Genomic DNA, 421,617 nt, shown 5'->3' on the forward strand with positions numbered 1-421,617 from the left:
ATGGCAGATAAAGATAGTGAAAACAAAGCGTTACTAGAACCTTTTCTGTCGGTGACCAAAAACAGCGGTGAAGTTATTCAGCTTCATCCCAACAAGAATAATACGGTTCAGCCTGTTGCTTTAATGCGGTTAGGATTGTTTGTTCCGACGCTGAAATCGACAGCGCGCGGTAAATCGGGTGCCATGGCATCGACTGACGCTACCAAAGAGCTGAAGAATCTCTCGCTGGTTAAAGCTGAAGGGTATGAAAAGATTACCATCACTGGCGCGCGGCTGGATATGGATAACGATTTTAAAACCTGGGCTGGCATCATTCAGTCATTTTCGCGTTATCCGACCAAAGGCGACACGGTGACGCTGCCGTTTATTGATTTTGTAAAGATGTGCGGGATCCCTTCTGCCAACTCCTCTGCCGCATTGCGTAAGCGCCTGGATGCTTCATTACGTCGTATTGCGACCAATACCTTATCCTTTGAAGGCAACGGCAAGGCTTATCATACCCACCTTGTGCAATCAGCTTATTACGATCGTGAAAAAGATATCGTGCGTATCCAGGCGGATCCCAAGCTGTTTGAGCTCTATAATTTCGATCATAAGGTGTTATTGCAGCTCCGGGCGATATCTCGTTTAAAGCGTAAAGAGTCTGCTCAGGCTCTTTATACTTTTCTTGAGAGCCTGCCGACCAATCCTGCACCCATCTCCCTTGCCCGCTTGCGGATGCGTCTGAATCTGGGTTCTAAGACCACGACTCAGAATCATGTGGTGCGGCGTGCAATGGAACAACTGAAAGAGATTGGCTATCTTGATTACTCTGAGGTGAAACGTGGCCGTTCGGTATTCTTCATCATCCATAGTCGGACGCCTAAACTTGATGGCATCAGTAATCTTGAGAGCATCGATTCACTGGATGAGATTGAATTTGACGAGTAACCACATTCACTGTAATCAGTACCCGCGCGTTGCAGTGTCACTTCCCGCCTGAAAGTGACACTGTATGCCTGGTTCACCTGTTCACTGTAATCAGCATCCTTCCCCTGTTCACTGCAATCAGTAACATTCACTGTATTCAGCAGTTGTCGCTCAGACGAGCTCCGTGTCTGGCGCTACCCTTTTTAAACACCAGTACTAACAGCTATTTGCATGTTAGTAAGTGCTCACTTAATTATTATGCTCATTACCTTATCGCTGCGTTTAACTGTTTTACTGATTACAGTGAACGTGCCTGACGACTCAAGGCAGTTTGCTGATTACAGTAAACGCTTTAAGATGCCTATTACTGATTACAGTGAATGTTTCATTTTAAGTGATTGAAAAATAATAATTATAACAACTCTGTGCGATATGGGATGAGCATTCCGCTCAGACCCTGTTTTTACAGCGCAATCAGTGACAAACGTGACAGGGTTCGCAAAACTGCTGATTACAGTGAACACTTGAAGTATCGGGTCAGACGGGCTGATCACAATGAAGAGCGGCTAGCATTGGGGTTGGGCTGTTTTCAGCGCTGCAGTTGTGGGACCGGATTACTGATTACAGTGAACGTTTCTCTTCGCCTTGTCAGACTGGTCACGCAAATCAGCATGCGATGTCTTCAGGAGACATTAGCGGGTGCTCAGAATGGCTGGCTGATTACAGTGAACGTGTTGCTGATTACAGTGAATGTTTGCAGCGTAATAGGCGCTGAAAGACCACGGACAGATCGGGTTGTTGACTGCAGTCAGTGTCGGGATGAAAGCGTAAGTGGCGGGCTTACTGATCGCTACCCCAGCCCTGACCAGGTAATGCAACGCTCAGAAGGCGGTTGCTGCAATTAAGCGGGTAATGCCTGCTCTGCTGCATCCGTAATGAATATCTGAATAAGCTTGGGTTGCACTACTGGCTATTGGTGCAGGACTCAGGACCCAGAGTTCAGAGCCTGGCACCGCCAGAGTAGTATCCGCCCTTCCCGGCCAGGCATTCAGATTGCAGTCAGAATCGTATTACCTTTGCCGCAACAAAAATGCAGGTTTGCTGTATGCGATTTACTGATTACAGTGAATGTTATGTTCGGCGCGTTTTTTTACTGATTATAGTGAACGCTGAGTTAGCCGAAGACTCCTGTACTACTGATTATAGTGAACGCTTGTTGCTTTGCTCGCCACTCAGCGCCTTGCCTCGATGCGGATCAGTTTCATTTCGCCTGGCAATTAAACACGATGCAGCGTCCGGGCTAAATTCTACTGATTACAGTGAATGTTTGAGCTGTATACAAGAAGCAGCATTAACCAGAATAGAGAGTTTGCTGACTACAGTGAATGTTTGGGGCCGGTGTCATGATGTACATCTCTCTGGTGACGCCATTCTCTGTTTTACTGTTTACAGTGAACGTTGCAGCAAACAGTTGCGTGATGACCTGCGCTATCCCTGTTCATTGTCCAACGTTCAGAGGATGACTTTTCAGGAAAATTTGCGATACACCCTTTCGCGTTTATCCCATACCCGCCATGCGCACTGCGAGAGGATGGCACCAAACTTCAATTGCGGTCTGCTGATTACAGTGAATGTTTCACCAAATCAGCCCGCTAATCCGCGCCCTACCCTCACCCGTCTATCCGATTCTCTGCCAGCGTCATGATCGTTTACTGATTACAGTGAATGATCCGTCGGAATTTTACTGATTACAGTGAACGTTTCGCTGTGCGAAACCAGGTCGATACAGACAGCAATGTAAAAGCAATGTGATGAATCTCACCAAAACCACTCTGACTACATAGATACGGGGTTTACGCTGACAAGATAAATTATTGCCTCATGTGCAGGATTTCTGTATAAAGTCATAAATCCTACATGTCCGGAGCAACTATGGCTAACGATGATAAGCAGGTAATGAAGGTGGCGCAGCGTTCAGAACGCATGTTGTTAAGCCTTACCGAGCAAATTCAGGCACAAAAACAAGAGTTACATGAAAACACGTATTATCAGGTCTATGCCAAAGCGGCGTTAGCCAAGTTGCCTAAACTGACCCGGGCCAGTGTGGATTATGCGGTGAACGAGATGGAGGAGAGCGGCTATCAGTTTGATAAGCGCGCAGCCGGATCGTCAGTAAAGTATGCGATGTCGATTCAGAACATCATTGATATCTATCACCATCGTGGCGTGCCTAAATATCGCGACCGCCATACCGATGCTTACACCCTGTTTGTTGGCAACCTGAAAGGTGGTGTTTCAAAGACCGTTTCTACCGTTTCGCTGGCCCATGCGCTGCGCGCGCATCCTCATCTATTGTTTGAAGATTTGCGTATTCTGGTGATTGATCTCGATCCGCAATCGTCCGCCACCATGTTTTTGAATCATGAACGTTCAGTCGGTCTGGTCGAGGCCACGGCGGCACAGGCAATGCTGCAAAATGTCACCCGTGATGAGCTGGTGAATGAATTCATCGTGCCGTCGATTATTCCGGGTGTCGATGTGTTGCCTGCTTCTATCGACGATGCGTTTATTGCCTCACGCTGGGATGAGTTGTGCGCTGAGCATCTGCCCGCGCAAAACGTCCATTCAGTGTTGTATGACAATGTTATTGCTAAATTGAAGAAAGATTACGACTTCATCTTCATCGATAGTGGCCCTCATCTGGATGCGTTTCTGAAGAATGCCATTGCCGCGTCGGACCTGCTGATGACACCGGTGCCGCCTGCTCAGGTCGATTTCCATTCAACACTAAAGTATCTGACCCGTTTACCAGAGCTGATCGCCATCATCGAAGACTCAGGCGCGACCTGTCGCCTGCAAGGCAATATCGGCTTTATGTCGAAACTTTCTAACAAGGCGGACCATAAACTGTGTCACAGCCTCGCCAAGGAAATCTTTGGTGGAGACATGCTGGACGCAGCCCTTCCCCGTCTTGATGGCTTCGAACGGTGCGGTGAGTCATTCGACACCGTAATTTCGGCAAATCCTTCGACCTATGTCGGCAGTAGCGAAGCGTTGAAAAATGCGCGCTCAGCTGCTGAGGATTTTGCTAAAGCGGTATTTGACCGTATCGAATTTATTCGCCTGAACTGAGGTTTGTATGAGCGCAAAAAGAATTACGATTGGCAGAACCTTCAGCCAGACACCACTGGAAAATGATAAGAGTGATGACCAGCATAGTCAGACCTTCGTGCTAGCCACCGGGAAACGTGCGCTGTTTCGTTTTGAGCGCATTGCAGCAAACGAAGTCGAAAATAAAACTTTTGTCACGATGGAAACGAACGGTCGCGACCAGGCCGGGCTCACGCCGGACTCTCTGCGCGACATCATTCGCACTATTAAGCTGCAACAGTTTTTCCCGGCTATCGGCATCATGCGTAATGACCGCATTGAGATCCTTGATGGTTCACGTCGTCGTGCTGCTGCCATTTATTGCAAAACCGGCCTTGATGTTCTGATCAGTGACGCTGAAATCAGCGCAGAAGAAGCGCGTCGTCTGGCGCAGGATATTCAGACCGCGCGTGAACATAATCTGCGTGAAGTCGGAATGCGCCTGTTAACTTTAAAAGAAGGTGGCCTGTCGCAGAAAGAGATTGCCGAAAATCAGGGCTTATCTCAGGCCAAAGTGACGCGTGCTTTGCAGGCAGCCAGCGTACCGTCTGATTTGATTTCACTTTTTCCGAATCATTCTGAACTTACCTATCCGGACTATAAAGCGTTGTTGCAGGCTGCGGACAAGTTGAGCGAGTCCGGACAAACTGTTGAAGCATTGATTGACTCGATCTCAATGGAAATTGATGTGGTCTGTGCGCGTGAAGGACTGGCTGAGGATGAGCTTAAGAATCACATCCTGCGTCTGATTCGTCAGGGCAGCCAGACGTTGATGAAAGAACCTGAGAAAGACAAAACTCAGGCGACGACACTTTGGTCATTCGCGGATAAAGATCGTTTTGCACGCAAAAAAGTTCGTGGCCGGATGTTCAGCTATGAATTCAACCGGCAATCAAAAGAGCTGCAGGAAGAGCTGGATAAAGTCATTACCGAGACACTGAAAAAATTTCTCGCCCGTTAACACTCTCATCCGATAAAAAACCAGCTTTGAATAGCTGGTTTTTTGGCTGTAAAACCCTTCACTGCACCGCTTTACGGGCGAATTTCAGGCTGAAATCGCCAGAAATTAACCTGGTATATTTAAATTATCTTACTGTTTAATATAGATAAATTATAGTCACTACCCTCTTCAGTTCGCATGAAGTCGCTGCGGTTTCAGCCTGAATATTCGCGGGTTCTGTTGCTTAAACTGCCACTGTTTAAGTCTGCAATGAGCTGCGCCTGGGCCTTGATCGTTAAGGCTGCGACTTTCGGCAGTATCCACGTTTACGGTAAAGGTGATACAGGCCAGCTGCTCATTGTGTAATGAACAGGTGTTAACCGCTGCAGCATTGTAGCGAAAAGATATCTGTCCCTATCAGCAGGTATCTATATCAGAATAGTTAACCTGCATTGACCAGGTTGATTGCTGATTCACTTGCTGAGTTATACCGATAGCGGAGCGCCAGCCACTCGCTAAAAATGACAATGCAACAAAAGAAATTCGAAGGCTGGTTCATTAGTAACCAATCAATTTTTACTTCACGTTCATTGAAGTACGGTCAGACTCGTTGGTGCTAGTTTGTGATCAACTGGCCTCTGGAACCCAAACGATGCGCCAGCCTGATTTCGTTTCTAACTATGTGTTTTTTAAAAGATAGCATGGAAAATTTCACCCTGAAATCGCCAGATTTTCAGGCTGTTTCGCCGCAGGCTTTCGCATCAGGCTTATGGAAAAAAAACGATCAGAATAAGCGGTACCGGTCAGCCAGAGGAGCCCTGCAGCGGAGTAAAAAAAGATACTCAGAAAATATCCCTCAGTTATCCACAGAAAAAGTGGATAACTTTTTTCCGATGAAAAAACGAAGCTCTTCTGCCAGCTCTTATTTAACAGGCCATCATCCAGTCTCAGGCAGCCAGCACATAACTCTGTTTATCCTACAATCAGAATAACGCCGGCTAACCGATTTTAATGTCAGTGCCTCATCCGTCAACGTGCATTCACTGCGATCGGTAAATCGGATTGTCACTGATACCAGAGAACGCCTCCTGCCCCGATGACTTGCCGCCCTGTCTGCCGGGTTTAACTGGCCTGGGCCGGATGCTGTTTACAGTGAATAGCCTGTTTTTTGCTTTTGTCGGATACCGATAGCTTCACTACACGGTAACCGGACTGGGGTAGTTACCGGCACTTCATTCTTGTGACGGTCACCGGATGACCCGATTCGCTGACCACTGCAATCAGTGAAAGACCGTGCTAAGTCAGCCCCGACCCGATTAAGAAGGTTTAAACGACGAAAAAAAACCGGGCCAGGCCCGGTTTTGGTGAGGATTATGCCTCCAGCCAGACGGTGATTTGCCTGATCATTGCCTCGGTTGAAATGCCATAACGGTCATGCAGCGTTGGTAGCGCGCCTGCTGCCAGAAAAGCATCTGGCAATGCGATTTGCCTGTAGCGCGGCGTCACGCTATTACGCATTAACAGGCCAGCAATGGCTTCGCCTAAACCACCCACGACTGAATGATTTTCTGCGGTAATCACCAGTCGGTTAGCATCAGCTGCCTCACCCGCCTCGCGCAGAATGGTCGCTTCATCCAGCGGCTTAATTACCGGTGAATGCACTACACCTACCTCAATGCCCTGCTTCTCCAGCGCTTCAGCGGCTTCCAGAGCCCGCATCGTCATCAGCCCGCTGCTAATGATCACCGCATGTTTACCGCCACGCAGGCGCTGCGCTTTTCCGTGCTGATAACGGTAATCATATTTATCCAGCACCAGCGGTACTTTCCCTCGCAGCAGGCGCAGATAAACCGGTCCCTGATGCTCAGCCATAGCCGGAACGACCTGACTAATCTCAAGCGCATCACAAGGATCGATGATGGTGAGATTGGGCATTCCGCGGAAAATCGCCACATCTTCCGTTGCCTGATGGCTGGGTCCGTAACCGGTGGTTAAGCCCGGCAGCGCGCAGGCAATTTTGACATTCAGATTCTCTTCGGCAATAGCCATACAGATAAAATCATAGGCGCGACGTGAAGCAAATACCGCGTAGGTCGTGACAAATGGTGTAAAGCCTTCACGCGCCATGCCAGCGGCTGCGCTCATCAGCAACTGTTCTGCCATGCCCATCTGATAGAAGCGTTCCGGGAAGGCGTCGGCGAAGAGATGCAGGTCAGTATACTTGCTTAAATCAGCCGTCATTCCGACGACATCAGTTCGTTGCTGCGCCAGCGATACCAACGCATGACCAAACGGTGCAGAAATTGTAGGCTGTCCTTCTGCGGCTATCGACGCGATCATTGCCGAGGTGGTCAGGCGTTTTTTTTGCGGTTGTGAATTCATCTCAGACTCCTTGCTCAAGCGCGGTCAGGGCTTTATCCCACTCATCGGCATCAACCCGGATAAAGTGTGTTTTCTCACGGTTTTCCAGAAACGAGACACCTTTGCCCATCCGGGTATCACAGATAATCACGCGTGGCTGCGGTTCAGCCCAGTTAAGCGCCGCATCAAACGCGGATTGCAAAGCCGTGATGTCATTGCCATCCACCCGCTGCGTATACCAGCCAAAGGCCTGCCAGCGATCCACAATCGGTTCAAAGGCCAGGATCTCGCTGCTATGCCCATCCGCCTGCTGATTATTAACATCAATGATGGCGATCAGATTATCCAGTTTCCAGTGCGAGGCGGACATCGCCGCTTCCCAGGTTGACCCTTCGTTCAGTTCACCGTCAGAAAGCAGGTTAAAGACCCGCGATGCGGAACCTTTTTGCTTCAGGCCCAGACAGGCGCCGACGGCGATACCTAAACCATGCCCGAGTGAACCGCCAGTGATTTCCATGCCCGGGGTATAGGCCGCCATGCCGGACATGGGTAAACGGCTTTCATCGGTGCCGTAAGTCTCACGTTCTGCTTCCGGTATCACGCCGGCTTCCAGCAGTGCTGCATACAGAGCGATAGCATAATGGCCAATCGACAGGTAAAAGCGGTCACGCTGTTCCCAGTCAGGCTGATCGGCGCGATAGTTCATGGCATGAAAATAGCTGACAGCGAGGAGATCGGCCGCGCCGAGCGCCTGTCCGATATAGCCCTGTCCCTGTACCTGACCCATCAATAAAGCGTGGCGGCGAATATTAGTGGCGCGTTGCTGCAATGAGAGACCGGATGATGCGTGCAGATGGTCAGTCATATTACCTCCTGATTAACGATTAACATCCGCTGCCCGGATGCGCAGCACGCAGAGCGCACCACCCAGCAGAACGGCAGCGATAAAGTACATTCCTGACGCGGGTGAACCGGTTGCCGTGGTAATGGCACCAATCAGCCACGGCGAAAAGAAGCCGGCCAGATTGGCTATGCAGTTCACCGCGGCGATGCCTGCGGCGGCAGACACGCCACCCAGCAAATTGGTCGGTAGCATCCAGAACAGCGAAGACGCAGAGAGTATCCCGGCGGCGGCAATGCACAGTGAGAGCAGCGACAGAGAGATGCTATGACTCAGTAACGTCGCCAGCGATAATCCGATCAGTCCCACCAGCATCGGGATAACCAGATGCCAGCGGCGCTCACGATGTCGGTCACCGCTGCGACCGGCCAGCAGCATAAAAATAATGGCGCACAGATAGGGCAGACTGGTCAGAAAGCCAATATGCAGCGGCTCACTGACGCCGGAATTTCTGACCAGTGTCGGTAACCAGAAGGTCAGGGCGTACTGTCCCATCACCACGCAGAAGTAAATCAGCGCCAGCAGCCAGAGACGCTTATCCGCAACGAACGCCTTTACCGTGCTGTGACAGGCCTTCTGCTGATTGTCTTCATCGAGGTCGGCGCGGACACGGCGTTTTTCTTCTTCATCCAGCCAGTCCGCCTGCTCAACGCGGTCTTTCAACACCAGCAACACCACTAAGCCCATAGCAATCGTAGGGATAGCCTCCAGCAGAAACATCCATTGCCAGCCGGCCCAACCGTGGAAACCAGCAAAGGTTGCCATAATCCAGCCAGATAGCGGGCCACCAAGCATCCCGGAAAGCGGAATGGCGATAAACCACAGCACCGTCATGCGTGCGCGGCGGCTGGCGGGGAACCAGTAGGTGAGATAGAGCAGAAGACCGGGCGCGAGGCCAGCCTCTGCCACGCCGAGCAGGAAGCGCAGCAGATAGAACTGCCATGCGGTTTCAACGAAGGCGAACAGGGCCGAGATAAGACCCCAGGTGATCATGATGCGGGCGATCCAGCGGCGAGCGCCGACCCGATGCAGAATCAGATTACTGGGTACTTCAAAAAAGAAATAGCCGATAAAAAAGATCCCAGCACCCAGACCATATACCGTTTCGCTTAGTGACAGATCGTCCATCATCTGTAATTTAGCAAAGCCGACATTAACGCGGTCAAGATAGGCGCAGAGATAACACAGCATCAGCCACGGCATTAATCGCCAGGCTATTTTGCGATAGGTGATATCGCGCGCAGCCGCAACTGCGCTCAGGTTAAGCGTGCTCATGATATTCACTCCTGGTGTGAGCCCGCCGTTCATGCGGGCAGGGCAGGGCGCTTTTTAATGGATAAGCATGCCGCCGTTAACGTCGAGCGTGATGCCGGTCAGGTAACCAGAGAGATCGCTGGCGAGAAATAACGCTGCGTTGGCGACGTCACTGGCTGCGCCGAGGCGGCCAAGCGGAATACCGTCAATGATGGCGTGGCGACGTTCATCCTGCAGCAGCCCGCCGGTAATATCGGTCTGAATCAGACCGGGCGTAATCGCATTGATACGGATCTGATCGGGTCCAAATTCGCGCGCCATCGCTTTGGTGAGTCCAAGCACGCCAGCTTTGGCTGCGCTGTAGTGTGGTCCGCCAAAAATACCGCCGCCGCGCTGTGCGGAAACCGATGAGAGGCAGACAATACTGCCGCTCTTTTGCTGCTGCATGGTGGGGATCACCGCTTGTGACATAAGCAATGTGCCGCGCAGATTCACGTCAAGGATGCGATTGTAATCCTCAGGGCCGATCTCCAGCGTTTTCACCGGCTGCGTTATACCAGCGTTGTTGACCAGCACATCTATCCGGCCATAGTGCTCAAGTACCTGATCGATTGCCCGGCGAAAGCTAAGCGGATCGGTCACGTCTGCGGCCAGCCCCAGATGTCCGTCGCCACAGGTAAGAGCACTGGCCTGCGCAGCTTGCAAATCCAAATCCAGCACCACGATACGGGCGCCGTGCTGAGCAAAGCAGGCTGCGGTTGCCCGGCCAATCCCGCGCGGGGAAGCTGCTCCGGTGATTATCGCGACTTTATTTTCAAGTAACATAGTCCACTCCAGAAGAATAATTATTAGTGGTTCGGTATTGCTACCGGCAGGGTCACGATCAGAATTGATAAAGCCGTCGATATTGGCAATGCAAAAAAATTCATTTGATGCTGAATGAATTTGTTGGTTTGATGCAGTTAACATTTCTGCGTTTTATTAATGGGCATTCATCACATATTTCCGTCACGGAGAAACCGATGGACAAGCAGGCTGACCACTTACCTTCGATTAAATCACTGCGGGTGTTTGAGCAGGTGGCTCATTTTGGCAATGTGGCGCGTGCGGCGGAGGAATTAAGTATTACGCCTTCTGCGGCCAGTCATCAGCTGGCAAAACTGGAACGAGAGCTCGGTTGCAGCCTGTTCAATCGCTCAGCTAAAGGCGTAGTGCTGACGCTGTCAGGCGAACATTACCTCAAGGAAATCAGCCCGATACTGCTGGGCCTGGCGCAGGCGACGGCGCGCATCAGTAACGAGAAGACGCGCAGTAATCTGCGGATTCACTGTGCGCCGAGTTTCGGTCTGCTGTGGCTGTTGCCGCGGATTCATAAATTTCGCGACAGCTACCCGGAATTTCAGCTGACGCTCTCCTGCTCATATGAAAACTTATCGTTCAGTCGCGATAATATTGATATTGCGGTGCGGCACGGTTTCCCGGACTGGAAATCGTTTGAGATTAAAACCATCCGCCATGAAAGGATGTCGGTACTGGCTTCGCCCGATTATCTTGAACGCTATCCTGTTAATCAGGCCGGGGATCTCATTCATCACGCGCTGATATTATCGGAATCACCGCTTATTCAATGGCCGCAATGGTTCGCCGCTCAACAATTACCCCAGCCGGACAAAGAGTGGTTATTTCGCTTTGACCGCTCTTATATGAGTCTTGAAGCAGCCATGCTGGGTCACGGGCTTATTTTCGAGAGTGAGTTGCTGGCTGAAGATTATTTACGCAGCGGTAAACTGGTCAGAGTGCTGCCAGAGCCCTATAGCCTGCCGGTCAGCGCGCACCACCTGGTTTACCCGCGTGGCTTTGCACAGTTTCCCCGCGTCAGTCATTTCCTGAACTGGATCCAGCACGAACTGAACACGTTAATTTAATGTTAAAGGTAGTTTCGGTTCGCCACTATTTCCCTGAGTTTTGTAATTAATTATCCCGCCAGAAAAGAGGCATTGCTAAAGCTAAGTGATAAATACCGTCTACACTTCATCTCCCAATCGGTAAATATGTTCCAATTTTATTCCGTATGAAATTTCATCTACGGATGTTTAACTTGTTAATGGCAGGGTAATTATGAGTACGAATAGACCAGACGCGGGTGAAGCGGGCGAACACGCGCCTGCCGACACGGTACGCCAGCGTATTTTTCTTGTGGTGTTGGTTGCCACTATGGGTGCGCTGGCGTTCGGTTATGACACCGGGATTATCTCCGGTGCCTTACCTTACATGACTTCTCCGCCGGATCAGGGCGGACTTGGGCTGAACTCCTTCACCGAAGGGCTGGTGGCCTCTTCACTGGTGTTCGGTGCGGCCATCGGTTCGTTCCTGAGCGGCTTCTTCTCCGATCGCTTTGGTCGACGTATCACGCTGCGCAGCCTGGCTGTGTTGTTTGTGCTTGGCTCGCTGGGCACGGCGCTGGCGCCATCGGTCAATGTGATGGTGGCGATGCGTTTCCTGCTCGGTATCGCGGTGGGTGGCGGCTCTTCGACCGTGCCGGTGTTCATCGCTGAGATTGCCGGCCCACGACTCCGTGCGCCGCTGGTCAGTCGTAATGAACTGATGATTGTCACCGGTCAGCTGATCGCCTACGTGGCCAGTACGCTGCTGAGTTATCTGCTGCACGATCCGCATCTGTGGCGTTACATGCTGGCCATCGCAATGGTGCCTGGCCTGTTGCTGTTTATCGGAACCTTCTTTGTTCCGGCGTCACCGCACTGGCTGGTGGCGGAAGGTCGCCTGAAAGAAGCGAAAAAGATCCTCAAATACCTGCGGGAAACGCCGCGAGAAGTGCGTCATGAAATGGCGCAGATGAAGAAGCAGGCGCGGGCGGCGGAACGGGGTCCTGATGCAAAAACCCTGATCCGCGAGAAGTGGGTAATACGCCTGATGATTATCGGCGTCGGTCTGGGCTTCGTGGCGCAGTTTACCGGGGTTAATGGCTTTATGTATTACACGCCTATCATCCTGAAACAGACCGGTCTTGGCACCAGCGCCTCGATCGCCGCAACCATCGGCAACGGGGTCGTTTCGGTCGTGGCGGCGATTGTGGGTATCTGGGCGGTCAGTCGTTTCCCACGCCGGGCGATGCTGATCACTGGCCTGTGTCTGGTCATCACTTCGCAGATTATGCTGGGTGCCGTGATGACCTTCATCAGCCCGAGCCTGATGCAAAGTTACCTCGCCCTGGGCTGTATTCTGCTGTTCCTGTTCTGTATGCAGATGTGCATCTCACCCGTTTACTGGCTGATGATGTCAGAACTGTTCCCGATGCAGTTGCGTGGGGTATTAACCGGCGGTGCCGTCTCATTACAGTGGATCTTTAATGCGATAGTCGCCTTTGGCTTCCCACCGATCATGGAATATGCCGGCAGCACTACCTTCTTTATCTTTGCTGCGATTAACGTCGGCTCGCTGATCTTTGTGATGGCGATGGTACCGGAGACGCGCGGTAAAAGCCTGGAAGAGATTGAATCCCATATGAAAGAGAAGTTTGGCGAAAAATCACAGGCTGCTGAAGCCTGATCCCCTGAACCGGACTGACTCCAGTCCGGTTTTTTTTCTGCCGCCTGTCCGCCGTTAACCTTCTGCTGTACCGCTCAGACATTCACTGTAATCAGTGGCCAGAATGCCTTTACTGCTGGCGATTTCAGCCTGAAATTCAGTTCCTGGCGGGCTGAAAACAGCACCTTCATCACTGACCGTTTGCGTTAATTAGCGCATTATCCGCTAATTACGTGAAGCATGACGAATGACAATTAGCGCGTTAAGGGCTCCGCTATACTCCTTCGTCATTGATTAAACGAAGCATGACGGGTGACAATCAGCACGTTAAGGACTGCGCTATACTCATTCGTCATCACCACCGCGCTGACGGGACCTGTCATGAAAATTGCTACCGCAACGGTATTGCTTGCTTCAACGCTGGCCGCCGGTCCGCTCTATGCTCAAACCGCGGTCTCCTCTCTGTCATCCTGGTGGGATGGGGTGACGGATGATGTTGCTCAGACCTGGAATGCACCGCAGCATACCGATCTCTATCTGCCCTTTATCAGCTGGCATGCCCGTTTTATGTATGACAAAGAGAAAACCGATCACTATAACGAGATGCCGTGGGGCGGTGGTCTGGGTGTCTCCCGTTTTGATGAGAGCGGCAACTGGAATGCGTTATATGCGATGGCGTTTAAAGACTCGCATAATGAGTGGCAGCCGATTGTGGGTTATGGCTGGGAAAAGGGCTGGTATCCTGGTGAAAATCAGGATTTCCGTTTAGGCGCGGGAATAACCGCGGGTATTACGGCACGCAAAGATTTCGGTGGATATATTCCGTTGCCGATCGTCCTGCCGCTGTTCTCTGCGGGTTATAAAGCGTTGAATGTGCAGTTCACCTATATTCCCGGCACCTACAACAATGGCAATGTTTTATTTGCATGGCTTCGTTATGGATTTTAATTTTTCAGGTAAGGATGCATGACCAGGACGTTAAAAATAATCTCCCGCTGGAGCAAACGCTTTCTTCTCGGCGCGGGATTGATCGTGGGGCTATTGCTGATCTTCCGTGTGTATGAGGCTGAGCGCGGTCCCGAATTACATCGCTGGCACACCTGGGTCCCCCATGAATTAACAATTGAGCAGCTTGATAAGGCCAGTTATGCCGATTACCTTGCGGCGGAAAACCGGCTTTTTGATGAGATGAAACAGCAGGTCAGCAATAAGCTCGAGGCGGACGAGAAAACGCCGCTTAACCGTTACTATGCCCGCAGTCTGATCTACCCCGAAAATTTTGATCACGACTGGAACCGCTCCTATATTCTGCGACCCGATGGCGTACCGCGGGGTGCCGTCGTTCTGCTGCACGGCCTGACCGACAGTCCCTATAGCCTGAGACACGTAGCGGAAGTCTACCGCCAGCAGGGTTATGTTGCGGTGGCGCTGCGGTTACCCGGCCACGGCACGGTACCGGCCGGACTGACGGATGTAGACTGGCAGGACTGGCTGGCTGCCACGCGGCTGGCGGTGAAATACACGCTGGACAGCCTGACCGATCACCATTTACGCCGTCCGCAACAGCTGATTCTGTTGTCGCCGATGATAGGCGTAACCCGTTTCGCCCGCTTTGCCGGTATCGCGGGGCTGCCGTCGATTTTTCCCGCTTTTTCTAAAACGGCGTGGCTGAACATTGTGCCGGAGTTCAATCCCTTTAAGTACAACTCCTTTCCGGTGCACGCCGCCCGTCAGACCTATCTGTTAACTCAGGCACTGCAACAGCAGATTGTGCAGGCGTCACGTCAACAACAGCTGGTGGCATTCCCGCCGATCCTGACCTTTCAGTCAGTAATGGATTCCACCGTCAGCACCCCGTCGGTGATTCGTTCTCTCTATAATTACCTGCCGGATAATGGCAGCGAACTGGTGCTGTTTGATATCAATCAGGCAGTCAGCGTTAGTCCGCTATTCCGTCACTCTTCGTACACCGCCGTTAATCAGCTGCTGCCGGCCGCGCGTCGGTTATACGCCTCAACGGTGATCACCAACGCAACGGCGACGTCGTTAAACATGGTGACAAAAACCGTACCTGCCGGTGAGATCAGCGAGCAGACGCAGCCTCTGGCGATTAATTATCCTGCCGGACTCTATTCACTCTCCCACGTCGCGATTCCGTTTCCGGCGCAGGATGGTTTATATGGCAATGAGCCAGCCATCAAAAATGAGTACGGTATCAGCTTCGGCACCTTATCACTGCGGGGTGAGAGTGCCGTGCTGATCGTCGGGCTCGACTCGATAATGCGCGCCACATCGAATCCGTTTTATCCGTATATGATCGACAGAATTGATCACCACATCCGCTGTAGCGATCGGCCCTCGCTGGTGAACTGTCTTAAGCAGTTCTGACACCGAACAGCAAATAAAAAAAGCCCGCCTGGCGGGCTATGCGCTTCAGATACCGTTGAGCTTTGCCATGATCTCATCGGTTAACGTCAGTTGAGCACTGGCCAGATTTTCCTGCAAATGCTCGGACGAGGAGGTGCCAGGGATCAATAAAATATTCGGCGAGCGGCGCAGCAGCCAGGCGAGCGCTACCTGCATCGGCGTGGCATTCAGCGAGGCAGCGACCTCATTTAACTGCGTCGACTGCAACGGCGAGAAGCCACCCAGCGGGAAGAACGGCACATAGGCGATCTGTTGCTGTGCCAGCTGATCGATCAGCGCATCATCCTGCCGGTTTGCCAGGTTATACATATTCTGCACACAAACAATCGGGGTCATTGCCTGCGCGTCAGCAACCTGCTTCGGCGTGACGTTACTCAGGCCAATATGCCGGATCAATCCACGCGCTTTCAGTTCCAGTAGCGCAGTCAGCTGCGGTTCCAGCGACCCCTCTTGTGGCGCAAATACCTGAAACATACTGCGCAGATTCACTACGTCGATGACATCCACTCCGAGATGACGCAGGTTATCTTCTACCGCCTGGGTCAGCGCGTCGGGCTCCATAGCGGGCAACCAGCCACCTTTAGCATCACGCCGGGCACCGACTTTCGTCACAATGCAAAGATCCTGCGGATAAGGATGTAGCGCTTTTTTGATGAGCTTGTTGGTTTCGTGCGGTCCATAAAAATCACTGGTATCAATATGATTAACGCCCGTGGCAACCGCATCGCGTAGTACCTGAATGGCCCGTGCTTCATCTTTGACCGGACCAAAGACGCCTGGTCCCGCCAGCTGCATAGCGCCATAGCCCAGACGGTTTACATTACGATCGCCCAGCTGATAGGTCATGGTGGTGTGTGACATGGAAACCTCCTGCGTGAATGTAGAATGATTGTAACGGGGTTACGGTTGTGCAACTATCCGGTGAAATCAGGACAGACTGTACGGAGTGCTGCACAATGGCGGTAGAGATAGCGTTACTGGAGGCAGTCGTTGCGGTGGCAAAAGCCGGTGGATTCCGTGAGGCGGCTCGGGTGACCGGCAGTAATGCGTCACGTCTGAGCGATGCGGTGCGCCGTGCCGAACAGCAACTTGGTATCCGGTTATTTCACCGCACCACGCGGACGGTCGTGTTAACCGAAGCGGGCAGGGCACTGATGGAGCGGCTGCTCCCGGCAATGAATGAAGTCAACGCTGCGCTGGATGCGATCAATCTCTACCGCAATACGCCAGGCGGTACGCTGCGGCTCAACGTACCGGTCAGCGCCACGCGTCTGGTGTTACCGGCGTTGTTGCCGGAGTTCCTGCGGCGATATCCCGATATTCAGCTGGAGATCGTGGCGGAAAGTAACGTTCAGGATGTCTTTCGCGACGGCTGCGATGCTGGCATTCGTTACGATGAGCGGCTGGAGCAGGATGTGGTGGCGATGCCGATTGGCCCACGCCGCCAGCGCTTTGCGGCAGCGGCTTCAGCGGCTTATCTTGCCCGGTATGGCCGTCCCGATCATCCGCGCGATCTGATCCATCATCGCTGTCTGCGAGGCCGCTACGCCAGTGGCGTTATGCCGGACTGGGAATTCAGCCGGGATGGCAGTGACGTCACTGTGCAGGTGAGCGGACCGCTGGTGGTAAGTGTTGGCGGAGCAATGGATCTGGCCGTTGAGGCGGCCATTGCCGGTAGCGGCATTATTTATCTGTTTGAGGAGTGGCTGCGGCCCTGTTTTGACAGCGGTAAACTGGAACCGCTGTTGCAGCCCTGGTGGCTGAGCTTCTCTGGCCCGTGGCTTTACTACAATGACCGCCGGTTAATTCCGGCGCCGCTGCAGGCCTTTATCGATTTTGTTCGAGAAGACAACCTCAACCGTACCAGCTGAATCCCTGCGGCACGCGGGAGAAGCCGGCATGGCGCAGGGTGTTGAGTAACGGCGACTGCGAGACCGGCTGACCGTTTACCGTTTCCAGCGTAAAGCTCAGCGATTTTTCACGCTTCAGCGCCAGCGCCAGTGCCGCGATGGCGGCCTGCTGTTGCGCTTCATCCGGCGTAAAGATCAGCAGATCTTTTCCGCCCTGCGGCAGATAGAGCGCCAGTTCGCCGCCCACAATCGCGATCCGCGCACCCAGCCTCCGCACCGGGCGTGCGCCGGACATATGGACAGGCCAGCCCAGCGTGGCACCGAACGGATTCGCCGGGTCCATGGCGGCAAGCGCCACTGCAGCGGTGGTGTCAGCTGGTTGCTGTGCCAGTTCACGCAGACGCTCAATCGTCAGGGCATCAGCGAACTGCGCGCCGCCCGCGCCAGTGATAAAGCGTCCACGCATAATCCGCCCTGCGTCTTCCATGCCGCGCAATACCGGCTGCAAAGCAGGGAAACCGCCTGGGATCTGTTCCGAAATTGCGCTGCCACGCGTGATGACGCCGTAGCGGTCGAGCATATTTTCGGCCAGCGCCAGCGCCTGACGTGTTGGTGAAATATCCCGCCGGACAAGACGTGACCAGCGTCCGGCAATGGTGTTGACGCCCGGACCGCGTCCCGTTGAGGCTGAGGGCGCGAACCGCTGAACGTGACGGCTTCGCAGGGCGCGCGCAGGTCGGGAACGTGTCGCGCCCGGCGAGCCCAGCAGCCCACGCACGGCAGTCCAGGTATCGGTGGTGATGTCGCCCTGCCACACCAGTTGCCATAAAGCGGCATAAATATCGCCGGACGGCGGCGTTTCCGGCCCCGCAAGTTTTGTCATGATCTCGTGGGCGAACCACGCGCCGCCGTGGCTAAGTGCCTCAAGAATGGCTTGTTGTAATTCTGTCGGTGACGGCGTTGAGTCTGATGGTGGCAGCGTTTCAGCGGCAAATTCGGCGAGATGGAGCGAAATTAACCCGTCATTGTGTCCTGACGCTTTATGACCGCACCAGAGCACCTCGCCGTTAGCTAACAGTTCATCCAGCATCGCGGGTTGATAATCACGAATTCGGGCGCGAAGGATCTGCGACTCCCACAGCGAGGCAGGCAGCGCCACGCCCGCCAGCTGCTCTATTACCCGCGCTAGCCCATCAATGCCTTCATACAGGGGTTGCGCGACAGGCAAGGTTTCACGGGTAAAGGTGGCTGCCGGATTAAGCACGCCGTGCCGCTCCAGCAGCAGCGTTACCCAGGCAGCAGGCGGGACCGGACGTGTTGCCTCGCGAGCTGATTGCAGTGAACGTAGCCGCAACCGTTTGAAAACGTCGGCTGAGACCCAGACGCCGTGAGCCTGGCCGGTTTCGCTGCCGACGTGCAGCAGGTTGCCTTGCTCGCGTAAAGGCAGCAGTGCGCTGTTGATAACCGCGACGCCCACACCATAGCGATCGGCAAGCTGCTGCGCGCTGAACAGGGCGTGAGTGCGGGCATAACGGGTGATCAAATCGCGGATCGGATCGGGTAGCGGCTGTAAAAAGGTGGCGGGCAGATTGTCGGGGATGGCAGTAGCAAGGGCATCGCGCAGACGGGCAGCATCTTCCACCACCGCCCAGCGCGCCTCACCGGCAACGGTGACCGAAATCACCCGCTGCGCCTCTTCAAACTGCTGTAATGCCGCGACTGCCTGTGAGGGATCGCCGCTGAAACGCGCTTCAATTTCGGGTAGCGATAGCGGGCCGAGTTCGCGTAGCAGATCGACGATGCCTTCGGTATGCTGGGCCTGATAGCGTGGGTCCAGGCGCTGTAACGCCTGCTCTACCTGCTCAACAACGGCGGGAGCCAGTAGATCACCTTTATCGGTCTGACCCAGCAGTTCGCCCAGCAGGTTACTGTCGAGCGCCAGCAGTGAGGCGCGGCGTTCAGCCTGCGGCGCATCGCTGGCATAGATAAATTCGGCCACATAGCCAAACAACAGCGGCGCCGCGAAAGGCGAGGGGACGTCAGTCGTGACCTCGACAAACTGCACGCTTCCCTGCTGTATCTGATTCATCAGGCGGTGCAGAGCGGGCAAATCATAGACATCCTGCAGACACTCGCGTGCGGTCTCAATCAGGATCGGGAAATCTTCATACTGGCGAGCTACTTCCAGCAGCTGACCGGCCCGCAAACGCTGCTGCCACAGGGGTGAACGTTTACCCGGATTACGCTTCGGCAATAGCAACGCGCGCGAAGCGCATTCCCGAAAGCGGGCAGCAAACAATGCCGAGCTGCCTATCGTGTCAGTGACTTCCTGCGTCAGGCTATCGGCATCAAACACAAACAGTTCCGCTCCCGGAACCCGACCTTCGCTGTCGGGGAAGCGGGCTATGATGCCGTCGTCGCTGGCGACCACCGACGCATCAATGCCCAGTCGCCGCTGGATGCGTGCCGCGATCGCCAGCCCCCAGGGTGCATGGATGCGTTGTCCCCAGGGTGAATGCAGGATCACCCGCCAGTCACCGCTTTCATCACGGCAGCGTTCAATCACCAGGGTGCGATCGCCAGGCAAGACACCAGTGGTAGCGCGCTGCTCAGCCAGTAACGACAGCAGATTAGAGATGGCATTATCATTCAGCCCGAGGGAATGCAGATGCTGTTGTGCCTCTTCGGGCGTCGCATTATCAAGCTGACGCAAGAACACCGCCAGGCTGGCACCTGAATCTGCGGCCCGGCCAACGCCTTCACCGCGCCAGAACGGCAGGCGTGCGGATCGGCCTGGCGCTGGTATGACGACGACCTGATCATGAGTTATCTGCTGGATCCGCCATGACGTCGCCCCGAGGGTGATGATGTCATTGACCCGCGATTCGTAAACCATCTCTTCATCCAGTTCGCCGACCCGCCGCGATCCCGATTGCTCTTCGCCTTCAGGCAGGATAACGCTGAACATACCGCGATCGGGTATGGTGCCACCGCTGGTAACGGCCAGATGCTGGGTGCCAGGACGGGCCGTTAACAGGCCGCTTTGGCGATCCCAGACCAGGCGGGGCCGCAGATGTGTGAAATCATCCGAAGGGAATTTTCCGGCCAGCATATCCAGCGTAGCGTCGAACAGGCGGCGCGATAGGGCGCGGAACGGATCGGCACGCCGCACCCGTTCAAACCACGCATCCGCCTGTAAAGGTTCCATGGCGACAGCGGCCAGCGTCTGCTGCGCCAGGATATCCAGCGGATTACGCGGCGGTGAAAGGGCATCAAGCTGCCCGGCCTGCATCGCTTGCAACGTCACCGTCGCATCAAGCAGGTCGCGGCGGGTGCGAGGAAACAGAATCCCGGTGGAAGCACCGCCAACCTGATGTCCGGCCCGGCCAACCCGTTGCAGCGCGCTGGCGACTGACAACGGTGCACCCACCTGGATCACCAGATCAACCGGCCCCATGTCAATGCCGAGCTCCAGGCTTGACGTCGCCACCACACACCGCAATTCGCCCTGTTTCAGCGCCGATTCAATTTCGCTGCGCTGCTCTTTCGACACCGAACCGTGGTGAGATCGGGCGATAACCGCGGGCGCGCTGTCACTGCGATTCTGGCTGCCACCGGAAAAGGAGGCATAGTGTTGCGCCGGCTGCGGCAGGCTTTCCGTCTGCTGTTGAACCGCGTAACGTTCGTTCAGTCGCGCGGTGAGTTTTTCAGCCAGCCCGCGTGAGTTAGCAAACACCAGCGTGGCACGATGCGCCATCACCAGTTGCAGGATGCGCGTCTCGATATGCGGCCAGATAGATCCGCTGGGCTGACCTGTGTTGCTATAGGGATTCGGATCGCTGGCGATATCGGTCATATCCGTTACCGGCACCTCAATGCTGAGATGCAGAGTACGACCAGCGGCGGGATTCACCACCAGGGTTGGCTGACAGCCACCCAGAAATTCAGCGACGCGTTCGACCGGGCGTACCGTGGCAGAAAGCCCAATGCGCTGAGCAGGCTGCGGCAGCAACGCATCCAGCCGCTCAAGGCTTAGCGCCAGCTGCGAGCCGCGCTTTGATCCGGCTACCGCATGGACCTCATCAACAATGACCGTGGTCACGCCCTGCAACGTAGTGCGAGCTTTCGAGGTCAGCATAAGAAATAACGATTCAGGGGTGGTTATCAGAATATCCGGTGGACGTCGCAACAGTTTTGCCCGCTCAGCCGTTGGCGTGTCGCCGGATCGCATCCCGACATTGATCGTGATCTCTGGCTCGCCCCGTTGCTGACGTTCAGCCATCACGCCGGCCAGCGGCAGATTGAGGTTGCGCTGCACATCTGCCGCCAGCGCTTTGACCGGCGATATATACAAAATACGGGTGGTGGATTCGCGATCGGGCGCAGGTTGCTGTGTCCGGGTCTGGAACAGGGAGTCGATGGCGGTCAGGAAGGCCGCCAGCGTTTTCCCTGAACCGGTCGGGGCAATCACCAGGCAGTGCTGACCGCTGGCAATTGCCTGCCATGCCGACTGTTGCACCGGCGTCGGAGCATCAAAGGTCGTGGAAAACCAGCGCCGCGTCGCGGGCGAAAACAGGGCTAAAGCATCATCAGGACGGGATTCAGGCATGATATTTATGGCGTTACCCAACAGCAGGACTCAGTGAATCGAACCGTTTGAGTGTAAATGATAATCCCGATTTGTGAATGACGTGGCGGGGAGGCTGGTCATTCAGTCCCACTATTTAGCTGTGCGCCCGGGCAAATGAACCGGATCTGACCGCCAGCAACGACACCAGCGCCAGCATCACAATCGTCATGCCATAAAGAAACGCGGTCAGGGTCAGGCCAATGTGTGGCGCAGCGATGCCTGCCAGAATCGCCGGTAGCGCAAAGGCGAGATAGCTTTTGATGAGAAAGGCCGAGAACAGCCCGGCGCGCTCATGGTTTTCAGCGAGCTGCATAATAATCTTCAGCACATTTGAAAAGATTGAGCCAAATCCCTGACCCGCAATGGCCGTACCGAGATAGAGCCAGGCGACGGCATGCAAACCGACTCCAGAGAGAGTGAGACTGACGCCGGCTATCAGCATCAGCGTTCCAACAAAAAGTGCTCGCGTGGGTGGCAGCGACCGGAAGAAAAACACCGCGGCGGTGGCGCTCAGCATCAGGGTTGCTACCACACTGCCACCGATAAAAGGCGACGTCAGGCCGGTGGCGCTGATCACCAGCGTCGGCATCAGTGAAAGATAGAATCCGCCCAGCATCCAGGTTGCAATGTTCACCGGCGCGACTTTCAACAGAGGGCCCAGTGCACGACGCGGAATTTTCACCTGCGGCCGCAGCGCAGCCAGCACCCCGGGCTGAGGTGAAATGGTTTCGGGTATCAACGGCAACAGCGCCATTGCCACCAGCATCGCCAGTAACAACAGCGCATAAAGCATCACGGTAGGGAAGGGGGCGTAAGTGACCAGGATGCTGCCTGCCAGGGTTCCCAGCGTCATTCCCAGAAAGGCGGTGACGGAGTTGAGCAGCGGACCGCGATGTTTATTGGCATCGATTAGGGTCGCACCAAAAGTCGGTAAGGCGATGCCGGTCGCAAAGCCCTGCACCAGACGTGCGCCGATTAAAACCGTAGCGGAATCAGCACAGATAAAAATCACCAGCGCCACGCTATTGAGCGCCAGGGCCAGCAACATCAGTGGTCGTCGGCCGGTATAGTCAGAAATTTTCCCCACCGTCAGCAACGCGGCCAGCAGCGCGAAGGCATAGACACCAAATATCAGGGTGAGCAGCGACGGGCTCAGATGAAACAGCGTGCGGTAGAGCGGATAAAGCGGCGTCGGTGCGCTGCTGGTGGCCGAAATCAATACCGCGCCGATGAAGCTGAAAAGCGTCAGACGTGCAGCGGAACGGGGAGGCAGAACGGGCGGGATGGCTGTCATGATCGATACCTTAATGCAAAGGATTAGCTTTAGTAAGGTATACGGGCAGTACGGGCTTAATGCAATATTTTTGCTTTAACCTTTCCTGCGATGCAGATATCTCGATGGGGTCAAACCGTTCAGAAAAGCGAGAAAAGTGAGGTTGGCGGAGAATAAGTCATTGAAACAACTAATGTCTATATCGTTAAGCACAATGAGGCATAACTGTCAGCCTGTTTATACAGAATGTCTGCTTCCTGGATCTCCGCAGTCTGATTTCACTGATTACAGTGAACGTTGTGGTGAATTGAGACATCCCGGAAGAGACGTGAATAGGCGATGTGTGCCGTCGTCCCGTACCTTGCTGGAAAGAAGTTCAAAGCCGGGCCAGCGCCTGCCTGTTCAGCCCGTCACTCTATCCAGCCGAATATTGTGCGATTAGCAAGATGCTGATAGCCGGACTTAACCGCAGCCGCGGTTGAGCCGCCCCGACGGTAAACTGGCACCGGAATCCATTTTCATCCATAGCAATAAGCCAGCCCTGTATGGAATGTGAAGCCGAGGGCAGTTCAGCTATCACGGCCTGCGTTACCGCGCTTTAAATGACTCTTCAGGCCTGGTTCATGGGCGTTGTCAAAAATTCCGGTCGCTGTTCGGCCAGTAGTGTAAATCCGGCCCCTTCAGGATAGCGCGTACGATTCACCGTATCCGGCAGCATCAAATCTGTAAAACTCCAGGCTACTGCAATAGTAATACCGGCTACAGACAACATGTCTGGGTGACTTTCCCGCAGCCCGTTATCCAGCGTTTGCCAGGCGCCATGAAGTTGTTGAGTGACCCGATTCACCCAGGGCTGATGTTGTTTTTCTTCCGGCCTGACACGCTTTTCATACACAATCTGTACCGCTTTTTCGCAGGCTGCCAGGGCGAATCCGGTAAGACGCAGATCCCGTATTTGTTCCGCTTCAGACGCTGATGTGGGTGCAGGCGTATGACCGCAATATTTTTCAAGGTAATTAATGATCAATGTTGAGTCGATCAGCACCTGATTATCATCTGTGATAAGCGTTGGGACTTTAACGGCTGGGTTAATTTGTGATAAGGCGTCAAAATCGCTGAATACCGAAAGCGGGCGATGTTCAAAATGAATACCCAAAACCTTCATGTAAATAGCAACCCGTCTGACATAGGGTGAATCCAGCATTCCGATCAGGATCATGGCTCTACCTCATATTATGTTGATTAACAAAGTCAATTAACTGTGCGGCGACAGGCAAGGGAGCATCTTCCATTAGAAAGTGTCCGGCCTGCTCATAGATATGCAGTGTGGAAGAGACAATGTCGCGCTGCAAACGCTTTCCATACTTAACGGGTTGCTACTCATCTTCGGCGCCCCATAAAATCTGTACTGGCAGCCGGAGTTGCGGCAGTTTTTCTGCAAAGTCAGTGGTGTAACAGGCAGTAAAGTGTGCAACCTGATGCGGATAAAATGAAGGCTGGCACCACACCACAAAGCGGCGCGAGATAACTTTCCGGCCACGCTAAACCTGGTCTGTCACAAGAGTGGCAATGCTATGCGGAGGCTGAAAACTATGCCGGATCGACGCCGGCGGTCATATAAATCAGGCGATTGACTGACTGCTCTGGCCTGGAGCGGAAAGCAGAGTGCGGCACGTTTGTGAGAGGCGGAAGAACAGCGGCCCTGACGCCGAGAAGGCTCACTGTATCTTCCGCTTTTATTCGGCTGCAACTCACCTCACCGCCTGTCAGGCAGCGGTATCGGTAAGTGACGCCCTGACGTGAGGCAGGCTCTGCGGGTAATTCTGCTGAATAAATTCAATCATTTTTTCCCGGACGTGACAGCGTAAATCAAAGGCTATCGGGGAATTTTGCGCGGTCATCAGCATCCTGATCGTCATGGTCTTCTCGGTGGTATCGGTCACCTGAAGCACCTGAGTTTCCCGATCCCAGAGTTTGGTTTCATTCAGCACTTTTTCAAAATGCTGTCGCAGCGGTTCTAACGGCATTGAATAATCAACGTAGAGGAAAACAGAGCCCAGAATCTGCGCATTATTGCGCGTCCAGTTCTGAAACGGATTTTCTGTAAAATAGGTGATGGGCAACACCAGTCGGCGCAAATCCCAGATTCGCACCACCACATAGGTCAGGTTGATCTCTTCAATCCAGCCCCATTCTTTTTCTACCACCACGGCGTCGTCAATTTTGATCGGCTGGGTAAAGGCGATCTGAATACCGGCAAACAGATTGACCAGCGACTTCTGCAGGGCAAAACCAATGATGATGCCGGCTACGCCAGCACCGGCGAGGATAGTGGTACCGAATTTTCTCACGCCGGGAAAACTGAGCAGAATCAGAGAGAGGCAGAATAATACCAGTATGACAATGACCACTTTCTTTACATAAATAATCTGTGTGCGAATTTTACGCGCACGAAGGTTATTCGAAATATTGATGTCGTAGCGGATATATAGCATATCCTGCGCCACGTTCGTTAATCGAATTAATACTGAGCAAAACGATAATATTATAAAAACATTCACCGTATTGGTAATAAAAACCAGCAGATCCGGGTGAATGTCGATGTAATTAATCCCGACATTGACCATCAATAAGGGAATGAATAGGAACATCGAGCCACGAAGATGTTTTTCGAGGGATTTGAACAGTTTTCGATCACGACTCTGCCAGTAGCGAATAAACCTGAGAAGGATAAGGCGTGCAAGAAAACCCAGTACAAATGAGAGCGAGAAGAGTAATACAACAGGTACCCATGATGGCAAACCAGATAACTCATCAAATATCAACGGCATTATTTTCCCTTATATTCAGCTAACAACCCTGAGTTGTCAGATAAGTGTCAAACATTCAGTAACCGTTGTCTTCACGGTTATCCGTTAAATGCGCAGCATTTATTATGAACCATAGCCGCAGGGTTAACCGAAATTGTTTTGGCTGAGGTGGTCCGCCCGGACATTGGCGCGGATGAACACCCTGAGCACTTCACGTGACGCTCAATGGATTAAATATCCGTGATGGCTTTCAACTGAGCCGTCTTCATCGCGCCCGCCAACAGGGCATCCAGGTGCAATAACATCACTCCTCATAAGGACTGTCTATGCGTGCTGCTATCGTTTCCCGTTTTGACATGCCGCCTTCATATGGCGATTTTCCTGAGCCGCAGGCCAGCGAAGGTGAAGTTGTGATACGTGTGCAGGCTGCGCCTATGAGCCCGATCGTTAAGCGTCTCGCTGCGGGCAGGTACTATACGCGTGCGGCTGAGTCAAAATTTGTTCAGGGCATTGATGGCGTGGGAATTAGCCTGGATGAACAACGAGTCTACCTCCTGTTTGCTCTATCACCGTTTGGTTCAATGGCTGAGTAGGTACTTGTCTCAGTTTGTTCAGTCGTGCCGGTTCCGGACAGCGTGGGTGATGCACGGGCTGCAGCGGCGATAACTGCCGGACTTTCTTCCTGGCTGCGCTTACACAGCGACCCGGATACTCATGCAGGCCACGGCGAATCGGGGCTCACGGCTGGGGGAACCGTGTCTGCGGTATATTCAGCTGGGCTCCATTGCTGGCGAAAAAATCTCTGTTTCGGCGTCGTCCCTTCACAGCTCGGGCCTTGAAATTCTGGGTAGCGGCATCCGCAGCCTTTCCGTCCAGGCACTGGTGAATGGGGCGGGTGAGTTGCTGGCTGCCATTCCACTGAGCGGATTCCACACGCCGCTACGAACCTCTGCGCTTTCAGAGGTAAGCAGAATCTGGCATGAAGAGACCGGCCAGGAAAGGCTGATTCTGATCCCGTGACGATCTTTTAACGAGGTTGATTTATTCATCCAGGAAAGCGATATTCCGGACGATCAGCAACCAGACAGAAAAAAGCCACTCTACTAATCTTAGGGTGGTTTTATGGATGATAAATTACCCTGGCGGGTTAAGGAGCCAATCAGAATCTGTAGCCCGCACCTGCAGTGAATGTCTTCACCTGAGTATCAAAGAGTCGCGATCCCTCATAGCCCAGATCAATAAAAATATCTTTTACGGGTTCGATTTGTAGCCCCGCACCATAGGAGAACGCCGTATCGTGATCTTTGATCGTCTCTTTGTTACCTGCATAGCTAACATCAATTTTGTAGCCTGCCCGACCCACACCCACCATCGCATACGGTTTAACCCAGTCAGTGAGCTGATAAGTCGCACCTATCATTAATGAGCCATATCCGAGAGTACCATCCGTTTTCACCCCGTCTTGCTGGTTTTTGTCACTGTCACCGGTCAGCGTCACCGACGTGATTAAGCCCAGAGCAGAATCATCGGGCTGATAACCATACTTAATGTTACCTCCGTTAAGGTGATCCCCATCGCCGATATCAGAACGTGAATAACCTAATCCAAATGAATGCTGTGCAGCAAATAACGGCGCAGCAGCGGTCAATACAACAACGGCTAAGCAAAAATTACGCATTCAACATCATCATTTTAAGCAGCAGAAATTCTAAAAAAAGCCCTATTGCGAGGGCTGAGGTAAAGCGGTTGTCAGGGGGAACAAGTTAAGTCCCTGGCTATATTCCTCAAATTAACGGGCAATTCTGTCAGAAGCTTTTTAAGAACATATCTGAGTGGCCCGCTTAAGATGCGCCTGAATAAGGCTTAGAAATGAGCAGCAGCTGAATGACCGGAGCGTTGTCCTGAAAGGCCGTGACCGCCAAAAGCGTTGCTATGAGCGTTGGATGAGCCGTTGTTATCACCGCTATGCGCATGGGTATGTTCTGATTTACCAGCAATCCCGCCTTTAGCCACAGTGCGTTGAAAAGCTGAAACATAAGGGACAGCGATCTGTAAAGCCGGTGCCAGAGCTGAGGCGGTAGTGATTGCTGTCTGTCCATTAATCGTGACGCTGACCGGTGTATCAGGCTTCAGGCTACCGGCTGCAACGTTAATGGTGTGTGCAGGCGTTGAAGCAGATAACGTAGAGGGGCTTTGTTGAATAAATCGAACTTTTGCTGAGTTGAAGGATCAGATCACGTATCTTCCCGACAACGCAGACCGTTCCGTGGCAAAGCAAAAGTTCAAAATCACCAACTGGCCCACCTACAATAAAGCCCTCATCAACCGTGGCTCCATAACTTTCTGGCTGGATGATGAAGCTATTCAGGCCTGGTATGAGTCAGCAACACCTTCTTCACGAGGCAGACCTCAGCGCTATTCTGACCTTGCCATCACTACTGTGCTGGTCATTAAACGCGTATTCAGGCTGACCCTGCGGGCTGCGCAGGGCTTTATTGATTCCATTTTTTCTCTGATGAACGTTCCGCTACGCTGCCCGGATTACAGCTGTGTCAGCAGGCGGGCAAAGTCGGTTAATGTCAGTTTCAAAACGCCCACCCGGGGTGAAATCGCACACCTGGTAATTGATTCCACCGGGCTGAAGGTCTTCGGTGAAGGCGAGTGGAAAGTCAAAAAGCATGGCCAGGAACGCCGCCGTATCTGGCGTAAGCTGCATCTCGCCGTTGACAGTAAAACACATGAAATCATCTGCGCTGACCTGTCGCTGAACAACGTTACGGACTCAGAGGCCTTCCCCGGGTTAATCCGGCAAACCCACCGGAAAATCAGGTCAGCCGCCGCCGATGGCGCTTACGATACCCGGCTATGTCACGATGAACTGCGGCGTAAGAAAATCAGCGCGCTTATCCCTCCCCGAAAAGGTGCGGGTTACTGGCCCGGTGAATATGCAGACCGTAACCGTGCAGTGGCTAATCAGCGAATGACCGGGAGTAATGCGCGGTGGAAATGGACAACAGATTACAACCGTCGCTCGATAGCGGAAACGGCGATGTACCGGGTAAAACAGCTGTTCGGGGGTTCACTGACGCTGCGTGACTACGATGGTCAGGTTGCGGAGGCTATGGCCCTGGTACGAGCGCTGAACAAAATGACGAAAGCAGGTATACCTGAAAGCGTGCGTATTGCCTGAAAACACAACCCGCTACGGGGGAGACTTACCCGAAATCTGATTTATTCAACAAAGCCTCTTTTAACTGATCATGAACATCCTTCACGTTCGGTGAAATTAAATCACTTTTCCTCAACCACCGAGTGAGGCATAAAGGATGCATTGTTAATATCAATTGATAATATGAAGAGTCGCCAGCGGTGTTCAGTTTATCTCCGCTATAAATCGCGAATTTCATATTTTTGAATCAGACGATCAGGGTGTCAGATTGCGATGAATAATGCATTTACATTTACTCTTAAAAGCCTGCGTTTCGACGAGAACTATAATCCGTCTGAAAATACCCGCATCACCACTAATTTTGCCAATTTAGCCCGGGGTGAAAAGCGTCAGGATAACTTACGCAACGCCCTGGTCATGATTGATAATCGTTTCAACTCGCTGGCGAACTGGGATAACCCGAAAGGCGACCGTTATTCTGTTGAGCTGGAAATTATCTCGGTGGCGTTATCGATCAATGCGCAAGGCCGCAATGATGCCTTCCCGGTCATTGAAGTTTTAAAAACGCATATCATCGATCATCAGACCCAACAGCGCATTGAAGGCATTGTCGGCAATAACTTCTCATCGTATGTGCGCGATTATGATTTCAGCGTGATGTTGCCGGCACATAATAAAAACAGAAGCGACTTCAGTACGCCGGAAAATTATGGCGTTCTGCATGGCAACATCTTCAAAAGCTTTGTTAATTCTGCGGCGTATAAAGAGAAATTCAGTAAGTCGCCGGTGATATGCCTGAGCGTATCCAGTAAAAATACCTATCACCGGACCGGTAACCAGCATCCGGTGCTGGGGGATGAATATGCACAGAATGAACCCTCGCTGACCGATGACTATTTCGCGAAGATGGGACTGAGGGCGCGTTATTTCATGCCGCGTAACAGCGTTGCGCCGCTGGCTTTTTATTTCCAGGGTGACCTGCTGCACGATTACAGCAACCTCGAACTGATTAGCACCATCAGCACCATGGAGACGTTTCAGAAAATATATCGGCCTGAAATCTACAATGCCAATTCGGCGGCGGGAAATGTCTATCAACCCAGTCTGACAAATCAGGATTATTCATTAACGCGAATTGTCTACGATCGAGAAGAGCGCAGCCAGTTGGCCGTTGAGCAGGGTAAATTTACTGAAGAACTTTTCATTAAGCCCTGGCAGACACTTCTTGAGCAATGGTTTGCCCAGCCCGTTGTCTGAATCATCCTAATAAAAGGTTATTTATCATGAACACATTATTACCGACATCAACTGCTGGCAGTTTACCTAAACCTTCATGGCTGGCCCAACCGGAGACGCTGTGGTCGCCGTGGAAATTGCAGGGTGACGAATTAGTTGAGGGCAAACTTGATGCGCTGCGTATCAGCCTGGCCGATCAGCTGCACTCAGGTATCGACATTGTCAGTGATGGTGAGCAAACACGTCAGCATTTTGTCACCACTTTTATTGAACACCTCAGCGGTGTCGATTTTGAAAAACGTCAGATCGTAAAAATCCGCGATCGTTATGATGCGAGCGTGCCGTCAGTGGTCGGTGAGGTTGCCCGCCTGAAGCCGGTATTTGTTGAAGATGCCCGGTTTTTACGCCAGCTGACCAGTCAGCCGATCAAATGGGCGCTGCCCGGTCCGATGACGATGATTGATACGCTTTATGACGGTCACTACAAAAGCCGCGAAAAACTCGCCTGGGAATTTGCCAAAATTCTCAACCAGGAAGCCAGAGAATTAGAGGCGGCCGGCGTCGATATCATCCAGTTTGATGAACCCGCTTTTAACGTCTTCTTTGATGAAGTCAACGATTGGGGCATTGCCGCGTTAGAAAGAGCCGTTGAAGGGCTTAAATGTGAAACTGCCGTCCACATTTGTTATGGCTACGGTATCAAAGCCAACACCGACTGGAAGAAGACGCTCGGCACCGAGTGGCGGCAGTATGAAGAGGTCTTCCCTAAGCTGCAGAAATCAGCCATCGACATCATCTCGCTGGAGTGTCAGAACTCGCGCGTACCGATGGATCTGATTGAGCTGATCCGTGGCAAAAAGGTAATGGTAGGGGCAATTGACGTGGCAACCAACGCTGTTGAAACCGCTGAAGAGGTCGCCAGTACCCTGCGTAAGGCGCTGCAATTTGTTGATGCGGATAAACTTTATCCGTCGACCAATTGCGGCATGGTGCCGTTATCCCGTCAGGTTGCCAGCGGTAAACTGGCAGCGTTAAGTGCGGGCGCGGACATCGTGCGCCGGGAAATCCTCGGTAAATAATCTTCCCTTCAGCGCAGCTGAACAGGCTCAGTCCGGACCGTTTAATCCGGCCGGTTTTCGGAGCTCTTCCGGACTGAGTTCATCTGGATCTGCGCCGTTTTAGCGGCTGTAAAAAGGGTCTTCTGCAAAACCCCTGCAAAACTCTTCTGCAAAAAGGATTATTTTTTGAGCACCAACTGCTTCCATCCCTGGTCACGATCGTCGTTATATTTATCTGTCATCTCCTGTCTTTTCTGACCCAGCAGCGTACGGATCGACACCCTGTTTCCGGTAAAGTCGTTCTGACAGCGAACGCTGTTCATGGAAGGTTGGTGCTGCGCCTGTTTCCCATTTAAGGCCTGTTACCTGACGGGCAGCCATCCCGAAGAAAAGTTGCGTTGTCAAAGCCATGGACAGAGCCATAGGAGGCTTGTTTTTATGCTTCGCGGCTAAACTTGCTCTCAGTTCCCGGTAACCTGATCGTCTCTTGCAAAGCTGAGGTGTTCGCTTTTGGAACAAAGCAGCCTTACCGGGGCATGGTCCGCTTTGAGCGAAAAGCGGACATATTCAATGAAAGCAATCGGAAGCCTTTTATGGCCCCTGTTTGGCTTTCAGTTCTGCGGCAGATCAAAGCGCATTCAGGCCTGGACTGAAGCAGGATTACCATCTGCTGACATCAATTAAGTCTGTCGGACTCAGTTGGGGATGCATATGCTTGTCGTGCTTCGCAGCAATAACGTTGAGTCAGCTGAACAGGCTGCAGCTTTTCTGGGTGTGGTGCCTGTCGAAAAGCGTTCTGGCACATCAGTACGCAGCTGCCCCCGCATGTCGAAAATCGGTCCGCCTCAATTAAGAGCAAAGCTTTACATGTCAGCCTTATGCGGAAAAATTCACAATAAATGGATGTGCAATCTCTACGATGAGTTATGTCTGCGTGACAAGCCGAAAATGGTGACCATCGGTGCCCTGATGAGAAAACTGGTGCACTGGTGTTATGAACCGCCCCGGTAATCCTGGAGACTACACTCTTTGAGAGAGGTAACCAGGATGACAAAACATAACCGATTTCCCCCTGAAGTTCGTCAACGCGCTATTCGTATGGTTCTGGAAAACCAGAATACCTACAACTCACAATGGGCCGCTATCTGCTCCATTGCCCCTAAGATCGGCTGCACTCCCGAGACATTGCGTATCTGGATCCGTCAGCAGGAGCCCGTTGATGATGAGCAGAATGCGCTGACTGCCAGCGAACGCCAGCGTCTGAAAGAACTGGAGCGGGAAGTCCGCGAGCTGCGCCGCAGCAATGATATTCTGCGTCAGGCTTCAGCGTATTTTGCCCAGGCGGAGCTCGACCGCCACTGGAAAAAATAATGTCGCTTCTGGAAAATCTGAGCGGTGAACACGGGGTCGGGCCAGTCTGTCATGAGCTGGATATTGCTCCGTCAACGTACTACTGGCATCAGCAACGCCGGAAGTGTCCTGAACGACGCAGTAGTCGGGATAAACGCGATGCCGTGCTGATACCTGAGATACAGCGCGTATACGAAGAAAACTACAGCGTTTACGGTGTGCGTAAGGTCTGGCGACAGCTAAAACGTGAAGGTGTCGGCGTTGCCCGCTGCACCATTGAGCGCCTGATGAAAGCCCTGCAGCTACGTGGGGTGACACGCGGCAAAAGTGTCAGAACCACCCGCAGCAACAAAGCCGAAACACCGCAGGATCGGGTGAACCGGCAGTTCGTGGCTGAACGGCCCGATAGTCTTTGAGTGGCCGATTTTACCTACGTCAGCACCTGGCAGGGGTTCGCATATGTGGCCTTCATCATTGATGTGTTCGCCGGTGTTATCGTGGGCTGGCGGGTCTCATCCACGATGGAAACGTCGTTCGTGCTGGATGCACTGGAGCAGGCGCTGTGGGCCAGACGCCCGAGCGGTACCATCCATCACAGCGACAAAGGTTCGCAATATGTGTCACTGGCGTACACGCAACGGCTGCAGGACGCGGAGCTGCTGGCTTCAACAGGCAGCACGGGCGACTCATATGACAATGCGATGGCAGAAAGTATCAACGGGTTGTACAAAGCGGAGGTGATCCACAGGCAAAGCTGGAAAACCCGACAGGATGTTGAGCTGGCTACGCTGAAATGGGTGGACTGGTACAATAATCACCGATTGATGGAACGGACCGGATATATCCCGCCAGTGGAGGCAGAAAAAGCCTATTACGCTTCGCTGAATGACCGGGATGTGGCAGCCTGATCACTCAGGCAAAATACTCTCCAGGAAAACCGGAGCGGTTCAGAATATGCGTGTTCGCCTGACCACTGAAAACGATGCTATACCCCTGATTACTATCGACATTGTTGCCCAGAGCCAGCCAAAAGGTGCGGCGCAAATCCGCATCTGGTGTGCCTGGTCTGTCTGTTATATTGCCGAACTGCAGGGAATAGCGATGGGATATGGCGTGCTGAACTACCATTTCTTCGGCTACGGCTTTATTGAAATGCTGATGGTAGGGGAACACTACCGCCGCAGGGGTATCGGTCTGGCGTTGATTGCAGCATTGAAGTCCCGCTGCCAGCACCCGAAGCTGTTCACCTCCACCCATCGTTCTAACCTGCCAATGCAACGGCTGCTGTTGAACGCCGGATTTATCCCCAGCGGTCAGGTCGACAATCTCGATGACGGGGACCCGGAAGCGATATTTTTTATTCCAGCCTTAACGTAGCGCAGAGAGAAGGGTACACAGACACCCATATCCAGGGTGCCAGGCTCAGCGAGGCCAGGGTTTTAGCGACCTCTGTATCTAACGGGAAGTGCCTCTCTGAGAAGATTCTGGCAGTGAATCAGGCAAAAACTGGCCGGGTGTAAGGTAAATCATCTTTCTGATAAATCGGGTCTTTACCTTCAGGCTGCGTCTGAGATTGCTGCCGATAATTGATAACTGTTTTACGCAAATATTCCCGCAACGCTACCGGCTGCTGCCGCCCGGCTTGATGCGGCATGATCCTGACCTTTTCCCGGCTGTCTTTGACCGTCATCCCCGGCCAGCATTCCTCAACGTATCCGATAAGAAACCTCCCGATTGCCTTGCTGTCGATTGCGTTATCAATCATGGCAGCTAAACTTAGTTGACACTTACCCGGTCGGGCAGCCACACCTTTCCGGCCGCAAGCAGGAGAAGATCATGAAAGCAGTTATTTACAACGGTCCCTATGATGTAAAAGTTAAAGACGTGCCGGATGCAAAAATTGTTCGCCCCACCGATGTGCTTGTCCGCATTACCACCACCAACATTTGTGGATCGGATTTGCACATGTACGAGGGTCGGACCAGCTTTGAGCAGGGACGTATTTTGGGGCACGAAAACCTGGGTGAGGTGGTTGAAATTGGCTCAGGAGTGGAGCGTGTTAAGGTCGGTGACTATGTCTGTCTGCCATTTAATGTCGGATGCGGTTTTTGCGAGAATTGTGAAAAAGGTCTGACCGGTTTTTGCCTCACCACCAATCCCGGTACTGTGGGCGCGGCCTATGGTTTTGCTGAAATGGGCTCCTGGGAGGGTGGTCAGGCGGAACTGCTTCGGGTCCCCTTTGCAGACTTTAACTGCCTGGTGCTTCCGCCTGACGCAGTAGAAAAAGAAGATGATTATGTGATGCTCTCTGACATTTTCCCTACCGGCTGGCATGCGACAGAACTCGCCGGATTAAAGCCTGGCGAAAGCGTAGCCATTTACGGCGCGGGGCCGGTGGGTCTGATGGCCGCACACTCAGCCATGATAAAAGGCGCTTCACAGGTATTTGTAGTGGATACACACCAGGACCGTTTAGCGCTGGCAGAGAAAATGGGGGCGACGGGCATCAATGCGACCGGCGATGAAGCCGTGCAACGAATTCTCGACTTAACTGACGGACGCGGCACTGACTGTGGCTGTGAATGCGTGGGCTATCAGTGCTGTAACAAACATGGCCATGAAGATAATTCGGTCACTATGAACAGCCTCGTTGCATCAACCAAAGCAACCGGGGGAATTGGTGTGGTTGGCGTGTTTATTCCGCAGGATCCGGGAGCTGCATCAGACCTTGCCAAAGAAGGTAAGATGCCGTTTGATTTCGGCAGTTTTTGGTTTAAAGGACAGTCAATCCGCACCGGCCAGGCGAACGTCAAAGCCTATAATCGTCAGCTGGCCCGTCTGATCCATCAGGGTAAAGCCAGCCCGGGCGGCATAATCTCACACCGTCTTTCACTTGCTGAGGCGCCTGAGGGATATAAGCACTTTGACGATCGCGATGAGGGATGGACGAAGGTTATCCTTAAGCCTTAACTGACGCTGATCGGTTATAAAAGTTAAATCGGAACAATTAAACCGGAACAGTGTAGAAATATCGACAGGATACCATTGCGTATCCTGTCATAATATTTATCTTCTGCTGCCAGGCTCGCCCCTGTATCTATTGTGATGTTTAATGACGCATTATGAATATTATCAGGACCTGTGAATAGCGCCCGATCTTCTTCAGGCATAAACGAAATAAACGCTATTCATGTAATAACGATGAGAGTGGGTGAGAATGAAGTGCGATATTATAAGGTTTCTATGTAACGTCAGATCTGGATAGATCCAGAGTCAAAGCCACCTGAGTATTACAGGTGGCTTTTAAACGATTCTGAGCTGCGTTTTTACCTTAAGCTGGTTTTGAAAAACTGTTCAAACCTGGCAAAAGGGATCTTACCTGCAGCGTTGTCGTATAAGTCCACGTGGTTTGCGCCGGGGACGATCACAAGCTCTTTTTCAGTGCTGCCAACCGCTTTGTAGGCATCTTCTGCAAAATAGCGCGAGTGCGCTTTTTCACCTGTAACAATCAACACAGGAATAGTGATTTCATTTGCGTAGCTAAGCAGCGGCATATTCATAAACGACAAGGGCATCGTTGCATTCCATGCGCCATTAGAGTTAACAGAACGCTCATGGAAGCCGCGTGGCATTCTGTAATAATCAAAAAACTCTTTCAGTACCGGGTGTGGATTCGCGGGTAATGTTTCCGGCAGAATTCGCTCAGAAGCGCTTACGCTGCCATTCTTATCCACATTAATATCGTGACTACCGCGGGCGATAGTTCCGCTTTCAGCATCTTTCCAGCGCTGCTCGTTCAGGTACTGTAATACGGCACGGCGATCGGCTGTTGAATAACGGTCTTTGCCATCACCAACGCCATGTCCCATCGCCCGGCTCATGTCGTACATCACGCTGGTCGCAACTGCTTTTACGCGTGTATCCATCGCCGCCGCATTGAGTGCCATGCCTCCCCAGCCGCAAATACCGAGTAATCCAATACGATGGCGATCCACCTCTTTTTGTAATCCAAGGAAATCAACCGCCGCGCTAAAGTCCTCAGTGTTGATATCCGGAGAGGCGACATTACGCGGATAGCCACCACTTTCACCCGTGTAAGAAGGATCGAATGCCAGCGCAACAAATCCCTGTTCGGCCAGGGTCTGTGCATACAGGCCGCTTGATTGCTCTTTGACCGCACCGAAAGGACCACTTAATGCAATCGCAGCCAGTTTACGTTCGCCCCGGTTTTTGGGGATGTAAAGATCCCCTACTAATATGATCCCGTAACGGTTCTGGAATGCCACCTTGCGATGATCAACCTTATCGCTCTCTGCAAAGGTTTTATCCCATTTTTCTACCATTGAAACAGGCGAGTTCGGATTAGATGTGTCAGCATAACTCATTGTCGTAACTCCACTTAATGATACGCATAGCAGCATAGCGGGTAGCGCGGCTGTCAGCTTTCTGGTGAAAACATTCATTTAAATTCCCCTGAAAAAGAAAAGTGAGGTACCGGTTTCATACGGAGAGTACTGCTGTGCTTTGATGCAATGCGCTCATTATAGGTAGCAGAAATAGTGCTGATTAGAGGGTAAAAATTGCTAGGATTAATAGCATATTGTTATAAATGAAGGGCCGCAGCAGACATCATTTGCGGCCAGATATTCTGAGGACGCGCAAATGGCAAAACGGGAAAACTATAATGAGCTCTACTTGTTTATGCAGGTGGTGCGGGAGGGCAGTTTCACTGCAGCGGCACAACGTCTTGGACTTGCACAATCAGGTGTTAGTCGTTCTGTCCGTGACCTTGAAGAAAGGCTGGGTATACAGCTTCTGGTTCGCACTACGCGCAGGCTGTCGTTAACACAGGCAGGTGAGCAACTGTATCAGACAACAGAATCCGGATTTGATGCTTTAGATACGGGTCTTGCCACGCTGGCGTATTACCGGAATACCCCGTCCGGTACGGTACGCATCAATGCCAGCCAGCATGCTATTGATAAAGTTCTTTTACCGAAGCTGGCGCTATTTAAGCACCGTTACCCCGATATCAGGCTTGAACTCATCAGTGAAAGCCGGTTCGTCGATATTATCGCTGAGCGGTTTGATGCCGGCGTGCGGCTGGGGCCGGAGGTAGGACAGGGCATGGTCGCGGTGCGTATTACACCTGACATGGAGATGGTTGTTGTAGCTACGCCCGAGCATTTTCGTCGCTATGGCTTTCCACAAACACCGGCTGATTTAGTGATTCATCCTTGTATAGCCTACCAGTTTGCCGATGGTAGCCTTTATCAGTGGGAACTCCTTCAGGACGGTAAAAAAATAACGCACCGACCACAAGGACAGTGGGCCTTTTCTGACAGCTACATGGAAGCAAAAGCAGCCAGACTGGGGCTGGGGCTGGCTTATGTCCCGGAGGAACTGGTCGCTGATGATTTAGAGCAAGGCAATCTTATCAGGGCGTTGCCACGTTACAGCCAGCGCCTGGAAGGTTCATTCCTGTATTATCCTCACCGCAATGTGTCGCCGGCACTGAGAGTCGTCATTGATATACTGAAAATCTGAAGTTTAGCTATTTATATTCTTCGTTGTTCCGCTCTTTGTTATCGGAATAACGTCCGCTTATGGCTGTGAGTTCAAGCGATGGATGCAACACACTTATTAAACCGCTCTGCGGGTGATTCATAGTCTAGCGTTTTTCTCGGTCTTTCGTTGAGCTGTCTGGCAACACTGTTTAGTCTTTGCTGGCTGTGAACCGATAAGTCAGTTCCTTTTGGAAAATACTGTCTGAGTAATCTGTTTGTATTTTCATTTGAGCCGCGTTGCCAGGGGGATTGAGGATCGCAGAAATAAATCTGTATGTCTGTCGCTATAGTAAACCGAGTGTGGCTGGTCATTTCAGCGCCTCGATCCCATGTTAGTGTTTTATAAAGCTCAACAGGTAACTCCTGTGCTTGTTTGATGAGTGCAGATATAACAGTTATGGTCTTATTGTCCCTGACTTTGGCCAGCATAACAAAACGGGAATGACGCTCTACGAGGGTGACGATATAGGAGTTTTTCGAGCCCTGGATCAGATCACCTTCCCAGTGACCAGGTATGGCTCTGTCTGCGACTCCCGGTGGCCTTTCGCTGATAGGTATCGCATTCGGGATTTTCCCTAATCCTTTGCCTTTAAGCGATGATGTTCTGGATCTACGCACGACTCTTCTGCTTCTGAGGCATTGCTGCAGTTCTTTTTTTAATGCACCCCGGGTTTGTATAAAAAGCGTTTTATACATCGTTTCGTGTGACACATGCATTTCCTGACTATCCGGATAACAGCGTTTCAGCCAGCCGGCGATCTGCTCCGGCGACCAGTCCTGATGCATCTTCTCTGCAATGATGTTACACAATGCGGGGCTTTCAATTAGCTTGCAAGGTTTTGGTCTCAGAGCATTTTCCCACGCAGCAGTATCGGCTTTTGCTGCCCGGTATTTTTTTGCACCGCCGTGCCTCCTGATCTCGCGGCTAATCGTTGAAGGAGCTCTTGATAATTTGGCAGCGATGTCCCTGATGCTGCGTTTTGCTACCAATCCTCTGGATATCTCCTCTCTTTCATCAAGCGAAAGCGCTAAACGGTGCCGCTTTCGCACGGGAGGACGGTAGCCACCTGTCTGGTGGATTGTAGGCATAATAGAAGAGTGAAATCTGTCGAACATTCTGGCGATATCATGCAGAGAATCACCTTGCTTGTATCTGTCCCAGATAATCGCCTTTTGTTCTGGCGTGTAGTAAATGCGAGTTCTTCGTTTCATGGCAACGCCCCCCTTGATCAAGGATAGCGTTGCATCGACCCATTGAACTCACAGCGAAGAGCGGACGTAATGTCATCGTTCGGTATGAAGTGGTACTTGTGAGCATATTCATTTCAGCAAGCAACCAGCTTGCAAAACTCTCCAGCCTACCATGCAGCCCGATTTACATTTCCAGGAAGGCATAACCCCTGTTTTGTAAGGTTGTTATGGTGGTCAGTGCGGAAGGCGTATGTATAACCGAACCAGCGATCCATTCCTTTCTATAATGATGCCAGGCGATAGCCTGATCGCATATACTCACATTAACTCCCTGGCTTTGAAGGGCCGAAATGAGTTTGAGGTTTGGATTGTCAGTTCCAAATATTTTTTGATAATAAACGTTATCAAGCATCGCCGGCGTTGCTCCACCGTTCACCGCAACGACAAATTTGAGTTTGTTTACTGGAACCCCAGCTGCAACATAGAGGTTAACCACCTGCGCGACGTTTTCCAGTGCCGGATTCGGCAATGATGTGTTAGCTCCGGCCTTGCCCACTTTGAAAACAATTTTATTACTCAGGTCTGGAGTAGGCTGAAAGGCAGCACTGCGGTCATAGTGAATCTCGCCATAGCCTTTCACGGCTGGTGTAGCCCAAAAGCCAGCAGCCTGCTCTTTTGAAACGCTGACAGAAGAATCAGATAGGGTATTGAATAAAAAATGATTATTACAAAGCGCAGCTCCTGTAAGCCCGCTCGTGATTGCAATTAGTGCTCCAGTTATAACAGCACGCATGTTTCCCCCTGAGTGGCTTAAGCCTGAGTGCCCTGTTTATATTAGTGAAGAAGGACATTAACAAAAGCATTATGGCATCAGCTAGCGAGTCGTTAATTAACTTTATTCTTTAACACCGTTTTGTTTCATGTTTAGAGATTATTCTTAAGCAGAAGAGCCAAAACGTACTTCAAGTTAATTAATTTGGGCTGCTTTCTATAATTTGATATAGCAAAACGTTAATGCCCGCTTCTGGCACAAAGCGGACACCAGCATCAACACCTCGCTGGCCCCTCTGGTTCTCCGGCAGGGTAGGGTCGACAGCCCTGCTGCGCTTACCGGCTGGAGCCTGATGGTGAAGGACTGAAACTGTGCCGCTGTAAAGCGCCTCGCTTGCAAATAAGAACTCTTTAGCCAGAATCTACAGCTGCAAAGACAGCATCAAATGTGCACCTACGAGAAATCCTTGTAATTTTTGCCCGCTGCTCCGTTTGCGGGCTTTTTCGCATTCACCCATCAAGAGCGGCCGGACAGATAACGGAGCATTTATGACAGAGAAATCAGCAGATTATGTACATAACGGCGGTAAGCATTATGCGAACGATGACATGCAGTTCAGTGTCTCAGGCCAACAGCAGGAGAAACCGGAGCTGGAAGAAAAAGTCTGGTCACTGTTTGGTGAACTTGAAGCCGCGGCGGATAAAACAGAACAGGAAGCCATTCGTGAAAAAATCTGGCAGCTGACTGAAGATAACAGTGATAAATAATCTGGCTGGTCCGGAATAAAACTATAGTCAGGTTAAATCTTTATTAAACAGCCAATTAATGAACCTAACGCAGGCATTACAGTCTACAGTTAATGCGGAGGTCTCCTCTGTAACGAATTTTAACCCGCCCTGTGCGGGTATTTTTTTGCCCGCAATCCGCAACAAAAAAATAATAGCCAACGCATCGTCCCGCCGAAGCCCCAGCAGCGCCGGGTCGTCGGCGCTTTGTGCTTACCGGCTGGGGTCCTGTGGCAACGTCAAAGGCAACCCCTGCAGCGGGCTGGCGCCAGCGCGCTCACTGGCCACATAAAAACGTGGCCGCTGCGGACCGGCCCGGCACCGAGGTGTGCCGTTCCGGGGCTGTGCCCTGTTCATCCTTCCGCGTTGTGTTTTGTTCCCCTGAACCCCTTCGCCGTGCAGAAACCTGGCACCCGGGCGTCTTCACGCAAGGGTCGCGCGCTAAACGGCTGCACCCGGTCCCTGCGGGCTGCGGCTTTGCCGTTTCCCCCTGCGTTCAGCCTGATGCCCGGTTGCCTGTTCTGCCCTCACGGCGAGGAACTCAAAGAAACATCACTTAAACCACACGGGAGACACAACATGTCACAGCAGAACTTCAACACCACGGCTTCAGAATCTAAAGAATCATCTCTTTTTAACGGCCAGGGCGATCATGGCGGAGCGGGGGAACTGCTGGGCGATAACTTTTATGCGCCGGTAGAGGCGGATCTGATTGATTCCCTGCTGGGACGCTATCAGCACACCCGGGCGAAAATTGAAGCCATCGCCAGCATGGTGACCAGCGGTGAAAACGCGCCTGCGGTGGCGCACTTTATCAGCGGCAATCTGAGCAGCCGCCGGGGCTATCACGGGCGTTCCGTGGGCGAGATGTTCAGCGTGCCGGGCGCGGTCGCGTCCCTGAATGCGGCATTCTGGCAGGAAGCGTTAGACCTGACGGACGTTTACCAGTACATGCCCAACGATCGGCGCAACGAGTGGAACGAGCAGATCCGCGAGATGAACGCGCCGGACTTTGAGGAGAAAACCGTACGCGCCACGCTATCTGAGCTGCTGTTCTCACGCGAGAAGTTTTTTGCCGAGCGCACAGATGGCATTTTCCGCAACCTGTCCGGGGAACACGTCACCAACCGCCCGGAGGGTTTTGGCAAGCGCATGATCATGGCGCGCGTGTACGACGAGTGGGGCGGCAATAATTACGACCGCACCGGCTACATTGATGACCTGCGCCAGGTGATCGCGAAATTCATGGGTCGGGATGCCACCAGCTACCGCACCACAGACAAAATTTTGCAGATTGCCCGCAAGCGTGCCGGGGAATGGCTGACCCTCGACGGCGGCGCGCTGCGCGTGAAAGCCTTCCTGAAAGGCACGGCCCACCTTGAAATTCATCCCGATATGGCCTGGCGGCTTAATGACATTCTGGCGTTTCTGCATCCGGCAGCGATCCCGGCGGAGCACCGGCAGAAGCCGCGCACAAAGTCGAAGACCTTTAACCTGGCGTCGAACCTGCTGCCGTTCAGCGTGCTGAGCGAACTCAGCGAGCTGGAGATCGAGCGCACAGAGCCGCAGCAGCGTAACCGCTGGGAAGAGCCACGCCAGCCGGTTACCACGAACCCGAATAATCGCCGCTTTAAAAACCTGATGGACTTCGATAAGGGCGTGCGCGCGGAGGCAGAAAAAGTGCTGATAAGTATTGGCGGCGTGAAGATGGTCAGAAACGCATTTACCTGGTTTGAATTCGACTACGACCCGACCACGGCAATTCAGGATATTCAGCTGAGCGGCGCGCTGCCGGATCAGAAAACGCACCAGTTCTACCCGACAACCCATGCGCTTGCAACGCAGCTGCTTGATGAAGTGAATATTCAGGAGGGCGAAACCTGCCTGGAGCCGAGCGCGGGTATGGGCGGACTTGCGGATTTGATGCCGCAGACGCAAACCACCTGCGTGGAAATCTCGCCGCTGCACTGCCGCGTACTTGAGGCCAAAGGGCACACCGTAACTGAAGGCGACTTTCTGCAGTGGGCGCAGGAAACCCGCCAGCGCTTTGACGTCGTGGTGATGAATCCACCCTACAGCGAAGGCCGCGCCGTGGCGCATCTGAACGCAGCCGCTGCGCTGGTAAAAGAGGGCGGGCGCGTGGGGGCCATACTGCCAGCGGGAATGGACAGGAAAGGTGTGCTGCCGGGCTGGGACTGCAGCTGGTCAGAACCAATGGAGGGCAAGTTTGAAGGAACGGGCGTTCGCGTGATGCGTCTCATGGCGTACAAGCCGGAATAACAAACAGAAAAAAGGCAGGGTGTTAACCCTGCCAGATTCCGCCCCTGGTATCTGCGACGAAGCCGGGGCATCAGAGAAACACTGACCACAGAACAGGAGATCAATGTGTCTACAGCGCAAACCTTAACACTGGATAACCAGACAGTAAACCCGGAATTAACCGGGACGCGCGAGCCGGTGCGAATGGACGTTATCGAAGAGATTGCCGCAACGGCTGCGGGAACTGAGCGACCGGCACTTATCTGGGGCAATACGGACCGGGCAACGGTTGCGGCCGAAGCATTGTGGATATTTGCCCGGCGTACCGGTTTAGACGGAAGAGGGGACGAAGCTTACACGGCTGTGCAGGATCTGATAGCTAACCTGATGCACCTGTGTGAACAGGAGGGCATAACGGACGAAAATGTAACATTTGCGTCGCTGGTCAGTTCTGCGGAAATGCATTATCTGGCCGAGCTGGAAGAATGTTAAAAGCAGTAAGCGCGGGGCTGGCTATGGCCCTGTAGCTGCTTCAGCCGCGGCTTTAAAAGCGGGCGGCCCTGCGGGCCGGGAAAAGACGGTGCTGACGCACCGTCTCTCTCCCTTCGCCTGCGCTTTCTCTCTCCGGGACGCTGTCTCACGGTCTTCTCTCTCTGCTTCCTGCTGCTCTCTGTTCTGCTGCTGTGCTGCAGCTGCGTCTCCGGTTTCCTGTCCCTGAAGGTCAACGGCATTAACAGCCTGATGGCCCCCTCCGGCTCCCCGGCGTTGCCGGGTCGTCAGCCCCACTCCGCTAACCGGCTGGGCCGGTAAGCTCCGCCAGACCGCGAAGCGTTCCGGGCCTGGCGGCTGGGGTCTGATGGCAACGGCCAGGTCAACCCCTGCAGCCGGCTGTGCCGGCGCGTTCACTGGCCACAAAAAGCCGTGGCCGCTGAGGACCGGACCGGCATAAGACCGCCGTCCGGGGTGTGTTCATGCCCGCTTTTTCGTCAGGTGAGGCTGTTCCGGTCATTCCAGGCGCGGAGGGCTGGTCGTAGCACCGTCATTCATCAGACACAAGGGTGAAATGCACGCCTGCGGCGCCCTTGTGTCTGCTGCCTGCCGTTGCTCCTTTGCCCTTTGCCGCGACTGGAACGACCGAAACATGAAACCTCACACGCACAGGAGAACTGCCATGAACACACATAACGTCAACGTCAACACCGCCACGCCAGAATCTCCCAAAACATGGATTAACGGCCCAAAAATCTGCGTCAGTGCAAACGATCTGCGCACGCGCTGGCACGTCACAGGCGAAAACGGCGAAAAACTCACGCCGTCAGAGGGGAAGCACTACCCGGCGCGAAACGGCAGCTATGGTGTGGACGCGCTGCTGCTTGATGAAACAGATGTCATCGCGCTGATGGCTGCCGGACATACCGCGTTGCCGTGTCTGGCGAGCTCAGGCGGGGGCATGACGGCGCTGTACGACCTGGGCGAAAAGGCCGCCGGGCGTTACCTAATTGCCAGCCGTGGCCAGATTTTTTACCGCACGGATTCATGGCAGGAAGTGCGCCGGAAGTATGTTCGCCGGGCCTCAGAGGTGCGGAGCGAGGAAGTGCAGAAGTTTCTCGATAACTTTGACGCGGCGATGGCGGCAGGACTCGACCTCTACAAGGCAAGCGACGTCGCGCGTGGGATTATCTCACTGGAAAATGCCCTGAACCCGGCGACTGAAAATCAGGCAACTACTGATACCGCTGATACCACTCTGAACGAGATCCCCTTCTGAAAACGTTGCGCGGCCTGTAAGGGCGGGCCGCTTTTTCGTCTCAACTGATTTAAGGAAAACTGAAATGAAAATGCACAATGCGCAGGCAGTGGTCATCGGTCAGGTTGTCAGTACAGTTCTTTACAATCGCGGGCGGGGCGTCGTGTTCGCCGTTCATGGTGAGCAGAAACCGGCATCAGTCGGGTCGCTTTCGGGCTACGTATCTTACGGGGGAAATGCCACGTTTGATATTGCGTTTGAGAGCGGCGGAATATCTCGCGGGCTGCCGGAAAGTATCCTGCACGGAAAACAGTGGAGCATATTCCCGGAAATAAAAAGCGGGGAAGAAACGGCGCGCATTGTAAAACATGCCGAGTCGGAAGAACGCCGCAAGCAGCAGAGAAAAGAGGAGGAAGAGCGCTTTTATGCAGCTGAATGCGAGCGTTTAAAAACAGCAACGGAATATGCGGCACTTTCTCAGGATAAAAAAGGGGCCGTGCAGGTAACATCCAATATTCGTAAGGAGCTGAAGGCCAGGTTTCCGGGTGTTAAATTCTCAGTTCGTAAGCGCAGCTATGACAGCGTAAGTATTAACTGGATGGACGGGCCGACAGAGGAAGAAGTAAAAGCCGTAACGGATAAGTACAAGGACAGTTATTTTGACGGCATGCAGGATATGTCCGTTTCCTGTGCCTCTCCGTTCAACCGAATTTATGGTGGCGTGGGATACGTTTTTACCGACCGGCATTATTCGGACGGGATGAAGCAAAAGGCAGTGGACATTATCGCTAAAAAATATGGCGGGAGTCTGGAAGGTGAGGAAATAACTCTTTCGCGTTTTAATACCGGCGAGCTTTACCGGGTCGGGCGCGATTACTTCTGGCACAGTCAGGGTGTGCAGGGTGAGATAAACAGAACTCTTGCGGAAATAAAATAACAGTCACCGGGGAGTCTGAAGGTTCCCTTTTTTATGCCTGTTATCCGCCGCGGTATTAAACCGGAGACGAATAAACATAAACCGGCGCGAAGTCGGGAACAGGCGACACATAAGAAAAAAAGAGGATTACTCAGGTTACCCGTTCCCAGTATTGATCCGGGATCGGGTAATTCTGTGCGCAGGGTTCATTACTGGCGGTAAGATTGTCTGGCACAGAAAAAATAAAAGGAGGTGCGGGCCTTAACGGTACTAAAACCTGATTAGCCGTTGAATACCTTACGCGGGATCGTACCAGCCTTAATGGCCTTGTAATGTTTATCAATCAGCATCGCATAGTTATAGCGGTTCGTTACGGTCACCGGCAGGTTTTTCATTCCCGCGTTGTACATTCCCACCGCCAGCCACGTTGTGCCGTACTGATTGAAATTACGGCGCAGCAGCATGGCACCAATATAAATATTCAGACACGGCTCGCTGAGCAGCTTTTCTTTGCTGAGGCCCGGGTACTCTTTCTGTAAGCGGCGCATTGTGACCGAATTAATCTGCATGAGCCCGTAGTCACTGCTGCCGGGTTTTCCATCTTTGGTCCGGTTGGTATTTACAGCTGCCGGATTATAGCGTGACTCCTGCCAGGCGATAGCGCGCAGATAGTCCGGATCGATGGAATACCATTCACCAGCTTTAATAAAACAGTCCGCATTCACGCTGGCGGAGAAAATGCCTGTCGCCAGCAGGGCTGCAGCGTAAGTAAATAAACGCATTGCGGCTCCTGATTTGAAAAGTTCGGGGTAGGTGTCAGGCTCAATAATATCATAAGAGTCAGGTTTTTACACACCACTCGCAAATTTATTTTTGCATATTAAACTATTTAAAATCAGCGAGTTAGTTGTAAATCGTAGAGCATTTAACCAGCGTTAACTTACCATGCGGTAACCCTGTGGGATCCTGAAGGTTTTTAAAAGGTTACCAAAAGGTTTGTTTTAATATTATCAGTAAGTTAAAATCAAATTTCAGCCATTGGTTTCCAGATGGTTACTCCATTTTAGACCGATTGTTACCTGATGGTTACCAGTAAACCTATGCCCGAAACTTTGCATTCGGACTGGTCCGATGTGAAACTTGTCTGCGTGAATTAAAATGAGAGAGAGAAAAAAATATGAATGATGAAAATTCAGCAAAGCGTAACAGGGTTAACCTTACCATCCCTTTTTCACTGCTGGAAAAGATTGATGCACACGTCGAAAAAAAGCTGGAAGACGGTGAGTCTCGCGATACTGCTAACCGATCAGCGTTTGTGATGGAAATGTTCAAGCTCGGCCTCCGTGTTTATGAAAATAAAATAAATAAAGATGCCTCTGAAAAGACACTTGACCAGAAGCTGGAATTTATCGCTAAAAATGTGCTCGTCAGTGGCTTTATCACTGACGCTATCTTTGGCATTCAGAAAGAAACTGTCGATCCCGAAAAGGTCATCAAAAATGAAATGGTTCTGGACCCGGAGTGGGTGAAGGCTGTCAATGAGCGTGTTGCAGGAAAATTGCAGGAATACTTTAAATAATTAATCATTACCTGATGCGCATCCCTTGCGCATCAGGTGAAATGGATTATCAGTCTTTATTACTCTCTGAATCAGTATCCTCTTGTCGCAATACTTCAAGCTCTTTTTTCTGCGCATCACGAATATAACGCCGCAGGGTAAGCGCATTTATTCCGTACTGCGTGTAAACCTGCTTACGGGTAATTCCGTCCCGCAGAACGGCGTTAACGGCCTGATCGCGGTCGCGTTTAGACAGCACGTTTCGATTATCGTACTTGACGCGTTTTTCCTGAATGTCGGGTGAGTCTTTCTTTTCCCTCCATGCATCTTTTACGGTAGAGACGGTCACGCCGAGAATATCGGCCGTCTGTTGCAGTGTTTTTCCCTGAACACGTAAACGAACCGCATCCTCTTTTAATTCTTCCGGGACAGGTCTGTAATCGTCGCTTGTGCCGACGTATTTTATCAGCGTTTCTGTAGTGATGTCGTATTCAGCAAGAATATGCTTCCTGAGCACGCCCTCGCTTAATTTCCTCTTTATCGTCTCAATGTCATCAGGCGTCAGCTTTCTTTCTCTTTCGCGGGGAGTAATTTCTGTGCCGTCACGTTCGGCTATTTTTTTGACAGCCTGATAAATGGCCGCGCGTGATACGCCGCAGGCTTTCTCAATTTCATCCAGTGTCATTTTTGGCTCGGCGTGATACATGCCCGCAATCAGCTCCCACTGCTTCCAGCGGTATTCCATTGCGGAATTTCCCTTACGTTTTTTAATCAGCTTGTAAACGTAAGATTCAGAACAGCCCTGTTCTTCGCATATATCTTTTACGCGCCAGCCGAGCATGACCCGCTCCATTATTTTATCCGCACTGGGGCCGCGTTTATTTCCGGGAAAACTCTCAGGCACGGCGTCTTTATTACCATCAGCCGATGATTTCACACCAGGCAGTGCAGGTTTTTTTTGTGGCTCCGTTATATCACCCGGATCAGTAAATACCGCCTTATTAAGGCTGTTCTTTAATTTACGGGCCTGCCAAAGATTTACGCCGGGGCGGGGAAGGGGAGAAAAAAAATCTGCATTAATCATTATCCAGGCGGCCGGATCGGCCACGTCTGAATAATCTTTTATCTGCGCGAGTGAACGTTCGGCCGTTGCCTGCAACAGTCTGGCCGGGACGCGATTTTTAATAAAGGCGAGCAGCGGAATGGTGACCAGCTGGCAGGCATAAAAGCGGTTTTCTCTGAAGGTGACCTCATACCAGCCCGGGTCACGCATGTAATGCAGAAGGGCATCATTGAGTAGTTCACTTAAGGCTTCCTCATGATTTGTCCTAAAAATCTCAGCCGCAAAGCCCGCCGGATCGGCGACAAGAACAACCAAATCGGCAGTTTCAGGCATGATTTTTCATTCTCATTCAATCGGTTAGGAACTTAAGTGAAATTTCTCACTATGACGATAAGTGAAATTGATCAGCAAGATCAATAACTTATATTGAAGTGCGCCATCCGGAAGCGTAAAAAAACGTCAGCCGGTTAAGAAACCGTAAGCATCTGTAGCAATCCCACAGATTTGTAAAGGAGGAGTAACCGGCAAGCCAGAAATTTGACTTAAGGCCATACAGGCAAAAACAAACGATAGTTCAACCGACTGATCATTATATCCCTAACTGAGGAAAAAACCTATGAAGGGCTCTCTCTCTTCGTCTTTAAACTACTGCCGCAAGGCAGGGGCGGTAGCGTGGAAGAAACTGAACAAGTCTGCACTGCTCTCAGCACTGGCGTTCCTGGCTGTTTCCGTGATGCCAGCCCACGCCCAGGACTACTTCGCAGGGGCGAAAACTGATGTTACAGATACGTTCGGCGGCAATTCTGCCGTTGTATATATCCTGTATGTGATTGAGATTGCTTTCATCGCTTTCACCTACATCAAAACCAAAAACCTCGCGCTGTTCGGCAGCATCGCCGCGCTGCTGGTTTTCGTAAACGTCGCCTTCAACGTCATTCCGGCTTAACGTCTGCTTATGGATAAACGTGACCGGTATACCTATGCGGCTACGTTTTCCGAGCAGAAGCGGTTCGTGGGGCTGCCACCTGATGAGTTCTGCCTGTATGTGCCACTGGCACTGCTGGCAGTTTTCCTCAACATGTGGATTTTTGGCCCCACGCTTTTAGCCGCCGTGGTTGGAATACGTCACCTCAAGAAAGGCCGCGGTTCTCAGTATCTTCTCAACCTTGCGTACTGGTGCCTGCCCACCTCAGTGATGCGCTTCTTTATCAGCATCCTGCCTGACAGCTACAAACGGCACTGGGTCGCCTGATCCCCCTCCGGAGACAACATGGAATTAAAGCTGCGTTCGGCGGGAAACCGCAATATGGCCGTGGCTATTCTGGTGCTGCTCGTTATCACGATCCTTGCGCTTCTTCTCTGCTGGCGCATCTACGGCGATAACCGGGCGCTGATGAATCAGCTCCTTAATAACAAACAGACCATTATCGTTCCCTACGGCGCGGACACGCCGTTCAGCTTTACCGGCGAGCGCGGCGACGCCCGCTACCTGCGCCTGATGGCGCTGGCGTGGCTGAACCTGCGCCTCAACATCTCCGACAAAAATGCAGAGGCCAGCCACGAAATGCTGCTGGCGGGCGCCTGCGACGGCGCGGAGAAATCACTTAAAGGCGTGCTGGCTGACGAAGCCTCGCGCGTTAAAGGCAACAGCGGCGGGTCGGTGTTCTACCCCAGAGACGTCAGCGTCTGGCCGGACAAGGGCATCGTGGACGTGACCGGCGACCTGCAGCTGAGCTACGGGCTGCACGACGCCAGGCCGGTGAAGAAGCACTACCGCCTGCGCACCGACACCCGTAATAACCGGCTCTGCTGGAGCGCTTTCCTGGAGGTTCCTGATGCGTAAATCCCTGCTAATCAGCGCCCTGGCGCTGCTGACGGCGTTCGGCGCGCGCGCTGAACAGCTGACGCTTAACCCCGGCGCCCGCGTCAACGCGGCGGTGAGTAACACCAACCCGAACTACCTGCGCGTGAACGATGACCGCATCCTCAGCGTGCAGGCGGCGCAGGGCGTACTGAGCGCCAAATCCCCGACGCCGGAAGGCGCGGTTGTGTTTTCCACTCTGACCGACAAGCCGTTCACCATGTTTGTTCAGACCGCGTCAGGCTTTGCCTTCTCGGTGCAGGCGACACCGGGCAAGCGCGCGGGCCTGAGCCTGACGGTAGATAACCGTGAGGTGAAGGGGACGGAGGAGGCGCGGGAGTACGAGCAGAAGCAGGACACCTACAGCGCGCTTATCAGCGGCCTGGTGGGAAGGTTCATCACCAACCGCAAGCCGGCAGGCTACGTGCTGAGTAAAAACACCGACGTGCCGGTGAGCGAGTCGGTGAAAAGCGTGTTTGCACTGCGCCCGGTGACTGCCTGGCAGGGCGACCGGGTCCGCATCGTGCGTACCGACATCACCAGCCTCTCCTCGCAGCGTATTCGCCTCAGTGAACGCTACTTCTGGAGCCCGGGCGTGATGGCGGTGGCGTTTCATCCGCAGCTCGACGTGCTGGAGCCTGGCGCAAAAGTCTCCGTCGTGACGGTGTTCCGCACGAAAGGAGGCCCGGATGAACCTTAACAGCCTGGTCCGCAGCAAACAGCGCCGGCTGTTTGGCATTATCCTCGCCGCCGCTGCCGTCATCATCGGCGGCCTGTACCTTGCGAACCGTGGCGCAGCCGGAAAGAGCGGGAGTCAGGAAAGCAAGCCTGACCGTGCCACCGCCGAGCCGGATCTGACCGGCGGGGGCGTGGTCAACGCCTTTGACGGCTCCGGGCAGGGCTCGCTGCTGGTCAGCGCGCAGAACCGGGAGAAAGAGGCGCGCGAACAGCTCGCCTCCATGCAGAAAGACTTCAAATCACTGAAAGACCAGATGTCGGACGTGATGAACAACAACAAGTCCCTGCAGCAGAACGTCAGCGACCTGATGGATCAGCTGAAAAATCAGCAGAACCAGTCAAAGACGCCTCCTGCCGGGCAGCAGGCACAGCAGGGCGCGCAACAGGGGACGCAGCAGGGGGCCGGTTATACGCCGCCGCGCACGGAATACACATTTGCGCCCGCGCCGGTGCAGACCGGGCAAATCGACAACCAGACGTTTGACTACTCGCAGTTTGAGCCCAAAGCGAAAGACACCTCGTTCTGGGTGCCGACCGGCACGTTCTCTGACGCCATCGTGATCGAGGGGGCCGACGCCAACGCCTCGGTGCGCGGGGAGAACAACCTGGTGCCGATGCAGTTCAAGCTCAAGGGCAGGGCGCACATGCCGGGCAACAACAAAATGGTGCAACTCGATAACTGCTTCGTGACGGCCGCAGCCTACGGCGACATCTCCAGCGAGCGCGCCATCGTTCAGCTGCAGCGCCTCTCCTGCATCATCGATGGCAAGCACGTCGATCAGGCAGTGAAGGGGCACGTTGCCTTCTACGGCAAGAACGGCATCAAGGGCGTGCCGGTGATGCGCAACGGCAAGATTCTGGGGCTGGCCTTTACCGCTGGCGCGCTGGGCGGGCTGGGACAGAGCGCCTCGCAGGTTGGCCAGACGGTCACCGGCATCGGCGCGACCAGCACGGTCAGCGGCGGAGACGTGGCGCGTGGCGCCGTGGGCGGCGGCGTGGGCAAGGCGGCGGACAAGCTGGCCGACTACTACATCGAGCGCGCCGAGCAGTATCACCCGATCATCCCAATCGGGGCGGCGAACCGCGTGGAAGTAGTGTTTATCGAAGGCTTCCGCGCGAAGTTTATTGAGGATGAAGAGGCCGCGAAGCTCGCGAAAGAGCAGCATCGCTCGGGCGGGCAGCAGCAAGACACGCAGACGCGGGAGCAGGGCAACAGCGGCCTGCCGCCGGATCTCGTGGGCAAGCTCGGTGACGCCACCCGCCTCAACATGAACGACTTCGTGACCCCGACCAGTGGCGGACAGGCGAGGGGTACGACCCCGCAGGGCGTGGCGCAATGACGGCTGAAAAAATCCGACTTCGTCACGCAGAGCACTGCGGCTGGATGGTTTTTACCGAACGGACGGTGAACTGCTTCGGGCGTGAGGCCGATGCGCGCATCCCGGGCCTGCAGGCGCTGGGGTTTGGCGTAAAGAAGCTCTACTGCAAGCCCGGCCTCATCCCGGACGACGGCTACGTCGCCCTGTTCGGGGAAACGCTGCGGCGACTGCTGGAGGTCGCCCCCGGCGACGCCTTTGCCATGAGCATGCTGTCCCGGCTCGGGACCAGCGGCAAAAACGGCGATCTATTTATCGACTTTACCGAAATCGACGCGCTGTCATCCGGTAGCGCCAGCGGAGAACACCATGAGTAACCCGACAGATGTAAGCCATACACAGCCTGCGGATGACCAGTCTGTTGCTGGTCACTTCCTGATGACGGGCGAAACCGGGGCGGGAAAAACCGTGCTGGCCACGTCCCTCCTGAAAGACCTTCTTAACCAACACGCAGACGGAGAGCACCATGACTAAAGCTCACTCTTTTATCATCAGCGCGCTGGCCGTCATGCTGAGCGGCTGCGCGGGCATGAACAGCGACTTTGAGTTCGACAAGCCGGCTAAGGACTCCGGGGTCTGGATGTCGCAGGCCGACGATATGTCCGCCGGGAGCAGCGGCAATGCGCCAGCGGCTACCGCGCCGAACGGTTTCACCGGCGCGGGCATTCGCCTGGATGACTACCGCCTGATTGATACCGGCACCATCCGCCTGGACCCGCAGACGGAGGCGCAGGCGGGGCGCAGCGGCCTGAATGACGGCATTCCGGTGCGCGTGGCGTCATCCGGCGGGGTCCGCCCGTTCACCCGCGAAAACGGCGTGCTGCGCACTGACGCCCGGCAGACCGCGTACTGCAGCGCGGCGCACTGTTTCCCGGAGCCGGCCGCCGCGTTCCGCCGCCCTGACGGCGTGGCGCGCATCTGGATTGCGCCGTACGTCTCCCCCGATAACAACGTCCACATGGGCGAGGTCATCTACAGCGTCTCCAGTCACGGCGACTGGAACGGCATTCTGATGTGAGGTCCGCATGAAATTTCTGAAAGGCTTCCGCTTTGACCCGCTGAACGTGGTGGAGACGGTGGCGGGCATTCTGGGCGAGCGCGACACCACGAACGAGACGCGCCAGAAGCTGCAGGACATGGACTACCCGCACATCCGCGACCTGCTGCCCTACAAGGATTACGACACCGAAAGCCAGATCTGGGTGAACAAAGAGTCGGTGGGCTTCGTGGTGGAATCACAGCCGCTGATTGGCGCCAACGAGAAGCTGGCCGAAAGCCTGGAGTATCTGCTGCGCGACGTGGCCCCCCGCGATGTTCCGCTGCAGGTGATGCTGGTTTCTTCCCGGGCGGTGAAAGAGCAGGTCGAGCAGGGGCTGAAAAACTTCGCCTGGAAGGGGCACCGGGCGGACGAGTGTAACGACGTCACCGCGCGTTTCTTCCTGAACGGGGCGCGCTACACCTACAGCAACGGCCTTGACCATCCGCTGACCCTGCGCGACTACCGCCTGTTCTTTATCTGGGCGATGCCGGTGAAGCACCTGAGCGAAACCGACATGATCCGCGTGCGCGACGTGCGACGTAACCTGCTGAACGCACTCAACGCCGCCGACCTGTGGTCCACTGCCATCGGCGTCAGCGAGTTCAGCAGCGTGCTGCGCGAGTTCTTTAACCACGACCCGGCGCGGCTTGAGCGCTACGACAGCGAGTACGATCCGGCGGCCGACCTCAGCACACAGTTTGTGGACCGCACCACGTCCTGGCGGGTGAAGCCCTCGCACATCCGCATTGAGGGCAGCGACGCGAAGAACAAGCCGTTTGCGGCGCGCATGGTAAACCTGAACCTCGACCGCAACCCGCAGGAGCACTTCCTGTGGCAGAACGGCAACATCATTCAGGACCTGATGTCGCCGACCAACGGCATTCCCTGCCCGTTTATCTGCACGATGGTGCTGACCACCGAGGAGCAGATGAAGAGTCAGGGCGAGGCCAACAGCCGCTTCCTCTCGCTGGACTCGCGCGTGAACACCAGTTATGCCAAGTACATTCCGTCCACCACGCGCCAGCACGCCGAGTGGAAAGACGCCCGCGCGCGGCTGCTGTCGAATCAGACGTCGCTCACGAGCTACTTCTACGGCATTACGCTGTTCTGCCCGGACGACGACGACCTGACGTCGCGCTATACCGAAAAGACGCGCAACGCCTTCGCCGCGCAGGGACTGCGCTTCGTGCGCGCCGACTTTATGCAGCTGCGCAACCTGCTGGCCACACTGCCGTTTGCGATGGTGAACAAAAAGCTGCGCGACGACTGCCGCAAGACCGGCGGCATTCAGCGATCGGAGTCGTTTCACGCGGTGAACCTGATGCCGGTCATCGGCGACAACAAGCTGTGCGCCTCGGGCATTCTTATCCCGAGCTACCGCAACCAGGTCGCGTTTATTGACGTGTTTGACGAGAGCCTGCCGAACACCAACTTCAACTGGTTTATGTCCGGCACCTCGGGCGCGGGCAAGTCGGTACTGGCGAACTCCATTGCGCGCTCGGTGCTGGACAAGGGCGGGACGGTGGCGGTGCAGGACATTGGTGACTCCTACAAGGCGGCCTGCAGCAGCCTCGGGGGCACCTACATCAACGGTGACTCCCTGCGCTTCAACCCGTTTGCGAACGTCACGGACATTACGCTCGCGGCCGAGCGCATCCGCGATCAGCTGTGCATTCTGGCGAGCCCCAACGGCCTGCTTGATGAGGTGCACGAATCCATGATCCTGGAGGCCATCACCGAATCGTGGCCAACTTATCAGCAGGACATGCGTATTGACCACGTCATTGACTATCTGACGAAACGACAGGCCGCCATCACCCGCGAGTACTCCTCGCAGATTGGCGGGCGCATTGATGAAATCACCACCCTGCTCGGCAAGTACAGCACAAAAGGGATTTACGGCCGGTTCTTTAACTCGTCCGAGCCGACCCTGAAGCCTGACCTGCAGTTCGTGGTCACCGAGCTGGGCGACCTGCGCAAGCAGCAGGACCTGCTGTCGGCGGTGCTGTTCAGCATCATGATCTGGAACGAGAACATGATGTACACCACGCCGCGCAGCATGCGGAAGATGAACATCATCGACGAGGGCTGGAAGCTGCTGGGCGGATCGAGCACCAAGATTAAAGACTTCATCGAGGAGGGTTACCGCACCGCCCGCCGTCACAACGGCTCCTACGGCACGGTGACCCAGGCGATACGCGATAAAAACCTGTCCACGGCGGCGCTTGCAGCCTACGACAACAGCTCGTTCAAGTTCACCTGTATGCAGGACGCCAAGTCGTTCACCACCTTCCAGAAGGAAGAGCCGCACGCGTTCAACGAGCTGGAGTGGGAGATGATCAGGAAGTTCCCGCCGGCGAAAAAGGCGCGCTACAGCTCGTTCCTGCTGAGCGTGGGCGAGTTTTCCAGCTTCCACCGCCTCATTCTCGATCCGCTGAGCGACGGGCTGTTCTCCTCCAAAGGCGAGGACTTTACCTATCGCGAGAAGCGCCTGCGCGAGGGCGCGGACATCAAGGACATCCTGTTTGAGATGGCCGACAACGACGCGCACAAGCGCGACATCATCCACATGCTGCGGGAGATGCAACTTTGAATACTAAACACCTTGTGGCGGGCTGCGGCCTGTCAGTTGCGCTGAGCGTGGGCGCGTGCGCGGCCGCCTGGTTCCTCTGGCTGAAGCCGCCGACGCTTGTCACCTTTGACATGAAGGGCACGACCAACGCGCTTATCCGCCAGACCGCGAAGCTGGACCTGAACGACGATCAGCGTAAGGCGCTGCTGACCCGCTTTGACCGCAGCGTTACCACCGCTACGGCGGAATATGCCAGCGAACACGGTGCGGCCATTCTGGTGAGTCCTGCCGTAATCACCGGCCTGCCGGACGCCACGCCGGAGATTCAGGCGCGCCTCGCCGAGCTGATGAAGGCCGGTAACCCGCAGCAGTAACCCTGTCCGATCACCCCAACGGGAGCCTCCCGATGATACATGCAACTCCGCTGGCGCGTGCAGTCGCCGGCGCGCTGCTCGCCATGCTCAGCCTGCAGGCGGGCGCGACTGAGCTGGGCACGTACGGCGATACCTGGGACATCCGCGAGCGCAACCTGATCGCGGTCCTGAAAGACAACCTGAAAGAGCACTTTGCCGGCCGGTCGCAGGCCGACATCGAGCGGGACATGCAGAAAAAGGCCGAGGACGAGGCGATGCGCCCGCCGCCGGTGGCGGGACTCACTACAGCGCGCGAGACGCACAGCCGCCTGTTTGATCCGTCGTTCACGGTGCAGCGCGACATTGCCGACCAGAACGGCGTGGTGTTTGCGCATAAAGGCCAGGTGGTGAACCCGTTTGACGTCATCCCGGTGTTTGACGAGACGCTTTACTTCATCGACGCCGACGACGACCGGCAGATTGCCTGGATGAAGCAGCAGGTGCCGCACACCACGACCTCCCGCGTCATTCTGGTTAACGGCAACGTGCGCGACAGCGCAGAGGCCCTCGGCAGTCGGGTCTACTTCGACCAGACCGGCAACATCACGAAAAAGTTCGGCATCACGCAGGTGCCTGCGGAGGTGAAGCAGGCACCCGGAAAAAAACTCTTCCTTATTACTGAATTCGGTCTTCCCGACCGCTAACGGAGCCACACATGAAAAAGCACATCCTCGCCGCCGCCCTGACGCTGAGCCTGACCGGGCACGCGATTGCCGCTGACGACGCCTTCAGTGATGCGCAGAAGGCGCAGATCGGCGAGATTGCAGCAGACTACCTGCGCGCCCACCCGGAAATCCTGATTGAGATGAGCCAGAAGCTACAGGCGCAGTCGCAGGAAAAACAGATGGCCTCCGCCGCAAGCGCGGCGCTGAAGGAGCAGGACGGGCTGCTAAACGATCCGACCTCGCCGGTGCTGCACCCGAAGGGCGACGTCGCGGTCATCCAGTTCTTTGACTACCAGTGCATCTACTGCGCGAAAGTCGCCCCGACCGTGGAGCAGTTCATCAGCCAGAATCCGAACGTGCGCTTCATCTATAAGGAATGGCCAATCTTCGGCAGCCGCTGGCCCGCGTCGGTACAGGCGGCAAAAGTTGGCCTGTCTGTGTACAGGAAAGGCGGCGCAGAGGCGTACCACCGCTACCACGCTGCGCTCTACGCGACCGGCCACAACGAAGGGAAGCTGCTGGATGAAGACATCCGCCAGGCGGCGGTCAGGGCGGGCGTGACCACGACGCCGAAAGAAGAGGTCGAGGCGACGGGCGCGGCGCTGGAGAAAAACAATGAGCTGGCCCGTCGCCTCGGCATTCAGGGTACGCCGGCCTTCTTCGTGATGCCGGTGACGGGGGCAACCGCTGAGAACGTCAGCGTTATCCCGGGCGCGACCGACCTGCAGGCGCTGCAGGCAGCGGTGGAAAAAGCGCGCGGCGGCGTGAAAAAAGGAGGCTGACATGGCCTGGCGCACGGTTTTACTGGCGCTCGCGGTGTGGGTCTGCCAGCCGGTCCTTGCAGCGGACAACGGCAAGACGTCCCTGACCTGCGAGGGGCGCTGGGTTAACCCCATCACCGACGTGTGCTGGGAGTGCCTGTTCCCCATGAGCATTGGCAGCGTGCAGGTGTCAGCGGGACGGCTTCCGGATACCGAAAACCCGTCATCGCCCATTCAGTTCTGCCCGGCGCCGCCGCCCATTTTTGAGCGCCCGGGCATCGCGATTGGCTTCTGGGAGCCGTTTGCGATGACTGACGTGACGCGCTCGCCCGGCTGCATGGTGAACATGGGCGGCTTCAACATCAACATCCCGAACACCGGCACCGGCACCGGCACGAAAACGGCGAACGAGCACCCGGGCACCTTCTATCACGTCCACTGGTACAAGTATCCGCTGATCTCCTGGCTCAACATTATTACCTCGGAGATGTGCATGCAGGGCGGGGAGTATGACATCGGCTACCTGTCGGAGCTGGACCCCACCTGGCAGAACGACAACCTGGCGCTGTTCCTGAACCCGGAGGTGATGCTGTTTGCGAACCCGGTGGCGCAGATGGCCTGCGCGGCGGACGCGGTGGCGGCGGGCGTGAGCAAACCGATTGATGCGCTGTTCTGGTGCGCGGGCTCGCACGGCTCGATGTACCCGTTCACGGGCAACATCGTGAACGAGTCGAGCGGGCTCAACAGCGGGGCGCTGCTCTCCGAGCGTATGGACTTCAAGCTGCACCGCGAAGGGCTCATCCTGGATACTGTGCCGCAGAACACTGCCGTCTGCTACGAGTATCCGTCCGCAATCATGCCGAAAAGTCGCTACCGCTATCAGATGGTGAACACCATCCCGGACGTGGCGTCCTGTCATCCCTTCGGACGCAACGTGATGCTGTGGCAGACCGGTAAGGAAATGCCCACTACCAAAAAGAACTATGGCTATCTCATCTGGAAAAAGCGCAACTGCGTTGTGCTTTAAGCGAGGACACATGAGGAAAACACGCAACACGCTGCTGATTGCCGCCGGGCTAACGGCGGCGTTGGCCGCGCAGGCGGAGGACGCGCAGCAAGGCACGCAGGTCGGCAGTACGGAAAACGAGACGGCCTATTTCCTGTCCGCGTCAGTGCCCGAAAAGGAGATGGCCATTCTGATGAAGGCGGCCGAAGCCCGGGATATTCCGGTCTATTTCCGGGGGCTGGTCGGCGACAGCATGGAGCAGACCGCGAAGTACATGATGTACATGGTCAGCACCTATAAGGTGCGCGGCGTGCAGATAGATCCGGTGCGCTTTGAGCGATACGGCGTGAAGCAGGTGCCAGCGCTGGTGAAGAAGTGTGGCGACCACTTCGACATCGTGTACGGCAACGTCGCGCTGAATCAGGCGCTGAGCATGATCGAGACGCGCGGCGACTGCCGCAAAAAGCCCTGACCGACCCCGCTGCCCGCTGCGGCGGGCTTTCTTAACCTTTCCGGAACCTCTTATGAAAAAAGCCACTCGCTCCCTGCTGCAGGGGCTGCTGCTGACCTGCCTGTCGGCCAGCGTTCTGGCGGCGTCGATGGACGCTTCCAACCAGGAAGGCATTAACGCCGGCAAATCCGCAGACGGCACGACCAGCGCCGATCCGAACGGCTACTTCGATAACTACAGCTCAGACGCGCCGCAGCGCGGCTACTACAGCGGACCGACCCAGACGTCATCGAACATTGACGTGAAAGGGCAGACGGAGCTGAGCGAGTCTGATTTAGGCCAGACCGCGCGCGAGTCCTACGTGAATAACCCGGCAGACAAGCTCAGCTACGACTCTGACATGATGAAGTACAGCGACGAGATCCGTGAAAACGCCAACGCCATCACCGGTGTGAACGGCAGCCAGTGCGTGGCGCAGGAGCTGAACAAAACCACCTACACCACACACAGCTGTGAAATGGCCACTCCGCTAACTCAATCGTGCACGCGCAAGGCCACCATCGTGACGACCGGATCGTATGAGGAGTACAGCACGCAGCTGGTTCTAAATGCCGGCAGCTCGACGGCGGTGCCGGTTGATAACTTCTGGATACGTTATGACTTCACGGTTCCTGAAGACGGCACTATCAGCAGCGGGTTCTGGGCGTATGAATACCCGCGAGCACCCTCGTATCACGGGGAGTCGGGCAATCGCCTCTGGTACTACATTCAGGCGTTTGGCACGACGGTGAAGGCCAAGCCGAACCGGAACGGGGATTTTGGTATCGCGACGCAGAAAGTGACGAAAGGGCAGACGGTTTCTCTGTTTGTGCTTTACGACACTGACGGCAACAAAGGCAGCGCGCGGGACGGGCTGATCAGAACGATTGCTAACGGCACCAACGTTTTTCGCGTGACGCTGCCGATGCAGGCAGTACGCGACACGGTCACGGCGGGCATCGAATGGACTAACAGCTGCCCGGCAGACATGGGCGACGCGGTGAAGATGAGCGAGGTCTGCAGCGACCCGGGCGGCACCCGCTCGGTGACAGTCGGCGGCAAGGCCTACAGCCTTTACAGCGGCTGCTGGGGCTACACCACCCAGTGGAACGTGTTCGAAGACGACACCAACACCTGTCAGGCGTACATCGACGATCCGAACTGCAGCGAAGGCACGCGCACCTGCACCCAGAAAATTGGCAACCTCTGCGTTTACAGCAAGCTGACCTACCAGTGTGCGCACACCGTGAAAAGCACCGGCTACGTGTGTGGCTCGGAGTTTTACTGCTCGGACGGCAGCTGCTCGGCGATGCAGGCGGGCCAGAACCAGAACTTTGAAATGGCGGTGTCCCAGCTGGCCGCACTCGCCGCCGCAGGCAAGGACTTCGCGGGCATGGACCCGAACTCAGTGACGGCATTCACGGGCAAGGCGATGGCCTGCCGCAAGAGCGCGGCGGGCTTCAGCAACTGCTGCAAAAGCGGCGGCTGGGGGCAGAGCGCGGGGCTTGCGCACTGCAACACCGAGGAGAAGGAGATCGGCACCGGCAAAGAGAAAAAGCTGGTCGTGAAGGTCGGGTCATACTGCTCGAAAAAGGTGCTCGGGGTCTGCCTGCAGCAGAAAGAGGGCTACTGCGTGTTCGACAGCAAGCTTGCCCGCATCGTGCAGGAACAGGGGCGGCGCGACCAGCTGGGCATCAGCTTCGGCTCGGGTGAAAGCCCGGACTGCAGGGGAATAAAGGTCGCCGAGCTGCAGGGCATTAAGTTCGATCACATTGACTTCAGCGACTTCTACGACGACCTGAACAGCAACATCAAACTGCCCGACCAGGACGCGCTGAACCAGCGCATCACCTCCGACATCCAGAACAGCCTCAAATCAGGAGATTAAGCGTGAGAAAATTCATCGGCCTCGCGCTGCTGCTGGCGGTATCACCGCTGCACGCGGCAGAGGAAAAAAAGCCGGACGGCTACAACTACGATCCGGCGGTCGGCTGGTACTGGTACAACGAGCCGGTAAAAAAGGACGAAGAAGAGCAGCAGGCGCAACAGCCCGCCGCGCCGCAGGAGACGCCCACGCAGAAGATGAAGCGCCTGCAGGCGTTTCGCGACAACCTGATGAACGAGGCGATGCTGCATCCCTCCACCGAAAACATCCGGCGCTACAAAATCGTGCAGGACTGGATGGTCAATCAGGCCAGCATGTTCGCCTCGCGCTGGGAGAAAGTGCTGCTGGACAACCCGGAGCTGGACTACAGCCTGAAACACCCGTTCTACAACGGCACCGCCAACATCCAGTACACCGAGCAGCGCCAGAAGCAACAGGCAGCTATCCGCTACGTGAACCAGCGCTATGGCGTGTTCTTCTTCTATCGAGGCAATGAGCCGCTGGATAACCGGCTGGGCGGGGTAGTGAAGGAGTTCAGCGAGCAGTACGGCCTGACCGTGATCCCCGTGACCGTGGACGGACGCGCCAGCCCGGACCTGCCGGACACCCGGCAGAACGCCGGGCAGGCGGAGAAGATGAAGATAGAACACTTCCCGGCCATCTACCTGGTCGAGCCGCGCACGAAGAAATACCAGCCGCTGGCCTACGGCTTTATCACCCAGGACGACCTGGCGCGCCGCATGCTCAACATCGTTACCGACTTCCAGCCCGAGGATTAACCATGATTTCAAAACTTTTTGCCGTACTGCTGATGCTTGCGCCGGTGCTGGCCACGGCCAGCACGATTGACGACATTGCCCGCCTGGAGCAGGCGAAAGCGGGTGCAGACGCGCCCGCTGAACAGGAAAGTGAGCCGGCACAGCGTTCACCTGCTGCAGACGCGCAGCCGGCTCCCGCGAAACCCGTCTGGTATCACCTGAGCGACGGTCGCCGCGTGGACGTGGGCCACTGGCAGATCGTGCACTTTGTCCGCTCTGACTGCCCGTACTGCCACCGCTTCAATCCGACCCTGAAGTCGGTGTCCGAGCAGACCGGCATCGGGGTGTTCGTCTACAGCTTTGACGGCAAGGGCGACGCGGTGTTCCCGAAGGTCATGCCGGTGAACGACGGCATCCTGAAGGACTTCTTCGCGGAGCTGCCGCAGGCGACGCCTACCGACTTCATTATCAACACGCAGTCGCTGGTGACGATCCCGCTGTCGCAGGGGGAAATGAGTGAGGAGGCGCTGAAGCAGCGCCTGGATGAGTCGTTTGCGCTGGCCGTACGCCTGGGGGTGCTGTGATGAACAAATTTGCGTTAAGTGCCGCTCTGGCGTCTGGTTTTTTACTGTCCGCTCCGGCCTTTGCGGACGTGCAGAACGACATCAATAAGTTCTTTAACGACATGGGCGGCGGCGGCGGTAACTACACGCAGGCGGCCGCGTGGCAGGGCCAGTCGGCGGGCTACCTGACCGGCGGCAACCTGTTTATCCGCACGCCGGTGCGCAATATCCAGCTGATTTCGGTGACGCTCCCGGACATCAAGTCGGGCTGCGGCGGCATCGACGCCTATCTGGGCTCGTTCAGCTTCATCAACAGCGACAGCATCAAAATCATGGGCAAGCAGATCCTGAGCAACGCCGCCGGCTACGCCTTTGACCTCGGGCTCGAAACCATCTGCCCGCAGTGCAAGGCGGTTAAGGACTACCTGCAGAAGCTCGCGGCGGACACCAACAACATGAACATCTCCACCTGCCAGGCCGCGCAGTCCATCGTCGGCGGCCTGTGGCCGAAAACGCAGGCGGCCAGCTCGCAGATTTGCCAGGATCTCGGCACCAAACATGACGTGTTTTCCGACTGGGCGGCGTCCCGTCAGGGATGCGGCGTGGGCGGGGAGACGAACAGCGTGTTCAGCAAGGCGACCGACGAGGAGAAGAAGCGCATCCCGCGCAACCGCAACCTGACGTGGGACACGTTCACGAAGCTCAACCAGTTTTTCAGCAACGATCGCGCGCTGAAGGAGTTCATTATGTCGATGGTCGGCACGGTAATTTACGATGCGAACGGCAACCCGACGTTCCTGCAGCCGCGCGGGGGCAGCGAGTCGATGTTCAATACGCTCCTGAACGGCGGTGCCGAAAAAATTTACCGCTGCAACGACAACAACACCTGTCTGTCACCCACCATTGCAAACCTGACCCTGTCTGAAGACGAGGGCATGACCGGCCGGGTGCGTGACATGCTTAACGACATCTTTGACAAAAGCCGCACCGACACGGCGCTTAACGATAACGAAAAGGCGCTTATCAGCAGCACCCGCGTGCGCATCCTGCGCTACACCATTGACTCCGCGTCGGTGGGCATGGATCAGAGCGTGGTCAGCAGCCTGGCGGAGTACATCGCGGCCGATATGGTGATGTCCTACATCAACGGGCTGATTGACGTGGCCGCGAGCGGCGCGGCGGGCTCGCTTGATACCGAAGAAGAGAACAAGCACTTTCGCGAGAACCTGCGTCAGGTGCGCAACGAGCTGAGCCAGCGCGTCGCGCGCATTCAGGTGCAGCAGAACGGGCTGGCGGAGTACGACCGCAGCCTGTCCGAAACGCGCCAGCAGCTCTCTTCATCCGTTTCCGACAGCGTGCTGTCGAACTATCAGTTCGGGGGGTAAGCATGGCGCTTGATATCTGGGTGGTCAGCTCCGGCGGCATGATCACGATGGGCCTGAACGCGGTGGCGACCGTGATGGAGAACGGCGGCTGGAAAAGCACGATCTGGGTGGCGGAGATGCTGGGCATCGCCTTCTGCGTGATGACCTACCTGCGTACGCACAACATGACGGCGATGTTCGGGTGGGGGCTGACGTTCGTGCTGGTCACCGCGCTGCTGCTGACGCCAAAGGTCACGGTGGTGGTCAACGACCTGACCGCCCCGGACACCATCGGGCGCGTGGATAACGTGCCGGTGGGGCTGGCCATGCCGCTGTATCTGGCCACTGGCGTCGGTTACACGCTCACGACAACCTACGAAGACATCTTTCACTTCCCGGACGAGCGGTCCTACACCAAAACCGGCATGCTGTTCGCGAGTAAGCTGATGCAGGACAGCTTCACCATCGACAGCCGCAACCCGGTGCTGGCCTACAACATGGGGGAATACGCGAAAAACTGCGTGGTGCCGGACATCATGCTGAACCACAAGTACAGCATGCAGGATGTGATGGAGTCCGAGGACGTGCAGGCGCAGATCTTCAGCAACCCGAGCCCGCTGCGCGCCATCTACTGGCGTGACGCGACCGGCACCAACTTTATGGTCTGCCGTGACGCCGCACCGCGCCTGAAAAACCTGCTGTCGGCGGAGAGCAACAATACCGGCAGCACGTTTATGGCCCACGCGGTTCGGATGCTGCCTGGCAATAACGCGCCGCAGAGGGTTTACGCTGAGCAGCTGGCAGGATCGTATGAATACTTCCTCGGCAGCAGTAAGTCGGCGCAGAGCATTATGATGCAGAACATCGCCGTTGCGGGCCTGCGTCGCGGGCTGAACAGCTACGTGAAGGGCATGAACGATACGGCCTCAATGGTAGACATCGCGTCCGAGCAGTCGCTGATGAAGCTGCGACTGTCGCACGCGGTCAGCTACACCATTGCGACGGTGGTGCTGCCGCAGCTGCACACGGTATTGCTGCTGTTCTGCATCTGCATCTTCCCGGTAATGGTGCTGGCGCTGTACGTGCGGGAAATTGCCTGGGCCGTTATCAAAAGTTACCTGAACTTTATGGGCAGCCTGATGCTGTGGCCGGTGATGTTCGCCATCTTCAACTTCGCGGTGAACTACAGCACGCAGAACAGCTTTCACGCGACGGGCCCGACGCTCTCCAACATGAACCGCCTGATGGAAACCAGCACCACCACGGCGGGCATCGCCGGCTGGCTGATGCTTTCCATTCCGTTTCTGGCGTTTCGTCTGTTCACCGGCCTCGGTCAGGGCTTTGCGAGCCTCAGCTCCAGCCTCGGCAGCGCGCTCAGCAGCGCGTCTGCAGTGGACTCCGGCGCGGTGGCGTCGGGCAACATGAGCGTGGGTAACGTGCAGCTGGACAACATCAACGGGCACAAAACGGACCTGAACCGCGCTTATCGTGAGGGCAACACCTCCATGCAGCTGGGCAACGGTGCCATGCGGACCGTGACGCAGGACGGACAAACGGTGTACGACGCGTCCGGGGCAACCAGCCGCCTGCCGGTGGATCTGCATCTTGACCGCAACCTGGCGAGTGCTGCGCAGCGTTCGGTGCGCGACAGCATGGCGCAGACCGAAATGGCGGCGCAGGGCTACAATCACTCGGTGCAGGAAACCGGTTCGCAGCTCAAACAGTTCCATGAGCAGTTCGGCAACAGCGATTCGAAAACCCTGTCAGCTTCAACCGGCATGAGCATCACCGATGCCGAGCGCGTGAACAAAATGCAGAACGTGGCGCAGGACTATGCAACCCGTAATCATATCAGCCTGAATGAGGCTTACTCCGAGCTTGAAAACAAATCTCGTGACCTTGCTATCAATGGTGGAACTCGCGGACAAGCTAGCTTCGACAGTAATAAATCTCTTTGGGGTAAAGTTGGCTCATACGCCACGGGGATATCGGGTAAAGTTGATGTGCATGGCGGTATTGAAGCGACAGGGCGTTCCGGTTCTACATCGCAAACGACAGAGGGCGGCCAGAGCGGTAGGGACAATTCACAGACCGTTTCTGCAAGAGAATCTCAAGATTTCAGTCAGGGTATGGACGTGCTGCGTAACTACAGTACGACCTATAACGGCCAGCATGTTGATAATAATGCCTCTGGCCTGATGAACCAGATTTCTTCTGGCATCACCACATCTGACAGCAGGTATGCGCAGTACACAGCCAGCCAGGCGCATACGCATGAGATGCAGAAGATGGCCTCTGAGACTGAAACGCTCAGCGCAGGCGCGCGCGATAACTACACGCAGCAGTTTGTGGAATGGGCACAGAGGCGAGCGCCGGGGAATGCCGAAACCATCCTTACTAATACGTCTGATGAAAGCGTACAGAAACAGCGTGACGTTCTGGTGCAGGAGTTCTTTGCTGAAAAGCTGCAGGGACGAATTGATGGGGATTATGCACGTAATTCCGGGAGCACAGCTGATGGCATGAGCTCACCAGCGAATGCAGCTGGAGCACAGTTCGGAGGAGCGTACAGCAGCGCAAACCAAAGCATCGAGGCGGGCATTGCTAGAAACAATATTCGTACTGATGTGAATGGCGATGTTGAAGCTCAACAAAGTGTGGTCAAAAATAGAGCAGGCTCTGCGCAGCAGGAGCTTGAGAAAGGTAAAGGCTTGACGGACGGTGCAATCTCATCTGGTATGGGAGAGTATACCGCGAGTGCAAATGAATATCAGCGTAACAAAGAAGCTGCAGATAAGCATCAAGAGCAAAGGACATTTAAACTTAAAGATTCTCAGGATTACAAAGATTTTTTAAATGACACTGAGGAATCGCTAGGTAATAAGAAAAGGTGATTAAATGAATATTAGTTATGATGAAATAAAGGCGGATTCCAAAGTTTTGGCAGAAGCTGCTATGTCCTCTAGTAGCACGGTTCCATCATTTTTCTTGCCCTTAAGTTATCTCAAGTATCATTTTGCAGTATATATTGTTTTTGCGGCTCTAACTTTTTTCCTTCCTGATATGAGTGGGGATAGCTTGATAGGGTTAGGAGTGTTGGGTTTTGGATTGTTAAACTGGTTGTTTATATTTGGGTTTGCTTCTGGATATGTGAGCTTATTTGCAATGGTAAGCAACCCAGAGGTTAAAGGCTTAAAGCTAACGAAAGTTATAAGCTCTAAGCTAAAAGCATATGGCGTAGTCTGGTTTGGCTTGCTGGTAGTGCTGGGGTTAGCATCCATTACTACAGATCTGAACATTGCTGTATTAGTATTTGGTAATTTCATTTTTACAATTTTCGGTTTATTTATATTATCTATTGATTTGTCGCGATTTCAGCTGTCTGGTTTGATAGGTGCAGCGTCAGCAATAAAAAACCACTTCGGTAATTAATCTCAACTAGAAAGCCTGCTAAGGCCCTGCGTTATAGCAGGGCTGTGCTTGTTTATTCGAGAATTGTATGCTTATTCATCTGACCCCTTCTTTTTCTCTTAAATACTCTAATATCTCTGTTGGCTTAATTGACGTGGAAATTCCTGAATTAGGTCTGCATCTGCAGAATGAAAAGGATATAACTATTCGGTTCCCTGCGCCTAATAAACGGCTGCATTATGTCTGCCGTAAAAAGGGGCGCAAGGCGGTGTATGGCATTCTGCTGAACACGGATAAGCACGTAACGGATATTACCGTCATTACGCGCTGGGCCGTACAGGGTGAAGTATCCACACATCGGGTACACATGCACATCGTGGGCGCCGACGATGCGGCTACCGATGTTATTCAGCTCTGGGGCGGTGTTTTCAACACACCTTTCCGGGATAAATCACCGGACCTGACTAAAAACTGGATACCGGCGTCGTGTCAGCCTCGCCTGAGCGTCTGCGCCGGCGACAGGCCGTCTGAGCGCGAGCCGGCAATCTGGCGACTTGCGGACGCGGCCGGGATTATCCGTCAGCAGACTGAATACTTCACCGCCGCCACCGTCGAGCCCGAACGCCTGCTGACGCCTACTCGCAGCAATAACCGGCTGCCAGCGCTGGAAGACGCGTTTGACTGCACGGTGCGGGAATATGCGGACACGCTGCGCGTGCTTTATGCGTATCCGGGCGTGACCGTCTGCCCGGTGACGGAACATGAGGATCTTATCGAAAGCGACCTGACGGAAGAGGGAAGGCTCGACGCGTTCACCGCGATAATCCAGCCCGTGCTGCAGGAGGTTCGCGCCGTCTGCCCGGTCTTTTTTACCAATACCACCAACCTGATGAACAGCATCCGCCGCTTCTCCACGCACTTTCATGCGCTGAGCGATGCTGAAAAGCAATTTGTCGAATACCAGATTAATCAGCCTCTGTTTCGCGTTTCAGTAAGCTGATACCGCCCGCCGCACAGCCTGACGCGCCCTGCGTCTGGCGGAGGAGGCGGAACATCACGTCAGCCCATCCGGGCACGTTCGCACCGTAAGTAAACCCCGCGCAGCATTCTGCCTGGCTTTCGCCTGCCCGCAGCCCTGCGCGGCTGTCTCAGTTTCCATATAAAGGACTTTCCATGAGCCTCAACGCCCGCGACTTTACCCAGGGCGGTCAGGTGATGAAATACATGATCGGCATGTTTGTGCAGATCATGAATATCGCCTCCTACTGGGTCGTGCTGTTTTCTGCACTGGTATTTTTCAGCTGGATGCTGCTGCGCCTCACGCTGCAGGAATTCATTCACGGCAGCGCCTACTGGCTCATCAGGTGGCTGATTATGCCTCTGGCGAAGCTTTCCGGTAAGCCCTCACAGGCTGGCTGGACCTTTCACTTCGAACGACCTAACGGTGAAGTGGTGGCGTTCAGGCATACTGCGCTGCAGGTGATGAACGACCCGTACTTCGTGCTCATGGGTCAGCACGTCAAGGACACTGCTTTTTACGGCTGGGGCATTTCAGCCTTTAGCTTTGTCGCCGCCATTATGGCCATTACCTGGTTTCTGGGCAGCAAAGGCGCGAAGCAGCGTGAAAGCGAACTCACCGGCGGCCGCATTCTGGCGACGAGCCCTTCTGTTGTGAACCGCCTGCTCAAAAAGGCCGGCGTGATGTCCCCGCTCAGCATCTGCGGCCTGCATATTCTGAAAGACTCGGAGATGCAGAACTTCGGCCTCCACGGCACCGTCGGGTCGGGCAAGAGTACCGCGCTGAACGACCTGCTGCGGCAGCTGCGTGAGCGCGGCGATCGCGTCATCGTGTATGACAAAGGCAATAACTTCATCCCGACTTTTTACCGTCAGGATAAAGACCTCATCCTCAACCCTTTCGACGCGCGCTGTGCTCCGTGGGACCTGTGGGAAGAGTGCAAAACGATAGGAGACTTTGAAAACTTTGCGACCTCCCTGCTTCCTGACAGCAGCGGCAGCAGCGATCCGTTCTGGGTGTTATCGGCGCGATCGCTGTTTGTGGCCACCGCGCGGCGCATGGCCCGCGAAAAGGACCGCAACATCGGCGAGTTGCTGAAAAAACTGATGTCCATCAGCCTGGCAGACCTGCGTGCGTTTCTGGAGGGCACGGACGCGGCGAACCTGGTGGACGGCAGTATTGAGAAAACAGCGATGACCATTCGCACCATTCTGACCACCTACGTCCGCTCGCTGCGCTACCTGCAGGGGCTCGATCAGGACGGCCGCCGTCCGTTCAACATCCGCGACTGGCTGCACACCGAAGACGCGAGCGGCGACAACCCGTGGATTTTCATCTCCAGTGACGGCCAGAACCACAACGCGCTGAAGCCGCTGCTGAGCGCGTGGCTCTACATGACCATGTCCGGCATCCTCGGACTCAGGGCAGACCGCAACCGCCGCATCTGGATTTTCCTGGACGAGCTGCCGTCCCTGCACAAGCTGCCCATTCTGCCGGAGTTCTGTGCCGAGGGCCGTAAGTTTGGCGGCTGCACCGTCGCCGGCCTGCAGAACTTCCCGCAGCTGGAAGAAACCTACGGCACCAACGCGGCCAAATCCATCTGGGACCTGCTGAACACCCGCGTCTTTTACCGCGCGCCCAGCGGATCGATTGCTGACTGGGTGCAGAAGGAAATCGGCGAACAGCGTCACAAGAAGTTTAAGGACCAGTACAGCTACGGCATCGACATCATCCGCGACGGCGTGCAGTTCTCCAAAGACGAGGTCAACGAGTTTCTGGTCAGCTATTCCGACGTCCAGAGCCTCAACGACCTGGAGTGCTATATCACCCTGCCCGGCGAGTGGCCGGTAGTGCGCATGAAGCTGCCCTGGAAGCCCTACCGCGAAATCGCCGAAGGGCGGATCCCGCGCGACGTGGAAGATGTTTTTGACCCGGACATTGAGGCGACGCTTGCGGGCGAAACCGCCGACAACCAGGCCGGCCAGATTGTCGGGCGGCTGTTCGGTGACACGACTGAAGCGGCAACTCCGGCAGGTGAACAGAGTGTGGGCAACACCGGGACCGCTGCCGGTACGCAGATCACAGCGGCTCCCGCTGAAAACGCTACGGCGTCGTCTCCAGCGGCTCAGGCGGCAGCTGCCGAAGCAGGCGGGCGCGTTGTGGCGCTGCCGCCTCCTGCAGCGGAAGCATCACCATCACCATCCCCCGAAACCACAGCGCCTGCGCCGGCCGCACCGCAGGAGGCAGAGCAGCGCCTGCAGGTTATGGACGTGGTTAAACATAACAGCGCGGATTTTGGTCTGGACCGCAACTGAGGTGAATTATGCTGTCAGTCTCTGCAGTCAAAAGCGCCGGTAAGGCCGGCGCCTACTACACCAACGAAGACAACTATTACTTTCTCGGCGAGCAGTCCACGGAGTGGTACGGCACGGGCGCGGAAAATCTGGGCCTTGAGGGCCCGGTTAACCGCGATACCTTCGTGTCAGTGCTGGAAGGCCGGCTGCCGGACGGCACCGACATGCGGCGTATGGAGGGCGGGGTCAATAAACACCGTCCGGGCTATGACCTGACTTTCTCCGCGCCCAAGAGTGCCTCCCTGCTCGCCCTCGTGACCGGCGACACCTTTCTGGTGGACGCGCACAAGGAGGCGGTGCGCCGCACGCTGGACGAGGTTGAGAAACTCGCTACCACGCGCACCATGACCGACGGCATTACCGAGATGGAGAAAACCGGCAACCTGGTGATCGCAACCTTTATGCACGATACCAGCCGCAACCTGGACCCGGCGATGCACACCCACGCAGTGGTGGCCAACGCCACGCTTTCGCAAAACGGCTGGAAAACCCTTTCCACCGACATCAATGGGAAGCAGGGCTTTACCGATGTGGTCTGGAACGAGCAGGTGAGCATCGGGGCGCTTTATCGCGGTCATTTTCGTTCCATCATCGAGCCCGCAGGCTACCAGACCGAAGACACCGGGCCGCGCGGGGAGTGGGACATCACCGGCGTGCCGGTGAAGCCCTTTTCCTCCCGTCGGCAGGACATCCTCGATCTGGTCGGCGACAACGCCACGGCAAAGCAGAAAAGCATGGCTGCGCTGGACTCCCGGCAGGCCAAGCACTTTGAAGACCCCGAAACCCTGCGCGAGCACTGGCAGACGGTCCTGAAGGATACCGGCTTTGACGTGCAGACGTTCAGGGAAGAGCTGGCAGAGCGCCGCCAGCAGCGTGAAATAGAAAGCGCCGGCGAAGAGAAAAAGGTGGCCACGCCGTCCCTGCTGGAGGGCGCGGTGCGGGAGGCCATTGAGCGGCTGTCGTCAAAAAGCGTGCGCGTGACCTACGACGACGTGATGACCAGCGTGCTCAATCACGTGCCTGTCAGTGAAGGGGTTTACGGTCAGGCGCGAAGCGCCATTGACAGCGCCATCGGGCGCGGCCAGCTGATCGCCGTGGACAAAAACCAGACGCTGTTCACCACCGCAGCCCACGTTCGCGACGAGGCGCGCCTGTCGCAGCTGGCCGCTGGCCTCGCGGAAAAGCGCGGTGGGCTTACGGCGCCTGCGGGCGAGCGTGGCGTGCTGGCACAGGTGGTCGATGCCGATCGCGCGGTGTCGCTGATTGACGTGCGCGGCGGCACGCAGTTCATCAGCGACCTGAACCGCAGCATTATGACGATGGCCAGCGAGAGCAGGCGTCCGCTGGTCGTGGTGACGGCCGACGGCACCGCGCGTAAACGTCAGCTGGCGACCTTCGGGGATAAGCCCGGCGTACAGCTTATGACGGCGGAGGAGATGAAAAGCGCTGAGCTGCCGGCGCGCCCACTGGTGCTGGTTGCGGAGGCCGAGCGATTCAACACATCCGGGCTGCACGACGTGCTGAAGACGGCGGCGCAGCACGACGGCGCCACGCTGGTGACCGATACCCATGCCCGACGCACGGCAGGCTTTGCGTCAGAAGTGCTGAGCGCGGCGGGTGTGAAACAGTTCACCGCCTCGCCGAAGACCGAAAACGTGCGCGTGACGATGGTGCAGAAGGACACGGTGGAGGACCGGCTCAGCGTGGCGGCGCGCTACTACGCGCAGGAGAAGGCGCAGGGCCGGCAGGTGTCGCTGCAGGCGGGCAATGCGCGCACGCGCGACCAGCTCACGACCCGGACCCGGGAAATCCTCGCCGACGAGGGGCTGCTCGGCAGGGTGCTGGGCGAGGCCACGGTGCGGGTGCCGGTGTGGCTGGACGCCAGCAACCGCAACGACCGCAGCGTGTACCGCACGGGCATGGTGCTGGAGCACCACGAGGGGCAGGGCCAGAAAACGGTATTCACCATCGCCGGCGTCAGCGAGCGCCACAACCTGCTGACGCTGAAAGACGAAAAAGGCCAGACGCAGGGAGTGAGCATCACCAGCATCGACAGCCACTACCGGCTTTACCGGGAGAAAAAGCTGGAGCTGCGCGAGGGCGAGCAGCTGCGCGCCACGGCCGATCTCGGCAGCCGCGCCGGCAGCGGGGAGCGGCTGACAGTCACCGGCGTGAAGGAGGGGCGCTGGCTCTTTAAGGACACCATCACGATGGAGAACGCAAAGGGCGAGCGCGTCAGGCTCGACCGCAACGCGCCGCTCTACGCGGACTACGCCTACTCCGAGTCTTTTGGCGCCACGCGCCGCACGGAGGGGCGCGTGGTGGCGGTGCTGGCGGGCAAGGAGGTGAACGACGCGACGGTGAACATGCTGCGCCGCAGCGGCTCGGACGTGATTGCATTCACCCCGCTGGACGAGGCCACCATCGGCCGCCGCCTGGAGGAAAACCGCCCGGTGGTCAGCGTGACGCAGGGCATCAAATCGCTCGCCGGGGAAAGCGAGCTGACGGACGCCCTGCGGGAGCTGGAGTCCCGGAAGATGTCGCAGCCGGAGCGCGCGATGCGGCTGGCCATCGAGAAAGCCACCGGCACCGATGTGACGTTCACGGGCGTCCGGGCGCTGGCCGGAGTGATTAACACCGACCGCAGCATCACGCCCGAGCGCGCGCAGGAGGAGCTGTCGCGCCTGGTGCAGCGCGGGGAGATTTTTGAACTCAGCGGGGAGCAGGGCGCGGCCGGGAAGTACATCTCCCGCGAGAACTTTGAGAATGAGGTGTCCATCCTGCGCCACGTTGCCGAAGGCAAAAACAGCGTAAAACCCCTGCTGGCCGGCGGCCTGAGTGAGGAGAAAGCCGCCGGGCTCACGGACGGCCAGCGCGAGGCGGGCAACCTCATTCTGACCACCCGCGATCGCTTTACCGCCATTCAGGGGTATGCGGGGGTGGGGAAAACCACGCAGTTCCGCACCGTAGCAGCCGCACTCGCCGCCGCAGACAACGCCCCGGACATTCGCGGGCTGGCGCCCACGCACCGTGCCGTCAGCGAGCTGTCTGAAGCGGGTATCCCGGCGCAGACTATCGCCAGCTTTCTGAGCGAAAGCAGCCAGTGGCAGGCCGCCGGACAGGCGCGCGATTTCCGCAACACCGTATTCGTTATCGATGAGTCCTCCATGAACGGCAACGCCCAGCTGGCCTCTCTGATGAACGTCATCGCCGGGGGCGGCGGCCGCGGCGTGCTGAGCGGGGACCAGGACCAGCTGAAGTCGCTGGAGTCCGGCGCGCCGTTTGCGCTGGCCCTTGAGCGCAGCGCCGCCGACGTCGCGGTGATGAAGGAAATCGTGCGTCAGATCCCCGCGCTCAGGCCCGCCGTGGAGGCGGTCATCGCCGGCAACGTGCGAGAGGCGGTGCGCATCACAGCGGACACCAGCCCGCAGAGTGTGCCGCGCCAGCCGGACGCATACGTTCCGGAGAGCAGCGCAATGGACGGCAGCAAGCTGGCGCAGGCGGCAGGGCCCGCAGGTGAGGAGGCCGAAAAACCCGACCTGACCGGAATGATTGCCGACGACTACGCCGGCCGGACGCCGGAGGCGCGCGACAACACGCTTATCGTGGCGGAGCTCAACGCCGACCGCGAGGCCATCAACAGCGCCGTGCATAACCGGCTGCAGGAGCAGGGCGCGCTGGGTGACAGCGTCACGGTGCCGCTGTTGGTACGCGTTAACAACAGCAATGCCGATCTGGGCCAGCAAAAGTTCTGGGAGGCGCAGGAGGGCAACGTGGTGCGCCGGGGCGAGCAGTATTTCCGGGTGGGTGAAACCGACACGGAGAGCGGCGTGGTGCGCATGGCCGGGCTTGATGGCGCGCCGGACCGCTGGATACGCCCCGCCGAACTGCGCAAGGAAGACGTGGCGGTATTTAAGGAGGTCACCCGGGACATCAGTCCGGGCGAAAAAATCCGCCTGACGGCGACGGACCGCGACCGCAACGTGCGCGCCAGCGACATGGCCGTGGTGTCAGGCATAACGGAGGAGGGAAGAATTCTGATTGATACCGGTGACCGGCAACTGTCTTTCGATCCCACCGCGCGCTACGCCGACCGCCACATGGACTACGGCTACGCCGTCACCACCTACAGCTCGCAGGGCGCGTCCGTGAAGTACCTTATCGGCCTCTTTGGCGAAGAGGGTGCCAGAGGGCGGATGGCGGCGATGGACAGTACCTACGTCGAGCTTTCAAGGTCAAAGGAGCACGTTCAGAACTACTTTGACAACCTGTCTGGCTGGGCGGCGAAGGTGGAGAGTAAAAGCGGACGGCGCCAGACGGTGCACGACGTGCTGATGCGGGCGGAAGACGTGCGGACTGACCGGGAGATACAGGCGTGGGACAAAAGCCTGCCGGTATCCAGCACGCGCCTGGCGGACCGGGTCGATCAGGACCTTACGGCGGACGCGCGCTTTATGGCCGGGAAAACGCCGGAAATGCTGTGGCCGGTTATCAACGAGCACGGTCGTCAGCGCGGGAACTGGCACGTTCCGGTGTCGCCCTCCAGCGGAGAGGTGGACTTTTCATCCGCCCACTATGAAGGGGCAGCGGACGGCAGCCGTATTGTGCTGCAGCGCGGGGAAAAGCATGGAAAGGTGCTGGAAGCCGCGGATGTCGCGGAGGCGCTGCAACTGATGAAGGACAACCCGGAAAGCCCTGTCGTGCTCGCTGCTGACCACAGTGAACGTCCGGAAAGCAGCCGCGCCACGACGTCTGCAACCGCAGCGGCATCCGGTGGGGAAGAGCTGGACCGTCGTGAGGCTGAGGCGCTGGAGAAAGCCGTTAAGGCCGCGCTGGGTCAGGAGGAGAAAGAGCCGGAGCCGGCAGTGCAGGATGATGGCAGGGAGGCACCGGAGGACAAAGACCGCGAACGCGAAGCCGCACTGGCAGCGGCGCTGGAAGAGCTGCAGGAGGAGGCATTTGATTATCGCGACTATGACATGACGCCGGAGCGGGATGACCGCGCAATGATGAACGACGAAGTGAACGTGATGCGCCATGAGCGCAGCGAACCCGAACCTGAGTTTAGCCATAAATCCCAGAAGACGATGGAGTAAACCTTATGATCGTATTACTTGCCTCCGCTACCGCGATTGTTGCCCTGGTAATGCTGTTCGCCTGGATGCCGGAGATTCGGGAGCCAGGTCTGTTGTTGCGCCGCTGGAGCAGGGGCGCAGACGGCCACTGCTCGGCTGCTATCGGTAAAGCCGTGGATAGTGTGATTGCAGGCTTTGCGGATGAGCACGCGCTGCCTGACGTAGACGCGTCACGCCTGCGTGACATGAAGACGCGCCCGGGCATGATGCCGGTAACCCTGCTGCTGCATCCGCAGCTGGTCAGGCGGGAGAACGGGCGCTTTGTGCGCGGGCGTAACCTGACCGCCGTCATGACTGCCACGGGCGTCAGCGCGCTGGTACTGCCGCCGCTCGCCGGCATGGCGCTGCATGACGTGAGCCTGAGCCTGCTGCCGCTGCTGAACGTGGCCGTATTTTTCACAGGCCTACAGCTGGTCCGCCAGACCTGGTCAGACATGAGCCTGCTGAATGTGCTGGTGACCGGAAAACCGGACTGAATACAGGGTTGCCGTTCTGGTGTGATTCTGTAAGGTCAGAGCGTCAGACTGACGGTTTAAAAGGAGGTTTACTGAGTGAAAGATGAAGAGTTTAAGCGAAAAACAGAAAAGGCCTTTGCGCTGATGTGTGAGAAGAAGCTGAAGAAAACCACGCGTATCCCTTTTACCTACCGCCTGCTGTGGTCGATGGGAATTAAGATTCCCCCCGCGATATTTGCCAGTTTTGGCAGCAACCTGTGTTTTCTTGGTGTCTATTTTGCCGTTTCTTACGGATGTATTATGTGGTTTGTCAGCTGGCAACCAAGGGGAATGAGCCCGTTAACAGGCCTGATAACCTCCCTGATTGCCGGTCTCTTTTATGGCGTCTGTATGGCCTTTGTCTTCCGTAAATGCCGTAAAGCGGCACGTCTCCCTGACTGGGAACAGCTGTAATGCTGTCTGGCTAACACGTAGCTAACGGCCTGCCGCCCTGCGGTTGGCCGGTCCCTCGCATCCAGTATTGAAAATCCCGCACGCTCACGACCCCTGAGAACTCCATGATAGTCACTGTTCAGCCGCTGCTCCTGGGGCGGCTTTGAAAACGGAAAACATCCTGCGCCAAGGATGTTTTTGTACATAACATTACAAACATCGACAGGCCGCTTTGTGCCAAAAGCGGAAGTTGTGTAAGCATAACTGCGACTAGGTGAGCCGTTTTAAGTTAACACTCATACATTAGCGTGGCTTTATAAACCTCTCTTTTTTTCGCCAAAAATGTCTTTTTGTTACCCGTATTTCCCTGCTACTTAATGACCAAATTAGAAAATCACAACCAAGAGTGAAAAGGAGGGGCCATATTGTTAATTAAGAAAAGAGCTAATTGCATACACTATTTTTTGGATATTATAATAATATGATAAACCAACCTCGGATGCTTATTCATAAACATGAACAACAGACTAACCGGGCTAGATCTTCTTCGCTCAATCATCATGATTTTCGGCCCCACATTTCATGCTTCAATGCTCTACGGTGGCGCATGGGGATTTGATTATTCATTAAATCAAAATGTATGGGTTGTGGATGCACTCAATTTAACACACCCATTCAGGATGGAGCTTTTTTTTATCATTTCTGGATTTTTTTCAGCACTTTTAATAAAGCGAAAGGGTGCTAGTCATTTTATTTCAAGTCGAAAAAAAAGATTAATACGACCCACATTGCTGGCTGTAATGATAACCTTGCCTTTGATTGCAATGGAAATGTATTTCCTTTTCGATGACACAGATTTGCGTGATTATCTCAGTTATAAGCACCTCTGGTTTCTTATTGTTCTTTCTCAGATAAGCATGCTCTTGATGCTTGCACCGGAAAAAATAAACAGGCTCGCCTCTTACATTGCAGAAAAGCTGAATAGGTTAACGTGGCCGTTCGTTTTTTCCTTGCTGTTTTTGGCCGTCTGTTTATCTGTTGCTGTAAGCAAAATAGTTAATATGCTGCTACCGAATTCTGTACTGAGTGTAAGCCAGATAATTCCAACCATACAATACATCCCTTTTTTCTTCACAGGAATGTTGCTGTTTTTTATCAAAAAGGATGTTAATAAAAAGGAGGCGATATTTTTATCGGCGCTTTACCTTTTATGGTACTTTTTTAGCATTATTTTTAAAGGTGAGTTCAAAACTGCTATGAGCTTATGTCAGGTTTTTGCTGTAATCGCCCTGTGCCTGGCATTATTTTATACTTTCAAGAATTTAAATATAAAAGAAAATAAAACCATCACAGCTTTATCAAAGCTCGCCCTACCATTTTATTTAACTCACCTGCCTATTTTAATATTTCTGGGATGGGTATGGAGTAAATCGGGAATTTCAAGAGATCCTGTTTTATTCTTAACTTATGTTATTGTACTAAACATAATTTTTAGCTTTGCAGCGTCTATCCTCATCAGAAAAAGCCAAAAGATGTCAATTTTTCTGGGACTGGCATAACGTCATGAAATTTCGACAGGCCGCGGCTAAATCATGTTCAAAGCTTCTCCAGGCATACACAATAAAGACTAACTGTGAGCACTCAGTTACTCGTAAATGGAATGCTCTTTTTAGGGTTGCCGTCCGCTTGTCGTGTGAGTTCAACTGATCGATGCAACGCTATCCTGTAACGAAGAGGACATTGCCATGAAACAACGAACCCGCATTTACTACACGCCAGAGCAGAAAGCGATCATCTGGGGCAGGTATAAGCAAGGTGATTCTTTACATGATATCGCCATGACCTGCCCCCAGTATTAGATACAACCGTCAGTTAGTGATGTCGGTTTTTTTACCTTCACATTTTCCATTCCGCCACCGTGCTGCAAACTCTAATGGCGTCTGATAATTCAGTGCTGAATGTGGACGACACTCGTTATAATCCTGTCGCCAGTCATTAATGATTTTCCTGGCGTGAACGATATCGCTGAACCAGTGCTCATTCAGACATTCATCGCGAAATCGTCCGTTAAAGCTCTCAATAAATCTGTTCTGCGTTGGCTTGCCCGGCTGGATTAAGCGCAACTCAACACCATGCTCAAAGGCCCATTGATCCAGTGCGCGGCATGAAATCCGGCCCCTGGTCAGTTCTTATCGTCGCCGGATAGCCTCGAAACAGTGCAATGCTGTCCAGAATACGCGTGACCTGAACGCCTGAAATCCCGAATGCGATGGTAATTGTCAGACACTCCTTCGTGAAGTCGTCCACACAGGTCAGGCACTTGATCCTGTGACCGGTGGCCAGCGCGTCCATGACGAAATCCATCGACCAGGTCAGGTTGGGCGCCGCCGGGCGGAGCAGTGGCAGACGTTCTGTTGCCAGCCCTTTACGACGTCGTCTGCGTTTTACGCCCAGCCCACTCAGATGATAAAGGCGGTACACGCGCTTGTGATTAACATGAAGGCCTTCACGGCGCAGTAACTGCCAGATGCGGCGGTAGCCAAAACGCCTGCGCTCCAGTGCCAGCTCAGTGATGCGCCCTGATAAATGCGCATCAGCCGCCGGACGCTGAGCCTCATAGCGGCAGGTCGACAGGGACAAACCTGTAAGCCTGCAGGCACGACGTTGCGACAGACCGGTCGCATCACACATAAACTCAACGGCTTCCCGCTTCTGGTCTGTCGTCAGTACTTTCGCCCCAGAGCCACCTGAAGTGCCTCCTTATTCAGCATGGCTTCGGCAAGCAGCTTCCTGAGTCTGGCGTTCTCTTCCTCAAGCGACTTCAGGCGCTTAACCTCGGGCACCTCCATACCTCCATACCGCCATACCTCTTACGCCAGGTGTAAAAGGTAGAGTCGGAAATGGCGTGCTTACGGCAGAGCGCACGGGCAGAAACCCCGGCTTCAGCCTCGCGGATGATACTGATGATCTGTTCGTCGGAAAAACGCTTCTTCATGGGGATGTCCTCATGCGGCTTATGAAGACATTACTAGCATCGCGGTGTATTAATCAACGGGGAGCAGGTCAAATCATCTGAAACATTCGAAAATATTGAAAGAATAACTCTTTAATTAAACTGAATATTAGATGTAGTTTTATTTAAGTGACCTAGAGTATTAATGGATTTGTCTGATTTCTACCTGGGCTGAAATAGAGGAAATAACCATTACGTTTCAGTTACATGCTATCGCTAACATATTATCAGTGTTACTGTGCTTTCAAAAAAAATGAAAAAAGTTATTGTTTTCCGTTACTTAAATGATTTATCATATACCCAGACTTAGCAAACGGAATTCAAGGATATGAAGACTAACTTTAAAGTTGGTATTGGTTGTCTGAGTGCTTTAGTACTCTGTGGGATCGGCTATGACGTTTATTCAAAACAACTGCATGAGGAAAGTGATCGCCTTGCTTGCAGTACTGTAAATTTGAAAAGTGCCGTCACAGCAGTTGAGAATGATTTACTTCAGATGCCTACTGCTGAATTTTTCGGTAAATCCAAAATTACGATTGGTTCACTCTATGTTCATCGTGATTCAGTAGGAATTGACGGTTCTAAAATTGTCGTGCCTTTTACTATTACAGGGCGTAACACTGCTAACTTTAGCGGGTTGGTGAAATGCTCGGATATGCGTAGTATCGAATACGCAAAAAACATATAAAAAATCTTACTGCTGCACCGGGGAAAACTAACTTTAGCCATTTAATACTGAAGGTTACACACAGCACTTTAAGGAAATATCGGTGAATAAATCGAAGTTTTACTATGCCTGCATTCATCCTTTTTTGGGGATGACAGTGCATTGCAAGGGTTGCAAGAAGTTACAGCAAGAAGGACAAGTATTTTTAGGGTCGTTTTATGAATATCATCAGGCTATGGCTGTGGCTAAACGCCGTTACACTGATATCAACTATTGTTCAGACTGCTTAGAAATGAAACCTGAAATCGAGCCGGTAGTAGTAGTTGTTGAGTCACGTACCCGTGCTACACCACCTGTAACGGTCAAGACTAAGGCTGAGCCTAAAACTAAAGCTGCACCTGTCAGGACGTGTAATAACCCTGATACGCGTCGCCCGGTGCGTATACCTGAATTGAAGCCAAAAGCTAATATTAATCGCGTACCAAGAAAACACGCACCAGGTAACTACTGACAACTTATCCATTTTAGGCCGCTGTCTTTGTTCTCATCTTCGAATTGCTCTTGTAGTACTGCCAGGATACTTCGTTCAGGTGAGTCAATCGGTAGTTCATCTAACAGTACTTCATTGTCATCAATGAAGTACTGAAACTTTTTCGTATGCCTGATCTCAAAGCGTCCTGCTTTCAGACTTTTTATTCACATATAACATTCTTGTTAATTTGGCGGAGCTCCAGCCATAGTTTTTAAGTTCAGATTAATTCAAAATAATTTCTGGAGTCTGTGCATTCATCCTCTGCCAGCTTCATTACTTGCCCTGCATCCCGTTGATCAATACAGAATAGTGTTAGTAATGTACCCGTTTTGATAACAATTAAGAACTTCCGCTTTTCGCTCATTGCGGACCTTAAGGGGTCAGTTTGGATATCGAAAATTATTGTACGTTAAGGTTTTTTTTTGACCTTTCGACTTTAGCTGTCCTCAGCCGACGAAACTTACCGGAAGCCGGTATCCGGTTGCTTTTCCAGATATAATCGCCTGTCAGACTGATGTGTTCCCAGCCTAGCGGGGACAAATGCGACAGCAGTTGTTCGTTGATCTTTAGTCCCTTACGCTTCAGGGCATCGATCGCCCTTTCCATATACACAGTATTCCACAGCGAGATCGCAGCCGTCAGAAGCGCCAGTCCACTGGCGCGATAGCTCTGATTTTCCGGCTTCCTGTCCCTGATTTCTCCCAGTCGGTGCATAAATACTGCCCGCGCCAGTGCGTTACGTGCCTCACCTTTATTCAGCCCCGCCTGTACTCGCCGACGCAATGCAGGATCGTGGAACCAGTCGAGCATAAACAGCGTTCGCTCAATGCGGCCAATTTCTCTCAGTGCTTTGGCAAGTCCGTTTTGCTTGGGGTAGCTGGCTAGCTTTTTCAGCATCAGAGATGCTGTCACGGTTCCCTGCTTTATCGAGGTCGCCAGACGCAGCACTTCACGCCAGTGAATTTCGATCTCTTTCAGATTCAGGCTGGTCGTTGATATCAGTGACTGAAGCGCCGGGTACTGGTCCGCTTTTCCTTTGATAAACAGCTTCTTGTCGTGAAGATCCCTGATTCGCGGACAGAACGCAAACCCCAGCAGATGCATCAGGGCAAAGACATGATCGGTGAAACCCGCGGTATCGGTGTAATGCTCCCTGATTTCCAGGTCACTTTCGTGGTACAGCAAGCCATCTAGCACATGGGTTGAATCCCTGACCCGACTGATTATACAGGTGTAAAACGGGCTGTATTGATCCGATATATGGGTATAAAACTGACGTCCGGGCTCCTGCCCATATTTCGGGTTAACCTGCCCTGCGTAGCGGCCAACGCTGCCTGTTCTGAAATTCTGTCCATCTGATGATGACGTTGTCCCGTCTCCCCAGCATGCCGCCAGTGGTCTTTTCCCCAGCGCGTTTACCAGCTCTGCGAGGGCGGCTGAATAGGTTTCGTCGCGGATGTACCATGCCTGGATATCTTCCAGTGATGATTTGGTGCTTCCGGGGCAGGCTTCCGCCATTTTGGTCAGGCCAAGATTGATGCCATCCGCAAGGATGGTGGTGAGGAGCAGGCGGGTATCGGGACGGGTAATGTCATTTTTTATATGCGTAAAATGTCGGGTAAACGTCGTCCAGCTGTTTACCTCATCGAGAATTTCCGTGATTTTAGGGCGCGGTAGCATGCTGTAAACCAGCTCTGCCAGCGGTGAAACCTGCACCGGGACGCAGTTATCCAGCGGAGAGACTTTTACTCCCCTGTCAGATATTTCCACATCGGGCAGCTCACCAAGGGCAGCCATGGCATTGACCTCTTCAAGTCTGGACTGAAGCAGGGTCATACGGCTGGTAATGTACTCATGATAATCAGCAGATACGGGCAGGGGCAGTGCCGGTGTGAGTTTGTCAAAGTCCTTTTCGGGAATGAGGTAATCATCAAAGTTTTTGTAGCGGCGTGAGCCTTTAACCCAGATGTCCCCGGAGCGCAACGCCCCCTTAAGCTCGCTGAGCGCACAAAATTCATAGTACTGCCGGTCAATACCCGCAGGTGTAATCACCACTTTACGCCAGCTTTCAGGGACAAACTCAAGCGGCGCTGTCGCCGGAACTTTACGTGGCTGCTTCCGGTACATATCCTTGATCACAGCCAGCGCATCAGCCAGAGGTTGCGCTGCCGGGGTGGTGACTAACTGTAAAGCGGACAACATGCGCGGGGCATATTTCCGTAATGTGCTGTATTTCTCAGTAATAATATGCAGCGGATCAAAATTATTTTTCCTGGCGAGATGGCGTGTTTCTTCCAGACTGGCGACAAATTGAGGCCATGGCAGTATGTTTTCTATTGCGAGCCATGGATCGCCACCGGAATTACGGGCATCAGACAGTGCCTGGCCGACATCGATGTACTGCCTCAGTTTTGACTGGATCAGCTTTCCGGTCTGTTGAAGGCGCTCAGCCTGTGTTCTTTTGGCTTTGCTGAACAGGCTGTTCAGCATGCGTTCATGCAGCTCAATCACTTCATCTGTCAGTGTGGCTCTGGCTTCCTCCAGCACGCACACCAGGATCGCATGACGCCGGGCGGCTGAAAATCGGGTCAAATCCCGGCTACTCATCTTTCGGCCTTCCCGCGCCAGTTTCAGCAACCGGTTCTGGTGAATGGTACGATCTATATCTTCAGGTAATGCCAGCGATTCAATGCTATTAAGCCGATCAAGGTGTTGCAGCACATTCTTACCATTGATTTTACCCGGCGGTTGCAGAAGCCATGTCAGCCTGGAAGACTGATTATCTGAGGACTCAAGTAAACGATCCAGGGCATCCCTGTGAGCCGGAGTTAAAGGGGCATTCAGGGTCTGAAATACGATTTTATCGCCGCCAGCCATGGCCTCCGCACAGGTACGCTCCACGACATCAATTGCGGGGATTATCACGTTGTTCTTCCGGAGCCAGACCAGCAGTTCTTCGGCCAGGAGAATACCTTTATCGGTGCGCGTCGCCATCGGCAGCAGGTGTGTAATACAGTCTTGCTGTATTTTGCCGGTGAACGCTTTTACGCCAAGATAGCGGTACAGTTCGGTTAAATGTTCGCGTCGCGTGGTTTCCCTGCCGGAAAGGTAAGCAGGCCAGAGATCCCCGGTAAGTTTTAGCCTGCTGGCGATATGCTTAAGCAGCGCATCAGAGGGTGGGATTTTTTTATCCGGTGCAAAGCCGATATTTTTCAGATAGCAAAGAAGGACAGCAAAGCCAAAACGGCTGGCAGGTTTACGGTGGGCACTAATAAGCGCCAGATCATGCTCACTAAAATACGCCATTCGTGTCAGCGTTAACTCATCGTCCGGTAATGCCAGTAATGATTCTCTTTCCGACAGAGAAAGAATCTGCCTCCTTGCCATATAGTTTCCCTCATAAATTATCCGATGCGGTATTTTTAACAAAAATGGTTATCGCATAAGGGAACACCCTGACGCCATATTCAAAACGTGACGGCACACGATGAATGAAATAACCTATATGCGATAGATTAAATGCAATAACCTAAATGCGATAACGTGGTGGAAAAATGTTCATCAGAGCTTATTTAAGGGCATCGACGGAAGATCAGTTCGCCGATCGGGCAAAAGAGATGCTGGAGCAGTTTGTTCAGGAGCGGGGACATAAAATAGCCAGTTACTACCGGGAGAACATCAGCGGTACAAAACTTGACCGCCCGGAACTGGGGCGCTTACTGATGGACAGTCACCGCAATGATATTTTACTGGTCGAGCAGATAGACCGTCTGACCCGTCTGAGCAACAGCGACTGGATGACGCTGAAAAAGCAAATCGAGCAACACGAGCTGCGGATTGTCAGCCTCGATGTACCCGCCTCATGGCAGGCGCTGTCAGATAAAGATCCTTCGCAGGCTGACCCAATCACCCGCGCCGTGATAACCGCCATCAATAATATGCTTATCGACCTGATGGCCGCGATGTCGCATAAGGACTTGCTGAGCCGCCGCCATCGGCAGAAGCAGGGAATTGAACGGGCACATACGCTGGGAAAATGCCGGGGCAAACAGGCCGATCAGGAACGACATAAGAAAGTTCTGTATTACCGACAGGTTAAGAAACTGAGCATAAGAGAAACTGCTGAAGCCACCGGTTACAGTACATCTCAGGTCTGCAGGATTCAGGCCCTGTTCAGGCCTGAAAATTAAGCACATTTTCTGAGGCTGGAAATCAACTCATGCTGACAGCCTGAGCCTGTTGGCATGGTAAGCAATGTGCTCACCAATAAAGCTGGAAATGAAATAATAGCTGTGGTCGTAACCAGTATGATATCGGAATGATGTGTTGATGTTCATCTCATTGCACACTCTTTCAAGACTTTTAGTGCGTAACTGATCTTCATAAAAGGCGTCACTTAATCCCTGGTCAACAAAAATTTCTGGTAATTTCGCACCCTGTAAAATGAGACTGACGGGATCGTAGTGCTCCCACGTTTTTTTATTTTCACCCAGGTACGCGGTGAATGCCTGTTGTCCCCATGGCACCTGAGAAGGTGACACTATTGGTGAAAATGCCGATACACTCACATATTCATCAGGATTTCGCAGCGACAGAACCAGCGCTCCCAGCCCCCCCATGGAGTGACCGGATATTGATTTCCTTGATGTTACAGGTAAATGCTCCATGACAACATCCGGAAGCTCATGGAGAATATAGTCATACATCCTGTAATGGATGTTCCACGGATGTTCCGTCGCGTTCAGATAAAATCCGGCACCCTGGCCCAGATCGTAGCTGTCAGCATCTGCGACATGCTCTCCACGGGGACTGGTATCAGGAACAACGACGATGATGTTGTTCCTGGCGGCATAATGCTGCATACCCGATTTGGTGATGAAATTCTGCTCCGTACAGGTCAGACCCGAGAGCCAGTACAGCACCGGCAGTTTTTCTGTTGCTGCTTTGGGGGGAAGATAAACACCGAAATTCATCTCACAATTAAGTGTTTGTGAATTATGGCGGTATACGTTTTGCCAGCCGCCAGCGCTGGCATGCTGCTCGATGAGTTCCATCAGCCTCTGTCTCATGGTTATTTCCCCTGACAGGGAGTCAGGGGAGGTCTATTCATAGCCGGACGTCAGATGAACGTATAAGCCGTGATTTTGTTACCCGCAGGGTCTCGCAGGTAGGCTGCATAGGCTCCAGGGAGATGGCTGCGCGGGCCAGGCTGACCTTCATCTTTCCCTCCGGCGGCAAGGCCCGCGGCGTGGAAAGCATCAACTTCTTCCGGACTTGCAGCTGCAAAGCCGACAGTAACGCCGTTGGCCGATGGCGCTTCACCGTTGCCCGGACGTGCAATAATAAAGGCTGGCTTTTCGCGACCATAAAGTACCCAGCCATTGCCAAACGGGCCGAGGTTATTGATGCCAAGCGTACCGAGGACAGCATCGTAAAAAGCAGCGGATTTTTCAACATCGGATGCACCGATGAAGACGTGGGAAAAAACGTCATTACCTGAAATTACAGGTGTTGCCATGATCCATTTCCTTCAGTTGGTTTGACTCAGTTGAGACGCTATCAGTAACGGATTACCGTACGGATTGATTTACCTTCATGCATAAGATCGAAGGCCTCATTGATTTCATCCAGCGTCATCGTGTGGGTAACAAATGGCTCCAGTTCAATTTCACCCTTCATGGCATCTTCTACCATGGCCGGAAGCTGCGTACGGCCTTTCACTCCGCCGAAAGCAGAACCTTTCCATACGCGCCCGGTAACGAGCTGGAATGGACGGGTGGATATCTCCTGCCCGGCGCCGGCCACGCCGATGACAATGGACTGGCCCCAGCCACGGTGAGCACTTTCCAGCGCCGCACGCATAACGTTGACGTTACCGATACATTCAAAAGTGTGGTCAATGCCCCATTTGTTGATTTCAAGCAGCACATCTTTAATCGGTTTGTCATGGTCGTTCGGGTTGATGCAGTCGGTTGCACCGAACTGACGGGCAAGTTCGAATTTGGCCGGGTTGGTGTCGATAGCGATAATGCGTCCTGCTTTTGCCTGGCGAGCCCCCTGAACGGCAGCCAGACCGATTGCGCCAAGACCAAAAATAGCGACAGAATCTCCAGGCTGTACTTTCGCTGTGTTGTGAACAGCGCCAATCCCGGTAGTCACGCCACAGCCCAGCAGGCAGACGTGTTCATGGTTTGCCTCCGGGTTAATTTTTGCCAGAGAAACCTCGGCCACTACCGTATACTCACTGAAGGTGGAGCATCCCATGTAGTGGTAAAGAGGCTGGCCGTTGTAAGAAAAGCGGGTGGTTCCGTCAGGCATCAGTCCTTTTCCCTGAGTTTCGCGAACCGATACACAGAGGTTCGTTTTCCCGGACTGACAGAATTCACACTCCCCGCATTCGGCGGTGTAAAGCGGAATCACATGGTCTCCCGGCTTCACGCTGGTCACGCCTTCACCGACCTCCACGACGACACCGGCCCCTTCGTGGCCGAGAACCACCGGGAAAACGCCCTCAGGATCGTTCCCGGAGAGGGTAAAGGCATCGGTGTGGCAGACACCGGTGTGGGTATTTTTAATCAGCACCTCGCCTTTTTTAGGTGGTGCAACATCAATTTCAACAATCTCCAGGGGCTTCCCTGGTGCAAATGCAACGGCAGCACGTGATTTCATATGTAAATTATCCTCAATGTGATGGCTTAGCTATTTAAGATAGGCGCGAACCAGTTCAATCGTATCGTCAACGGATTTACTGATTTCATGGCTGTAGCTGTCATTCTGGTCAAAGGTTTCCCGTATGTGGCTCTCGAGCACCTCTGCCATAAGACCGTTAGCTGCTCCGCGAACGGCAGCTATCTGCTGAAGAATGGAACGGCATTCAGCACCATTTTCCAGCGCTCTTTCCAGAGCATCAATCTGACCCCGAATGCGGCGAACACGGGTAAGGGCCTTTTTTTTCTCTTCAGGAGTACTGGGCATTATTTACCTCACCATTTTTGATTTTATATACTATAGTGGAGTATATAACTGGCGTCAATACATACTCCACTATAGTACAAAGAAGGATAAACACAATTATTTATATTTACGATATAAATCATATATTTATATGGTTTCTGGTTGTGATGCTGCCGGAAGGAAAGTTACTACAAAAATGATATCTACCGATACAGAATTTGGGGCATAGGCGGTTCTGTTAAATTTCGGCAGATATTGGCTCATCATTGATGGTCAAAAAATGAGCCTAACGTACAATAATTTTCGATATCCAAACTGACCCCTAATAGCGCTCAGTGCTTTGGCATTCCACTTTGAGCGTTTCACGTACCATGTTGAGCAGTTTCTTTCATCAATCACGGTACGATTATCCCGGTAATCTCCCTGTAATCACATCATCGAAACGGAGTAACACATGACTTCACAACTTAACTGGCAGGCACCGGCCATAAATCGCAAAAAAGTGGGCGACATGACTGTGACCATGCTCAGTGATGGTTACCTGGACGTATCCTTCGAGCTGCTGTCTGGCATTGATGGCTCTCGTGGGTTGCGCTCCTGATGTAACTTCAGCGCCAATGCTTTTTTCGTCGGACTGAGCAGAGCTGGTCGTCCGCCCTGACGTCCCCGCATACGGGCGGCCGATAGACCAGCCTGGGTGCGTTCACATACCAGATTGCGCTCGAACTCCGCCAGTGCACCAAAAAGATGGAAAACCAGGCGGCCGCCACTGGACGTGGTATCAATATCTTCCTGAAGGCTGCGTAAGCCCACCTGCAATCCGTCAAGTCTTTCGACCAATTGCAGCAGATTTTTCAGCGATCGCCCCAGTCGGTCCAGCCGCCAGATAACGACGGTATCACCGGGCCGGAGAGAATTGTTCAGTCTGGCCAGTCCTTCGCGTTCTGCCTGGGCACCACTGACTTTATCTTCAAAAATGCGCTCGCACCCTGCAAGCATCAGGGCATCACGTTGCAGATCGAGATGTTGATCGTCGGTGGAAACCCGCGCGTAACCAATCAGCATTGTATCGATTCCAGTAAGTCACCTGATTTGAGTATAGATGGAAAATGAATACTGGAATGAGATGGTGTAATCCTGCATCGCGGGTGCAGGTCACTTAATAATGAGACGGGAGTGAGTCCAAAAAACGGTCGTTTTATGGAAGGTAAGCGTTGTGGCTCTTGAAGCAGAAGATCCCTTTGCATGGGATCTTCTGTCCAGGAATTTAATTGCTGAGTTCTGCTGTCATGTATACGCGGTTTTTATACAAGGCACTGACGATTTTATAGGATGCATTTTCACTGACTGCCTGTTGAGCCACTTTTGCCTCTGCACCTTCAAGCGTCGAATCAGTCACGCTGACCGTTTTAGCAAAGGCATTTGCACTCATAAAAGCCAGAACAGAAATTAACACAATACGTTTAGCTGAAAACATGGAATAAACTCGTTACATCATGATGACATGCATACCAGACCACTTCCGCTCATCCACGGAAGTGGCTGGTATGACATAAATATTCAGGAAATGACCACTGAGTGGCTACAGATTTGGGGAATTAGAATTCCTGACTGGTTGGGCGCAAAACAATTTCGTTGATATCAACATCGGCAGGTTGCTCGATGGCATAGGCAATCGCTCTTGCTACCGAATCGGCAGGAATAGCTTGTTTATAGAAGTCGATGACGAAGTTTGAACTATCCTGGTCAGAACTCCCCAGCTTCAGCTCACTGTCGATGGCTCCGGGACTGATAGTGGTCGTGCGAATATGCGCACCCACTTCATGACGCAGACCCTCAGAGATAGCCTTCACCGCGAATTTGGTCCCGCTATATACCGTGCCGCCAGGGCTGAATACCTTGATACCTGCAACCGACGCCAGATTAATGAAATGACCGGATTGCTGCTTTTCAAAAACAGGAAGGGCTGCCGCAATACCATAAAGAACGCCTTTGATGTTGATATCAATCATGCGATCCCACTCGTCGGTTTTGGCAAGACTGAGTGGAGCCATCGACATCAGACCCGCGTTATTCACCATCACGTCAACACGGCCAAAAGCTTCAATGGCTTTGTCGATAATATTCTGGACATCTGCTTTACGCGTCACATCAGCTTCAACAGCAATAGCCTGGCCACCATCAGCAATAATCCGGGCAGCCAGCTGGTCGAGACGCTCCTTGCGGCGAGCAGACAACACCAGAATAGCGCCTTTTTTTGCCAGGTTCAGGGCTGTAGTTTCACCCAGTCCACTGCTCGCACCTGTAATGACGACAACCTTTTTATCGATATTATTCATCGTATTAGCCTCTGAAATGAATGATTACTTTCTGAACGGGGTTAAGTATCGCAGCGCAAAGTGGCATAATAAATGGAAATTAATACTTTTCAGAATTCCTAAATATGGAACCATGAAACTTCAAGGAGCGGCTACGATGCAAAACAAGCTGGAGATGCTGCGTATTTTTTGCGTGGCTGCCGAATCACGAAATTTTAAGGAAGCGGCGATGCTACTGGGGATATCACCCCAGGCAGTCACCCGGGCAGTAAAGGAACTTGAAGAGCAGCGGGGAGAAATTTTATTTTACCGGAGTACCCGACAAATAAAGATAACTGCAGATGGAGAACGTCTTGCAAAACAGGCGCGCCAGGCGGTTGACTCTCTTGATTCGCTGTTAGTAAAAGGCGTTAAGGATAAAACTGATGAAATGGGGGGGACGGTGAGATTAACTATGTCTTCGGTATTAGGCCGAAAACTGGTTGTTCCTGCACTGGCTGAATTTGCGCGTCAGTACCCGGATATCGTGGTGGACTGTGTGCTGACCGACTCGCACAGCGATGTTATCGATGAACGTATCGATATAGGTATCCGTTTTGGATTTTTGCCTGACAACCGGTATGTGGCGCGCGAACTGGCAAAGATTCATTTTTACCCTGTCGGTACACCTGAGCTGATTGATAAGGTTGGAATGCCTGCCAGCATCGCTGAGCTGGATTCCTATCCTCTGACGGCATTGTTTGATCATAAGACGGGTCGCTATTGGCCCTGGACATTTACCGAAAGCCGCAGCTTCATCCCGTCGAAACCTCGCTTTATTGCCGATGATCTTGAGGCTGAGTTCCAGGCTATTCTGGCCGGTGTTGGATTTGGGCATATGCCGGGATTTTTAGTTCTGCCGTGGCTTAAAAGTGGCAAGCTTATTCAGATACTCACCGAGGAGACATCACCCGTCTGGCGGTTGTACCTTTACCGCCCTCAGCGTGGGCCAACGCCATTGAGGATCAGAGCGCTGTTTGACTATCTTGTAGACGTGCTGGGTGAACTGGAAACCTGACCCGAAAAGGGGTCAGGTTTATTCAGACAGGATCAACCCTGACAATGATCTTTCCGATTTGTTGATTTGATTCGAGATACTGGTGTGCTTCCCGCAGCTCTTCAAATTTAAAGCATTTATCTATCTGTGGCTTCAGAAAACCGGCCCCCATGCAGCTCAGGATAAAACGCTTTGCTTTTTCCCGAATGGCTGGATCATTCAACACTTCCAAAAAGAGGAAGCCCCGCATAGTGAGACTCTTGCGTAATGCCAGTCGCAGAGGAAAAGGCGTTACATCAGGACTCAGCGCACCATGCATGACCATACGTCCTTTTGCGGACATGGCCTGTGCGATATGTTCAATCTGAGGTCCACCAACAGCATCAAACACGATATCAAGATGCTCACCCCCCAACCGCGAAACAATCGCCTGATAGAGGTCAGGTTCATCTTCACTGGCAATGACATCTTTCACACCTAAGGCAAGCAGACGTTCCTTTTTCTCCATCGTCAGGGTGCTGGCAATCACTCTGGCTCCGGCAGCTTCTGCAATCTGAACCGCAGCCAGGCCAACACTGCTTGATGCAGCAGTGACCAGTACGGACGCACCCTTTGTCAATTCCCCGGCATGCACGATCCCACCCCAGGCGGTAAGGTATTGCATCCATACTGATGAGGCTTCTTCCCAGCTCAGACTGTCAGGTTTATGCACCAGATAGCTTTCAGGGATCAGCAGCTTATCTGCGCAAGTGCCAAAACGCGCCAAGCTGTCAGAAGGCAACACTGAAACATTATCTCCAGGAGAGAACTGCTTAACACCTTCGCCCGTAGCCAGCACCACGCCAGCACCTTCGTAACCAAGGCGAGAGGGAAATACGGCCTTCTCGATATAAGTACCCCGTCTGAACATGGTGTCTGCCCGGTTAAGACCGATAGCTTTCATCTGAATCAGCACCTCACCTGCTGCCGGTAAGGCAACAGGCAGGTTTTCGAGTTCAAGGACGTCGGCTTCTCCGGTGCAGTTAAAGCGCCAGGTTCTCGCCATCAGGCCGTTAAATGACATCAATCACAACCTTGATGGAAGCTGAACCATCCTGAACTGCGTGGTGGGCATCAATGGCCTGGTCTAGTGAGAAATGACGAGCATCAACGACCGGACGAATTTTGCCTTCTTCAACCAGACGGGTGGCGGTTTTCAGAACTTCACCGTGATGAGCACGACGTTCACCTGTGAGCATTGGCAGCAGAATAAAGACACCCGACAGGGTTGCACAACGCAGCGATGACGTAGCCAGGTTATGGTCACCAAATGCAGCACAGCTGGTGATATGGCCGTAATAGCGCGTCATGGAAAGTGAGGCGTCGAGGACAGGGCCACCAACCGTATCGTAAACGATATCAAAGCCTTCACCATCGGTGCATTGCTCAATGATGTCCTGCGTGGAAACCTTTGTGTAATCCAGCGGGAATGCGCCCAGCGTTGTAATCAGCTCCTGATCTGCCGTACATCCGGTTGCAGCAACTTTTGCACCGAGTGCATTTGCCAGCTGGACAACCATGTTACCTACGCCACCGGCGCCACCCTGTACCAGCACATGTTGACCAGCCTGTACATTGGCATTATCAACAAGGCCAGACCATGCCGTGAGGAACGTTAACGGCAGAGCTGCGGCTTCACGCATGGAAAGGTTACGTGGTTTGATGGCAAGCAGGTCTGCATCTGCAGCAATGAACTCAGCCAGTGAACCCTGAAGGCCGCGAACGCCACCGGTCAGGCCGTAGACTTCATCTCCAACACGGAACTGGGTTACGCCTTCACCGACAGCAACCACTTCCCCTGCCATATCAGTACCCTGCACAGCAGGGAGCTGAGGCATGGCGTACGGAGCCTCTCCAAGACGAATTTTATAATCAATCGGGTTTACACCGCTGGCATGAACACGCACCAGAACCTGACCAGCCTGTGGTTGTGGCACCGGGAGTTCTTTACGGGCAAATTTATCATCACCGAAATTTTCGAGTACGAGAGCAGTCATTGTCTGGTTCATGTGTATTCCTGTTATGTAATTGGGGACGGACAGAAGATAACAGGAACCAGTAATCCATTTGATGGCATAGTGTGGATTACATAATTCCAAAATTAACACCAATCAGATATATCGTTGGGATGCCTGACGTGTTTTCAGTTAATGTGGGTTTGTGAAAATGGAATGCAGGTCGACAGGGATAAATGCAGGCTCATTTGCAGGTATTGTGGGTTTGAGAGCTGCGCTGGTTGCAGCTAATGTGAGCTGATAATCAGCGGTAAATGCAGGTCGTACCTATTTCAAATGCAGGTCGCTACACCTATAGACATGATCAGCGCAAGCACGTCTCAGATGTCCAAACGATACGGATTTATACGTGTTGACCAGGATGATATGGGGAACGGAACACTAAAACGCTCCCGTAAGAAAAGCTTCCACTGGTATAAAAAAGTCATCGCCACGAACGGAAAAGACCTCAGTAGTTAACACAGCACAGCCCTGGCAGCACTGTGCTGTCAGGGCGTCCCATAATTCCGCGCGGATACCTCCCGGTCCTACTGTGCATTATTCCCGGGTACGGTCTTTCACCCAACGGCGGTATAATGCCGGATTCATACCGGTCATCCGGCTGAAGACCCTCCTGAAACTGCCCTCATCCGCGTAACCTGCATCAGCTGCGATCTGCTTTATGGTTTTAGCGGATGTTTCAAGTGCCAGCCTTGCCATTTCACACCTGATCCTGTCGATAAACTGTTTCGGTGACTCGCCTGTTTCCGCCTTTATACGCCTGTGAAAGGTTCGCTCCGAAATGGCAAGGCGCCGGCACAGCTCTCTTGTGGTAAGCAGCGTTGATGCTTCCTGCCTTATAAAAAATTCTGCACCGGGCAGAATACTGTCCGGCCGGCTGAGGTGCGCGGTGGGCATATAAACAGCCCTTGCGGGAGGCGTTGTATCCACTACAGCAAATTCTGCTGCAATGCGCGCAGCCTCCGTCCCCTCAAGCTGACGCACAACGTGTAAGGCCACATCAATCCATGAAAGCGGCCCGCCAGCCGTAACTATACGGTTATCCTCAGTCAGAGCATTGCCCCAGATGGCGTTTGCCCGGGGGTAACGGCGCTTGAGCTCATCGTACAGCCACCAGGTTGTCGTACATTTTCTGCCGTTGAGCAGCCCCGCCTCGCCCAGCATAAACACTCCGCTGCACGAGCCACAAGCCAGCGCGCCATGCACGTATACTGTTGCCGTATCCATGACGCTATGCTGCCCAGCTTACCGAGCTGTGGCGGTGTGTTTGATGCATCGGGTACAAACCCGGGGATCAGAACCGCATCGCATGATTTGATATCTGCCAGTGCCGCATCGGCGGTCAGTAACCGCCCGCTTCCGTCGGTCACAGGCCGCCCGTCCGGACTTGCTGTCATGATATTAAAGGGTGACGGCTCCTTGCGAGCAGCTGATATGGCTCTTCCGGCAAGAGAGAACATATCAGCCAGCCCGGTATAGCCTGAAGCAAGGCATCCCGGGGAAGCAATAATGACTATCTTTTTCATCTCAGTCCTGTAATTGGCCGAAAATGCCGGTTTAATGGCAGATTCGCCACAGTGCCATGTTGCCTAACCCTGATACAATAATTCTCGTAAGAAAGCCATGATTATTACAACAGGAGAAAGAAACAATGAGTACAACAGCAGGACTGATTTCATTTAAAGCGAGAGAAGGAAAAGGCGCTGAAGTAGCAGAGCGCATAGCCGCTGCTTTGCCTCATGTTAATGCAGAAGAGGGCACCACTCACTGGCTGGTGATCCGCTCAGAAACGAGTCCTGAAACGGTTTTCCTTGTAGATCTGTTCAGTAGTACAGACTCAAGGGAACTCCATATGTCCGGTGAAGCAGCTAAACAAATATTCGCTACCGTACCCGCTCTGCTGGCAGAAGAGCCACAAATTCATCCTGCGGTTTTGATTGCGGCAAAAGGTATTTAATTCGGTACGTTATGAGTTCAGCTCACATCTCATAGCGCACATAGAAGGCTGTAAATTTTACATGTCCGCTTTTCGCGGACATTTTTGATGAAAATTCTAGAGCGGTAACCCTAAGCAGCCAAATCTGACCGGGTATACCCAAAAGTCACCCCTGAATCGCCACGGATAATCTAGACACTTCCGAGCCGTTGATGGACTGACCCCGCCCCGGTAGACGATCCTGCCCTATAGTTTGGACTGACCCCACGCCTGTAGACAAATCCTGTCCTCACGACGAGGCCTGTTCGAAGGCCTCCGGACTGACGCCGCCGAGGTGGCTGTGGCGCCGGGACCGGTTATAGAAGACTTCAATGTAATCGAAGATATCCGCCCGGGCCAGATCCCTGGTTTTATATATGCGTTTTCTGATCCGTTCTTTTTTCAGCGAACTGAAGAACGATTCGGCCACCGCATTATCCCAGCAGTTGCCACGCCGGCTCATGCTCGGCGCCAGGTTATTGGCCCGGTAGAAGCGCTGCCAGTCGTCACTGCCGTACTGGCTGCCCTGATCGCTATGTACGATAACCTCGCTGTCTGGTTTTCGGCGCCAGACCGCCATCATCAGCGCGTCGAGCGCCAGTTCGCGTGAGAGAGTGGGTTTCATCGACCAGCCGACCACATTACGGGCGAAGAGATCGATAACCACCGCCAGATACAGCCAGCCCTGCCAGGTGCGGATATAAGTAATATCGGTGACCCAGACCTGGTTGGCCCGGACAACGGTGAACTGCCGCTGCACGCGATTAGGAGCAACGACTGAAGGCCTGCCAGCGATACGACGTGGCGCTTTATAGCCGCGCACAGCTTTAATCCGGTTCAGTTGCATGATCCGACCCACCCGGTTTCTACCACAGGTTTCCCCCATTTCGTTCAGATCGCCATGAACCCGCCGGTAACCGTATACGCCTCCGCTCAGGGAATATGAGTCGCGGATAAGCATCAGCAGGCGCTGGTTATCTTTATCACGCCCCGAGACAGGGTTATGCAGCCACGCATAGAACCCGGCCCGGGCGACATTCAGTACCCGACACATCGTCATCACACCCCATACAGTTCGGTGCTCATTGATAAAGCGGTACTTCAGTCGGGCTCCTTTGCAAAGTACCGCGCGGCCTTTTTCAGGATATCCCGTTCTTCTTCGGTGCGTTTTAGCTGCGCCCGGAGTTTCAGGATCTCGCTTTTAGCTTCCAGTAAATCCCGGGCATGCTGCTCGCTGTTATCAGGTTTGATAGCCCGTAGCCACTTGTAGAGGCTGTGTGCAAAGACGCCCAGACGCGCAGATACTTCGGCGACGGAATAACCGCGTTCCGTTATCTGACGGACGGCTTCTTCCTTAAATTCAGGTGTAAATCGTGGTGTGCCCATACGCTCCTCCTATACTCAAACTATAGGGCAGGATCGTCTACCGGAGCGGGGTCAGTCCAGGGAGCCGTTAACGACCTGATGGCGGTTGTTCTGGAAAGCTATCTTCGGGAGGAATTCCCCGATACGGGCAAACGAAATGAGTCGCAGAAGAGGTCAATCGACGACACCATTTCGATAGTCCGCTCCTATCTCCGTTAACTCTGCCAGGCAGATGTCTGATGGGGTCTAAAACTGTAATGAAAGGAAATGACATATGAAATCACGTGCATTATTCATATGTATTTTTTAATTGGTACCCGAAACCGCCTGAGTGTCGCCATCAGCTGGGTCTGGAACCACAGCGTCGCGTACCGGGGAGCCCGCATTATCACGGGAGCCAAATCTCCGGTCCCGGGTACGCCGCCAGCCAGTTCTCATACAGAAGGCGGATCCGCAGGGTACCACCGGGCCCAGCTTCAGCAATCTGTTTCCGGTCACACAAACGCTTTTTTCGACGGGCTTTCTGATCGAGCGGTCCGGCACACCAGATACCGTCACAAGAGGTGGCCTTATTAAGAGCGGACACACCTAACACAGGAAATTCTATGGCAAAGAAACTTTTCGGTTATCATCCCATCCTGACTGACGACAGCAATTCAGTTGTGATTCGCGGTGCTCGCGAGAACAACCTTAAAGAGGTGGATGTTTCCATTCCGCGCAACGCATTGGTTGTTTTTTCGGGTGTGTCAGGCTCGGGTAAGTCTTCACTGGCCTTTGGCACCATTTATGCTGAGGCGCAACGGCGCTACTTTGAATCGGTTGCCCCTTACGCTCGTCGCCTCATTGATCAGGTCGGGGTTCCGGATGTGGATGCCATTGACGGACTGCCGCCAGCCGTTGCGCTTCAGCAACAACGCGGTGCCAGTAACGCGCGCTCCTCTGTCGGCAGCGTGACCACCTTATCCAGTCTGGTGCGAATGATGTACTCACGGGCGGGCGCTTATCCTGCCGGACAACCGATGCTGTATGCCGAGGATTTTTCTCCCAACACGCCGCAGGGGGCATGCCCTTCTTGCCATGGTCTGGGCCATATCTATGAGGTAACTGAAACACTGATGGTGCCCGATCCCTCACTTAGTATCCGTGAAAGGGCTATTGCTTCCTGGCCCCCGGCCTGGCACGGACAGAATCTGCGGGATATTCTGGTGACGCTGGGGTATGACATCGACACTCCCTGGAAAAATCTGCCAGCGGAAGACCGTCAGTGGATCCTTTTTACCGAAGACACCCCCACGGTACCGGTTTTCCCGGGACTGAGTCCGGAAGATACGCGCGAAGCCGTCAGGAAAAAAATGACGCCGGGTTATATGGGGACCTTCACCGGGGCACGTCGTTATGTGCTACATACCTTCGCCAGCACGCAAAGCGCGTTGATGAGAAAACGAGTCTCCCGTTTTATGGAAGGCAAGCTCTGTCCGGTCTGTCACGGGAAAAGACTGAAGTCAGAATCATTGTCCGTCACCTTTGCCGGTGTGGACATTGGTGAATTTATGCAGATGCCCTTAGACCAGCTGGCGGAATTGCTCCTTCCAATCTCCCGGGGGGATTTCAGTGCCCACCACGCCGGCGCAGATGCCGACAGGGATATCACCCGTCGGGATCGGACAGAGCGTGCTGCATCCGGAAAAGCGGTCCATTCCGTGACACCCGATGTCCGCCGGACATCGGCGTTATCGGAAGAGAAACGACTGGCGGCACAACGGCTGACCGGTGGTGTCATGGCCCGGTTGTATCAGTTGCAGAAACTGGGGCTGGGTTATCTTACGCTGGACAGAGCAACCCCAACTCTATCTGCCGGAGAGCTTCAGCGACTGCGTCTTGCCACGCAACTAAGTTCGATGCTGTTTGGTGTGGTCTATGTTCTTGATGAACCGTCTGCGGGTCTGCACCCCTCAGACAGTAAAGCGCTTTACGATGCGCTTGAGAACCTTCGTGATGCCGGAAACTCGGTGTTTGTCGTTGAACATGATCTTAACCTGATGCGACGGGCGCAATGGCTTGTTGATGTGGGACCGTCGGCTGGTGAACAGGGAGGACATGTTCTCTACAGTGGAATTCCTGAAGATCTGAAAGCCGTCACCCAATCTCGTACCGCGCGTTATTTATTTGATGAAGTCCGGCCACCACAATCTTTTGCCCGTATCCCATCCGGGTGGCTGAAACTGCAGGGGATCCATCGCCACAATCTTAAGTGGATCGATGTTGATATTCCTCTGGGTGTGCTGACAGCCGTGACGGGAGTCTCTGGCTCCGGTAAATCCAGTCTGATTGCCCAGGCCTTACCGGAACTGGTGCTTTCTTCACTTGGCGGTGAGCCAGAAGACGTGCTTTCCGAAGCCAGCGACGCTGAGGGGCCATCCGTAACGGAGAAAACGTACGGTACCCTGACCGGTGATACCGGACTGGTAAAGCGTCTGGTTCAGGTTGACCAGAAACCGATAGGCAGGACCCCCCGTTCAAACCTGGCGACATATACCGGGTTGTTTGATCCTGTTCGTAAGCTCTTTGCCGGAACGACTGTCGCCAAACTCCATCATTACGATGCGGGTCAATTCTCTTTCAATGTGGCAAAAGGCCGCTGTGCAACCTGTGAAGGTGAAGGATTCGTCAGCGTGGAGCTGTTGTTTATGCCGAGCGTGTATGCACCGTGCCCGACCTGCCATGGCGCGCGGTATAACCGGGATACTCTCAGGATCTGCTGGCAGGGCAAAAATATCGCGGAGGTCCTGCATATGACGGTGGATGAAGCCAGTCAGTTCTTTGCGACTGAAGAACCAGTGGCTCGTCCCCTCCGTCTGCTGAGTGAAATTGGTCTGGGCTACCTGCGTCTGGGACAACCAGCAACCGAGTTATCCGGAGGGGAGGCGCAAAGGATCAAGCTGGCAACCGAACTACAACGTAGCCAACGTGGCCACACGTTGTATATCCTAGATGAACCGACAACCGGCCTGCATGCTTCAGACGCCGACCGCCTCCTTGTGCAGCTGCAGCGGCTTGTTGATGCAGAAAATACAGTGATAATGATTGAACACGATATGCGGGCGGTTACTCAGGCAGACCAGGTTATCGACATCGGTCCTGGAGCGGGACATGAGGGAGGACGCTTGGTTGCCGCAGGAACTCCCGAACAGGTATCGCAGGTCAAAGAAAGCCGTACCGCACAGTATATTGCCAGGGAACTCTCACGGAACGGTTAAAAAGGGCTGTGTCGTCATTGCGTCAATGGCGGCACATTCCCGGCGTGTTCTGTATCAGTAATCTCCCGCAGGTATATTATATTTATTGTGATACTTGGACTAACGAGAAATTTGTCAGTAATGGATAACAAAATAGCGTGCCGGGATCATGATTTTCATACGGCGCTTATTAACACTGTTGTGAACAGGTAAAAGATAATCTGATGAGAATATTCACCATTGGCTTCACACAATCTTCTGCGGAACACTTTTTTACCCGACTAAAAAACTCAGGAGCGAAACGTATTATGGATGTTCGCCTCAATAATCGTTCTCAGCTGGCTGGTTTCGCAAAACAGGACGATCTGAAATACTTCGCCCGTACATTGTGTGGAATGGATTATGAACACTGGCCTGATCTTGCCCCGACACGGGAAATGTTTGAGCAGTATAAATTAAACAATGGATGCTGGGACACCTATGCGGCTGATTTTATCAATTTGATAACACAAAGACAGATTGAACATCTCATCAAAAAGCAATTTTCTGATGCATGTTTACTATGCAGTGAACATAAGCCTCATCACTGCCACAGAAGACTTGTTGCAGAATATCTGGCAGGAAAATGGTCTGATGTCAGTATCATCCATTTATAGTAATGCTCGCACTTACGTATCTGTTTTTTTTCACTATTTGAGGTTGTATAAAAAGAAGTGACCCGCCGGCGCGCTCAGGTCTACCGTGTCGCCTTCACTGACGACATTATGGAGGGTTGATGAGACATAACTAGGATCCTGTCCTTCCGCATGCGTATCTTCGCGTTTCACGGAAATATACAGGTAACCGGCCCGGGGCATGCCGGATAAGCTATAGCCCAGTTCAGGGACAAAGACACGGAGCGCCACGTACTGTCCCGATCGGTAATCAGGCAGGGCCTGTCCGTCTTCGACCGTCAGATAAAAAGACGTGAACTCCTCGCTTTCTTTTATTTTTTTGCTGACGTTAAAAGCGCGTCAGCCCAGCCAGCGGCCGGGTGTGGTACGGCGCTCATCATAAAGCCTTTTCTCGGATCCGATAAATATGTTATCCAGATGCTGGTACGCGACAAATAGGCACCGATGAGTGAGTTATTCATCGGGACGGAAAGCACTTTGCTAATGGAATGGAGTACATTGTCACCGACAATACTGTAGTTCGCGGCCTTAATATTCAGGCTCACATGTTTGTGGCAAATCAGCTCAATGAACCGCCCCGGTAATCCTGGAGACTACACTCTTTGAGAGAGGTAACCAGGATGACAAAACATAACCGATTTCCCCCTGAAGTTCGTCAACGCGCTATTCGTATGGTTCTGGAAAACCAGAATACCTACAACTCACAATGGGCCGCTATCTGCTCCATTGCCCCTAAGATCGGCTGCACTCCCGAGACATTGCGTATCTGGATCCGTCAGCAGGAGCCCGTTGATGATGAGCAGAATGCGCTGACTGCCAGCGAACGCCAGCGTCTGAAAGAACTGGAGCGGGAAGTCCGCGAGCTGCGCCGCAGCAATGATATTCTGCGTCAGGCTTCAGCGTATTTTGCCCAGGCGGAGCTCGACCGCCACTGGAAAAAATAATGTCGCTTCTGGAAAATCTGAGCGGTGAACACGGGGTCGGGCCAGTCTGTCATGAGCTGGATATTGCTCCGTCAACGTACTACTGGCATCAGCAACGCCGGAAGTGTCCTGAACGACGCAGTAGTCGGGATAAACGCGATGCCGTGCTGATACCTGAGATACAGCGCGTATACGAAGAAAACTACAGCGTTTACGGTGTGCGTAAGGTCTGGCGACAGCTAAAACGTGAAGGTGTCGGCGTTGCCCGCTGCACCATTGAGCGCCTGATGAAAGCCCTGCAGCTACGTGGGGTGACACGCGGCAAAAGTGTCAGAACCACCCGCAGCAACAAAGCCGAAACACCGCAGGATCGGGTGAACCGGCAGTTCGTGGCTGAACGGCCCGATAGTCTTTGAGTGGCCGATTTTACCTACGTCAGCACCTGGCAGGGGTTCGCATATGTGGCCTTCATCATTGATGTGTTCGCCGGTGTTATCGTGGGCTGGCGGGTCTCATCCACGATGGAAACGTCGTTCGTGCTGGATGCACTGGAGCAGGCGCTGTGGGCCAGACGCCCGAGCGGTACCATCCATCACAGCGACAAAGGTTCGCAATATGTGTCACTGGCGTACACGCAACGGCTGCAGGACGCGGAGCTGCTGGCTTCAACAGGCAGCACGGGCGACTCATATGACAATGCGATGGCAGAAAGTATCAACGGGTTGTACAAAGCGGAGGTGATCCACAGGCAAAGCTGGAAAACCCGACAGGATGTTGAGCTGGCTACGCTGAAATGGGTGGACTGGTACAATAATCACCGATTGATGGAACGGACCGGATATATCCCGCCAGTGGAGGCAGAAAAAGCCTATTACGCTTCGCTGAATGACCGGGATGTGGCAGCCTGATCACTCAGGCAAAATACTCTCCAGGAAAACCGGAGCGGTTCACCCATCGCAGCTGAGTGAACCCCTATATGTAGTTAGGCGACCAAAAAACCACCATCAACGTAGGCAGATCTGGTTCTTACAGAAAACGGATCTAAAAATGCTTTAATAAATAGCATCAATAGAATCGAATCGATTAATAGCTAAGAACTATAAAAGACGGAGTGAGAACAAAACTTGCGCAACTTAACGATTTAACGTATCCTTTGAAGCATGAAATCGAAAAGGAGGTTTTATGAACACGCCAACCCAAAAACGAAACGCTAATGATCGTTCCTCCACTATGCATAATTTTATGGACAACAGCATTGCTGCAGAGCGTCTTCAGAATTTTTTTCAGGATCTGGCAGAGGAAGTCAGGTCAGGTAAAACGCCGATTGCTCCTGAGAGTATGGGGAAGACCGACGCAATTTTTACCATGGATACCATTCTGAAGTTTCTTGAAAATCGCGCCGTTAACAGCCTAACGCCGGAAAAAAAACGTCAGCAACGACGTTTACACAGTAAGGCCCTTTTCTTTCAGACACTAGAAAATGATGGCGGTGTTTACAACTCAGCTAAAGCTGCTGAAATAGTGGGAAAGAGTAAACCCACGGTTAAGACCTGGAAAGATACCAATCAGTTACTTGCCCTTGATATTGACGGTGAGTTTTACTACCCGGTGTTTCAGTTCACTAATGAGGAAGGGATCTCGGATAAAGGCGTGCTCCGGGGTGTGGCCGAACTACTGCCTATGCTGAGCAGCTTCAGTGATCGACTAAAATATTCTTTCTTTATGGAACAGAGAAATACCGTCCTGGATGGCCTGAACCCTGCAGGACGTGCGTTTACCGTTGCCGAGGTTCTGAAAAGTAATCCGGATGAAAAAGTCATGAATGAATTACGCCGGCTGGCTCGCAACTACGGCACACAGAACGCAGTTTGATGAAAGGGGGTGCTTGCCCCCCCCTTTATCAATTATTCCTCAACAGGAATTCCCAGATCATAAACAAGAATTTCGGCCGCTTCCCTACCCTGATATTCAAACTGACTGAGACTTGTCTGACTCCGGGTTGTGGCCAGCCCGGTTCCAGCCGGATCGTCATGCCATAGAACAAGGCATGGGTCACCGGTGACATTTGATGGAAACTCCATTCCTTCAAACCCTGCTGAATGAACCTTTTCAGCCAGATGCTGAGTAACTGCACGTGTTGAGGTTGTCACATCATTCAACCTTAAATCACTGCCTTTAATCAGCTTACTGACCTGAAGGACCCTGATATCTTTCTCAATAGCTACGGTGCCCATCATGTAATTATCGAGATCCGATTCCCTGAGCCCTTTTTTATGCTGAAACACTTCCTTCATTGCCGTGTCAGGAGTTTGGGCCACGTACATGGAGCCATTCTCACCATCATTAAGACTGTAACGGCAATCCTCGCCATTACGATTGAAAAAGACACTGCTTCCGCCGTGACTACCGAGCTGAAGCCGGAACACCTCAGTTCCTGATGGCACGGTCGTTCCGTACCGCTGGAGCTGTTCGTCCTGTAACTTCCCAATTTTATCGAGAACTGCCACGTCTTGTTCATTCATGCCTGCATTTAAAGAAGTTTCAACAATCTGATTAACTTCGTCGTTTAGGTTTACCCCTGATTTTAAACTCATATTGATTACCGCCTTTCTGGTAAGGATTTACATAAGCCATAGGCTTAATCTCCATCGTTTTGATGTTTTGTCCCCCGGACAGTATGCCCTGCAGGACGATGTATCTGTCGCTGTGCTGACAGACCCTCAAAGCATAAACGATTGAGAATGTTAAACAACGGCTTGTAATGCACAGAGGTACAGAAAAATTACGGGATACAGGGAGACAACCGTTCATAAAAGAAAAAGTGCAGATCCGCTTATGCCTTTTTCCGGATCTGACCGGATGCGGAGACAAGGCAGCAGGCGGAGCCGGAAAAGATTTGGCGTGTTTTAGGGTGGTTGACGTGTTTCACGCAGAATTGATGCAAAAAAAATAAAATGCATCATTTTTATTAAAATGAATACTATTTATTGCATCTAACGCTTTCCGGTGAAATGATGAGCTCATCGCTTTCCAGGAACTGAATCATGTCTGACAGCATCAAATCCAAAAAAATACTGCCGCTTCTGCTGCCGCCGTCCACAATCACGGTCCGTAACGTTCCGCATGAGGTTGACGCGGCCATTACCGAGCAGGCGAAGCTGGCGGGCAAATCCAAGAGTGATTACGTGCAGGAATTTCTAACGGCGTACTTTGGCGACCTGATCGGCAACTTTATCCGCACCAGTGAGCTGGTTGCGCTGATGGACCGGGAGATGGCGCGAATGGCCGGGACAGAGCTGAGTGATAATCTGTACGATCTGGAAATGACGCAGGCCGGGCACCGGGAATTCTGCCGTATTCTCGAAATAAAGAGCGAAGAAGACCTGCAGCGCATGATGCTTTTCGGTATGCCTTTGCTTGAGGTGCGTGCGAAGCAGCTGAAGGGCGTTAAGTACCTGGCGAGAGGTAATTCGCTCTATGCAGCAATGCTGGCCAGTGCGGTATCGCGTGACGAGGATACCGTGCTGGCGCTGCACCGTTCACTTTTCAGCCTGATGCCCGAAGAGGCTTTTCAGGCGATGGCCGATGAATTGCGCATCGCCATGCGGATGAAGCCTTTTGACTGGCCTCTTTTCTGAGACTTCTGAACGAGAAAAGCCACCCCGAGGGATGGCTTTTCCGGTACTAACTTAAACGCACGGGTCCGAAGAAATCCGCGCCTTGATGGTGCTTAATTTACCCGCATCTGACGCAACCGTCAACCTGATATCTGTAAAGCGTCGCGGAGGGCAGCATGCTACTGGAAGACTACATTTCTCCTGAACGTCTGAAAATTTACACGGATGTGCTGAAGCTGAAGCCCGAAGAGGCGCTGGGCGGCTATAACTGGAACAAGGCTCTGTCGGCCGCGATGCAGCCGCTGCTGCACTCCATTGAGGTGACGCTGCGCAACGCCATTGACTGTGCCATTCGCCATAATCCGCCGCCGGGCGCGGCCGGACTGTGGCGGACCGACGCTTACTGGATCTACGATCTACCGCGCTTCATTGATGATAAAACCTACATTCGGCAGGGTAAACGGTTCAAGACGGACAGGCAGGGAAATCCCCGCACGTTCCCGGATGGCAGTCCGGTATATCATTTCACCGCCTGGGAAGAGACTTGCGTGCGCAAGGTTTCAAAACGCATCAGCGATACCGGAAAGCCTCTGACGCCGGAGCGCGTGATCTCCGGACTGGACTTTGGGTTCTGGACCAACCTGCTCACGGCAGAGTATGAGGAGCCCAGAAACCTCTCGCTGCTGTGGCCCCACCTGACGGCGGATGTATTTCCCTCAAAGCCAGCGGGAATCCGGCGCCATCACCATGAGAGCAAGTTCACCCGGATCCGCGATTTGCGTAACCGCCTGGCGCACCACGAGGCCGTGTGGAAGTTTCAGGAGCTGGATGCGAACGGTAAGCCCGACTACGGTCGTCCCGTTTACGGCCTGAACGCCTCGCTGCATCTGCTCCGCCGTGCATGGGATGACTTGCTGGAGGCACTTTACTGGATAAGCCCTGCGCGCCATTCCGCCTTTATTGCAGAAAGCCATCATGTGCGGTTTGAAACGCTGGCCACTGCAAAAGGGCTGAAGTGTTATACCGGGCGTGACAACGTGACATTAACCCTGAACGTCAGGCCCAGCCGCGAGGCCAGAAAGCTCATCAGGTCGCTGCGTCAGGGTAAAACGGTGCGGATTACAGACCGTAATCGCCTGCTGGCGGTAATTGGTCCTGACTGGAGCCGCACTGAAAACTGAAGCCCGTTATCACACGTCAGCCTCTAACAGGTCAGGCAATTTCTTCCATCATGTCGTCATTTGCCGGCGGGGGAGGGAGTATCAGTGCGTCGCACTCCCTGATGACGTATTCAGGAATGAGATCAAACCGGGCAGGATCCAGCTGACAGATAAATTCATTTTCAATATGGTAGGTCTCATTCATGAATTTACGTATAACTGCGTTTTCGTTTCCGGTCTGAAGTAACCTGAAGACCTGCAGTTTCTCGTAGCCGTTCCGGCAAAGGTGATAAAGCGCGCGAATTCGATCCGGTTCTGTGAGCTGCAGGAGAGTGGCAGCATAATTAAAACCGGGTATGCGCATAACAATTGCCTGGCAGCCGCTGGCGACTTTCTCTGCGGCCATTTCAGGATGTCCCACCCCCTGCAAAACAGGTTCACGGCTGTCGATGGGCGTTTCCCGGTGATGAAACAGGTTTGACAGCACCTGATAGGCATCACCGCGGTCGTCCATAATTTCATAATGCCGGCGAAGATAAATCAGCTTAATGACATCCTCACTGTCAGAATCAGTAACGGACTGGCAGATCTGGGCAAAAGTGCGGATATCACTTTCTGCGATGAGCTGCTCGGTAATGCGGCCTGCGCTGTAGCGAAGGTGAGATGCTGTAACAAGATTACTGAACAGCTTCCTGACGGATTTTAGCGTATCAATAATAGGTTCAACGTCGTGAGTCAGCATCAGTACCGTTTCATTTTTCAGGCACTCACCGGTATTACGGCGGAACAGCATTTCAAGAATGGCAAATTTCTTGTTCTTATCAAATGATGAGATAGGGTCGTCAAGAATGATCAAATCAGGTTTTTTAGCGAGGCACTCATACATAAACAGGACAATTGCAAAGGCATTGCGTTCACCGTAGCTGAGATGCTGGCTGCCGCCGCTGACGTAGCCGTCAAAGTCTTCGTGGCGAAGCTTCAGCCGGCATTTATCGCCTTCCCCGATAATATCTACCTGATAGCGATAGCCGGCATAAGCCAGAAAAGTATTAATATCGGTTTTATGCTTGAAGATCAGCCTCTGCATGCCCTGACGCTGCTTGTTAATTTGACCCTGCAGGCGTCCAGCCTGCGTCGTCAGGCCGTCTAAAGAGGCGTTGAGGCTGGCCACGGTACGGGCCGTTTTATCCGACTGCAGCTCCGGAAAAAACTTCACGTCCAGGCGGCAGGCTTCCAGCGCAGCCTTGACGTTGGTGGAAGCGCTGAACGTAAAGCCGTTGAGGGTCTTGAGGGTATTCAGCATACCTATCAGGTTGTCTGTCTGCTTCTTCACCGTCACGAGATATTCTTCGTGCCGTTTTTCCAGACCGCTTTTCCGGGTTGTGATGTCAGCGAGGCGGGCGCGGGCAGGCTCGGAAAAATATTCGCCGAGTTTATCCAGCACGCCAATCAGGCCGATCAGGTTTTTAATGACGGCCTTATCATATTCTGTGCTGACGCGACTAATCTGCTCGGCCTTTTCACGTGAGTCGCCAGTGCAGAACGGACAGCAGCCGTCGGATAGCGCGGAGAATTTCTCATATCCCCGGGTCTGCCACTCAATCCACTCCACGCTGCTTTTACTCTGGATGTACGGCTTATAAGGTTCCAGGCCGTCGGGAATGTGCTGAAGCTTATTGCCAGCTGATAAGCCTTTCATTCCGGTAGACGTTTTTGCAATCCCGGTGTTGCTCAGCTTGAACGCGGCGCTGAGCTCACCCAGATGCGTGATGAATTGTTCAAGCCCGGCGTTATCAGCAAACTGCTGTCGTATGGCCATGACCATGGCTTCGATTTCACGTTCTGTCTCATGATACGCTTCGCTTTTGATGAAGATATCAAAGCTGTTGCTTACAAGTTCATCCGGCTGGAAAGTGAACTGATTCACATATTTTTCATTGAAGCACATGACGTTCTGCAGGCCATCGGCGCCGGTTACGCCGGGCCGGACTGCATCGGGATTCGAACCACGGTATCTGAACGGAAGCAGGTCACTGAGTCCCTGTTCATCCCCGTTTACCGTGCACTGAATCGCGCGGGAAATGGTGCTTTTTCCGGTGCCGTTAGGCGCAAACTTAATATTTAACTTGTTTTCTGCCAGAGTGATGTTTGCTTTATCGATGTTATTACAGCAATTAATTTCAATTTCCATACCCAATCCTTTACGGCAAAGACGCTGAGCGGATCCCTTATATAACAGGCCCGATTAATTAATCATGCTGAAGCCAGAACATATAAGCACCGTTTCATTTTCAGGTAAAGCACAGCGGCGTTCGCCGTGAGTGACGTAGAGCTGAAAAAATTGTTTCTCATTGGGAATATTTGCTTGTAATAACTTTTTTGCCTCGCAGGCATCGATAGAGATGCTGCGGAAATCTATTAAAAACGACCGGTTTCGTACATAAAATAACTACATGTCACGAGTTTTTGCCTACTGCAGGGTATCGACCCTCGAACAGAACACTGAAAACCAGCGTCGTGAGATCGAAGCGGCCGGGTTTGCTATCAGACCCCAGCGACTGATTGAAGAGTACATAAGTGGTTCAGTTGCGGCTGCTGAGCGCCCTGGATTTATGCGTCTCCTTGATCGAATGGAAAACGGTGACGTTTTAATCGTAACGAAGCTGGATCGCCTCGGGCGAAACGCCATGGATATCAGAAAAACCGTTGAGCTACTTTCTGCGTCAGAAATACGCGTACACTGCCTGGCGCTGGGAGGGGTAGACCTCACCAGTCCGGCCGGTAAGATGACAATGCAGGTAATCTCTGCGGTTGCTGAATTTGAGCGCGATCTGCTACTTGAACGTACACATGCTGGTATTGCACGGGCTAAGGCATCAGGAAAGCGTTTCGGCCGCCCGCCGGCTCTGGATGACGAACAAAAGAAAGCGGTGTTCTTGCGTCTTAGTGAAGGGAAGAGTATCAGCGCGATCGCCCGCGAATTTGACACCACACGGCAGACCATTCTAAGAGTGAAAGCGATAATGGAAGACGCTGATGCTCGTTCATGAGTTGCTTTTCTGCATATGTCCGCTTTGTGCCATAAGCGGACATCTGCGTTCTGGGCCAACACAAACGGGTGAGCGAGAGTAATTCTGTATTAAATGAACGTACCTGTCATCTGTCAGGTCTGAGAGGCGCCCCCGTCTGCGAACAGCTCTATACCATTCACATAACTTGAGGCATCACTGGCCAGGAATGAAACAACAGAGGCTATTTCTTCCGGCTCTCCGATACGTCCCAACGGACTTTTAGCGGTGAGGAAGGCGATCCCCTCTTCGGCATTATCGCCAAATGCGGCTCTGAGAGACGCTGTATTCACAGGACCCGGGCTGACAATGTTTATGCGTATACCCGACCCGTGCAGCTCTGTAATCCAGCTTCTCATCATATTTCTGACTGCGGCCTTGGTCGCACCATAAATACTCATGGTGGGTCCCGGGTCTGCTGACGCCGTCGAACCAATGATAATCACGCTCGACCCCTTTCCAAGCAGGGGCATAGCCTGCTGAACAGTCAACACAACACCTTTAACATTTGTGGCAAACTGATCGTGGATCTGTTTTTCAGTGATTTCACCAAGCGGAGCATGGACCCCACCGCCGGCATTAGCGACAAGAATATCAATGTGGCCGAATTCCGTTTTAACCTGTTCATAAAGCGCATCAAGACTAACCTTGCTGCTGACGTCAGCCACAATACCTTTTACATTTTTCCCCAGAGCCTTTACCGCCTCCTGAAGGGTTTGTGCATTCCGGCCAGTGATAATGACATCTGCGCCTTCGTCGCTCAGATTTTTCGCTATAGCCAGACCAATACCGCTTCCGCCACCAGTGATAACGGCGACCTTTCTCTTAAATGACTGATTCATAATTGTACCTAGTGTTTTTATGTAGTGTTCACTATATTCAAACCTGAACAGGCTGTCACTAACTTATTGTAGCGATCACTACAAAAAAGTTTTAAGATGGCATTCAGAAATACTTCTGATGCAACGGAAAAAACCTATGAGCGATACCGAAAAAACAATAAAAGCACCCAGGCGGATATTTGACAGAGAGTCAGGCGTGCAGACGGCTAAAGCGCTGTTTCATCAGCGTGGTTATGATGCTGTAGGTATCACGGAACTGACAAAGACGCTGAACATAAATCCTCCCAGCCTTTACGCCGCTTACGGTAGTAAAGCAGGGCTGTTTGAACGCTGCCTGGATCTCTATGTTGCAGAAGGAAACCTGCCGGCTGACAAAATTCTGACTCCGGGCAGGCCGCTGGATGAGGCGGTTGCAAATCTTTTTATGACTGCTGCACGTTTATACGCCCGATCCCCGGTCCAGCGAGGCTGTCTTGTGGCTGAAGGTATGCGTGCCGACGATCCGCAGGCCCGGGAGCTGGCAAGTCGCTATGGTGAGGCAGGAATTCAGTTCATCAGAAATTATATCCGGCAGTATGAACCTGCACGGGACCGCGAGCTTTCTGATTATGTCGTGACAACGCTGCGGGGCTTTTCTGCAGCCGCAGTAACGGGACTGTCAAAAGCCAGGTTAACTGCCGTGGCTCAGCTGGCCGGTCAGGCATTCAGCGCTCTCCTGACGTCAAAAAATGTTTAACCAGGAGGTAAAAGTTATGTCTGTTATCGACCATGTTGAAATTGCTGTAAAAAATGCTCAGGTATCGCTCAAATTCTTTGAAGCAGCTCTCGCTCCGCTGGGGTTCAGCCTGATTATTTCTGTGCCTCCGGAGCGTACTTTATCGGGTGGTGCCCGGTACGGACTGGGCCCGGAGGGATATCCGAGGCTCTGGCTTCATGATAAAGACATAACAGGCGCTTCAACACATCTGGCTTTTGCTGCCAGTGAGCGGGCCATCGTCGACGAATTCTGGCGTGCCGCTCTAAAGGCAGGCGGTAGAGACAATGGCGCGCCGGGAATCCGCGATCATTATCATTCACACTACTATGCGGCTTTCATCCTTGATCCTGACGGTAATAACATCGAAGTCGTCTGTCAGAAAGGATGAGTAAGAGTGCCGGCCGTCACTTTGCGAAATTGAACCACGTCTGAGTTACTGCGTGTTGGGTTTTCCTGGCTGCTACTCACAGAGTGAAATATCGTGAGGTGAGTTATTGCTTCGTTGCGGCAGCAAAATTTACTGCCGCATTAAACGTGGTGATTCAGAGAGCTTTCTGCATCATCAGCGTCGTTCCGGAGACTTGCAGCGTCTTTTAAAGGAGAACGGCCAAAGAAACGGGCGTACTCACGATTAAACTGGGGCACGCTGCGGTAACCCACCTCCATGGCAACAGACGTGACGCTCTGCTGACGCGCCAGTAATTTGGTTCTGGCATGAAGAAGACGGACGCGCTTCTGATACTGGACCGGACTCATGTTTGTCACAGACTTAAAATGACGATGAAAGGCCGATACGCTCATGGCTTCCTGCCCGGCCAGTGATTCAACCACAAATTCATCAGCAAAATTATGTCTTATCCAGCGAATCGCATTACCTATCCGCGCCAGCATGGTTCCCGGTGAAGCAATATCCCTCAGCATCCAGCCATGTGGGCCTTTCAGAACATGATAAAGGATTTCACGTTCATACACCGGTGCGAGAGCAGGGATATCTTCAGGACTTTTCATCAGGCGAAGCATTCTTACCCAGGCATCCAGCAGTTCGGGCGTGACGGCAGCAACGGAAAAAGCACCCGACTGTGAATCGGCCTTCACGGGAGGTAAATCAGCCAGCAGTGTCGCAATCCGTTCCGGCGTCAGGGTCAGGCTGACCGCGAGATACGGCTCACCGGTGGCTTCGGGATGGACTTCGCCTACGGCTGGCAAATCTACTGACATAACAAAGTAAGAAGCAGGATTGTAGTTGAATACCCGGTCTCCCACCGTCATGGATTTACTGCCTCGCAATATGAGATTAACCATCGGCTCATAGACCGCAGCCAGTGCATGTGCGGGAACGTTACCCTGCACCATTGCCACACGGGGGATGCCGGTTTCGGTTCGCCAGTTTCGGGCATGAGCGGCCAGAAGACGCAGCTCGTCAAGCAGGGGTTCCAGTGTCAAAGTCAGCCTCCTCAGCATGATGATTAAAGCGAGCATAAAGCAGAAAAAGGTAAGAATCGAGCAGGAACGCAGAGGCTGACCTGTCCGGGAAGTTTTATCCTTTTTCTATCGCAGACAGAAAGGATGAAATCATGAAAATTGTACTGATTACCGGCGGCAGTGGCGGGATCGGCGCCAGCGTGGCGCAGCAGTGCGCGGCTAAAGGAATAGGGGTGATTGTGACTTATAACAGCCATCCTGAATCTGCCCTGAGGGTTGTGAAGGAGATTGAAGCGTCAGGCGGCCGTGCCGTTGCGCTGCATCTGGATGTGGCTCGCACCGAAACCTTCGGCACTTTCCGCGACGCCTTACTGGACATAGTCAGTGTCACCTGGGAACGTGAGCAGATTGACGTGCTGGTCAACAACGCCGGGTTTGGGCTCTTCAACCCGATTGAAACGGTGACGGAGAGTGAGTTCGACAGTCTTTTTGCCGTACACCTGAAGGGCCCTTTTTTCCTGACCCAAAAGCTGCTGCCTCTGATTTGTGATGGAGGACACATCATCAACGTTACCAGCGCCACCACGCGCGTGGCTACGGCAGGTGTTGCGCCCTACGCTGCCTTTAAAGGCGGCCTTGAAGTACTGACCCGCTATATGGCCAAAGAGTTCGGGCCGCGGCGCATCCGGGCAAACGCAGTCTCTCCGGGTGCAATCCGTACGTCGCTTGGCGGAGGACTGAATGATGAATTTGAGGCTCTGCTCGCCTCACAGACCGCGCTGGAACGCGTGGGGGAGCCGGATGATGTCGGCCGGGTTATCGCAGGCCTGGTCTCTGATGACAGCATCTGGATTAACGCACAATCCATCGAGGTTGCCGGCGGCTACCAAATCTGAATCCTTCCGGAGGTTTTATGCTCGATCATCTGTTTTTAACGGTCAGCGATACAGACCGTTCTGTCCGTTTCTATACGGAAGCGCTTGCCCCTCTCGGCATTACGGTTCGTCATGATTATGACGGAAAAGAGGGGCCGCCCGGCCACCCGGATTTGAAAGGGTTCGGTGCTCAGGGCCGGATCTTTTTCTGGCTACGCGAAGGAATTGTTGCACCAGCTGCTGTACATGTCGGGTTTGTCGCGCGAAATCAGACAATGGTGAATGAAGCCTATGCTTCAGCCATGCGTGCCGGCGCGTCTGACAATGGGGCACCCGGTGCCCGGCTTCACTACGATCCCCGCTACTACGCCGCAGGCGTTTTCGACCCCGATGGCTACAGCCTGGAATTTGTTTATAAACAATGGCAGCACACTCAACCATGAAAACATTACTGATTTATGGCGCCACCGGTTATACGGGACGCATGACCGCCGCGCAGGCTAAAAGTGCCGGCCTGAATACTATTATTGCCGGCAGAAACAGGCAGCGGCTGGCCGCACTTGCCGGTGAACTTGACGTCAGTATGCGGGTATTCGGTCTGGAAGACGCTGCTGAAACTGCGCTGCAGCTGGCAGGCGTCAGCGTTGTGCTGAACTGTGCCGGGCCGTTTGCCGCTACGGCAGAACCGCTGATGAAAGCCTGTATAGACCAGGGTATTCATTACCTCGATATCACAGCGGAAATTAACGTATACCGGCTGGCTGAGTCACTGGGAGAAAGAGCGGCGCGGGCCGGGAGTATGCTACTGCCGGGCGTGGGCTGGGACGTGGTGCCAACCGACTGCTTGGCCGTTCGCCTTGCACGGCATGTACCGGAACCACGACGGTTGCGTATAGCATTACAGGTGGCTGGAACGATGTCCCGGGGGTCTGCCGTCAGCGCAGGCGAAATAATCGCAGCCGGCCTGCTGGAACGTGTTAACGGCATTCTGATAACGAAAGAGGATGCGCAGCCCGGCTGGTTTGATTTTGGTGAAGGCCCTGTGGCCTGTGCGCCGCTTTCCTTTGGCGATCTGGTGACGGCATGGCATTCAACCGGTATTCCGGATATTGAGATGTTTGTGCATGTCACAGGGGATGCCTTTCCGCAGGGTGATTTGTCCCTGCTTCCTGAAGGGCCCGGGCAGGATGAACGCGATGCAAATCGCGCACGCGCAGTTGCTGAAGTTACCGGGGCTGACGGGAAGATCCACCGGGCTGTGATCGGGACGGTTAACGGATATTCCTATACGCCGCTTGCGGCCACAGAAGCTGCCAGACGAGTTCTGAACGGTGACAGTTTCCCCGGCTTTCAGACGCCGGCGATCGTTTTTGGTAGTGAGTTTGCGCTGAGTATTCCGGGTACGTGGCTCCAGCTCTCCTGACTCTGTTAATAAGCTGCACCGTTCAGCCATGAGCTGGCCGGTGCTTCGCATTATGTCACTGCTTTGATTTTGATACACGGCCAGGGGGGAATATGTCTGCACGCAAAGGCATCACGCTGTCATTACTGTCCTCAGTACTGTTTTCTGTACTCTGTTATTACAGTGTTTTTTTGTATCCGCTGAACGGATGGCAGATAGCCGGATGGCGTGCAGTAACCACCGCATTGTTGCTGATACTGGCGCTGGCTTTTCGAAAGAAAATGAAGCCTTTCTGGCGCTATTTTTTGTCAGTGGTTAAAAGTGCCCGGCTGCTCGCTGCAATGTGTGTCTGCGCTGCGCTTCTTGCCCTGCAGATAATCATTTTCTGCTGGGCTCCAGTCAACGGGCAAAGCCGGTCACTGGCACTCGGCTACTTTCTGCTTCCTCTGGTCATGGTAATAACCGGCAGAGCCCTGTACGGCGAAATGATGTCGGGATGGCAGAAAATTGCTGTATTGCTTGCGGCATGCGGCGTTACGGCTGAAGTGTTCATGGTCCGTTCACTTCCTCTGGTGGCCCTCGTGGTTATGCTGGGGTATCCGCCCTATTTCATAATCAAACGTCAGCTTAAAAGCGACGCTTTTTTCAGCGTGATAGCAGAGAATTTATTTCTCATGATACCGGCAGTTGTTCTTCTGATTTATCAGGGAAGCGGAAATGAATGGTTACCCACCGGTGGGTGGCGCACTGTCACAGGGCTGGGCTTAATGAGCTGTTCTGCCTTACTCTGCTTTCTGCTTGCCAGCAGCAGTCTCTCGTTTACGCTGTTTGGCATGCTGTCATATGTCGAACCCCTGTTGTTATTTCTGGTATCACTTTTTCTGCCGGGAGAAAAACTGTCTCTGTCATCACTGTTAACGTATGTCCCGATATGGCTTGCCGTTCTGGCACTGATGGCTGACGGGTATAAAAAAGTGAAGTCTACTACGCTCTCTCAGTCCGCGAACTGTCGATAGGCGTACCCACATGAAACTGAAGTGCACCCATCAACCGGGGAACCACGTTGCGCGATGTAAACCGCCACTGGCCGTCGTGTTTCTCAAAACTGTCGTAATACCTGCCTGTGCATACGGGCTGCAAAGGAAACCCCTCCAGTTCCTGATGCACGGTGAAATAGCTGACGCAGGTAGCTGAATTACCGGAAGGTGAAACATCTGTCAGCACATTAGAAACGTTATGCCACGTCCGGGGAGTTCCGTCCTTATGACGCTGAACGCCACGGTTAAGAAACTGCTCAACCTCTTCACTACCATGAGCCGTATCACTAAGAACAATAAATTCAGCATGTTTAAACAACCCGGCATTCTCAGCAAATTTCCCGTCATCCAGGTTGTGGGCATAGGTAGCGAGTAAACGCTGAATTTCTAACTCATCGAAATAATGTTGTTCATTTTCTGCGCGAACGGAATTAATCATAATTTGAACTCTTCAGGTCAGGGTTGAAATGGATCCGCCACGCACAAACCAGGCGAACCACGTTAAATATTGCCGTTGAAAATCAGCGCAGCAGGTCCACTGCCGACAGGAAGCATCTGCGCCGGACCAAATCGTGGCAGCAGGACCGGTTCCCGCAGCAGGGAGGACTGCCATGTTGCCCAAAAATATTCCTTCTCCAGTAACAACAGTCAGATCTGAGATGCGCCGCCATCGGCAAAAATCTCCGCGCCGTTGATATAACTGGCATCATCACTGGCGAGGAAGACAACAGCTTTTGCTATTTCTTCTGTCTGGCCGATGCGGCCAATCGGGCTGCGGTCACGCAAAGACTGCAGGATGGCGTCAACGGGGTCGGGAAGGAAATCGTGTAAGGATTGAGTATCCACCGGTCCGGGGCTGAGGATATTGATGCGAACGCCAGCACCTTTTATGTCCAGAATCCAGCTGCGTACCATTGCACGTAAAGCAGCCTTGGTGCCTCCATAAACACTGAGGCCCTGACCGGGATTAATGGATGCCGTTGAGCCCGTGATAATAATGCTGCTTCCTGGTTTCATAAGTGGTAATGCTTTCTGAACGGTAAACGTGACACCCCTTACGTTCGTTGTGAACTGACGATCGAACTTCTCCGGGGTAATCTGCCCGAGGGGTTCAAATTCGCCCATGCCGGCATTTGCTATCAGAATGTCAATGCGACCAAACCGGGACAATATTTGCTTATAAAAATTATCCAGTTCGGAGAGGCTGGATACATCCACCTGAAACTGACTCGCATCCGGTCCAAGAGTACTGAGTGCAGATTCAAGTTTATTCTTGTCCCGCCCGGTAATGATCACAGTTGCACCGAGTGCTGCTAATTCCTGTGCGATCCCAAGACCAATGCCAGATGATGCGCCGGTCACAACCGCGATTTTGTTCTGAAAAGAGTGAGTCACTGTGTATTCTCCTCACTGCCGTGAGCTAGATGTATAGTGATCACTACATGTAAAAGTAAAACACCACAAGTTAAAACTTAACTTAAATTAAAAAAATCTTTCATATCAATTACATGATTGTATAGCTTTATGCTGGTTATTTTAGTGATTACTACATGAATGGATTCAGGAAGCAAATTGAAACAAGAAAACAGGTTGCGATGAACGTAAGCGTCCAGCGAGAACCGTATTGACGGGGATGTGTTATTCAGTTGGCAGTGCTACGTGCCAGGGGAGCAGTTCACGCACCCGATTGACCGGCCAGTCAGCTATGACGTCAAGCACATGGCGAAGGTAGGTTTCTGGATCCACGCCGTTCAGTCTGCACGTCCCGATCAGACTGTACAGCAACGCGCCACGCTCACCACCGTGGTCTGAGCCGAAGAACAACCAGTTTTTACGACCCAGACTGACCATCCGCAGGGCATTTTCAGCGATGTTGTTATCGGCTTCCGCCCAGCCGTCCTCCGCATAGTACATGAGTGCCGGCCACTGGTTCAGGGTGTATGCGAACGCCTTCGCCAGCTCCGAGTGTCGCGACAGCGTTTTCATCTTTTCACGCAGCCAGCTTTCCAGTGTTTTCAGTAGCGGCTTCGTTTTCAGCTGACGTTCAGCAAGGCGCTGCTCTGCCGGTATTCCCCTTATATCCGCCTCGATGGCATACAACTCGCTGATACGTTTCAGGGCTTCCTCTGTCAGGGCTGACGGGGTGCGGACGTGCACATCGTGGATTTTACGGCGGGCGTGAGCCCAGCACGCGGCTTCCGTTATCCGGCCATCGCGGTACAGCTCGTTGAACCCGGCGTATGCATCCGCCTGAAGCACTCCGCTGAAGCCCGCGAGATGGGTCTGCGGGTGGAGCCCTTTTCTGTCCGGGCTGTAAGCGAACCACACGGCCGGTGCCAGCGCTGATCCGGCGTTGCGGTCATCACGAACGTATGTCCACAACCGCCCGGTCTTCGTCTTCTTATTACCCGGCAACAGCACCTGCACTGGGGTATCATCGGCATGGAGTTTGCCGTCGGTCAACACATAGTCCTGAAGCGCCTCTTCCAGCGGTGACAGCAGCCGGCAGCATGCATCCACCCAGCCCGACAGCAGTGAACGGCTCAGTTCCACACCCTGGCGGCTGTATATTTCTGACTGGCGGTACAGCGGGGTATGCTCTGCATACTTTGAGGTCAGCACACGGGCCAGCAGCCCCGGCCCGGCGATACCCCGCTCGATGGGGCGTGAAGGGGCGGGGGCCTGCACGATGGCGTCGCATTTTGTGCAGGCATGTTTTTCCCGTACGGTCCGGATAACCCGGAAGGCGCTGCGCATCAGCTCCAGCTGTTCGGCGGTATCTTCGCCCAGATAGCTCAGCGCACCGCCGCAGTCCGGGCAGCATGCCTCTGCCGGCAGCAACCGTTTTTCATCGCGGGGGAGTGATTCGGGGAACGGTTTACGGGTGCGGGTCTGCCGCAGAGAGCGCTGCACTGCCGGGTCATCCACCCGACCGGCCAGCGTATCACTTTCCTTCTGCAGCCGGTTCAGGTCGGCTTCCATCTGTGTGATACGGCGGGAGACCTTTTCGGAACGACTGCCGAAGTTCATCCGGCGAAGCTTATCCAGTTGCGCCTGCAGATAGTCTATTTCGCGCTCCCGGTTGCTCAGCTTTTCCTGCAGGGCGTGGATCAACGCTTCCTGTTCAGCCAGGCGCTGTTTCAGCAGAGGGATGTCGTCAGAAGAGGTGTCGTTCATAAGCCCGCATTTTACCAGGCTTATTCTGCGACAACCAGGATAAACAGGCCTACAGCATGGTCAGGGAGGTCAGCAACCGTTTAGGCTGCCTCCAGTCGATACCTTCCATCAGCATCGCCAGCTGCGCGGGCGTCAGGAACACTTTGCCATCGCGGGCTGACGGCCAGGCGAAGCGGCCGCGCTCCAGCCGTTTGGTCAGCAGACACAGCCCGTCGCCGGTAGACCAGAGGAGTTTCACCTGACTGCCGCTGCGGCCCCGGAAGATGAAGACGTGGCCGGACATCGGATCGTCTTTCAGCGCCGTCTGCACTTTTGCAGCCAGCCCGTTGAAGCCGTTGCGCATGTCGGTGATGCCGGCAACCAGCCAGATTTTAGTGCCGGAAGGTAGCGGGATCATCGCTTAAGTTCCTGTACCAGCAGAGTCAGGAGCTTTTCGCTGACAGTGCCGTTGAGGCGAAGCGTTCCGTGCCGGAACGTTACCTCACAGCTGATACTGAGGGGCTCAGGATCCTCTGCGTACTGCTCTGGCTGTACGGCGGTGGCATCGAGAGTCACAGGGAGTAGCTGAGGACTCTCTGAGGAAGGTAATAGCAGCTTTCCCTCACGCCACTGCTGGCGCCATTTAAATAACAGATTGGCGTTGATACCGTTTTCAAGCGCCAGTTTTGAGATGGAGATACCGGGTTCGCATGAGGCCGCAACAAGCTGCTGCTTAAACTCAGGAGAATAATTAGGGCAGCCCTTACGCCTGCCGGGAGTCACATTTTTCTGCATATCTGACACTTTGGTTCCCACTACTTATTTGGTGGACACCACTTTGTCGGATGAATCAGATTATGACCAGACGGCCCTCGCTGGACGCTTACCGATGAACTGCATTTGATCGCGAAGCATTAGTCGCAATTGCACAGGCACACTTTCATGAACATGGCTATGACGCTGTCAGAATTGCTGACCTGAAGCGGGCGCTGAATATCAAGCCGACGGATATCAAGGTACATACCTGACTATTCATCGATAATCATGAGGGTCCATACAAGACAACGGTCAAACGTGACGTAAAAAAGTCCAAATCCGGTAAATTTCCGACATTTCAGATCCGGATCGCACCTGAGCTGAAAGCGCAGTTTAAAGTTGCAGCGAAAGAGGCGGGGATGAGGCTTGGAAACTGATTGAAAACGCCTGGATGGAGGGATTTGGAGCGGCTGGAGGTTGAAGAAGTTAAGAAGTAGAATGTATTAGCTGATGGTTGATGTGATGTGTTTGTTGAACAGCGCAAAAGTTTATTTAATGGTCCGCTGTGTGCCAAAAGCGGACGTTGCTAACATCGGCATGTACTAATCTGCAGAGATCAGTTAACAGTGCATAGCCATGCAGCCGCGCAGAAATCTCCAGTGGCGTTTTTCACGATGCAGGCATAGAAAGGTGCCGGAAACGGCCGTCAGGCCGCAGAATCGCGCTGATGGACTCTCAGGCGGTGCGGCCAAGAACTCTTATGTTAAATCCGGGCGCCTGGCCGGTTCACCCGGAGTTGCTGCGCTCAGTGCAGATGGGGCGGCTGTGCGCCTGCTCTGCTGCCGCCATCCAGATCTGCCGCCTGGACGCTTCTGATGGCGGCGCGTATCGCTATCTCCCGCCACGTTTCATCTGCGGCGATCAGGAAAGTCTGCAGCTTCAGGAGAAGTATGGCATTGGTTATGCGCGCTCCCTCATCGAGCAGCTCAAGGATGGCTTCGCCAATTATTGTGTCAGACAGCCTTTTGTCTTGGTTTCCGTACATGGGGGACCTGCTTGCTGTGAGTTGTGCCCGTACGGCAGGCGAAGCCTGCAGGATACGCGAAAGCTGCCGCTCTGGCAGGGAAGGAACTTAAATAACTTTAAGTTGCGCTATTAGAGACAGAGATATTTCTCTGTAACGAATTTTTCCCGCCCTGAGCGGGTTTTTTTTGCCTTAAAAACGGCAAAAAACGATCGATGCGGCAGTCTGAGCGCTGTGCACGCCTGATTAGGCGCAGAGGGAAAAAGTTAAGGCTATGCTTTATCTGGCTTTACTTAACTCAAACCGGAGGCGTTATGGCAGGACGTAGAGGCGGTGCCGGCAATTTTGCGGAAAATCCAGAACGGGCTGCAGAAGCTGGCCAAAAAGGTGGCCGCATAAGCGGCGGGAACTTCAAGAACAACCCAGAGCGAGCCCGTGAAGCAGGCAGAAAGGGAGGCCAGATCAGCCGGAGAGGTGCTCCTGATCGCAAGGTTTCCTGAAATAAGTTGCTAAAGACCCGCCCTGGCGGGTTTTTTTCATGCCCTGCGTAAAAAGGACGTTATGGTAAAATTGGCAGAACTCACCTGTCATCATGATTTTGACGTCCGCTCTTCGCTCATAGTGGACATTGACTGCATGGCAATTCACTTTGCCCGAACTCGCCATTCATCCCATCACTACCTTCAAAAGGCGCAGAAAAAACCCGCTCAGGGCGGGTTTTGTGTAAGGGAGGTCTCAGTCGCACCTTTTTATTTTCAGGCTTGACTGGGGACTTTAATCTTAAACCTCTCCCCTTCTTTGCTTATCTTTGCGCCTTTGTCACTCCAGCTGTCAGCTATCTCAAAAAAATCATCACTGCTGACGTCAAAATCCAGAACGACTTCATTATAGTTACCACTGCCCAGCATCTCGTTTGTCTGTTTTACAGAATCTGATTTTCCTGCTTTCACCTCAACCTCCGGTCCCGGTGTAATCGAACTACATCGTCAGAAACAGCGCAATCGCCCTGACACGTTCCGTACCCATAACCTTCTGTTATGCCCCTGCTTTAGTATAAGAAACCGCTTAACCGGGCAAGTGCCAGTTAAAAGTGAGTGACAGGCCACGATGCGGTTAACATGCACTGTCTAGCCTTTTACTGGCCACGGGACAATGAGGTCCGCTTCGTGCCAGAAGCGGACGTTGTACTTTCAAAGGAACTGTGGCCGGGTATTGAGAAATACTTGTTATGTTTGCTTTTATCTATTGGTATAGATATCAGGCCGGTTGATAGCCCACGCGTAGTTTTTCTTATTCACCGGTTCATAGCCAAACTTTTCATAAAGCCAGGGCGCAGTTGTTGTGAATAACAAGATCCTACGAAGCTTTTCAAACACCGGGTGGCTATGAATACATTCCATAAGCAATCTCCCCAACCCGTCGCCCTGGTATTCCTCAAGTACATACACATCACAAAGATACGCGAAAGTAGCATAGTCCGTTATCAGACGTGCAAATCCTGCCTGAGATTCATTGTGATAAATGCCAAAGTTAAGGCTGTTCGCTACTGAAGCCGTGACGGTTTCCAGATCTATACCTTTTGCCCATGTAGATCTCGTCAAATACTGATGCACAGCCTGTATGTTCAACTTTGCATTGTCTGTACTGATCAGAAAATCATTCATACGCCATTCATGTATCGCTGAAATGCTCACTTTCACACCTGTCCAGATGTTGTAGGGAGACTTAACCTTATCATTATCTAAGAGAAATTATCCGAACTGAATCGAGCTGATTTCCAAAGATTGAACCGTTAGCGCTAATGCACAATGTCCGCTCTTCGCTCATAGCGGACTTAGCATCTTCAACAAATGATCGTGCTACGTGAATTCTGTTGAAAATCCGACGTGATTCCCACAAAGCGTAAAAGTTTGCCCGGGTATACCCAAATGTCATAGGGTAAATCGCGCCTGAAAACCCCTAATGTCATCACTTATAAGTCATGGGGCATATTGTCATAACCTAAAAGTCACCGGCTCGAAGGGTGAACCGCCCCGGTAATCCTGGAGACTACACTCTTTGAGAGAGGTAACCAGGATGACAAAACATAACCGATTTCCCCCTGAAGTTCGTCAACGCGCTATTCGTATGGTTCTGGAAAACCAGAATACCTACAACTCACAATGGGCCGCTATCTGCTCCATTGCCCCTAAGATCGGCTGCACTCCCGAGACATTGCGTATCTGGATCCGTCAGCAGGAGCCCGTTGATGATGAGCAGAATGCGCTGACTGCCAGCGAACGCCAGCGTCTGAAAGAACTGGAGCGGGAAGTCCGCGAGCTGCGCCGCAGCAATGATATTCTGCGTCAGGCTTCAGCGTATTTTGCCCAGGCGGAGCTCGACCGCCACTGGAAAAAATAATGTCGCTTCTGGAAAATCTGAGCGGTGAACACGGGGTCGGGCCAGTCTGTCATGAGCTGGATATTGCTCCGTCAACGTACTACTGGCATCAGCAACGCCGGAAGTGTCCTGAACGACGCAGTAGTCGGGATAAACGCGATGCCGTGCTGATACCTGAGATACAGCGCGTATACGAAGAAAACTACAGCGTTTACGGTGTGCGTAAGGTCTGGCGACAGCTAAAACGTGAAGGTGTCGGCGTTGCCCGCTGCACCATTGAGCGCCTGATGAAAGCCCTGCAGCTACGTGGGGTGACACGCGGCAAAAGTGTCAGAACCACCCGCAGCAACAAAGCCGAAACACCGCAGGATCGGGTGAACCGGCAGTTCGTGGCTGAACGGCCCGATAGTCTTTGAGTGGCCGATTTTACCTACGTCAGCACCTGGCAGGGGTTCGCATATGTGGCCTTCATCATTGATGTGTTCGCCGGTGTTATCGTGGGCTGGCGGGTCTCATCCACGATGGAAACGTCGTTCGTGCTGGATGCACTGGAGCAGGCGCTGTGGGCCAGACGCCCGAGCGGTACCATCCATCACAGCGACAAAGGTTCGCAATATGTGTCACTGGCGTACACGCAACGGCTGCAGGACGCGGAGCTGCTGGCTTCAACAGGCAGCACGGGCGACTCATATGACAATGCGATGGCAGAAAGTATCAACGGGTTGTACAAAGCGGAGGTGATCCACAGGCAAAGCTGGAAAACCCGACAGGATGTTGAGCTGGCTACGCTGAAATGGGTGGACTGGTACAATAATCACCGATTGATGGAACGGACCGGATATATCCCGCCAGTGGAGGCAGAAAAAGCCTATTACGCTTCGCTGAATGACCGGGATGTGGCAGCCTGATCACTCAGGCAAAATACTCTCCAGGAAAACCGGAGCGGTTCAATATCACTTAAAAGAAAAGAGTGAAGTGAAGCGTGAAGTGACGGCAGGCAGGTGATATCCCCCAGCCTGACAGACCGGGGTGTCCTCGGAGGCTGACTAAATATTCTTATCGAAGAATACGTCTAACTTTTGCATTGCCTGATCAACATATCCGGGAACCCAGTAAGTCTCGATATGGGTTGCACCGTCGATAAGGAACAGTTCTTTGTTTTTCGTACCGGTCGCTTTAGCAAATGCAGCTTCGGTCATATACAAGGTATCTGCCTTTGTACCGGCAATCATTAACAGCGGTTTATTGATGAGATTGATGTGGTCTGTCACGTCAAAGTTCATCAAATCCAGCAGGCTACTTGTCGTGTATTTAAAGGTAGAGTTCGGGTGCGCGTGGGTTTTCCAGTAGTACTCATAGCCTTGTCGGTATAAGGCAAAAGGTAATTTAGCGATCTGTTCATCAGTCAGATTTGCATCGCCGGAATAAAGAACCTTCCCTCCGGCAGCTTCCTGAGCCCGCGCGTCAGAAGCCTGCTGCAGCCGCTGCTGGACAGTATCCAGCTGTGAATCCTGTAAACCATTACGGCGTACAAGCCCTGAATTAAACATGCTGACTGTTGCGATCGATTTGAACCGTTTGTCCGTTTCGGCTGCAACAAGTGAATACCCACCGCCGCCACAGATGCCAAGCAGGCCGAGGCGGGACGTATCCACCCCCGGATACTGGCTGATGTAGTCAGCCATACCGTGAACATCCTCAATGCGGTTTGCAGGCTTATCCACACTGCGAGGTCTGCCACCGCTGCCGCCCTGCCAGGCTGCATCGGCAGTAATAGTAATGTAACCATGCTCAGCGAGGCGTTGCGCATACAACCCGGCGACCTGTTCTTTCACACCACCATTGGGGTGTGCGACCACCACTGCAGGGTATTTTTTTGCAGGGTCGTAATTGGCCGGGGTGTAGACATTCGCGGCAATCTGGATGCCATGCAGATCGTATTTTACCGGATGGATGTTGACCTTGCCTTTGACGTTCTCAGTGATGGCACCGTCATAAGCGAGCGTAAAGGGGTTTTTTTTGTAGTCAGCCGCATTGACTGAAGTCGCTCCGGCTATTGCCGTGAGCAGTATTGCGCTTATAAGCGTGAATTTCATGGTCTCTCCCGATGCGTGTCAGCCCGGCTCTGCAGGCTGCGGTATCAAATATGCAGTCCCAGATTAGGAGCGGGGGGCTGTCAGCATCGTGACAGAGACATAACATTTTTGTCAGGAAGCGTTATCGGGCAGGGAACCTTTTCTGACAGGGCTGTCAGCCAGCCGTCAGCATTATGTTGGCAATCAGGGAGCAGAATGTTCTCTGGTTAAATGGGATTCATATTCAATTTGCTGCAAAAGGAATGGTCCATGAAAAGTCAAAACAACCCTGCAATGCCAGTACGACGTAAGCTGTTATTCGCCGGGGCCGGTATTGCCGCCGCATCAATTGTTCCCCAGGCAACGGCGGCGGGGAAATCCTTTCAGGTCGATTCAACGGGACACAGTAGCCAGCGCGTTGCGGCAATGAGCAGACGCAAACTCGGTAATCTCGACGTTTCTGCCCTTGGCCTGGGCGTGCAGAACATGAGCCGTAAATATGATACCTCTGTCCCGTGGCGTCCTGAGATGGTGAAGGTTATCCGCCGGGCATTTGATGAGGGTGTAACGTTCTTTGACGCAGCAGAAGCGTACGGACCCTTTGAAGTAGAGAAAATCCTCGGGGAAGGCGTTGGCCCTTTCCGGGATAAAATCGTTATCGCCACCAAGTTTGGCTGGAACATTGATCAGCAGACAGGTAAACGCCTGCCTGGCCTCAATAGCCGACCGGAGCATATCAGGCTGGTAGTAGAAAACATGCTTAAGCGCCTGCATACCGATCGCATCGATTTACTCTATCAGCACCGGGTCGATCCTCAGGTTCCGATCGAAGACGTCGCCGGTGTCATAAAGGATTTAATGGATCAGGGGAAAGTCCTGCACTGGGGTCTGTCCGAGATGGGCATCAATACGCTGAAGCGGGCGCATGCGGCATTACCTGTCACTGCCGTACAAAGTGAATATTCCATGCTCTGGCGAGGACCAGAAAAACATGTGCTTCCGCTCTGTGAGGAGCTGGGGATTGGATTTGTGCCGTGGAGCCCACTAGGCGTACAGTTTTTAACAGGCTGGATTGATGAAAAAACCCGATTTGCTGCAGGTGATATACGCGCCATAGAAACCCGCTTCTCCCCCGACCACCTCCCGCATAACCTACAGCTGGTTGAGTTACTGAAAACCTGGGCGATAAGAAAAGACGCCGCACCGGGTCAGATTGCGCTGGCATGGCTGATGGCACGTAAACCCTAGATAGTCCCGATCCCGGGAACCACAAATAAAGACCATATGCTGCAGAACACGGCTTCTGTTGCCGTCTCGCTGACCCCTGCTGAGATGACCGAGCTGACCGGTTCACTGGACGCTATCATCGTCCGGGGGCAACGGCTGCCGGATGCAGTACAGGTTTATTCAGATGTTGAAGCTCCGCTGAAAAGTTAAGAGGAAATCCCCGTTATGCGCCTGTTGTTAGTCGAAGATGAAGAAAAAACGTCAACCTATCTCAGTCGTGCGCTGGGTGAATCGGGTTTTACGGTGGATGTTTCTGCAGAGGGTGCCGAAGGTCTTCATTACGCGCTGGAGTTCGACTACGACGCGATAATTCTTGATGTGATGCTGCCGGGGATGGATGGCTACCGGGTACTTGAAGGCATACGCGCCAGTAAACAGACCCCCGTACTGATGTTATCTGCACGGGGATCGGTCGATGAGCGCGTCAAAGGACTCAGGCTTGGCGCAGATGACTATCTCCCCAAACCGTTCTCGCTTATCGAACTGGTAGCTCGTATTCAGGCTCTGGTACGTCGCCGGTCAACAGATGGTGCCGACATCACGCAATTACAGATTCACGATCTGCAACTCGACCTGCTGGCTCGCAGGGTGTTTCGTGCCGGAACGCGACTTGAGCTGACCGCGAAGGAATTTGCTCTGCTGAGCTTTCTGGCCCGTCATCAGGGCGAGATTCTGTCAAAGATGATGATCGCTGAACAGATATGGGACATGAATTTTGACAGTGATGCCAACGTAGTTGAGGTTGCCATTAAACGTCTGCGGGCAAAAATTGATGCCCCGTTCGACATTAAGTTACTCCATACCGTGCGCGGGATGGGGTACGTTCTGGAAGTCAGGCCAGTATAAATGAAGGGGGTAAGCATGAAAAAGCGCGCCATCTCAGTCCATCTGGCATTGATGTTTGCATTATCGGCACTTCTGATTGTTTCTGTTATCGGCATCCTGCTAAGAAGCTCATTACATGAATCCCTGCAAAAGCAAATGCACAACGAGCTGCTGTTTCGGGAATCATTAATGAGCCCGTGGATCACCGCCCGAACCTCAGCTGACGGCTGGTCAGTGCTTGCCAGTAAGTTCACCGTTCTGACCAATTCCGAAGGTGAGCGCGTTCGCTACTGGATTGTCAGTGATGATCCACGGTTCAGTATCGGTGGTACACCGCCAGTGGGAGTCGGGTGGTCTTCTTTACAGGAAGGCTTCAATAAAATGCCCGGCGCCTCCGACGGACCTTGTTCACTTTTCCTGTTAGTGAAAACTATCCCCCCAAAGGGTGAAAGACCTGAGTTGCGCTATGTCGTTGCCATCGACTCCACACCGTATATGGGCACACTCAATGCGTTCACCCGCACACTGCTGATTATTACCGCACTGGGTGTCTTTGTTGTCGCTTTACTGGGTTATATGGTCTCAAAAATCGGCCTGCGTCCGGTAGGCGCCCTTAGCAAACAGGCGCAACAACTCGCCCCTGGAGACCACGGCCAACGCCTTGATACCACGAGATTACCCAAAGAGTTGCAGCAACTCGCCTCGTCATTTAACGGCGTGCTGGAGCGTCAGGAGATAGCGTGGAGACAACTCGAAAGTTTTAATGCGGATGTGGCCCATGAACTCCGAACGCCACTTACAAATCTTATTGGTCAGACGCAACTGGGGCTATCACGCCGGCGGTCACATGATGAACTGGAAGAGTTACTCGGTTCTAATCTCGAGGAGCTTGAACGTATGACATCGATCGTTAACGACATGCTTTTTCTGTCACATGCTCATGCAGGTGAACATGCTTCTCAGCTTGCCCGGGTCTCCCTGCGGGAAGAAACCCTCAAAACAGCGGAATATGTCGAACCCTCGTTTGCTGAAAAACAGCTTTCACTGGACGTTGAGGGCGATGTCATTGCGCATATTGACCGGCGGTTATTTCACCGCTCCCTGGCTAATTTACTGGAAAACAGTGCAAGGCATTCACCTCCGGCAAGCACGGTGACCGTCAGGCTGAGCGAAAAAAATAATTACGCCTGTGTTGAGGTTTCAAATCCGGGAGAGCCCATTGCAGCAGAGCATTTACGTCGACTTTTCGAACGCTTCTATAGGGTCGACACCTCCAGAGCCAACAGTGATACCCATCATGGGCTGGGCCTTTCGATCGTACGTGCCGTTGCTATTATGCACCAGGGAGATGTCTTTGCGCGCAGTAAAAGTGGCGTCAATACGTTTGGACTGAACTTTGCAATGCAACCCGGAAAAGCGTTCTGTGATGTTCTTCCTGAGGTGGAATCCGGAATACATTTAACTGACACAATTGTCAGGAGATCGTCAGCCTGACGACATGCCACTCTCGCTAGAATCATCGCAGGCTTTCCACCTCATGACTGATAAGGACGCTTTGCATGATCAGACATTTACGCTACATCGGGCTGTTACTGCCTCTTTTTACTGTCCCATCCTGGGCTGCGGAGCAAAATACCTCAGCTCAGATTGCTCCCGCTGGAAGCCAGGCCGCAGTATATGGACCTGCGGAGAATTTTACCGGGCGTGTCCGGGTTGATCCTCTCTTCAGACCTGATAACAATATGAGAGTTTCAGGCGCTTACGTCACCTTCGAGCCGGGTGCCCGCTCCGCCTGGCATACGCATCCGGCAGGTCAACGACTCATTGTCACTGCCGGTGTCGGGCTCATGCAGCAGGAAGGTCAGCCTGTGCAGGTAATCCGCCCTGGTGATGTCGTCTCCTGCCCTCCTGGCGTCAGGCACTGGCATGGTGCTTCGCCTGACAGCGCCCTAACGCATCTGGCGATTACGGGGATCGTCGATGGTAAAAGCGTTAACTGGATGGAGAAGGTGACAGATGAACAATACCATGCCCATTAAAGCATTGATGGCAGCGGTACTTCTCACCGCTGGTTTTGGTCTCCTGACAAACGTTGCGTCAGCGGCGAAAGGCACCTCAGAAATGAACCAGGAAAAAACCGTTTCAGACGCGCTGACGACCCGTCAGCAGGCTATCCCTTTGATTGCAGCATCAATGGCCAGCAGTCAGATGGATAAGCTGGACCGTGCGCTGAATCAGGGACTGGATGCAGGACTCACAATAAACGAGGCCAAAGAAATTCTCGTGCAGCTCTATGCTTATACGGGTTTTCCTCGCAGCCTGAATGCCCTCAGTGCGCTGATGAAGGTTGTTGACGCGCGAAAGCAACGCGGCATTAAAGATGTTGAGGGTGCAGAACCTGCTTCGCCCATCCCTGTCGGTGATGAACTTCGTCAGATCGGCACCGCTAATCAGACCAGAATCTCAGGGGCACCCGTCCAGGGGCCACTTTTTGATTTTGCACCGGCCATCAATCAGTTCCTGCAAACCCACCTGTTCGGCGACATTTTCGCGCGAGATAACCTCGACTGGCAAAGCCGTGAACTGGCAACGGTCGGCGCACTGGCGGCCACGCCAGGTGTTGAAGCCCAGCTGTTATCGCATACCCGTGCCAGTATGCGGGTCGGCCTGACGGCTGCTCAGTTGCGCCAGCTGGCAGAGGTTTTGCGTGCGCATGGCGAAAATGATGCCGCCATGCGTGCTGAAAAAGCGCTACAGCAGGCACTGGCGCGTAAATAGAGGAGTCAGTTATGCCCCATGATCCTACCCGACGAATGCTGATCACAGCGCTTGCCGGGCTTTCGCTGGCGAACGTTTCACTGGCATCGGCGGCGCCCGGAACTGCTAACGTTCAGGGCAACAGCCGTATTCTGGTGGCGTATTTTTCCCGTAGTGGCAATACACGGGTCATTGCGGGTGTCATTCACCGAAGCCTGAAAACCGATCTGTTTGAAATCGAACCGGCTGCACCTTATCCGGAAGACTATTTTAAGACCGTTGAGCAGGCGAAAAATGAGCGAGCCCGGGGAATAAAACCGGCTTTAAAAAATAGCGTACCCGATATCGGACGCTACGAAACTGTCTATTTAGGTTTCCCTGTCTGGGGAACCAGCGTGCCGCCCGCAGTGCAGACCTTTCTGAGCAGCCATAACCTGGCGGAGAAGTTGCTTATACCTTTCATTACCCATGGCGGTTACGGCAAAGGTGACAGCGACGATATTCTTGCAAATCTTGCCCCGGACGCGCATCGGGGAAAAGCTCTGGTCATTGAATGTGATCAGGAACGAAGAACCACGGAAACGGTAACGAACTGGTTAGAGACGATACGCAGCTGATTACCCGTGCTCATAAAATTCTCAGATAAGGGTAATCACAGGGGGCCAAATAATCCTCTCTGACAACTCAGATATGATTGAACGCCAAACGTAACAGAGGACGTAATCTTGAAAACAATCTTAAAAAACGCTGGCCATTTGCATGATGGCAGGTGGTCTGGTGACTCAGTCCATTTATGCCGCGCCTCTGGTCATTCGGGACCAGGGATGCTTTTCTGCCGGTGGTACTGTTATCACCGCTCCCGGGAAGTTTGACGCAACGAAGCCGCTGGATTCCGCTGGCCAGACTTATCATGGCGATCATGCATCAGTGTTCTACCAGATCCCGGAGAATCCTCATAAATATCCCCTGGTCATGTTGCATGGCGCAGGCCAGTTTTCGCGTACCTGGGAAAGTACGCCGGACGGTCGTGAAGGATTCCAGAACATATTCCTGCGTCGTGGATTCGCAACGTATCTGGTTGACCAACCGCGTCGGGGCAGTGCGGGACGCACGACGGCAGAAGGCACTGTAACGCCGAAGCCGGATGAGCAGATGTGGTTCAATCAGTTCCGTGTAGGTGTCTGGCCAGACTATTTTAAAGGCGTCCAGTTCTCTCACGATAAAGAAGCTCTGAATCAGTATTTCCGCCAGATGACCCCGAATACCGGGCCATTTGATATCAATGTAATATCTGATGCCATGTCCGCCGTAGTGGATAAATCTGGTCCGGCTATTCTCTTCACTCACTCTCAGGGCGGTGGTCCCGGCTGGTACACCGCAATGAAAAACAGCAAGGTCAAAGCCATTGTCGCCTTCGAACCGGGTAGCAGTTTTGTTTTCCCGGAGAAAGAATTACCTGCACCAATGCCAAGCGCATTTGACACACTGAAAGGTGAACCTGTTCCGATGGAACAGTTTATGGCGCTGACTAAAATCCCGATCCTGATTATTTATGGCGATAACATACCGGATAAACCTGCAGCTATGCCGGCTCAGGACAGCTGGCGAGTACGTCTGGCTATGGCCCGCGAGTGGCGCGATGTGGTGAACAAACATGGCGGAGATGTGACAGTGACGCATCTGCCTGAAGCGGGAATCAAAGGTAATACCCACTTCCCGTTCTCTGACCTGAATAATGTGCAAATCGCTGATTTAGTCAGCCAGTTTCTGAAAGAAAAAAATTTGCAGTAGGGAGTGAGCGAGCGAAGGCTGAGTTCAGTCACGATTAATGAATGAAATTAATTAACCCTAGCTCATTGCCCTATCTAATCGAATAAATCACTTTGCGTTATGCTTTTCCATACAACAGCTGGAGGATAACGTCATGCAAACTGTAAAACTGAACAACGGTATGGAAATGCCCCTGCTGGGTTTTGGTGTGTTTCAGATATCAGATGCCGCTGAATGCGAGAGAGCTGTCATTGATGCTATCGATACGGGGTATCGACTGATAGATACTGCGGCCTCCTACCAGAACGAAACTCAGGTAGGGAAAGCACTGAAACAGATCGGCATCGCACGTGATGAACTCTTTGTGACAACCAAGCTCTGGTTGCAGGATACCAGCTACGAAGGTGCGAAAGCGCAGTTTGAACGTTCACTGAACCGGCTGCAGCTGGACTACGTTGACCTGTATCTGATTCACCAGCCTTACGGCGATGTCCATGGCGCATGGCGTGCCATGGAAGAAATGCAACAGGCCGGCAAAATTCGCGCCATTGGCGTAAGTAACTTTCATCCTGACAGGCTTGCCGACCTTATGGCCTTCAACAAGGTTGCCCCTGCGGTAAACCAGATTGAAGTTAACCCCTTCAATCAGCAACTGCATGCTGTGCCATGGATGCAAAGTCGTGGCGTTCAGCCTGAAGCATGGGCCCCTTTTGCAGAAGGGAGAAATGGCCTGTTTCAGCATCCTGTCCTGACTGCAATGGGTGAAAAGTACGGCAAAAGCGTGGGTCAGGTTGTCCTGCGCTGGATCTTCCAGCGTGGCATTGTTTCACTGGCAAAATCTGTACGAAAAGAACGTATGGAAGAAAATATCAATATCCTTGATTTTGAACTCAGTTCTGAAGATATGCTGCAGATTGCCGCACTCGATACCGCCACCAGTGCCTTCTTCTCGCATCGCGATCCAGCGATGGTGGAATGGCTGACTGGCCGCAAACTTGATGTTTAAGTCGCGATAAAAGAGGTATTCATTCAATGCAAAAGCGTTATCTGGGAAAATCCGGGCTGGAAGTGTCAGCTCTGGGACTCGGTTGCATGGGCTTAAGCCACGGCTACGGACCAGCGACCGATACTCGTCAGGCTATTGAGCTTATTCGCGCAGCGGTTGAACGTGGCGTCACATTCTTCGATACCGCTGAGGTGTATGGCCCTTTCCTTAATGAAGAAGTTGTCGGTGAAGCCTTAAAACCGTTTCGTGACCGAGTGGTCATCGCCACTAAGTTTGGTTTTACCTTCGGCGATGACAACAAGCAGCAGATTTTAAACAGCCGTCCGGAGCATATCCGTGAAGCTGTTGAAGGGTCTTTACGTCGTCTGAAGACCGATGTCATTGATCTGCTGTATCAACACCGTGTCGACCCGGATGTTCCGATTGAAGATGTCGCGGGTACGGTAAAGGACCTGATAGCAGAAGGTAAGGTCAAACATTTCGGTCTTTCCGAAGCGGGCGCGCAAACGATTCGGCGTGCGCATGCAGTACAACCTGTCACTGCCCTGCAAAGCGAATATTCCATGTGGTGGCGTGAGCCTGAACAGGCGATCCTGCCGTTGCTGGAGGAATTGGGCATTGGTTTTGTGGCGTTCAGCCCATTAGGCAAAGGCTTCCTGACGGGTTCGATTAAGTCAGGCACCACGTTTGGCAAGGATGATTACCGTAGCACAGTACCGCGTTTCGCTGCTGAAGCGATAGAAGCCAATGAAAAGCTGGTCACTTTATTGGCGGAACTGGCTACAGAAAAAGGAGTGACGTCTGCGCAAGTCGCGCTGGCATGGTTGCTGGCTCAAAAACTATGGATTGTTCCCATACCGGGCACCACCAAACTGCATCGGCTGGCGGAAAACGTGGCTGCTGCTGATGTTATTCTTTCTCAAAATGATTTGCTTCAGGTAACAGAGGCGCTTAACACGATAAAGATCGTCGGCGAGCGTTACTCGCCTGAACATCAGGCCCGTGTCGGCCGGTAAGTCTGTAACGGGTCTGCATCAAATTGCAGACCCGTTACTCTGAGTACCGAAGCGCCTCTATCATCAGCGCAAAAGCGGGCGGATGCTGTTTACGGCTTGGGTAATAAAGATAATATCCGGGAAAGGTGGGGCACCACGCCTGCAGAACCTGAACAAGGTGACCTGACGTTACATGATCCTGAATCATATTCTCAGGCACGCACGCCAGACCAAAGCCAGATAAAACAGCGTCGATCCTTTCGGCCAGCAGGTTAAACGTGACTTGTCCCTCAACCCTGACACGTAGCGGCTTCCCATCCTTTTCAAACTCCCAGTGATAAAGACCACCGGCAGTCGGCAAACGCATATTGATGCATCGATGATTCTGCAGATCATGCGGCGACTCAGGCGCAGGGTTAGCTGCAAAATAGGATGGCGCACCAACCACTGCCATTCTCATATCGGGGCCAATCCTCACGGCAACCATGTCCTTAGCAATACTTTCGCCAAGACGAACCCCGGCATCAAAACGTCCATCGACAATGTCGACAAAACCATTATCAACCACCAGGTCGACACGGATGTCGGGATATTCCCGCAGGAAGGGTTTTAACTTTGGCCAGACCAGGCTGCGTGCGGCATGTTCTCCTGCAGATAACCGGATATTGCCTGAAGCCGTGCCATTCAGCTGAATAAGCGACTCCAGCTCCTGCTCAAGATCGGCAATACGGGGTTCAAGGCAGGCGATAATTCTCTCGCCAGCTTCTGTCGGGGCAACGCTTCGGGTGGTTCGGGTCAAAAGACGAATGTTTAACCGCTCTTCCAGTGATTTTATCGCGTGGCTAAGCGCTGACTGAGACACGCCGAGTTTGCCGGCAGCTTTAGTAAAACTTCGCTCCCTTGCCACAACAAGAAAAATCTGGAGTTCGTTGAAGTTTTCTTTAAGCATGGGCGATTTCCTTAATCAGGCATTCCCTCCAGAGAGCACTCATGAAAGGTGGTCATAGACACAATCATTTTAACTCCATTACTAAAAAATATGATAATTGATATTCTGACCATAACGAAAATAATTGTTTTATATCACAAGGTTTATTATGAAAATACGCGTTGCCGGAGTGACAGGAAGTATAGGGCTTCAAGTCATGAAAACAGCTATTGAAATGGGGCATCAACCCGTGGCTTTAGTCAGAAACCGGCGCAAAGTTAAATTGCTTCCTCATGGCGCGGATTTTTTTATGGCGATGTTTCAATGCCCGAAACATTAACTGATATGACGAAGGATATTGATGCCGTTATCTTCACGCTGGGTTCCGATGGTCAGGGGCGCGAGGGTGCCAGAGCAATAGATTATGGTGGTGTATTTAATATACTGAAACTGTTTAAGCAAAAACCTGTTCGCATTTCCTTAATGACAATGATTGGCGTTACTGAGCGGCTCAGTATGTGGAATCAACGTACTGAGGTTCACGACTGGGAAAGACGTGCTGAGCGTCTGGTCAGAGCCAGTCGGCATCCTTATACCATCGTCAGGCCGGGCTGGTTTGATTACAACAGTGATGATGAGCACCAAATTGTTATGCTTCAGGGTGATCGACGCCATGCCGGAATACCCGAGGATGGTGTGATATCTCGTGAGCAAATCGCCCAGGTGCTGATTAGTGTATTGACTGATGATGCAGCTAAAAATAAAACCTTTGAGCTGGTGACTGAAAGAGGCGAAGCACAGCAGGTTCTTACGCCATTGTTTGCGGGTTTACAGGCTGATATTCCGCTAAAAGTTGATGGGGTTTTAGATATGGATAACATGCCCTTAAGTAAAGAACCTGAGTACATTATTAACGAACTTAATTATTTTTCTGAATCCGACAGGTAAATATTATAACCCTGAGGTGTAGTTATAAATCAATGATATTTATGCCTGTCAGGGGCTTTGTTGAATAAATCGAACTTTTGCTGAGTTGAAGGATCAGATCACGTATCTTCCCGACAACGCAGACCGTTCCGTGGCAAAGCAAAAGTTCAAAATCACCAACTGGCCCACCTACAATAAAGCCCTCATCAACCGTGGCTCCATAACTTTCTGGCTGGATGATGAAGCTATTCAGGCCTGGTATGAGTCAGCAACACCTTCTTCACGAGGCAGACCTCAGCGCTATTCTGACCTTGCCATCACTACTGTGCTGGTCATTAAACGCGTATTCAGGCTGACCCTGCGGGCTGCGCAGGGCTTTATTGATTCCATTTTTTCTCTGATGAACGTTCCGCTACGCTGCCCGGATTACAGCTGTGTCAGCAGGCGGGCAAAGTCGGTTAATGTCAGTTTCAAAACGCCCACCCGGGGTGAAATCGCACACCTGGTAATTGATTCCACCGGGCTGAAGGTCTTCGGTGAAGGCGAGTGGAAAGTCAAAAAGCATGGCCAGGAACGCCGCCGTATCTGGCGTAAGCTGCATCTCGCCGTTGACAGTAAAACACATGAAATCATCTGCGCTGACCTGTCGCTGAACAACGTTACGGACTCAGAGGCCTTCCCCGGGTTAATCCGGCAAACCCACCGGAAAATCAGGTCAGCCGCCGCCGATGGCGCTTACGATACCCGGCTATGTCACGATGAACTGCGGCGTAAGAAAATCAGCGCGCTTATCCCTCCCCGAAAAGGTGCGGGTTACTGGCCCGGTGAATATGCAGACCGTAACCGTGCAGTGGCTAATCAGCGAATGACCGGGAGTAATGCGCGGTGGAAATGGACAACAGATTACAACCGTCGCTCGATAGCGGAAACGGCGATGTACCGGGTAAAACAGCTGTTCGGGGGTTCACTGACGCTGCGTGACTACGATGGTCAGGTTGCGGAGGCTATGGCCCTGGTACGAGCGCTGAACAAAATGACGAAAGCAGGTATACCTGAAAGCGTGCGTATTGCCTGAAAACACAACCCGCTACGGGGGAGACTTACCCGAAATCTGATTTATTCAACAAAGCCATTGGCTGCTTCGCGGTTGGTCTCAGGAGAAGAGAACCAGACGATTTTAATTGGCGTCCGGAACGATTTTGCCCGTTTCCTTACCTGTTAACCTCGCTTTTCTATCCTTCTCTGTACACAGCGCACAGCGACCTGAGTCCAGACAGGTCAGGTATTTTGCCTGCTGACAGGCATCAGGCTCTACGTCTGAAACCACCATAGCGGGATACAGGCCAGCTAATCCGTTCTGCTGTATTACTCTTTTTTTAGCGTAAGTGAGGCGTGTCCGGCATGCTTCAGGGAGACCATGGTGATAAGGTTATCGGCGACGGTCAGCGTCAGAACACGATTATCGTGATACCAGCGTCCTCCATTGGCTTTCCAGCCGTCAGCCATCAGTTGACCGGAGGCGACATCAATCGATTTGCCGATCAGCTGATCCAGCTTCAGGCTGGAGGCAGGGGCGTTTACGCTATTTGCCTGATTCTGCGCTCTGGTTTTTCTGATGTCGCAGGTGCCGTCGGCGTCGGTCATCTGGTTACATCCGCTGCGCTCAAGCTGGGCGCGATAGGCGCGGCTGATAGCCTGTGCGGGCGTCGCGATGCAGCTCAGTGCCGTTATTATCAACATCGCCGTTAAGATGCGGTAACCCGCAGGACCTGTGATGTTCATGGGATTTCCTCGTTTATGATCGCTTTGCTGGCACATTGATGTTTTAAGCCAAAGTGATCAAGCCACAGTGATTAAGCCACAGTGATTAAGCATAGTGCCGATGGCACTGCTGGTCAGTGCCACTGGCGGATAATGACCGGCAGTGCCGCCTGTCTCAAACATAGCCATGACCGGTGTCAGGCTGACCGCGCGAATCTACCTGTGCAGCGCCCGGCGTGAATTGATCGTGGTCAACATCGACTTCCGTTTAACGACCTGTGCTAGCCAGCCTGTTATCAGGCAGCGTTTTGCAAACCCCGGCAATCAGCTTCGGGTACATCGTCGGCCTGTGCGGCCAGCGTGAACGGAGGCTGCATCAGCCGTGATGCGTTGTATGCTTAATAGGCTAACCGTGAGGAACAGCAATGTCCGCCAGTGCCGATCAGCTCAGCAAATTGCTGGATGAAAAGCCCTGCAAAGATTTTCCGACGATATCCGTAGCCATCGGCAGAACGGACCGTCTGATCTGGCAGTACGCCGCGGGATATGCTGACCTCAGCAACCGTCTGAGAAATTCAGCCGATACTGCGTTTGGCATTGGCAGTATCACCAAAGTATTTGTCGCCGTTATCCTTCTGCAGCTTAGCGAAGAGGGGCAGATGACGCTTAACCATCCGCTCTCTGACTGGCTGGAACCCGCACAGCTTGCAGGCATCGCCAATGCCCGGGTGGCAACGATCAGGCAGCTATTGTCACATTACGCCTGGATCCCCCTGTTGGGAAGGTCAGACCGGCTGGATTCATGTTGCGCGTGGTAAATCGGATCGATGCATGCGGCGGCAGAAGCTGACTGTGCCAGCCGGTTATTCAGCAACCCAGCAGTCGTCAGGCTGGCGCATGAAATCTGCGGGGGTGGCTAAAAAGCCGGAAACCGCACGTTACTGCCCATGCATCGCCCGATAAGGTAAACTGCCAGCGATAAGTTAATGCAAATTATTTGCTTTAACTCGCCAGATCGCCGCTGAGAGCAGGAGGAACAGATGGCAAAGGAGATGATTCGTCAGGGGGGCCGCAGTGCCCGAATCCAGGCTGAAGTCCACAAAACGGTTAATCAGTTACTAAAAACCACCGATCGCGCGGTGATCACCGTGCCGATGATTGCTGAGCAGGCTGGCGTTACCCCTTCTACTATTTATCGCCGCTGGGGTGACCTGTCGCAGTTACTGGCAGACGTCGCGGTCGCCCGGCTGCGGCCGATTGCTGAACCGGAAGATACCGGTGAGATGATCGGCGATCTGACCGCTTTCATCGTGCAGTATGCTGAAGAGATGTCATCAAAAGTCGGGCGTGAAATGCTGGCCGACGTGATCGGCAGTTACAGCGGAGACGCCAGCCAGAAATGCTGTGGCTATACCGTGCAGCATCTCGAAACGCTAAACAACCGGGCATTGGCGCGCGGTGAGTCGGGCTTTGATGTCGGGCGGGTGACTGATGGGGTGGTGGCACCGGTGATGTACCACATCCTGTTTAACGATCGGGAGGTCACCGCCTCCTACTGTCAGTTACTGATCCAGCGGCTGTTTGCATAATCCGGCCGCCAGGCAGCTTATCTTTGCGTAAAAGGGAAGGCGGCCTCAATGATCAACTGTTGCAGCAAAGCGTGCGCCGGGTCATCTGCATCTTCCGGGGTGATCAGCGCAATGCCGACCTCTCCGGCATCTGGCAAGTGATGTGATGCTGTCACCAGCGTCCCCGGCATTCCGGCACGGGTGCGCAGCGTGATGCCCAATCCAGCCTGCAGGGCTGCCCAGATGCCGCTCAGGCTGTGACTGGTAAAGACAATTCGCCACGGTATTCCCGCGGCATCCAGCGACGCGGTGGCGCGCGAACGCATCAGGCAGGGCGCATCAAAGGCGACCAGGGGCAGCGGATCGCCGCGGTGTAACAGCCCGGCCAGATCAAAATCAGCATGATGTATCCAGGCTAACGGACAGTTACCGATCAGCCTGCCACACCAGCGCCATATCGAGTTGATGACAGGCCATTTCGCTGAGCAGCCTCTGGTTTCTGTCAACCTGCGCGGTAATGGTGACGCCAGGATGCTGACGGCTAAACGCGCCCAAGACCGCAGGCATCAATGACTCACCAAAATCTTCCTGCATCCCGATACGGATTTCACCCTTCAGCCCGTCACCTCTGACTGCCCGCAAAGTCTCATCGTTCAGCGTCAGCAGACGTTTCGCGTAGCTCATCAGCAACTCACCGCTATCGGTGAGTTGCAGGTGTCGTCCTTTCTTCCTGACCAGCGCGGTACCGCATTGCTGCTCCAGCTTTTTGAGCTGCGCACTTACCGCTGAGGTTGAACGGCATAAATGCCGGGCTGCCAGTGCAAAGCTACCCGTTTCAATACCGGTAACAAAGCTACGCAGCGCATCCATATCCATTGACTCGGGAACCCGGTTCACAATCATCCTGTTAAGGTGGATGGTTGATGCTGATTAATTTGATTTTCAGGATTATAACGCTGCGCGACACTCTGTCTATCTGCACAGGAGAGAAAAAAATGAAAGAGATTCTGGATCGCGAAACGCTGGCCCAACGGGCACCGAAACTGGCTGAACTGACGCAGCAGGTGCTGTTCGATAATATCTGGCAGCGCAGCGTGCTCTCCGCGCGGGAGCGCAGCCTGCTGACGCTGGCGACGCTGACCGCGCTGGGTCGGGTAGCGCAGTTACCCTGGCATGTTGATTTCGCAAGAAAAAATGGGCTGACGCAGGAAGAGCTGATCGAGGCCTTTACCCACCTGGCGTTCTACGCTGGCTGGCCCGCTGCGGTGACGGCACTGAGCTACCTTGAGGAGAACAGCTGATGCCCTTAACCCGTATTACCCTCGGCCAGGGCCATAGTGAGGCCAGCTTACAGCAGATCTCCGCGCTGTTGCACCAGACGCTGGTGGCAGAATTTGCGGTGCCGGTTGACGATTGCTTTCAGCTGTTTGAGGTGCTGCCGGCACACCAGCGAATCTTTGATCGTCACTACCTGAGTAAAGGGCGCAGCGAGGCCTTCACCCTGTTCCAGATTACCGCCGGTCGGCCACGCACGCGGCAGCAGAAGCGGCGCTTTTATCAGCAACTGTGCGCCGCATTGCAGGCCACACTGGGAATCGATCCCGATGACGTGATGGTCATCATCCAGTTCAACAGCAGCGAAGAGTGGAGCTTCAGCGGCGGCAGAATGTTAGCGGAGGTGACACCATGATAGTGATGCATTACCGCTTTACGCTGCTGGCAGATTACCCGATGACGGCGATTGAACAGCGTATCCGGCTGAACGGCGCCAGGCTGAACGGATTTCCGGGCCTGATTGCCAAAGCTTATCTCTATGCCCGGCTGGATGATGACGAACTGGCGGTGGCAGAAAACCGCTATGCGCCGCTCTATTTCTGGCAGGCTGCGCCAGCCATGCAGCGTTTTCTGCAAAGCGCGGGCTTTCAGCGTTTAGTACATGATTTTGGCTGGCCGGTGATAGAGAGCTGGCTGGCGCTGAACGGCGATACGATGCCAGACTCGCTCGATCAGGCGCGCTTTATCACGCTGCGCCGCTGGCCGATCGCCCCGCATAGCAACCTTGCCGATTTGACGAAGAATACCGGCTTCAGCGCCTGGGATGTGAGCCGCTGGCAGGGAGTGACCGTCACGGCGTCAGCCGGGCGACCCGCCGGTGAACAGGACGTTTATCGTATCGGTTATCTGGCACGCGGTGCGGCGGCGTCAGGGGATCAGACCGGATAGGGCGATAGCCAGCAGCACGATTCCGCCCAGAGTAGTGATATATTTACGCAGCGTAACGGTGCTGATGGTTCGGGTTGACGTCATCAACAGCTGGCTGGCACCGCTGAGCCAGCCCGCCATGATCACAATATGTACCGAGGCCAGCAGCATGAAATCGCGTAAATTGCCGCTCTGGCCGGTAAAGCGCGACACCACGGTCAGGTAGAGCAGAACGGCTTTGGGATTGAGCAGGTTGGCCAGTAAAGCCTGAGAAAGCGTAACTGGTTGCGGGTCGGGGCTGACAGCCTGATGGCGGGCCCGCAGTCCGATGAAGATTAACTGGCTACCCAGCCACAGCAGATAAACGGTGCCGGCAATCTGCAGAATATGAAACAGAGAGGGAAAAGCCATCAGCATTGACGAAACGCCTAATCCAACCAGCAGGGCGTGGCAATAGATCCCCAGTGCGGTACCCAGAATAATCGTCGCGACGCCGCGCCAGCCTTCGGCCAGCGCACTGTTAACCGCAAGGGTAAAACTGGCCCCCGGTGACAGCGCTATCGGTAAGATGGCAACAATGAAACCGCTATAATCGATCTGCATCGGAACAGGTTGCTCTCCGGGGGAAAACGCTCACAACGCGAATATCGCCTCAATCTCAATCCGTAAATCAGCGGAGAAAAGGCCACTGACCTGCACCAGGGAACTGGCGGGCAGATGGGAGCCGTAGTAGCGGAACAATACCTCGCGTAGTGCCTCAATGTCGCTGAATGCGGTGATGAAAATGGTCACCTTAATCAGTGAAGCCAGCGACGTCTGTTCAGCAGCGGCGATCAGTTCGAGTTGGGAAAAGATCGCTTCCGCCTGCTGCGCTATGCCGCTGTGCTGAGCGGCCGTTCCAAAGGCGGTCAGGCCGGAGACGTACAGCGTATCGCCATGTTTCACCGCATGGACATAAGGCGCTTTCACCTCGCCGAGTTGCGGATAATTTTTACGTTCAGGTTGCGGCATGATCTCTCCTTCAGGCCTGAGTCAGCTTATGCGGGGTATCGCCCGTCCGCTTTAGCGTGTCAGCTGCTGCTGACAGGCGAGAGGATCACCGGCCGCCTGCCGTTGCGCATCCGGTGATAGCTGTTGCCAGTCGTGAATCACCTGACGAGCCAGCGCCGGTTTGAATGTGATCTTCTGCAGTGCATAGTCAGAATTGCTGCCTTCAATGATCTGCTGCATCTGCGGAATAAACTGCTGCTCATCATGATGATCGATGCCGCAGAATACCGCAACGTAATAGGCTTTATCTTCACTGCTGAAATGGGGAATCAGCTGCCAGGCCGCCAGGGCCAGCACCGCCAGCAGTGGAATCATCCATTTAAGTTTCGCTTTCATCAATACCGCCACCTGCTATCTGCCAAAGAGGTTCGCCAGAACGACACTGGCCAGAGGGCGCGTATCCTGCCATATTTCCGGCGCGTCGTTAACCTCGTTTTCCTGGCGTTGAGCAGCGGTTATGCGGTGGTCGCGTCAATCAGCCTGGCGCTGATCTGCGCATCTGGCATCATCTGTTGCAGGCCGGAAACCAGATCATCACTGGCCTGTTGCAGCGCGGTCAGCGGCATTTCCGGCAGGCTTTCAAGGATAAACCACATCTGACGCGCCTGCGCATCCAGCCGGGTTCTGACGCCCTGACGCCAGTTCCAGCGACGGCAGGTGACGCCCTGATCGTCGCGCCAGATCACTTCGCCTGGCTCCGGCGATTCAAAGACCACTTCGCCCTCTTTAACCGTATCGAACGACTCGCTGCCATCCGCGATCGCCAGGCGCGGCGCACCAACGTAGGCGGCAATATTTTCCCCGCCGACCGGCAGCGCGTACTGAATGCTGATGGCATTGTAGAGATCGACAACCGGATCGATCGCGGGCATCCCGCCATCCCGCAGGACCCGCTTGCGCAGCGCGTCTGCCGAGCAGGGTGTCCGTTTCGCTTTGGCACCAAAGGCTTTGAATACCGTCGCCCAGGCCGCGAGATGGGCGTCAGCCCACTCAACGTCCTGCTCCGGTACCTGACGGCACGCCCGTTGCAACGCCTGTTCCGCAATTTCAGGATGGGCGATGGGTGCAGCCTCCACCACAATACTCATAGCGCGAAAGCCGGGTGCCAGCGCAAATACGGCCGGGTCGATTGACGGATCAACAGATAACATTGGATAATCTCTCAGTGACTAATTTATTTCATAGTAATGACCGATGACCAAAAAAGTCAATATAGCGACCGACGCGGGTGCTGACGTATCGAGCGTCAATCAGGCTGTCTCAGACAGCATTAAAAACTGGCGAAAAAGCCAGAAACTCTCGCTGGATGAATTATCCCGCCGGGCAGGCGTCAGTAAAGGCATGCTGGTGGAGATCGAGAAAGGCGAAGCCAATCCCAGCATTGCGATCTTGTGCCGGATTGCCGCTGCGCTTGGCGTCTCGGTGGCAGATATCGTCAATGTGACCCACGCACCTGCAGCCTGGCTGATCGATAAAGGCGCAATGCCCACGCTGTGGCGCGGCGAGCAGGGCGGTAGTGCGCAATTGCTGGCCGGTACCCGCGGTCCTGACATGATTGAACTGTGGCGCTGGCAGATGTTTGATGGTGAAAGGTTTAGTTCGGCGGGTCATCCTGCCGGGACGCTGGAACTGCTGCATGTTGAACAGGGTACGCTGGCGTTAACGGTTGGCGGCCAGACGTTAGTCGTGCAGCCAGGTTGTGCAGCGGTGGCGCGTACCGATATGCCACACGCCTATGCCAGCGCCGATCAACATCCGGTGGTGTTCACCATGACGGTCGCCGAACTGCACCGTTAATCTTTTTCCGCGGTGGTCAGCGTTTCACCGGGAAACGCCAGCAGCAGAGTTTTCAGCATCCCTTCCAGGGCTGCGCGTTCTGCCGCCGAAAGGGGAGCCAGCACCGCATTCTGAGTGGCAGTATGCACCGCCAGCGCCTGCTCAATACAGTGCTGACCCTGCGGCGTGAGGCCCACCAGAGTGCTGCGCTTATCGTCCGGTGACGCAACCCGCGCAATCAACCCGCGCTGTTCCAGCCGTTTCAGGCGATGGGTCATAGCACCGGAGGTCACTAACAGCGACGTATAAAGCTGAGTCGGTGACAGGCAGTATGGCGAGCCGGCCCGGCGCAGTGTCGCCAGCACATCAAACTCACCGTCATGAAAATCGTAGGGCTCCAGCGCCTGACTGCGGGCTTTTGCCAGATGTTTCATCAGGCGCAGCATTCGGCCAACGATGCGCATTGATGAGGCGTCCAGCTCTGGCATCGCGTTGTCCCACTGGCTAACGACAAAATCGATATGATCCTGCATGGTTCACCTGCTTAATGTGTGGTTATGTTGTCAGGTTGTGCTCAGCCCCTTAACGCCGGACCCATTTTATCTTAACGTTAAGATAAATAGTGACAGCCTGCTGCTGTCAGCGTTCATTCTCTCCACGGAGCCGGCTATGAAGAACACGCTGTTATTTCCCGTTATATTCGCCCTGATCGTTTTTGTTGTCGGGCTGAATCTGCGCCCGATGCTGGCGATTATCGGTCCACTGTTTCCGGCATTGCAACAGCAGGCTGATTTATCGGCGACGGCATTCAGCCTGCTGACTACGCTGCCGGTGGCGATGATGGGCCTTGCTGCCCTGGTGGGGCCGTGGCTGCTGGCGCGGATCGGTGCCGTACCGGGAATTTCGGCAGGATTGCTTTGCCTGACGCTGGCCGCGCTCTGGCGCGGTTATGCACTCTCACCGCCGCAGCTGATTCTGACTGCACTGGCTGGCGGTGCCGGTATCGGCGTGATACAAGCGCTGATGCCTGCGCTGATCCGCCAGCGTTATACCTCCGCTGCACCCACGCTGATGGCGCTGTTCAGCACCGGCATTATGGCCGGTGCGGCGTTGATGGCGGCCAGCGCCGAACCGCTGTTTTCGCTGCTCGGTTTACGTTCAGCGCTGGCCATTGCCGGTGGGCTGTCGGTCTTTACTTTATTTATCTGGCGGTCAGTTAACCGCCGGGACCCGTCTGAACATACAGTACCCGCCGCGGTTGTGCTGCCCACTGCGCGAACCTGTTTACTGTTGCTGTTTTTTGGTATCGGAACCGGGGCTTACACGCTGGTGCTGGCATGGCTGCCGCCATTTTATATCCAGGCGGGCTGGAGCGCCCGCAACAGCGGCTTTCTGCTCGCCGGGCTGACGCTAACTGAAGTGGTAGCCGGTCTGGTGATCTCGGCGGTTCAGCACCGTTTCCCCGATCGTCGAGGGTTACTGTTGCTGGTGCTGGCCCTGTTGCTGGCTGGCCTGCTTAGTCTGGTTGTGGCGCCTGGCGCGATGCCCGTGCTGTCAACGCTGCTACTCGGCATCGGAATCGGTGCGCTGTTTCCGCTGTCGCTGATCGTCACGCTGGATCATGCGCGAAACGCCAGCGAGGCGGGCGTGTTGTTATCACGGGTGCAGGGCGGCGGCTATCTGATTGCCGCCGTGATGCCGCTGGTGGCGGGCTGGGTACGTGACAGCGGCGCATCACTGACCAGTGCCTGGCTGATAATGAGCGCCGGTGTGGTGGTGCTAATGGTCATTGCCTGGCGGTTCCGACCGCTGTCAGGCTGAATGACCTGCATCAGATGCCAACAAACCGATTGCCGATAACTCGCTTTCTGGCATGCTGGAAAACAGGCAACTCTTCAGGAGCAGCAATGAAAGTCATCGGTCTGTTAGGCGGCATGTCATGGGAGTCAACCGCGCTCTACTATCGCATCCTCAATCAGCAGGTTAAACACCGGCTGGGCGGGCTGCACTCGGCGCAGCTGGTGCTTTACAGCGTCGATTTCGAACCAATTGAACAACTTCAGGCGGCCGGTGAATGGCAGCAGGCGGGTGAACGGCTGGCCGGGGCGGCACGCAGTCTGGAGCGTGCCGGGGCAGAATTTATCGTGCTGTGTACCAACACCATGCACAAAGTGGCACCGCAAATCAGTGCGGCAACCTCCCTCCCGTTGTTACACATTGCGGATGCGACCGGGCGGCGTATCCGGCAGGCCGGATTCAGTAAGGTCGGTTTGCTGGCGACCCGGTTCACGATGGAACAGGCGTTCTATCGCGGGCGGCTTGAAGAGCAATTTCATCTGGACGTGATCGTTCCGGATGAGGATGACCGCGCTTTTGTTCATCAGGTGATTTACCACGAGCTCTGTCTCGGGACCATCAATCCGGCTTCCCGCCACCGCTTTCAGCAGATTATGCAGCGTCTGGTGGCGCGGGGTGCAGAGGCGATTATTCTGGGTTGTACTGAAATCACGCTGCTGGTGGATGACAGTGATGCCAGCGTCCCGTTATTTGATACCACGCTGATTCATGCCGAAGAAGCGATCATCCAGGCGCTGGAATAGGTGTCTCTCTTTACTGCGGTAGACTCACTGCCCTTTAGCCCGGAGCATGCATGAAGATTGAAAATTTGCCGTTTGGACTCACCCACTGGGATCTGATTGATGAAACTGTTCACCCAGGTGAACAGGGCCAGGCGATCTGGCGCACCGCACAGTTTAATGATATTCGCGTCAGGATCGTTGATTACTCACCGGGATATCTCGCCGATCACTGGTGTATCAAGGGTCACATTCTGCTGTGTCTCGCTGGTGAGCTGCATACTGAACTGGCCGATGGCCGCCGCTTTGTGCTGACGCCGGGCGTCAGTTATCAGGTGGCAGACGATGCCGAACCGCATCGCTCTTCGACGCCGGTAGGCGCGCGGTTGTTTATCGTGGATTAACGGACGGCGGGCGAGCAGCGTCTGATAAAGGGTGGCGCTGATGCCACCTTTACCATGGTGAATAATAACGTTGTTGACACTTTTAAAAGTAAACTGAAGCAGCTTTATAAAAATCAGCAAAATTAACGGTTTAATTCATCAGAGTAATCTGCTTCTGACAGGATTATTTCTTATCAGGCTGTATGCTTGACACGGTAAACACCGTTCTGCCTTAACCTGATGTGAGGATACCTGTGCTGATAAAAAAGAAGAAAGTGAGATCGCATACCGAAGACCGCCTGCTGGCGCTGGTACTCGCCACCACCGCTGGCATTCTTAACGCGATGGCGCTGGGTGCCTTCGGGTTTTTCCCGTCGCACATGACCGGTAATACTTCGCAGATATCCACCGAAGTCACCACCAGCGATCTGCATACGCTGCTGTTTTTACTGGCGCTCATCACCGCCTTTGTGATCGGTTGCACCGTCGCACGTCTGGCGGTCATCATCGGCCAGAAGCATAAGCTGCGCACCATTTTCTGTCTGATCATTCTGGCCGAAGGGGTCGCGCTGACCGCAGCATCACTCTTTGAAACAATGTTTTTTACGCCACGCTTCAACGGCGAGGTGCTGGTTTTGCTGGGTTTCCTGATGGGCATTCATAATGCTACCTCGACACAGCTCTCAAATGGTCGCGTCCGATCGACGCATATCACCGGCACATTAACCGATGCGGGTATTGCCCTTGGGTCGTGGCTCTCCTCGCATGGGTCGCACAACGAAAGCGGCGAACGTCGCTTTTTCCAGAAGGTGCTGCATACCCATCTGACCACGGTGTTTTCGTTTCTTGTCGGCTGTATTGCCGGATTGCTGCTGTTTAAAAGCTACGGTTTCAACGCAATGATTGGGTTGGGGATTTTCCTGATGCTGGTGGCGCTGAGCGCCATCACTATCACTGTTCAGCGTACCCGCAGGAGCTTTTACTGATAGACCCTCACAGCGGCCCGATGCCAGCCAGCATCGGGCCAACGATCACTGCAGCGTGCGGGTCGGCCGCACCACAATTTCGTTCACGTCTACCTCATCCGGCTGTTCAATGGCATAACGCACCGCGCATCCAATCGCCCCCGGCTGCAGGGCTATCGCCCGATAGTCTGCCATTGCCTGCGCGGCGATCGGGTCAGTGATGGTGTCAGCCAGTTCGCTTTCAACCACGCCCGGATGCACACAGGTCACCCGAAGCTGGCTATTCTCCTGACGTAACCCGTCTGAAATCGCCCGCACTGCATACTTGGTGGCACAATAAACCGCTGCAGTCGGTGAAACTGCCAGTGCCCCAATTGAGGCGATGTTGATGATGTGGCCAGACTGGCGGGCCAGCATGGGCGGCAGCACAGCGGCAATGCCATACAGCACCCCCCTGATGTTGACATCAATCATCCGATCCCACTCTTCTACCCGCAACGAGGCCATCGGTGACAGCGGCATAATGCCCGCGTTGTTGATCATCACATCGATCCGACCCCATTTTTCCAGAGCGAACTCAACAAACTGCCTCACATGCTCCCGTTGCGTGACGTCCAGGGTTTTTACGGCCACTTCAGCTCCATCGAATCGCAACGCGTCGGCCAGAGCGTGAAGTCGCTCTTCGCGCCGGGCACCCAACAGCAATGTTGCCCCGGTTTTCGCCAGTTCACGGGCGATACCCGCACCGATACCGCTTGATGCGCCGGTAATTAAAATCACTTTCTTCGTCATACGCTTTCTCCTGTTGTGATGTAACTGGAGATGCTACGACGACTAAGCTATAAAGATAATCCACCCTCTTCTTCATAAACTGGTAACTAAAACTAACCAATGATAATCGATAAAAATGCACTGGAGGTGTTTGTCATTGTGGCGCAGACGCGTAATTTTCGTCTGGCGGCTGAACAGCTGGGTGTCACCCGTCCGGCGATCAGCCAGGCGCTACGGCGGCTGGAGGATCGGCTGAACATATCGCTGATGCAGCGTACAACCCGCAGCGTTCAGCTCACCGAAGCGGGACAACGGCTGTATAACGAGGTGGCACCGGCGATCAATCAACTGAACCGCGCCGTCACCGATATCGCTGAACTGGCAGCCGTACCGCGTGGACAGTTACGACTGGCGATCTCATCCATAGCTGAGCGAATGCTGAGTGGTGAACTGCTGGCGAGCTTTATCGCCGCTTATCCGCAGATTGAGCTGGATATCACCATCACGGATGACGAGTTTGATATTGTTGAACAGGGTTACGATGCGGGTGTCCGGCTGGGTGAGGTTATCGCACAGGATATGATTGCGGTGCCGGTATCGCGAGCTCAGCGTCAGGTGGCGGTGGCATCGCCTGCTTACCTGGCCCGACATGGCACGCCGCAGCATCCGCATGAACTGATCCAGCATTGCTGTATCGGCTGGCGGAAAGGGCCGGGCCTGGCGCCTTATCGCTGGGAATTTGCAGAGCAGGGACGTGAATTTGAAGTGGCGGTTAACCCGCAGTTGACCACCAACGACATGGGGGTGATGATCCGCACTGCCTGCGCCGGGGGCGGCATCAGTTTCGGTATGGAAGAGACGTATCAGCCTTATATTGCGCGCGGGCAGCTGGTGACGCTGCTGGACGACTGGTTACCAGCATTTGCCGGTTTTTACCTCTACTTTCCCAGCCGGAAGAATCTGGCACCCAAGCTACGCGCGCTGATTGACCACGTCAGGTTGTGACGGTGTCACAATGGGAGAGGCACGCCCGCGGTAGCGGGCGTATGGGACTTATTTTTGATATTGCTGGTCAGTGACCGGTTCCAGCCAGTCAACCGGGCTGCCGTTAACGGATTCAGCGATGGCGATGTGGGTCATAGCATTATCCGGGGTTGCGCCATGCCAGTGCTTCACATTCTCCGGGATCCAGACGATGTCGCCGGTGTTCATGACGCGGATCTCTTCGCCTTCACACTGAATCCAGCCCTGACCCTGGGTGATAATCAGGGTCTGGCCCAGCGGATGGGTATGCCAGACGGTGCGCGCACCCGGTTCAAACGTGACGGTTGCACCTCCGACCCGTGCCGGTTCGTTTGCCTGGAAAGGCGCATCAATCCGTACCGTGCCAGTGAAATAGTCAGCCGCGCCCTGGCGTGAAGGCTGGGATCCGTTAGCGATAATCTTCATTTTATTCTCCGGTAGTCATGTGATATCCCGAAGTTTAGCAACCCGGACGCCTGCTGTTTAGTCAGCGTAACCCGCAAGCGTTTATGAAAAGTATTCATTAATCATCGGGCGCATTGCTAACTGTCAGCGGGCTACCGCGTCAGGTCGTCATATTATAGCGGGTGATAATATTGATTTTTGAGTAAGGGGCTGGTGGTGCCGATACGGGGAGAAAACCGTGAAATTCCAGCAGCGTTTTGAAGGCATGCTGAGCATCAAGCTGTAAATTATGTTCGATCAGCGCATCAATTTTACCGGTCTGCAGCAGCGCGCGGTTTTCCCGATCCAGATCGTGACCGATAAAGGCGTTAACCGGTCTGTTCAGCTCGTCAAAAGCCCGTAAAATACCCGGATTACCGCCGCCTACCGTGTAGACCGCATCCGTGTCCGGGTGAGCCTGTAAAAAATTTTTAAGTGACTGGTACATCAACGGATCGATGCCATAACCACCTGCCACCACGCTGACCCGATGCTGCGGCGCAAACTGCCTGATGGCGCGTTCGAAGCCCTCAATCCGCTCCTGCTCTCCGATAAAGTCCCTGCTGCCGGTAATCGCCACAATATGGGATTGCTCAGACCGCAGCCATTTTGCCATCAAAAACGCGGCGACCTTTCCGGCATCGTAATTATCCATACCGATATAGCGCAGGCGCGCACTGCCCGGCAAATCGCTCATCACTGTGACCACCGGCACACGTTGTTTCAGCAGGGTATCGATGGTCGGATTCAGTAGCGCAGAGTGAGCCGCTTTAAGAATAATGCCGTGGCTGTGGAGCGCATTTTTGTTCAGGAGCACATTGACCTGCTCTGCGGTTAAATTCTCACTGAAGTGAAACCGCAACTGCAGTTTAAAACGGGTAAAGCTGGCAATCTGACTGCTGAATGCTTCACGCACCAGCTCACGAAAGCGATCGGGCGTGTGCATGATCACATCAAACCACAGCGTTCTGCCTTTTGCCTGCGCCGTTTTCTGCAGTAACTCCAGATCGGCTATCGCCTGCTGAATGCGATGCTGCGTTTGCGGATGCACCCTGCCGCGCAGATGCAACGCCCGATCAATGGTTGCCAGGCTCAGACCGGACTGAGCGGCAATCTGTTTTAAGGTGAATTTAGCCATGCGTTACTCTGAAAGCCAGGGGTTAACAGTCGTTTTATCACACTGCGGGCGCTAAACCTCGTCTGATTTACCCGCCCGGTTTCAGCGATATCGCAGGTGGCAGAAGGTGTCCCTGTTAAGGCAAACCGGATGGAGCGGCTCACACCATCAGGTCAACGAATCTGTATCATAATATGAATAGCATTCACCTGACGTTTCAGGTCGGGATAAATATATCACAGCAGTTGCTACGCCATATCTGGCGGTTATATCTTTAGCGTGGCCCGGGTGATGAAATAGTGCCAGATATTATTCTGAGACTGTTTGAATAATAACCTTTTCTACCGCTTCGCTTATATTTTCCTGAGCGCGGACCTTTTGTTTTTTGAGTTCCAGTGATGCTAAGCTGTATATGCATACACCGTCTGGAGGTCGTGTGAAGTACGACGAAGAAAAAGATATTCGCGCGCTGGTTGGCGCAGTTGTTAGCGATCTGATTAAGACAGGGCAGCCTGTTCATTTTCATGATATTACCAATGCGCTGTTTCGCCTGAGCGAAGAGACGCCTGATAACCGGCTGAAAGCGCTATGCCATGAAGCGATCGGTTTTTTCACCCGCAAGATGCACTAAGGCCGATGGCGTTGTTAATAAACGCCAGCGTCAATGAGATCGTTTTCTGTTAATTATTTGTTTCAGACAAAACGTTTTCTGTTTGCTGATTATTCTGCACGCTTATTGAACAAGGGCATCTGACTATCGTGGCGGGATGAGGATGGGTATTACACCCTGCCGCCAGCATGCTTAATATCCCGACGGGAACCGTTTTAATAAAACTGCCGTTTCATTATCTGCCTTGGATAAGCCTTTTCTTAATAAATAAGGGATCACCGGCCAGGCGAGTAGTGCATGAAATCTATTTCTTACCACTTGCCTGTATCATTCAGGTGGACCCATCCGTTTCAGTTGCCACCCGCAACCGGACGGCAGCTTTAAAAGCGTAAAGCGTTAGCAAAGGGGTGTCGGGTTGCTCTGGTAATCGCACTGCTGCGCTGCCCCCGGAGATTAGTTTCAAAAGCACACTGCAGCGGTGAAAATGTTTCAATGCCGTCCGCAACGCGCTATAAAGATTCCTTGCCGGGGTAAACCATCCTGACAGGCTCAGAGACAGACCAGAAAGACGCGGACCATAAACAGGATGAAACGGGGTCAGAACAGGCTGCATTCCCGCTGTTGCCGGTTAACTCGCGGCGGATTGATTAATGGGGCCAGCGCAATTAAGGATAAAAACATGATCTTTTCGGATGTTGAAACGCATTACATCAGCAGCAATCAGGACAGTCGGCTGGTCAGATATGACATTATCAAGACCGATGAGGATACCTACGTGGTAAAAGTGATGGACAGTAAACATCACAACACGACGCGGCGTGACGATTTTCCAGAAGTCGCGACGTTGATCATTACCCGTGATGATTTCAATCTGGAAAATAATATTGGTTCCGCTTCGGTTGTCAGAAATCGAATGCCCACCACCTTCAGTGGTCATGTACTGGTGAAGTGCCAGCAACATCGGGATTCCCTGGATTAACCCTTCAGACGCGGCGGGCATGGCCAGTCGGTACCGTACAATGCAGACAGTGAAAAATGAACTGAAGCAGGGCGGGGGGAAGGGCGGAGAGTGACAGAATTCGTCAGAATGATTCCTGCGCGCCGTTGAGCACGCAGAATAAGGGATCAGATACCGGCGTCATCAGGGGTGCGACCTACCACGATCTCCAGCGTTTTGCGCAATACATCCAGCCTGACCACGTCTGACGTGGTCTCCAGTTCGGCAATCAGATAGAGAATAATGGCTTTATTCGTCACGCGTCCCTGATCGGCGACGATGTTCCGGATAATGCCGCCCAGCAGTTCGGTTTCTGAAGCAAGCTGATCGCCTGCGCTGCGAAAAAACTCAATAAGGGTTGAATCTGAAGGAGAGTGTTGCATGATTTTTCTTTCTCTACGGAAAATTCGTTAGAAGCATCTACTAAAGTCAGAAACGAGTCTCCTCGTTGCGACCCTTTTGCTCAGCGTGAACGGAAATTTTTAGTTTCCGCGTTCACGTTTTGCAGACGCTTTAATTATTGTCAGAAGTCACGCAAAAAAACGGATCGCTTAGTGTTTTTTCGAACCTTCAGGTGGGCCATCGTTATTCAGACGGTGCGAAACATTTTCACGATCGGTGGGCACACTGCTTACTCGCTTACGGGCCGCCGCCATGCCGTTGCGCACTTCAATAATCGCTTTGCGTATCGTCATCACTTTCGCGTCATCGTCCGTCTCTGCGGCCATAAGCTCCAGCTGATTGATCAGGGCGTTACTCGACACCGGTTTGTCTGACTTCAGTAATGTCAGTACGGCTTCGCCGATCATGACATCTGTCAGTTTCTCATCATCACTTCTGTACATACTTGATTCTCTGATTTACGAATTAATGGCCACGTTGCGGCTCCTGATGTGGAAACAGGCGCCGGTGACGGGGCGCCTGAAACGGGACAGCAACACTGGGCTTCGTTAATGCGAAAAATAGTCCGATCAGAATTGCTGTGAGCGAGGCGTAATGCACCTCTGTAACGCCGGAAATCCCTGTTACTCCTCCCGACGGAAAAGTAGCCCGATCAGTTCATGCAGATGACTTTCATCTTCTGGGGTAGAGGCAAGCTCCAGTCGACGCAACAATTTGCTGCAAATCGCTTTACGACTCAAATTTTGACCTGCGCGCAGAATTTCGACAACAATCTCACCCAGCGTCTCCTGCTGTGAAGGCTGGCAGGCTTGATTGAAGTAACGGGCAATGTCGCTGATGGCTTCCGGTGCATGTCCGTTCTGACGCATAGTGGTGTCCTCAGATGGTTAAATGTATCGCGCTTTTGATGCGCAAGTTATACATCTTTCAAAAACTTGTACAGAATTTTGAATTTCCTGAGAAGATTTTTTTGTGCAAAAAATGCTATTTAAAGATAATCAGTATGTTATGGAGTGTTTAATGCGGAGTAAAATCCGCTGAATGATGGCTTATTAAGCGATTTACCGATTCAGCCTGTACAACTGCTGCACAGGCCGACCCGCTCGGTCAACGCTTAAAGAGTATGTCATCAGCGGAATCCGTCGTACTGGTGGTGTCTGCATTAAGCGGTTTCGATAACCATCCAGCCTGTTCATTGTTGCGAGCGCCGATAGTTTTAAAACCCATCAACCACTGATATACATGATGCAACTGTTCCAGACGTTTCTCATCCACCTCTGAGGCAGACATTGACCGCAACTCACCCATCAGCAACTCGACATTCACTTCCTGATCAGCATCAATCAGGTTCATTGCTGCTTCGCCAATGATGACATTCGCTTTTTCGTCGCTTGAAAAATACAAATTATCCTCCCTGGTTTTATTACGGTAAGTAACATTCACTGTAGCAAAAAAATTCACTTAATTTGATAAATCATGCCAATCGATAAACCCTTATTGATTTGCATAGAGTGACGACCAGGCCGGACAACCTGGACTGACAGTCGATCTCCTGCTTGTGGATCCACAACGCCTTGCCCCGATCCCGCACTGAATATCGATGTTGAAGAGCTGCAGTACACCGCTTCTCAGACAGACTTCTCAATTTTAATATCTGTTCTGAAGAGGTTGTCGCGTAAACCCTGTTTGTTATAACTCATTATGAATCAATCATTAAATTAAAATACTTACACAACTTGTCATAACGACGCTGACGTTGAAGAAACTTCACAAAAGCGGGCTGTCGGAAAGATATAGCCTGTGCTATAAAAAATAGCACTGGCTAATTTAGATTTATTTTTAATCACCTCTGGAGATCCTGCGATGGTCCCGACAAATAAAACCGCAACGTTGTTATGCAGCCTGCTACTGACGGCGGTTATGACAACCGGTTGCTATGCTGCAGAAAAATTTAAGGTCGTCACCACCTTTACGGTAATAGCTGACATGGCAAAGAACGTAGCGGGTGATGCTGCTGAGGTCACTTCAATTACTAAACCGGGTGCGGAAATCCATGAGTACCAGCCGACGCCTGGTGACATTAAACGCGCGCAGGGCGCGCAACTCATCATGGCTAACGGGCTGAATCTTGAACGCTGGTTCCAGCGCTTTTATCAGCATCTTGAAGGCGTGCCGGAAGTGGTGGTGTCGCAGGGTGTAAAACCGATTGGCATTGGCGAAGGCCCGTATAACGGCAAACCGAATCCGCATGCCTGGATGTCGCCGGATAATGCGCTGATTTACGTCGATAATATTTGTGATGCGCTGGTGGAATATGACCCGGCCAACGCCGAAACCTATCGTCTGAATGCTGCCCGCTATAAGCAAAAAATTACCGCAGCACTTGAGCCGTTGCGCCAGCAGATCGCCGCGATCCCTGAAAACCAGCGCTGGATGGTGACCAGTGAAGGCGCGTTCTCTTATCTGGCTCGAGACCTCGGGATGAAAGAACTTTATCTCTGGCCGATTAATGCCGATCAGCAAGGCACGCCACAGCAGGTGAGAAAAGTGATTGATCAGGTCAGAAAACAGGCTATTCCCGCCGTGTTTAGTGAAAGCACCGTCTCTGACAAACCCGCTCGTCAGGTGGCGCGGGAAACCGGTGCCCACTATGGCGGCGTATTATATGTTGATTCGCTGAGTCAGGCCCAGGGGCCGGTGCCGACCTATCTTGATCTGCTTCGGGTCACCACGGAGACGCTGGTCAATGGCATTAACGCCGGGAGGAAAGCGCCATGAGCGACACCATTGTGGTTTCCCACCTCAGTGTCACCTACCGTAACGGCCACACGGCGCTGCGCGATGCCAGCTTCAGTATTCCTGGCGGCTCAATCGCCGCGCTGGTAGGTGTGAATGGTTCAGGCAAGTCAACGTTGTTTAAGGCACTGATGGGTTTTGTCCGGCTCTCCGGTGGCACGATTTCGGTACTGGGAATGCCAACCCGTCAGGCGCTGCGCCAGAGTCTGGTCGCTTATGTTCCTCAGTCGGAAGAGGTTGACTGGTCTTTTCCGGTGCTGGTTGAAGATGTGGTGATGATGGGCCGCTACGGCCATATGGGACTGTTACGTCGGCCAAAACCGCAGGATCACGACAGGGTGAATGACGCGCTGGCACGGGTCGACATGCTGGCCTATCGCCATCGTCAGATCGGCGAACTCTCCGGCGGACAGAAGAAACGGGTTTTTCTGGCTCGCGCCATTGCGCAGCAGGGCAGCGTCATCCTGCTTGATGAGCCATTTACCGGGGTTGACGTTCAGACCGAGGCGAAAATTATCAGCCTGCTGGGCGAACTGCGTGACGAAGGTAAAACCATGCTGGTCTCAACGCACAACCTCGGATCGGTGACCGAATTCTGCGACTACACCGTGATGGTTAAGGGCACCATCCTCGCCAGCGGTCCTACCCGCACCACCTTTACCGCCGCTAATCTTGAACGGGCATTCAGCGGTGTGCTGCGTCATGTCGCAGTCAGTGGGCTGGACGATCAGATCATCACCGATGATGAACGTCCGTTTATCGCACCGCGCGGCGCACTTCACGACGGGGACTAACCATGAATCTGCTGCTGGAGCCGTTCGGATACCATTACATGCTCAACGCGATGTGGGTTTCTGCCATGGTCGGCGGACTGTGTGCCTTTCTCTCCTGCTATCTGATGCTCAAGGGCTGGTCGCTGATGGGAGATGCGCTGTCGCACTCCATTGTTCCCGGCGTTGCGGGCGCTTACATGCTGGGCCTGCCGTTTGCGCTGGGCGCTTTTCTGTCAGGCGGGCTGGCGGCGGGCAGTATGCTGTTGCTCAATCAGCGGACCCGCTTAAAAGAAGACGCGATCATCGGTCTGATCTTTTCCTCTTTTTTTGGTCTCGGGTTGTTTATGGTGTCGCTCAATCCGACGGCGGTAAACATCCAGACTATCGTGCTCGGCAACATCCTGGCGATTGCACCTGCCGATATTCTGCAACTGGCGCTGATAGGCGGGGTGTCGATCATCATTCTGCTGTTTAAGTGGAAAGATTTGATGGTGACCTTTTTCGATGAAAATCACGCGCGCGCCATCGGCTTGCGGCCTGAACGGTTAAAGATTCTGTTTTTCACGCTGCTGGCAGTGTCGACCGTAGCGGCGTTGCAAACGGTAGGCGCTTTCCTGGTGATCTGTCTGGTGGTGACGCCAGGCGCCACAGCCTGGTTGCTTACCGATCGCTTTCCACGCCTGCTGATGATTGCGGTAGCGATAGGCAGCGTCACCAGCTTCCTCGGTGCATGGGCGAGTTACTATCTCGATGGTGCCACCGGCGGCATTATCGTGGTGGCGCAGACGCTGTTGTTCCTGCTGGCCTTTGTCTTCGCGCCGAAACATGGCTTACTGGCGAACCGTCGACGTGCCCGCCGTGATGCTGAGAAGGAGCCGGGATAATGTGGATTTTTGAACCTTTCCAGTTCGCGTTTATGCAGAGCGCGCTGTTAATTGCGCTGGTGGTGGCGATCCCCTGCGCCTTATTGTCGGTATTTCTGGTACTGAAAGGCTGGGCGTTGATGGGCGATGCGATGAGCCATGCGGTCTTTCCCGGCATTGTGCTGGCCTGGATGCTGGGCATTCCGCTGGCGATTGGGGCCTTTGCCGCCGGGCTTTTTTGTGCGGTTGCCAGTGGGTTTCTACAGGATAACAGCCGAATCAAGCAGGACACGGTGCTGGGCATCGTTTTCTCCGGCATGTTTGCGGTCGGGTTGATTCTCTATATCGCCGTGAAGCCTGAAGTCCATCTCGACCATATACTGTTTGGCGACATGCTGGGCATCACCGGCAGCGATCTCATCCAGACGCTGCTGATCGCTGCACTGATTGTTGCAGTCATTGCTGTGAAATGGCGCGATCTGATGCTGTTCAGCTTTGATCCTCAACAGGCGCAGGTCTGTGGTTTGCCCGCGCGGCTGATGCATTACGGCCTGCTCTGCATGGTCTCGTTGACCATTGTCGCAACGCTGAAAGCGGTGGGCATTATCCTGTCGATCTCGTTGCTGATCGCGCCGGGCGCCATTGCGCTCTTGCTGACCCGACGCTTTTCACATGCGTTGCTGGTTGCGGTAGCGGTATCCGTGCTGGTGTCGCTGAGTGGTGTTTATCTCTCTTTCTTTATCGATAGCGCACCGGCGCCGACCATCGTGGTGCTGTTCGCGCTGGTGTTCGTTGTCGCTATGATCGTCTCCGGACAAAAAGCCCGGCGGCTGGAACGTCAGCGGATTGCGGCTTCGTAAGCCATCGCACTGCTATTGCGGCGATGACGCGCCGCAATAGCGTACCGCCTCAATCAGACGGGCAAACGCACGGGTATGCTGTTTACGGCTGGGATAATAGAGGTAGTAGCCAGGAAAAGGATCGCACCAGTCTGCCAGCACCTGCACCAGTCGGCCTGCTGCAATATGCTCCTCTACACTGTCCTGTGGCACATAGCAGATGCCCATGCCGCTGAGCGCCGCATCGATGCGTGAAGCGAGATGATTAAAAATCAGCTGACCCTCCACCCTGACTCTGACCGCCTTGTTATCGCGCATAAACTCCCAGTGATACAGGCCACCCAGCGTGGGTAAGCGCAGATTTATGCAGTTATGGTTTTGCAGGTCGTAAGGCGTTGCCGGAACGCCGTGCTGCTCAAAATAAGCGGGCGACGCAACGACGCACATATTCCAGTCCGGGCCGATGCGTACTGCCACCATATCTTTTTCAACCTGTTCACCCAGCCGTACGCCTGCATCAAAGCGGCCACTGACAATATCGGTCAGAGTATTATCCACTGAAAACTCAACGTTGACCTCGGGATAGCGCTGCAGAAAGGGCTTAATCAGTGGCCACAGCGTTGAGGTCAGCGCATGTTCGCCCGCCGTAATGCGAATATTGCCAGCGGTTTTTCCCTGGGTATCAGTGACGCTGACCAGCTCAGATTCTATTTCGCTAAATAAGGGCGCGATATTTTTAATCAGCCGATCACCAGCCTCTGTCGGAGCAACGCTACGGGTGGTACGGGTCAGTAACCGGGTGCTGAGGCGCTCCTCCAGTCCACGAATAGCGTGGCTGAGCGCCGATTGCGATACGCCGAGCTTTGCTGCTGCGCGGGTAAAACTGCGTTCTTCCGCCACCACCACCAGATACATCAAATCGTTGAAATTCTCTCTTAGCATACTTTTTAGCCCGTTAAACCCGCCGCCGCCTCGTCTGGCGGTCGATCTGCCGGGAGGGGCGCAATCGATTGTGCTGCCCGACCTCGTTGAAGCCGCTATAGAATATTTCACTTATCAGCGGGTGATTGATGAAATCTGCGCATTAAGTTTGTGAAGGTAATTAATAAGTGTTAACCGAGACTAATCGCAATAAATCAATGAATTATGTTTTATATAGTTCGTATATCAGACAAAAAATGCGTTTTGACTGGTCCAGCCTGATTGTCCTTTTCGCCGACTGCACCGCCGGATAGCAAAAAAGCTGCTAAACCTTAAGACGTGCATACGCGCGCAAAGATTAGGGTTATCAGAATCCTCCCCGATTTATATCCCGTCCGATACAGACTAATAAAAAACTACTTTTTAGCCCCCAACAATGGGAAGCAGACAATGTCAGAAAAAATATCGCTAACAATGCAGGTTAATGGTCAGTTGCAGATGATGCAGATCGATCCACGCGTGACGCTACTGGATGCGTTACGCGAGCACCTGAACCTCACCGGCACCAAAAAGGGCTGCGATCAGGGACAGTGCGGTGCCTGTACGGTACTGATTAACGGTCAGCGGGTGCTGAGTTGTCTGACGCTGGCGGTTCAGGCTGACGGCGCCGAGGTGACCAGCATCGAAGGGCTGGAATCTGCCAGCGGTGAACTGCATCCGGTACAGCGCTGTTTCGTTGAAAACGATGCCTTCCAGTGTGGGTACTGTACACCGGGCCAGATAATGTCCGCCGTGGCCTGTATCAAAGAGGGTCACGCCGGATCGGACGATGAAATTCGTGAATATATGAGCGGCAACCTCTGCCGCTGCGGTGCCTATCCCCACATCGTCGACGCGATTAAACAGGCCGCTGCTGAGATGGCGAAGGAGTCCGCATGAATGAGTTCAGCTGGAAAGTCGCCCATTCGGCTACCGAAGCGGCAGGGTTAAAACAGCAGTCCGGTAGCCAGCTGCTGGCGGGCGGCACAACCCAACTCGACCTGATGAAATGTGGCGTATTTAACCCGTCGCAGCTGATTGGCATTAACGGATTAAACGAACTTCGCAGCCTGCGTTTTGACGATGACAAAATCAGCGCCGGGGCACTCACCACCATGAGCCAGCTGGCCGATCATCCTGCCTGCCAGCAAAATGCGCCCGCTATCTATGGCAGCTTATGGCAGGCGGCTTCGCCACAAATCCGCAACATGGCGACGCTAGGTGGTAATTTACGTCAGCGTACCCGCTGCGCCTACTACCGCGATCCGGCAACGTTTTCCGCCTGTAACAAACGCAACCCGGGATCCGGTTGTGCCGCACGCGATGGCGTGAACAGTAACCATGCGGTTCTGGGTGCCAGCGAGAGCTGTATCGCGGTCTATCCGGGTGACCTGGCGGTCGCGCTGGTGGCGTTTGATGCAGTGGTGGTGTTGCAGAATCAGCAGGGCGATCGTCGCCGTGTGGCGATTGATGATTTCTTCCTGTTACCGGGGGACACGCCGGATCGGGAACATGACCTGCGTGATGACGAGATCATCGTCGCGATCGAAGTGCCGCAAACCGCGTCACTTAAACGCTCGCACTATCTGAAGGTGCGCGATCGCAGTTCTTATGAGTTTGCCGCCGCCAGTGCGGCCGCCGGATTCACGCTGGAAAATGGGGTGATGCGCCAGGTCCATATCGCGCTGGGCGGCGTGGCCACTAAACCCTGGCGAGCGGCGCGGGTCGAGCAGGCCTTAGAAGGGAAACCGTTCAACGAAGAAACCGTCTTCCAGGCCGCGGAACTGATTAATCAGGAAACGCTGGCGCTGGCCCATAACGCATACAAAGTGAAACTGGCGCCGCGCGTGATTGCGCGTGCGCTGATGGCAGCAGGAGAGATCGCATGAGCGAGGTAAATGACAAGGCGCGCCGGGATTTACTCAATGCTACCAGCGACCCGGAGAGTTCAGAAGTTGCCGCCAGCAGTCCGATGAGGGGGCTGGGCGCAGCACGATCGCGTGGAGACGGCCGGGTTAAGGTGACGGGTGAAGCGCGTTATGCTATCGAGTATCAGCCGGATAATCCGCTATATGGCGTGGTATTGCAGTCGACCGTTGCCAGCGGCCGAATTTCCCGCCTTTCAGCCGAAAAGGCGCAGCAGGCCGAGGGCGTGCTGGCGGTCTATACCCATCTCAATCCGTTAAAGATCAACAAACCAACCGCGATCGCGGATGGTGGCGCGGCGCAGTCTACCTACACCCCGATTCAGGACGATGTGATTATTCATAACGGCCAGAACATCGGGCTCGTGGTGGCTGAGACTTTCGAGCAGGCGACCCATGCTGCCTCGCTGGTCGAGATTGAATACGAGACCACGCCAGCCCGGGTGTTTGCCACCGATGACGGCGTAGAGTCAAAACCGTTGTCGGCTCAGGATATCGATTTAGGGGACGCGCAGACCGCGATGCACAGCGCGGAGGTGCGCATTAATCAGCGTTATACCACGCCGCGGGAATACAACATGCCGATGGAGCCACACGCCTGCATCGCGCACTGGCAGAAGGGTCAGATCACGGTGTGGGAGCCGAGCCAGTGGGTAGCGGGTGCGCAGGTTGAGATCGCTGAATGGCTGGGCATTGAACCCGGACAGGTACGGATTATTTCACCTTATGTTGGTGGCGGTTTTGGTTCCAAGCCGGTGCCTTACACGCACGTGGCGTTGGCCAGCGTGGCGTCGCGCGCCCTGAACCGTCCCGTGAAAGTTTCACTGACCCGGCCGCAGACCTTTACCGGTCTGGGTGGACGCGCGGCAACCTCACAGCAGCTGGAGCTGGGTGCATCGCGTGACGGCAAAATTGAAGCGATTATTCAGCGCAGCTTCAGTGAAACCTCTCTGATCGATGTCTTCGCTGAGAACTGCAGCAAAGTGACCGCCAGGATGTATGCGATCAGCAACGTGTCGGCTCAGCATCAGGTCAGACCGATTAACACCGTCACGCCGGGCTGGATGCGTGCGCCGGGCGAGAATCCCAGTGCGTTTGGCCTTGAAGTGGCGATGGATGAGATGGCCTATGCGCTGGGTATCGATCCCCTGGAGTTGCGCCTGCGTAACTGGGCAGATAAAGATTACCAGCTCGACCTGCCGTGGAGTTCACGTCGCCTGAAAGAGGCGTATCAGAAAGGGGCAGAAGCATTTGGCTGGGATAAGCGCATCATGACGCCGCGTTCAATGCGAGAAGGACGCGAACTGATTGGCTGGGGCATGGCGTCCGGCACCTATCCGGTCAGCCGCATGCCAGCGGAGGCAAAAATCATGCTGACGCCACAGGGCCGCTTCGTGGTGCAGTGTGCCGGCGCAGATATCGGCACCGGCACTTACACCATCCTGGCGCAAACGGCGGCGGATCATCTCGGCGTCTCATCGGAAACGATAGAAGTTCAGCTCGGCGACACCACGCTGCCGCGCGCAGGTGTTGCCGGGGGGTCACAGCTGGCGGGTAACCTGACGGCGGCGGTGAACGATACCGCAAAGAAAATGCGCGAACGCCTGCTGACGCTGGCCAGCGAACTGCCCGCGTCGCCATTCAACGGCGTGCCGGTTTCGCAGTTGACCCTGAAGAATGCCGCTATTCAGCACGGCGGGAGTTCAGATCTCTCTCTCACCCAGCTGGCGACGCTGGTCCCTGCCGATAGCCTGATGGTGAAGGGCGGGACTTTCCCGGACGATATGCCGCAGAGTGAGCGCGATAAAATTGTGCGTAACCTGAATGATATGAGTCGGCCGGAGACTTATTCCGCCCATAGCTGGAGCGCACAGTTTGTTGAAGTGCGGGTCGATGAAGATTTCGGCACAATTAGGGTGCAAAGGATGGTGGCAGCACTCGACAGCGGTCGGCTTTACAACCCTAAACTGGCGCGCAGCCAGTGGATCGGCGGAATGATTATGGGGGTCGGTCAGGCGCTGATGGAAGAGGGAATTATCGATCCGCGTAACGGTCGGGTGATTAACAATAATCTGGCTGATAACCTGGTGCCGGTTAATGCCGATATCCCCAGCATCACCACCATCAACGTCGGTGAGCCCGACTTTGAGGCGACCACCATGGGCGGTAAAGCGGTGGGAGAACTGGGCATCGTTGGCGTGGCGGCAGCCATCAGTAATGCGGTCTTCCATGCCACCGGCAAGCGGGTTCGTGACCTGCCGATCACGCTCGATAAAATCATCTGATCGGGGCGAAAATCTTACCTGCTGCAGTGAACAGAGCAGGTGACAGGTGACGGGCGCAGCATCCATGCTGCGCCCGTTTACGCCACCAGCAGGAGACGTGGTTTTGAAAATAGCCCTTGTGGTGATGGCGGCGGGCTTCAGCCACCGTTTTCGCCAGCAGACCGGCGAACATAAATTGCTGGCTTTGCTGAACGGCAAACCGGTGTTGCAGCACACGCTGCAACAGGCGGCCGCCAGTGGCCTGGATCTGTTTGTGGTTACCCGTCCGGACCAGACCGCTATCCAGGCGATGATCCCGCCCGCATCGTGCGTGCTTTGCGACAGCAGCGGACTGGGCGAATCCATCGCCGCTGGCGTCGGGGCCAGCAGTGAATACGACGGCTGGCTGATTGCGCTGGGAGATATGCCGTTTATCTCTGCCAGAAGTTATCGGGCGGTCGCGGCAGCGCTGGCCGATGCGCCCGTGGTCAGGCCCTGGATCAACGGTATACCGGGCCATCCGGTGGGTTTTCAGCATCACTATTACCGGTCATTAACCGCGTTGCAGGGTGATAGGGGTGCACAGGCCATCGTGAAACGTGATGAAGTACGCGTGCCTCTTAGCGATTGTGGCTGTCTTTATGACATTGATCTGCCAGGCGATTTGCAGCGAATAAAGGAATTTTCATGATTACGCTGGACCAACGTGTGATTAATATGGCGTTAAGCAGCTGCCAGGCGGGGCAATCTGTCTGGTTATGTACCGTACTGCGAACTTACGGCTCGTCGCCGCGCGCACCGGGCACGCTGATGACGGTGAACGAAGCGGGCGCTTACTGTGGTTCGCTGTCAGGCGGATGCATTGAAGAAGACTTTTTAGCCCAGCTGGCCACCGGCGCCTATCGGGCCAGCAGCCAGCAGGTGCGATATGGGGAAGGTGGAATGCGCCCGACGGTCAGTCTGCCGTGCGGCGGGAGTCTGGAGATTGTGATTGAATTTCTGCCGCCCGATGCGGCCAGTTTGGAACTGTTAACCGCGATGCAGCGGGCACTCAGCGGTCAGCAACCGATAGTGAAGCTGATCCAGCCCGGTGAACGTGCGCAGTGGGAAACCGTGGCGGCGGATCGGATATTGCCGGCGTTGAGCGTCAGTGAACAGCTGCTGGTGTTACCGGTCGGCGCAATCCCGGAGTTGCTGGTGGCGGGGTACTCCAGCGTGGCATTTGAATGCATCCGGCTGGGGCAGATGCTGGGGTTTCATGTGCGGGTGTGTGAACATCGTTCTGAGATGCTCGCCGAACTGGAGAGCCACTACGGCGCAGCGGATAATGTCACGCTGGTGCGACAGCATCCGGCGCGCTGGCTGGAGCTGAACGGGGCGCACGCGGCCGTGGCGATTGTGGCGCTGACCCACGATCCGCGTATCGATGACCTGACGATGATGGAAGCGATCGCCACACCGGCCTTCTATATCGGCATTATGGGGTCGGTGAAAAACAGCGAGAAGCGGCGGGCGCGACTCCAGCAGATAGCGGGCATGGATCGCAGCGACCTGGACCGCATTCATGCCCCGATTGGCCTGCCGATTGGCAGCAAAACCCCAGCGGAGATTGCGCTATCGGTGATGGCCGATATTGTTCGGGTCAGGAACCTCGGGCGGTCGCGCCCGGCTGCCTGAAGATACGGACCTGGCCGGTGCCAGCCGATAGAGGTAGTAGCCCGACAACAGAATCGGCAAAAAATTATCGAACAACTGCCTCAGCGTCTGCTGAGGATCGACATCGTGAAACAGATCAGGATTGAGCGTGGTCGCAAAAATTCGGTGGTCACCATATGCCCCGGGCTGAGATAGAAGTTGTGTCACAGCGCGTCGCTGTGTCCGTTACGCCGCGTCCGTGCTGGTTGCGAAGTGATAGTCTGGCTGGGCAGCAATCACCTGTTCTTCACTCATTCGTCCGAATACCCCTTTGACCTGCTGGCGGGCACTATTGTCGCCGCCAGCAAAACTCAGCAGCTCACCCAGACTGCCATTGACTGAGGTGACGCAACACTTACTGCGTGGATGTAGCTGCAGCACACGGTCGGCTTCGGGCCGTAATAGCAGGCCAGTCAGCTTGCAATGCGCTGCATGTGGATCGGCTGACCCATGCAACCGACTCGTTTTTTGCTTGCGAGGCGGAAGTGGTGATCGACGTGCCACGCGGCGGTGAAAACGACCGCATTTCGCTGCATGGCACCATTAGAGTCTGTCTGGAGATGCTGATCCTGGCAGTGGCGTCTACGTTGCCGCAGCGCACCGTCAAAACCATGAAGCGGTTACAGAATCTCAATCGCGGCCTGAAACCTGCCGGTAAAAAGCAGCGCCAGCCTGTCACCTTAATACAACCTCCGGAAGCATTCTTCTTGCCGGTTACCGTCTGCACTTAAATCAAATTTTTCCGCTTTGGGATCCCGATCGCGGCTTTTCTGCAACCATTCTCCGCTGCCGACTACGCTTACTTTGCTTCGGGGTATCGAGCCCTGTTTTCCTTTCCTTAATCCTTGTGACCTTGTGCGGAGCTGATAATGAAATCCTTTCACGCGCGACACCTGCTCGCCGGTGCGGCCATAACCAGCCTCAGTATACTCTCTCCGCTGCCTGCGGCGGCCTGGAGCCAGCTCACCGTTTTTGGCGATAGCCTGAGCGACGGTGGTAACGTCGGCCGCTTCACCTACGATGCGGCTTCCCATCCGTTGTATGACGAGATACTGGCGCAACATCTGAATGAGGCCCTGCTGCCATCATCCCAGGGCGGCAGCAATTATGCCGCTGGCGGCGCCGTGGCGGTGCCGCTGCTGAATCCGCAGTACAACACCCAGGATCAGGTCGATCGCTATCTCGTGGCTGGTGGGGGGCGCGCCGATGGCAATGGACTTTATATTCACTGGATCGGCGGCAACGATCTGGCCGCTGCGGCGGCAAATCCCCTGAATGCGGTACAGCTGATTGATAACAGTGCACGTGCGGCGTCCGATCAGGTCAGCCGGTTGCTGGCGGCCGGTGCCGGTACCGTAATTGTCCCGACGGTGCCTAACGTCGGGGCGACACCGGCGCTGTTGCAGGCGATTCTGCAACCGCTGGGCCCGGTCGCTGAACCGGCGATGGCGGCGCTTTTTCAGTCGCTGAGCCGTGTTACCACGCCTGACCGGGCGGCGCGTGAGCAGGCTATCGAAGCGGCACTGCAAGCGGCGGCGGATCAGATCCCGGCGATTCCGCTGGTGCGTGAAGCGATTGCACAGCAGCTGTTTGCTGCCTGGCAACTGTTAAGTGACACCGCGGCGACACTGACCGATCGTTATAACCAGCTGGAGGAGCAGGAACTGGTGGCCAGCGGCGGCAATATCGCGCGCGTGGATATCAACGGACTGTTCAACGAGGTAATCGATAATCCGGGCCTGTACGGCATCAGCAACAGCGCTGGCATGGCCTGTCCGCCGGGCGTCTCGGCGATGGATTGCACCTCGTCAACACCTGGCTTCTCGCAGTCGCAACAGTATTTGTTCGCGGATCGTCTGCATCCCAGCCCGGCGGTACATGCGTTGATCGCTGACTATATCCAGTCGATCCTGGATGCCCCGTTGCAGGTTGCGGCGCTGAGTCAGTCACCGCTGATGCTGGTGCAGGACGCGAGAAATACGCTGGATGGGCATTTACAGCAGCAACGTCAGCAGCCTGCTGACGCCGGACAGTTTACGGTATTCGGCGGCTATGCCGGTCAGTCACGTCATTTCCGCGGCGACAGCTATCAAGAGGGTGACGCCACCAGCGCCAATGGCGCAATTGGTATCGGTTATCAGCTGACCGACAGCTGGCAGGCCGGGGCGATGTTTTCGGCGACGACCCAGCGTCAGGATCCTTCGTCGCGTTTCGATTACCGTCTGCGCGGCAATCTGGTGGCGCTGTGGAGTCAGTTGCGGCTGTTCGAACAGGGCTGGGTTAATGCCGATCTGCACTATGCCGATCTCGATTTCGACGATATTGAACGTCAGGTCAGACTGGGACCGGCCACCCGCACTGAGCAGGGCAGCACCGAGGGGAAACTGCTGGGAATGCGGATTGAAACGGGCTGGGATTTTCCTCTGGGTCAGTATGTTTCTACCGGTCCGGTTGCCAGCTACGCGCTGGATTACAGCCAGGTAGAGGGCTATCAGGAGCAGGGTAACCGCAGTAGCGCCATGCGCTTTGGCGATCAGACGTTGCATTCGCAGGTCGGTTCCCTGGGCTGGCGCATCGACAGCAAGCAGCTGTTGATCAATCCGTGGGCGCAGGTCAGTTACAACCACCAGTTTGGCGACAGTGACTCTGCGGTAACCACCGGTCTGAAATCGACCCGCACAGCGTTTACCCGCACCAGCGAATCAGGCGATGACAACTGGCTGGATATGGCGGTCGGCGCCAGCGTGCCGCTGGGCAGCGCAGTGAATGCGTTTGCGGGCGTCTCTGCCGTGGCGGGCAACAGCGCATATCATCAGGTGACCTGGAACATCGGGCTTAATGCCCGCTTCTGATCGGCGTTAATCGCAAGGCAGGGAAGTGGTGTGATAACGTAGCGCTACGATCCGAAATGTTCAGGCAGGAGGGGATGATGAGCGTCAGACGGGCAGTACCTGAAGAGGCGACGCTATTGTGGTCTATCCGCAATCAGGCGATCCGACATGGCTGTCAGACAGCTTATACGCCCGAGGTGATTGCAGCCTGGACGCCGGACCGGATGCCTGCCAGTTTCCCGGCAATGATCCGCGAGAATCCCTTTTTCGTCATTGATGGCCCTGACGGGCAGCCGGTAGCCACCGGTTCGCTCGATCTGGCTGCCGGTAGTGTTGAAGCGATATTCACGCTGCCCGGCTTCACCGGTCAGGGGCTGGCTGGCGAGATCATTGATGCCATCAAAGCGGACGCGTTGCGACGTGGCTACCGGCGTCTGACGCTCTCCTCAACGCCTAATGCCGCCAGCTTTTATCAGCATCATGGCTTCACGTTGCTGGGTGAAAGCCTTTACCCATCAAAGCTGGCAGGTGGCGGATTACGCTGTATGGAAATGGCAATCGAGCTGTTGGCGTCGTCTGACTGATTAGTCGGCTGGAAGCGTCGGCAGAGCCGCTTTATCAGCCGCAAAGTTTCATGCGCAAACACTTCGCAAGCCCACGCCGGTAAGGTATAGTCCGCGTTTTTTGGAGGAATCATGCTGACTCAATCATCAACTCGTCTCAATAAATACATCAGTGAGAGCGGAATCTGTTCTCGCCGCGACGCCGATCGTTACATCGAGCAGGGCAACGTTTTCATTAACGGCAAACGCGCCGCTGTCGGCGCACAGGTATTTGCAGGCGATGTGGTGAAAGTAAACGGTCAGCTTATCGAACCGCGTGACGAAGACGATCTGGTGCTGATTGCCCTTAACAAGCCGGTTGGCATTATCACCACTATGGAAGAGGGCGAGCGCGATAACATCAGTGATTTCGTCAACCACAGTAAGCGGGTATTCCCGATTGGCCGTCTGGATAAAGATTCTCAGGGGCTGATCTTCCTGACTAACCACGGTGATTTGGTCAATAAAATCCTGCGTGCCGGTAATAATCACGAAAAAGAGTATGTCGTCACCGTAGATAAGCCGATTACCGACGAGTTCATTGCTGGTATGGGCGCGGGCGTGCCGATGCTGGGCACCGTGACGAAAAAGTGCAAAGTCAAAAAAGAAGCGCCTTTTGTGTTTCGCATCACGCTGGTACAGGGACTGAATCGCCAGATTCGCCGGATGTGTAAGCACTTTGGCTTTGAAGTCACGAAGCTGGAGCGCACCCGCATCATGAACGTCAATCTGAAAGGTCTGCCGCTGGGCGAGTGGCGCGATCTGACGGATGATGAACTGATCGAACTGTTTAAACTGCTGGAGAACTCCTCTTCAGAAGATAAGCCCGCGAAGAAAGCACCAGCAAAATCCGCTGCGGCAAAGAAACCGCAAAAAAGTCCCGCCAGACCCGCCGGAAAAGCGGAGCCGGATAGCGCCTCCCGCAAGCGTTTTGCCCAACCGGGACGGAAGAAAAAAGGGCGTTAACGCCGCGAGGGAGGGGCGGTGCGGCTATCCGGCATCGCTGCCCCTCCAGAGTTATGGCCGGGCTGCTCAGGGAATGATTCGGACGTCGCAAAAACAGGCAAACAGATCGCAAAGTATAATGTCGCTTGCCCGGAAGTGATGAAATCCCGCCTGACGAATCTTCCTGCCGTCGCCAGACCTATCGTAATGCCAGCCGAAGACGAAATCAGCAAAGCGGCCGTCACTGAGCGCCAGAATATCGGGCTGCACCAGTGCACTGGCGGCGGCGAGTTCACGCCAGATTTGCTGGTAGTCGTGAAATAGCTGATGCAATACTTTGGCACAGCAGATCGACGCGTGGATTGCAGGCTCAGCGCCAGATTCATGCTGTTGCCTGGCCTGCTGCAAGCGAGCCTGGCCGTTCGCACGCTGACCACCATCGAAACGGTGCTGGTGGCTTCCGCTGACTGGAGCGCGCGTCATGGCGAGCCACAAACGGCGGATGATGTGCAACGTTATCCATATATCCGCTTCAGCGGCCCCGAGCCCGATGCGCCGTTACGGCTGGTATCAGCCGGGGAAAGGGTACAGCCCGTGGTGGAGGCGGTGCTTCGTTCCAATAATAGTCACTCATTAACAGCGGCGATTGAAGCAGGCCTGGGGATTGGCGCAATACAGTCGCTCATGGGCGCTGATGCGCTGGTATCTGCCCGGCAGGTCAGGATTTTTTGCCTGAATACCGGTTACCTGATCGCTATCTCTACGCGATTTTCCTGATGCTCGCTTCATTTCTGACAAAGTACGGCAACTGGTGATGCTGTTTGAACAGATGCTGGTTTCCCTGACAAAAGCAATGCTGCTGTAAAACGGTGCCGTTTCGCCCGCCTGAGGGCAGTGGCGTGCCGGGCGGTCAGCCGTCTTTGTTAAGCATCGCACAATCAGAAGAAGTGCGCTTTTCAGGGTCAGAACGGCGTGGCAGGATAAACGCAAAATATTAAGGAGTAGGCCTGATGTTACTGAAAGGTATGAACGATCCGCTACTGAAAGCGTATCAGCATCCGAAATCGCGGATGATGATTAGCCGCTTCAGAGGCCTCGCGGGCGATCGCAGACTCAGTGACTGGCAGGTATTTTGTATTCTGGTGACCGGATTTACCAACTACTGGTATGTGCAGTCTGGCCATTTCAGCATCAACGTCAGCTGCAGCAAAACCAGACAGTTCGATTTTATGCAGGATTTTCTGCACGTGGAGGTCACGCTGCAGGGATTAGTCTGTGATGATCACTTCCGCTGCCCGGACTTCGTTTTACCGCGTTATGATGTGCCTTACGAATTTTGCCGCTGGCGCAGTAAGCGCGGCTATGACTCATCAGTAACCTATGTCAGTAATCATGGGGTGAAATCGCATAAGGCCATTTTCGTTGCTTCTGGCGACGCCTCGCAGGAAGAGAGAGTGATGAAGTGGGAAGGCATGGTTAACGTCTTTGATAAAACCTTTTTCACCGCAGCCAGTTTCGCTACCACCCACGACTTCCTGACTAAAGATATCACCAAAACCATTCACGACGGATTGATAAAGCATCTGAACTTTTATCGTGATCTCTTCAGTTATATCTTTCCGACACCGGCTGCCGCGCGGCTACAGGCGCGCGATGACCGACGCTATCTGAATAAAACCTGACCCCTATTATGTTTCCATTCCTTCACATCCTTCTCCCTCCGCCTCACCATGATTGAGTGATGATATTGATGTGGGCAGAAAATCTCAGAGTGAATAGTTCCGCTTATTGTCGCGTTTCTGTTCATCGGTTTTTTAACGACACGCTGAATGGCGGTAACAGGTCAGGCCGAGAGCTTCGCGGCCGGCTATTGTTCATTTTTCGCTGAACAGGCGGACGAAAAAACACGCTGGGAGGATGAATAAATTAACCGATTTTGCGTAAGCCTGAAGGTGAATTGCGAAGCACAACTATTTTTTTAATTGATGCTCAGCACCAAAATGAAGAGGCTAACAATGGAGAGCTGTTTAATGACAATTACCACCCTGAGTCGTGAACGCTGATAACAGCCAGCAGAGACGTTAAATATAAATGATAAGAAAAATCTCATGGCCCAATGGCTGAGCTATACTCATCTACGCCTTAATGAGTTCAATGAGTTCAATGAGTTCAATGAGTTCAATGAGTTCACATTGGCTATTTAATTACCTTAATAACACATTCAGCAGTGTAGTCATAACGCTGAGGACTTATTTACCCCTTTTTCTTATCGCTGGTCTCAATATACAGCTGTGAATGCCGATAACGCTCTGACACACTCAGGAGAATGCGCAATGAAATTATCTTTAAACATCTGCTTAGCCACACTGTTTTTTACGTGGGCCGGACACAATGCCAGCGCAGAAAGTTTGTCTGCTTCCGGTACCATTAGCTTTAGTGGTGCGATTGTTAATGGCTCCTGTGATATGAATGTGATGCAAAATCCGGTTGCGTTTCAATGCACTGATCCGATGACCGGTAAAACGGTAGCCAGCACCATTGACATGAGGAAATCGCAAAAGATGGGCCATTTGCCGTTCACGGTCGAAACGAAATGGCTGGATGCCGCCAAACGGCAGGGCATTGTTTCAGTCACCTACCTGTAATTCCCTTCATTTCTTGTGCTAACAGCAATGCTGAAAAAATCTGGCCCGGCAACGATATCAGCGGCATGATTGTCGCTGATATATTTCTGGCGAATAGATTGATTAATAAATAAGAAGCGTGATTTATTGCCTGCTAATTACTTTATCGTGAGTGGAATACCGTCGATAGGCTAATTTTAATCACCTTTAAACGATGAAACCATGCGGAAGCCAGGGTTATTATTCAATTAATTTCAGACCCCAGAATTAATTATTGGCTCAGGTTGAGTTGTGCTGCGCGCCGTTCGTTGCATAAATAATTCATTGCATAAATAACATGGTCTGTTATCTCTCAATGTCCTTCCCTGGGCATATTCATCCCTCTGTGCAAATCAGGATTGATCGGAAGAATGCAGAGCAAAGAATCTCGCGCTCTGTCGTTTTCCCCTTTGGCGATGCAGCAGATAGCGGGTGGTGATGATAACCGGGTCACCCCCACGGAAGCGCTGACAGGCAGCAGGTCAGGTTAAGAGTGAACCAGGTAATCTCATGATTAATATGAACAAATTCAAAAGTGCTATCCTGTGGTGCAGAGTATTTACGGCCAGAGACTGGCTGACCGCTCTGTCAGCAGGATGATACCTGCCTGCGCCTGTGAGGGCAGAATCTCTTTATTGCGAATGCGTTCGCCTTTGTAAGCGGTAAAGGAGGAAAGTAAATGCACTATAGAAAACTGGGTCATTCCGGATTACTGGTTTCGCGCTTTGTACTGGGTACGGTGCCCTTTGGCGGAAAAGCGGGCTTTGAAAAAACCGGCAATGTGAACGCCGCTGAAGCACGACGCTTCATCGATATTGCCCTGGATCATGGCGTCAACATGATCGATACCGCCGACCTTTATTCGATGGGGGGAGCCGAAGAAGTGGTCGGTGAAGCGCTGGGCAACAAACGCGACCAGCTGATTATTGCCAGTAAAGCCCGCAGTCCGCTGGGCGACGGGCCGAATCAGAGCGGTGCCAGCCGCTACCATCTGATCAGAGCCTGTGAAGCCAGCCTGCGACGTCTGAGAACCGATCACATCGATCTCTACCAGATTCACAACTGGGATGGTATTACCCCGGTTGAAGAGACGCTACGCGCACTGGAAGATCTGGTCAAAAGCGGCAAAATTCGTTACTTCGGCACCTCGAATTACACCGCGTGGCAGATGATGAAAACGCTGGGTAGCGCGGAGGTGAATCATCTGATGAAGCCCGTGAGCCAGCAGATTTACTACACGCCGGAATCGCGTGAAGCGGAGTATGAACTGCTGCCAATGGCGCTGGATCAGGATATTGGCACTCTGGTGTGGGGACCGCTGGGGGAAGGACTGTTAACCGGTGCAGTGAACCGCAATAGCAAAGCACCGGCCACGACGCGACAGGGCAGCGGCTGGCCAGAACCCTATGTCCACGATATGGATCGCGCATATGACATTATCGACGTACTCGCCGAGGTCGGCGCGGAAGTTAACGCTTCGATATCGCAGGTGTGTCTCGCCTGGCTGGCTGGCCGACCGGCGATTACCTCGCTGATTGTCGGTAACCGTACTGAAGCGCATCTGCGCGAGAATCTCGCCGCGTTTGATCTTCAGCTCAGCGAGACGCAGCGGCAGCGCATTGAAACAGTGACTCGTCCGGCACCGCAGTATCCTTACTGGCATCGGTTTACCAGCGGTATGGATCGGCTTGATCCCGCGGAGCAGGTTTTCCTGGATGAATACCGTCAGACCCTGGATGAACGTCAGGATCAGACACGCAAATAATGCCCACAGGCCACCTCGTCAGGTGGCCTTTTTATTGTTCAACTACATGATTCAGGGAGCAAAACCATGAGATTCCGCTGGCAGGACCGGTCGCTGAGCGCGGATGAACGCGCCGACAGTGTTCTGGAACAGATGACCCTCGATGAAAAAATGCGCTGGCTCAGTGGACCGATGGCGATCCCGGCGCCAGGCGAAGCCCCGATCCCGGGTGCTTTAGGGTCGGCGGCCTGTTATCCGGCGATTGAGCGGCTGGCTATTCCGGCAATGCAACAATCGGACGCCAGTCTTGGCGTCGGGAACCTGGCAAATGTGCGGCCTGGCGACAATGCCACGGCGCTGCCTTCATCTTTACTGCTGGGCGCGGGGTTTGACCCGGCGATGGCCGAAACCACCGGCAATATGCTGGGTCGTGAAGCACATGCTAAAGGATTCAATGTGCAGCTGGCAGGCGGCGCCAATCTGATCCGTGAACCGCGTGGTGGCCGGAACTTTGAATATATCTCAGAAGATCCGCTACTGACCGGGATCATTGCCGGCCATTCGGTGAAAGGGATTCAGTCACAGCATGTGGTCTCCACCGTCAAACATTTTGCGCTTAATGCGCAGGAGACCGGGCGCGTGCTGGTCAGTTCCGATATTGATGAACAGGCGCTGCAACAATCGGATCTGCTGGCGTTCCGGATTGCCATTGAACTGGGAGAGCCGGGCGGAGTGATGCCGGGCTATAACCTGGTCAACGGCGAATGGGCCAGTGAAAACTGTCACCTGTTGAAGCAGGTATTGAAAACGGAGTGGGGCTTTAAAGGCTGGGTGATGTCGGACTGGGGCGCAACCCATTCTACCGATAAGGCTGCGCTGGCCGGACTGGATGTGCAGTCCGGAAGCAACATGGACCCGGAACACTTCTTTGGCGATCTGCTAAGGCAGGCGGTGGAACAGGGCCGGATTCCGGCTGAGCGACTGGATGAGATGGTCAGACGACAGCTAAGAAGCCTGTTTGCCGTCGGTGCGATCGATTTTCCCGCCACGCCTGGAGTGCCGATTGATTACTCCGCCCATCGGCTAATCGCACAGCGTGCGGCGGAAAACGGCATCGTACTGCTGAAAAACAAAGATTGCTGCCTGCCGCTGGCGCTGAATCTGCCGCGTCTGCTGGTGGTGGGTGGCCATGCGGACAAGGGGGTTTTATCCGGCGGCGGATCCTCTTCGGTTACGCCGATTGGCCATTATGCCGAACAGGGAGCCGCTATCATGGGCGTGCCGGTGCCGAAAGTTTATCATCCCTCCTCACCGCTGCACGCTATCCGCTGTCAGTCAGGCGCCGCTCAGGTAGATTATCTCGATGGCCACGATCATGACGCCGTTGCTGGCCAGGCCGCCGCCGCTGATGCGGTGATCGTGTTTGTTGAGTCGTGGAATACCGAAGGCCAGGATCTGGCCGATCTGACGCTGCCAGACCAGCAGAATCAATTGATTCATGCGGTGGCACGCGCCAATCCACGCACCATTGTGGTGATTGAATCGGGTGGTCCGGTTAAAATGCCGTGGCTGGGCGAAGTCAGTGGTGTGCTGGCGATGTTCTATCCCGGTTCCGGTGGCGGCGAGGCGATTGCTGGGGTGCTGTCTGGTCGGGTGAATCCATCCGGAAGAGTGCCGGTAACCTTCCCGCGCGATGAAAATCAACTGCCGCGCCCGGCGATGACCGATCCGGCAACCACCACCTCCAATCCAGGCGAGCCGCTGCGCGGGGGCGTGTTTCATGTCGATTACAACATTGAAGGCGCTGATGTGGGTTACCGCTGGTTTGATCGAGAGAAACTGACTCCGCTTTTTCCCTTTGGTTATGGTCTCTCCTATACCACCTTTACCGCCCACAGCCTGCAGATCTCCCAGCAGGATACGCATTTGCACGCCAGCGTCGTGATTAAAAACAGTGGCGACCGGGCCGGGGCTACAGTGGCACAGCTCTATGGCCGACGCATCAGTGATCCCAGTCAGACGTGGCGGCTGGCAGGCTTTCAAAAAGTGCTGCTTGAAGCGGGCGAAGAGCGGACGATACCCATCGGGATTGAGCCCCGTTGTCTCGCCGTGTTCGATATCAATACCCGGGACTGGCAATGCCTTGCAGGTGAATACCAGTTCAGGCTGGCTGATAATGCGCTTGATGAAGGCATCAGCCTCACCCTGACTGTGACGGCGTGACTACGCCATCAGAAGGCCAGAGTGCTGCTATAGGGCGATGAAAGGCAAAGCGGGACGGTGACAGCCACTGTTTCGACGGCGGTTTATTGCTAACGCATTGACTTTTAATCCCGCTCGCCGAGAATGTCTCTTTTGCGACCTGACCAGATTTTACTGGAGTTTATCATTGCCGTTTATTCTCGTCCCGGCCTGACCGGGACCTTTCTCAGGCGTGGCGGGGCGCTGGCCGCTGCACTGCTGCTGGTCAGTTGCGCCTCTCAACCGCCGCGCTCGCTGGTTACGCCTTTTCCACCCGTGACAAAGCAGCCATTGCCAGTAACGCCTCAGCATCCTCAGCCGCCGATAAAGCAACCGGTGCGTGGCGTCTGGTTAGCCACCGTTTCGCGTCTCGACTGGCCGCCTGTGGAATCGCTCAACGGCAGTCAGGCCGCCCAGCGTATCAGCCTGCAGCAGCGCGCGCTGATCGCTAAGCTGGATAATCTGAAAAGTCTTGGCATCAATACGGTGTTCTTTCAGGTTAAACCTGATGCTACCGCACTCTGGTCGTCAAAAATTCTGCCGTGGTCAGATATGCTGACCGGCAAAATCGGCGAAGATCCCGGCTATGATCCGCTGCAGTTTATGCTGGATGAGGCGCATAAACGCGGCATTAAGGTACACGCCTGGTTTAATCCCTACCGCGTGTCAGTCAACACCAAACCTTCAACCGTCAGCGAGCTGAATCGTACCCTGTCACTGCATCCGGCCAGCGTGTTTGTGCTGCATCCAGAGTGGATCCGCACCGCCGGGGATCGTTACGTGCTTGACCCCGGTATTCCGGCGGTACGTGACTGGATCACCAGCATTGTGGCCGAAGTGGTCGCACATTATCCGGTAGATGGCGTGCAGTTTGATGACTACTTTTATGCCGAATCGCCCGGTTCGATGCTTAATGACAGTCAGACTTTCCGCAGCTGGGGTCAGGGTTTTGCCTCTAAAGCCGACTGGCGGCGTCATAATACGCAGCAGCTGATCGAGCAGGTTTCCCGTACCATTAAGCAGCTGAAGCCAGAAGTCGAATTTGGCGTCAGCCCGGCTGGCGTCTGGCGCAACCTGTCCCACGATCCTGCCGGTTCGGATACCCGCGGTGCAGCCGCGTATGACGAAGCCTATGCGGATACCCGTCGCTGGGTTCAGCAGGGACTGCTGGATTATATCGCTCCCCAACTCTACTGGCCTTTCTCACGCCAGGCGGCCCGTTACGACGTACTGGCTAACTGGTGGGCTGAGGTGGTGAAACCGACTAAAACCCGACTTTATATTGGTCTGGCGCTATATAAAGTGGGCGAGCCGTCGAAAATTGAGCCTGACTGGACGCTGCAGGGCGGCGTGCCTGAACTGAAAAAGCAGCTTGATCTGAATGAATCAAATCCGAATATCGATGGCACTATTTTGTTCCGGGAAAATTATCTCAACCAGCCGCAAACCCGGCAGGCGGTCGGGTATCTCAGAAGCCGCTGGGGTAGCTAACATCGGGCGCAACCGGATGACCAGTGCGGTTAAGTTTTCCCGGTGTGAAAACTGCTATTCTCATGTTTTACATGGGGGAACTATGAGCGACCTGATCGATATTTTTACCAGCCACAAGAGTGAACGCAGTTTTACAGAACAACCGATCGATGATGCCGTGCTGGATCGTATTATCAGTACCGCGTATCGCGCACCGACATCGGTTAACTCGCAGCAAGTCTCCGTGGTGGTCACTCGTGACGCCAGCCGGCGGGCGCAGATCGCCGAAATAGCGGGCGGTCAGCCGTGGATTGCTAAAGCACCAGTGTTCATTACCTTTGTGCTAGACATGCATAAATCGGATCTGGCTATATCGGCCCTCGATCAGCAGCAGATTGCTCATCAGAGCATTGAAAGCATCGTTTCCGGCTCGACTGATATCGGTATCGCACTCGGCTCGGTGATGGCCGCCGCGCGGGCGGAAGGGTTGGGAATTGTACCGATTGGCGGTATTCGTCGCGATCCCCAGGCGATGATCTCGCTGCTGGAACTGCCGCCTCTGACCTTCCCGATTGCTGGTGTGGTCATCGGTCACGTTGATCAGCCTGCGCATCAGAAACCGCGTCTTCCTATCGCCACCTTCCGCCATGAAGAGACCTATCGCCCGGAGCACATGTCGCAGCACATTGCCGCCTATAACGACGAAATGGTGCAGCACTGGAAAAACATCGGACGGAGTGACGGTGAAAGCTGGAGCGAAAGCGTCAGCGGTTACTATAAAAACGTCTACTTCCCGAAGGTGTTGCCTGCCTTGCTAAAACAGGGTTTTGGCAACGATAAGTAAGCGCTTAGCCAGAACGCTGACAGCCTGACATCTGTCACACGCGGGGCCATCCGTAACAATGTTTACGGATGGCTTTTTTTCGTTTTATGTTTATACGCCCCGTGACTTCACCAGATGTCATAGATAATTTCCTTTTTAACTGAATCGGTAAGGCTTTGCTCTGCGCTCTTCAGGGAAATCCCATGCCTCAGCGTTCTCTCTCAGCACTTTTCCTGATGAGTTTTTTCTGGCCGATGCACGTGATGGTCTGCGGTAGAGATGCTGGCAATTCGCGGTGATGATATTACTTATCAGGAGCCGCGGGGATAGGAAAAGGGTGAATAGCCTGACCAGGTGATGGGAATAACAACGCTGAGGCGCCAGCCAGCGCGTCTGATTGCCGGCATCTTGTTAATGCCGCGTTACTGCCGATGCTGAGTATGCGTGTTGCTTCAGCTGGCCTTCAATCGGCGGCCAGCCCTGGCCTGTATGCGACTGCAACGGTAGTGATGACACAAGTCTTGATGATTCCGCTAGCGCTCTGGATGTCAAAGCGGAATGGTAAGTAGCGATATTGTCGGTTGATTATGGTGGCGCAGCAGACAAAGGCCCGCCGCCCGTCTCGCCTGAGCAGAAACAAAAAAGGCTGCCCATCAGGCAGCCTTTTCTGGCAAATCCGTTTGCGACCATCCGTTATTTATACAGTTCTGCGGTCATATGAACACGGTTGTTGGTGTTCGCTTCCGTAATTTTATACTGCGCGCCCTGTTCCTGAGCCTGTGCAGCAATTTTTGATTCCGCACCATCCAGGGTTGATGAGGTGACAGATACGCTCTGAGCGAAGCTGCCGAATGAGATCAGCGAAAGAGCGGCAAGGGCGGCGATTGAAGTAGCTTTAATGGTTTTCATGGTCATCTTCCTTTGGGTTAGTGAGGAGGTTGTTGGCCTCCGATGGGAAGAATAATAACCTATGTTACCATATCAATAGTGACAATTAGTGCGGTAATGATGATCGCGCTAACTACTTGTCGGATATCCTGCCACTGTCTGCGCCACTTCCGTCATTAAATGACGCAGCCAGCGGTGTGCCGGATCGTCGCGGTAACGTGCGTGCCAGCCCATCTCGACCGGAAATGTGCCGAGATCAACCGGCGCAGGCAGAACTTTTAGCCGCACATCTTTTGCCAGATGCTGGCAGATGAGGCGCGGTAACGTTGCACAATAATCAGTTACCGCAATCATTTCGGGCACCGCCAGAAAATGCGTGACTGAAACGGCAACCTGACGGCGCAGACCGCGCTGCTCAAGCGCCTGATATAAGCCGGCCCGCATCCGGCCAGGCGGTAGCACGTTGACGTGTCTGAGCTCTTCATACTGTTCCGCAGTCAGATGGTCAGTGACGTCCGGATGATCAGCCCGCACCACGCACGCCAGCCCTTCACTCATCAGGTGCTGCACCACCAGATTATCGGGCGGATCAACGATGCGTCCCAGCACCATATCGGTGTTACCCGATATCACGCCGGTTTCCGCCACGTCGTTGCCAAACGGCGTAAGCCGCAGGCGAATACCCGGCGCGATAGTTCGCAGCCGCGATACGATGGTCGGCATCATGACAAATTCAACATAGCTATTAGGGGCCAGGGTAAAAAGCCGGGTGGCAGAGTGCGGATCAAAATCCTGCTGATCGAGGATAACTTTATCTATAGCGCCCAGCGAAGCCGCAACAACCTGTGCCAGCTGCTCAGCCTTGGGGGTGGGGCGCATACCGTAACGCTCGCGAATAAACAGCGGGTCGTTGAGCGTTTCCCGTAAGCGGTTTAGCGCATTGGAGAGCGCCGGCTGGGTAATACCGAGCCGTTCTGCAGCGCGGGTGACATTGCGCTCTTCCATCATCACCAGCAGGACAGGCAGTAAATTCAGATCGTATTTCATTAAGTTATAATGCTATATGAATAGTTTAAATTGAAGAAATAAATTTCATAAATATGTTTAACCAGGTGATGATGGTCCGGTCAACAGAGAACACGGTGGCTTTGCCGCCGGTTCCGAACCCTAACCTTAGTCTGACCCGATGCACATAGACGGAGCAAATATGAAAATTTTAATGGTACTGACCTCGCATGATGAACTCGGCAACACCGGCAAGAAAACCGGCTTCTGGCTGGAAGAGTTCGCAGCCCCTTATTATGCCTTTACCGATGCGGGCGTTGATGTCACGCTAGCCACACCCAAGGGTGGTCAGCCGCCACTCGACCCGAAAAGCGACGAGCCAGATTTTCAGACCGAGCAAACCCGTCGTTTTCATGGTGATAAAGCGACTCAGGCGGTACTGGCTTCTACTGTCCGTCTGGACTCAGTTTCTCAGGACGCGTTTGACGCCGTCTTCTATCCGGGTGGTCACGGCCCGCTGTGGGATCTGGCCAATGACAAAAACTCCATCGCTTTGATTGAGCAGACACTGCAGGCGGGTAAACCGGTTGCGCTGGTCTGTCATGCGCCTGGCGTACTGCGTGATGTCAAAACGGCTGAAGGCGAACCGCTGGTGAAAGGGAAAAAAGTGACCGGCTTTACTAACTCTGAAGAAGAGGGTGTCGGTCTGACCAATGTGGTGCCATTCCTGGTAGAAGACGTGCTGAAACAGCACGGCGGTATCTACTCCCGCGGAGATGACTGGTCCTCTTATGCGGTACAGGATGGATTGCTGATCACCGGTCAGAACCCAGGTTCTTCGGTTGAAACAGCACAATTGCTGCTGAAACAGCTGGCGGAGTAACGCCACGGCATTACTCCTATCAGGCACCGCTAAGGTGCCTTTTTTTGCCTGGGTATGTGGAGCCATGGCGATCCGATGAGCCAATCATGCATGTCATCGCAGCGGTCTGCTTAGCGCTGAAGCAATCATGCATTATAAAGTAATATAATCACCTGGCTAATTATTAAATGTTGATAGGTTAGAACTCTATATTTTAGGTCATTGTTATAATCCGCAGATTATTACGTTAGGCTTCAGAGGGCTAATCCACACAGACCAGCCCTACTGAAGATATAAACATGTCTTTAAAAACAGTGTTGACTTTGAAATTTAAAAACGTAAAGTAAGATACATCAGAGGCAAACAAGCATTCTCTGATAAAGAAACAGCAAGTTGAAAGTTGACTTTAATTAGTCAGTAATCCTGTTATATCGAGTCATTTATTAATAGTACTGTTGTATCGCGTTACCGTTAGATTTTGTAGCAGTATGTTGTATTGTAGTCAGATTGTTGTAAGTCTTTGAAGCTGAAGTAAGAAGTAATCGCGATGATGTAAGGCCTCGTAGTTCTGAACGTTTACGTTACGACAGGATACGATTGCGGTTTAAACGTCGTAATGAAAGTAAGGCAACGCATCAAAGAGTATATATCGCGATGGGGGTGTGCAGGTTTATCCGGGCCTGACCTGTCTTTGTCTCATAAAAGACTATCAGGTGGTGAAAACCGTTAATGATAATGAAGGACATCACGTATTCATTATTATCCGCAGAACCTGTTCATAAATAGCAGTACCGAAGCAGTAAATTTCAATTAAGTTCGTTAATGGTAAATGTTAAACTGGTAGTACCTTAAAAGCCCTGGCTGTCTCAGTCAGGGCTTTTATCATTAATTGTCTGCAGACAATTATGCATCGTGTTGTTTGTAAACGCGTCTTTGACACAGTGGTTTGAACGCTCATTACGCTCATAGCAGCAGAGTTTCTTTTCATCTCTTCCTTGCACATAGACTGACATCGCTATGCCGTTGATGTCATTGCTGGCAGACCAGTCCCGGTTGGCTCTCTTCATTACTTCCATAAATTGCAGCACCAATGTCTCCTTTCGGGCGAAACCTGATATCAGAATGATCTGCATCGGCAGACGACTGGATCCTCATGCGTCATTTTTTACATTCCTGCTCACTCCAGCGTGGGTGGTCAGTCATAACCGACCTGAGGATGACCGAATGAACCTTCTGATGGTAGAAGGATCACCTTATCAGGTGCCGTTTTTTGCTGTTCAGACCCGCGAGCAGTATGCCGCTACGTTTTACATCACGTTTAACTTTTTAATCAAAAGTAAAAAAATGTTAAATCCGCGTCAGAGGAAAAACTGATATCCATGACAGGTAACTTATTATCTTAAATATAATTTTATTCGCTTCCCGTTTTGCTTACTGATATAGAGCTATCGCTTCGCCTGAATAGAATTCAGGTCCGGATCGTTGTAATGAACTTGCAGGCCTCAGAGACCTGACTAGACTTATTACTGCAACACGAAAACGGCTGGCGTAATAGAATTATGCTGGTTGCCATTAATCAAATGACAATATGTTCAGGAGGAAATTATGGCCGAACATCGTGGTGGTTCAGGTAACTTCGCAGAGGATCGTGAGAAAGCATCTGAAGCAGGTAAAAAAGGCGGACATAACAGTGGCGGTAACTTCGCCAATGACCGTGAAAAGGCTTCAGAAGCCGGTAAAAAAGGTGGCCAAAATAGCCATGGTGGTGGACGTAAGTCCGAGTAAAAAGACGTTTATACGTGCTTTTTAACCATCAGCCCCGGCGCTCTGCCGGGGCCTGTTATTTTACCGTTTCGAATTATAATAAACCGTCTCGTACTCTTTCCGTCATGTGCAACGTGATGATATTCCCCGATTGATTAAACCTGAAAGTTTCCGCTACGTGTTATCACGCGCATGTCGTTTCGTTAGTCAATCCCTGTATCGATTTACAGGAATAAATAAATCAGTCTGGTTTATTAATATGACGTTAAACCTCTGGGTGTCATTATTTGACTGTCATCGTTTTTAATCAACGCCTGAGCAGAATGATCCTGAGCCGTCCCGCTTATGTAACTGAACGCGTCGCGGATGTAACCAAATCTGTCGACTCGCTGGCTGTCGAGACCAACAACTGACGCAACCACTGATGACCTTTATGACGATGGGTGCGTTCATGCCAGGCCAGCGTTTTGGTAAAGCCAGGAATAGACAGAGGAGGCGGCAGGATGATCAGCCCCCCGTTAAGCGCCAGACGACGCGGCACCACACTGATTAAATCGCTCTGCCGCAGAATGTCGGGCAATACCAAAAAGCTGCAGATGGAGAGCGTGACCCGGCGGCGGCGGCCCAGGGCAGCCAGCGCCTCATCGGTGACGCCAGAGAAACTCCCGCCGGGATAAGAAACCAGCGCATGATCATGCGCACAGAAGGTGTCCAGGGTTAGCGCTCCATCCGCTGCCAGCGGGTGATCCTCGCGCAGCAGACACACATATTCTTCGTCGAAAAGTCGCCGGGTATGCAGCTCATGTGGCGTCGTATCTGGCGTCAGTAAGGCCATATCAACCTCACCGCGCTCAAACTGCTCCTGCAATGTCGCATTATTGACCGGCACGACAGCAATCCGGATACCGGGCGCTTCACGCCGCAGCCGGGCCATAAACGGGACAATGACCGCACGCAGGGCATAATCTGTCGCTGCGATGTGCATCGTCATTTCAGCCGTTAACGGATTAAACTGTTGCGGCTGAAGCAGCTCATCCACTTCCGCCAGAATGGCTTTAACCGGAGCAGCCAGTTCCAGTGCCCGTAACGTCGGGACAATACCGCGCTGTGCCCGGGTGAACAGCGGATCATCAAAGCTTTCACGCAATCGCGTGAGCATGCCGCTTACCGCAGGTTGGGTAAGCGACAATCGCTCAGCAGCACGGGTCACGCTGCGCTCATCCAGTAACGCATCCAGCGCTTTCAACAGATTTAAATCAACATTCTGCAGGATAGTGCTCATTTTTCCTCACAACCGACCCGCCAGCATCGGCTTCGTGATATTACCGGAAATAATATCACAGATAATTTATTGCGATTGGCGTTATTTCATTGCTCGCCAGATAGTAAGCCTGTCCGCTGCAATGTCCGGCGATGCAGCATCCAAACTGTTTGAGGATCGAAAAATGAAAATGAACGAAATTGTCTGGCCAGAAAATTTTGTACCGGGCTACACCGATAATTTTTGCTCGAATGAAGTGATTGTGAAAGATTTGACGGTCGTGGATATCTGGCGCTTGCTGAGTGAACCGGCGCGCTGGTCAGAATATTATGCCAACTCAGCCAATGCCCGTTTCTATGACAATAAAGGGCCGGTGCTGGAGCAGGGCGTGCGCTTCTATTTCGAGACCTTTGGATTCCCGGTGGAAGCGCAGGTGACTGAGTGTGTTGCGCCAGCTGAAGGCGAGGCCGCACGTCTGGCCTGGCATGGCTGGGCCGGTGAAGCTGGTGCCGCCGATCGTCTCGATGTACTGCATGCCTGGCTTATTGAAGCGCTGCCGGGCAACCGGGTGCGGATACTGACTCAGGAGACGCAAAATGGACAACCGGCCCGCGAGTTAGCCGTCACTAAACCGAATCCGATGATCAACGGACACCAGGACTGGCTTGATGGGCTGGTGGCTGCGGCGACGTCGGCAAAAGCCTGAACCGAACAGTCAGATCTCTCTTTATGGACAGACCGTTAACCTGCCATCCCGTTAGCTGGGGGCAGGTCCGCTCACCGAACAGTACTCCTTTCATATTATTTCCGCCCGTTGCTGATGAGGAGGTTGCCGGTGAGAGGATTTGCGCTGCGGCTAACCGGCGCCCTGCATTCATGGAAAATCCGGGCCATGACTAAGTCTAATCACGGTCGCGTCAGAATATTTTGCTGTTGCGTGACGATAACGCCAGCTTCAAAAATATTCGCAAAGAAATAGATCCCGGGCAGGTTGTATTACTCAATTTGAAATTATGACTTTCTCAGCCTGTTAATTTCCGGAGAAGGGTGCTATGGAAACATCGCTATCGTTTTTAACGGTCTTAAAATAAATCGTGGCGAAGAATATAAGTAAATTATTAATTATATCAATGGATTACGCATGCATCCTCTTTTGTTTTTAAATTAAAAATTCTTCACCAATCTGTTTTATACCGTTTCGCCTGGTAAAAAATATTTCCTGAGCCATATTCATTAATCCAGGGTAGATTGCCTGGCTGATGGATAATACTTCTCACTTTCCCGTTATTTTAAAAATATCTGATGATGTAAGGGACTAATATGAGCTCTGATTCCGTTAACACGCTTTCAACTGATTTGTCTCAGTTTGTCGGCACGCACTTTGTCTACACCTACGACAACGGCTGGAAATATGAATGGTATGCCCGTAATGAAACCACCTGCGATTACCGCATTCATCAGGGGCTGGTGGGCGGTCGCTGGGTGACAAATCAGAAAATGAATGCGGTGCAGTTTGCGCCAGGCATTTATAAGGTTGACTGGCATGAACCCACAGGTACCTGCGTCAGCCTGCTGTTTGATCTGTCACGTAAGATTGTTCACGGCACCATCTTTTTCCCACAGTGGATTGCTGGCGAAGGTCAGCATCCGGAGAAGACGATTTGTTACCAGAACGATTTTATAGAGGACATGCACCGCTTTCGCGATGAAGGTCCCGCCTATCCTTACGTCATTATTCCTGAGTTTGCCGAGGTCACTTATATGAAAAATGAGGGGGCTGACAACGATGAGGTGATCAATAAAGCGCCGGGCCAGTTGCCCAGCGACTTTTTTGACGGTAAATAAGCGATAAGGTTACCCGTCCTGCTGTGAGCGGGTAACCTGCGGCTGCCGTGCCAGCGTCCGGGCCAGTATTGATGAGTAAAGGGGTTTGCCGCCAAGAAATTGTGCCAGCAGCGTGGCGCCCAGGCAGGTAATAATCATCGGCAGAATCAGCTGATAGTTATCGGTCATCTCCAGCACCAGCACAATGCCGGTCAGCGGCGCACGTACCGATGCAGCAAACAGCGCACCCATACCGGCGATAGCGAAGGTGCCAGGATCGAGCTGGTAGAGTGGGAATAGCTGGGTCATCATCACCCCAAACGCGGTACCCAGCAGCGTGCCTAGCGCCAGCATCGGCGCAAAGATGCCGCCCGGCGCACCAGAGCCAAAGCAAAGCAGCGTCGTGATCAGCCGGACGATAAAGATCAGCAGCAACAGGGCAAGAGGGAATATCCCGTGCACCGCCTGGGGAATCAGTTCTGAACCGCCGCCCGCGCCTGGCGCAAACAGCAGCGACATCACACCGCAGCCGCCTCCCAGCAGCGCGCCAGCCAGCAGGACGCGAGCCGTTTTACCGGCATACAGGCGGGCAAACAGATCCTGAGTCAGAAATATCAGGCGATTGAACGCGACACCGACCAGGCCAATCACCATTCCCAGCACCAGATAGAGCCACAGCGTCTGCACCGGCGCATCCGCCAGTTTGCCGACCGAGATAACCGGCTGTTCACCGTTGAAACAGCGATAAACGATGCTCGCCATGATCACACCGGTAAACACTGCTTTTATCGAAATCAGGTTATAGCGAAACTGGGGACGCATCTCTTCGATGATAAACAGAATACCGGCCAGCGGCGCATTAAAGGCCGCTGCCAGACCGGCAGCCGCCCCGGTCGCCAGCAGCGTATGACGTGACTCGTTGCTGCGCAACCCAATGATATCAATCACCATTCGGCCAATATTGCCGCCCAGCTGAACGGTAGGGCCTTCCCGGCCCAGCACCATACCGGCGCCCAGCGTGCCCAGGCCGCCAAAAAACTTCACCGGAATGACCCGCCACCAGCGCACCGGCCGCAACTCCTCCAGCGCCCCTTCAATTTCAGGGATACCTGAGCCGCCCGCTTCAGGGGCGAAACGCTTCACCAGAAAATAGCCAACCATCGCCAGAACGGCCGAGACGGCAAATGCGACAACATAGAGCGACCAGCCCTGCAACGACTCCAGAGAGATATTATCAGCACGCCACTGCTGTATCGCCTGAACCGCACTGGCAAACGCCACGCCGGCCAGGCCCACCAGCGTACCGACCAGTGCGGCACAAAACAGTACAGCCAGTGGGGTTTTATCGCGATAAAGCAGGGCACGAAACATCCGGCTGCGCGCAGCCAGCGTGCGGGGAACATACACCGACTGCGGTGATTCTTCATTCATGCGGGAGAGTTCTTGTTTGTATCAGACCAGGCTTCACAGTTTACTGAGTGACGCCGGGAATACAAAACATCATGCAAATCCCTTTCGGTCTCAGGCGCTGGCGTTTATCCCGCCTGGGGTGGACATACCACCTGGGCCATCCGTTCGCGGTACGCTGAGTTATCGTTGTTTTTAAGCGCCTGTGCTGCCGCGATTAACGGCGTTTTATCCTGCTTATCATTCAGGAAGGTCTGGCGCAGTGCGTCATCTGAAAGCCCGGGTGGCAGCTGACATTTCTGACGTAAATCATCGGTAATCTGCTGTTCCCGAAGGGCAAACTTCAGTGTTTCATAAGCCGATTTAGCCATAGCTAACGGGCTAAACAGCAGCGAAATAATCAGGGCGGTGCGGACCACTTTAATCATGATGATCTCCGGATGGCTGCTGACGCAGGCGGGTCTTTAGCCGTTTTCAGTTAGCATTAATCGTGATGAGTGATTAGCCTGAGAGCAGAATCGTTTAAGGATTGCAGCTACGGAGCCGCAATTGACTCATTAATCATAGCAATACTGGCGCTACAGGGAGCAGAGATGCAGCCACATTCCACTGAAATTCTCGCCGCAGATTGTTGTATCGTCGGCGGTGGCCCTGCCGGCTTAATGTTGGGTTATCTGTTTGCCCGTGCGGGGCTTCGGGTGGTCATCATCGAAAAGCACGCTGACTTCCTGCACGATTTTCGCGGCGATACTATTCATCCCTCGACGCTGGAGATTATGTCTGCGCTCGGTCTGTTAGAGGGGTTACTGAAGCTGCCGCATCAGCGTGCGGAAAAACTCGAAGCGGAGATCGCAGGTCAGAACATCACCATGGCGGATTTCTCTCGACTGCCGGTGCAATGCCGCTTTATCGCCTTTATGCCGCAGTGGGATTTCCTGAATTTCCTGGCGGCGGAAAGTGCCCGCTTTTCCGGCTTTACGCTGCTGCAATCGACGGCGTTTGAGGATTTTCTCTATGATCACGACAGCGTCAGCGGCGTGATCGCCACCCGGGGGGATCAACAACTGCATATCCGTTGCAAAGTGGTTATCGGCGCAGATGGCCGTCACTCACAGGTGAGAGCGCGAGCCGGCCTCACCAGCCAGGCATTTGGTGTTGCGCGTGATGTTATCTGGTTCCGGCTAAGCAAGCAGCCAGACGATCCGGTATCAGGCATGGGTCACAAGGGTCCGCGGCAAAACTTTATTGTTATCGATCGCGGCGATTACTGGCAGTGTGGCCTGACGATTCCAAAAGGCGAGTTTGAGACAAAAAAAGCCGCCGGCCTTGAGGCTTTTCTTGCTGAGGTTGCGGCGGTCTCGCCGTTTGGTGCCGGACGCATGAACGAAATCAATCGCTGGGATCAGTTTAAGCTGCTGTCGATTCGCATTGATCGGCTGGATAAGTGGGCCAGACCTGGCGTGTTGTGTATCGGTGATGCTGCTCATGCGATGTCACCGATTGGCGGCGTCGGTGTCAATCTGGCGATTCAGGATGCGGTGGCGACAGCAAATCTCCTTACTGAGCCGCTGCTGGCCGGTGAACTGACGCTGCGCGATCTGGAAAAGGTCCAGCAGCGTCGGCAATTTCCCACGGTGGCGACGCAATTCCTGCAAATTAAAATGAGCAGGAATAAGGCCAGGCGAAAATCGACCCGAGGCAGTAAAATCCCTGCGATAATCCGCCGACTGCCGTTTCTGCGCTTTGTCTTTGGGCGATTGATTGGGCTGGGATTCCGTACTGAAATGCCGGTATTACATGAGTAAAGGAAAGAAGTAAATGGTTTCGACAGCGATCAGATATCGTGCGACACTGTTTCACGCTGAAATTAATGTCAGCCTGTATCGCTACCTGTCTGAAATTTGGGCGCTAATTAAGTCTTATTAAGCGAGATTATTTTCGGTTTTGCGCCTGTATAGGGGATATTTCAGTGCATAACGATCAAAATGGCAGTGACGAAAAACGTCTCAATGCGGTCAAAGCACTCTTGTCACCTGATGAAACCCGCGATCAGGTGCTGGAGAAGTTTGTTCATCTGGCCAGCCAGGTGTTAGGAATCTCAGGCAGTTTTATTTCGATTATTGACGACCATAATCAATATATTAAGGCCTCGCGCAATTTCGATCTTAAACAGTCGACCCGCGATGAGTCCCTGTGCCGTCACGTCAACGATGGCGAAGGGCATCTGGTGGTATTCGACACCTTGCTGGATTCACGCTTTGCTGTGCACCCGTTCGTGGAAGGTGAGCCGCATATCCGTTTCTACGCCGGTGTTTCGCTTGAGAACCTCGACGGTGCGGTGCTGGGTACGTTGTGCGTCACTGACACTCAGCCGCATTCGTTTTGCGCAGAGAAGCTCGACACGCTGAAGCTGCTGGCCAGACTGGTGACCTCGTTTCTCGACGCCTGGAACAATGCCGGTTTCGCCGATGTCATCACCCATCTGCCTAACCGGCCACGGCTGATCCGCGATATTCAGCAACTGTCGGTCACCTCACCCCACAGTCGCTTTCGTCTGATCCTGATCGACTGCATCGATATCCCACGCGCCTACGAGTTGTCGCGCACCGTGGGCATCGTGCCGATGGAAAAACTGCTGCGACAGATGGCGGAGCAGGTCACTGTCCGGCTTAATTTGCCTGCGGGCGAAACGCTTTACTCTTTCGCGCCCGGCCGTTTTGCGGTGATCCAGCCCTGGTCAGGCCGCTATACCGCACACAGCATGGTTGAGGTGCTGCAGGGGATGAAGGCGGATCTGTCAGAAAATATTACTCTCGATCTGGATATTTTTACCGGCGAAACTGATTTTGTGCCCAGTCAGATCACCCCTAATGAGATGGTACGTCAGGCGGTCAGTGCGCTGCATGAAGCAATCGATGAAGGCACCAGCGCGATGTCATTTGATGAAAGCTACGATACCCGCCGGACTGAAGACTTCATGATCATGAACGATCTGGCGCAGGCGCTGAAAAAAGATGAGGGTCTCTATCTGGCTTATCAGCCAAAAGTCTGCCTGAAAAGTGGTAAGACGGTGGGGCTGGAAGCCTTGATACGCTGGCATCATGCAGAGCGTGGCGAACTGTTCCCGTCTGAGTTCGTGCCATTAGCCGGCAAAACTAACCTGATTTCCGATCTGACTAACTGGGTCATGGACCATGTTATCGATCAGCTGGCGCGCTGGAATCGTGAATACAGCCTGATTCCGGTGTCGATTAACGTCAGTGAGCGGGATTTCTCGAAAAAAGATTTTGCTGATTCGCTGGTGGCAAAACTGCAGGCAGCACAGTTGCCCGCCTCGGTTATTGGCATTGAGTGTCTGGAAAATGAGTTGATTACCGGGAATAACGTCGCCATTCATGGGCTTGAAGCGCTGAAATCGCACGGCTTTGTGATCTCGCTGGACGATTTTGGTACCGGCTACAGTAACATCAGCTACCTGCAGGATATTCCACTGGACGTGATCAAAATCGACATGTCGCTGATCTCCCGGATGGCTGAAGATGACTCGTCGAAAATCATCGTCAAACGGATTATTCAGATGCTGAAAGAGCTGAACTATACCGTACTGGCAGAAGGGGTTGAGAGTGAGGCAACGCTGGCATTACTGAAGGAGTACGGATGCGATCAAATTCAGGGCTACTTCTTCTCGAAGCCGCTGCCCGCCAGTGATATCGAGCACTGGCTGTACCAGAAACCCCTCTGATGTGAAGCCCGCAGCTACTGTTGCGGGCTTCATCGGTCAGTCACTGCCGATGGCGTAGTAATCTACCGGGGTGATCTGCTTAATCAGATGGTTATCATACAAAAATTGCTCATAGGCCTGATAACGGGCGCGGTCCAGCTTCACCGGGTCGTCTGCAAACAGCGGCAGTGAGGCACGCCATGCCTGATGATTTAACGGCGTATTCAGTTCTGGATAAGCGTTAGCGAACGCCTGCCAGCTGGCTTCCGGATGCGCTTTTAATTCTGCCACACCCCGTTTTAGTGCCCGCATAAATTTCTTAATCTTTTCCGAACGCGCCTCGTCGCGGTTAGCGACAATAATCAACTCATCATAGGCGGGGACGCCATAATCCTCGACGTTAAACACCACCGGCTGTTTACCCTGCAGCCTGAGCTCCAGCGCTTCAATATTGCGATAGCCGCCTATTACCGCGTCGACTTTCCCCGTCAGCAGCGCGCTGGTCAGCTGGAAATTGACATTGATGAGCTGTACTTCGCTGGACTTCACGCCGTCGTGCCGCAGCATGGTATCGAGCGTCGCCTGCTCAATCCCACTGACTGAATAGCCTATCTGCTTACCTTTTAAATCGGCTGGCTTTTTCACGGCGTTATCCAGAGTAATCAGGGTATTCAGCGGGGTATTGATCAGTGTACCGACCCGCATCAGCGGCAAACCCTGATCGGCGTAAAAATGCAGCTGCGGCTGATAGGTAATGGCTAAATCTGCCTGTTTTGCCGCCACCAGCCGCGGCGGTAGTGACGGATCGGAGGGGGGCACGATAGTCACCTCAAGTCCTTCCGCTTTAAACGCATCGGTTTGCTGCGCCACCATAATCGGCGCATGGTCGGGATTGATATACCAGTCGAGCATCAGGGTCAGTTTTTCCGCAGCATGCAGCGGGCTGGAGAGGGCGGCGCTGATCATCAGCGCTGACAGAACAGGTTTTAGCATCAGTTTATCTCGCAGATTAGAGGTCATGAGGCACTCTCAGGGGCCCAGTCGATCAGACGGTGAAGCAGGGCATCGATGGCCAGCCACAGCACCAGCGTCATCAGCACCAGGATAAATAACGCAGCAAAACAGATATCGCTCTGCATCCGGGCATTGGCGTTCAGCATCACATAACCAAGTCCTTCTGCCGATCCGACCCATTCGCCAATGATCGCGCCAATCGGGGCCACCGCCGCCGCCATTCGCAATCCGGTTGCTAAGGCAGGTAACGCGGCTAACAGCCGGACGTGACGCAGTTGCGATCCGCGTGAAGCGCCCAGCGTATGTGCCAGATCCAGATAGCCCGCTGGCACGCGACGCAGACCATCATAGAAGGCCGACGTGACAGGAAAGAAAATGACCAGCACCGCCATCGCCACTTTGGCGCTCATACCAAAGCCAAACCACAGCACCAGCAACGGGGCCAGAGCAAACACCGGAATCGCCTGGCTGGTAAGTACCAGCGGCATCATCCAGCGTTGCAGACGTGGCGAAAATGTCATGCCCAGCGCCAGCAGAGCGCCGAGCACGACGCCAGTGATCATTCCGCAGAGGATCTCGGTGAGGGTGATCAGGCTGTGATAGCCGAGCCAGGCTTTATTCGCCCATAGCGCTTGTGCCACTGCCACGGGCGAAGGCAGCAGAAAGGCCGGAATCGAGGTCAGCGTTACCAGCCACCACAGCGCAATCAGTCCACAGAACAGGGTGAGGCCGCGCCACATGCGGGCTAAACCATCGAGGTGTTTCATCCGATCCCCTCTGGCAGTGAAAGTTTTTGCAGTAAAGCTGCCTGACTCTCTATGACCCTGATATCGTCCGGCGCGCGCGGTGGCTGGCCCGGCAATGGCTGACAGGCTTCCAGGCCTGATGCGCTGAGCACCAGCATATGATGACTCAGCCGACAGGCTTCCGCCGCGTCATGGGTGATTAGCAAGACGGTATGGTTCGCCAGTACCTCCGCGGCCAGCGTCTGAATCTGGTGGCGGGTCAGGGCATCAAGTGCGGAAAAAGGCTCATCCATCAACACGATCGGTTTGCGCGCATACAACGTGCGGGCCAGCGCAGCGCGTTGCCGCATCCCGCCAGAGAGCGTCGCGGGCCGCGCCGTTGCGTGACGATGCAGACCGACCCGCTCCAGCAGATGTTGCGCCCAGTGGCGGTCCGGTTTTTCACCCTTCAGGCGGCTGGCGAGGCAGACATTTTGTTCAACGGTCAGCCACGGATAGAGCAAATCCTGCTGACCCATCCAGGCGAACCGGCCAGCCAGCGGCAGGCCATCACTGCCGCCGATCACCCCGGATGTCGGCGGTGTCAGGCCAGCAATCACGCGCATTAAGGTACTCTTTCCGACACCGCTGGCTCCGAGCAGTGAGGTGAAACGTGCCGGGGTAATCTCCAGACTGAGCCGGTCGAACAGCCGATGCGTGGCAAAATCGACACAGAGGTCACGGATTGAGATGCCGGGCGGCAGTAATGCCATTGAGCCGCTCATGATGACAAAGGGGGTTGATGATTGAGCCCCATCTGCCAGAAGGCGGATTCCAGCTGGGTGGCGGTGGTGAAGAGGGTCGCCAGCCGGTCAAAACGTGCTGCGCCGGCGCGCTGATGGGCCAGCGTTTCAAACAGGTCCAGAGAGGCTCTGACGCCCGCCAGATAATTGGCATCACCATAATTCTCTATCCAGGCGGCATAAGGATTGCCTTCGATGACGGTGGTGGGATGATGTAACACGCTCAGGCCGATTTCGGCATAGCCTGCAACACACGGCATCAGCACGGTCAGCAATTCCAGCGCATCTCCGCTGTGGCCGACATCCAGCACGTAGCGGGTGTAGTTAAGCGTTTCAACCGCTTCGGTCTGGCTGACCAGCGCGGCTTCGCTGATCCCCCACTGCTGGCAGTACGCCCGGTGCAGCGGCAGTTCATTGACAATGGCATTGAGGGAGGCCGTTGCGGTTCGCAGCGCGGCCGGATCGTGCAGTTTGCTGACCAGCAGCCCATAGGCGCGGGCAAAATGCAGCAGAAACAGATAATCCTGGGTGAGATAATGACGAAAGGCGGCCGCAGGCAGCGTGCCCTGAGCGAGCTGCTTGACAAAATCGTGAGAGACATAGGCGTGCCAGTGATCGCCAGCCTGTTGTCGCAGGCGGCCATAAAAGCCGGTTTCAAAAAGTGAGAGTGACATGGGATCTCCAGTAACTGTTGGTTAACGAAAAGTGTTAACTCAGGGAGATCCGGGCATACGGTGAAGAACAGGCAATGATGCAGGAGATGTTGCAGAAGACTCTGCCGACCCGTCCCTTCGCTGGCATGACCCAGATCAGGTTCAAAGGGTTCGGTTTGCACCATCTCAGCCCATAACAGGACACCCCTCGGAGACGTTTGTTATACGATAATTGTCAGCTGAATACAACGGCACGCCGCAGGCATGCAACAGCCGATGGCCCCGCTAAACCGCCGCGGTTTAGCGAGCTAAGCCAGTGACGTTGTCACTCCAGCACTTCACCGTTACTGGCGATCACCTTTTTATACCACCAGAACGATTTTTTCCGACGGCGGGCCAGCGTTCCCCGGCCAAGGTCGTCGCGATCCACATAGACAAACCCGTAGCGTTTACTCATTTCGCCGGTTGATGCGGCCACCAGATCGATGCAGCCCCAGCTGGTATAGCCGAGCACCGGCACGCCATCAGCGATGGCGTCACCCATCGCCCGGATATGCTCACGCAGATAGCTGATGCGGTAGTCATCATCAATCTCACCTTCTGCGTTGATCGTGTCCCGTGCGCCGAGGCCATTTTCCACCAGGAACAGCGGCTTCTGGTAGCGGTCATACATCATATTCATAGTGATGCGTAGTCCAAGCGGATCGATGCCCCAGCCCCATTCACTGCGCGTCAGATGGGGGTTAGTCAGGGACTTCACCACGTTGGCGGCGCTGCTGTTGAGCTCGTTCATCTCCGCCGACGCGCAACGCGAGGCGTAGTAGCTGAACGAGACAAAATCGACGCTGTTTTTCAGGATCTCTGCATCACCGTCATCAATCTGCAGACTGACCCCTTTTTCACGGAAGAGCCGCGCCGCATAGGCGGGGTAATATCCGCGCGCCTGCACATCAATGAAGAACAGGTTTTCCCGGTCCTTTTCCAGCGCTGCCCAGACATCTTCCGGTTTGCTTGACCACGGATAGAAATTGCCGCCCGCCAGCATGCAACCGACCTGATTGACCGGATTAATGTCATGGGCGATTCGGGTCACCAGCGCGCTCGCCACCAGCTCATGATGTGCAGCCTGATATTTCACCTGGTCGTGATTTTCATCCGCCTCAAATACCAGCCCGGCCCCGGAGAACGGGCTGTGCAGCAGAATATTAATCTCATTAAAAGTCAGCCAGTATTTCACCAGACCATCAAACGCCTCAAAACAGCTGCGGGCATAGCGGGCAAAAAATTCGATCATTTTGCGATTCCGCCACGAGCCATATTCGGTCACCAGATGCATCGGTACGTCAAAGTGACACAGGGTCACCAGCGGTTCAATATTGTATTTACGGCACTCTTCAAACACCGCGCGGTAGAAGGCAATTCCCTCTGGATTAGGCGTCAGTTCATCACCGTTCGGATAGAGGCGACTCCAGGCGATGGAGGTACGAAATACGCTGAACCCCATTTCCGCCATCAGTGCGATGTCTTGCGCATAGCGATGATAAAAATCAATGGCGTCATGACTGGGGTAAAACTCATCATCCCGCAGGGCGAAACGCCGCTCCAGTCCGAGTTTCACCGGCATCCGATGCGGGCCGTGGGGGATCATGTCAACGGTGGTTAAGCCCTTTCCGCCTTCACGATAGCCACCCTCAGCCTGGTTGGCGGCTAACGCACCGCCCCATAAAAATCCTTGCGGGAATCTTGATTCAGACATGACATCCTCTGGTTTCGGGTCAGCATTGCCCGTTAGTTAGCGTTAATTGCATTGGTGCGCTCAGGGGCGGGCGTCGCTGCTGGCGCTGCCTGGGCCGTCGAGGGTCCGGTTTCCGGAATGTCCTCGAAACCTAAAATCAGCGTCAGCACAAATGACAGCACTACCGACAGCACCATCACGGCCGCAACCCAGACCATCGACATCGGATTGGCGGGATCAAAAAATTGTACGCTGGTAAACAGACCAGGCGAGGCCATTGAATGGCTGGCCAGACCGCCAATACCGGCCACCGCACCACAGATAAAGCCGCTGATTAAACAGGCGATCAGTGGACGTTTCAGCCGTACCGCTACGCCATACAGTGCCGGTTCCGAGATGCCCGCGATGATAGCTGACGCCGCTGCGGCCAGTGCAGTCTGCCGCAGTTCGCGGTTTTTGGTTCTGAATGCCACCGCCAGTGACGATCCGCCCAGCGAGAGATTGGCACCAATTTCTGACGGCATCACCATGCCCTCTTTACCGGTTTCAGCGATGGTCTGAATGATGGTTGGCGTAAAGACCCGGTGCATCCCGGTCATCACCAGCAGCGGCCAGATGGCACCCATGATGGCGACCGACAGCCAGCCGAGATAACCGTGAACGGTATAGACCAGCGCTGAGATGCCGCTACCGATCCAGATGCCAATAGGTCCAATCAGCACAATCGCGATCGGGGCGGCAATCAGCACAATCAGCATAGGCTTGAGGAAGTTTTTGGTCACGGCCGGCGTAATGCGATCTACGCCGCGTTCGATATGTGACAGAATCCAGGTCATTACCAGTGCCGGTATGACCGTGTAGGTATATTTCACTGCGGTCACCGGGATAAAGGCAAACTCTACCGGCTGGCCCTGAGCCGCTTTCGCCATCAGATCAATGAAATTGGGATGCACCAGCACGCCGGCAATGGCTATCGCCAGCGACATGTTGGTTTTAAATTTCAACGCGGCCGAGGCCGCTACCATCACCGGCAGGAAGAAGAAGGCACCATCGCCGATGACATTCAGAATAACCAGCGTCGATGAGCCTTTTTCAAACACGCCTGCCATATCGAGGATCATCGCCAGCAGCTTAACCATCGATCCGCCAATGATGGCGGGAATCAGCGGTGACATGGTGCCGACCAGCGCATCAAGAATCCCTGCACCGATGCCTTTCAATGTCAGCTTACGCTTAACCGGCGCCGATGAGGACGCGGAAGGCGAGCCAAGCTGCATCACCGCCTGATACGCCTGCGAAACATTGTTACCAATGATCACCTGGCATTGAGTGTCGTTATTTACCACCCCCATTACGCCATCAATGGCTTTCAGCCGGACGAAATCGACCTGGGTCTGGTCTTTAACCACAAAGCGCAGGCGAGTCATGCAATGCGTGAGCGCTTCGATATTGGTGAGGCCACCTAACGCGTCGACAATCGCGCGTGAAACCTCGTCGTAGTTTCTGGGCATGAGGGATCTTCTCTGTAGGATAATCGGTCAATGTTATGTTTTTTTGCCCTGATTGAGCGGCGAATAGGAAACCGGTTTCACAAAATCATGAAGAACTTTATCGATGGCGACAAGAGTTAAAAATTGCACGTTTTTATTTATGTGATTTAGCTCACCAAACTATGTGATGCCCGGAGCGGTGACGGCGGGGAAAATATTTCCAACTATGAGAGGCTTAGGTAGACTGCAATCATGCGCAGTGAAGGAGCAGGTAAATGGCAACAATTCAGGATGTAGCAGATCGGGCAGGCGTGTCGAAGGCCACCGTGTCCCGGGTGCTGTCTGGTAATGGCTATGTCGGTCAGGAGAAACGCGAACGGGTCTTACAGGCGATTGCTGAAACTGACTACCGGCCCAATCTGCTGGCGCGTAATCTGGCGACCCAATCCAGTCAGACCATCGGGCTGGTGATCACCAATACGCTGTATAGTGGCAGTTATTTCGCCGAACTGATGGCACATTCAGCACGGATGATGGAACAGCAGGGCCGCCAGCTTATTCTGGCCGATGGGAAACACACTGCCGGGCAGGAGCGGGAAGCGATCCAGTTCCTGCTCGATCTGCGCTGCGACGGTATTATTATTTATCCGCGTTTTCTCTCTATCGATGAGCTGGATACCATCATCTCCCAGCAACGCCAGCCGATTCTGGTGATCAATCGCCGCCTGCGTATCAATGACAGCTACTGCATTTATGTCGATCAGCACGCAACCAGCGCCAGCGCGGTGACGCATCTTGTCACTCATGGTCATCGGGATATTGCGTTTATTACCGGTTCGCTGGATTCTCCGACCGGCATGGAGCGATTGTCCGGTTACCAGGCTGCACTGAATGCGGCAGGCATTCCGGCCGAACCGCAGCGGATTGTGACAGGGAAGTGGACAGCGCAGAGCGGCATGGCCGCGGTTGATAGCCTGCTGGCGCGTGGAGTGGCGTTTAGCGCGATTGTCGCCAGCAACGATGAGATGGCAATTGGTGCGATCAAACGGCTGACTGAATGTGGTATTGCGGTACCGCAACAGGTATCAGTAATGGGCTTTGACGACATTCCGCTGGCACCCTATATCACACCCTCTCTATCGAGCGTAAAACTGCCGGTCACCGAAATGATTAACGAAACCATTGGCCGGCTGGTGATCATGCTGGATGGCGGAGAATGGCGGCCCAGGCCACCGTTCAGCGGCAGCCTGATGCTGCGTGATTCGATCTCTGTCGGACCCTGCGGTCGCACTTAGTCTGCACTGACCTGAATCACATCAATGTCGCGGTCATTCAGTTGTTGCAGGGTCAGAGCATCGAGTTGATCGTCGGTGATCACATGCCGGACCTGATAACCTGGCGACAGCGGATAGGGTTGAATCTGTCCAAACTTCGAGCTGTCAGTCAGCGCATAGCTATCGACGCCCTTCGCCAGCACCGCATCCACCACATCGCAGCGCAGCATATTACGCCCGGTGAAGCCGCTTTCCGGGTGCCAGCCATCAATCCCGACAAACGCTTTGTGAAAGTGGATCTGCTGGATGCAGTAACGAGTCAGCGGGCCGACCATCGATTCACTGCTTTTTTGTAGCAGACCTCCCAGAACAATCACTTCGCAGGCGGCCTCACGCAGTAACTGCGCGATGTAATGACTGACGGTGACAAGCGTAATATCGCTGCGATCCGCCAGCGCGCGCGCCAGTAAAGCATTGGTGCTGCCGCCTTCGATCAACACCGATTCACCGGCGGCCACCAGGCTGGCGGCATGGTTGGCCAGCGCCTGCTTGACCGGATAACGGGTATTCATTCGGGTACCCACATTGTCACTGTCGAGTGCCAGTGCCGAGCCATGTACCCGTCGTAGTAAACGATCGCGCTCCAGCAGGGTAAGATCCTGACGCACCGTCACTTCTGAGACACCTGTAAGCTGTGCCAGCTCACTGACCGCAATGGTACCCCGGGTATTAACCAGTTGAATAATATGATGATGTCGCGGATTCATAAGTCAGTTTCGCCGAAAAAACAGTTGCTGCAGTTTAACAGGGAAAAGAGCGCGCCGGACCCCGACGCGGTGATAAATCAGGCTAAATCCAGCCCACGGCGACCATTCTGATTCAGATCGGCCAGCGTAAAACGCTGCTGCCAGTTCGTTTCGTAATCTTCAGGCGGGAAATCAGCGGGCGAACGACCCTGTCCCAGCGCCTGGGCTACCCGGTGGGCATAAGCCCGATTCTTATCGCACATCGGCGCGGCCGGGATGTACATCACGTTGCCCCAGCCCTGCTGATTCTCAACCGGTGCCACCGCATGAATCACATCGCAATGCCACCAGACGGAATCGCCCGCTTCTAAAGCCGGGATGGAACTGAGTCCGGCAATCAGATGAGGATGCCATTTCTCATTAATCGGTAATACCCGGCCCGGTTCTACGCCGCACAGCTCGTCGTCCGGCACATCGGCTAACAGTGGACGCAGCAGAACATAGGCCATCGCTTCCGGTACCGGCACCACATGCAACAAGCCCTGGCCTGGAATCATATCTGACAGGGCGGTCCAGCCCTGAAAGGTGCGGAATACCGAGCATTTGGTGGTATCGGGAACGTCATATTCATCCACCTCAGTGCGATACGCGGCATCCCACGGATCGTATGCCTCGAAATCACCGGTAAACAGTCTGGCAAAGACCCGCTGATAAGCGGGCAGCAGCCAGCGTTCCAGCGCCCCGGAATCAGTATGCGCACCCAACCCCTTTGAGGTGGTGCCGGGTAGTCGGCGGCGGATTCGATCGGGGTAGATCACACTGACATCCGGATCGAACCACTGCTGTCCGTGCGAGTCGAAGGTCCACAAGCGATTGAGAAAGGACTGCGCCTGCGTCATGGCATCGCTCTGACGCGCCTGCATCTGTGCCTGTGACCAGTAAATCGGATAAATTTCCGGCCTTGACGCCTCAAGACTGCCGAAGAAGTTATCGCCGGGGCCACGATACTGCTCATCAAAGTGATTCATTTCAAGGTAGTCGAGCATCGACTTGTCCCACGCCAGTGCCTGCTCGCGGGCAAAATGTTGCTTAATTACCAGGCAGCCACGGCGTTTTATTAGCGCACGAGTTTCATCTGAAACCTTTCCATCGGCGATAGCCTGCATCGGTATAACAGGCCAGGCGCTGCCCGTTCGCTGCTCCTCCGCTTTAGCCTCGCCAATGGCCGCTTCGATTCTATTGCACACTTGTCGAAACAGCGCTTCCACATCGCCAATCTGGCTGCGTAACTGCTGTTTCATCTGTCGGATAGCTGCTTTAACGTCGGCAGGAAGCGGCGTAGCCTGGGAAATCATCGTCATCTCATGCTCCTTAATATGTCAGGGTTGAGTTACGGATGAAATTTAATTAACCTTCATTCGTAAATTACGGCTGAGATTAACATCGTTTTAACCATAAAAAACGTGCGCTGTAACACAAGTTCCTTACCGGAACGCTCTGAAAGCCGTTAACAAACTCACTAATAGCATTCTCAATAATCCACACAGCGAGTAAGCTTTATGAATCAAATCAATCAGCCGAAAGGAAATGACGGCGCGGGTAAAGGGGCAGGCGAGATGGCGGTTAAGATGATTGCGGTGGATATGGATGGCACCTTTCTGGATGACAACAAACAGTACAACGTCCAGCGGTTCGCACGTCAGTATGCTCTGCTGAAACAAAAGGGCATCCGTTTCGTGGTCGCGAGCGGAAATCAGTATTACCAGCTGCAGCGCTATTTCCCTGACATAAAAGATGAAATTGCGTTTGTGGCGGAAAATGGTGCATGGGTTTCGGACTGCAATGAAGAAATATTTTGCGGCGAGTTAGCCAAAAAGAAAGTCCATCAGATTCTCGATATTCTGGCGCATGAACCGGATATCGCGGTGGTGGTTTGCGGTCGTAACGGCGCTTATGTGCATTCCTCCGCCTCTGATAAAGTGCTGACGATGCTGGCGAATCATTACCACCGGCTCGAAAAGCGTGATGATTTGTATGACATCGATGACACCATTTTCAAATTCTCGCTTAACCTGGCGCATGAAGGCGTGGACGCCTTGCTGCTACGACTGCACAACAAGCTGGGCGAACTGGAGAACATCATGCATCCGGTTTCAAGTGGCTTTGGCTTTATCGACCTGATCATTCCCGGCTGCCACAAGGCGCACGGCATCGCGCTGTTGCAGGAAAAATGGGGCATCAGCGATTGTGAAGTGCTGGCAATTGGCGACAGCGCCAACGATATAGAGATGCTGCGACAGGCTTGTTTCAGCTTTTCAATGGCCAATGCCGTTGACGCTGTGGCAGCCGTGGCGCGCTATCAGACGCAGAGCAACAATGACGAAGGCGCGCTGAATGTTATTTCCCGGCTGCTGGCACGTGAATTCCCGTTCGACTGAGTTTTGCCAGCATCGCTGAACAGTGAAAGTATCGCCACGGGTGACGAAGCGACCGTCACCCAGTGACATCCTTCTGATTACGCGCATGGCGCTCCATCTCGTCCAGCGCCGCCTGATTTTCCAGCCCCCATTGATACATCTGTTCAATCGGTTCGGCAAAACGCTGACCCAGTGCGGTCAGGCTGTATTCCACTTTGGGTGGCACAACCTGATGCACTTCACGCGTAACCAGCCCGCGCTGCTCCAGTTCCCGTAGCGTCTGAATCAGCATCTTCTTTGAAATCCCCTGCAAACTACGCTCCAGCTCACCAGTACGCGCGCGGTTTTCCGGCCAGTGATACAGCGCATGCAGAACCATGGTGCTCCATTTGACGGCAAACAACTCCAGCAGCCGCCGAGGCGGTGAGTCTGCATAGAAGCAGAGCTTTCCTTCAACCCACACAGGCATAAGCCTTCCTTCATTTGATGGTTACCAAAAGGTAACTACTACCAAATGAGGTACCGGATGTCTATAGTGTGCCGCTTTCATTCCCATCGATAACAAAGAGGCGACAGATGAAAATTCATGCGCTGGTTGCATCACAAGCAACTCAACCGCTACGCACGGGGCAGGTAGAGATACGCGAACTGCAGGCTGACGACGTCAGAATTGACGTGCTTTTCTGTGGCGTCTGTCATTCAGACCTGCACATGGCGCGCAATGAGTGGGGCGTCAGCCGTTACCCCTTAGTACCGGGTCATGAAATTGTCGGTCGGATCGCTGCGGTAGGTGACAACGTCACCCAATATGCAGTGGGGCAGACTGTCGGTGTCGGGGTGATGGCAGACGCCTGCGGTGAATGTCGATTTTGTCAGCAGCAGGAAGAACAATATTGCGAAACCGGCTTCACGCCGACCTATAACGGCACTGATAAATATACCGGTGGCAACACGTATGGCGGCTATGCGGGTCAGGTAATTGCTGACCAGAATTTTGTGGTGTCGATACCTGATAACCTGCCATTAAATGCCGTCGCGCCATTGCTTTGTGCTGGCGTGACCGTCTGGTCTCCGCTGCGTCATTTCAATGTTAAAGCGGGCGATAAGGTTGGCGTGGCCGGTCTGGGTGGTTTAGGGCATGTGGCGGTTAAGCTGGCCAGTGCGCTGGGTGCCGAAGTCACATTGTTCACCACATCGCCAGAAAAAGGCGCCGATGCGCGGCGGCTCGGCGCGCATCGGGTGGTAGTTTCACGCGATGCCGGACAAATGGCGACGTGTCAGACTTCACTGGATATCATTCTGGATTGCGTAGCAGCACCCCACGATCTTGATCCCTATCTGGCGACATTAAAGACAAACGGTCAACTGGTGCTGGTCGGAATCCCCGACCAGCCGCATCCATCACCGAACGTGACGCCAATGGTGTTTCGTCGCCTCAGCATCAGCGGCACCTCTATCGGCAGCATTAAAGAGACGCAGGAGATGCTCGATTTCTGCGGCCAGCACAACATTACCGCCGATGTTGAGATGATCACGGGTGAAGAGATTGAAACGGCCTTCGCGCGGATGCTGACCAGCGATGTGAAATACCGTTTTGTGATTGATATGCAGAAAACTCACTGGTAAAGGTTTCACGGTCTGCGGTATGGCAGGCCGTGAACAATCGGATATTTAGCTCGCGCTGTTGATCACAGGCAAAACTCGCGGAGGGAAAGGAAGTTAAATGGTTTTGATGACAATGCTCTATAGTTACAACATACTTTTACTTGCTTAAGTAACGTCTACACAAGCTATAGTGCGATCATCTGTCTACCAGAACCCATAGCAGCAGTCTCATGACGCTTTTTTCAGCCAACGACTTGCAATCGTAGTCACACCTGGATCGGCCCGTCTGGCTCTCACCAGCCGAGGCTGATAACAATCCGCATCCCCGTAGTGCTCGCGTATGACAATGCTTTACCGTTCAGCAGCGAATATAGCCGGGTGTCTGGTGAAACACCGCAGCGTAATATCTGGCATGTTAGTTTAAATGGCGAGTCAGCATGGCTGACGTTAGCAGCAGACGGCCAGACAAAAAAAGCTACCCGGTAAAAGCGTCGAATAGCCTGTAGTGAGTCAACGTGAGTGAGGATTACTTTTCGGTTTCGTGCTCTTTTACCGCCGGATCCTTCTCTGTATCAGCGTTATCAGCTTCATCATTTTCTGTGACATGGCTGAACGGTTTGAGCAATTGAATATCCAGAATCACATAGACCATGGTGCTGATAAATAATGAGATAACGCTGCCAAACACCCCACTGGTGGTGAAGGTGAGGTAGTTATAAATCACCAGCCAGGTCAGGCAAATAAACAGCGCCAGCGAGATCGACAGGTTAGCTACCGAGTAATTGCTGGTGCCGGCGCCCTGCGTATGGGTCACTTTAAACAGGTTACCGATAGAATATTTCTCCAGCACCAGAATGGTTTTTTCCCAGTTGCGCTGTTTACGGGCGCTGGCGCGGGTCAGAAAGACAAACAGGATCGAAATAAAGAAGCCGGAAAAGGCAATCAATACCGGAATAGCTTCCAGCGCATAGGTAATGCTTTTATGACTGCCGGTGCTGCTGCTGAGATCCAGCGTTAACGAGGCACCTAGCGCGGCATAAAGGAAGATAAACAGTAAGAGAAAAGTCAGCGTACGCTTCCAGTCACCTTCGGATTCGATGTTTTTTTGTTGGATGGCCAGCTGCAGCGACTGATGGAGTTGTGCGGCCTGCGGCGAGTCCGTCTCAACCACGTGGCGGGGCGCAGCAAAGAAGTTGCTCATGAACTGCTCATCTTCTTTGTGGATAGTGATTTTCATCGGATACCTGTATCTGAAAGGATGTCCGGTTATTCTAATCAGCCTGGCCTGAAAGAACAGAAACTTCTTAAACAGCGCAGTCGGCGACATCCATTCGGGCGGCATAGCGATAGTAGCAGGTAAGACGCTGCCGAAAACCCTGACGGCTGGCGACGGCTGTTTGTTGCGTTAACGCCAGCCCTGTATCACGTGCTGCCTGCTACTCTGTCTGCGAACTGCGTAATTTGAACTGCTTAATCGCATCATTAATGTTGTTAGTATCAAGGGTAGCGATGCACTGACTGCCATTGAACACCTCGTAATGGGCATTGTGCAGCTGAAATAGCAAATCTTTGCCGCGAAAATGAATGCGCTTCTGTTTGACGCCAATGCCATGTCGTCGCAATAGCGCCTGCGACAGTCGATCGTTTTCTTTCGCCATAGCTTCAGCTCCCCGTCAATACGTGGTCACTGCCATTAAACCTGATAAAGATTAGTTTTATATTAAGAGATATCCTTAATTTTAACAGGGAGAAGATCCGCATTTTTGCCGCTAATCACTGCTGAGGGGGCGCGATAATGGATAAATGCGATTCAGCCCCCTGTATCCTCTGGAGATGCGGTACACTTGGCCGGTGAATTCACCACTGGACACGATGCTATGAACGACAAAAAGATGATTTCGATTGATCAGTTCAACGCTGATGAACGACTAGCTGTAGAGGAAACGTTCAATGGGCTGGTGCAGAAATATCGCCAACGGACCGGTAAAGAGCCGGATAGCAAAAAAGAGAAAGAATTCAACACAGAAGCCCGTCAGCTGATTATGTCGAGCAAGCTGGAGAAAGAGAAAGCGCAGGCAGAGAAGGACAAGAAAAAGCCGGTGCGCAGGAAGAAACCGTCTTCACTGGCGGCAAGTGAAGTGAGTGATTTTAACTGGGCAGCATCAGTAGTCAAAGGCCGCAGATAACGATCTCTGCGCGTCACAAAGGGTAAGCCTGAGGTCATTCCTCAGGCTTCAGGCTCAGATCGGCGCATATTCGCCGGTACCTTCCGGCCACGGCGTTAATAAATCAAATCCTTTTTCGGTTACTGCAACGGTATGTTCCCATTGCGCTGAAAGAGATCGATCTTTCGTCACCACCGTCCAGCCGTCAGACAGTACGCTGGTGCCCGCTTTGCCGGCATTAATCATCGGCTCGATGGTAAATATCATGCCGGCTTTAAGCGGCATACCTTCACCAGGCGTACCGTAATGCAGCACCTGCGGATCGGTATGGTAAATTTCGCCCACCCCGTGACCACAATATTCACGCACCACCGAGAAACCCGCCGATTCCGCCACACGCTGAATGGCCGCACCAATGTCGCCCAGCGTCGCGCCAGGCCGGACCGTTTTAATGCCCGCTACCATCGACTGATAAGTGATATCCACCAGGCGTTTAGCGCGTACTGACGGCGTACCGACGAAATACATCCGGCTGGTATCGCCGTACCAGCCATCTTTAATGATCGCCACATCGATATTCACAATATCGCCATCCTTCAGCTTTTTGCTGGCAGGAATACCGTGACAAACCACATGATTTACCGACGTACAGGTGGTGCGGGTATACCCGTGATAGCCGATGTTAGCCGGAACCACTTTCAGCTCATTCACAATATAATCGTGGCAAATATCATCAAGTTCTTCAGTGGTGATCCCGGGCCGCACGTGCGGGGTAATCATTGCCAGCACCTGGGCTGCGGCATGTCCGGCAGCGCGTGCCTTTTCAATTTCCGCTGCAGTATGAATTTTTACGGTGTTCATGACACATTTCCTTGTGAAGCGAGCATCTCTTTAGGGAGCATGTTGCGTATATCAGCGCTGCCTTCCAGTTCAAGACGGATCAGCATCTGCGTAAGTTGGTGTTGGGTCTGCTGCGGATAGAGCTCCGCCAGCATACCGAGTTTAAGCCAGTGTTCAGCCTGTGCATTGATTGATCGGCTCATTGCCTGACTGGCGATGCGCAGATTTTCATGCATCAGATCGGAGATTTTCACGATACCCATGCGAGTCCTATATGAAACGTATATATTTCATATATAGCTTAATGATAACGGTATGCTTTGCAAGAGACCTTTTAAAACGGTTCGGGAATCACGTATTTGTCTTATACCGGCAGGTGCTTATCTCCGATAAGCGAGATACTTTTTAAGAATCCGTGGCCGGGCAAGCGCTGTGCAAATGCTTCTCCATACCGGGCGTACAGCCTGACAGACTCCTATTGCATCAGCAGTCGACGGGTTCGCCTCCTGCGCCCTTATGAGTGCCTGTGTCTGCTTTTCCGGGCGCACAGGTCCACATTAACGGCCGGGACGGCGGATGGCTTTGTAAAACCAGGGTTCAGATTCGCGATCGGCATGAGTCAGTATCCCGAACGGCTCAATCGTCAATTGGCTCCTCTGCACCTTCGGCTACGCCGTACGCGTGGGCTCTACCGGATCGCTTTCGAAGAGGCCCACGACAATGACTTCGCGGCATTCAAGGTATACCCCCATTGACTAAAGTTACCGGCAGGCGTGTTGAAGCTTGTTGTGATGGCGACCAGCAAGAATAATATGCTCCCCATGGATTGCCAGAAGCGATGCCACGGCCCGTTGCGCCGCCAGTCATTACTGCAGATTATGTGATGACTCAGGCCTCAGTGGTCAGGGACGGATAATCGGTATAACCCACTTCAGTCCCGCCAAACAGCGTCGCCGGATTGCTGATATCTGCCAGCGGCAGATTTTGTTTCAAGCGGTGCGGGAAGTCAGGGTTGGCGATAAACGGGCGACCAAAGGCTACCAGGTCGACCAGACCCGCAGTCAGCAGCTTGTCGGCTTTTTCACGGGTGTAATTTCCTGCCACAATAATTGCGCCGCTGAACGTTGCCCGCAGAGTTTCACGGAACTCATATGGCACTTGCGGTGCATCATCCCAGTCTGCCTCTGCCAGATGAATAAAGGCGATACCTCTGGTTTCACACCATGCCGCAAGCGCCAGAATCGCTTCAATGGCCTGTGGGTCGTCCATGCCACGCTGGGTGATAAAGGGTGCCAGACGAATACCGATGCGGTCGGCACCAATGGCGCCGCTGATGGCTTCCAGTACTTCTTCGGCGAAACGCACGCGGTTTGCCAGACTGCCGCCGTATTCATCGGTTCGCTTATTTGATGAGCGGCGCAGGAACTGGTCAATCAGGTACCCATTGCCACCGTGGATTTCCACGCCGTCAAATCCCGCTTCCATAGCATTGATGGCCGCCTGGCGGTAATCCGCAATCACCTGCTGAATATCGTCATGGGTCATCTCACGCGGAACCGGGCAGTCAACCATTTGACCCACCCCTTCGTTGTTCACCACCCACACCTGTGCATCTGGTGACAACGCTGAAGGGCCAACAGGTTTGCCGTCCGGGTGAAAACTTTCATGAGACATACGCCCTACATGCCACAATTGAGAAAAAATTTTGCCGTTCACTTTATGCACCGCATCAGTCACCTGTCGCCAGCCTGCGATTTGTTCAGCGGAATGCATCCCCGGCGTCCAGGAATACCCCTGGCCTTGCGGGGAAATCTGCGTCGCTTCGGTAATAATCAGGCCTGCACTTGCACGCTGCTGGTAATATTTCGCCATTAACGCAGTAGGAATATTACCCGGTTGCAGGGTACGTGAACGGGTCATCGGAGCCATGACAATACGGTTTTTTAGCTCAAGTTTGCCAATATGTGTGGTCTCAAAAAGAGGGTGTAGTTGCATGTTCTGTTCTCCAGGGCAGTCAGTTATGGATTGACTTTACGTCCTGGGAATCGCTTTGATAATGGCGTGAATAACTGATTCTATATTCAGGAAAACGGAATAATGGGCAAGTTCGAAGATATGACATTACTGGTGGAAGTTGTTGAGGCGGGTGGACTGGCCGCAGCAGGACGGCGGATGAATCTTTCTCCTGCCACCATGACGGCCCGGTTAAAGGCACTGGAAGAACGTTATCAGACCCGGCTGTTTAATCGTTCGACCCGGGCAATTGCACTGACACGCGCAGGTGAGGATTTTTACCACGCCGCTCTTCGTGTGATAGAGGAAATGGCGCAGGCCGAGTCGAAACTGACCCAGAAAGAGGGAATGCTCAGTGGCAGCCTGCGTATTTCAGCACCATCAGATTTTGGCCGGCAGTATCTTTCGCCCGCACTGCTCGATTTTTCACGTCTGCATCCTGATGTCAGAAGCTTTATATCTCTCAGTGAAAGTGTAGTGGATTTGATTGCCAACCGTCTGGACATGAGCGTGCGCTTCGGCAACCTCCCGGACAGCAACCTGGTAACGAAATTCATCCGCCCCAATCACCGTGTACTGGTAGCGTCAAAAAGCTATCTTGAGATATATGGGACACCTGTACAGCCGGACGAACTGCACGGGCATCGCTGCCTGGTGATGGAGCAGCGTGGCACGCCGATGAACGAGTGGCGATTTGAAGAAAATGGTGTGCCCTCCGTGGTGCGGGTCACACCGGCCATGGTGTGTGACGATGGTGCTCTGCTGCGCCAGTGGGTGCTGGCTGGTGCGGGTATCGCCAGTAAATCATGGTGGGATGTAAAGCGCGATGTCGAACAGGGGAGGCTCAGAGTTTTATTTGCCGACACCTTTATCGGTTTCAGTCGCCATGACAAAAAACAGGTTGGCCTGCAGTTTGTCTATCCGCAACGGCGTTTTCAGCCTTTACAGGTGACCGCTTTCAGCGAGTTTTTCATCAACTGGCTTGATAATGAATGACCCGTCTGACCATTCAAAAACAAGGGTCAGGAAAGATTAACCCTATTAAATCTGGGTACGTCCGCGCATTTTTACACGTTAGCGTACCGCGAGGAGTCTTTGTCAGCATTCGCGTAGCGCGGCCGTAACAAGCTTAAATCCCAATCGCACTCTGAAAGAAATGTCAGGCACCCTTGTCAAAATTTATCTTTGTCATAGATGGAATAAGGCTAATGAGTATAACTATACGAACAGCCCGAATGACTGATGTTGAAACTATTTTTGACGTCAGAACGTCGGTAACCGGGAATCATTTAAGTCGTGAAGACCTGCGGCAGAGGGGGATCACCGAAACCGTCGTGGCCGATATGATTGAAAAGCGTCTTTGCGTGTGGGTTGCGACTGAAAATGATAAAACTATTGGCTTCTCAATGATTTTGCCGGATGAAGGCTCTCTTTTTGCGGCCTTTGTGTTGCCGGAATATCAAGGCAAAGGTGTAGGCCGCAGGCTTGTTTTGCTCGCTGAGCAGGAATTATTCAAACATTGTGAGGTTGCCTGGCTGGAAACCGATAAAAATAGCCGGGCGGCGAAATTTTACCTGCAATTCGGTTGGGGTAATAAAAAAATGATTAACGGCAATGATATCAAATCAGAGAAACATCGCAGCGGATAATCCACGGTAATTTTCATCAACGTCCACTCCCGGCGGTATAAAGCGGACGCTTTTCCGGCGCAGATTTCAGGCGGATCGCATCCCCTGCGACTCGCTTACTTAATGGTATATTATTCCGCCGTTACCAAACGGGTCACAAAGTCAAACGGCAGCCTGCCTGACGACGGGCTGCCTGAGGTCTCAGGGAATAAGTTTGCTGCTTCGCATCGCTTCCAGATGTTCAATCAACACCTCATCCGAGCGCTTGATCATAGCGTCAAACCCTTGCTGGCGCGCTTTGGTGACGTCAAATATGGCATCTTTCTCAACATGGAAGATAAAGTCACCAAATGCACCTAACGCCAGCTTGTCGATATCGCGCTCTTGCAGTTGTGCCTTATCAGCAATGGATGACCAGAGAGGCTTTAGCGCGCTGAGACGTTCGCTCAGCGAGACAGGCTGCGCCTCGCCAACCGGAACACCGAACCAGTCAGCCAGTTTCGGCCAGACGTGACACCAGCGAAAAACGTCGCCATTTGTGATATTAAACGCGCCGAATTTAGCTTTTTCGGCGGCCCAGACCGCGCTTTGACCAAGGATGCGGCTGTCAGTGATGTTCACCAGCGTATTGCGATAAGCGTCATCCGGGCCGGGAAAATGCAGAGCGGTTCCCGTTTCGCGGCAAATGGTGCCGTATACGCCGATCAAATTTCCCAGGTTCATGGGCGATCCGAATGAGTGACCAATGACGATATCCGGGCGCAGTGCCGTCCAGCCGATGCCTTCATCGCCAATTTTTCTCGCATAGTCCTCATGCCGGAAATAAAGGTTCGGCGGAAAATGACGGCTGTCCTCTTCCCGTGCAGGGGTACGGTAGACGCCCAGATGGGCACCATAAACCTTTCCGCCCTGAATAAAGAGTATATGTTTCAGCGAATTGCCTGACGATCGTACCGCGCCAATCAGATTTTCAAACATCAGCGCATTGATATCCGCCTCCACGCCCGGATTAGGATCCTGCCGCAATGCCGCGTAAAAGATATGCGTCACTGTTTCAAACGCTTCACGGTGTTGATTAAGATCTTCTGAAGAGGTCAGGTCAGCGCTGATATGAGCAGAAGGGTGAGGGCTGTGCGCCGAACGCCCAAGGGTAGTGATTTTCCAGCCCGCTTTATGGAAGGAATCATGAGCGGCAAAGCCAACGACGCCGCCAGCACCGACCAGCAATACGTGCTTATCATTCATATCGTTCTCCGTCTGGTTTTTTATAACGAGATTTAGCTGCAACATACAGAGTGTATTAACGCTGACAGCAAACGCAGTTATTAAAAAGTGGTCGATATAACATCATGGGTCAAGATAGATTCATCACCTCACCATCCAGCGTCTTAACAGAGGTAAAATCAACCTGTTAGCCGCCTGTATTTACCCGGGTATCATTTTTCTGTCATTTTTAATCTTTACGATGCTGCATTCCCTTCACGGACGCTAACAATATGAAAAGAAAAATTATTCCTCTGGTTATGGGTTGTGCGCTCTCTTTATCAACGCTAGCGGCGCAACCGCAGACCCAGCACGCTATCGTCAGTTTTCCCGAAAGTACGCGGGTGAGCTACAGCGGCGCGTTCGCCAGCGCGTTTCCGAATGGGTTGCCGGTGGGGATCGGATCCGGTTTGCTGTTTACCGGCAAGCAGGGCGATGCGCTCACCTTCGTGACCGTCACCGATCGAGGGCCGAATGCTGACTCGCCTGATAGGGGAAAAAAGGAGGCGAAAATTTTCGTCACGCCAGACTTCGCCCCGCTATTGCTGACAATTCGGGTGCAGAATGGCAAAGCGGTAGCCACGGATGCCCGACCGCTGCACGACGAAAAGGGCGAGATTAACGGATTACCGCTACAGGATGGCATTATCGGCTCCACCAACGAAATAGCGCTAAGCGACACGTTGAAAGTGCTGCATAGCGACAACCGGGGTCTGGATACCGAAGGCATTACAACGGACGGGAAGGGCGGATATTGGCTCTGCGATGAATATGGCCCGTTCCTGATTAACGTTGATCAGCACGGCAAGATCCTGGCGATTCACGGACCACAGGCCGCGGAAGGAGAGAAATCGATCGCAGGGGGTTTGCCGAACGTTATTAAATGGCGCCAGCCGAATCGTGGCTTTGAAGGGCTCACCCGCATGCCGGATGGGCGTATTATCGCCGCGGTACAGAGCACGCTGGATATCGACGGTAAAAGTAAAAAGCAGGCGCGCTTTACCCGCCTGGTTAGCTACGACCCGGCGACCGGGAAAACCGCGATGTATGGTTACCCCATCGACAGCGCGGCTTACGCTAAAAACAGTGACGCGAAAATTGGCGATATCGTGGCGATCGATAATCAACATATCCTGCTGATTGAACAAGGCAGCGGCAAAGACGACGCGATGCGCAACCTTATCTATAAGGTGGATATCAGCCAGGCTACCGATCTTGCCGCTTTCGATAAGCCTGGCGAGTACCCGGAGTTTGACGACGAGAAAACCCTGGCGCAGCGCGGCATAAAGCTCGCCGCTAAAACGCTGGCGGTCGATTTACGTCAACTCGGCTGGCAGCAGGAAAAGGCCGAAGGGCTGGCGCTGATCGACAATACAACGCTGGCGGTCGCCAATGACAATGACTTCGGCGTGAAAGCGGTTATGCAAAATCCGGTTGAAGGTAAGAAGCGCAAGGATTATCGGGTGAATGAACAGGGAATGCTTACGGTAGATGATAAGCCAGTGGCAACCACTATCGGCGTGAAGCCGCTGGAGAAACCCGAGTCTGATAGCGAATTGTTGATCATAACGCTGGCGGAACCACTGAAATAAAGGGTCTCCTCACCCCAGGCTGCATCCCTCAAATACATCATGTCCAGTAAAAGAGCCGGATGCAGCCGGTTTTACCATCAGCAGATCGTTCTCCGCCGTGTGGCCGTATCCCGGTATTGCTTTCACCCGTCAAACATCTCTCACATGCGTTGCCCCGGTAAGCGTCACTGGCGCACAAAAATATCAGCGCTGAGGCGTTGGCCGATTAACCGGTTTCACTGACCAGAAAGATGGACGAAGAGCAGCAAGGGCATTGTGATTACTCATTGGTATCGCTGACCTGAAGCACCTGCGTTTACTGATAGCAGAATCTGGTCGCACTGCGTCTTTGTTCAAAATGCCAGCCATAACAAAGTCCGCCTTTAGCAAATACGGACGACAAAGCCTGTTAACTGTCGATTACGCGGGTGGGATTATCTTTACCTGAATCTCATTATCTCTCTTTGGATAATCTCTGACGGTCCTGGCATTGAACGCCGGTTGTTCGGCATTGCCGTCGTCATCTCTGAAAGGGCCCGGGCTCATATGGGTCGGTTAAAAATGAATCTGAAAAGAAAAACCATGCACGTACCAGGGAGCAGTACGCCAAAATCAGGCACAGCTCAGCAAAATGTAAGCGGAAAGGGCGCACTTCATTAATTCCGCGCATTCTGGCAATCGGAGGGGGAAATAATTCAGACGGGTACAGTGGGACCTGAAGCGGGTGCAGCGGCTGGCGGAGGGCGAAAGTCTCTGTGCATTACGGACGCCGGGCCGGAGACAAAAAAATGGGGCGCTGAGCCCCATTCTGTTTCCATTAACGTTTTTATGCACGACTACTCAGGCAGCGCGTAAACCACCACCTGGTCGCCCACCTGATCCTTCAGGATAGTATTGCCGCCTGCGACAAACGCGACATACTGACGGCCTTTATACTCATAGACCGACGGATTCGCTACCGCTGGTGCTTCAACCTGATCGGACCACAGCTCTTCCCCATTATCCACCGAGTAGGCGCGGACTTTGGCATCCATTGAGGCACCAATAAAGATCACGCCACCCGCTGTCACTGCCGGGCCGCCGATGGTGGGTGAGCCCCAGCTTTCCGGCATAAAGAAGCCATACTGCTGCGAAGCGCCAACCGGACGACGCCATTTTACGTCACCCGTGTGCATATCCAGCGCCACGATTTCACCAAAGGGTGGCTTCCAGCACGGCATGCCAAGCCAGTTATTGGCCACCATCAGACGTAGCCCGTAAGGCGCTCCTTCCTGAGGTGCAAAACCGCTTTCGTTGCCGGAACCATTATCCGCTTTTTCGTAATCTTCGCGGCTATAGAGCTTCACATACTGCACAATGTGTGAGGTGTTAACGACCGCAATTTGTTTTTGTGGATCGTACGCTACACCGCCCCACTGAACGCCCCCGGCACTGTCCGGATAGGTTAACGTCCCTTCGCCCTTAGTGGTTGGTGGCGTGTACATGCCCTCATAGGTCAGCTTATCCCATAGCCGTGAACACTGGCCGGCACCCACTATATCCGCCAGTTTCCAGATCTCTGGTTTTTTCGATTGATCGAGCAGTGGCGCAGGTTTTGTCGGGAATGGCTGTGTTGGCGAAAGCACTTCGCCCTGCACCGAACCATCACCCTGAGGCACCGGACGTTCTTCAATAGGCCAGACATCCTCACCCGTCAGACGGTTCACAACAAACAGAAAGCCCTGCTTGGTCGCCTGAATCAGTGCCGGGATCTTTTTGCCGTTGACGGTGATATCCATCAGCGTAGGTGCCGAGTTGATATCGTAATCCCATACGTCGTGATGCACCCACTGGCGAGACCAGACCACTTTACCGGTATTGATGTCCAGCGCGGTGGTAGAAGTGCCGAGCGGAATCGGATCGACGCGGTTACCGCCCCAGTAGTTGGGAGACGGCGATGAGACCGGCAGATAGACCAGTCCATGAGCCTCATCGGCAGACATATGTGTCCAGACGTTGGCGGTACCCGTGCGTTGGCGGATTTCTGCCGGGATGGCTTCAAAAGTCCATTCGCGTTCGCCAGTCTGCGCATTAATTGAAAAGACGGTGCCCGGAGGCGCTTCAGCATAAGCCCAGTCTTTGCCAGCCCAGCCAATAAGCAGGTGGTTGCCGACGACCGTAGGCGGCTGCAGCACAGATAGCGGGTATTTGGCGTTAACCGTGTTCCACTGATTAAGATCCAGCATGCCGTTGTCAGCAAAGTCACTGCATGGCTTACCCGAATCGGCATCCAGCGCAAAGAGCTTGCCATCAACAGTCCCCATATAGACGATCTTCTGACACGCTTGTCCGGTAGCCGGTTGCCGGGCTTGCCAGTAAGAGACCCCACGGTTCTTCAGTACCGGCTGCGTCAGGGCTTTGCGCGAGGATTTGGTGTCATAGTGCCACTTTTCTTTACCTGTACCAGGGTCCAGCGCAATCAGACGATCAAACGGAGTACCGATGTAGAGCGTCTGGTTGGCAAAAATTGGCGTTGCTGACCAGACGGTGGCAGGGGTGTCACCTTTGCCATCTGAGACATCTCCGGTATGAAATTCCCAGATTTTTTTTAGCTTGCTAACGTTATCCGCAGTGATCTGTTTCAGCGGGCTATATTTCTGTGCGTTAAGCTGACCATGGAAGCTGTCCCAGGTGGCTGAAGAGGGCACCAGTGGGCTCGCGGCGTGACTGGCTGACTCGACTTTCTGCCCGTCACGCTTGCCGGTGGACGCATCGTCAGTGGTCTCAGTGGTTCCCGGCGCCTGTTGATTGGCCGAATCCACATTAAGTTTTTCCTGCGTACCCATAGAGGCTTCAGCAGCGTTATCCTGCTTCTGCGCCTGCGTCACCGGTATGAACAGTAATGCCAGCGCCGTGATGCTGACTTTCATTAAGGGAGAGTAGTGATCATTATGCACGGGCAGCTCCTCAGGCTCTGACGCGATGATTGTGACGAACGGAATTGCGGCTCAGCGTAATTAAACCAATAAGGCCGACCACCATTGCTGCTGTAATGATGTACTGATGCAGGAGCGCAGCTGCAAAACCAATCGCGAATAACACCAGAAAAATGATAACAATCATGGAAGTGCGCGCGCCGCGACGAGATGCGCCACGTAAAATAAAAGTCAGTAGCGCCAGCACGGCGCTGGCGATGGCCACTCCCAGTGCACCGATAGTATCGGTAACACCGGTGAGAGGTGTCAGCCACGCGTATAAAGCCACCACGAAGCCGATCACGGCTGCCAGCAGCAGCAGTAAGCTGCCCAGGCGTGAGGGTTGAGATTGCGACATATCAGGACGTCCCCGTTAAAATGAACAAGTATAAATATGGCGTATTGATGGGTTCAGGCAGCTGCTTTCAGGCAAGGCGGTGATAAAAAAAACAACGCAGCACGATGAACAGCAGCAAAATTAACTAAACGTAACAGAGTATAGAAGATGGTTTCTGAATAGGGGCAGTCAACCGGATATGGCATTAACGATGGCCTGGAAACCGTACAAAGCCCAGGTTAATCATGAATATTAATGATGCTTCTCAATCCTGATACAGCGACAAACTGGCACAGTCCACACCGGTCCGCATCCCCGTGATTAACGTGTCGGGATATCAGTCATGCCCGCTTCCGGCACCTGAGGAATGAATCGCCGCTGTTTCTTGCTGGCCTGTTGAGGGTAGCCCTTGTTCGCGCTCATTTTTCCTGAATCTGAAATGACACAGGTTATAAGATCACGCAACGAGCACTGTTTATCGGGCATGATTTGGATGGGCAGAAACAGCTGATCATCAACCACAGTCGTGCCTGCGAGGCAAATAGTTGTCGGTTCAGCGTTTGTATTCGGTGCTGGAAAATTTTCTTAACCTGCTTTTTTCGTGTTCTGTCCCCAGCATATTCTCTGCGCGCGCCATTGCCTGCTCTGCATGCTGGCGCGCGCAGTCACCAAAGGCTGACGGATTCATTGCCGCTAATGCGTTAAGCGCTTTCTGTAAAACAATCTGCACTTCAATGATTCCAGCACCGTCCCGGGCGATAGGGGTAAAAAAGTCATCAAACAGATCACTGGCCTCAACGGGCCGGACAAAAAGACGCGGGTAGGTCAGGGCAGAGCGGGCGGTTTCTTCAGGCCAGCACGATAACAGCCTGACGCCGCGTCCGATGACGTCGATGGCAGTACCAGGATCGTTTACTGCAGGCGACAGCGCTCTTGACGCAATTTCAGAGAGAACACAAAAACCAAAGCGCGGGTCCTGCTCAAATGAGCGTTGCGCTTTGACCGTGAAGGCATTAATCAGCCGTTCCTCACTGAATTCAGGCTGCGCCGGAAACAGCCACAGCACAGGTTCAGCCGGATGGACAAACTCCCCGGGCTGGCGGGCAAGAAATATCGACAAAGAATGTGTGTCAGCGTAATCAGCAAGCGCTTCTATGTCGACATGCTGCAGGTAGCCCACCTCCTTGACGAACAATGCAGTGGCGTTATCTTCCGAAACCGGCTGCTGATGCCATAAATTTGCACCCAGAAGCGGGTTATTCATCCGCGTGATAAGCGTTTTCCGTGCGGCATCTTCCACACGCTGCGTGGTTTCGCCCATCTGACCAAACTGCGCAAGGTGCTGTATCCAGCGAAGAAGAGTGATAATAATCAGAACGATGACGAACAGTGTGACAAAGAAAAGCACCGTTCTTCCTTCCCGGCCGTAAACACCCATACTCAGCGCAATGATGCCAACAAGGCTGTAGAGGAAAGAGCCAATAAAGGTTGCCAGTACGTTTTGGGTCGTGGTGTCTTCAACCAGCAACCGGGTGGCTCGCGGCGTTACGCTACTGCTGGCAGCGTTATAAGCTGAAACCATAATATTCAGCGAAAAAGTGGTCACCGCCAGCATGCTGGAAGCCAGAATACCCAGAATTTTATCCACCGCATCCGTACCGATAAGCCCTGAAACAGGCGGAGGAATAACGTTTTTTAGTACAACAGAGACCAGCGCCGTGATGACTGCCAGAATGGCAAAAAGCGAAGTGCGGAACCAGAGTTTGCGGGTTAACTGACGAAGCAACCAGCGCCATTTTGAGGTCATTTTTCATTCCTTTTTCAGGCTGAAGCCGCTTCACTATGGAATACTATCAGCCAGCTTTCTCTATGAAACTATTCATCCGAATGAATCAGCAGCAGGTGTTTCTGTAATGATCTTTCCGCAGATATGTCGGGTGTCTCCAGGCTCCGGTAAAGCAAGCTCAAAACAGCAATGATGATGACGCGCTTTGTCGATGATATTTCTGCACAGGGGAAAAAAAACCATAAAATCCGATCCTTCCCTGAAATTTTCATATGCTCTGTCATAATGGCCGTTACATTCAGAAATGGTCAAGCAGAGAGGTTTTATGTCTCAACCAAAAATAACCGAGCACACTCAGCGAAGTAAAATCAATCCGCCGGTGTTTTACAGCTCCGCCATATTGATATTTATTATCGTTGCTTTTGCTGCTCTTTTTCCTGAACAAGCTGACAAACAGCTCAGCGCGCTGCAAAGCGGCATCTTCGCTAATGCCAGCTGGTTCTATATTCTGACTGTTGCCCTGATACTCATGAGCGTCGCCTATCTGGGCATCTCCCGGTTTGGTGACATCAAGCTAGGCCCCGATCATTCTGAACCCGATTTCAGCTATGTCTCGTGGTTTGCCATGCTGTTTTCAGCGGGTATGGGCATAGGTCTGATGTTCTTTGGCGTGGCAGAGCCGGTAATGCACTATATGGCACCGCCATCCGGTACACCGGAGAGTGTTCAGGCCGCCAAGGAAGCACTCCGCATCACGTTCTTTCACTGGGGACTGCATGCCTGGTCAATCTATGCCATCGTTGCATTGATACTGGCCTTCTTCAGTTATCGCCACGGCCTGCCGCTGACACTGCGCTCGGCACTCTATCCGATTATTGGCGATAAAATTTACGGGCCGATAGGGCATGCCGTCGATGTTTTTGCCGTTATCGGTACCGTGCTCGGTGTGGCGACTTCGCTGGGTTATGGTGTCCTGCAGGTGAATGCCGGGCTGAACCATCTCTTCGGGATCCCGGTTAACGAAACCATACAGGTGATACTGATTGTGGTTATTACCGGCCTCGCCACCTTATCGGTGGTGTCCGGACTGGATAAAGGGATCCGCATCCTTTCAGAGATTAATCTGACGCTGGCTGTTCTTTTGCTGGTGCTGGTGGGTGCGATGGGCCCAACGGTTCTGCTGCTGAAGTCATTTGTTGAGAATACCGGCGGTTACCTCTCCGAAATAGTAAACAAGACCTTTAATCTGTATGCCTATGAGCCCAAATCCAGCAAGTGGCTGGGGGGCTGGACACTGTTTTACTGGGGCTGGTGGCTGGCCTGGTCTCCCTTCGTCGGGATGTTTATTGCTCGCGTTTCGCGTGGACGAACCATCCGTGAGTTCGTTACCGGCGTATTGTTTGTGCCAGCCGGTTTCACCTTGCTGTGGATGACGTTTTTCGGTAACAGCGCTATCTGGCTGATCATGAGTCAGGGCGCGCGTGACCTGGCGGAAACCGTACAATCCGATCAGACCCTCGCGTTGTTTAATTTTCTTGAGCATTTCCCTTTCAGCTCAGTGCTGTCGTTTATTGCTATGGCCATGGTCGTCGTCTTTTTCGTGACTTCCGCTGATTCCGGCGCGATGGTCGTTGATACGTTAGCGTCAGGAGGCACCGATAACACGCCTGTCTGGCAGCGTATTTTCTGGGCATCGATGATGGGGGTTGTTGCTATCGTTCTGCTGCTGGCTGGCGGCATGAAAGCATTGCAAACGGTCACCATCGCCAGTGCATTGCCTTTTGCCATTATACTTCTGACGTCGATATATGGGCTTTTCAAAGCACTACGTATTGATTATTACAAACGCGAAAGTAAGCAAATCACCACCATTGCCTCGCCGGCCTCACGAAACCCGATTTCCTGGCAACGCCGGTTGAGGAATATTGCTTATTTTCCCAAGCGTTCAAATGTGAAACGCTTTATGAATGAAGTTATTCAGCCGGCCATGCATATGGTCAGCGGTGAACTGCTTAAGCAAAGCACCGTTTCGCATATTAATGACAGTGCTGACGATCGTGTGCATTTTGAAGTCGATCTGGGAAATGAACTCAATTTTGTTTATGAAGTTCGCCTCCGCTCGTATATCCAGCCCACTTTTGCCCTTGCCGGATTAGGCGATGAGAAAAAAGAAGAGCACCGCTATTACCGTGCGGAGGTATATCTGAAAGAGGGCGGACAGGATTACGATGTGATGAGCTGGACTCAGGAGCAGATTATCAACGATATACTTGACCAGTACGAAAAACATCTGCACTTCCTGCATCTGGTACGTTAATAACCCGAGCCTGGCTCACTGAGCCAGGCCATCCAGTCAGCTTTTCCTTCCTTATAATGGCGCAAATCAGTGCTACCTTGCTGCTCGTCAGTAATATAATCATCCTCAGAATTGCGTTATTTCGTACAGGACCCCCTAGGTCAACATTTCCCGCACTTTTTCTGTGACAGCGTCACTCTGGTAAGTAAAATTCTCTCTGTGAAAAGGCTCAGGAAGATTTCATAGAGGGGCACTATCAGGAAAAAGCGCTTCCTGACGGAAGCGCCTGTCGCAATCAGAAAGAGAGGGTCAGACCCGCGTAATAGGCGCGGCCCGGCTCGTTGTAGGTTGATGCACCCTCAGCTTCACGGTAAATACGCTTATCCAGCAGGTTATTGATCCCGGCATTGGCGCGCAGATTTTTGGTAACGTCGTAGTTAAGATTCAGCCCAAATACCGAATAGGCACCGACTTCCCGTGTCGACAGTGAACTGGCCTCAGTACGCGATTCTGCATTTTCACGCGGTTTCTGACGACCATACATCGTCCAGTTCAGGCTGGTGGAAAAATCCTGTGTTACCTGCCAGTCGAGTATCGTGTTAATGGTGTATTCCGGGATGATCGACAGCGGATTACCGGTCTTCTTATCCTTCGACTCAATCATATAGGTCGCATTGGTCCGCCATTCCAGCGCATCGCGTACCAGTGGAATGGTCATATTTGCTTCCAGACCTTCTACCACTGCCTTACCGCCGTTGCTCCATTGCAGGATATTATTGCCGTTGGAGGCAAAACCAATCCGCTCGGTACCGGCCACGATTTTGTTCTTATAATCGTTACGGAACCAGGTCATCCCGGCGATATAGCCATCCTGACTAAACTCAATGCCCAGCTCTTTATTTACGCTGACTTCAGGATCAAGATTCTCATTGCCCAGTAAATAACAACTGCCGGTCGCTATACCGATCGGACAACCGTTGCCGCGGGTCGCCAGTAAATAACCTTCTGTTGACTGATAAAGATTAGGGGCTTTAAACGCACGGGCGATACCGGCCTTGAGTTTGAAGTGCTCGCCCAGTCCCTGGGAAATATTGAGCGATGGACTCCAGTTCGCACCAAAGGTATCGTGATAGTCAAAACGCAGACCCGGTATCACCTCCGTACTGTCGGTGGCGGCGATATTATCCTCGAAATAGAGTGAACTCAGCGTGGCGCTGTTTTTACTGTTACGGGCGCCCGCATCGCCGCTCACATCACCAATCGTCACATTCGGTGCGCTGGTGCCATTCATTGAGTTGGGATCGTTTAACTCATCACGGTTCCATTCGGCACCCAGCGTCACCGTCTGTTCCCGCACTATTTCCAGCGGGAAACTGACTTCGCCAGCAGCACGGTAACTCTCGAATCGACTGGTTGAGAACGTCGTGCTGTTAATCCGTCCTTCACCGCTGCCAGCGGTTCCTTCGTTCAGGCGGGTATTGTTGGTTTTTTCATAATTGAAGGAGAGTTTCGACTGGCCCCAATCCCAGATGCCATTGTGGGTAATGCCATAGGTCTGACGATAGAGGCGGTTAGTTTCTGAACCATCCAGCGATTCAATCAGGGCATTGCCCGCACCGTTGCTGTATTGAGTATCACCGGCATAGATGTTGCCCTGACGGCTATAACCGTAACTGAAATCAATCACCTGTAACGGCGTTAGTTTCCAGGAAAGTACGCCATTGATATCTTTATTGCGCACCCCTTCGCGTCCGGCGGCAGCAGATCCGTTCTGCGACTGGTTGATATCAAAAGCATCACTGTCGGTTTTGTTGATGTTGCCGTAGAGACGCATGGTGAGCGCGTCGCCGGCCAGCGGTCCGCTGAGATTAAAGTTGGCACGGCGGGTAGCGCCTTCTTTGTCATCTTCCGGCTGATTGGTAAACAGCGACAGTGACCCATGCCAGTCATTCGTCGGGCGCTTAGTGATAATATTGATCACGCCCCCGGCAGCACCTGAGCCGTAGCGGGCAGCAGCCGGACCCCGGATCACTTCGATACGCTCAACCATTTCCGCCGGTACCCAGTTAGAGTCCCCACGCGAATCCCGCTCGCCTCGCCAGCTATAACGTACTGAGTTTCTTGAGGTAGTCGGTACACCATCGATCAGAATCAGGGTATTTTCCGGTCCCATGCCGCGAATGTCGATCTGGCGGTTATTGCCGCGTACACCGTTGGCACTGTTGCCGGTCAGGTTAACACCCGGCATTTTGCGGATGATGTCGGACAGGTCATTTACCGGCGGGTTCTTTTCAATATCCTGCGCAGTAATCACCGAGACGCCAGGCTGTTGCTTTAACTCCTGTTCAGCAGTGACCAGCATGGTCTGGTCATCGGCCAGCATTTCTGTCTCAGCGTCGTTCGCGGCAGAGGCGGAAGAACTTAATATTCCCGCCAGCAGCAGCGCAACGGGGCGCTTCCGGACATGCATAGTTACATTCACTTAGAAAGTCTCCCTGAATCGTTAAGGTATGTAATCAAATGCGTATGATAATGAGAATGGTTATCATTGTATATAAAGCGCAGTCATCTTTACACTCCTTAACAATCGCCGACTAATTCATCAGTTCGGGGCAGGGCCGTTTAACGTGTTGCCTCCAGAGATAACGAACAGTGCAGGCATAGAAGCCCCCTGGCGAAAAACGCGGTAACTCTGTTGCTCCTTGTATCAAGCCACAGCAGAAAGCGTCCATTTTTGTCAATAAACGCTTCGGACAAACACCTCGCTAAGTTCGTTAGTTTTCACCAGAACGCGGCATTATGACTCCAGACTTATTAGGTCTGGAGTCATAAAGGGTATGCCGTTAGAATGTGTCACTCTGCAGCCTGCTCAGAACAGAAAAAGGATCATTGTGACGCAAACAGAATTACGTTCACCTCATGTTGGCCGCCATGTACTGGTCTGGCTTGATCAGGTCAGAGCAGCCTCATTAGGTGAACTCGATAATTTTGGTGACGAAGGCTCAGTCGAGCAGGTGATGAAAGTCTGGGTAAAATTATCTCTGCTGATCAGCCGCCGCCGCCCGGAAATCGCCGTATCATCACTGCTGAAACATGTTTTGCCGAACATTGGATCCCAACCGCTTAAATCGATCACCCGCTTACGACTCAACCGCCTCTATAACATACTGATTGCTGACGGCAAGAAAGAGGAGGCGCGAAGGGTATTTGCGTTGACCAAGCAATTCCTCGCCTGGGCTGAAATGCAGGGCTATCTTGATCACTCTCCGATCGCCTCAATGAAAAAACGTGATGTTGCCGGGCGCGCAACGCCACCGCGCAGTCGGCAGCTGACGGATGCGGAAATCTGGGTATTCTGGCATGGACTGGATAACTGGGCGTTATCAGAGCAGGCGCGCTGGGCGTTGCGGTTGTGTCTGGTTAGCGCGCGTCGGCCAGATGAAATCGTGCAGGCGCAGAAAGCGGAATTTGATCTGGCGCTCGGCCTGTGGAAACAGGGCACCCGTAATAAATCGCAGCGGGAACATATTCTGCCGATTTCTCCGTTGATGCGGATGTGCATTGATGCACTGATGCAGGCTGCCGATCATGACTCGCCGTGGCTGGTTCCGGCTCCACGCGATCCTCAACAACCACTGTCGAAAGGCGCGCTGAATCAGGCATTACGCCGTATGATACGCGCCCCGCGTGGATTGGGTCTGGAGCCTTTTACGCCACGTGATTTACGCCGGACGGCACGCTCCAAACTTTCCGCGCTGGATACCCCTAACGATGTGGCCAGGAAAATTATGAACCATGCACTGGAAGGCATCGATCGGGTCTATGATACGCACGACTACCTGACACAGATGCGCTGCGCAATGGACGCCTATTCTGCAGCGGTTGAACAGATCGTCGGATGCGAAAGTTATGCAGATTTGCGTCACCGCTTCGAAGGCGAAACCCTGAACCTGAGTGAGAGGTCTGTTATGGCGATGTCGGGTTAAATATGCCGCCCTGGCTAGCAGAGATGAGATCGCGACCAGGAAAATAAAGGTTCACGTTATTATGTACACCCGGAACAGAGGTCATCTGAATAGCCATCTCACCCTGAATGATTGACGCCAGCGGCAGAATAGCCGGCACAGAAATAACTCTCCTGTTATGCCTGTCAGTAATGGCTGCGATATAACCGGCGCCCAGTTAATTTATGATCCGTAAAGGATCGCCACGCCGCTACCCCGTTATAACCCCCAAAGGTTTTCCTTTCATTGCAGGCATCTTTGATTGCCATCTCATAGAGGGCAAATCCAGTTGCCGCCTTTTTCACCATGAGAACCCTTCGACCTTAACTTATTTTACTAATATATTCAGTTATTTATAAACAATAACTCACCCACTTGTGACAGGTAGCGCCGCCGGGTAATAGTCGGTGCGGTAGGGTTGTTGCCACGGGGCGCGAACTTATTACTGGTATTTTCAGCCTGCACTGAATTTTTTCAAAATAGTCTCAGTACGAACTGAAAAAGCGCTGAGAAGGGTAATAATAATTAACAACAGGCCGGTGTTTTAAATAATCTCATAACAGTACCCTTTGAAACGGGTGTTAAAAATAAAATCCAGACGAAAGCGTAACGCGGGTCATTCTGACATAAAAAAGACAACCTCAGTTCAATGGAAAATATCATCACCCTGTTTCTGTTCCCGCATGACAATCATTCAGGATGAATAGCGTTACCAGGTCAGAATTAATTAATCCCGCTTTTTATTTTGATATCCTGCAATTATTACCGCGCTGAGCATCCTCAATTCTCACATTTTACTGAATAAATTCGCATCATTTGCTAACAAAATCTTGCAATGATAATCGCAATGCGTATATTTCTCATTTGTTTTAAACAGAAGATCACACCCGCGCCCAGGCGCTCAGGGAAAGGTTTCTGGTTCCTCAAACCATAAGCAGGGTACAGGTGCCCGCAGGAAGCGTGGTCGTGAACAGTGGCAGCAAAAAAATCATAAAAAATTTGAGGAATTAACGATGTCTTTTGAAGTTCAGCACGCCAGGGAAGCGGGCAAATCAGCCCCGCTACGCATCTCGTTACTGGCCGCGATGATCGCCACTTCGCTGGCGCAAACTAGTGCTTACGCCGCAGAAACAGCCGCACTGGCCCCCAGTGACAGTCAGACCATGACGGTGAGTGCCACAGCCGATGCAGATGGCGCGGCAGCCTCCTCTCCGGCTACCGATTACAGCGTCCCGGTCACCCGTGCCGGCACCAAAATGCTCGGCACCGTACGCGATGTGCCGCAGTCGGTCAGCATTGTCAGTAAGCAGCGAATGGAAGATCAGCAGCTTCAGTCGCTGAATGATGTGCTCTCTAACACCACCGGCATCCGCGGAATCAGTGGTGATATGGATCGCACCAACTACTATGCCCGTGGCTTCATGATTGACAACTACATGGTTGACGGCATCCCGACCGCCTTCGCCTCGCGCTGGAACCTGGGCGACGCACAGACCGATATGGCGCTGTATGAGCGGGTCGAAGTGGTACGCGGGGCAACCGGCCTGCTGACCGGCCCAGGCAACCCTTCAGCGGCAATCAATATGGTGCGTAAGCACGCCGACAGCAAAGAGTTTGGCGGGACCGTCTCCGCCAGCTACGGCAGCTGGAACAAACAGCGTTATGTCGCTGACCTCTCCGCGCCGCTGAGCGAATCCGGCAACGTGCGCGGCCGTCTGATTGCCGGCTGGCAGGATAACAACAGCTTCATTGAGCGTTACGGTGCGAAAAAGCAGTTTGTCTATGGCGTGGTTGATGCCGATCTGACCGATTCCACCACGCTGTCGGTCGGTTATGAGTTCAGCCAGGTAAACACGGATTCCACCATGTGGGGCGGGGCGCCTCGCTGGTACACCGACGGTAGCCAGATTCATAGCCGTCGTGGCTACAATACCGCGCCGGACTGGGCCTATAACGATAAAGAGAACCGCAAAGTCTTTGTTAACCTGAAACAGGAATTCGACAACGGCTGGAATATCACCCTGAACGGCGCACACAACGAGATGCGACTGGACAGTAAACAGCTCTACCTTGACGGTTTCTTCGATAAGAACACCGGTGCCGGCTACTCCTCATACGCTAACTATCCGGTGGTAGGCGGAACTGGCTACAACACCGGTAAACGTAAAGTCGATGCCGTTGATGCCTTCGCCAGCGGACCTTATGAGCTGTTTGGTCGCCAGCATGAACTGATGGTCGGCGTGAACTATAGCCGTCAAGACAACAAATATTTCAGTACCTTCGAAAATATCTCTTCTGAGTCGCTGGGCAATTTCAATGATTTCAACGGACAGTATCCTGAGTCTGACTGGACACCGCGGCTACCTGCCAATGACACTCAGCTGGTTCGTCAAAAATCGACTTATATGGCGACCCGCCTCTCGCTTGCCGATCCGCTGCACTTAATCGTGGGTGCCCGCTACACCAACTGGAACCGCGAAACGCTGACCGGCGAGCTGGAGAAGAATAACACCACGCCTTACGGCGGGCTGATCTACGACTTCTCGGAAAACTGGTCCGCTTATGCCAGCTATACCTCGGTGTTCCAGCCTCAGGATTATCGCGACGTCAATGGATCGTATCTGGCACCGGTGATCGGTAAAAACTACGAAGCGGGCCTGAAGTCGGACTGGATGAACAGCCGTTTCACCACCTCACTGTCGGTGTTCCGCACCGAACTGGATAACGTGGGCGAAGCCACTACCCAGACGGTAAAAGGTTCCGGTGACGTGGCCTATATTGGCCGTAAAGGTGTGGTCAGCCGTGGCGTTGAGTTTGAAGTCAACGGTGCATTAACCGATTACTGGCAGATGACCTTCGGTGGCACGCGTTACATTGCGGAAAATCGTGACGGCAGTACCTTCAACCCGCAACTGCCGCAGACCAGCTTTAACCTGTTCACCAGCTATCGCCTGCCCGCGCTGCAACAACTGACGCTGGGCGGCGGAGTGAACTGGCAAACCCACGTCTGGAATGATGTCGGTGCGCCGGAAGGCAACGGCACCTGGCGCGCCCGGCAAGGCAGTTACGCGCTGGTTGATCTCTTTGCCCGCTATCAGGTCAGCAAAAACCTGACACTGCAGGGCAACCTGAATAACCTGTTCGATAAAGAGTACGACACCAACGTCGCCAGCTCCGTGGTTTATGGCGAACCGCGTAACGTCTCGGTTACCGCCAGCTACACCTTCTGATTCTCTTTACTGATGAAGAAAAAAATGCCTCTGCAGAGGTAATGCTCGTCAGTGAAGTTTAAATTTGCAAAAGCTGTCACGGTCAAACGTGGCAGCTTTTTTTCTGGGCAGGCGTGCCGGAGTGCGGGCCTGTGCCCTTTTAATAACACGCACTGAAGCTTCAGAGCAGGCTGGTGCCGGGCAGGGGCAGGCAATCCGCAGCGCTGAACAGAATGAGTCTGCCAGGATAGCCCGCAGGACGCGGGCGAAAGGCGGGGCGGCACAGGATGTGCCATCCCCGGCGGTCCGTCAGGCAGACGAATGAAGTGAGGGAACCGCGCAGCGGCGCGAGGACCACCAGCCCCTGAGCGGCACCAGACTGCGTTATCACCTGTCGCTTAACTAACGAGCATGACTCTGCAGAGGCATTTTTTGGTGTTCTGGCGGCTGTCCCCTCAGGTAAAAACGTAAGGCCAGATGAAAACCCTGTCCCGCTTCAACCAGAATCGCCTCTGGCTGCTGTTGAAAGCTGATGTCGCCTGACTGCAGCACCGTTTTTACCTTGCTCAGATCGTCGGTGACAAAACCCAACGCCACCATCCGGGCACTGCCATCGTAATCTTTCGGTAACGGACCAAACCGTTGCTGCGCATAGTCTGCCGAAGCAAAACGCACCGTGGCGGCACCGGCACGCAGCACAAATGCGCCTTCCGGGCAGGCAACGATTTTGGCACTGCCAAACAGATGGCTGTAAACCTGCGCCGCTAAAGCCGGGTCCTGCGCCACGATCACAAACTCACTGATATTACGTACGCCATTCGGATGCACCTGCCATGCCGGTTGCCAGACAGCCTCTGGCGTCAGATGCTGACAAAAAAAACTGCGTCCGTTAGGGATCAGTGACGAGCGCAGTCGCACGGTGCGAAAACGTGCCTCACTGACTGAACCCGACGGCAGGGTAACCGGCCGGTGAAAGCTGGCGGGGAGATCGCCATCCAGATCCTGGCGCTGCAGATGCTGATATTCATTTTCCGCATCGCTGCTCTTCCAGACCAGGCCGCTCAGACCGGGCGGCGATTGCCAGAGGTCGGCGCGCCGACCGGCATTACCCGGTTCATAGCCCAGCAGTTCGAGGTAATTTTCACCAAACACCACCAGATGATTGCTGGACCCCAGCGAGTGGTGACCGCGTTCGGTCAACTGAAAACCAAGACGCCGGAACAGCGCATGCGCGGCATCAAGCTGATCGGCAACGTTAATCACGGCATGATCGAGAATCGGTTGCGGCACAGGCACAGACATAAGCAGGTTCCTTTTTTTGGTCATTGCGCCGCCACAATCTGCAGAGCGCGTGGTGCCAGGCGGGTGAAGTAGTTCACAGCGGGTTCGATCAATGCTTCATCGGGATCGAAACCCGCATGATGCAAACCAAACTCACTGGCGCTACCGATGCTGACAAACGCGCCGGGCACCTGTTGAAGATAAAAAGCAAAATCTTCGCCCCCCATTTGTGGCGCCGCAGCCCGCCCGGCCAGATAGCCCGTTTCCTGCGCCAGTTCCAGCGCCACATCGGCCCAGGCTGGCGTATTGATTAACGCAGGCGGTCCCTCAATCCACTCCAGTTGGGCGGTGGCGCCAAAGCCGGCGGCGATGCCCTGAATCAGCGCGGTCATCCGGTGCGGGATCTGCGCCCGTATCTCACTGTTATGGGTACGCACCGTGCCCTCCAGCTCCACGCTCTCTGGCAGAACATTCCAGGTGTTACCGGCGGTAAAGCGTGTCACGCTTACGACGACCGTTTCCAGCGAACTGAATACCCGGCTCGGCAGCGTCTGCAAAGCGGTGACGATGTGGCTGGCAATCACAATTGAATCGATGCCTTCCTGCGGCCGCGCGGCATGTGCGCCTTTGCCTTTAACCCGGATCACAAAGCGATCAACATTAGCGTAGAACGCGCCCGGCCGGGTCTGTAGCGTACCCAGCGGCAGATCGGGCGCATTGTGCAGCCCAAAAATGGCCTGCACCCCCTCCAGCGCACCAGCGTCGATCAGCTGACGTGCGCCCGTAAAGGTCTCTTCAGCGGGCTGAAACAGTATCCGCACCCGGCCAGGCAGCGTGGCTTCCCGCTGTTTCAGTTGCAGGGCGACACCCAGCATCACCGTGGTATGCAGATCATGACCGCAAGCGTGCATCACGCCCGGTTGCTGAGAACGCCACGGTCGGTCAGTGGCCTCCTCAATCGGCAGCGCATCAATATCGGCACGCAGCGCGATCAGCGCCGGTCCGTTGCCCATTTCCGCCACGACGCCGGTTCTCAGTCCCAGCGGCAGCAGACGGATACCCGCCTGTTCCAGCCAGCGGGTGATACGTTCGGTGGTGGCAAATTCGTGACCTGATAATTCCGGATGCTGATGCAGTTCGCGACGCCACTGCACCAGTTGGTCAGTTGAAAGCAATGTCATGTTTATTCCTGTTGTTGCGGCAGAAAAGGTTCACCCAGTGTCAGCATCAGGCGATTCGCCCAGGCAAAAAAGGCGGTGGACTGAATCAGGTCGAGCAGGGCAAGCGTGTCCAGCCCGTGTCCCAGCAGCGCATCAATATGCTGTTGCGTTAGCTGAACGGGCGTAACGGATAACGCCGCTGAAAACGCGATCAGCGCCTGCCAGCGCGGGCTTTGTCCGTGAGACAACACCGTACCCGGCGCCACGTTCAGCAATTTCTGAATCGCCTCATCCTGTTTCGAGAGCTGACTGGCTTTACGCGCATGGACCGAAGCGCAATAAATGCATCCGTTGACCTTACTCACTACCGTTGCCGCCAGTTCACGTTCCGCACGAGGCAGACCGCCCGCGGTGTAGAAAATGCCTTTATCGGTCAGGGTGCGCTGTTCAAGCAGCGGCAGGTTGCGCGCCAGCAGGCGGAAATAATCGGAATCGCTATGGCCGAACTTCGCCAGTGTCGCCTGCTCATCCGCACTGAACGCCGCCAGCGGTTTTGCCGTCAGCCAGGGTTCCCAGCCCAGTTCACGCTGGGTAAAGGCGGTAACGGCCGTGTTGCCGCTGGCGGTGAGCGGCGCATCGTGCCAGTGACCGGCCACCACCGGTGCCGTTTCTCCTTGTGCTGCATCGCCCTGCAAGGCACGCAGACCCGCCAGCAACCGGCTCTGAAAGCTGATAAATGCCACCAGTTGCGCCAGGGTAACGATGCCACGCGGGGTCCAGCCCGCCTGCTGTAAGACGGCAATTTCTGCCGGGGATGCGCTGACCGGTTCAAAGGTCAGACGGCGGGCAAACGCCTGCGCAGCGCGATCGCGCTCAGCCTGTTCAGGCCCGGGCCGCTCCGGCTGTGCCCGCTTTAGCTCAAGGTAGTGCGCCTGCAGGCCTGGCTGGGCGTGCCATTCCGCCAGCTGAGCGGCCAGTGCCAGCCGGTCAGGCAAGGGAAAATCGTCATCCTGCTGGCTGAAGAGCAGTACATGACTGCCCTGGGTATGTTGGGTCGCAGCGTGGCGGACCTGGCGCGCGCGCGCCAGTTCAGAATCGGGGGCGATATCGGCCAGTGCGTTTAGCAGATCGTCAGGTTGAGTCATAACGTGCTCCTGTTAGCGAGATTCGCCAGCCGCACGAAGCGCTGGCGCAAGATGTTCAGCAATCAGTTCGATCGAGCGCAGCGTGTCAGCGTGCGACGGCTCTACGGAGTGCACCTGGAAGGAGATATCGGTGACGCGCGACAGCGTGCTGTCCTGTGCCAGCGACTGTTGCACCGCGGCAACGTCACCGACGTGCGCATCAAACTGCGCCAGCAGATCGTCAAACCGATCGCCGCGTAACCGATGTCCGGCCGCCTGATACTGTTGCGCCTGCTGGCTAATGCCCGGCTCAGCAACCTGACGAGCATACGCGGTCGAGTCGGCGACAAAAGCAGTACGCGAGGCGAGAATGCGGGGCGTCACACCCGCCGGTAGCGCAGCCAGATAGGCGTCGATTAGCGGATTCTGCAGCGCAACAAGCGGCAGATTCGGTTGATCGGCCGGTCGCGGCTGGGTGCGGGAGAGCATCAAACCGTGTCCGCCCTGGGCGGCACGCACTGCACCTTCCACCGAAAACGTGGCGATCCAGACGCGATTGTCCAGTTGTGCCGCTGGCGGATAGAGATGGTTATCCGGATGACCCAGCGAGTCGCCGCGCCAGGCGCTGAGCAGAGTATGCAGATGTTCAGCAAACACCGTGCCGCGTGCGTCAAAACGCTGACCAAACGACTGAAACGAGGAGGGCGTGCCGCCCGATCCCAGCCCGATCTCCAGCCGTCCTTCCGCCAGCTGATCCAGCACGGCGGCATCTTCAGCCACCCGCAGTGCATTCTCCATCGGCAGGGTGATAATGGCCGTACCGAGCCGGATGCGGCGAGTGAGCGCTGCAACGTGCGCCAGAAACAGCAGCGGTGAAGGCAGGCCGCCTTCATCCTGATGAAAATGGTGCTGCGCGACCCAGGCATTATCAAAGCCACATCGCTCCGCGTGCTGAATCTGTTCGGTTGCCAGCCGGTAACGCTGACCGGCAGGCACCTTATCCAGCAGTCGGGTAAAAAAGCCGAGGCGACGGGTCATGCTGACTCCTTAGTTTTCAGGGAAAGCCTGTTCAATGGAATAAGTGGCGGAATGGCGGCGATGAGTTCGCGGGTATAAGGGTGTTGTGGTGCGGAAAATATCGTGACAACGTCACCTTGCTCCACCACTTCTCCCGCTTTTAATACCGTCACGCTGTCAGCGATCTGGCGCACCGTGGCTAAATCATGGGTAATGAACAGGTAGGTGAGTCCGGACTCCGCCTGTAATTGCTGTAGCAGATCCAGGATTTGCGCCTGCACGGTGACATCAAGCGCGGATGTCGCTTCATCCAGCACCAGAATATCCGGCTCAGTGATCAGCGCACGTGCCAGCGCAACTCGTTGACGCTGACCACCAGAAAGCTGGTGTGGCCGACGCGTTAACATCGCCAGCGGCAGCGCCACCCGGGTCGTCACCGCTTCTACCTGCTGTCTTCGTACTTCGCGACTCAGACGCCTGAAATTACGTAACGGCTCTTCGATAATCTCATACAGCGTCTGACGCGGATCGAGCGAGGCAAAAGGATTCTGATAGACGAACTGAATTTTGCGCCGCAGCTGACGCAGCGCTTCGCCGGGCAGCCCGCTGACGACCCGGCCATCCAGCGAAACCGTGCCGCTGTCTGCCGTTTCAAACCCCATCACGATGCGCGCCAGCGTGGTTTTGCCCGATCCGGATTCACCGACCAGTGCATGGGTTGTGCCGCGAGCTACCTCAAAGCTGACCTGATCCAGCGCCTGTAACTGCTGCTGTTTACCCAGCGCAAAACTTTTTGCAATCGCGGTGGCCTGAATGGCGAGCGCAGAAAAATGGGGGCGTTGTGTCGGCGCACGGGTCCGCCGTTGCGGGGTCGCGTCATGCAGCAACTGGCGGGTATAAGGATGCGCAGGTGAGTGGATCAGTCTGGCCGCCGGCGCAGATTCCTGAATTTCGCCGTGACGGAACACCATAATGCGATCAGCCCGCTGGGCCGCCAGCGCCAGGTCATGCGTCACAAACAGCACCGCGGTGCCCGATTCACGCCGTAACTGATCCAGCAGATCGAGAATCCGTTTCTGAACGGTCACATCCAGCGCGCTGGTCGGCTCATCCGCAATAATCAGTTCTGGTTGCAGGGCAAGCGCAATGGCGATCAGTACCCGCTGCTTCATCCCGCCTGACAGGTGATGCGGATACTGGTGAACTCGCTGTTCCGGATGGCTCAGTCCGACGCGTGTCAGCAACTCAACCACCCGTTGCTGACGTTGCTGTGCGCCCATTTTCAGGTGCAGCCGCAGGATCTCAGCCACCTGCTCACCGATGGTTTTCACCGGATTGAGTGAGTTGCCGGGGTCCTGAGGCACCAGGCTGATTCGGGCACCCCGCAGCGAATCGTAACGTTTTTGCGACCACTGACTGATATCAACGCCGTTAAGCCGGATTTCGCCGTGGTCGCGCCGGGCATTGTCCGCCATCAGGCCGATAATCGCCTGAGCGGTGGTGGTTTTGCCGGAACCCGATTCGCCCACCAGCGCTACCATCTCTCCAGGGTTAATTTCAAAACTGACGTTATGCACCACCGGTTGCCATAGATTGCCGCTGCGATAACTCAGCGTCAGCTGATCGATCGCCAGTAAGGGTTGCCCGCTCATCGACGTCCTCCTGCAAGCTGCTGACTGATGCGGTTCGCGGCGAGTACCACCGCTACCACCACCACGCCAGGAAAGGTGGTAAGCCACCAGGCAGTGGCCAGATAATTACGGCCTTCGGCGATCAGCAATCCCCATTCCGGGATCGGCGGCGGTGTGCCATATCCGAGGAAACTCAGGGTCGAGAGCGCCAGAATGGCCTGGCCAAACTGTAATGCGGCATAGGCGATGACCGGGCTCATCGCGTTCGGCAGAATGTGACGCCACAGTACAGTGAGAAACCAGCCGCCGCTGCCATACGCGGCTTCGACATATTCACTGTGACGGATGCGCACCACTTCAGCACGCGCCAGCCGGGCGAAACTGGCGATTGACGCGATACCCACCGCCAGCGCCGCGTTCAGCGTGCCGAAACCAAGCAGAATTAACAGACTCAGCGAGAGTAACAGCGCCGGAATCGCCAGCAGCACATCGACTGCTCGCATCAGCACCGATTCCGTTTTGCCGCCTGTCGCACCCGCGATCAAGCCCAGAGCGGTTCCGGCCACCAGCCCGATAGTGACCGCGATAAACGCCGCGGAGAGCGAGTGCGACGCGCCGTAAACGATGCGGGCAAACAGGTCTCGTCCCAGCTGATCGGTACCCAGCCAGTGACCTGCCTGCGGTGCCAGCCGTTGCGCGCCAGCGATGCCCTCTACCGGACTGGCGTCGGTAAACAGGTCAGGGAAGAGCGCCGCCAGCAAAGCCAGCAGCATTATCAGCCCCGCCAGCCACAATCCAGGCTGCAGGGGAGAGCGACTTTTTCCGGACCGCGCCGGAAGCCGCGCAGTGGCGTAATCAACCAGACTCATGGTGTCCCCTTTAACAGTTGTAAGCGCGGGTCGAGCAGTGGCATCAGCAAATCCACCGCCAGGTTAATCACTACAAAGCCCAGCGCTGAAATCATCACCACCGCCTGCAGCACGGCGACGTCCTGATTGTTAACCGCCTGCTGGGTCAGCTGGCCGAGCCCGCCCAGACCAAACACCGTTTCGGTAATCAGTGCGCCGGCGATCAGTTCGCCCAGCAGCAGGCCCGCCACGGTCAGCACCGGCAGCAGGGCATTACGCAGCACGTGCCGCCACAGCACGTGGCCTTCGCTGGCACCTTTAGCTCGCGCTACCGCCACAAACGAACGGGTTGCGACCTCATCAATACTGCGCAGCAGAATCTGCGCCAGCGGCGCAGAGATCGGGATTGCCACGGTGATAATCGGCAGAATCAGCCCCTGCCACGGCGAGGGATTGATTACCGGTATCCAGCGCAGCTGGAATGAGAACAGCTGTATTAAGGCGATCCCCAGCCAGAAGGTGGGAACCGAGATAAATAGTGCCGGCAGCGATTGCAGCAGATTACGCAGGCCGCGTAGCATCGGGTGGCGCGAGAGGGCGGCCAGTGCAAACGCCAGCAGCGTCGCCAGCAAAAACCCGCACAACGCCAGGCGCAGGGTGCCCGGCAGGTTACTGTTGATTAGCTGGCTCACCGGCACGCCAGCCTGTACCGAATAACCAAAGTCACCGTGCAACATGGCGGCCAGCGTATGCAGATATTGCTGCCACAGCGGATTGTCAGCGCCATAAGCCTGACGCATCTCTGCAATCTGCTGTGGGCTGAGGCCGAGATCGGGATTCTGAAACTTAATCAGCACCGCATCGCCGGGCAACACCTGCAATAGCACAAATGAGAGGCTGAATGCGGCCCACAGGACCAGCAGCCCCAGCCCAGCCCGATGCAACAAGTAATGGCGCATCACAGACTCCGGTTTAATGTTTTTCCAGCCATGCGCCATACAGCGCCGGACGGCCTACCGCTTCAAATTTCACCCCTTTCAGCCAGGGCGCACCGGCAAAGACCTGCGGCTCTTCGAAGATCGGGATAACGTAGGCCTGATCGAGCAGATAACGCTGCACGTCACCGGTCAGCTGCAATCGTTTAGCCGGATCGACCTCGGCTGAGATGGCCACCAGCAGCTGATTAAGCCGGTCGTCGCGGAAGTTTTTCACCTTGTCGCTGGAGCCGCCTTTTTGCAGCAGGTTATCGCGGTTAGCGGGATAGAAACTGCTTTTAATCACATCCGGATCGGCGCGACCCACTTCGGTGACGTTAAGCGGGGTTTTGAGGGGATCGAGATTATCCAGCGTTTTACTGCCGGCATCACCGGCCTTCACCGTCAGGGCAACACCCACCTGACGCCACTGCTGCGCCACCAGCTGCAGCACCTCTTTGTTCTGTGGCTGCGGTAACGATTCATAGACGGTGAGCGCCAGACGCTGGCCCGCTTTCTGACGGATGCCATCAGCACCCGGCTGCCAGCCCGCCTGATCCAGCAGCGCTTTGGCTTTCGCCGGGTCGAAGGTCAGTTTGTCCGCAAGATTGACGTAACCGGCAGCGGTGGAGGCCACTACCGAGGTGGCTTGCGGGTAATTCGGTGAGAACAGTGTATCCACCACCTGTTTCGCATTGGTGGCGTGCAGCAACGCCTGACGGACGCGGATATCGCTGACCAGCGGATTGTCCGGGCGGAAGCTCAGGCTGTCATTGACGCCACGAGTCGGTGCCGCATAGATCGGAAACTTCTGCTCGCTGGCCTGTTTCTCATCATAAGCCTGTACCTGACGGATGAGATCCGCCTGGCCGGCCAACAGCGCGCCAATGCGTACGCTATCTTCCGGGGTGACCAGCACTTTAATGCCGTCCAGATTGGCCGGCCCCTGCTGCGGGCTGCTTTTCGGTCCCCACTGGTAATCTTTACGTGCCACCAGGTCGACTTCCCGCCCCAGTTTTTCATCGCTGACCACGAACGGACCGGAACCAATGATATGGCGGGCATCACCCAGCTGATCGAAGCTGCGCGCCAGGGTGCTGAGTGAAACCAGCCCGGAGCCGATGGTGGCAGTGCCCTGCAGGAATCCCGGCGATGGCTTTTTGAACGTGAACTTCACCGTCAGCGGATCGATGACCTCGCTGTGATCATAATTATTGATTACCTCTGACACCGGCAGTCGCAGGGCTTTATTTCCCAGTCCGTAGGTATCGAAGTTTTTCGCCACCGCATTGGCATCTAACGGTGTGCCATCGGAAAAGGTCACGCCGGGACGGAGTTTAAAGGTGTACTGAGTTTTATCGGCGTTGGTGGTCCAGCTCTCGGCAATCCAGGGCTCCACCTGCAGGGTTTCGGGGTTCTGCCAGGTTAGCTTGTCGGTAATCTGATTCAGAATACCACCATTAGGATAAAAGCCCCCGGCCGGCGGATAGAGATTAGTATGTGCCTGCTGCTCCAGATAAATCAGCGTTCCGCCTTTGACCGGTGCGGCCACGGCGTTTACGGCAATACTCCCGGCAAGTAAAGTCAAAACCAGCGCACACAATGGTGGCACACGGTGAAAAAACGTCTTCATGATGAATTCCTTTGTTATCAATTATCTCAACAGACGGAATCATCATCGAATGGCGCCACACGCAGATGAACTAATGAATTGGTCCAAGCTTATCTGAAAAAAACAAATGCCTGTCAGCGAGCGGAAGGCTCAGCACGATGAACGCCTGCCCGGCGCGCGGGCAGGGCAGACTGACCAGACCCATTCAGCGAATCGCGCATGACCTGACGAGCCTGTAATAGCGCAAGCCAGCCTTTGCCGAATAAGCAGGCTCTACTATCGGCACGCACCGTTGCAGTGACTATTAACGATCCCGGACCGGCCAGGCGGGTTATTTTTTACCTGCTTTTCTGACAGAAACATCTCTTCTGCTCTTCTTGTTCGCGGGTAAATTAAGTGTTCCTCAGCCGATGACGGCTTAATACGCATTTCTGCAAATCATTCCCGATTAATCTGTATAGAACCCCGAACAGTCAGCGTCATTCGAAAGTTCACCCCCATTAAACTCAACGCACTGTTTATAAAAAAGATTATTATTTACATCCGCTATTTCTTTTCCGATATGAATAAATCAAAAAACCATAAAACAATATGATGTTTTACCTGATAACACGGCCGCCGCACACTGGTCAGCAACCGGAATAATAAGGATCAGGTGAATGGCATATCGATTAAGTCTGTTAGACAAAGCGCCCGTTGCGGACGGGGAATCGCCTGCCGCCGCGTTGCAGCGCACGCTGCAACTGGCGCAGCAGGCGGAGGAGTGGGGTTATCACCGCTTCTGGCTGGCGGAACATCACAATACCGCTCAGCTGGCCAGTCCGTCACCGGAACTCTTAATTGCCTGGATTATTGCCCAGACCCGACATATTCGTGTCGGTTCGGGCGGGGTGATGCTTCAGCATTACAGTCCCTACAAGGTGGCGGAAAATTTTAATCTGCTGGCGTCACTGGCACCGGGCCGCGTCGATTTAGGCATCGGCAAAGCGCCAGGTGGATTACCGCTCTCAACCCGTGCGCTTCAGCTGGGTGTGCATCCATCAGAGAAGGGCAGCTTTGCCGAACAGCTGCAGCTGCTGGATAGCTGGCTGCAACCCGACCTCAGCAGTCACGATGACGATGAACGGTTGCAGGCCACACCATTACCGCCACGGCCGGTGAACCGTTTCCTGCTGGGTGCCAGTGAAGAGAGCGCCCGACTGGCCGCGAGTCTCGGCTGGCAACTGGTATTCGCCGCCCATTTGAACGGTGACCGACAGTTACTTGAGCAGGTGCTCAGCACCTATTCGCGCCTGAGTAACGGCCAGCGGGCGCTGGTGGCGGTTCAGGTGGTGGTAGCCGATTCGCCCGCCGGCGCGGATCTGCTGGTCTCTACGCTGCGTCATTACCATGTGTCGGTTAAAGACGGTCCGGGCGTCAATGTCGCCAGTCTGGAACAGGCCGAACGTTATGTGCGTCAGGGTGGCTACCGTGATTACCAGATTGAGCCGCGCACGCCGTCGTTGCTGAAAGGGACTGCGGCACAAGTCCATGCCCAGCTTGATGCCCTGCACCATAACTTTGGTATCGACGAGTTCATTATTGATACGCCGATCGCCGAGCCACTTGCGCGTCACCATTCGCTGGCTCTGCTGGCCACGCATCATCTGGTCGCAGCCTGATCGCCCTGAGCGGAGAGTCATCATGAAGCCGAATGCATCACAATTGATCGAATGGCGGCGCGAGCTGCATACCTGGCCGGAGCTGTCAGGTCAGGAGTTTGCTACCACGGAACGGCTGCGCCGCTGGCTGCAGGACGCGGGGATCCGGCTGTCTGATTATCCGCTTGAAACCGGCGTCGTGGCGGAGATTGGACAGGGTGATGCCGTGATCGCATTGCGGGCTGATATTGATGCCCTGCCGATTCACGAAGCGAGTGGCGTACGTTTTCATTCACGTCATCCCGGCGTGATGCACGCTTGCGGCCACGATCTGCACAGCGCGGTGATGTTAGGCGCGGCGCTTCAGCTTAAAGCTATTGAGCCGCAACTGGCGGGTCGGGTACGCATTCTGTTTCAGCCCGCCGAAGAGATCGCCCGTGGCGCACGGCAGTTTATCGCCGCAGGCGTGCTGGACGAGGTGCAGGCCATTTTTGGGATGCACAATGAACCGGCGTTACCGGTCGGCACCTTCGCCACCCGCAGCGGCGCGTTCTACGCCAACGCCGATAAATTCATTATCCGGGTGACCGGCAAAGGCGCCCATGCCGCGCACCCGGAGCAGGGCGTCGACAGCATCGTGGTCGCCAGCCAGATCATTCAGGCCTTGCAGGGCCTTACCAGCCGCAGCTTCAGCGCGCTCGACAGTCTGGTCCTGAGCATTACCCGGATTGACGGCGGGAAAACCTGGAATGTCCTGCCCGGCGGCGTGGAGTTTGGCGGCACTGCCCGTACTCACGATCTCCAGCTGCGTACCGAACTGGAACAGCGGGTGCGCACGCTGGTGGAGAATTTGGCCCAGGCCAGTGGCGCAGAGGCGACGCTGAGCTGGCATCCGGGTCCACCGGTGCTGGTCAATGATGCCGACTGGGCGCAGTTCAGTAGTGACGTGGCGCAGCAGCTCGGTTACCGGGTGCAGCCCGCCGGATTGCATCTGCTGGGGGAAGATTTTGCCTTCTATTTACATCAGGTGCCTGGCGTCTTCGTCAGCATCGGCAGCGCCAGCGATTATGGGCTTCACCACGCCAGCTTTAACCCCGATGAAGCGCTGATCGCCCCCGCGGCGGACTACTTTGCGCAACTGGCCCAACAGGCGTTACAGCAGCTTAACGCGCGATGTCGGGAAGCCATTCTGACCTGATTTTTATCTGCTGATATCCCACTGCGGCTGTCGTCATGACCGCCGTTCAGCCGCCGCTTTGACTAAAAAGAGAGAGTATCATGAGCACAAGACAACTTCGGCTGGGCACTATGCTGCACGGCGCCTCGGGAAACATGTCCGCCTGGCGTCATCCGATGGCCCAGGCCGATGCCAGCATCAGCCTCGATTACGCCAGAAAAATTGCCCGCAAAGCGGAACAGGGCAAGCTCGATTTTCTGTTCGTCGCCGACGGCTTGTACATCAATGAAAAGTCGATCCCGCACTTTCTTAACCGTTTCGAACCCCTGACGCTGCTGTCGGCGCTGGCGGGTGTGACAGAACACCTTGGGCTGGTTGGCACCGTGTCAACTTCCTACAGCGAGCCGTTCACCGTGGCACGTCAGTTTGCCAGCCTCGATCACCTCAGCGGTGGCCGTGCCGGCTGGAACGTGGTGACTTCGCCGCTGGAAGGCTCAGCTAAAAACTTCTCGCGTCAGCAGCACCCGGAGCACGCCCTGCGCTATCGCATCGCCGACGAGTACCTTCAGGTGGTGAAAGGATTATGGGATTCATGGGAGCCGGACGCCTTCGTGCGCGACAAGCAGAGCGGCCAGTTTTTCGATCCGGCGAAGCTACATACGCTGAATCATCACGGTGATTTCTTCCAGGTGCAGGGGCCGTTAAATATTGCGCGCACCCCGCAGGGCCGTCCGATTATCTTCCAGGCCGGAGCCTCAGAAGATGGCAAAAAGCTGGCCGCCCGCCATGCCGATGCCATTTTCACCCACCAGCCAACGCGTGAAGAGGCGCAGGCATTTTACCGCGACGTTAAACAGCAGCTGGTGGCAAATGGCCGTCAGCCAGAGGATCTGCATATCTTCCAGGGCGTGAGCGTGATTGTCGGCGATGATGCGGACGACGTTGAACGCCAGTACCAGACCACCGCGGCGCTGGTATCGATTAGCGACGCACTCAACTATCTTGGCCGCTTCTTCGACCATCACGACTTCTCGCAGTATCCGTTGGATCAGCCCTTTCCCGACATCGGTGACATCGGGCAGAACAGTTTCCGCAGCACCACCGATGAGATCAAACGCAAAGCGCGCGAGCACGGGCATACGCTGCGGCAGGCCGCTCTGGAAGCAGCGACGCCTCGTCCGCTGTTCCACGGCACGCCCGAACAGGTGGCAGACGGCCTGCAGCTTTGGTTTGAAACCGCTGCCACCGATGGCTTCATCATCAATGGCGGCACGCCAGATACCTTTGAGCGCTTTGTTGACCGCGTGGTGCCGATTTTGCAGGCGCGCGGCCTGAGCCGCCGCGACTATCCCGGAAAAACCCTGCGCGACAGTTTTGACCTGAAGCAGCCGGTTAATCAGTTCACCTCACAATAAGAGCCTGTGCTATGCAAAAAAATAAAAGACTCATCGCCCTGATTATGCTTGCTGCCAGCGGCAGCGCCCTGGCAGACGGCACCAGCGTGGCCTACAACGGCCAGCGGGTCAGTCTCGACGCCAACAAAGCGCCGATTCACAGCGTGAAAAACCCGCAGGCGGTGGCCCAACTGCCGGCTGGTCACCGCTTTGCGGTACCGGGTTCATTTACCGTGGCGGTGGCGGCGCAGAACTCTCCGCCGCTGACGGTCTTCTCTGATGACAACAAAACCTTGCTTGGTAGCGAAGTCGATATCGCCCGCCTGGTGGCTGACAGTCTCGGCCTGAAGCTCAATATTGTGGCGACCTCCTGGGAGGACTGGCCGCTGGGCGTGGCCTCCGGCAAATATGATGCGGCCATCTCCAACATTACCGTCACCAAAGATCGTAAAGAGAAGTTCGATTTCGCCACCTATCGCAAAGATTCTCTCGGCTTCTACGTCAAAACCAGCAACCCGATTAAATCACTGACCAAAGCCGAAGATATTGCCGGGCTGCGCATCATTGTCGGTTCCGGCACCAATCAGGAAGCGATCCTGCTGGCGTGGGATAAAGAGAATCAGGCGAAAGGCCTGAAGCCGTTTACGCCAATTTATACCAAAGATGATGCTGCCCAGACGCTGGCGTTGCAGGCAGGCCGGGCCGACGCCTGGTTCGGGCCCAATGTGATTGGTGCGTGGAAAGCAGCGCTTAACAGCAAGACCCGGCTGGTCGGTAGTGTTGATGGCGGCTGGCCGAAAGCGGCACACATTGCGGTGACGGTGAAAAAAGGCAGCGGCCTGGCTGAACCCATCAGTACCGCGCTCAACGGCGTGATGAAGAACGGCGATTATCAGCAGGTACTGAACCGCTGGGGCGAAGGGGTGGAACGCATCGATCGTTCCGAAATTAACCCGGCCGGACTGGGCGATTAAGGAGCAGACGATGAGTGAAGCGATTTTTCGTGAAGTTTCACCGGAAGCCCCGGAACTGCAACCGATTCTGACCGGGCTGTTCGGTGAATACGCCGCCCGTTACGGCGACTTTTTTTCGCGTCATAAGCATGAGCAGGAGCTGACCGAATGGTATCTGCCGCCACAGGGATTATTCATCGTACTGGAGCGCGACGGCGAGATCATCGCGATGGGTGCTTTTAAGCCTTATGACCCGCAGACCGCTGAACTGAAACGCATCTGGACCCGTAGCGATCTGCGGCGTCAGGGGCTGGCGCTGGTGGTGTTGCAGGAACTGGAGCGGCGTGCGCTGCGGGCCGGCTATCAGCGGCTGTTTCTTACCACCGGTTTTCGTCAGCCGGAGGCGGTACGGCTTTATACCGGCCACGGCTATCAGCCGCAGTTTGATCTCAGCGGCGACCTCGAACGTTACGGAGAACCGCCACACGATGGCCGGCTGCGTTTTATTAAAGTGATCGGTGTGCAGGACGTTGCACAGGCGAGTTAAGGAGAGATCATGAGCAAGCATCAACATCTGCAGGTGGTGCCCGCGCGTTATCCGGCCCGCACCATTGGCGCGATCGTCGCCCTGTTTATTCTGGCCGGCGTCATTCAGTCGGTGGCGTTTAATCCACGCTGGGAATGGGGCGTATTTGCCCGCTGGTTCTTTGATCCGGTGATCCTGCATGGACTGGGACAGACCCTGTTGCTGACGCTGCTCGGCACGGTATTCAGCCTGATTTTTGGCGGCCTGCTGGCGCTGGCCCGCCTCTCATCGTCGTGGCTGCTGAGCAGCCTGGCCTGGGGATATATCTGGCTGTTCCGCTCGCTGCCGCTGATCGTCGTGCTGATCATCCTGTACAACTTCTCTTATCTCTACGACACCCTGTCGATTGGGATTCCCTTTACCGCGCTGTCGTGGGGGGCATTTCAGACCATCAATGTGCTGGGACAGTTTCCGGCGGCGGTCATTGGCTTAACGCTGGTGCAGGCGGCCTACAGCGCGGAGATCATTCGCGGCGGGATTCTGGGTGTTGATCACGGCCAGGTTGAGGCTGCCTCCGCGCTGGGCCTGTCGGCTACCCGTCGCACCTTTCGCATCATTCTGCCGCAGGCGTTACGCGCCATCATTCCCACCGCCTTTAACGAAATCATCAGCCTGGCGAAGGGCACGGCGATGGTTTACGTGCTGGCGATGCCGGAACTGTTTTACACCATCCAGATGATCTACAACCGCAACCAGGAAGTGATCCCGCTGCTGATGGTCGGTGCCGCCTGGTATCTGATTATTACCACCGTGCTGTCGGTGATTCAGCACAGCGTTGAGCGCTGGCTGGCCCGCAGCGTGACCCGTGAACCGCAGCCGTCGCGCTGGCGGCAGTGGCGCAACCGCGTTACGCCGCTTCATCCAACCGAGGAGATCAGCCATGTCCGAAGCCATTGATTACCGCACATCACACACCACCGGGGCCATCAGCATTACCGGCGTCAGTAAAAGTTTTGGCAAACATAAAGCGCTGGATGCCGTTTCACTGTCGCTGGCACCGGGATCGGTGACGGTGATCCTCGGCCCTTCCGGCTCAGGGAAATCAACGCTGTTGCGCACCATCAACCATCTGGAGCGGGTGGATGAAGGGTTTATCCAGATTGACGGCGACTATATCGGCTATCAGCAACGCGGCGGGAAGCTCTATGAACTGAAAGAGCAGGCGATCCTGCGTCAGCGCATCAACGTCGGCTATGTGTTTCAGAATTTCAATCTGTTCCCGCACCTCAGCGTGCTGGATAACCTGATTGAGGCACCGATTGCCCATCGCCAGCTCACTAAAGCAGCAGCGATTCAGCGCGCCGGTGAACTGCTGGATATTGTTGGCCTGCGGCATAAAGCTGACGCCTGGCCGCGCCATCTGTCGGGCGGTCAGCAGCAACGTATCGCCATCGCCCGCGCCCTGATGCTCAATCCCCGGGTGATGCTGTTTGACGAACCGACCTCGGCGCTCGATCCGGAACTGGTCGGGGAAGTTCTCGACGTGATTAAGAAACTGGCACGTTCCGGCACCACGCTGGTCATCGTCACTCACGAGATCGGCTTCGCCCGCGAAGTGGCGGATAACGTGGTGTTTATGGTTGATGGCCGGATCGTTGAGCAGGGCAGCACCACCCAGGTGCTGAACAATCCGCGTCATGAGCGAACCCGACGCTTCCTGGCGCGCGTACTGTGAGGGTGACGATGAAGCTGAATCCTCTGTCACTGCTGGCGCTGGCGTTGCTGTCGCCGGTTGAGGTTTCCGCTGCTGAACAGCGTGACATCCGGCAAAATGAAACGCCGATCCATGCGCCCGCCAATCCGGCAGCAATCGCTAAAATTCCGGCCAGCTTTGCTTTTATTGAGCCGGGAACCCTGACGGTGGCGACCTCCGCCACCAACTCACCGCCGTTGTCGCTGCTGGCGTCGGATAATGTCTCGCGCATTGGCAGCGATCCCGACATTGCCCGTCTGCTGGCCGACAGCCTGGGATTAAAGCTGAAGCTGGTGCCCGCCTCGTGGGAGGACTGGCCACTGGGTATTACTGCGGGCCGTTATGATGTGGCGATGTTCAATATCGCGGTGACCGAAGAGCGTAAAAAGAAGTTCGATTTCGCCACCTATCGCGCCGATAACCACGCCTTTGCAGTGAAAAGCGACAGCAAAATCACCGCGATTAACGCGCCCGCCGACATCGCCGGTAAGCGTATCATCGTGGCGTCCGGCACCAATCAGGAGCGTATCCTGCTGAGCTGGGATGAGCAAAACCAGGCGAAAGGGCTGCCTGCGGTTACGCCGATCTATCTGACTGATGATGCCTCGGCCACGCTTTCTCTGCTGTCGGGACGTGCCGATGCGATGTTCGGTCCACACTCGATGGCAGCCTGGAAAGTGGCGTCACGCGGCCAGACAAAACTGGTCGGCAGCGGGCCGTTTCGTGCCTGGGTCGCGGTCACCACCAAAAAGGGCAATGGTCTGGCCCCGGCCCTTCAGGCCGCGATTGAGGGTGCCATTCGCGGGGGTCAATATCAGCAGGTGCTGGCACGCTGGGGTGAACAGGATGAAGCCATCGCCCATTCCACGGTCAATCCTCCCGGCATTCAGTATTGATCCTTCTCTGGCGCTCCGGCGCCGTTTATACTGCTTTGCCTTCCTCGCCGACAGAACCATTGTCACGGCGACCGCCCCCAGAATTGCGCTACACTCTCCAGCGTTAGTGATCTATCCTGCTCGCCTGTCGATTCAGCGCGCGGCGGAGCAATTAACCTGGAAGCCCCATGAAAATCAGATTCCTTTCTGCCAATGAGCAAAAGCTGGCGGAGGTGCGCAAAATCCTCGAACCTGTCGGGGTTGAAGTGTTGCCCATCTCCCGTCGCATCGAAGAAATTCAGACTGAAAATGAACTCGATCTGGTGCGAGATAAACTGACCAAAGCCTTTTCACTGATTGGGCGACCGCTATTCGTCGAGCATACCGGACTCTATCTCGACGGCCTGAATGGCCTGCCTGCCGGGCTGACCCGCATTTTCTGGAACCGGCTGGATGCAGAACGCTTTACTGCCCTGGTTCAGGGACTCGACAGCCAGGCCGTGACGGCAAAAACCGTACTCGGTTACTGTGATGGCCGTAAGATGTACCAGTTTTCAGGTGAACTGCGCGGCACCATTGCCGCCGAACCTGCCGGTACCCGCGGCTTTCAGTGGGACTGCGTCTTTATCCCGGAAGGCTACGATCAGACTTTCGCCGAAATGGGCGAACTTAAGAATGAGATTTCGATGCGGCGCATCGCGCTCGATCGCTTCGCCACTTTTTTGAAAACGGCCCGGAGTGTTGCATGAAACCTGAACTTAAACGTGCCTATGACTCCGGTAAGCTGATTCTGTTTGCCGGCGCGGGCATCTCACGCAACCTTGGCCTGCCGGAGTGGCATGAGCTGATTGCCCATCTCGCCAATGAACTGGGTTACGATCCAAAAATCTTTAATACCTACGGCACTCATCTGTCGCTGGCGGAATATTACAAGCAGAAGAAAGGGTCGCTCGGCCCGCTACGCAGCTGGATGGACCGCGAGTGGCATCGTCCGGATATCGATGTCCGGACATCCGAAATTCATACCATGATTACCCAGGGCAACTTTTCGCGTATCTACACTACCAATTACGATCGCTGGCTGGAAGCGGCGCATGATGCGCATGGCGTCCCCTACTACAAAGTGGCTAATGCCGCCGATCTGGTGTCGCTGACCGAGAATAAACGTCACATCATCAAGCTGCACGGCGATTTCGATGACGATACTTCTATCGTGCTCGATGAAAGCAGCTACTTTGAACGGCTCTATTTTGATTCACCGCTCGACATCAAACTGACCCATGACGTAATGGGCAATTCGGTACTGTTTGTTGGCTACAGCATCAGCGATTTTAATATTCGTCTGCTGTTCTATCGCCTGACGAAAATGTGGGGCCGTACCGGGCTTGCCACCGCGCGTCCCAAGTCCTATCTGTTCACCAACCGCAATAATCCGGTGGCAAAAGAGGTGCTGGGGCAGTGGGGCATCGAGATGATCGTCTCAGAAGAGGATGACCCGCGCAAAGCGCTGGCCGATTTTCTTGAGGAGCTTCAGGTCTGACCGGCGACGATGTTTCACCCAAAAATCTGCGCCTGATTAAGGTTATACGGCGTACAACCGATAAACTTTATTCTCTGCTGGAAAAGCATCAACGTCGTGATATACTGTATGTATACACAGTATCTGAGGGCAAAAACATGGCTGTCGAAACAAAATTTGTAGTAGTCAGAAAGGGTGAAGAGAAGATGACGTTTGCCAACAAGAAAGAGGCCGATGCCTACGACAAAATGCTCGATATGGCCGAAGCCTTCACCGACTGGCTGTTACAGCATCAACCCGCACTGGATGAGACGCAGGCAGAAACGCTGGGCTTGCTGATCGCTGAGCAGAAAGATGCCGTGCAGCATATTCTTCGTACCAGCAAACTGCCTGAGCCTGTTGCCGCCAGTGCCGGTCAGCCTGAAACGGTAACAGAGCGTTCTGATGATACCGCCGAAGCAGAAATCGCCAGCAGCAAGAAAGTGCGTGCGGTGAAAGCAGCCTGATTTCCGTCACGCCGGAAGCTATTTCCGGCGTGGTTGTTTTACCCGCAGAGAGAGGGCGCCTCAGTCTCTCAGTCTTTTTTAACCTGATAGCGCGTGCTACGCCCGCCACCTTCCAGCCGGTAAAGACAGCCTTTCTCCAGCAAATCCGCTAAATGACGCGTTGCCGTCGCCTTACTCACTTTTGCCACCTTCTGATATTGGCTGGCGCTGATTCCCTGTTCAAAACCCTGCTCGCCGCCCTCCAGGAGACGGTTCAGTACTTTTATCTGCTCTTTGCTCAGGGGCAGTTCCCGATGCTGTAGCCAGAAGCGCGCCCGAATCTGGGTGCGAGCGATGGTGTTCATCGCCTGTTGCAGGCTCTCATCCAGCCTATCAAGGAACCAAACCAGCCAGTCGGTGATATCCAGTCCGCCTTTCTGCGTCCGCTCCAGAATGCGGTAGTAGTCCGCACGATGCGCCAGAATCGCCGGTGACATGGCATAAAGCCGGATGCTCTGACTGTCCGCCTGTGCCAGTGCCAGATCGGTTAAGGCACGCGTAATGCGGCCATTGCCGTCATCAAACGGGTGCAGGGTCACAAACCAGAGATGGCAGATGGCGGCGCGCAGCAGTGGGTCCAGCCTGACGTCCTGCTCGCTGCGATTAAACCAGTCGATAAACTGCGTCAGCTGTGGCTCCAGTCCAGTGCGCGGCGGCGCTTCAAAATGCACCGTTGGGCGATCGATCCGTCCGGAGATCACCTGCATCGGCTCGCTGCCGCGCAGCGTGCCGACGCTCAGACGCTGCACCGACCACTCATCGGCAGGAAACAGCCAGCGATGCCATTGGAAAAGACGCGTCAGCGTCAGCGGCTGGCTGCGGTTGTTGATCGCATCCAGCATCATCGCGGCCAGTCCTTCCGATCGATCCGACACCGGATAAGGTTGTTGCCCGGTGACGCCCAGCCGGCGCGCCAGAGATGAACGCACCGACTGTACGTTCACCCGTTCTTCTTCGATAGCGGATGAGGAGAGGATATTGCTGAGCAGGGTGTTGAGCGTTTGCTCGTCATCACTGGCCTGCAGGCTGGCCCGGCCCAGCAGTATGCCTCGCTGCTGTTGCAGCTGCCGCAGGCGGGGTAACAGAACATCATCCTGCCAGTAAAACAACGGCCAGTCGGCCTGTTGCCATATCCATTCAGTGTTCATATTCGGCTCAAAATCGGTTTAATGAGCCGAATAGCACAGTGTAATCGGCTCACATAATGAGTCAATTGTAGCGAAGTTTTGGCTCACAGGCCAATCGGTAAGGAAGAAACGCAGAAATGAGAACAGGACCCGAGGGTCCTGTTTGTTTAGCGGGAGAATTGCAAAAAGGTGTCTGAATAGTAATGCACGATCCAGGCAACGTACGCTAACCAGATAATCATTCCACCTGCTAATCCAAGTTTAACGGCCATTGATTTCTCTCCACGGTGATAAGGGACGACAACGTCTGTTTACATAAACTGACAGTAGTTGCATCGGCCGATATTGCTGCAGATCAAAAAAAGCGGATTCATTGCTGAAGCCATAATCACCTGAAGATCAACTTCTCCAGGTTCGACCCGCCTGACGTTCCCGAAGCCGCCATTAAAGTTCAAAAAAACGGCGCCGATAGATGATCGCAGACGGACGTAAACCACAAGGAGGTCGCAAAAAGATAAATTCCAGGAGAACCAATATGGCCAGTCAGTTGAACGATAAAAAGAAGATGAGTACCCGGGCGCAGATGCTCATTACCGGCGGCCTGACCATTATGCTGGGATTTAGCGTGACGATCGGTGTACTGAACTGGCAGTCCGGTAAAGAGCAGAAGGCGCTGGCGGAGAAGTATCTGCAGCAGATCGCGCAAAGCCGCGGTTTACAGGTGCAACAGGAACTGAGTCATGCACGCGATGCGGCCAGTCATCTGGGACAAAGCCTGATCGCCTTACCGCAGACAGGCATTACGGATCGTAAAGTGGTCGATAAGATCATGGAATATTCACTGCGCGCCAATCCTGATTATCTGTCGATGTCAGTAATCTTTGAACCGAACGCCTTCAACGGTCGCGATGCCGAATTTGTTAACCAGCCGGGACAGGCACCACAAGGTCGCTATGCCTGGTTTGTGGATCGCGATCAGGCCGGCAATTATGCCATGCATCCGCTGCTCTCCATCCTCACACCGGGCCAGGGTGACTACTACCAGATACCGCAGCAATCAAAAAAAGATACCCTGATCGAGCCTTACAGCTACGCCTATAACGGCGTGCCCACCTTACTGACATCGGTGGCGGCGGCAATCGTCGATAAGGGCACCTTAAAGGCCATCGTGACCTCCGATATTTCGCTGGCTTCGCTGCAACAGAAAGTTAATCAGATCAAGCCCTGGCAGGGCAGCGGCTATGCACTACTGCTCTCAAATGGCGGAAAGGTCGTCTCTTCGCCGGTTAAAGAGCAAGCGGGCAAGCCGTGGAAAGGGGAAACCGATCATTTCAGTTCACAGGTGGTGCAGCATTATGATGCGGTGCTGGGCGAAGAAGCATTAGTGACCTGGCAACCGGTAGTGATTGGCGACAGCGATAAACCCTGGTATCTCGGGGTGGTGGCGCCCGTGAGTCAGGTGATGGCCGCCGCTAACCGTCAGCTGAGCTGGGCCATTGGCCTGATGGTGGTCAGCATCCTGCTGGTCGGGGCGGTGCTGGGCATGTTGTTCAGCCGTAAAGTGTTACGTCCGATTGGTGGCGAGCCGGCCGAAGCGGCCAAAATTGCGCTGGCCGTGGCAGATGGCAAACTCGACAATGCGATTGCCGTCAAAACCGACGATCGCAGCAGCCTGTTCTTCGCATTACAGACGATGCAAAGCCAGCTACGGGGGATTGTCGGCCAGATTAAAGATGCCAGTGAATCGGTGCGTCAGGGCGCGGGTGAGATTGCCAGTGGCAACCTCAACCTGGCATCCCGTACCGAGCAGCAGGCAGCCGCACTGGAACAGACCGCAGCCAGTATGGAGCAGATCAGCGCCACTATCCGCCTCAACGCCGATAATGCCCAGCAGGCGACCAGCCTGACGGAAAATGCCACCCATATCGCCAGTCGCGGTGCCACGCTGGTGGGCCAGGTGGTACAGACGATGGCACAGATCGATGACAGTTCGAAGAAGATCGGCGACATCACTACCATGATCAACAGCATCGCCTTCCAGACAAACATTCTGGCGCTCAATGCCGCCGTAGAAGCAGCGCGCGCCGGTGAGCAGGGGCGCGGCTTTGCAGTGGTGGCATCTGAGGTGCGTAACCTGGCGCAGCGCAGCGCCAGTGCGGTGAAAGAGATCGCCGCGCTGATCGAAGAGTCAAGCGTGCGGGTCGAAAGCGGAGTCAGACTGGTGAATGATGCCGGTAAGACCATGCAGGAGATGACGCAGGCGGTCAGTTCGGTGCAGGGCATTATTGGTGAGATTGTTTCCGCCTCAGATGAGCAGGCGCGTGGCATTACTCAGGTGACCATTGCAGTAAACGAAATGGATGGCACCACCCAGCAGAACGCCGCGCTGGTCCAGCAGATGTCGGCTGCGGCCAGTTCGCTGGAAGACCAGGCGCAGCAGCTGGCGCAAACGGTCGAGCAGTTCCACCTGGCTTAATCAGCCTGGGTGTCTGATAAGAGAAAAACCCGCCGATGGCGGGTTTTTTATTGATTACTGTTCGGTCAGGCGCTCACCGCTGTGCGCATCGAACAGGTGCATCTTGTCGGGATTAACAGACACCGGCAGCGTACCACCCGGCGTTGCGTCACTACGCCCGCTCAACTGCATATGCAGAGCGAAACCCTGCCAGTTCAGATGTAACAGCGTCGATTCACCGGTAATTTCGACGATACCGACATCGGCCGGTTGTCCACCAGGCACGCTGACCAGGTCATGAGGCCGGACGCCCAGCGTCACCGGCTGGTCCGCCTGCTCATGCGCCGCACGGTGCCAGCGTGGCGGTAGCGGCAGCCACTGTTGACCACAGAGCACACCCGGCTCGCCATCACGCGACTGGAACTGGGCATCCAGCAGATTCATCGGCGGCGAACCGATAAACCGCGCCACAAAGGTATTCACCGGACGATCATAGATCGACAGCGGTGCGCCCTGCTGCACGATAACGCCATCTTTCATTACCACAATCTGATCCGCCAGCGTCATCGCCTCGACCTGATCGTGCGTCACATAGACCATGGTGGTTTTAAAGCGCTGATGCAGCGATTTGATCTCGGCACGCAGCTCCATGCGTAGCTGCGCATCAAGATTGGAGAGCGGTTCATCGAACAGGAATACCTGCGGGTTGCGCACCATTGCACGTCCCATCGCCACGCGTTGCCGCTGGCCGCCCGATAATGCCCGCGGATACCGCTGCAACAGCTGACCGATGCCGAGGATCCCTGCGATACGAGCGATTTTGCTCTTCTGTTCGTCGCGCGCCACCTTTTTGACCTGCATATGAAACGCCAGGTTCTCAGCGACCGTCAGGTGCGGATAGAGTGCATAACTCTGAAACACCATGGCGATATCGCGATCGGCGGGATCGAGATCGTTGATGCGTTTTTTATCGAGCATGATCGCACCATCAGAAACGCTATCCAGACCCGCCAGTAAGCGCAACAGCGTCGATTTACCGCAGCCAGAAGGACCGACCAGCACGGTAAAACTGCCATCGGGAATGGTTAAGTCCAGCGGGTGCAGCACACTTTGTTTACCGTAGCGCTTAGCCACCTGTACAAGTTCAACACTGGCCATAATTAGCGCACCTCGTTTGAAAGTTGGAGTTGTTGCCAGCCGGGATAGCGGCGTGGGGAACTGCTGATCGCCTGTGAAGCCACCTCGATTCCCCAGCGCAGCGCCGTATGCGCAGCGTGACGGTAGAGTAGCGCCGCCAGAAAACCGGCGTTGAAGCTGTCTCCGGCACCGATGGTATCGACCACCGTTACCGGTTGCGCCGCCACGTGCAGCGTCCCGGTGGCAGACCATAGCCGCGCACCGTCTGCGCCACTTTTTACTACACAACCACCGCGTCCGCTAAGCCGGGTCGCCAGTTGCGCCGCGCTCTGTTCCAGTGAGGTGTCGTTGGCCAGGCCGCGCGTTTCAACCTCGTTCAGTAACAGCCAGTCACAATCCGCTAACCAGGGGTAAATCTGATGGCGAAGATCGTCGCTCCAGCCCGCAGGCGGCCAGCCGGTATCGACCGCCACCATAAATCCCCGTTGTTGTAACGCCGCCAGCAGCGCCGGATAGGCCTGATAGAGTTCCAGACAGAGGAAAGTTCCGCACAGCAGCACAATATCGCCCGGCGTGGCCTGCGCGGGCAGTTGACTCAGCACATCATCGGCCGTCATTTGCGTAATATGACCAAAATTGCTGATAAATGACCGTTCGTTGTCAGGATGGGTCACGCCCACCGTCAGCGAGGTTTCGCAGGCGTAGCGCGGCCAATGCGCCGCGCTGTGCGGGAAGTGACCCGCGAGCCACTGACTGAAACCGTCATTGCCCTGGTTGGCGATAGCGCGGTGCGGCACCTGCATCGCTTCCAGCGCCAGCGCACAGTTACCGGCGGAACCACCGGGACGCAGCTCACTGTGTTGCAGCATCACTTCGGTACCACGCTGTGGCCAGTCGCTCAGCGTGCCCATGATCAAATCCACATTAATATTGCCCACCACGTAAAGCGTGGATGAAGTCGTGTTTAGCATCGTTATCCCTTACTTCCGCCGCTGGCCAGACCGCTGACCAGCGTCTTCTGCAGCCAGATGGCAATAAACAGTGGCGGCACCGAGGCCAGAATGCCGATAGCGGCAATCAGCCCGTCATCCGTTGCCCGTCCGGCGGTAAAGCCAGCAATGGCGACCGGCAGCGTCTGGGCCGAAATATTGCTGGTAAACAGCAGCGCATAGAAAAATTCATCCCACGCCAGCAGCCAGCCAAACAGAGCAGCCGCGCCCAGCACCGGCTTTGCCAGCGGCAGGGTAATGCGCAACAGCACCTGCCAGAAGCGCAGGCCATCAAGGCGCGCTGCCTGTTCAATATCACGCGGCAGCGAATCAAACTGATTCTTCAGCATCCAGGTCAGGAACGGCAGGATCAGCGAGCAGTAGACAATCACCAGCCCTGGCCGGGTATTCAGCAGATTCAATTGCTGGAGCAGGAAGTAGAGCGGCAGCACAAACGCGACCGGTGGCACCATGTAAATCGCCAGTGCGCCAAACAGCCAGCCGTCGCGACCTGCGTAACGTGAGAAGCTGAAGGCTGCCGGAATCGCCAGCAGCAGCGAGATGGCCGTCGCCACACTGGCGACCAGCAGACTGTTGCCCAGCGCGTGCAGAAAGATGTTGCCCGGCTGGTCAGGGGCCAGCGAAACTAATCCATGATAGCGGCTGAAATCCCACTGCCGTGGCAGCCACTCCAGCGGTACGCGCGACAGATCGCTGGCCGAACTGACGCTCATCAGGAACAGCCAGCCCATTGGGGCCAGTATGCTGATCGCTACCAGCAGCGCCGCAGCATAGCGCAACACCCGCCGCAGTTTAGTTTTCATAAGCAGAACTCCGGCGGCGCTGACGCCATAACATCAGCAGATAGAGGGTGATTAGCAGGGCGCACATCAGGGTCATCAGCATGGCATAGGCCGCGCCGCTGCCGGCTCGCAGATAGCTGAAAGATTCCTGATAGACGAAAAAGCTCAGGGTCTTAGTGCTGTCTACCGGTCCGCCACGCGTCATCACGTAGATAATGTCGAAGATCTTAAAGGCATCAATGGTGCGCAGGACCAGCGCGACGCCAAGCGGGGCGACAATCGCCGGGAAAGTGATAGCCCGAAAGCGTCGCCAGGCGGAAGCGCCATCCAGTCTGGCCGCTTCAAACAGATCCTCAGGGATCGATTGCAATGCAGCCAGCACCAGTAACGTCACCAGTGGATAGTTTTTCCAGATATCCGCGAACATCACCGCATTGAGCGCGGCATCCGGTGAGCCCAGCCAGCTGCGGTAACCGTCAATGATCCCGAGCTGAGTGAGCAGAGCATTGATGCTGCCGTAGTCCGGGTTAAAGTTTAGCCGCCACATCATAGCGTTGACGATGGTTGGCAGCGCCCACGGCAGAATCACCAGTACCCGCAGGATGTTGCGACCGGCAAATTTCTGGTTAAGCAGCAGCGCCACCAGCACGCCAATAATCCCCTCAACGGTGACAGAAACCAGGGTGAAGTAGAGCGTACGGCCAATTGATGCCCGAAAATCGGGATCGCTTAGCGCATAGGCGTAATTTTCCAGTCCGATCCAGCCTGGCGTGTCACCGCTGCCAATCAGCGCAGCATCGGTGAAACTGAGCCAGATGGTACGCAGTAAAGGCCAGGCGGTAAGCAGCAGCATCACCAGCAGCATGGGCGCCAGCAGCACCCATGCCTGACGCTGTTCGCGTTGACGCAAACTCAGCATCATGACTCCTTAACGAAGGCGCGCAGCGCTTTTATCCACCGCCGCCATCGCATCCTGAGCGGTGGTTTTACCCAGTAACACCTGCTGCAACTGCTGCTGAAGCTGGTTCGACAGGCGGGAGTAGTCAGCCGTTTCCGGACGTGACAGCATCACGTTTAGTGACTTGTCAGCCGCAGCGATCAGACTCTCCTGATCCTTTTGCACCGCCGGGTCCTGATAAGAGGATTTCCAGATCGGCAGGCTGAGTCGGGCATATTGGTTCTGTACCGGCTGTGAAGTCATATATTGAATGTACTGCCACGCCTGCTCCGGATGGGTGCTGCCTTTGGCGATACCCAGCCCCATTGAGCCGTTGACGCCGCCAGCCTGACCCGGTGCATCACCCGGCGCGGGCATGATGCCGACATCGCCCGCCACTTTACTCTGCTTCGGATCGTTCGCCATGTTGTACATGTAGGTCCAGTTCAGCGCGAACGCCGCATCGCCGTTGGAGAAGGATTTACGGACATCTTCCTCCAGATATTCGCGTGAGGCAGGATTACTCAGCCCGTCATCAAGCGAGCTTTTCATCAGCTTTAACGCTTTAAGCGACGCCGGGCTGGAGAAGTTGAGCTTGCCATTTTGATAGAACTGGCCGCCAAAGCCCGACACCAGCGTGGTGTAATCACACAACAGCGCTTCAGCCTGCGACCAGCTCCAGACCAGCGGATAGTTGACGATTTTTTTCTGCTTGATGATTTTTGCGTCGTCCAGCACCTGCTGCCAGGTTTGTGGCGGGGTGGTGATGCCCGCTTTGCTCAGCATCGCCTTGTTGTAGTAGAGATATTTGGTATCAAGAATCCACGGCATCCCCAGGGTTTTGCCCTTATAGATCACGGTGTTCATCGCGCCTGGAAACACTTTGTCCTTTTCTTCCGGGGTAATACGGGCGCTGACATCCTGCAGCAGATCGAAACGGGTAAACTCAGCGGGCCAGATGGCATCAAACAGCACCACGTCATAGCCGTTGCCACCGGCACCGCGCGCTGCAACAATTTTGTCATGCAACGCTTCATACGGCACGAACTCCAGATTGACGCTGACGTCCGGATGCTGCTTTTGGAAATTTTGCGTCATGGCGCGAATATCATTTTCGCTGTAGGCCGCCTGCGTCATAAACAGGGCATTGATCTGGCTGGCCGCAACTGCACTGCCAGCGCTGAGCATCAGCAGGGCGGCAACGCCCGCTTTGAGTTGAGGATTAAAACGCTGTGACATGATTTTCTCCACTTTGCAGCAACAGGATGTCGATTAATTAAATCAATTTGATTGATTTAATCTGAGGCGTAATCTGGTGCAGTAAATGCACTGATCAGGAAAGGTATAAGCAAACGGCGTGCCACAAAAATCGCAGCGGATGAAACAATGCCGTAACAACGCTGAAACTCAGACTGCGCTTTTACGCTAAAACTGCCTATCCTGTTCGCCCGGATTTGTGTGCAGGATCAAAGATATTATTTGCCCGCGCTGCCACAGGGACTAATACTGTCGCTCCCGCTGTAATGGAAAACAACATGAAAACCTCGGGCACTAACCTTGAACATGCGCGGGCGCACAATCGACGCGTGGTGATTGAAGCCATTCGTCTGCATGGCGAACTGACGCGCGCAGAACTGGCCCGCATGACGGCGCTGACGCCGCAGACGGTCTCTAACATTGTGGCGGAACTGGAGCAGGCGGAACTGCTGACCAGCCGCCAGCCACGCCGCAGCGGACGCGGACAGCCCTCGATTCCGGTGACGCTGAATCCCACCAGCGCCTGGTCGATTGGCATACATCTCGATCATCAGACGCTGCTGCTGGTGCTGGTCGATCTCAGCGGCGAAGTGCACCTGCGCCGCCTCATTATGGTGCAAAAGCCCCAGCCCGCTGCCACACTGGCGCGCATTGCTGCCGTGCTGGATGAGATGCGCACCTTTCTCGGCGCACAGTGGCAAAAGGTGCTGGGCATTGGTGTGGTGATGCCGGGGCCGTTTGGCGTTGAAGGCATTTCTTCAGTGGGACCGACTACCCTGAACGGCTGGGAGCAAATTGATATTGAAGCCGAACTCAGCACCCTCAGCGGATTGCCGGTTACGCTGGAGAACGATGCCACGGTAGCTGCCATCGGTGAGCGCTTTCACGGTGTGGCTCGCCAGCTCAGCTCCTTTATCTATCTCTATATCGGTACCGGTCTGGGCGCGGGAATTTTCACCGATGGTCATATCTATACCGGACACGCCCACAATGCCGGCGAAATAGGGCACATTGTGGTCGAACCCGGTGGGCGCGACTGCTACTGCGGCAATCAGGGCTGCCTTGAACGTTACGTCTCGCTACAGGCCGCCTACGAATTTTGCGGACTGGACCCGATGCGCGCACTACCGGAGGATCTGTTGCAGATTGAACCCGCATGTTTTGCTGCGTGGATCGACAGCGTGCTGGTCCCGCTGCGGCAGGCAATTAATATTCTGGAGTCGGTTTTTGATGCTGAGGCGGTGATTATTGGGGGGATGATGCCAGCGCCATTACTGGAGCAGATTGTGCAGCGTTTGCCACCGCTTTATCAGTCGGTGCGAGGACGCTATCTGAATGGGATGCGCCTGAAAACCGGCATGACCGGTAGCGATACCGCTGCGCTGGGCGCCGCCGCCTTACCGATCTTTGATGAGTTTAATCCCCAGTTTCAGGTGCTGATGAAACAGGCGTGAACAGGGCGCTGCCTGGGAGCAGCGCCCGACAGATTAGCCCGGATAGATACCGCGATCTTTACGCGCCATCAGGATACGCTCACAGGCCACAATATAAGCTGCAGTGCGCAGTGAACAATCTTTCTCTCTGGCTTTCTCCCAGACATGGACCATCGCATCGGTCATGATCTTATCAGAACGACGGTTGATTTCATCCTCACTCCAGAAGAAGCTCGCCATGTCCTGTACCCACTCGAAGTAGCTGACCGTTACGCCACCGGCGTTGCAGACTACATCCGGCACCACAATGATGCCGCGCGTTGCCAGCATGTCGTCAGCGTCGGGATAGGTGGGACCGTTTGCGCCTTCCAGCACGATTTTGCAGCTCAGGACTTCCGCTCGTTCACGGGTAATCTGACCTTCCAGCGCCGCCGGGATCAGAATGTCCATTTCCGTGGTCCAGAAGGCCTCTTTCTCAATCGCCTGCGCGCCGGGGAAGCCAGCAATCTGCTTGTGAGCAATCTGCCATTCCGTCAGGGCTGCCATGTCGATGCCATCGTTGTTGAGCAGCGTGGCGGTGTGATCCTGAATCAGCACAATCCGTGCGCCAGCCTCATCAAACAGACGAGCGGCTTCGCTGCCGACGTTACCGAAGCCCTGCACCGCAACGCGAGCGCCTTCAATATCAATACCGGCACGACGCGCCACTTCACGGCCGGTGATGAACACTCCGCGACCGGTGGCTTTTTCGCGCCCCAGTGAACCGCCGAGATGAATCGGCTTGCCGGTGACAACGCCGGTAATTGTTGTGCCGTGGTTCATGGAGTAGGTATCCATCATCCACGCCATCACTTTACTGTTAGTGCCCACATCTGGCGCAGGAATATCTTTTTGTGGCCCGATGATAATGCCGATCTCGCTGGTGTAACGGCGGGTCAGTCGCTCAAGTTCACCGTCGGACAGTTTGAAAGGATCAACGCGAATGCCGCCCTTGGCACCACCGTAAGGTAAATTCACCGCCGCACATTTGATGGTCATCCAGGCGGAGAGCGCCATCACCTCATTGAGATCAACATCCGGATGGTAGCGAATGCCGCCTTTGCCCGGGCCGCGTGAAAGGTTGTGCTGAACGCGATAGCCTTCGAAATGGCGGATTGAGCCATCGTCCATTTGCAGTGGGATATCGACAATCAATGCACGTTTTGGATGACGCAAAGTATCTATCCAACGTGAAAGATCGCCTAAATAGGGCGCAACCCGGTCGATTTGTTGTAAGTAGGTGGACCAGGCAGATGTACTGCTTTCAGACGCATAAGATAACTTATCCATAAAAAACCTTTCTTAATGAAGTTATTTATTGTGTGGAGCCGGGAAAGTAGAGCGCGTTGTAGCGCGCCGACATAATCTAACACCCCTGAAACAAATAAGATGTGGAGCCACCACCGTACAGGGAGGCAGTTGCGCCATTTTGGGGCAAAATCAGTGAATAATTATCCGAAAACCAGCAGCGCCATAGGCGAATAATCATGCGCGGTAAGCGCATAGTGGCTGCATAAACCATCAAATATCACCATTTTTCAGATCTTTGAAGGCCTTCAAAAAGTTAAATAATTGATCCAGTCGATATTGACTTTGCTGCACCAATTAAGTGCATGAGAATAAGTAATCAAAGGATTACATTAAGTAATGGGTCAGGTCAGGATAGCGAAGCATTATCAGGTAATTAGCGCTTACCGAGCGGTCCGGGGAAAATAACGGAGAAATGAAAGGGGGAGATATCGCGAGCCAGCCGTGCAGCTGGCCCGATAAAATTACTGCTGCAGTGCCTGTTCAGCTTCCTGCAGTTCCTGACGTGCTTCTGCCAGTTTCTGCTGACGCTTTTCGATTTTACTGGCGCTACGGCCTTCCGCCTGCGCTTTTGCCAGTTCCTGTTCGCGCTCCTGAACTTTAGCCTTTTTCTCTGCCACTTTTTCCTGCCGTTGCTGCAACAGTCCACTGTCAGTACAGTTCGCCTTCACTTCACTCAGCGCTTTCTCAAGACCGGCAATCTGGTGCGCATTGTTATGCTGACGAGCATAAGAGAGCTGAGTTTCGATCTCCTGCTTCTTCGCGGCACAACCGGTGAGGTGGCTGTCGGCTTGAGCCGCAGTAAACGTGAAAGGTAACAGGGAGAAGCTAAGGGCAAGCAAGGTTTTGTTCATAATCGTCTCGTCAATGAGTCTGTGTGGTTGCGTCAGTATACGCAGACATCTTAAGAGATTCTTAACCGAAAAAAATATGTGCCAGAAGCTGGGAAAGAGAAGGAGGAGAAGAGAAAGGAGAAGGCTGCCTGCAGTCAGGCAGCAGAAGAGGTTTCCGCCTGCATCATATAGTGCAGATTACGGTCCGGCCCGCTCAGCATGACCGGATTGCCCGCCTGGCGCTGCTGTTCAAAATAGTCCTGCATAGTCTGGCTGATGCCAGCGCCACACCACATGATGTGATGCTGATGCAGATCGGTTTTCATCGCGGGCTGGCCGGTAACATGCGAGGCAATGTCGACGTCGAAGCCCATCGCGGAAAGCCGGATCGCTTCAATCCAGATTTCGGTTTCATCGCGAACGCTCACCGCCTCCAGAAACAGCGGAATGGACTCCTCACTGCGCGATGAGGCGCGTATGGCTTTATCCGCCTGATGCTGTACCGTTTGCTGAAATCGATCCAGACGGCGTCCCGCGCCTTGCCGACGGTCGGCGCGCAGCCAGTCGCTAAGTGGACGTAACAGGTTATAGATAAAATCATCACCGCTGTAGTCGCTGGACATCTGATGCATCTGACGCGATAGCGACAGCGGTGTGCCAAATTCGAGCTGCCACAGCATATCGCCTTTACGCGCAGCCCAGCCCGACGTCATGATCGCTGACGCGCTATCCTGACCCTGTTTAATTTCCTGTAGTGTGGCGCCTGTTGCGGTTAACGCGACCAGACTGCGCACTTCGTTTAACTGCGCGTCACTCCAGCGATTCAGCGGGTGCGGCGGCGCTAATAAGCCCTGTTTCATCCAGCGTTTCAGGTTCGCCGGATGGGCGCCCGTAATCGCACAGACAGTTTCAGTAGTATGAGAATGCATATCGTGCCCTCTGCTGAGGGAAAGGCCGCCGGATTTGACCGGGGATGAATGACCACTATGAACCTCATAAGGGTAAATTGATAGGGGGGAGAACTGAGAAAAAACAGCCTGCTACGTGCCTGACGCTGCGCTTATTCGCCCTGAAAAACGGGTTATTCTGAGGCTGTTCAGGTGGTTAAAGGGTCAGGTATCCGCGGGTGAAAAGACTGTGTATTTATTCAGTAAAGTTTTCTCAGACTAAAACAGCTTATGTAAATAGCGAAAAACCCACATTTTAAGAGCATGCTGACCTCTCTTTCTCTTTCATCCCGCGGCTAAAACGCTAAGATAGTGGGTTCAAATAATCAGGAGAAAGACTGCCAAATGCGTTATCGTTTTACACTTGCCGTTGCGACGGCTGCCGTTGTGTTGACCGGTTGTGCCAGACATGGCGCCACTGATGCTGCTACCGATTTTGCTGCTGGCCCTACGCAGATTGATGTCTCACACATCAAGACCCGCGCAGACGATGGCTCTAATGTCTTTTTAACCGTTGATGGCAAAGACGCGGGTGAATTGCCTGACGGTCAGAGCAAGCTGCTGCATGTACCGGCAGGAAAACATCAGGTGGGAGGTTATGTTCCCACTCTGTTCGGACTTGGGCGGGTCACTATTGCTCCGATAGAAGTGACAACGTCACCTGATGACGTCAAAAAAGTGGCCTATACCGTCACGCGCAATAAAGCGAGTTTTGTAGAACATCCCGACGAGCAGGGTTAACAGAGAATCGGGATCGCAGCGGAAAAACTGGTTTTCCGCTGCGTGAATCAGCTTTCAGGCTATTTACAGTCCAAGATCGCTGAGCGAAGGATGGTCATCAGGACGACGACCCTGAGGCCAGTGAAACAGCCGTTGATCCTCAGTAATCGCCAGATCGTTGATGCTGGCATAGCGCTGCATCATCAAACCGTTGTCGTCGAATGCCCAGTTCTCATTGCCATAGGAGCGAAACCACTGGTGATGGGTGTCATGCCATTCATAGGCAAACCGCACTGCTATCCGGTTGCCATCAAAACTCCACAACTCTTTAATCAAACGGTATTGCTGCTCGCATAGCCACTTCTGCTGCAGAAAAGTGATAATCTCCGAACGGCCAGTAATGAAAAAATCGCGATTACGCCATTTGCTGTCAGCGGTATAAGCCAGTGAAACCCGTTCAGCATCACGACTGTTCCAGGCATCTTCTGCCAGACGCACTTTTTCAATCGCCTGTTGCGCCACGCTAAACGGCGGCAAAGGCGGACGTGAATTTTCCATCCTTATCTCCCGAGCTTTCATTCAGGCTGAGCGCAGCCTGGACCAGTCAGTCAGAGTTCGATTGCATGAATCTGGCTGACTGCACGCGCCGCTTCTTTGCCTTTCTTCACAAAGTGTTCAGTGTAGAAATCGATAAATTCCGGCGCTGGCTGGAAATTGTGCGGCGTTAGCGACACAGAGAAAATCGGCACATTGGTGGCCAGCTGAGCCTGCATCAGACCGCTTACTACTGCCTGAGCAACGAAGTCGTGGCGATAAATACCGCCATCAACCACCAGTGCGGCACAGACTACGGCATCGAATTTTCCGGTCTGAGCAAGTCGTTGCGCCAGCAGCGGCATTTCAAAAGCACCGGGGACATCCCATGTTTTGATCTCATACGGCGTCCCGCGACTCTCCAGTTCCTGCTCGAATCCGGACAGGGCCTGGGAAACAATTTCGCTATGCCAGTTAGCTTTGATAAAGGCGACTTTCAACGGCTGCATGACTTACTCCAGTTAAGATGACATCCGGAGGCAAACGGGCCAGGTCAACCTCCTGCGCCTCCGGATTAATAGTTTTAGCGCGGAAAGCTATGCTTTCCACCCTGTCGGCGAGCCTCTGATGGCCCGCAGGTTGGCACGATCAGGCACCCAGCTGCGGAAAAATCGGGTTGTCCTGATGCCCCATAGTCGGGGCGCTGAGCCGCGTCGAAGCGGATTCGATCGCTAAGAGGATACTGTAATGTAAACAGACCCCGTCCGTCTTTAGCGATCTTGCTTTATTTAACAGAGCTTAAGGGTGAAATTATGGATTCTTTTCCGTTACCGAGCCTGTCCCTGACTCTCTTTGCTGGCTGATAAACTTACCGTAAGTGCGATCTGCCATTCTTCAGATAGCTGTGCGCTCAGACTTCTCCGGCATGCCACTCACTTGACCGTTTGAGTCATCGATTCCGTTTATACAATCGGTTAAATAAAATACTGGATATTTGAACAGGTATTTGTATAATAAATCTACTGCCCGCTGGGTATTGGTAGAGTTAGTGAGGGGTGAACCCATGATGATTTCGACTGAAAGCCTCAAATCACTGGAACAATCGGTCACAATGAGCAGCCGTGAACTGGCGCAGATGACCGGCATTACGCATGGAGAAGTTAAGCGGTTAATTAAAAGCCTGGAGACCGCCCAGCGCCTGTCGCAGCCGATCATTGTTAATGACTATGAGCGGGAAGGGGAAGTGCGTCAGGAGTACCGGCTGAATAAACGTGATTCACTGCTGGCCGTAGCACGTTTATCGCCCGGTTTTACCGCTGAAGTGCTGGACCGCTGGCAGGATCGCGAAAGAACCACTCACCTGCCTGATTTTACCAATCCGGCCGAAGCCGCTCGCGCCTGGGCTGAGCAGTTCGAGCAGCGTCAGGCTGCTGAACAGCAGCTGGCGCTCTCCGCCCCCAAGGCGGCCTTTTTCGATAACTTTGTTGAAGTCGAGGATTCGCTGGGTTTTCGCCAGCTGTGCAAGATGCTGAAGGTGAAAGAACCTGAATTTCGCCAGTTCCTGCTGGAACGGAATATCATGTATCGTGCCAAAGGAACGCTGACGCCGCAGCATTATCATCTGCAGGCCGGTTATTTCACGCTGCACTCTGGCGTGGGCGAAAATCAGCATGCCTTTTCCCAGGCACGTTTCACTGCAAAAGGCGTGAAGTGGGTTGCCAGTTTGTGGGCAGGCCATGTATCCGCTCAGCCAAAAGGTGCAGCAGCCTGACGGGTTTTACCGACGGGAGCGTGTCAGAGAAAAACAGTGTGTTTTTAACTGACACAGGATACAAAAAAGGCCGCATCACTGCGGCCTTTCCGATCTTAATCTGATGCTGATTACCAGCCTTTAATGGCATCGCCTTTATACACTTCCTCAGCTTTCGCGGCCACTTCAGGTGACTGCAGCGCTGACTTCAGCTTCTGAATTTTATCGCTATCTTTATTATCTTCGCGTGAAACCAGTGCGTTGACATAAGGTGAGGCGGCGCTCTCCATGAATAATCCATCGCGGTGCGCTGATAATCCAGCCTGAGCGGAAAAGTTGGTATTAATGATCGACAGGGTAACGTTAGGATCATCCAGCGTGCGGGTCAATTGTGGCGTATCAACTTCAACCAGCTTCAGATGTTTTGGATTCTCAACAATATCGAGCGAAGTCGGTAAATAACCAACACCCTCTTTAAGCTTAATCAGGCCCTGAGCCTGCAGCAATAACAGGCTGCGCCCCAGTGTCGTTGCTTCGTTAGAAATAGTGATGGTGGCACCATCCTGCAGTTCGTTAATGTTTTTGATTTTGTGCGAGTAAGCTGCAATCGGGAAGACAAAGGTCTTACCGACCACGGCAAATTTGTAACCGCGTTCTTTAGATTGATCTTCAAGGTAAGGCAGACTCTGGAAGGCGTTAGCATCCACTTCTTTATTATTCAGCGCTTCATTGGGTAAAACATAATCGTTGAAGTTAAGCACTTCCACATCCAGCTGATACTTATCTTTTGCGACCTGTTTTACCACCTGCCAGATGGCTTCATCCGGCCCGGTATTAATCGCCACTTTAACTTTGTTGTCGTCATCTTTTGAGCAGGCGGATAATAATAAAACAGAACTGGCAAGTAACGCCGTGAACAGACCTTTCATTATCAGAAATCCCTCAGGTAGTAGTTGGCATCAAAGATAATACAGAATTGCCAGGTTGCGTACTGGCTGAGGGATATAACTTATAACCACAAGCGATGATATCGCGCATAAATTAGCCGATTCAGGCGGGTTATTTATTGCGCGCACAGTGTCAAGGTTCAACTACCGCAATAAAAAGCCCTTGCGATCGACGCTGATATTCGGTGACCAGCCTGAATAGAATGGATAAGCGGATCACCGTTTTTATTCTATGCTTAGAGCGCAAAGCAGGTGCCAGACGCCTGCATTTCACTGAATAAATACCGGGATTAACCATGTCAAAAAAGGATACCAGCAGCACTTCAGAGATCACCGCAGTCGAAGTGATGCGCAGTAGTCAGGCCTGGAACGGCGACAGGATTGAACGCTATCCGGCCGGTCAGCCTGAGCTTACCGTCATGCGACTCTCACTGCCGGCCAATACCTCATTACCCTGGCATACTCACCCGATGCCTAATGCGGCGTTTGTTCTTTCCGGCACTCTGATTGTTGAAGATAAACAGAGCGGCGAACAGCAAACTTTTCATGCCGGACAAGCGTTGAATGAGACGGTTAACAGCGCGCACCGGGGCTATACCCTCGACCAGCCGGCTGAACTGGTGATTACCTATGCCGGCATAAAAGGGCAGGAACTGACTGAGCCGCTGCCCGGCGAGCCGGAAGAGTTTTAACGACGGGCAGGGGATGAAGCCATTATTCCCCTGACGTAACTCTCAGGCTGAGGCTCTGATTTGAAAAGGGTCAGTAAAAAACCACTGCCCGGCCAGATCAGGACTGATGATACTCAGTCTCCCCTCTACCGAAACACATTTCATCTACAGCAAACGGATAATTTCAAGGATAAGAACGTTGCTCTTTTGCTTGCGCCTGGCTTTGAAGAAGCCGAGGCCATCGTCACACTGGACATTCTTTCACGGCTGGGGGTTCGCGTCATGACGCTTGCCTGCCACTCCACCCGAGATGTCACCCGCTATCACAACCTGAAGGTGCTGGCGGATGATCTGCTGGCGCACAATCGGGAGACGCTGTTTGATGCGGTGATTATTCCTGGCGGGCCGGATGGCAGTAAAAATCTCGCGGCAAATGAGGCGGTGCTCGCGTTTATTCGCCGTCACGATCAGGAAGGTCGTCTGATTTAACCAATCTGCTCCGCGGCAGCACGCGTGCTGGCACCAGAGGGCTGCTTAAAGGCCGCTACTATGTCAGCTCCGGCACTTCGTACCAGGGCGTCACCGATGGCCGTTATGTCGATGCGCCAGTGGTAAAAGATGGCAACCTGGTCAGCGGGCAGGATCTGGGTGCCGTTTTTGACTTTGCCTTCGCGATTGCTTATCTGCTGACCGGGGAGGGCGATAAAGTCCGGGAACAAGCTGGGCATATCAGCCATACCCTGAAAGTCGATTTCGCTACGCTTAACCATTATTACCTCGTTAGCCGTTACGCTGACGGGATGTTTATGCAGCGGCAGAGCGCGAGACCCTGGGGTTAACAGCCAAAACCGGCATCCCGTAGTACGGATTGTGCCAGTGGCGAAGCTAAAAATGCCGCCAGCGGCTCTGCCTGAGGCGTGATGACTGCGCAAACATATTCCGCTTGCGGGTTGAAGACAACCGGGATATCAATCACCCTTAGTCCGGCAATCTGGCCCAGAGCAGTCCGATAGCTGGAATAGCCAATAAACAGATCCGCCTTACCCTCCAGAATGAGCCATTCTGCCGCCAGCCTGCCGTGCGGAACCGGCGGAGTATCACGCCCGCCAACCAGTGCCATCGCCCGCTGGCGAACCGCTTCCCCGGCGTCACCCATCTGAGTGAACAGTCGCTGTGTGTAGTCACCTGAAGGATCGGCGCCCGGCGTTGAAGTGGCTATCCGGAGATCTCCACGAGTGAGCAGGGTGTGCCAGTCATCTCCCGGGTGCAGCACATCGCTGCGAATGGTCAGACAGAGCATATTGCTGGCAAACGGGATGACCGATAGCGCTCGTCCCCGATGCAGCAATGTCTCGGGATGAGCCCTGTTGGCTGATGCAAACAGATCGCAGGGTTCACCGGCTTCAATGCACTCACGTAATAACCCGGCGGGACCGAACAGAGTATCAGCGGGTTGCGGAAAGTGCGCCATCAGCGCGGGCCAGACGCGCTTCAGACTGCCAGCCGCCAGCACGCGCATCAGTCACTTCCCTGCCACGAAGTGCGATAGAAACGCTGATACCAGTCGTTAGCTCGCTTGCGCATGTCTATGTCCCGAAACTTCTCCGGATAGAGTTTTTTTGCCATCCACAGTTCGCCGATGCCCATTGCTTCCGGCATTGGGTAACCCCAGGCTTTGGCATAATCCGGCATCAGATAGACACGATGGTTTTTGACCGCATCGATAGTCTGCCACTGCGGCGAACGGTTGATTTCATCGACCACGGAGGGATAACGATCCTGCACAAAAATTACCTCAGGATCCCATGCAATAACCTGTTCCATCGACACCGATTTAAATCCCTTCACGGTCGCCGCCGCCACGTTAACTGCGCCTGCATGCGCCATCATCAGGCCTGTATATTTACCGGAACCGTAGGTGGTCAGTTGCGGGTTTGCCATGTATGCGCGAACGCGTTTATCTGCCGGGATCGCCTTGAGCCGCTCAGTGACAACCTGACGGCCCCGATCGGTTGCATCAATCAGCGCTTTTGCCTCAGCAGGCTTATTCACAATATCACCGATAAGGGTGATTCCTTCGCGCAATCCAGTGTTGTAAGCCTGTTCTTCATCCGCCATTGTCGGGTTCATTGTTGCTTTTTCGCCCACGTCGTCATGACGCAGCGAGATAGCCACCACCGGAATCCCCAGCGCGCTAATGCTTTCGATCATCTCCTGTGGGGCGTAGTTAGTGACGAACACCACCTGTGGATGCAGCGCCACCAGTTTTTCGGGATCGACATGCGTCAGATCGCCCAACGCTGCTTTCTGGTTCAGCGTCGGAGCCAGCCGGGCATAGCCGTCGCCCAGCTGCTGCTTCCAGTTTGCCATCACGCCGACAATTTTGTCGGTCGCATTCATCTGCACCAGCAGGTTCAGCGTCTGATGCTGGAGTACCACAACACGATCAACATAATCAGGGATCGTGACCTGACGGCCAATCTGATCGGTTATCTGGCGTGATGCCTGGGAGGTGAGCGGAAGAAGTATCAGTGAACCTGCAATCAGTAACTGCAAAACGCGCTTGATCATAATGTCCCCGCATTTTCGATATGCAACGAATTATACAGCGATAGCGATAAAAGGTCTCGCCGCAAATCAGCGTATTCTGGCATTGGGACAGAAAGATGGAATAATAAGAAAGAGATTAATGAGTGCGCTTAATCTATGTTATGTTAAATTACAGCATCTGGAAGGGTTCCGGGACTACCCGCGAGCACGCTACTCAATATACTGGCTAAAACGCAGAAGGTAGCCATCCGGATCCTGCACGAGAAACTCTCGCTGGCAGACGGTCGTTTCTCCGATACTGTAGTGATTATCGCGGAGATCCCGATACAGCGTTACGCCATACGACCTTACGCGGGCAAATATCTGTTCAATGTCGTCCACTTCTATCTGGAAATTAACGCCACGCCCCAACGGTCTGGTGAGTTCTGCCATGTTCCATCCGTCCGGATGATACTGCTCAAGCATCAATTGCGCCTCACCGAGGCTGATATAAGCAAACTCCGGCTCCGTGCGCCTGATCATAATGTTGAAGCCAAGCACATGGGTATAGAAGTTCAGGGAGGCGGGAAAGTCCGTCACGGTCAGCTCGGGAACCATGCGGTTCCAGTAAGATCCGTTCGTATCAGTCATGTTTTTCATCCTTTTTAACTGACGCAGCATACACCAGATGGCGTGTGCGCGGTCCGTGGCGAACTCTTATGTTAAATTTATCTCTTCTCACAGATTGCCAGCCTCATGGCGTCAATCTCCGCTGCCCGTTTCTTTACAGCTCGACGACGTCAGAACGGTCACCGCGCGTCGTTGGATGAGAGATAACGATAAACTCGACTGCACTATCGGAGTCGTTTCGCGCCTGATGCTTAGCTTCAGGAGGAATTTCAATACCCTGCCTCGCAGCAATCTGATGCTTCTCGCCATTGAGATCCATGGTCAGCACGCCGTCGAGCACAAAGAAAAACTGGCGTGACATCGAATGAAAGTGGCGTTTTTCCTGGGTGTCGGGCGGCATTTTTTCATGGATGATCAGCATATCCTGACGCTTTAGCAGATACCATCCGTCGCAGGCATCTCCCCATTGATAGTGCTCAGCATTCTCTTTTGAAATCATTGCGTCCTCGAAATGGGGTAATAAAACCTGTCATTCTCTGCTCCGCGCGGCAGCCCGCACTGGCTGATAAATACCGCAGATTATCAGCAGAAAAAAATCCCGCAACCGTTGCTTAGGTTAACGGGACTGTTATCGTACCCGTTACTCTTTCGCTATTGGCGTCGCGTTTTCATCAATTTTTGTTTCGCCCTGGATAGACTTAATCCGCTGCTCAACCGCATTTACCTGCTCGCTGCTGTGCAGCAAGGTGTAAGTCAGATCAAAGGCCGTACTGGCACCGGGCTGCAGCTGCTTAACGCGCTTTTGCTCACGTTCAATGGTGACCGGATAAGCATAACTGGTGCCGGGTTCAATTCCGGTCACATAGCCCTGTTTCAGGGTATCGGTATTTTTCCACAGCGACAGTACCGGTAACTGACGGGTGTCGAACTGGATCGAGGCACCAAGGTTACCGGCTTTATTCACCACTGCCGCGACTGACTGATACTGATCATCAGCAAGCGGTTTGACGTTAAACACCATTTCGTCGAAATCTTTGGTTGGCCCCTGATAGGTTTGCCAGGTTTTCAGGCCAGCTTTGGCATAGTCATTAAACGGGCTGATGCCTGACATCGGGGCAATAAAGCGCGCACCCTCTTCCAGAATCGGCGTACCAAAGTTGCTGTGATAAATGATCTGATAATCGTGCGGATAATCTGCATGGTTGGTTAACACATCGTGCAGACTGAAACTATTGCTGCCAGGCACGTAGCGCAGTTCAGTCAGGGTCTGCAAATCCGCTTTTTTAAAGGTGCTCTCTTTGATTAAACCGCGGATGCGAATCTCATGCGGTGCAGCGTCATCCACTTCCACTTCCAGCTGAGAAACCGGGGTATTGCCGGCTTTACCGTGTAGAGTATAAATTTTACCGTCGGCGGTCACCGGATGGCCGGTCCATTCATAGCCACAGCGCACCATCATCTCATTGAAACCTTCCAGCCAGCCCAGTCCGTTGCGGCTCTCCAGATTAATAAATGCCGGGTTAACCACCTCTTTTACTGGCGAATCCCAGCCCATACGGCTGCCAAATCCTTCAACACGCAATAAATTCATGCCACGGGTTGGGCTCAGCGTAATTGTCAGGCCATCCTGACTTTTGATAACCAGAATTTTACTGCCTTCCTGCTTACCGCCGTGCAACACCTGCTGTTCAATGCTGAACGGCTTACCTGACAGTTTCAGCTCACTGCTGGAAATTTGCCAGTTGCCTTTATCCATGCCCTGTTCAGCACTCGTCAGCACCCAGGTTTTTGCGGTTGCAGAACCCGAAACCAGGAGAGCCAGTACCGTTAACGCCAGTTTTATCTTCATTATTTATCCCTTTTGCTGAATCGTTTTTTCATGATTTAAGGGAATCTACGGGCTGCGCGTTTACAGAAACGTGACAAGCCTCACCTGCTGAAAAAATCTCATCAGATTGATGCGTTAATGCGTGCTCAGTCACATAGAAATGAGAGCATAAATAGTAATTGCAGCCATTTACGTGAAGAAAACTGTAAAAGCATTACACGATTCAGCCTGTAATCGGCTGGCAACCGGATCTTTCAGGATGGTTTATATCCACTCAGCCTGTTCAGGCAGTTTGATTTCCGGCCTGGTTAAAAATAAAAAAATAATGAAACTCACCCGCAACTTTTTCAGCCGGCCAGCGAACCTGTTAATAAGGTCATCAGGCGACACCGCCTGCCTGTAAACAGAGAGAGAGCTATGCCGATGAAAAACACCCTGAAAACCCTGGCTATTGCCACCCTGTTGGCGCTCAGCGTCCCGGTCAGTTCCGCCCTGGCTGCCCTGCAGGTCGGTGAAAAAGCGCCTGACTTTAAGTTGGAAGCCGCGCTGGCAGGTAAAGCGACCACCTTCTCGTTGCAACAGGCGTTGCAGAAAGGTCCCGTGGTGCTTTACTTTTTTCCCGCCGCGTTTAGCGCCGGCTGTACGCTGGAAGCTCACGACTTTGCCGAAGCAACTGATGAGTTTAAAAAACAGGGCGCGACCGTGATTGGCGTGACCGCGGGCAACACCGATCAGATTGCAAAATTTTCGCAGCTGGAATGCCGGGATAAATTCACCGTTGCGGCCGATCCTGGCGCAAAAGTGGCGGCCGAATATAAGAGCACCATGGAGATGAAAGGCCAGAAACTCTCTGACCGTACCTCTTACGTTATTGCGCCAGATGGCAAAATTCTGCTCAGCTACACCGACAAAAATCCTGATGCCCATATCCAGAAAGCGATGGATGCGGTTAAAAAATATCGTCAGGCCAATCCGGCTTAATCTCACTTTCCGAGTAGGTTCATCATGCTGACAGCCATTGCAGCCGCCTTTCTGGGCGGCATTATTCTCAACTTAATGCCCTGCGTCTTTCCGGTGATCTCACTGAAAGCGCTGAGCCTGATTCGCCATCACGACCAGCCCGCCCATGCGCGCAGTGAAGGTCTGGCCTTTCTGCTCGGTGTGGTGGTGACGATGGTCGCACTGAGTGCGGTGCTGCTGCTGGCGCGTGCCGGGGGTGCTTCAGTCGGTTGGGGATTCCAGTTGCAGTCACCGGTGGTGATCGCACTGCTGATTCTGGTGATGCTCGGTTCTGCACTGAATCTGCTCGGGCTGTTTGAAGTGGGACTGTCAGTGCAACGGGTTGGCGGCGTAGGCAGTGACCGTGGGGGTCTGCTGGGATCGGCACTGACCGGTGCGCTGGCGATTATTGTCGCCACGCCGTGCAGTGCGCCCTTTATGGCCAGCGCCGTTGGCTATGCGCTGACTCAGCCGCCGATTGTCAGCCTGGTGATTTTTATCTCACTGGCGCTGGGTTTTGCTGCGCCCTTTACTCTGATCTCCTTTTTCCCGCTGCTGGCGCGTATTTTACCGGCACCCGGAGCCTGGATGATCACGCTTAAACAGGGTCTGGCCTTCCCGATGCTCGGCGCAGTGGGCTGGTTGATCTGGGTGCTGGAACGTCAGGCGGGTTCGGCAGCGCTGGCCGCTATTCTGATCTGCTGCCTGTTACTCAGTTTCGCGGCCTGGCTGTATGGCATGGCGCAGAAACGCCGTATGATGGGTCAGCGTCATTGGGCGCTGCACCTCGCCACCGCCTTTTTCGTGGCGTTAGTGGTTCCGCCGTTACTGAATCTGAACAGCTTTGCCGCAGCACCGCAAAGTGAAGAGGCTTCGCAGGCCGCCGCCGCGGTTGCCTGGTCACCACAGAATGTGGATGCGATTAAAGGCCAGGGCAAGCCGATTCTGGTGAACTTTACCGCCTCATGGTGTATTACCTGTCAGGTTAACGATCGCACCTCATTGTCAACGCAGGCGGTCAAAGCGGCGATGGCGCGCACCAGCACCATTTACATGGTGGCGGACTCAACCAAATACAATCCGGATGTGGAACAGGCACTTAGTGATTTTGGCCGCGGCGGACTGCCGCTCTATGTGGTCTATCCTGCTAATGGCGGTAAACCGGTGGTATTACCGCAGGTCCTGACGCCGCGTATCGTTATTTCAGCCCTGGATCAGGCAATGGAGAACGGCAAGAAAACGTGAACCCCATAATGAATCAACACCGTAACAGCGTGCCAGGCGGTTAACCTGATGATGAATGCCAGAGACTGATAACCGCGCGCGGCTATGGCCCCACCTGATGGCCCGCGCGCAGGAAGGCGATAAACACGCCTATAACCTGTTGCTGAAAGCGATGGTTCCGGCCATTCGGGCTTTAGCGTGCAAAAAAATCAGTGATGCTGCGCTGGTCGAGGATGTGATCCAGGAGACTTTGCTGGCGATTCATCGGGTACGGCATACTTACGACCCGCAGCGTCCAATCCTGCCCTGGGTTGCCGCGATTACCTCCGCCAGAGCGATAGATGCTCTGCGTCAGCGGGGACGTCGGCAGGAAGTGCAGGATGAGGATGCGCTCAATCATCAGCCAGCTGAGAGTGCAGAGGTCGCCACTGAAGCAGATGAACTCACCGGCTACTTAGGCAATCTGCCGCTGCGCCAGCGTGAAATTGTCGAATCGGTTCATCTGCGTGAGCAGAGTCTGGCCCAGGCAGCGGCAGAAACAAATCAGTCGGTGTCGGCGGTGAAATCGCTGCTGCATCGCGCAATGCTTAACCTACGAAAATTTGGAAACAATCATGAGAAATCATGACCCGTTGATTGATCGGCTGACCGAATCCGTTCAGCCGGTGCAGCGCGTCTGGCCAACACCCTGGCGCGTTGCCGGCTGGATTGCCGCGGCCCTGCCCTGCGGCGCGCTCAGTAGCTGGGCGTTTCATACCCGGCTGACCGACTGGTCGCAGCCTGGAGCGGGTGTCGCCCTGAGCGCCCTGCTGCTTGCGTTAGTCATTGCTGGCAGCAGCGTTGCTGCGGCCTTTACCCTGAGTATTGCGGGAAGAAAACCGGTCAGCCTGTATGGGTTATTGCTGCTTGCCGGCCTGTGGCTGACCCTTAATCTGTTCAATCTCTCCGCTTCAGTGCCGCCAGCGGGCGCAGGTCGCCTGGGTGAGGGAATACACTGCTATCTGTTTATGCTCTCTGCCAGTCTGCCGATGATGCTGTTATCGGTGTTTGCCTTACAGCGCACTCGTTCTTTGCATCCCGCGAAAAGTCTGGCGCTGGCCGGTTGCGGCAGCGCATTCAGTTCTTCGATGCTGCTGTCGCTGTGCCATGATACCCATCTGCACCTGATCGATTTTTCGATGCATCTGGCTGCTGGCATCACCATTATTGCCATCACGGTACTGGCAGGACGGCGCTGGGTGCAACTGGAAGGGTTAACGGAAAAATGAGGCGAGCCGGGATCAACTCGCCTGAGTCGATGTCAGGTTCTGGTTAGAGATGTTCAGCAAACCATTCGGTCTGTACCTGCACCACCTGCCTAAAAAAGTCACCAGTGTAAATATCGTAATGGCGTGCGTCAGTCACTTCATAAAGTTTTTTGTCCGTTGCGGCTATCGCCTCGAATAAGGCCCGTCCCTGTTCTGGAGGATTGACCGAATCTTTACCGGCAATAACGACCAGCGTCGGACACTGAACCTTTGCCGCAATGAGTGCGGGTTTATATAGCAGTGTTTCCCGGACGGTTAGAAAAGGAATCTTAATATCCATTTTTGGATAGTGCTGTCGATTTTCTTCAAAGAACGTTTTAGATTCCACATCGTTTAACACGCGAGTAATCGCGACAAACATCTCTTTGCCGCTGCTGGTGCGTTTCTCTGCCATCTTCTCCAGCGTTGCCGAAAAAGCCGCTTTTTCTGCCGCATCCATTTGCCCTGTCACAATGGCTTCGCCATCAGCAAAAGCAAGCTGGCTGACGATACATTTAATGTCGGCATTATCAGCCGCTGCACCAAAAACATGGCATCCACCAAACGAAGTTCCCCATAGGCCTATTCTTGTTTCATCCAGCGCGGGTTGCTGTTTTGCCCAGTTCACAACCGACAGAATATCGGCAATTTGCTGCGCGGGCACCAGTCTTCCGCGCTCACCCTCGCTGTCACCAAAACCACGATAATCGAAGGTAATAGTAGCAAAACCAGCGCGGGTAAAGGCGTCGGCAAAATCAGGCAGTAAAATCTCTCTAATACCACAAAAACCATGACATAGAATGATGACCGGATGTTTTGTGTGTTGGACTGGCTGGCGAAGCGTCAGCGCAATGCCCTCAGGCAATATCAACGTCGTGGTGTCCATCGTTATTCATGCTCCTTGCTTACTCGTTATTATCAGGCCGAAGGTTGATCACCTTTTCATGACGGCTCAGGCTTTACCACGATCCAGATCAGTAAAAACAAGAGCAGTGGGAGAAATGAAACGCTTTTGCAATCAATACGGCGGCAGGCGAAGTAATATTCGGTATTCCGCGCAACAGACCATCATGGCCTATATTTATATATCCGGATGTCCGGACGGTTCAGGAGTTGACCATGCAAAATGAGATGTCAGCACAATGTCATTGTGGTGCAGTGGCGTTCAGCGTGACGCTGAAGGATGGGTTTAATACGGTACGGCGCTGTAACTGCTCGTTTTGCCGGATGCGCGGCGCCGTCGTGGTATTTGCCCGTGAAATCGTGGTGACGCGCGGCAAAGACCAGCTCACCGAATATCGCTTCAATAGCAAACAGGTCGGCCACTACTTCTGTTCAGTCTGCGGTATCTACACCTTCCATCAGAGCCGCTCTCAGCCTGACCAGTATGGGGTTAACGTTGCCTGTCTGACGGGAGTTTCACCGTTTGATTTTACCGATGTGCCAGTGACCGACGGCATTCACCATCCCAAAGATGGCGGTGCCGGCGGCGTAGCCGGACATTTAATCTATAAACCGACCTGAATCGCCGAGGGTGCGGACGCGCACCCTCTGACGCCGGTTACTCCAGAGTGCGCTTACCGCTGAAGCGTGTAATCGGCTTTTGCTCTTCTCCGTCGAGTTGCCGTGAAAAGACCTTCAGCGCGGACAAAACCGGACTCAGACCACGCCACAGTTCATCATCATTGAGTAACCGGATAATGCCGCGGATCCCCGGCGCGGCTTTCCCGCTGTTGGCCTCTTCCCTGGCCGGTTTAATCGCCATCGCCGCATCCCGCAAGGCGAGCAGCAGATGATTAAACCGTTCCGGTGGCACGCTACCTAAGGTCATCATCAGCAGCGATAGGTTTTGCAACGCACTCTGCGTGCCGGGCTGGTTAAGACCTGACACCAGAATCTTGCTTATCTCGCTGTTTGACTTCACCAGATCGTTCGCCAGCCGCAGGAAGCCATGCTGATGCAGATTTTCAATCAACTCATCCATCGCCTCTCTGGCGGTGGGTTCAGTCGGGGTCGGCGTGACCTGATATTTCATCCTTTCAGCCATCAGAATTTCTCCGGTTTTTCTACATGTTCAGGCGGTTCGCGATAGCCAGCCTGCTGCCATTTCTGCTCGACTGGCAGGTGATCCAGCGGGGTGCGTTTGCCATAGCGGAAATTATGTAACGGTATTGGATTTGGCTGGATACGCCGATCCACACGTTTCATGTTCACCGCGACCTCTTTATAGGCGGGCGTGTTGACGTCCGGATCGTGATGTTCGCCGGTCAGGGTATTGACGCCATCTTTGCCGTGATGGATCGGCATAAACAGCACATTACCCGCTACGCGGTCGGTGATCACTACCGGCACATCAATCGAACCCCGTCGCGAAGCAATGCGGACCCACTCGCCTTCCGTCAGACCACGTTCGGCGGCCAGCTGCGGCGAGATCTCGACAAACGCGTTCGGTGACAGCGACATAAAACGTCCGCCCTGTCCGGTCTGATTAGTGGACTGGAAATGCTCCAGCATCCGGCCATTGTTGAGCAGCAAATTATATTCCGCATCTTCCTGCTCCGCCGGCGGTTGCCACTGTAGTGGGTAGAGCCGCGCTTTGCCGTCCGGGAAGTGAAACTGTTCGGTATAGAGGAGTGGCGTACTCTCGCCGTCGGCGCTGACCGGCCAGATTTGCGACTGCCAGCCGACCAGGTTTTCATAGCTGACGCCCGCAAAGATTTCCGCAATGTCCGCCGCTTCAGCCATGATCGCACCCGGATTCGGGTAATACCACGGATGGCCCAGACGTGCCGCCAGCTCGGTAAAGATTTGCCAGTCAGGGCGGCTGTCACCGAGCGGTGCCATCGCCGGTGAAAAATGCTGGATGCGCCGCTCGGTATTAACGAAGGTGCCCTCTTTTTCCACGCTGGGACAGCCCGGCAGTACCACATCGGCGAACTCCGCGGTACGGCTCATGAAGATATCCTGCACCACCATGAACTCCAGATTACTGAAGGCTTCATGCACATTGCTTGAATCCGCATCGGAAAAGGCGGTTTCTTCTCCGGTGATGTACATGGCGCGCAGTTTTCCTTCATGGGCTTGCTGCACCATTTTAAAATTGTCCGCGCCTGGCTGGTCAGACAGCGCCTCAGGCGCAACGCCCCAGGCACGTGCCCATTTCTCCCGCACCGCGTCATCGCTGACTTTTTCATAGCCGGGATAGACATTGCTCAGGCAGCCAAAATCACTGGCACCCTGCACATTATTATGGCCGCGCATCGGATAGCCGCCGGTACCAGGCCGACCGTAATTGCCGGTGACCAGCAGCAGGTTGGATAAGGCGGTACTGGTGTCCGCTCCGTGGCTATGCTGAGTGATCCCCATTGCCCACAGAATACAGGCGCTGCCTGCCTGACCTATCATCTCTGCCGCTGCTGTCAGCTCATCCAGACTCAGGCCGCAGATTTCGCTGGCATAGGCCAGAGTAAACGGAGCCAGCGATTCACGGTATTCTTCTACCTGATTGACTCGCTGTGCCAGGAATGCCTGATCGGCATAGCCGTGTTGAAACATATAGTTCGCCATCGCTGACGCCCACACCAGGTCGGTGCCGGGTCGGATGCGCAAGTAGCGGTCGGCACGCTCGGCCATTTCATGACGGCGCGGGTCAACGACCAGCAGTTTCTGACCCTGATGCTTGTGGCTCTGCTTGATGTGCGAAGCGATAACCGGGTGATTCTCGGCCAGATTACTGCCAACGATAACGATCAGTTCCGTCTGCTGCAGATCACGAATGGTACCGGCATCGCCGCCGTAGCCTACCGTACGAAACAGTCCTTCTGTCGCCGGATTCTGGCAATAGCGCGATGAGTTATCAACGTTGTTGGTGCCGAAAATCAGTCGGGCAATTTTCTGCGTCAGATAGGCTTCTTCATTACTGGCCTTACTGGAACCGATAAAACCAATCGCATCGCCACCATATTGCTGCGCCACTCGCCGCAGGCCATCCGCGACGCGCTGCAGCGCCTCATCCCAGCTGGCGGGCCTGAAGCGACCATTTTCACGAATCAGTGGTGTCGTCAGGCGTTCCGGGCTGTTGACAAAATCCCAGCCAAACTTACCTTTGACGCAGGTGGAGATACCGTTAGCGGGCGCCTCTGCCACCGGCTGGATTTTCAGGATGTGTCGGTCGCGGGTCCAGATTTCGAAACTGCATCCCACACCGCAATAGGTGCAGACGGTTTTCGTCCGTTTGATCTCAGACTGGCGCAGTGCCATATCAATTTTTGACACGCCGGTAATCGGCTCCATGCCGATACTGTTTTCCAGCGTTTTAACGAAATCGATCAGCGGGCGCTTCAGCCCCTCATCCATCGCGGTAAAGGGTCCCGCGTCCGGCTGCATGGTTTTTTCCAGCAGCGCGTTACAGGGGCAGACCGTGACGCAATGTCCGCAGCTGACGCAGCTTGAGCCGGCAATCTCAGTGCCGCCATCCCACAGCACCCGCGGATGCGCCTGGGTATAGTCAATTGACAAGGTTTCATTCACTTCGACGTTCTGACAGGCCTCCACGCAGCGGCCACATAAAATGCACTGGTCAGGATCGTAGGTATAAAACGGGTTGGAATGATCTTTTGCATACGGCTTGGGCTGATGCGGGTAATACTGAATCGGAATATGCATATCCGCGACCGCATTATGAAGTGTGCAGTCGCCGGTATTATGTTCACAGACAGTGCAGTAAAGCTCGTGGCGGTTAAGTATCCGATCCATCCCCTCCTGCTGCGCTGCTTTTAACGCCTCGCCTTCGCTTTGTACCGTTAATCCCTCCTGGGTACGCAACGTGCAACCGCGAACCCGCTCGCCATTGGCATCGACCCAGCAGACATCACAACTTTGTAAAGGCGGCAGCGCCGGGTGATAACAGACATGGGGCAGTTTTTTTCCCTGCGCATCGAGAAAATCAATCAAGGGTTGATCAGCTAACCCGGTTAACCGTTCACCATTGTAAATAATGGTGCAGTGTTCTCCGCTCATATAAGCCTCATGAAGACATTGCGAATGGCTTCCAGCCGAAAAATATCCCTGTATTTATAGGGTTGACTCTTCAGCTTAGTGAGGATTAACAGCTGCGCCACGGATACCGCTACGCTTATCGTGGTTACTCTCTGAATCTTAAAATTTTTTTAAAATGTAATGACTTTTTACTAAGCGGAAAAAGCAGTCAACTGCTACCGACCCAGCTGATTCTTTTGATTAAATTTATTACGTTAAACCGGCGTGCCAGCACGTGAACCGCAGCGACAATCAGGTTGCGCAGCAGACTGCCGTGCCATGCTCGTGCGCCGCCAAAGCAGCCCGCAGCCAGGGGGCTGCGTCGGGAATGATCCGTTCGGCAAGGTAACGTTCGCAGGCCAGCAGATCGTGACCATAATGACCACGGAACGCGCCTGGCGTCAGGAGCAGATATTTACGGAACGTGCGGGTAAAATTCTGCTGACTGCTAAAACCGTTTTCGACCGCGATATCCAGCAGGCTTTTATTGGTCGCGATCACCGCCACCGCAGCACGCATCACCCGGCGAAGCCGGATATATTGCCCGAGGTTGTAACCGGTGCGGTCGCGAAACACGCGCTGAAAATGCCAGTGCCCATAGCCGCTTTTACGGGTGATGGTTGTTACCCGCACCCGTTCATCAAACAGGTTTTGTTCGATCCACGGCACAATTTCGCTGACCACGGCATCGATTGTCTTAACGCTATGACTATCAGGCGCAGACAATTTCGTCTGACTGCTTACCCTCTGATACATAAGCCCTCCGCACTGAACGTGACTGAAATGCAGCCGGCGACATTCCCGGCTGAAGCAATTATTCCGGTCAGCGTCGAAGATGGATAGTTATACAAACGGATAGGTCAGATGCACGCAGCAGGCCTGAATTGAGTCTGTACAGCCATTTACGGCTGCGGTGTTCAGTCGGTTAATAATACAACTAACAGTATGTTGTAACTATGAAAAGACGATAGCGATCACTGACAACATCGCCAGAGAGTAAGTGTTTCCGCAGCTTGCCTGCATTGACTGTGGGACCGCTGCTGCCAGGCCATAAATTTATTGCACTTAATACCGCCTGCGTGCGGAGTATAAAACAAGCAATTAATGGTCCTGGTTTTTTATTTGCGGATAAAGCTGCCGTTAACACCGGCGCGCTGACATAATAAAAAATAATGACGTGCTGGCCGCTTCTTTTTGTCAGAATGCCTGATTAACCCAGCGACCTATCAATACAGGGCCGTTAATAGTGTTATGGATTATTTCGCTTCGCAGACAGCACTATTCTACAGGCCGCTAAAAATGACGGAATAATGACAGCTTTAACCGACTTTAATGACAGCCAGACAGCTAACTGATCAGAATTATTTGCGCGAAAACCCCGGCTTTCGCTCATCATTTAACCATTATTTTCAGTTGGTTATCTGAATTTTATCCATGTCGTAATTATTAGATGATAATGAAAATTGTTATGATAATATTCATTCAACTCTGGCGGTTTACCGTGACTGACAGGCACAGATGAAATAACTGCTCATCACATAAAATCCTCCAGGTATGAATCTTCTCTGACTGGCTGGAATGAGATCTCTATGAATCACATCGTATATATCGTTGACGACGACGCCGCAGTGACTACGGCCCTGAGCAATCTGCTCAGCTCAGACAATTACGAGGTTATTTCTTTTTCTTCTGCGGATGATTTTCTGGCACACGACATTGCCCCGATTCCCTGCTGTCTGATACTGGATATTAATATGCCGGGCGCGGATGGGTTTGAAGTCGCTCAGGTGTTAATCGATCGTGGTTATACCATCCCTACCATTTTTTTAACCGGCTTTGGCACCATTCCTGTTACGGTCCGGGCAATGAAAACCGGCGCTTATGAGTTTCTGACCAAGCCGGTTGATCCTGACCGTATTCTGCAGGCGGTCTCCGAAGCGATGCGGATTGCCGAACAGAACATGGCGACGTCGCAGGAGAAACGGGAGATGACCCTGCGCCATCAGACGCTGACGCCACGCGAAAGCGAGGTAATGTTGCTGGCGATCAGCGGTCTGCTGAACAAACAGATCGCCGCCGAAATGGGTGTCAGCGAAATTACCGCTAAAGTGCACAAGCGGCGGGTGATGGAAAAGATGAATGCGCGCTCTTTGTCTGATTTAGTGCGGGCAGCGGAACGGCTCAATATCGCCCATACCCGACGCCGCTGAGGAGAGGCAGCCTGCGGCTGGAAATCGCGTGTTTATACTGCATACGCGATTTTCAGGCGCGACTGAGTGCGATACCGGCACGACCCGGAATCGGCAGCAGCAGCGTTGCCACTACGTGCAGTTTGATAAGGGCTGAGTCGATCACCCTTCTTTCCCGGCAGTCAGTTCGCTGCGGATCAGGTTCAGAAAGGTATCAACCTCAATCGGTTTGCGAAAAAAAGTCAGTGCGCCCAGCGCGATGGCATACCACAAGGTGGTCTCTTCCAGGTCAGCAGAGATAAAAATCACCGGTGGCAGACAGGGACGCTGTTTCAGAAGGGTAAAGAGTTCGAAACCGCTCATCCCTTTGAGCCCCACATCAATAATCAACAGGCTCGCATCACAAAGTGCATTGTCATCGGCCAGTAATGCCTCTCCCGACTCAAATAATCCTGTGGTGTAACCGTCAGAATGCAATAAATTACTCAGTCCACTGCGGACTGAGCGTTCATCATCAACAATGACAATACGCTGTGACAGCGTCATGCTGTTATCCTCTGTAGTCCTCCCTTCTGCGAGAACTTAGGGTGCTTTATCGCCGCCAGGCGGCGGTGTGCCACTGATTTTCGGCACACATTCGTGGCGGAACCACGCCAGCGTCACCGGCTGGCGACGGATGATGCGTTTCCCCAGTGGAATCAACTGCTCACCCACCAGCATGCCAAACAGTCCCAGTAACGCAATCACCGGCGGGGCCGGCGAGTTAACATCGATCAGGGCATAGACTACGCCGGCCAGCAGCCCGACAATCAAAGAAATAGCGTAAGATTTCATCATCTTTAGCCTACCCGATGTGACGTGGCATCGCCGGAAACGGCTGGCTGCAGCAGTGTGGTCGCCGGTCTGGACGCTGGCAGCCAGGCATGCATCAATGCGCCGCCGAGCAACATGCCCAGCAAACCGACCAGCGCAATCGCGGGTGGTGCCGGCGATCGGACATTGAGCAGCGCATACAGCAGGCCAATCAATACGCCTGCACCCAGTGAAATCAGTAGTGGACTCATATCCCGCTCCTGTTCTGCGGCAGTGCTGACCGGCACAGAGTGCCGATCAGCCGCCAGCGACTTAGCGTACAGGCGCGTGGACGGGTGCCAGCGTGCGGTGCTCGCTCTTCTGACGCGATGGCGCTTTATGCACCATGGTGTAGGCGTAATCGACGCCAATGCCGTAAGCACCAGAATGCTCTTTGGCAATATTCATCACCGCATCATAGGTATCGCGGTTGGCCCAGTCACGCTGCCACTCCAGCATCACCTGCTGCCAGGTAACCGGGACGACGCCAGCCTGAATCATGCGTTGCATAGCATAGTCATGCGCTTCTTTAGTGGTACCGCCTGAGGCATCAGCCACCATATAAATTTCATAATCCCCTTCCAGCATCGCGCACAGCGCAAAGCTGTTGTTACACACTTCGGTCCACAGACCGGAAACCACCACTTTTTTCTTGCCGTTGGCGGCCAGCGCATCACGGACTTTCTGGTCATCCCAGGAGTTCATTGAGGTACGCTCTAAAATGTCCTGACCTGGGAACACGTCCAGCAGCTCCGGGTAGGTGTGACCAGAAAAACTCTCTGTTTCTACGGTGGTGATGATGGTCGGAATGTTGAAAACTTTGGCCGCTTTCGCCAGTGCAACCGTATTGTTTTTCAGAACCTGACGGTCAATAGACTGCACGCCAAACGCCATTTGTGGCTGCTGGTCGATGAAAATAATCTGGCTGTTATGTGGCGTCAGGACTTCAAGTTTAGCGTTGGACATGTGTTCACCCATAGAGGTTAAGTAACTGGATTTCCGTAAACCGTAACGGAGCAAAAGGGACGGGCAGCACACCTGAATGCGGCTTGCGCTGGCTGTCTGGTTCGCAGTGTAGGGTGGCGGGCGAAGGCAAACTATTATCTCTGCGTATAACTATACGAAGGTATAGGTATCCCTTCGTATAACTAGACGCTCAGTCAGACCACTCACCATAATCCGGTCTATTCGTGCCCTGCTCCCGGCAGCGCACTTCCTGTCCCGCTGCAAGTCGGACAACCCCATTCAGGAGGATCTATGGTTACGCTGGGTAAAGCAGAACTGATATTAACCAACGGCAAATTTCACACCGTTGACCGCAGCAATCCTGTGGCCGAAGCCGTCGCCATCCGCGAAGGTAAATTCGTCGCGGTCGGTTCGCTGGCTGAGGTGATGGAATATCACTGCGATGGTACCAAAGTGGTCGATCTTAAAGGTCATACCGCCGTGCCGGGTCTGAACGACTCGCACCTGCATCTGATTCGTGGCGGCCTGAACTACAACCTGGAATTACGCTGGGAAGGCGTCCCGTCGGTGGCTGATGCGCTGCGGATGCTGAAAGAACAGGCGCTGCGTACGCCATCGCCGCAGTGGGTGCGCGTGGTGGGCGGCTGGACGGAATTTCAGTTTGCTGAACGCCGGATGCCGACCCTGGATGAGATCAATGAAGCCGCGCCGGATACACCGGTCTTTGTGCTGCACCTCTACGATCGTGCCCTGCTTAACCGCGCCGCCCTGAAAGTGGTTGGCTATACCAAAGAGACACCAAATCCACCGGGCGGTGAAATTCAGCGCGACAGCAACGGTAACCCGACCGGGATGCTGATTGCCCGTCCCAATGCGATGATCCTTTACGCCACGCTGGCCAAAGGACCGAAACTGCCACTGGAGCAGCAGGTCAACTCCACCCGCCAGTTTATGCGTGAGCTGAACCGCCTCGGCCTGACCAGCGCCATCGATGCGGGCGGCGGTTTCCAGAACTATCCCGAAGATTATGAAGTGATCGCCGAACTGCATCAGAAGAAGCAGATGACACTGCGCATCGCTTATAACCTGTTTACCCAGCGCCCCGGTCACGAACTGGAAGATTTCGAAAAGTGGACCGATATGCTGACACCAGGCCAGGGCAGCGACTATTTCCGCCACAACGGCGCGGGCGAAATGCTGGTGTTCTCGGCGGCGGACTTTGAGGATTTCCTGGAGCCGCGTCCGGACTTAGCGCCCGGCATGGAAGATGAGCTGGAGCGCGTGGTACGTCATCTGGTCGAGCATCGCTGGCCGTTCCGCCTGCACGCCACCTATGACGAATCGATCAGCCGGATGCTTGACGTGTTCGAAAAGGTCAACCGCGATATTCCGTTTAATGGGCTGCACTGGTTCTTTGACCACGCGGAAACGGTCACGCAGCGCAATATCGATCGTATCAAGGAGCTGGGCGGCGGCATTGCGGTTCAGCATCGCATGGCGTTTCAGGGCGAATACTTTGCCGAACGCTACGGTATTGAGGCAACCCGACATACGCCACCGGTCGCGCGGATGCTGGAAACCGGTGTACCGGTCGGACTTGGCACCGATGCCACCCGCGTCGCCAGCTATAACCCGTGGACAGCGCTCTACTGGCTGGTATCCGGACGCACCGTTGGCGGAATGCAGATGTATGACGTTAACGCCCGCCTCGACCGTGAAACCGCCCTGATGCTCTGGACCCAGGGCAGCGCGTGGTTCTCCAGCGAGCAGGGCAAAAAAGGCCAGATCAAAGCTGGTCAGCTGGCTGATATGGCCGTACTCAGCAAAGACTTTTTCAGCGTGCCTGAAGAGGAGATCAAAGGCATTGAATCAGTACTGACCGTGGTGGATGGCAACATCGTCTATGCCGCCGGTTCGTTCACCTCTGAAGCACCGCCTGCTATTCCGGTTCTGCCCGAGTGGTCACCGGTGGTTAATGTGCCCGGTCATTATCGCAGCGCGCCGCCGGTCGCCCAGAGCCGCGTCGGCATGAAGCCTGCTGCGCACCACTGTAGCGGTCCGTGCGGCGTACACAGCCACTCGCATGAGATCGCGCGGGGTTCCAGCGTACCGGTCGCCGAAGATAACGCCTTCTGGGGCGCGCTCGGCTGCAGCTGCTTCGCGTTTTGATCATGAAGACCTTATTCATTCAGCCGCCCCGTCTCAATGCGGGGCTATTCTTCCTGCGCCTGGCGGGCAGCCTGTTGCTGTTACATGTGCACGGGCTGCCTAAGGTCCTGCATTTCAGTGAAGAACTGACGCGTATCGAGGACCCGTTTGGGCTGGGTCCGATGATGAGTCTGTTACCGGCGATTCTGGCGGAGGTGGTTTGTCCAATCTTTATCATCCTCGGCTGGGGGACCCGGCTGGCCTGCCTGCCGATCATTGCGGTGCTGCTGGTGGTTCATCCCGGCTGGTCGATTGCTGAAGGCCAGTTTGGCTGGCTGTTGCTGATAATCTTCATCACCCTGGCGTTAACCGGGCCAGGCGGCTGGCGGCTGGGTGCCAGCACGCAACGGGAGGTGCGTCATGGCGCAGGTTAATGACATTCACCAGCTGGATCAGGAGATCAGCGAAGCGCCGCCGGTGAGCAGCGTCTCGCCGATGCAGCCACTGCGTCAGCCGGTGTTTCGCATGCTGTGGATCGCAACGGTGGTCTCCAATATCGGTTCATGGATGAATGATGTCGGGGTCAACTGGACCATGCTGACGCTCAGCGCCGATCCGCTGGCGGTCGCGCTGGTGCAGGCAGCCAGCAGCCTGCCAATGTTTCTGTTTGCGCTGCCGTCGGGCGTGATGGCGGATATCGTTGACCGTCGCAAATATCTGTTGTTCTCCCAGCTCTGGACCTTTATCGCCGCCGCCGGGCTGACGGTACTGGCCTATACCGGCCACGTCACACCAACGGTTTTGCTGGCCGCCGCCTTCCTGCTCAGCACCGGTGCGGCGATGAGTTCGCCACCGTTTCAGGCGATCGTTCCGGATCTGGTGAGCAAGTCTGAACTGGGTCCGGCGATTGCGCTCAATTCATTGGGTATCAATATCAGCCGCGCCATCGGTCCGGCGCTGGGAGGATTGATTCTCTCCTTTACCGGCCCGTGGATGGTATTTCTGCTTAATGCGCTGTCGGTACTCGGGGTCGCCTGGGTGCTCTATCGCTGGAAGGCGGAACCCAGCGTCCAGCGCTTGCCGCCGGAGCACTTCTTCCCGGCGGTGCGCGCCGGGCTGCGCTATGTCCACGCCGCGCCGGTATTACGCAACGTGCTGATGCGCACGGTGGCGTTCTTTCTGTTCGGCAGCGCCGGCTGGGCTTTGCTGCCGCTGGTGGCGCGACGTGAACTCGGCCTGGGCCCGGGCGGTTACGGCATCATGCTGGCCTGTATCGGCATCGGCGCGATTACCGGCGCGGTAATGTTGCCGCGGTTGCGCCGTCGCTTCAGTTCCGATCGGCTGATGGTGCTGGCCAGCCTTTTATTCGCTCTGACCATGCTGGCGCTGGCATTTGTGCGTCATTTCTGGCTGCTGAATGCTTTTGAGTTCTTTACCGGTTTCGCCTGGATTGCCGTGCTGTCGACCCTCAACCTCGGCGCACAGCGCAGTGCGGCAAAATGGGTCAAGGCGCGTGCGCTGGCGGTCTATCTGACGGTCTTTTTTGGTTCAATGACGCTGGGCAGCACGATCTGGGGACAGCTGGCTTCACACTTCAGCATCCCGGTGTCACTCTGTATCGCCACGCTCGGCATGGTGCTGGCCAGCAGCACGGTGTGGCGCTGGCGGCTGGATCAGGACCCCGATCTGAATCTCGATATGATCGGTGATGGGGTTAACGCCCCCGCGATGGATATCCGTCATGAACGTGGTCCGGTGATGGTGAATTACGAATACCGGATTAATATTGATGAGGCTCATGCCTTTGCCGTTTGCATGCAGGATATGCGACGCGTCAGACGCCGGGGCGGTGCCATTAACTGGTCGGTGTATGAAGATATTCTCCAGCCTGGCATTTTCGTCGAAACCTTTGTGGTCGGCTCCTGGATAGAACATTTACGCCAGAAAGAGCGCTACACCATCAACGATCAAAAAATTCAACGTCGGGTTAACGCCTTTCATCAGGGCGAAAATCCGCCTGAAGTTCGATATCTGGTGGCACCAGCCTGACCGGCTGCACAGCAACCTTTTCATTCATCACGTCACATAGAGGGCAATACCATGAGCACACTCAAAACCACCGACGGCACCCAACTCTATTTTAAAGACTGGGGCACCGGTAAACCTGTACTGTTCAGCCACGGCTGGCCGCTGGATGCGGATATGTGGGACAGCCAGATGAATTTCCTGGCAGAGCGCGGTTACCGGGTTATCGCCTTTGACCGTCGTGGCTTTGGCCGTTCCGATCAACCCTGGACTGGCAATGATTACGATACCTTTGCCTCGGATATTAACGATCTGATCAATCACCTCGATCTGCAGGATGTGACGCTGGTGGGTTTCTCAATGGGCGGCGGTGACGTAACGCGCTATATCGGTCGTTACGGCACAGACCGTGTGGCAGCGCTGGTGCTGCTGGGTGCGGTCACGCCGGTGTTTGGCAAAATGGCTGATTACCCGCAAGGTGTCGATCTTTCCGTGTTCGCCGGTATCCGCGATGGCCTGCTGAAAGATCGTGCGCAGTTCATCAGTGATTTCGCTACCCCGTTCTACGGCCTCAATGCGGGTCAGACCGTATCGGAAGGCGTGCTGACCCAGACGCTGAACATTGCGCTGATGGCCTCACTGAAGAGCACCGTTGATTGCGTTACCGCCTTCTCAGAGACCGATTTCCGTGCCGATATCGCTAAAGTCGATGTGCCGACGCTGGTGATCCACGGCAGTAACGATCAGGTGGTGCCGTTTGAATCTACCGGTAAAGTGGCAGCAGAGATGATTGAAGGATCAGAACTGAAGGTCTATGACAATGCGCCACACGGTTTCGCAGTGACCCATCAGGATCAGCTGAATCAGGATCTGCTGGCGTTTCTGGACGCGCATAAATAGCAAAAAACTGCGCGGTGAGTGCCGCGCAGTATTTTATTAACGGTTAACGGGTTGGATGATTCACTTCATTTGGCCGCAAATCAAACACCAACACCTCCGCCTCTTTGCCGCCACTGAAGGTCAGGGTTTTCTCGTCACGCACCCGCGCACCGTCGCCGGCATTAAACGGCAGTCCATTGACGACCACACTGCCGCGTGCCACATGGATATAAGCGTAGCGATCGTCCGGCAATGTCAGCGTTTGCTGTTCGTCACCGTCGAACAGGCCAGCATAAATCCGGATATCCTGGCGTACCCTGAGCGCATCATTTTCCCCTTCTGGCGAAATGATCAGCCGCAGATGACCGCGTTTATCCGCTTCACTGAACGAGACCTGCTGATATCCGGGCGGGCTGTTTTTCTCTGCCGGCACCACCCAGATTTGCAGGAAGTGCACGCCGTCAGTACTGGAATGGTTAAACTCACTGTGCGTCACGCCACTGCCGGCACTCATCAGCTGCACGTCGCCGGGCACGATAACTGAACCGGTACCCATCGAATCTTTGTGCGCCAGTGCGCCTTCCAGTACGTAAGAAATAATCTCCATGTTGCTGTGGGGATGCGCGCCGAAGCCACGTCCTTTCGCCACCCGGTCATCATTGATGACCAGCAGGTCTGAGAAGCCGACCTGTTTCGGGTCCCAGTAGTTAGCGAACGAGAAGGTGTGACGAGAATTCAGCCAGCCGTGATCACCGACGCCGCGTTGTTCTGACAATCTTTGCTCAATCATGTTCTGCCCCTTAACGTGCTGTTTAATGGTGTGAAGCGCGAGTACTCTTCGTTAGAAACAGCATATAAGTAAACCTGATCGTCGAACAATGGCGTCAAAAGCCAATCACTGTCACCGATTAGTGGACAATGAGAGCCAGCGGCATTCTGAAGGAAATCGGGGGATGATGCGCACAGCCTCAGCTGCTGGCGCGCAGGATTAACTCACCGGTCATAATGATGCGCTGCGGCGCTGCGTGGGGCCGGGCTATTTTCTGCAACACCAGCTCACACGCCTGGCGGCCGATTTCGCGCGACGGCTGGGCCAGTGTGGTGAGCGGTGGCGAGACCATCGCGGCCAGATCGGTGCCGTCAAAACCGACCACCGCGATATCGTCCGGTATCCGCCAGCCAGCCTGCTTAATGGCGGCCATCGCACCCGCGGCAAGCGTATCAGAAACGGCAAACACCGCGTCTGGACGCGTCTCACCCTGCAGTAACAGATTCATGGCTGCCTGACCGGCGCTAAAACTCAGTTCACTGGCATAGGCGATCGCCTGCCAGCTCAGCCGTTGTTGACTCAGTTGCTGCAGATACCCTTCCTGACGCAGCCGGGCATAGTTGTAACTCAGATCGTGATTGATCAGTCCGATGCGCTGCCGTCCCTGCTCAGCCAGATAGCTGACGACCTGCTGTGCAGCAATACGGTCATCAATGCCGACGCAGGAGGTTTCGCCACTGTCGTCATACTCAGCACACTGCACCCAGGGCGCGGTGCCAATCAGCTGGCTCAGCTCGGCCAGTTTGCTGAACGCATCCATGGTGATGATGCCATCTACCCTTTTTCCGGAGAGTAACTGCAGGCTGGAACGCGACCTCTCAATATCTGAACCTGAATTGCACAGCAGAATGCGATAACCATTTTTCTCAGCCTGCTCTTCAATCCCTTTGACCACTTCGGCGCAAAACGGGTTTGAAATATCCGAAACCATCACCAGAATCATTGAACTGCGGGCGGTGCGCAACTGACGCGCCAGCAGGTTAGGCTGATAATTACTCTCTTTGATCGCCTGCAGCACTTTCTGGCGATTGCGATCTTTGACACTGTCGCTGTTATTTAACACCCGCGAAACCGTGGCAACCGAGACCCCGGCCAGCCGGGCGATTTTCTGAATCGACATAATGGCAACCCTTGCTCAAATCGGTGGCAGGCAGGCTAACACACTTTTCTGAACCGCGGCGTAGACTGCCTGACCCAAAGGCGCTTAATCCAGCCCCAGTTGCCTGCGTACCGGCGCAGCGGCGGCGGCAAAATCGTCAAAGGCGCGATCGGCCACCGGAATAATATGGCGACGGATAAACTCTGCGCCTTCACGCGCGCCGGTCTCGCCCTGTTTCAGGCAGCATTCCCATTCCAGCACCGCCCAGCCTGCGTAATCGTACTGCGCCAGTTTACTGAAGATGGTTTTGAAGTCGATTTGCCCGTCACCCGGTGAGCGGAAACGTCCGGCCCGCGACAGCCACGACTGATAACCGCCATAGACGCCACTGCGGCCATTACGCAAAAACTCGGCATCCTTAACGTGAAACGCCTTAATCCGCGCATGATAGATATCGATAAATTGCAGATAGTCGATGTGTTGCAGATGGAGATGGCTGGGATCAAACAGGATATTGCAGCGCGGATGATGATTGACCTGCGCCAGGAATCGCTCAAAGGTCACCCCATCGTGCAGATCTTCACCCGGATGAATTTCATAACAGAGATCAATGCCGTGCCGATCGAAAGTATCCAGCACCGGTAACCAGCGGCGCGCCAGTTCGGCAAAGGCTTCCTCGAACAACGCCGGGCTTTGCGGTGGCCACGGATAGAACCATGGCCAGGCCAGCGATCCGGAAAAGGTCGCATGCGCCTGCAGGCCCAGCTTTTCCGAGGCCGCTGCCGCGCGCTTTAGCGTCGCAATGGCCCACTCAGTGCGCCTGGCGGGATCGCCGCGTAGCGCAGCCGGGGCAAAACTGTCGAAAGCAGCATCAAAAACCGGGTTTACCGCGATCAACTGCCCTTCCAGATGGGTGGAGAGTTCGCTGACTTCCAGCCCATAGCCTGCCAGCAGACCGCGAATATCGTCACAGTAGGTCTGGCTGATGGCCGCCTGCTCAACATCAAAAATCGCGGGCTGATGACAGGGGATCTGTAATGCTTTGTATCCCAGTCCCGCCGCCCATTCAGCCAGTCCGGCCAGCGAATTAAACGGTGGCCGATCACCGATAAACTGTGACAGAAAGATGCCCGGCCCTTTTATGGTTTTCATGCCCGCCTCCTTAAATAATGCCTTTAATCCCGATATTTGAACGAGAAGAGGAAAATAATCGCAATCAGCGCCGCCGCCACCGCCGGTATCCACCAGAAAATCGCCCAGCTCTCCGCGCTGGCATTGCCTGCCACCAGCTGGTTATAGAGCGCGCCGGAGATCTGCGATCCCAGCAACATGCCAATGCCATAAGTAAACATCACCACCATGCTCTGCGCCTGGCCTTTAACCTTTTCACCGGCGATGCGATCGGTATAGATAAAGCCTACGACAAAGAAAAAGTCATAACAGATGCCGTGCAACAGGATGCCGAGATAGATCAGGCTGCGCGTCTCATCACTCATCCCCAGCGCAAACAGCGCATAGCGAACAAACCACGCCGCCATGCCGATCAGCAGCATGTATTTCACGCCGAGGCGACGGAACAGCAGCGGGATGATCAGCATAAAGACGATTTCTGACATCTGCCCCAGCGACATCAGCGTGCTGACGTTCTGAATACCGGCATCCGCCAGCCAGGAGGCGGTAAAGGCGTAGTAGGTGCCGAGCGGAATCGAAATCAGCGTGGCGCACAGCGCAAACACCAGAAAATGGCGCAGCTTAAGCAGCGCAAAGGCGTCGGCACAGAACAGGTCTCGAACTTTGAGTGGCAACCCTTTGGCCGGTGCCGGCGTATGAGGCAACGTCAGGCTGTAGATAGCCAGTAACAGCGAGCAGATTGCCGCTAACTGGAAAATGCCGGTGCTGGCGGAGATGCCGGTCACGCCGATAAATATCCCCGCCACAATCCAGCCGATGGTGCCGAACACTCTCACTACCGGAAAACTTTTCTCACTGCTGGCCAGACTGTGAAACGCGATGTTATTCGACAGCGCCAGCGTCGGCATAAAGCAGAGGGTATAGCCAAACAACAGCGCAATCAGCAGCGTGCCGTTCTCTGCAATCAGCGCCTGTGGCACAAACCACATGATCACCGCGCCAGCGAGATTCATAACCGCCATCACCTTCTGTGACGGAAAGAAGCGATCCACCAGCATACCGAGCACGAAGGGCGATAAAATCGAGGCGATCGGCCCGGCGGAAAACGCGTCGCCAATCAGCAGCGACATATTATGCTGGGTCATTACCAGACCCAGGGTGACTGACCAGCTGCCCCAGATGAAAAACTGCATAAACATCATCAGGGAAAGACGTGGAACCAGCAGCCGCTGCTGCATGCGCTGACGCGCACTCTCCTGCACTGTCGCTATCATCAGAACCTCGCCATGTGTCATTGATTACCCGTTGCAGAGCAATAAAGTAATCGATTACAAATGATCAAACTTTCGCCGCGATCACAGTTCAACCGGCCAGTATCGGCGCCGATCGGAAAACGCGATCGCGGCGTGGTTTTAGCTAAAATGAATGGCGAGGCGTTAAGAGCTGGCGTTAACCACGCGGCTTCGGCGAAAGCGGTAACGCTCATATAACAGCGAGTAAAGCCCGCCGAGCACCACCAGAATTGCGCCGAAGACGGTAGTGGTTTCAGGCAGATTTCCCAGAAACAGATACCCGACCGCCACGGACCACAACAACGTGGTGTAGTCAAACGGAGCCAGTAACGAGGCTTCGGCATAGCGCAGGCTTAATGTCATCAGGATCTGCGTGATACCGCCCAGCAGTCCACAACCCACCAGCAGTAGCAGTTGCGATCCGTGCGGAATTTTCCAGCCCCCAATCAGGGTGATCAGCGAGGTTAAGGCGGTGGTCACCGCGAACCAGAAGGCAATTGCGCCCGGCTTCTCTTTCCCATTGAGAAAACGTATCTGCACCAGCGCGCAGGCAGTGCAAAACGCGGCCATCAGCGCCAGCAGAATCCCGGCTGAAGCGGCCAGCGAGAAGCTGGCTTTTAATGACAGGTGACCGGAAAACATCACGATAATGCCACTGAATCCAGCCACAACCGCCACCCAGCGATGATGACGCACTTTTTCATGCAGCAGCAGCGCCGCCAGCAGCACGGTAAACAGCGGAGCCGCATAGTTAATGGCGGTGGCATCGGTCAGGGAGATATAGAGCAGCGACAGGTAACTGAAATAGAGGCCGCCGGTGCCCGCCAGACCACGCAGGAAATGTCCGCGCACATTACGGGTGCGGATACCGTCCAGTATGCTGCCCTGTATTCTCAGCCAGATCATCAGTGGCACCAGCGCCAGCACCGATCGGAAGAAGATCACCTCACCGACCGGAATGGCACCGTCGAGACTTTTGACGCAGGCCAGCATCAGCGTCGAGCTTAATGCAGCCATGATTTTCATCACTATGCCAGCAGAGGCATTCATAACGGCAGGTACCTTTCGGGACGAGTAAAATAAGCAGCATTATCAGTGTGCTTAGGGACGTGAAGGTTAATACTGGCATAACGGCGGATCGGGATGTGCCGGGATTGGCGGAGAGACGGCATTTAATGTTTTTTTGCCACGGCGCGGCAGCATGAATGATTGTCAGAGGTGGGGAGGATGAGCTAGCGGCTTAACGCCCATTGACCGTTCAGGTTAATGTGCCCCTAACGCATTCTTTTGCTGGCAAGATTGTAGACTTCACTGCGCTCACGTTTCCCTACTGCAACTACCGCAATAATGAGTTGATCGTCGATGACCTGATAGACCAGGCGAAAACCGGACGCCCGGAGTTTGATCTTATAACAGTCTTTCATACCGCGCAGAGCCGCAGAGGGAATATGAGGATGCTCACAACACTTCTTTAGTTTTTTTGCAAACTGCTGCTGAATGGATTTACCCAGTTTTAGCCACTCTTTTAACGCTTCTTCTCTGAATTTTATTGTGTAATTCACAGAAAATCGTCCAGATCGACGTCAATCAGTTTCTGCTGGCTACGTTGGTTAACCAGCTTTACCAGTTCACTATCGTCCAGCGCATCAAGTATCTGCTCATATAACTCTGCAGGTACACAGTAAAAAGCGGGCTGATTGCGGTTAAGAATGGCGACAGGATAGCCCTCACCAGCATTAACGGTCGCCATCGGGTTTTTTTTCAGTTCGCTGACGCTGGCACTGATGTCACTCAGAATATTATGCGGCATAGTTCCTCCGGAGACTGCTTAACAGGTCTTTATGCTAGCAGTTCCCTCTTCCACGAACCAGCCCTGTTAACTCTCGAAATAATAACGTCGCGCCCTCTGGCTTTAATCTTTACTGACGACCTGACCTGCTCCTCTGCATCGCCCCATCAGCTTAATGTCGCCCCGCTCTGCTGTTACACTCTCTTATCTGCCTGACAGCCAGGCGCTTTCTGTAAAGGAACGGGAGTCGTTGATGTCCTCTTTACGTTTATTGTTATCTGAGTCGAACGATCCCTGGTTTAACCTGGCAGTGGAAGAGTGCATTTTCCGTCAGATGCCAGCGACCCAGCGGGTGCTGTTTTTATGGCGCAATGCGGAGACGGTGGTGATCGGACGGGCGCAAAACCCGTGGAAAGAGTGTAATACCCGCCGTATGGCAGAAGATGGCATCAGGCTGGCCCGGCGCAGCAGCGGCGGCGGCGCGGTATTTCACGATCTCGGCAACTGCTGTTTCACCTTTATGGCTGGCAAGCCGGGCTACGATAAAAGCGTCTCAACCGCGATTATCCTGCATGCGCTGGCGAAACTGGGCCTGTCTGCAGAAGCATCCGGACGTAACGATCTGGTGGTTAACACCGCTGACGGGCTGCGCAAAATATCCGGCTCGGCCTACCGTGAAACGCCCGATCGCGGCTTTCATCACGGCACCATTCTGATTGACGCCGATCTGTCGCGCCTGGCCGATTACCTTAATCCCGACGTTAAAAAGTTGCAGGCCAAAGGCATCACTTCGGTGCGCGCCAGAGTGGCGAATCTGGCAGAGTTAAGCCCCGGCATCAGCTATGAGGCGATCTGTGCTGCGGTGACTGAGGCCTGTTTTGAGCATTTTAACGAGCATTGCGAGCCTGAATATATTTCGCCAGACGCGCTGCCCGACCTGCCCGGGTTTGAACAGCAGTTTGCCCGCCAGAGTAGCTGGGAGTGGAACTTTGGTCAGGCGCCGGATTTCTCACATCTGCTGGATCAGCGCTTTAGCTGGGGCGGTGTTGAGATTCATTTTGATATTGAACGTGGCATCATCTCGCGCTGCCAGATTTTTAGCGACAGCCTCAATCCGACACCGCTGGAAACGCTGGCGCAGCGATTACAGGGCATCGCCTATCGTCCGGACGCGCTGGACGCGGTGATGAGCCAGCTAAAAGCCGATTTCCCGCAACAGCAGCTGGAACTGAACGAGCTGCAGCAGTGGCTGGTCGCCAGCCTGCGTTAATCCTATAAGGCCGTTCGGCGAGAACGGCCGGAAAGGCTTACAGATTAACGAAGGTGTGCAGCACCCGGACCAGCTGGGTAACGAAACCATATTCGTTGTCATACCAGGAGACCGTTTTAACCAGTTGCAGATCGCCCGCTTCACTGATTTCGGTCTGGCTGGCATCGAAAATCGATCCAAATGGCAGGCCGATCACATCAGAAGAGACAATCGGATCCTCGGTATATTGAAAAGATTCGTTGTTTGCGCACGCCTGCTTCAGCGCAGCGTTAATCTCATCGACCGTCACCTTCTTCTCCAGAATCGTCACCAGCTCGGTCACTGAACCGGTTTTGGTTGGCACGCGCTGCGCATGACCTTTTAATTTGCCAGAGAGTTCAGGGATCACCAGACCAATTGCCTTCGCCGCGCCGGTGGTATGAGGAATGATATTCTCTGCGGCCGCGCGCGAGGCACGGAAATCTTTGCCGCGTGGCCCGTCCACCAACGCCTGGGTGCCGGTGTAAGCATGGATGGTGGTCATGGTGCCCACTTTGATGCCGAAACTGTCATGCAACGCTTTCGCCATCGGGGCCAGGCAGTTGGTAGTGCAGGAGGCGACCGAAACAATCGTGTCTTCGGCGCTGAGCGTGTCGTGGTTAACGTTATACACCACGGTTTTCATCTCCCCGGCAGGCGCGGAGATCAGTACCCGTTTTGCTCCCGCATCAATATGCGCCTGCGCTTTTTCTGCCGAAGTATAGAAGCCGGTACACTCAATCACCACGTCGACGCCCAGCTCGCCCCACGGAATGTTACGCGCCTCTTTCTCGGCGAACACGGTGATCTTTTTGCCGTCCACCTGCAGCGCTTTCTCACCCGCCTCAACGCTGAACGGAAAAGCGCCGTAGTTGGTATCATATTTCAGCAGATAGGCCAGCATTTCCGGTGAGGTTAAATCGTTAATTGCCACGATTTCCACCGCTTCCTGCTGCTCAAGAATACGTCTGAGAACCAGACGGCCGATACGTCCAAAACCATTAATGCCGATCTTCTTCATTGTGATCTCCAGCCTGAGAGTTAAACCCGTTGGTTTGTCACGCGTGCAGCACCTGTGTCGTCCGGCTCGCGCCGATATTCTCAGGTAAAAATAGCATCAGGCCAGGCTAAAGGAGGGGCAATCTATGCGCCGGAGAGTACGCAGGTACGATAATGGCAAAAGACGAAACGGAGAGGGGAAATTTCACTGCGGAGATAAAATATAAACTATCGGATTTTGTGGCGTTTAATAAAACAAAAAACCCGCACAAGGCGGGTTCTGTTAATTATCAATTTCAGGCTTATCTGCTCAGGTTCTTACCGTCATCGCGTTTGTAAGCGTCATTGACAATTAAAATTTACAGCGGGCTGACGTTAGCTGCTGATGGGCCTTTAGCGCCGTTTTCAATAGTGAATTCGACCTGCTGACCTTCATCCAGAGTTTTATAATCGTTACCCTGAATAGCAGAGAAATGTACGAATACATCTTTGCTACCATCCTGAGGAGAAATAAAACCAAAACCTTTACCAGCGTCAAACCATTTTACTAAACCAGTCATTTTATTAGACATCGATACTTCCTTAATTTATGAGCCACTAAGTGGCGAAGATGGCCTGTCTTTCAGAGGGATACTTACTAGGCACTTAGGAGGAGACTCACGAAGAAGGGGTATCGTTTGATATCGCTTGCACTGAGGACTGCTTTACTAAAACTGCTTTCATAAGGTCTGTGTTCCAAACCGATGACGCTATTAAGCCACGCATCACTGCTTTTATCAAACACTATTTTAATTTAGTTTTAACATCCAGACGTCCGGAGCGCTTTTAATCGCAGCGGCCTTTTCTGCTTTCGGGAAATTTCGCGCTTCGCCTGGCGCAGAAATAAGAAGATGTCAGGATAAAATAAATAACCCGGCGCAGGATAATACCAGGGAATATTTATGCCGGACAGGTTCAGATAAAGCGCAACGATAATCTGTCATATCGTTGCGCTATCGATTCGGGTAATTATGCCGGTTGAGGCTGCTGTTGCGCAGCGTGACGAGCGGTAACGGTGAAGACCAGCAAACCGGCCATCCCCAGCGCCACACCGACCCAGGCGGTGGAGATCCAGCCAAAGCCCAGCGACACCGTCAGGCCACCCAGATACGCCCCCATTGCGTTGGCAATGTTCAGTGCTGAGTGGTTCATCGCAGCCGCCAGCGTTTGTGAGTCATTAGCGACATCCATCAGGCGGATCTGCAGCGACGGCAACATGACAGAACAGGTGCCGATCAGGAATGTCGCCAGCAGACCGGTTGCCACATGTTGCACCAGCAGCGGAAACACCGCCATCACGATGACATTCCATAACAATGTCCAGCCAATAATATTCAGCACCCGACCGTCAGCCAGTCGCCCGCCCACCAGGTTACCGATAATCATTCCCAGACCAAACGCCACCATCGCCCACGGAATCAGCGACGCTGACATGCCGGCAATGTTCATCAGCGTCGGTGCGATGTAACTGAAGATGGCAAACATGCCACCGAAACCTACCGCACCCACCAGCAGCGTCAGCAAGACCTGCGCGTTTTTCAGCGCACCCAGTTCTCGTAACGGATGCGCATCGGCATCACCGGGCGTGTAAGGCACATAGCGGACAATCAGCAGACAGGTCAGCACGCCAATGGCACCGACAAAGGTGAAGACCACATGCCAGCTGAACATCTGCCCTATCCAGGCGCCCAGCGGTACACCGACCAGGGTTGCCACCGTCAGCCCCAGCATCAGTGAGGCCAGCGCCCTGCCGCGTCTTTCAATCGGCACCAGCGAGGCGGCCACCAGTGAGGCCACGCCAAAATAGGCCCCGTGTGGCAGTCCGGTCAGGAAGCGCGCCACAATCAGCCCGTGATAGCTATCAGCCATGGCGCTGGCGACATTGCCAATGCTGAACAGCGCCATCAGGATCAGCAACAGCGACTTACGCGCCATCCGCGCAGCAAGCACGGCGATAACCGGCGCACCCATCACCACGCCGAGCGCATAGCTGGCAATGGCGTTCCCCGCCTGGGGTTCCGTAATCGCAAGCGATCGTGAGACATCGGGCAGCAGGCCCATCATGATGAACTCGCCGGTGCCGATGCCGAATCCGCCCAGCGCCAGCGCCAGTAACGCCCAGCGGGCAAAGCCGGCAGCGTCGGTTTCCCGATTATTTTTTAACAACATAATTTCCCAATGGATTGAACAGATAACGGAACCGCAGAGCCGGGCAATGGTCACCCTGACACCCTGCAAATGCGGGCAGACTATAGAAAGGAAGCACAGGGTTAGCAACCCGATAATGTGACACAGAACACACTTTATCCGCCACTCGTCCGGCTCTCCCCCTGCCCGGCCAGTTAAAAATCTGGCTGAGCGATGAGATCTGGTTGACACTTTTAGCAGCGGCAATGTTGCCATCGGGATTCAGATCAGGGAAACGCCGTGACCAGTCAACAGCAATGCAGACACGACATGCGATTAGCGCTCTGCTGCCTGCCGCGCCGGGCTGGTGATGCCCGGCGGTGCAGTGCAGCTCACATTGATTTGCCTGCTGCTGCGAAATGGCGATTTCCGGCTGCCATCGCTGAGCAGGCGAAGCTAAGTGGAACAGGGGATGTTGAAAAACTCTACTGCGGCTGACCCGCAGCCCGATTGCGGTAAGTTACAACACGCGAAACCTTAACGCGGGAACAGTGAAGGCGCCCACAGGCTGGGATCGACCCCGGCGAACTGCGCACGCACGAAATGCGGTTTGAGTTTAAATGGCACGGTGCAGTCAAAAATGGTCTTGGTGGTGGTGCCTTTGTCACTGATACGCGGATCGTAAAAAGACTGCTGTGAAGGATCGAGCACGTGACCGGCCACGCCGGGAACGAATACCGTATCGAGATCGCCAACAAAGCGGGTTTGCATCGCCCACATTACGTCATCGGTATCAAACAGATCGACATCCTCATCCACCAGAATGACATTCTTCAGTTCGCGATAAACCGCCAGCGCAATCAGCGCCGCCTGACGGGTCATGCCGTCATCACCGGCATCGCGTTTCGCCACCTGCAGCACCACCAGAAACTTGCCGCCACCGGCACTGTGGGCATAGACATTTTTCACCAGTCCGGGCAGCGCATCCTCACACTGAAGATAGATACTGGCCTCGGTAGGAATCCCCGCCAGGCTGACATGTTCTTCGCCCGGTCCGACCAGCGTCTGTAAAATCGGCTGACGGCGGGTAGTAATGGCTTTTACCTTGATTACCGGCAGGGAAGGATTGGCCTCGCCGGTGTAGCCCGGAAATTCCGGCATCGCTTTGCCCGTGTGAGTGTGCTGATCTTCCGCAACCCGGATGTCAGGCAGAATCTCGCCCTCGATCACAATCTCCGCCCGGGCGATAGCGCGCTGATTGATCGTCAGACACTCCACCAGTTCCACCGGCTGGCCCCGCAGCCCGCCCGCGACACAGAGCTCATTGAAGCCAAACGGCGTGGCTGGCGCTTCGAACTCTGCACCAATCGTAATGGCCGGGTCCAGTCCCATATTAATTGATACCGGCAACGGTTTGCCCGCCGCTTCGGCTTTGCGCCTGAACGCATCAATGTGGCGACCTGGTGCGAAAAAGATCGACATCTCATCCTTACCCTGCACGCAGAGACGGTGAATTGTCACATCCGTATTATTAAGGTCTTCCGGATCGCTACCCAGCACCAGCCCGAGGCAGAAGTAAGGACCGGCATCTTGCGTAGTATTGGTCGGCGCGGGCAGAATTTTCCGCAGATCGAAGTCATGATCGTCGGCGCGGTAGACCACCTGCTGGCAGGGCGCATCCTGCTGCCTGACCTCCACCGGCGGTGTCACGTTGCGTCGCGCCTGCGCCATCTGAATCCCCAACTCCTGCACCGGCGCGCCCAGCAGAAGACTGACCCGTTCCCGGCTGGCCATTAATCCCACCAGCACCCGCGCATCAGGAAAGCCTTTGATGGTATTAAAGATCATGGCTGGACCGATCCGGGTGGGTCGCATGACCGTCCCACCCGCACCAATGTAGCGGTAAACGCCCGCCAGCTCGGCAATGGGGTCGACTTCACGGTCAGTTTCAATATAGTGACCCGGTAACGTTTGCAGTAACGCTATCGCCGAGCGTAAATCGTTAACCGGTGGCACCTGCCAGCCTTGAGGATGAGGGTCGCCGGGTTTTACCTCATGATAAGAGGTCGGACGTTTTTGCGACATGATTCTCTCCTTCCCGGGCTTCCACCCAGCTTTTCAGATGCTGTAACACCTCACCCCAGCGGGTATTGCAGAACGGCAGATGCGGATCGCCATCGGACCAGCCGCCATGACTGAGCGCCACAATGGTTTGATCGGGTCCGAAATCGGCCAGGGTAATACGCAGGGTTTTTCCCGCCGGGCTATCCGGCTCGTCAACCGAGACCTGCACCAGTTCCTCATCCGGTACCAGTTTTTCGGTTCGCCAGCTGATATGGGCGTGCGGATTAGGTCGCAGAGTCAGAATCTCGCCCGGTGCAATCGTTCCTTCAATCACACCCAGATGCCAGCTGGCGAGTTGGGTGATATCCGTTAAAGCGGCATAGATCTGGCTGCGTGCAGCGGTGATTTTGATGGCGTGATGTAGCGTGATCATATGAACTCCCTGAACAGCGCGTGAAAACAGTCGCAGAAAGTATATGTGTCAATGAGCTGCACCGCTTCTCCTGGTTAGCCCTCTCCCGCTTCGCACCGCCTCTCAGCGGTATCAGACCCGACGCCACGCTGGCTGGCAGGCCGGGTAAGGATTGAGTCAGTAAATGTAACCATTCACCGCGAGGCTTTTCCCCCGCGGCTTATAGCTCGCCGGTATTGACCCGACGGCCAATGTCCCGCAGCTGCGAATATTTCTCCAGCAGTTGCGGACCATCATCCAGGCTCATGGCAAACATCCACATATAGGTCATCACTGAATAGAGGTGCCCGGCCTGAATATTGCCGCGACCGGACAGGGCAAAAATGGTCACGCCAAACAGCAGCGCCGCGACGCTGCCTATCGCCAGATAACCCAACGCTTCCCGATCGGATAAGCGAATACGCAGGCTGGCCAGCACCTGATAGTGACGCCCAAGCGCCGAAGGGCTGGCATCGCCGACAAGCTGTACCTCTTTTTCCAGCCGGTTATTCAGCCGACCAAATAACGCGTCATTTTTACGGGTGAAGCCGGGCAGAAAGCAGGCGAAGAATAGCAGGATCGCCAGGCAGCCCGCGCCCGTCCAGAACTCAATCACCAGCAGCATCACCGCCGCCCCGCTCATCGACGCCAGCGAGGTGATCAATACCGGTAAATGCTTCTCAAAGAAGTCGACAAATTCGCGTGATAGCGCGACGCGCGCCGCAATAGTCGACGCATTATGTTGCTCCTGTCGCTGCGCCACAATCACCGGCACCGCCAGTTCGGCGTAAATACGGGCAAAGGTGCGGGTATCCACGCTGCGCCGTGCGGCGCCGAGCGCCCACATGATAAACACCATCACCGCATAGAGCAGCGCATGCCACGCCTGGCCGGTGACAATGGCATTGATAGCAAAGCCAGCCAGTAGCGGATACAGCAGGTACATTACATTTTCAGCCACCACCAGCAGCAGCGTGAGCAAGAGTTTTCGGCTGTGTCGGCGTCCGAGCCTTTTTAGTGTCAGAATAGCGCTGCGCGCGGCGGGTACCGGCAAAAGGTTGTTTGGGGAATACATAGAATTATTTACTGTTAAGATAAGCCTTGAGCGGTTGCTCAAGAGCGAAAAGCAGTCTATTTGAGCACCTGCTCAAAGTCAACGAGAGAGCGATGATGAAACAGTCGGCGGAAGCGCTAAGAATTAAAATCCTTGAGGGTGCAGTCGCGTTATTTATTGAGAAAGGCATCGGGAAAGTGACCACCCGGGAGTTAACCGAATCCGTGGGGATTTCACGCAGCCACATCTATCACTATTTCAGCAACTGGCAAACGCTTTGTCTGGCGGCGCTTGAACGTTTCATGCATAACGAATTTGAGCATTTTTCCGCGACGCTGGCAGCCGTCCCGCCGCAGCAACGCCTCGGGCTGTTGTTTGAAAGCTATCTGCCCAGCTCGCCCGACGCGGTCTGGCAGCTTTACGCTTCGTTCTGGCAACTGGCGAGTCATAATCCGGCTTACGCGGCGCTGGCGGAAGAGATGACGGCAAAATGGCAGGGGTTGATGGAGAATATCATCGGTGCTGAGGTCGAAAACGGTACGCTGCGCGTAACCGATGTGGCACGTACTGCACGCCAGCTAAGCGCCATGCTCAATGGCTATGCCGATCTGCTGACTATCAATCCTTCCGCAGCCAAAGCCAGTGAGGCGCTGGATGATTTGAATCATTTTGTCGGGCAAATGCGCGGATAACACCTTTTTAACCGTTGCGATTAACGCCAGCAAAGCGGGTCATTTTTAATTAAATGTTAATAAAAGGTTTAATACTTTAACGAACTGAATGGCTGGCTGCGATTATTTAAACAGCCTGACAAAGCGACAACAATGCAGGCTTTTCTTTTTTTAGCGGCGCTTTTTCTGACAGCGTTTTCTCGCCGAAACAGCTTTTTACACAACTGGTTAACACCCGTTTAATGCCTGTCAGCCTGGGTAAACACGTGTTTTTACGTGCTTTATTAAAAACGTCGGTAAAGAATCGCGCCGATAAAAATGGTCACAAAGCCACCAACTTCTTGATAAACAAAGCAAATAATCCGTAAACTTTTGATAAAATTAATCATTGAGTCGGACCTGAAAAACCAATATATTGGCCGCGTTTTATCGAGGACCATTACTTTTTTAATTCATTTATTCAACTGCGACGTTACACCCGTCCCGGTTGTAGGAGAGATATGATGACGGATAAAGTCCGTATTGATAGTTTGAATGCACAGACCTTAAACGGAAACAATGAAACCTATTTAGCCCGTCAGGCTGAATTTGAATCAAACGTTCGAAGTTACCCACGTAAATTGCCGTTCGCGATTGCGAAAGCGCAAGGTGTCTGGATCACCGACGTCGAGAATAATCAGTATCTTGATTGTCTTGCCGGTGCCGGAACGCTGGCTTTGGGCCATAACCATCCAGACGTTCTGCAAAGTATTCAAAATGTCATTACCAGCGGCTTGCCGTTACATACGCTCGATCTGACTACGCCGTTAAAAGATGAATTTTCTGAATACCTGCTCTCTTTACTGCCGGGCCAGGGCAAAGAGTATTGCCTGCAGTTTACCGGTCCATCCGGCGCAGATGCGGTAGAAGCCGCACTGAAGCTGGCGAAAAAGCACACCGGCCGTTCCGGCGTGATCAGCTTCTCTGGTGGTTATCACGGTATGACCCACGGCGCGCTGTCGGTAACCGGTAACCTGTCACCCAAAGAAGCGGTCGACGGCATGATGCCGGAAGTGCAGTTCATGCCATATCCGCACCTTTATCGCTGCCCGCTGGGAATTGGCGGTGAAGCGGGTGTCAAAGCGCTGACTTACTACTTCGAAAACCTGATCAACGATGTTGAGAGCGGCGTGCGCAAACCTGCCGCTGTGATCCTCGAAGCGGTTCAGGGCGAAGGCGGCGTGAACCCGGCACCGGCGGAATGGCTGCAGCGCATCCGTAAAGTCACCCAGGAACATGGCATTCTGCTGATCCTTGATGAAGTGCAGGCAGGTTTTGCCCGTACCGGTAAGTTCTTCGCCTTTGAACACGCGGGTATTGAACCGGACATCATTGTGATGTCAAAAGCGGTTGGCGGCGGTCTGCCACTGGCGGTACTCGGCATTAAGAAAGAGTTCGATGCCTGGTCTCCGGGCCATCATACCGGTACGTTCCGCGGTAACCAGCTGGCGATGGCAACCGGCCTCACCACCCTGAAGCTGCTGAAAGACCATAACATTGCTGACAAAGTCGCGGCACAGGGCGAGTGGCTGAAAGGTAAACTGGGCGAACTGCAACAGCGTTATCCGGTCATCGGTAACGTGCGTGGCCTGGGCCTGATGATCGGTATCGAGATGGTGAAACCTGACGAAGCCGCCGACCACATGGGCAGCTTCCCGGCAGATGGTGAGCTCTCGGCGCTGGTTCAGAAAAAATGTTTTGAAAACGGCCTGATTCTGGAGCGTGGCGGTCGTCACGGTAGCGTGCTGCGTCTGCTGCCGTCACTGCTGATCACCAATGCAGAACTCGACGTGTTTATGGATAAATTTGAAAACGCCCTGCTGTCAGCTGGCGTGAAACCCGTTTGAGTGGAGTGAATGCAATGTCCCGGTTAAACCCGATTCTGGCGGCCTCAGCGCAGAGTACCGAGGCCTACCAGCAGGCGATTGCCCAGAGTAGTGCGGCGGTCGTTAAGTGGCTGGAACAACCTGAGATGTATCAGGGCAAAACCGTCGCTGAGCTGCGTGAACGTATCACGCTGGACTTCAATCCTCAGGGCCTGGGCAACCAGGCCGCGATTGAACGCGCCATCGAATACTTTCTGAAAGACAGCCTGTCAGTGCATCACCCGCAGTGTGTTGCGCACCTGCACTGCCCAAGTCTGGTGATCAGCCAGGCGGCCGAAGTCCTGATCAACGCCACTAACCAGAGCATGGATTCGTGGGACCAGGCCCCTTCCGCCACCATCATCGAGATGAAGCTGATCGAATGGCTGCGTACTCAGGTGGGTTATCAGCCGGGCGATGCTGGCGTATTCACCAGTGGCGGCACCCAGAGCAATCTGATGGGTCTGATGCTGGCGCGTGATGCCTGGTTTGCCCGTCAGGGTCATTCTGTGCAGCAGGATGGTCTGACCGGCGATCTGAAGAAGATCAAAGTCTTCTGTTCGGAAAACGCCCACTTCTCCGTACAGAAAAACATGGCGCTGCTGGGCCTTGGCTATCAGTCAGTGACACTGGTCAAAACGGACCGCTTCGCCCGCATGGATCTGGACGATTTACGTCACAAGCTGGCCCAGGCGCAGGCCAATGGCGAGCAGGTGCTGGCGATTGTCGCGACCGCAGGCACCACCGATGCCGGTGCTATCGACCCGCTGCGCGAGATCGCGACGCTGGCGGCGGAACAGCAGATCTGGGTTCACGTCGATGCCGCCTGGGGTGGCGCGCTGCTGCTGTCTGAGCAGTACCGCGACTATCTGGATGGAATTGAACTGGTGGACTCCATCACGCTCGACTTCCACAAGCAGTTCTTCCAGACTATCAGCTGTGGTGCCTTCCTGCTGAAAGAAGCGCGTCACTATGAGCTGATGCGTTACCAGGCGGCCTACCTGAACTCTGAGTTTGATGAAGCGCAGGGCGTGCCGAATCTGGTGTCGAAGTCGCTGCAGACCACCCGTCGTTTTGATGCGCTGAAACTGTGGATGGGCCTTGAAGCACTGGGTCAGAAACAGTATGCCGCGATCATCGATCACGGTGTGACGCTGGCGCAGCAGGTTGCTCACTATGTTGAACAACAGCCTGCACTGGAGCTGGTGATGAAGCCGCAACTGGCAAGCGTGCTGTTCCGCTATCGTCCGGCACATCTGGCGCACCTCAGCGATGCGGATATCGCGCTGCTGAATCAGCGTATTGGCGATGCATTGCTGGAGTCAGGTCGCGCTAACGTCGGCGTCACCGAATTCGACGGCGTCACCTGCCTGAAAATGACGCTGCTGAATCCGACCGTTACGCTGGAAGACATTCAGATCCTGCTGACCCTGGTGGAAACCACCGCGCAGCAACTGGTGTAAGTGATCGTTTGTTAAAAAGGCTCCCCCGGGAGCCTTTTTTTATGCCTGCAACCGCCGGTTCAGCGCGACGGCGGCTCATCCAGCAGCCGCAGATGGTCATCCTTGTTCAGGGTCATCAGCGCCACAATACTGATCAGCGCGGTAATCATCACGTACCAGGCGGGAATATCCAGATTGCCGGTCTGTTTAATCAGCCCGGTAATAATCAATCCGGCACAGCCGGAAAAGACGGCATTCGAGAGTGAATAGGCCAGCCCCAGCCCGGTATAGCGCACCCGCGTTGGAAACATCTCCGCCAGCATCGCCGGCCCCGGCCCCGCCAGCAGCCCTACAATCCCGCCAGCAACAAACACCACCAGCGCCTTCAGCCACAGCCCACTGCTTTCCGCCTGCAGCACGTTGAGCAGCGGCAGCGCCAGCAGCAACAGCAGCACCGCCGCGGTCACCATCACCGCGCGACGGCCAATCTTATCGCTCAGCATGCCGGCCGGAATGATGGTCGCGGCAAAGCCGAGATTCGAGATCACCGCAATCAGCAACGCCTGATTAAAACCGGTATGCAGCGACGCCTGCAGGTAGGTCGGCATAATTACCAGATAGGTATAGCCGGCGGCCGACCAGACCATCAGCCGGCAGATGCCGAGCAAAATGGTTTTCAGCGTCGCACCGACGCTGGCAGTCACTCTTTCAGACGCAGGTTCTGACTGCTGGCGGATAAACGCCGGCGTCTCTTCCATTTGTACCCGCAGCCAGAGCGCCAGCACACCCAATGGCAGCGCGAGAAAGAACGGGACACGCCAGCCCCATGCCAGCATCTGCTCAGGGGTTAACAACAGTGAGAGCAGCGCTACAATGCCTGCACCCGCCAGCAGCCCCAGCGCCACGGTAAACGACTGCCAGGCACCAAACAATCCGCGCTTACCGCGTGGCGCAAATTCGGTCATCAACGAGACCGCTCCGCCATATTCGCCGCCCGCGAACAGCCCCTGCAAAATACGCAGCGCAGTAATAATCAGCGGAGCCAGCACCCCCAGTGTGGCGTAGGTCGGTACCAGCCCGATGGCGGTGGTCGCCAGCGTCATCATGATCAGTACAAAAATCAGCGTCGGCTTACGTCCGATACGGTCACCCATCCGGCCAAAAATGATCGCCCCAAGCGGGCGAAAAAAGAAGGCAATGGCGAACGAGGCATAAGTCAGCAGAATCCCGGTCAGCGCAGACTCTCCCTCAAGCTGGAAAAAGTTCTGCGCAATCAGGGTGGCGAGAAAGCCATAGACGGCAAACTCATACCATTCAATGAAATTGCCCACCGAACCGGCCAGTAAGGCACGTTTACGGCGGGTGGAACTGAGCAGCTTATCAGCAGAGTCGGACATGGCAGGTGATCCTTTTTGTCGTCGCATCAATCGCTTATGATTAGCATAATCGGTGATAAATTGCCCGGGCTTGTGTGGTGCGCGTTATCTCAGCCACACAAAAGGTGAGACGGCTGGCGGTGAATCCGCTTTTTCGCCTGGGAGACTTGCACTCCGGCGCGACGATCGTCAGGATGTGCGCAATTAACTGAACCGGGTGGATAAACCATGAACGCACATACCTCAAAAGATCCTCTGCACGGCGTCACGCTCGAAATGCAGGTAAACCATCTGGTCGCACAATATGGCTGGTCTGAACTGAGTAAACGCATCAACATTAACTGTTTTAAAAGCGATCCCAGCGTGAAATCGAGCCTGAAGTTTTTGCGGCGCACGCCGTGGGCGCGGGCCGAAGTCGAAGCACTCTATCTGGCGTCGCTGGATGAGAAAACTGATACAGCACCTGCGGCTGAAGAGAATCCCTGGGCGGGCTGGCGTGGCAATAAGCCGGAGTAAATCGCTGTTGCGCAGGACGTCAGTAACGTGGAATGCAACATTGATCGGGTAAACGTTGCGCCGCAAGGTGGCTGTCAACCGCAATGAGGTTTCCACGGATGCACATGTCCTGTGACCGATGCAGCGCTGGCTGAAACCGTAATCCGATCCGCGGCAGGTCACACTCGCAGCCTGCCGGGATCTCCTCTGCCATGTTGTTGCTTTCTGCAGCCAGCGCAGGATTGAATCTGAGAAGGCCCGGTTTAAAGACCTTGCCGTATCCCTCACCCCGCCGTTATCCAGCATCTCTTTTTTGACGTCTGGTATCATGCATCGGGCGCAGCCTGTGCGTGCTCAACGACATTATCATCGAGGGGCGATGCGTCCGCTGACGCTAAAAGGTTCAGCAGTGAAGACATTCACCTGATTGTGGCAGAGTCCCCGATAGAGAAATGAGGAGATCGAAGTGAGCGCGGAGATAAAAACACTGGCATCCAGGCAAGTTTACCGTAACCGCTGGATGTCGCTGAAGGAAGACCGGATATTGCGGGCTGACGGCAGCGAGGGGATCTATTCCGTCATTGAAAAAGATGATTTTGTGGTGATCATTCCGGTTGAGAATGATGAAGTCTACCTTGTTGAGCAATACCGCTACCCGCTGGGCCAGAGAACCACGGAACTTCCGCAGGGAAGCTGGGAATGTTCCCCGGATTCCGCACCAGAAGAGATTGCCAGAGGTGAGCTGAAAGAAGAAACCGGCTTGAGCGCAGGAAAAATGGACTATGTCGGATACCAGAAGCTCGCGCAGGGCTATTCCGCCCAGGGCTATCATATTTTCCTTGCAACGCAGCTGACATTTACCGGTCAGCAACTGGAGGAAGAGGAGTTCGGCCTGACGGTGAAAAAAATCAAAATGCGTCTCTTTGCGCAGTGGATACGCGAAGGTGAAATCACGGATGCCACTTCCGTTACCGCATTCCTGCTGGCGCTGGCTAAAAATATGATCTCTGAAAGCGGCGCAGTTTAAAAAATTTCGCATAAGGATCGCCGCTTTTCGCCCTGACATCCCTCAGAGGTGAACATCCTTTCGGTCGCGTCTCTCTACACGTAAATCAAAAAAGCCCGCGCCGGTTAACCGGCGCGGGCTTTTTGACGATTAAGCGGCTGTTACAGCGCCATATCGTGTTGAGGTGATGCGGCCGGTTTCTCAGCCGGTGCTGCTGGCGCAGCGGTCGCGTTACCATCCATATGGATCACCGGCGGCGTCGTCAGTTGCAGCGTCGATGCGGTGTCATTCCAGACCTGCTGCAGCAGCGGAACGTTGTCGTTGAGTTTCTGTCCGTAACCTGGGATCATTTTGTGAATCTTCGCCTGCCATTCAGCTGACTTAAACTCTTCCGGGAACAGTTTCTGCATCACGTTTAATGCGATAGGGGCCGCAGTGGAAGCGCCTGGCGATGCACCCAGCAGTGCAGCAACGGTTTTCTGCTGATCGGTCACGATTTCTGTGCCCAGTTTCAGCACGCCGCCCTTCTCTTCATCTTTCTTGATGATCTGCACGCGCTGACCGGCCTGAATCAGTTTCCAGTCCTCTTTCTTCGCATCCGGATAGTACGCTTTCAGCGCAGCAAAGCGGTCATCGTCAGTCAGCATCACCTGACCCACCAGATATTTCACCAGGTCGAAGTTATCCATCCCAACGTGCGTCATCGGGATCACGTTGTGGGTGGTGGTGGTGCTGAGCAGATCAAACAGCGAACCATTTTTCAGGAACTTAGTAGAGAAAGTCGCGAACGGCCCAAACAGCACCACGCGCTTGCCATCGAGGTAACGGGTATCCAGATGCGGAACCGACATCGGTGGAGCACCGACGGACGCCTGACCGTACACTTTGGCCAGATGACGATCGGCAATTGCGCTGTTTTCGGTCACCAGGAACGATCCGCCTACCGGGAAGCCTGCATAGTTTTCAGCTTCCGGAATGCCGGTTTTCTGCAGTAACTTCAGCGCGCCGCCGCCAGCACCGATAAAGACATATTTCGCGTCAACCGCACGCTCATTGCCGTTTTTGGCGTCTTTAATTGTCACATGCCATGAGTTGTCGCCGTTACGTTTGAAGTCAGTGACTTCAGAAGACGTTTCCAGCCGGAAGTTGTCATTTTTCTTCAGGCTGCCGATCAGCTGACGGGTGATTTCACCGTAGTTGACGTCGGTGCCGACCGGTGTCCAGGTCGCAGCCACTTTCTGCTGCGGATCACGGCCTTCCATCACCAGTGGCGCCCATTGGGCGATCTGCTGGTGATCGGTGGAGAACTTCATGCCCTGGAAAAGCGCCGTTTTCTGCAGTGCAGCGTAGCGTTTGGTCAGGAAGTCGACGTTGCCATCCCAGACGAAGCTCATGTGCGGCGTTGAGTTGATGAAACTGCGTGGGTCGTGCAGGACGCCTTCTTTAACCTGAGCGGTCCAGAACTGGCGCGACACCATGAAGGCTTCGTTGATCTCCAGCGCTTTCGTCACGTCAATCGAGCCATCTTTACGCTGTGGCGTATAGTTCAGCTCCATATTGGCCGAGTGCCCGGTACCGGCATTGTTCCAGCCGTTCGAGGATTCCAGCGCCACGCCGTCCAGTTTCTCAACCATGATCTGTTTCCAGCCTGGCTGTAACTCTTCCAGCATGGTTCCCATGGATGCGCTCATGATGCCGCCGCCAATTAACAGTACGTCGGTTTTCTCTGGTGAAGTTTCTGCGTGAAGGGCTGAAGAAACGAGCAAGGCCGCGAGGGAAAGGGCAGGAATAACTTTGGTTGAACTAATCATTATGCAATCTACTGTTAACTTAATAACACTGGTTAAAGAAAGTCCTCAAAGTTTAAAATAATGTTATTTATGAGTTAATGTGAAAATAGTTATAAAATTAAAAATAGCATTTTTGCCTTAATTTAATTACAAAAGGCATACTTAATTTACTCTTTATTTTAACCACACATTAAGGGTGTGCTTTGAATTATTCAATCCCTTAAGGCAAATATTGTGCCGCTGTTTTTACCGCTGCGCGCGCGGCTAATCCTGTACTGGTGTCGCGTCTTAGCGTATGTTTCCAGGCGATACCCTTACCCGTACCGAACGCTCATGAAAATCCAGTCACAAAAACAATACGCCCTTAACAGACGTCCGATGAAACTCAGCACGCTGACCACGCTGATGATGACAGCGGTGATTTTTACCGTCCTGCTGTGCGTCCATCTGCTCTATTTCATTCAGATTGATAATTTCGCCCAGTCGCATCTCAAAGACAAAGCGATGGCGGTAGCACGTACCGTGGCAGACAGCCCCGAGATCCAGCGCGGACTCGGCCACCCGAACGGTCAGGCGCTGATCCAGCCGATTGCCGAAGCAGCGCGCAAACGTAACGACCTGCTGTTCGTGGTGGTCACGGATATGAATGGTATCCGCTTTTCGCATCCCAACCCCGATGCGATTGGCAAACATTTCATTGGCGACGATCTTAATCCAGCCCTGGCTGGCCGGGAAAATGTTGCAGTTAATCATGGCGTGCTGGTTGAGGCCCTGCGGGTTTTCACCCCGGTTTTCAACGACCGTCATCAGCAGATTGGCGTGGTGGCCATCGGTATTTCACTCAATGATGTGGCGGCGCAGATTGCAAAAAGCCGCTGGAACATTGTCTGGACCGTCTTATTTGGTGGCATTGTCGGTTTGCTGGGCATTTATATTCTGGTCCGGCGGCTCAAGACCATTTTGCTGGGGCTGGAGCCGCATGAAATTTCCAGCCTGTTTGAACAGCGTCAGGCCATCCTCAACTCAATCAAAGAGGGAGTGATTGCGGTGGATGATCAGTTACGCGTCAGTCTGATTAATCAGGCCGCACAACAGCTACTGCATGAAACGACCCGCAAAACCATGCTCAGTGGCGATCGCCTGCCGGAAGAGAGCGTGATGCACAGTCATCAACAGGATGCGCTGCACCAGGGCAAAGCCTGGCATGACCAGGAACTGACTCTCGGCGGCCGTATTCTGATCAGCAATACCGTGCCGGTACGCAGCGGCGAACGCATTATCGGCGCGGTAACCACCTTCAGGGATAAAACCGAAATCAGCCAGCTGATGCAGCGTCTGGACGGCATGGTAAACTATGTCGATGCGTTGCGTGAACGCTCCCATGAATTCATGAATAAGCTGCATGTCATTCTGGGGCTGCTGCACATGAAAAATTATGCGCAGATGGAAGAGTACATCCTGAAAACGGCGAACAACTACCAGACCGAGATCGGTTCGTTGATACAGAAGATCAAATCGCCGGTAATTGCGGGCTTTCTGTTAAGCAAAATCAGTCGGGTGACCGATGAAGGGCACCAGCTGATTATCGATGAGGCCAGTTTTCTGCCCGACTGCGGCAGTGAACAACAGAGCGCCGTGCTGATTACCGTGCTGGGTAATTTAATTGAAAACGCACTTGAGGCGCTGGACCCGGAAACCGAAGGTGAAATCCACCTGATGCTGCATTATCAGAATGGCTGGCTGGCGTGTGAAGTCAGTGATGATGGGCCCGGCATTGACGGGTCGCAGCTCGCCGCCATCTTTGAACGTGGCGTCTCGTCAAAGGGCGACGATCGCGGCGTGGGACTGTTCCTGGTCAGGCAGCAAACCGAAAGTCTGGGCGGTAATGTCAGCGTTGAGTCAGAGCCAGGTGTGTTCACCCAGTTCTTAGTACAACTCCCGTGGGAGAGAGGATTAAAAGTCGAATGATCAATGTCTTAGTTGTCGATGATGATGCTATGGTAGCCGAGCTGAATCGCTGTTATATCGCTCAGATCGCCGGATTTACCTGCTGCGGCACCGCATCGACGTTACAGCAGGCCAAAGAGCAGTTGTTACAGGCTGATTCGCCGGTTGATCTGGTGCTGCTGGACATCTATATGCAGCAGGAGAACGGTCTCGATCTGCTGCCGGAACTGCGCAGCACCGGGCGGCCTGTCGACGTGATCATCATCTCCTCGGCGGCGGATGCGGCCACCATAAAAACGTCGCTCAACTATGGCGTCGTTGACTATCTGATTAAACCGTTCCAGTTTGCCCGCTTCGAAGAAGCGCTGACCGGCTGGCGGCAAAAAAAAGCGCTGATGGATAATCACCAGTTTTATCAGCAGTCGGATGTGGATCAGCTGCTGCACGGTAACCCCCCTGGGGCCAGTGAACAGAAACGGCTGCCAAAAGGTCTGACGCCACAGACGCTACGCACGCTCTGCCTGTGGATCGATGCGCATCCGGGCACCGAATTCTCTACCGATGAACTGGCGACAGAAGTGAATATCTCAAGGGTCTCCTGCCGTAAGTACTTGATCTGGCTGGCGCAGATTAATATTCTGTTTACCAGCATTCACTACGGCGTGACCGGTCGGCCAGTTTATCGTTATCGGTTACAGCCGGAATATCACACCCTGCTGAAGCAATATTGTCAGTAAGCCCGCCGATAATGATTATCGACTAGCTGAAAGGAAAAGTGACGTTGTGACGAGCTGATGACCTGCTTGTCGCGGGTCACAAATATCGCCTCGATACCAGGCTGATCGGCGAGGCAGGCAATTCCCTTTTCCACGCCCATGCCATACAGCAGCGTAGTGTAAATATCGCCATCGATTGAGCGGTCAGAGATGACCGTCACGCTCAGTAGTTCGTTATTGAGTGGATAACCGCTGCGATCATCAAGAATATGGTGGTAGCAGACGCCATCCTGCTCGAAATAGCGTTCGTAGATACCGGACGTCACCACCGATTTATCAGCAACGTGAATCACCCCGATCAGTTCATCCGGTGCCCCAAACGGTTTTTTCAGGCCAATTGCCCATCCCGCAGACTCTTCTTCTGGTGGCGAGCCGATCGTCTGAACGTTACCGCCGAGATTGATCAGCGCACGGCTTACCCCCTGCTGACGCAGAAACGCCTGAACCCGATCGGCGATATAGCCTTTTGCAATCGCCCCAAGGTCAATTTCCATCCCGGCTCTCGCCAGCATGACGCTGTGGGCCGCCGGATCAAGAATGACGTCATGCGGATTGGTCAATGCCAGACTGGCCTGCAATGCCTCCGCAGGCGGCACGCTATGACCCTGGAATCCTATTTTCCAGCGCTTCACCAGCGGACCAATCGCAAGATTGAAACGGCTGTCCGGCAGCAGGCTGACCGCATGGGCGCAGGCAATCAGATCGAATACCGCCCGACTGACCGCCACCGGATGCTGACCCGCCGCCTGGTTAATTGCCATCACTTCAGAACCGGCACGATTGACGGTAAACAGATTCTCCTGCTGTTTGATCAGGCGAAAAACCTGTCCGGCAAGCGGTTCATTGTGTTCAAACAGTTTGAGCAGAATGGGCGAACCCATCAGAACCGCGGAGTAAGCATAGACACGCGCATCAGTTAACATAGGCGACTCTGCTTTGAAGAGGAAGAACCGGCATCTGCAGGACACAGATGCCGGAAAGCGCGTTTAACGTTTCGCGTAGGCTGCCGCGTTACCGCCTGCCAGGATACCAAAGATGATGATATCGGCGACGGCATTACCGCCGATGCGGTTAGCGCCGTGGATGCCTCCGACCACTTCACCGCAGGCCCAGGCACCGTTAATCACCTGCTGCTGACTATCCAGTACCGCGGTAGTGGTGTCGATGGTCACACCGCCCATGGTGTGGTGAACGCCCGGCGCAACACGGATGGCGTAGAACGGGCCTTCGTTCAGAGGATGACGCAGCGCGGTCTGACGGCCAAAGTCTTCATCCTTCTGCTGGATAACAAAGCCGTTATAGCGGGCCAGCGTCTCTTCCAGCGCGCGGTGTTCCATATTGAGTTTCACCGCCAGTTCACCCACAGACGGTGCGCTCACCACGAAGCCTTTGGCAATATATTCATCGGCCGCTTTATTGTTCATCCGAACCTGCTCGTCAAACACGATCCAGGCACTTTTCTCTGGCAGCGCGATGATCTGAGCCGAGACTTTGTCACGGGTTTCCATTTCATTGTAGAACCGCTGTCCCGCCTGGCTGACCAGGATGGCACCGCCGCCACGAATTGATTCTGAAACCAGATAAGAGGTGGTCTGTTCTACCGTAGGGTGAATCTGGATTTCGCCCATATCTACCGTGCCGGCACCAATTTTAGTCAGCATGGCGATACCGCTACCGGTTGCGCCTTTATGGTTGGTGGTGACGAATCCATCCAGTTCAGGGCGGTATTTCACGACCAGTTCACGGTTAGCACTGAAGCCGCCGGTCGCCACAATCACGCTTTTAGCATTCAGGATGCGGCTGTCGTTGTACTCATCAACCACTTTTACCCCGGCGACCGCCCCGTTTTCATACAGGATTTCTGCTACTGAAGTTTCCAGCAGCACTTCAATGTTACGGCTGTTGATATTTTTCACCAGCCCGCTGATCAGGAATCCACCGACTGCGGAGCGATCTGCCGGACGGTGAGTACGGTCAATGCTCATCCCGCCGGTAATGGTGATGTCATTGAGTTCAATGCCGTGGTCGGCCAGCCATTCAATCGCTTCTGGTGCCAGTTCAACGAACTCACGCAGCAGCACCGGATTGTTTTTGAATTTGCCGCCTTTCAGCGTCTCTTCGTAGAACAGCTCTTTACTGTCCTCGATGCCTTTCAGTTTCTGGAAGCGGGTTTCCGCGGCGTTCATCCCGACCGACGCTTTAATGGTGTTCCCACCAATGGTCGGCATCTTCTCGATGATGACCACGCGCGCGCCTTCATCATGTGCCTGAATGGCTGCTGCGAGGCCAGCACCGCCACTACCGACCACCACCACATCATAATTCTGTGGTGCATTAGGGTTACCGCCCTCTTCGATGACGTGCGCTTTGCTGGAGTGGGTCAGGGCGCGCGATACGGCTTTCTTCAGGGCTTCACTTTGCGTCGTCGCGCCGGTAATCGCATCAACATGCGGGCTGTTGGCGACCAGAATGCGGTTACGCAGGTTCTCAAAGGTGGTGGTGAAGTCCACATCCAGCGTGTCATCCGGGACCAGCGAAATATCGGTAATACGGTCGGTATCCAGCGTCACGTTGATTTTGAGCTTCAGCGCTTCGGCTTCCACTTTTTCCTGATAAACACCGGCTTTGTATTTGCGGCCTGACTCGCTCATGTCGCGGATCATCGCGTCAACCAGCGAGAAACGCCAAAGCGGTTCCGGTATCTGCAGCTCTTCGCGTTTGTTACTGTCGATATAGAGATCGAGATGCTCATTATTGATGATGCGGTCGGTCCAGTCAGGATAGGCAATACAGGCTTTACCGATTGCCACCAGGTCGTAGCCTTTTTCCAGCGCCATTTCGGCATCAGATTTATTCACTACCCCGCCAACACCAATCACCGGCACCTTCGCCAGCACCGGCGAACGCATCGCCACAAATTTTTCGATCAGCGGTGTGGGGTCCTGGGTATCGACAATCGACGGACGCAGCAGCTGACCCACCGAGAAGTGGACATAGTCCAGCCCGCGCGCTGCCAGTTTCTCCAGCAGATAGAGCGTGTCGTCAAAGCGGATACCGGGCACTTCAATCTCTTCCGGCGAGAAGCGGTAGCCAATGATGAAAGAGTTATGCGCAAAACGCTCCGCCATCTTGTGGGTGATTTCCAGCACTTCCAGCGGAAAGCGCGCACGGTTATCGCGGCTGCCGCCCCACTTGTCATCGCGCTGGTTAGAATTTGGCGAATAGAACTGCTGGATCAGATAGGTATTGGCACCGTGAATCTCCACCCCGTCAAAACCCGCCTTGATTGCACGGTTCACCGCATCACCAAATTTGGTGATCATGGTGTCGACTTCTTCAGCACTCAGTGCCAGTGGTTTGGTTGCGCCTTCACGCGGTGCCGCGATAGCGCTGGGGGCGACCGGCGTTTTACCGCCGATCAACTCCGGTTCCACCATGCGGCCACCGTGATAAATCTGCAGAATCGCAGTTGAACCTTCTGCTTTGATGGCGTCAGCGATGCGTTTCAGACCGGGGATTTTGTTGTCACTGTCGATGGCAATCGCGCCGGGGAACGCCGGACCACGGTTATCAATAAAGCAGCACTCGACAATCACGGTGCCGATACTGCCGGCGCGCGCACGATAATATTCCACCAGCTCGCTGGTCACAGTGCCATCATAAAAACCGGTACAGGTGGTCATCGGTGCCATCACTAATCGATTTTTAAGGACAGCGCCGCCAGGAAGCGTGAGGGGAGTGAGAATCGGGGTAAGAGTATTCATTGCGATGAACTCCAAAATTTAAAAGTCTGAAAATTCTTAGCGGACGCAAATTATCGCTTAATTAAGTGGTCCGATGTCATGGTTTAAATATACCATTTTCTTTGCTTATTTAAGCGATAAATTTACTTTTTAAACTTTTAAACGATTTAGAGTTTTTATTTGCCGAAAACAATAACAGAAGTTATATTAATTGTTAACTATGGGTTACCAAAAATCAACCCTTCGATTACATTAAAAACAACATATTGAATATCAAAGGGTTATTCCATAGACTGGTGAGTCAATCGGTGATGTGATTGCCGATCAGCTTCACAAAAAGCGCTAAACATCCAACAGTGAGATATAAATTAAAAATAAATGTTAAAAATCAGGAATAGCGGTTTAATTTTATTGATCTGGATCAAAAATCTATATTTTCAGAAATCGCATCATATTCACACTGATTTAAAAAGCTGCTTACTCTTGCAACTGTCAGTCAAAAAAATAAGGGTGCCACGATTTATTCACGTCATTAAGAATAATAAAGAAAGCAGTCAGTGATCGATCGGGGCGCAAAATCGCATTCTTCTCAACTTGCAGACAAATACTATGAAACCACTCTCAGCTGTGAATGAACCGCCCAAAGCAGCCCCTGCCGCGGCGGGAAAAAAGAAAGCGCTCATGCTTGCCTTACCGGTGCTGGTCGCGGTGCTGTTGCTACTGGTGCCAGTTCCTGCCGGACTCGAACCGTACGCCTGGCACTTCTTCGCGATCTTTGTCGGCGTGATTGTCGGTCTGATTTTTGAGCCATTACCTGGCGCGGTTATCGGTCTGACCGGTGTCGTCGTCATCGCCCTGTTCAGTCAGTTTTTGCTGTTCAGTCCGGCTGAACTGGCTAACCCGAAATTCAAACTTGCCGGTGAGTCGTTCAGGTGGGCGGTCAGCGGTTTCGGTAACTCTACCGTCTGGCTGATTTTCGGTGCCTTTATGTTCGCGGCGGGCTATGACAAAACCCAGTTTGGTCGTCGACTGGCGCTGATCCTGGTGAAATATCTGGGCCGCCGCAGCCTGACGCTCGGCTATGCCATTACCTTTGCCGACTTGTTGCTGGCACCGTTTACGCCTTCCAACACCGCGCGCAGTGGCGGGACCATCTACCCGATTATTGCTAACCTGCCGCCGCTGTACGGCTCTAAACCTAACGATCCAAGCGCACGTAAAATCGGTTCCTATCTGATGTGGGTAGCCATTACCGCGGCCTGCATCACCAGCTCAATGTTCCTCTCTGCGCTGGCACCGAACCTGTTAGCGCTGGCGCTGGTGAAAAGCGTTATCGGTTTCGATATCTCATGGGGAATGTGGTTCCTCGCCTTCCTGCCGCTGGGCGTGTTACTGATTCTGACCATGCCGCTGCTGGCCTACTGGTTCTATCCGCCTGAAGTAAAAATCAATGATGAGGTGCCAAAATGGGCAATCTCGGAACTGGAAAAACTGGGCAAACTGACCCGTAACGAAATCCTGCTGCTGGTGTTTGTTGTCTGCGCCCTGCTGATGTGGATTTTCGCGACTGCCTGGATTGAACCGGCGATGGCTGCACTGCTGGTCATTATCCTGATGCTGTGGACCGGCGTACTGAACTGGAATGACATCACCAGTAACAAAGCGGCCTGGAACACCTTTGCCTGGTTCGCCACCCTGGTTGCGCTGGCCGATGGTCTGGCCCGTGTCGGCTTCATCGCCTGGTTAGGTAAAGAAGGCGGCATGCTGTTGCAGGGATATGACCCGCAGGTTTCCGCCGTGGTGCTGTTAATTGCCTTCTTCCTGCTGCACTACCTGTTCGCCAGTACCACCGCTCACACCACAGCGCTGTTACCGGCCATGCTGACCATTGCCGCATCCATTCCCGGTATCAACATGCCAGTCTTCTGTCTGATGCTGTGTACCTCATTGGGTGTGATGGGCATCATCACCCCTTACGGCACCGGCCCAAGTCCGATTTACTACGGCAGCGGTTATCTGCCAACCAAAGACTACTGGCGTCTGGGTACCATCTTTGGTGCCATCTTCCTGGGCGCGATGATGCTGATTGCCTATCCGTGGATGGTGTGGATGTTCTGACGGATACAACATGCAGATCAACGCGTTATAAGATACCATTCCTCACCTTACCCGCCGCCATCCCGGCGGCGGGTAAATATAATAAACGATTAATTCGCCTATGATGTTGACCCTCGCTGCCCCTCCGCGACGGTTCAGCTGGTCATTAAGTGAGAAAAAATGTCGAACAAACCTTTCTTCTATCAGAACCCCTTTCCTCTTACCCACGAGGATACCGAATACTATCTCCTGAGCCGCGATCACGTCTCAGTCGCCGAATTTGACGGTCAGGAAGTGCTGAAAGTGGCACCGCAGGCCCTGACACTACTGGCGCAGCAGGCGTTTCACGATGCCTCGTTTATGCTGCGTCCGGCGCATCAGCAGCAGGTTGCCTCAATCCTTGACGACCCGGAAGCCAGCGACAACGACAAATATGTCGCGCTGCAGTTTTTAAGGAACTCCGAAATCGCCGCTAAAGGTGTACTGCCAACCTGCCAGGATACCGGTACCGCCATCATCATGGGTAAAAAAGGCCAGCGGGTCTGGACCGGTGGCGGTGATGAAGCCGCGCTGTCGCAGGGCGTCTATAACACCTTTATCGAAGATAACCTGCGCTATTCGCAAAATGCGGCGTTGGATATGTATAACGAGGTCAACACCGGCACTAACCTGCCCGCGCAGATTGATCTCTACAGTGTGGATGGCGATGAGTATAAGTTCCTCTGCATCGCCAAAGGCGGCGGCTCTGCCAATAAAACCTATCTCTATCAGGAAACCAAAGCGCTGCTCAGCCCAGGTAAGCTGAAGAATTACCTGGTCGACAAAATGCGTACCCTCGGTACCGCCGCCTGCCCGCCTTACCACATCGCGTTTGTGATTGGCGGAACCTCGGCGGAAAGCACCCTGAAAACCGTCAAACTGGCATCCACCCACTATTACGACGGGTTGCCGACCGAAGGCAATGAACATGGTCAGGCGTTCCGCGACGTTCAGCTGGAGCAGGAACTGCTGGAAGCCGCGCAGCAGCTTGGCCTCGGCGCACAGTTCGGCGGTAAATACTTCGCCCATGATATTCGCGTGATTCGCCTGCCGCGTCACGGTGCCTCCTGCCCGATTGGCATGGGCGTCTCCTGCTCGGCAGACCGCAACATCAAAGCGAAGATCAACCGCGACGGTATCTGGATTGAAAAACTGGAAGCCAATCCAGGTCGCCTGATCCCTGAAGCGCTGCGTCAGCAGGGTGAGGGCGAGGTGATTCATGTCGATCTGAACCGTCCGATGGTGCAGATCCTGGCGCAGCTGTCGGCTTATCCGGTTTCTACGCGTTTGTCGCTGACCGGTACCATCATCGTGGCGCGCGACATTGCCCATGCCAAGCTGAAAGAGCGCATTGATAACGGTGAAGGCCTGCCACAGTACGTTAAAGATCATCCGGTCTATTACGCTGGCCCGGCCAAAACCCCGGAAGGCTATGCTTCTGGTTCACTCGGCCCGACGACGGCAGGCCGGATGGATTCTTACGTTGATTTGTTGCAGGCGCACGGCGGCAGCAAAATCATGCTGGCCAAGGGTAACCGCAGTCAGCAGGTGACCGATGCCTGTCAGAAGCATGGTGGTTTCTATCTGGGTAGCATCGGTGGCCCGGCTGCGGTACTGGCGCAACAGAGCATCAAGCATCTGGAATGTGTGGAGTATGCTGAACTGGGGATGGAAGCGATCTGGAAAATTGAAGTAGAAAACTTCCCGGCCTTTATTCTGGTGGATGATAAAGGGAACGATTTCTTTCAGCACATCGAGCGTCAACACTGCGCGAAATGCGTTAAGTAATAAAAAAGCCCCGCAAGCGGGGCTTTTTTTAAGCGCGTTGCAGCCGTTGCAGCGCCGCTTCAATCGGCTGGTCGCCGGTGGTCAGCTCGATTATCTGATATTTAATCGCCGGATTTTCAATCAGGCTCACCAGCGTGGTTGCGACATCATCACGCGATATCTCACCGTAAGGGATCGCCAGATCGGCGTTTACCCGCCCGGTGCCTGCGGCATCCGTTAGCGTGCCAGGACGCAGAATCACCCACTCCAGCCCGCTCGCCACCAGCCGCACATCCGCCAGCCGTTTGACCCGCATGTAGTTTTCAAACCCTTCCGATATCGCTTTACCGCGACCGGCATCGGGAAACGCCGAGACCAGAATAAAACGCGGTACGCCTGCCTGTTCAGCCGCCGCGACCGCCAGATCCAGGCCATCGCCGTCAATCGCATTGGTCAGCGCGATACCCGCGCCACCAGCACCGGCGGTGAAAACCACCACCTCGTGACCGGCCATCTGTTGTGCCAGCGCATCAACCGTCAGCTGCTGAATATCACCGGCGACCGGCTGCGCACCCGCCGCCTGCAGCGTCGCAGCCTGCTCCGGTTTACGGTGCAGTGCCGAAACTGCGTGCTGCTTAGCGCTCAACTGGCGGGTCAGTCGCAGGCCGACTTTTCCGGCCGCGCCGATAATAAAACATGTCGCCATCATTTCAGTTCCTCTGTTCATTGAGCGAGAGCCGAAGTATAGCCATCAGCCAGAAACAGAACAGGCGCCTGATGCGGCGCCAGTGAGATTACTGCGGGATCACTTTTTCCGCTTTCAGCTTATCAAACAGCTGAGTGAAGGAGTCGAGCGTACTGCGATAGCCGGTGAAGCCAGCTTTGCGACTTTTGCTCATGTCGGTAAAGGCTTCCATCGGACGTCCAAGGTCGGCGTCGGAATGCCACCAGGAGGCAAGCTTATTCACATCCGCTTCACGCAACTGGTGATGCTGGGCAATCTCCTGCCACGCACTGGCCGCATCCTGCATCCGGCCTTCCAGCGGCATCATCTGCGCCGGAAATTCAGCCGCCTCAATACCGAAGTACTCAGCCAGTTTTGGCCACATCCAGCTCCAGCGGAACACATCGCCATTCACGGCGTTGAAATCCTGATTGGCAGCCGCGGGTGACGTGGCAGCCCAGTGCAGTTGTTCAGCCAGCAGACCGGCGTCGGTCATGTCAGCTACGCCATTCCACTGCTCTGGTGAGCCGGGGAAGATAAACGGCCAGCCTTTCTCTTTGCACAGCGTGGCATAGACCGCCAGCGTCTGGCCCATGTTCATTGCGTTGCCGACTGCGTAGCCGATGATGGTGTGTGGACGGTGAACGCTCCAGCGATAGTCATACTTTTCCGCACCCGCAAACAGCTCATCTTCCTGAGCATAATAGAAGTTATCGACTGGCTGACGGCCCTGCTCTTCACGGAACGGCGTCACCGGCACCGCGCCTTTACCATAGGCTTCAAACGGCCCCAGGTAGTGCTTCAGACCCGTTACCAGCGCAACGTGTGCGCCCTTCAGCCGATCGCCCAGCGCCTCGATGACGTTGCGCACCATGCCGCCGTTGACCCGGATGTTCTCTTTTTCATTTTCCTGACGCGCCCAGACGCTGAAAAACAGCGCATCGGGTTTCACCGACTTCAGGGCCTTACGCACCGCATCCGCATCGGTCAGATCGGCGGTCAGGCTGGTCGCGCCTTCCGGCACTGCACCACGTCCGCGTGACAGGCCGGTCACTTCCCAGCCCTCCTGCTGCAGTTTGTCCGCCAGTGCTCGGCCGATAACGCCGCTGATACCCACAATCAAAGCCTGTTTTTTCATTTGATTTCTCCTCGTTTTGCGTAATGCTAAGCCTAATAGAGAATAGAGTTCTTATCTCTGGCATTAATTCACAGCATTCTCAACCTGAGTTCATTAATCGATGCACGATCAGCGCCTCAAAGATATCCTGCCGTTTGTTGCCAGCGTGGAATGTGGCAGCTTTACCGCTGCCGCGGAGCGTCTGCATGTCACCGGCTCGGCGGTAAGTAAAAGTGTCAGCCGGCTTGAAACAAGATTAGGCTCCCGATTGCTGGAGCGCACCACCCGCAGCCTGCAATTGACCGATGCCGGCAGCGCCTACTACCAGACCTGTCTGCGTGTTCTGGAAGATCTCGCTGAAACCGAGGCGGTGCTGGCCGCGCAGCGCACCATTCCCTCCGGGCGCTTGCGGCTGGCGGTGCCGAATACTTATGGCCGGCTGAACGTGATGCCGTTGCTAATGCCCTTCTGTCAGCAGCACCCGGAACTGGCGCTCAGCCTGAGTTTTTCCGATCGCTTCATCGACCTGTTTGACGAAGGGGTCGATGTCGCCGTGCGGATTGGTGGTGCGCCCGATCTACCTGCTTCACTCGGCTGGCGCAATATGGGGCGTGAGCAGATGCTGTTCTGCGCTGCGCCGGCTTATCTGGATCGTGAAGGCCGGCCGGAAAATGAAACGGAACTGCTGAATCACCGCGCCATTCTCTATGAACGCGTCGACGGCTCCACAAAACGCTGGCTGTTTACCACCGAAGATGGACAGTCAAACTGGCGTGATGTGCCTTACCGGATGGCCTTAGGCGATGTGGATGCACAGATGCAGGCGGTCACAGCCGGTCTGGGCGTGGCGCAAATGCCTTCGTGGCTGATTCGCCATGCGGTTGCTGCCGGGGAGCTGGAGATTATTCTTCCTCAGCTACAACCAGACGGACTGACACTGAGCGTGGTGTGGCCGCGTCGCAAACAGTTCCTGCCGAAAGTAGATGCCCTGCTCTCTGCCCTGAGCGGGCTGGTGATCCGCTAATCTGGCAACGCCGGGCATTCTGTCGTTCTGTTGTTAATTTCATTTTTTCACTCAGCATTTGGGATGTTTATTTCATCCTGATGCTATTTATCCGTCTTTAAAACAATTCCATCCTCTTTTCAGCACGGCTTCATCCCTTTCATTTTGCCGCCAGCCTTTATGGCACCGTAAAATAAACGGCGTAAATTCAACCAGGTTATTCACCGGCTGATGGAATCCCATCAAAATAAAATGGCCGGAAGGCTTGAGCTCACAAAATGAAAGTAAAATTCTAAATATAATTTAACCCGAAATATAAATATCAGTAGGGTGAAGGCTCCTTCTTATTCTGACGTTTGACCTGGCCTGTTTTTACCTGGAGTTTTCATGGAAAAAGAACTGTATATCTCGTCGAACCCGGCATCCGGCCCGAATAGCGCCACCCGCACCGAGCCGTTTGTGAAGATTATCGCGCTGGTGGCCACGCTTGGCGGATTACTGTTTGGCTACGATACCGGCGTAGTCTCGGGTGCACTGCTGTTCATGCGGGGCGACCTTCATCTCACTCCACTGACGACCGGACTGGTGACCAGTTCGCTGCTGTTTGGTGCGGCGTTTGGGGCGCTGGCCGCAGGTCATCTGGCGGATGGCGTTGGACGCCGGCGCATTATTATCGCGCTGGCGCTGATTTTTGCCTTTGGTGCAGTAGGCTCGGCCATCGCTCCGGACGTGGAATGGATGATCGCCTCACGCCTGTTCCTTGGCTTCGCGGTAGGCGGTGCAGCGGCCACAGTGCCGGTTTACATTGCAGAGATTGCGCCCGCCAACAAGCGCGGTCAGCTGGTGACGCTGCAGGAGCTGATGATCGTCAGCGGGCAGCTGCTGGCCTACATCTCTAACGCCACCTTCAACGACATCTGGGGCGGCGAAAATACCTGGCGCTGGATGCTGGCGCTGTCGATCGTGCCCGCTATTCTGCTGTGGATCGGCATGATATTTATGCCGGAAACCCCACGCTGGCACGTGATGAAAGGCCGCAGCCAGGCGGCCCGCGAGGTATTAGAGAAAACCCGTGCCGCTGAGGATGTGGAGTGGGAACTCGAAGAGATCGAAGAGACGATTGAAGAGAACCGTCAGCGGGGAAAAGGCCGGCTGCGCGATCTGGCGACGCCGTGGCTGTTGAAAATATTCCTGCTCGGCATCGGTATTGCCGCAATTCAGCAGCTGACCGGCGTCAATACCATTATGTATTACGCGCCGACCATGCTGACTGCTGCCGGACTCAGCAACGATGCCGCCCTGTTTGCCACCATCGCGAACGGCGTGATTTCCGTGGTAATGACACTAGTGGGTATCTGGCTGATCGGCAAAGTGGGCCGTCGTCCGCTGGTACTGATTGGTCAGATGGGCTGCACCTGCTGCCTGTTCTTTATCGGGCTGATCTGCTGGCTGATGCCGGAATATCAGCACGGTGCCGTTAACCTGCTGCGCGCATATCTGGTGCTGGCGGGAATGCTGATGTTTCTCTGCTTCCAGCAGGGCGCCTTATCGCCGGTGACCTGGCTGCTGCTGTCGGAAATCTTCCCGGCCAGGATGCGCGGCATCTGCATGGGTGGCGCGGTGTTTTCACTGTGGATTGCCAATTTCGCTATTTCGATGGCTTTCCCGCTGTTATTAGCCGCCTTTGGCCTGTCCGGCGCATTCCTGATATTTGCCATCATCGGTATCGGCGGTTCCCTTTTTGTTCTGAAGTTTATTCCTGAAACCAAAGGAAGAAGTCTTGAGCAGGTAGAGCACTATTTCTACGCGCTTTATAACGGCAAAAAATAATGCCGCTGCATGGAGCACGCAGAGATAGCACTTTCGCTTAATGACGGCCAGAAAGGCTATATCGACTTTACCGGGTGCATAACCGATTGCTATTCACCCAATTTCACGCACACCTTATTTTCAGGAAATGGCTATGACTTTATCTATTGCTACCTCGCGTTTCTGTATCAATCGCAAAATTGCCCCCAACCTGAGCATCGAACGCTTTTTCAATCTGGTGACGCAGCTGGGAATTAATAAAGTTGAACTGCGCAACGATATGAAAAGCGGGCGCGTGACTGACGATCTGACCGGTCAAGAGGTTAACGCGCTGGCGCGTCAGTCCGGTATTGAGATCGTCACGATCAATGCGGTCTACCCCTTTAACCAGCTTAATGAGGCTGTCCTGCAGCGCACCCGCCAGCTGCTGAGCGATGCTCAGGCCGTCGGCGCGGCGTCTCTGGTGCTCTGTCCACTTAATGACGGCACCCCAATCAGCGCGGCGGATACCATCGCTGCGCTGAAAACCTTAGGGCCGCTGTTTGCTGAGTTCGGCATTCAGGGGCTGGTGGAGCCACTCGGCTTTCCGCAAAGTTCGCTGCGTTCGGCAGCACTGGCGCAGACGCTGATCAAAGAAGCAGGTGTCCCGTTCCGGCTGCTGATTGATACCTTCCATCATCATCTGTATGAGGACGCCGAAAAAGCGTTCGAACAGGGCGTTGATGTGCAGCAGATCGGACTGGTTCACCTTTCTGGCGTCACCGATCCACGTCCTGTCGCCCAGCTCACCGATGAAGAGCGCATCATGCTCAGCGCCGACGATCGCTTGCGCAGCAAGCAGCAGGTCGAGCGACTGGAAAAAATGGGCTACACCGGCCTTTATGCCTTTGAACCGTTCTCATCAGTAATGAATAACTGGCAGGAAGAAGAGATCGCCCGCGAAATTCGTAACAGCATTCACCTGTTGAACCACTCAGCCTGATTAAGGAAGCACTATGACTATCAATATTGGCGTTATCGGCACCGGTGCGATCGGTCGCGAACACATCCGTCGCTGCAGCACGGTATTACAGAATGCGCGCGTGGTGGCACTTAACGACATCAATCGTGATAACTGCCAGCAGATTGTCGATCAGCTCACGCCGGAAGCGCGTATCTATGACAATGCCATTGACCTGATCAACGATCCGCAGGTCAACGCGGTGCTGGTTACCTCCTGGGGTCCGACGCATGAAGCCTTTGTGCTGGCGGCGATCGAAGCGGGCAAAGCGGTCTTCTGTGAGAAGCCGCTGGCGGTCACCGCCGAAGGCTGTCTGAATATTGTTGAGGCGGAGATCAAGGCGGGCCGCCAGCTGGTGCAGGTCGGATTTATGCGGCCCTATGACAGCGGCTACCGGGCACTGAAAGCGGTGATCGACAGCGGCGAGATTGGCGAACCGCTGATGCTGCACTGCGCGCACCGCAATCCGGAAGTGGGCGACAGCTACACCACCGATATGGCCATCACCGACACGCTGATCCACGAACTGGATGTGCTGCGCTGGCTGCTGAACGATGACTATGTCAGCGCACAGGTGATCTTCCCGCGCAAAACCCGTAAGGCCTCGTCACACCTGCGCGATCCGCAAATCGTGCTGCTGGAGACCACCAAAGGCGCACGTATCGACGTCGAAATTTTCGTGAACTGTGAATATGGCTACGACATTCAGTGTGAAGTGGTGGGTGAAAGCGGTATTGCCCGTCTGCCTGAACCGATGTCGGTGCAGCTGCGCAGTGCCGCGAAACTGTCGACCACCATCCTGACCGACTGGAAAAAGCGCTTTATCGACGCCTATGACGTCGAGTTGCAGGCATTCATTAATAACGTGATGTCGGGTGAAATGACCGGTCCCTCAGCCTGGGATGGCTATGCAGCGGCGGTGGCGGCTGACGCCTGCGTTGCAGCACAAAACTCCGGTAAAATTGTGCCGGTTAAGATGGCGGTAAAACCGGCCTTTTATCGCTGAAAGAGGCTGCACGGCGGGCTTCGCCGTGCATTTATTCAGCCCTGCTTTTTCTTAATCAGCGGTTCTTCACGCATCAGCAGCGACAGGATAAAGGCCAGCACCATCACGCAGGCCGCCATCATAAACGCCGCGTGAATCGCCGCACCAAAAGCCTGCAGATAATCGTGACGCATATCGACCGGTAGCTGATTCAGCGCCGCAGGTGAGATTGCCGTTGACAGGACGGTGCCGGCCGGTATCAGCGTCTCAAGCTGCGATTTCAGTACCTGGCTGAAAATGGTGCCAAACAGCGCCACCCCAATTGAACCGCCAATCGAGCGAAACAGCGTTACCGATGAGGTGGCGACGCCGGTCATCGCCGGTTCAATGCTGTTCTGCACCACCAGCACCAGAATCTGCATCACCATCCCCAGCCCCATTCCCAGCACGGCGCTGAACAACTGCAACTGCCACAGCGGCGACGTAATAGTGATAGTGGCCATCAGCGCCAGCCCGGCGGTAGCCAGCAAGGTGCCGACAATCGGGAACAGGCGATAGCGCCCGGTTTTGCTGATGATGCGTCCGCTGATAATCGATGTGGTCAGCAAGCCGCCCATCAGCGGCAGCAGCTGCAGGCCGGCTTCGGTTGGGGTCGACCCTTTCACCACCTGCAGATAGAGCGGCAAAAAGGTGACGCTGCCGAATAGCGACATACCAATAATAAAACCGATCAAGCTGCTGAGTACAAAGCTGCGGTTGCGAAACAGCGACAGCGGAATAATCGGTTCCCACGCCCGCCGCTCTTCATAAATGAAGCCGATACAGCCGACCAGACCCAACGCCAGAATGCACCAGAGTTGCGGATCGGACCACGGCCGGATGGTACCGCCTTCACTGGTAAACAGGGTGATGCCGACCAGCGCCATGCTCAGACAGACCGCGCCAGGATAATCAATCTCATGCCGGGTACGTTTGCCGCCTGCATTGAAAACGATGCCAATCACCAGCAGGGCGAACAGTCCCAGCGGCAGGTTGATATAGAAGATCCAGCGCCAGGAGACATGCTGCACAATCGCGCCGCCCAGCAGCGGGCCCAGCACCGTGGCGAGCCCGAAGACGCCGCCAAACAGGCCCTGATATTTTCCGCGCTCGGCCGGTGGGATCACATCTGCCACCGCTGCCATACTGACCACCATCAGCCCGCCGCCTCCGAGTCCCTGAAGGGCCCGGGTCAGCACCAGTTGCGTCATATTCTGCGCCAGACCGCACAGCGCGGAGCCTATAAGGAACAGCACTATCGCAATCTGCAGCACCCGCTTGCGGCCAAACAGATCGCCGAATTTACCGTACAGTGGCACCACAATGGTCGATGACAAGGTGTAAGCGGTCACAACCCACGACAGCCGATCCAGTCCACCCAGTTCGCCGGTGATGGTCGGCAGCGCTGTGGAAACAATGGTCTGATCCAGCGCAGCCAGCAGCATCACCAGCAGCAACGCGCTAAATAATAACCGCACCGGGGGTGCGTTCCCGTTTGGCTGCTTCTTCCGCCCGGACATTTTTTCAAACAAAGTTAAATCTATCCTTTTGTTTTAATAGACTAAAAAAGTTTTTCCATTACCCTCGCTGAGCGATAAGCACACGCATACACGGACAGGCGGCAGGTATAATCATCCGGAGGCTACTTCGATGCGCTGTTTTCACTTCAGCGGAGTTAACGATCTGCCGTGTCGCCGGGAAATGGAATCATTTCAGGTTGTAAGAACAGGATAAAGGCAAAAAACGGGCAGTATTGGCGAGATCTCTCAAACAGGGTCAGAAGGCAAAGCGGGCTATTCACCTGACGTAAGCGTTTCTGGCTCAAAAAACCGGTATGAGCCGTCACGTCGTGCTTTCGCCTGGTACATCGCGATATCAGCCTGTTCAAATAACATTTGAGCCGATGCCGCCCCAAACTGTGCGAGGCTGATGCCAATCGACGCCCCGATACGGAGGTCCTTATCATTAATAATAAAGGGCTCTTTCAGACTGTCCAGAATACGCTGCGCGATAGCTGACGCCGCCTCACCGCTATAGCACTTCGCTGCCACCAAAAATTCGTCGCCGCCCAGTCTGGCCACCGAGTCGCCCGAACACATGCAGTGTTGTAGCCGTTCGCTAACCTGTTTTAGCAAGACATCGCCGGATGCATGGCCCATTGAATCATTCACCGCCTTGAAGCCATTCAAATCAATAAACAGTACCGCGGTGTAAGTCAGATCGTCGTCCTGCGCAAGCATGCAGCTAACCTGGTCGTTGATCCAGGCACGGTTGGGCAACCCGGTCAGCGTGTCGCGAGTCGCCAGTTTCTCCAGCTTACGCATCCTTTGCTTGTCACGCGTGATATCGCGCGAAACCAGCACAGCACCGATGTTACTGCCTGTGGCAGGATCGCTGACGCCGCACGCCCTGGTGCCAAGCGTAATATAGTGGCCGTCACGATGTAGCTTGCGCACCTCGACCACGTCCGGAAGCACACCCCCTTCTGACAGGTGTATCAGTGCATCCATAGCGGGTGCGCGGTCATCAGGATGGAGATAATCCACCACCCGCTGGCCGATAATTTCATCGGCTGACCAGCCTATCATTTCACTGTAAGAGGGCGAAATCGAAACATACCTGCCGTCAGTGTCGCAATGAGCGATCAGGTCAGTGCTGTTTTCAATTAACAGCCGATATTCCGCCGCCGCGCGCTGCGCGTCATCAATTGCTTTGTGGTGCCCGCTGATATCCATAATGAAGCCACTGTATTGCAGGCGTGAAGCCGATGCCGGACAGTCCGGCAGGCCAGAAACAATCACATGCCGCATCTTCCCATCCAGACAATGAATCGGCACTTCAATATGGAAAGGTTTCACACTTTCCAGCGCCGAAATCAGTTGTAGCGCGATCCTGGCATCATCATCAGCCTGTGCCAACCTCAGCCATTTACTCAGCGTGACGCCTTTAAGCGCGGGCATCAGGCCAGTCGGGTTTTCCTGACTGGTGATGCAAATTCCCTGGGCGTTGGTAGACCAAACAGCGGAAAAAGCAGGTTTGATCATAGTGTTCATGGTGTTCGGCTCCGTTGTTGGCTGACGTGACTAAATAAGCGTAGAACTGATCGTTGCAGGCTACCTGACCGCCCCGCCAGGCAGAGGCTTTGCTAAGAGGTTCGATCAGGTGAGTATTTTCATGAGCGATGGCTGTGGCTCCAGCCTCTCCGGCAGGGCCATTTTGCCAGTCAAAATGTGCTGAAACCTCTCTGTGACACCATTCAGGAAAAAACGTCGCCGTCGATGTTTATCGGCTGATCGGCCGCTAATCTTTAATCAGGCGGGCTGTATACAACGGCCGTGCAGTCAGTTAGTGCCGCCGTTTACTGCGTAAAGGGATGCCGATACTGGGTACGATTTCTCGGGTTGCGGCCTGTCGCATACGTCATTGGCAGGTTCTGAATGTACTGGAGTTTCACCGACATTTCCCTGACCTGAAACAGCGAGTTTTTCCTTTAAAAGCTCGCTAATGTCATGCTGATAACCAAAGGAGACAGCATGACATACAGAATTTCTGGCCTCAGAGCCGAGCCGTTCAGCCATCTTTTCGGAGCATATGATGAGAAACACTTTTTAACGCCGGAAGATATTTTTGAGGGGGAAGGGGCCGAAAAAATGACGGGTTGTGTCTTACCGATTCGTTGATAGGTTATATCCAGAGATATAATGCAAAGCGGGCTGCCAGGCCTGTTGCGCTGAGCATGATGAATGAAGAACCCGTAACAGGTCGATCCTCACCAGGAACCCTGCCTCTCTGTTAAAAAATGGTCTCTCCACAATCGCTTTTCGCCAGGAGCGGACCTTATTATTACCCCCATCATTTATTTTGTGTCGGCCAGCCGCAAGCCCGTATCAGGAGGCATAGATGAAGCCGCGACTAAGCGAATGTCAGCGTTGTGCTCGAAACAGACATACCGCACTCCATTTTACCTGTCGCAAGAATTACTGCGGGATCAGTTAAAATAAGGTTTTAAAATCTCTTCAGTCCACTGCATAAACGCCCTGACACGACGCGACAGATTTCGCCGGTGCGCGACGACAAAAGAGGCGTTGAGCGGCCTGGGACGCAGGTCGGGAAGGACTTCAATCAGCCTGCCAGACTGGATATCGGGCGCGAGTGTGGAATAACCGCCCTGAATTAAGCCCAGACCGGCCAGCCCGGCTTCATGGTAAGCCGGTACGCTATTGACCCGCATGGCACCGGGTAGCATCAGCGATGTGTAGCCATCACCGGCCGGATACTCCCACCCCTCCGGCTTTGCACCAAAAGCCGGCGTGTAATGAACCATCCTGTGTCCCTGATTCAGCAGATCGTCAATAGAGTGAGGTACGCCAAAGCGCGCCAGATAGTCCGGACTGGCAGCGTTGATCATGCGTAGCTGCCCCAGTGGACGGGCAATCAGCGTCTCATCAACGATTGGTCCCAGGCGGATCACCGCATCAAATCCTTCCTGAACCAAATCGACCCGGCGATCGGTACTTGAAAGCTCGATCTCCAGTTCCGGATGTGCAGCCAGCAGCTGTGGCAGCGCGGGAATTATCACGCTTTGCGCCAGTACCGCTGGCATATCAATGCGTATCCGTCCCCGCAGTGACATCTCGCCATGAGAAAACATTGAATGTAAATCTTCAGCTTCTGAAAGCAGGTCGCAGGCACGCGTATAAAAAGCCCGCCCATCTTCAGTCAGCTGTACCGTCCGCGTTGTCCGGTGCAGCAGCGTTGCGCCAATTTCCTGTTCGAGTTCACGAATCACCAAAGATGCCCGCCCTTTCTGGATACCCAGACTTTCTGCCGCCTGAGTAAAGCTCTTCATTTCCGCTACGCGCGCAAAGATGATTAACGCCTCCAGATTTTTCATTGTTTTCTCTCAGAGTAACAGTACGTTATTTTTTCGATTATTTATCACCCTGTAAAGAGTTAATAAACTGTTTTCACACCGCGTATCCCGCCTGGCTGATCATTGCGGCTGTCAGCCATCACTCGCGACAGCGCATCGATTAACAAGCGCGCTGGCTGAAGATGCACAAACAAAACACGGTGGAACGTGACGCTGAATTTCTCAATCTTCTGATTAAGAAGATAATTTCACCGTCTCTGCCCCATTACCGTCAGGTTCACACCTGAATGAAACAGATTGCTGTTAACCCAGGAGAAAGAGAGATGAATAAAGGTTATTTAATTGCACACGTCACGGTAACGGACCCGGTTGCCTATGCTGAATATGCCAGCGCTGCCGGTGAAGCTATGCAGGACTTTAATCCAAAGATCATCGCCTGGTCCGGGCAGTATGAAAACCTTGAAGGAGAGACTCATGAACGGCATGTGGTTTTTGAGTTCGCTTCTTTTGCCGAAGCCAGACGTTTTTACGAAAGCCCAGGTTATCAGGCAGCCCGATTATTACGCGCAGGTGCCGCGACCGGAACCTTCGTGCTGGTTGAAGGGGCTGGCCTTTAAAGAGCCGTTCCTGAATTCATCGCGGGCCAACGCCCTCCGAATCCCGGCGCAACTGATGAACGTGCCGGGCCTTACGGTCAAAACGTGACTGAAATCTGCTAGCCTGTGCTTTCCGATCAACCGGTGTGGTGCCGGACCTCAATATATATCTGATGCCCGGCATTCTTATCATCGCGACGTCACAGGGCATCACGTTGTTTTCACAGCCCGGGCCGCTGCTGCACTTAACGCGCGTCAGGCTCAATCAATTCTCCATCCTTCCGGCCTGTTGGCCATACGCCGACGCTATCGCTCAGGAAGGCAGACGAAGACCAAAAATATTGTCTCCTTGCTCGTGTCGGTAGTACGCACTGCCGCCATGTAAGGTGGCGATTGCGCGCACTAATGAGAGTCCCAGCCCGCTTCCGGCGGTATGACGGACGTTATCGCCTCGCCAGAATCGCTCGAATAACTTTTCTGGCTCTGCAAGCTCTTCACCGGCGTTTGACACCTCAATCTCTACGTAGTCAGGCTGATGGGACGTGCTGACCCGAATCACTCTGTTTTCAGGCGAGTAGCGTATGGCATTGATCAGCAGGTTACTTATCGCACGCTGGAAAAGCATTCTGTCCGCACTAATATTTCCTGCGGCGTGAAGCTCGATGACCTTCTGCTGTTCTTCCGCAACCGGTTCAAGAAAGTCGATCAGGATTTCCAGCGCGTCCGGCAGCAGGAAGACCTCTTTATCGAGTTTGATGTTGTGGTGAGTCGCGCGCGCTAGGAAGAGAATGTTTTCAGTCAGTCGGGACAGGCTCTCCAGCTCTTCAATGTTCCCTTCGAGCAGCGTCTGGTACTCAGCGGCTGAGCGTTGATGCCCCAGCGCGACCTGATTCTGGCCCAGTAACACATTAATGGGCGTGCGGATTTCATGAGCCAGATCGTCGGCAAACTGAGTCAGACGGATAAAGTCTGTCGATAGACGCTGGCGCATCGCGTTAAGCGCGTTGCCAATCGGCAGCAGCTCCTGCGGAATAGCCTGAAGCGGCACGGGCTGGTTTAACCGATCACTGGCCGTTTCTGCCACAATCTCACTTAACCGGCCGATCGCCCGTAATCCCCGGCGAATAAGCAACGGACTGACGGCAGCGCAAAGCAAAATGGCCGCCAGTGAAACCAGAATGCTTTGCTGGCGGTAACGCTCCAGCATCAGCGCTCGCTCGCGCGCGACCCGGGCGAGCGTAATGGTTACCGGCCCGAGCGATGAATTTGCCTGCAGGCTTAACGCCGACGCTTCCGTATTGTCCGCATTGATCCAGCGGTGCAACTGTTTCTCACTGGGTGGACTGTTGACCGGCGTGGGCGAGAGGTCGGGCAAGGTAATCCCGGTATGATTAATGCTGACATTTTGCTCATGCTGCGAACGGATACTGAGAATGTCCTGACGGATATCGACCATCCGATTGAAGTAGAGCGGCAGCGAACTGGGATGCGCGCCATCTTCAAGCAGTTGCCTTAACTGAGCCGCCCGGTTAATCAGCGTTTGGTCGTCCCGCCAGACCAGTTCGCTGCGCAAGGCTTTATACAGAATCAGGCTGATGCCGCCGCAGGCCATCGCCATGATCAGCGTAAAAATCGCCGTCAGCCGGAGCGTCAGAGAAGGGCTATACACCATCAACCGCCTTTTCTGACAGGCAATATCCCATGCCCCTTACCGTGGTAATGAGTTTTTGAGGGAAAGGGTCATCGACTTTACGACGCAGGCGGCGGATAGCGACATCGACAATGTTGGTTTCGCTGTCGAAATTGACGCCCCAGATTTCGCTGGCCAGCAGCGTGCGGGGCAGAATTTCACCGTGACGGCTGGCGAGCAGCCAGAGCAGCATGAATTCTTTACGCGTTAGTGCAATAGTGACACCGCCACGTGTCACCTGAAAGCGCGCGGCGTCCATCACCAAATCACCTTCCCGCAGTACACTGCTGTGCGGTTGCTGCTGCCTGAGCTGATTCCTTACCCGAGCCAGAAGCTCAGCAAACGAAAAGGGTTTGACCAGATAATCATTTGCACCCAGCTCCAGCCCTTTCACCCGGTCATCTACCGAGTCTCTGGCGGTCAGACAAATCACCGGAACAGGAGAGGCGGTTCGCAGGGTTTTTAGCACCTGCCACCCGTCCATACCCGGCAACATGATATCCAGTATCACCAGGCTATAGGGATGCGACAGCCCCAGATGCAGACCATCCCGCCCGTCTGCGGCGTAATCCACGATATAGCCCGCCTCTTCCAGCCCCTTACGCACCCAGGCGCTGGCCTTCGGGTTGTCTTCAATCAGTAATAATTTCATCGGCGCAGTTTGCCATGAAACTTATGACCGCCCCAGCGTTTCAGCCCCAGATGACAATATGGTCATCTTCCTGACAGGCAGAAGGAACAACCGTGCCGGTATAACAGCAGTGTGATTAACACCGGAGTATTAAAAAATGAAAAAGAGTTTCACTGCCCTGGCCCTCGCCACGCTGCTTGCCGTTCCCGCGGTTACCCTCGCTGCCAGTTCGGTTATTCCTCCTATCGCGGGAGCTGAAAATAAATGAAACGTCTGATTATTGCACTGATGCTGACTACCGCGCCTGCCGTGGTGCTCTCGGCTGAGCCCGCCGCCGTCTATGACATGACGCAGGCGCTGAGCAATCAGCTGGCAACCGAGGCCTTGTCTGCCTGCCATAGCATGAATCGTCAGGGCGTGGTGGCAGTCGTGGATCGTGGCGGAAATCTGGTCACGCTGATGCGGGATAATAACGTGGGGCCTCACAATACCCAGGCCGCCTGGCGTAAAGCGTTTACGGCGCTCTCAACCAAAACCCCGACCAGGCAACTTGCCATCAAAGCACAATCATCACCGGAAAGCGTCAACCTGAACACGGTCAATGATCTCTTGCTGCTTGGCGGCGGCGTACCCGTGCAATATCGCGGTCAGTGGATCGGGGCTGTTGGCATGGCAGGCACCGGCGGCGCGGAGTCAGACGACCAATGTGGCACCGAAGCGATTCATAAAGTGCTGGGTAACAGCAAATAAGAGTAATGATGATGAAAGCGCGGCGGCTGTTTCACCCTGTCAGGCGCGAGTAGGAAACGGTTCCCCGCGCGGTTTTGATAAATAGGCAGCAGCCAGCACGTCTGCTTTGTGCAATAAGCGGACCTTTCCTCCATAATAGTGAATTAATCGCACTACACCTGACCGACAGTTTGAACTGCAGCCTGAAGTCACCGTTTTGGATCTGCTCATCACGCTTCACGCGGTGTGTTGCTGCGGCTATGCAAGTTGTCGATGTCGATGTCGATGTCGAAACAGTTTTGCACTGAGGATGCCAAGATGTCCCCCTTTCATCAGCTTACTGCCATCAGTCTGCGTGGTCAGCCCATCTCAATGGCCGCTTATGCTGGCAAGGTGGTATTGGTGGTCAATACCGCCAGTCATTGTGGATTCACGCCACAATATGCGGGTCTTGAAGCGCTCTACAAGAAATACGCTGACCAGGGTCTGGTGGTGCTTGGATTTCCCTGCAACCAGTTCGGTAAGCAGGAACCCGGTGGAGCTGACGACATCGCCCAAACCTGCCACATCAACTACGGTGTGAGCTTTCCGATGTTCGGGAAAGTGGAGGTCAACGGTGCCGCAACGCATCCGGTGTTTCGTTACCTGAAAGAGGAGTTGCCCGGCGTGCTGGGCGGGCGGATAAAGTGGAACTTCACTAAGTTTCTGATCGGACGCAACGGCAAACCGCTCAGGCGTTTTGCACCGATCTCCACCCCAGAAAAAATGGAAGCCGCAATCCTTGCTGCACTTGCAATCGAAGCCCCCTTTAATTCACACCTGTAAGGCGCTTCTGGCAAACTGATAATTCAGGTGGGGTTAACGTTGGCACCACGCTTACAGCGGGTATGGGACACGGTGATCTCATAACCTCATCACGAGTCCAAAGTTTTTGTGGATAAAGATCTAACATAGCGCCATTCGTCATTTTAAATCTACTTCTGATATACGGCCGGGAGGGTGTATTAAATATACCTTTCCAGCCTGGCAGAAGCACTGATATGTGGGGTGCTGATGCCCATTAAACCTACTGATACCAGCCTTGAAATCACCGCTCCTGTCTCATAGCGCGCTAAGTACAGCTGATACCTTTCACTCATAGCCCACCTGAAACTTCAGGGATCCCAGACGCTGTAGAATTTGTATCTCTTTAATTAATATCGTTTTGCAGGCTTAGATCCCATAACACCAACAGCGCTTTGACGGGACCGTAACTACATGCTTTGAGCCAGGAGCAGAAGTTAACAACTCTCCATGCATCACGTGAATTTTTTGCTTCAGATTCCCTTCAGCATGAGCGGGCTGATGCCCGCCCGCAGAGATACCCGACGTCAGACGTAACCCATCATTTTCAGCAGCGATTGCACCTGGTTCATCGCTTCAGACCGATGCGATACGCCCAGCTTCTGATAGAGGTTGCGGATATGGGTCTTGATGGTGGTGGACGCCACCGCCAGTTCACCGGCGATTTGATCATTGCTGTAGCCCGAATAGATTAATCCCAGCACCTGCCACTCACGCTGCGTCAGCGGACTGGTGCGGATCAGTTCCGGTACATCAGGATGGTTGAGTAACCGGCTGACAAACCCCTCATCAAAATGGGCGAACTTGTGACGGTGGTATTTGTTGATCTCCAGCAGAATCCGCCGGGCACGATGATTGTCCAGCTCATTCAGGGTATTCAGCTGAATCAGCTGGCGCAGCTGCTGCGCCATCATCTCGCCTTCAATCACAAAATGGCTGATAAAGCCGGTACTGCGCGCCAGTTTCAGCGCCTCGATCAGCGTGCGCTGCGCGTCTGCTTTGCGATCGGTTTGCCAGTAAATCTGATTAAGCAGCAGCAGATTACGATTCAAATCACTCATCAGCCGCAGATCACGGGCATTTTCGTTCAGCTCCTCCAGCACCACTTCCGCCTGACTGACATCACCCAGTAAAATCTGCGCCCGGGCGATGTTGCGCCACTGTCCCTGCAGGAAATGATTATTGGCAAAAGCCGGTTTCGGCGTTTGCCGCATCCAGTTGCTGGCGCTATCCCTGTCGCCGGTCATCTGCCAGTAGATCACCCGCACTTTATCGGCGTTAGCGATCCAATCGCTGTGCCAGCTGCCATTATTCAGCAGGTTTTCCAGCCGATTCAGATAGCTGCGGGCGTTATCTAAATTGCCACGTGCCAGCGAGCACTGCACCAGTAGCCCCAGACACTGAATCTGTTGCTGCGGCTGAAAGCCGGTCAGTACTTTGATGCCTTCGCGTGCCGCCTGCTCTGCTTCCTCCAGCCGTCCCCACGCCCACAGCAGCTGAGCACGGATACGAAGCAAAAACTCATGCAGCGGAAACTGCGCCAGATGCTGCTCGTCGACCAGCACAAAGGCCCGACTCTGGATTTCATAGGCCGCCTGCAAAAAGCCCTGAGCAAACAGGATCTCACTCTGCTGAATCAGGCTCCAGAGCGCGTAATGCCAGACTTCATCACGGCGTGCCATCTGTTCAGTCTGACGCATCAGGCTGAGTGAGTTGTCTAAATCGCCTTTGCAGTGCATCACCTCGCCGTGTACCGAGGTTGCCACGATGCGGCTGTAGTGACGGCTGGCGGGTAGGATATCCAGCGCCACTTTCGCCAGTCGCTCGGCCTCATCGGTGTTGCCATCGTTGATCGCCACCTGAGCGCGCAGCGCATTAAATTCGCCACGCAACGCATCATCAATTTCGCAGCGGCTGGCCTGTTCAAACCGGGCCAGCAGACTGTCCACTTCGGAAAAGCGATGCTGACTCTGCATCAGCCACGCCTGCAGCAGCACCAGCATCGGGTTTTCCAGCATCATTTCCCACGGCAGCGACTTAAGGGAGTTCTCCAGCAGCGGCAGTTCGCTCTGATTAAACAGCGTCCAGGCGTGCTTCAGCAGCACATCGCGCAGCATACTGGCATCGCCGGAGGCCAGCGCATGATGGATCGCCTCGCCAGGAAAGCCCTGCGCCATCCAGCTTTCCGCTGCGGCACGATGCAGTGCTGGCAGCTCCGCCGCCAGCTCCCACTGACAGCGCTGGCGCAGAAAATTACCAAACAGCGGATGGTAACTAAACCAGCAGCCGGAATCGTCCATGCGCTGCAAAAACAGCCCCTGGCGCTCAATCTCTTCCAGCCGCATCTGGCCGTTCTCTTCGCGGGTGACACCGGCGATCAGCTCATCGTTCATTGAGCGCAGCAGCGCGGTTTTCAGTAAAAAATGGCGGGTCGGCAGGTCGACATTATCCAGCACCTCTTCCACCAGATAATCAGAGAGATGACTGGCGTTAATGCCGGAAAGGCGGCGCGCTGAGTCCTGCGCCGCACTGGCACCCTGGCGCGCCGACAGCACGATCAGCTGCAGCGCGGTGGCCCAGCCCGCGACGTCATCGCACAGCTTGCCGCTCTCATCGCTTTCCAGTGGCGCGTCCAGCCGGCAGTCGAAAAACTGCCGGGCCTCCTGATGGGTAAAGGCCAGTTGCTGGCTGCCGAGTTCGATCAGCTGCTCACGTACCCGCAGGTTAGCGATGCCGAGTTGTGGCAGGTTACGTGATAGCAGGATCAGGGTCAGGTTTTCAGGCTGGTGACGCAGGAAAAAACGCATCGCGTCGTGAATAACCGGATTAGTGATCAGATGGTAGTCGTCAACGATCAGCCACAGTGGCTGCTGCCACTCCACCAGCTCAATAAACAGCTGCGAAAACAGGGCGTTGAGATTAACGTATTGTCGTTTCTGCGCCAGTAACTCACTGCGCGGACAGCCTCCGTTGCTGGCCTGTTGCAGTGCCGCAATCAGGTAGTCGGCGAACCGCTCCGGCTGATTGTCACCCTCGTCTAACGAATACCAGCCAAGATGCGTTTTACCCGCCGCCCACTGCGACACCAGCGTGGTTTTGCCGTAGCCCGCCGGACTGGTGATCAGCACCAGTCGGTAATTGCCGGCAGCGGTCAGTTTTTGCAGCAATCTTTCACGGATGACGGTGCCTTCAAGGCGAACCGGGCGGCTGAGTTTTGAGGGTATTAACATGGGCGCACGTTTCTCCATTCACGTCCAGCGCATCATTATTTTACGCTTCGTAATTATTCCTTACACGTTCAGCCATTCGCCTTGCGAATGCAAGTAAACCCATCAAGTTAACTTTACAAAAGCGCGCGCAATCACACTCCTGGCGTGCTTTCAGATTAGCCTCAGCCTCTCCACCCTCCTTCTCCTCCTGGTCTGATTCACTTCAGGAGGAGGAGCCTTTCCTGTCGCACGGGCACACTGATGCCACATTGACCCATCGACTGTTCTGACAGGACACTAACCATGACACAGCCCGAATTTAACCCTGAACATTTTACTGCTGCCCTGACGCGTCAGTGGCAACGTTTTGGCTTGCGCGATGCGCGGGACATGACCCATGCCCAGTGGTGGCAGGCGCTGAGCGGCGCACTGGCTGATCTGCTGGCGGCACAGCCTGCGGTTGCGTCGGACAGTTCGCTGCGCCATGTCAACTACCTGTCGATGGAGTTTCTGATTGGCCGGCTGACCGGCAACAATCTGCTGAATCTCGGCTGGTATAACGCAGTCAATGAGGCGCTGGCGGGCTGGGATATTTCACTGACTGAAGTGCTGGAAAATGAAACCGACCCAGCACTGGGTAACGGCGGCCTCGGACGACTGGCTGCCTGTTTTCTCGACTCGATGGCAACGGTCGGCCAGCCCGCTATCGGCTATGGCCTGAACTACCAGTACGGTTTGTTCCGCCAGCGCTTCGAAGATGGCGCACAGCACGAAACCCCTGATGACTGGCAGCGCGATCGCTATCCGTGGTTTAACCATAACGCGGCGCTGAATGTTGAGGTGGGTCTGGGCGGCAAAGTCACCACCCTCGACGGACATCCGCACTGGCAACCGGCATTCGTGCTGCAGGGCGAAGCCTGGGATTTGCCGGTAGTGGGATACCAGAACGGCGTAAGTCAGCCGTTACGCTTGTGGCAGGCTAAGCACGCGCAGCCGTTCAATCTTAACCGGTTTAACGACGGCGATTTCCTGCGTGCTGAACAGCAGGGTATCGACGCCGAAAAACTGACTAAAGTGCTCTACCCGAATGACAATCATCAGAACGGTAAAAAACTGCGTCTGATGCAGCAATATTTCCAGTGCGCCTGTGCGCTGGCCGACATTCTGCGCCGCCATCATCAGGCCGGACGTAGCATTGAGTCGCTGGCCGATCACGAAGTGATTCAGCTTAACGACACACACCCGACGCTGGCGATCCCTGAACTGATGCGCCTGCTGCTGGATGAGCATCAGCTCAGCTGGGATCGCGCCTGGCAGATTACTCAACAGACCTTTGCTTACACCAACCACACCCTGATGCCGGAAGCGCTGGAGTGCTGGGATGTGCGCCTGGTGCGCAGCCTGCTGCCGCGCCATATGATGATCATCAACACGCTCAATGCCCAGCTGAAAACGCGGGTTGAAGCACGCTGGCCGGGCGATCAGGCAAAATGGGCGAAGCTGGCGCTGGTGCATAACAACCAGCTGCGCATGGCGAACCTGTGCGTCACCAGCGGCTTTGCGGTGAACGGCGTGGCGGCACTGCACTCGAAACTGGTGGTGCAGGATCTGTTTCCGGAATATCACCAGCTGTGGCCGGAAAAATTCCATAACGTTACCAACGGCATCACGCCGCGTCGCTGGATCAATCAGTGCAACCCGGCGCTGAGTGCGTTAATCGACAAAACGCTGCAAAAACCCTGGCTGAACGATCTTGATGCGCTACAGGGACTGGAGGCGTTTGCCGACGATGCGGCGTTCCGCGCGGAATATCGCGCCATCAAGCAGCAGAACAAAGAGGCACTGGCGAAATGGATCGCGGCGCGTACCAGGATTGAGATCGATCCTGAGGCGCTGTTCGACGTGCAGATTAAACGCCTGCATGAGTACAAACGTCAGCATCTGAGCCTGCTGCACATTATTGCGCTGTGGCAAACGCTGGTCACCGATCCGCAGGCTAATCGGGTGCCGCGCGTGGTGCTGTTCGGAGCCAAAGCAGCCCCAGGCTACGCACTGGCGAAGAACATCATTTATGCCATCAACAAAGTCGCGGAAACCATTAACCAGGACCCACGGGTCGGCAACCGTCTGAAAGTGGTGTTTGTGCCTGACTACAACGTTTCGGTGGCCGAGCGGCTAATTCCGGCGGCCGATCTCTCCGAGCAGATTTCCACCGCCGGTAAAGAAGCCTCCGGCACCGGCAACATGAAGCTGGCGCTCAACGGCGCACTGACCATCGGCACGCTGGATGGCGCTAACGTTGAAATCGCCGAGCAGGTTGGCAGCGAGAATATCTTTATTTTCGGTCATACCGTGGATCAGGTAGTGGCGTTAAAGGCCGATGGTTATGCCCCGGCACAGTGGCGTAAAAAAGATCATCAGCTCAATCAGGTGTTGCAGGCGCTGGAAGATGGCACCTTCAGTCAGGGCGACTGCACGGCGTTTGACGCAATGCTGCACAGCCTCGGCCCGGAAGGCGGCGACCCGTATCTGGTGCTGGCCGATTTCCAGCCCTATCTTGATGCGCAGGCCCAGGTGGAAGCGCTGTGGAGCGATCAGGATGCCTGGACACGCGCCACCATCCTGAATACCGCGCGTTGCGGCATGTTCAGTTCAGATCGTGCCATTCGCGACTATCAACAGCGTATCTGGCAAGCCACGCGCTAAGGAACGCCATGAAAACCGAACAGGTACTGGATCCGTTTTCTCAGGCAGGCATTGCCGCCGAGTATATTAATGCCCACGGCCAGCCGCAGGCGATCCCGGCCGCCACCCGCCAGCGTTTGCTGGCGGTGATGCAGCCGCCGCGCCCTTCCACCACCCCGTTACCACCGGTGCTGATTTTCCGCAGTAACGAGGTGCTGAGCCTCTCTCCGCAACTCAGTACAGAAGCGCACTGGCAACTCACCCGCGAGTCGGGTGAAATCACCGCGGGCCGCTGCCAGCCGGGACAGCCTCTGCGTCTGCCGCCGCTGGCTGAAGGTTATCATCAGCTGACGTTGCAGCAGGCGCATCAGCAGTGGACCTGTCAGGTAATTATCGCGCCGTCGCGCTGTTATGAGCCGCCTGCGCTGGTGGCGGGTCACGCTTTATGGGGTGCCTGCGTCCAGCTTTATACGCTGCGTTCAGCAGAGAACTGGGGCATCGGTGATTTCGGTGATTTACGCCGGATGCTGCCGGAGGTGGCGGCACGCGGCGGCGCATTTATCGGTCTGAACCCGATCCATGCGCTGTTCCCGGCCTCGCCCGACAGCGCCAGCCCTTACAGTCCCTCGTCACGCCGCTGGCTGAATGTGATATACATCGATGTGAGCGCGGTCGCGGATTTTCAGCGTTCGCCAGCGGCACAGGCGTGGTGGCAGCAGGCTGCAACGCAGCAGGCGCTGGAACAGGCACGTGCGGCAGAGTGGGTGGATTATGCGGCCGTTACCCGGCTAAAAATGGCTGCGCTCCGCTTAGCCTGGCCGCAGTTTACGCAGCGTGAGGCCGATGATGCCGACGTGCGGGCGTTTAACGCCTTTATTCAGCAAGGCGGCGAAAGCCTGTTACATCAGGCGCTGTTTGATGCGCTGCATGCCGACCAGATGGCGCAGGATAGCCAGCGCTGGGGCTGGCCGGTGTGGCCAGAGGCGTTACAGCAACCTGACAGTCCGGCAGTGCAGCAATTCCTTCACCAGCAAGGCGATCAGGTGCGTTTCTGGCTGTGGTTACAATGGCTGGCTACAGAGCAGTTTGCCGCCTGTTGGCACTGCAGTCAGCAGCAGCAGATGCCGATTGGACTCTATCGCGATCTGGCGGTCGGCGTGGCGCAAGGCGGGGCCGAAACCTGGAGCGAGCGTCATCTCTACTGCCTGGATGCCAGCGTCGGCGCGCCACCCGATATTCTGGGCCCACGCGGCCAGGACTGGGGATTACCGCCGATGGACCCACAGGTGATGCAGCAGCGAGCCTGGCAGCCGTGGATTGCTCTGTTGCGCGCCAATATGCGCGACTGTGGCGCGTTGCGTATCGATCATGTGATGGCGTTACTGCGCCTGTGGTGGATCCCTGCTGGTCAGGGCGCAGCGAACGGCGCTTATGTCCACTATCCGATCGATGATTTACTGGCGATCCTGGCGCTGGAAAGTCAGCGTAACCGCTGCATGGTGATCGGTGAGGATCTGGGCACCGTTCCGGCAGAAATTGTCGATAAGCTGCGCGACGGCGGGGTTTATTCCTACAAAGTGCTCTATTTTGAACAGGCCACTGCGCAGGGTTTTCGTCCACCGGCCGAGTGGCCGCGTCAGGCGATGGCCGTCGCCACCACGCATGATTTACCGACGCTGCGCGGCTGGTGGCAAAGCGACGATCTCACCCTCGGGGCCAGGCTCGGTCTCTATCCTGACAAAGTGGTGCTGGCGGGGTTATATCAGGATCGGTTGCGGGCGAAACAGGCGTTGCTGAACAGCCTGCACCGGGTCGGCGCGCTGCCTAAACGTGCTGGCCGCGATGCACGCCGTACCCAGATGAGCAATGCGCTGAACCGGGCGATGCAGCGTTACCTGGCTGACAGCCACAGTGCATTGCTGGGTCTGCAACCGGAGGACTGGCTGGATATGGCGGCACCGGTTAATATTCCCGGCACCAGCGACGAGTATCCGAACTGGCGACGCAAACTCAGCGCCACGCTGGAGACGTTGTTCAGCGATCCCGCCACCGACACGCTGCTGCGTGATCTGACGGCTCGCCGGAAAACCTTGTTAAGAGATAAGGGATGAAGCACTGAACTACAGTTAAAAACCAGGCGGTCAGTGATGAGCCTGGTTTTTAACTCAACCTCTGCCGGTGGGCGGGTTGTGCAAAACCGCAGGATCAGGGTTCAGGAGGAGAGAGATAGACGGCGTAAAACAGCAGCAACCTGATCGGGCGTAACAGCGCCGGTCGCGGCCGAGACGGTTAATTCCTCAAGTTCGTCATCTTCATCCCGAATAGCAATTCCGTTACGGTTTAAAAAAACCATCGCAACGAAAAAGGCTGTTCGCTTATTGCCATCATTGAAAATATGCCCACGGGCGATCGCAACCAGATAAATTGCGGCCAGCGCATAAATATCTGTCACATTTTCATAATACAGCTGATTTTGTACCCGATGAATAATCGCCTCGGCCCTTTCGGGATCAGGCATCCCCGGGATGCCCGGCAGCAGAGTCAACAAGCGATCATGGAAGCCTATCACCTCCTGCGCACTGACCCATTTCATCGATCAGCCAGCGCCTTAATGGTTCGGCCATGTCGCCCCATAATGGTGGCAAATTCAGCATCCAGTTTCGCCTCTTGCCACGCGTTGAAGTCATTGCGGCTAATCAGCACGGCGGAAGAACCATCACGCCGGGTGATCTCTACCGGCTCGCCAGCGGTGGCTTTTTCCATAACCTCAGCAATATTTTGCCGGGCCTGAGTTGTGGTATAGCTGCGCATAAAACCTCCATCAATGTTATTCTGAAATGTACATAACAAACGTACAACTCACAAGGTATATTGTCTCCCTTTGGCAGCACAAAATCAGAAACCTTACGTTTTTTGCACGACGTGGAATGGGTTGCGGGTATCTCATAGATGGGCAGAGTAGCCGCCCGGGATGACAGATGGAACCGTTCTCAGATAGGGAATTTCTGCCGCATAAAAAAGGTGCGCCGCAGCGCACCAGGTGGGACAACATCAGTATTGTCGGGGCCGCTTCACCCCTTGCCTTTAACACTACTGATAAAGGTCTGCCGGGCAGAGGTCGATCCCAGCCGCTCGGCTTCATCCAGCAGCTTCAGCGCTTTATCGATATTGCCGCTATCAACCGCCTGTTTAATCTTCTGATTAAAGTAACCCTCTGTGTCACTCATGATCGGTTCCGCTTTTGCCGCAGGCGCTGTGGCCGCTGCCGGTGCAGCACGATAGGCCGATGCCGGAGCCGTGTTGCCAACGGTAACCGAACCCGGACCGGAAGAGCCAAACAGCGGGCCGACCAGAATTGATGATCCGGAACTGGTCTGTAACTTCAGCTTCAGCGTGCCTTGACTGATGTGGCGCGCAATCGGATCGGGAATATCCGGCACCGCGTGACCCGTGCCCTGCGCGTAAGCCTTGGCCGGATCAAGCAGCGTGGTGGTCTGTGTCAGATCCTGTTCGGTGGTAAACACCAGCAGGTAAATTTTTTGCTGGCCCAGCGCGGGCGTCAGCTTCATCACCCCTTCCAGCCGGTCCGCCGCCATCACACCCGGTTTCTGGTAGGTAAAATAGCGGCTCGGGAACCAGGCGGCGGGCCGCATATTTTCATCCAGCACCAGTACGTTCGGGGCGAAAACCTGATTGTTCGCCACTTCGCTGCTCAGCGTCACCGTCAGTTCACCGATGTTGGCTGGCAGACTAAAGGCCGCCACCGGTCCGGCGATGTGCGGGGCATTCAGCGACTGTCCGCTGTTCGCCAGCTGGATAGTCTGGGACTGTGAAGCACTCACCGGCTGCCAGCTCAGGTGTTGCAGCTGGTCCGGTGCAACCTGCGGGGCAGAGGAGAGATCCTGCGGCACCAGATTGATGTCCGCCAGGGCTGGCAGACTGTGTCCGGCCAGTAACGCCGCGCTCAGGCAGAGCGCCGTCAGAGTTTTTGTCATTTTCATTATGCCTACCTTATTGCAGGCCACGGCGCGAACCAGGCAATGGCGCACCGTGACCCAAAAGACCTGTCAGGCGCGCAGCCGCGCCTGTGCTGGAGAGCGTCGGCTTACCACCAGATTTCCATCTGCGCACCGAAGGTAATCTCGTCGTTATCGCCACGGCTGTTAGTCAGGATGCCGTTACCGGTACTGTCAGCAGAGGCGAAGGTGGTGAGATCGCCAGAGCTGTCTTTGCTGTAGCCCCACTTCTCATCCCATTTGGCGTAAGTTGCGAACACGCGCAGTGCCGGACGGGACCAGATGCTGTCACCGGCCTGCCACTGCTGTGCCAGCGTCACTTTATACTGGCCGTTGCGCTCGTTAGCCTGCTGCGACTTCACATTGTCGTAGCCCAGCTCCAGCAGGGTACTCATGATCGGTGTCCATTTGTACATCGGGCGCACACCCACGGTGTACCATTCGGTTCCGCGGTTATTATCCAGATCGATATTCTGATACATCGCCACGTACATCAGATCCCAGCGTTCCGCCAGCGAGATCGCGCCGTGATCGAGGATACGATACATGTCGCCGTTGTTGTTGAGGCTGGTACCCTGCGGCACGCCTTTGCCCTGCGAGGTCAGCGCATCGGTGGCATACTGCAGCACAAATTTATTGTAGCCCTTCAGCATGCTCTGGGTATGTTCAGCCGTGAACATCCAGCCATCTTTGGAGGCGCCATCTTCCAGACGGTAGTCGTCACGGGCATTGGCGCGACCGTAGTCGACCCCCAGTTCCAGTACGCCGTTGGTGTTGGTTTCCAGCCCGGCCAGTCGCACGTCAAACACATCGTTGGCGGTGCTGGTGGCGAAGTCACGAATACGATCGCTGGAGAAGGTATATGAACCGCCCGCTTCTGACGAGCGGGTGGCGGCGAATGACAGCTTACCGAAACCGAGATCCACATCTTCCAGACCGGCGCCCGGACCGGAGATATCCCAGTAGTAGAAGTCAATCATGTGAACGTCATGGCGCTGATAGAAACGCTTACCGGCCCAGATGGTGGAACCTGGCAGCGCATCGATCAGGTTTTTTCCCTTCACGTTGGCTTCACGGAAAGCCGGTGACGTCGCTTCCCAGTCATTCTGCTGCGCCACGGAGTAGGCCACGTTGGTGTCGAAATAGAAGCTCTTGTCGCCTTCTTTCCACACTTCCTGGCCTAATTTTAATTCGGCGTAGGTTTCGCATTCGTTACCCAGACGGTATTTACTTTGAGCACCGGTGGCCTGAAAGCATTGCTGTTCACCACCACTGCCGGTCCAGCCAATGCCGGAACGGGCGTACCCGGTAAAATCGACCGCCATCGTCGGGGCGGAGAGGGTTCCCACCGCGACGGCAACGGCGAGGGGAAGTTTGCGCATAGTTAACATTTTCTATCTCCTGAGGTCATTGCTTTTATTGTTTTGGCAGGGCTATACACCCGGCTCCTGATACAGCCTGCGACAGGCGCTCCCGTCCTCACGGAACAGGTGACAACGCTCGGGCGGCAGGCCGATACCGAGGATGGCGCCCTCTTTTACCAGCACGACGTCCTCCTGGCGGTAGACCAGGTTTTGACGAATGGCGGGAATCTGGATGTGGATCTGGGTTTCGTGTCCCAGTTGCTCCACCACCTGCACTTCACCCTCAAGGGTAACGTCAGCGATATCGCTGGAGAGCAGATGTTCAGGGCGGATGCCCAGTGACATGTTGCTGCCGATCTGCACGCCTGCGCTGTCGACCGGCAGCCAGACCAGCTGCTGATTGGGCAGCCGGACCTGCACCTGATCGATGGCGGTAGCGGTCACTTTGACCGGCAGAAAATTCATTTTCGGTGAGCCGATAAAGCCGGCAACGAAGCGATTGGCGGGATAGTGGTAGAGCTCCAGTGGCTTACCCACCTGCGCGATATGCCCGGCATCGAGCACCACAATCTTATCGGCCAGCGTCATCGCTTCGATCTGATCGTGCGTGACGTAAATCATGGTGCGTTTCAGTCGCTTATGCAGACGGGAGATCTCAATCCGCATCTGGACACGCAGCGCCGCATCGAGGTTTGAGAGCGGTTCATCCAGCAGGAAAACCCGCGGTTCCGCCACCAGCGTCCGGCCAATCGCCACGCGCTGACGCTGCCCGCCGGATAGCGCTTTGGGGCGACGGTCCAGCAGATGCGCCAGTTGCAGGATCTCCGCCACCTGATTCACCCGCTGATGAATTTCGGCTTTTTTTACCCCGGCCAGCTTCAGGCCAAAAGACATGTTTTCCGCTACCGACAGGTGCGGATAGAGCGCATAGGATTGAAACACCATGCCGATACCGCGCTCGGCGGGCGGCACCTCATTCATGCGGCGGTCACCAATCAGCAGCTCCCCGCTGGTGATGGTTTCCAGTCCGGCAATCATGCGCAGCAGTGTTGATTTTCCACAGCCTGATGGGCCAACAAAAACGACAAATTCCCCTTCACGAATAGTGAGATCGATATCTTTCGATACCACCGTATCGCCCCAGGCTTTTGTGACATTGCGTAGCACAACGCTCGCCATGATCCCTTCCCTCTTAGCTGCTCATTCGTGTCTGCTCTCGGCAAACGGGTTCCGGGGCTTACTATGCGCAACGATGGCGGGGCTAACATCCTCCGCCGTAGCGCAACCTGCTGGGGGAGGAGACGGGAGGAGGAGAAAGCGGGGCTGACGCGGCGGCGGGCGGCGGGCGGCTGTTTTTTGTGATCGCTAACGCAGACCTGCCGGTTTTTTTAGCCCGTATCCGGCCGGTTCGCCCACTTTTTGCCAGCGCGATCACACCCCTCAGCCACAGGGCGTAGAGCGAAGGAGGATGAGAAGCGGTGACGGATGCGCACAATGTTGCCGGTAGAGTAATCACCGCTTCCGCAAACAGGATGGACTTATGACGATGAAAACCGGTGCACGAATTCTGGCCCTCTCTGCCCTCTCTGCCGTGCTGTTTTCAGCATCCGCAGTGGCGAAAATTGAGGAAGGCAAGTTGGTCATCTGGATCAACGGCGACAAGGGCTATAACGGCCTTGCCGAGGTCGGTAAGAAGTTTGAACAGGAGACCGGCATTAAAGTGACGGTGGAGCATCCTGACAAGATGGAAGAAAAATATCCGCAGGTTGCCGCCACCGGCGATGGCCCGGATATCATCTTCTGGGCGCATGACCGCTTTGGCGGCTACGCCCAATCCGGCCTGCTGGCTGAGATCAGCCCGGACGCCAGCTTCCAGCAAAAAATCTTCCCTTTCACCTGGGATGCGGTGCGCTTCGACGGCAAGCTGATCGGTTATCCGATTTCGGTTGAATCCCTGTCGCTGATTTACAACAAAAAGCTGCTGCCACAACCACCGAAAACCTGGGAAGAGATTGCCGGGCTCGACAAGCAACTGCGCGCCAAAGGCAAAAGCGCCCTCATGTTTAACCTGCAGGAACCCTACTTCACCTGGCCGCTGCTGGCCGCCGGTGGCGCTTATGCCTTTAAGCTGAATGAGGGACGCTATGACGTGAAAGATGTCGGCGTGGATAACGCCGGTGCCAAAGCGGGTATGCAGTTCCTGGTCGATCAGGTTAAAGCCAAAACCCTGAATGCCGACACCGACTATTCGATTGCTGAAGCCGCCTTCAATAAAGGGGAAACCGCCATGACCATTAACGGTCCCTGGGCGTGGAGCAACATCGATAAAAGCGGCATCGACTATGGCGTAGCTGAGTTACCGACCCTGAACGGTAAACCGTCGAAAGCCTTTGTCGGGGTGCTGAGTGCCGGGATCAACGCCGCCAGCCCTAACAAAGAGCTGGCAAAAGAGTTCCTGGAAAACTACCTGCTGACCGATGCCGGACTGGATGCGGTTAACAAGGACAAGCCGCTGGGTGCCGTGGCGCTGAAATCATTCCAGCAGACGCTGGAAAAAGATTCCCGCATTGCCGCCACTATGAGCAACGCCCGCCACGGCGATATTATGCCGAACGTTCCGCAAATGGCCGCGTTCTGGTACGCGATGCGCACCGCTACCCTGAATGCGCTGGGTGGTCGTCAGAGCGTGGACGCCGCACTGAAAGATGCACAGGCGCGCCTGAAAAAGTAATCCTCCCTTTATAGCCGGGGCAACCCGGCTTGAGTGACCGTTAAGGAAAACCGCATCATGTCAGGAAAACCGAAAACGCCAAGTCTGTTGATTAAAAGCGTTCTCATCGGGATCTGCTGTCTGCTGGTCGGCTATCTGCTGGTGCTGATGTACGCACAGGGCGAGTATCTGTTTGCGCTGCTAACGCTGATTCTCAGTGCGCTCGGCCTGTGGATTTACGCTAATCGTCGCGCCTACGCCTGGCGCTATGTCTATCCCGGCGTGGCGGGAATGGCGCTGTTTGTGCTATTTCCCCTCGCCTGTACCATTGCTATCGCCTTCACCAACTACAGCAGCACCAACCAGCTTACCTTTGAACGGGCGCAGCAGGTGCTGATGAGCCGTTCTTTCCAGTCGGGCGAAGCGGTTAATTTCTCGCTTTATCCGGCGGGCGACCGCTGGCAGCTGGTGCTGAGCGAAGGCGAACAGCATTATGTTTCTCCGCCGTTTCGCTTTGGTGACGAACAACAGCTGAAAATGCAGCCCGCCGCGCAACCGGCTGGCGATCGCGCCACGCTGAGAGTCATCACCGGCAATCGCCAGGCGCTGAGCCAGATCAGTGCGGTGCTGCCGGATGGCCGCCAGTTACGCATGAGCTCGCTGCGCCAGTTCTCCGGTACTCAGCCGCTGTATCAGGTTGGCGCGCAGGATGAACTGACCAATCAACAGAGCGGCGTGCATTATCGCGCTAACCCGCAAACCGGTTTCTATCAGGCGATTAACGCCGACGGCAGCTGGGCAAATGAAACATTGAGTCCTGGTTTCACCGTCAATACCGGCTGGAAGAATTTCCTGCGGGTCTTTACCGATGAGGGCATACAGAAGCCGTTCCTGGCAATCTTTGGCTGGACGATGTTGTTCTCGTTGATCACTGTGGTGCTGACCGTGGCGGTCGGCATGGTGCTGGCCTGTCTGGTGCAGTGGGAGGCGCTGCGCGGCAAAGCGGTTTATCGGGTGATGCTGATCCTGCCTTATGCGGTGCCGGCGTTTATCTCGATCCTGATCTTTAAGGGACTGTTCAACCAAAGCTTTGGCGAGATCAACGTGATGCTCAGCGCACTGTTTGGTGTCAAACCGGCCTGGTTCAGCGATCCGACGCTGGCGCGCACCATGCTGATTATCGTCAACACCTGGCTCGGTTATCCCTACATGATGATTCTCTGCATGGGGCTGCTGAAAGCGATTCCTGACGATCTCTATGAAGCTTCGGCGATGGACGGTGCCGGGCCGTTGCAGAACTTCTTCCTGATTACGTTGCCGCTGCTGCTCAAGCCGTTGATGCCGCTGATGATCGCCAGCTTCGCCTTTAACTTTAATAACTTTGTGCTGGTGCAGTTGCTGACCAACGGCGGACCGGATCGCATCGGGACCACCACCCCAGCGGGCTATACCGATTTGCTGGTCAACTACACCTGGCGCATCGCTTTTGAAGGCGGCGGCGGACAGGACTTTGGACTGGCGGCGGCGATCGCTACCCTGATCTTCCTGCTGGTGGGTGCGCTGGCGGTGATTAACCTCAAAGCGTCGCGAATGAAATTCGACTAAGAGTCTGGCCCAACTGGCGTCATTGTTGCAGGCCGTCCGGAGACGGACAGCGCGGAACAAGCAGGCGTACACCTGGTACGTGAGGATGATGAGCACTGCCCAGGTTCAGACTGACAAATAAAATAGCCTGATGGACCAGGTTCTAAGGAGTTGTTATGGCTATGGTACAACCTAAATCGCAACGGCTGCGTCTGCTGATGACGCACCTGCTGCTGCTGTTATTTATTGCCGCAATCCTGTTTCCACTGCTGATGGTGATCGCTATTTCGCTGCGTGCCGGCAACTTCGCCACCGGCAGCCTGATCCCGGAGCAGATCTCCTGGGAGCACTGGCGGCTGGCGCTGGGCTTCAGCGTTGAACACGCGGATGGACGGATTACGCCGCCGCCTTTCCCGGTGCTGCTGTGGTTGTGGAACTCGGTCAAGATTGCCGCCATCAGTGCGCTGGGCATTGTGGCGCTCTCCACCACCTGCGCCTATGCGTTTGCACGTATGCGCTTCGCCGGTCGCGCCAGCCTGCTGAAAGGGATGCTGATTTTCCAGATGTTCCCGGCGGTACTGTCGCTGGTGGCGCTGTATGCCTTGTTTGATCGGCTTGGCCAGTATCTGCCCTTTATCGGACTGAATACGCATGGTGGGGTGATCTTCGCCTATCTGGGCGGCATCGCGCTGCATGTCTGGACCATCAAGGGCTATTTCGAAACCATCGACGGTTCGCTGGAAGAAGCCGCCGCGCTGGACGGTGCTACGCCCTGGCAGGCGTTCCGGCTGGTGCTGCTGCCGCTGTCAGTGCCGATTCTGGCGGTGGTGTTTATTCTGGCGTTTATTGCGGCGGTCACTGAGGTACCGGTCGCGTCGCTGCTGCTGCGTGATGTTAACAGTTACACCCTGGCGGTGGGGATGCAGCAATACCTGAATCCGCAAAACTATCTGTGGGGCGATTTTGCCGCGGCTGCGGTGCTCTCCGCCATTCCGATCACGCTGGTGTTCCTGCTGGCGCAGCGCTGGCTGGTCAGCGGTTTAACCGCTGGCGGCGTGAAAGGGTAAACGATCATCATTGTACGTTGCCACTGCTTACACAACATCTGTTGTGGTTGAGGATTCGGCGGCCTGCGGGCCGCCATTTTTATGCTGTCAGCGTCCGGCTACCGGCCACCAGTGCCAGGATTATCGCGGTTAACGTCTGCTGACCTTCTGCCTGACTGATATCGCCGCGCACCACCGCGCCGGCTATCGCATCTGCGGCCCCCAGCATCCCCCACATCCCGGCCTCAGCAATCCCGTTTTCGCCACTAAAAGGCGCAAACCAGTGCTGACAGCGGGCGATAAAGTCGAGCTGATAATGGCGTTTAACGGCGGCAAGTTCAGGCGAGGTGCTGAGCGCTGAAAGCAATTCAGGGATTTCACGCCCCTCCGTCATCACGCAATCCACATAACAGGCGGCGAGCACCTCCGCTTTCTGTTGTAGCACTACGGGCGCGGCACGCATGGCCGCCTCCATCAGGTCAGTCTGGCGGCGATCAAAGTCGGCATAGAGCGCCGCCAGCAGACCATGTCGGGTGATGAAGTGATCGTACACTACCGGCTTACTGACTCCCGCGGCTTCGCCAACCCGGGCCAGCGTCAAAGCCTCACTGCCTTCGGCCTGCATCAACTGCCATGCAACGTCTAACAACTGTCTGCGTCGGGCTTCACGCGACAGACGCGGCCTGGCGGACTTTTCACTGATCATAAGGTCTCCGATCGGCAAACAAACGCTGACCCAACTGCTGGGCCTGTTGAAAGTGCGACTCAGGATAGCCCTCATCGCCGGTCAGCAACAGTTCGCTGGTCACCACCGGCGCGCCACAGTAATCAAAGATGCCGTGATCAATCTGATTCCGCATGCTGGCGAAGTAGCCGTGCCGCAGGTAGGTTCGGGTATCGGCAGCCCCCAATGCAATCAGATGAACAGGAAGATGGCCGAGACGTTTCACTATCCGCCCGTCCTGCTCCTGATAAGCCCAGCCCTGAGTGAAGACCCGATCAATCCAGCCTTTCAGCTGCGCCGGAAAGGACCACCAGTAGACCGGATAGACCAGCACCAGCGCATCGGCGCGATCCACGCGTTGCTGTTCTGCCAGCACATCCGGCGGCGAAGCAGCCAGCCCTTTGAACTGTGCGACATCACCGGGATTGAAACGCGGATCAAATCCTTCTGCTGCCAGGTCTGCCCGTTCAACCGTATGGTGGCCTGTGGCGATTATCCCCTGCTGCAGTTGGTCTGCAACGCGGTGAGTATGAGCATCCCGATCGGGATGGGCTGTCACTATTAATGCGTGCATCGTCGTCACCTGGCTTGAGTTACCGTTAAGTTACTAAAGGTAGGTTACGGCTAGTAGGTTAGCAAGCACTGTTTTACACCGGTGGCGCAGACCGCATTGACGGTTTAAACGCCGCGGTCGCCCGTAGCGCCTGTTCAAGCCGGAGTGGGTCAATAGTAAAGGGCAGATCAACCAGGCTGGCGGCGGGGAAATGAATATCCTGGGCGATCTGCCGCAGCGCCGCATCAGGAAGAGTAGCGGGCAGCGTCAGCGGACTGTAGAAACGCCGCAGCAGTGATAACAGTGTCGGCTCCACCTGACCGTTATCCTGCTCGATCAATGAATGCACCAGCAGGCTGAAGCCCACCTTTTCACCGTGCAGCCAGTGATGAAGTTCAGGCTGATGCGTCAGCCGGTCGTGAATCACATGCGCAAAGCCGGGAGTCGCCATGCTGTCCTGAATGCTGTTCGCCAGTCCGGCCAGCACAATATTGGCTTCGATAATTTTTTCCAGCGCGGGGGTCACCTGCTGCGCGATGTTGGCCGCCACGGCCGCTTCGCCCCAGCGTTCACACCATTCCAGTGCCTGCCTGGCGGCGTTGACTTTCAAATCCAGCGCCAGCCGGTGCGGCGTCTGCCGCTGATAGGGTTCAAACTCAATCCATTTCGCCAGCGCATCTACCATGCCGGCGCGCAGATAGCGTATATCGCTGTTGGCAATCACCTCGCTATCCACCAGAATCCACTCCGGCATACAACTGAGCGGCTGGCTGCGCAGATGACCACCCTGTTGATTGTAAATAATCGCCAGCGGTGACCAGGCCGCGCAGGTCGCTGCCACCGTCGCCATATTAACCAGCCGTACCTGCGGCAGCGCATCATTGATCGCTTTGGCGCAGTCCAGCACCCGGCCGCCGCCGATCGCCAGAATCAGCGATGCGCCATGCGTCTGCACCTGTTGCTGGAGATCGGCAATCGCCGCATCGGTGCATTCACCGGGCAAATAGTCGAGCTGCCAGCGTATGCCGGCCTGCTCCAGACTGATACTGAGCTGCGGGTTGACCGCTTGCCAGGCGCGCGGCGAGGTCAGGATATGAATATGCGTGGCCAGCGGCCGGATGATTTCACCCACCTCCGCCCGCAGGCCGGGACGTTGCAGATAGCCTTTCGGCGACATCACACGAAACATCAGCGCCCCTTAGCGACGATAGGCCAGCGAACGGACCAGCCGATCGCCCAGTTTTTGAATCAGCATCACCAGCGCCAGCAGCACCACGATGGTGGCCGCCATAATCTGGTTATCAAAACGCTGATAACCGTAACGGATCGCCAGATCGCCCAATCCCCCTCCGCCGACTACACCGGCCATCGCTGAGAAGCCAATCAGCATCACAATGGTCAGGGTAATGCCCGCCACCAGCGCCGGTAACGCTTCCGGTAGCAGGACGCGACTGACGATATGCCACAGGGTGCCGCCCATCGACACCACCGCTTCAATCCGTCCGCGATCCACCTCATCCAGCGCGTTCTCGACGATGCGGGCAAAAAAGGGAAAAGCGCCCAGGGTGATCGGCACGATCGCGGCGGTACTGCCCAGCGTGGTGCCCACCAGTAAGCGGGTAAACGGAATCAGCGCGATCAACAGCACCACAAACGGCAGCGCCCGGCCCGTATTCACCAGCGCATTCAGCAGCCATGACACTCCCCGGTTAGGCAGAATGCCCTGCGGGCGGGTCAGAAACAGTAAGACGCCAACCGGCAAACCGATCGCCACGGTAAACAGGGCCGCCAGCAGCACCATGTAAAGCGTTTCTCCGGTGGCGTTCAGCAGCAGTTGCTGAAAACGTTCGCTGGTCAGGCTACGCATCGTGTCAGGGCTCCACGCTGATATTTTTCGATAAAGGCCCGGTCCGCTTCGCCATCTTTCAGCAAAAGCTGCCGCAGACGTCCCTCTTCACGTGCCATGATCTGACTCAGTGACCCGCTCTCCACCAGCCGGCCCTGTTCAAGCAGCGCGGCACCGTCGCAGATCCGTTTCACCACCGTCATCTCATGGGTGATGAGCACGATAGTAATATTCAGCTGCTGCTGAATATCCGCCAGTAAATCCAGAATCGATGCGGTGGTTTCAGGGTCAAGCGCGCTGGTTGCTTCATCACACAGCAAATAACGCGGCCTGGCCGCCAGCGCGCGGGCGATACCGACCCGCTGTTTTTGCCCGCCGGAGAGCTGCGACGGCCGCGCCGCTGCAAAAGGGGTCAGCCCAACCAGTTGCAGCAGTTCGCTGACCCGCTGACGCCGCGCGGCGGGCGGTACGCCAGCGATCTCCAGTGGCAGGTCGATGTTGTCATGCACATTGCGCGAGTGCAGCAGATTGAAGTGCTGAAAGATCATCCCCATCTGCTGCCGCTGCTGGCGCAACTGCGCCAGGCTCATGGCGGCAATGTCCGCTCCATCAATCTCAATCTGGCCACTGGACGGAGTCTCCAGCCGGTTCAGGCAACGCAGCAGGGTACTTTTCCCGGCGCCGCTGCGGCCTAAAATGCCAAAAATTGTCCCCTCTTCGATGGTCAGCGACAGGTCATCCAGGGCGGGGGTTGCCGCGCCAGGATAGTGTTTGCTGAGATGTGAAAGTTTAATCATGCTGCGGGTCCGCTACCGGGATCACCGAGCCGTGATAATTTTTGCGGATAAAGTCGGCCACCTGCGGCGAGCGCAGATCTTTCGCCAGCTGCAGAATACGCGGATCTTTAACCAGCCCGGGCGTGGTCACCAGCAGGTTGGCATACGGATTGTGATTCGCTGACTCCAGTCCCAGCGCATCTTTCGCTGGCGTCAGCCCCGCCTCCAGCGCGTAGTTGCCATTGATCACCGCCGCATCCACATCATCCAGCGCCCGTGGCAGCTGCGGTGACTCAATCTCAATGATTTTGATCTGTTTCGGGTTGTCGCTGATATCTTTTGGCGTCACCAGCGTTGAACCCGTTTCGCCCTGGGCGCCCAGTTTAATCAGCCCTTTGTCCTGCAACAGCCACAGCGCCCGGCTCAGGTTGGTGGAGTTGTTCGGCACCGCGATGCTGGCACCCTGCGGCAGGGCCGCCAGGCTTTTCACTTTATGAGAGTAAATGCCCAGCGGCTCTATGTGCACACTGGCCGCCACCGCGAAGGTTTTCCCCAGCGCTTTTTCCTGATCTTTCAGATAAGGCAGATGCTGGAAATAGTTGGCGTCGACATCACCTGATGCCAGCAGCTCGTTGGCATTCACGCCGCCGCTCAGCTCGACGATTTTAAAATCGAGTGTCGGATCGAGGGTTTTGACATATTCCAGAATTTCCGCGTGTGGCACCGGATCGGCTGCGACACGTAATGGCGCTGCCTGCAAACTCTGAGCAATCAGCAAAGTGAGCCCGGCAAGGGCTAAGACGCGCTTTTTAATCATCATTTATCTCTTATTATCAGTGTTGAGCTTGTTCAGGGTAGAAACGCTGGGCGACTTCCGGATGGGAACGTAACCGGCCTTTGAGGTAGTTCCAGCCCACTTCACGTAACAGCGGATTAAGCGGATCGCTGCTCGGTCCCTGCGCCAGCCGGGCCAGCGACGGCGGCAACTGATAGATCGGCACCACGGCATCCAGCTGCGCCCCCAGGAAGAAGGCGATAGAGAGCCGTTCACTGGCCTGCTGAGGCGACACCACCCGATGCACGGTGGCGCGCAGGTAGCCGTTGGTCGCCAGCTCCAGCAGTTCGCCGATATTCACCACAAAAGCGCCGGGCAGCGGCGATGCGTCAACCCAGTGGTCAGGCGTAACCTCCACCTGCAAGCCTGGCTGATCGTCCTGCAGCAGCAGCGTCAGAAAGCCTGAGTCTTTATGCGCACCCACGCCCTGACGCGATTCGCTGTCGGTACGACCCGGGTAGCGGATCAGCTTAATGTGTTCGTTGGGGTAGTCGCCATACAGGTTGTCGAAGGCGTGACGCGGCAGATCCAGCGCCTCGGCAAAGGCCCGCAGCAGCTCCAGCGCCACCGAGGTCATCTCCTGCTGCCAGCGGGTCACCACCGTTTGCAGCTCAGGCAGCGCGGCGGGCCACTGGTTCGGACCCTGCATCCGCTGCCAGGCGGGAGACTCAGCGGTGACCGGCAACGCCTCGCGTTCAGCGCCAATATCAAACTGTTCACGGAAATCAGGCTGGCTGCGGGTAATTTCAACACCGGCAAGGTTATAGCCGCGGAAATGGGGCGAATTGGCCATTCTGACCGATAATTTATCCTGCTCGGGTAAAGCAAAAAAATCCCGGGAGACGCGCTGAACCGCATTTAATAAATCAGTATCAATGCCGTGATTAATTAAATAAAAGAAACCGACATCGCGCGCTGCCTGGCCTAATTTTTCAAGGCACTGCTGCTGCTGTTGTTTATTACCGGACAATAACGCGAAATCAATGATCGGTAATGATGATGACGTTAACTCACTCATTATTGACACCCTGTTGGCATGGAATGAATTAACCTTGCCAGTTCACCGGGTGTTTAACTACCAACTAATCCTGCAATCGATATTCAGACGGCGGGAATAACGCGATTATTCTTAACCGCCTCATTATTCAGTGCTTATTCAGTGGGCCACCGGACAAATTCCGGCGGCTGCCAGGCGGTGATAGCGGGTAACGGCGCGTCATAGCGCACGATATCGACAAAGCAGGTCTGGGCGCTGCATCCCTGCCCCAGTCGCGAGCTGCCGCAATCGCGGGTCAGCACGTTAGGGTTACCGTGTTTATCCAGCGGCAGGTCGCCATCCTGATCCAGCGGGTCATACCGAGCGCCGGTCGACATCTGTACCACGCCAGGCCGGATATCCTGCGTCAGATGAACACCCGCCAGCACCGCCCCGCGCCCATTAAACACCTTCACAATGCTGTTTTCGCTGATGCCGCGCGGTACCGCGTCATCCGGGTGCATCCAGAGCGGCTCGCGTCCGGCAATTTTGGTTTGCTGGCTGATACGCCCGTGATCGTACTGACTGTGCAGCCGGGTACGCGGCTGGCTGGAGAGCAGATGCAACGGCCACTGCTGCTTCTCCTGCTGCTGCGCCTGATATTCGTCCGGGTCCCACCAGGCAAATCCTGGCGCTTCGGCGTAGCCAAAACCGGCGACCGTCTGCGAAAACAGCTCAATCCGGCCAGAAGGTGTCGTCAGCGGTGCGGCATCAGGATCGTCACGAAATGCCTGCAACAGGATCTGCGACGTATCGGGCAGCGGATATTCCAGCTTGCCGGCGGCCCGGAACGTATCGAAGTCGGGCAGCACAATGCCCTGCTCCGCGGCGCGTGGGCGTGATGCATCGTAGATTGCCGCTAACCACTGGCGTACATCACGTCCTTCAGTGAAGCGCTCAGCGAAGCCAAGCCGTTCTGCCAGTGCAGCAAAAATCGCATAGTCAGACTGCGATCCGGCAAACGGCGGCAGATGCTGCGGCATGGCGATCATAAAACCATCATTGCTGGCACTGCCGATATCTTCGCGCTCAAGCGAGGTGCTGGCGGGCAGCACGATATCGGCAAACTTCGCCTGGGCAGTCCAGAACTGCTCATGCACGATAATGGTATCCGGCTGCTGCCAGGCGCGGATCAGCTTGTTGAGGTCCTGATGATGATGGAAAACGTTACCGCCCGCCCAGTAGACCAGCCGGATATCAGGGTAAGTCCGCTGCTGCCCATCAAATGCATAGCTGCCACCAGGGTTCAGCAGCATGTCAGCAATACGCGCCACCGGAATGTTTTGCTGCACCGGGTTGTGATCGGCAGGCAGTCGGGGACCGGAAAACTGACGCCGGGCAGCACCCGCCAGGTTGGTCGAGGCATAGCCAAAACCCAGCCCGCCACCCGGCGTGCCAATCTGGCCCAGCAGCGCCGTGGTGGCAACCGCCGCCCAGAACGCCTGTTCGCCCTGCCGCGCACGCTGCACCGACCAGGCAATATTGACCATGGTTTTGCTTTCCGCCATCTGCCGCGCCAGCTGGCGGATCTGCGCCGCCGCTAATCCGGTCAGTGGCGCGGCCCATTCCGGGGTTTTCACCACGCCGTCCCGTTCGCCGGTCAGATAAGCGGCATATTCATCGAACCCCACCGTGTAGCGGGCCACAAAGTCGGCGTCGTAGCGGGATTCCGCAATCAGCACCTGACCGATTGCCAGCAGCAGCGCGGTATCAGAGCCGGGCTGAATCGCCAGCCATTCCGCATCCGGCACCGCCGACAGATCGTTTCTGACCGGGCTGACATTAATAAAGCGGGTGCCGTTCTGGCGCAGCGTCGTCAGCCAGTGCGCCAGTGCATGATCGCTGGCCCCGCCGCCATTGACCTGGGCATTGCGGAGCGGCAAGCCACCGATCGCGACAAACAGCTCGCAATGCTGCGCCAGTACCGGCCAGTGGGTGTGCTGACGCTGCAACGTGTCGAGATCGCCGAGGATATGCGGTAAGGTGCGTTCACCGGCGGCAATACTGTAGGTGTTGGTGCTGCCGGTATAGCCGCCAAAACCGTTGAAGAAGCGGTGCAGCTGACTCTGCGCATGGTGAAAGCGTCCGGCACTCGACCAGCCGTAAGAGCCGGCATAAATGGCCTGAGTGCCGTGCTGCCGCCGCACCCGCGCCAGCTCATCCGACACCAGCTGTAACGCGTGTTCCCAGCTCACCTCAACAAACGGCTCTTTGCCGCGTGACTGGCGCGATGCGGGCTTACCCTGCAGGTAACCCAGCCGCACCGCCGGGTACTTCACCCGCGTGTCACTGTGTATCGCGTCCGGCAGCGACTGACCAATCAGAGAAGGATTGCGATCCCACGCCACCGGCGTTACCGCTGTCAGCCGCCCCTCCTCGGTGGTGACGTGATAAGTCCCCCAGTGCATCACGGCTAAATCACTGTTTTTCATTGGTTACTCGCGGCGAATACGACGCGACAGGCGCGTCCCCAGGGTTTGTAACAGCTGAACGATGACGATCAGCACCAGTGCGGTGGTGAGGGTGGCAAAGGCATCAAAACGTTGGTAGCCGTAGGTGATCGCCAGATCCCCTATCCCGCCGCCGCCTACCGTGCCGGCCATAGCAGTCGCACCCAACAAGCCGATGGTGGCCGTGGTCAGGGCGAGAACCAGCGACGAGGCGGCTTCCGGTAACATGAAGTACCAGATGGTCTGAAAGGTCGTGGCCCCCATGGCATTGGCAGATTCAAGAATGCCCTCATCGACCTCCAGCAGCGCACTCTCCACCAGCCGGGAAATGTAGGGCGCAATAAAAATCACCAGCGGGACGATGGCACCGGCGGTGCCGATAGTGGTGTTCACCAGCAGACGGGTCAGCGGCAGAATAGTAATCAGCAGAATAATAAACGGCAGCGAACGGATAATGTTCACCACCGGATTGAGGATTTGATGCACCAGCCGGTTCGGCATGATGCCGCCAGGACGGCAAATCACCAGAATCACGCCCAGCGGCAGGCCAAGCAGCGAACCAAACCCCAGCGATACGCTCACCATCACCAGCGTGTCCTGCAAGGCGATTAAAAACTGGTCGCCGGTAACCGCAGTATCAAACAGATCAGACATCACTGATTTTCACTCCTGTTGCCGTCAGAAAATCCTTTGCCGCCGCGATTTGTGCCGGCTCCCCGCTGAGCTGAACGATCATGAAGCCAAGAATGGTGCGCTGCACTTCCGACATATTGGCGAACAGGATATTGACCTCGACGGCAAAATTGCGGATCAGATGATGGATAATCGGCTGCTGGGCGGTGCTGCCGACGAATTCCAGCCGCAGTGACTGCAGGTTCGGCTGCTGGCTCAGCAGCGCCATCGTCTGCTGTGGCAGCCGATCATGGATCACCGATTGCACAAAGCTGGCGCTGACCGACTGTTGCGGATCGGCAAACAACGCCAGCACGTCACCCTGTTCAGCAATCCGGCCTTGCGCCATCACCGCCACTTTGTTGCAGATTTTTTGCACCACCGACATCTCATGCGTGATCAGAACGATGGTGATGCCGTAGCGCTGGTTAATCTCCTGCAGCAGCAACAAAATCTGCACCGTGGTTTGTGGGTCCAGCGCCGACGTCGCCTCGTCACACAGCAGAATGGCGGGGTTGGTTGCCAGCGCCCGGGCAATCCCGACGCGCTGTTTCTGGCCGCCGGAGAGTTCATCCGGATAACTGTGGGCCTTGTCGCTCAGGTTGACGAACGCCAGCAGCTCTTCAACCCGTGCAGTAATAAAAGCCTTATCCCGCCCCTGTAAAATCAGCGGGATCGCCACGTTATGAAAAACCGTCCGGGCATTCAGTAAATTGAAGTGCTGGAAAATCATGCCGATCTGCTTTTTGACCTGATTCAGGCGCGCTTTGCTGACGCCCTGTAACGCTTCGCCCTGCACCTCAACCGTGCCCGCCGTCGGCGTTTCCAGATGATTGATCAGCCGCAGCAGAGTACTTTTTCCGGCCCCGCTGGTGCCGATGACGCCGAAAATGTCGCCCTGATTAATGGTCAGGTTAACGTTATCCAGCGCCTTAACCTCAACGCCATTACGCGAGAAGGTTTTACTCACCTGGCGAAAGACGATAGTTGGCTGGCTCATTTGAAATAATCTGGCAGCAGATAGCCGCTATATTGCGGATCACTGACGATATACTGTCTGAATTCCGCTGAGTGATAGCCGGCAATAATATCGCGGGCAAACGCCGCCTGTTTATTCTTTCCGGCGACGGTAACCACGTTAATAAACTGACTGGTCGGTGCTTCCAGCTTCAGCGCTGAACTCAGTTTTATGCCGCTTGATACCGCGAAATTGCCCTGAATTACGCCAAAATCGACATCCGGCAACGCCCGCACCTGCTGCGCGTTATCCATCTCCTTCAGCACGATTTTGTACGGGTTTTCGCTGATGTTTTTCTGTGAAAATGTCGCTGCGTCACTGTCAGGATTGATCTTCAGCCAGCCGATGCTCTGTAACAGTAGCGCGGCGCGATATTCATTAGAGGGCTGATTCGGTACCGAAACCGTTGTACCCGGCGCTGGCGTAGGCAGTTGTCTGACGCGCTCAGAATAAAGCCCCATCGGCGGTGTCGGCACCTGAACAATGCCGACATTATCGATACCGAGCCGGTCATTAACCGATTTGAGATAGACCGGATGCTGCATGATATTGGCGTCAATAGTGCCACGGTGTACCGCGTCATTAACCTGAATACCATCGCTGAAATCTTTATATTCGATTTTATATCCCTGCTTAATTAGCCAGGGTGCAACCCCTTTTTCAAACTGCTCTTTATAGGGGCCGGGATTAAAGCCAATACGAATCACTTTTTCTTCCGCAGCATGGGCGGTGGAAATGAGCGTTGCGGCGGCGGCCATCAGATACCACGTTCCCTTAAAACTGATGCGCATAAAAAACCTTATTCATTATTGTGAGAAAAATTGATTTAATCACAGCCGCTGTAATCAGGAATAGTTAAAACCCGCCCGTCGCTTTGGCTTTTTTATGCTAACGATAGTTGTCTGCTGGAAATTCATTTAACGGCAATCGATAGTGTTATTTCTGCTAAAAAGGAATCACCAGGCTGTGTCATGCTCTGCCGCTTAGCAGACACTTTTCGGGGATATTATGGCGGAGTTTGCAGCATCGGAAATGGTGGCAGGGCTGGAGGAGAACCTCTTCAGTCTGTTAGAAAAGCAGGCGGCGCAGTTCGATGACCCGCACCTGCCGTTAATCGATCTCTCTTCGGGCAGTCCGCGCCAGCCGACACCGCCCGGCATTATTGCTTCCCTGCAGGCAGCCGCGGCGCAGCCTGAAAATCATGAATATCCCTCTTTCTGGGGCAAACCTGCGTTGCGCCGGGCTATTGCTGACTTTTATCAACGGCAGTACGGCGTGACACTCGATCCTGACAGCGAAATTGCGGTGTTTCAGGGAGCGCATATTGCGGTTAACGGCCTGCCGCGCGCGCTGCTCAACCCAGGCCAGGTGCTGATTTCCACCGATCTCTGCTATCCACTTTATCGCTCAGCGGCCCGCCAGGCGAATGCGGATTTTTACGGCATTCCGCTGGAGGCGAGTAACGCTTTCCTGCCGGACTTTAACGCGATCCCGGCGCCGATAGCAGCACGTGCCGGACTGCTGTTGCTGAATTATCCACATAACCCGACCGGCGCACTGGCGACGCCCGCGCTGTTTGCCGCCGCGCTGGCCTTTGCCCGTCAGCACCATGTGCCGCTGGTGCACGACTTTGCCTATGCCACTCTCGGCAGCCAGCGCGGCGAACAGCCGATCAGCCTGCTCGCTCAGCCTGACGCCAAAGCATGGGGAGTGGAAATTTATACTCTGTCGAAGAGCTTTCTGATGGCCGGCTGGCGGATCGGCTTTGCCGTTGGCAATGCCTCGATCATCGCGGCGTTTAAAAAGTTGCATACCCACAGTTACAGCACGGTCTATGGTGCCGTGCAGGATGCCGCCATCACCGCGCTGGGATTGCCGTCTGAACAGATCGCGCAGCTGACCGAATGCTGGCATCAGCGACGGGTGCAGGTGCTGGCTAAGCTGGCCAGGCTGCGCTGGCCGGTACCATCCCGTCAGGGCACCTTTTTTCTCTGGCTTGCCACGCCATCTGGCATGACTGGCAAGCAGTTTGCCGCCCTGTTACTGGAGCAGGCACATCTGCTGGTCGCGCCTGGCGAAGGTTTCGGTCCGGCGGGTCAGCACTATATTCGCATCAGCCTCACCGCAGAGACGGATTTAATTATGCGCGCCCTTGATCGCGTTGCAGCGCTGAAATTATTTGGTTGATGCGGCCAGTATTATTAAATTATCAGCCCCAGCCATTCCGATAATAAAATCTGTAATTCGGTTACAAAATATTGATAAGCGTAAGCAGGGATGAATAAACAGACCCTGCTGCGTTTGTCAGGAACTGCGGTTATTTACTCCAAAAACTTGCAATAACTTACAATAATGGTCTAAGGTTTGGCGGCTGCGGTTACCAGCCGCTTCGCTTAACTATTATTCGGCTTCTTATAGCTTTCATTTCCACGGTTTCTTCTGAACATTATTTTGCGGCTGCGAAAGCTATAAGACTCCTTTATTTGAAGCATTTGAGGGGAATATGGACACCAGAAACTTATCGTCTGAACATCCAAAGAAACACTTCTGGAACAGGAAGCAAAAAGAGCTGACTGTTGATGACATTACCGTGATCGATAACGACATGCTGAAGCGTGCCGTGGGCGCTGCCGCACTGGGTAATGCGATGGAGTGGTTTGATTTCGGCGTGTACAGCTATCTCGCCGTGATTATCGGCAAAGTTTTCTTTCCGGATGCCAATAACGCGGTTCAGTTGATTGCCACTTTTGGTACTTTTGCTGCGGCCTTCCTGGTGCGTCCGATTGGCGGCCTGGTGTTTGGCCCGCTCGGCGACCGTATCGGCCGGCAGAAAGTGCTGGCGATGACCATGATCATGATGTCGATCGGTACCTTCTGTATCGGGCTGATCCCGGCATATTCATCGATAGGCATCATGGCACCGATCCTGTTGCTGGTGGCGCGTCTGATTCAGGGTTTCTCAACCGGCGGTGAATATGGTGGTGCGGCGACCTTTATCGCTGAATACTCTACCGATAAACGTCGTGGTTTTATGGGCAGCTTCCTGGAGTTTGGCACCATCGGCGGTTACCTGCTGGGCGCCAGCCTGGTGACGGTGATGACCACCCTGATGTCGAATGAAGCGATGATGACATGGGGCTGGCGCGTACCGTTCTTTATCGCCGCGCCGCTGGGTCTGTTCGGACTCTATGTGCGTCTGAAACTGGAAGAGACACCGGCATTCCAGCAGCATATGGAAAAACAAGAGGCGCTGGAGCAGAGCAAGCCGCGTCTGACGCTGATGCAGATGCTGAGCAAATACCGCGCACCGATGCTGAAATGTATCGGACTGGTGCTGCTGTTTAACGTTTCGAACTACATGCTGACCTCCTACATGCCGAGCTATCTGACTGGCGTTCTGGGTCTGCCCGAACTGAGCGGTCTGCTGCTGGTGATGGTGGCGATGTTTGTGATGATGCCGCTGACGCTGCTGTGGGGACGCTGGACCGACCGCATTGGTCGTCGCCCGGTGATTGGTTTTGGTGCGGTGGGTCTGATCCTGCTGGCAATTCCCAGCTTTATGCTGATCGGTTCCGGTAATATGTGGGCGGTGTTTGGCGGGCTGCTGATTCTGGGCGTACTGCACACCTGCTTTAGCGGCACCATGCCCTCTACGCTGCCCGCGCTGTTCACCACTGACATTCGCTATAGCGCACTGGCGATCGGTTTTAACCTGTCAGTATCGCTGTTCGGTGGCACCACGCCGCTGATCACCGCCTGGCTGGTGGATACCACCAAAAACAACATGATGCCCGCCTACTACATGATGGGTGCCGGTGTGATTGGTCTGATCACTATCCTTACGGTGCATGAAACCGCCCGTCAACCGCTGACCGGCTCATCGCCTGCGGTGGCCACCAAAGCCGAAGCGCAGCGCCTGATTGATAAGCTGCGCAAACGCCCTAAGCCCACGGCAGCGCCGGCAAAATAGCCTGACCGACGACACCCTGCATTTGCAGGGTGTCTTTTTATCAGCCGTCGGTTATTTCCCTGCCGGATTCAACTGCCTGAAGCGCGCGACTTTAGCCCGATTGCCGCACAGCGCCATACTGCACCAGCGACGACGATGTGCTTTGGTGCGATCGTAAAACCACAGGGTACAGGCCGGGTGTTCGCAGGCCCGCAGCCGGCTGACATCCTCCTGCGTCAGTAACGTCGCCGCCTGTTCTGCAACCCGCCCCAGCTGCTGCGTCGCAGTGTGATCCGGATAAACCCGCCGGAGCTGCAGCCCACCTTCACCGTCATTATCGAGCTGCAAATGACTCTCTGCCACCTGCAGATAAGCATTAAGCGCCTGCGGATCAACCGCCGCGCCCGCTTTCAGCTGCTGTACCGCGTCACGAATGATCTGCCGGAGCTGTCGCGCTGCCTGTAACAATACACCTGGCTGGTACTGAACCGGCGTGGTGTTTGTCACCAGATCGGCCTGCTGTAGCCAGGCCTCGACATCCCGATCGCTTTGCCAGAAATCGTGCGGCTGGCCGTCGACCCTGGCTATCGTGTTGATGAAATCCAGTGCCGGATGATCCGCCAGAAACCACGGTCCCTGCGGGTTAATTGTGTGCTTCTCCGCCATCTCTTTATCCTGTATCGCCAGTATCCGCTGCGGCCAATGTAACCGATGAAAACACTTTTGAACAGTTACAGTGGCGTCAGGCAACCATTAAAAGTATCTTTACAGGTTACAAAGAGGGTGCATAATGACTTTTCGTAACCCCTTAAACATAGCTTTAACAGTTACAGGAAGCGCCCATGTCGATTCAACCGGTACCGATCGCCTACCGCTATCAGCAAGCTGACGGCGTAAATATTTTTTATCGTGAAGCGGGCAATACTGCGCTGCCTGCGCTGCTGTTGCTGCACGGCTTTCCCACCTCGTCTCATCAATTCCGCGATTTAATTCCGCTGCTGGCCGATAAATTCCACATTATTGCCCCCGACCTGCCCGGTTTCGGCTTTACTGAGGTGCCTGCGGAACGCAACTATCCGTATACCTTCGATGCCTTTGGTCAGACGCTGACCGCCTTTGTGGATGCATTAGGGCTTAAGCGCTATGCGATGTATGTTTTCGATTATGGTGCGCCTGCCGGGCTGCGGCTGGCGCTGGCTTATCCCGAGCGCGTCAGCGGATTGATCTCTCAAAATGGCAATGCTTATCTGGAGGGGCTCGGTGATGCCTGGGCGCCGGTGCGGGCTTACTGGGACGATCCGACCGAAGCAAATGGAGAGGTGATCCGCGACGCCATCCTGACGCCGGAAGGCGTTAAGTGGCAGTATTTGCATGGCGTCAGCGATCCGCAGCAGATCGCGCCGGAGAGTTATACCCTCGACACGCTGTTAATGGATCGCCCCGGCAATAAAGAGATTCAGCTCGCGCTGTTTCTGGATTACGCCAGCAATCTGCGGCTCTATCCGGCCTTTCAGGCCTTCTTCCGCCAGCAGCAGCTGCCGACCCTGGTGATCTGGGGCAAACACGATCCGTTCTTTATTCCGCCTGGCGCGGCGGCCTGGCAGCGCGATAATCCGCTGGCGGTGGTGGAGATGCTGGAGAGTGGCCATTTTGCGCTGGAAACCCATACCGCTTACATCGCCCAGCGTATCCGCGAAATGTTCAGCGGCGACTAACCGTCTCTGCTGCCGTAAAGTCACTCACCTTACGGCAGGCTGTTCACGCAGGATTACTCGTTACTGAAGCGGCCCACGGTACTGGCCGCGCCAATCGCGTGACCTTTAAGCTGGCTCAGCAGCTCCGTCTGGGTTAACCCCGCTTTGAGCTGGCCTGCCGGCAGATCGGTCGCAATCAGCACGAAGTTATAATGATGCAGACCGCTGCCCGCTGGTGGACAGGGTCCGTAATAGTGTTGAGTGCCAGGGGTATTTTTGCCGCCGGTATACCCTTTGCCCTGAGTCAGTTCGCCCTGAGCAAAGGCGCTGCGATCCGGCGCAATGTTATAGGCTACCATATGCGTCACGCCCTGCCCTTTAGCGCCCACCGGATCGGTCATCAGCAGGGCCAGACTGCGGGTGCCGGCGGGAACGGCAGACCAGTTAAGTTCTGGTGAAATGTTCTCGCCAGTGCAGGACGGATTACTTTTATTCGCACCGGCAAACTTTTTATCCAGCAGCGCATTATCGCTGAAATCTTTTGACTGCAAGGTAAATACTGACGCTGCCAGGGTGGTCGCAGGCAGCGTAGCCAGCATCATTGCACAGAGTAATTTCTTCACCAGTCACTCCTTTACAGGGTTTTATCAGGGTAAATTGCGGCAGGCTAGCGGGTTGTTGCCGGTTGCTGCTGCTTAAATATAACGGTTTTGTAAGATTTAGCGGCTTTATGCCGGGATCAGCCTGATAAGCGATGCGGAGCGCGACGCCGTTGTCCTTTGGCAATTTAATCGATATAAGTTAACGCTTCTGAATAATAAACAAGACAATGCTCAGCCTTGTCACCCGGAAGCAGAATTAATGCAGATCGAAGACCTCCGGATCTACGTCGCCGTCATTCATGCAGGCAACTTTACCGCAGCGGCGGACCAGTTAATGTTATCGAAGCAGTATGTGAGTCGTCGTATGGCCGCGCTTGAAGCCTCGCTTGGCGCACGCCTGCTGATTCGAAATACCCGCAAACTGTCAGTAACTGATGCCGGTCTGCTGTTCGCGCAGCACGCCCAGCGCATTCTTGATGACATTCAGGAAGCGGAGCTGGCGGTATCGGAACAGCGTCAGACTCTGCGCGGCAGCTTTCGCATCAATCTGCCGATGTCATTTGGCATGAACCATCTTTCGCCGCTGATCGCGGAGTTTCTCAGCCAGCATCCGGCACTGCAGTTTCAGATTGAGCTGGCCGACCGCTATGTCGATGTGATTGGTGAAGGCGTTGATATGGCAATCCGCATTGGCGCACTGGCCGATTCCACACTGATTGCCCGTCCGTTAGGCGAGCTGAAACGGGTGATTTGTGGCAGTCCCGCCTATCTGGCCCGGGCCGGCACGCCACAACAGCCGGAAGAACTGCTGCAACACGCCTGCCTGCGCTATGGTCGGGAGGGTCAGAATGGCTGGGAGTTACAGGTCAGCGGCAAACCTAAATGGCTGGCTGTCCAGGGGCCGATGGTCAGCAACAACGGTGAAGTGCTACTGGATGCGGCGCTGGCGGGCCTGGGGCTGGTCCTGCTGCCCGAGTTCATTGTCGGTCCAGCGTTACAGCGGGGCGAGCTGGTGACGGTGCTGGAACCGTTTCATCCAACGTCGCTGGCGCTGAATGCGGTTTACCCCCAGCACCGTCAGCGCAGTGAGGTAAACCGTCAGTTACTGGCCTTTTTACAGGCGCGACTACTCTCCTAACCGCGCCGTCAGCGTTAACCTTTATTCAGGGCGGCAAACACCCGCGCCACCGCCACCGCACCGGGATCGGGTACGCCATTGAGATTATCGCTGTTGAGGTAGGATGAGCGTCCCGCTTTGGCTTTACCCATGGTGGCGGTGGCGTCGCTGCCCTGCTGCGCCGCAGCGGCCACCTCCGCCAGCGATTTGCCTGCGACCATCGCCTCAATCGCCGGTTGCAGCGCATCGATCAGGGTACGATCACCCTGTTGCGCGCCGCCATACTGCTTCATTTTTTCCAGCCCCTGCTGCAGCGCGGCGGGCAAGGCATCGCCTTCAGCCAGTTGCTGAGCAGCTGCGGTAAAGAAAATGGCCATCAGCACGCCGCTGGAACCCCCCATCACCGTGGCCAGCCGTTCTCCGGTGACCGCGAGCAGATCAGGTAACGCGTTGAGCGGCAGCTGGTTGTCCGCACATTCGCGCTGGATCTGGCGAGCACCGGCAGCGAAGGTCGAGCCGGTGTCACCATCGCCCACCTGCGCATCCAGCTGGTTCAGTTCACTTTCACTGGCGATCAGGGTTTCGCATATGCTGTTCACTATACGGGCGACAGCCGGATTTTCCGAAGGCGTGGCGGTATGTTCAGTCACCTGCTGCTCCGCACTAACCGGCTGTAATTCACTCAGCTTAATCGCTTTCACCCAACCCGTAACCTCTACCGGCGCACAAAGCGCCTGTTCAAACAGGGGTGTCAGCGTCATGCTGGTAACCGAAAAACCTTTCATATCCAGCGCCGTCATCAGCGGCGCGGGTCCAATCAGATAGCTGACCTGCTGGCTAAGTGACGAAGCAATCAGGTCACGGGTGACCAGACTCATCTCCAGCGCCGACATGCCGCCCAGATTATTGACCAGCAGCGCCCGCGGCTGTTGCGGATCGCCCTTCTGCATCACTTTCTCCAGCAGATGCTGCACAATTTGCTCGCTGTTCTGCGTTTTCAGCACGTCCACGCCCGGCTCACCATGGATACCCAGCCCCATCTCAACGCTGCCCTCCGGCACGCGTTGACCGCTCTGTTCATCAGGCAGATGGCAGCTCGATAGCGCCACACCCATGCTCGCGATGGCCTGGCTGGCTGACTCTGCTGCCGCGGTCACTGCCGCCAGATCGTCACCACGTTCGGCGACAAAACCCGCCACTTTATGCACCAGCAGCGTACCGGCTACCCCACGCGGCTGAGGATTATCGGGCAAAGCGACATCATCACCCACAATCACCATGTTGACCTTAAAGCCCGCTTTGCGCGCTTTCTCCGCCGCCAGACCAAAATTGAGCCGGTCACCGGTGTAATTTTTGACGATCAACAGGCAGCCCGCGTCACCGGTCAGATTGATAATGGCGTTATACACCGCATCGACGCTGGGCGAGGCAAACAGATCGCCGCACACCGCGGCCGTCAGCATCCCTTTACCAATAAATCCGACGTGCGCCGGTTCATGCCCCGATCCGCCACCGGAAATCAGCGCAACCTGCTGTTTCTGCCACTCTTTACGCATCACGATACGGATGCGAGGCGCGACCGCCAGCCGCACCAGATTGCCCCACGGGCTGGCGTAAATCATGCCGTCTAACGCGCTATCAACAAGGTCATCCTTTTTGTTCATTACGAACCGGGTCATGGCTTTTCCTCTTATGAAAGTGTCAGTTGCTCCTGACGAAGTGTTACATAGCAAAAGAAGACGTGGGGAAATTCACGCCGCTAAGCGCAGAAATCAGACTGTTCGGCACGCGTCACCGCCGGGCGGTCTGCGGCACGTCTGCCTCCAGTCGATACACTTCTCGTTAATTGATTGATTTTTATCAAATGCCTTTACCTTTTTCTGAGAGCTTATGCGCAGAACGTCACTGATTAAACGCGGAAGGTAAATATTCATTTGTTAACAGAGGATGTTTTGATGACCCAACGTATGATTCTGAATGAGACCGCCTGGTTTGGCGCGGGTGCGTTACGCCATTTACCGGAAGAGGTTCAGCGTCGTGGAATGCGTAAAGCGCTGATCGTCACTGATAAAGCACTGGTGGCAGCCGGTGCTCTGAAGCGGGTGACAGATTTACTGGCACAATATCAGCTCAACTGGGCACTCTATGATGAGGTTGTCCCGAACCCTACCATTCGGGTGGTGCAGGCAGGGGTTGAATGTTTTAAACGATCGGGTGCTGACTATCTGATCGCCATTGGCGGCGGGTCACCGCAGGACACCAGCAAAGCGATCGGCATTATTATCAATAATCCTGAGTTTGAAGATGTGCGCAGCCTTGAAGGCGTCTCCCCCACCCGCCATCCCTGCGTGCCCATCATTGCCATTCCGACCACCGCCGGTACGGCGGCGGAAGTGACCATTAACTACGTCATCACCGACGAAGAGAACCGCCGCAAATTCGTCTGCGTTGATCCGCATGACATTCCTAAAGTGGCAATAATTGATGCCGAAATGATGGCCAGTATGCCCGCCTCGCTCAAAGCCGCGACCGGTATTGATGCCCTGACCCACGCGATAGAAGGATACATTACCCGTGGTGCCTGGGCGTTAACCGATATGCTGCACCTCAAGGCGATTGAGATGATCAGCCACTCGCTGCGTGACGCGGTGGCGGGAAACATCGATGCGGTGGAGCAGATGGCGCTGGGCCAATATGTGGCGGGCATGGGGTTCTCCAACGTCGGACTGGGGCTGGTTCACGGCATGGCCCATCCGCTGGGTGCGTTTTATAACGTGCCGCACGGCGTGGCTAACGCGATTTTACTGCCGCAGGTGATGGCGTGGAATGCGCCCGCCACCGGCGAAAAATATCGCGATATTGCTCATGCGATGGGCGTGAAGCAGGTGGATACCCTGTCGCTCGATCAGGCGCGACAGGCGGCTGTGGAAGCGGTCAGACAGCTCTGCCAGGATGTAGGCATTCCGCGATCCCTGCGGGAAGTCGGCCTGCAGGATAAGGATATTGCTGCGCTGGCCCAGGCGGCGCTGGATGATGTCTGTACCGGCGGTAACCCTCGTGAACCCAATCTCGATGAGGTAATGGCGTTGTATCTGCAGAGCTAACGCCTGTAATTGCAGCACGCGCTGCGCGCTGCAGGCAAACCGGTCCGCCTGCTCCGGCCGGCCGGTTTCTTAACCTCTGCTTCGCCAGCGCGCTTTCTCGTCAGTCAACGGCAGCCGGCAACGGCTCAACCGCTTTTTAGCCGCCCGGTTTCAGCCTGAAATCGCCCGTTCCTCTCTCAACTTATCACCGCGTACAGCGTGCAGTTTCTTTAGATTTTTAACGGCGTTTGACTTGATCTGGATCACAAAAATCCGCATTATGCGCTGCGAAAACCTTAATGACGCTGCGGAGATATCAATGACACTGTACCAGGGTATGCTAATTTTTTATGCCGTTGTTGCATTGGTCGCTACGCTGATCACCTTCTTTATCGCTAAAGATAAACTGAGCATTAAACTGCTGAGCGCATTTTTAGTCGGGGCAACCTGGCCGATGAGTTTCCCGGTCGCATTGATGTTTGCCCTGTTTTAATTGACAATTTACGCTTTCCCACCACACTGAGGTATATACGCCTCTGGCCGGATATCACCTGGCCACCGACGTTTGTTTGCTCAAGATAATCTCAATAAGGAGCGGATATGCGTTTTCTCAGACTGATGATGGTAGTTACTGCCCTGACCGCCTGTAGTGCCCAACCGGGTAATAAAAAACCGGTGACTGTTGGTGAAACCCGTCAGCAAACCTGCCCGCCGGGTACCAATCCTAATCAAAACGATTGTGGTCATTTTCCGGAACCCGAATTTCACTGACACAGTAAGCTATCCCTGCAGCCTGACTCGTTCTCGCAGTCACTGGCAGAGGGGTGAAAGTGTGACGACACAAATATCAACGGATAACAAGGCTTTACAGCGGTAATAGCGGTCAGTAAAGTAGCGTCCAGACATCACTTGTGATGCGTAAGCGTTAACGTCAATCAACGCCCCCGCAGCGCTGCTGCCTGTGACGATTATCCTGATGACCCCAGTTAAACACGTTTCTACCTCTCAACCGCGGTTTTCCAGCGCCGCTTTTTTTCTGTTCGTTCTGCTACTCACTGCCGCTAACCTGCGTGCCCCGATCACGGCTGTTGGCCCGGTGTTGCAGGATATCCGCCTGACGTTTGGCCTGACCGCCGGTGAAGCAGGGCTGTTTAACTTTATCCCGCTGATGCTGTTTGCCCTGCTGGCGCCGGTGGCGGCCTGGCTGGGCAACCGTATCGGGCTGGAACGCAGTTTGTGGGGCGCGCTCTGCCTGATTACTGTGGGTTCACTGATGCGCTGGCTGCCTGCCGAAGCGGCATTATGGGGCGGCACCCTGCTGCTGAGTGCCGGTATCGCGGCGGCAAATGTACTGCTTCCGCCGTTGATAAAGCGCGACTTCACCGCCCATACCGCCAGATATATCGGCCTCTACGCCGCCACCATGTCGATTACCGCCAGTCTGGCATCGGGCGTGGCAGTGCCGCTGAGTCAGTTATCGCCAGCGGGCTGGCGGCTGTCGCTGGTAGTCTGGGCGCTGCCCGGGCTGGTGGCGCTGATTGCCTGGCTGCCGCTGTTACGTCGTCACGCCACTACCCTGCCGCCCTCCTCAGAAATGGTGGCACCTCGTCATCCCTGGCGGTCGCCCGGAGGCTGGCAGATTGCGCTGTTTATGGCGCTGCAGTCGCTGGCGTTTTATACCCTGATTGACTGGTTCGCGCTGTATGCCCAGGCCAATGGCTTTAGTCAGGCTGCTGCGGGCTGGCTGCTGTTCTGGTATCAGGCGATAGCGATCGTCGCCAATCTTGGCTGCATGGTGGCGCTGAAGCGGGTAAAAGATGCCCGGCTCACCGCCTTTGTTGCCTCCACCGCCATTTTTCTGGGGATGCTGGGCCTGCTGTTACTGCCGCAGGCGGCGCTGGCCTGGCTGACGCTGGCCGGACTCGGCGCGGGCGCGTCGCTGGTGCTTTGCCTGTCGTTATTTAATCTGCGGGCCAGTAATCATCGCCAGGCCTCACAGCTGTCGGGTATGGCTCAGTGCGTCGGTTATGCACTGGCGGCGCTCGGGCCGCTGTTTTTTGGCGTGCTGCATGACTACAGCGGCAACTGGACCTTACCGTTCACCTTGTTGACCGGCCTGAGCCTGCTGCAGATGCTGCTGGCTCCGCTGGCCGCCCAGTCAAAGCCCATCGGCTGACTCTGCGCTTCGGTATGGCTGACAACGGCAGAAAATTAGCCTTGATTCGCTGGCCGCTGACACTCATCATCCCGGCCAGTAATTATCGACGGGAGAAGAGTGCGTGTCCGATCTGAGTAATGATCTGCTACAGGAAGTGCTGGACCAGGTGCGTCCACTGGTCCACCAGGGAAAAGTGGCCAATTACATTCCGGCGCTGGCGGACGTTGCCGCTGACCATTTAGGGATTGCCGTCTGTCTGCGTGACGGCACGCTCTATCAGGCGGGCGATGCGGAAACACGTTTTTCGATTCAGTCGATCTCCAAAGCGCTGTCGCTGACCGTCGCGCTGACCCGCTATGACGACGGTGAAATCTGGCAGCGGGTCGGCAAGGAGCCGTCGGGCCAGCCGTTTAATTCGCTGGTGCAGCTGGAGCTGGAACAGGGCAAGCCCCGCAATCCGTTTATCAACGCCGGTGCGCTGGTAATTTGCGACCTGCTGGAGACCCGCCTGACCGCGCCGCGTCAGCGAATGCTGGAGATCGTGCGTCAGCTAAGTCAGCAGCCAGATATCAATTACGATCGCCATGTCGCCCGCTCCGAGTTCGAGCATTCCGCGCGCAATGCCGCCATCGCCTGGCTGATGAAATCGTTCGGGAATTTTGATAACGACGTCACCAGCGTAATGCAAACCTATTTCCACTACTGCTCGCTATCGATGAACTCTATCGAACTGGCGCGCAGTTTTGTCTATCTGGCAAATCAGGGGGTGACACTGGATGGCAGCCGGATGATTACCCCTCGCCAGGCGCGGCAGATTAACGCCCTGATGATCACCAGCGGCATGTATGATGGCGCGGGCGAGTTTGCCTGGCGCGTCGGCATGCCCGCCAAGTCAGGCGTTGGTGGCGGGATCATTGCGGTCATTCCGGGAGAGATGAGCATCGCGGTCTGGTCACCAGGGCTCGATAGCGCGGGCAATTCGCTGGCCGGAACCGCCGCGCTGGAGTGTCTGACCGATAAACTGGGCCGTTCGATTTTCTGAATCAGCTCACCACATTGATCGGCTGACCCTGACTAAAGGCGATAAGATTGGCGGTAATACCCTGCAGCAGATTATGTACCCCGCTCTCACTGGCCCAGGCGATGTGCGGCGTAAGCAGCAGATTAGCCAAACCAGGTTGCAGCAGCGGATTATCGGTGTCAGGCGGTTCGCTGCTCAGCACATCGAGCGCTGCCCCCCTAATCCGGCCCTGTTGCAGCGCCTCAGCCAGATCCCCCTCGTTGATCAGCCCGCCGCGCGCGGTGTTGATCAACAGCGCCTGCGGCTTCATTTTACTCAGCGCCTCGCGGTCAATCAGCTGTCGGGTCTGTTCGCTCAGGGGACAATGCAGCGAGAGGATATCGCTGGTCGCCAGCACCTGTTCAAAACTGACATAGCCGTCACGCAGCGACCTGCTGCCTTTGCGATCGGCGTACTGAACCTTCATGCCCAACGCCTGCGCCAGTTTACCGGTGGCCTGACCAATCTCGCCTTTGCCGATAATACCCAGCGTCGCACCGCCTATATCCTGAATCGGCTGGCGGTGCAGACAAAAATGCTGCGCATCAGGCCACGCCGTGCGCGTGCTGGTAGCGTAATCCAGTAACTGACGACGCAGGGCAAAAATAGCGGCAATCACCCCTTCCGACACGCTCTGTGTCGAGTAGCCCGGCACATTGCTTACCACGATGCCACGCGCGCGACAGGCATCAATGTCGATACAGTCATAGCCGGTCGCGGCAACGCAGATAAACCGCAGCGACGGGAGTTGCTCTAGCGTGGCGGCACGCAGCGGCACTTTATTGGTGATCGCCACCGTGGCATCCTGCAGTGCCGTTACGATGGCGTCTTCTGCGGTATGACCCTGTACCTGCCAGTCACTGCAGCCTGGCGGTGCGGTTAAAGGCAGCGGTAACGTTTCCCCATCCAGCATCACGATTTTCATATTTCATCCTTTGTTGACAACAATAAGCGCGTCCGACCATCGTCTGGTTGCGCAGTAATGTTAGTCTTATGTATTTCATGAGTAACGAACAAGTTAAATGACAGCAGAATTAAAGTGAATATGTTCAAACTGTGCGGATTTTTTCAGGATTATCGCCACTTTATTTAACCCTTTTTCCCCCTTCACGTTACACTGCCGCCCTCAATTGTGACCCATGACCCTGATGTAAATCATGCATACAACTGCCTTCAGACAACGACTCACAGCCGGTATTGCGATCCTGGCCGTGTTGCTGTTGTTTGTTGCGCCGATGGTGTCTGAAAATCTGGCAGAGCATCGCGCCAGTCAGCCGCGCCTGTCAGTCATAAGCGACGAGATGCCGATGGAGCATCATCACAGTGATATAGCGATGATGGCGCATCACAGCGACATGTCGATGCCAGGTCACGACATGATGATGGAGCCGGGTTTCGCCTGTGGCTACTGCGATTTACTGATTCATGTCCCGCTGATGCTGTGGGTGTTTACCCCGCTTATCTGGTGGATGTGTCTGATCTGCCGGACGCCACCGCCGCCTGCTATCAACCCACCGCGGCGGCGACGGTTTCTGCGCACCCATCGTCCCCGGGCGCCTCCGTTGGTGACGCTGAACCTCACTGTTTTTTGACCCCGACTTCTTACGCGTTACGGCGTCAGAAGCTCTGTTCTGTCTTTTGAAAAGTGTGGAATCTATGTCCTCAACTCAGGAAGTAACACCTGCACCGCACGGTACGGTGTTGAATCTGTTTCGCCGCCTGCATTTCTATATTGGCCTGTTCATTGCGCCCTTCATTTTTGTCGCCGCGCTGACCGGCACGCTTTACGTTCTGACGCCGCAGCTTGAGCAGGCGATCTATCATGACGCCTTAACCACGGATGCGCAGGGCGTGGCAAAACCGCTGTCGGCACAAATCGCCGCTGCCCGCCAGCGCGCCGGTGAAAATGCGCGCATTTACGCCGTTCGTCCGGCACCGGGTCCGCAGGATACCACCCGGGTACAGTTCTCCGGACGCGACCTCGGCCCGTCGGAATCCCGCTCGCTGTTTATCGATCCCTATACGTTGCAGGTTAAGGGTGACATGACGGTGTATGGTACCAGCGGTGTGTTGCCGCTGCGCATGTGGCTCGATCAGCTGCATCGCGGGTTACTGCTGGGCGACGCAGGCCGCAACTACAGCGAACTGGCCGCCTCCTGGCTGTGGGTCGCGGCTCTCGGGGGTATCGTGTTGTGGCTGGGAACCCGGCCACGTCGTGCCGCCAGAAAACCCCGTCGCGGTTTCGCCGCCACCCGTCACTGGCACGTTATGCTGGGACTGGTGCTGGCGGTCGGACTGGTGTTCTTCTCTGTCACCGGACTGACCTGGTCACAGTGGGCGGGCAACAATATTGAAAAAATGCGTAGCGATCTGGGCTGGATGACCCCGCAGGTCACCACCGCGCTGAACGGTGCTGCGCCTGAGACCGCTGCCGATCCCCATGCTGACCACCGCGGAAACATGGAAGGTATGACAATGGCGGATATGGCGATGCCGGCCAGAAAAGCCGCGCCCGTGGTGCCAAATCAGCCGGATGGCAACTGGGATCGCGCTCTGGACGCCGCGCGGGACGCCGGTCTGCACGCCAGCAAGCTGGAGTTACGTCAGCCGAAAGCGCCTGATCAGGCGTGGACCGTCTCTGAGATTGATCGCAGCTGGCCGAGCCAGGTCGATGCGGTCTCGATCAATCCCAATGATTTTAGTCTGGTCGATCGGGTGGAGTTTGCTCACTTCCCGCTGGTGGCAAAACTGACCCGCTGGGGCGTGGATGCGCACATGGGCGTGCTGTTTGGCCTGCCCAACCAGCTGATTCTGGCGCTGTTCGGTTTCGGACTCTGTGCGATGATTGTGCTGGGCTACCGTATGTGGTGGATACGTCGTCCGGCCGTGCCGCAGATCAGCCCGTCGCAGACACTCCTGTCAGCCTGGCTGTCGCTGCCGCGCTACGCTCAGGGTGCCAGCCTTATTCTGGTACTGGCACTGGGCTACGCGCTGCCGCTGATGGGGATCAGTCTTCTGGTCATGATGCTGATCGATATTCAGCGCTGGCGTCGTGCGCAGCGCGCAACGGAACAACGTATCGATACCGCGCCGGATAAGCAGTCACCGCTGGCGATTATTCAGGCGCGCTTTGCGAATAAACGCAAGGAGATGCGCTATTTTCTGCGCAGCGTGACGGTACTGGCGTTGATTGTCATTACCGTGATGGCGAACGCGATGATTGGCGGTGTGATCGATCAGTATCAGATCCCGTTCAGCAGCTGGTCGCTGACCATGTACATCACCCAGGCGATGATGATCCTGCTTTATTCCACGGTTTTCACCGGCCTGTTATCGATTCCGCTGTGGTATTTCTTTTTGGGCGAAAGCGACGAGCAAGGCAAATAGACGATCTGCCCGCCTCTACGGCGGGCAGATCGTTATTCAAATTAACTGACGAGGCCCGGCAAATCTGCCGGCTTCTCATTCCCTGCGTAACCGCTATCATCATTGTCATTGACCCCATTATAAAAGAGCCAATCATGAACATCGTGCGAGCTAATCCTGAACAACTGTTTGAGTACGGACCTTTTACCGTACGCCGCCAGCGACCCGGCGAGGCGTTAAGCCCACTGGTCAGCGTTGACCTGATGACGCTAAAACTCGATGCCCGTATTCCGATGCAGCTGCATCGCGATGAAGAGGTGTTTACCTATCTGTGGCGCGGATCGATGCGCCATCAGGACAGTAACGGTGAAAGCACCTCGCTCTCTGCAAAGCGGGTGATGCTGGTCAACGCCGGTGATGGCGTACAGTATGAAGAGTCAGTTCCACTGTATGAGGCGGAACTGTTACAGGCGGTGATCCGACCGGCTGAGCGCGGCGGCGAAGGCATGACGCAGGTGCTGGAGCGTGATCAGGGCATTATGGCCAACGGCTGGACCGAACTGGCAGGGCCGGAAACCTCTGACGCCCCGCTGGAACTTCGGCAGGATGCGTACATCTACGATGCGCTGCTGGAGCGTGGTCATACGCTTGAGGTGCCGTCGCTGCCTGGTTTCGTCGCTTACATAACGGTGCTGGAAGGCGTGATTCGGATCGGTGAAGAGCGGCTGTCTCGCGGTGATGCCATCAGCGGAGTCGATGACTCGCTGGAAATTGTCGGTGACCGTGACGCCAATCTGATCTGCTTTCTGGTTAAACCTGATAGCGCGGCATAACACTGCGCGGGAAACTTTCCCGCGCGAATGACCTTTGGTTCTGATCGCTGCGTTACTGCGGCCGTTGCTGCTGCATCGCCTGAACCCGCCTGAACATGTGGTTGAACTGCCGCACATCGTCACGCAGCCAGTGACGCTGGGTCAGGGGCGCGTCATCCATCGCCTGTGGCAGCGGCACGCCGGCCAGCGATCCGCGACAACAAAACGCACGCGCCAGCGTCGGTGTTTCGATGCCAATATAACGGGCAAATTCAGGTAATGTCATTAATGCTGTACTCATCTCTCACCTCCTGAACAGATTATCAGCCTGCATTTTCGATCCATGTCTTAAATGCTTTTATTGATCTGAAACAGAGATGTGTTACTAATCTTCAGCCTGTTACTGAAATTTCCAGCCAGCCGACCGCAAAACGACGAAGAAGTGAGGATACCGTGCGCCGTTATGGATTGATAAGTCTGCTATTTGTTTCAGCTTTGAGTTGCGCACATACTCTGGTTCCCGGTCAGCCGGTGCCCCCGGTTTACATTGCCGATAAAGGCGAGATGGTGATCGAGCATGACGAGGTTAATTACCAGCGCTGGAATAGCCAGACCCTGACCGGTAAAGTCAGATTACTTATTCATGTCGCGGGTCGCCTGTCGGCAAAAGAGCAGAGCGCAGGGTTAATTGAGGCGATTCAGCAGGCGAATTTGCCGCGTCAGGGTTTCCAGACCACCACCATTGTGAATACCGACGATGCCCTGCCCGGCAGCGGTCTGTTTGTGGTACGCAGTATCGCCTCAAGCAAGAAAGCCGCACCGTGGCAGCAGTTTATTATTGATAACAGCGGCGTGACAGCGCACAGCTGGCAACTCAAACCAGGCAACGCAGCGGTAGCGGTGATTGACCGTCAGGGCAAAGTTCGCTTCGCTAAAGATGGCGCATTAAGCGCTGAAGAAGTCGCTGGAATAATCAGCCAGCTGCGTCGTTTACTCGGATAATCCGGCTCCGGCTCACGGTAAAATTCAGGTAAAGAAACGCTGAATGCCGCTGAATTTCCCAACTTTTTCGTGATCCTCTACTACTATTGTTTGGATGGATTTACCCGCCGTTCTTTGAAAACCTGCCAACTATGCTATGGCAGCCGGGGACGATTATTAAAGATGGCATCGAATCATTTCGACCTGCTGTGAATTCCTCTGTAGATAAGGACAGCCTTAATGACGGTCTGCGCAGAAAAACACGTCAATTCCACACACAGCGATGCAGCAAATCTGTTGAACGATATTGAGCAACGGCTCGACACCTTGTTGCCGGTCGAAGGTGAACGTGATTTTGTCGGTGCGGCAATGCGCGAAGGCGCACTGGCACCGGGTAAACGTATTCGTCCGATGCTGCTGCTGCTGGTGGCACGCGATCTCGGCTGTAAAGCCAGCCCGACCGGCCTGCTGGATCTCGCCTGTGCGGTTGAGATGGTCCATGCCGCTTCGCTTATTCTGGATGACATGCCCTGTATGGATGACGCGCAGATGCGGCGTGGACGCCCTACCATTCATTGCCAGTATGGTGAACATGTGGCGATTCTGGCGGCGGTCGCCTTGCTGAGCAAAGCCTTTGGCGTGATTGCGACGGCAGAAAGTCTCTCGGCCAGCGCCAGAACGCAGGCGGTCAGCGAACTCTCCCATGCAATCGGGATGCAGGGGCTGGTGCAGGGGCAGTTTAAAGACCTCTCCGAAGGGGATAAACCGCGCAGCGCTGATGCCATTCTGATGACCAATCATTTTAAAACCAGCACCCTGTTTTGCGCCTCCATGCAGATGGCCTCGATTGCCGCCGGTGCGTCAGATGATGTACGCGAGCAGCTTCATCGGTTCTCACTCAATCTTGGACAGGCATTTCAACTGCTGGATGACTTGACCGATGGTATGAGCGATACCGGTAAAGATATTAATCAGGATGCGGGCAAATCGACCCTGGTCAACCTGCTGGGCACCCAGGCGGTCGAAAACCGCCTGCGCGATCATTTGCGTTGCGCCAGCGAACATCTTCTGCTGGCCTGCCATGACGGTTACGCCACGCAACATTTCATTCAGGCCTGGTTTGAGAAAAAACTCGCTGCCGTCAGTTAAGGATGCTGCATGAGCCACTTTGCGGTGATTGCGCCGCCTTTCTTCAGCCACGTTCGGGCGCTTCAGCATCTCAGCCAGGCCCTGATTGCACGCGGTCATCGCGTGACGTTCATCCAGCAAATCGATGTTAAGGCGTTACTCAATGACAGTAATATCGCTTTTTTCCCGCTGGGATTATCCACTCATCCTGCGGGCAGCCTGACGCATACGTTGCAACTGGCGGCGCATCCGCTGGGCCCGTCTATGCTGAAACTGATCAACGAGATGGCCCGCACCAGCGATATGCTTTGTCGTGAGCTGCCGGTGGTGCTAAATACGCTGGCCGTCGACGGGGTGATTGTCGATCAGATGGAGCCTGCCGGCGCGCTGGCGGCGGAAGCGCTGGATCTGCCTTATGTGTCGGTGGCCTGCGCGCTGCCGCTCAACCGTGAAGCTGACTTTCCGCTGGCGGTGATGCCGTTTGACTATGGCACCAGCGATGCGGCACGTGAACGTTATCGCACCAGTGAAAAAATTTATGACTGGCTGATGCGCCGTCACGATCGGGTTATCGCCCGCAATGCCCATGCGCTGGGATTAGCGCCGCGGGAAAAACTGCACCACTGTTTTTCACCGCTGGCCCAGATCAGCCAGCTGATTCCGGAATTTGATTTTCCGCGCCAGGCGCTGCCGGGCCATTTTCATGCGGTCGGACCGCTGCGCGCCACTATGCCATCTTCATCACCTGCCCCACGCTACTTTCCGCATGGCGACAAACCCCGGATTTTCGCCTCACTCGGCACGCTGCAGGGACACCGTTACGGCTTATTCAAAACCATCGTCCGGGCCTGCCAGGAGCTGGATGCGCAGTTGCTGCTGGCGCACTGCGGTCGCCTGACACCGTTTCAGGCCGAGAAACTGGCGCGTAGCAGTCAGACAGAGGTGGTGGATTTTGCCGACCAGGCTGCCGCCCTATCCCAGGCGGATCTGGCAATTACCCACGGCGGTATGAATACCGTACTCGATGCTATTCATCATCTGACGCCGTTGCTGGCGATCCCACTGGCTTTTGATCAGCCGGGCGTTGCCGCGCGCATTGTTTATCATGGCGTCGGACGTCGCGTTTCCCGTTTTGCCACCAGCCATGCACTGGCCCGGCAACTGCAGGCGCTGCTCGACGACGACAGTTACCGGCAGCAGATGACCCGGATGCGCAACGCTGTCACCGCGGCGGGCGGCACTGCGCTGGCGGCAGACATTGTCGAGCAGGCGATGCGCACCCGACGGCCCGTTGTGACCAGGAGGGACTATGCCGTCGTATGATCTGATTCTGGTCGGCGGCGGGCTGGCCAATGGCTTAATCGCGTTACGCCTGCGCCAGCAACATCCGTCACTGCGTATTCTGCTGATTGAGGCTGAGAGTCAGCCTGGTGCTAATCATACCTGGTCGTTTCACGCCGAGGATCTCAGCGAAACCCAGCACCGCTGGGTCGCCCCGCTGGTGGTTCATCACTGGCCTGGCTATCAGGTGCGTTTCCCCCAGCGTCACCGCAACCTTAACAGCGGTTATTTTTGCGTGACGGCTGAACGTTTCGCGGAGGTGATGCATGATCGTTTTGAACAGCATCTGTTGCTGAACACCGCAGTTGAAAGCGTGGCTTCACGCTCGGTAACCCTGGCTGATGGTCGTGTGCTGGCGGCCAGCGCCGTGATTGATGGCCGGGGTTATCAGCCGGATACGGCGTTACGCATGGGGTTTCAGGCGTTTGTCGGGCAGGAGTGGCAACTGAGCCAGCCGCACGGTCTGACCACACCGATCATTATGGATGCAACGGTCGATCAACAGGCAGGTTACCGCTTTGTCTACAGCCTGCCCTTCTCAGCCGACACCCTGTTGATTGAAGATACTCACTACATTGATGACGCTACGCTGAGCGCCGATCGCGCCCGGCAGAATATTCGCGACTATGCCGCTCGCCAGGGCTGGCAGTTAACGCGGCTGTTGCGTGAAGAACAGGGTGCGCTGCCAATTACCCTGACCGGCGACATTGACGTCTTCTGGCAGACCCGCGATCTGCCGTGCAGCGGATTGCGCGCCGGGCTGTTTCATCCCACCACCGGCTACTCTCTGCCGCTGGCGGTGGCGCTGGCCGATCGGCTGGCGCAGATGACTACCTTTAATTCGGATACGCTGCACGCCACTATTCAGCACTTCGCCAGCGAGGCCTGGCAGCAGCAGCGATTTTTTCGCATGCTGAACCGGATGCTGTTTCTGGCCGGTCCAGCCGACCAGCGCTGGCAGGTGATGCAGCGTTTTTACGGCCTGCCGGAAGGCCTGATTGCCCGCTTTTATGCGGGAAAACTTACTTTGCCTGATCGGCTGCGCATTTTAAGCGGCAAGCCGCCGGTTCCCGTACTGGCAGCGCTACAGGCTGTTATGACTCCTCACCGTCAACAGGCGATGCAATGAAAAGAACCACAGTAATTGGTGCAGGCTTTGGTGGCCTGGCGCTGGCAATCCGCCTTCAGGCTGCCGGTATCCCTACCCGACTGCTGGAGCAGCGCGATAAGCCGGGCGGTCGGGCTTATGTTTATCAGGATCAGGGTTATACCTTTGATGCTGGCCCAACGGTCATTACCGATCCCAGCGCCATCGAAGAGCTGTTCGTGCTGGCCGGTAAGCAGCTGTCCGATTATGTCGAATTGCTGCCGGTAAAACCGTTTTATCGCCTGTGCTGGGAGTCTGGCAAAGTGTTCAGCTACGACAATGACCAGCCGGCACTGGAGACACAAATTGCCGCTTTCAATCCGCGTGACGTAGAAGGCTATCGCCGTTTCCTCGCCTATTCGCGTGCGGTGTTTGCCGAGGGCTATCTGAAGCTCGGTACCGTGCCGTTTTTATCCTTCCGCGATATGCTGCGCGCTGCCCCACAGCTGGCTAAACTGCAGGCGTGGCGCAGTGTTTATAGCAAGGTGGCGAGCTACATCGAAGATGAGCACCTGCGCCAAGCGTTCTCCTTCCACTCGCTACTGGTGGGCGGTAATCCGTTTGCCACTTCGTCGATTTATACCCTGATTCATGCGCTGGAGCGCGAATGGGGTGTCTGGTTCCCGCGCGGTGGCACCGGCGCACTGGTGCAGGGTATGGTGAAACTGTTTGAAGATCTGGGTGGTGAAGTTGAACTGAATGCCAAAGTCGCCCAGCTGGAAACCGCGGGAGACAAGATCACTGCCGTTCATCTTCAGGACGGACGGGTGTTGCCGACCACCGCTGTTGCCTCGAATGCCGACGTGGTCCATACCTACCGCGATCTGCTGAGTCAGCATCCGGCATCGGTCGCGCAGGGACAAACCCTGCAGGGCAAGCGGATGAGTAACTCACTGTTTGTGCTCTATTTTGGTCTTAATCATCATCACGATCAACTCGCGCACCATACCGTTTGCTTCGGACCGCGCTATCGCGAATTAATCGATGAAATTTTTAATCGCGATGGACTGGCGGAGGACTTTTCACTCTACCTTCATGCCCCGTGCGTCACCGATCCGTCGCTTGCTCCGCCGGGATGCGGCAGCTATTACGTTCTGGCACCGGTGCCTCATCTCGGTACCGCCGATCTTGACTGGTCCGTCGAAGGCCCACGACTGCGCGATCGTATCTTTGACTATCTTGAGCAGCACTACATGCCAGGCCTGCGCAGCCAGCTGGTAACGCATCGGATGTTCACGCCGTTTGATTTCCGCGATGAACTGAATGCATATCAGGGATCCGCCTTCTCGGTGGAACCTATTCTGACGCAGAGTGCCTGGTTCCGGCCGCACAACCGCGATAAGCATATCAATAATCTCTATCTGGTTGGCGCAGGTACCCATCCTGGTGCGGGCATTCCCGGCGTGATTGGATCAGCGAAAGCGACGGCAGGATTAATGCTGGAGGATCTGGCTTGAATAATGCGTCATTACTCGATCATGCCGTTGAAACCATGGAGGTGGGATCGAAAAGTTTTGCCACCGCCTCGAAGTTGTTTGATGCCAAAACCCGACGCAGCGTGCTGATGCTCTACGCCTGGTGCCGCCACTGTGATGACGTGATCGACGATCAGGTTCTGGGTTTCAGCAATGATGCGCCTTCACTGCAATCACCTGAACAGCGGCTGGCGCAGCTGGAGATGAAAACGCGCCAGGCCTACGCCGGTTCGCAGATGCATGAACCGGCATTTGCCGCGTTTCAGGAAGTGGCAATGGCACACGACATCCTGCCCGCCTACGCCTTTGATCATCTGGCCGGTTTTGCGATGGACGTGCGCGGTGCTCGTTATCAGACGCTGGATGACACCCTGCGTTACTGCTATCACGTAGCGGGCGTGGTGGGTCTGATGATGGCGCAGATCATGGGCGTGCGCGATAACGCGACTTTAGATCGTGCCTGCGATTTGGGTCTCGCCTTTCAGCTGACCAATATTGCGCGCGACATCGTCGACGATGCGCAAGCGGGCCGCTGCTATCTGCCTGCGGCATGGCTGGCTGAAGAAGGATTAACCACCGAAAACCTGGCTGCGCCTGAACATCGTCAGGCACTGAGCCGGATTGCGCGGCGGCTGGTGCAGCACGCGGAACCCTATTATCACTCGGCCACGGCGGGTTTAGCTGGCTTACCGTTGCGCTCGGCATGGGCGATCGCTACGGCAAAGCAGGTGTATCGTAAGATTGGGACGAAGGTCGATGAGGCGGGTCAGCAGGCGTGGGATCAACGCCAGTCCACCAGCACACCCGAGAAACTGGTGCTGCTGGTGACGGCTTCAGGCCAGGCGATTACTTCCCGGCTGGCGCGTCATGCTCCTCGTCCGGCATATCTCTGGCAGCGCCCGCTTTAGCGCCGTGACGTTCCCGTAGCGTCGCCTGCAGCTTTGACAGCGGCGGCGCGTACAGGAAGCCAAACGACACGCAGCCTTCTTTACCGCGCACAGCATGATGCATCCGATGCGCCATATAGAGACGGCGGAAATAACCGCGACGCGGAATGTAGCGGAACGGCCAGCGCTGATGCACCAGCCCGTCATGCACCATGAAATAGAGCAGGCCATAAACCGTCATTCCTGCACCAATCCACTGCAGTGGCCAGACGCCGGTGCTACCGAGATAAATCAGCAGAATCGCCAGTCCGGCGAATAAGACCGCGTACATATCGTTGAGTTCAAACCAGCCTTTGTGCGGCTCGTGATGTGAAAGATGCCAGCCCCAACCCCAGCCATGCATAATATATCTGTGTGCCAGCGCAGCCGTTATCTCCATGCCAATAACGGTGGCCAGAACAATCAGGGCATTCCAAATCCACAACATAGTTTCTCCCGAGCATGCATCCTGCAAAGTGGCATAAAGGTCAATTTTAACAGAGTTCAGGAAAAACAGCGGTGCCTGAACGAAGCAGCCACTAATTCAGGCGTCAGAATCAAAAATCCGCCTTCATGACGATGCGATAATGGGCTTTCCCCGCGCGTAAATGGTCGAGCGCCTGATTGATCTGCGACATCGGAAAATATTCCACTATCGGCGCGATATTGGCGCGGGTCGCCAGTTTTAACAGCGCCCGGAGCTGAACCGGTGATCCGGTCGAGGAACCGCTCAGGCTGCGATCGCCGACAATCAGGTTAAAGGCTGGCACGCTGAACGGTGTCATCACCGCACCCAGCGTATGAAATTTTCCATGCGGCGCCAGGGCGGTGAAATAAGGCTGCCAGTCAAGATCGACCGCAACGGTATTAATAATTAAATCAAACTGCCCCGCCAGTGCAGTAAGCGCCTGAAGATCGCGACTGTCGACAACCTGATTTGCCCCCAGCGCCAGTAAGGAGGGTGTCTTTTCGCTTGTCGAGGTGAATGCGGTGACGTCGGCCCCCAGCGCGCGCAGAATTTTGATCGCCATGTGACCCAACCCGCCGATACCAATTACCCCGACATGGCTAAGGGCTGAGATGTTGTGCATCAGCAACGGTTTGAACACCGTCATGCCGCCGCACAACAGCGGGCCTGCGGTGGCGGCATCCAGCCCGTCAGGTAGCGGAATCACCCATTGCCAGTCCGCCCGCAATCGCTCGGCAAATCCGCCGTGATTATTAATGGTGGAGACTTTGCCCCGACGACAATTAACCTGATCGCCGCTCAGGCAGGCATCGCAATAGTGGCAACTTTTAGCCGTCCAGCCGATGCCGACTCGCTGACCAATATGCAGCCCTTTGTACTGCGCACCGTCGCCCAATGCCGCGATGCGGCCAATCACCTCATGTCCCGCCACCAGCGGATAGGTCGATCCACCCCAGGCATTATCAATCATTGAGAGATCGGAGTGACAGATGCCACAGTATTCTACAGCGACTTCAACCTCTTCTGACTGCAGCGGTCCGGGATGGTATTCATAGGGCTGTAGCGCTTCGCCGGGATGAAGAGCGGCATAACTTTTGATACTCATTCTCTTTCCTCAATCAACGGATGAATGCATCGCCGGGTGATAACGGTGGCAACTCAATGGTCAGCATAGCAACAGGCAGCCGTCATAAGCTGCTGATAATGCGGATTTTTCATCGGTTAAATGCGGAATTTTACTGCCGCACAGCTAATGCTGCGCGAGAGCAATCAGAGTGGGTCGTGATTGAGGGGAGTGCGGAAAGCATGACGCGCCGCGGACATCAGCTGGCTGGCCGTCACGGTGGCCGGTAAACGCATCAGAATTTTGCTCGCCTGCCAGTAACACAATACCATCATCTCATCTTCTTCCTTTTCAGCCAGTTCGCGTAACCTGGCACGCAGCGACAAGACGTTAATCGACTGATGTTCATCCAGCATGTCAGAGATAGTCTGATTGATGATGTGGTGAAGAGTTTTCCAGGAGAGATCTGTCTGCAAAATTAACCTCTTTTAACGCTTATTGGCTCCGGGCAAATGAACAGCGGAATGTATCGCAGCATCGGGTCTGCAAGTTATTGGCTCTGAAGTCTGGTGATAACTATAGCTGTTTCTTAACGCTTGCGCCGGACCAGGTCGTCAGAATTCCAAAAGCTGATGAGTTTAAATCTTTTTGTCGAAGATTGTCTCGTTTTCCGCCACCAGTCTGGTTCAAGCGGTGATTTTTTTAACAATCCTGGAGACCACGTAACTTAATGATGTGTCGGGTATTTTGCCTCATTCTCTACTTAAGATGACAGGTTCGCGTCAGATCGCAGCCAGATGGTGCATCAGACGGAAAATTCAGTGTTTTCTGACCGCCAGCACGCGTGCGTATCTCATCAATCCTGGCGGGCGTCATCATCTGAAAAGCATCCCTTTCCCTGCCTCAAATTCAGACCACCTGACGCCGGGCTATATTTCGCAATAATTTCCCGCTTGCCTGTCGATGTTTCAGTTCCGATAATCGCTATCTACTTTTTTATATAACGAGAAACGACATGGCTTTTTTACGCTATTCGGCGCTGATACTGGGAATGGGTTTAACCGCATCGGCCAGCGCCGGTAACGATATTCACGTTACCTATGCGGGCTCAATGGGCAAAGTAATGGATGAAGGTCTTGGGCCAGCCTTCGCCCATCAGCAGAACAGTAATTATCAGGGTCAGGGACAGGGCGCTTACGGGATGGCACATCTGCTGGCCAGTAAGAAACTGACCGCCGATGTGTTTGTCTCGATTACGCCGGGTCCGATGCGCATTCTGAAACAGGCCGGACTGATCGATAACGCGGTGCCGGTTGCCAGCACCAGCATGGTGATTGCCTATAACCCGAAAGGAAAATATGCCCAACAGTTTGCCGCGTTAAACGGCAGCGATAGCCGCTGGCTGGATCTGCTGGCGACGCCGGGGCTTAAATTTGGACGCACCGATCCGGTCAACGATCCTAAAGGTCAGAATATTGTTTTTACCCTGCTGCTGGCAGAGAAGTTTTACCAGAAGCCGGGTATGGCAGAGAAGATTATGGGCGGGGTGCAAAATCCGGCACAGGTTAACCTTGAAGGCGGCTTGCTGACGCGGCTGGAAAGCGGTCAGGTGGATGCGGCAGCGGGTTATGAAAGTGAAGTGCGTTCCGCGCACCTGCCTTATCTGGCACTGCCGGACGCCATCAACCTCAGTAATCCGGCCAGGGCGAAACAGGGGTACGACACCGTGAGTTTCACGCTGAAAGACAGTCAGGGCCATGACAAAACGCTGCATACTCAACCGCTGGTCTATTACGCAGCGGTGCTGAAAAACGCACCACATGGCGTACAGACCGGTCAGGCATTTATCGATTTTATGCGCAGCCCACAGGGTAAGCAGCTGTTTCAGCAATATGGTTACGCCACCGCGAAAGGTGATGCGATCTGGCCATGAGACGTCCGCCTGCCACTGCTCTGTGGCTCTCTCTGCCCGCATTGCTGATGCTGGCCGTCCCGTTTGTCACGCTGATCGGCCTGACCCACTGGACTCACTTCCGTCTGGCGTGGGGTGACAGCAATGCCATTGCCACTTCGCTGGGTCTCGGTGCCCTTTCCCTGATGCTGGTGATCTTCAGTGGCCTGCCGCTGGCCTGGTGGCTGGCGCAGGCGCGCGGTAAATCCCGGCTGGTGGCTGAAATGCTGGTGCTGATCCCGCTGCTGACGCCACCGCTGGCGATGGGCATCTTACTGGTCAGCGCCTGGGGACCTTACAGCCCGGCCGGGTCACTGCTGGCGCGGGCCGGTATTGCGCTGACCAACAATCCTGCCGCCTTTGTGCTGGCACAGTGGTACGGCGCCCTGCCCTATTTTGTGATGGCGGCACGCGCCGCCTTTGCCGACGTGCCGGTGGTGATTCTGGAGGCAGGCCGGACGCTGGGCGCCTCGCCGTGGCAACGCTTCTGGCGGTTATCCTTACCGCTGGCATCGTCAGGCTTAGCCACCGCAGTGGCGCTGGCCTGGGTTCGGGCAATGGGTGAATTTGGTATCGTGATGATTTTTGCCTATTTTCCACAGGGAATGCCGGTTAAGCTGTACAACAATTTGCAGAATGATGGTGTGGACGCGGTTTATGTCCTGCTGTGGTTACTGCTGCTGTTTACTTTACCGGTGCCGCTGGCCTGCTTCGCGCTTACCCGTCGTAATGCGCAAAACCGTCGCCAGATGCTGCCCTGAATCGAGAATTTCCTGATGGCAATGACGCTGGAACAACTGCAAGACAAATATCCGGATGCAAACGCGGCATCGTTCGGCGACTCGCCTGAACTTGCCAGCCAGCTGGCAACGCTGGTAATTGCCGGTAAAAAAGTGGCCAGCTGTGGTTCATTGCACAGCTGGCAGGATAATGAAGATAAACCTGAACCAGGCCGTCACAGCATCATTCTCAATGGTGAGCAGCGGCCAGTCTGTGTGATTCGCACTACCGGTCTGTTCCTGACCCGCTTTGACCGCGTCACGCCTGAGATGGCGATGCTGGAAGGCGAAGGCGATCTCAGCCTGGAATACTGGCAGCAGGAGCATCAGCGCTTTTTTCAGCAGGAAGGCTATTTCCATCCCGAAATGGAACTGGTGTTTGAAACCTTCCAGCTGGTTGAAGTGCTCTGATTCACTTCGGCTAATATGCGCTACAGGCTGTTGGCCGCCATCAGTGCCAGGCGCGGGAAACCGCGTTTTTGTAATCGCTCCGCCGCCTGTGCCGCACGCATCCCGCTGGCGCACACCAGCACGATGCGTTGATCCGCGGGCGGCTGCCAGTCCGCAATCTGCTGCGGCAGAATTCGCTGCACCCCTTCTGCCACACTCACCGGCGCTTCCTCCCGGCTGCGCAATTCGACAATACAGTCATCGGCGGTCAGCATTGGCAGATCGATAAAAGGTATGCCAGGCACTTCTGGTTCCGGCGCATCATCAAAACGAAACTGCCGCAGATGCCAGTTGATGAAATCACAGTGGATCATGCAACCCAGCGGAGACGGCGTCAGCTTCAGCAACAGGCTCAGCGCCATCTGGGCCTGCAAGGCGCCCAGCATCGCCACCGCCGGTCCCATTACGCCCGCCGTGTTGCAGTTACCTGCCGTTGTCGGCAGTTGCGGAAACAACGCACGATAGCCTGGCGCACCGCCGCAGAAACCGCCGACGTACCCTTTACGGCCCAGCACCGACGCACAGACCAGCGGCAGGCTTCGCAGCAGACAGGCATCCGACAGCTGATAGGTAATAGCAAAGTTGTCAGCCGCATCAATGACCAGATCGATCGAATCGAGCGCCTCCGGCAGCAGGCTGGCACTTAACACCTGCGCACGTGCGTCTATCTCACAGTCAGGATTGCGCTGAATCAGCGCCCGCCGGGCAGCTGATACTTTTGGTTCACCGATATCCGCCATGTCAAACAGCGTCTGGCGATGCAGATTATGCAGTTCAACCCGATCGCCATCGTAGAGACGGATAAATCCCACGCCCGCACCGACCAGCAGCGGCAGCACGGTTGAACCGAGTCCGCCCGCGCCGACCACCAGCACCCGTGCCGCGCGTAAATCCTGCTGCCCCGCTTCGCCGATCTCCGGCAACATCGTTTGTCGCTGATAACGATCCATCACGGCTCCTTAGCTGAACTGTGCCAGCCCGAAAATCGGGGTTGATGCAGCGGCCATATCCCGCTGCTCCATCAATCCGGCCTGATATGCCTGATGCCCGGCCGCGATGGCGGCGGAGAAAGCCGCCGACATCCGCACCGGATCGCGCGCTTTCGCCACCGCAGTGTTCAGCAGAACACCATCGAAACCCATCTCCATCGCCTGCGCCGCCTGCGAAGGCGCACCGATGCCCGCATCAATAATCAGCGGCACATCCTTAAACCAGGCGCGCATCGTTTTCAGCCCTTCGATATTACGCAGCCCCTGCCCCGAGCCAATCGGCGCGCCCCACGGCATCAGTATTTCACAGCCCGCTTCAAGCAGTTTTTCGCCGACAATCAGATCTTCAGTGGTGTAGGGAAAGACCTGAAAACCCTCGGCACAGAGAATGCGTGCCGCCTCAACCAGCGCAAAGGGATCGGGTTGCAACGTGTCGGCGTGGCCAATCACTTCCAGCTTAATCCACGACGTGCCAAACAGTTCACGCGCCATCCGCGCAGTGGTCACCGCCTCTTTGACAGTGTGGCAACCGGCGGTATTGGGCAGAATGCGGGTGTTGAGCTGTTGCAACAACTCACGGAAAGCGCCGCCCGCACTGCCTTCGCGCCGTAAACTCACAGTGATGATCTCTGTGCCGGAGGTCTCAATCGCCTGTTGCAGAATAGCGGGCGAGGGATAGCCTGCCGTGCCCAGTAAAAACCGCGATGATGGCGTATGTTGATAAAACATGATTACCCTCCCTGCATCGGTGACAGCACTTCCAGCTGGTTACCGGCTTCAAGACGCTGGCTGGCGTAACGGGCGCGCGGCACAAATTCACCGTTCAGCGCCGTGGCGACCGTGGCGGGATCGATCTGCTGCTCCTGCAACAGTTCGGCTAATGTGCGCGCCGCGGTTTCGATGCCGCGTCCATTAAGTTCAATTCGCATGAGTCATCTCCTGAGTCAGTTGCTGGATGAGTTGTTCAGCCATCATCGGCGCCAGCAGGAAGCCGTGGCGATAAAGGCCGTTGATCGAGAAAACACCGTTTTCATAGCGGACTTCGGGCAGGTTGTGGCAGTAAGCGGGACGCAGGCCGGTGCCGCTCTCCAGCACGCGCGCTTCGGCCAGGGCCGGATGCAGGGTATAGGCGGCGCTGAGCAGCTCCATCATGGCACGCGCACTGATTGGACTGCTGTCATGGCTCTCCACCATGGTTGCGCCCAGCATAAAGATCCCACCGGCACGCGGCACCAGATAACAGGGAAAGCGCGGGTGCAACAGGCGAACGGGTCGGGAAAGAGAAAGGTCAGGCGCGTGCAGGATCAGCATTTCGCCGCGCACCGCACGCAGCGCGGGTTGCGTCCCGCCGGCGTGGATGCCCCGACAGTCAATAATCTGACCACCGGGCGCGCCGGAATGAAATGGCACGTTGGCCGCCAGCAAACGCTGCTGCAGTTGCTGCAACGCACTGCGCGGATCGAGATGGGCTTCGGCAGAAAAAAATAGCCCGCGGGCAAAACGATTTTCCAGCGCCGGCTCAATCTCACCGGGCGCGACCCATTGGTGCTGCTGAGTCAGGCTGGCGAAGCGGGTCAGTTCGCGGCTGTCGCGCGGCGGCGCAACCACCAGCGTGCCGTGCTGCTCAACGCCCTCAATCCGCTTCGCCCACCAGGCCGCGGCGTGCTGGCCCCACTCAATCACCTGCGGCGGTGCACTCTCCGCTTCGCACCAGGGCGCCAGCATTCCACCGGCCCAGTATGAGGCCGCACGACGTTCAGGGCGGGTAATGACTTCAACCGTTTCGCCGCGCTCCGCCAGCAGCGTGGCGATGCACAACCCGGCCACACCACTGCCGAGTACCGACCAACGGCTCATGCTGTCCGCCCAGGGGACGTCACGTTATTCAGGATAAGATGATTCATAGTGGCCTCGTCGTAACTACGCGAAGACCCGGGATACCAGAAGGGAAAAAAGCGAGAGCATTGCTGAAAGCTCTTGCGGCAAGCATCTGCGGCGATCAGATGCCCGTCTTCCTACGCCAGTATCAACTGGGTCAGGTTCGAAGGGTCGCTAAGCCGCGCGGTGCGCTATTAGCCTCTCAGTCTCTCTGGCGAGACTCCCCTGACGGGTTCTAGTTTTAAGTTAAGCGGGCAGGTTCGTCAAGTGAAGGGCCGATGATCGATCACAACCGCTGCAAGTATGTCAGCAGTCGGCGGTCAGCCCGATAACGCCGGGTAGAAATAACGATCGTTTCTGAGTCAAACCATTACGCAGCCAGCTGGCAGGCTCACTGCGCCAGTTGTTTATCAGCAGGGGATAAGAGTTTGACGCCAGAGAGATCAACCCACTCGCGCGCCCGGTTAAGATCGTAGGATGCCTGCATCGCCAGCCAGAGCCGGGCCGCAATGCCCAAACCAGCTTCAAGCCGGAGCGCCATTTCGGGGCTGATCGCGGTTTTACCGGCTGCCACCTTACTCAGCGCCGATGGTGAGACGCCAATATGGCGGGCCAGACTGCGCAGACTCATCTGATGATCGTCGAGGTATTCCGTAATCAATCCTCCCGGATGGGGTGGGTTAATCATTGTCATTAGTGATAATCCTCAAGGTTCAGAATATAGACTTCACCGTCGAAAAATTCGAAAGTGATGCGCCAGTTAGCACGCACGGTTATCGCGTAGAGATGGCATTTGTCACCTTTCAGTGTATGAAAGTTGAACCCCTGAAAGTACCTGAATTCATTTATTGTCATGGCATTATCCAGCACCATCAGCATGATCCGATCAATATCCTTTGCCTGCAGATCGCTCGTGTCACCTTTTTCGTATAGCCTTTGCAATCCCTTATGCTTCCAGCTTTTGATCACGTTGATCACTCCTGTTTCTCAACGGGAAACAATATAGCAAGGTGTTTCCCTTCAGGCAACAAAATTCCCCGGCCAGCCCAGCGATGAGCGGTCCGAAAAGAGTATCAATAGCTGAAACGGTGTCGTCCAGATAGGTTTGTGATGGCCTGCAGGAATTCAGAGCGGCCTCTGAAAGAGGCCTGACGCAATGTCTGCTACTTTATGAGGCCCAAAGGCTTAACCTGCATTACGCTCAAAGTGGCTGTTAACAAACGCGCGGCAGCGCGGTGAAATCGGATCGAGGAATACCTGCTCCGGCGCGCCGGACTCTTCAATCATGCCCTGATGCAGGAAAATGGCTTTGTTGGACACTTCCCGCGCAAAGCCCATCTCATGAGTGACGATAATCATGGTGCGTCCCTCTTCTGCCAGGCTACGGATCACCCGCAACACTTCACCCACCAGCTCCGGATCGAGCGCCGACGTGGGCTCATCAAACAGGATCGCTTTTGGCTGCTGCGCCAGCGCACGGGCAATCGCCACACGTTGCTGCTGTCCGCCGGAAAGCTGTGAAGGCCAGGCGTCGCGCTTCGCATACAACCCCACTTTATGCAGCAATGCCTCTGCCTCTTCCAGCGCCTCTTTATGGCTGCGCTTCTGGACGTGAATCGGCGCTTCGATGATGTTCTGCATTACCGTTTTATGCGGCCACAGGTTGAAACTCTGGAAGACAAAGCCGAGCTGCATCCGCATCAGTTTGATGCGACGACGCTGCTCGCGGTTCAGTTTTTCATCAGCATTATCCAGCGTGACCGTCACCTCACCCACTGCGATCTCGCCGGCCTGCGGCACTTCAAGAAACGGGATGCAGCGTAACAGGGTACTTTTGCCAGAGCCGCTGGCACCGATCAGCGAAATCACATCGCCATCCTGCGCCGTCAGGCTGATGTCGTGCAGCACTTCATGTCCCGCATAACTCTTTCTGAGATGACTCAGCATGATAGTCGGTGCCGTCATGAACGCGCTCCAAAATAGTAAGGTGATAAACGACGTTCCAGCATCGATACGCCTTTGCTGACCAGCATGGTCAGTATCAGGTAGATAACCGCAGCACTGAGGAACACTTCCAGCGCCCGAAAGGTTGAAGAGACAATCGAATCGGCAATCCCGGTCATCTCCATCAGGCTGATGGTGCTGACCAGCGAGGTGGCTTTGATCATCGAGATTATTTCGTTGCTGTAGGCCGGTAATGCCTGGCGAATGGCGATCGGTAAGGTAATCCGGGTGAAGATTTTGTATGACCCCATACCCGAAACCTTTGCCGCTTCCAGCGACTGCTGGCTGACGGCGCGCAGTCCACCGCGCAGAATTTCAGAGGTGTAGGCCGCATCGTTGAGGATCAACGCCAGTAACCCGCACCAGTAGGGATCACGCAGCAGCGGCCAGAACAGACTTTCCCGCACCGCCGGTAAGCTGCCGAGTCCGTAATAGACCATGAAAATCTGAATCAACAGTGGCGTACCACGAAACAGCCAGACATAGAAACGGCAGAACAGACTACCGACACGCGTTATGCGCAACAGATTGAGCAGCAGCGCCAGCAGGCCGCCGCCCAGCAGCGACAACAGGGCGAGGTTAATCGTCAGCGGTAGCCCTTTCAGCAGTGCCAGTAGCGTTTGCTGTAAAAAAGTGATATCCACGTGGACTCCTTATTCCTTTACGCGCTGTTGACCGCGCATCGCAAATTTTTCCACGTAGCGGAAAACCATGTCAGAACAGGTGGTGATGATCAGGTAGATCACCGCGCCGACGCTGTAGAAGAAAAACGACATCTGAGTGGAGTTGGCGGCGGTTGACACCTGATTCATGGTTTCCACCAGCCCGGTCACCGACACCAGCGCCGACTCTTTGATCACCGATTGCCACTGGTTACCCATTCCCGGCAGTGCGGTACGCAACGCCTGCGGGACGATAATGCGGCGGAACATCATTAAGCGCCCCATCCCGGTGACCGTTGCCGCTTCCAGCGTGCCTTTCGGGATGGCGTAAAATGCGCCACGAAAGACACCGCTCTGATAGGCGCCGGAGATCAGCCCGATGGCAATCGCGCCTGCCACAAAGCCGTTCACGTCAAACGGCCCCTGGAAGCCCAGCGCGGTGCCGACGGTCGACACCACCTGTCGTCCGCCAAAATAGAACAGGTAGATCACCAGCAATTCAGGCACGCCACGAAACAGGGTGATGTAGCTGGCCGCCAGCCGTTGCTGCCAGCGCGAGCCGGCAATCTGCATCCAGCACAGTATGCTGCCAAGCACCGCACCCAGCAGCCAGGCACAGAGCGAAACGCTGACCGTGACGGTGGCGGCATTAAGCAACACGCCGCCCCACCCTTCGTCGCCAAAACCCAGTATCTGCCAGTCAATATTCATTAACATCAGCGGTTACGCTTTGGGTGCGACGTCTTCGCCAAACCACTTAATCGACAGTTTGCTCAGCGTGCCGTCTTTAATCATTGATTGCAGCGCCTGATTCAGCACCTGCTGCAGTTCAGTGTTGCCTTTGCGCAGGCCAATCGCTGAGCCGGCACCCAGCACGCCGCCAGAGAAGCCATAGCCGCTGCTGCTGATCGCCTCAGCATGTTTTTTCACAAAGGCGTTGAGGTTGGTGCGTGAGGCCATCACCGCATCAACCCGGCCATTCATCAGGTCAGCGAAGGTCTCCGGGCCCGCCTGATAGGTACGGATAGTGGCAACATCGCCGAGATATTTTTGCAGGAAGTCGGCCTGAATGGTGGCGACCTGCACCGCGATAGTTTTACCCTTGAAGCTGGTTTTCAGATCCTCAATCGCTTTTTTCATGCCGGCTTCATCATCGGCAGAAACCACCGTGCCGCTGCCTGGCAGGGTTGCCAGCGGTGAGGTTTTAGAGGTGACAAAGCTGGAGACGCTGACGGTGTACTGATGGGTAAAATCGATCGCTTCGGCGCGCTTGGGTGTGACGGTAACGGCATCAATCACCGCATCATATTTACCGTCGATCAGGCCAGGGATCATGCCAGACCATTTCTGGGCAATGATTTCATATTTGAAACCGGCACGCTTAGCCAGCTCCGCCACCATGTCCGGCTCATAACCAACGATTTTACCGCTCGGCGTGGTCTGGTTAAACGGCGGGTAAGCCGCCTCAGTGGCGAATTTCAGGGTGCCAGAATCTTTTGCCTGACTGACAGCGGACGTCGCCAGTAATGCCACGGTCAGGGAAGCCGCAAACAGGCGGTTGTGCATCATCATAGGAACCTCATTTTATTATTAAGAGAGCAGATCGATTGCAAGGCGGCTCAGCGCCTGCGTCCCGGCGGCAATGCTGCGTTCGTCCGGCTGATAATCAGAGTTATGCAGATGATCGTCGCGGCCCGGCGTGGCAGACCCGATGTGGATCTGACATCCTGGCGCCAGCTCGGTAAACAGCGAAAAATCTTCGGCCCCAAAGCTGTCGCTGGGCTGCGCAATAATTGGCTTATCAAACTGATGCGACAGAATCTGTTCAAGCGCATCGATCAGCCGATTGTCATTCATCAGCGGCGGTACGCCACGCTGGAAGTTAACTTCCACGCGCACATTTTGCGCCAGCGCCACGCCATCACACATCCGCCTGAAGGCCGCTTCCATGTCGGCACGCACCGCAGGCGATTTGGTGCGGATAGTGCCCTGAAACAGGCAGCTGTCGGGGATAATATTATGGGTGGTGCCGCCCTGAATATGGCCGATGGTTAATACCGCCGAGTGGGCCGGATCGCGTTCGCGCGAGATGATCGTCTGTAGCTGACTGATGAGATGCACAGTGGCAATAATCGGATCACTGCCCATGTGCGGGCGCGCGGCATGGGTCGAAATGCCATGCACCGTTACGTCAAATTCGTCACTGGAAGCGGTACTGGCGCCGCGGGTTAACGCCACTTCACCGGCAGCCAGTTCAGGCTTATTGTGCAGGGTAATCGCCCAGTCGATGCCATCCGCCGCACCGTCGGCGATCATCGCCTGCGCGCCACTGTCAGGGGTCTCTTCAGCGGGCTGGAAAATCAGCCTGACTTTCCCTTTCAGCTGCTGACGATAATGCGGCAGGATAGCTGCCACGCCCAGCAGAATGGCGGTGTGAATGTCATGCCCGCAGGCGTGCATTTTGCCGGGCCAGACGCTGGCAAAAGGCAGCCCGGTCTGTTCGTGGATCGGTAACGCGTCCATATCGGCGCGGAGCAGCAGGGTTTTTCCCGGCTCAGCGCCATCGATATCCACCATCACGCCGCTGCGGCCGATGCCGGTTTGTGGCGTCAGCCCCAGCGCCTGCAACTGCTGTGTCACCAGGCTGGCGGTACGTAGCGTATCGAAACCTAATTCCGGGTGGGCATGAATATCGCGTCGAATCGCCACTAAATGCGATTCCAGTTGTTCCGTTCTGGCTTTTATTTCTCTGGCCAGCAGTGCTTTATCCTGATTCATAGCAGCCCCGGCAATATTGGGTCGGCATCGTAATGCAGACTCTTTTTTATGTGATCATGATTTCTGGTGTTTGCGACCGTTTATTTATCCACAGCATGGCGCAGAAAGCAACGCGCAAAAGCCGGTCGTAGTCGCTTTAAAATCAATGAGATAGAAATAACCATAGGAAGATTGAATGAGAATCGGGCGGATCAGCAATAATATTAATAATCCGCCAGATGAAATTACTTTCACTACTTATTAAGAGGCCAATACAGCCGATGACTGGCCTGACGATTGAAAAAAATCCGTTAATATTTCAGCCAGTTTTTCCGGCTGTTCGTCAGGAATAAAATGCCCGCATTCCCCGATAATCGCACCGCTGACCTGCTCAGCCACTGCACGCAGCGGTGTCGCCATATCCGGGATCGAGCCCTGATCGGCACTCACCGCCAGCAGCGGCAGCGCCAGCTTTCCAGCCTGGGCGCGCTGGCGGTTCTGACGGGCTGACTGATCGACTGCGCGGTAATAGGCCAGAGCGGCACGCAACGCACCCGGCTGCTGGTAAAGTCGCAGGTATTCCGCCCGCGCAGCCGCGTCGATCTGGCGGGGATTGGCCGCTTTACGATTAAAGAACCAATCCAGGTAAATCCCTTCCCGGCCGGCAATCAGTGCTTCCGGCAGATCGCTGACGCAGTGAAAGGCGAAATGCCAGGTTTTCCAGGCGTTATCGTCTGCTAACGGCAGCGACTCAGGCAGCGTAATGCCCGGAATGCCACCGTCCAGCAACGCCAGCTGGCTGACGTGATGCGGAAACTGCGACGCCAGCGACCAGGCGACCCAGGCACCGATATCGTGCCCTACCAGATGAAAGCGGGTGATGCCGAGCTGCTGCAACAGCGCCATCACCCGCTGCGCTATGCTGTCAGTATCGTATCCGTCTGCCGGAAAGTCAGAGTCCCCCTGTCCTGGCAGGTCAGGCGCAATGATATGAAAGTGGTTAGCCAGCCCAGGAATCACCTCTCGCCATGCATAGCTGCTTTGCGGAAAACCGGCGAGCAGCACCACAACATTCGCGTTTTCGCGCCCGGCCCTCAGATAGTGAAAACGGAAGTCATCCACGCTGGCAAAGTGATGCTGATAAAGTTGAGGATATTGCATTGTGACGCTCCATAATTTAGGAAACGTTCGTTTCCATATTAGCTAAAAAATTTAGTCGAGGATTTTCAGGGCCAGCGGGATAACGCTCTCATCGGGTCGGGTGGCAGCCACTTTTCCGGCCACCCGCATCCCCAGCACAATGCATAACAGCAGCGAGGCGGTAGGTTCAGCACTCAGCGCCGGATTGATCGAGCCATCCTGCTGTCCCTGCAGGATGAGCTGACGCAGATTTTGCTGATTGCGCATCAGGGCGTGACTGACCGCGTCGGCCAACTCTTCATCCAGCGTCTGCAGTTCAACGGCACTGCCAGCAACCAGACAACCTCGCTCGCCTTCAATATCACGCACTGACTCCACATAAAATTGCAGCAGTGCCGCCAGCTTTGCGCGTCCGTTTTCACGCTGCGCCAGTCGATCGCCCAGCGCGGCATTGCGTAACGCGAGGTAACGTGCAAACACCTGCGTAAACAGCGAGCGTTTATCGGTGAACGCTTTATAGATACTGCCGGTGGTGAGCTGCATCGCGCGGCTGAGATCGCCTATCGAGGTGGCGTGATACCCTTTTTCGCGAAAGATCTGCATCGCGCTGTCCAGCACGGCGTCAGTCTGAAATTCTCGCGGCCGGCCCCGCTCTTTCACCGGATGATGATGGCCCATCGCCCCACCTTTAGGAAACGTTCATTTCCTTAATGATAACCCTATATCACCGGGAAAAAAAGAGGCTGACTTCAGGAACTTATCAACCATCAGAACGAAACCCGTAACGCTTGCCGGATACCCTGCCATCTGACCTGACGCAAAGAACCCTCTTCTGTCGCTCATCTATACTGCAAACTATCCTCAATCGTGGAGCGCCCTCATGGAACTGAGCTGGTTCACTCTCTGGCCGCCTCTGGCACGTGTGCTGTTTATCCTCACCTCACTAACCATTATTCTGTGCGGCTTGTATCTGGCCGCGCCGTGGATCAATCAGGTGCTGCTGGCGATGCTGTTATCGATCATGCTCGATCCGCTGATTAGCTGGCTGGAGAAGAAACGTATACCGCGTATTCTGTCGACTTTGCTGGTGATTATTCTGATGCTGATGGTGGTGATCTTTACCATCATTAAACTCACGGTGCTGACCCCCGATTTGATGCAGCTCAGTCGTCAGGCACCGCTTCTGCTGGCAGCCCGGCTGGAGCAACTCACGCTGGCGTTTGCCCGGCTGGATATCGGCATCACTCCCGACCAGCTATTGGCCTTTATTGATGCCGGGGCCGTGGTGCGGCTTGTCACCACCTTCCTGACGCAGATCCCCGGCGTGATCTCCTGGTGGATCATGGTCTTCCTGATGCTGCTATTTATGTTGTATGAATTACCGCTGCTGAAACGTACGCTGCAGCAGCGTGTTGCCGGTAAACATCAGGCCTTTTATCTGGCGCTGCAGGAAGGGATTCAGAGTGTGATTGTTTATGCCCGCGTCAAAACCCTGACCAGCCTGCTGGGGGCGCTTATCGTCGGAACCGGCGCGCAGTTGATGGGTCTCAAATTTGCCTTTTTCTGGGGCGTACTGATGTTTGTCTTTAACTATGTGCCGGTGCTGGGCTCGTTTCTGGCGGCGATTCCCCCGGTGATACAGAGTTATATTTTGTTTGACCTGCAGATAGCGCTGGCGGTTGCCGGCTTCTTTATGGTGCTGAATCTCTGTCTGAGTTCGGTGATTGAACCGCTACTGATTGGAAAGCGGCTTAATATGGCACTGACCAGCCAGCTGCTGGCGTTTCTGTTCTGGCAGGCACTGCTGGGAATAACCGGGGCAATACTGGCAATTCCATTAACCTATCTGATCAAAAAAGTCCTGCTGGCGGGCTATCCGCAACAGCAGGACCAGGAGTCAACATTAACGCAATGAGGCGGTTTTATTGCGCCATGAGCGGGTCAGGCGTTTTTCAATCTCTACCACGATGAAGATCGCCACACTGACAATCAGGGAGATCAGCCAGTAGTTGATCGGCAGCGGACGGGTACCAAACAGGGTATTCATCAGCGGCACATAGATAATGATCGCCTGCAGTACTATCAGCACCAGCGTCACCAGCCAGATACCGCGGTTTTTCAGCAGACCGCGATCCAGTGAGAAGCCATTACCGTTACGGCAGTTGAGCATATAGGCCCACTGTGCGGTCACCAGCATCTGCAGCAATACAGTGCGGATAAATTCCGCACTGTAGCCACGCGGTTGCAGCCAGGCTTCCAGCACGAAGGCGCTGATGGAGATCAGCAGCCCGACAAACACCACCCGCCAGATGGCGTAACCATCCATGACGTGCGCTTTCACATTCCGCGGCGGACGCCGCATGGCATTCGCTTCCGCAGGTTCAAATGCCAGACCAAACGACAGTGTGGCGGACGTCGCCATGTTCATCCATAAAATCTGTACCGGGGTTAACGGCAGCAGGTTCCCCATCAGGATGGCGATAATAATCAGCAGTCCCTGTGCCAGGTTGGTGGGCATGATGAACAGAATGGTCTTCTTGAGGTTGTCATACACCCGACGTCCCTCTTTTACCGCAGCGGCAATGGTGGCGAAGTTGTCGTCGGCAAGGATCATATCTGCCGCTTCTTTCGTCACCTCGGTGCCTTTAATCCCCATCGCGATACCGACGTTAGCCTGTTTCAGCGCAGGTGCATCGTTGACGCCATCGCCGGTCATCCCGACGATTTCGCCACTGGCTTCCAGCGCTTTTACCAGTCGCAGTTTATGTTCCGGACTGGTTCGGGCGAAGATATCGTAGGTTTTCGCCGCTTCAGCCAGTTCGGCATCGCTCATGTGTTCCAGCTGGTAGCCGGTGATGGCCGCGTGACTGTTGCCAATCCCCAGCATCTGACCAATCGCCATCGCGGTTTCCTGATGGTCACCGGTGATCATCTTGACGCGGATTCCCGCCTGCTGGCACTCATCAATGGCCGTGATCGCCTCTGGGCGCGGTGGATCCATCATGCAGGCGAGACCCAGCAGCACCATGTCATGCTTCAGCTCATCATGATCGAGCGAGGTGACCGGTGCAGTGGTTTTCTTCCAGGCCGCCGCCACGGTGCGTAATCCTTCACTGGCATAGGTGGTGATGGCGGCATCCCAGTAAGCCCGGTCGATCGGCTCGACGCCCTCCGGGGTTTGCTGCAGCTGGCATAAATTCAGTAATACATCTGGCGCGCCCGTCAGCAGCACATAGGATTCGCTCCCGGCCACGCAGCTGACCGACATATATTTATAAAGAGAATCGAACGGCAGTTTGCTGACCACCTCAACCGGCTGTGGGGCGCTCTGCCCTTTTGCCGCCAGCACTTTTAGTGCGCCTTCGGTCGGACCACCGACAATGGTCCAGTGTCCCTGATTATCCTGACGAAGCTGACTCTCATTACAGGTATCGACCGCATGCAGAAACTGCTGAAACAGCGGGTCCTGCGCCGCATTCCCGCCGTCGGCTGTAGCCTGCTCGGCCACAATCTCGCCTTTAGGTTCATAACTGTTGCCGCTAACGCGCCAGCGACTTTTCGCCAGCACCACCGCTTTGACCGTCATCTCATTCATGGTCAGCGTGCCGGTTTTATCGGAACAGATGACTGACATAGCGCCCAGGGTTTCGACGGTCGGCAGCTTGCGGATAATCGCCTGGGTCCGCGCCATCGACTGCACGCCCAGCGACAGGATGATCGAAATAATGGCTGGCAGCCCTTCCGGTACCGCCGCGACCGCCAGGCTGATCACCGACAGCGACAGCTCACCCAGCGGAATATCGCGCAGCAGATAGCCAAAAATGAACAGCGCCACCATCATCAACAGGATGATGAAGAAGATTGCTTTACCCAGCTTATCGATCTGCACCAGTAGCGGGGTTTTCACCTCTTTGATGCCGCTGATCATCTCATTGATATGGCCGAGTTCGGTATCGCCACCGCTGGCGATGACCACGCCAGCAGCGGTGCCTGAGCTGACAGTGGTGCCTGAAAAGGCCAGATTAAGCCGATCGCCCAGCGACTTTTCGCCGCTCAGCGTATCGACGCTTTTTGAGACCACCGTCGATTCACCGGTCAGAATCGCCTCTTCGACCCGCAGATTGTTCACTTCAAACAGCCGCAGGTCAGCCGGGATTTTGTCGCCGGGACGCAGCATCACCACGTCACCGACCACGATCTCACGCGTCGGCACGGTGACCTGTTTACCATCGCGCACCAGCATTGCTTCATTTGCCAGCATATTCTGGATGCTTTTCAAAGACTTCTCGGCGTTGCTTTCCTGAATAAATCCGATGAGTGCGTTGATGACAGCAACGCCGAGAATGACAAAGGTATCGACCCAGTGGCCCATAATGGCTGTAATCACCGCGGCAGCCAGCAGGATATAAATCAGTACATCTTTGAAATGTGAAATAAATTTAAGCAGCGCAGACTTTTCTGCTTTTTGCGGTAAGGCATTTGGCCCATATTTCTGCAGACGGTCATGTGCCGTGGCCGAACTTAATCCCGCTGACGAACTTTGTAAGTCAGAAAATATCTCGGCCACACTACGCTGATACCAGGGACGATCGGATAAAGCGGGCGCTTTACCCTGTTTTTCGTTGTTTAGCATATATACCCCGTGCCATTAAGCGATAAATTAAAGGCGGAAATTAAAAAAAACGCATTTTGCGGGATGCAAAACCCGCAGGTAATGACCGACATCATTTTTCTGCAAAAAAAGTTCTGCTGAGTGACAGGAATGGCTAAATTAAATTTAACCTATATTATCAGAATGACAACGTTGTTTTTGTTTAGCTAATGTTTACCCTGGCTCATGCAGTGTGCATCGGATCATCTCGTGGTCTGAAAAAGGAAACTCTGATGAAAAAACAGAGCATTATCGCGCTTTGCGGTTTCGTTATTCTCGCGGTTGCCGCGACAACGCTGGTGGGGTTACTCACCTGGCTGGTTGTTTCACAAATGGCAATCTGAAAGGTAACAGACGAAGCGGCAATGCCGTCTGGCTAAAAAATATTTTGAGCACGTTAAACTTAATTTTAAATCGGTGGCAATAAGCATCAGGCGACGTTATTCCTCAACGCTTATTAAACCGCGGCTAAAATAGCGGAAGTTAAGGCGAAGATAATGATAAAACACAAAATCATCTCGATTTTTTTCTGTTGTGTATTTATGACAGCGTGCGACGAGAAAAAAGAGCCGGATGCGCCGCCGCCGCGTGTAATTAAAACTTTCACTATTGAATCGGATTTTGCTAAAAATATCCGTATTTTTCCTGCACGTATTCAGGCCGGTGACAATACCGATCTGGCGTTTAAGCGTGCAGGACAGCTGATCACACTGAATATACGCGACGGAACAGCGGTTAAGGCGGGTCAGACCCTCGCCACGCTCAACGACGCCGAAGCGCAATTACGGGTACGTGATCGTCAGACCAGCCTGCAACTCGCCGAACGGCAATATCAACGATTCAGCACCCTGGCAAAGCGCAGCGCCGTCTCGCAGTCGGAGATGGATGTGCAAAAAGCCAATCGCGATGCGGCGGCGACGGCGTTGAAACTCGCCAGAGAGGAGTTGCAGTTCCTGACGCTGCGCGCTCCTTTTGATGGTGTTATCGCTCAGGTTCAGGTGCGTAATCATCAGGTCGTCGCTGCCGGACAGCCGGTGGCCCTGCTGACCCGCCCAGACTTACTGGATGTGATTTTTACGCTGCCTGAAACCCTGTTTTCCAGTCTCGATATTCAGAACATCAATTATCAACCCGAGGTGCAGTTTAATGCGCTGCCGGGCCGGGTATTTAAGGCCCGGTACAAAGAACATACCAGCCAGACCGATGCCGCCACCCTCACCTATCAGGTGGTGCTGACTATGCCGCGTCCGGCAGATTTACCCGGCGTTGCAGGACTGAGCGGCTCGGTGCGGGTCCAGTTGCATAATTTGCCCAATGCCCCGGCGCTGCCGCGTCTGGTGGTGCCCGCCGCCGCGGTATTTAATCCCAATCACAGCCCGACTAGTCAGCCACACGTCTGGCTGGTGGAGCAACAAGGTGATGTGTTGCGGGTGAAAGATCGTCAGGTTGAGGTCGGCAGTCTGAGTGCGCAAGGTGTTGAGATTGTTAGCGGACTGCAACCGGGTGACCGGATTGTCGCCGCCGGAGTTGGCGAACTGCGTGACGGAGAAGCGGTACGGATCTGGCAGCGTGAGCGGGGGTTATAATGCGTATTCAGCAGCATTTCCTCGATAAACCGATCCGCTACTGGATGGTCATTCTGCTGCTGGGCGTGGGCGGAATTTATGCCCTGCTCAATATCGGACGACTGGAAGACCCGCTATTTACTATCAAATCCGCCGTGATTGTGACCGCCTATCCCGGTGCCTCGGCGCAGCAGGTGGAGGAAGAGGTCACCCTGCCGCTGGAAAATGCCTTACAGCGCCTGCCGTCGCTGGATAACGTCAGTTCTATTTCGGCCAATGGCCTGTCGCAAATCACCGTCAACATTCATACCCGCTACCTTGCCGATCAGCTGCCGCAGATCTGGGATGAACTGCGGCGGCGCGTTGATGATGCTGCCCGCCAGTTTCCGCCAGGCGTTCAGACGCCGCTGGTAAACGACGATTTCGGCGATGTCTATGGCTACTTTTTTGTCATCCACGGCAAAGATTTCACCAATAGCGAACTGCGTAACTATGCCGATCAGCTGCGGCGCGATCTGGTACTGGTGCCCGGCGTGGCTAAAGTCGCGGTAGCGGGCGTTGAGCAGGAAGAGATAAGGATTGCCCTCTCCGCCAGTAAAATGACCGCCTATGGCCTGACACCACAGCGGGTGGCCGATCTACTCAGCCGCAACAACAGCGTAGCCAATGCCGGTAGCGTGCGGGTGGACAGTGAATCAATCCGGTTCCATTCAACTGGCGAGTTGCAGACGCTGGACGACCTGGCCAGCCTGCCCATTCTGCCGGCTGGCAGTCCGCAAAATGTCCATCTGCGCGATATCGCTACCCTGACGCGCGGCGTGACTGACAATCCGGCAAATCTCTATTTTGCTGATGGCGAGGCCGCGCTGGCGATGGGTGTCTCTTTTGCGCCAGGCGTTAATGTGATTGACGTCGGCGATGCGCTCTCCAGCAGGCTGGCACGCTATCAACAGGATACGCCAGCGGGGATCAGCCTGAAGGTGTTCTATAACCAGGCGCACGAGGTCAAACAGTCGGTTGATGGCTTTATCCTTAATTTCCTGATGGCTCTGGCCATTGTAGTGGGTACGCTGCTGCTGTTTATGGGCTTACGCAGCGGTCTGGTGATTGCCGCCTCGCTGGCGCTCAATGTGCTGGGTACTCTGCTGATCATGAATTTGTTTAGCCTGGAGCTGCAACGGATATCGCTGGGAGCATTAATTATTTCGCTGAGTATGCTGGTCGATAACGCCATTGTGGTGGTTGAAGGGGTCAAAATTGACCACCAGCGTGGCCAGTCATTACAGCAGGCAATGAATCGGATGATACGCCGTAGCGCATTGCCGTTGCTGGGTGCGACCGTGATCGCCATCATCGCCTTTGCCCCGATCGGCCTCTCCCAGGACTCCACCGGCGAGTATTGTAAATCGCTGTTCCAGGTCTTGCTGATTTCCCTGATGCTGAGCTGGGTCACCGCGCTGACCTTAACCCCGGTGTTTATTCGCTGGAGCGAGAAGCGCCAGCCGGCCCGCCAGCCGGAACAGCAAACCGCGCCTCATCAGGGCGTGGTTTTCCGCCTTTACCGCCAGATGCTCAGTGGCTTGCTGCGTTTTCGCCTGATTACCCTGACCGTGATGGTGGCGCTGTTAGCCCTGTCGCTGTACGGCTTTGGTCTGGTTAAGCAGAATTTCTTTCCCTCCTCCAGCACGCCGATCTTCTTTACCGACCTGTGGCTGCCCTATGGCACCGATATCCACTACACCGCCGAGACGGCGGCATCGATTGCACGGTTTATCAATCAGGACCCGGCGGTAGAGGCCACGGTCACGACTGTCGGTCAGGGCGCGCTGCGCTTTACGCTGACCTATGATGGCGCACGCCAGTACAGCAACTTTGCGCAAATCATGGTGCGGGTCAAAGATGCCCGTCAGCTGGATGCGTTAGCGCTGCAAGCTGAACACTTTATTCAGCAGCACTACCCACAGGTTAATGAGCGGATTAAACGCATTCAGTTTGGCAGCGCCAGTGACAGCGCAATCGCCCTGCGCGTCATCGGTCCTGATCCGGAAAAATTGCGCCACATTGCCAGCCAGCTGGACGCTATCTTCCTCGCTGACGGCACCACCTTCCCGGTCCGCAATGACTGGCAGGAACGCAGCAAAGTGATCCGGCCGCTCTATTCTGCGCTACGCGGTCAGGAGCTGGGGATTGATAAACGCGATATCGATCAGGCACTGCGAATGAATTTCAGCGGCGATGCGGTGGGAATTTTCCGTGACGGCTCGCGACTGATGCCGGTAATGCTCTATCCAGCGGAAGAGGAGCGTCAGGATATCGATCATATCGTCAATATTCAGCTGTGGAGCGCCGCTTTACAGCGCTTTGTTCCGCTCAGCAATGTGATAGCGGACTTCCGGCTGGAGTGGGAAAATCCGCTGATCATGCGCCGTGATCGGATGCGGGTGTTGACCGTGCAGACCGATCCGGATCCCGCTTCTGGCTTGACCGCTGCGCAGATTGTCGCGCGGGTGAAGCCGCAAATTGATCGGCTTGCCTTACCGACAGGCTACCGGCTTGAATGGGGCGGCGAGCTGGAGAGTTCGCGCGAAGCGCAGAGTGGCTTGCTGAGTTCGCTCCCGGTGGGATTTCTGGCCATGTTCATGATTACCATTCTGATGTTCAATTCACTACGCGACGCGCTGGCGATCTGGATCACCGTGCCACTGGCACTGATCGGCGTTACCTTTGGCTTCTTACTTACCGGCATTCCGTTTGGATTTATGGCACTGATCGGGTTGCTCAGCCTGTCAGGTATGCTGATCCGTAACGGCATCGTGCTGGTGGAGGAGATTCGTCTGTTGCAGCAGGAAAAACCGCTGCAGCTGGCGATCATTGATGCCGCAACCTCTCGTCTGCGTCCTATTCTGCTTACCGCCTTTACCACCGTGCTGGGCTTGCTGCCGCTGCTGCGCGATATCTTCTTCCAGAGCATGGCGGTGGTGATTATCTTTGGTCTGGGCTTCGCCACCGTTTTAACCTTGCTGGTGCTGCCGGTGATCTATAGCTGCTTCCACGGGCGGGAGGCAAAAAATGAATAAAAGCGGGCTGGCGATGCTGAAGATGCTGGCCTGCATCACTGCCGTCTCCTTTTTTACCTTTTATCAGAGCTACGACAGCTACCACTACGACTCCGGTCTGGCGCTGAACGTGCTGAGCTTCGTCTCAACCATTGCCACGCCGCTCTATTTTTTACTGAGCGGCTATATGGATGCGGGCGAGCAGCATACGCCAGCCTGGCAGCTGGGCAAAATCCGCCGTATTTTGCTGATTTTCCTCTTCTGGTTTAGCTTTTTCTGGTTTGCCGGGCTGCATAAAAAGGGCTATTTAATCCAGCCGTGGTTTGTAATTGCTTTAATCGCGATTTATGTGTCACATCCACTGATCGACCGGCTGATCCGCACGCCAGGCAAGATGGCGCTGGGGATCCTGTTGCTGCTGATCTTTGCCTTTGTCTACGATCTGCTGGCCAGTCTCTACCCTAATCAGCGGGCATTTTCACTGTTGCCGCAATACCGTATCTGGACCTGGGTGCTCTATTACCTGTCGGGCCGGCTGATGGCTGCGCCGCAGGTGATCCGCCTGCTGATGTTGCCTCGAATGATCAAAAGCAGCCTGCTATTGCTGCCTGCGGTCTGGCTGTTTACCTGGCTGTATGAGCGTTACTACTTTATCGCCCGCTTTTTTGCCACCAGCAATGAAATGGTTCTCACCGGCTCGCAGGTTTACCTGCTGGTGCTGCTGATAGTGATCAGCATTAATGCCATCAGGCTGCCGGACAATAAGCCCTGGATTACCACCTTCCTGACCACACTGGGCAAGACCATGACCGGCGTTTACATCCTGCACTATCTGATCTTCAATCTGCTGGCACTGGCCATCAGGATTCAGACGCTGGGCGATAAGCTGCTGGTGATTGCCCTGACGCTGCTGTTTTCAATGGCAATCTCACTGTTGATGCTGCGTATTCCCGGCGTCAGTAAACTGATCAGCCTGTAACCGGGCCGCCGCCTGTTCGGTAGCCTGACGACGCCTGGCGATGAAGGCTGCCATGCCCGTTCTTGCCTGTTCCACCTCTTCGGCCGTCGCGGTACGGGGCGAACCACTGTTGAAGGGCGGCGCCGGATCGTATTCCATCTGTAGCTGAATTGCCCTGGCAACGGCATCGCCACACAGTTCTGCCACCAACGTCAGGGCAAAGTCGATGCCCGAGGTCACACCCGCGCCGGTAATACGGTTCCGATCGCGTACCACCCGCTGGCTGACCGGTTCGGCACCCAGTAAGGCCAGCTGATCAATTGAACTCCAGTGCGACGTGGCCCGATAACCCTGCAATAGCCCGGCTGCGCCCAGTACCAGCGAGCCGGTGCAAACCGAAGACACGCGCTGAGCATGTCTGGCCTGCTGGCGCAGAAAGTTCAGGGTTTCACTGTCTGACATCAGCGCAATTTGTCCCGGACCGCCGGGCACGAAGATGACATCCAGCGGCGGACAGGCTTCGAACGTGATAGTAGGCAGAATCGATAAGCCGCGATCGGAGCGAACCGGCTGCGGGTCCTTCCACACCAGATGACAGGCGAACTGCGGCGTGCGGGCAAAGACTTCCCACGGACCGGTCAGGTCCAGCTGGGTGACATCAGGAAACAGCAACAGACCAATCTGTAGTGGACGGCGCATAAAAGGCTCCCTCTGAGCGTAAACAACTATCATGCGCGGGTTAGCCTGCGGTGATCAATCTTTTGAACCGGAGATTATCTTTAACGTATCCGCCAGCGAGGAGGAGAGGATCTGACCGTGGTTTTGCCCGGTATAGTGGGTCAGATGCAGCGTAGCGTCGGTCTGGCGCAGGATAGGTATCAGCTCAGCCTCTTCCTGTTGCAGGTCATCAGAATGTCCGGCACGCCGCTCAGTGACGCCATCGCTCTCCATCAGGTAGAGTGACAATCGCTTCAGCGGGCCGGGATCGGCACGCCGTGCCAGTTCGATGATGCGTTGCTCGTTCCAGCCCAGCGACGGGGCGGCCGCAAAGTAATGGCTGAACCAGGCAGCCTGATAAAAGGTATCCAGCACGAACAGACCACCGTAAGAGTGGCCCCACAAGCCACGCTGATGGGGATCGCTGGCTGCCTGTGCTTCAACCCACGGCACGATGCTGTTCAGCATCAGCTGTCGAAACGGGTGACTGCCGCCGCCCTTTCGGCCGTGCGGCATGTCGACTATCGGATCTGGCGCATCGTCAGGTGGGGTGTAATCGTAGCTGCGTGCCACTACGTCAAACGGCAGGTTGCTGTCATAACCCACCGCCACCAGCACCGGGGACGAGCCACTGCGTAATTGTTTCAGCTGGTTTTCCGTCAGCTGCGCCATCGCCGCGTTACCGTCCAGCATATACAGCACCGGATAGCCTGAGGACGGCGCTGCCATTTTCGGAATTCCAAGCCAGACCCGGTAGTGTCGCTTACCATCCTGCGAGTCAAAGGTTCTGCTCCCGAAGCGATACCATGCCGAGCCTTTGTCGGCAATATTTTCGCCCAATGGTCGCAGGTCTGGTTGGGCACTGGCGTGATTCACCGTGAAAACGCACGCCATCGCGAGCAGCAGCGGCAGGACATAACGACGGGAGGTTCGGGCAGTATTCATTCAGCAATGCCTGTTCAGTGTTCAGTAAAACTTAACTGAACGGCATCCTAACAAATATCCACCGCGAAAAAATCCCGCATTTGATAGGGTTATCTCTGGCTAGGGTACACCGAAGTAGCGCAGCAGCGCCGTCATCAGCGCCGCACCGAGAATAATGATAATGAGAGGCGCACGACGCCACGCCAGCAGCAGCGCAAAGCCAACGCCGATGATCCGCGCCATGCCGGAAAAATGCTGACCTTCAAACAAGGTAGTGGTGGCAGCAACGGCTAACAGCAATACCGTGGCGGCGTCCGACAGCATCTGCTGACTACGTTCACTGAGCGGTAAACGATTCCCCAGCCTGACACCGGCGAACCGCATCAGCCAGGTGCCGGCCGCCAGCAGGCCAATACCGGCGATGATCATCGTCTGGTGGCTCATTTGCGTGATCTCCATGCCAGCAGACCCAGCAGCGAAAACAGCACTGGCATGCCAGCCGGCACCAGCGGCGTCGCCAGCAGCGACAAAGAAGCGCCGAGCAGGGCGGGAACCCGGGTTCGCCGCTGACGCAGAGCCGGAAAAATCAGCGCAATCAGGATGGCAGGAAACACCGCATCCAGTCCGATAACCGAGGTATCGGGAATGAACTGGCCGATGGCTGCCCCGGTCATCACGCTGATCGGCCAAATCAGGCCAATGCCGATGCCACACAGCCAGTAGGCGCTGCGACGCTGCGCCAGTTGCGGCTGGGAGAGTCCAAATACCACGCTTTCATCATTCATGATATGACAACCCAGCCAGCCAGCCGGACCGCGTCCTACCAGATCTTTTACGGCAATACCAAAGGGCAAATGACGCGCATTGACCAGCAGGCCTGCCGCTGCAGCAGTAAACGGACTGCCACCGCCCGCTACAACTCCGATAAATAAAAATTCTGATGCGCCCGCCAGTACCAGAGTGGAGAGCGCCAGTGGCACCCAAAGCGGAAAACCGTCGGCGGTTGCCAGTGAACCATAGGATAAACCGACAATGCCATCAGCCAGACAGACCAGGAAAATGGCCTTTACCACACCTGTATCCAGCAGCTTTGTTTGTAAAAACGGCATAACCTGATCTCATAATGAACGAATTACCCATTATAATGAACACCGCTGGCCTGATTTACAAGTCGAACGTAATGTTCGTTATAAAAAACGAAAACACTGCAGGAGTCACTTTGAATACCCCTATCAGCATCATCGCTAACGCATTAGTCCGTGAACGTCAGCGGGCCGGCTTATCGCTGGCAGAAGTGGCTCGCCGCGCGGGTATCGCCAAATCCACCCTGTCGCAGCTGGAGGCGGGCAATGGTAATCCCGGCATCGAAACGCTGTGGTCGCTTTGCGTCGCCCTGAATATTCCGTTTTCACGCTTAATGGAACCGGAAGCCCGTCGTATGCAGGTGATTCGCCGGGGTGAAGGGCCAACGGTGACCGCCGATTTAGCCGATTATCAGGCGGTGTTGCTGGCGACCTGCCCGCCAGGCGCACGGCGGGACATCTATCTGTTGCAGGTTCAGCCTGGCAGCGATCGCTGTTCTCAGCCGCACTCCCCCAACACCATCGAGCACATCATCCTGTCCAGAGGACGTGCGCTGGCTGGCCCGGTCGATTCACCGGTCGAACTGGATGTGGGCGACTACATCACCTACCCCGGCGATGAGCCGCATATTTTCCGGGCGCTGGAGGTGGATACCCTCGCTGTTCTGGTGATGGAGCACGTTTGAGCCCGGTTCAATCTTCTGCCATTTTTTGCCGCGACGCCTCAGGGGTGAGGTGATGCACCAGCTGGACCACACTGTTAAGCTCAATCGCCGGATAGTGTTCACGCATTCCGGCCAGCAGTACGTCATCCGGCCACTCTGCTTGTTTTCCCAGTCTCTCCGCTGCCGCACAAAGCGGCAGCGTCTCAACGCTCGTCACCCATACCACCAGCGTGTCAGCAGGGTTTTGCTGATTACAGTAGCGAAGCGGGCCGGGATGAATATCGCCTTCCTGCCAGCGCAGCGTATGGGTTTTCTCACCGCGTCGGACGGCGGGCAACAGACGCGGAACGATGGATAAGTGTTGCATTTTTAACTCCCGGATAAGGGTTTCTCATTTCCCGACACCAGGCTGTGCCGAAAAGCAATATTAAAAAGCGGGATTAAATGATATGTTATAACATTACAATTATCGTTTTACTGCAGGAGTCATTATGCCACGCTCTCACTTTTCCTCTCAGGATAACCGCCTGCCGGTTGCTGTTCTGTCCGGTTTTCCTGGTGCCGGAAAAACCACACTGCTTAACCCTATTCTCAATAACCGTGAAGGACGGCGGATAGCCGTGATCGTCAATGATATGTCAGAAATTAATATCGACGCGGCGCTGGTGCGCGATGGTAATGCGCAACTGTGGGAAAGGATGATGAGCGCTCAGTAGTCGATCTGCTGGTCGATCAACGCGAGTTTTGTGACTAGCTGGTGCTGAATAAAACCGACCTGCTGAGCGCTGAACAGTTACGCCTGTTGCAGGGCATACTCAGGACGCTGAATCCGCGCGCGCGGCTGGTGACCAGTCAGTTCGGCCTGCTGCCGTTAGATCTGCGACTGAATACCGGCCGCTTTGACTTTGATCAGACCGCTCTGGCGCCCGACTGGCTGCAAATCTTACGGGGTGAACATCAACCGGAGTCGGAAGAGTACGGCATCCGGAACTTCGTCTATCGGGCCCGTCGTCCTTTTCATCCGCAGCGTTTCTGGCAGGTGGTGAATCATCAGATGGCAGGTGTATTACGCTCCAGGGGTTACTTCTGGCTCGCCACTCGCCCGGAATTTGCCGGGGTCTGGTCACAGGCTGGCGCGCTGGCACGTCAGGGCTATGCGGGTCGCTGGTGGGTCAGCGTTCCACGGGAACAGTGGCCTCAGGATGCCGACTCGCTCAATGTGATTGCTGAACAATGGCAGGAGGGAACCGGTGATGCGCGTCAGGAGCTGGTGTTTATCGGTATTGAGATGAATGAAAATGGGCTACGCACCGCACTGAATGAGGCCTTACTGACGCCACAGGAGATGGCTGCGGGTGCGGGAGAGTGGCTGACGTTTGCCGATCCGGTACCAGGCTGGTTTGAATAACCGTCACTCTGAAGCCTTGTTGACGTCGTGACGCCACTCCCTGATAGTAAAACCGGCTGGCGAAAGAGGCACGGACGGCGATTCGCCGTGTTTAATGCAGGTTGATTACTCTGGAGAGGTCCGATATGCCACAACGTATTGCCGTTATCGGTGCCGGCGTGCTGGGCTTAGCGGTTGCGCGATCGCTGGCCAGCCAGGGCGCGCAGGTCACGGTTTTTGACAAACGCTACCCCGGAAGCGGCACCAGCCAGATCAGCTACGGCTGGGTCAATGCTAACGGCAAAGATCCCGCCAGTTATCACCGTCTCAACGCGGCGGCGATTGACGAGCATAAGCGCTGGCAGGCAGAGCATCCTTCGCCTGCGCCCTGGCTGCTGGAAACCGGCACGCTGGAGTGGGCGACACATCCAGTCATTCATCGCCAGCTGGAGCAGCGCGTGGCTAAGCTCAGGGCGCTCGGCTACCCGGCAGAAAGCTGGGATCGCGCCAGGTTGCAGGCTGCTTTGCCGGAGCTGCGGCCCGATCCCCGGGTGCAGAAAGCCTGGTTCTTCTCCTCTGAATGCCTGCTCTATCCCAGCCTGTTCATTGCCCGGATGCTGGCCGCTCTGCGGACGCTGAACGGTAAACTGGTCTGCCATGACGAAGTGACTACGCTGTCCACCACCGATCAGGGTGTTGATCTGACGCTCGCCAGTGGCGAGCGCTGGCAGGGCGATCAGCTGGTGCTGGCGACTGGTCGATGGTCCGCTGAACTGCTGGCGCAGTGCGGGTTTGAACTGGCGATGACCGAGGCTAACCATGCCAACCCGGCCGCTTGTAGCTTTCTGGCTCATACACAGCCGCTGCCAATTCAACTCAGCAGCAATATTATTACACCGGAACTGAATGTCCGGCCCGATGGCGGTGGCCGCCTGATGCTGCAGGCGCTGGATCTGGATCAGCATGCCGATCCGGCGCGTCCGGTGGCGGTGGATGGAATGATCGGTAACGAGATGCTGCGGCGACTGCGGCGGTTGTTCGCTAACAGTCAGGATGCGCGCATCGAGCGGATTGAGGTGGGACAGCGATCCCGTCCGGCGGATGGCTTGCCAGCGATAGGATATGTCAGCGGGCTGGCGCGGGTTTATCTGATGGTCAGTCACAGCGGCATGACGCTGGCACCGCTACTTGGCAGGCTGGTCGCCGGGGAGATGCTAAGCGGCGCACGTCCGGCGATGCTGATTGACTTTGCACCGGATCGGTTAGTGCGCCCGCTTATTGAGGATGATAAAACCGCTGCGCCCGCTTATCTTCCGGCGGCGCAGTAAAACTTAGCGGCGATTTTTCCAGACGGTCTGAACGTTACAGAATTCGTGCACGCCAAAGTGTGACAGTTCACGACCGTAGCCACTTTTCTTCACACCACCGATCGTCACTCGTGGATCGGAAGCGCCGTTGCCGTTGATAAATACGGCACCAACCTCCAGCTGCAACGCCAGCTGATCGGCGATCTCTCCATTGGCGGTCCACACCGTTGCGCTTAATCCAAACTCACTGTCGTTGGCGATTGCCAGCGCATGTTGCGGGTCCCGCGCCACGGCGATGGCCGCCACCGGTCCGAACAGCTCCTGCTGAAAAGCGGTCATCTCAGAGGTCACATCTGACAGGATGGTCGGCGCGTAAAAATTACCCTGCCCCGCCACTTTTTCGCCGCCCAGCACCAGACGAGCGCCTTCGCGCAGCGTGGCCTGTACCTGTTGATCCAGTTCATCACGCAGATCGGTACGAGCCATCGGCCCCAGGAAAGTCTTTTCATTCAGCGGATCGCCCATCGTCAAGGCCTGAACGGCTTCGGTGAAGCGCTTTTCGAACGCTTCTGCAACCGGTGCTTCCACGATAAAACGTTTCGCCGCCATGCAGACCTGTCCGGTATTCTGAAAACGCCCAACCACTGCTGATTTGACAGCTTCATCCAGATCGGCATCCGCCAGCACGATAAAGGGATCGGAGCCGCCCAGTTCTAATACGGTTTTCTTGAGTGCTGCACCCGCCTGCGCAGCGATAGCCGCTCCGGCTCGTACGCTACCGGTTACCGCGACAGCCGCGATACGATCGTCTTTTATGGCGGCGGAGACGCCGTCGTTGTCGACATTGATCAGGTTAAACCCACCCGCCGGCAGATCGGTGGCGTCAAACAGCTCAGCCATCAGCGTTGCGCTTCCCATGACGTTAGGCGCGTGTTTAAGCAGATAGGTATTGCCTGCAAGCAGCATACTCACAGCGCCCCGCAGAACCTGCCACAGAGGGAAATTCCACGGCATGACTGCCAGTATCACGCCGAGCGGACGGAAACGCTGCCAGGCATCAGCAACCTGAGTGGGTTGATCAGCCAGCATTGCCGGACCGTTTTCCGCATACCAGTCACACAGACTGGCACATTTAAGTACTTCAGCCCGCGCCTGAACGATCGGTTTACCCATCTCGAGAGTGATCATGCGCGACAGTTCCGTTTCGCGCAGACGGATCTGCTCGCTCAGTTGACGCAATACCTTAACCCGAAGATCCATCGCGCTGTATCGCCATTGTGAAAAAGCGTCTGCACTGCGGCGCAACGCATTTTCCAGTTCGCCGCTGTTCAGCAGTGGATAGCGTGCAATTTCTTCGCCATTGGTGGGGTTACGAGAGATAGCATAATCAGTCATGGCACCCTTTTCCTTATTCAGTAGACAGTCACATCACCATACGCCCGGTAATTAATGATGAAAAATGAATAATAGTGAGGAAGTTCTTTAGTAATTGAGAATGACAGAGGGTTTATTGCGGCCGGTATGATTTATGAGATCGTGGGTCTGGAAGTAATCGTGATAACGATCCCGACAATGTCTTCTGACGGGCATAATGCTAAGAACATTGAGATGTTATCCACTTATACAGTGATTAGTTCCTATATAACGATCCTAAAGAGATCATATAGAGATCCTAAGAGATCCCCGATCGTCGCAGGCCGCACCCAGCAAGGGCTGAAAGGGTGATCGCGTTCACTATAATCAGTAAAGTGTTCACTGTAATCAGTACTTTATTCACTATACCAGGTAGAATGTTCACTATAAACAGTGCTAATGTTCACTGTAGTCAGAAAACGATCCCTTTCATCCACAGAATGAAGATCTCAAGCT

The 421,617-nt window shown here is 54.7% G+C and carries 388 protein-coding genes, 16 pseudogenes, 2 riboswitches and 3 other annotated features; of the genes and pseudogenes, 214 read left to right on the forward strand and 190 right to left on the reverse strand.

Annotation, left to right across the window (positions count from 1 at the left end; genetic code table 11):
* The 4 genes from ACLIBF_RS20410 (at nucleotide 1) to ACLIBF_RS20425 (ending at nucleotide 5,991) form a co-directional block, all read left to right on the forward strand.
* The gene (locus ACLIBF_RS20410; protein WP_233988520.1) at nucleotides 1-930 is read left to right on the forward strand and encodes a RepB family plasmid replication initiator protein; all 930 of its coding nucleotides are present in this window, start codon (nucleotides 1-3) and stop codon (nucleotides 928-930) included.
* 1,911 nt (nucleotides 931-2,841) lie between these two features.
* Nucleotides 2,842-4,041: an AAA family ATPase gene (locus ACLIBF_RS20415; RefSeq protein WP_448310429.1), complete on the forward strand. Its 1,200-nt coding sequence runs from the start codon at nucleotides 2,842-2,844 to the stop codon at nucleotides 4,039-4,041.
* 7 nt (nucleotides 4,042-4,048) lie between these two features.
* Nucleotides 4,049-5,020, forward strand: a complete 972-nt coding sequence (locus ACLIBF_RS20420) for a ParB family protein (RefSeq protein ID WP_448310430.1) — start codon at nucleotides 4,049-4,051, stop codon at nucleotides 5,018-5,020.
* 680 nt (nucleotides 5,021-5,700) lie between these two features.
* Complete coding sequence (locus ACLIBF_RS20425) at nucleotides 5,701-5,991, forward strand: hypothetical protein (RefSeq protein WP_448310431.1); 291 nt, start codon at nucleotides 5,701-5,703, stop codon at nucleotides 5,989-5,991.
* 379 nt (nucleotides 5,992-6,370) lie between these two features.
* Here ACLIBF_RS20425 and ACLIBF_RS20430 read toward each other — a convergent pair whose 3' ends face one another.
* From ACLIBF_RS20430 to ACLIBF_RS20445, 4 genes are read right to left on the reverse strand one after another with little or no spacing between them, the layout of a single operon-like run.
* Nucleotides 6,371-7,381: a transketolase family protein gene (locus tag ACLIBF_RS20430; protein WP_448310432.1), complete on the reverse strand. Its 1,011-nt coding sequence runs from the start codon at nucleotides 7,379-7,381 to the stop codon at nucleotides 6,371-6,373.
* Nucleotide 7,382: 1 nt separating this feature from the next.
* Nucleotides 7,383-8,225 (reverse strand): transketolase, encoded by an 843-nt coding sequence (locus tag ACLIBF_RS20435; RefSeq protein WP_448310433.1) that lies wholly within the window; start codon nucleotides 8,223-8,225, stop codon nucleotides 7,383-7,385.
* A 12-nt stretch (nucleotides 8,226-8,237) separates the two neighbouring features.
* Entirely contained in the window at nucleotides 8,238-9,536 is a 1,299-nt protein-coding gene (locus ACLIBF_RS20440) for an MFS transporter (RefSeq protein ID WP_094119035.1), read from the reverse strand.
* Between the two features lie 54 nt (nucleotides 9,537-9,590).
* A complete protein-coding gene (locus ACLIBF_RS20445; RefSeq protein WP_448310434.1) occupies nucleotides 9,591-10,340 on the reverse strand; it encodes an SDR family NAD(P)-dependent oxidoreductase in 750 nt (249 codons plus the stop codon).
* 197 nt (nucleotides 10,341-10,537) lie between these two features.
* Here ACLIBF_RS20445 and ACLIBF_RS20450 point away from each other — a divergent pair, with 197 nt between their 5' ends.
* From ACLIBF_RS20450 to ACLIBF_RS20465, 4 genes are all read left to right on the forward strand, one after another.
* Entirely contained in the window at nucleotides 10,538-11,440 is a 903-nt protein-coding gene (locus ACLIBF_RS20450) for a LysR substrate-binding domain-containing protein (protein WP_094119180.1), read from the forward strand.
* A 193-nt stretch (nucleotides 11,441-11,633) separates the two neighbouring features.
* Complete coding sequence (locus ACLIBF_RS20455; RefSeq protein ID WP_094119034.1) at nucleotides 11,634-13,082, forward strand: sugar porter family MFS transporter; 1,449 nt, start codon at nucleotides 11,634-11,636, stop codon at nucleotides 13,080-13,082.
* A gap of 360 nt (nucleotides 13,083-13,442) precedes the next feature.
* Nucleotides 13,443-14,009 carry a lipid IV(A) palmitoyltransferase PagP gene (gene pagP / locus ACLIBF_RS20460; protein ID WP_448310435.1) on the forward strand — a complete coding sequence of 189 codons (567 nt, stop codon included), beginning with the start codon at nucleotides 13,443-13,445 and terminating at the stop codon, nucleotides 14,007-14,009.
* Nucleotides 14,010-14,027: 18 nt separating this feature from the next.
* Nucleotides 14,028-15,449 (forward strand): alpha/beta hydrolase, encoded by a 1,422-nt coding sequence (locus ACLIBF_RS20465; protein WP_448310436.1) that lies wholly within the window; start codon nucleotides 14,028-14,030, stop codon nucleotides 15,447-15,449.
* Between the two features lie 45 nt (nucleotides 15,450-15,494).
* On the opposite strand, the gene ACLIBF_RS20470 is transcribed toward ACLIBF_RS20465, so the two are convergent.
* Nucleotides 15,495-16,349 carry an aldo/keto reductase family oxidoreductase gene (locus tag ACLIBF_RS20470; protein ID WP_094119031.1) on the reverse strand — a complete coding sequence of 285 codons (855 nt, stop codon included), beginning with the start codon at nucleotides 16,347-16,349 and terminating at the stop codon, nucleotides 15,495-15,497.
* Nucleotides 16,350-16,444: 95 nt separating this feature from the next.
* On the opposite strand from ACLIBF_RS20470, the gene ACLIBF_RS20475 reads away from it, so the two are divergent.
* A complete protein-coding gene (locus tag ACLIBF_RS20475; protein ID WP_448310437.1) occupies nucleotides 16,445-17,359 on the forward strand; it encodes a LysR substrate-binding domain-containing protein in 915 nt (304 codons plus the stop codon).
* Here the strand turns inward: ACLIBF_RS20475 and ACLIBF_RS20480 are convergent.
* The 4 genes from ACLIBF_RS20480 to ACLIBF_RS20495 all read right to left on the reverse strand — a co-directional run bounded on the left by ACLIBF_RS20480 (nucleotide 17,343) and on the right by ACLIBF_RS20495 (nucleotide 26,072).
* The gene (locus tag ACLIBF_RS20480; RefSeq protein ID WP_448310438.1) at nucleotides 17,343-21,947 is read right to left on the reverse strand and encodes an ATP-dependent helicase; all 4,605 of its coding nucleotides are present in this window, start codon (nucleotides 21,945-21,947) and stop codon (nucleotides 17,343-17,345) included. The genes ACLIBF_RS20475 and ACLIBF_RS20480 overlap by 17 nt on opposite strands.
* Nucleotides 21,948-22,062: 115 nt before the next feature.
* The gene (locus ACLIBF_RS20485) at nucleotides 22,063-23,262 is read right to left on the reverse strand and encodes an MFS transporter (RefSeq protein ID WP_244175074.1); all 1,200 of its coding nucleotides are present in this window, start codon (nucleotides 23,260-23,262) and stop codon (nucleotides 22,063-22,065) included.
* Between the two features lie 589 nt (nucleotides 23,263-23,851).
* Nucleotides 23,852-24,460: a glutathione S-transferase gene (locus ACLIBF_RS20490; RefSeq protein WP_448310439.1), complete on the reverse strand. Its 609-nt coding sequence runs from the start codon at nucleotides 24,458-24,460 to the stop codon at nucleotides 23,852-23,854.
* Nucleotides 24,461-25,007: 547 nt separating this feature from the next.
* Nucleotides 25,008-26,072, reverse strand: a complete 1,065-nt coding sequence (locus ACLIBF_RS20495; protein WP_448310440.1) for a mechanosensitive ion channel family protein — start codon at nucleotides 26,070-26,072, stop codon at nucleotides 25,008-25,010.
* Between the two features lie 305 nt (nucleotides 26,073-26,377).
* Between ACLIBF_RS20495 and ACLIBF_RS20500 the strand changes: the two genes are divergently transcribed.
* Entirely contained in the window at nucleotides 26,378-26,644 is a 267-nt protein-coding gene (locus ACLIBF_RS20500) for a hypothetical protein (protein WP_448310441.1), read from the forward strand.
* Between the two features lie 566 nt (nucleotides 26,645-27,210).
* Here the strand turns inward: ACLIBF_RS20500 and ACLIBF_RS20505 are convergent.
* On the reverse strand, nucleotides 27,211-27,729 hold the full coding sequence (locus tag ACLIBF_RS20505; protein WP_448310442.1) for an Ail/Lom family outer membrane beta-barrel protein: 519 nt from the start codon (nucleotides 27,727-27,729) through the stop codon (nucleotides 27,211-27,213).
* 588 nt (nucleotides 27,730-28,317) lie between these two features.
* Between ACLIBF_RS20505 and ACLIBF_RS20510 the strand changes: the two genes are divergently transcribed.
* The 3 genes from ACLIBF_RS20510 (at nucleotide 28,318) to ACLIBF_RS20520 (ending at nucleotide 31,535) form a co-directional block, all read left to right on the forward strand.
* On the forward strand, nucleotides 28,318-29,241 hold the full coding sequence (locus tag ACLIBF_RS20510; RefSeq protein ID WP_001118618.1) for an IS5-like element IS903B family transposase: 924 nt from the start codon (nucleotides 28,318-28,320) through the stop codon (nucleotides 29,239-29,241).
* 252 nt (nucleotides 29,242-29,493) lie between these two features.
* The gene (locus ACLIBF_RS20515; protein ID WP_448310443.1) at nucleotides 29,494-30,477 is read left to right on the forward strand and encodes a DUF1852 domain-containing protein; all 984 of its coding nucleotides are present in this window, start codon (nucleotides 29,494-29,496) and stop codon (nucleotides 30,475-30,477) included.
* 26 nt (nucleotides 30,478-30,503) lie between these two features.
* Nucleotides 30,504-31,535: a methionine synthase gene (locus ACLIBF_RS20520; protein WP_448310444.1), complete on the forward strand. Its 1,032-nt coding sequence runs from the start codon at nucleotides 30,504-30,506 to the stop codon at nucleotides 31,533-31,535.
* Nucleotides 31,536-31,693: 158 nt separating this feature from the next.
* Here the strand turns inward: ACLIBF_RS20520 and ACLIBF_RS20525 are convergent.
* Nucleotides 31,694-31,889 (reverse strand): annotated as a pseudogene (locus ACLIBF_RS20525) (integrase); the annotation flags it as partial.
* A 268-nt stretch (nucleotides 31,890-32,157) separates the two neighbouring features.
* Here ACLIBF_RS20525 and ACLIBF_RS20530 point away from each other — a divergent pair.
* The 3 genes and pseudogenes from ACLIBF_RS20530 to ACLIBF_RS20540 all read left to right on the forward strand — a co-directional run.
* Nucleotides 32,158-32,525, forward strand: a pseudogene (locus tag ACLIBF_RS20530) (transposase); the annotation flags it as partial.
* 36 nt (nucleotides 32,526-32,561) lie between these two features.
* A pseudogene (locus tag ACLIBF_RS20535) lies at nucleotides 32,562-33,772 on the forward strand (IS3 family transposase).
* Nucleotides 32,840-32,956: a sequence feature (AL1L pseudoknot), on the forward strand. (Overlaps the previous pseudogene by 117 nt.)
* 46 nt (nucleotides 33,773-33,818) lie before the next feature.
* Complete coding sequence (locus tag ACLIBF_RS20540) at nucleotides 33,819-34,241, forward strand: GNAT family N-acetyltransferase (protein ID WP_448310445.1); 423 nt, start codon at nucleotides 33,819-33,821, stop codon at nucleotides 34,239-34,241.
* A 118-nt stretch (nucleotides 34,242-34,359) separates the two neighbouring features.
* Here ACLIBF_RS20540 and ACLIBF_RS20545 read toward each other — a convergent pair whose 3' ends face one another.
* Nucleotides 34,360-34,629, reverse strand: a complete 270-nt coding sequence (locus ACLIBF_RS20545) for a DNA polymerase III subunit theta (protein WP_262287887.1) — start codon at nucleotides 34,627-34,629, stop codon at nucleotides 34,360-34,362.
* Between the two features lie 71 nt (nucleotides 34,630-34,700).
* Between ACLIBF_RS20545 and ACLIBF_RS20550 the strand changes: the two genes are divergently transcribed.
* The gene (locus tag ACLIBF_RS20550) at nucleotides 34,701-35,834 is read left to right on the forward strand and encodes a glutathione-independent formaldehyde dehydrogenase (protein WP_038626485.1); all 1,134 of its coding nucleotides are present in this window, start codon (nucleotides 34,701-34,703) and stop codon (nucleotides 35,832-35,834) included.
* Nucleotides 35,835-36,190: 356 nt separating this feature from the next.
* On the opposite strand, the gene ACLIBF_RS20555 is transcribed toward ACLIBF_RS20550, so the two are convergent.
* Complete coding sequence (locus tag ACLIBF_RS20555; RefSeq protein WP_110877687.1) at nucleotides 36,191-37,327, reverse strand: alpha/beta hydrolase; 1,137 nt, start codon at nucleotides 37,325-37,327, stop codon at nucleotides 36,191-36,193.
* A 199-nt stretch (nucleotides 37,328-37,526) separates the two neighbouring features.
* Between ACLIBF_RS20555 and ACLIBF_RS20560 the strand changes: the two genes are divergently transcribed.
* A complete protein-coding gene (locus ACLIBF_RS20560; protein WP_110877688.1) occupies nucleotides 37,527-38,411 on the forward strand; it encodes a LysR family transcriptional regulator in 885 nt (294 codons plus the stop codon).
* Nucleotides 38,412-38,482: 71 nt separating this feature from the next.
* Here ACLIBF_RS20560 and ACLIBF_RS20565 read toward each other — a convergent pair whose 3' ends face one another.
* Entirely contained in the window at nucleotides 38,483-39,643 is a 1,161-nt protein-coding gene (locus tag ACLIBF_RS20565; RefSeq protein ID WP_262287898.1) for an IS30 family transposase, read from the reverse strand.
* 163 nt (nucleotides 39,644-39,806) lie between these two features.
* On the reverse strand, nucleotides 39,807-40,415 hold the full coding sequence (locus ACLIBF_RS20570; protein ID WP_448310446.1) for a DsrE family protein: 609 nt from the start codon (nucleotides 40,413-40,415) through the stop codon (nucleotides 39,807-39,809).
* 527 nt (nucleotides 40,416-40,942) lie between these two features.
* Here ACLIBF_RS20570 and ACLIBF_RS20575 point away from each other — a divergent pair.
* The 5 genes from ACLIBF_RS20575 (at nucleotide 40,943) to ACLIBF_RS20595 (ending at nucleotide 46,122) form a co-directional block, all read left to right on the forward strand.
* Entirely contained in the window at nucleotides 40,943-41,161 is a 219-nt protein-coding gene (locus ACLIBF_RS20575; protein WP_448310447.1) for a hypothetical protein, read from the forward strand.
* 597 nt (nucleotides 41,162-41,758) lie between these two features.
* Nucleotides 41,759-43,459 carry a DUF4942 domain-containing protein gene (locus tag ACLIBF_RS20580; protein WP_448310448.1) on the forward strand — a complete coding sequence of 567 codons (1,701 nt, stop codon included), beginning with the start codon at nucleotides 41,759-41,761 and terminating at the stop codon, nucleotides 43,457-43,459.
* Between the two features lie 105 nt (nucleotides 43,460-43,564).
* Complete coding sequence (locus ACLIBF_RS20585; RefSeq protein ID WP_448310449.1) at nucleotides 43,565-43,930, forward strand: hypothetical protein; 366 nt, start codon at nucleotides 43,565-43,567, stop codon at nucleotides 43,928-43,930.
* Between the two features lie 679 nt (nucleotides 43,931-44,609).
* Nucleotides 44,610-45,206, forward strand: coding sequence for a hypothetical protein (locus ACLIBF_RS20590; protein WP_448310450.1), 597 nt, complete (start codon nucleotides 44,610-44,612; stop codon nucleotides 45,204-45,206).
* Nucleotides 45,207-45,270: 64 nt separating this feature from the next.
* Nucleotides 45,271-46,122, forward strand: coding sequence for an LPD29 domain-containing protein (locus ACLIBF_RS20595; RefSeq protein ID WP_448310451.1), 852 nt, complete (start codon nucleotides 45,271-45,273; stop codon nucleotides 46,120-46,122).
* A gap of 260 nt (nucleotides 46,123-46,382) precedes the next feature.
* On the opposite strand, the gene ACLIBF_RS20600 is transcribed toward ACLIBF_RS20595, so the two are convergent.
* Nucleotides 46,383-46,883 (reverse strand): lytic transglycosylase domain-containing protein, encoded by a 501-nt coding sequence (locus ACLIBF_RS20600; protein WP_448310452.1) that lies wholly within the window; start codon nucleotides 46,881-46,883, stop codon nucleotides 46,383-46,385.
* A 395-nt stretch (nucleotides 46,884-47,278) separates the two neighbouring features.
* Here ACLIBF_RS20600 and ACLIBF_RS20605 point away from each other — a divergent pair, with 395 nt between their 5' ends.
* Entirely contained in the window at nucleotides 47,279-47,680 is a 402-nt protein-coding gene (locus ACLIBF_RS20605) for a relaxosome protein TraM (protein WP_448310453.1), read from the forward strand.
* Nucleotides 47,681-47,729: 49 nt separating this feature from the next.
* Here the strand turns inward: ACLIBF_RS20605 and ACLIBF_RS20610 are convergent, their stop codons facing one another.
* A complete protein-coding gene (locus ACLIBF_RS20610; protein ID WP_448310454.1) occupies nucleotides 47,730-49,055 on the reverse strand; it encodes a hypothetical protein in 1,326 nt (441 codons plus the stop codon).
* 283 nt (nucleotides 49,056-49,338) lie between these two features.
* On the opposite strand from ACLIBF_RS20610, the gene ACLIBF_RS20615 reads away from it, so the two are divergent.
* The 26 genes from ACLIBF_RS20615 to ACLIBF_RS20740 all read left to right on the forward strand — a co-directional run bounded on the left by ACLIBF_RS20615 (nucleotide 49,339) and on the right by ACLIBF_RS20740 (nucleotide 78,577).
* Nucleotides 49,339-49,668 carry a type IV conjugative transfer system pilin TraA gene (locus ACLIBF_RS20615; protein ID WP_233988955.1) on the forward strand — a complete coding sequence of 110 codons (330 nt, stop codon included), beginning with the start codon at nucleotides 49,339-49,341 and terminating at the stop codon, nucleotides 49,666-49,668.
* A 9-nt stretch (nucleotides 49,669-49,677) separates the two neighbouring features.
* Nucleotides 49,678-49,974 carry a type IV conjugative transfer system protein TraL gene (gene traL, locus ACLIBF_RS20620; protein WP_039390120.1) on the forward strand — a complete coding sequence of 99 codons (297 nt, stop codon included), beginning with the start codon at nucleotides 49,678-49,680 and terminating at the stop codon, nucleotides 49,972-49,974.
* Nucleotides 49,975-49,992: 18 nt separating this feature from the next.
* A complete protein-coding gene (locus ACLIBF_RS20625) occupies nucleotides 49,993-50,565 on the forward strand; it encodes a TraE/TraK family type IV conjugative transfer system protein (protein ID WP_409076518.1) in 573 nt (190 codons plus the stop codon).
* Entirely contained in the window at nucleotides 50,558-51,283 is a 726-nt protein-coding gene (locus ACLIBF_RS20630; protein ID WP_448310455.1) for a TraK domain-containing protein, read from the forward strand. Before ACLIBF_RS20625 ends, ACLIBF_RS20630 begins: the two co-directional genes overlap by 8 nt.
* The gene (locus ACLIBF_RS20635; protein WP_448310456.1) at nucleotides 51,273-52,661 is read left to right on the forward strand and encodes a TrbI/VirB10 family protein; all 1,389 of its coding nucleotides are present in this window, start codon (nucleotides 51,273-51,275) and stop codon (nucleotides 52,659-52,661) included. The genes ACLIBF_RS20630 and ACLIBF_RS20635 overlap by 11 nt, the downstream gene beginning before the upstream one ends.
* Complete coding sequence (locus tag ACLIBF_RS20640; RefSeq protein ID WP_448310457.1) at nucleotides 52,658-53,014, forward strand: hypothetical protein; 357 nt, start codon at nucleotides 52,658-52,660, stop codon at nucleotides 53,012-53,014. Before ACLIBF_RS20635 ends, ACLIBF_RS20640 begins: the two co-directional genes overlap by 4 nt.
* Nucleotides 53,007-53,171 (forward strand): hypothetical protein, encoded by a 165-nt coding sequence (locus ACLIBF_RS20645; RefSeq protein WP_312838857.1) that lies wholly within the window; start codon nucleotides 53,007-53,009, stop codon nucleotides 53,169-53,171. Before ACLIBF_RS20640 ends, ACLIBF_RS20645 begins: the two co-directional genes overlap by 8 nt.
* Nucleotides 53,164-53,715 carry a type IV conjugative transfer system lipoprotein TraV gene (gene traV, locus ACLIBF_RS20650; RefSeq protein ID WP_312838858.1) on the forward strand — a complete coding sequence of 184 codons (552 nt, stop codon included), beginning with the start codon at nucleotides 53,164-53,166 and terminating at the stop codon, nucleotides 53,713-53,715. Before ACLIBF_RS20645 ends, traV begins: the two co-directional genes overlap by 8 nt.
* A gap of 7 nt (nucleotides 53,716-53,722) precedes the next feature.
* Complete coding sequence (gene traC, locus ACLIBF_RS20655) at nucleotides 53,723-56,329, forward strand: type IV secretion system protein TraC (RefSeq protein WP_312838859.1); 2,607 nt, start codon at nucleotides 53,723-53,725, stop codon at nucleotides 56,327-56,329.
* Nucleotides 56,326-56,682 carry a TrbI F-type domain-containing protein gene (locus ACLIBF_RS20660; protein WP_448310458.1) on the forward strand — a complete coding sequence of 119 codons (357 nt, stop codon included), beginning with the start codon at nucleotides 56,326-56,328 and terminating at the stop codon, nucleotides 56,680-56,682. The genes traC and ACLIBF_RS20660 overlap by 4 nt, the downstream gene beginning before the upstream one ends.
* A gap of 32 nt (nucleotides 56,683-56,714) precedes the next feature.
* Nucleotides 56,715-57,365 carry a type-F conjugative transfer system protein TraW gene (gene traW, locus ACLIBF_RS20665; protein WP_312838861.1) on the forward strand — a complete coding sequence of 217 codons (651 nt, stop codon included), beginning with the start codon at nucleotides 56,715-56,717 and terminating at the stop codon, nucleotides 57,363-57,365.
* A gap of 11 nt (nucleotides 57,366-57,376) precedes the next feature.
* On the forward strand, nucleotides 57,377-58,168 hold the full coding sequence (locus ACLIBF_RS20670; RefSeq protein ID WP_448310459.1) for a DsbA family protein: 792 nt from the start codon (nucleotides 57,377-57,379) through the stop codon (nucleotides 58,166-58,168).
* A 1-nt stretch (nucleotide 58,169) separates the two neighbouring features.
* Nucleotides 58,170-59,174, forward strand: a complete 1,005-nt coding sequence (gene traU, locus ACLIBF_RS20675; protein ID WP_448310460.1) for a conjugal transfer pilus assembly protein TraU — start codon at nucleotides 58,170-58,172, stop codon at nucleotides 59,172-59,174.
* 10 nt (nucleotides 59,175-59,184) lie between these two features.
* On the forward strand, nucleotides 59,185-59,625 hold the full coding sequence (trbC, locus tag ACLIBF_RS20680) for a type-F conjugative transfer system pilin assembly protein TrbC (RefSeq protein ID WP_448310461.1): 441 nt from the start codon (nucleotides 59,185-59,187) through the stop codon (nucleotides 59,623-59,625).
* A gap of 52 nt (nucleotides 59,626-59,677) precedes the next feature.
* Nucleotides 59,678-61,531: a conjugal transfer protein TraN gene (locus ACLIBF_RS20685; protein ID WP_448310462.1), complete on the forward strand. Its 1,854-nt coding sequence runs from the start codon at nucleotides 59,678-59,680 to the stop codon at nucleotides 61,529-61,531.
* A gap of 2 nt (nucleotides 61,532-61,533) precedes the next feature.
* Nucleotides 61,534-62,307: a type-F conjugative transfer system pilin assembly protein TraF gene (traF, locus tag ACLIBF_RS20690; protein ID WP_448310463.1), complete on the forward strand. Its 774-nt coding sequence runs from the start codon at nucleotides 61,534-61,536 to the stop codon at nucleotides 62,305-62,307.
* Nucleotides 62,308-62,309: 2 nt separating this feature from the next.
* Nucleotides 62,310-62,870 carry a type-F conjugative transfer system pilin assembly thiol-disulfide isomerase TrbB gene (gene trbB, locus ACLIBF_RS20695; protein ID WP_203025703.1) on the forward strand — a complete coding sequence of 187 codons (561 nt, stop codon included), beginning with the start codon at nucleotides 62,310-62,312 and terminating at the stop codon, nucleotides 62,868-62,870.
* On the forward strand, nucleotides 62,870-64,234 hold the full coding sequence (locus ACLIBF_RS20700; protein ID WP_448310464.1) for a conjugal transfer protein TraH: 1,365 nt from the start codon (nucleotides 62,870-62,872) through the stop codon (nucleotides 64,232-64,234). The genes trbB and ACLIBF_RS20700 overlap by 1 nt, the downstream gene beginning before the upstream one ends.
* 2 nt (nucleotides 64,235-64,236) lie before the next feature.
* Nucleotides 64,237-67,107 carry a conjugal transfer mating-pair stabilization protein TraG gene (gene traG / locus ACLIBF_RS20705; RefSeq protein WP_448310465.1) on the forward strand — a complete coding sequence of 957 codons (2,871 nt, stop codon included), beginning with the start codon at nucleotides 64,237-64,239 and terminating at the stop codon, nucleotides 67,105-67,107.
* Nucleotides 67,108-67,111: 4 nt separating this feature from the next.
* On the forward strand, nucleotides 67,112-67,645 hold the full coding sequence (locus tag ACLIBF_RS20710) for a hypothetical protein (protein WP_448310466.1): 534 nt from the start codon (nucleotides 67,112-67,114) through the stop codon (nucleotides 67,643-67,645).
* Nucleotides 67,646-67,712: 67 nt separating this feature from the next.
* Nucleotides 67,713-68,624: a DUF6012 family protein gene (locus ACLIBF_RS20715; RefSeq protein ID WP_448310467.1), complete on the forward strand. Its 912-nt coding sequence runs from the start codon at nucleotides 67,713-67,715 to the stop codon at nucleotides 68,622-68,624.
* A gap of 173 nt (nucleotides 68,625-68,797) precedes the next feature.
* A complete protein-coding gene (traD, locus tag ACLIBF_RS20720) occupies nucleotides 68,798-70,957 on the forward strand; it encodes a type IV conjugative transfer system coupling protein TraD (protein WP_448310468.1) in 2,160 nt (719 codons plus the stop codon).
* An 8-nt stretch (nucleotides 70,958-70,965) separates the two neighbouring features.
* The gene (gene traI / locus ACLIBF_RS20725) at nucleotides 70,966-76,092 is read left to right on the forward strand and encodes a conjugative transfer relaxase/helicase TraI (protein ID WP_448310469.1); all 5,127 of its coding nucleotides are present in this window, start codon (nucleotides 70,966-70,968) and stop codon (nucleotides 76,090-76,092) included.
* Between the two features lie 5 nt (nucleotides 76,093-76,097).
* On the forward strand, nucleotides 76,098-76,607 hold the full coding sequence (locus tag ACLIBF_RS20730) for a hypothetical protein (RefSeq protein WP_448310470.1): 510 nt from the start codon (nucleotides 76,098-76,100) through the stop codon (nucleotides 76,605-76,607).
* Between the two features lie 75 nt (nucleotides 76,608-76,682).
* On the forward strand, nucleotides 76,683-77,039 hold the full coding sequence (locus tag ACLIBF_RS20735; protein WP_448310471.1) for a DUF6404 family protein: 357 nt from the start codon (nucleotides 76,683-76,685) through the stop codon (nucleotides 77,037-77,039).
* A 494-nt stretch (nucleotides 77,040-77,533) separates the two neighbouring features.
* Nucleotides 77,534-78,577, forward strand: coding sequence for an acyltransferase family protein (locus ACLIBF_RS20740; protein WP_354476042.1), 1,044 nt, complete (start codon nucleotides 77,534-77,536; stop codon nucleotides 78,575-78,577).
* Between the two features lie 309 nt (nucleotides 78,578-78,886).
* On the opposite strand, the pseudogene ACLIBF_RS20745 reads toward ACLIBF_RS20740, so the two are convergent.
* A pseudogene (locus tag ACLIBF_RS20745) lies at nucleotides 78,887-80,013 on the reverse strand (IS3 family transposase).
* Nucleotides 80,014-80,359: 346 nt separating this feature from the next.
* Between ACLIBF_RS20745 and ACLIBF_RS20750 the strand changes: the two are divergent.
* Together ACLIBF_RS20750 and ACLIBF_RS20755 are read left to right on the forward strand one after the other, a co-directional pair.
* Nucleotides 80,360-80,719 carry a hypothetical protein gene (locus tag ACLIBF_RS20750; protein ID WP_448310472.1) on the forward strand — a complete coding sequence of 120 codons (360 nt, stop codon included), beginning with the start codon at nucleotides 80,360-80,362 and terminating at the stop codon, nucleotides 80,717-80,719.
* Nucleotides 80,720-80,801: 82 nt separating this feature from the next.
* The gene (locus ACLIBF_RS20755) at nucleotides 80,802-81,209 is read left to right on the forward strand and encodes a hypothetical protein (RefSeq protein ID WP_143807376.1); all 408 of its coding nucleotides are present in this window, start codon (nucleotides 80,802-80,804) and stop codon (nucleotides 81,207-81,209) included.
* A 420-nt stretch (nucleotides 81,210-81,629) separates the two neighbouring features.
* Here ACLIBF_RS20755 and ACLIBF_RS20760 read toward each other — a convergent pair whose 3' ends face one another.
* Complete coding sequence (locus tag ACLIBF_RS20760; RefSeq protein WP_448310473.1) at nucleotides 81,630-84,617, reverse strand: Tn3 family transposase; 2,988 nt, start codon at nucleotides 84,615-84,617, stop codon at nucleotides 81,630-81,632.
* Between the two features lie 167 nt (nucleotides 84,618-84,784).
* Between ACLIBF_RS20760 and ACLIBF_RS20765 the strand changes: the two genes are divergently transcribed.
* A complete protein-coding gene (locus tag ACLIBF_RS20765) occupies nucleotides 84,785-85,420 on the forward strand; it encodes a recombinase family protein (protein WP_069729920.1) in 636 nt (211 codons plus the stop codon).
* 27 nt (nucleotides 85,421-85,447) lie between these two features.
* Here the strand turns inward: ACLIBF_RS20765 and fghA are convergent, their stop codons facing one another.
* The 7 genes from fghA to ACLIBF_RS20800 all read right to left on the reverse strand — a co-directional run bounded on the left by fghA (nucleotide 85,448) and on the right by ACLIBF_RS20800 (nucleotide 90,523).
* Complete coding sequence (gene fghA / locus ACLIBF_RS20770) at nucleotides 85,448-86,284, reverse strand: S-formylglutathione hydrolase (protein WP_069729923.1); 837 nt, start codon at nucleotides 86,282-86,284, stop codon at nucleotides 85,448-85,450.
* Nucleotides 86,285-86,349: 65 nt separating this feature from the next.
* A complete protein-coding gene (locus ACLIBF_RS20775; protein WP_069729919.1) occupies nucleotides 86,350-86,748 on the reverse strand; it encodes a VOC family protein in 399 nt (132 codons plus the stop codon).
* 41 nt (nucleotides 86,749-86,789) lie between these two features.
* On the reverse strand, nucleotides 86,790-87,899 hold the full coding sequence (frmA, locus tag ACLIBF_RS20780; protein ID WP_000842086.1) for an S-(hydroxymethyl)glutathione dehydrogenase: 1,110 nt from the start codon (nucleotides 87,897-87,899) through the stop codon (nucleotides 86,790-86,792).
* A gap of 30 nt (nucleotides 87,900-87,929) precedes the next feature.
* On the reverse strand, nucleotides 87,930-88,205 hold the full coding sequence (frmR, locus tag ACLIBF_RS20785; RefSeq protein WP_069729918.1) for a formaldehyde-responsive transcriptional repressor FrmR: 276 nt from the start codon (nucleotides 88,203-88,205) through the stop codon (nucleotides 87,930-87,932).
* Nucleotides 88,206-88,721: 516 nt separating this feature from the next.
* On the reverse strand, nucleotides 88,722-89,249 hold the full coding sequence (locus ACLIBF_RS20790) for a recombinase family protein (RefSeq protein ID WP_069729917.1): 528 nt from the start codon (nucleotides 89,247-89,249) through the stop codon (nucleotides 88,722-88,724).
* Nucleotides 89,250-89,451: 202 nt separating this feature from the next.
* Nucleotides 89,452-89,661, reverse strand: a complete 210-nt coding sequence (locus ACLIBF_RS20795) for a DUF1471 domain-containing protein (RefSeq protein ID WP_048242214.1) — start codon at nucleotides 89,659-89,661, stop codon at nucleotides 89,452-89,454.
* Between the two features lie 121 nt (nucleotides 89,662-89,782).
* A complete protein-coding gene (locus ACLIBF_RS20800) occupies nucleotides 89,783-90,523 on the reverse strand; it encodes an SDR family oxidoreductase (protein WP_448310474.1) in 741 nt (246 codons plus the stop codon).
* A gap of 136 nt (nucleotides 90,524-90,659) precedes the next feature.
* Between ACLIBF_RS20800 and ACLIBF_RS20805 the strand changes: the two genes are divergently transcribed.
* Nucleotides 90,660-91,559, forward strand: coding sequence for a LysR family transcriptional regulator (locus tag ACLIBF_RS20805; RefSeq protein WP_448310475.1), 900 nt, complete (start codon nucleotides 90,660-90,662; stop codon nucleotides 91,557-91,559).
* A gap of 22 nt (nucleotides 91,560-91,581) precedes the next feature.
* On the opposite strand, the gene ACLIBF_RS20810 is transcribed toward ACLIBF_RS20805, so the two are convergent.
* Both ACLIBF_RS20810 and ACLIBF_RS20815 read right to left on the reverse strand, forming a co-directional pair.
* Complete coding sequence (locus ACLIBF_RS20810; protein WP_213053044.1) at nucleotides 91,582-92,601, reverse strand: zinc-dependent alcohol dehydrogenase family protein; 1,020 nt, start codon at nucleotides 92,599-92,601, stop codon at nucleotides 91,582-91,584.
* On the reverse strand, nucleotides 92,591-93,586 hold the full coding sequence (locus ACLIBF_RS20815) for a zinc-dependent alcohol dehydrogenase family protein (RefSeq protein ID WP_213053045.1): 996 nt from the start codon (nucleotides 93,584-93,586) through the stop codon (nucleotides 92,591-92,593). The genes ACLIBF_RS20810 and ACLIBF_RS20815 overlap by 11 nt, the downstream gene beginning before the upstream one ends.
* 297 nt (nucleotides 93,587-93,883) lie before the next feature.
* Between ACLIBF_RS20815 and ACLIBF_RS20820 the strand changes: the two are divergent.
* Nucleotides 93,884-94,051: pseudogene (locus ACLIBF_RS20820) on the forward strand (family 1 glycosylhydrolase); the annotation flags it as partial.
* Nucleotides 94,052-94,129: 78 nt separating this feature from the next.
* Here ACLIBF_RS20820 and ACLIBF_RS20825 read toward each other — a convergent pair.
* Nucleotides 94,130-94,756, reverse strand: a complete 627-nt coding sequence (locus ACLIBF_RS20825) for a GlxA family transcriptional regulator (RefSeq protein WP_221028701.1) — start codon at nucleotides 94,754-94,756, stop codon at nucleotides 94,130-94,132.
* 487 nt (nucleotides 94,757-95,243) lie between these two features.
* On the opposite strand from ACLIBF_RS20825, the gene ACLIBF_RS20830 reads away from it, so the two are divergent.
* Nucleotides 95,244-95,549 carry a putative quinol monooxygenase gene (locus tag ACLIBF_RS20830; RefSeq protein WP_213053046.1) on the forward strand — a complete coding sequence of 102 codons (306 nt, stop codon included), beginning with the start codon at nucleotides 95,244-95,246 and terminating at the stop codon, nucleotides 95,547-95,549.
* 268 nt (nucleotides 95,550-95,817) lie between these two features.
* Here the strand turns inward: ACLIBF_RS20830 and ACLIBF_RS20835 are convergent.
* A protein-coding gene (locus ACLIBF_RS20835) for an IS3 family transposase (protein WP_448310476.1) occupies nucleotides 95,818-96,953 on the reverse strand; the annotation gives its coding sequence in 2 pieces (ribosomal slippage) (nucleotides 95,818-96,707 and nucleotides 96,707-96,953; 1,137 coding nt in all).
* Nucleotides 96,954-97,537: 584 nt separating this feature from the next.
* Between ACLIBF_RS20835 and ACLIBF_RS20840 the strand changes: the two genes are divergently transcribed.
* Nucleotides 97,538-100,189 carry an excinuclease ABC subunit A gene (locus tag ACLIBF_RS20840; protein ID WP_448310477.1) on the forward strand — a complete coding sequence of 884 codons (2,652 nt, stop codon included), beginning with the start codon at nucleotides 97,538-97,540 and terminating at the stop codon, nucleotides 100,187-100,189.
* Between the two features lie 203 nt (nucleotides 100,190-100,392).
* Entirely contained in the window at nucleotides 100,393-100,824 is a 432-nt protein-coding gene (locus ACLIBF_RS20845) for a DUF488 domain-containing protein (protein WP_313752658.1), read from the forward strand.
* Between the two features lie 33 nt (nucleotides 100,825-100,857).
* Here the strand turns inward: ACLIBF_RS20845 and ACLIBF_RS20850 are convergent, their stop codons facing one another.
* The gene (locus ACLIBF_RS20850; protein ID WP_448310712.1) at nucleotides 100,858-101,157 is read right to left on the reverse strand and encodes a hypothetical protein; all 300 of its coding nucleotides are present in this window, start codon (nucleotides 101,155-101,157) and stop codon (nucleotides 100,858-100,860) included.
* A 305-nt stretch (nucleotides 101,158-101,462) separates the two neighbouring features.
* Between ACLIBF_RS20850 and ACLIBF_RS20855 the strand changes: the two are divergent.
* Nucleotides 101,463-102,673, forward strand: a pseudogene (locus tag ACLIBF_RS20855) (IS3 family transposase).
* Nucleotides 101,741-101,857: a sequence feature (AL1L pseudoknot), on the forward strand. (Overlaps the previous pseudogene by 117 nt.)
* A 274-nt stretch (nucleotides 102,674-102,947) precedes the next feature.
* Nucleotides 102,948-103,637, forward strand: coding sequence for a hypothetical protein (locus ACLIBF_RS20860; RefSeq protein ID WP_031378115.1), 690 nt, complete (start codon nucleotides 102,948-102,950; stop codon nucleotides 103,635-103,637).
* A gap of 32 nt (nucleotides 103,638-103,669) precedes the next feature.
* Here the strand turns inward: ACLIBF_RS20860 and ACLIBF_RS20865 are convergent, their stop codons facing one another.
* On the reverse strand, nucleotides 103,670-104,359 hold the full coding sequence (locus tag ACLIBF_RS20865) for an RES family NAD+ phosphorylase (protein WP_039390081.1): 690 nt from the start codon (nucleotides 104,357-104,359) through the stop codon (nucleotides 103,670-103,672).
* Nucleotides 104,360-104,809: 450 nt separating this feature from the next.
* Between ACLIBF_RS20865 and ACLIBF_RS20870 the strand changes: the two genes are divergently transcribed.
* Nucleotides 104,810-105,403: a hypothetical protein gene (locus ACLIBF_RS20870; protein ID WP_448310478.1), complete on the forward strand. Its 594-nt coding sequence runs from the start codon at nucleotides 104,810-104,812 to the stop codon at nucleotides 105,401-105,403.
* 206 nt (nucleotides 105,404-105,609) lie between these two features.
* Nucleotides 105,610-106,563, forward strand: coding sequence for an Abi family protein (locus ACLIBF_RS20875; RefSeq protein ID WP_448310479.1), 954 nt, complete (start codon nucleotides 105,610-105,612; stop codon nucleotides 106,561-106,563).
* A 31-nt stretch (nucleotides 106,564-106,594) separates the two neighbouring features.
* Here the strand turns inward: ACLIBF_RS20875 and ACLIBF_RS20880 are convergent, their stop codons facing one another.
* Entirely contained in the window at nucleotides 106,595-108,733 is a 2,139-nt protein-coding gene (locus tag ACLIBF_RS20880) for an AAA family ATPase (protein WP_448310480.1), read from the reverse strand.
* A gap of 262 nt (nucleotides 108,734-108,995) precedes the next feature.
* On the opposite strand from ACLIBF_RS20880, the gene ACLIBF_RS20885 reads away from it, so the two are divergent.
* The gene (locus tag ACLIBF_RS20885) at nucleotides 108,996-109,592 is read left to right on the forward strand and encodes a recombinase family protein (RefSeq protein WP_033755777.1); all 597 of its coding nucleotides are present in this window, start codon (nucleotides 108,996-108,998) and stop codon (nucleotides 109,590-109,592) included.
* Nucleotides 109,593-109,705: 113 nt separating this feature from the next.
* Here ACLIBF_RS20885 and ACLIBF_RS20890 read toward each other — a convergent pair whose 3' ends face one another.
* Nucleotides 109,706-110,452: an SDR family NAD(P)-dependent oxidoreductase gene (locus ACLIBF_RS20890; protein ID WP_448310481.1), complete on the reverse strand. Its 747-nt coding sequence runs from the start codon at nucleotides 110,450-110,452 to the stop codon at nucleotides 109,706-109,708.
* Nucleotides 110,453-110,588: 136 nt separating this feature from the next.
* Between ACLIBF_RS20890 and ACLIBF_RS20895 the strand changes: the two genes are divergently transcribed.
* Both ACLIBF_RS20895 and ACLIBF_RS20900 read left to right on the forward strand, forming a co-directional pair.
* Nucleotides 110,589-111,188: a TetR/AcrR family transcriptional regulator gene (locus ACLIBF_RS20895; protein WP_448310482.1), complete on the forward strand. Its 600-nt coding sequence runs from the start codon at nucleotides 110,589-110,591 to the stop codon at nucleotides 111,186-111,188.
* Between the two features lie 16 nt (nucleotides 111,189-111,204).
* Nucleotides 111,205-111,597 (forward strand): VOC family protein, encoded by a 393-nt coding sequence (locus ACLIBF_RS20900; RefSeq protein ID WP_448310483.1) that lies wholly within the window; start codon nucleotides 111,205-111,207, stop codon nucleotides 111,595-111,597.
* Nucleotides 111,598-111,737: 140 nt separating this feature from the next.
* Here ACLIBF_RS20900 and ACLIBF_RS20905 read toward each other — a convergent pair whose 3' ends face one another.
* Complete coding sequence (locus tag ACLIBF_RS20905) at nucleotides 111,738-112,688, reverse strand: AraC family transcriptional regulator (protein ID WP_448310484.1); 951 nt, start codon at nucleotides 112,686-112,688, stop codon at nucleotides 111,738-111,740.
* Between the two features lie 95 nt (nucleotides 112,689-112,783).
* Here ACLIBF_RS20905 and ACLIBF_RS20910 point away from each other — a divergent pair, with 95 nt between their 5' ends.
* The 4 genes from ACLIBF_RS20910 to rarD all read left to right on the forward strand — a co-directional run bounded on the left by ACLIBF_RS20910 (nucleotide 112,784) and on the right by rarD (nucleotide 115,924).
* Entirely contained in the window at nucleotides 112,784-113,527 is a 744-nt protein-coding gene (locus tag ACLIBF_RS20910) for an SDR family NAD(P)-dependent oxidoreductase (protein ID WP_448310485.1), read from the forward strand.
* A gap of 17 nt (nucleotides 113,528-113,544) precedes the next feature.
* Complete coding sequence (locus ACLIBF_RS20915) at nucleotides 113,545-113,949, forward strand: VOC family protein (RefSeq protein ID WP_448310486.1); 405 nt, start codon at nucleotides 113,545-113,547, stop codon at nucleotides 113,947-113,949.
* Nucleotides 113,946-114,929: a saccharopine dehydrogenase family protein gene (locus ACLIBF_RS20920; protein WP_448310487.1), complete on the forward strand. Its 984-nt coding sequence runs from the start codon at nucleotides 113,946-113,948 to the stop codon at nucleotides 114,927-114,929. Before ACLIBF_RS20915 ends, ACLIBF_RS20920 begins: the two co-directional genes overlap by 4 nt.
* Nucleotides 114,930-115,021: 92 nt before the next feature.
* Nucleotides 115,022-115,924, forward strand: coding sequence for an EamA family transporter RarD (gene rarD / locus ACLIBF_RS20925; protein ID WP_448310488.1), 903 nt, complete (start codon nucleotides 115,022-115,024; stop codon nucleotides 115,922-115,924).
* Here the strand turns inward: rarD and ACLIBF_RS20930 are convergent.
* From ACLIBF_RS20930 to tnpA, 5 genes are all read right to left on the reverse strand, one after another.
* Nucleotides 115,893-116,384, reverse strand: coding sequence for a nuclear transport factor 2 family protein (locus ACLIBF_RS20930; RefSeq protein WP_448310489.1), 492 nt, complete (start codon nucleotides 116,382-116,384; stop codon nucleotides 115,893-115,895). The genes rarD and ACLIBF_RS20930 overlap by 32 nt on opposite strands.
* 209 nt (nucleotides 116,385-116,593) lie before the next feature.
* Nucleotides 116,594-117,340, reverse strand: a complete 747-nt coding sequence (locus ACLIBF_RS20935) for an SDR family NAD(P)-dependent oxidoreductase (protein WP_448310490.1) — start codon at nucleotides 117,338-117,340, stop codon at nucleotides 116,594-116,596.
* 243 nt (nucleotides 117,341-117,583) lie between these two features.
* Nucleotides 117,584-119,122 (reverse strand): IS66 family transposase, encoded by a 1,539-nt coding sequence (tnpC, locus tag ACLIBF_RS20940; protein ID WP_052908737.1) that lies wholly within the window; start codon nucleotides 119,120-119,122, stop codon nucleotides 117,584-117,586.
* 49 nt (nucleotides 119,123-119,171) lie between these two features.
* Nucleotides 119,172-119,519 carry an IS66 family insertion sequence element accessory protein TnpB gene (tnpB, locus tag ACLIBF_RS20945; RefSeq protein WP_052908738.1) on the reverse strand — a complete coding sequence of 116 codons (348 nt, stop codon included), beginning with the start codon at nucleotides 119,517-119,519 and terminating at the stop codon, nucleotides 119,172-119,174.
* Nucleotides 119,516-119,896, reverse strand: a complete 381-nt coding sequence (gene tnpA, locus ACLIBF_RS20950) for an IS66-like element accessory protein TnpA (RefSeq protein ID WP_052908739.1) — start codon at nucleotides 119,894-119,896, stop codon at nucleotides 119,516-119,518. Before tnpA ends, tnpB begins: the two co-directional genes overlap by 4 nt.
* 239 nt (nucleotides 119,897-120,135) lie before the next feature.
* On the opposite strand from tnpA, the gene ACLIBF_RS20955 reads away from it, so the two are divergent.
* The 3 genes from ACLIBF_RS20955 to ACLIBF_RS20965 all read left to right on the forward strand — a co-directional run bounded on the left by ACLIBF_RS20955 (nucleotide 120,136) and on the right by ACLIBF_RS20965 (nucleotide 121,381).
* Nucleotides 120,136-120,294 (forward strand): toxin-antitoxin system HicB family antitoxin, encoded by a 159-nt coding sequence (locus tag ACLIBF_RS20955; RefSeq protein WP_448310713.1) that lies wholly within the window; start codon nucleotides 120,136-120,138, stop codon nucleotides 120,292-120,294.
* A 323-nt stretch (nucleotides 120,295-120,617) separates the two neighbouring features.
* Nucleotides 120,618-121,016: a hypothetical protein gene (locus ACLIBF_RS20960; protein ID WP_448310491.1), complete on the forward strand. Its 399-nt coding sequence runs from the start codon at nucleotides 120,618-120,620 to the stop codon at nucleotides 121,014-121,016.
* Between the two features lie 179 nt (nucleotides 121,017-121,195).
* A complete protein-coding gene (locus ACLIBF_RS20965) occupies nucleotides 121,196-121,381 on the forward strand; it encodes a general stress protein (protein WP_448310492.1) in 186 nt (61 codons plus the stop codon).
* Nucleotides 121,382-121,636: 255 nt separating this feature from the next.
* On the opposite strand, the gene ACLIBF_RS20970 is transcribed toward ACLIBF_RS20965, so the two are convergent.
* Nucleotides 121,637-121,831 carry a hypothetical protein gene (locus ACLIBF_RS20970; protein ID WP_448310493.1) on the reverse strand — a complete coding sequence of 65 codons (195 nt, stop codon included), beginning with the start codon at nucleotides 121,829-121,831 and terminating at the stop codon, nucleotides 121,637-121,639.
* A gap of 288 nt (nucleotides 121,832-122,119) precedes the next feature.
* Nucleotides 122,120-122,545, reverse strand: a complete 426-nt coding sequence (locus ACLIBF_RS20975; protein WP_448310494.1) for a GNAT family N-acetyltransferase — start codon at nucleotides 122,543-122,545, stop codon at nucleotides 122,120-122,122.
* Nucleotides 122,546-122,957: 412 nt separating this feature from the next.
* Between ACLIBF_RS20975 and ACLIBF_RS20980 the strand changes: the two are divergent.
* Nucleotides 122,958-124,168 (forward strand): annotated as a pseudogene (locus ACLIBF_RS20980) (IS3 family transposase).
* Nucleotides 123,236-123,352, forward strand: a sequence feature (AL1L pseudoknot). Its footprint overlaps the pseudogene before it by 117 nt.
* 138 nt (nucleotides 124,169-124,306) lie before the next feature.
* Here ACLIBF_RS20980 and ACLIBF_RS20985 read toward each other — a convergent pair.
* Nucleotides 124,307-125,356: an alpha/beta hydrolase gene (locus ACLIBF_RS20985; RefSeq protein WP_140034343.1), complete on the reverse strand. Its 1,050-nt coding sequence runs from the start codon at nucleotides 125,354-125,356 to the stop codon at nucleotides 124,307-124,309.
* Between the two features lie 405 nt (nucleotides 125,357-125,761).
* On the opposite strand from ACLIBF_RS20985, the pseudogene ACLIBF_RS20990 reads away from it, so the two are divergent.
* From ACLIBF_RS20990 to ACLIBF_RS21030, 9 genes and pseudogenes are all read left to right on the forward strand, one after another.
* Nucleotides 125,762-126,772, forward strand: a pseudogene (locus ACLIBF_RS20990) (aldo/keto reductase).
* 15 nt (nucleotides 126,773-126,787) lie between these two features.
* Nucleotides 126,788-127,468 (forward strand): heavy metal response regulator transcription factor, encoded by a 681-nt coding sequence (locus ACLIBF_RS20995; protein WP_031594267.1) that lies wholly within the window; start codon nucleotides 126,788-126,790, stop codon nucleotides 127,466-127,468.
* Nucleotides 127,469-127,483: 15 nt separating this feature from the next.
* A complete protein-coding gene (locus ACLIBF_RS21000) occupies nucleotides 127,484-128,941 on the forward strand; it encodes a heavy metal sensor histidine kinase (protein WP_448310495.1) in 1,458 nt (485 codons plus the stop codon).
* Nucleotides 128,942-129,006: 65 nt separating this feature from the next.
* Nucleotides 129,007-129,486: a (R)-mandelonitrile lyase gene (locus tag ACLIBF_RS21005; RefSeq protein ID WP_448310496.1), complete on the forward strand. Its 480-nt coding sequence runs from the start codon at nucleotides 129,007-129,009 to the stop codon at nucleotides 129,484-129,486.
* Nucleotides 129,464-130,225, forward strand: a complete 762-nt coding sequence (locus ACLIBF_RS21010; protein WP_448310497.1) for a carboxymuconolactone decarboxylase family protein — start codon at nucleotides 129,464-129,466, stop codon at nucleotides 130,223-130,225. Before ACLIBF_RS21005 ends, ACLIBF_RS21010 begins: the two co-directional genes overlap by 23 nt.
* An 11-nt stretch (nucleotides 130,226-130,236) precedes the next feature.
* On the forward strand, nucleotides 130,237-130,821 hold the full coding sequence (locus ACLIBF_RS21015) for a flavodoxin (protein ID WP_448310498.1): 585 nt from the start codon (nucleotides 130,237-130,239) through the stop codon (nucleotides 130,819-130,821).
* Between the two features lie 108 nt (nucleotides 130,822-130,929).
* Nucleotides 130,930-131,995, forward strand: a pseudogene (locus ACLIBF_RS21020) (alpha/beta hydrolase).
* A 133-nt stretch (nucleotides 131,996-132,128) separates the two neighbouring features.
* Entirely contained in the window at nucleotides 132,129-132,980 is an 852-nt protein-coding gene (locus ACLIBF_RS21025) for an aldo/keto reductase (RefSeq protein ID WP_448310499.1), read from the forward strand.
* 26 nt (nucleotides 132,981-133,006) lie between these two features.
* Nucleotides 133,007-133,996 carry an aldo/keto reductase gene (locus ACLIBF_RS21030; RefSeq protein ID WP_448310500.1) on the forward strand — a complete coding sequence of 330 codons (990 nt, stop codon included), beginning with the start codon at nucleotides 133,007-133,009 and terminating at the stop codon, nucleotides 133,994-133,996.
* A gap of 34 nt (nucleotides 133,997-134,030) precedes the next feature.
* Here the strand turns inward: ACLIBF_RS21030 and ACLIBF_RS21035 are convergent, their stop codons facing one another.
* Nucleotides 134,031-134,924, reverse strand: a complete 894-nt coding sequence (locus ACLIBF_RS21035) for a LysR family transcriptional regulator (protein WP_448310501.1) — start codon at nucleotides 134,922-134,924, stop codon at nucleotides 134,031-134,033.
* Nucleotides 134,925-135,072: 148 nt separating this feature from the next.
* Here ACLIBF_RS21035 and ACLIBF_RS21040 point away from each other — a divergent pair.
* A pseudogene (locus tag ACLIBF_RS21040) lies at nucleotides 135,073-135,851 on the forward strand (SDR family oxidoreductase).
* A gap of 130 nt (nucleotides 135,852-135,981) precedes the next feature.
* On the forward strand, nucleotides 135,982-136,905 hold the full coding sequence (locus ACLIBF_RS21045) for an IS5-like element IS903B family transposase (protein WP_001118618.1): 924 nt from the start codon (nucleotides 135,982-135,984) through the stop codon (nucleotides 136,903-136,905).
* Nucleotides 136,906-137,195: 290 nt separating this feature from the next.
* Here ACLIBF_RS21045 and ACLIBF_RS21050 read toward each other — a convergent pair whose 3' ends face one another.
* Nucleotides 137,196-137,612: a hypothetical protein gene (locus ACLIBF_RS21050; RefSeq protein WP_448310502.1), complete on the reverse strand. Its 417-nt coding sequence runs from the start codon at nucleotides 137,610-137,612 to the stop codon at nucleotides 137,196-137,198.
* A 404-nt stretch (nucleotides 137,613-138,016) separates the two neighbouring features.
* Here ACLIBF_RS21050 and ACLIBF_RS21055 point away from each other — a divergent pair, with 404 nt between their 5' ends.
* Both ACLIBF_RS21055 and ACLIBF_RS21060 read left to right on the forward strand, forming a co-directional pair.
* Nucleotides 138,017-138,409 (forward strand): serine hydrolase domain-containing protein, encoded by a 393-nt coding sequence (locus tag ACLIBF_RS21055; RefSeq protein WP_448310503.1) that lies wholly within the window; start codon nucleotides 138,017-138,019, stop codon nucleotides 138,407-138,409.
* A 222-nt stretch (nucleotides 138,410-138,631) separates the two neighbouring features.
* Nucleotides 138,632-139,180, forward strand: coding sequence for a TetR/AcrR family transcriptional regulator (locus tag ACLIBF_RS21060; protein WP_448310504.1), 549 nt, complete (start codon nucleotides 138,632-138,634; stop codon nucleotides 139,178-139,180).
* Between the two features lie 17 nt (nucleotides 139,181-139,197).
* On the opposite strand, the pseudogene ACLIBF_RS21065 reads toward ACLIBF_RS21060, so the two are convergent.
* Nucleotides 139,198-140,062: pseudogene (locus ACLIBF_RS21065) on the reverse strand (LysR substrate-binding domain-containing protein).
* Nucleotides 140,063-140,154: 92 nt separating this feature from the next.
* Here ACLIBF_RS21065 and ACLIBF_RS21070 point away from each other — a divergent pair.
* Genes ACLIBF_RS21070 through ACLIBF_RS21080 form a run of 3 tightly spaced genes read left to right on the forward strand, consistent with a single transcriptional unit; the run spans nucleotide 140,155 to nucleotide 141,382 of the window.
* Nucleotides 140,155-140,460 (forward strand): carboxymuconolactone decarboxylase family protein, encoded by a 306-nt coding sequence (locus tag ACLIBF_RS21070; RefSeq protein ID WP_448310505.1) that lies wholly within the window; start codon nucleotides 140,155-140,157, stop codon nucleotides 140,458-140,460.
* A complete protein-coding gene (locus tag ACLIBF_RS21075; RefSeq protein ID WP_448310506.1) occupies nucleotides 140,460-140,849 on the forward strand; it encodes a tautomerase family protein in 390 nt (129 codons plus the stop codon). Before ACLIBF_RS21070 ends, ACLIBF_RS21075 begins: the two co-directional genes overlap by 1 nt.
* Nucleotides 140,846-141,382, forward strand: coding sequence for a DUF4865 family protein (locus ACLIBF_RS21080; protein WP_448310507.1), 537 nt, complete (start codon nucleotides 140,846-140,848; stop codon nucleotides 141,380-141,382). Before ACLIBF_RS21075 ends, ACLIBF_RS21080 begins: the two co-directional genes overlap by 4 nt.
* On the opposite strand, the gene ACLIBF_RS21085 is transcribed toward ACLIBF_RS21080, so the two are convergent.
* The 4 genes from ACLIBF_RS21085 to ACLIBF_RS21100 form a co-directional block, all read right to left on the reverse strand.
* Entirely contained in the window at nucleotides 141,362-141,964 is a 603-nt protein-coding gene (locus ACLIBF_RS21085; RefSeq protein ID WP_448310508.1) for a LysE family translocator, read from the reverse strand. The genes ACLIBF_RS21080 and ACLIBF_RS21085 overlap by 21 nt on opposite strands.
* 30 nt (nucleotides 141,965-141,994) lie before the next feature.
* Nucleotides 141,995-142,372, reverse strand: a complete 378-nt coding sequence (locus ACLIBF_RS21090) for a RidA family protein (protein WP_448310509.1) — start codon at nucleotides 142,370-142,372, stop codon at nucleotides 141,995-141,997.
* A 51-nt stretch (nucleotides 142,373-142,423) separates the two neighbouring features.
* A complete protein-coding gene (locus ACLIBF_RS21095; protein ID WP_448310510.1) occupies nucleotides 142,424-142,747 on the reverse strand; it encodes a hypothetical protein in 324 nt (107 codons plus the stop codon).
* Nucleotides 142,748-142,866: 119 nt separating this feature from the next.
* Nucleotides 142,867-143,562 carry a B3/B4 domain-containing protein gene (locus tag ACLIBF_RS21100; RefSeq protein ID WP_448310511.1) on the reverse strand — a complete coding sequence of 232 codons (696 nt, stop codon included), beginning with the start codon at nucleotides 143,560-143,562 and terminating at the stop codon, nucleotides 142,867-142,869.
* Nucleotides 143,563-143,605: 43 nt separating this feature from the next.
* Between ACLIBF_RS21100 and ACLIBF_RS21105 the strand changes: the two genes are divergently transcribed.
* Complete coding sequence (locus tag ACLIBF_RS21105) at nucleotides 143,606-144,208, forward strand: XRE family transcriptional regulator (RefSeq protein ID WP_448310512.1); 603 nt, start codon at nucleotides 143,606-143,608, stop codon at nucleotides 144,206-144,208.
* Here ACLIBF_RS21105 and ACLIBF_RS21110 read toward each other — a convergent pair.
* Nucleotides 144,205-144,720: a MarR family winged helix-turn-helix transcriptional regulator gene (locus tag ACLIBF_RS21110; protein ID WP_448310513.1), complete on the reverse strand. Its 516-nt coding sequence runs from the start codon at nucleotides 144,718-144,720 to the stop codon at nucleotides 144,205-144,207. The two genes, ACLIBF_RS21105 and ACLIBF_RS21110, sit on opposite strands and share 4 nt — an antisense overlap.
* Nucleotides 144,721-144,856: 136 nt before the next feature.
* On the opposite strand from ACLIBF_RS21110, the gene ACLIBF_RS21115 reads away from it, so the two are divergent.
* The 4 genes from ACLIBF_RS21115 (at nucleotide 144,857) to ACLIBF_RS21130 (ending at nucleotide 148,132) form a co-directional block, all read left to right on the forward strand.
* Nucleotides 144,857-146,008: an MFS transporter gene (locus tag ACLIBF_RS21115; RefSeq protein ID WP_448310514.1), complete on the forward strand. Its 1,152-nt coding sequence runs from the start codon at nucleotides 144,857-144,859 to the stop codon at nucleotides 146,006-146,008.
* Nucleotides 146,009-146,094: 86 nt separating this feature from the next.
* Nucleotides 146,095-146,787: an aspartate/glutamate racemase family protein gene (locus ACLIBF_RS21120; protein ID WP_448310515.1), complete on the forward strand. Its 693-nt coding sequence runs from the start codon at nucleotides 146,095-146,097 to the stop codon at nucleotides 146,785-146,787.
* A gap of 50 nt (nucleotides 146,788-146,837) precedes the next feature.
* Nucleotides 146,838-147,167, forward strand: a complete 330-nt coding sequence (locus tag ACLIBF_RS21125; RefSeq protein WP_448310516.1) for a DHCW motif cupin fold protein — start codon at nucleotides 146,838-146,840, stop codon at nucleotides 147,165-147,167.
* Nucleotides 147,168-147,400: 233 nt separating this feature from the next.
* A complete protein-coding gene (locus ACLIBF_RS21130) occupies nucleotides 147,401-148,132 on the forward strand; it encodes a YoaK family protein (protein WP_448310517.1) in 732 nt (243 codons plus the stop codon).
* Between the two features lie 45 nt (nucleotides 148,133-148,177).
* On the opposite strand, the gene ACLIBF_RS21135 is transcribed toward ACLIBF_RS21130, so the two are convergent.
* Complete coding sequence (locus tag ACLIBF_RS21135; RefSeq protein ID WP_448310518.1) at nucleotides 148,178-148,903, reverse strand: SDR family oxidoreductase; 726 nt, start codon at nucleotides 148,901-148,903, stop codon at nucleotides 148,178-148,180.
* A gap of 99 nt (nucleotides 148,904-149,002) precedes the next feature.
* Between ACLIBF_RS21135 and ACLIBF_RS21140 the strand changes: the two genes are divergently transcribed.
* A complete protein-coding gene (locus ACLIBF_RS21140; protein WP_448310519.1) occupies nucleotides 149,003-149,887 on the forward strand; it encodes a LysR family transcriptional regulator in 885 nt (294 codons plus the stop codon).
* 48 nt (nucleotides 149,888-149,935) lie between these two features.
* Here the strand turns inward: ACLIBF_RS21140 and ACLIBF_RS21145 are convergent, their stop codons facing one another.
* Together ACLIBF_RS21145 and ACLIBF_RS21150 are read right to left on the reverse strand one after the other, a co-directional pair.
* The gene (locus ACLIBF_RS21145) at nucleotides 149,936-150,331 is read right to left on the reverse strand and encodes a (R)-mandelonitrile lyase (protein ID WP_448310520.1); all 396 of its coding nucleotides are present in this window, start codon (nucleotides 150,329-150,331) and stop codon (nucleotides 149,936-149,938) included.
* 139 nt (nucleotides 150,332-150,470) lie between these two features.
* On the reverse strand, nucleotides 150,471-151,487 hold the full coding sequence (locus ACLIBF_RS21150) for a substrate-binding domain-containing protein (RefSeq protein ID WP_448310521.1): 1,017 nt from the start codon (nucleotides 151,485-151,487) through the stop codon (nucleotides 150,471-150,473).
* A gap of 415 nt (nucleotides 151,488-151,902) precedes the next feature.
* Here ACLIBF_RS21150 and ACLIBF_RS21155 point away from each other — a divergent pair, with 415 nt between their 5' ends.
* Entirely contained in the window at nucleotides 151,903-152,097 is a 195-nt protein-coding gene (locus ACLIBF_RS21155; protein ID WP_448310522.1) for a hypothetical protein, read from the forward strand.
* Nucleotides 152,098-152,755: 658 nt separating this feature from the next.
* Nucleotides 152,756-153,055 carry a hypothetical protein gene (locus ACLIBF_RS21160; RefSeq protein WP_448310523.1) on the forward strand — a complete coding sequence of 100 codons (300 nt, stop codon included), beginning with the start codon at nucleotides 152,756-152,758 and terminating at the stop codon, nucleotides 153,053-153,055.
* A 146-nt stretch (nucleotides 153,056-153,201) separates the two neighbouring features.
* Here the strand turns inward: ACLIBF_RS21160 and ACLIBF_RS21165 are convergent, their stop codons facing one another.
* The 4 genes from ACLIBF_RS21165 to ACLIBF_RS21180 all read right to left on the reverse strand — a co-directional run bounded on the left by ACLIBF_RS21165 (nucleotide 153,202) and on the right by ACLIBF_RS21180 (nucleotide 154,936).
* Complete coding sequence (locus ACLIBF_RS21165) at nucleotides 153,202-153,456, reverse strand: biofilm/acid-resistance regulator YmgB/AriR (protein WP_448310524.1); 255 nt, start codon at nucleotides 153,454-153,456, stop codon at nucleotides 153,202-153,204.
* 168 nt (nucleotides 153,457-153,624) lie between these two features.
* Nucleotides 153,625-153,918 carry a hypothetical protein gene (locus tag ACLIBF_RS21170; RefSeq protein WP_448310525.1) on the reverse strand — a complete coding sequence of 98 codons (294 nt, stop codon included), beginning with the start codon at nucleotides 153,916-153,918 and terminating at the stop codon, nucleotides 153,625-153,627.
* A gap of 180 nt (nucleotides 153,919-154,098) precedes the next feature.
* Complete coding sequence (gene ycgZ, locus ACLIBF_RS21175) at nucleotides 154,099-154,344, reverse strand: regulatory protein YcgZ (protein ID WP_448310526.1); 246 nt, start codon at nucleotides 154,342-154,344, stop codon at nucleotides 154,099-154,101.
* Nucleotides 154,345-154,582: 238 nt separating this feature from the next.
* Nucleotides 154,583-154,936, reverse strand: a complete 354-nt coding sequence (locus tag ACLIBF_RS21180) for a hypothetical protein (protein WP_448310527.1) — start codon at nucleotides 154,934-154,936, stop codon at nucleotides 154,583-154,585.
* Nucleotides 154,937-155,338: 402 nt separating this feature from the next.
* On the opposite strand from ACLIBF_RS21180, the gene ACLIBF_RS21185 reads away from it, so the two are divergent.
* From ACLIBF_RS21185 to ACLIBF_RS21200, 4 genes are read left to right on the forward strand one after another with little or no spacing between them, the layout of a single operon-like run.
* Complete coding sequence (locus ACLIBF_RS21185; protein WP_448310528.1) at nucleotides 155,339-156,253, forward strand: metal ABC transporter substrate-binding protein; 915 nt, start codon at nucleotides 155,339-155,341, stop codon at nucleotides 156,251-156,253.
* Nucleotides 156,250-157,065: a manganese/iron ABC transporter ATP-binding protein gene (locus ACLIBF_RS21190; protein WP_448310529.1), complete on the forward strand. Its 816-nt coding sequence runs from the start codon at nucleotides 156,250-156,252 to the stop codon at nucleotides 157,063-157,065. Before ACLIBF_RS21185 ends, ACLIBF_RS21190 begins: the two co-directional genes overlap by 4 nt.
* A 2-nt stretch (nucleotides 157,066-157,067) precedes the next feature.
* Nucleotides 157,068-157,928, forward strand: coding sequence for an iron/manganese ABC transporter permease subunit SitC (sitC, locus tag ACLIBF_RS21195; RefSeq protein ID WP_448310530.1), 861 nt, complete (start codon nucleotides 157,068-157,070; stop codon nucleotides 157,926-157,928).
* Nucleotides 157,928-158,767 (forward strand): metal ABC transporter permease, encoded by an 840-nt coding sequence (locus ACLIBF_RS21200; protein WP_448310531.1) that lies wholly within the window; start codon nucleotides 157,928-157,930, stop codon nucleotides 158,765-158,767. Before sitC ends, ACLIBF_RS21200 begins: the two co-directional genes overlap by 1 nt.
* Nucleotides 158,768-158,779: 12 nt before the next feature.
* Here ACLIBF_RS21200 and ACLIBF_RS21205 read toward each other — a convergent pair whose 3' ends face one another.
* Nucleotides 158,780-159,688, reverse strand: a complete 909-nt coding sequence (locus tag ACLIBF_RS21205) for a LysR family transcriptional regulator (protein WP_448310532.1) — start codon at nucleotides 159,686-159,688, stop codon at nucleotides 158,780-158,782.
* A 453-nt stretch (nucleotides 159,689-160,141) separates the two neighbouring features.
* Here ACLIBF_RS21205 and ACLIBF_RS21210 point away from each other — a divergent pair, with 453 nt between their 5' ends.
* The 5 genes from ACLIBF_RS21210 to ACLIBF_RS21230 all read left to right on the forward strand — a co-directional run bounded on the left by ACLIBF_RS21210 (nucleotide 160,142) and on the right by ACLIBF_RS21230 (nucleotide 165,572).
* Nucleotides 160,142-160,606 (forward strand): (2Fe-2S)-binding protein, encoded by a 465-nt coding sequence (locus ACLIBF_RS21210; protein WP_448310714.1) that lies wholly within the window; start codon nucleotides 160,142-160,144, stop codon nucleotides 160,604-160,606.
* The gene (locus ACLIBF_RS21215) at nucleotides 160,603-161,595 is read left to right on the forward strand and encodes an FAD binding domain-containing protein (protein ID WP_448310533.1); all 993 of its coding nucleotides are present in this window, start codon (nucleotides 160,603-160,605) and stop codon (nucleotides 161,593-161,595) included. The genes ACLIBF_RS21210 and ACLIBF_RS21215 overlap by 4 nt, the downstream gene beginning before the upstream one ends.
* Nucleotides 161,592-163,916 (forward strand): xanthine dehydrogenase family protein molybdopterin-binding subunit, encoded by a 2,325-nt coding sequence (locus ACLIBF_RS21220; protein ID WP_448310534.1) that lies wholly within the window; start codon nucleotides 161,592-161,594, stop codon nucleotides 163,914-163,916. Before ACLIBF_RS21215 ends, ACLIBF_RS21220 begins: the two co-directional genes overlap by 4 nt.
* A 103-nt stretch (nucleotides 163,917-164,019) precedes the next feature.
* A complete protein-coding gene (locus ACLIBF_RS21225; RefSeq protein WP_448310535.1) occupies nucleotides 164,020-164,586 on the forward strand; it encodes a nucleotidyltransferase family protein in 567 nt (188 codons plus the stop codon).
* Nucleotides 164,583-165,572, forward strand: a complete 990-nt coding sequence (locus ACLIBF_RS21230; RefSeq protein ID WP_448310536.1) for an XdhC family protein — start codon at nucleotides 164,583-164,585, stop codon at nucleotides 165,570-165,572. Before ACLIBF_RS21225 ends, ACLIBF_RS21230 begins: the two co-directional genes overlap by 4 nt.
* On the opposite strand, the pseudogene ACLIBF_RS21235 reads toward ACLIBF_RS21230, so the two are convergent.
* A pseudogene (locus ACLIBF_RS21235) lies at nucleotides 165,510-166,003 on the reverse strand (hypothetical protein); the annotation flags it as partial. The gene ACLIBF_RS21230 and the pseudogene ACLIBF_RS21235 sit on opposite strands and share 63 nt — an antisense overlap.
* Before the next feature lie 30 nt (nucleotides 166,004-166,033).
* Between ACLIBF_RS21235 and ACLIBF_RS21240 the strand changes: the two are divergent.
* From ACLIBF_RS21240 to rluF, 4 genes and pseudogenes are all read left to right on the forward strand, one after another.
* Nucleotides 166,034-166,321, forward strand: a pseudogene (locus ACLIBF_RS21240) (hypothetical protein); the annotation flags it as partial.
* Nucleotides 166,322-166,459: 138 nt separating this feature from the next.
* On the forward strand, nucleotides 166,460-168,442 hold the full coding sequence (locus ACLIBF_RS21245) for an autotransporter outer membrane beta-barrel domain-containing protein (RefSeq protein ID WP_448310537.1): 1,983 nt from the start codon (nucleotides 166,460-166,462) through the stop codon (nucleotides 168,440-168,442).
* A 77-nt stretch (nucleotides 168,443-168,519) separates the two neighbouring features.
* Nucleotides 168,520-169,005: a GNAT family N-acetyltransferase gene (locus ACLIBF_RS21250; protein ID WP_448310715.1), complete on the forward strand. Its 486-nt coding sequence runs from the start codon at nucleotides 168,520-168,522 to the stop codon at nucleotides 169,003-169,005.
* A 111-nt stretch (nucleotides 169,006-169,116) separates the two neighbouring features.
* Nucleotides 169,117-169,989, forward strand: coding sequence for a 23S rRNA pseudouridine(2604) synthase RluF (gene rluF, locus ACLIBF_RS21255; RefSeq protein ID WP_448310538.1), 873 nt, complete (start codon nucleotides 169,117-169,119; stop codon nucleotides 169,987-169,989).
* A gap of 66 nt (nucleotides 169,990-170,055) precedes the next feature.
* On the opposite strand, the gene ACLIBF_RS21260 is transcribed toward rluF, so the two are convergent.
* Entirely contained in the window at nucleotides 170,056-170,301 is a 246-nt protein-coding gene (locus ACLIBF_RS21260; protein WP_448310539.1) for a hypothetical protein, read from the reverse strand.
* 24 nt (nucleotides 170,302-170,325) lie between these two features.
* Between ACLIBF_RS21260 and ACLIBF_RS21265 the strand changes: the two genes are divergently transcribed.
* The 8 genes and pseudogenes from ACLIBF_RS21265 to ACLIBF_RS21300 form a co-directional block, all read left to right on the forward strand.
* Nucleotides 170,326-170,745, forward strand: coding sequence for a LysR substrate-binding domain-containing protein (locus tag ACLIBF_RS21265; RefSeq protein ID WP_448310540.1), 420 nt, complete (start codon nucleotides 170,326-170,328; stop codon nucleotides 170,743-170,745).
* A gap of 233 nt (nucleotides 170,746-170,978) precedes the next feature.
* Entirely contained in the window at nucleotides 170,979-171,650 is a 672-nt protein-coding gene (locus ACLIBF_RS21270) for a hypothetical protein (protein ID WP_448310541.1), read from the forward strand.
* A gap of 651 nt (nucleotides 171,651-172,301) precedes the next feature.
* The gene (locus ACLIBF_RS21275) at nucleotides 172,302-172,613 is read left to right on the forward strand and encodes a type 1 fimbrial protein (protein WP_448310542.1); all 312 of its coding nucleotides are present in this window, start codon (nucleotides 172,302-172,304) and stop codon (nucleotides 172,611-172,613) included.
* A gap of 697 nt (nucleotides 172,614-173,310) precedes the next feature.
* Nucleotides 173,311-174,396, forward strand: a complete 1,086-nt coding sequence (locus tag ACLIBF_RS21280; RefSeq protein ID WP_448310543.1) for an aldo/keto reductase — start codon at nucleotides 173,311-173,313, stop codon at nucleotides 174,394-174,396.
* A 66-nt stretch (nucleotides 174,397-174,462) separates the two neighbouring features.
* Nucleotides 174,463-176,598, forward strand: a complete 2,136-nt coding sequence (locus ACLIBF_RS21285) for a glycoside hydrolase family 3 C-terminal domain-containing protein (protein WP_448310544.1) — start codon at nucleotides 174,463-174,465, stop codon at nucleotides 176,596-176,598.
* Between the two features lie 132 nt (nucleotides 176,599-176,730).
* Complete coding sequence (locus ACLIBF_RS21290; RefSeq protein WP_448310716.1) at nucleotides 176,731-178,107, forward strand: glycoside hydrolase family 10 protein; 1,377 nt, start codon at nucleotides 176,731-176,733, stop codon at nucleotides 178,105-178,107.
* Between the two features lie 82 nt (nucleotides 178,108-178,189).
* A complete protein-coding gene (locus tag ACLIBF_RS21295; protein WP_448310545.1) occupies nucleotides 178,190-178,930 on the forward strand; it encodes a nitroreductase family protein in 741 nt (246 codons plus the stop codon).
* 383 nt (nucleotides 178,931-179,313) lie between these two features.
* Nucleotides 179,314-179,466, forward strand: a pseudogene (locus ACLIBF_RS21300) (MFS transporter); the annotation flags it as partial.
* 136 nt (nucleotides 179,467-179,602) lie between these two features.
* On the opposite strand, the gene ACLIBF_RS21305 reads toward ACLIBF_RS21300, so the two are convergent.
* On the reverse strand, nucleotides 179,603-179,818 hold the full coding sequence (locus ACLIBF_RS21305; protein WP_448310546.1) for a YdgH/BhsA/McbA-like domain containing protein: 216 nt from the start codon (nucleotides 179,816-179,818) through the stop codon (nucleotides 179,603-179,605).
* A 108-nt stretch (nucleotides 179,819-179,926) separates the two neighbouring features.
* A complete protein-coding gene (locus tag ACLIBF_RS21310) occupies nucleotides 179,927-180,844 on the reverse strand; it encodes a LysR substrate-binding domain-containing protein (protein WP_448310547.1) in 918 nt (305 codons plus the stop codon).
* Nucleotides 180,845-181,004: 160 nt separating this feature from the next.
* On the opposite strand from ACLIBF_RS21310, the gene ACLIBF_RS21315 reads away from it, so the two are divergent.
* Entirely contained in the window at nucleotides 181,005-181,685 is a 681-nt protein-coding gene (locus ACLIBF_RS21315) for a type 1 glutamine amidotransferase domain-containing protein (RefSeq protein WP_448310548.1), read from the forward strand.
* Nucleotides 181,686-182,530: 845 nt separating this feature from the next.
* Here ACLIBF_RS21315 and ACLIBF_RS21320 read toward each other — a convergent pair.
* Complete coding sequence (locus ACLIBF_RS21320; RefSeq protein WP_448310549.1) at nucleotides 182,531-182,752, reverse strand: hypothetical protein; 222 nt, start codon at nucleotides 182,750-182,752, stop codon at nucleotides 182,531-182,533.
* Between the two features lie 136 nt (nucleotides 182,753-182,888).
* Here ACLIBF_RS21320 and ACLIBF_RS21325 point away from each other — a divergent pair, with 136 nt between their 5' ends.
* Together ACLIBF_RS21325 and ACLIBF_RS21330 are read left to right on the forward strand one after the other, a co-directional pair.
* A complete protein-coding gene (locus ACLIBF_RS21325; protein WP_448310550.1) occupies nucleotides 182,889-183,038 on the forward strand; it encodes a hypothetical protein in 150 nt (49 codons plus the stop codon).
* Between the two features lie 231 nt (nucleotides 183,039-183,269).
* Nucleotides 183,270-183,449, forward strand: a complete 180-nt coding sequence (locus ACLIBF_RS21330; RefSeq protein WP_233988292.1) for a con-10 family general stress protein — start codon at nucleotides 183,270-183,272, stop codon at nucleotides 183,447-183,449.
* Nucleotides 183,450-183,771: 322 nt separating this feature from the next.
* Here ACLIBF_RS21330 and ACLIBF_RS21335 read toward each other — a convergent pair whose 3' ends face one another.
* Nucleotides 183,772-184,710, reverse strand: coding sequence for a LysR family transcriptional regulator (locus ACLIBF_RS21335; protein WP_448310551.1), 939 nt, complete (start codon nucleotides 184,708-184,710; stop codon nucleotides 183,772-183,774).
* Nucleotides 184,711-184,879: 169 nt separating this feature from the next.
* Here ACLIBF_RS21335 and ACLIBF_RS21340 point away from each other — a divergent pair, with 169 nt between their 5' ends.
* Together ACLIBF_RS21340 and ACLIBF_RS21345 are read left to right on the forward strand one after the other, a co-directional pair.
* On the forward strand, nucleotides 184,880-185,395 hold the full coding sequence (locus ACLIBF_RS21340) for an SRPBCC domain-containing protein (RefSeq protein ID WP_448310717.1): 516 nt from the start codon (nucleotides 184,880-184,882) through the stop codon (nucleotides 185,393-185,395).
* Between the two features lie 614 nt (nucleotides 185,396-186,009).
* Nucleotides 186,010-186,534: a phenolic acid decarboxylase gene (locus ACLIBF_RS21345; protein ID WP_448310552.1), complete on the forward strand. Its 525-nt coding sequence runs from the start codon at nucleotides 186,010-186,012 to the stop codon at nucleotides 186,532-186,534.
* 9 nt (nucleotides 186,535-186,543) lie between these two features.
* Here ACLIBF_RS21345 and clcA read toward each other — a convergent pair whose 3' ends face one another.
* Nucleotides 186,544-187,944, reverse strand: a complete 1,401-nt coding sequence (clcA, locus tag ACLIBF_RS21350; protein ID WP_448310553.1) for a H(+)/Cl(-) exchange transporter ClcA — start codon at nucleotides 187,942-187,944, stop codon at nucleotides 186,544-186,546.
* Between the two features lie 104 nt (nucleotides 187,945-188,048).
* The gene (locus tag ACLIBF_RS21355) at nucleotides 188,049-188,348 is read right to left on the reverse strand and encodes a YicS family protein (protein WP_448310554.1); all 300 of its coding nucleotides are present in this window, start codon (nucleotides 188,346-188,348) and stop codon (nucleotides 188,049-188,051) included.
* 165 nt (nucleotides 188,349-188,513) lie between these two features.
* On the opposite strand from ACLIBF_RS21355, the gene ACLIBF_RS21360 reads away from it, so the two are divergent.
* Together ACLIBF_RS21360 and ACLIBF_RS21365 are read left to right on the forward strand one after the other, a co-directional pair.
* A complete protein-coding gene (locus ACLIBF_RS21360; protein ID WP_448310555.1) occupies nucleotides 188,514-189,725 on the forward strand; it encodes an FAD-dependent oxidoreductase in 1,212 nt (403 codons plus the stop codon).
* Between the two features lie 164 nt (nucleotides 189,726-189,889).
* A complete protein-coding gene (locus tag ACLIBF_RS21365) occupies nucleotides 189,890-191,662 on the forward strand; it encodes a sensor domain-containing phosphodiesterase (protein ID WP_448310556.1) in 1,773 nt (590 codons plus the stop codon).
* A 36-nt stretch (nucleotides 191,663-191,698) separates the two neighbouring features.
* Here ACLIBF_RS21365 and ACLIBF_RS21370 read toward each other — a convergent pair whose 3' ends face one another.
* The 6 genes from ACLIBF_RS21370 to ascF form a co-directional block, all read right to left on the reverse strand.
* The gene (locus tag ACLIBF_RS21370) at nucleotides 191,699-192,634 is read right to left on the reverse strand and encodes an ABC transporter substrate-binding protein (protein WP_448310557.1); all 936 of its coding nucleotides are present in this window, start codon (nucleotides 192,632-192,634) and stop codon (nucleotides 191,699-191,701) included.
* A gap of 23 nt (nucleotides 192,635-192,657) precedes the next feature.
* A complete protein-coding gene (locus ACLIBF_RS21375) occupies nucleotides 192,658-193,422 on the reverse strand; it encodes an ABC transporter permease (protein WP_382631318.1) in 765 nt (254 codons plus the stop codon).
* Nucleotides 193,419-194,153 (reverse strand): ABC transporter ATP-binding protein, encoded by a 735-nt coding sequence (locus ACLIBF_RS21380; RefSeq protein ID WP_448310558.1) that lies wholly within the window; start codon nucleotides 194,151-194,153, stop codon nucleotides 193,419-193,421. The genes ACLIBF_RS21375 and ACLIBF_RS21380 overlap by 4 nt, the downstream gene beginning before the upstream one ends.
* A gap of 8 nt (nucleotides 194,154-194,161) precedes the next feature.
* Nucleotides 194,162-194,857, reverse strand: a complete 696-nt coding sequence (tenA, locus tag ACLIBF_RS21385; RefSeq protein ID WP_448310559.1) for a thiaminase II — start codon at nucleotides 194,855-194,857, stop codon at nucleotides 194,162-194,164.
* Nucleotides 194,858-194,952: 95 nt separating this feature from the next.
* Nucleotides 194,953-195,055, reverse strand: a riboswitch (TPP riboswitch).
* A gap of 106 nt (nucleotides 195,056-195,161) precedes the next feature.
* Nucleotides 195,162-196,592, reverse strand: a complete 1,431-nt coding sequence (locus ACLIBF_RS21390; protein ID WP_448310560.1) for a 6-phospho-beta-glucosidase — start codon at nucleotides 196,590-196,592, stop codon at nucleotides 195,162-195,164.
* Between the two features lie 32 nt (nucleotides 196,593-196,624).
* A complete protein-coding gene (ascF, locus tag ACLIBF_RS21395) occupies nucleotides 196,625-198,082 on the reverse strand; it encodes a PTS cellobiose/arbutin/salicin transporter subunit IIBC (RefSeq protein WP_448310561.1) in 1,458 nt (485 codons plus the stop codon).
* A 254-nt stretch (nucleotides 198,083-198,336) separates the two neighbouring features.
* Here ascF and ACLIBF_RS21400 point away from each other — a divergent pair, with 254 nt between their 5' ends.
* The gene (locus ACLIBF_RS21400; RefSeq protein ID WP_448310562.1) at nucleotides 198,337-199,356 is read left to right on the forward strand and encodes a LacI family DNA-binding transcriptional regulator; all 1,020 of its coding nucleotides are present in this window, start codon (nucleotides 198,337-198,339) and stop codon (nucleotides 199,354-199,356) included.
* Here ACLIBF_RS21400 and ACLIBF_RS21405 read toward each other — a convergent pair.
* Both ACLIBF_RS21405 and ACLIBF_RS21410 read right to left on the reverse strand, forming a co-directional pair.
* The gene (locus tag ACLIBF_RS21405) at nucleotides 199,353-200,102 is read right to left on the reverse strand and encodes a DeoR family transcriptional regulator (RefSeq protein ID WP_448310563.1); all 750 of its coding nucleotides are present in this window, start codon (nucleotides 200,100-200,102) and stop codon (nucleotides 199,353-199,355) included. The genes ACLIBF_RS21400 and ACLIBF_RS21405 overlap by 4 nt on opposite strands.
* A 77-nt stretch (nucleotides 200,103-200,179) precedes the next feature.
* Complete coding sequence (locus ACLIBF_RS21410; protein ID WP_448310718.1) at nucleotides 200,180-201,436, reverse strand: DUF1479 domain-containing protein; 1,257 nt, start codon at nucleotides 201,434-201,436, stop codon at nucleotides 200,180-200,182.
* 261 nt (nucleotides 201,437-201,697) lie between these two features.
* On the opposite strand from ACLIBF_RS21410, the gene ACLIBF_RS21415 reads away from it, so the two are divergent.
* Nucleotides 201,698-202,519 carry a Cof-type HAD-IIB family hydrolase gene (locus ACLIBF_RS21415; protein ID WP_448310719.1) on the forward strand — a complete coding sequence of 274 codons (822 nt, stop codon included), beginning with the start codon at nucleotides 201,698-201,700 and terminating at the stop codon, nucleotides 202,517-202,519.
* 55 nt (nucleotides 202,520-202,574) lie between these two features.
* On the opposite strand, the gene ACLIBF_RS21420 is transcribed toward ACLIBF_RS21415, so the two are convergent.
* On the reverse strand, nucleotides 202,575-202,967 hold the full coding sequence (locus tag ACLIBF_RS21420; protein WP_448310564.1) for a winged helix-turn-helix transcriptional regulator: 393 nt from the start codon (nucleotides 202,965-202,967) through the stop codon (nucleotides 202,575-202,577).
* Between the two features lie 107 nt (nucleotides 202,968-203,074).
* On the opposite strand from ACLIBF_RS21420, the gene ACLIBF_RS21425 reads away from it, so the two are divergent.
* Entirely contained in the window at nucleotides 203,075-204,124 is a 1,050-nt protein-coding gene (locus ACLIBF_RS21425) for an NAD(P)-dependent alcohol dehydrogenase (protein ID WP_448310565.1), read from the forward strand.
* Nucleotides 204,125-204,629: 505 nt separating this feature from the next.
* Here ACLIBF_RS21425 and ACLIBF_RS21430 read toward each other — a convergent pair.
* Together ACLIBF_RS21430 and ACLIBF_RS21435 are read right to left on the reverse strand one after the other, a co-directional pair.
* The gene (locus ACLIBF_RS21430; RefSeq protein WP_448310566.1) at nucleotides 204,630-205,340 is read right to left on the reverse strand and encodes a RipA family octameric membrane protein; all 711 of its coding nucleotides are present in this window, start codon (nucleotides 205,338-205,340) and stop codon (nucleotides 204,630-204,632) included.
* A gap of 199 nt (nucleotides 205,341-205,539) precedes the next feature.
* The gene (locus tag ACLIBF_RS21435; protein WP_448310567.1) at nucleotides 205,540-205,761 is read right to left on the reverse strand and encodes a hypothetical protein; all 222 of its coding nucleotides are present in this window, start codon (nucleotides 205,759-205,761) and stop codon (nucleotides 205,540-205,542) included.
* Nucleotides 205,762-205,980: 219 nt separating this feature from the next.
* Here ACLIBF_RS21435 and ACLIBF_RS21440 point away from each other — a divergent pair, with 219 nt between their 5' ends.
* Nucleotides 205,981-206,289: a hypothetical protein gene (locus ACLIBF_RS21440; RefSeq protein WP_233988271.1), complete on the forward strand. Its 309-nt coding sequence runs from the start codon at nucleotides 205,981-205,983 to the stop codon at nucleotides 206,287-206,289.
* A gap of 54 nt (nucleotides 206,290-206,343) precedes the next feature.
* Here the strand turns inward: ACLIBF_RS21440 and map are convergent, their stop codons facing one another.
* From map to ACLIBF_RS21455, 3 genes are all read right to left on the reverse strand, one after another.
* Entirely contained in the window at nucleotides 206,344-207,129 is a 786-nt protein-coding gene (gene map / locus ACLIBF_RS21445; protein ID WP_448310568.1) for a type I methionyl aminopeptidase, read from the reverse strand.
* Complete coding sequence (locus ACLIBF_RS21450; RefSeq protein ID WP_448310569.1) at nucleotides 207,126-207,371, reverse strand: ParD-like family protein; 246 nt, start codon at nucleotides 207,369-207,371, stop codon at nucleotides 207,126-207,128. Before ACLIBF_RS21450 ends, map begins: the two co-directional genes overlap by 4 nt.
* 625 nt (nucleotides 207,372-207,996) lie before the next feature.
* Entirely contained in the window at nucleotides 207,997-209,103 is a 1,107-nt protein-coding gene (locus ACLIBF_RS21455; protein WP_448310570.1) for an alkene reductase, read from the reverse strand.
* Nucleotides 209,104-209,205: 102 nt separating this feature from the next.
* On the opposite strand from ACLIBF_RS21455, the gene ACLIBF_RS21460 reads away from it, so the two are divergent.
* Together ACLIBF_RS21460 and ACLIBF_RS21465 are read left to right on the forward strand one after the other, a co-directional pair.
* Nucleotides 209,206-210,117: a LysR family transcriptional regulator gene (locus ACLIBF_RS21460; RefSeq protein WP_448310571.1), complete on the forward strand. Its 912-nt coding sequence runs from the start codon at nucleotides 209,206-209,208 to the stop codon at nucleotides 210,115-210,117.
* 239 nt (nucleotides 210,118-210,356) lie between these two features.
* Nucleotides 210,357-210,770, forward strand: a complete 414-nt coding sequence (locus tag ACLIBF_RS21465) for a GNAT family N-acetyltransferase (protein ID WP_448310572.1) — start codon at nucleotides 210,357-210,359, stop codon at nucleotides 210,768-210,770.
* A gap of 180 nt (nucleotides 210,771-210,950) precedes the next feature.
* Here ACLIBF_RS21465 and ACLIBF_RS21470 read toward each other — a convergent pair whose 3' ends face one another.
* Nucleotides 210,951-211,994 carry an SDR family oxidoreductase gene (locus ACLIBF_RS21470; RefSeq protein ID WP_448310573.1) on the reverse strand — a complete coding sequence of 348 codons (1,044 nt, stop codon included), beginning with the start codon at nucleotides 211,992-211,994 and terminating at the stop codon, nucleotides 210,951-210,953.
* Between the two features lie 251 nt (nucleotides 211,995-212,245).
* Between ACLIBF_RS21470 and ACLIBF_RS21475 the strand changes: the two genes are divergently transcribed.
* Entirely contained in the window at nucleotides 212,246-213,604 is a 1,359-nt protein-coding gene (locus tag ACLIBF_RS21475; protein ID WP_448310574.1) for an esterase-like activity of phytase family protein, read from the forward strand.
* An 815-nt stretch (nucleotides 213,605-214,419) separates the two neighbouring features.
* Here ACLIBF_RS21475 and ACLIBF_RS21480 read toward each other — a convergent pair.
* From ACLIBF_RS21480 to ACLIBF_RS21495, 4 genes are all read right to left on the reverse strand, one after another.
* Nucleotides 214,420-216,492 carry a pyrroloquinoline quinone-dependent dehydrogenase gene (locus ACLIBF_RS21480; protein ID WP_448310720.1) on the reverse strand — a complete coding sequence of 691 codons (2,073 nt, stop codon included), beginning with the start codon at nucleotides 216,490-216,492 and terminating at the stop codon, nucleotides 214,420-214,422.
* A 37-nt stretch (nucleotides 216,493-216,529) separates the two neighbouring features.
* Nucleotides 216,530-216,895, reverse strand: a complete 366-nt coding sequence (locus ACLIBF_RS21485) for a hypothetical protein (protein ID WP_448310575.1) — start codon at nucleotides 216,893-216,895, stop codon at nucleotides 216,530-216,532.
* A gap of 300 nt (nucleotides 216,896-217,195) precedes the next feature.
* On the reverse strand, nucleotides 217,196-217,396 hold the full coding sequence (locus tag ACLIBF_RS21490; RefSeq protein WP_448310576.1) for a hypothetical protein: 201 nt from the start codon (nucleotides 217,394-217,396) through the stop codon (nucleotides 217,196-217,198).
* A 31-nt stretch (nucleotides 217,397-217,427) separates the two neighbouring features.
* Entirely contained in the window at nucleotides 217,428-218,681 is a 1,254-nt protein-coding gene (locus ACLIBF_RS21495) for a DUF2254 domain-containing protein (protein ID WP_448310577.1), read from the reverse strand.
* A 304-nt stretch (nucleotides 218,682-218,985) separates the two neighbouring features.
* Between ACLIBF_RS21495 and ACLIBF_RS21500 the strand changes: the two genes are divergently transcribed.
* Nucleotides 218,986-220,977: a BCCT family transporter gene (locus ACLIBF_RS21500; protein ID WP_448310578.1), complete on the forward strand. Its 1,992-nt coding sequence runs from the start codon at nucleotides 218,986-218,988 to the stop codon at nucleotides 220,975-220,977.
* Between the two features lie 274 nt (nucleotides 220,978-221,251).
* Here ACLIBF_RS21500 and ACLIBF_RS21505 read toward each other — a convergent pair whose 3' ends face one another.
* Nucleotides 221,252-223,426, reverse strand: a complete 2,175-nt coding sequence (locus ACLIBF_RS21505; RefSeq protein ID WP_448310721.1) for a TonB-dependent siderophore receptor — start codon at nucleotides 223,424-223,426, stop codon at nucleotides 221,252-221,254.
* Between the two features lie 367 nt (nucleotides 223,427-223,793).
* Between ACLIBF_RS21505 and ACLIBF_RS21510 the strand changes: the two genes are divergently transcribed.
* Complete coding sequence (locus ACLIBF_RS21510) at nucleotides 223,794-224,942, forward strand: tyrosine-type recombinase/integrase (RefSeq protein ID WP_448310579.1); 1,149 nt, start codon at nucleotides 223,794-223,796, stop codon at nucleotides 224,940-224,942.
* Here the strand turns inward: ACLIBF_RS21510 and ACLIBF_RS21515 are convergent.
* Complete coding sequence (locus ACLIBF_RS21515; protein ID WP_448310722.1) at nucleotides 224,923-225,138, reverse strand: hypothetical protein; 216 nt, start codon at nucleotides 225,136-225,138, stop codon at nucleotides 224,923-224,925. The genes ACLIBF_RS21510 and ACLIBF_RS21515 overlap by 20 nt on opposite strands.
* Before the next feature lie 835 nt (nucleotides 225,139-225,973).
* On the opposite strand from ACLIBF_RS21515, the gene fhuE reads away from it, so the two are divergent.
* Nucleotides 225,974-228,190, forward strand: a complete 2,217-nt coding sequence (gene fhuE / locus ACLIBF_RS21520) for a ferric-rhodotorulic acid/ferric-coprogen receptor FhuE (RefSeq protein ID WP_448310580.1) — start codon at nucleotides 225,974-225,976, stop codon at nucleotides 228,188-228,190.
* A gap of 381 nt (nucleotides 228,191-228,571) precedes the next feature.
* Here fhuE and ACLIBF_RS21525 read toward each other — a convergent pair whose 3' ends face one another.
* The 8 genes from ACLIBF_RS21525 to ACLIBF_RS21560 are packed head-to-tail and all read right to left on the reverse strand — an operon-like array spanning nucleotide 228,572 to nucleotide 237,837.
* Nucleotides 228,572-229,471, reverse strand: coding sequence for a VOC family protein (locus ACLIBF_RS21525; RefSeq protein WP_448310581.1), 900 nt, complete (start codon nucleotides 229,469-229,471; stop codon nucleotides 228,572-228,574).
* Between the two features lie 20 nt (nucleotides 229,472-229,491).
* Nucleotides 229,492-230,631, reverse strand: a complete 1,140-nt coding sequence (locus ACLIBF_RS21530) for an amidohydrolase (RefSeq protein WP_448310582.1) — start codon at nucleotides 230,629-230,631, stop codon at nucleotides 229,492-229,494.
* Between the two features lie 2 nt (nucleotides 230,632-230,633).
* The gene (locus ACLIBF_RS21535; protein WP_448310583.1) at nucleotides 230,634-231,755 is read right to left on the reverse strand and encodes an alkylhydroperoxidase domain protein; all 1,122 of its coding nucleotides are present in this window, start codon (nucleotides 231,753-231,755) and stop codon (nucleotides 230,634-230,636) included.
* 12 nt (nucleotides 231,756-231,767) lie between these two features.
* Complete coding sequence (locus tag ACLIBF_RS21540) at nucleotides 231,768-232,772, reverse strand: putative FMN-dependent luciferase-like monooxygenase (protein ID WP_448310584.1); 1,005 nt, start codon at nucleotides 232,770-232,772, stop codon at nucleotides 231,768-231,770.
* Nucleotides 232,769-234,403, reverse strand: a complete 1,635-nt coding sequence (locus ACLIBF_RS21545) for a dipeptide ABC transporter ATP-binding protein (protein ID WP_448310585.1) — start codon at nucleotides 234,401-234,403, stop codon at nucleotides 232,769-232,771. Before ACLIBF_RS21545 ends, ACLIBF_RS21540 begins: the two co-directional genes overlap by 4 nt.
* Nucleotides 234,400-235,251 (reverse strand): ABC transporter permease, encoded by an 852-nt coding sequence (locus ACLIBF_RS21550; RefSeq protein ID WP_448310586.1) that lies wholly within the window; start codon nucleotides 235,249-235,251, stop codon nucleotides 234,400-234,402. Before ACLIBF_RS21550 ends, ACLIBF_RS21545 begins: the two co-directional genes overlap by 4 nt.
* The gene (locus tag ACLIBF_RS21555) at nucleotides 235,248-236,189 is read right to left on the reverse strand and encodes an ABC transporter permease (protein WP_448310587.1); all 942 of its coding nucleotides are present in this window, start codon (nucleotides 236,187-236,189) and stop codon (nucleotides 235,248-235,250) included. The genes ACLIBF_RS21550 and ACLIBF_RS21555 overlap by 4 nt, the downstream gene beginning before the upstream one ends.
* 13 nt (nucleotides 236,190-236,202) lie before the next feature.
* Nucleotides 236,203-237,837, reverse strand: a complete 1,635-nt coding sequence (locus tag ACLIBF_RS21560; protein ID WP_448310588.1) for a TIGR04028 family ABC transporter substrate-binding protein — start codon at nucleotides 237,835-237,837, stop codon at nucleotides 236,203-236,205.
* Nucleotides 237,838-238,475: 638 nt separating this feature from the next.
* Between ACLIBF_RS21560 and ACLIBF_RS21565 the strand changes: the two genes are divergently transcribed.
* The 11 genes from ACLIBF_RS21565 (at nucleotide 238,476) to ACLIBF_RS21615 (ending at nucleotide 248,159) form a co-directional block, all read left to right on the forward strand.
* Nucleotides 238,476-239,477, forward strand: a complete 1,002-nt coding sequence (locus tag ACLIBF_RS21565; RefSeq protein ID WP_448310589.1) for an MsnO8 family LLM class oxidoreductase — start codon at nucleotides 238,476-238,478, stop codon at nucleotides 239,475-239,477.
* 22 nt (nucleotides 239,478-239,499) lie between these two features.
* Nucleotides 239,500-240,654, forward strand: coding sequence for an amidohydrolase (locus ACLIBF_RS21570; RefSeq protein ID WP_448310590.1), 1,155 nt, complete (start codon nucleotides 239,500-239,502; stop codon nucleotides 240,652-240,654).
* A gap of 80 nt (nucleotides 240,655-240,734) precedes the next feature.
* Nucleotides 240,735-242,048, forward strand: a complete 1,314-nt coding sequence (locus ACLIBF_RS21575; protein ID WP_448310591.1) for an LLM class flavin-dependent oxidoreductase — start codon at nucleotides 240,735-240,737, stop codon at nucleotides 242,046-242,048.
* Nucleotides 242,049-242,059: 11 nt separating this feature from the next.
* Nucleotides 242,060-243,001 (forward strand): ABC transporter substrate-binding protein, encoded by a 942-nt coding sequence (locus ACLIBF_RS21580; protein ID WP_448310592.1) that lies wholly within the window; start codon nucleotides 242,060-242,062, stop codon nucleotides 242,999-243,001.
* Nucleotides 243,002-243,011: 10 nt separating this feature from the next.
* Nucleotides 243,012-243,527, forward strand: a complete 516-nt coding sequence (locus ACLIBF_RS21585; protein ID WP_448310593.1) for a GNAT family N-acetyltransferase — start codon at nucleotides 243,012-243,014, stop codon at nucleotides 243,525-243,527.
* A 9-nt stretch (nucleotides 243,528-243,536) separates the two neighbouring features.
* Nucleotides 243,537-244,463, forward strand: a complete 927-nt coding sequence (locus ACLIBF_RS21590) for an amino acid ABC transporter permease (protein WP_448310594.1) — start codon at nucleotides 243,537-243,539, stop codon at nucleotides 244,461-244,463.
* Entirely contained in the window at nucleotides 244,447-245,241 is a 795-nt protein-coding gene (locus ACLIBF_RS21595; protein ID WP_448310595.1) for an amino acid ABC transporter ATP-binding protein, read from the forward strand. The genes ACLIBF_RS21590 and ACLIBF_RS21595 overlap by 17 nt, the downstream gene beginning before the upstream one ends.
* An 8-nt stretch (nucleotides 245,242-245,249) precedes the next feature.
* Nucleotides 245,250-246,155: an ABC transporter substrate-binding protein gene (locus ACLIBF_RS21600; RefSeq protein WP_448310596.1), complete on the forward strand. Its 906-nt coding sequence runs from the start codon at nucleotides 245,250-245,252 to the stop codon at nucleotides 246,153-246,155.
* Nucleotides 246,156-246,322: 167 nt separating this feature from the next.
* Nucleotides 246,323-246,883, forward strand: a complete 561-nt coding sequence (locus tag ACLIBF_RS21605) for a non-canonical purine NTP pyrophosphatase (protein ID WP_233988759.1) — start codon at nucleotides 246,323-246,325, stop codon at nucleotides 246,881-246,883.
* Nucleotides 246,880-247,674, forward strand: coding sequence for an SIR2 family protein (locus ACLIBF_RS21610; protein WP_448310597.1), 795 nt, complete (start codon nucleotides 246,880-246,882; stop codon nucleotides 247,672-247,674). The genes ACLIBF_RS21605 and ACLIBF_RS21610 overlap by 4 nt, the downstream gene beginning before the upstream one ends.
* Nucleotides 247,675-247,811: 137 nt before the next feature.
* Nucleotides 247,812-248,159, forward strand: a complete 348-nt coding sequence (locus tag ACLIBF_RS21615) for a YebG family protein (RefSeq protein WP_448310598.1) — start codon at nucleotides 247,812-247,814, stop codon at nucleotides 248,157-248,159.
* A gap of 68 nt (nucleotides 248,160-248,227) precedes the next feature.
* On the opposite strand, the gene ACLIBF_RS21620 is transcribed toward ACLIBF_RS21615, so the two are convergent.
* Entirely contained in the window at nucleotides 248,228-249,346 is a 1,119-nt protein-coding gene (locus ACLIBF_RS21620) for a Fic family protein (protein ID WP_448310599.1), read from the reverse strand.
* Nucleotides 249,347-249,860: 514 nt separating this feature from the next.
* Between ACLIBF_RS21620 and ACLIBF_RS21625 the strand changes: the two genes are divergently transcribed.
* Nucleotides 249,861-251,801, forward strand: coding sequence for a methyl-accepting chemotaxis protein (locus ACLIBF_RS21625; protein ID WP_448310600.1), 1,941 nt, complete (start codon nucleotides 249,861-249,863; stop codon nucleotides 251,799-251,801).
* Between the two features lie 54 nt (nucleotides 251,802-251,855).
* Here ACLIBF_RS21625 and ACLIBF_RS21630 read toward each other — a convergent pair whose 3' ends face one another.
* From ACLIBF_RS21630 to ACLIBF_RS21650, 5 genes are read right to left on the reverse strand one after another with little or no spacing between them, the layout of a single operon-like run.
* On the reverse strand, nucleotides 251,856-252,938 hold the full coding sequence (locus ACLIBF_RS21630) for an ABC transporter ATP-binding protein (protein ID WP_448310601.1): 1,083 nt from the start codon (nucleotides 252,936-252,938) through the stop codon (nucleotides 251,856-251,858).
* Nucleotides 252,939-252,940: 2 nt separating this feature from the next.
* Entirely contained in the window at nucleotides 252,941-253,888 is a 948-nt protein-coding gene (locus ACLIBF_RS21635) for a carbohydrate kinase family protein (protein ID WP_448310602.1), read from the reverse strand.
* A gap of 2 nt (nucleotides 253,889-253,890) precedes the next feature.
* A complete protein-coding gene (locus ACLIBF_RS21640; protein WP_448310603.1) occupies nucleotides 253,891-254,730 on the reverse strand; it encodes a carbohydrate ABC transporter permease in 840 nt (279 codons plus the stop codon).
* Entirely contained in the window at nucleotides 254,720-255,628 is a 909-nt protein-coding gene (locus ACLIBF_RS21645) for a carbohydrate ABC transporter permease (protein ID WP_448310604.1), read from the reverse strand. Before ACLIBF_RS21645 ends, ACLIBF_RS21640 begins: the two co-directional genes overlap by 11 nt.
* A gap of 9 nt (nucleotides 255,629-255,637) precedes the next feature.
* Nucleotides 255,638-256,885, reverse strand: coding sequence for an extracellular solute-binding protein (locus tag ACLIBF_RS21650; RefSeq protein WP_448310605.1), 1,248 nt, complete (start codon nucleotides 256,883-256,885; stop codon nucleotides 255,638-255,640).
* Between the two features lie 296 nt (nucleotides 256,886-257,181).
* Here ACLIBF_RS21650 and ACLIBF_RS21655 point away from each other — a divergent pair, with 296 nt between their 5' ends.
* Nucleotides 257,182-258,357, forward strand: a complete 1,176-nt coding sequence (locus ACLIBF_RS21655; RefSeq protein WP_448310606.1) for an ROK family transcriptional regulator — start codon at nucleotides 257,182-257,184, stop codon at nucleotides 258,355-258,357.
* 33 nt (nucleotides 258,358-258,390) lie between these two features.
* On the opposite strand, the gene ACLIBF_RS21660 is transcribed toward ACLIBF_RS21655, so the two are convergent.
* From ACLIBF_RS21660 to ACLIBF_RS21670, 3 genes are all read right to left on the reverse strand, one after another.
* Nucleotides 258,391-259,665: a Glu/Leu/Phe/Val family dehydrogenase gene (locus ACLIBF_RS21660; RefSeq protein WP_448310607.1), complete on the reverse strand. Its 1,275-nt coding sequence runs from the start codon at nucleotides 259,663-259,665 to the stop codon at nucleotides 258,391-258,393.
* 482 nt (nucleotides 259,666-260,147) lie between these two features.
* Nucleotides 260,148-260,537: a DUF1090 domain-containing protein gene (locus tag ACLIBF_RS21665; protein WP_448310608.1), complete on the reverse strand. Its 390-nt coding sequence runs from the start codon at nucleotides 260,535-260,537 to the stop codon at nucleotides 260,148-260,150.
* Between the two features lie 134 nt (nucleotides 260,538-260,671).
* Complete coding sequence (locus tag ACLIBF_RS21670; RefSeq protein ID WP_448310609.1) at nucleotides 260,672-261,445, reverse strand: MerR family transcriptional regulator; 774 nt, start codon at nucleotides 261,443-261,445, stop codon at nucleotides 260,672-260,674.
* 363 nt (nucleotides 261,446-261,808) lie between these two features.
* On the opposite strand from ACLIBF_RS21670, the gene ACLIBF_RS21675 reads away from it, so the two are divergent.
* Nucleotides 261,809-262,204 (forward strand): hypothetical protein, encoded by a 396-nt coding sequence (locus ACLIBF_RS21675; protein ID WP_448310610.1) that lies wholly within the window; start codon nucleotides 261,809-261,811, stop codon nucleotides 262,202-262,204.
* 63 nt (nucleotides 262,205-262,267) lie between these two features.
* On the opposite strand, the gene ACLIBF_RS21680 is transcribed toward ACLIBF_RS21675, so the two are convergent.
* Both ACLIBF_RS21680 and ACLIBF_RS21685 read right to left on the reverse strand, forming a co-directional pair.
* Complete coding sequence (locus ACLIBF_RS21680; RefSeq protein ID WP_448310611.1) at nucleotides 262,268-262,741, reverse strand: nuclear transport factor 2 family protein; 474 nt, start codon at nucleotides 262,739-262,741, stop codon at nucleotides 262,268-262,270.
* Between the two features lie 50 nt (nucleotides 262,742-262,791).
* Nucleotides 262,792-263,226 (reverse strand): 6,7-dimethyl-8-ribityllumazine synthase, encoded by a 435-nt coding sequence (locus ACLIBF_RS21685; RefSeq protein ID WP_233988744.1) that lies wholly within the window; start codon nucleotides 263,224-263,226, stop codon nucleotides 262,792-262,794.
* Nucleotides 263,227-263,780: 554 nt separating this feature from the next.
* Here ACLIBF_RS21685 and ACLIBF_RS21690 point away from each other — a divergent pair.
* Nucleotides 263,781-264,488, forward strand: coding sequence for a phage antirepressor KilAC domain-containing protein (locus tag ACLIBF_RS21690; RefSeq protein WP_448310612.1), 708 nt, complete (start codon nucleotides 263,781-263,783; stop codon nucleotides 264,486-264,488).
* Between the two features lie 110 nt (nucleotides 264,489-264,598).
* Here ACLIBF_RS21690 and ACLIBF_RS21695 read toward each other — a convergent pair whose 3' ends face one another.
* Entirely contained in the window at nucleotides 264,599-265,396 is a 798-nt protein-coding gene (locus ACLIBF_RS21695) for a MetQ/NlpA family ABC transporter substrate-binding protein (protein ID WP_233988742.1), read from the reverse strand.
* Nucleotides 265,397-265,710: 314 nt separating this feature from the next.
* Here ACLIBF_RS21695 and ACLIBF_RS21700 point away from each other — a divergent pair, with 314 nt between their 5' ends.
* The gene (locus tag ACLIBF_RS21700; RefSeq protein ID WP_448310613.1) at nucleotides 265,711-266,106 is read left to right on the forward strand and encodes a cupin domain-containing protein; all 396 of its coding nucleotides are present in this window, start codon (nucleotides 265,711-265,713) and stop codon (nucleotides 266,104-266,106) included.
* 186 nt (nucleotides 266,107-266,292) lie between these two features.
* Nucleotides 266,293-266,924: pseudogene (locus tag ACLIBF_RS21705) on the forward strand (DJ-1/PfpI family protein).
* Here ACLIBF_RS21705 and ACLIBF_RS21710 read toward each other — a convergent pair.
* From ACLIBF_RS21710 to ACLIBF_RS21730, 5 genes are all read right to left on the reverse strand, one after another.
* Entirely contained in the window at nucleotides 266,921-267,604 is a 684-nt protein-coding gene (locus tag ACLIBF_RS21710; protein ID WP_448310614.1) for a substrate-binding domain-containing protein, read from the reverse strand. The pseudogene ACLIBF_RS21705 and the gene ACLIBF_RS21710 sit on opposite strands and share 4 nt — an antisense overlap.
* Nucleotides 267,604-268,656 (reverse strand): ABC transporter substrate-binding protein, encoded by a 1,053-nt coding sequence (locus tag ACLIBF_RS21715; protein WP_448310615.1) that lies wholly within the window; start codon nucleotides 268,654-268,656, stop codon nucleotides 267,604-267,606. Before ACLIBF_RS21715 ends, ACLIBF_RS21710 begins: the two co-directional genes overlap by 1 nt.
* A 189-nt stretch (nucleotides 268,657-268,845) precedes the next feature.
* Nucleotides 268,846-269,265: a bleomycin resistance protein gene (locus ACLIBF_RS21720; protein WP_448310616.1), complete on the reverse strand. Its 420-nt coding sequence runs from the start codon at nucleotides 269,263-269,265 to the stop codon at nucleotides 268,846-268,848.
* 133 nt (nucleotides 269,266-269,398) lie between these two features.
* The gene (locus tag ACLIBF_RS21725; protein WP_448310617.1) at nucleotides 269,399-269,743 is read right to left on the reverse strand and encodes a cupin domain-containing protein; all 345 of its coding nucleotides are present in this window, start codon (nucleotides 269,741-269,743) and stop codon (nucleotides 269,399-269,401) included.
* A gap of 141 nt (nucleotides 269,744-269,884) precedes the next feature.
* Nucleotides 269,885-271,093 carry an aldose 1-epimerase family protein gene (locus tag ACLIBF_RS21730; protein WP_448310618.1) on the reverse strand — a complete coding sequence of 403 codons (1,209 nt, stop codon included), beginning with the start codon at nucleotides 271,091-271,093 and terminating at the stop codon, nucleotides 269,885-269,887.
* A gap of 396 nt (nucleotides 271,094-271,489) precedes the next feature.
* Between ACLIBF_RS21730 and ACLIBF_RS21735 the strand changes: the two genes are divergently transcribed.
* Genes ACLIBF_RS21735 through ACLIBF_RS21750 form a run of 4 tightly spaced genes read left to right on the forward strand, consistent with a single transcriptional unit; the run spans nucleotide 271,490 to nucleotide 274,563 of the window.
* Nucleotides 271,490-272,053: a peroxiredoxin gene (locus tag ACLIBF_RS21735; protein WP_448310619.1), complete on the forward strand. Its 564-nt coding sequence runs from the start codon at nucleotides 271,490-271,492 to the stop codon at nucleotides 272,051-272,053.
* A 24-nt stretch (nucleotides 272,054-272,077) separates the two neighbouring features.
* Complete coding sequence (locus tag ACLIBF_RS21740) at nucleotides 272,078-273,316, forward strand: protein-disulfide reductase DsbD family protein (protein WP_448310620.1); 1,239 nt, start codon at nucleotides 272,078-272,080, stop codon at nucleotides 273,314-273,316.
* Between the two features lie 55 nt (nucleotides 273,317-273,371).
* On the forward strand, nucleotides 273,372-273,923 hold the full coding sequence (locus ACLIBF_RS21745) for a sigma-70 family RNA polymerase sigma factor (protein ID WP_448310621.1): 552 nt from the start codon (nucleotides 273,372-273,374) through the stop codon (nucleotides 273,921-273,923).
* Entirely contained in the window at nucleotides 273,910-274,563 is a 654-nt protein-coding gene (locus ACLIBF_RS21750) for a DUF1109 domain-containing protein (RefSeq protein ID WP_448310622.1), read from the forward strand. Before ACLIBF_RS21745 ends, ACLIBF_RS21750 begins: the two co-directional genes overlap by 14 nt.
* A 43-nt stretch (nucleotides 274,564-274,606) precedes the next feature.
* Here ACLIBF_RS21750 and uilS read toward each other — a convergent pair whose 3' ends face one another.
* Nucleotides 274,607-275,467, reverse strand: coding sequence for a UilS family quorum-quenching N-acyl-homoserine lactonase (uilS, locus tag ACLIBF_RS21755; protein WP_448310623.1), 861 nt, complete (start codon nucleotides 275,465-275,467; stop codon nucleotides 274,607-274,609).
* Between the two features lie 233 nt (nucleotides 275,468-275,700).
* On the opposite strand from uilS, the gene ACLIBF_RS21760 reads away from it, so the two are divergent.
* Nucleotides 275,701-276,105 (forward strand): GFA family protein, encoded by a 405-nt coding sequence (locus tag ACLIBF_RS21760; RefSeq protein ID WP_448310624.1) that lies wholly within the window; start codon nucleotides 275,701-275,703, stop codon nucleotides 276,103-276,105.
* A gap of 37 nt (nucleotides 276,106-276,142) precedes the next feature.
* Here ACLIBF_RS21760 and ACLIBF_RS21765 read toward each other — a convergent pair whose 3' ends face one another.
* The 3 genes from ACLIBF_RS21765 to ACLIBF_RS21775 form a co-directional block, all read right to left on the reverse strand.
* Nucleotides 276,143-276,628, reverse strand: a complete 486-nt coding sequence (locus ACLIBF_RS21765) for a DUF1641 domain-containing protein (RefSeq protein ID WP_448310625.1) — start codon at nucleotides 276,626-276,628, stop codon at nucleotides 276,143-276,145.
* Nucleotides 276,628-279,600, reverse strand: a complete 2,973-nt coding sequence (fdhF, locus tag ACLIBF_RS21770; protein WP_448310626.1) for a formate dehydrogenase subunit alpha — start codon at nucleotides 279,598-279,600, stop codon at nucleotides 276,628-276,630. The genes ACLIBF_RS21765 and fdhF overlap by 1 nt, the downstream gene beginning before the upstream one ends.
* A gap of 270 nt (nucleotides 279,601-279,870) precedes the next feature.
* Nucleotides 279,871-280,374 (reverse strand): helix-turn-helix domain-containing protein, encoded by a 504-nt coding sequence (locus tag ACLIBF_RS21775; RefSeq protein ID WP_448310627.1) that lies wholly within the window; start codon nucleotides 280,372-280,374, stop codon nucleotides 279,871-279,873.
* An 833-nt stretch (nucleotides 280,375-281,207) separates the two neighbouring features.
* Between ACLIBF_RS21775 and ACLIBF_RS21780 the strand changes: the two genes are divergently transcribed.
* Entirely contained in the window at nucleotides 281,208-281,828 is a 621-nt protein-coding gene (locus ACLIBF_RS21780) for a response regulator transcription factor (RefSeq protein WP_448310628.1), read from the forward strand.
* A 141-nt stretch (nucleotides 281,829-281,969) separates the two neighbouring features.
* Here the strand turns inward: ACLIBF_RS21780 and ACLIBF_RS21785 are convergent, their stop codons facing one another.
* The 4 genes from ACLIBF_RS21785 to ACLIBF_RS21800 all read right to left on the reverse strand — a co-directional run bounded on the left by ACLIBF_RS21785 (nucleotide 281,970) and on the right by ACLIBF_RS21800 (nucleotide 283,625).
* Entirely contained in the window at nucleotides 281,970-282,353 is a 384-nt protein-coding gene (locus ACLIBF_RS21785; protein WP_448310629.1) for a response regulator, read from the reverse strand.
* A gap of 36 nt (nucleotides 282,354-282,389) precedes the next feature.
* Nucleotides 282,390-282,644: a XapX domain-containing protein gene (locus tag ACLIBF_RS21790; protein WP_233988722.1), complete on the reverse strand. Its 255-nt coding sequence runs from the start codon at nucleotides 282,642-282,644 to the stop codon at nucleotides 282,390-282,392.
* A gap of 2 nt (nucleotides 282,645-282,646) precedes the next feature.
* A complete protein-coding gene (locus ACLIBF_RS21795; RefSeq protein WP_448310630.1) occupies nucleotides 282,647-282,871 on the reverse strand; it encodes a DUF1427 family protein in 225 nt (74 codons plus the stop codon).
* Nucleotides 282,872-282,932: 61 nt separating this feature from the next.
* On the reverse strand, nucleotides 282,933-283,625 hold the full coding sequence (locus ACLIBF_RS21800) for a hydrolase (RefSeq protein ID WP_233988720.1): 693 nt from the start codon (nucleotides 283,623-283,625) through the stop codon (nucleotides 282,933-282,935).
* Between the two features lie 291 nt (nucleotides 283,626-283,916).
* Between ACLIBF_RS21800 and ACLIBF_RS21805 the strand changes: the two genes are divergently transcribed.
* The 4 genes from ACLIBF_RS21805 to ACLIBF_RS21820 are packed head-to-tail and all read left to right on the forward strand — an operon-like array spanning nucleotide 283,917 to nucleotide 288,698.
* Nucleotides 283,917-285,794, forward strand: coding sequence for an amidohydrolase (locus ACLIBF_RS21805; protein WP_448310631.1), 1,878 nt, complete (start codon nucleotides 283,917-283,919; stop codon nucleotides 285,792-285,794).
* Between the two features lie 2 nt (nucleotides 285,795-285,796).
* Nucleotides 285,797-286,207, forward strand: a complete 411-nt coding sequence (locus tag ACLIBF_RS21810) for a DoxX family protein (protein WP_448310632.1) — start codon at nucleotides 285,797-285,799, stop codon at nucleotides 286,205-286,207.
* Nucleotides 286,194-287,822 (forward strand): MFS transporter, encoded by a 1,629-nt coding sequence (locus tag ACLIBF_RS21815; protein ID WP_448310633.1) that lies wholly within the window; start codon nucleotides 286,194-286,196, stop codon nucleotides 287,820-287,822. Before ACLIBF_RS21810 ends, ACLIBF_RS21815 begins: the two co-directional genes overlap by 14 nt.
* A 51-nt stretch (nucleotides 287,823-287,873) precedes the next feature.
* Nucleotides 287,874-288,698 carry an alpha/beta fold hydrolase gene (locus ACLIBF_RS21820; protein WP_448310634.1) on the forward strand — a complete coding sequence of 275 codons (825 nt, stop codon included), beginning with the start codon at nucleotides 287,874-287,876 and terminating at the stop codon, nucleotides 288,696-288,698.
* Nucleotides 288,699-288,741: 43 nt separating this feature from the next.
* Here ACLIBF_RS21820 and ACLIBF_RS21825 read toward each other — a convergent pair whose 3' ends face one another.
* The 7 genes from ACLIBF_RS21825 to ACLIBF_RS21855 form a co-directional block, all read right to left on the reverse strand.
* Nucleotides 288,742-289,467 (reverse strand): pirin family protein, encoded by a 726-nt coding sequence (locus ACLIBF_RS21825; protein ID WP_448310635.1) that lies wholly within the window; start codon nucleotides 289,465-289,467, stop codon nucleotides 288,742-288,744.
* Between the two features lie 178 nt (nucleotides 289,468-289,645).
* The gene (locus ACLIBF_RS21830; RefSeq protein WP_448310636.1) at nucleotides 289,646-290,626 is read right to left on the reverse strand and encodes a LacI family DNA-binding transcriptional regulator; all 981 of its coding nucleotides are present in this window, start codon (nucleotides 290,624-290,626) and stop codon (nucleotides 289,646-289,648) included.
* 84 nt (nucleotides 290,627-290,710) lie between these two features.
* A complete protein-coding gene (locus ACLIBF_RS21835) occupies nucleotides 290,711-291,757 on the reverse strand; it encodes a sugar phosphate isomerase/epimerase family protein (RefSeq protein WP_448310637.1) in 1,047 nt (348 codons plus the stop codon).
* Between the two features lie 23 nt (nucleotides 291,758-291,780).
* Nucleotides 291,781-293,010 (reverse strand): MFS transporter, encoded by a 1,230-nt coding sequence (locus tag ACLIBF_RS21840; protein ID WP_448310638.1) that lies wholly within the window; start codon nucleotides 293,008-293,010, stop codon nucleotides 291,781-291,783.
* Between the two features lie 162 nt (nucleotides 293,011-293,172).
* Entirely contained in the window at nucleotides 293,173-294,078 is a 906-nt protein-coding gene (locus tag ACLIBF_RS21845; RefSeq protein WP_448310639.1) for a DMT family transporter, read from the reverse strand.
* A 224-nt stretch (nucleotides 294,079-294,302) separates the two neighbouring features.
* Complete coding sequence (locus tag ACLIBF_RS21850) at nucleotides 294,303-294,590, reverse strand: type II toxin-antitoxin system RelE family toxin (protein ID WP_448310640.1); 288 nt, start codon at nucleotides 294,588-294,590, stop codon at nucleotides 294,303-294,305.
* Complete coding sequence (locus ACLIBF_RS21855) at nucleotides 294,587-294,838, reverse strand: type II toxin-antitoxin system Phd/YefM family antitoxin (RefSeq protein ID WP_448310641.1); 252 nt, start codon at nucleotides 294,836-294,838, stop codon at nucleotides 294,587-294,589. The genes ACLIBF_RS21850 and ACLIBF_RS21855 overlap by 4 nt, the downstream gene beginning before the upstream one ends.
* A gap of 232 nt (nucleotides 294,839-295,070) precedes the next feature.
* Here ACLIBF_RS21855 and ACLIBF_RS21860 point away from each other — a divergent pair, with 232 nt between their 5' ends.
* A complete protein-coding gene (locus tag ACLIBF_RS21860) occupies nucleotides 295,071-296,087 on the forward strand; it encodes a lipoate--protein ligase A (protein ID WP_448310642.1) in 1,017 nt (338 codons plus the stop codon).
* A 37-nt stretch (nucleotides 296,088-296,124) separates the two neighbouring features.
* Here ACLIBF_RS21860 and gap read toward each other — a convergent pair whose 3' ends face one another.
* On the reverse strand, nucleotides 296,125-297,126 hold the full coding sequence (gap, locus tag ACLIBF_RS21865) for a type I glyceraldehyde-3-phosphate dehydrogenase (RefSeq protein WP_448310643.1): 1,002 nt from the start codon (nucleotides 297,124-297,126) through the stop codon (nucleotides 296,125-296,127).
* Nucleotides 297,127-297,278: 152 nt separating this feature from the next.
* On the opposite strand from gap, the gene ACLIBF_RS21870 reads away from it, so the two are divergent.
* Complete coding sequence (locus tag ACLIBF_RS21870; protein WP_448310644.1) at nucleotides 297,279-297,443, forward strand: hypothetical protein; 165 nt, start codon at nucleotides 297,279-297,281, stop codon at nucleotides 297,441-297,443.
* 20 nt (nucleotides 297,444-297,463) lie between these two features.
* Here ACLIBF_RS21870 and cspE read toward each other — a convergent pair whose 3' ends face one another.
* The 5 genes from cspE to ACLIBF_RS21895 all read right to left on the reverse strand — a co-directional run bounded on the left by cspE (nucleotide 297,464) and on the right by ACLIBF_RS21895 (nucleotide 302,860).
* Nucleotides 297,464-297,676, reverse strand: coding sequence for a transcription antiterminator/RNA stability regulator CspE (cspE, locus tag ACLIBF_RS21875; protein WP_031374430.1), 213 nt, complete (start codon nucleotides 297,674-297,676; stop codon nucleotides 297,464-297,466).
* 436 nt (nucleotides 297,677-298,112) lie between these two features.
* Complete coding sequence (locus ACLIBF_RS21880; RefSeq protein ID WP_448310645.1) at nucleotides 298,113-299,312, reverse strand: MFS transporter; 1,200 nt, start codon at nucleotides 299,310-299,312, stop codon at nucleotides 298,113-298,115.
* Between the two features lie 495 nt (nucleotides 299,313-299,807).
* A complete protein-coding gene (locus ACLIBF_RS21885) occupies nucleotides 299,808-301,355 on the reverse strand; it encodes a UbiD family decarboxylase (protein ID WP_448310646.1) in 1,548 nt (515 codons plus the stop codon).
* A complete protein-coding gene (locus ACLIBF_RS21890; RefSeq protein WP_448310647.1) occupies nucleotides 301,324-301,767 on the reverse strand; it encodes an SRPBCC family protein in 444 nt (147 codons plus the stop codon). The genes ACLIBF_RS21885 and ACLIBF_RS21890 overlap by 32 nt, the downstream gene beginning before the upstream one ends.
* A 199-nt stretch (nucleotides 301,768-301,966) precedes the next feature.
* A complete protein-coding gene (locus ACLIBF_RS21895; protein WP_448310648.1) occupies nucleotides 301,967-302,860 on the reverse strand; it encodes an ABC transporter six-transmembrane domain-containing protein in 894 nt (297 codons plus the stop codon).
* A 95-nt stretch (nucleotides 302,861-302,955) separates the two neighbouring features.
* On the opposite strand from ACLIBF_RS21895, the gene ACLIBF_RS21900 reads away from it, so the two are divergent.
* The 3 genes from ACLIBF_RS21900 to ACLIBF_RS21910 all read left to right on the forward strand — a co-directional run bounded on the left by ACLIBF_RS21900 (nucleotide 302,956) and on the right by ACLIBF_RS21910 (nucleotide 306,877).
* Nucleotides 302,956-303,531 (forward strand): TetR/AcrR family transcriptional regulator, encoded by a 576-nt coding sequence (locus ACLIBF_RS21900; protein ID WP_448310723.1) that lies wholly within the window; start codon nucleotides 302,956-302,958, stop codon nucleotides 303,529-303,531.
* A 482-nt stretch (nucleotides 303,532-304,013) separates the two neighbouring features.
* Nucleotides 304,014-305,396, forward strand: coding sequence for a diaminobutyrate--2-oxoglutarate transaminase (locus ACLIBF_RS21905; RefSeq protein ID WP_448310724.1), 1,383 nt, complete (start codon nucleotides 304,014-304,016; stop codon nucleotides 305,394-305,396).
* 14 nt (nucleotides 305,397-305,410) lie between these two features.
* A complete protein-coding gene (locus ACLIBF_RS21910) occupies nucleotides 305,411-306,877 on the forward strand; it encodes a pyridoxal phosphate-dependent decarboxylase family protein (protein ID WP_448310649.1) in 1,467 nt (488 codons plus the stop codon).
* Between the two features lie 59 nt (nucleotides 306,878-306,936).
* Here the strand turns inward: ACLIBF_RS21910 and ACLIBF_RS21915 are convergent, their stop codons facing one another.
* A complete protein-coding gene (locus ACLIBF_RS21915; protein ID WP_448310650.1) occupies nucleotides 306,937-308,253 on the reverse strand; it encodes an MFS transporter in 1,317 nt (438 codons plus the stop codon).
* A gap of 207 nt (nucleotides 308,254-308,460) precedes the next feature.
* Here ACLIBF_RS21915 and ACLIBF_RS21920 point away from each other — a divergent pair, with 207 nt between their 5' ends.
* Complete coding sequence (locus tag ACLIBF_RS21920) at nucleotides 308,461-308,748, forward strand: VF530 family protein (protein ID WP_448310651.1); 288 nt, start codon at nucleotides 308,461-308,463, stop codon at nucleotides 308,746-308,748.
* A 445-nt stretch (nucleotides 308,749-309,193) separates the two neighbouring features.
* A complete protein-coding gene (locus ACLIBF_RS21925; RefSeq protein WP_448310652.1) occupies nucleotides 309,194-309,754 on the forward strand; it encodes an NUDIX domain-containing protein in 561 nt (186 codons plus the stop codon).
* Between the two features lie 140 nt (nucleotides 309,755-309,894).
* Here ACLIBF_RS21925 and mqo read toward each other — a convergent pair whose 3' ends face one another.
* A complete protein-coding gene (gene mqo, locus ACLIBF_RS21930; RefSeq protein ID WP_448310653.1) occupies nucleotides 309,895-311,544 on the reverse strand; it encodes a malate dehydrogenase (quinone) in 1,650 nt (549 codons plus the stop codon).
* A gap of 312 nt (nucleotides 311,545-311,856) precedes the next feature.
* On the opposite strand from mqo, the gene ACLIBF_RS21935 reads away from it, so the two are divergent.
* Nucleotides 311,857-313,491, forward strand: a complete 1,635-nt coding sequence (locus ACLIBF_RS21935) for a sensor histidine kinase (protein ID WP_448310654.1) — start codon at nucleotides 311,857-311,859, stop codon at nucleotides 313,489-313,491.
* Nucleotides 313,488-314,207, forward strand: a complete 720-nt coding sequence (gene dcuR, locus ACLIBF_RS21940; protein ID WP_448310655.1) for a two-component system response regulator DcuR — start codon at nucleotides 313,488-313,490, stop codon at nucleotides 314,205-314,207. Before ACLIBF_RS21935 ends, dcuR begins: the two co-directional genes overlap by 4 nt.
* Here the strand turns inward: dcuR and ACLIBF_RS21945 are convergent.
* The gene (locus tag ACLIBF_RS21945) at nucleotides 314,201-315,169 is read right to left on the reverse strand and encodes an FAD:protein FMN transferase (RefSeq protein WP_448310656.1); all 969 of its coding nucleotides are present in this window, start codon (nucleotides 315,167-315,169) and stop codon (nucleotides 314,201-314,203) included. The two genes, dcuR and ACLIBF_RS21945, sit on opposite strands and share 7 nt — an antisense overlap.
* A gap of 63 nt (nucleotides 315,170-315,232) precedes the next feature.
* Nucleotides 315,233-318,010 carry a flavocytochrome c gene (locus tag ACLIBF_RS21950; RefSeq protein ID WP_448310657.1) on the reverse strand — a complete coding sequence of 926 codons (2,778 nt, stop codon included), beginning with the start codon at nucleotides 318,008-318,010 and terminating at the stop codon, nucleotides 315,233-315,235.
* 588 nt (nucleotides 318,011-318,598) lie between these two features.
* On the opposite strand from ACLIBF_RS21950, the gene ACLIBF_RS21955 reads away from it, so the two are divergent.
* Nucleotides 318,599-320,107 carry an anion permease gene (locus ACLIBF_RS21955; protein WP_448310658.1) on the forward strand — a complete coding sequence of 503 codons (1,509 nt, stop codon included), beginning with the start codon at nucleotides 318,599-318,601 and terminating at the stop codon, nucleotides 320,105-320,107.
* 159 nt (nucleotides 320,108-320,266) lie between these two features.
* The gene (gene fumA / locus ACLIBF_RS21960) at nucleotides 320,267-321,913 is read left to right on the forward strand and encodes a class I fumarate hydratase FumA (protein WP_448310659.1); all 1,647 of its coding nucleotides are present in this window, start codon (nucleotides 320,267-320,269) and stop codon (nucleotides 321,911-321,913) included.
* Nucleotides 321,914-321,941: 28 nt separating this feature from the next.
* On the opposite strand, the gene ACLIBF_RS21965 is transcribed toward fumA, so the two are convergent.
* Together ACLIBF_RS21965 and ACLIBF_RS21970 are read right to left on the reverse strand one after the other, a co-directional pair.
* Entirely contained in the window at nucleotides 321,942-322,598 is a 657-nt protein-coding gene (locus ACLIBF_RS21965) for an SDR family oxidoreductase (RefSeq protein WP_448310725.1), read from the reverse strand.
* Between the two features lie 88 nt (nucleotides 322,599-322,686).
* Complete coding sequence (locus ACLIBF_RS21970; protein WP_448310660.1) at nucleotides 322,687-323,754, reverse strand: SDR family oxidoreductase; 1,068 nt, start codon at nucleotides 323,752-323,754, stop codon at nucleotides 322,687-322,689.
* A gap of 100 nt (nucleotides 323,755-323,854) precedes the next feature.
* On the opposite strand from ACLIBF_RS21970, the gene ACLIBF_RS21975 reads away from it, so the two are divergent.
* The 4 genes from ACLIBF_RS21975 to ACLIBF_RS21990 all read left to right on the forward strand — a co-directional run bounded on the left by ACLIBF_RS21975 (nucleotide 323,855) and on the right by ACLIBF_RS21990 (nucleotide 328,551).
* A complete protein-coding gene (locus ACLIBF_RS21975) occupies nucleotides 323,855-324,757 on the forward strand; it encodes a LysR family transcriptional regulator (protein WP_448310661.1) in 903 nt (300 codons plus the stop codon).
* A gap of 366 nt (nucleotides 324,758-325,123) precedes the next feature.
* Complete coding sequence (locus ACLIBF_RS21980) at nucleotides 325,124-326,566, forward strand: sugar porter family MFS transporter (RefSeq protein ID WP_448310662.1); 1,443 nt, start codon at nucleotides 325,124-325,126, stop codon at nucleotides 326,564-326,566.
* A gap of 133 nt (nucleotides 326,567-326,699) precedes the next feature.
* Nucleotides 326,700-327,527 (forward strand): TIM barrel protein, encoded by an 828-nt coding sequence (locus ACLIBF_RS21985; RefSeq protein ID WP_448310663.1) that lies wholly within the window; start codon nucleotides 326,700-326,702, stop codon nucleotides 327,525-327,527.
* Nucleotides 327,528-327,540: 13 nt separating this feature from the next.
* A complete protein-coding gene (locus tag ACLIBF_RS21990; RefSeq protein ID WP_094119177.1) occupies nucleotides 327,541-328,551 on the forward strand; it encodes a Gfo/Idh/MocA family protein in 1,011 nt (336 codons plus the stop codon).
* A 35-nt stretch (nucleotides 328,552-328,586) separates the two neighbouring features.
* Here the strand turns inward: ACLIBF_RS21990 and ACLIBF_RS21995 are convergent, their stop codons facing one another.
* Nucleotides 328,587-330,089: an MDR family MFS transporter gene (locus tag ACLIBF_RS21995; protein WP_448310726.1), complete on the reverse strand. Its 1,503-nt coding sequence runs from the start codon at nucleotides 330,087-330,089 to the stop codon at nucleotides 328,587-328,589.
* A 273-nt stretch (nucleotides 330,090-330,362) separates the two neighbouring features.
* Nucleotides 330,363-331,622, reverse strand: a complete 1,260-nt coding sequence (locus ACLIBF_RS22000; protein ID WP_448310664.1) for a diguanylate cyclase domain-containing protein — start codon at nucleotides 331,620-331,622, stop codon at nucleotides 330,363-330,365.
* 480 nt (nucleotides 331,623-332,102) lie between these two features.
* Between ACLIBF_RS22000 and ACLIBF_RS22005 the strand changes: the two genes are divergently transcribed.
* Nucleotides 332,103-332,249 carry a hypothetical protein gene (locus ACLIBF_RS22005; protein WP_158086610.1) on the forward strand — a complete coding sequence of 49 codons (147 nt, stop codon included), beginning with the start codon at nucleotides 332,103-332,105 and terminating at the stop codon, nucleotides 332,247-332,249.
* A gap of 308 nt (nucleotides 332,250-332,557) precedes the next feature.
* On the opposite strand, the gene ACLIBF_RS22010 is transcribed toward ACLIBF_RS22005, so the two are convergent.
* On the reverse strand, nucleotides 332,558-333,463 hold the full coding sequence (locus ACLIBF_RS22010; protein ID WP_094119175.1) for a LysR family transcriptional regulator: 906 nt from the start codon (nucleotides 333,461-333,463) through the stop codon (nucleotides 332,558-332,560).
* 302 nt (nucleotides 333,464-333,765) lie between these two features.
* Here ACLIBF_RS22010 and ACLIBF_RS22015 point away from each other — a divergent pair, with 302 nt between their 5' ends.
* Nucleotides 333,766-334,059 carry a DUF1330 domain-containing protein gene (locus tag ACLIBF_RS22015; protein ID WP_094119174.1) on the forward strand — a complete coding sequence of 98 codons (294 nt, stop codon included), beginning with the start codon at nucleotides 333,766-333,768 and terminating at the stop codon, nucleotides 334,057-334,059.
* Between the two features lie 292 nt (nucleotides 334,060-334,351).
* Here ACLIBF_RS22015 and ACLIBF_RS22020 read toward each other — a convergent pair whose 3' ends face one another.
* Nucleotides 334,352-335,707 carry a heavy metal sensor histidine kinase gene (locus tag ACLIBF_RS22020; protein WP_448310727.1) on the reverse strand — a complete coding sequence of 452 codons (1,356 nt, stop codon included), beginning with the start codon at nucleotides 335,705-335,707 and terminating at the stop codon, nucleotides 334,352-334,354.
* The gene (gene hprR, locus ACLIBF_RS22025; RefSeq protein ID WP_448310665.1) at nucleotides 335,700-336,380 is read right to left on the reverse strand and encodes a response regulator transcription factor HprR; all 681 of its coding nucleotides are present in this window, start codon (nucleotides 336,378-336,380) and stop codon (nucleotides 335,700-335,702) included. The genes ACLIBF_RS22020 and hprR overlap by 8 nt, the downstream gene beginning before the upstream one ends.
* A gap of 243 nt (nucleotides 336,381-336,623) precedes the next feature.
* On the opposite strand from hprR, the gene ACLIBF_RS22030 reads away from it, so the two are divergent.
* Together ACLIBF_RS22030 and ACLIBF_RS22035 are read left to right on the forward strand one after the other, a co-directional pair.
* Nucleotides 336,624-337,109, forward strand: a complete 486-nt coding sequence (locus tag ACLIBF_RS22030; protein ID WP_448310666.1) for a GlcG/HbpS family heme-binding protein — start codon at nucleotides 336,624-336,626, stop codon at nucleotides 337,107-337,109.
* Between the two features lie 297 nt (nucleotides 337,110-337,406).
* The gene (locus ACLIBF_RS22035) at nucleotides 337,407-337,913 is read left to right on the forward strand and encodes a glutathione peroxidase (protein WP_448310667.1); all 507 of its coding nucleotides are present in this window, start codon (nucleotides 337,407-337,409) and stop codon (nucleotides 337,911-337,913) included.
* Nucleotides 337,914-338,458: 545 nt separating this feature from the next.
* Here the strand turns inward: ACLIBF_RS22035 and malT are convergent.
* On the reverse strand, nucleotides 338,459-341,161 hold the full coding sequence (gene malT / locus ACLIBF_RS22040) for an HTH-type transcriptional regulator MalT (RefSeq protein ID WP_448310668.1): 2,703 nt from the start codon (nucleotides 341,159-341,161) through the stop codon (nucleotides 338,459-338,461).
* Between the two features lie 282 nt (nucleotides 341,162-341,443).
* Between malT and malP the strand changes: the two genes are divergently transcribed.
* A complete protein-coding gene (malP, locus tag ACLIBF_RS22045; protein WP_448310669.1) occupies nucleotides 341,444-343,846 on the forward strand; it encodes a maltodextrin phosphorylase in 2,403 nt (800 codons plus the stop codon).
* An 8-nt stretch (nucleotides 343,847-343,854) separates the two neighbouring features.
* Complete coding sequence (gene malQ / locus ACLIBF_RS22050) at nucleotides 343,855-345,936, forward strand: 4-alpha-glucanotransferase (protein WP_448310670.1); 2,082 nt, start codon at nucleotides 343,855-343,857, stop codon at nucleotides 345,934-345,936.
* A 101-nt stretch (nucleotides 345,937-346,037) separates the two neighbouring features.
* Here the strand turns inward: malQ and ACLIBF_RS22055 are convergent, their stop codons facing one another.
* From ACLIBF_RS22055 to malK, 5 genes are all read right to left on the reverse strand, one after another.
* On the reverse strand, nucleotides 346,038-346,418 hold the full coding sequence (locus ACLIBF_RS22055; protein WP_448310671.1) for a type II toxin-antitoxin system death-on-curing family toxin: 381 nt from the start codon (nucleotides 346,416-346,418) through the stop codon (nucleotides 346,038-346,040).
* Nucleotides 346,415-346,636, reverse strand: coding sequence for a type II toxin-antitoxin system Phd/YefM family antitoxin (locus tag ACLIBF_RS22060; protein ID WP_094119168.1), 222 nt, complete (start codon nucleotides 346,634-346,636; stop codon nucleotides 346,415-346,417). Before ACLIBF_RS22060 ends, ACLIBF_RS22055 begins: the two co-directional genes overlap by 4 nt.
* Before the next feature lie 260 nt (nucleotides 346,637-346,896).
* A complete protein-coding gene (gene malM / locus ACLIBF_RS22065) occupies nucleotides 346,897-347,826 on the reverse strand; it encodes a maltose operon protein MalM (protein WP_448310672.1) in 930 nt (309 codons plus the stop codon).
* Between the two features lie 104 nt (nucleotides 347,827-347,930).
* Nucleotides 347,931-349,232 carry a maltoporin gene (locus ACLIBF_RS22070; protein WP_094119166.1) on the reverse strand — a complete coding sequence of 434 codons (1,302 nt, stop codon included), beginning with the start codon at nucleotides 349,230-349,232 and terminating at the stop codon, nucleotides 347,931-347,933.
* A 42-nt stretch (nucleotides 349,233-349,274) separates the two neighbouring features.
* Nucleotides 349,275-350,384: a maltose/maltodextrin ABC transporter ATP-binding protein MalK gene (malK, locus tag ACLIBF_RS22075; protein ID WP_094119165.1), complete on the reverse strand. Its 1,110-nt coding sequence runs from the start codon at nucleotides 350,382-350,384 to the stop codon at nucleotides 349,275-349,277.
* 361 nt (nucleotides 350,385-350,745) lie between these two features.
* On the opposite strand from malK, the gene malE reads away from it, so the two are divergent.
* The 3 genes from malE to malG all read left to right on the forward strand — a co-directional run bounded on the left by malE (nucleotide 350,746) and on the right by malG (nucleotide 354,566).
* Complete coding sequence (gene malE / locus ACLIBF_RS22080) at nucleotides 350,746-351,936, forward strand: maltose/maltodextrin ABC transporter substrate-binding protein MalE (protein ID WP_448310673.1); 1,191 nt, start codon at nucleotides 350,746-350,748, stop codon at nucleotides 351,934-351,936.
* A gap of 57 nt (nucleotides 351,937-351,993) precedes the next feature.
* Nucleotides 351,994-353,520, forward strand: a complete 1,527-nt coding sequence (gene malF / locus ACLIBF_RS22085; RefSeq protein WP_448310674.1) for a maltose ABC transporter permease MalF — start codon at nucleotides 351,994-351,996, stop codon at nucleotides 353,518-353,520.
* Between the two features lie 155 nt (nucleotides 353,521-353,675).
* Nucleotides 353,676-354,566 carry a maltose ABC transporter permease MalG gene (gene malG, locus ACLIBF_RS22090; protein ID WP_094119163.1) on the forward strand — a complete coding sequence of 297 codons (891 nt, stop codon included), beginning with the start codon at nucleotides 353,676-353,678 and terminating at the stop codon, nucleotides 354,564-354,566.
* A gap of 79 nt (nucleotides 354,567-354,645) precedes the next feature.
* Here the strand turns inward: malG and ACLIBF_RS22095 are convergent, their stop codons facing one another.
* The 11 genes from ACLIBF_RS22095 to ACLIBF_RS22145 form a co-directional block, all read right to left on the reverse strand.
* Entirely contained in the window at nucleotides 354,646-355,251 is a 606-nt protein-coding gene (locus ACLIBF_RS22095; RefSeq protein ID WP_094119162.1) for a TetR/AcrR family transcriptional regulator, read from the reverse strand.
* Nucleotides 355,241-355,843, reverse strand: a complete 603-nt coding sequence (locus ACLIBF_RS22100) for an NAD(P)H-dependent oxidoreductase (RefSeq protein ID WP_448310675.1) — start codon at nucleotides 355,841-355,843, stop codon at nucleotides 355,241-355,243. The genes ACLIBF_RS22095 and ACLIBF_RS22100 overlap by 11 nt, the downstream gene beginning before the upstream one ends.
* Before the next feature lie 73 nt (nucleotides 355,844-355,916).
* The gene (locus ACLIBF_RS22105) at nucleotides 355,917-357,011 is read right to left on the reverse strand and encodes an iron-containing alcohol dehydrogenase family protein (RefSeq protein ID WP_448310676.1); all 1,095 of its coding nucleotides are present in this window, start codon (nucleotides 357,009-357,011) and stop codon (nucleotides 355,917-355,919) included.
* A gap of 9 nt (nucleotides 357,012-357,020) precedes the next feature.
* Nucleotides 357,021-357,689, reverse strand: coding sequence for a methionine ABC transporter permease (locus ACLIBF_RS22110; RefSeq protein WP_094119159.1), 669 nt, complete (start codon nucleotides 357,687-357,689; stop codon nucleotides 357,021-357,023).
* On the reverse strand, nucleotides 357,677-358,465 hold the full coding sequence (locus ACLIBF_RS22115; protein ID WP_094119158.1) for a methionine ABC transporter ATP-binding protein: 789 nt from the start codon (nucleotides 358,463-358,465) through the stop codon (nucleotides 357,677-357,679). Before ACLIBF_RS22115 ends, ACLIBF_RS22110 begins: the two co-directional genes overlap by 13 nt.
* Nucleotides 358,458-359,261: a MetQ/NlpA family ABC transporter substrate-binding protein gene (locus tag ACLIBF_RS22120; RefSeq protein ID WP_448310728.1), complete on the reverse strand. Its 804-nt coding sequence runs from the start codon at nucleotides 359,259-359,261 to the stop codon at nucleotides 358,458-358,460. The genes ACLIBF_RS22115 and ACLIBF_RS22120 overlap by 8 nt, the downstream gene beginning before the upstream one ends.
* Before the next feature lie 16 nt (nucleotides 359,262-359,277).
* Complete coding sequence (locus ACLIBF_RS22125) at nucleotides 359,278-360,297, reverse strand: isopenicillin N synthase family dioxygenase (protein ID WP_448310677.1); 1,020 nt, start codon at nucleotides 360,295-360,297, stop codon at nucleotides 359,278-359,280.
* A gap of 134 nt (nucleotides 360,298-360,431) precedes the next feature.
* A complete protein-coding gene (locus ACLIBF_RS22130; protein WP_448310678.1) occupies nucleotides 360,432-362,747 on the reverse strand; it encodes a molybdopterin-dependent oxidoreductase in 2,316 nt (771 codons plus the stop codon).
* A 3-nt stretch (nucleotides 362,748-362,750) separates the two neighbouring features.
* On the reverse strand, nucleotides 362,751-363,419 hold the full coding sequence (locus ACLIBF_RS22135) for a methionine ABC transporter permease (protein ID WP_448310679.1): 669 nt from the start codon (nucleotides 363,417-363,419) through the stop codon (nucleotides 362,751-362,753).
* Entirely contained in the window at nucleotides 363,412-364,437 is a 1,026-nt protein-coding gene (locus ACLIBF_RS22140) for a methionine ABC transporter ATP-binding protein (RefSeq protein ID WP_448310680.1), read from the reverse strand. The genes ACLIBF_RS22135 and ACLIBF_RS22140 overlap by 8 nt, the downstream gene beginning before the upstream one ends.
* Nucleotides 364,434-365,213 (reverse strand): MetQ/NlpA family ABC transporter substrate-binding protein, encoded by a 780-nt coding sequence (locus ACLIBF_RS22145; protein WP_208612729.1) that lies wholly within the window; start codon nucleotides 365,211-365,213, stop codon nucleotides 364,434-364,436. Before ACLIBF_RS22145 ends, ACLIBF_RS22140 begins: the two co-directional genes overlap by 4 nt.
* A gap of 250 nt (nucleotides 365,214-365,463) precedes the next feature.
* On the opposite strand from ACLIBF_RS22145, the gene ACLIBF_RS22150 reads away from it, so the two are divergent.
* Entirely contained in the window at nucleotides 365,464-366,642 is a 1,179-nt protein-coding gene (locus tag ACLIBF_RS22150) for an aminotransferase class I/II-fold pyridoxal phosphate-dependent enzyme (RefSeq protein WP_448310681.1), read from the forward strand.
* 316 nt (nucleotides 366,643-366,958) lie between these two features.
* Nucleotides 366,959-368,425 (forward strand): glycine betaine/L-proline transporter ProP, encoded by a 1,467-nt coding sequence (proP, locus tag ACLIBF_RS22155; protein ID WP_094119152.1) that lies wholly within the window; start codon nucleotides 366,959-366,961, stop codon nucleotides 368,423-368,425.
* Between the two features lie 51 nt (nucleotides 368,426-368,476).
* Here the strand turns inward: proP and ACLIBF_RS22160 are convergent, their stop codons facing one another.
* Nucleotides 368,477-369,070 (reverse strand): CGNR zinc finger domain-containing protein, encoded by a 594-nt coding sequence (locus ACLIBF_RS22160; RefSeq protein ID WP_448310682.1) that lies wholly within the window; start codon nucleotides 369,068-369,070, stop codon nucleotides 368,477-368,479.
* A gap of 176 nt (nucleotides 369,071-369,246) precedes the next feature.
* Between ACLIBF_RS22160 and ACLIBF_RS22165 the strand changes: the two genes are divergently transcribed.
* Nucleotides 369,247-370,119: an alpha/beta fold hydrolase gene (locus ACLIBF_RS22165; RefSeq protein WP_094119151.1), complete on the forward strand. Its 873-nt coding sequence runs from the start codon at nucleotides 369,247-369,249 to the stop codon at nucleotides 370,117-370,119.
* Nucleotides 370,120-370,172: 53 nt separating this feature from the next.
* On the opposite strand, the gene ACLIBF_RS22170 is transcribed toward ACLIBF_RS22165, so the two are convergent.
* Complete coding sequence (locus ACLIBF_RS22170) at nucleotides 370,173-370,721, reverse strand: YbhB/YbcL family Raf kinase inhibitor-like protein (protein ID WP_094119150.1); 549 nt, start codon at nucleotides 370,719-370,721, stop codon at nucleotides 370,173-370,175.
* A 238-nt stretch (nucleotides 370,722-370,959) separates the two neighbouring features.
* On the opposite strand from ACLIBF_RS22170, the gene ACLIBF_RS22175 reads away from it, so the two are divergent.
* Nucleotides 370,960-371,838, forward strand: coding sequence for a LysR family transcriptional regulator (locus tag ACLIBF_RS22175; RefSeq protein ID WP_094119149.1), 879 nt, complete (start codon nucleotides 370,960-370,962; stop codon nucleotides 371,836-371,838).
* Between the two features lie 14 nt (nucleotides 371,839-371,852).
* Here the strand turns inward: ACLIBF_RS22175 and ACLIBF_RS22180 are convergent, their stop codons facing one another.
* On the reverse strand, nucleotides 371,853-373,496 hold the full coding sequence (locus ACLIBF_RS22180; RefSeq protein ID WP_448310683.1) for a dihydroxyacetone kinase subunit DhaK: 1,644 nt from the start codon (nucleotides 373,494-373,496) through the stop codon (nucleotides 371,853-371,855).
* A gap of 276 nt (nucleotides 373,497-373,772) precedes the next feature.
* Between ACLIBF_RS22180 and fucO the strand changes: the two genes are divergently transcribed.
* The 5 genes from fucO to glsB all read left to right on the forward strand — a co-directional run bounded on the left by fucO (nucleotide 373,773) and on the right by glsB (nucleotide 378,100).
* Complete coding sequence (gene fucO, locus ACLIBF_RS22185) at nucleotides 373,773-374,921, forward strand: lactaldehyde reductase (protein ID WP_448310684.1); 1,149 nt, start codon at nucleotides 373,773-373,775, stop codon at nucleotides 374,919-374,921.
* Nucleotides 374,922-375,219: 298 nt separating this feature from the next.
* The gene (locus tag ACLIBF_RS22190) at nucleotides 375,220-375,393 is read left to right on the forward strand and encodes a GhoT/OrtT family toxin (protein WP_008924737.1); all 174 of its coding nucleotides are present in this window, start codon (nucleotides 375,220-375,222) and stop codon (nucleotides 375,391-375,393) included.
* A gap of 107 nt (nucleotides 375,394-375,500) precedes the next feature.
* A complete protein-coding gene (locus tag ACLIBF_RS22195) occupies nucleotides 375,501-375,671 on the forward strand; it encodes a hypothetical protein (protein WP_448310685.1) in 171 nt (56 codons plus the stop codon).
* Nucleotides 375,672-375,876: 205 nt separating this feature from the next.
* On the forward strand, nucleotides 375,877-377,076 hold the full coding sequence (locus ACLIBF_RS22200; protein ID WP_094119185.1) for a CynX/NimT family MFS transporter: 1,200 nt from the start codon (nucleotides 375,877-375,879) through the stop codon (nucleotides 377,074-377,076).
* Between the two features lie 103 nt (nucleotides 377,077-377,179).
* Nucleotides 377,180-378,100 (forward strand): glutaminase B, encoded by a 921-nt coding sequence (gene glsB / locus ACLIBF_RS22205; protein ID WP_448310686.1) that lies wholly within the window; start codon nucleotides 377,180-377,182, stop codon nucleotides 378,098-378,100.
* A gap of 1 nt (nucleotide 378,101) precedes the next feature.
* Here glsB and ACLIBF_RS22210 read toward each other — a convergent pair whose 3' ends face one another.
* Nucleotides 378,102-379,043 carry a D-2-hydroxyacid dehydrogenase gene (locus tag ACLIBF_RS22210; RefSeq protein ID WP_448310687.1) on the reverse strand — a complete coding sequence of 314 codons (942 nt, stop codon included), beginning with the start codon at nucleotides 379,041-379,043 and terminating at the stop codon, nucleotides 378,102-378,104.
* 232 nt (nucleotides 379,044-379,275) lie between these two features.
* Between ACLIBF_RS22210 and ACLIBF_RS22215 the strand changes: the two genes are divergently transcribed.
* The 3 genes from ACLIBF_RS22215 (at nucleotide 379,276) to ACLIBF_RS22225 (ending at nucleotide 382,317) form a co-directional block, all read left to right on the forward strand.
* Entirely contained in the window at nucleotides 379,276-379,710 is a 435-nt protein-coding gene (locus ACLIBF_RS22215) for a DUF2946 domain-containing protein (RefSeq protein WP_448310688.1), read from the forward strand.
* A 64-nt stretch (nucleotides 379,711-379,774) separates the two neighbouring features.
* A complete protein-coding gene (locus tag ACLIBF_RS22220) occupies nucleotides 379,775-381,505 on the forward strand; it encodes a DUF2534 family protein (protein ID WP_448310689.1) in 1,731 nt (576 codons plus the stop codon).
* Between the two features lie 134 nt (nucleotides 381,506-381,639).
* On the forward strand, nucleotides 381,640-382,317 hold the full coding sequence (locus tag ACLIBF_RS22225) for a pirin family protein (RefSeq protein ID WP_448310690.1): 678 nt from the start codon (nucleotides 381,640-381,642) through the stop codon (nucleotides 382,315-382,317).
* A gap of 52 nt (nucleotides 382,318-382,369) precedes the next feature.
* Here the strand turns inward: ACLIBF_RS22225 and ACLIBF_RS22230 are convergent, their stop codons facing one another.
* Entirely contained in the window at nucleotides 382,370-382,597 is a 228-nt protein-coding gene (locus tag ACLIBF_RS22230) for a hypothetical protein (RefSeq protein WP_094119071.1), read from the reverse strand.
* A 167-nt stretch (nucleotides 382,598-382,764) separates the two neighbouring features.
* Here ACLIBF_RS22230 and ACLIBF_RS22235 point away from each other — a divergent pair, with 167 nt between their 5' ends.
* From ACLIBF_RS22235 to crtB, 6 genes are all read left to right on the forward strand, one after another.
* Nucleotides 382,765-383,298 carry a YtfJ family protein gene (locus tag ACLIBF_RS22235; RefSeq protein ID WP_094119183.1) on the forward strand — a complete coding sequence of 178 codons (534 nt, stop codon included), beginning with the start codon at nucleotides 382,765-382,767 and terminating at the stop codon, nucleotides 383,296-383,298.
* A 219-nt stretch (nucleotides 383,299-383,517) separates the two neighbouring features.
* Entirely contained in the window at nucleotides 383,518-384,426 is a 909-nt protein-coding gene (locus ACLIBF_RS22240) for a polyprenyl synthetase family protein (protein ID WP_448310691.1), read from the forward strand.
* Nucleotides 384,427-384,435: 9 nt separating this feature from the next.
* Nucleotides 384,436-385,728: a glycosyltransferase gene (locus ACLIBF_RS22245; protein WP_448310692.1), complete on the forward strand. Its 1,293-nt coding sequence runs from the start codon at nucleotides 384,436-384,438 to the stop codon at nucleotides 385,726-385,728.
* Nucleotides 385,715-386,875 carry a lycopene beta-cyclase CrtY gene (gene crtY / locus ACLIBF_RS22250; protein ID WP_448310693.1) on the forward strand — a complete coding sequence of 387 codons (1,161 nt, stop codon included), beginning with the start codon at nucleotides 385,715-385,717 and terminating at the stop codon, nucleotides 386,873-386,875. The genes ACLIBF_RS22245 and crtY overlap by 14 nt, the downstream gene beginning before the upstream one ends.
* Nucleotides 386,872-388,350, forward strand: coding sequence for a phytoene desaturase (locus ACLIBF_RS22255; protein ID WP_448310694.1), 1,479 nt, complete (start codon nucleotides 386,872-386,874; stop codon nucleotides 388,348-388,350). Before crtY ends, ACLIBF_RS22255 begins: the two co-directional genes overlap by 4 nt.
* Entirely contained in the window at nucleotides 388,347-389,276 is a 930-nt protein-coding gene (gene crtB, locus ACLIBF_RS22260; RefSeq protein ID WP_094119067.1) for a 15-cis-phytoene synthase CrtB, read from the forward strand. Before ACLIBF_RS22255 ends, crtB begins: the two co-directional genes overlap by 4 nt.
* Here crtB and ACLIBF_RS22265 read toward each other — a convergent pair.
* The 3 genes from ACLIBF_RS22265 to ACLIBF_RS22275 form a co-directional block, all read right to left on the reverse strand.
* A complete protein-coding gene (locus tag ACLIBF_RS22265; protein ID WP_094119066.1) occupies nucleotides 389,215-389,742 on the reverse strand; it encodes a sterol desaturase family protein in 528 nt (175 codons plus the stop codon). The genes crtB and ACLIBF_RS22265 overlap by 62 nt on opposite strands.
* Nucleotides 389,743-389,851: 109 nt before the next feature.
* A complete protein-coding gene (gene ahr, locus ACLIBF_RS22270) occupies nucleotides 389,852-390,868 on the reverse strand; it encodes an NADPH-dependent aldehyde reductase Ahr (RefSeq protein WP_448310695.1) in 1,017 nt (338 codons plus the stop codon).
* 164 nt (nucleotides 390,869-391,032) lie between these two features.
* Complete coding sequence (locus ACLIBF_RS22275) at nucleotides 391,033-391,302, reverse strand: hypothetical protein (RefSeq protein ID WP_094119064.1); 270 nt, start codon at nucleotides 391,300-391,302, stop codon at nucleotides 391,033-391,035.
* 539 nt (nucleotides 391,303-391,841) lie between these two features.
* Here ACLIBF_RS22275 and ACLIBF_RS22280 point away from each other — a divergent pair.
* Genes ACLIBF_RS22280 through ACLIBF_RS22290 form a run of 3 tightly spaced genes read left to right on the forward strand, consistent with a single transcriptional unit; the run spans nucleotide 391,842 to nucleotide 393,967 of the window.
* Entirely contained in the window at nucleotides 391,842-392,759 is a 918-nt protein-coding gene (locus ACLIBF_RS22280) for an extracellular solute-binding protein (protein ID WP_448310696.1), read from the forward strand.
* A complete protein-coding gene (locus ACLIBF_RS22285) occupies nucleotides 392,756-393,538 on the forward strand; it encodes a molybdate ABC transporter permease subunit (protein WP_448310697.1) in 783 nt (260 codons plus the stop codon). The genes ACLIBF_RS22280 and ACLIBF_RS22285 overlap by 4 nt, the downstream gene beginning before the upstream one ends.
* Nucleotides 393,539-393,553: 15 nt before the next feature.
* Entirely contained in the window at nucleotides 393,554-393,967 is a 414-nt protein-coding gene (locus ACLIBF_RS22290; protein ID WP_143807210.1) for an ASCH domain-containing protein, read from the forward strand.
* A gap of 20 nt (nucleotides 393,968-393,987) precedes the next feature.
* Here ACLIBF_RS22290 and ACLIBF_RS22295 read toward each other — a convergent pair whose 3' ends face one another.
* From ACLIBF_RS22295 to ACLIBF_RS22355, 13 genes are all read right to left on the reverse strand, one after another.
* Nucleotides 393,988-394,956 (reverse strand): ThiF family adenylyltransferase, encoded by a 969-nt coding sequence (locus ACLIBF_RS22295; protein ID WP_448310698.1) that lies wholly within the window; start codon nucleotides 394,954-394,956, stop codon nucleotides 393,988-393,990.
* 9 nt (nucleotides 394,957-394,965) lie between these two features.
* The gene (locus ACLIBF_RS22300; RefSeq protein WP_448310699.1) at nucleotides 394,966-395,724 is read right to left on the reverse strand and encodes a thiazole synthase; all 759 of its coding nucleotides are present in this window, start codon (nucleotides 395,722-395,724) and stop codon (nucleotides 394,966-394,968) included.
* Nucleotides 395,725-395,726: 2 nt separating this feature from the next.
* Nucleotides 395,727-395,924: a sulfur carrier protein ThiS gene (gene thiS, locus ACLIBF_RS22305; RefSeq protein WP_094119060.1), complete on the reverse strand. Its 198-nt coding sequence runs from the start codon at nucleotides 395,922-395,924 to the stop codon at nucleotides 395,727-395,729.
* Entirely contained in the window at nucleotides 395,914-396,852 is a 939-nt protein-coding gene (locus ACLIBF_RS22310; RefSeq protein ID WP_094119059.1) for an FAD-dependent oxidoreductase, read from the reverse strand. The genes thiS and ACLIBF_RS22310 overlap by 11 nt, the downstream gene beginning before the upstream one ends.
* 138 nt (nucleotides 396,853-396,990) lie before the next feature.
* A riboswitch (TPP riboswitch) is annotated at nucleotides 396,991-397,110 on the reverse strand.
* A gap of 154 nt (nucleotides 397,111-397,264) precedes the next feature.
* Nucleotides 397,265-397,567 carry a HigA family addiction module antitoxin gene (locus tag ACLIBF_RS22315; RefSeq protein WP_094119058.1) on the reverse strand — a complete coding sequence of 101 codons (303 nt, stop codon included), beginning with the start codon at nucleotides 397,565-397,567 and terminating at the stop codon, nucleotides 397,265-397,267.
* Nucleotides 397,567-397,842 (reverse strand): type II toxin-antitoxin system RelE/ParE family toxin, encoded by a 276-nt coding sequence (locus ACLIBF_RS22320; RefSeq protein ID WP_448310700.1) that lies wholly within the window; start codon nucleotides 397,840-397,842, stop codon nucleotides 397,567-397,569. The genes ACLIBF_RS22315 and ACLIBF_RS22320 overlap by 1 nt, the downstream gene beginning before the upstream one ends.
* 216 nt (nucleotides 397,843-398,058) lie before the next feature.
* On the reverse strand, nucleotides 398,059-398,838 hold the full coding sequence (locus tag ACLIBF_RS22325) for an ATP-binding cassette domain-containing protein (RefSeq protein ID WP_233988569.1): 780 nt from the start codon (nucleotides 398,836-398,838) through the stop codon (nucleotides 398,059-398,061).
* Nucleotides 398,835-399,521 carry an ABC transporter permease gene (locus ACLIBF_RS22330; protein WP_448310701.1) on the reverse strand — a complete coding sequence of 229 codons (687 nt, stop codon included), beginning with the start codon at nucleotides 399,519-399,521 and terminating at the stop codon, nucleotides 398,835-398,837. The genes ACLIBF_RS22325 and ACLIBF_RS22330 overlap by 4 nt, the downstream gene beginning before the upstream one ends.
* 9 nt (nucleotides 399,522-399,530) lie before the next feature.
* A complete protein-coding gene (locus ACLIBF_RS22335; protein WP_208612727.1) occupies nucleotides 399,531-400,256 on the reverse strand; it encodes an ABC transporter permease in 726 nt (241 codons plus the stop codon).
* Between the two features lie 6 nt (nucleotides 400,257-400,262).
* Nucleotides 400,263-401,111, reverse strand: a complete 849-nt coding sequence (locus tag ACLIBF_RS22340; RefSeq protein WP_448310702.1) for a transporter substrate-binding domain-containing protein — start codon at nucleotides 401,109-401,111, stop codon at nucleotides 400,263-400,265.
* Nucleotides 401,112-401,129: 18 nt separating this feature from the next.
* Nucleotides 401,130-402,317: a M20 metallopeptidase family protein gene (locus ACLIBF_RS22345; protein ID WP_448310703.1), complete on the reverse strand. Its 1,188-nt coding sequence runs from the start codon at nucleotides 402,315-402,317 to the stop codon at nucleotides 401,130-401,132.
* A 240-nt stretch (nucleotides 402,318-402,557) separates the two neighbouring features.
* Nucleotides 402,558-403,457 (reverse strand): alpha/beta fold hydrolase, encoded by a 900-nt coding sequence (locus tag ACLIBF_RS22350; protein ID WP_448310704.1) that lies wholly within the window; start codon nucleotides 403,455-403,457, stop codon nucleotides 402,558-402,560.
* Between the two features lie 51 nt (nucleotides 403,458-403,508).
* Complete coding sequence (locus ACLIBF_RS22355; RefSeq protein ID WP_094119053.1) at nucleotides 403,509-404,114, reverse strand: TetR/AcrR family transcriptional regulator; 606 nt, start codon at nucleotides 404,112-404,114, stop codon at nucleotides 403,509-403,511.
* Nucleotides 404,115-404,316: 202 nt separating this feature from the next.
* Here ACLIBF_RS22355 and ACLIBF_RS22360 point away from each other — a divergent pair, with 202 nt between their 5' ends.
* Entirely contained in the window at nucleotides 404,317-405,351 is a 1,035-nt protein-coding gene (locus ACLIBF_RS22360) for an AI-2E family transporter (protein ID WP_094119052.1), read from the forward strand.
* On the opposite strand, the gene ACLIBF_RS22365 is transcribed toward ACLIBF_RS22360, so the two are convergent.
* The gene (locus tag ACLIBF_RS22365; RefSeq protein ID WP_448310705.1) at nucleotides 405,340-408,069 is read right to left on the reverse strand and encodes a cation-transporting P-type ATPase; all 2,730 of its coding nucleotides are present in this window, start codon (nucleotides 408,067-408,069) and stop codon (nucleotides 405,340-405,342) included. The genes ACLIBF_RS22360 and ACLIBF_RS22365 overlap by 12 nt on opposite strands.
* A gap of 515 nt (nucleotides 408,070-408,584) precedes the next feature.
* Here ACLIBF_RS22365 and ACLIBF_RS22370 point away from each other — a divergent pair.
* The 3 genes from ACLIBF_RS22370 to ACLIBF_RS22380 are packed head-to-tail and all read left to right on the forward strand — an operon-like array spanning nucleotide 408,585 to nucleotide 413,687.
* Nucleotides 408,585-409,673, forward strand: coding sequence for an efflux RND transporter periplasmic adaptor subunit (locus ACLIBF_RS22370; RefSeq protein WP_094119051.1), 1,089 nt, complete (start codon nucleotides 408,585-408,587; stop codon nucleotides 409,671-409,673).
* Nucleotides 409,673-412,729, forward strand: a complete 3,057-nt coding sequence (locus tag ACLIBF_RS22375; protein ID WP_094119050.1) for an efflux RND transporter permease subunit — start codon at nucleotides 409,673-409,675, stop codon at nucleotides 412,727-412,729. The genes ACLIBF_RS22370 and ACLIBF_RS22375 overlap by 1 nt, the downstream gene beginning before the upstream one ends.
* Nucleotides 412,722-413,687, forward strand: coding sequence for an acyltransferase family protein (locus tag ACLIBF_RS22380; protein ID WP_448310706.1), 966 nt, complete (start codon nucleotides 412,722-412,724; stop codon nucleotides 413,685-413,687). Before ACLIBF_RS22375 ends, ACLIBF_RS22380 begins: the two co-directional genes overlap by 8 nt.
* Here the strand turns inward: ACLIBF_RS22380 and ACLIBF_RS22385 are convergent.
* From ACLIBF_RS22385 to ACLIBF_RS22400, 4 genes are all read right to left on the reverse strand, one after another.
* Complete coding sequence (locus ACLIBF_RS22385; RefSeq protein WP_448310707.1) at nucleotides 413,637-414,365, reverse strand: DJ-1/PfpI family protein; 729 nt, start codon at nucleotides 414,363-414,365, stop codon at nucleotides 413,637-413,639. The two genes, ACLIBF_RS22380 and ACLIBF_RS22385, sit on opposite strands and share 51 nt — an antisense overlap.
* Before the next feature lie 54 nt (nucleotides 414,366-414,419).
* Nucleotides 414,420-415,328 carry an alpha/beta hydrolase gene (locus ACLIBF_RS22390; RefSeq protein WP_448310708.1) on the reverse strand — a complete coding sequence of 303 codons (909 nt, stop codon included), beginning with the start codon at nucleotides 415,326-415,328 and terminating at the stop codon, nucleotides 414,420-414,422.
* A 99-nt stretch (nucleotides 415,329-415,427) separates the two neighbouring features.
* Nucleotides 415,428-415,751, reverse strand: a complete 324-nt coding sequence (locus ACLIBF_RS22395) for an AzlD domain-containing protein (protein ID WP_094119047.1) — start codon at nucleotides 415,749-415,751, stop codon at nucleotides 415,428-415,430.
* On the reverse strand, nucleotides 415,748-416,416 hold the full coding sequence (locus ACLIBF_RS22400; protein WP_094119046.1) for an AzlC family ABC transporter permease: 669 nt from the start codon (nucleotides 416,414-416,416) through the stop codon (nucleotides 415,748-415,750). The genes ACLIBF_RS22395 and ACLIBF_RS22400 overlap by 4 nt, the downstream gene beginning before the upstream one ends.
* A 110-nt stretch (nucleotides 416,417-416,526) precedes the next feature.
* Here ACLIBF_RS22400 and ACLIBF_RS22405 point away from each other — a divergent pair, with 110 nt between their 5' ends.
* Nucleotides 416,527-417,075, forward strand: a complete 549-nt coding sequence (locus tag ACLIBF_RS22405) for a helix-turn-helix domain-containing protein (protein ID WP_448310709.1) — start codon at nucleotides 416,527-416,529, stop codon at nucleotides 417,073-417,075.
* A gap of 7 nt (nucleotides 417,076-417,082) precedes the next feature.
* Here the strand turns inward: ACLIBF_RS22405 and ACLIBF_RS22410 are convergent, their stop codons facing one another.
* A complete protein-coding gene (locus tag ACLIBF_RS22410; protein ID WP_094119044.1) occupies nucleotides 417,083-417,421 on the reverse strand; it encodes a hypothetical protein in 339 nt (112 codons plus the stop codon).
* 124 nt (nucleotides 417,422-417,545) lie between these two features.
* On the opposite strand from ACLIBF_RS22410, the pseudogene ACLIBF_RS22415 reads away from it, so the two are divergent.
* Nucleotides 417,546-418,462 (forward strand): annotated as a pseudogene (locus ACLIBF_RS22415) (GTP-binding protein).
* Between the two features lie 125 nt (nucleotides 418,463-418,587).
* Nucleotides 418,588-419,769, forward strand: coding sequence for an NAD(P)/FAD-dependent oxidoreductase (locus ACLIBF_RS22420; protein ID WP_448310710.1), 1,182 nt, complete (start codon nucleotides 418,588-418,590; stop codon nucleotides 419,767-419,769).
* A gap of 3 nt (nucleotides 419,770-419,772) precedes the next feature.
* On the opposite strand, the gene ACLIBF_RS22425 is transcribed toward ACLIBF_RS22420, so the two are convergent.
* Nucleotides 419,773-421,143, reverse strand: coding sequence for an aldehyde dehydrogenase family protein (locus tag ACLIBF_RS22425; protein ID WP_448310711.1), 1,371 nt, complete (start codon nucleotides 421,141-421,143; stop codon nucleotides 419,773-419,775).
* Between the last annotated feature and the right edge of the window lie 474 nt (nucleotides 421,144-421,617).

The organism is Pantoea sp. PGP6, assembly GCF_053474785.1.

Excerpts from the sequence above, each read along its gene's own strand:
- ACLIBF_RS21485 (WP_448310575.1), bottom strand. The coding sequence starts at position 216,895 with ATGTCGCAATCTCAACCCTCACGCCTGGGCAGCTTACTGCTGCTGCTG.
- ACLIBF_RS20685 (WP_448310462.1), top strand. The coding sequence starts at position 59,678 with ATGAAAAAAGCCACTCGCTCCCTGCTGCAGGGGCTGCTGCTGACCTGC.
- ACLIBF_RS20740 (WP_354476042.1), top strand. The coding sequence starts at position 77,534 with ATGAACAACAGACTAACCGGGCTAGATCTTCTTCGCTCAATCATCATG.
- ACLIBF_RS21570 (WP_448310590.1), top strand. The coding sequence starts at position 239,500 with ATGAAGCCGAATGCATCACAATTGATCGAATGGCGGCGCGAGCTGCAT.
- ACLIBF_RS20590 (WP_448310450.1), top strand. The coding sequence starts at position 44,610 with ATGAACACACATAACGTCAACGTCAACACCGCCACGCCAGAATCTCCC.
- malG (WP_094119163.1), top strand. The coding sequence starts at position 353,676 with ATGGCTATGGTACAACCTAAATCGCAACGGCTGCGTCTGCTGATGACG.
- ACLIBF_RS21425 (WP_448310565.1), top strand. The coding sequence starts at position 203,075 with ATGAAAATTCATGCGCTGGTTGCATCACAAGCAACTCAACCGCTACGC.
- ACLIBF_RS21650 (WP_448310605.1), bottom strand. The coding sequence starts at position 256,885 with ATGTCACAGCGTTTTAATCCTCAACTCAAAGCGGGCGTTGCCGCCCTG.
- ACLIBF_RS21990 (WP_094119177.1), top strand. The coding sequence starts at position 327,541 with ATGACTATCAATATTGGCGTTATCGGCACCGGTGCGATCGGTCGCGAA.
- ACLIBF_RS21090 (WP_448310509.1), bottom strand. The coding sequence starts at position 142,372 with ATGCCGCAACCTGAACGTAAAAATTATCCGCAACTCGGCGAGGTGAAA.
- ACLIBF_RS22010 (WP_094119175.1), bottom strand. The coding sequence starts at position 333,463 with ATGAAAAATCTGGAGGCGTTAATCATCTTTGCGCGCGTAGCGGAAATG.
- ACLIBF_RS22210 (WP_448310687.1), bottom strand. The coding sequence starts at position 379,043 with ATGAAAATCGTGATGCTGGATGGGGAAACGTTACCGCTGCCTTTAACC.
- ACLIBF_RS22115 (WP_094119158.1), bottom strand. The coding sequence starts at position 358,465 with ATGATTAAACTTTCACATCTCAGCAAACACTATCCTGGCGCGGCAACC.
- ACLIBF_RS21710 (WP_448310614.1), bottom strand. The coding sequence starts at position 267,604 with ATGCGCGTGCTGGCGGCTGGCAGTCTGAAGCGCGTCTGGCCCGCGCTG.
- ACLIBF_RS21435 (WP_448310567.1), bottom strand. The coding sequence starts at position 205,761 with ATGGCGAAAGAAAACGATCGACTGTCGCAGGCGCTATTGCGACGACAT.
- ACLIBF_RS20860 (WP_031378115.1), top strand. The coding sequence starts at position 102,948 with ATGAACACGCCAACCCAAAAACGAAACGCTAATGATCGTTCCTCCACT.
- ACLIBF_RS22285 (WP_448310697.1), top strand. The coding sequence starts at position 392,756 with ATGAGACGTCCGCCTGCCACTGCTCTGTGGCTCTCTCTGCCCGCATTG.
- ACLIBF_RS21830 (WP_448310636.1), bottom strand. The coding sequence starts at position 290,626 with ATGTCGATTCAGAAAATCGCCCGGCTGGCCGGGGTCTCGGTTGCCACG.
- ACLIBF_RS22240 (WP_448310691.1), top strand. The coding sequence starts at position 383,518 with ATGACGGTCTGCGCAGAAAAACACGTCAATTCCACACACAGCGATGCA.
- ACLIBF_RS22195 (WP_448310685.1), top strand. The coding sequence starts at position 375,501 with ATGCGTTTTCTCAGACTGATGATGGTAGTTACTGCCCTGACCGCCTGT.
- ACLIBF_RS20550 (WP_038626485.1), top strand. The coding sequence starts at position 34,701 with ATGAAAGCAGTTATTTACAACGGTCCCTATGATGTAAAAGTTAAAGAC.
- ACLIBF_RS21715 (WP_448310615.1), bottom strand. The coding sequence starts at position 268,656 with ATGATCAAGCGCGTTTTGCAGTTACTGATTGCAGGTTCACTGATACTT.
- ACLIBF_RS21675 (WP_448310610.1), top strand. The coding sequence starts at position 261,809 with ATGCGTTATCGTTTTACACTTGCCGTTGCGACGGCTGCCGTTGTGTTG.
- ACLIBF_RS21985 (WP_448310663.1), top strand. The coding sequence starts at position 326,700 with ATGACTTTATCTATTGCTACCTCGCGTTTCTGTATCAATCGCAAAATT.
- ACLIBF_RS20765 (WP_069729920.1), top strand. The coding sequence starts at position 84,785 with ATGTTCATCAGAGCTTATTTAAGGGCATCGACGGAAGATCAGTTCGCC.
- ACLIBF_RS21725 (WP_448310617.1), bottom strand. The coding sequence starts at position 269,743 with ATGATTTCAAAAGAGAATGCTGAGCACTATCAATGGGGAGATGCCTGC.
- ACLIBF_RS20920 (WP_448310487.1), top strand. The coding sequence starts at position 113,946 with ATGAAAACATTACTGATTTATGGCGCCACCGGTTATACGGGACGCATG.
- ACLIBF_RS22105 (WP_448310676.1), bottom strand. The coding sequence starts at position 357,011 with ATGTTTCGTGTGATGTCGCCGAAAGGCTATCTGCAACGTCCCGGCCTG.
- ACLIBF_RS20445 (WP_448310434.1), bottom strand. The coding sequence starts at position 10,340 with ATGTTACTTGAAAATAAAGTCGCGATAATCACCGGAGCAGCTTCCCCG.
- ACLIBF_RS21460 (WP_448310571.1), top strand. The coding sequence starts at position 209,206 with ATGGGCAAGTTCGAAGATATGACATTACTGGTGGAAGTTGTTGAGGCG.
- ACLIBF_RS20900 (WP_448310483.1), top strand. The coding sequence starts at position 111,205 with ATGTCTGTTATCGACCATGTTGAAATTGCTGTAAAAAATGCTCAGGTA.
- ACLIBF_RS21645 (WP_448310604.1), bottom strand. The coding sequence starts at position 255,628 with ATGCTGAGTTTGCGTCAACGCGAACAGCGTCAGGCATGGGTGCTGCTG.
- ACLIBF_RS21200 (WP_448310531.1), top strand. The coding sequence starts at position 157,928 with ATGTGGATTTTTGAACCTTTCCAGTTCGCGTTTATGCAGAGCGCGCTG.
- ACLIBF_RS22015 (WP_094119174.1), top strand. The coding sequence starts at position 333,766 with ATGAATAAAGGTTATTTAATTGCACACGTCACGGTAACGGACCCGGTT.
- ACLIBF_RS20605 (WP_448310453.1), top strand. The coding sequence starts at position 47,279 with ATGAATGATGAAAATTCAGCAAAGCGTAACAGGGTTAACCTTACCATC.
- ACLIBF_RS20630 (WP_448310455.1), top strand. The coding sequence starts at position 50,558 with ATGCGTAAATCCCTGCTAATCAGCGCCCTGGCGCTGCTGACGGCGTTC.
- traG (WP_448310465.1), top strand. The coding sequence starts at position 64,237 with ATGGCGCTTGATATCTGGGTGGTCAGCTCCGGCGGCATGATCACGATG.
- ACLIBF_RS21860 (WP_448310642.1), top strand. The coding sequence starts at position 295,071 with ATGTCCTCTTTACGTTTATTGTTATCTGAGTCGAACGATCCCTGGTTT.
- ACLIBF_RS22300 (WP_448310699.1), bottom strand. The coding sequence starts at position 395,724 with ATGTTTTATCAACATACGCCATCATCGCGGTTTTTACTGGGCACGGCA.
- ACLIBF_RS20580 (WP_448310448.1), top strand. The coding sequence starts at position 41,759 with ATGTCACAGCAGAACTTCAACACCACGGCTTCAGAATCTAAAGAATCA.
- ACLIBF_RS22110 (WP_094119159.1), bottom strand. The coding sequence starts at position 357,689 with ATGCGTAGCCTGACCAGCGAACGTTTTCAGCAACTGCTGCTGAACGCC.
- ACLIBF_RS22315 (WP_094119058.1), bottom strand. The coding sequence starts at position 397,567 with ATGACAATGATTAACCCACCCCATCCGGGAGGATTGATTACGGAATAC.
- ACLIBF_RS22265 (WP_094119066.1), bottom strand. The coding sequence starts at position 389,742 with ATGTTGTGGATTTGGAATGCCCTGATTGTTCTGGCCACCGTTATTGGC.
- tnpB (WP_052908738.1), bottom strand. The coding sequence starts at position 119,519 with ATGATCCCGCTACCTTCCGGCACTAAAATCTGGCTGGTTGCCGGCATC.
- ACLIBF_RS21555 (WP_448310587.1), bottom strand. The coding sequence starts at position 236,189 with ATGCGCCATTACTTGTTGCATCGGGCTGGGCTGGGGCTGCTGGTCCTG.
- ACLIBF_RS21660 (WP_448310607.1), bottom strand. The coding sequence starts at position 259,665 with ATGGATAAGTTATCTTATGCGTCTGAAAGCAGTACATCTGCCTGGTCC.
- frmA (WP_000842086.1), bottom strand. The coding sequence starts at position 87,899 with ATGAAATCACGTGCTGCCGTTGCATTTGCACCAGGGAAGCCCCTGGAG.
- ACLIBF_RS22220 (WP_448310689.1), top strand. The coding sequence starts at position 379,775 with ATGTCCTCAACTCAGGAAGTAACACCTGCACCGCACGGTACGGTGTTG.
- ACLIBF_RS22165 (WP_094119151.1), top strand. The coding sequence starts at position 369,247 with ATGTCGATTCAACCGGTACCGATCGCCTACCGCTATCAGCAAGCTGAC.
- ACLIBF_RS21475 (WP_448310574.1), top strand. The coding sequence starts at position 212,246 with ATGAAAAGAAAAATTATTCCTCTGGTTATGGGTTGTGCGCTCTCTTTA.
- ACLIBF_RS20545 (WP_262287887.1), bottom strand. The coding sequence starts at position 34,629 with ATGATTGATAACGCAATCGACAGCAAGGCAATCGGGAGGTTTCTTATC.
- ACLIBF_RS22130 (WP_448310678.1), bottom strand. The coding sequence starts at position 362,747 with ATGAAAAACAGTGATTTAGCCGTGATGCACTGGGGGACTTATCACGTC.
- ACLIBF_RS20600 (WP_448310452.1), bottom strand. The coding sequence starts at position 46,883 with ATGCGTTTATTTACTTACGCTGCAGCCCTGCTGGCGACAGGCATTTTC.
- ACLIBF_RS21495 (WP_448310577.1), bottom strand. The coding sequence starts at position 218,681 with ATGACCTCAAAATGGCGCTGGTTGCTTCGTCAGTTAACCCGCAAACTC.
- ACLIBF_RS21125 (WP_448310516.1), top strand. The coding sequence starts at position 146,838 with ATGAAGATTGAAAATTTGCCGTTTGGACTCACCCACTGGGATCTGATT.
- ACLIBF_RS21690 (WP_448310612.1), top strand. The coding sequence starts at position 263,781 with ATGATGATTTCGACTGAAAGCCTCAAATCACTGGAACAATCGGTCACA.
- ACLIBF_RS21630 (WP_448310601.1), bottom strand. The coding sequence starts at position 252,938 with ATGGCCAGTGTTGAACTTGTACAGGTGGCTAAGCGCTACGGTAAACAA.
- ACLIBF_RS21700 (WP_448310613.1), top strand. The coding sequence starts at position 265,711 with ATGTCAAAAAAGGATACCAGCAGCACTTCAGAGATCACCGCAGTCGAA.
- ACLIBF_RS21895 (WP_448310648.1), bottom strand. The coding sequence starts at position 302,860 with ATGTATTCCCCAAACAACCTTTTGCCGGTACCCGCCGCGCGCAGCGCT.
- uilS (WP_448310623.1), bottom strand. The coding sequence starts at position 275,467 with ATGGACACCACGACGTTGATATTGCCTGAGGGCATTGCGCTGACGCTT.
- ACLIBF_RS21790 (WP_233988722.1), bottom strand. The coding sequence starts at position 282,644 with ATGATGAAATCTTACGCTATTTCTTTGATTGTCGGGCTGCTGGCCGGC.
- ACLIBF_RS22355 (WP_094119053.1), bottom strand. The coding sequence starts at position 404,114 with ATGGGCCATCATCATCCGGTGAAAGAGCGGGGCCGGCCGCGAGAATTT.
- ACLIBF_RS20540 (WP_448310445.1), top strand. The coding sequence starts at position 33,819 with ATGCGTGTTCGCCTGACCACTGAAAACGATGCTATACCCCTGATTACT.
- ACLIBF_RS20795 (WP_048242214.1), bottom strand. The coding sequence starts at position 89,661 with ATGTTTTCAGCTAAACGTATTGTGTTAATTTCTGTTCTGGCTTTTATG.
- ACLIBF_RS21375 (WP_382631318.1), bottom strand. The coding sequence starts at position 193,422 with ATGAAACACCTCGATGGTTTAGCCCGCATGTGGCGCGGCCTCACCCTG.
- ACLIBF_RS22175 (WP_094119149.1), top strand. The coding sequence starts at position 370,960 with ATGCAGATCGAAGACCTCCGGATCTACGTCGCCGTCATTCATGCAGGC.
- ACLIBF_RS20815 (WP_213053045.1), bottom strand. The coding sequence starts at position 93,586 with ATGAACCAGACAATGACTGCTCTCGTACTCGAAAATTTCGGTGATGAT.
- ACLIBF_RS21745 (WP_448310621.1), top strand. The coding sequence starts at position 273,372 with ATGCCAGAGACTGATAACCGCGCGCGGCTATGGCCCCACCTGATGGCC.
- ACLIBF_RS21540 (WP_448310584.1), bottom strand. The coding sequence starts at position 232,772 with ATGACCCGTCGCCTCGGCTTTTTTACCCGACTGCTGGATAAGGTGCCT.
- ACLIBF_RS21110 (WP_448310513.1), bottom strand. The coding sequence starts at position 144,720 with ATGCAGGATCATATCGATTTTGTCGTTAGCCAGTGGGACAACGCGATG.
- ACLIBF_RS20485 (WP_244175074.1), bottom strand. The coding sequence starts at position 23,262 with ATGACAGCCATCCCGCCCGTTCTGCCTCCCCGTTCCGCTGCACGTCTG.
- ACLIBF_RS21955 (WP_448310658.1), top strand. The coding sequence starts at position 318,599 with ATGAAACCACTCTCAGCTGTGAATGAACCGCCCAAAGCAGCCCCTGCC.
- ACLIBF_RS21620 (WP_448310599.1), bottom strand. The coding sequence starts at position 249,346 with ATGAACACTGAATGGATATGGCAACAGGCCGACTGGCCGTTGTTTTAC.
- trbC (WP_448310461.1), top strand. The coding sequence starts at position 59,185 with ATGAGGAAAACACGCAACACGCTGCTGATTGCCGCCGGGCTAACGGCG.
- ACLIBF_RS21075 (WP_448310506.1), top strand. The coding sequence starts at position 140,460 with ATGCCCTTAACCCGTATTACCCTCGGCCAGGGCCATAGTGAGGCCAGC.
- ACLIBF_RS20710 (WP_448310466.1), top strand. The coding sequence starts at position 67,112 with ATGAATATTAGTTATGATGAAATAAAGGCGGATTCCAAAGTTTTGGCA.
- ACLIBF_RS21450 (WP_448310569.1), bottom strand. The coding sequence starts at position 207,371 with ATGGGTATCGTGAAAATCTCCGATCTGATGCATGAAAATCTGCGCATC.
- ACLIBF_RS21735 (WP_448310619.1), top strand. The coding sequence starts at position 271,490 with ATGCCGATGAAAAACACCCTGAAAACCCTGGCTATTGCCACCCTGTTG.
- ACLIBF_RS21185 (WP_448310528.1), top strand. The coding sequence starts at position 155,339 with ATGGTCCCGACAAATAAAACCGCAACGTTGTTATGCAGCCTGCTACTG.
- ACLIBF_RS22420 (WP_448310710.1), top strand. The coding sequence starts at position 418,588 with ATGCCACAACGTATTGCCGTTATCGGTGCCGGCGTGCTGGGCTTAGCG.
- ACLIBF_RS20595 (WP_448310451.1), top strand. The coding sequence starts at position 45,271 with ATGAAAATGCACAATGCGCAGGCAGTGGTCATCGGTCAGGTTGTCAGT.
- ACLIBF_RS21105 (WP_448310512.1), top strand. The coding sequence starts at position 143,606 with ATGACCAAAAAAGTCAATATAGCGACCGACGCGGGTGCTGACGTATCG.
- ACLIBF_RS22345 (WP_448310703.1), bottom strand. The coding sequence starts at position 402,317 with ATGAATCAGGATAAAGCACTGCTGGCCAGAGAAATAAAAGCCAGAACG.
- ACLIBF_RS20450 (WP_094119180.1), top strand. The coding sequence starts at position 10,538 with ATGGACAAGCAGGCTGACCACTTACCTTCGATTAAATCACTGCGGGTG.
- ACLIBF_RS20455 (WP_094119034.1), top strand. The coding sequence starts at position 11,634 with ATGAGTACGAATAGACCAGACGCGGGTGAAGCGGGCGAACACGCGCCT.
- ACLIBF_RS21405 (WP_448310563.1), bottom strand. The coding sequence starts at position 200,102 with ATGAATCCGCGACATCATCATATTATTCAACTGGTTAATACCCGGGGT.
- ACLIBF_RS20870 (WP_448310478.1), top strand. The coding sequence starts at position 104,810 with ATGTCTGACAGCATCAAATCCAAAAAAATACTGCCGCTTCTGCTGCCG.
- ACLIBF_RS22425 (WP_448310711.1), bottom strand. The coding sequence starts at position 421,143 with ATGACTGATTATGCTATCTCTCGTAACCCCACCAATGGCGAAGAAATT.
- ACLIBF_RS20425 (WP_448310431.1), top strand. The coding sequence starts at position 5,701 with ATGGAAAATTTCACCCTGAAATCGCCAGATTTTCAGGCTGTTTCGCCG.
- ACLIBF_RS20410 (WP_233988520.1), top strand. The coding sequence starts at position 1 with ATGGCAGATAAAGATAGTGAAAACAAAGCGTTACTAGAACCTTTTCTG.
- ACLIBF_RS20810 (WP_213053044.1), bottom strand. The coding sequence starts at position 92,601 with ATGTCATTTAACGGCCTGATGGCGAGAACCTGGCGCTTTAACTGCACC.
- ACLIBF_RS20930 (WP_448310489.1), bottom strand. The coding sequence starts at position 116,384 with ATGATTAATTCCGTTCGCGCAGAAAATGAACAACATTATTTCGATGAG.
- ACLIBF_RS22365 (WP_448310705.1), bottom strand. The coding sequence starts at position 408,069 with ATGCTAAACAACGAAAAACAGGGTAAAGCGCCCGCTTTATCCGATCGT.
- traW (WP_312838861.1), top strand. The coding sequence starts at position 56,715 with ATGATACATGCAACTCCGCTGGCGCGTGCAGTCGCCGGCGCGCTGCTC.
- ACLIBF_RS21170 (WP_448310525.1), bottom strand. The coding sequence starts at position 153,918 with ATGTACAGAAGTGATGATGAGAAACTGACAGATGTCATGATCGGCGAA.
- ACLIBF_RS21510 (WP_448310579.1), top strand. The coding sequence starts at position 223,794 with ATGCCGTTAGAATGTGTCACTCTGCAGCCTGCTCAGAACAGAAAAAGG.
- ACLIBF_RS21060 (WP_448310504.1), top strand. The coding sequence starts at position 138,632 with ATGGCAAAGGAGATGATTCGTCAGGGGGGCCGCAGTGCCCGAATCCAG.
- ACLIBF_RS20885 (WP_033755777.1), top strand. The coding sequence starts at position 108,996 with ATGTCACGAGTTTTTGCCTACTGCAGGGTATCGACCCTCGAACAGAAC.
- ACLIBF_RS21085 (WP_448310508.1), bottom strand. The coding sequence starts at position 141,964 with ATGCAGATCGATTATAGCGGTTTCATTGTTGCCATCTTACCGATAGCG.
- ACLIBF_RS22100 (WP_448310675.1), bottom strand. The coding sequence starts at position 355,843 with ATGCACGCATTAATAGTGACAGCCCATCCCGATCGGGATGCTCATACT.
- ACLIBF_RS21585 (WP_448310593.1), top strand. The coding sequence starts at position 243,012 with ATGAGTGAAGCGATTTTTCGTGAAGTTTCACCGGAAGCCCCGGAACTG.
- ACLIBF_RS21820 (WP_448310634.1), top strand. The coding sequence starts at position 287,874 with ATGAGCACACTCAAAACCACCGACGGCACCCAACTCTATTTTAAAGAC.
- ACLIBF_RS20880 (WP_448310480.1), bottom strand. The coding sequence starts at position 108,733 with ATGGAAATTGAAATTAATTGCTGTAATAACATCGATAAAGCAAACATC.
- malE (WP_448310673.1), top strand. The coding sequence starts at position 350,746 with ATGACGATGAAAACCGGTGCACGAATTCTGGCCCTCTCTGCCCTCTCT.
- ACLIBF_RS21345 (WP_448310552.1), top strand. The coding sequence starts at position 186,010 with ATGAGCTCTGATTCCGTTAACACGCTTTCAACTGATTTGTCTCAGTTT.
- hprR (WP_448310665.1), bottom strand. The coding sequence starts at position 336,380 with ATGAAATTATTACTGATTGAAGACAACCCGAAGGCCAGCGCCTGGGTG.
- ACLIBF_RS20415 (WP_448310429.1), top strand. The coding sequence starts at position 2,842 with ATGGCTAACGATGATAAGCAGGTAATGAAGGTGGCGCAGCGTTCAGAA.
- ACLIBF_RS21480 (WP_448310720.1), bottom strand. The coding sequence starts at position 216,492 with ATGAAAGTCAGCATCACGGCGCTGGCATTACTGTTCATACCGGTGACG.
- ACLIBF_RS21910 (WP_448310649.1), top strand. The coding sequence starts at position 305,411 with ATGTCCCGGTTAAACCCGATTCTGGCGGCCTCAGCGCAGAGTACCGAG.
- ACLIBF_RS21970 (WP_448310660.1), bottom strand. The coding sequence starts at position 323,754 with ATGAAAAAACAGGCTTTGATTGTGGGTATCAGCGGCGTTATCGGCCGA.
- ACLIBF_RS21800 (WP_233988720.1), bottom strand. The coding sequence starts at position 283,625 with ATGTCCAACGCTAAACTTGAAGTCCTGACGCCACATAACAGCCAGATT.
- ACLIBF_RS22390 (WP_448310708.1), bottom strand. The coding sequence starts at position 415,328 with ATGAATACTGCCCGAACCTCCCGTCGTTATGTCCTGCCGCTGCTGCTC.
- ACLIBF_RS20435 (WP_448310433.1), bottom strand. The coding sequence starts at position 8,225 with ATGACTGACCATCTGCACGCATCATCCGGTCTCTCATTGCAGCAACGC.
- ACLIBF_RS21590 (WP_448310594.1), top strand. The coding sequence starts at position 243,537 with ATGAGCAAGCATCAACATCTGCAGGTGGTGCCCGCGCGTTATCCGGCC.
- ACLIBF_RS21315 (WP_448310548.1), top strand. The coding sequence starts at position 181,005 with ATGAAAATTTTAATGGTACTGACCTCGCATGATGAACTCGGCAACACC.
- ACLIBF_RS21115 (WP_448310514.1), top strand. The coding sequence starts at position 144,857 with ATGAAGAACACGCTGTTATTTCCCGTTATATTCGCCCTGATCGTTTTT.
- ACLIBF_RS22380 (WP_448310706.1), top strand. The coding sequence starts at position 412,722 with ATGAATAAAAGCGGGCTGGCGATGCTGAAGATGCTGGCCTGCATCACT.
- ACLIBF_RS21580 (WP_448310592.1), top strand. The coding sequence starts at position 242,060 with ATGCAAAAAAATAAAAGACTCATCGCCCTGATTATGCTTGCTGCCAGC.
- ACLIBF_RS22150 (WP_448310681.1), top strand. The coding sequence starts at position 365,464 with ATGGCGGAGTTTGCAGCATCGGAAATGGTGGCAGGGCTGGAGGAGAAC.
- malT (WP_448310668.1), bottom strand. The coding sequence starts at position 341,161 with ATGTTAATACCCTCAAAACTCAGCCGCCCGGTTCGCCTTGAAGGCACC.
- fumA (WP_448310659.1), top strand. The coding sequence starts at position 320,267 with ATGTCGAACAAACCTTTCTTCTATCAGAACCCCTTTCCTCTTACCCAC.
- ACLIBF_RS21720 (WP_448310616.1), bottom strand. The coding sequence starts at position 269,265 with ATGACTGATACGAACGGATCTTACTGGAACCGCATGGTTCCCGAGCTG.
- ACLIBF_RS20825 (WP_221028701.1), bottom strand. The coding sequence starts at position 94,756 with ATGCTGGGCGAGGCGGGGCTGCTCAACGGCAGAAAATGTACGACAACC.
- ACLIBF_RS22120 (WP_448310728.1), bottom strand. The coding sequence starts at position 359,261 with ATGATTAAAAAGCGCGTCTTAGCCCTTGCCGGGCTCACTTTGCTGATT.
- ACLIBF_RS22350 (WP_448310704.1), bottom strand. The coding sequence starts at position 403,457 with ATGCAATATCCTCAACTTTATCAGCATCACTTTGCCAGCGTGGATGAC.
- ACLIBF_RS21100 (WP_448310511.1), bottom strand. The coding sequence starts at position 143,562 with ATGTTATCTGTTGATCCGTCAATCGACCCGGCCGTATTTGCGCTGGCA.
- tnpC (WP_052908737.1), bottom strand. The coding sequence starts at position 119,122 with ATGAACGACACCTCTTCTGACGACATCCCTCTGCTGAAACAGCGCCTG.
- ACLIBF_RS22030 (WP_448310666.1), top strand. The coding sequence starts at position 336,624 with ATGAAACGTCTGATTATTGCACTGATGCTGACTACCGCGCCTGCCGTG.
- ACLIBF_RS22160 (WP_448310682.1), bottom strand. The coding sequence starts at position 369,070 with ATGGCGGAGAAGCACACAATTAACCCGCAGGGACCGTGGTTTCTGGCG.
- ACLIBF_RS20570 (WP_448310446.1), bottom strand. The coding sequence starts at position 40,415 with ATGCGTGCTGTTATAACTGGAGCACTAATTGCAATCACGAGCGGGCTT.
- ACLIBF_RS21825 (WP_448310635.1), bottom strand. The coding sequence starts at position 289,467 with ATGATTGAGCAAAGATTGTCAGAACAACGCGGCGTCGGTGATCACGGC.
- ACLIBF_RS21870 (WP_448310644.1), top strand. The coding sequence starts at position 297,279 with ATGGCAAAAGACGAAACGGAGAGGGGAAATTTCACTGCGGAGATAAAA.
- ACLIBF_RS21505 (WP_448310721.1), bottom strand. The coding sequence starts at position 223,426 with ATGCATGTCCGGAAGCGCCCCGTTGCGCTGCTGCTGGCGGGAATATTA.
- ACLIBF_RS21805 (WP_448310631.1), top strand. The coding sequence starts at position 283,917 with ATGGTTACGCTGGGTAAAGCAGAACTGATATTAACCAACGGCAAATTT.
- ACLIBF_RS22310 (WP_094119059.1), bottom strand. The coding sequence starts at position 396,852 with ATGAGCCGTTGGTCGGTACTCGGCAGTGGTGTGGCCGGGTTGTGCATC.
- ACLIBF_RS21795 (WP_448310630.1), bottom strand. The coding sequence starts at position 282,871 with ATGAGTCCACTACTGATTTCACTGGGTGCAGGCGTATTGATTGGCCTG.
- fhuE (WP_448310580.1), top strand. The coding sequence starts at position 225,974 with ATGTCTTTTGAAGTTCAGCACGCCAGGGAAGCGGGCAAATCAGCCCCG.
- ACLIBF_RS21275 (WP_448310542.1), top strand. The coding sequence starts at position 172,302 with ATGAAATTATCTTTAAACATCTGCTTAGCCACACTGTTTTTTACGTGG.
- ACLIBF_RS21775 (WP_448310627.1), bottom strand. The coding sequence starts at position 280,374 with ATGTATCAGAGGGTAAGCAGTCAGACGAAATTGTCTGCGCCTGATAGT.
- ACLIBF_RS21390 (WP_448310560.1), bottom strand. The coding sequence starts at position 196,592 with ATGTCTGAATCAAGATTCCCGCAAGGATTTTTATGGGGCGGTGCGTTA.
- ACLIBF_RS21465 (WP_448310572.1), top strand. The coding sequence starts at position 210,357 with ATGACTGATGTTGAAACTATTTTTGACGTCAGAACGTCGGTAACCGGG.
- rarD (WP_448310488.1), top strand. The coding sequence starts at position 115,022 with ATGTCTGCACGCAAAGGCATCACGCTGTCATTACTGTCCTCAGTACTG.
- ACLIBF_RS21760 (WP_448310624.1), top strand. The coding sequence starts at position 275,701 with ATGCAAAATGAGATGTCAGCACAATGTCATTGTGGTGCAGTGGCGTTC.
- ACLIBF_RS20760 (WP_448310473.1), bottom strand. The coding sequence starts at position 84,617 with ATGGCAAGGAGGCAGATTCTTTCTCTGTCGGAAAGAGAATCATTACTG.
- map (WP_448310568.1), bottom strand. The coding sequence starts at position 207,129 with ATGAACACCGTAAAAATTCATACTGCAGCGGAAATTGAAAAGGCACGC.
- ACLIBF_RS21160 (WP_448310523.1), top strand. The coding sequence starts at position 152,756 with ATGATCTTTTCGGATGTTGAAACGCATTACATCAGCAGCAATCAGGAC.
- frmR (WP_069729918.1), bottom strand. The coding sequence starts at position 88,205 with ATGCCCAGTACTCCTGAAGAGAAAAAAAAGGCCCTTACCCGTGTTCGC.
- ACLIBF_RS20800 (WP_448310474.1), bottom strand. The coding sequence starts at position 90,523 with ATGAATAATATCGATAAAAAGGTTGTCGTCATTACAGGTGCGAGCAGT.
- ahr (WP_448310695.1), bottom strand. The coding sequence starts at position 390,868 with ATGAGTATCAAAAGTTATGCCGCTCTTCATCCCGGCGAAGCGCTACAG.
- ACLIBF_RS21615 (WP_448310598.1), top strand. The coding sequence starts at position 247,812 with ATGGCTGTCGAAACAAAATTTGTAGTAGTCAGAAAGGGTGAAGAGAAG.
- ACLIBF_RS22245 (WP_448310692.1), top strand. The coding sequence starts at position 384,436 with ATGAGCCACTTTGCGGTGATTGCGCCGCCTTTCTTCAGCCACGTTCGG.
- ACLIBF_RS21295 (WP_448310545.1), top strand. The coding sequence starts at position 178,190 with ATGAGCGACCTGATCGATATTTTTACCAGCCACAAGAGTGAACGCAGT.
- tnpA (WP_052908739.1), bottom strand. The coding sequence starts at position 119,896 with ATGCAGAAAAATGTGACTCCCGGCAGGCGTAAGGGCTGCCCTAATTAT.
- ACLIBF_RS22340 (WP_448310702.1), bottom strand. The coding sequence starts at position 401,111 with ATGATGATGCACAACCGCCTGTTTGCGGCTTCCCTGACCGTGGCATTA.
- mqo (WP_448310653.1), bottom strand. The coding sequence starts at position 311,544 with ATGATTAGTTCAACCAAAGTTATTCCTGCCCTTTCCCTCGCGGCCTTG.
- ACLIBF_RS21975 (WP_448310661.1), top strand. The coding sequence starts at position 323,855 with ATGCACGATCAGCGCCTCAAAGATATCCTGCCGTTTGTTGCCAGCGTG.
- ACLIBF_RS21815 (WP_448310633.1), top strand. The coding sequence starts at position 286,194 with ATGGCGCAGGTTAATGACATTCACCAGCTGGATCAGGAGATCAGCGAA.
- ACLIBF_RS21750 (WP_448310622.1), top strand. The coding sequence starts at position 273,910 with ATGAGAAATCATGACCCGTTGATTGATCGGCTGACCGAATCCGTTCAG.
- ACLIBF_RS21050 (WP_448310502.1), bottom strand. The coding sequence starts at position 137,612 with ATGAACATCACAGGTCCTGCGGGTTACCGCATCTTAACGGCGATGTTG.
- cspE (WP_031374430.1), bottom strand. The coding sequence starts at position 297,676 with ATGTCTAATAAAATGACTGGTTTAGTAAAATGGTTTGACGCTGGTAAA.
- proP (WP_094119152.1), top strand. The coding sequence starts at position 366,959 with ATGGACACCAGAAACTTATCGTCTGAACATCCAAAGAAACACTTCTGG.
- ACLIBF_RS22280 (WP_448310696.1), top strand. The coding sequence starts at position 391,842 with ATGGCTTTTTTACGCTATTCGGCGCTGATACTGGGAATGGGTTTAACC.
- ACLIBF_RS20470 (WP_094119031.1), bottom strand. The coding sequence starts at position 16,349 with ATGTCACACACCACCATGACCTATCAGCTGGGCGATCGTAATGTAAAC.
- ACLIBF_RS21120 (WP_448310515.1), top strand. The coding sequence starts at position 146,095 with ATGAAAGTCATCGGTCTGTTAGGCGGCATGTCATGGGAGTCAACCGCG.
- ACLIBF_RS20700 (WP_448310464.1), top strand. The coding sequence starts at position 62,870 with ATGAACAAATTTGCGTTAAGTGCCGCTCTGGCGTCTGGTTTTTTACTG.
- ACLIBF_RS21055 (WP_448310503.1), top strand. The coding sequence starts at position 138,017 with ATGTCCGCCAGTGCCGATCAGCTCAGCAAATTGCTGGATGAAAAGCCC.
- ACLIBF_RS22230 (WP_094119071.1), bottom strand. The coding sequence starts at position 382,597 with ATGAGTACAGCATTAATGACATTACCTGAATTTGCCCGTTATATTGGC.
- sitC (WP_448310530.1), top strand. The coding sequence starts at position 157,068 with ATGAATCTGCTGCTGGAGCCGTTCGGATACCATTACATGCTCAACGCG.
- ACLIBF_RS22335 (WP_208612727.1), bottom strand. The coding sequence starts at position 400,256 with ATGTTAATGAATATTGACTGGCAGATACTGGGTTTTGGCGACGAAGGG.
- ACLIBF_RS20495 (WP_448310440.1), bottom strand. The coding sequence starts at position 26,072 with ATGCCGTTGATATTTGATGAGTTATCTGGTTTGCCATCATGGGTACCT.
- ACLIBF_RS21845 (WP_448310639.1), bottom strand. The coding sequence starts at position 294,078 with ATGAATGCCTCTGCTGGCATAGTGATGAAAATCATGGCTGCATTAAGC.
- ACLIBF_RS20505 (WP_448310442.1), bottom strand. The coding sequence starts at position 27,729 with ATGCGTAATTTTTGCTTAGCCGTTGTTGTATTGACCGCTGCTGCGCCG.
- ACLIBF_RS21215 (WP_448310533.1), top strand. The coding sequence starts at position 160,603 with ATGAATGAGTTCAGCTGGAAAGTCGCCCATTCGGCTACCGAAGCGGCA.
- ACLIBF_RS21140 (WP_448310519.1), top strand. The coding sequence starts at position 149,003 with ATGATAATCGATAAAAATGCACTGGAGGTGTTTGTCATTGTGGCGCAG.
- ACLIBF_RS21340 (WP_448310717.1), top strand. The coding sequence starts at position 184,880 with ATGAACGAAATTGTCTGGCCAGAAAATTTTGTACCGGGCTACACCGAT.
- ACLIBF_RS21655 (WP_448310606.1), top strand. The coding sequence starts at position 257,182 with ATGAAAACCTCGGGCACTAACCTTGAACATGCGCGGGCGCACAATCGA.
- ACLIBF_RS22145 (WP_208612729.1), bottom strand. The coding sequence starts at position 365,213 with ATGGCCGCCGCCGCAACGCTCATTTCCACCGCCCATGCTGCGGAAGAA.
- ACLIBF_RS22180 (WP_448310683.1), bottom strand. The coding sequence starts at position 373,496 with ATGACCCGGTTCGTAATGAACAAAAAGGATGACCTTGTTGATAGCGCG.
- ACLIBF_RS21980 (WP_448310662.1), top strand. The coding sequence starts at position 325,124 with ATGGAAAAAGAACTGTATATCTCGTCGAACCCGGCATCCGGCCCGAAT.
- ACLIBF_RS22060 (WP_094119168.1), bottom strand. The coding sequence starts at position 346,636 with ATGCGCAGCTATACCACAACTCAGGCCCGGCAAAATATTGCTGAGGTT.
- ACLIBF_RS21145 (WP_448310520.1), bottom strand. The coding sequence starts at position 150,331 with ATGAAGATTATCGCTAACGGATCCCAGCCTTCACGCCAGGGCGCGGCT.
- ACLIBF_RS21205 (WP_448310532.1), bottom strand. The coding sequence starts at position 159,688 with ATGCTAAGAGAGAATTTCAACGATTTGATGTATCTGGTGGTGGTGGCG.
- ACLIBF_RS21500 (WP_448310578.1), top strand. The coding sequence starts at position 218,986 with ATGTCTCAACCAAAAATAACCGAGCACACTCAGCGAAGTAAAATCAAT.
- ACLIBF_RS21250 (WP_448310715.1), top strand. The coding sequence starts at position 168,520 with ATGAGCGTCAGACGGGCAGTACCTGAAGAGGCGACGCTATTGTGGTCT.
- ACLIBF_RS21230 (WP_448310536.1), top strand. The coding sequence starts at position 164,583 with ATGATTACGCTGGACCAACGTGTGATTAATATGGCGTTAAGCAGCTGC.
- ACLIBF_RS22070 (WP_094119166.1), bottom strand. The coding sequence starts at position 349,232 with ATGTTAACTATGCGCAAACTTCCCCTCGCCGTTGCCGTCGCGGTGGGA.
- traU (WP_448310460.1), top strand. The coding sequence starts at position 58,170 with ATGGCCTGGCGCACGGTTTTACTGGCGCTCGCGGTGTGGGTCTGCCAG.
- ACLIBF_RS21665 (WP_448310608.1), bottom strand. The coding sequence starts at position 260,537 with ATGAACAAAACCTTGCTTGCCCTTAGCTTCTCCCTGTTACCTTTCACG.
- ACLIBF_RS21740 (WP_448310620.1), top strand. The coding sequence starts at position 272,078 with ATGCTGACAGCCATTGCAGCCGCCTTTCTGGGCGGCATTATTCTCAAC.
- ACLIBF_RS20750 (WP_448310472.1), top strand. The coding sequence starts at position 80,360 with ATGAAGACTAACTTTAAAGTTGGTATTGGTTGTCTGAGTGCTTTAGTA.
- fdhF (WP_448310626.1), bottom strand. The coding sequence starts at position 279,600 with ATGAGCGGAGAACACTGCACCATTATTTACAATGGTGAACGGTTAACC.
- ACLIBF_RS20520 (WP_448310444.1), top strand. The coding sequence starts at position 30,504 with ATGAACACATTATTACCGACATCAACTGCTGGCAGTTTACCTAAACCT.
- malQ (WP_448310670.1), top strand. The coding sequence starts at position 343,855 with ATGAAAACCGAACAGGTACTGGATCCGTTTTCTCAGGCAGGCATTGCC.
- ACLIBF_RS21380 (WP_448310558.1), bottom strand. The coding sequence starts at position 194,153 with ATGGCATTACTGCCGCCCGGCATCTCAATCCGTGACCTCTGTGTCGAT.
- ACLIBF_RS21670 (WP_448310609.1), bottom strand. The coding sequence starts at position 261,445 with ATGCATTCTCATACTACTGAAACTGTCTGTGCGATTACGGGCGCCCAT.
- ACLIBF_RS21005 (WP_448310496.1), top strand. The coding sequence starts at position 129,007 with ATGATCAGACATTTACGCTACATCGGGCTGTTACTGCCTCTTTTTACT.
- ACLIBF_RS20555 (WP_110877687.1), bottom strand. The coding sequence starts at position 37,327 with ATGAATGTTTTCACCAGAAAGCTGACAGCCGCGCTACCCGCTATGCTG.
- ACLIBF_RS22370 (WP_094119051.1), top strand. The coding sequence starts at position 408,585 with ATGATAAAACACAAAATCATCTCGATTTTTTTCTGTTGTGTATTTATG.
- fucO (WP_448310684.1), top strand. The coding sequence starts at position 373,773 with ATGACCCAACGTATGATTCTGAATGAGACCGCCTGGTTTGGCGCGGGT.
- ACLIBF_RS21420 (WP_448310564.1), bottom strand. The coding sequence starts at position 202,967 with ATGCCTGTGTGGGTTGAAGGAAAGCTCTGCTTCTATGCAGACTCACCG.
- ascF (WP_448310561.1), bottom strand. The coding sequence starts at position 198,082 with ATGCCCAGAAACTACGACGAGGTTTCACGCGCGATTGTCGACGCGTTA.
- clcA (WP_448310553.1), bottom strand. The coding sequence starts at position 187,944 with ATGAATGAAGAATCACCGCAGTCGGTGTATGTTCCCCGCACGCTGGCT.
- ACLIBF_RS20640 (WP_448310457.1), top strand. The coding sequence starts at position 52,658 with ATGACGGCTGAAAAAATCCGACTTCGTCACGCAGAGCACTGCGGCTGG.
- ACLIBF_RS21010 (WP_448310497.1), top strand. The coding sequence starts at position 129,464 with ATGAACAATACCATGCCCATTAAAGCATTGATGGCAGCGGTACTTCTC.
- ACLIBF_RS21400 (WP_448310562.1), top strand. The coding sequence starts at position 198,337 with ATGGCAACAATTCAGGATGTAGCAGATCGGGCAGGCGTGTCGAAGGCC.
- ACLIBF_RS21695 (WP_233988742.1), bottom strand. The coding sequence starts at position 265,396 with ATGAAAGGTCTGTTCACGGCGTTACTTGCCAGTTCTGTTTTATTATTA.
- ACLIBF_RS21995 (WP_448310726.1), bottom strand. The coding sequence starts at position 330,089 with ATGTCCGGGCGGAAGAAGCAGCCAAACGGGAACGCACCCCCGGTGCGG.
- ACLIBF_RS22200 (WP_094119185.1), top strand. The coding sequence starts at position 375,877 with ATGACCCCAGTTAAACACGTTTCTACCTCTCAACCGCGGTTTTCCAGC.
- ACLIBF_RS21525 (WP_448310581.1), bottom strand. The coding sequence starts at position 229,471 with ATGTCTGTGCCTGTGCCGCAACCGATTCTCGATCATGCCGTGATTAAC.
- ACLIBF_RS22375 (WP_094119050.1), top strand. The coding sequence starts at position 409,673 with ATGCGTATTCAGCAGCATTTCCTCGATAAACCGATCCGCTACTGGATG.
- ACLIBF_RS21685 (WP_233988744.1), bottom strand. The coding sequence starts at position 263,226 with ATGCAGCCGTTGAAAGTCGCCTTTATCAAAGCTAACTGGCATAGCGAA.
- ACLIBF_RS21330 (WP_233988292.1), top strand. The coding sequence starts at position 183,270 with ATGGCCGAACATCGTGGTGGTTCAGGTAACTTCGCAGAGGATCGTGAG.
- ACLIBF_RS21780 (WP_448310628.1), top strand. The coding sequence starts at position 281,208 with ATGAATCACATCGTATATATCGTTGACGACGACGCCGCAGTGACTACG.
- ACLIBF_RS21610 (WP_448310597.1), top strand. The coding sequence starts at position 246,880 with ATGAAACCTGAACTTAAACGTGCCTATGACTCCGGTAAGCTGATTCTG.
- ACLIBF_RS21935 (WP_448310654.1), top strand. The coding sequence starts at position 311,857 with ATGAAAATCCAGTCACAAAAACAATACGCCCTTAACAGACGTCCGATG.
- ACLIBF_RS20805 (WP_448310475.1), top strand. The coding sequence starts at position 90,660 with ATGCAAAACAAGCTGGAGATGCTGCGTATTTTTTGCGTGGCTGCCGAA.
- ACLIBF_RS21280 (WP_448310543.1), top strand. The coding sequence starts at position 173,311 with ATGCACTATAGAAAACTGGGTCATTCCGGATTACTGGTTTCGCGCTTT.
- gap (WP_448310643.1), bottom strand. The coding sequence starts at position 297,126 with ATGAAGAAGATCGGCATTAATGGTTTTGGACGTATCGGCCGTCTGGTT.
- ACLIBF_RS21470 (WP_448310573.1), bottom strand. The coding sequence starts at position 211,994 with ATGAATGATAAGCACGTATTGCTGGTCGGTGCTGGCGGCGTCGTTGGC.
- ACLIBF_RS21625 (WP_448310600.1), top strand. The coding sequence starts at position 249,861 with ATGGCCAGTCAGTTGAACGATAAAAAGAAGATGAGTACCCGGGCGCAG.
- ACLIBF_RS21900 (WP_448310723.1), top strand. The coding sequence starts at position 302,956 with ATGAAACAGTCGGCGGAAGCGCTAAGAATTAAAATCCTTGAGGGTGCA.
- ACLIBF_RS20905 (WP_448310484.1), bottom strand. The coding sequence starts at position 112,688 with ATGCTCGCTTTAATCATCATGCTGAGGAGGCTGACTTTGACACTGGAA.
- ACLIBF_RS21415 (WP_448310719.1), top strand. The coding sequence starts at position 201,698 with ATGGCGGTTAAGATGATTGCGGTGGATATGGATGGCACCTTTCTGGAT.
- dcuR (WP_448310655.1), top strand. The coding sequence starts at position 313,488 with ATGATCAATGTCTTAGTTGTCGATGATGATGCTATGGTAGCCGAGCTG.
- ACLIBF_RS20635 (WP_448310456.1), top strand. The coding sequence starts at position 51,273 with ATGAACCTTAACAGCCTGGTCCGCAGCAAACAGCGCCGGCTGTTTGGC.
- ACLIBF_RS20915 (WP_448310486.1), top strand. The coding sequence starts at position 113,545 with ATGCTCGATCATCTGTTTTTAACGGTCAGCGATACAGACCGTTCTGTC.
- ACLIBF_RS22055 (WP_448310671.1), bottom strand. The coding sequence starts at position 346,418 with ATGAAATGGGTCAGTGCGCAGGAGGTGATAGGCTTCCATGATCGCTTG.
- ACLIBF_RS20715 (WP_448310467.1), top strand. The coding sequence starts at position 67,713 with ATGCTTATTCATCTGACCCCTTCTTTTTCTCTTAAATACTCTAATATC.
- ACLIBF_RS21535 (WP_448310583.1), bottom strand. The coding sequence starts at position 231,755 with ATGACTCAACCTGACGATCTGCTAAACGCACTGGCCGATATCGCCCCC.
- crtY (WP_448310693.1), top strand. The coding sequence starts at position 385,715 with ATGCCGTCGTATGATCTGATTCTGGTCGGCGGCGGGCTGGCCAATGGC.
- trbB (WP_203025703.1), top strand. The coding sequence starts at position 62,310 with ATGATTTCAAAACTTTTTGCCGTACTGCTGATGCTTGCGCCGGTGCTG.
- traC (WP_312838859.1), top strand. The coding sequence starts at position 53,723 with ATGAAATTTCTGAAAGGCTTCCGCTTTGACCCGCTGAACGTGGTGGAG.
- ACLIBF_RS22000 (WP_448310664.1), bottom strand. The coding sequence starts at position 331,622 with ATGAACACTATGATCAAACCTGCTTTTTCCGCTGTTTGGTCTACCAAC.
- ACLIBF_RS22400 (WP_094119046.1), bottom strand. The coding sequence starts at position 416,416 with ATGCCGTTTTTACAAACAAAGCTGCTGGATACAGGTGTGGTAAAGGCC.
- ACLIBF_RS20985 (WP_140034343.1), bottom strand. The coding sequence starts at position 125,356 with ATGAAATTCACGCTTATAAGCGCAATACTGCTCACGGCAATAGCCGGA.
- ycgZ (WP_448310526.1), bottom strand. The coding sequence starts at position 154,344 with ATGCGTCAGAACGGACATGCACCGGAAGCCATCAGCGACATTGCCCGT.
- ACLIBF_RS21150 (WP_448310521.1), bottom strand. The coding sequence starts at position 151,487 with ATGGCTAAATTCACCTTAAAACAGATTGCCGCTCAGTCCGGTCTGAGC.
- ACLIBF_RS20730 (WP_448310470.1), top strand. The coding sequence starts at position 76,098 with ATGATCGTATTACTTGCCTCCGCTACCGCGATTGTTGCCCTGGTAATG.
- ACLIBF_RS21915 (WP_448310650.1), bottom strand. The coding sequence starts at position 308,253 with ATGTCCGACTCTGCTGATAAGCTGCTCAGTTCCACCCGCCGTAAACGT.
- ACLIBF_RS20995 (WP_031594267.1), top strand. The coding sequence starts at position 126,788 with ATGCGCCTGTTGTTAGTCGAAGATGAAGAAAAAACGTCAACCTATCTC.
- malK (WP_094119165.1), bottom strand. The coding sequence starts at position 350,384 with ATGGCGAGCGTTGTGCTACGCAATGTCACAAAAGCCTGGGGCGATACG.
- ACLIBF_RS21190 (WP_448310529.1), top strand. The coding sequence starts at position 156,250 with ATGAGCGACACCATTGTGGTTTCCCACCTCAGTGTCACCTACCGTAAC.
- ACLIBF_RS21965 (WP_448310725.1), bottom strand. The coding sequence starts at position 322,598 with ATGGCGACATGTTTTATTATCGGCGCGGCCGGAAAAGTCGGCCTGCGA.
- ACLIBF_RS21565 (WP_448310589.1), top strand. The coding sequence starts at position 238,476 with ATGGCATATCGATTAAGTCTGTTAGACAAAGCGCCCGTTGCGGACGGG.
- ACLIBF_RS21285 (WP_448310544.1), top strand. The coding sequence starts at position 174,463 with ATGAGATTCCGCTGGCAGGACCGGTCGCTGAGCGCGGATGAACGCGCC.
- traL (WP_039390120.1), top strand. The coding sequence starts at position 49,678 with ATGGATAAACGTGACCGGTATACCTATGCGGCTACGTTTTCCGAGCAG.
- ACLIBF_RS21035 (WP_448310501.1), bottom strand. The coding sequence starts at position 134,924 with ATGCTTAAAGAAAACTTCAACGAACTCCAGATTTTTCTTGTTGTGGCA.
- ACLIBF_RS20865 (WP_039390081.1), bottom strand. The coding sequence starts at position 104,359 with ATGAGTTTAAAATCAGGGGTAAACCTAAACGACGAAGTTAATCAGATT.
- ACLIBF_RS22255 (WP_448310694.1), top strand. The coding sequence starts at position 386,872 with ATGAAAAGAACCACAGTAATTGGTGCAGGCTTTGGTGGCCTGGCGCTG.
- ACLIBF_RS20420 (WP_448310430.1), top strand. The coding sequence starts at position 4,049 with ATGAGCGCAAAAAGAATTACGATTGGCAGAACCTTCAGCCAGACACCA.
- ACLIBF_RS21355 (WP_448310554.1), bottom strand. The coding sequence starts at position 188,348 with ATGATTAAAGTGGTCCGCACCGCCCTGATTATTTCGCTGCTGTTTAGC.
- ACLIBF_RS21575 (WP_448310591.1), top strand. The coding sequence starts at position 240,735 with ATGAGCACAAGACAACTTCGGCTGGGCACTATGCTGCACGGCGCCTCG.
- ACLIBF_RS22190 (WP_008924737.1), top strand. The coding sequence starts at position 375,220 with ATGACACTGTACCAGGGTATGCTAATTTTTTATGCCGTTGTTGCATTG.
- ACLIBF_RS20840 (WP_448310477.1), top strand. The coding sequence starts at position 97,538 with ATGGCAAAGAAACTTTTCGGTTATCATCCCATCCTGACTGACGACAGC.
- ACLIBF_RS21765 (WP_448310625.1), bottom strand. The coding sequence starts at position 276,628 with ATGGCTGAAAGGATGAAATATCAGGTCACGCCGACCCCGACTGAACCC.
- ACLIBF_RS22225 (WP_448310690.1), top strand. The coding sequence starts at position 381,640 with ATGAACATCGTGCGAGCTAATCCTGAACAACTGTTTGAGTACGGACCT.
- tenA (WP_448310559.1), bottom strand. The coding sequence starts at position 194,857 with ATGTCACTCTCACTTTTTGAAACCGGCTTTTATGGCCGCCTGCGACAA.
- ACLIBF_RS21080 (WP_448310507.1), top strand. The coding sequence starts at position 140,846 with ATGATAGTGATGCATTACCGCTTTACGCTGCTGGCAGATTACCCGATG.
- ACLIBF_RS21310 (WP_448310547.1), bottom strand. The coding sequence starts at position 180,844 with ATGAAATACGATCTGAATTTACTGCCTGTCCTGCTGGTGATGATGGAA.
- ACLIBF_RS21950 (WP_448310657.1), bottom strand. The coding sequence starts at position 318,010 with ATGAATACTCTTACCCCGATTCTCACTCCCCTCACGCTTCCTGGCGGC.
- traD (WP_448310468.1), top strand. The coding sequence starts at position 68,798 with ATGAGCCTCAACGCCCGCGACTTTACCCAGGGCGGTCAGGTGATGAAA.
- ACLIBF_RS21220 (WP_448310534.1), top strand. The coding sequence starts at position 161,592 with ATGAGCGAGGTAAATGACAAGGCGCGCCGGGATTTACTCAATGCTACC.
- ACLIBF_RS21905 (WP_448310724.1), top strand. The coding sequence starts at position 304,014 with ATGACGGATAAAGTCCGTATTGATAGTTTGAATGCACAGACCTTAAAC.
- ACLIBF_RS21635 (WP_448310602.1), bottom strand. The coding sequence starts at position 253,888 with ATGCTAAACACGACTTCATCCACGCTTTACGTGGTGGGCAATATTAAT.
- ACLIBF_RS21360 (WP_448310555.1), top strand. The coding sequence starts at position 188,514 with ATGCAGCCACATTCCACTGAAATTCTCGCCGCAGATTGTTGTATCGTC.
- ACLIBF_RS22125 (WP_448310677.1), bottom strand. The coding sequence starts at position 360,297 with ATGAGTGAGTTAACGTCATCATCATTACCGATCATTGATTTCGCGTTA.
- ACLIBF_RS21640 (WP_448310603.1), bottom strand. The coding sequence starts at position 254,730 with ATGAAAACTAAACTGCGGCGGGTGTTGCGCTATGCTGCGGCGCTGCTG.
- ACLIBF_RS22385 (WP_448310707.1), bottom strand. The coding sequence starts at position 414,365 with ATGCGCCGTCCACTACAGATTGGTCTGTTGCTGTTTCCTGATGTCACC.
- ACLIBF_RS21920 (WP_448310651.1), top strand. The coding sequence starts at position 308,461 with ATGAACGCACATACCTCAAAAGATCCTCTGCACGGCGTCACGCTCGAA.
- ACLIBF_RS21430 (WP_448310566.1), bottom strand. The coding sequence starts at position 205,340 with ATGAAAATCACTATCCACAAAGAAGATGAGCAGTTCATGAGCAACTTC.
- ACLIBF_RS20670 (WP_448310459.1), top strand. The coding sequence starts at position 57,377 with ATGAAAAAGCACATCCTCGCCGCCGCCCTGACGCTGAGCCTGACCGGG.
- ACLIBF_RS20960 (WP_448310491.1), top strand. The coding sequence starts at position 120,618 with ATGTTAAATCCGGGCGCCTGGCCGGTTCACCCGGAGTTGCTGCGCTCA.
- ACLIBF_RS20475 (WP_448310437.1), top strand. The coding sequence starts at position 16,445 with ATGGCGGTAGAGATAGCGTTACTGGAGGCAGTCGTTGCGGTGGCAAAA.
- ACLIBF_RS20480 (WP_448310438.1), bottom strand. The coding sequence starts at position 21,947 with ATGCCTGAATCCCGTCCTGATGATGCTTTAGCCCTGTTTTCGCCCGCG.
- ACLIBF_RS21455 (WP_448310570.1), bottom strand. The coding sequence starts at position 209,103 with ATGCAACTACACCCTCTTTTTGAGACCACACATATTGGCAAACTTGAG.
- ACLIBF_RS20625 (WP_409076518.1), top strand. The coding sequence starts at position 49,993 with ATGGAATTAAAGCTGCGTTCGGCGGGAAACCGCAATATGGCCGTGGCT.
- ACLIBF_RS21880 (WP_448310645.1), bottom strand. The coding sequence starts at position 299,312 with ATGTTGTTAAAAAATAATCGGGAAACCGACGCTGCCGGCTTTGCCCGC.
- ACLIBF_RS21855 (WP_448310641.1), bottom strand. The coding sequence starts at position 294,838 with ATGCCGCATAATATTCTGAGTGACATCAGTGCCAGCGTCAGCGAACTG.
- ACLIBF_RS22395 (WP_094119047.1), bottom strand. The coding sequence starts at position 415,751 with ATGAGCCACCAGACGATGATCATCGCCGGTATTGGCCTGCTGGCGGCC.
- ACLIBF_RS21410 (WP_448310718.1), bottom strand. The coding sequence starts at position 201,436 with ATGATTTCCCAGGCTACGCCGCTTCCTGCCGACGTTAAAGCAGCTATC.
- ACLIBF_RS21530 (WP_448310582.1), bottom strand. The coding sequence starts at position 230,631 with ATGACATTGCTTTCAACTGACCAACTGGTGCAGTGGCGTCGCGAACTG.
- ACLIBF_RS21890 (WP_448310647.1), bottom strand. The coding sequence starts at position 301,767 with ATGATCACGCTACATCACGCCATCAAAATCACCGCTGCACGCAGCCAG.
- malP (WP_448310669.1), top strand. The coding sequence starts at position 341,444 with ATGACACAGCCCGAATTTAACCCTGAACATTTTACTGCTGCCCTGACG.
- malF (WP_448310674.1), top strand. The coding sequence starts at position 351,994 with ATGTCAGGAAAACCGAAAACGCCAAGTCTGTTGATTAAAAGCGTTCTC.
- ACLIBF_RS20645 (WP_312838857.1), top strand. The coding sequence starts at position 53,007 with ATGAGTAACCCGACAGATGTAAGCCATACACAGCCTGCGGATGACCAG.
- ACLIBF_RS22095 (WP_094119162.1), bottom strand. The coding sequence starts at position 355,251 with ATGATCAGTGAAAAGTCCGCCAGGCCGCGTCTGTCGCGTGAAGCCCGA.
- ACLIBF_RS21550 (WP_448310586.1), bottom strand. The coding sequence starts at position 235,251 with ATGAGTCTGGTTGATTACGCCACTGCGCGGCTTCCGGCGCGGTCCGGA.
- ACLIBF_RS22295 (WP_448310698.1), bottom strand. The coding sequence starts at position 394,956 with ATGGATCGTTATCAGCGACAAACGATGTTGCCGGAGATCGGCGAAGCG.
- ACLIBF_RS21135 (WP_448310518.1), bottom strand. The coding sequence starts at position 148,903 with ATGACGAAGAAAGTGATTTTAATTACCGGCGCATCAAGCGGTATCGGT.
- ACLIBF_RS22325 (WP_233988569.1), bottom strand. The coding sequence starts at position 398,838 with ATGACGGCACCGACTATCATGCTGAGTCATCTCAGAAAGAGTTATGCG.
- ACLIBF_RS21605 (WP_233988759.1), top strand. The coding sequence starts at position 246,323 with ATGAAAATCAGATTCCTTTCTGCCAATGAGCAAAAGCTGGCGGAGGTG.
- ACLIBF_RS21370 (WP_448310557.1), bottom strand. The coding sequence starts at position 192,634 with ATGCTAAAACCTGTTCTGTCAGCGCTGATGATCAGCGCCGCCCTCTCC.
- ACLIBF_RS21945 (WP_448310656.1), bottom strand. The coding sequence starts at position 315,169 with ATGTTAACTGATGCGCGTGTCTATGCTTACTCCGCGGTTCTGATGGGT.
- ACLIBF_RS21070 (WP_448310505.1), top strand. The coding sequence starts at position 140,155 with ATGAAAGAGATTCTGGATCGCGAAACGCTGGCCCAACGGGCACCGAAA.
- ACLIBF_RS20565 (WP_262287898.1), bottom strand. The coding sequence starts at position 39,643 with ATGAAACGAAGAACTCGCATTTACTACACGCCAGAACAAAAGGCGATT.
- ACLIBF_RS20440 (WP_094119035.1), bottom strand. The coding sequence starts at position 9,536 with ATGAGCACGCTTAACCTGAGCGCAGTTGCGGCTGCGCGCGATATCACC.
- ACLIBF_RS20965 (WP_448310492.1), top strand. The coding sequence starts at position 121,196 with ATGGCAGGACGTAGAGGCGGTGCCGGCAATTTTGCGGAAAATCCAGAA.
- ACLIBF_RS21810 (WP_448310632.1), top strand. The coding sequence starts at position 285,797 with ATGAAGACCTTATTCATTCAGCCGCCCCGTCTCAATGCGGGGCTATTC.
- ACLIBF_RS21305 (WP_448310546.1), bottom strand. The coding sequence starts at position 179,818 with ATGAAAACCATTAAAGCTACTTCAATCGCCGCCCTTGCCGCTCTTTCG.
- ACLIBF_RS21015 (WP_448310498.1), top strand. The coding sequence starts at position 130,237 with ATGCCCCATGATCCTACCCGACGAATGCTGATCACAGCGCTTGCCGGG.
- thiS (WP_094119060.1), bottom strand. The coding sequence starts at position 395,924 with ATGCGAATTGAACTTAATGGACGCGGCATCGAAACCGCGGCGCGCACA.
- ACLIBF_RS21245 (WP_448310537.1), top strand. The coding sequence starts at position 166,460 with ATGAAATCCTTTCACGCGCGACACCTGCTCGCCGGTGCGGCCATAACC.
- ACLIBF_RS21025 (WP_448310499.1), top strand. The coding sequence starts at position 132,129 with ATGCAAACTGTAAAACTGAACAACGGTATGGAAATGCCCCTGCTGGGT.
- ACLIBF_RS22360 (WP_094119052.1), top strand. The coding sequence starts at position 404,317 with ATGGAACTGAGCTGGTTCACTCTCTGGCCGCCTCTGGCACGTGTGCTG.
- ACLIBF_RS22005 (WP_158086610.1), top strand. The coding sequence starts at position 332,103 with ATGACATACAGAATTTCTGGCCTCAGAGCCGAGCCGTTCAGCCATCTT.
- ACLIBF_RS21595 (WP_448310595.1), top strand. The coding sequence starts at position 244,447 with ATGTCCGAAGCCATTGATTACCGCACATCACACACCACCGGGGCCATC.
- ACLIBF_RS20515 (WP_448310443.1), top strand. The coding sequence starts at position 29,494 with ATGAATAATGCATTTACATTTACTCTTAAAAGCCTGCGTTTCGACGAG.
- ACLIBF_RS22135 (WP_448310679.1), bottom strand. The coding sequence starts at position 363,419 with ATGTCTGATCTGTTTGATACTGCGGTTACCGGCGACCAGTTTTTAATC.
- fghA (WP_069729923.1), bottom strand. The coding sequence starts at position 86,284 with ATGGAACTCATCGAGCAGCATGCCAGCGCTGGCGGCTGGCAAAACGTA.
- ACLIBF_RS21885 (WP_448310646.1), bottom strand. The coding sequence starts at position 301,355 with ATGTCGCAAAAACGTCCGACCTCTTATCATGAGGTAAAACCCGGCGAC.
- ACLIBF_RS20895 (WP_448310482.1), top strand. The coding sequence starts at position 110,589 with ATGAGCGATACCGAAAAAACAATAAAAGCACCCAGGCGGATATTTGAC.
- ACLIBF_RS20610 (WP_448310454.1), bottom strand. The coding sequence starts at position 49,055 with ATGCCTGAAACTGCCGATTTGGTTGTTCTTGTCGCCGATCCGGCGGGC.
- traV (WP_312838858.1), top strand. The coding sequence starts at position 53,164 with ATGACTAAAGCTCACTCTTTTATCATCAGCGCGCTGGCCGTCATGCTG.
- ACLIBF_RS21835 (WP_448310637.1), bottom strand. The coding sequence starts at position 291,757 with ATGAAAACCATAAAAGGGCCGGGCATCTTTCTGTCACAGTTTATCGGT.
- ACLIBF_RS20830 (WP_213053046.1), top strand. The coding sequence starts at position 95,244 with ATGAGTACAACAGCAGGACTGATTTCATTTAAAGCGAGAGAAGGAAAA.
- ACLIBF_RS22410 (WP_094119044.1), bottom strand. The coding sequence starts at position 417,421 with ATGCAACACTTATCCATCGTTCCGCGTCTGTTGCCCGCCGTCCGACGC.
- ACLIBF_RS20560 (WP_110877688.1), top strand. The coding sequence starts at position 37,527 with ATGGCAAAACGGGAAAACTATAATGAGCTCTACTTGTTTATGCAGGTG.
- ACLIBF_RS20890 (WP_448310481.1), bottom strand. The coding sequence starts at position 110,452 with ATGAATCAGTCATTTAAGAGAAAGGTCGCCGTTATCACTGGTGGCGGA.
- ACLIBF_RS21325 (WP_448310550.1), top strand. The coding sequence starts at position 182,889 with ATGAACCTTCTGATGGTAGAAGGATCACCTTATCAGGTGCCGTTTTTT.
- ACLIBF_RS21030 (WP_448310500.1), top strand. The coding sequence starts at position 133,007 with ATGCAAAAGCGTTATCTGGGAAAATCCGGGCTGGAAGTGTCAGCTCTG.
- ACLIBF_RS20775 (WP_069729919.1), bottom strand. The coding sequence starts at position 86,748 with ATGGCAACACCTGTAATTTCAGGTAATGACGTTTTTTCCCACGTCTTC.
- ACLIBF_RS21440 (WP_233988271.1), top strand. The coding sequence starts at position 205,981 with ATGAACGACAAAAAGATGATTTCGATTGATCAGTTCAACGCTGATGAA.
- ACLIBF_RS21270 (WP_448310541.1), top strand. The coding sequence starts at position 170,979 with ATGTTACTGAAAGGTATGAACGATCCGCTACTGAAAGCGTATCAGCAT.
- ACLIBF_RS21545 (WP_448310585.1), bottom strand. The coding sequence starts at position 234,403 with ATGAGCGGGCAACCCTTACTGGCGATCGATCAGCTGACGCTGAGTTAT.
- ACLIBF_RS21730 (WP_448310618.1), bottom strand. The coding sequence starts at position 271,093 with ATGAAGATAAAACTGGCGTTAACGGTACTGGCTCTCCTGGTTTCGGGT.
- traI (WP_448310469.1), top strand. The coding sequence starts at position 70,966 with ATGCTGTCAGTCTCTGCAGTCAAAAGCGCCGGTAAGGCCGGCGCCTAC.
- ACLIBF_RS21165 (WP_448310524.1), bottom strand. The coding sequence starts at position 153,456 with ATGCAACACTCTCCTTCAGATTCAACCCTTATTGAGTTTTTTCGCAGC.
- ACLIBF_RS21210 (WP_448310714.1), top strand. The coding sequence starts at position 160,142 with ATGCAGGTTAATGGTCAGTTGCAGATGATGCAGATCGATCCACGCGTG.
- ACLIBF_RS22035 (WP_448310667.1), top strand. The coding sequence starts at position 337,407 with ATGTCCCCCTTTCATCAGCTTACTGCCATCAGTCTGCGTGGTCAGCCC.
- ACLIBF_RS21095 (WP_448310510.1), bottom strand. The coding sequence starts at position 142,747 with ATGAAAGCGAAACTTAAATGGATGATTCCACTGCTGGCGGTGCTGGCC.
- ACLIBF_RS22290 (WP_143807210.1), top strand. The coding sequence starts at position 393,554 with ATGGCAATGACGCTGGAACAACTGCAAGACAAATATCCGGATGCAAAC.
- ACLIBF_RS21680 (WP_448310611.1), bottom strand. The coding sequence starts at position 262,741 with ATGGAAAATTCACGTCCGCCTTTGCCGCCGTTTAGCGTGGCGCAACAG.
- ACLIBF_RS21840 (WP_448310638.1), bottom strand. The coding sequence starts at position 293,010 with ATGATAGCGACAGTGCAGGAGAGTGCGCGTCAGCGCATGCAGCAGCGG.
- ACLIBF_RS20430 (WP_448310432.1), bottom strand. The coding sequence starts at position 7,381 with ATGAATTCACAACCGCAAAAAAAACGCCTGACCACCTCGGCAATGATC.
- ACLIBF_RS20465 (WP_448310436.1), top strand. The coding sequence starts at position 14,028 with ATGACCAGGACGTTAAAAATAATCTCCCGCTGGAGCAAACGCTTTCTT.
- ACLIBF_RS20575 (WP_448310447.1), top strand. The coding sequence starts at position 40,943 with ATGACAGAGAAATCAGCAGATTATGTACATAACGGCGGTAAGCATTAT.
- ACLIBF_RS20790 (WP_069729917.1), bottom strand. The coding sequence starts at position 89,249 with ATGCTGATTGGTTACGCGCGGGTTTCCACCGACGATCAACATCTCGAT.
- ACLIBF_RS20975 (WP_448310494.1), bottom strand. The coding sequence starts at position 122,545 with ATGAATGATTTTCTGATCAGTACAGACAATGCAAAGTTGAACATACAG.
- ACLIBF_RS21560 (WP_448310588.1), bottom strand. The coding sequence starts at position 237,837 with ATGAAGACGTTTTTTCACCGTGTGCCACCATTGTGTGCGCTGGTTTTG.
- ACLIBF_RS21000 (WP_448310495.1), top strand. The coding sequence starts at position 127,484 with ATGAAAAAGCGCGCCATCTCAGTCCATCTGGCATTGATGTTTGCATTA.
- ACLIBF_RS20615 (WP_233988955.1), top strand. The coding sequence starts at position 49,339 with ATGAAGGGCTCTCTCTCTTCGTCTTTAAACTACTGCCGCAAGGCAGGG.
- ACLIBF_RS20490 (WP_448310439.1), bottom strand. The coding sequence starts at position 24,460 with ATGATCCTGATCGGAATGCTGGATTCACCCTATGTCAGACGGGTTGCT.
- ACLIBF_RS21335 (WP_448310551.1), bottom strand. The coding sequence starts at position 184,710 with ATGAGCACTATCCTGCAGAATGTTGATTTAAATCTGTTGAAAGCGCTG.
- ACLIBF_RS20500 (WP_448310441.1), top strand. The coding sequence starts at position 26,378 with ATGCGTGCTGCTATCGTTTCCCGTTTTGACATGCCGCCTTCATATGGC.
- ACLIBF_RS20910 (WP_448310485.1), top strand. The coding sequence starts at position 112,784 with ATGAAAATTGTACTGATTACCGGCGGCAGTGGCGGGATCGGCGCCAGC.
- rluF (WP_448310538.1), top strand. The coding sequence starts at position 169,117 with ATGCTGACTCAATCATCAACTCGTCTCAATAAATACATCAGTGAGAGC.
- ACLIBF_RS20845 (WP_313752658.1), top strand. The coding sequence starts at position 100,393 with ATGAGAATATTCACCATTGGCTTCACACAATCTTCTGCGGAACACTTT.
- pagP (WP_448310435.1), top strand. The coding sequence starts at position 13,443 with ATGAAAATTGCTACCGCAACGGTATTGCTTGCTTCAACGCTGGCCGCC.
- ACLIBF_RS21600 (WP_448310596.1), top strand. The coding sequence starts at position 245,250 with ATGAAGCTGAATCCTCTGTCACTGCTGGCGCTGGCGTTGCTGTCGCCG.
- ACLIBF_RS21785 (WP_448310629.1), bottom strand. The coding sequence starts at position 282,353 with ATGACGCTGTCACAGCGTATTGTCATTGTTGATGATGAACGCTCAGTC.
- ACLIBF_RS22215 (WP_448310688.1), top strand. The coding sequence starts at position 379,276 with ATGCATACAACTGCCTTCAGACAACGACTCACAGCCGGTATTGCGATC.
- malM (WP_448310672.1), bottom strand. The coding sequence starts at position 347,826 with ATGAAAATGACAAAAACTCTGACGGCGCTCTGCCTGAGCGCGGCGTTA.
- ACLIBF_RS22140 (WP_448310680.1), bottom strand. The coding sequence starts at position 364,437 with ATGAGCCAGCCAACTATCGTCTTTCGCCAGGTGAGTAAAACCTTCTCG.